This window comes from Nocardioides sp. WG-D5, from assembly GCF_054031175.1.
Genome location: NZ_CM132928.1, coordinates 4,070,585 through 4,518,386, shown reverse-complemented (window position 1 = coordinate 4,518,386; position 447,802 = coordinate 4,070,585). Strand labels below are relative to the sequence as shown.

Sequence of the window (447,802 nt, the reverse complement as noted above, 5' to 3'; positions counted from 1 at the left end):
TTGGACAGCGGGGTCTCGTCCTGCCAGCAGTAGGGCAGGACGCGGAAGTCCTCGTAGACCAGGCCCTTGTCGTAGAGCGTCTTGAAGGCCCAGATCACCGACTCCATGTAGTCGGGGTTGAGGGTCTTGTAGTCGTTGTCGAAGTCCACCCAGCGCGCCTGGCGGGTGACGTAGTCGCGCCACTCGCCGGTGTACTTCAGCACCGAGGCGCGGCTGGCGGCGTTGAACTTGTCGATGCCCATCTCGACGATCTCGTCGGTGGTCTTCAGGCCGAGCTGGCGCATCGCCTCGAGCTCGGCGGGCAGGCCGTGGGTGTCCCAGCCGAAGCGGCGCTCGACGCGCTTGCCGCGCATCGTCTGATAGCGCGGGACGATGTCCTTGACGTAGCCGGTCAGCAGGTGGCCGTAGTGCGGCAGACCGTTGGCGAACGGCGGACCGTCGTAGAAGACGAACTCGTTCTCGCCGTTCTCGCCGGCGTCACGGTTGTCGATGCTCGCCTGGAAGGTCCCGTCCTTCTTCCAGTAGTCGAGAACCTGCGTCTCGATCTCCGGGAAGCGTGGGCTGGCCGGGACGGCACTCTTGTCGGCTGAGGTGACCTTCGGGTAGGCCATCGGCGGCATCTCCTGCTGGGTGGTGTGTGGGTTTCGTCTTCCACAGGGACGATCTTGCGACCGCGGTACCACCCTGCTTGCCCATGCCTGGGCCACTTCGTTTCGGCTGTGACGGGCCACTCCCGCCGGGTTCTACTTGCCGTGGAGGCTTTCTTCCCGGGGCTCGCCGCTGATGACGGCTCGAACGCCTGTAAGGAAGAGGGTACGCCGCCTGCGCCCCGCCGCGCGAACCCGAATCAGACGGCGCGCCACATCCGCACGTGCGGGCCGATCTCGGGGTCGTCCCAGGGCTCACCGATCACCTGGAACCCGGCCCGCTCGTAGAACCTGGCTGCCGGCGTACGCGCGTTGCACCAGACGAGCCCGCCACCCGCCGCCTCGACGTGCTCCAGAGCCGCCGCCAGCACCTGCGCGCCTACACCCTTCCCGCGCCACCCGTCGGCCGTCGCCATCCCCCGGATCCGCCATCCTCTACCGGGGTGTCCTGGCAGGTCAGGGCATGGTTCCGGAAATAGCCCGACGCACCCGATCATACTCCCGTCCGCGTCCAGCGCGGCGTAGGTCGCGACCTCGGGATCATCGTCCCCCGGCACCCGCGCCGCCTCCGGCGGCCCACCGTTGCGCAGCACCTTCGCCCGCAACGGATACGTCTCCTCGACCTCCACCCGACGTACCGTGATCACGCCGCGACGATAGCCGCGCACCTGGCAGGATGCGCGCATGAGCCTGATTCGCTACGAGTACGCCGACGGTTGCGCACGCATCACGATGACCAACCCGGACCGGGGCAACGTGTTCAAGCCCGAGGCGGGTGCTGAGATGCTGGCGGCGATCCTGCGGGCCAAGGCGGACTCGGCGCGGGTGATCGTGCTCGCCGCGGAGGGGAAGTACTTCTCGGTCGGCGGCGATCTGGCCGGGTTCGCGGCCGCCGACGATCTCGGCCCGTTCATCCTCGAGCTCGCCGAGGGGGCCAACCGGATCATCACCGAGCTCGTACGCTGCGACGCGATCGTGGTCAGCGCGGTGCAGGGCACCGCCGCGGGTGTCGGCTTCCCGCTGGCCGCGGCGGCGGACATCGTCGTGGCCGCCGACCGGGCGAAGTTCAGCCTCGCCTACGCGAAGGTGGGGCTGTCGGTCGACGGCGGCGGCTCTCTCCTCGTGCACACCCTGGGACTGCACCGGGTGCTCCGGCTGACCCTGCTGGGCGACATGCTCTCCGCGACCGAGGCGCTCGAGGCAGGGCTGGTCGCCCGCGTCGTACCGGCCGACGAGCTCGACGCGACGGTCGACGAGGTCGTCGCGACGCTGCTGTCCGGGTCTCCGGAGGCGCTGGCCCGCACCAAGCACCTGATCCGCGACGTCGCCGACCCGAACCCCGAGTCGGCGCTGCGGCGCGAGGCGCAGTCGATCTCCGCGCTCGGCGGCTCGGCGTCCGGGCGCGAGGGCATCAACGCGTTCCTGGAGAAGCGGCCGCCCAGCTTCACGAGCTGAAATCATTGGCCGAAAGGCGCTGGTTCCGCGAGGGTAGGGCCCATGAGCAGCGATCAGCGGCAGGTGGGGTTCGGCGGCATCTGGCTTCCCGAGGGCGAGGACCCACGCCTCCAGAAGGAGCAGCCCGTCGGCGAGCTGGCGACCTATCGCGACTACCTGCGCCACTACCGGCTCACCCTCGAGCTCAAGTGCGAGGACCTCGGGCCGGAGGACCTGGCCAAGCAGAGCGTTCCGCCGAGCGACCTGAGCCTGATCGGGCTGATCCGGCACATGGCGCGGGTCGAGCACGGCTGGTTCCAGCGGGTGCTCAAGGAGAACCTCCACATCCCTCGCCTCGACGCCGACGACCCCACCGGCGGCTTCCACAAGGTGGAGCCCACCGAGGAGTCGGTCGCGGAGGCGTTCGCGAGCTGGCGCGAGCAGGTCGCCCTCGCCGACGAGTGGCTCGACTCGATCGACGACAGCGTGCTCGGCGAGCTGCGCGACACGGGCCACGAGCAGACCAGCATCCGCGACATCCTCGTCCACATGGTCGAGGAGTACGCCCGCCATGCAGGCCACGCCGACCTGCTCCGCGAGACCATCGACGGGCGTACCGGGCAGTAGCCCCACCGGCCGTCGGACGACGGTTTCCTGAGACTAGGCTGAGACCGCGGTCACAAGCGACCGCTCACCACGCTGAACCGAGGGAGACCATGTCAACGTCGACCGCCAACCCCACCGGCTCGGGCCCACGGTCCGGGCTCACCATGAAGTCCATCGTCATCTGGGCCGCCGTCGCCGTCGTCGGCGCCGTCTGCTGGGCCATGCTCGCCCTGTCCCGAGGCGAGGAGGTCTCGGCGCTGTGGATCCTGTTCGCCGCGCTGGCCTCGTACGCGATCGCCTACCGGTTCTACTCGAAGTTCATCGCCGACAAGGTGCTGAAGGTCGACGACACCCGGGCCACCCCGGCGGAACGGCTGGAGAACGGGCAGGACTTCGACGTCACCGACCGGCGAGTGCTCTTCGGGCACCACTTCGCCGCGATCGCCGGCGCCGGCCCGCTGGTCGGCCCGGTGCTGGCGGCGCAGATGGGCTATCTGCCGGGCACGATCTGGATCATCGTCGGCGTCATCCTCGCCGGTGCCGTGCAGGACATGGTCGTGATGTTCTTCTCGATGCGACGCGACGGCAAGAGCCTCGGCCAGATGGTGCGTGAGGAGATCGGCACCGTCGCCGGCGTGGCCGCGCTGATCGCGGTCTTCGCGATCATGATCATCATCCTGGCGGTGCTCGCGCTGGTCGTCGTCAACGCGCTCGCGGAGTCGCCGTGGGGTGTGTTCTCGATCGGTCTCACCATCCCGATCGCGCTCTTCATGGGCTTCTACCTGCGCTACCTGCGTCCCGGCCGCGTCAGCGAGGTCACCGTCATCGGCGTCGCGCTGCTCCTGCTGGCCATCATCGGTGGCGGGTACGTCGAGGAGATGGGCCTGGCCGACGCCCTCACCCTTTCCCACGAGACGCTGGTGGTCTGCCTGGTCGTCTACGGCTTCATCGCCTCGATCCTCCCGGTGTGGATGCTGCTCACCCCGCGTGACTACCTGTCCACCTTCATGAAGGTGGGCGTCATCGTGCTGCTGGCCGTCGGCCTGGTCCTCGCGGCCCCGGCGCTGCAGAACGAGGCCGTCACCGACTTCGCCACCAACGGCGCGGGGCCGGTCTTCGCCGGCAAGCTGTTCCCGTTCGTGTTCATCACGATCGCGTGCGGCGCCCTCTCCGGCTTCCACGCGCTCATCTCCTCCGGCACCACGCCCAAGATGGTCGCCAAGGAGAGCCATGTCCGGATGATCGGCTACGGCGGCATGCTGATGGAGTCGTTCGTCGCGATCTCGGCCCTCATCGCGGCCTCGGTCATCGACCAGGGCATCTACTTCTCGATGAACGCCGCCGCCGGCGCGACCGGCGGCACCCCGGAGACCGCGGCCGCCTTCGTCAACGGGCTCGGCTTCACGATCACCCCGGCCGACCTCGAGGCAGCCGCAGCCAGCGTGGAGGAGACGATCATCTCCCGCACCGGTGGCGCCCCGACCCTGGCGTTCGGGATGTCGCTGATCTTCACCGAGGCGTTCGGCGGGGGCCTGGCCGCCTTCTGGTACCACTTCGCGATCATGTTCGAGGCGCTCTTCATCCTGACCGCCGTCGACGCCGGCACCCGGGTGGGCCGGTTCATGCTCCAGGACACGATCGGCAACGTCTGGAAGCGCTACGCCGACACCTCGTGGCGCCCGGCGGCCTGGTCGGCCTCCGCGCTGGTCGTACTGGCTTGGGGCTACATGCTCTGGATCGGTGTCGGTGACCCGCTCGGCGGTATCAACCAGCTGTTCCCGCTCTTCGGCATCGCCAACCAGCTGCTCGCCGCGATCGCCCTGACCCTGGCCACGGTGCTGATGTTCAAGCACGGTCTGGCCAGGTTCGCCTGGGTGCCCGGCATCCCGCTGGTCTGGGACCTCATCGTCACCATGACGGCGAGCTGGCAGAAGGTGTTCAGCGACAACCCCGCCATCGGCTACTTCGCCCAGGCCTCGGCCGCTCGTGAGGCACGCGACGCCGGTGAGCTCTACGGGGTTGCGAAGACCCCCGCGGACGTCGACCAGATCATCTACAACTCGACCCAGAGCGGCATCCTGCAAGCAGCGTTCGCTCTGCTGGTGATCGTGATCGTCGCCGGTGCCGCGGTGACCGTGGTCAAGGCGATCCGCGCCGGCGGGCTGCCGACCACCGAGGTGCCCAAGGTCGAGTCGAAGATCGTCGCGCCCTCCGACTTCTTCGCCACCAAGGAGGAGAAGGAAGCCGTACGCGAGTGGGAGGCGTCCCAGAAGGCGCCGGTCTCGTGAGCGTCCTGACCGAGCGTGTCTCCGGCGCCTGGCGGCTGCTCCGCCAGGCGACCGGGGAGGCGAAGTGGGACGACTACGTCGCCCGGTGCGAGCGGGAGGGCGTCGAGCCGATGACCCGGCGTGCCTTCGAGCGTCACCGGGCTGACGAGAAGGAGCACAACCCGCAGGCTCGCTGCTGCTAGCGACCTAGCGGGGGTTGTCGTCGGCGAAGGCGGCGTCGAGCCAGGCGTACACCTGCGAGTCACCTCGGGTGACGAGCAGGACCACCTGCTTCTCGGCGTCGCTGACCGGCTTGCCGTTGATCCAGCTCCGGACGATGTCGGCGGCGGCGCGGCGGACGACCTCCACGCCCTTGGCCATCGCCCACTCCGGCGCGGGATGGCCCTTGCTGGTCGCCACGCCGGGGATCTCCAGGGTCCAGGTGTCGTCCTCGGCCTGGATCAGCCGGGGCGTCGGCGGCGCGCTCTTCTTCACGCGACCACCTCCGTAGCGCAAGCGCCAGAATACGGACGCGGTCGCGTGATGTTTGGATGGTTCACTCGCTGACGCTCGCTCACGCGACCATGTTCGCACGCCGAGACCGTCGATAAGGGGACGCTCAGGCTCGGCCACTAGACTGCGCCCCGTGACGAATGCAGCTTGGGGCTTCGGCCTCGTGACGTACGCCTCCGACAACTCCGTGCTCGACGTGTGGTTCCCCGCGCCGCAGCTGGGTGAGAAGCCCGCCGACGCGACCGCGCCGGCCGAGCTGACCGCGCTCGAGGGCGCCGACGAGGTGCGTCAGGTGAGCAAGAAGGTCGCGCTCGTGGAGGTCAAGGACCTCGACACCGCACCCGAGAACACCGAGGACGTCTGGCTGCGTCTCCACCTCCTCTCCCACCGCCTGGTGCAGCCGCACGGGCAGAACCTCGACGGCATCTTCGGCCTGCTCACCAACGTGGTGTGGACCAGCGCCGGCCCGTGCGCGGTCGAGGGCTTCGAGCTCACCCGGGCCCGGCTGCGCGCCGCCGGCCAGCACGTGACCGTCTACGGCGTGGACAAGTTCCCGCGGATGGTCGACTACGTCGTGCCTTCGGGGATCCGCATCGGCGACGCCGACCGCGTCCGCCTCGGCGCCCACCTGGCCGCCGGCACCACCGTGATGCACGAGGGCTTCGTCAACTTCAACGCCGGCACGCTCGGCGCCTCGATGGTCGAGGGCCGGATCTCCGGCGGGGTCGTCGTCGGCGACGGCTCCGACGTCGGTGGCGGCGCCTCGATCATGGGCACGCTCTCCGGTGGCGGCAAGGCCGTCATCTCCATCGGCCAGCGCTGCCTGCTCGGTGCCAACTCCGGCATCGGCATCTCCCTCGGCGACGACGCCGTGGTCGAGGCCGGGTGCTACGTGACGTACGGGACGAAGGTCACGCTCCCCGACGGCACCGTCAAGAAGGCCGGCGAGCTGTCCGGCGCTTCCAACATCCTCTTCCGTCGCAACTCGGTCAGCGGCGCCATCGAGGCCGTTCCGTGGAAGGGCGAGGGCATCGAGCTCAACGCCGCCCTCCACGCCAACTGATCCAACACCGAAGAGCAGAGTGCTGAGTTGAAGAAGTTTTTCACCACGTTGGTGGTGCTCAGCGTGATCGCCGGCGGCATCTACTGGGTGGTCCGGGCCGCGACGGACAAGCTGGACTCGTTCCTCCCCGACCTGGAGCATTGCACGGCGGTCGCGGGTGAGTACGAGGCGCGCTTCGACCCCGAGCAGATGGGCAACGCGGCCGTGATCACCGCGCTCGGGCTCAAGCGCGGCCTGCCCGCGCGGGCGGCCACGATCGCGATCGCGACCGCTATCCAGGAGTCGAAGCTCTACAACATCAGCCACGGCGACCGGGACTCCCTCGGTCTCTTCCAGCAGCGGCCGTCGATGGGCTGGGGCACCGAGGAGCAGGTCCAGGACCCCGTCTACGCCACCAACAAGTTCTACGACGCGCTCGTGAAGATCGAGGGCTACGAGGACATGGTGATCACCGAGGCCGCGCAGGAGGTGCAGCGCTCGGCCTACCCCGAGGCGTACGCCGACCACGAGGGTGAGGGCCGGGCGATCGCCTCCGCGATCAGCGGCTACTCCCCCGCCGCCCTGACCTGCCGGATCGACGAGCCCGAGGCCGGCTCCGGCAAGCCCCAGGCCACCAAGACCGAGGTCAACCAGCTGCTCGGTGGCATGGTCGGCCGGGCCCGGGTCGAGGACTCGACCGTGGTGATCCCGGTCAACGCCGGCGAGACCGGCGAGCGCGGCGGCTGGACGGCCGCCCACTACGTACTCGCCCGGGCCAGCGAGTTCGGTGCCACCTCTATCGCGTACGACGGACGCACCTGGTCCGCCGGCAAGGACGAGGAGTGGGCCGAGACCCCCGAGGTCACCGACGACCAGATCGTCGTCACCCTTGCCTGACCCTGCCGAGGCGTCACCCCCGTCGGGCGAGGCGTCACCTCGGTCGGGCGAGACGGCGGCGTGTGACGCTTCGACCGACGTACGTGACGCCTCGGCCGGCGCGGGCGACCTCTCGTCAGTCGGCGACGTCGACGTGGACGTGGTCGCGGTGCTCGAGGATGGCCTGGTCGCCACCGCGGGGCGGGACCTCGTAGTCGCGCCAGCCGGCGGCGGAGCGCCACTTGGTCCAGATGCGGTCGTCGTAGATGACCGTCTCGATGTCGAGGCGGTCGGCGTTGGCGACGAAGTACTGGGCCAGCGACCAGCCCTTGATGTTGTTGCGCGCGTTGATCGGCCGGAAGAAGTAGTCGACCGCGCGGCCCTCGTAGTGGGCCGAGCCGGCCATGTGCCCGGTGGTCACTCCGCCGGGCTGGAAGCCACCGTCGGGGAGCCGCCCGTAAGCCTGGCGTACGTCATCGCGCAGCGCCTCCGCACGCGAGGTGAGCCCGGCGCCACTGAGCTGGTCCGAGACCTCGTCGGCACCGCCCTTGACGACGCAGGAGAACGCCTCGGGGGTGTTGCCGGTCAGCGCCGAGGCCAGGGCCCGTGCCTCCGGCTCGGCGTCGCGGTAGCTGTCGCGCGAGCCGTCGCTGATCTGCTGGGCGACACCCGGCACGGACTGCTGGCGGTAGTCGGCGACGCCGGAGAGCCGGTCGTAGAGGGCGGCCGCCTTGGCCGGGTCCCGTTCGAGCGAGTGGTCGGCGAGCTCGACCGCCAGCACGACGGAGGCCGCGCGGGCGGGGAGCCCGCGGCGTACGGCCTGGGCGGCGATCGCCGAGGCACGTTCGGCCTGGTCGGAGGAGAGGTCGTAGGTCTCGCCCTCGGAGGTGACGGTGCACGACTCGCGGGACAGGACCGGGATGCCGCCGACCCCGACGCCGAGAAGGCGCAGGCCCGCGAAGACCAGGGCCACGGCGATCACGATGCCGAGCACGATGAGGTGCTTGCGTACCGGACGCAGCTGCTTGCGGGCCTCCCGCGCCGACTTCCGCAGCGCCTCGCGCGCCGGCTCCGGGAGCCTCGGCCCGGAAGGGCCCGGCGCAGGAGGCCGCGGGCCCGGGGGCGGGATGGTCGGCGGGCCCGTCGGGGTCCCCGGCTGTGCGCTCACGCCACCATCTTCACGTACGGGGCAAAACCCGCCCGGCGCGATCTCTCACTCGGCCAGGCGGGCGACGGCCGCGTCGATGCGCTCGTCGGTGGCGGTGAACGCGATGCGTACGTGCTGGCTGCCGGCGCGGCCGTAGAAGGTGCCGGGAGCGGCGAGGATGCCGCGCTCGGCGAGCCATTCGACGGTGTCCCAGCAGTCCTCGTCACGGGTCGACCACAGGTAGAGCGAGGCCTCGGAGTGGTCGATGCGGAAGCCGGCCGACTCCAGCGCCGCCTTGAGCTTGGTGCGGCGGGCGGCGTAGCGGGCGTGCTGCTCCTTGGCGTGCTGGTCGTCGCCGAGCGCCGTCACCATGGCGACCTGCTGCGGACCGGGCATCTGCAGACCGAGGTTCTTGCGGACCGCGAGGACCTCGCCGAGGACGGCGGCGTCACCGGCGACGAAGGCGCAGCGGTAGCCCGCGAGGTTGGAGCGCTTCGACAGCGAGTGGACGGCGAGGATGCCCTCGTAGGAGCCACCGCACACGTCGGGGTGCAGGATCGAGACCGGGGACGCCTCCCAGGCGCACTCGATGTAGCACTCGTCGGAGATCAGCAGCGTGCCCCGCTCGCGGGCCCACTCCACCGTCTTGCGGAGGTGCTCCACCGGGAGCACCCGGCCGCTCGGGTTGGAGGGCGAGTTGATCCAGAGGATCTTCGGCGCCTTGGGGCCGAGCGCGACCAGCGAGTCGGTGGCGACGGTGTCGGCACCGACGAGAGCCGCGGAGACCTCGTAGGTCGGGTAGGCCAGCTCCGGGTAGGCGACCAGATCACCCTGGCCGACACCGAGGTGCAGCGGCAGCGAGCCGATCAGCTCCTTGGAGCCGATCACGGGCAGCACGTTGTCCAGTCCCAGACCCGAGACCCCGTGGTTGCGCGCAAGCCAGTCGATCGCGGCCTGACGCACCGCGGGGGTGCCGATCGTGGTCGGGTATCCCGGCGAGTCCGCCGCCCCGGCAAGGGCCTTCTGCACCACCGCCGGGGTCGAGTCGACGGGCGTGCCAACCGAAAGGTCGACCAGTCCGCCGGCGTGCGCCGCGGCCTTCTCCTTGATCGGGACGAGCTTGTCCCAGGGGAAGTCAGGCAGACGCTGCGAGACCGGGATCGAGGGCGGCATCAGTCCTGGTTCTGCGGGGGCAGAGCGGCGACGAACGGGTGGTCCTTGTCGATCTCGCCCATGCGGGCGGCACCACCGGGCGAACCGAGGTCGTCGAAGAACTTGACGTTGGCGTCGTAGTACTCCTTCCACTCCTCCGGGGTGTCGTCCTCGTAGAAGATCGCCTCAGGCGGGCACACCGGCTCGCAGGCGCCACAGTCGACACACTCGTCGGGGTGGATGTAGAGCATCCGCTTGCCCTCGTAGATGCAGTCCACCGGACACTCGTCGACGCAAGCCTTGTCCTTCACGTCAACACAGGGCTGGGCGATGACGTACGTCATTCGGGGCTCCTCCAAGCGGGGTATCACGAAAGTCAGAGGGGCGCGACTGGCCCTTCAGGGGACAGCCTAGTATCCCCACGTGCCTGCTCATCTCCTGGGACCACATGTCGTCGGCAAGCGGATCGTCATCCGCCGCCTCGTCCCGGGCGAGACCGGCCCCACCGGCGGGCCCGCCTTCACCGACATCCTCGGAGTCTGTACGTCCTGGGCCGACGGCACCGCCGTCATCGAACGCGAGTCCGGGGAGCAGGTGAGCGTGCCGGTCGCCGAGATCGTCTCCGGCAAACCGGTGCCGCCGCGGCCCAACGTACGTCTGCGGATCGGGGTACGCGAGGCCGAGCTGCTCAGCGCCGCGATCTTCCCAGGCACCACCTCCGAGGCCCTCGGCGAGTGGGTGCTCTTCGACCACGAGGTCTCGGTCCGCCGACGGCCCAACTCGGCGCTGGCTATCGGCGACCCCGGCATCGGGCTGGACGCGGCGATCGACGCGATCGAGACCTTCTACCGGAGCCGGCACAAGCGACCCCGCGCCAAGATCGAGGTCGGCTCCGCGGCTGAGGAGGCCCTGGTCGCGCGCGACTGGGTCGAGGACGTGACCGTCGAGTTCCAGCTGGCCGGCCTCGCCGCCACGCGCCGCATCCTGCCCCCGCCCGTCGAGGACGCCCGCGTCGAGACCGTGGCCGGGACCGACGACGCGCAGGTGCTGATCACCCTCGGCGACAGCGCCCGGATCATGGGCACGATGGAGCGCGACTGGCTCGCCATCCACGACCTCGAGGTCGCCGAGTCGCACCGCCGCCAGGGACTCGCCACCAAGGCCCTCGCCACCCTGCTCGAGTGGGGCGCCGAGCGCGGCGCCCGAGCCGCCTGGCTGCACGTGGAGACCACCAACGACCCCGGGCTCGCCCTCTACGAGTCCCTCGGCTTCACCGAGCACCACCGCTGCCGCTACTACTCCTCACCGACCCCGTAGGGACTCACCCCGACAGCAGGTCCCACAGATTCCCGAAGGGATCACGGAACACCTGAACGGTGCCGTAGGGCTCCTCACGCACCGGCCCGACGAGCTCGATCCCGGCGGCGACCAGCTTCTCGTACGTAGCGCCGAAGTCGTCCACACGCAGGAAGAACGTCACCCGGCCACCGGTCTGGTCGCCGACCCTCGCGGTCTGCACCGGGCCGTCGGCCCGGGCGAGCAGGAAGCCGGTTCCGCCGCCGGGCGGACGTACGACCACCCAGCGCTTCGGGCGGCCGTCGTTCGTGGTCGCCGGGGCGTCCTCGGCGACCACGAACCCGAGCACGTCGCGGAAGAACGCCACCGCCTCGTCGTAGTCGGGAACGACGATCGTGACCAGATCCAGATGCATCCTGTCCTCCTCGGTGCGGCACGGCCATGGGTTGACCAACCTGGTTGACCAACCTACCGTGGAGGCATGGATGCAGCACGCGTCGTGAAGGTGCAGGAGGCGAAGACGCACCTGTCGAGCCTGCTCACCGAGGTCGAGGCGGGCGGCCAGGTCATCATCGCCCGAGGCGACCACGCCATCGCGCGCCTGGTGCCGATCGAGCGGCCGACCAGGCGGATCCTCGGCGGCCTTCGCGTGAGCGTCCCCGACGAGTTCTTCGACCCGCTCCCCGACGACGAGATCGCCGCCTGGGAGGGCTCGCTCGATGAGGACCTATGAGCGGGTCCTCCTCGACACACATGCCTACATCTGGTTGGTGAGCGACCCCGACCGGCTCAGCCAGACCGCCTACGAGGCCGTCATCGACATCGACACCGAGGTGTTCGTCTCGGCGGCGAGCCTCTGGGAGATCTCCACCAACACCCGGCTCAGCAAGCTCCCCGGCGGAGGCACCCTGGCAGCCACCTTCGAGGACCGCACCCGACTTCACGTCCTGGAGCGGCTGCCGATGGACTTCAACCACTCGCGCCTCGCCGGAGAGCTCGACTGGGACCACCGCGACCCCTTCGACCGCATGCTCGCCGCTCAGAGCATGCTCGAGAACCTTCCTCTCGTGACCAAGGACAGCAGGCTGCAGGCGTACGAGTCCATCCACACCATCTGGTGACCGCGACGGTCAGCAGGTCTTCAGCGCCGGGGACGCCGGGCCTTCGTGGGTCAGCGCGTCGAGGGTGAGCGCGATGGCGGAGGCGCTCGTCGGGATGAGCAGGTGCTCGGAGAGGTCGGCGGCGCACGCGTCCTGGATGCGTACGTTGGTGGTGTTCGGACCAACGGCCAGGAAGCCGGAGGTGTAGGGCACGACGACCTCGTCGGTGGCGGTGACGATCTGGGTGTAGGAGATGTCGCCGGGGGTCTCGTCGCCGGCGTTCAGATCGGCGAGGAACTGGGAGCCGGCGGCCTGCTGGGCGCAGGACAGACAGAGACCGGTGGCCTCCGTCGCGCCCTCGTCCAGGATGAGCGAGGTGCCGTGGTTGGACGGCGCCAGGCCGACGAGGTCCTCGACGTAGGACGCGCCACCGAGGTTCTTGATGTAGTAGCGCGGCATCATCCCACCCTGGGAGTGACCGACGAGGGAGACCTTGTCGGCGTCGGTGGCCTCGCGTACGCGCTCGACGAACTCACCCAGATGAGCCGCCGAGTCCCGGACGTCGCCGGTGGCGCGGTTGCCGTAGTCGAACGAGTAGACGCAGAACCCGGCACGCTTCATGGACAGCGAGATCGGGTCCAGCAGCGAGCGGCGGTCACCGAAGGTGCCGTGCACCAGGATCACCGGCGTCGGGCGGTCCGCGGAGGGCGCGCACGCCCAGTCGTTGGACCCGGCGGGGTCGCCGTAGGGCGATCCGGGCAGTGGGATCCCGGTCTGCCTCGGCCCCTCCGCGGCCGAGGCGGAGACCGGGACCAGAACGAGCGCGACGGCAGCGAGCAGGCTCAGCAGGAACGGGCGCATGACCAGCCCAACGAGAGACTGTGAGCCACGTCACGCTCAAAAACCCGTTGGCGAGCGGCCACGAGCGAGATCTACGCTCGTCACCGGCGCCGCCGAGGAGTGACGACCCTCGGCCGAACGCGGCACGGCGGCGCCCGCGCGTGCGGCGTATCGACGAGAGGCTGATGAGACATCAGCGAAGGTGTGGTGGCACCGCGACCTAGCCCCCGCCCACACCTCCAGGGCCCCGCCACCTGGAGGAACGATGAAACCGATAGACCGTACGCTCGCCGCCCGTCTCACCGCGGCGACCCCCGGCACGACCGTCCGGCTGTGCGGCCACGTGCACCGTCGTCGCGAGCTCGCCACCGTGACGTTCCTGGTGCTGCGCGACCGCAGCGGCCTGGCGCAGGTGGTCGTGCGGCCTGGCGACGGACAGCAGGCACCGCCCGAGGAGACGCCGGTCGAGGTGATCGGTGTCGCCACCCCGAACCCACAGGCTCCCGGAGGTGTCGAGGTCACCTCACCGGCCGTCACGACGCTCTCCGAACCGGCGCTCACCTCGCCGGTCGAGCTGTGGCGCCCCGAGCTCGCGGCCGCCCTGCCGACGCTGCTCGACCGTGCGCCGGTGACCTGGCGCCACCCTGCGGTCCGGGCGCGATGGGAGCTGGCCGCCGCGTCCCTGCGCGGCTTCCGCGCAACTCTCGACGCCGCCGGGTTCACCGAGGTCCACTCCCCCAAGATCGTCGACTCGGCGACCGAGTCGGGCGCGAACGTCTTCGAGATCGACTACTTCGGGCGGCCCGCCTACCTCGCCCAGTCGCCGCAGTTCTACAAGCAGCAGCTGGTCGGCGTCTTCGAACGGGTCTACGAGGTCGGGCCGGTCTTCCGCGCCGAGCCGCACGACACGGTGCGCCACCTCGCCGAGTACGTCAGCCTCGACGTCGAGCTCGGCTTCGTCCGCGACCACCGCGACGTGCTCGCCGTCCTGCGCGAGGTGCTCGCCGGCATGGTCGAGGGGATCGAGACGTACGCCGCCGCGGCGGTCGAGCGGCTCGACCTGGAGCTGCCCGTCGTGCCCGAGGAGATCCCGGTCATCCACTTCGCCGAGGCGCTGAGGCTGGTCGGGGCGCCCGAGGACGAGCCCGATCTAGCCCCCGAGCACGAGCGTGCGCTCGGAGCATGGGCTCAGGAGGCGTACGGCTCCGACTTCGTGGGCGTCGAGGGCTACCCGATGCGGAAGCGGCCGTTCTACACCCACCCGGTGCCGGGCGAGGAGCGGTGGAGCAACAGCTTCGACCTGCTCTTCCGCGGCCTGGAGCTGGTGACCGGCGGGCAGCGCCTGCACCGGCTCACGGATTACGAGGCGGCGATCCGGGCCCGCGGCGAGGAGCCAGCGGCGTACGCCTCGTACCTGCGGGCCCTCGCGCACGGAATGCCGCCGCACGGCGGCTTCGCGCTGGCCTGGAGCGATGGGTGGCGCAGCTCGTCCAAGCCGCCAACATCCGCGAGGTCACCCTGTTCCCGAGGGACCTGCACCGCCTCAGGCCTTGACCCGCTGGTCGAGCCGCCGGAGCCGCTAGGCGGAGGCGTGTCGAGACCAACACGGTTCGTACGCGACTGTGTTGGTCTCGACACGCTCGCTGCGCTCGCGGCTCGACCAGCGGGACCCGTCAGTTGGGGTCAGCGGGGGGCGGCGGCTTCTCCGACTCGTCGGTGCACTCGACCTCGTCCTGCGGGATGTAGGTGGTCTTGAAGGTCTGGGTGTCGACCTTCGTGCCCGACCCCGCGTTGTAGAAGTCGCGCCAGACGTTGATCGAGAAGCCCGGGGCGCCGACGGTGTTCTCGCAGTTGCCGTCGGTGATCTTCTGCTTGCCCGGCGACTTGAAGTCGTAGCGCTCACCGGTGCGGGCCTTGATGTCCCAGATCTTGGTGGACCACATCTCGACGGTCACCGAGCCCTGGCCGCTGGCGCTGGCGGGGTTGACCCAGGAGCGGATGAGGACGCCGTACTTGGTGTTGTTCTTGAACTTCAGGTCCAGCGTCGGCCAGGCGACGGTCGCCTCGCGGCCGATCGGGTAGCGGTCGATGTAGAGCGAGTGCGCCTTGTGCTCGACGTCCTGGAGGCCGGCGAAGAACATCGCGTTGAACGTGGTCGTCGCCATCTGCGAGACGCCGCCGCCGTAGTCCTCGCGGAAGATCCCGTTCTGGATCATCCAGCCCTTGGTGAAGCCGTTGGCGGCCGTACGCTCCCCGACGATGCCGTTGAGGGAGAAGGTGTCGCCCGGCGCGAGCACGGTGCCGTTGACCAGCTCGGCGGCGCGGCCGATGTTGACGTTGCGGTATTCGGCGTAGGGGAAGTTGGTGGTGAAGGTCGAGACCTTCTCCTTGATCCCCCAGGACTTGGCCTCCTCGGTGGTGACCTTCGGCTTGGCGACCTTCGACTTCACCTCGACCGTGCGCTCACCCGCAGGAGCCGTGACGACGTCGAGGAAGACCGCCTCCAGGTCCTTCTGGTTGAAGGTGACGCCCGGCTTGGCGGGGATGACCTTCGGGGCGCCGTCGACCATCTCGACGGTGGCGTCGACCGGCTTCGCGGCGTCGTCGGCGAGGGCCTTCTTGAGCACCTTCTTGAGCTTGCTCGGCGCGACCGCGGCCTGCAGCTCGCCGTCCTTGGGGTCGAACCGGATCGCCTCGCCGAACTCCTTCGGGGACAGCTCCACCGGGGTCTTCTCGAACTTCAGCGTGATCGGCCCGGAGACCGCCGGGGTGGCGACCTTCTCGACCGCCTCCTGGACGTCGGCCTCGTCGACGTCGGGGGTGAGCTCCTCGAGAGGTACGTCGGCCTTGCGGTCGCCCTCGACCAGCAGCTGGCCGGCGAGCGCGGTGCGGAGCGCGTCGTCGCCGACGCCCTCGCCCGCGACCGGCTGGGTGGTCTTGATCTTGCCCTTCTTGATGACGACGTCGCCGTCCTTGAACGGCGTGCCGGCGCGCTTGTTCACCTTCGCGGCGACCTTGGCGATCAGCTTGTCGTCGGACTTGATGACGGGCTCGATCTCGCCGCCGCCGGTGAAGTGCTTCCACAGCTTCACCGGGCTCCAGCTGTGTCCGGCGTTGGCCTTCTCGATCGTCGCCTCGGCATCGAAGCTCAGGCCCGCCTCGGCCGGGTTGACCTCGGTGGTGCTCTCGCCGGCGGTCACGATGATCGGCTGGCTGTGGGCGGCGGCGAACTTCTCGTTGAGCAGCGGCGTCGCCTCGGCCGCCGTCATGCCGCCGATGTCCACACCGGCGACCGTGGTGCCCTCGGAGATCTTGTCCCCCGCCACGGCGTACGCAGCGGCCCACCCGGCGAAGGCCAGGATGGCGAAGCCACCGGCGACCGCGACGGCGACCTTGGCACCGGTGCCGAGGTGCTTGCTCTCGGCCGGGACCGGCTGGGCGTAGTCGGGCTGGGCGTAGTCGGGCTGCCCGTAGTCGTGCTGCCCGTGGTCCTGCTGCTCGAAGGCGGCCTCGAAGGGGGAAGGGTCGACCGGGGCCGACTCGTTCACGACGAACGGCCCGACGCCCATGACGGTCGCCTCGAGCGGCTCGTCGTCGAAGTCGGGGGTCGGCCGGGGCTGCCTGTCGAACGCGACCTCGGTGGCCGCGTCGTCAGCCAGGTCGGGGGCGGCGTCGGCGGCGTCAGGCTCCGGGGCGAACTTCCGATTCTTCGAGACGAACAGGAAGTTGTCCTCCTCGGGCAGCTCCGCTCGCTTCGGCAGCTCCGAGCGCAGCATCGTGCTCCGCAGCAGGGTCTCCTCGGCGACGTCGTCGTCGAAGTCCATCCCGGCGGGGACGATCCTGGTCGCTCCGTCCGGCTCGTCATCGGGCACGTTGGCCACCGGCTTGGCACCGGTGGACTCGGCAACCCGGGCGTCGATCTCGATCTGCGGGATCATGATCGTCTCGATGGCAGCATCGTCCGCGCCAGTCTGGCTGGCGGTGGACCCGGCCGCGTCAGTTCGCTTCGCGGGCTCGGGGGCCTTGAAGGCCTCGGGCTCATGGGACATGCGGGAGAGCCTAGGACCTATACCCCCCTAGGCCGAACCCGTAGCCCATCTTGGGACGTTCGTCACTCTCCGGGGTGGCCCGGTTCCGCCTGCGAAGTGGCCTTCACCACGGTCGCCGCCGCCACCACGATCATCAGCACGGCCCAGAGGATCAGCAGGTATCCCTCGAGGTCGCCCGCGACGGCATACCCACCCGCCGGCCTCGGCGTCGCGGCCAGGGCGACGACGATCGCCCAGGCCGCTGCGTACGAGATCCGGCAGGCTCCGCGCGGCAGCGCCAGCAACGCGGCCGAGGACGCGGCCACCGCGAGCAGCAGGCCCCACCACCACGGATGGACCGCGACCGCTGCCACCCCGACGAGCAGGCCGAGGAGAAGACCGGCGAGTGTGCCGCCGAGCAGTCTCACAAGCCCGCGAAGAGGTCGGTCAGGCTGTCCCCTTCAATCCGCCCCTTGGCGATCCGGAAGTGCTCGTGGGACCACGCGGTCGTGCCGAGGCTGTTGGTCATCGCGAACATGCCCTGCTCCATGTCCATCTGGGTGGGGTAGGCGCGCATCGCGGCGACCTTCTGGTCGGCGTAGGTGGTGCCGTCGATCGCGGCGGCGATGTCGACGTCGGGGGTGGCCATCGGCAGCGGGCCCTCGGGATCCATGCCACCGAGCGCGTCCTCGTCACCGGCCGCCCGGGCCGCGCGCAGGCCCTCTCGCAGCCAGCTCTCGGCCAGCGCGGTCCAGAAGATCCGGTCGATCTCGTGGGCCTCGCCGAGCTCCTTCTTGTAGGTCGGGACGGCGGCGAGATGGGCGGCGTACGTCGCGACTCGGTGGGCCTGGATGTGGTCGGGGTGGCCGTAGTTGCCGAACTCGTCGTAGGTGACCAGCACCTGCGGACGCACCTCCCGGATGATCGTGACGAGGTGGTCGGCGGCCTCGGTGAGGTCGGCGTACCAGAAGGCGTTCTCGCGGGCGTCGGGGTCCGGCAGCGCGTGGGTGCGGTCCTCGCTCCAGGTCATCCCGGAGTCGCGGTAGTTGCCGAAGCCGCCCAGCCAGCGGTGGTCGACCTCGCTGCCGTCGGGCGCCTTGAGAGCCGCCATCGCGTTCTCGATCTCGCCCCGGCGGTGCTCGCCCAGGGCGTCGTCGCGGTCGGCGGCGAGATGGGCCAGCTCGGGCACCAGGATCTCGCCCATCTCCCCTGCCGTGCAGGTCACCAGGGTGACGCGAGCGCCCTCGGCGAGATACTTCGCCATCGTCGCCCCCGTCCCGATCGTCTCGTCGTCGGGGTGGGCGTGGACGAGCAGCAGGCTCTTCTCAGAAGTCACGCATCCGATCCTAGGTCGGGCCGCTCAAAGGCCCAGGTCGGGCCGCTTGATCCGCTTGGGGTTGTCGGGGAGCTCGACGGGTTCGGGGGCGATCGAGTCGTCGGGGGCCTCCTCGGGGATGTCGAGCCAGCCGTCGTACGCGTCGACCAGCAGCTCCAGGACCATCTCCGGGGCGTCGGTCTCCACCGACCACGGGTGGTCCTCGTCGTCGTCCTCGCCCTGGTAGCGCTCCCGGTTCACCCGGGCGGTCCAGCCCTCGCGCTCGAGGGTCTCCGCGGCCGAACGGGCGTCCTCCTCCTCGAAGAAGATGCCGCGCAGGGTGGCTCCTTCGGGCATGCCGAGCACGTGGCGGAGCGCATCGAGGAACGGGCGGTCGGGCTCCAGCCAGTCGACCGAGTCGAGGTCCTCGGCCGCCAGCCAGAGGACCTGGTCGTGCTCACGCGGCCGCGGCTCCCCCGCGACCACCCGGGCGGTGGCGGCGATCAGCCGGTGGCTCTCGCCGATGGGCGCTTCGCCCTGCATCCAGTCGAGCACCTCGATCAGGCAGCCGAGCTCCTCGCCGATCTCCCGGACGAGGGCGGCCTCGGGCGTCTCCCCCTCCTCGACCTTCCCGCCGGGGAGCTCCCAGCGTCCGGCGGCCTCGGGCGGGGACGTACGCCTCGCGGCCAGCACCTGCTTGCCGTCGGCGCTGAGGATCGCCGCGGCCACTACGGTCTTGGGGCTGTTCACGTGTGAGATTGTTCCCTAGACACCCGGAAAGTGGGCTCTCTTGGGTACGCTGCAACGCCGTGCCCCGCCGTCGTCCGCTCATCGCCTGCCTGCCCCCGTCCGGGGCCCCCTCATGAGCGATCAGCAGTGGCCGCCGCGGCAGCCCGGCGAACCCCGTCGGCCCTACCCGGGACAGCAGCCCTACCCGGGCCCGAGGCAGCCCCAACGCCCACCGACGCAGCCTGGGCGACAGCAGCAGCCGCACCCCGGTCAGCAGCGGCCTCATCCGGGGCAGCACCAGCCTCGACCGGGACAGCCCTACCCGGGTGATCAGCGCTTTCCGGGCCAGCGGCCCTACCCGGAGCAGGAGCGGCGCTACCCGCCGGCCCCGCAGAGGCCGTACCCCCCTGAGCAGCAGCCCTACGGCCAGCAGCCCTCCCCGGACCAGCACTATCCCGAGAACCCCTATCCCGAGCAGCCCTACCCCGAGCAGCCCTACCCCGAGCAGCCCTACGCCGGCCAGCAGCCGCCGGGCTACCCACATGGATTCGGGCCCGGCCGGTTCGGCCCGGAGCCACCGAAGAAGCGGCGCTGGCCGAAGGTGCTCGTGGCGTTGCTGGTGCTCGCGCTGGTCGGGGTCGGCGGCTACGGGGCGTACGACTTCTACGAGCAGATGCAGAAGTGGGAGCAGACCACGACCGACGACCTCGAGGGCGTCGGCAGCGACCTGTCGGTCGCGGTGGCGTCGCTGCGCAGCGTCGGCTGGGAGGTGACCGGCGCCGACATCGGCACCTGGCTCGAGCAGCCGGGCGCCTACGGCGACGGCCTGAGGCTGCGTACGCTGCAGGCTGATGACACCGGCAGCTTCACGGTCGCGGGCTACCGGACCTGGCAGGACACCTACGCCCAGCGTGACCACACCACCGTCGTGTGCGCGACCATCACCCTCGCGGCCGGCACCCAGAAGCCGCTCGGCGAGACGGTCACGACCTGCCCCGAGGACGTCCCGAAGACGGCACCGGGCTCCACGCCGACCGACACCGAGGCGGGCGGCGTCACCGGTCATCTCGCCGAGCTGGCCGTGAAGGCTCACGAGCAGCGCGCCGCCGGTGCCACCGAGGGCAAGCTGCTCGAGGTCGCGGCGCCGACGAGGCCGGTGGGCGACGTACGCACCGACTCGACCGGGCTCGTGTGCGCGCCGGGCACGAAGGATCTCGGTGAGGGCGAGGGCTACGACGAGGGCAAGCTGATCCCGGTGCGCCTGTGCGCGGTGGAGGGGCTGCCCAACACCGGCACCGAGAGCACCAAAGGCGACGCCTACTACATCGACGGCGCCGACGGCCTGACCGTCGTCAACGCGCGCATCTCCGGCGCCGCGGCGGCGCTGGTCAAGAAGGCCGCGAAGCAGGGCGTGGACCTCGTGGCGAGCAGCTCGTTCCGGACGATGAAGAAGCAGAAGGACCTGTGCCGGGAGGACGTCACCGGCGGCTGCCCGGCCGGCGACTACACCCTGACCGCGCAGCCCGGCTACTCCTCCCACCAGCTCGGCATCGCCATCGACTTCGAGCAGCCCAGCGTGACCGGCGGCAAGACCTGCGCGACGCGCGCCTCCGAGCCGTCCAGCGCGGTGTGGAGGTTCCTCAACAAGACGGCGCTGAGCGTCGGGCTGAAGCAGTACTCCGCCGAGGCGTGGCACTGGGACGCGTACGGCGGGAAGGACCGCTGCGCCCCGATGTGACCGGCCCGCGCTGAGCCGTCAGGCGCGCGGCAGCCGAGCCAGCTGACGCGCCTGCGCGACCAGCCGGCCGGCGGAGTCCCAGACCTCGCAGTCCTCCTCGAACATGCCGCCGGAGAGGTTGCGCGAGAAGTGGGTGACCTTGAGCCAGCCCGGAGCCGGCTTGTGGCGGATGTGGCAGGTCAGCTCGAGGGTCGGCGCCCAGCCCGGCAGCTGGAGCCCGAAGGTGACCGGCGGGAGCGCGTCGAGCACCTGCAGCAGCGAGAGCGGGTCGGGCTCACGGTCGTGGTGGCGGAACCACCCGGTGAAGACCGCCTCGCCGGTCGGCGCGGCACCGCCCCAGACGAACTGGTCCTTCGGCACGCAGAGCTCGTAGCGGTCCAGCATCGGCACGAACTCCTTCACCTCCTCGGGCGCCGTGGTCGAGGAGAGGCACTCCTCCAGCGGCGGCAGCTCCGGCTCGGTCGCGGTGACCCGCTCGAAGCCGCTGCTCTTGGCGTGGAGACCGTCGAGGTCCGCGTACGTCGCCGTGGTGGTGATCCGCAGGTCCTCGCCCTGCCACAGCTCGGCGGTCGCGATGGCCAGCGAGCCCTTGTCCCGCTTGGTCTCGATGCGGACCTCGGCCGGTCCCGGCGTGCTGGCGCTGGCGTAGAACGCGCTCAGCACGATCGGGTCGGGGTGGCTCGGCAGGCGGGCGCGCAGTGCGTTGGCGATGACCGCCAGCAGGTAGCCGCCGTTGACCCCTCCGCCGACGACCCAGCCGGCGGCGAGCTCGGCCGCGTAGGTCTTCTCGTCGGTCCTGCGGACCGCGATGTCACGATCGAACTCTGCCTGTTCCCTATTACCCATGGGTAATAATCTAGATCGGTACCCGATGTGATGGACGATGGGGGCATGACCGACACACCATCGAAAGACCCTCGGCACCCGCGCTGGGTCTACGCCCACGGCTCCGAGCCGGACCCGCGGTTCACGCTGGCCAACGAGCGTACGTTCCTGGCCTGGGCACGCACCGTGCTCGGGCTGCTCGCCGGTGCGGTCGCGCTGCACTCGTTCCGGGTGCCCACCGCGGAAGGCGTACGCGTCGGGGTGATCGCCGTGCTGGTCTTCACCGCGATCCTGTGCACGGTCTTCGCGATGGTCCGGTGGGCACGGGTCGAGCGCGCAATGCGGGAACGGCGCCCGCTGCCCGCCTTCTCCGCGGGGTTCATCCTCGCCGGCGCACTCTTGGTGATCGGTGTGTTGTTGGGGTTCTCCCTGGTGCTCTGACCGGATCAGGGCAGACTTCACCCATGACTGAGCTCAAGCCTGTCCCGCACGGGCTGCTGCAGGCCTTCCGCGCGTACGAGAGTGCCCTGACGTCCGACGACGTCGCCGCTCTGGACGCCCTCTTCGCAGACTCCCCCACCACGCTGCGCGGCGACGCCGCCGGGCTGCTCGTCGGCCACGAGCGGATCGCGGCCTTCCGCGGGTCGCGCGGCGGCGCACCCAAGCGCCGCATCGTGCAGACCCACGTGCAGGTGATCGACGAGGACCACGCGCTGATCGTGGCCGTCACCGAGCTCGACCGCGGCGGCCGCGGGCTGCAGACGCAGCTGTGGGCGCGGGACCCGGTGCGGATCGAGTACGGCGGCTGGCAGGTCACCGCCGCCCACGTCTCCGCGCCCGCGCCGGCCTTCGACAGCCGGATCTGGCGCGTCGTCGGCGACCCGCTGGTCTCCTCCCACACCGCCGACGGCGCACTCTCGGGAGAGACCGTGGCGGTCAAGGACCTCTTCGCGGTCGCCGGCTTCGCGGTCGGCGCCGGCAGCCCGGCGTGGCTGGAGCAGGCGCCCGTCGCCTCGACCCATGCCGCTGCGGTCGCGGCGCTGCTCGATGCCGGCGCCTCGGTCCGCGGTATCGCGCGCACCGAGGAGTTCGCCTACTCGCTCTCCGGGCTCAACGCCCACTACGGCGCGCCGCCGAACCCGAAGGCTCCCGACCGGATCCCCGGCGGCTCCTCGTCCGGATCGGCCACCGCGGTTGCGCTCGGCCACGCCTCGATCGGGCTCGGGTCCGACACCGGCGGCTCGATCCGGGTGCCGGCCGCCTACCAGGGCCTCTACGGCATCCGTACGTCCCACGGAGCCGTCTCCCGTGAGGGGCTGCTCCCGCTCGCCAAGGCCTTCGACACCGTCGGGTGGATGACGCGTTCTGCGTTCCTGCTGCAGGCGGTGGGCGACGTACTGCTGCCGGAGGCTGTCCCGTCGTCGCCGGCCTCCGTGGACGAGGTCCACCTGGTGCCCTCGCTGGTCGCGCTCGCCGAGGAGGACGTCGCCACCGCGGTGAGCGAGGCCCTGCCCGAGGCCCAGCCGCTGGCCTGGGAGCCCGCCAGGCTGGACGAGTGGCGCCAGGCGTTCGCCATCGGCCAGGCCTACCAGGCGTGGCAGGCGCACGGCGCCTGGCTCGAGACCAGGCTGGACACGCTCGGCGAGGCCGTGCGCGGGCGCTTCGAGATGGCTCGGACGGTGACCCGGAAGCAGGCGGACGAGGCGCGCACCGTGCTGTCCCAGGCCCGCGCGGAGATCCTCGACGTCGTCGCCGACCGTGTCCTCGCCTACCCCAGCGCCTCCTCGGTGGCGCCCACGGCGGCCGAGGCCGCCGGGGTCCGCGACGACACCCTGCGGCTCACCTGCATCGCCGGTATCGCCGGTCTCCCCGCCGTCTCGATCCCGGTGCGCACCCCGACCAACCTGCCCGCAGGTCTCTGCCTGGTCGCCGCCCCCGGCCGCGACCGCGATCTCCTCGCGCTGGCTCAGAGCCTGAAGTAGCCGCCCGGTCGTTACACGGAGGCAACCTGCGTTTCGGGCGCCGAAACGCTCGTTTCATAGGCTGTCCTGGTGACGACGCTCGCCGACTTCAACGACCTGCCCGCTGACGAGGCGGAGAAATTGGTCGCGCCCTGTGTCGCGATCCCCTCGTGGGCGACCGGGCTGGTCGCAGGACGTCCCTACGCCGACATCGGCGACCTGCTCGCGACCGCGGAGCGGCTGGCCGCGGCCTGGACCGACGCGGAGGTCGAGGGGGCGCTGGCCGACCACCCGCGGATCGGCGAGCGGCACGCCGGCGACGGCGAGAGCGCGGCGCTCTCCGCCCGCGAGCAGGCCGGGGTCGACCCGGCCGACGTCGAGGTGCAGGCCCGCCTCAGGGCGGGCAACGCGGCCTACGAGGAGAGGTTCGGCCGGATCTATCTGGTCCGGGCTGCGGGGCGGAGCGCCGAGGAGATGCTCGCGCTGCTCGAGGAGCGGCTGGAGAACGACCCGGCTACCGAAATCGCGGTGACCAGGGCTCAGCTCGCCGAGATCGCGTTGCTCCGGCTGCGAGGCTTGGTCGTATGACCACCGTCTCCACGCACGTCCTCGACGCCGCTCTCGGCCGGCCCGCCGCCGGGCTCGCGGTGATCCTCATCCTCCCCGACGACAGCGCACGCACCGCGACGACCGACACCGACGGCCGCGTGCGGTTCGAGGGCGAGGTGCCGCCCGGACCGCACACGCTGACCTTCACGACCGGGCCCTGGTTCGCCGAGCAGGACCGCGAGACCTTCTTCCCCGAGGTGAGCATCGGATTCACCGTCACCGCCGGCGAGCACCACCACGTCGCCCTCCTGCTCAGCCCGTTCTCCTACACGACCTATCGAGGAAGCTGATGTCGATCACTCTTGGCCCCAACCAGCACGGCAAGGCGGAGGTACGCCTGGTCAAGGTCGACCGGGACGGCACCCGTCACACCATCCACGACCTGAACGTGTCCACCCAGCTCCGGGGCGACTTCGCGACCGCCTTCACCGAGGGCGACAACGTGCACGTGCACGCCACCGACACCCAGAAGAACGTGGTCTACGCGAAGGCCAAGGAGCTCGGCATCACCTCGCCCGAGGGGTTCCTGCTCGACGTCACCGCCCACTGGGCCGCGCAGCCGTGGGTCACCGGCTCGGTGATGAAGGCGGAGTCCTACAGCTGGGACCGCATCCCGGCGAACGAGTTCTCGTTCGCCCGGCGCGGGCAGGAGACGCGTACGGCGGTCGTGAACCGTCACGACGAACGAACGTTCGTGCTGTCCGGGCTGACCGACCTGGTCGTGCTCAAGTCGACCGGGTCGGAGTTCCACGGCTTCCCGCGCGACCGCTACACCACCCTGGCCGAGACGACCGACCGCATCCTGGCGACCGAGGTCACCGCCTGGTGGCGCTGGGAGACCCACCCGGAGGACTGGAACGCGGCCTACGACGGGATCCGCACGATCATGCTCGACACCTTCGCCGAGGTGCACTCGCTGGCGCTGCAGCAGACCATCTACGAGATGGGCAGGGCGGTGATGGAGGCCTTCGAGGGGATCGCCGAGTTCAAGATCTCCTGCCCCAACAAGCACCACTTCCTCGTCGACCTCTCCCCCTTCGACCTGGAGAACCCGAACGAGGTGTTCTTCGCCGCCGACCGTCCCTACGGGCTCATCGAGGCGACCCTGCAGCGCGACGGGTCGACCGAGCCGGACGCCTGGGCATCGGTGCCCGGGTTCGCGTGATCAGGCAGGCATGAGCATGAGCACGTCTCGGGCGGACCAGCGGATCGACCGGCGGATCGCCGCGACCTATCAGACGCTCTCGCCCCAGGAGCGCAAGGCGGCCGACACGCTCCTGGAGCACCTCGATGACCTGGCGACCTACCGCGCGGCCGAGCTGGCCTCGCTCGCGGAGGTCTCCAAGGCGACGATGAGCCGGCTCTTCCGATCACTGGGGTTCGACGGGTTCGACGAGGTACGCGACCACCTGCGGGGGCTGCGTACGGCGGGTGAGCCGCGCCGCGTCGAGGGCGCACCGGACCTGAGCGCGCACGCCGAGGACGAGGCGGCCGCGATCGCACGGGTCGTCACGCAGGCCGGCATCACCGAGGCCATCGGGGCCATCGCCGGCGCGACGACCGTGATGGTCGCGGGCTGGCGCAACTCCTACCCGGTCGCGCTCCACCTGCGCCAGCAGCTGACCCAGACCCGGGAGCGGGTCACCCTCGCCCCGGCTCCTGGACAGGTCATCGGCGAGGAGCTGGCCGAGCTCGGCGAGGGATCGGTCGTCGTCGCGGTCGGGCTCCGGCGCCGGCCGCCGGGTTTCGGCGAGTTCGTCGACGCCGCCGCAGGCTCCGGCAGCACCGTGATCGTGATCGCCGACCCGACCGGGACGGTCCACCTCGGCCGCGCCGACATCGCGCTCGAGTGCCCCGTCCAGGGCGGCCTCGCCTTCGACTCGCTGGCGGCGCCGATGTCGCTGGCGAGCGTGCTCGCCGACGGCGTGCTCCACGAGCGCGGGCGGGCCGGACGCGACCGCGTCTCGGCCATCAGCGCCACCTACGATCGCCTCCACGAGGTCGAGTGATGGCGGGGAGCAGAATGACAGTGGAAACATCGATTCTCGGGCCTGGGCAAGGGGGAATCGGCATGACCGACACCATGTGGTTGGAGCAGGCGGTCGCGCTGGCGGTCCGCAACGTCAACAACGGCGGCGGCCCGTTCGGCGCCATCATCCTGCGCGACGGCATCCTGCTCGGCACCGGCCAGAACCGGGTCACCCGCGACCTGGATCCCAGCGCCCACGCCGAGATCGTCGCGATCCGCTCCGCGTGCAAGGAGGCCGACAGCTTCTCGCTCGCTGGCTGCACCCTCTACACCTCGTGCGAGCCCTGCCCGATGTGCCTGGCGACCGCCCTGTGGGCTCGTCTGGACCGCGTCGTCTACGCGGCCGACCGCGACGACGCCGCCAAGGGCGGGTTCGACGATCGTGCCTTCTACGACCTGTTCGGCACCGGCCGCGCCAACGAGCACCACGACTGGCCGACCAAGGTCGACGAGCTGCGGATCCCGCAGGCGTACGACCCATTCGACGCCTGGCTCGCCAAGCAGGACCGCACCGACTACTGACCCCGGCCGAAACTGCACTTCTGGCGAGCCGAGAAGTGAGTAGTGGGCGACGAAAGTGGAGTTTCGTCGCCCACAACTACAGATTCGGCGCTAGCGGGTCATCCCCATCCGCTCCAGCGCGACCGACTCGAGGAGCTGGACGAGGTTGTAGAGCACCAGCGTGACCACGGTGATGATCGCGACGGCGGCCCACAGGTCGTCGAAGCGGGCGGCGGCGGGGAACTTCTGGATGTTGCCGCCGATGCCGTTGCCGGTCGAGAGCCACTCGGCGAGCAGCGCTCCGGTCACCGCGCCGGGCACCGAGACCCGGGCGGCGGCGAAGATCGACGGGAGCGCCCCGGGCAGCGAGACCTTGCGGATCGCGGTGAGCCGCGAGCCGCCGTAGACGGCGACCAGGTCCAGCGACTGCGGCGAGGCCTGGGAGAGCCCGAACAGGACGGCCGCCAGCGCCGGGAACAGCACCACGATGATCCCGAGCACCACGACCGAGGCGGTCGAGGCGCGACCGGTGATCAGCATGACCACCGGGGCGATCGCGACCAGGGGGATCGAGCGCAGCAGCAGGGCCAGCGGCATCACGCCGGCCTCGACCGTACGCGACAGGTTGAACAGCACCGCCGCCACGATCGCGAGCGCCATCCCGGCGAGGAAGCCGAGCCCGGCGTCCTTCAGGGTCACCCAGGTCAGCGGGAACAGCGAGGCGCGGTGGGCGGCCGCGTCCGGCCCCGTGAAGAGGTGGTCGACGACGTCGAGCGGCCCCTTCGCGACGAACTCCGAGACGCTGGAGAACGACACGAACGCCTGCCACAGCACGGCCACGATCACCAGCGCGGCGACGGTGTGCAGCACCGGCCCCAGGACCGCCCGCGTCAGACCCTTGGCACCCGACCTCATCCGGACCTCCCAGCCACCCACGGCGTCACCAGACGCGAGACCAGCCCCAGCAGCAGATAGCCGGCCAGGGCGACCAGGGCACAGACCAGGAAGACGGCCCAGAGCCGCTCCGGGTCGGGCTTGCCCTGCAGCACGATCAGCGTGCGCCCGACGCCACGGTCGGTGGAGCCGAGATACTCGCCGAGCACGGCACCGAGGATCGCCGTCGGCACCGCGATCTGGAGCGCGTTGAGGATCGCCGGAACGGCCGCGACGAGGCGTACCTTCACCAGCTGGGTCCACACCGAGCCGCCGTAGACGCGGACGACGTCGAGCGAGGCACGGTCGGCCGACTTGAACCCGAGCACGGCCCCGACGACGGTCGTGAAGAAGACCATCAGCGCGGCCAGGAAGACGGAGGTCTTCGAGGGGTCACCGGGCTGCTCGGCGCCGCCGAGGACGACGATCGAGATGCCGCCGACGGCGACTACGGGCAGGCAGTACGTCGTCACCGCGATCTGCATGATCACCGGCTCCAGCCACGGCACCAGCAGCACCAGCGAGGCCAGCAGCATCGCGATCAGGTTGCCCCACAGGAAGCCGATCGACGCCTCCATCAGCGTCTCGCGGAGCACGCCGCCCCAGAACGCCGACGGGCCGGCGGCCGCCATCTCGGAGAGGACGGTCCACGGCGGCGGCACCGGCGTGAAGCCGGTCCCGGCATCCGGCGGGAACCCGACCACGGCCACGACTGCCCACAGCACGAACAGGGTGACCACGCCGATGATCCCGGCGAGCCAGCCCGGCATCCGCACCCGCATCAGGACTCCGCCTCGGCGCGCCCGTCGTCGCCGAAGAGCAGCTCGGAGGCCCGGTCGGCGAGCGCGTGGAACTCCGGCGTACGCATCATGTCGGGCGTACGCGGCCGGGGAAGGTCAACCTCGATGATCTCCTTGATCCGGCCCGGTCGCGGCGACATCACCGCGACCCGGTCGGAGAGGAAGATCGCCTCGTTCACGCCGTGGGTCACCAGCAGGGTGGTGGCCGGCTTCTCGGTCCAGATCCGCAGCAGCTCCAGGTTGAGGTTCTGCCGGGTCATGTCGTCGAGCGCACCGAACGGCTCGTCGAGCAGGAGCACGGAGGGCTTCAGCGCGAGCGCCCGGGCGATCGAGACGCGCTGCCGCATCCCGCCGGAGAGCTGCGCCGGGCGGGCCTTCTCGAAGCCCTCGAGCCCCACGAGCTTGATCAGCTCGTGGATGTAGGCCATGTCGGGGCGCCGTCCGGCAACCTCGAAGACGAGCTTGATGTTGCCGACCACCGAGCGCCACGGCAGGAGCGCGTGGTCCTGGAACGCGATCCCCAGCTCGGAGTCACGCCGCAGCTCGGCGGGGGCCTTCCCGTCGACGTACGCCTCCCCGCTCGTCGGGGTCTCCAAGCCGGCGAGGATCCGCAGGATCGTCGACTTGCCGCAGCCGGAGGGGCCCAGCAGGGCCAGGAACGAGCCCTGGTCGGTGTGGAGCTCGGTGTCCTTCAGCGCGGTGACGGCTTTGTTCCCCGAGCCGAAGACCTTGCTGATTCCTGAGATGTGGATGCCGGTGCCACCGGTGGTCTCCGTCGCGGGAGCACCGGCATCCATGAGCTTGTCGTCGGCCATGACTACTTCTGGTAGTCCTTCAGCTCGGGGTTCTCCTCGTAGATCTCGTCGATGATCGAGGTGTCGAACAGGTCCTCGGCCGAGACCTCCCAGCCGGCGGCGGCGAGCGAGTCGACGGTCTGCTGCTGAAGCTCCTCGGAGATGGTGAACAGGCCGTTCTTCTCGGTCTCCGGGGTCGAGATCAGCTTCTGCGACTCCTCGAGACCGCGCTTGGTCTTGACCGGGTCGAGCTCACCGAAGCTGGCCTCGAGGCCGTCGGAGTCGCTGGCCGCCTCGTTGTAGTGGGTCGTGATGACCTTGACCACGTCGTCGGAGGGGTTCTTGAAGGTCTCGGTCCAGCCCTTGATCTCGGCGGTCAGGAGCGCCTTGAGGAGGTCGCGGTTCTCGGCGAGGTACTGGTCGGTGACGGTGTAGGTCTCGGCGACGTACGGCACGCCGTTCTCGGCGTAGGGCAGGTTGGTGACCTCGTGGCCGGCGAGCTCGACGGTGATCGACTCGTTGGTCAGGTAGGCCATGAAGCCGTCGACCTGGCCCTCCATCAGCGGCGTCGGGTCGAAGTCGACCGGGACGACGGTGATGTCGTCCTTCTTCTCCTCCAGCCCGTTGGCGGCGAGGATCGCCTTGAAGACGTTGACGTTGGAGTCCTGGACGCCGATCTTCTTGCCCTTGAGGTCGGCCGGCGTCGCGATGTTGCCGCCGTCCTTGAGCGAGAGGATCGTGAACGGGTTCTTCTGGAAGGTCGCGCCGATGATCTTCAGCGGCGCCTCCTGCTCGGCGATCGCGGAGCCGACGGAGGCGGCGTCGTTGATGGCGACCTGCACCTTGCCGGAGAGCAGCTTGGCGACACCGGTGTCGGGGCCCGAGATGCCGTTGACCGCGTCGAAGCCGGCTTCCTTGTAGTAGCCCTTGTCCTCGGCGTAGTACTCGCCGGCGAACTCCTCGTTCTTGATCCACGAGTACTGCATCGAGATGGTGCCGAAGCCCTCCTCGCTGCTGCTGCCTTCGGAGTCGGAGCCGCAGGCGGCCAGCGTCGTGGCGGCCACGACGGACAGGAGGGCCGCGGCGGCCCGGAGATGTACTGACTTACGTCGCGAGGTCCGAGAGGCGGGGGTAGACATCGAAACGAGTTCCCTTCGAGGAGTTGCACGCACAGGTCCCGGGGACCGTAGCGAGCGGAGGTTTCAGGTGCTGGCACCAGCGTTTCGGCGTTGTAACGACCTTTTCAAACGTTGTGTTCGATGCAGGGGTCGGTCCCGAGCCACGGCGTCCGCTGGACAACAATGCCGTGGTTGTTGTCTAGTTACCCAACGCGCGTACGCCGCATCGCATGTGCCGTCCGACACACCGGATCCACCGTTATCGGTTCGTGATCAACCCGAGACCATTCGGTGACCGGCCGGAGGCGCCGGACCACGGCAGGAGGACCTCCGATGCAGGGACCCCGGCGCCGCTCCGTGTTCGCCTCCCGCCTGGTCAGCTCCGCCGGCGACGGTGAGCAGCCGCATGTCATCGAGGACCTCCGGCTGGCGATCCTGTCCGGCGAGGAGCCACCCGGAACGCTCATCCCGATCGCCTCGGTGGCGACGTTCTTCGGCGTCAGCCAGATCCCCGTGCGCGAAGCTCTCAAGGTCCTCACCGGCGAGGGGCTCGTCGAGCACCGCCCCCATGTCGGCTATGCGGTGGCGAAGCTGACCTTCGCCGAGTTCCGCGAGCTCTACGACGTGCGCGCCGCCCTGGAGACGTCCGCGTTGCGCGTGGCCGTCCGATCGGCCACGGAGGCCGACGACGAGCGCGTACGCAGCGCCCATTCCGCCATGGCGGCGGCCGTCGCCCGAGGCGACGAGCGCGGCTATCACGTCGAGTCGCGCCGATTCCACCGGGCGCTGATCGCGCCGGCCGGAATGCAGCGGCTGCTGCACATGTACGACTCCGCCTGGAACATGACCGAGCCGGCGCGGCCCATGTCGCGCGTCGCCGAGGTCGACCGGGCGCTCCTCCACGGCGACCACGACGCCATGGTCGCCGCCTTCTGCGCGCGCGACGCGGACCGGCTCGTCACCGAGTCGGCCGCCCACTACGAGCATCTCAAGACCGCCATCGAGGTCTTCCGGAGCGACCCGGACGTGTTCCGGCAGCCCTGAGCGCCACCGGCAGTCGGCGGCGTACGTCGTATATCTTTCGCGTCACATTGCTCTGACACGGCATCTGATCAGGTGAAACACCCGGTCTCCACGATGGGGTGACCCCCACCCGAAGGAGACCGTGATGACCGAGGTGACAGCACCGCCCGCCTACCATCCCCGACTGTCGAACGAGGACCTCGACCCGCTGCCCGAGCAGAAGTGGGGCTGGTACAACATCTTCGCCTTCTGGATGTCGGACGTGCACAGCGTCGGCGGATACGTCACCGCCGGAGCCCTCTTCGCGCTCGGCCTCACCGGCTGGCAGGTCTTCGTCTGCCTGATCGCCGGGATCGTGCTGGTGCAGATCTTCTGCAACCTGGTCGCCAAGCCGAGCCAGCAGACCGGGACGCCCTATCCGGTGGTCTCGCGGGCCTCGTTCGGCGTGCTCGGTGCCAACATCCCCGCGATCATCCGCGGGTCGATCGCGATCGCCTGGTACGGCGTGCAGACCTTCCTCGCCGCCGGGTCGCTCACCATCGTGATCCTCAAGCTCTTCCCCTCGCTGGCGACCTATGCGACCGCCGACCACTCCTTCCTCGGCCTCTCCTATCTCGGCTACGTCAGCTTCGCGATCCTCTGGGTCGCCCAGGCCCTGGTGTTCTGGCGCGGCATGGAGTCGATCCGCAGGTTCATCGACTTCTGCGGGCCGGCGGTCTACGTGGCGATGCTGGCGCTGTGCGTCTACATGCTCTACCGCGCCGACTGGAACGTCTCCTTCTCGCTGTCCGACAAGGAGCTGACCGTCGGTCAGCAGGTGACGGCGATGCTCGGCGCGATCGCGCTCGTGGTCTCCTACTTCTCCGGCCCCATGCTGAACTTCGGCGACTTCGCGCGCTACGGGAAGTCGTTCAAGGCCGTCAAGACCGGCAACTTCTGGGGCCTTCCGGTCAACTTCGTGCTCTTCTCGCTGCTCACCGTGCTCACCGCCTCGGCGACCATCCCCGTCTTCGGTGAGCTGATCACCGACCCGGTGGCCACCATCGAGCGGATCGACACCTACACCGCCGTCCTGCTCGGCGGGCTGACCTTCGTGATCGCGACCGTCGGCATCAACATCGTCGCCAACTTCATCTCACCGGCGTTCGACTTCTCCAACGTCGCCCCGCAGAGGATCTCCTGGCGGATGGGCGGCATGATCGCGGCCGGCGGCTCGGTGCTGCTGACCCCCTGGAACTGGTACGCCAACGACGAGGCGATCTTCTGGACCCTCGGCCTCCTCGGCGCCCTGATCGGGCCGCTGTTCGGCATCCTGATCGCGGACTTCTACCTGGTCAGGGGCCAGAAGATCGTCGTCGACGACCTCTACACCCTCTCCGAGTCGGGCACCTACTACTACACCCGGGGCACCAACCCCAAGGCCGTCTACGCGCTCGTGGTGGCCGCAGTGTTCTCGTTCGCGTCGGTGCTCGTCCCGAAGCTCGGCGGCGTGCTCACCTGGCTGCCCGACTACTCCTGGTTCATCGGCTGCGGCATCGGGTTCGTGGCGTACTACCTGTTCTCCGGGGCCGCCGCCACGGAGCCCTCCTCGGAGCCCTCCTCGGAGCCCGCCACCGAGCCCGCCTCGGAGCCCGCCTGATGCGGATCCTGGTCGTCAACCCGAACAGCTCGGCGTCGATGACCGCACTGATCGGCGAGTGCGCCCGGGCGAGCGTCGGCCCGGGCGTGACCGTCGACGCGATCGACCCGGGTGCCGGGCCGGTCTCGCTGGAGTCGCACTACGACGAGGCGATCGCGGTGCCTCATCTGCTCGGTGTCCTGGAGCGGGAGGGCGCGGCGTACGACGGGTTCGTGATCGCCTGCTTCGGCGACCCCGGGCTGCACGCGGCCCGGGAGATCCTCACCGGCCCGGTCGCCGGGATCGCGGAGGCGGCGATGCGCACGGCGGCGTACCTGTCCCGGAGGTTCTCGGTGGTCACCACGCTGCCGCGGGTCATCGCGCACACCTGGTCGATCGCGCGCGACTACGGCGTCGCCGACCTGGTCGGCGGCATCCACGCCTGCCGGATCCCGGTCGTCGACCTGGAGACCGACCCCGAGGCGTACGCGACGATCCTGGCCGCCTGCCGCCGGGCGCTGGCCGAAGACGGCTCCGAGGCGATCGTCCTCGGCTGCGCCGGGATGGCCGACCTGTGCGCCCGGCTCTCCAAGGAGCTCGAGGTGCCCGTCGTCGACGGCGTCGCCGCGGCGACTGCCGAGGTCGAGAAGCTGGTACGTCTCGGGCTGAGCACCAGCAAGCACGACGGGTACGCCGCTCCCCCGGCGAAGGAGATCAGGGTCCTGCGGTGACGTCCAGCGACGCCGTACGGCGCAGCAGCGGCGGGTGCAGATGCTCGGCCGAGCCGCGGCGGAAGAGCTGGGCCGGGCGGCCGCCGTCGCGGGTCGTGGTGGCGCCCGTGGGCTCGAGGAAGGCCTCGGTCTTGGTGACCTTGCGGTGGAAGTTGCGGGGATCGAGCCGCTCGCCCCAGACGATCTCGTATACCCGGCGCAGCTCGGCGACGGTGAACTCCTCGGCACAGAAGGCCGCGCCCAGCGGGGAGTACTCCAGCTTGGAGCGGGCCCGCTCGACACCGTCACGGAGGATCGCGGCGTGGTCGAAGGCGAGGTCGTCGCCGGCCAGCAGCGCTTCGACCTGGCACCACTGCGCGTCGGCCGCGTCCGAGCCCGCCGCGGGCACCGGGAGGTCGGGCGCCAGCGCGAGATAGGCGACCGTCACCACCCGCGCCCGCGGGTCTCGCCCCGGCGCGCCGTACGTCGCCAACTGCTCGACATGCACGCTCCCCGGCTGCAGGCCGGTCTCCTCGGCGAGCTCGCGCGCAGCGGCCTCCTCCAGGCCCTCGTCTTCGAGGACGAACCCGCCCGGAAGCGCCCAGGCGCCGGCGAACGGCTCGATGCCGCGGCGGACGACCAGGGCGCAGAGCGCATCGTCACGGACGGTGAGCACGACGAGGTCGACGGTGACGGCGACCTTGCTCACGTGGCCTGGGGGGTGCTCCATGGGGCCGATCTTGCACCAATCGTCATCTTGACGACAAGCGCGCCACGCCTTATCGTCATAATGACGCTAATAAATCCGATGGAACAGACACGGAGTCCGAGATGGCCGACATCGCCCGCTACCCCTTCCTCCGCCACCTGCGCGGGAGCACCACCACCCACGTCCAGCACCTGCACAACGGCACCGTCCGCCACAGCGGCGTCGGCGTCTCGTTCTGGTACCGCCCGCTCTCCGCGGTCCTCTCCGAGGTGCCCGTCGACGACCGCGAGCTGCCGCTGCTCTTCCACGCGCGCACCGCGGACTTCCAGGACCTGACCACGCAGGCCACGGTTAGCTTCCGGATCGTCGACCCGGCCGCGGTCGCCGGCCGCATCGACTTCTCCATCGACCCCGAGAACGGCCGCTGGCGCGGCAGCCCGCTCGACCAGGTCGCCGGCCTGCTGACCGAGACCGCGCAGCAGTACGCCCTCGACCTCATCGCCGCCCAGAGCCTGGCCGACGTGCTCGCCGGCGGCGTCGGGCCGGTGCGCGACGCGATCGCCGCCGGCCTGGGTGGCGACGAGCGGCTGACCGCCACCGGGCTCGCGATCCTGGGCGTGCGGGTCGTCGCGTTGCGTCCCGAGCCCGAGGTGGAGAAGGCGCTCCTCACCCCGACCCGCGAGCGGGTCCAGGCGGACGCCGACAAGGCGACGTACGAACGGCGCGCGACGGCGGTCGAGCGCGAGCGGGCCATCTCCGAGAACGAGCTGCAGAACAAGATCGAGCTCGCCCGCCGCGAGGAGCAGCTGGTCGGCCAGCAGGGCGCCAACGCGCGGCGCAGTGCCGAGGAGAAGGCCGCTGCCGCCCGGATCGCGACCGCCGCCGAGGCCGAGCGCACCCAGGTGCTGGCCGAGGCGAACGCCCAGGCCACCCGGGCCACCGGGCTGGCGAAGGCGGATGCCGAGGCCGCCGCCCTGGCCGCCTACCGCGACCTGCCCGAGGCGGTCCTGCTCGGCCTCGCCCTCAAGGAGCTGGCCGCCAACCTGCCCCAGATCGAGCACCTGGCGCTCACCCCCGACCTGCTCGCGCCGGTCCTCGCCAAGCTCGGCGCGCGGAGCACGGAGGCGGCATGAGCGTCGCCCCGCGCGTGGTGCTGGTCCATCGGGCCACCGAGCTGGAGGAGCTCGTCGCCCGGCACGGCACCCTGGGCCAGGTCGGCTTCTTCCTCTCCAGCAGGGGCCGTGACCTGGCCGAGGTGCAGGGCCGTCACGAGGCTCTGAAGGCGGCGATCTCGCAGGTCGGCGCCGCGATCCCGCTCGACTGGCGGCAGGGGTCGGTCGAGCGGGGCGATCTCGACCGGTTCCTCTTCGGTCCCGAGGACATCGTGGTCGTGGTCGGCCAGGACGGTCTGGTGGCCAACGTGGCGAAGTACCTCGACGGGCAGCCGGTGGTTGGGATCGACCCCGAGCCGGGCCGCAACGCGGGTGTGCTCGTGCGCTACCCGCCGCGCGCCGCCGCCGACCTGATCCGCTCGACCGGCACGTGCGAGGAGCGGACCATGGTCGAGGCGGTCGCCGACGACGGTCAGTCGCTGGTCGCGCTGAACGAGGTGTACGTCGGTCAGGCGACCCACCAGACCGCCCGCTACCGGCTCACCGTGGCCGGCCGGTCGGAGTCGCAGGCCTCCTCCGGTCTGATCGTCGCGACCGGCACGGGTGCCACCGGATGGGCGCGGTCGGCCTGGGTCGAGCGGCACAGCACGCTCACGCTCCCCACGCCTTCGGCCCCGGAGCTGGCCTGGTTCGTGCGGGAGGCGTGGCCCTCGCCGGCGACCGGGACGACCCAGACCGAGGGCACGCTGGCCGGCGGCGAGCAGACGGGCGACTGCCTCACGATCGAGGTGGAGTCCGACCGCCTAGTCGCCTTCGGCGACGGCATCGAGACCGACACGCTCGCGTTGTCATGGGGCCAGCAGGTCGTCGTGCGCCGAGCGGAGCGCAGGCTGCGGCTGGTCTCAGGCTGAGGCGATGGCTCCGGCGGCAGCGGCGAGGTCGGCCACGCCCGCGGCGAGCTCGTCGGGCCTGTCGGTGGCCAGGTCGAGATGGAAGCCGAACAGCGAGGAGTCCACCAGCGTGACGATCCGGCCGGCCCGCTCCGGCGGCGCGCCGCACGCGGTGATGTAGTCGCGCAGCGCGGCGTACCAGAGCTCGTTGGTCTCACGGACGACCGAGCGGTAGGGCTCCATCCCGATCAGCCCGGTCGCGGCCGCCTGCAGGTAGATCTGCAGGCAGCTGTGCAGCGGGTCGCAGCGGTAGGCCCGCCACAGAGCCTCCACCCCGGCCCGTACGTCGTCGGCCGGCGGCAGCGCCGCGACCGCCGCGACGGAGAGCTCGTTGGTGCGCGCCACCACCGCGGCGACCAGCTCGTCGCGGCCGCCGAAGTGGTAGATCAGCATCCGGTCGCTGGTGCCGATCGCGGCCGCCAGCGGACGCAGGGTCAGCCCGATCAGCCCGTGCTTGTGCACGTGCTCGACCACCTGCTCGAGGAGCTCCTCCTTGCGGTCCATGGAAAGCATTATGCCCAACCTGTAGCGACTGCTACATTTCTGCCTGATGTAGCAGTCGCTACACACGCTTCAGGAGGACCCCACCCATGTACGCCGCCACCCTGCTCGTCGTCGCGATCGCGATCGAGGTCGCCAGCACCGCGCTGCTCCCTCGCACCGAGGGATTCCGCAACCTCCCGTGGTCCGTCGCCGTCCTGGCCGGCTACGGCGCCTCGATCTGGCTGCTGTCGGTGGTCGTGGAGCGGATGCCGGTCTCGGTGGCGTACGCCATCTGGTCAGGCCTCGGCACCGCCCTGGTCGCGGGCATCGGCGTGATGTTCCTGGGTGAGCACCTCACCGCCGCGAAGGCCGGCTTCCTCGCGATGATCGTCATCGGCGTGGTCGGGCTGAACCTCTCCGGCGCCCATTGAGCCAGACCGGTCAGATCGCCGCAGCCGCGGCCCGCCCCGCCGTACGTCCCGAGAACAGGCAGCCGCCGAGGAACGTGCCCTCGAGCGCGTTGTAGCCCATCATCCCGCCGCCGCCGAAGCCGGCGACCTCGCCGGCCGCGTAGAGCCCGGGCAGCGGGGTGCCGGCCGAGGTCAGGCAGCGGCCCGACAGGTCGGTCTCGAGCCCACCGAGGGTCTTGCGGGAGAGGATGTGCAGCTTGACCGCGATCAGCGGGCCGGCCTCGGGGTCGAGGATCCGGTGGGGCTTGGCGGTGCGCTGCAGCTTGTCGCCGCGGTAGTGGCGGGCGGCGTACAGCGCCGTGATCTGGGCGTCCTTGGTGAAGTTGTTGGCGATCTCGCGGTCGCGGGCCTCGATGATCCGGCGCAGCTCGCCCTCGTTGATCTGCGGGCCGGTCGGGTCCTTCTCGGCGAGGCCGTTCATCCCGTGGACCAGGGCGGTGAGGTTCTCGGCGACCACGAAGTCCTCGCCGTGCTCCATGAACTTCTTCACCGGGCCGGGGCCCTTGCGGGCCCGCTCGGCGAGCAGCTTGAGGTCCTTGCCGGTCAGGTCGGGGTTCTGCTCCGAGCCGGAGAGCGCGAACTCCTTCTTGATGATCTTCTCGGTCAGCACGAACCAGGAGTAGTCGTAGCCGGTCTCGCGCAGGTGCTTGAGCGTGCCGAGGGTGTCGAAGCCGGGGAAGAACGGCGCCGGCAGGCGCTTGCCGGTGGCGTCCAGCCACAGCGACGAGGGACCGGGGAGGATCCGGATGCCGTGGTTGGCCCAGATCGAGTCCCAGTTGCGGATGCCCTCGACGTAGTGCCACATCCGGTCGTCGTTGATGATCCGCGCGCCGGTCGCGGCGGTGATCTCGAGCATCCGGCCGTCCACGTGCGCGGGCACACCGGAGACCATCGACTGCGGCGGGGTGCCGAGCCGCGAGGGCCAGTGCTTGCGGACCAGGTCGTGGTTGCCGCCGATGCCTCCGGAGGTGACGATCACGGCCTGGCCACGCAGCTCGAAGTCCTCCACCTCCGTACGCGAGGAGGCCTGTCCACGCTCGATGTCGCTGGGCTCGAGCACCTTGCCGTTGACGCCGACGGCGGCACCGTCCTCGACCAGCACCTGGTCGACGCGGTGCCGGAAGGCGAAGGTGATCCGGCCGGTGTCGGCATGGGCACGCACCCGCCGCTCGAACGGCTCGACCACACCCGGCCCGGTCCCCCAGGTGATGTGGAAGCGCGGCACCGAGTTGCCGTGCCCGTCGGCGCGGCCGTCACCGCGCTCAGCCCAGCCGACGACCGGGAAGATCCGGTGGCCCATCTGGTGCAGCCAGGAGCGCTTCTCCCCGGCCGCGAAGTCGAGGTACGCCTCCGCCCACCGCCGCGGCCACAGGTCCACGTCACGGTCGAACTGAGCCGACCCCATCCAGTCCTGGAGCGCCAGCTCGGGCGAGTCCTTGATCCCCATACGGCGCTGCTCGGGGCTGTCGACGAGGAAGAGTCCGCCCAGGCTCCAGAAGGCCTGGCCGCCCAGCGACTGCTCGGGCTCCTGGTCGACGAGCAGAACACTCTTTCCCGCGTCGGCGGCCTCGGCCGCTGCCGCCAGGCCGGCGAGGCCGGCTCCCACCACGATCACGTCGGCGTGCTTCGTCATGTCCGCAGATCCTGCCACCTCCGATACCGGCGGGTACATGGAACCTGTCGCTCGACCGTTCCGTCTGGTGGACAGTTGTCGGACTCGCACCCCGAAGCGGCCGCCCTCGAGGGTCGGAGCGGATAGATTTTTTGCTCGTGATCGACCCCAAGGTGACCGCGCGAAGGCAGCAGAAGTGGGTCCAACGCGGCATCGACCGCACCGAGGCCTGGCTGGGCCGCAGCGGCAGCAGACTGGGTCCGCTGATCCCGCACATCGCCACCTCGATGGTGCTCACCGGGGACGAGGACCACGGCTGGATCCCCCAGGGGCTGGCGTACTCCCCCGAGGCCGACCTGCTCCTGCAGGGCTACTACGGCGACAAGCTCGGCTCCGCGCTGGCCCTGGTCGACAAGCCGTCGGGCGAGCTCATCAACGCCGTCTACCTGGGCGGGCCCAAGGGCAGCGTGAGCGGCCCGGTCAACGCCGGCGGGGTCGCGGTGATCGGCGACGAGGTCTTCGTGTGCCGCGAGGGCAACCCGCCCCGTCTCTACCGCTACTCCCTCACCCAGATCGTCCACGCCGAGCCGCTCTCGACCATCTCCACGGTCGCCCCGCTGGTCTCGGTCGCCGCAGGCTCCTACCTCGCGGCCACGAAGGACCTGCTCTACGTCGGGTCGCACGCGAACAACCGCCTCTACAAGTACATCCGCAAGGACGGCTCCTGGCAGATCAAGACCCCGATCGGCGTACGCACCCCGGTCGGCACCCAAGGCGTCGTGGTCCGCGAGGAGGAGTACGTCTTCAGCGTCTCCCGCGGCCCGGGCCGGCGCAGCCAGTTGATCGTGCAGGACCGGGTCACGATCCGGCCCCGCGCCATGCAGTGGCTCCCCAACCTGGCCGAGGGCATCGCCGAGGTCGGCGACGAGTTCTTCGTGACCTACCAGTCGGGCGCCAGGCCCTACTCCCGCGGCTCCTCGACCCGAGGCCAGGCCTGGCCCTCGGCCCACATGACCCGCACTCCCCTGGCCAAGCTCGGCCTGGAGCCGCGGAAGCCGTCGGAGGTCTGATCAGGCCGGCCAGTCGGTGATGTCGGCGTACTCCTCGCCGTGCCGCTTGAGCCACCCCGCGACGTAGGGGCAGTGCGGGATGATCCGCTTCCCCTTCGCCTTCACATCGGCCAGCGCGAACGCCACCAGCTTCGAGGCCAGCCCCTGCCCGTTGTACGCCTCGCCGACCTCGGTGTGCAGGAAGTCCACGTGCTCGTCGTCGGGCAGCCGGTAGACCGCGAATCCGGCGACCGTCTCGCCGTCGCGGATCTCGTAGCGGTGCCTGGACGGGTTCTCTACGTACTCGATGTCGCTCACGCAGACATTCTCACCGCTGACCCCAAGGCTCGCCACGGTGGTCGTCTCGGTGTCGCGTGCCGAGCCAGCGGGGCGTGGCCGCCCGGTAGGAGTCGTACGCCTCGCCGAAGCTCCACGACAGGGCCTTCTCCTCGGCCGGGATCTGGGTGCGGTCGATGACGGCGACGAAGGCGGCGACGGGAAGGAACGGCAGCAGACCACCCCGCAGGACCGCGTGGGCGGCGAGGAGACCGGCCATGCCGACGTACATCGGGTTGCGGGTGAAGCGGTAGGGCCCGTCGGTGACGACCGCGGTGGCGCGCTCGGGCTCGAGCGGGTTGAAGGTGGTGTCCTTGTGCTTGAACGCGCGAGCCGCGCCGCCCGCGAGATAGACCGACCCGGCCGCGACGAGCCCAGCCGCGACGGACCGCACCACCGTCGGCCGGCGACCGCGGGCGAGCAGATGCTGGGCGGCCAGGCCGACGACGACATAGACAGGCGGCGGCACCTTCGGCATGTCCTCCACCGTAGCCCTGCCCCGAGGCTCCACACCCCCTCTTTCTTGGGTAAAGAAAGCGGTCAGTGCAGCAGCGCGCGCACCAGCCGCTCGGCGATGTCCGGAGCGGGCTCGGAGCGCTCGAGGGAGTGGAGCACGAAGCCACCGACCAGGGCGCGTACGAACTCCATGACCGGGAGGTCGGCGGGCAGCTGGCCGGCCGCGACGGCGGCCTCGATGCGGGTGGAGACGGTCGCGGTGATGCCGAGCGCGTCGTTGAGGCGGTTGCCGATGTCGGGGTTCTCGCAGGCGGCCGCGACCAGCGAGCGGACGAGGCCGTCGTTGCCGGGCTGGGCGACGAGGTCGATGAGGCTCTGCATCCACGCGATCAGGTCGGCGCGGATGTCACCGGTGTCGGGGACCACGGGGTGGTCCGGCAGCAGCTTGTCCTCGATCAGCGCGTCGGCCACGACCGCGCTCTTCGAGGACCACCAGCGGTAGATCGTCTGCTTGGAGACGCCCGCCTCCGCCGCGATGCCCTCGATGGTGAGGTGGTCGTAGCCCTGGGTCGCGAAGAGCCGCCCGGTCGCGCCGAGGACCGCGATGCGAGCCTCCTCGCTGCGTACGGCACCTCGACGGCGCACTCCTGCTGACGCTGGCATGAACGGCATCCTAAGAGCCCGTGGCATCTTCTGGCCAAGGCACAGGTGTGACCCATCACTCGCTCGTCGACCCTTGTCCAGCGGCGTACAGGTGATTAACTGGACGCACCGTTGCGAATTACCGGAGGGATGCCGCCATGGCGGAGCTGTTGTATCGATTGGGCAAGACGGCCGCGCGCCGCGCCTGGCTTGTGATCCTTGCCTGGGTGCTGGCGCTGTCCGGCGCTGCCGGGGCGTACGTCGCCTGGTCCGGTGAGCTCACCACGAGCTTCGACATCCCGGGGCTGCCCTCGTCCGAGGTGGTCGACGAGCTCCAGCAGGGCCTGCCCGACCTGGCCGGCGGCTCCGGCACGATCGCCTTCCAGACCAAGGACGGCACCCCGCTCAGCGCGACGCAGAAGAAGGAGATCCAGGCACTGATCACCAGCGCCGAGGACCTCCCCGACGTCGCCGCGGTCACCGACCCGTTCCAGACCGAGGCCCAGCGTGAGGCCCAGGCCGAGAAGGTGGCCGAGGGCCAGGCCCAGCTCGAGGCCGGCCGGACCAGGCTCGACAGCGCCCAGGCAAAGCTCGACAAGGCGCAGGCCGACATCGACGCGGCCCGCACCCAGCTGCAGGCCGCCGGCCTGCCGACCACCGACATCGACGCCCAGCAAGCCGCCCTCGACAAGCAGCAGGCGAAGATCGACGACAGCTCCGCCGACCTCGAGGCCAACACCGCCAAGGCCGAGAACGGCGCCGAGCTGCTCGCGCTCTCCGAGGAGATCCGGATGGTCTCCGCCGACGGCTCGGCCGCCCTGGTCAACGTCGCCTACTCGGTCGGACGTCTGGAGATGTCCGAGGAGACCAAGAAGGCCACGGTCGACCACTTCACCGACCACCCCATCGACGGGGTCGAGATCGGCGTCTCCTCCGACATCTCCCAGGAGGCACCCAACCCGATGGGACCGGGCGAGATCGTCGGCGTCGGCGTCGCCGCGATCGTCCTCCTGGTCATGCTCGGCACCATCATCGGCGCCGGCGTCCCGCTGGTCACCGCGCTGACCGGCGTCGGCATCGGCGCGCTCGGCGCGCTCTCCCTCTCCGGGGTCGTCCAGATGGCCTCGATGACCCCGATCCTGGGGCTGATGCTCGGCCTGGCCGTGGGCATCGACTACTCGCTCTTCATCCTCAACCGGCACCGCAAGCAGCTGCTCCACGGCTCCGACGTCACCGAGTCGATCGGGCTCGCCAACGGCACCGCCGGCACCGCCGTCGTCTTCGCGGGCTCCACCGTGATCGTCGCGCTGGTCGCGCTCAACATGACCGGCATCCCGTTCCTCGGCCTGATGGGCTCCGTCGGCGCCGCCTGCGTCGCGATCGCCGTGCTGGTCGCGATCACCCTGACCCCGGCCATCCTGGGCCTGGTCGGCGGCCGCATCGTCTCCAAGCGCGCCCGCAAGAAGGTCACGGAGCAGGACGCCGCCGAGGCCCACGCCCGGCCGATGCCCACCTGGCGCGCCGTGGTCACGGTCGTCGCCTCCGTGGTGGCGCTGCTCGCCCTCGCGATCCCGGCTCTCGACATGCGCCTCGGCCTGCCCGACGGCGGCTCGGAGCCCGAGGGGTCGCTGGCCAAGACCGCCTACACGATCACCGAGGACAGCTTCGGCCCCGGCGCCAACGGCCCGCTGCTGGTCGCCGCCGACCTGCCCGACGGGCTCGACGAGTCCGGCATCCAGCACGCCCAGCTGACGGTCGCCAAGGCGCTGGCAGACCTCGACGACGTACGCGCGGTGGCGCCGGTCGCGGTCTCCGAGGACGGTCGCACCGCCGCCTTCCAGGTCGTCCCCGAGGAGGGGCCCAACAGCGTCTCCACCAACGAGCTGGTCAACGCGATCCGGGACATGCCGGCGGTCAACGGCGACATCACGCTCGGCGTCGCCGGCGCCACCGCGGTCGCGATCGACGTGTCGCAGGGTCTCAACGACGTACTCCTCCCCTACCTCGCCGTCGTCGTCGGTCTCTCCCTGCTGATCCTGATCCTGGTCTTCCGCTCCCTCCTGGTCCCGCTCATCGCGACCGGTGGCTTCGTGCTCTCGCTGCTGGCGACGTACGGCGTCGTGGTCGCGGTCTTCCAGAAGGGCATCGGCGCGGAGTGGATCGGCATCGACAGCACCGGTCCCATCCTGAGCTTCCTGCCGATCCTGCTCGTCGGGATCCTCTTCGGCCTGGCGATGGACTACCAGCTGTTCCTCGCCTCCGGCATGCGGGAGGCGTACGTCCACGGTGCCCCGGCTCGCGTCGCCGTCGCCCAGGGCTTCCGGGCCGGGCGTTCGGTCGTGATCGCGGCCGGCCTGATCATGGTCTCCGTCTTCGGCGGGTTCATCTTCGCCGAGTCGGTGATGATCCGCTCGATGGGCTTCGGGCTCGCGCTCGGCGTGCTGCTGGACGCGTTCATCGTCCGGATGCTGCTGATGCCGGCGCTGATGCACCTGCTCGGGCGCTCGGCGTGGTGGCTGCCGAAGTGGCTCGACCGCATCCTCCCGAACGTGGACGTCGAGGGCGCCGCGCTCGAGCGTGCCCACGGCGGCACCGCCCCCGACGACGCGCCGGTCGAGCGGGAGAAGGTCTCGGTCTGAGGAGGACCGTCGGTGGTCGCCGGTAGGGTCGCTCGCGTGATGGAGTTGACCCCGGAGCTGGAAGTCCTGCGCCGCGTCTTCGGCTACGACGAGTTCCGCGGCGACCAGGCCGAGATCGTCGCGCACGTGGCCACGGGCGGCGACGCCCTGGTCCTGATGCCGACCGGTGGCGGGAAGTCGCTGTGCTACCAGATCCCGTCCCTGGTGAGGGCCGGGACCGGGGTGGTCATCTCGCCGCTGATCGCGCTGATGCAGGACCAGGTCGACGCGCTCTCCGCGCTCGGCGTGCGCGCCGGGTTCCTCAACTCCACGCAGATGCCCCATGAGCGGCAGCAGGTGGAGCAGGCGCTGCTGGCCGGCGAGCTCGACCTGCTCTATCTCGCCCCCGAGCGGCTGCGCGTGCCGGAGACCGGCCGGCTGCTCGACCAGGCCAAGATCTCGCTCTTCGCGATCGACGAGGCCCACTGCGTCTCGCAGTGGGGTCACGACTTCCGGCCCGACTACCTGCAGCTCTCCCACCTCCACGAGCGCTGGCCGGAGGTGCCACGGATCGCGCTGACCGCGACCGCCACCGCGGAGACCCGCCGCGAGATCGCCTCCCGGCTCAACCTCGAGGACGCCCGCCACTTCGTGGCCTCCTTCGACCGGCCCAACATCCAGTACCGGATCGCGCCGAAGGACAAGCCCGCCAAGCAGCTCGTCGACCTGATCCGCACCGAGCACCCCGGCGAGGCCGGCATCGTCTACTGCCTCTCCCGCGCCTCCGTCGAGCGCACCGCGGCGTCGCTGGTCGGTCAGGGCATCCCCGCGCTCCCCTACCACGCCGGTCTCGACGCCCGGACCCGCGCGGAGAACCAGTCCCGCTTCCTGCGCGAGGACGGCATCGTCATGGTCGCGACCATCGCCTTCGGGATGGGGATCGACAAGCCGGACGTACGCTTCGTGGCCCATCTCGACCTGCCCAAGTCGGTCGAGGGCTACTACCAGGAGACCGGCCGGGCCGGGCGTGACGGGCAGCCGTCGACCGCGTGGCTGGCCTACGGGCTGGCCGACGTCGTCCAGCAGCGGCAGATGATCGAGACCTCCGAGGGCGACCGGGCCCACAAGCACCGCCTCGGGCAGCATCTCAACGCGATGCTCGCGCTGTGCGAGACCGTCGACTGCCGGCGGGTGCAGCTGCTGCGCTACTTCGGGCAGGCCTCGGAGCCGTGCGGCAACTGCGACACCTGCCTGTCGGCGCCGGAGTCCTGGGACGGCACCGTCCCTGCCCAGAAGGTCCTCTCCACCGTCATCCGGCTCGACCGCGAGCGCAACGGGCAGCGCTTCGGTGCCGGCCAGATCGTCGACATCCTGCGCGGCAAGGAGACCGAGAAGGTCCGCCAGTTCCGCCACCACGAGCTCTCGGTCTTCGGCATCGGCACCGACCTGGCCGAGAGCGACTGGCACTCCGTCATCCGCCAGCTGCTGGCTCGCGAGATGCTGGCGGTCGACAACCGCTACGGGGTCTTCTCGGTCGCCGAGCCGGCCGGCCCCGTGCTGCGCGGCGAGCAGCAGCTCATGCTCCGCAAGGAGCCGCCCCGGCAGGCCCGTCGCAGCGGCTCCGGGGACCGCAAGCCGAAGGTGGCCGCCGCCGACCTGTCGCCAAAGGCCGCCGAGGTCTTCGAGCGCCTGCGCGCGTGGCGCGGCGAGGTCGCCAAGGAGCAGGGGGTGCCGGCGTACGTCGTCTTCCACGATGCGACCCTGCGCGAGATCGCCACCCGGCTGCCGGCCAGCCGCGACGAGCTCTGCACGATCAGCGGCATCGGTGAGGCGAAGCTGGACAAGTACGCCGACGGGGTGCTCGCCGCGCTCACCGCGTGAGCCCTACTCGTCGGACAGGCACCTTTCGGTCTGGACGGCCATCAGGGCGTGGACAGAGCGATCAGACCGCGGAGCCATGCCGGCGCACACGCCTACCGCGCTGACGTTGACCCAAGAAGCTGACGGCTGCCACCGCAAGGACGAGGACGCCCATACCGAACGCGCCCACGGCACCGCCGAGCAGCCCAACCAAGATCGCCTCAGCCGCGGATGCTGGCGGATCGACATGTACCTCGACGGCTCCGGACTCGTCGTAGACCCGAACGACCTCCACGACATCACCCGCCCGGTACTGATCGCAGCCGTCGGTGGTCTCGAAGAGGAGAGGACGAGCTTCCGGTCCGTCCAGGGACCGCCAGCGGATGTCGTAGGAGTCAGATATCTGCTTGAGGCCCGCGCAACCGCCGTCGTTCTCCTTGACCGACACAACCTGCGCCGACTCTCTCGCGCGACCGTGGACCGACACAGCGTCGACGACGGTCTCGCTTCCCATGCCCGCACCGAAGATCAGTCCCGTACCCAGACACAGCAGCACTGCGGTTCTCACATCAGCACCCAAGCGACCACATCTCCGTACGCACGCACCGGTTGCCGGTCATGATGGCAGCCAGCGCTCCGCCGGTCCGAGATATCCCCTGATTCCTCGATAGGTCGAGTAGGTACGCTACCGTGCGATGGGCGCAGAGGTCTGGTACGTCAGCTACGGGTCGAACATGTGCCGTGACCGCCTCGCTGCCTACCTCCTGGGCGGCCAGCCGGTGGGTGCCCGCCAGTCCTACGTCGGCGCGCGCACGCCGTCGATGCCGCTCGCCGATGTCGCCGTCGACCTCCCCGGACGGCTCTACTTCGCGGGCGAGTCGCGCACCTGGACGGGCGGGGTGGCCTTCTACGACCACGACGCGCTCGGCTCCTGGACAGCGGCCCGCGCCCACCGGATGAGCGTCGAGCAGTTCGCCGACATCGCCGCACAGGAGATGAACCGGCTGCCCTCGCCCGGCGACCCGATCGAGAGGGTCGTCATCGACGGCCTCGAGAACGGCCGCCACGAGGCCGGCCCGGGACACTACGAGACCCTGATCGAGGTCGGCCGCCGCGACGGACTCCCGATGCTCACCTTCACCGCGCCGCACGGCTTCGACGCCGTCGAGCACACCCGGCCGTCGGAGGCGTACGTCGCGATGCTGACCCGCGGGCTCCACGAGTCTCGGGGCTGGGACCGGCATCGCGCCGAGGCGTACGTCCTGGAGCGCTGCTGACCGCCTGAGCGTGGTCGGTGGTGTGAGTCACCCTGCGGCTCCGCCGCTGAGGTGGACTCCGGTGAACCGGGCCGACACCTGCCAGAGACGCTCGGCGCTTTCGGGGTCGATGGCGTAGCCGCGTACGCCACCGTCATCCATCGATCCCGCCGGGCCGGCGAGCGGGGCGATGTCACAGTCCTCGCAGTACACACCCCCACGACCCTCCAGCGCGGGCGACGTCGCCGCCCACAGCCCGGTCGCCGCGCCTTGGCTCGGCGTCTTGAAGCCGGACCCGATGACGTTCCCTTCTGCATCGATCCATCCCCGCTCGACCTGTTCGGCGGCGGTCATGTCGCGCTGCAGGTCGGTGATGATGGCCCCGGGATGCAGGGAGAAGGCACCGATCCCTTCGTTCTTCGCGATCGCGTCGAGGTGCACGGCGAACAGCACGTTGGCCGTCTTCGACTGGCCGTACGCCAGCCACTTGTCGTAGCCCTGGTCGAAGTCGAGGTCGTCCCACCGGATGTCAGAGAGGTGGTGTCCGGCCGAGGAGTACGAGACCACGCGAGCACCTCCGGCGTTCGCAAGCAGCGGGAGCAGCAGGTTGACGAGGACGAAGTGGCCGAGGTGGTTGATCGCGAACTGGCTCTCCCACCCAGGTCCGACCCGCCGCTTCGGTGATGCCATGACCCCGGCGGCAGCGACCGCGATGTCCAGCCTCGTTTCGGACTCGCGGACCTGCTCGCAGGCGGTGCGCACGCTCGCGAGGTCGGCCAGGTCCATGGGGATCACGGTGACTCCGTCGAGGCCACCGAGCCGGGAGCGGGCTAGCTCCGGACGCCGCGCGGGCACGAGCACACGCGCGCCTGCCTGCGCCAGGGCTCGCGTGGTTTCCAGTCCCAGGCCGGAGTATCCGCCGGTGACCAGGGCCGTCTTGCCTCCGAGGTCGACGTCGGCCATCACCTCCTCGGCGGAGGACGCGGCCGTGAATCCTGACTGGAGCGGTGTCTGCTGGCTGATCGTCATGCCCCGAACCTAAAATCTAGAGTGGACTCTAGATCAAGCACGGAAGGGCGTGACATGACCACCGACGCCCAACAGGAGGAGACCTTCACCATCGGCGAGGTCGCCAAGCGCACCGGTCTCAGCGTTCACGCGCTGCGCTACTACGAGCGACAGGATCTGCTCATCGGCCCGGTCCAGCGAACGTCGGGCGGTCGGCGCATCTACTCCACCGTCGACATCGACTGGCTGCAGATCTGCGTCAAGCTGCGGGAGTCCGGCATGCCGCTCTCGGACCTGACCAGGTTCGCGGCCCTCGTCCGACGAGGACCGGGCAACGAGAGCGAACGGCTCGAGCTCCTCGACGAACACCGCCGGCGCATCGAGACCCAGATCCACGCGCTCGAAGAATGCCGCGCGCTGATCGATTGGAAGGTCGGTGTCTACAGCGAGCACCTCCAAGCCGGCACCGCCACGGGGCTGTGGGATCCCGGACACCGACCCTGATCGTCCGCCGGCCCGGCAGCGTCATCGACGTCCTGCCCGCAACAGCTAGCCTGCCGCCATGAAGATCGGACAGGCGGACGAGCGGGCACTTCTCGAAGGAATGGTCGACATCCAGCGGGAGCAGATCAGCGGCATCCTCGAGGATCTCGACGACGAGGAGGCGCGGCGCAAGCTGGTCCCGTCGCTGACCACTCCGCTGGGGCTGGTCAGGCATGCGACCTTCGTGGAGAAGGTGTGGTTCCACGCGCGGGTCGCGGGCGTGTCTCGCAAGGAGATCGGGCTGCCCGACACGGTCGACGAGAGCTTCGTGCTCGACGCCGAGGACACGGTCGCCTCGATCCGGGCCACCTACCACGCGGCCTGCGAGCGCTCCCGCGAGATCGCCGCCACCCACGAGCTCGACGAGGAGTTCGACTGGCACGGCAACCGGGTGACGCTCCGGTTCGTCTACGTGCACATGATCCAGGAGCTGGCCCGCCATGCCGGACACGGCGACATCCTCGTCGAGCAGATCCAGGCCGCCCGGGCGAGCTAGCCGAGGACGACCCGGTCGTACGCCGGCTGAAACCCTTGGCGCCGCGGCCCGCCGATGACGGACAATGGTGGGCGTGCCGACCCTGAGCCAGTTCGCCGCCTTCGCGCTCGCGTCCGTCATCTTCATCCTGATCCCCGGACCGAGCGTGCTCTTCGCGCTCGGCCGCGCCCTGACCGCGGGCCGCCGCGAGGCGGTGCTCGCCGTCGGTGGCAACGCGCTCGGCCAGTTCGGCCAGGTCCTGGCGGTGGCCGTCGGCCTCGGCGCGCTCGTGGCAGCCTCCGCGACCGCGTTCACGGTCGTGAAGCTGGTCGGCGCTGCGTACGTCGTCTATCTCGGCATCCAGGCGATCCGTCACCGTGCCGACGCCCGGGCCGCGCTGCACGGTGAGGATGTCGCGCGGACGACCGCGTGGGGCGCGATCCGCACCGGGATGATCGTCGGCGCGACGAACCCGAAGACGATCGTCTTCCACCTGGCGTTCCTGCCCCAGTTCATCGACGCCTCGGCGCCCGCGGTGCCGCAGATCCTCCTGCTCGGCGCGATCTTCTCGGCGATGGCCTTCGCCTGCGACTCGGGCTGGGTGCTCGCCGCCAGCCGGGCCAAGGCCTGGTTCGCCCGCAAGCCCAAGCGTCTCGACACCCTCGGCGCCGGCGGCGGGGTCATGATGATCGGCCTCGGGGCGACGATGGCCACCGCCTCCCACGGCGCCTGACCGACACGTCGGGCCGACCGCCGAATTTCCGGGACAGGAGCGCGCCGGTCGCAGAGACTGGGTCCCATGCGGACTCCATGGAGAATCTCGGGCTTCATCGCGGCTGCGATCGCCTCACTCGTCATCACCTCGGGCACCTCGGTGACCCCCGCTCACGCCGAGGAGGCGAAGCGTCCGGATCCGCTCCTGGCCTTCAACCACGCGTGGGCGATGGTCGACCGGGAGACGGCTGACGCGATCGAGCACTCCGAGTATCTGGGGCAGTTCGCCGACCGCCGGATCAACACCGGCAACGACGGCACCTCGACCTGGACCGGTCGCTACCTGCTCGGCAAGGAGACCTACCTGGAGTTCTTCGGGCCGGGCGACGCCCCCGATGCGGTCGTCGGGGACACCGGGCTCGCCGTCTCGGCGGACAAGGACGGCGACCTGGCCATCGCGACCGACAACCTGCACGAGCTCGGCGTCGACCCGGTCGAGTTCACCCAGGTGACCGACCTCGGCGACGGCGAGCTGATCCCGTGGTTCGACGTCACCTACACGACCGCGACCTACGACACCTTCTTCTCCTGGGCGATGGAGTATCGCGACGAGTTCCTCAGCGACCCGCGGCTCTCCTTCCCGCCTCCTGCCTACGAGGGTGACGTCAGCAGGGACCGCTACAACCGTGACCGCTACCTCGACCACGAGATGCGCGACGTCATCGGCATCCAGATCGCCACCACCGAGGCCGACATCGAGAAGATGGTGCCGCTGTGGCGCGCCGCGGGGATCACGATCCGTGTCCTGAAGGACGGCGGCGTCCTCGCCTTCGACGGCATGACCACGATCCGCCTGCAGCCGGTGCCGGTCGAGGAGGCAGGCGTACGCCACATCATCCTCGCTCTCAACGAGCCGGCCGAGGAGCCCCGCACCGAGACCATCGGCAACTCGACGCTGCACGTCGGGCCGGGGGCGTACGCACTGTGGACGTTCGACCCGGTCGAGGGCTCGCCGGCCACCCGGTCCGGCGGGTCGGGCAAGCCGCTCCACCCCGCCTTCGGCGGCTGAGGACTCTCACCCCGCCGGGGCCGCGCTCCTTCCTCTCGAGTCGAGGAGGATGATGGCGTCGAATCCGACGGGGTGAAGGCAGACGACGATGGCGGGCAACAGCCGACACGCCGGCACGAGCGTGACCAGCCGGGCGCTGGCGATCCTGAGCGCGTTCGACGAGCAGCACCGGGCGATGTCGCTCAGCGACATCGCCACCCGCGCCGACCTTCCGCTCGCGACGACCCATCGTCTCCTGGGCGAGCTCTTCCGCTGGGGCGCGCTCGAGCGGCTGCCGTCGGGTGACTACGTGATCGGCCGGAAGATCTGGGACATCGGCCACCTCGCACCGACCGAGACCGGGCTGCGCCAGGTCGCCGAGCCGTTCCTCCACGATCTCTACGGCGCGACCCTGGCCACGGTGCACCTGGCCGTCCGCGAAGGGATCGAGGTGGTCTACCTCGACCGGCTGCGCGGCAACCAGTCGGTCCCGGTCGTGAGCAAGGTCGGCGGGCGCCTGCCGATGCACGCCACCGGGGTCGGCAAGGTGCTCCTCGCGCACGCACCCGCCGAGGTCCAGGAGGCCGTGCTGGGCGCGCTCACCCGGATCACCCCCTACACGATCACCCAGCCCGGCGCCCTCCGCAGGCAGCTGCGGCAGGTGCTCGACAAGGGCTACGCCACCACCCACGAGGAGATGAGCCTCGGCGCCTGCTCGATCGCCGTCCCGATCCACCGACGCGAGGAGGTGGTCGCCTCCCTGGGCCTGGTCGTCCCCACTCTCAAGGGGAGCGAGCAGAGGTTGTACGGCGCGCTCCGCGTGGCCGCGCAGTCGATCGGGCGTCGGCTCTGAACAATTTCGGCCAGCTTTCCACTGAACGGAAGCTGTGTCGATGCTCACAGGGATGACCGCTCCTAGGTTCGTCCCATGAATGTGTCCGCAACCACATCGCACACCATCGCCGAGGGCAGCCGAAGCCTCTGGCCGGTCATGCTCTGCTGGCTCGCCGTCGCCCTCGACGGCTACGACCTCGTCGTGCTCGGCGCAGTGATCCCCACCCTCGCCGGCACCGGCGACCTCGGCTTCACCAGCGCGTCCTTGACCACGGCGGCCACCGTCGGGCTGATCGGGGTCGGCATCGGCGCCGTGGCCATCGGCCCCCTTGCCGATCGGTTCGGCCGACGCAGGACCCTGATCAGCAGCATCGCCCTGTTCTCGCTGCTGACGCTGGCGGTCGCGTTCGCACCGAACGCGACGGTGTTCATCGCGCTGCGCTTCCTGGCGGGCCTGGGACTCGGCGCCTGCCTGCCGACAGCCCTGGCCTTCATGAGCGAGCACGCCCGCCCGGGCCGCTCGGGCACGGCCATGACACGGATGATGACCGGCTACCACGTGGGGGCCGTGATCACCGCTCTGCTGGCGCTGTGGGTCATCCCGAAGCTGGGATGGGAGGCGATGTTCGTGATCGGCGGTGTCGCCGGACTGCTGACCGTCCCGGTGATGTGGGCGAAGCTCCCGGAGTCGCAGGCCTACCTGGAGACCGTCGAGACCGAGAAGGTCCGCCCCTCGGAGGTCGTACGCGGCCGCCTGCTGTGGGTGAGCCTGGGCCTGTGGGCGGCGTCGTTCTGCGGGCTGCTGCTGGTCTACGGCCTCAACACCTGGCTGCCGACGATCATGGGCGAGGCCGGCTACTCCCTCGACGCCGGCCTCGGTCTGCTCCTCACCCTGAACGTCGGCGCGGTGATCGGCCTTGTCCTGGCAGGCCTGATCTCCGACGCCCGGGGCAACAAGCCGACGGTCGTGACCTGGTTCGGCGTCGCGGCGGTGATGCTGGCCCTGCTGTCGATCAAGATGGAGAACAGCCTCCTGGTGTACGGGGCGGTGCTGGCCGCCGGAGTCTTCGTGTTCAGCGCGCAGGTGCTGGTCTACGCATTCGTCAGCCACCTCTACCCCGCCCGGATCCGCGGCACGGCGCTCGGCATGTCCGCCGGCGTCGGCCGGGTCGGCGCCATCGTCGGGCCGTTCCTCGGTGGCGCTCTCCTCACCGCCGGCATCGCCTATCCGTGGGGCTTCTACGCCTTCGCCGGCGCAGCCGTGATCGCCGTGCTCGCCCTGCTGACCGTGCCTGCGCACCCCGACAACTGACCACCCGACACCAAGGAGCACACCATGTCCGTTCTCGACTCCGTCGACTGGTCCGGCAACATCCTCAAGGCCGGAACCTGGCAACCCGGGCAAGGAGGCGACTACGCAGTCGTCGAACCGGCCACCGGCGCCGAGCTGGGCAGGATGGGTCTGGCCACCGCGGCCGACGTGGCGGATGCCGCCGCGGCGGCCGCCGAGGCCCAGCTCACCTGGGCCGCACTTCCGCACCCGGAACGCGCCGCCGTCCTGCGTCGCGCCGGCGACCTGTGGCACCAGCATGCCGAGGAGATCACCGGGTGGAACGTCCGTGAGGTCGGTGCCGTGCCCGGCATGGCCGGGTTCGCGCTCCACGTCGCGGCCGAGGAGTGCTACGAGGCCGCCAGCCTCCCGAGCCGCCCGATCGGCGAGGTCATCCCGTCCGAACAGCCGCGGCTGTCGATGGCCCGCCGCATGCCCGCCGGGGTGGTCACCGTCATCGCGCCCTTCAACGTGCCGATCATCCTCGGCATCCGCTCGGTCGCCCCGGCCCTCGCCCTCGGCAACGCCGTGATCCTCAAGCCGGACCCGCGCACCGCCGTGACCGGCGGCACCCTGATGGCCCGCATCTTCGAGGAGGCGGGCCTGCCCGCGGGCGTGCTCCAGATGCTGCCCGGTGGCGCCGACGTGGGCGAAGCACTGGTCACGGATCCCCACATCCGGGTCATCTCGTTCACCGGCTCGACCGGGGTCGGGCGCCGCATCGGCGAGCTGGCCGGCAGGCACCTCAAGCGTGCCCACCTCGAGCTCGGCGGCAACTCCGCGCTGCTGGTCCTCGATGACGCCGACGTCGAGGCCGCCGTCAACCTGGCAGCGTGGGGCTCGTTCTTCCACCAGGGCCAGATCTGCATGACGACCGGCCGGCACCTGGTCGCTGCCGGCATCTACGACGACTTCGTCGAGGCCCTCGCCGAGAAGGCCGGCCACCTGCCGGTCGGCAATCCCGCCACCGACCAGGTCGCTCTCGGCCCCGTCATCGACGCCGGCCAGCGCGACAAGATCCACGGCCTGGTCACGGCATCGGCGGACGCCGGCGCCAAGATCGCGGCCGGCGGCACCTACGAGGACCTCTTCTACCGGCCCACCGTCCTGGCGAACGTCCCGATCACCGCGCCGGCGTTCGCTGAGGAAGTCTTCGGCCCGGTCGCACCGGTGACCAAGGTCGAGTCCGTCGAGGACGCGATCAAGCTCGCGGGAGCCAGCGAGTACGGCCTGTCCCTGGGCATCGTCACCAAGGACGTCATGCACGGCCTCGCGGTCGCGGAGCAGATCCCGACCGGCATCGTCCACATCAACGACCAGACCGTCAACGACGAGGCCAACGCGCCGTTCGGTGGCGTACGCGCCTCCGGCACCGGGTCCCGGTTCGGCGGCGCCGAGGCGAACATCGAGGCGTTCACCGAGACCCGGTGGATCACCATGCGGGGTGAGCCGGCGCGCTACCCGTTCTGAGCTCCCGCGGAGGACAGACCGAAGGTCACGCCGGCCATCTCCTCGAGCGCCTCCCAGACGCGCGCGACGACCTCCGTGCCCGGGTCGATCGTGTGCGGCAGCGGAGCCAGGCGTACGGGAGGGCCGGCGATCTTCGCGGGACCGAAGTAGTCGCCGCCGACCGCGTCCGGGTCGACCAGCGCGCGCACGCCGGACCAGGCCGCAGCGTCCTTGCCCTGCGCCCACGGCGTGTACGGGTTGCGCCGGTAGCCGACGCTGCCGTCCCGGATCCCGGCGCGGTGGGGCGTCTTCGCGTCGACGCCGACCCCGGGGTGGGTGAGGATCGAGGCGACGGGCAGTCCCGCTGCGCGGAGCCGGCGGTCGAGCTCGTAGCCGAAGATCTCGGTGAGCGTCTTGGCCTTGACGTACGCGGCGATGCCGGTGCGCGGCGTCGCCCGTGGGTCGGACACGTCCAGGTGGAAACGCCGCACGAACCCTGTGGAAGCGTGCACGATCCGGAGCGGGTGGGCGGCCCCGGCAGCCCGCTCGGAGAGGAGCCGGGCGACGAGGCCGAAATTGGCGACGGTGTGCGCGCCCGTCATGAGCGGCAGGCCGTCCGTCGTCGTCCCCCGGCCGAGCTGCATCGGGGCACCGTTGAGGAAGATCCCGTCCAGCCGCGGCAACGCGGCGAGCTGCTCGGCGCCCTCCGCGACCGACGCGAGGGAGGTGAGGTCGAACGCGACCGCGCTGGTGACCGCGTTCGGAGCCTGCCCGCGGATCGCCGCCGCGGCGACGGCGATCTTCTCGGGCGAGCGGGAGGCGAGCACCACCTCGGCGCCGGCCGAGGCGAGCTGTTCGGCGGCGAAGTAGCCGATTCCTCCGGTGGCGCCGGTGACGGCGTAGACGTGCCCGCGCAGATCGGGCAGGCGAGTGGGGTCCCAGGTCATGAGTGCTCCTTCAATCGGATAGATCATCCGTTTCAAGATACCCCAAAGCGGATAATCCATCCGAATCAGGTAGGATCTGTCTCATGTCCTCGCTCCGTTCGGACGCCGCCCGCTCCCGCGCCAAGATCCTCGACACCGCTCGCCAGCGGCCGGTGACCGAGCTGCGCCTCAACGAGCTGGCACGCGCGGCCGGGGTCGGCGTCGCGACGGTCTACCGCCACTTCCCCACGGTCGACGCACTCGTGGAGGCGCTCAACCTCGACGCGCTCGAGCAGCTGGTCGCGCAGGCACGCGTTGCAGCCGCCCTCCCCGATCCCGGCGAGGCCTTCACCACCTTCGTACGCAGCGCCGCGCTCTTCCAGGTCGAGCACGAGGGTCTCCAGGCGATCCTCCTGTCCGAGGAGGTCTCACCGGCCGCACGCGAGCTCCGCGAGGAGCTCCTCCGCCTCGCCGACACAGCCCTCGAGTCCGCCGTCCGCGACGGCGTCGTTCGTGCCGACATCACCACCAGCCACGTCCAACGCCTCGTCTGCGGCGTCGAGCACGCTGTTCGCCTGGGCGACGGAACCGACCGTGACCTGCTCCTCGACGTGATGCTGACCGGACTCGCTCCGCCCGACTGAGCGCGGACGGCCTACCGAGCGAGGGTCGGGTGGAGGTGCTCGGTCTCGATCGCGACCCGGGCCTGGTCGGCGGCGGCTCGAAGCGCGACATCCACCGTCTCCCCACGCAGCCGCGCGGCCAGGAAGCCGGCCATGAAGGCGTCGCCGGCCCCGTTGGTGTCGACGACCGTGGCCGGCGACGCGGCCACCTCGTGCCGGGTCCCGTCGGCCTCGAGCGCGATCGCGCCCTTGGCGCCGAGCGTGCAGACCGCGAGGCCGGGACCGCGGTCGAGGCACGAGGCCATCAGCCCCCAGGGGTCCTCGGTGCCGTCGTCGTTCATGAACACGCCTTCGGCCGCGCGCAGGAACGGCTCGTGGAACGCGGTGGCGCCGTCGTAGTCGTGCAGGTCCATCCACAGCGGGGTCCGCGGCGAGGGCATCGCCTCGAGCACCAGCCGGCCGAGCTCGCTCAGGTCGATCACCGCGAGATCGGCCGCGGCGACCGCGCTCACCGCCGCCTCGACCGCCTCCGCGGACGGGGTCGAGGGGGTGGTGACGTACAGCGAGACCCGGCCACCCCCGTCGGCCATCAGGTTGACGTGCCGCTCGGTCTGCTCGCTGGCGATCGCCTCCACGACGACGCCCGCACGGGTGAGCCGCTCCCGCAGCCGCGCGCCGTCCTCGTCGGCGCCGACGGGAGACCACAGACGTACGTCGATGCCGAGCCCGGCCAGGTGCAGCGCCTTGCCCGCCGAGGTGCCACCGATCGTGTGCCACGACCGCCGCGCGAACTGCATGTGCGGCACCGGCTCGGGCAGACGGTCGAGGCCGATCAGGTGGTTCCAGGAAGCAGGACCGCAGACGACGACGCGGGGCGAGGAAGGCATGCGCCTATTCAGCACCAACAGCCGGAGCGACGCACCCGGTTTGCGTGGGCCGCGGCGAGGCGAAGGCCGCCGGGGTCACGCCGAGGATGCGGCGGAAGTGGCGGGTGAGGTGTGCCTGGTCGTGGAAGCCGGCCAGCGCGGCCGTCTCCGCGGGCCGGTGGCCGTCCACGAGCAGCCGGCGGGCGAGATCGACACGGCGACCGACGAGGTACTGATGCGGGGCGATGCCATAGGTCTGCGAGAACACCCGCACCAGATGACTGGGGTGAGTGCCGAGCTCGGCGGCGGCCGCGGCGATGGTGAACGACTCCGTCAGCCGGTCGTCGAGGAGCGCCCGCAGACGACGGGCCAGCGGTGCGTCGCGAAGCGTCGGCGCGGGGCTTCCGAGGTGCGTGAGCACCTCGTCGCGGACCGTCAGCAGCCAGTGTTCGGCCGCCATCAGGTCACCGGGGTCCTGCAGCGCCGCGTGCACCTTCCGGGCAGCGGCGATCGGTGCTGTCGCCGCGAGGGTCGGTCGGCGGACGGCAAGGCCCTGCGCGGTCGCCGGCAGCCAGTCCGGATCGAGGTAGAGGACCCGTTTGCGGTAGCCCTTCCCCTCGATCGCCGAGTGACCGTCGTGCGGCACCCCGGGCGGCAGCAGGGTCAGGGCACCGGGAACGGCATGGTGGTCGGCGCGACCCAGGCCGTAGGCCACCGCCCCGTCGTCGACCAACATGACCGCCCAGTCGTTGTGGGTGTGCATCGGGTAGGAGTGGTCGAACCTCGCGTGGTAGACCTCGCGCAGCGAAGGCACCGCGGGGTGCCAGGCGCGCACGTGATCGACCATGCAAGAAACGTACAAGACCTCGCTGCGGGCGACGACGGAGACTTCGAGCATGACGGCACAGCTGACTTCCGACGACCCGGCGACCTCACCACGTTTCGACACGAAGGTCGTGGTCGTGCTCAACGAGGATCTGGAGCCCTGGCAGGAGCTCAACGTGACCGCGTTCCTGATGTCGGGGATCGCGACCAGCTCCCCCGGCCTCGTCGGCGAGGCCTACCGCGACGGCGACGACATCGAGTATCTGCCCATGCTCCGCCAGCCGGTGATGGTGATGAGCGCCGACTCCGGCCTGCTGGCCAGGGCCCGCGGGAAGGCGGCCGCCCGGGACGACGTCTCCCTCGCCGTCTACACCCGGGAGCTGTTCGGCACCGGGAACGACGAGGCCAACCGAGCGGCCGTGGCCGCGGTCCGCGCGGACGACCTCGACCTCGTCGGCATCGCCCTACGCGGCCCCCGCAACGCCGTCGACCGCATCGTCAAGGGCGCCCGGTTCCACGACTGACCGAGCGGTCGAGCCCGGCGATCAGCACCAGCGCCGCGAACCCGTCCTCGGTGCCCGGCCACTGCGACCGTACGGCGTCGATCCCGGCCCGGCGGACGACGCTGCGCAGGACGGCGGCGACGATGATCGCGTCGTCGGCGTAGCCCAGCACCGGGATGAAGTCGGGCACCAGATCGATCGGCAGAGCCAGGTAGACCATGAGCAACCCGAGCCGGATCCGTACGCCGCGGGGCATCGTCTTGTCGGCCGCGAGCCGACGGAGCAGCCGCACCACGTCCGGCAGGATCCGCAGCGCCTCGCGCAGCAGATCGCCGCGCGGGCGGACGACGAGCAGGGCCACGACGAGGCAGATCCAGGTCAGGACCAGGGCTGCGGCGACCCCGATCGCCAGGTCCCACCAGAACGAACCGGTCATCCTCACCCTTCCCGCACCGGCCTCCGCTGTGGAGCCGCGCCTCTGAATTCCATCACGACGCCATGGCGAGGTGGACCCTCAGGCCCCGGCGAACGGCCCGTCGAGGGCAGCCCACTGCAGGAGCATGATGGTCTTGCCGTCCATGATCCGGCCGTCGCGGGTCATCGCGAGCGCCTCGGCGAAGTCGAGCTCGAGCACCTCGATGTCCTCGCCCTCGTCGGCGACTCCTCCTCCGGCACCGGTACGGCTCGCCGGCGAGTAGGCCGCTGCGAAGAAGTGCAGCCGTTCGGTCACCGAGCCGGGGCTCATGTACGCATCGAAGACATGGTCGACGTCCGCCAGGCTGATCCCGAGCTCCTCGGCACTCTCCCGCCGGATCGCGGTGACCGGGTCATCGGCGTCCAGGAGCCCCGCAGCTGCCTCCATGAGGAGACCGTCGGGGTGGCCGTTGACGTAGGCCGGATACCTGAACTGCCGCGTCAGCAGGACGGTGCGGCGCTCGACGTCGTAGGGAAGGAGGACGGCCCCGTTCCCGCGGTCGTACGTCTCGCGCTGCTGCGTCTCCCAGCGCCCGTCCCTGCGGCGGTAGTCGAAGGTGGTGCGCCTGAGCACGTGCCACCCCTGCGAGGTCAGCTCGACGTCGCGGACCACGACGTCGGGGTTGCCGGCCAGGTCCCATCCGGCGCGGTCGAGGCCGGTGCGGCCGCGATGGTCCGGGACATCGATGCCCGGGCGCGCTTCGGCTTTCGCTGTCGTCATGGCCGCAGCGTACATGCAATAATGTGCAAGAACAGAAAGGAACGTGCATGCTGGTTGGGCAACGCCGCGCTCATCTCCTGCGTCTTCTGGAGGAAACAGGCAAGATCGTGGCCAAGGACGCCGCGAGCGAGCTGGGCATCTCGGAGGACAGCATCCGTCGAGATCTTCGTGACCTGGCCGCGGAGGGGCTGTGCCAGCGGGTCTACGGCGGCGCGCTCCCCGTCTCCCCGGCGGTGGTCGACTACACCGCCCGCCACACCGTGGAGCCCGACGCCAAACGGGCCGTCGCCGCCACCGCCGCCGGCCTCGTACGTCCCGGCAGCACGCTCATCCTCGACGGCGGCACCACCGCCCTCGCCGTCGCCCGAGCGCTCCCGGCGGACCTGGAGTGCACCGTCATCACCAACAGCCCGACCGTCGCCTCGGCCCTCCTCCAGCACCCGAGCGCCGACCTCTTCCTGCTCGGCGGCCGGGTCTTCAAGCACTCCGCCGTCGCCTGCGGCGCCGCGGCCGTCGAGGCCGCCCAGAACGTCTCCGCCGACCTCTGCCTCCTCGGCGTCACCGGCGTCCATCCGGAGGCCGGCCTCACCACCGGCGACGCCGAGGACGCCGCGATGAAGCGCGCCCTGGCCGGGCGAGCCGCCGAGACGTACGTCCTCGCCTCCTCCGAGAAGATCGGCACCGCCTCCCCCTACCGCGTGCTCCCCTGGAGCCAGGTCGCGGGCGTCATCACCGACGCCGACCCGACCGACGACGTCGTCGAGCAGGTCTCGGCGCTCGGTGTCGAGATCGTGCACGCCACCTGATCGAATACCGCGCCGAGGGACAACGGGGCGGATAGCCTGCGGGCATGGGTGAACCGCTGGACGAGGGGCCGTTCTACCACGGCACGAAGGCCGACCTGCGGGTCGGAGACCATCTGACCGCAGGGTTCCGGTCGAACTACCGGCCCGAGGTGGTGATGAACCACATCTACTTCACCGCGCTGCCCGACGGCGCGGGCCTCGCGGCCGAGCTCGCCGCGGGAGACGGGGAACCGCGGGTGTATCGCGTCGAGCCGACCGGGGAGTTCGAGAACGACCCCAACGTCACGGACAAGAAGTTCCCGGGCAACCCGACCCGCTCCTACCGCAGCACAGCGCCGCTCCGGATCGTCGCCGAGGTCGCCGACTGGACCCGGCTGGCACCTGAGGCCCTCCAGCTGTGGCGCGACCGCCTCGCCGCGATGGGCGACGACGCCGAGATCATCAACTAGCGCCGGGCCCCTGCGGCCGTCGGATCAGTGCCGCTCCTCGAGCCCGACGGCCTGGCGCAGGATGCGCACCGACTCGGCGAGGTCCTCGTCGTCACGGGCCCGCGACTCCATGAGATCGGAGAGGGCCGAGGCGATGACGTTGAGCTTCTCGTGAGAAGCCTCCTCCGAGCGTCGCCCGGCGTTCTGGAGCAGCACCAGCAACAGCAGCGAGAGGACCGATGAGCCGGTGTGCACGGCGAGCTCCCACTTGGTGCTCGAGGACCAGAACGGAAAGCTCACCGCCCACACCAGCAGGACGGCCACGATCACATAGAAGAAGGGCGCGTGGCTGACCACGGAGGTCACCACCTCCACGAAACGCTCGAACCCGTTGCGCCCGTCACCTCGCTGGCGTGACTTCCTGGCCTCGTTCTCTCCGGTCATGCGGGTCACGGTAGCCCCGATCCGACGCCGGGTCTCAGCCTTCGCGGATGGTCATCCTGGTGAGCCGGTCACCGTCGACGTCGAAGACGAACTTCGAGCGCCCGTTGGCGTGGGTGGAGCGCCAGTCACCGACGACGGTCACCGTGCCATCCGCGGCCTCGACCTCCTCGACGGCGAGGGTGCCGTGGGCACCGATGAACTCGTCGTCGCTCCAGCCCTTGATCTGATCGCGTCCGGTGAAGACACGGCCCCAGTCGTCGACCGCCCCGCCTTCGGTGAAGGCGTCGAGGAACGCGGACTCGTCGTGCCGGTTGACGGCCTCGATGAACGCCGCGACCGGCTCGGGGATCGTCTGCTCTGTCATGTGAACTCCTCCATGGACATGTCGGACACCAGGAAGCGTACGTTCCGCGCCAGGCCAGCTCAGGCCGACTCGGGCCGGCTCAGACCGCGAGGACCGAGGTGACCAGCACGTACGCGGCGGTGCCGGCGAAGATGCTGAGCGTCATGCTGCCGCGCCACACGTGCAGGCCGATGGTGAGTGCGAGGGCCAGGACGGCCGGACCGGCGGAGGCGAAGGCGGCAGGATCGGTGTCGCGGAGGGTGTACGCGGCGAGGATGACCATCATCCCGACGGGCATGCGTTCGCCGATGTGCGCCATCAGCGCGCTGTGCCGCAGCGGCGCCAGCATCGCGAACGGGACCGCACGGAGCGCCCAGGTGACGGCCGCGGAGACGGCGATGGCGGACAGGACGTACCAGGGATCAGTCATGGCGGCTCCTGCGGGCGGCGAGGACGTACGAACCGACGATCGCGGCGACGAACAGGCCCATCGCGATCAGCAGCATGTTCTCCCGCGAGATCAGGGCGGCGACGAGCGCGCAGCCGAGCGCGAGCGCCGGGATCGGCAGCGACCGACGGACCTTGTACGCCTCGAGCCCGAGCACGACGAACAGCGCCGTGACGGCGAACTCGAGCCCGACCACCTGCGGCGGGATCAGCGAGCCGAGGCCGGCGCCGGCAGCCACGCAGAGCACCCAGGCGACGTGGAAGAACGCTTGGATGCCGATGATCCGCGCCCGCGACCACCCGGCGGACTCCGGCGTGACGGTGACCGCGTAGGCCTCGTCGGTGAGCGCGAAGGTGCTGTAGGCCTTCCAGCCGGAGCCGTGCACCCGGTGGAGCGGGAACGAGATCGCGTAGAAGACGTGGCGGAAGTTCACCAGCAGGGTGCTGACGGCGATCTGCGCCAGGGGCGCCGCGGCGGCCAGCAGGCCGACCAGCAGGAACTCCATCGTTCCGGCGAACACGATCGCGCCGAGCACCGGCGCCCACCACCAGGCGAGCCCGGAATGGACCACGAGCACGCCGAGCGCGAGCCCCAACGGCACCACGGCGACGCACGCCGGAAGCACGGTCCGCCACCCGGCGGCGAACTGCTCGCGGGTGCTCGCGGGCTCCCGCAACGCTGTCTCCATCTCCATGACCTGCATGCCGCAAGCCTAGGAAAGTTCAGACGTTCATGGGTTGCCCATTGACGCTGCTAAAGTGCCGTCATGCGCAATGATCATGCGATCGACGACCTGGATCGAGCAATCATTGCCGAGCTCGAAGACGACGCCCGACTGAGCAACGCCGAGCTGGCGCGACGGGTCGGCCTCACCCCGGCTCCCTGCCTGCGTCGGGTGCAGCGCCTGGAGAGCGACGGGGTGATCAAGGGCTACCACGCCCGCATCGACCCGAAGAGCGGCGGACGCGGGTTCGAGGTGATCGTCGCGATCGACATCGCCGTCAACGACGGCAAGACGATCGAGGACTTCGAGACCGCCGCCGTCGCCATCCCCGAAGTCACCGAGATGCGCCGCATGCTCGGCCAGCCCGACTACTACCTGCGCGTGCAGGTCGCCGACCCCGAGGCGTACGAAGCGCTCATCCTCGGGACCATCTCCCGGCTGCCCGCGGTGAGCCGGGTGCTGTCGCACCAGACGATGCGGCTGGTCAAGGGCTGAGCAGCCGCCGCGTCCGGTCGTCGGCGGGGACGAACGTCTCCAGGTGGAGACCGTGCAGCGTCACGTCGGAGGCGCTCTCGATCTGGCTGGCGACGCTGAAGAAGCGGAGCGTGTCACCACCCATGTCGATCTCCAGCGGAACGACCGGGTCGGCCAGCGGCCGGGCGGGCGGCTCACCGTCGGCGGGATAGGCGGTGACCTCGTCCCGGAGCGCGACCAGCGCCGGGTCGCCACCGGTGTGCGTGATGCGCCGGCCGAGCTGATGGAGCAGGTGGGCACGCCAGACGGGAAGGTTGCGGATCCGCGGGGCGATCCCGCGCGGGTGCAGGCAGAGCCGGATGACGTTCAGCGGAGGTTCGAGCAGGCTCGGGTCGCAGCCGACGAGCAGCGCGTCGACCGACTGGTTGGCATCGACGACGTCCCAGCCGTCGTCGAGAAGCAGGGCCGGGTACGGCGCATGGGCGTCCAGCAAGCCGCGCAGACCGGCCATCACCGGGGCCAGCGCGTCGTCGTCGGTGGCGCGCTGCGGGTAGCGAGGCGCGAACCCGCCGGCGAGCAGGAGCCGGTTCTGCTCGGCCATCGGCACCCGCAGCACCTCGGCCAGCCGCACGATCATCTCCGGCGTCGGCCGGGCTCGGCCGTTCTCGACGTAGCTCACGTGCCGGGTGCTCACCTCGGCCTGGGTGGCGAGCGCGAGCTGGCTCAGCGACCGCAGCTCACGCCAGCGGCGGAGCTCGCTGCCGACCGACGATGACGGTGACGTCGCGGTTGAGATCACGGCCACGAGGCTAGCCAAGCGCGCATCGGGTCGGCCATGACCTCGGAGGTCATCGACCGGCGCACCCGGTGGCGGCGAATCTTCTCCTGGCAACCCGATCCGAGAGAAGGAAGACACCATGAACGACATCGTGACGCGCTACCTCGACACCTGGAACGCCACCGACGAGGAGCTCACCGACCTGCTGGCCACGCACTGGTCCGCCGACTGCGTCTACGTCGACCCGCTCGCGGAGGTCGAGGGCCGCGAGGCCGTCGCCGCCACCATCCGGGCCGTACGCGGGCAGTTCCCCGGCTTCGTGTTCACCCCCGTGGGGGCCGTCGACAGCCATCACCAGCAGGCCCGCTTCCAGTGGGGCCTGGGCCCGGCCGGCGCGGAGCCGGTCGTCGTCGGCTTCGACGTGGTCGTCGTCGACGCGGACCAGCGGATCCGGGACGTACGCGGGTTCCTGGACAAGGTGCCCGCCTGAGCTCAGGCCGGACCCGGGGTCAGCGGCGACAGCGGGCGCTCGAAGAAGGTCTCCAGGACCACGGTCGCCTGCGTCCCGCTGACCCCGTCGATCGCGTAGATCCGGCGCAGCACGTCCTGCAGCTGCTCGGTGGTCGCGGTCCTGACCTTCACCAGCACCGACGCGCTGCCCGCGATGACGTGCGCCTCCACCACCTCCGGGAGCGCGGCGAACGCCTCCGCCGAGTCCCCCATCCAGGACGTCGACTCGACCATGACGTACGCCAGGACGCCGCTGCCCACGGCGGCCGGGTCGACCTCGGCGCTGGTGCGCCGGATGACGCCCGCCTCGCGCAGCTTGCGTACGCGCTCGTGGGCGGCGCCGGCGGAGAGGCCGACGGCCTGACCCAGCGCGGCATAGGACTGGGTGGCGTCGCGCTGGAGCTCGGCCAGCAGCTCACGGTCGATCTGATCCACAGCATCTCCGTTCGGAAATATCTTGCCACGACCGTACCTCATCTTGCAGTCTTCGGTTATGGCCGATTCACGTTCGGCTCGGTTGAGGAAGAGGAGTGGGTTCGATGAGCGGTGAGCGCCCCGGCCTGTACGAGATGCTCGATGACCGGTTCCGCACCGGACGGTGCATGAACGGCGATGAGGCGCTGGAGGTCCTGTTCACCGGCTGCCGCTGGGCCGAGGGGCCGATCTACGTGCCCGCCTGGCGCCAGGTGGTCTGGAGCGACATCCCGAACGACCGGATGCTGCGCTGGGACGAGGAGACCGGCGACGTGTCGGTCTTCCGTCGCGCTGCCGGGCACACCAACGGCAACACACTCGACCGCGAGGGTCGGCTGATCACCTGCGAGCAGGGCAACCGCCGGGTGACCCGGACCGAGCACGACGGCACCATCACCGTGCTGGCCGACCGCTGGCAGGGCAAGCGGCTGAACAGCCCCAACGACGCGACCGTGAGGTCGGACGGCTCGATCTGGTTCTCCGACCCCGACTTCGGCATCACCAGCGACTACGAGGGATATCGCGCCGAGAGCGAGATCGGCGCCAACAACGTCTACCGGATCGACCCGGCCACCGGCGAGGTGAGCCTGGCGGCGGACTGCTTCGGTGCGCCGAACGGCCTGGTCTTCTCCCCCGACGAGCGGCAGCTCTTCGTCTCCGACACCCGCGCCGGCCGGATCTGGGTCTTCGACGTACGCGAGGACGGCACCCTCTCCGACGAGCGGGTCTTCGCCGAGGCCGGAGCCCGCGACGACGCCCGCTTCGACAACATCCGCTTCGACGACGGCGGCCGCCTCTGGGTCGCCGCGATGAACGACGGCGTGCACTGCTACGACCCCGACGGCACCCTCATCGGCCGCCTGAACGTCCCCGAGGCAGTCGCCAACATCTCCTGGGGCGGCGCCAAGCGCAACCGCCTCTTCATCACCGCGGAGACCAGCCTCTACTCCGTCGTCATGGGCGTCACCGGCACCCACCCGACCGGCCCCGGACGCCGGCCCTGGCTGTGACCGGCGCTCAGGCGCGAGGCAGCACCCCCACGAGCGCCGCGGTGCACGAGGTCCGCAGAGCCTCACGCAGGTCCAGGTGGAGCACGGCGAGGTCGGGCTCGTCCGAATAGACGGCGAGCAGGCTCGGCGGTGGCGGGTCGTACGCCGCCAGGGCACCCGCCGAGATCAGGCTCATCAGGCAGAACGTCTGGGCACCGTCACCGACCTCGGGCAGGTGACGCCGGACGAGCTCGACCATCGTCTCGAGCTTCGCGTGCGACGAGCGCTTGTGACGTTTGACGACCTCGACGGAGACGTTGTGCTCGAGGACGCCACCCTGGGCGCCGACGAGATCGCACAGCACCGGCCGCTCCGCCAGAGACCGGCTGAGGACCTCGGCCAGCTGGCCGGCGCGTACCTCCGGCGGGGCGTCCGCCTCGATGCCGGCGGCCAGCTCCTCCCCCAGCTCGTCGAGCCACCTGCCCAGGAAGTCGTCCAGCAGCTCGAGCAGCACCGCCTCCCGCGACTCGAAGTAGCGCAGGACGTTCGACTTGGCCAGACCGACCCGGCGGCTGAGCTCGTTGAGGCTCAGCTCGGCCACCGGCATCTCGTCGAGCATCGCCACCGCGGTGTCGAGGATCGCCCGGCGGCGGATCTCCCGCTGCTCATCGCTTCGCGCCCGTTGGAACGTCATCGCCCCAGACTAACTTAAAGACCGCCGGTCCCTTGACATTAGACCGCCGGTCTCTTAAATTCGATGTCATAACAGACCGATGGTTCCTTAGGAGTGGGCAATGAGCGAGACCTGGACCGAACAGCACATCCCCGACCAGCACGGCCGCGTGGCGGTCGTGACCGGCGCCAACACCGGCCTCGGCTTCGAGACGGCGCGCATGCTCGCCGAGCGCGGCGCCCAGGTGGTCATGGCCGTACGCGACGTCGAGAAGGGCAAGCAGGCAGCGGCGCGCATCGACGGCGACGTCACCGTCCAGGTCCTCGACCTGGCCTCCCTGGAGTCGATCCGATCCGCGGCGGCCGATCTGCGCGCGAGCCACCCGCGGATCGATCTGCTGATCAACAACGCCGGCGTGATGTACACGCCGAAGCAGACCACCGCCGACGGCTTCGAGATGCAGTTCGGCACCAACCACCTCGGCCACTTCGCCTTCACCGGCCTGCTGCTCGACCAGCTCCTCACCGTCCCGGGCTCGAGGATCGTCACCGTCAGCAGCGTCGGCCACCGCATCCGAGCCGACATCCACTTCGACGACCTGCAGTGGGAGCGTTCCTACAGCCGCGTCGCCGCGTACGGTCAGGCCAAGCTCGCCAACCTGATGTTCACCTACGAGCTCCAGCGCCGGCTCGCCCCACACGGCACCACGGTCGCGGTGGCTGCCCACCCCGGCGGCTCCAACACCGAGCTCGCCCGCAACTCCCCCGCCGCGCTGCGGGTGCCCTTCGCCCTGGTCGGGCCGCTGCTCGCCCAGTCGGCCGCGATGGGCGCCCTGCCCACCCTGCGCGCCGCCACCGACCCCGCCGTCCTCGGCGGTCAGTACTACGGCCCCAGCGGCCGCGGCGAGATCCGCGGCTACCCGAAGCTGGTCACCTCCAGCCCGGCTTCCTACGACCTGGCGACCCAGCAGCGGCTGTGGGCCGTGTCCGAGGAGCTCACCGACGTACGCTTCCCGCTCGACAGCTGAGCCGGCAGCTCGGCCCCATGGCGCCAGGTCACTCGGGGCCGATGGAGTCGGCCGCCTCGATGCGGTGTGCGTGCCGCACCGACACCGAACCGGCGTACCCGTCGACGAAGCCGACCACCACGTCGTACTCATCCCCCGCGGTGGAGCGCAGCGTGAGCGTCCAGGAGTCGTCTGCCGGGTGGTGCTCCTCCGCGCGGAGCGACAGGGCGTCCGGGTCCACGGCGTACGCCGTCGCAGCCGCGCTTCGAGAGCGCTGGACCGCCGACTCCCGTGTGGTCGGCGTCCGCTCCGGCTGACCGACCACCTCCATCACGTCCCGGAAGGCGCGGGTCACGCCGTCGTACGACGCCTCCGAGAGGGCCGTGGTCCGGGGCCCGGTGTCCACGAGCAGTCCGAACTCCAGGGCGCCCGGACTCGCGCCCCAGCTGGTGTGCCATCGGTGTTGGTGCAGGGAGTAGTGGCGACGCGCGTCGGCCCTCGCGTACAGGACCGGCTCCAGTGCGGCGAGGATCGCCCTCTCCTCGAGCACGTCCTCGCCCTCCGGCTCCGGGACCGACAGATCGAGCAGGTAATGCCGATCCACCCGATCGTCGGGGCTCGCCCGATAACCGACCTGGACCCGCACCGAGTCCACCCGGCCGAGCGTCAGCAGCGAACGTGAGTCATCGACCGCACGGCTAGTCATCCCTCCAGAGTTCTCCTGGTTCCCGCCCGGGTCAAGCACCTCAGCGCTCTACGCGCTGGCACGCCCCGACCGGGTGCCGAGGGCTTCACGAAGCTGCCGCGAGGCCGACCGTGGTGTCGCGCCCGCCCGCCAGATGGCGAACAGCAGATCCGCGCGCGGCCGGCCCGGCTCGGTCCAGCTCGGTCCGAGCTTCGCCTGGTGAAGCGCCTCGATGAGGTCATCGTCGGCCGCTGTGCGCGCTTCGGCCCAGGCCCGAGCGTACGCCTCATCGACCCGTTGCAAGGTCGTCTCGCTCTCCACGATCGCCGGCAACGCAGCGACCTCGGCTTCAGACTCCTGGCGGTGTCGCAGGAACGCGATGAGGAAGTAGACCAGGGCACCAGCCCAGCTGAAGACCAGCACCATCACGATGTCGAGGACGTCCAGCCCACTCATGCGTCCCCGGGCAGCGATACTTCGGCCGATCAGGACCAGCGCGACGATCGTCGGCACCCACCACAGCGCCATGAACGCGATGAGCGTGACTGTCCACGTCGCCTCAACCTGACCACCCATGACAGCTCCACTCCGCCAGCCGAGACCTCGGCCGAGAGTAGCCGCGGTTCGTCAGACGTCGATGTCGAACGCGGAAACACGTCGCGGCACGCCCGAGCCGTTACGCCTCAGGACTGGGCAGGGCATCCCTCAGCCACGCGTTCCGTCGCTCCAACAGCTTCGTCATGTAGCGAGTGAGAACGAGAACATTCGCCACCCGCCCGACCACCCCGACGGGCGCTTCGAACTCCACGACATCCGTCATCAGCGTGCCGCCGGCGATCGGTTCGAATCGGTGCTCGTGCCACCACCGGCGGAACGGGCCGGACTCCTGCTCGTCCACGAACCGGTTCGGAGCGGCGTACTCGCTGATCACCGAGGTCATCGTGATCGGCAGCCCGAAGTGGCGGGCCTTCCAGGTCACCGAGTCTCCGAGGCGCATCACACCTGAGGTGACACCAGCGACGGCGCGCTCGCCCGAGTCGGACATCGACGACCGGTGCGCGTCGACGGACAGGCTCAGCTCGAAGCACTGTTCCGGCCTCGCCGGGATCTCCGTCGTGAGCTCGATGCACGGCACTGGACGATCCTAAGTGCCCCCGATGGTGACTACGGTCACACAAGTTGAAGCAGAACTCGCGAGTCACGGTCGACGACGACCTGTTCCGCGAGTTCTTGTTGTCACCCCCTCGCCACCATCGTCCAGATTGCCGTGGACGGGGCTACTGAATGCCCTCCGGCAACCATGCCCGCTTGGTCGAGGGTGGAGGTCGACCGAGAGGAGGTGATCTCTGATGGACGTTGACGCGTTCTTCGCTGGCCGACTCGTGGTCGGCACCCCCGAGCTGCGTGACCAGGCGCTTCGCAAGATGCCTGGTCACGGTGATGCCGACCAACGGGGTGATCACTGCAATCAGTAAGGGCGTTGGCCCGCGCAATTCTCGTGGGGCCGGGCCCGCATGGTTCCGGCCCCACAGCTACCGCTGACCGAGGGAGTTCTGAATGTTGAGGTTCGAGATTCATGCGGTCGACATCGGTGGCCAGGATTGGCGTCGAGACGGTGCTGTCTGGGTGTGTGGGAGCAGTTGGATCGAGCCGCTGGCCAGCCCCGTGCTCGAGTCCACACTCGACGTCAGCCTGTCGGGCAAGTGCGTGGCTACTGTTCGCGAGCGAGATGCTGCAGGCGATACCCGCTCTGAACTCACCATGGCCAACATGCGCAGATGGCCAGGCGACCATGTCACCCTCGAACTCTCTCAGGGCAGGGTGACGGTCCAAGCCGGCGTCATGGGGACGGCCCCGATTCATATCGCCTCCCGCAATGGCGTCTTTTTCGGGTCATGGAATCTTGCCGAGCTTCGCTCGGGGTTCGACGTAGCGACATTGAACGGCCCCTCGGTTGTAAGGGCACTCCTTCGCAATCCCGTGTATTCGTCCGCAACGATGTTCGACGGCGTTCACCGCATCACCGAACGAGCCACGGCGACGATGACCTCCACGGGGATCCACGTGACCTACCCAGATCCCGCGGACCACGTTCTGGCTGCTCGCGATCTAGCTGACGCTGTTGATCCGGTCGAGGCGTTCGAGAAGGTGCTGACGTACCTCGTGCAGAGGTTGCCCGATCCTGACGGCACGGCGGCCGTAGAGCTGTCAGGCGGCGCCGACTCTGCGAACGTCTTGCTGACTGTTGCTGAGCGCTACCGAGAAGTGCGGACGGTCGGGATCGAGGTCACGGGCCGTGCCGGCCGGGAGCAGCGCTATCGCCGCCGTACGCTCGCTTCGCACGTCGGCGCCGCGGACGCAGTGGTGCAGGCACGCGATCACCTGCCGTTCGACCCCTCCATCCGCAAGAAGCCACACAGCCCTTCGACGGCCTACTACCGAGAAGCCTTCGACGCGATGCGTGACCGGGTCTCCGACGTCTCAGCGCGCGTCGTGTATCTCGGGCTCGGGGGCGATGAGGTCAATGCGCCGCACCCGAGCGAGCGGGTCGCCGACTCACCTGCGAACACGTATGGGCATCTGCCGCCTCCGCCGTGGCTCGGTCCAAGAGCCTGGGGGTCGCTTGGTGACCTCGAAGCCGATGCGGCACCGGTGTCCGTCGTCCCGCTCCCCACCCTCGAGGCGCTTGCGCTCCACAATCCGACGTATCTGGACGCTGGTATCTGGCCGGTGGCGCCCCTCGCTCATCCTCTGGTTGGTCGATTCACCGAGCAGCTACCTGCCTCGCATCGGCGCGGGAAGAGGATGTTCCGTGAACGGCTCGCCCGCGCCGGTATGACGCGGCGCCTGACCCACCCGGCCGAGCCGGAGAGCTTCCTCGACCTCATGGAGTGTGGGATGCGCACCAACGGGCTCCAAGCGCTGAAGCAGATCCGATCCGAGTCGCTGCTGGCAGATGACGGTTGGATCAACCACGCTGGTCTTGTGGACGCCATAGACCGCTACGAGAGCACGGGCCAGGCGGACCCCCGCCTCGCCGATCTCGTCACCGTTGAACTCGCGCTTCGGAGTCTTCGATGAATCTCAGCGCAACCGTCGCCTCCGAGCAGGCTCGAGCCCTCGCGGCTGGCAACCTCATGTACCGGGACCCCGTCCTCCATGACCACTTCGCTGGGGACGTGAGCACGCTTGCGGTGCTGCTGGAGCTTCTGCTCAGCGAGTACGGGCCCAAGGGCGCTCGAGGCATTCTCGACCTGGGTTGCGGCACCGGCATCCATTCGACGGCCTTGACGAACTACGAGTACGTCGGCGTCGACCTCCAGCCACAGCTGATCGAACATGCCCAAGCGACGTGCCCACACGGGCGCTTCGCCGTCGGCGACGTCACTCGTTACCGATCCCAGCGGCTCTTTGACGTCCTTCTCTCCCTTGGCAACACCCTCGCTTACCTGCACACCGAGGAGCAGCTCAACGCCGCCTGCGCGACCTTCGCTGCCAACGCCGCACCCGGCGCGCTCGTCGTAGCGCAGACCCTGGTCTCGCCTCCGACAACAGCCCACAGTCAGCGAGACGTCTCGGTGCCAGGTGGGCAAGCAACCGTCACCATCGACAGCGCCTGGGACTCCGAGCGTCGGATAGCGACCACGACCCGCACCTGGACCTTGCCTGACGGCGCAGAGGTCGCTGACTTCTTTGACCGCCGCGTCCACCGCTTCGCCGACCTGCAAACAGCACTTACCGCCGCCGGACTCGAGGTGCGAGAGGTCTTCGACAGCTACGACCGACGTGGTGAGCCGATGCAGGGTCCGGTCGCCTACGTCATTGCCCAAGCGCCAGACGTCGGCGACCATCGTTAGTGCAAAGAACCGGTCCGGGAGGTTGAGCATTGGCTAACGAGCTGCTCCGTCGACGGCGGCAATCCATGCCCTCCCCCTCCGGCTCGGGCGCGCCGATGACACGGCTCGAGCTGGCCGAGGCGGTCAACCGTCACATCTGGTCCACTACCGGCACCAGGTCCACGATCGATGCTGAGACGATCGGCCGATACGAGCGCGGTCAGATCCAGTGGCCCGGCGAGATCTACCGCCTCGGCCTTCGAGCAGTCCTCGGCGCCGGGACGGACGCCGAGCTCGGCTTCAAACCAACCCGCCGAGGTCGAGCAGTCGCAACCCCTTCGACCCAAGTGACGGCGAGTTCATCCGGCCGCCCCCACGACAGATTGCTCGACGCGCTCGGACCTACGACACCCGCCACCATCGGATGGCCCGAGGTCGAGTTCATCCGAGAGACCACACGCGTGATCGCCACATCGGAGAACCGCTTCGGCGGAGCAGTCGCCGCCGAGATGGCCACAGCACAGCTACGCATGGCCGTCGGGTTGCTGCAGGCCCGCGCGGCCATCGACGTCCGTCGTGCGCTGTTCCAAGCAGTCGGTAATCTCGCCGGCGTCGTTGGATTCTCCGCCTACGACATGAACAACTTCGGCGTCGCCGACCGGTGCTACGAGCTCGCGCTCTGGTGCGCGGACGAAGCCCGCTCGACATCACTTCGGGCAAGCGTCATGGCAGACATGGCACGCAAGACGATCGACCTCGGCCGCCCTCAGGACGGTCTTGCCATCGTCGACGCCGCCAAGGAACTTTCCGGCGACCTCACCGCCACAGGACAAGCGATGCTCGCCGCGTGGCGCGCACGACTGCTCACGAAGACCGGGCAGTACGCCGAGGCTCGAAACGAAGTCGAGGTCTCTGACGAGTGGTTCTCCAAACGCGAGGTTGACCAAGACCCGCCGTGGCTGGGCTACTACGACGAAGCCGAGCACCAAGGCTCCATCGGCAGGACGCGCCTGCCACTCGCGCAAGCCGGCATCGACGTCGACGACACCTTGAACCGCCTGGACGCCGCCGTATCGCTGCGCGAATCGACCTACGTGCGCTCGCTGACCTTCTGCCGGATCCGACTCTCCACGCTTCTGGTATCCATGGGCGAAACTGACCGGGCCACCACAGTCGCACAGATCGCTCTCGAGGAGTCCCCCAGCGTTCGCTCGTCCAGAATGCGCGAAGAGTGGGCCGTACTGGCTGCAGCGGCCGGCACGACAGGATCCCCCGCAGCACGCGACCTCCACCACGCAGCGTCCAACGCAGCACGCACCAGATGACCCCGTAAGGACGACCTCCGTGACAGCGGCAGCACCCACAACAAACGACAACCTCGACGTGCTGCAGCAAGCAGCATCGCAAGCCGGGTTGAACACAGCGAACGCTCGCTTGTTGCGGAATGGCTCGAACGCGATCTATTTGCTGCCCGAATCCGGGGTCGTCGCCCGCGTCGGCCGCTCCGGAACGGCCGAGGACGCCGCCCGCCAGGTCCAGATCGCTTCCTGGCTGTCGAGCAACGGGATCAACGCAAACCTCCCTATTGACAGGTTGCGCCTTGTCCTGGTCGGTGAGAGGCCAGTGAGCTGGTGGACGCCGATCCCGCCACACCGTCACGCAACTCCCGCCGAACTGGGCGCCATGCTCCACAAGCTCCACGACCTCCCAACGCCGACCACCATCGACCTACCGAACCTCGACGTGGTCGGGCACGTTGCCGAACGCATCGATTCTGCGACTGGGATATCCACCACAGACCGCGCATGGCTACAGGACCGACTCGCGACCCTGGCCACCGACCTGACAACCACCGAAGTCCCCCGATCCCGACATGTCATCCACGGCGACGCATGGCAAGGCAACCTGGTCGTGCCCGACGACGGCTCACCTGTCCTTCTCGACTTCGACAACGTCTCGATCGGCCACCCCGCCTGGGACCTGATCCCACTCGCCGTCGACCACGAAGACTTCGCGCGAATCGACAACGACGACTACACCGCCTTCGTCACCGCCTACGGCGGCTACGACGTACGCGAAGCACCGTGGTTTCGGACACTTGCGGACCTGCAAGAGCTGCGCTGGACCGCTTTCGTTGCAGACAAATCAGCGCAAAGTCCCGACGCGGCAGCGGAGGTCTCTCACCGGCTCGCCTGCCTACGAGGCGAGATCCCCCGACCCTGGAAGTGGACGGCGTTCTGAACGACGCAGATTGCCCTGACCCAGCCAACTGAGTGCCCTGCCAGCACACCTCTCCCCGCGCGAAAGTGGTTTCAGGTCCTGGCCGTGGGGCCCCCGAACGCGCCACACGGCTGGGACCACCAACAACACCCACCAGTTGAGAGGCCCGTCCATGTCCTTCGCCATCCCGGTCTCCGGCACCTCAGGACGACGCGGCGTCGGGCGGCCACGGCACACCAACATCGCCTCGACGCTCAGCCCGCGCGAACAGATCCTCGACGCCGCAGGGCAACTCTTCGTCACCCGGGGATTCGCTGCCACCTCCACCCGCGAGATCGCCGAGAAGGTGGGGATCAGGCAGGCCTCGCTCTACTACCACTTCGCCGGCAAGGACGAGATCCTCGCTGCCCTCCTGGAACGGACGCTCCGGCCCACACTCGACCAGGTCGATCAGATCCTCACACTGACCATCGACGATCCGCGCCCGACGGCCCTTACCTCTTGGCGCTGGTCGACATCGACACTCTCGCGACCGCGCCCCACAACATCGGGCTGCTCGCCGGCGTGCCCGATATCGTGTCCTCCCCCGCCGCAGAGGGGTACGTCGCAAGCCGGAATGACTTGCTCACCGCATATCGCGACTTGGCCAACACCGTCGCGACCGAGTCGAGAACGGACAACCACGACCCCGAGGACCTCGGCGACCTGGTCCTTCAACTCGTCGAGGGCGTGATCGCAATCCGCGCCAGTGGGCGGTCCATCACTACCTCGACTGCCCGCTCGATCGCATCATCCTGCCTCCGACTATGTGGCGTCGGAACGGAAGACCTTCGCGTCGCGCAGTCTGTCGCACAAACCCGTCTGGCCGAGTTCGCCCTTGGCGGGACGGTAGCAACGACGCCGCAGATTGATCTGCCGACATAGACGTCCATAAGTAGCACCGCTGGTTCCGCCACTCTGACCGACCTGCAAGAACTGCGTTGGTCCGCGTAAGCCGCAGGCAAGGCTGCACACAACACATGCTGTAGCCGAGTTCACTCACCAGCTCGCCTGTATACGACCGAGATCGCTCGACTATGGCAGTAGGCCGCCTACTAGTCATCACAGATTCATCAGTCGACCTCACCCTGGGAGCCGACCATAAACGACGACCGCTCCGACGCCGTCAGTCTCTTGTGGTAGCAACTCGACCCAGTCATCACGCCGAATCAACAGGGGCAATGCAATCGCAGGGAACCGCTTGCAGATAAGTCGGAGGTCGACCGAGACTCGGTCAGGACCATAGTTGATCCAGTCGCTCGCGTCGCCAAGGTTCTTAGTGATCTGAGGCCCTAGACCGACTCGCTCGCTGCGGACATCAGATGGAACGAGAGTCCATGTCAAAGGCGGGAAGACGATGTCACCGAAGGAGTGATGAACAACCCGATCGGATAGAACCTTCATTGCCCAGACTCCGCTTGATACGACGCTAGCGCGCAGCAGACCCGGATGGCTGCGGCCCACCAGGAGACGCAACTGGACCGGCCACCGAATTGGACCGTGCCCAGGTACCGTCTCGTGACACAGATCGTGCGCAAGATCTGGGTAAAGGATCCGCAAGCGGGGATTGATCGCAAACATGCTGTAGAGGACGCACCGAGCCACTAGCCCTGGAGCAAAGCGCGCCCCGGGAGGCTCGCCGGGTATGACTTGCAGACGAAGGGCGCCTGGGCTCGTGAGCCGGCCGATCTGTGCAGCGAAGTCCGCGTAGGCACCGTCGTACGTACTCCCCGAGAGGTGGTTACACCGCTCGCATAGCCCACGCACCCATACACCGCCCTCGGTCCAGCGGCCGGGTCGCCGTACACCCGCGTCGATGACATCCGGGGCACGCTCAACTCGCGTCGAATTGCCAGCGACCTGAGGGGGAACGTGAGCCCTAGAAAGCTTGCGGACGTCTCCGCACAGTCCGCACGCCCTTGGTTGGGTCGACGACAGCATCGTCCCAACGTGCGAGAGCCCCGCCATCCGTCCTCCTCAACACTACTGTCTGCGGAACTCGGCGCCTCCGCCCCGCCCTTCACCGAAGCCCAGAGCGAGCGACTCCGCGCTCTGCTCCTGCCAGTCGCCGAGATCGCCGCAACAGCCCAGTGACAAGAGACCGAGGCTGCATGAGCGCCGTGCTGCTGCGCACCTGGCCGCCGACCGACGCTCAGCCGTCCGCCTCCGGAGCAACCAGCCACTTGTGTGCGGCCTTTGCAGTTGCCCGGAGTTGCGGATGCTCCCGCACGATCTCGCGCTGCCGTTCTGGAGGCAACCCGAGCTCGTGCAAGACGTTAAGGATCACGACGGCGGTCGTCACCTCGACAACGACATGCAATTCTTCGATGGAGTGGTCGGGGGTCGTACCCTCGTGCGCCAAGTCGTTACGCGCGCTTGTGGTTCGCCCCGCCCAGCGGTCCACATCCGGCATGAGCTGGGCTATCGCGCCTTGATCTGGGCGCGCAGCGAGGGCATAGAGCCGGTCCCGGAGCGTGGGATCGTTACGAATGGCTTTCTTGAACCTGTCGCGGTGCTCCTCCGGCACCTGCCCAAGCATTGCCTCGCGCATCGCTTTGAACTCACCTCGGGGAAACGGCTTCTCATCGATGCGGAGGCCGCGATGCAGCACCTCCGCCGCGCCTACGGCCGTCAGTAGGTTGTTCTCCACATAACGGGCCGGCGCATAGCGGAGCCCGAGAATCATGTTGGTTGCAGCCTGCAGTCGTCCGTGCGCATCGCACCAACGAGGAATGACCTCTTCGAACGAGAGTGATTCGCATGTGAAGAAGGTTCGGTCGACGTCTAGCGCCTTGGTCTCGGGCTTGCCGAGGGCAGATGGCGAATGAAGCACATCAGCATATCGGGTCGGTGCAGGACGATCACCACGCACCTCGCCTTCGGCCTCCGCCACTTTCAACCTCAGCCAGATCACCCCGGCAGCCCGATGCGTAGCGACCGCGATCAAGTCCTGCATCAATCTGGCAGACGTCATAGCCGCGTTCAACGAGAGGGGCTCCGACGGGACGACGCGGATAAGCGCTGTGTTGCGCATACGTCCAACAGTCCAGCCCTTGCGCCGGTCAAAGAAGGGGAGCGTGTGTCGGTGCTCAAGACGAAACTCGGTCCCGTCGACAACGACCGACTGAACTTCCACCGGCCCCGCGGAGATGCGTCCAGTTCCGTCAAGTTTGCCACCAGAAGTACCGATGAAGCCCTCTTCGAAGACCGAAGACGACGCCCAGAGGCCGAGATCCTCGATCGACACCTCAACCTCGGAGAAGGCCATGTCGTCGTCCCCAGCGACCTGAGCGCCAATGAGCGCAGCCGTGGCCGCCACGGTCTGCTTATCGGGACTCTTCACGCGTGCGAAGATCGTGCGCGTCGTGCTCCTCGGGGCGCAGCCCAGAAGGGTGATCTCGCGCTGCTCAGCCACACCGTGGATGACGTCCCACGTCTGATAACCCTCGTGGATGTCTACGACGCCAGGTGAGGGGCTCGACATAATGCGATCCTCGAACGTGCCGATTAGCGAGAGCTCTAGGCCGCGCTCCGGTTCGTAGCGGAGTACGCCGGCGACCTGGTCATCAGGATCGCCCGGAACCCACCAGACGCCCGCCCATTCACCCGGCTCATCGAGGTTCAGCGGATCATTCGCCACAGCGCGCCCCATCGAACGTCCTGCCGCCGACCCCTGGCCCCTGGAGGGGCTCGCCGCCGCAGCAGAACCGCCTCGTGACAACCGACATGTGTCCGGCCGTTCGGCCCGTTTCACGCACAGCACGGAGCATAGAAAGCGATTTGGCGACCTATGACGCAATCGGCACATAGCCGTGGGCCCATCCCCTGAATGAGGTACAGAGCGCGGCTGAGGGCTACTTCAGGATGCAGAGGTTACTCCGCGTCGAAACTCGACCACATCACCGTCGGCCATGACGCATTCCTTGCCCTCCATGCGGACCTTGCCACGTCACCGGGCATTGGCAACGGCGCCCGGCAGAGATGAGGTCGTCGTAGGAGACGATCTCGGCCTTGATGAAGCCCTTCTGGAAGTCTGTGTGGATGACACCGGCGGCCTCGGGGGCGGTGGCGCGCTTGGAGATCTCCGACGCGCGGACCGCCTCGGCGGCCAGGAACTTACGCCTGGCCAGCGGTAACGGCCTCGCAACCAAGAGATCGCGGATCTTCACTGAAGGTCCGACCGGACCTCGGTCAGTCGAGGCCTTCGACGATGCGGAAGTCGCGCTCGACGCCGCCGGCGAGGGCGGCCAGCGCCTCCTGGTAGGCGGCGCTCTCGTGCGTCGCGACGGCCTGCTCGAAGCTGTCGAACTCGATCAGGACGGTGCGCTCGGCGATTCCGTCGTCATATGCCACGACCCGGCTGCCGCGGGTGAGGACCCGGCCGCCCCCGGCCTCGACGGCCGCCGGAGCGAGCTTGCCGTAGGCAGCCAGCTTCTCGGGGTCCGAGATGTTGCGGTAGACGCTGACCCAGTAGCCCTTGGGCATGGAACCTCCAGTGTTGGCGTGAGTGCGGGGACGACAGATGACGGCCGTCGCTCAGACGTTGAAGCGGAACTCCACGACGTCGCCGTCGGCCATGACGTAGTCCTTGCCCTCCATACGGACCTTGCCGAGGTCACGGGCCTTGGCGACGGAGCCGGCGGCGATGAGGTCGTCGTAGGAGACGATCTCGGCCTTGATGAAGCCCTTCTGGAAGTCGGTGTGGATGACACCGGCGGCCTCGGGGGCGGTGGCGCCCTTGGGGATCTCCCACGCACGGACCTCCTTGGGTCCCGCGGTGAGGTAGGTCTGCAGGCCGAGGGTGTCGAAGCCGACGCGGGCGAGGATGTCCAGGCCCGGCTCCTCGACGCCGGCGTCGGCCAGGAACTCGCGGGCCTCGTCCTCGTCGAGCTCGACGAGCTCGGACTCGAACTTGGCGTCCAGGAAGATCGCCTCGGCGGGGGCGACCAGCTCGCGCATCGAGTCCTTGAGGGCCTCGTCGGCGAGCTCGTCGGAGTCGCAGTTGAAGACGAAGATGTAGGGCTTCGCGGTGAGCAGCATCAGGTCGCGGATCAGGGCCCGGTCGATCTTGGTGGCGATGATCGGGGTGCCGGCCTCGAGGGCCTCCTTGGCCTCGACCACGGCGGCGAGGTTCGCCTTGAGGTCAGGAGCCTTGCGCGACTCCTTCTCCAGCCGCGGGATCGCCTTCTCGACCGTCTCCAGGTCGGCGAGGATCAGCTCGGTCTGGATGGTGGAGATGTCGTTGGCGGGCTCGACCTTGCCGTCGACGTGGGTGACGTCGTCGTCGCGGAAGACCCGGGTGACCTGGCAGATCGCGTCGGACTCACGGATGTGGGAGAGGAACTTGTTGCCCAGGCCCTCGCCCTGCGAGGCGCCGCGCACGATGCCGGCGATGTCGACGAACTGCACCGTGGCCGGCAGCAGCTTCTGGGATCCGTAGATCTTCGCCAGCTCGGCCAGCCTCTCATCGGGGACCCCGACGACGCCGACGTTGGGCTCGATGGTGGCGAAGGGGTAGTTCGCCGCGAGAACGTCGTTCTTGGTCAGAGCGTTGAAGAGGGTCGACTTGCCCGCGTTGGGAAGTCCCACGATGCCGATGGTGAGTGCCACGATCGACAATCCTAGAGTCGTACGCCGCCTTCCCCCGAAACCACGGACGGCACCCGGGCACAGCGGGCACACTGTGGTTGCGTGAGCGAGCTTCCCGGCACCAGCCTTCCGACCGGCTTCCGCTTCGGCGCCAGCACCGCCGCCTACCAGATCGAGGGGGCGGCCGACCAGGACGGCCGGGGTCCCTCGGTGTGGGACACCTTCTGTGCCGAGCCGGGACGGATCCTCGACGACAGCAGCGGCGAGGTGGCCTGCGACCACTATCACCGGCTCGATGAGGACCTGGGCCTGATGGCGCGGCTGGGACTGGATGCGTACCGCTTCTCGATCTCCTGGTCCCGGGTCCTGCCGACCGGTTCGGGCGCGGTCAACAAGGTGGGCCTGGACTTCTACGACCGCCTCGTCGACGGGCTGCTCGAGCGTGGCATCGCGCCGATGGCGACGCTGTTCCACTGGGACACCCCGCAGGTGCTGCAGGACGCGCACGGCGGCTGGCTGAGCCGGAAGACGGCGCAGCGCTTCGGAGAGTACGCCGCGGTGGTGGGCGATCGCCTGGCCGACCGCGTCGCCCACTGGTGCCCGGTGAACGAGCCGAACGTGGTGACCGTCCTCGGCCACGCGCTCGGCATCCATGCCCCTGGTCAGGCGCTGGTCTTCGACGCACTGCCGGCCGGTCACCATCTGCTGCTCGGGCACGGTCTGGCGGTCCAGGCGCTGCGGGCCGCGGGCGCGAGCAGCATCGGCACCGCCACCAACCACATGCCGGTCTGGCCGGCGACCGACGCAGAGGCGGACGTCGCGACCGCGGGCCTGCTGGACACGCTGTGGAACCACTCCTTCGCCGACCCGGTGCTGCTCGGCCACTATCCCGAGGATCTCGCCGCGCTCTTCCCGGTGCAGGACGGCGACCTCGAGGTGATCAGCACGCCGCTCGACTTCTACGGGCTCAACTACTACAACCCGACCGCGGCGGCCGCCGCTCCCGAAGGCGCCCCGAACCCGATCGAGCAGCCGCCGATCACCGGCTACCCGACCACCGACTTCGGCTGGCCGGTCGTCCCCGACGGGCTCCACGAGCTGCTGACCGCGCTGCACCAGCGCTACCCGGAGCACCCGCCGTTCGTGATCACCGAGAACGGGGCGTCCTACAACACCGCCCCCGGCGACGGCGACGCCGACCGCATCGCCTACCTCGACCTCCACCTGCGCCAGGTCGAGCGCGCGGTCGCCGACGGCATCGACGTCGCCGGCTACTACTGCTGGTCGCTGATGGACAACTTCGAGTGGGCCGAGGGCTACACCCAGCGGTTCGGGCTGGTGCACATCGACTACGACACCCTGGTGCGTACGCCGCGCGACTCCTTCGCCTGGTACGCCTCCGTAATCGCCGACCACAAATCCAGACGGTAAAGGGAGCCGACCCAATAGGCTCGCGCCGTGAATGCCGACGCACCACAGCGACTGCGCGAACCCGCCCATCAGGTCTCCGAGCGAGCACCGGCCTACTGGCGTACGGCGGAGGCGATCGGGGCCGTGATCTGGCTGGCGCTCGCAGTCGGTGCCGTGGTGGCGGCGGTCATGGTGCCCGACGGCTTCTGGACCTGGATCCTCTGGCTCGCCGCGGTGGTCTTCGCGCTGGCGCCGGTCCCGGGACTGACCTTCGTGCCGTCGATCCGGTTCCGGATCCACCGGTGGGAGGTGACCGACATCGCCGTCCACGTACGCCACGGGTGGCTCACCGTCGTCGACGAGATCGTGCCGCTCTCCCGGGTGCAGACGGTCGACTCGACGCAGGGGCCGCTGATGCGGCGGTTCGGGCTGCGTACGGTCAAGGTCTCCACCGCCTCCTCGGCCGGCATCGTCCAGATCGCCTGCCTCGACGACGCGCTCGCGCTCGAGGTGGTCGCGAAGCTCGTCGCGATCACCGCCGCGACGCCCGAGGACGCGACGTGAGCACACCCGAGGTCCCCGAGACCCCCGAAACCCCTGGGATCCCGGACGCGGAGTGGCAGCGGCTGGCCGGCTGGACCGCGATCGTCAGCCCGCTCGCGACGCTGCGCCAGGCGATCATCCCGGCCGCGGTCGGTGCCTTCGGCGCCGGTCAGGCCAACGTCTTCATCGGTCTCCTGGTCGCGCTCGGCATCGCAGTCGTCGCGGCCCTGGCGGGCCTGGTCCCGTGGCTGACCACGACCTACCGGGTGACGCCGACCCATCTGGAGGTACGCAAAGGCCTGCTCAACCGCACCACCCTGACCGCGCGCCTCGACCGGGTGCGCAGCGTCGACCTCAGCTCGACCCTCATCCACCGTGCCCTCGGCGTCACCAAGGTCAACGTCGGCACCGGCGTCGACGAGGGCCAGATCACCCTCGACTCGCTGACCAAGGACGCCGCAGCCCGCCTCCGGCGCGAGCTGCTCCACGCGGCGCCCACGTCACCGACGGACGTCGCGCCCGAGGCGTCCGGCAGCGACGCCTCGGCGGCTGTCGCGACCAGCCCGGGGCCACATCGCTCAGACGCCGGAGGCGAGGTCATCGCCAGGCTCGACTGGTCCTGGATCAGATACGCCCCGCTCAACCTCAAGAACCTCGCGATCGCGCTCGGTGGTCTGGCCGCGTTCTTCGGCGCGTTCTCCGACGTCATCCCGTGGGAGCGGACGATCGGGATCCGGGTCGACGACGGCGAGATCAACGGCCGGCCGATCGACTCCTTCCTGCAGTTGCTGGTCATCGCCATCCCGATCGCCCTGGTCGCCGCGGTGGTGGTGTGGGCGGTCGGCTCGTGCGTGGGCTACGCGGTGCGCTGGTGGGACCTCCAGGTCGTGCGTGAGCAGGGCCGCGAGGGCACCACGCTGCGGCGCAGCTTCGGCCTGACCAGCACCCGCGCGACGACGGTGGAGGAGGCGAAGGTACGCGGCGCCACCTCGACCGTAGGCCCGCTGATCGGCCTGGCCGGCGGTGCCGACCTCAACCTGCTGACGACCGGCCTCGACGACAACTCCCCCGCGGTCCTGCCGACGGCCCCGGAGTCCGTCGTGTCGGCCGTCGGCACGGACATCCTCGGCGAGGACGCGTTCTCGGCGGAGCTGACAGGTCACGGGCCGCGGCCCCGCCGGCGCTACTGGTTCCGGGCGGCCGTCGCCACCGTGATCTGGACGCTGGTCGCGCTCGTCCCGACCGTGCTGATCGGCGTCCTCGGCGACACCTGGATCTGGTGGCTCCCGGTGACCGTCATGGTGGTCGCGCTCGTCCTCGGCATGCTCGGCGCCGAGCTGCGCCACCGCCACCTCGGCCACGCCCTCACCGACCGCTACCTGGTGGTCCGCTCCGGCTCCTACACCGCCGTACGCACGGCCCTCCAGACCGACGGCATCATCGGCTGGCGGGTCCGGCAGACCTTCTTCGACCGCCGCATCGGCCTCGCCCAGGTCACCGCGATGACCGCGGCCGGGCAGGAGCACGTCGCCGTCCCGGACGTGCCGCTCGAGACGGCCGTCGCCCTCGCGGCGGCGGCCACGCCGCGTACGGTCTCGGGGTTCGTCGAATAACCCGTTTCCCGCGGTCCGGCTTTGGAGGATGATCCGCCCATGACGATCCAGATCCGCCACCTCACCTTCGACTGTGCCGACCCTCGCAAGCTCGCCGAGTTCTGGTCGGCGGTCGCCGGCTGGCACCTCTTCTACGACGAGGACCCCGAGGTGATCGTCGCCAGGAGCTTCCCGTCGAAGGAGCTGATGTTCCTCTTCGTCCCCGTGCCCGAGGCGAAGACGGCGAAGAACCGGGTCCACATCGACATCAAGCCGGAGGACACCACCCGCGACGAGCTGGTCGAGCGGGCGCTCTCGCTCGGCGCCACCGTCTTCGGCGACCACCGCAAGGAGGACGGGTCCGGCTTCGTCGCGCTCCGCGACCCCGAGGGCAACGAGTTCTGCATCGAGCGCGGCGAGCACGAGATGGCCCCGAGCGGCCCGATGACCATCGGGCTCACGATCTGACCCTCAGCGGCTGAGCACCCCGACCCGTCCACCCGCGCCGGCGGCCCAGCAGGTGTCGCCGACGCAGTCGACGGTGTGGAAGCGGGTCTGGGTCGCGCCGAACGGCTTCCACGAGCGGCCGTTGTCGTGGCTGATGTCGCTGCCGTTGGGGCCGACCGCGATCGCGGTGCGGCCGCCGATCCAGTCCACCGCTTCGCGGTATCCGCCCAGGTCGGAGGTGGAGTTCTTCCAGGTGCGGCCGCCGTCGGTGGAGTAGGCCGCGCGGTCGACGCCGTCGTCCTCGAGGCCGAAGTCGCCACCGACCGCGATCCCCTGGCGGGGGTTGCGGAAGCCGAGACCGAAGACGCCGGCGGCCTCGCCGGTCGCGATCGTGGAGTCGGCCGACGACCAGGAGCGGCCGCCGTCGTGGGTGGCGTAGATCTTCGCCGCGGCACCGCCGCCGCCGATCCAGGCGTCGTGCGCCCCTGCGGTGACCAGGCAGGTCCCGCTGGCCGAGTAGCCGAACTCGCCCGGTGCCTCGAGGCCCTGGGTGTCCGCGATCTCCCAGGTGTCGCCGCCGTCGGAGGTGGTGATGATCCGCCACTCGCCACCGACCGGGTCGCTCATCGCGATGCCCCGCTCGCCACCCGGCCAGAAGTCGACGCAGTTGTAGAACGCTGTCGGCTCCGCGGAGCGGAACGTCTCGGTCCAGGTCGCGCCGCCGTCGACGGTCTTGTAGATCCGGCTCGCCTCACCCTCGCCGATCGAGAGCACCACGGCCTCGCGCGCCGAGCGCGCCTCGACGTCACGGAAGAGCAGCCCGTCGGACCCCGGCGGCGAGACCTCGTCCCAGGTGTCACCGCCGTCCGTCGTACGGAACACTCCCCCGCGGTCCCCGCCGACCCACGCGGTCTCCGCGTCGACGGCGTCGAGCGCCCGGAACCCCTGTGTCGTATCGACGTTCACAGCCGTCCAGTCGTACGCACCCCCTGACTGCACAGCCTGCGCCGCCGGCGCCAGGGTGAGGGTGGTGAGGGCGAGAGTGGCCGCCGCTGCGGCTCCGACAACGATGCGCACGAAGGTTCACCCTGGCCCTGCGAAGCCGTTCTGTCCACCGATCCGACAAAATTCGTCCGCCGAATCAGTGGTTGTGGCAGGCGAATCTGTAGATGTGGGTGACGAATGTCGAGTTTCGTCCGCCATTGCGACAGTTTCGGTCGCCACAACGACTGATTCGGCGTGTCCACTTGCGCGGAGTCGTCAATTATCTTCCGTGACCGGTTGGTAGCCCCTAAAGTGAATCGCCGTGCCGCACGGCAGCGGCGCAGATGGCGAGGTTGTCATGAGCAGAGCGACACTGACCAGAGGTGCACGGCTGGCGACTGCGGGGCTTGCCGCCGCGGTGGCGGTTGCGATGCCGTACGCAGCAACCCACGCCGTCGAGCCCGACCCGCCCAGGACGACCGCCGGCCAGCCGGCCCCGGACACGGCGTCGCCGCAGCACCGTCAGATCGTCTCGCTGATGCGCCACATGTCGCTCCAGCAGAAGATCGGGCAGCTGTTCGTGATCGAGGTCTACGGACGCGACGCCAACAACGTCAGCGACGCCGCGAAGGCCGGCAACCAGAAGCTCTACGGCGTCGACACCCCGGCGCAGGCGATCGCGAAGTACCAGCCCGGCGGGGTCATCTACTTCACCACCCGCGGCCCCGACAACATCGGTGACGCCACCCAGGTGGCGACGCTCTCCAACGGCCTCCAGACCGCCGCGCTGCAGCAGCGCCCCAAGATCCCGCTGAACATCGCGGTCGACCAGGAGGGCGGCGCGCTCGTGGCCCGCTTCGGACCGGCCAGCGGTGCGACCCAGATGCCCGGCCAGATGGCGCTCGGCGCCGACGGCTCGACCGCGGACGCGGCCCGGTCGGCCGAGGTGATCGGCACCGAGCTGGCCGCCGTGGGCGTCACCCAGGACTACGCGCCCGTCGCCGACGTCAACCTCAACCCCAACAACCCGGTCATCGGCATCCGCAGCGCCGGGGCCGACTCCGCCGCGGTCTCCGACATCGTCGCCGCGGAGGTCGGCGGTTTCGACAAGGGCGGCCTCTCCTCGATCGCCAAGCACTTCCCGGGACACGGCGACACCGGCACCGACAGCCACTACGGCCTGCCCGAGGTGACCCACACCCGCGAGCAGCTCGAGGCGATCGACCTGCCGCCCTTCGAGGCCGCGATCGATGCCGGGATCGACGCGATCATGACGGCCCACGTGACCGTGCCCGCGATCGACCCGAGCGGCGAGCCGGCCACCATGTCCGAGCCGATCCTCACCGGCCTGCTCCGCGAGGAGATGGGCTTCAACGGCCTCATCGTGACCGACGCCCTCGACATGCAGGGCGCCAGCGCGACCTACCCGCCCGACGTCGCCCCGGTCGAGGCCTTCCTCGCCGGAGCCGATCAGTTGCTCATCCCGCCGCAGATGGACACGGCGTACGCAGCGGTCCTCGGCGCCGTCAAGAACGGCACCATCTCGCGCCAGCGGCTCGACGAGTCGGTCTACCGGATCCTCAAGCACAAGCTCGACAACAAGATCTTCGAGAGCCCGTACGTCGACCCGGCCGCCGCTCCCGCGGTCTTCGCCGACCCGGTGCACAAGGCCGACGCCCAGGCGATCTCCGACCGCACCACCACCCTGGTGAAGAACGACGACGGCCTGCTGCCGCTGGCCCCCGGCCCGAAGGACGTCCTGGTCGCGGGATGGGGAGTGGACACGACCGCGGGCATCGCGGCCGGTTTCCAGAAGCGTGGTGCGACGACCCAGGTGCTGCAGTCCGGCACCACCCCGACCGACGCGCAGATCGACGCCGCCGTCGCAGCCGCCGCGGGCAAGGACCTGGTGGTCGTGCCGACCAACAACGCCTGGCAGATCAACCCGGCGACCGGCCAGCCGACGCCGGCGTCGGTGGCGCAGACCAAGCTGGTCAAGGCGCTGCTCGCCACCGACACCCCGGTGGTCGTGACCGCGATGCGCAACCCCTACGACGTCACGTCCTTCCCCGAGGCGGCCACGGTCCTCGACACGTACGGCTACACATCCCACCAGCTCGAGTCGCTGGTGCGGGTGCTCCACGGCGAGGTGAACCCGAGCGGCAAGCTCCCAGTCGAGATCCCGGATCTCTTCCCGCTCGGTCACGGACTGTCCTACTAGGCGATACAGGAAGGCGGCCCTCCCGGAACCGGGAGGGCCGCCTTTGTGCTGCTAGATGATCAGGAGCCGTACAGCGCCCGGACCCCGGCCGCGTCGGAGGCCTGGAACTCCAGGTCCGAGGAGCCGCCGTTGCACTGCGGGTAGTGCATGATCGAGGACGAGTCGTACGGGGTCAGCGCACGCCAGTTGTTGTCCTCGAAGCAGGTCGCCGCCTCCGGGCGGGTGTGCTCGTGGCGGAAGCCGAGGGTGTGACCGAGCTCGTGACCGAGGATGTCACCCGGCTCCCAGGCGCCCGACGAGAAGATCGAGTCGTCGATGAGCACGTTGCGCGAGCGCTTCGAGGTCGAGGGGAAGAACGCCCGCGCGATGTACTGCGAGGTGCTCACCGGCTCGACGGAGAAGAGCACGTTGGAGTTACGGGTGTTGCACGAGGCGTCCTGGGTGGGGACGTAGATGAAGTCGACCTTCGAGCTCGCCGCCTCCCAGAGACCCGCGCCCTGGCTCATCGCGGTGACGATGGCGGCCTTGTTGGTGCCGAACTTGTCCGAGACACAGTAGGTCAGGTTGAGCGCCTGGGAGGCGGACCACTTGTCGTCCTTGCCGCTGATGGTGTTGACGATGAGGCCGTCCTCCGGGACGTGCTTCGGCGTCGAGACCATCGACTCGTAGAACTTGTGCAGGTCACCCTGGTTGGACACGACCTCGTCGCCGTTGACGATGTACTGACCGTCGACGTCGACATACGTGGACGCCTCGAACTCCTGGTAGCTCGGGGCCTCCTCGGCGAATGCGGGAACCATCGACGCAGTCAGCGCTGCGGCACCCGCAGCCGCGGCGATCATCATGGGAATACGAACTCGCATAGCTCTTTCCTCCTGGATTTGTGAACGGCCGCCGGCGATTGACGCCGACGGCCACAGGAGATTCAAGCGTTACGACCCCGGATGCGACATAGAAACTCCGGCCAAATTGCCGTTGAACAGGCAAAAGTTTCGAGCGAAACTCGTACGTTTGCCATCGGTCGCGTCACGGAGCGGGCCAGATCACCTTGTCGGCGTCGTCGACGACAGCCTCGGCGAACGAGGTGTCGAACCAGGAGGCTGCCTGCTCGGGCGTGACCTTCTGACCTGCGTACGTCGTCACGACCTCGGCCAGGGCGGCGACGTTGGCGGGGTCGACCGAGCCGAACCTGCCGGGGAGCGGGTTGTCGGCCGCGACCTTCACCTCGGTGCGCCAGATGGCGGTCTCGTGCTTCTCGTCGGACTCGGCGCCGGCCAGGTCGTGCTGGTAGCCGATGCACTCCTCGACGTGCTCGTCGGCGGCGCAGTAGGTGTAGGCCTTGAAGACGGCGCGCAGGACGTCCTCGACCGCGGTGGGGTGCTTCTCCGCCCAGGCGGGGTTGACGGAGTAGGCGCCGAGGGAGCCGGGCACGTCGAAGTCGGTCGGCTCCCAGACCGTGACCTTCTCCCCGGCGTCCTTCAGCTGGTTGGGCTCGTTGGAGACGAAGCCGACCAGCGCGTCGACCTGGCCACGCGGCAGCACGCCGGGGTCGTAGCCGACCTTGACCTGCTTGACCTTGGACATGTCGACCCCGGCCTCGGCGAGCATCGCCTGCACCCCGACCGGCACCCAGCCCTTGTGGCCGAGGGTCTTGCCCTCGAGCTGCTTCAGATCCGTGATCGAGGTGCCGGTCATCAGCACGTCGAGGCCGGCGTTGGAGTAGGAGGAGACGCCGAGCACCTTCAGGCCGCTCGCGTTGGAGGTCATGATGTCCTGCTCGGAGAGCGGGCCGACCTGCACCTTCCCGGCGGCGATCAGCTTGGCGTTCTGGGAGACGTCGCCCGAGCCCGGCTGGAGCTCGACGTCGAGGCAGAGATCGTCGAAGTAGCCGAGCCGATCCGCGGCGATGGCCTCCATGATCGAGGCCGACGCCTGCCAGTAGTAGCCCGACATGTAGGTGATCTTCCCGGCCTTCTCGTTCTGCTCGCAGCGCTCGGCCGAGACGGCGCTCCCCTGCTCGCCGGCGGAGTCCTGCGAGGAGCCGCAGGCGGTGAGCGCACCCAGCAGGACGACCGCCGACGTGAGGGCAGCGGCGATCGGACGTACGCGAGACATGAAGGCTCCTTCGAGTCAGGTCAGGACTGGTGCCAGTGGAGCACTCGCCGCTCGGCGAGCGTCACGAGCCAGAACAGCAGCGAGCCGAGCGCCGCGAGGACGAAGATCGCTGCCCACACCGTAGCCAGTCTGTTCTGCGAGCTGGCCACCTGTATCACGCTGCCGAGACCGTCGGCCGAGCCCGCGGCGGAGAGCTCCGCCACGACGGCGCCGATCATCGACAGCGGGAAGACGATCCGCAGCGACGCGAAGACGTAGGGCAGCGAGGCCGGGACCCGCAGGTGCCGCAGCACCTCCAGCCGGCTGGCGGCCACGGTGCGGTAGACCTGCAGCACGGGGCCGGGCACCGCGCGCAGCCCGGTCGCCACGTTGATCAGGATCGGGAAGAAGCAGACGAGCGCGGTCAGCACGACCTTCGGCCCCATCCCGAACCCGAGCGCAACCACGAGCAGCGGCGCGATCGCCACCAGCGGCGTCACCGAGAGCACCACGGCCAGGGGCATCACCGCGCGCCGCACCACGCCGATCTCGCTCACCACCACCGCGAGCACGAACGCGGCGACGAACCCGATCCCGAGCCCCACCAGCGCCTCGCCGAGCGTGACCAGGGTGTTGGAGAGGAAGTAGCCCGGGTCGCCGGTCAGCACGCTCGCGACGTCGCCGAGCGGCGCGAACAGGTAGGGCATCCGCCGCGCCCCCATCTCCCAGCCGAACCCGAGCACCACGAGGAGGAGGACGAACGGGAGCCAGTACGCCGGCCGGAGCATCCGGGCGCGCTGACGGAGGCGTCGCGCGCCGACTCGCCCCGTGGCCGTGTCGGGAGCCGGAGCGACCACCTCGCCGATCACCCGGCTCACAGGGTGACCCCGCTGTGGCTGAACGCGTCCCGCAGGCTCTCCCGCAGGGCGAGCTCGTAGGCGTGGAACTCCGGCGAGGTGATGATCTCCTGATGCCGCGGGCGGGGCAGGTCGATGTCGATGACGTCGGTGATCCGGCCCGGCCGCGGCGCCATCACCACGACCTTGTCCGAGAGCCTGACCGCCTCGGAGATCGAGTGGGTGACGAAGACGACCGTCGCGCGGGTCTGCTCCCACAGCTCCAGCAGCTGCTCCTGGAGCGCCTCCCGGGTGAACTCGTCGAGCGCACCGAAGGGCTCGTCGAGAAGGAGTACGTCGGGGCGCAGCCCGAAGGCGCGTACGATCGCGGTCCTCTGCTTCATGCCGCCCGACAGCTCGGCGGGGAGCTTGTGGAGCGACTCCCCCAGGCCGACCTCGCGCAGCATCGCCTCGAGGTCGGGGCGAATGCGGTTGTCCTTGTCTCCTGGGCGCCGTCGCCTGACCCCGCGCCGGTTGACCTTGTGGGGCAACGTCACGTTGCCGAGCACGCTCAGCCAGGGCAGCAGCGCCGGCGACTGCGGAACGAAGCCGAAGGCCTTCGCCTCGGCGGCCTCCTTCGGGGTCAGGCCGCACACCGTGATCCTGCCCGCGTCCGGCTTCTCCTGCCCGCTGATCAGCCGCAACAGCGTCGACTTGCCGCATCCTGAGGGCCCGATGATGCTCACGAACGTGCCGGGCTCGATGGTCAGCTCGATGTCGTCGAGGGCCACCAGCTCGGAGAGGTCGGCCTGCTCATAGAGACGACGGACCCCGTGCATCTCGATCGTCGCTCTGCCCACGCCTCAAACGGTAGTCCACGACGGCCAGTCGATAGTCTGACGGGCGTGCGTATCGCCACCTGGAACATCAACTCCATCCGCTCCCGCATCGACCGCGTCGAGGCCTTCATCGAGCGACACTCGATCGACGTGCTCGCTCTGCAGGAGACCAAGGCCAGGCCCGACCAGATCCCGACGATGGGGCTGGAGGCGCGCGGCTACGAGGTCGCCTCGGTGGGGTACGACCAGTGGAACGGCGTCGCGCTGATCTCCCGCGTCGGGCTCTCCGACATCCAGGTCGGGTTCGAGGGGATGCCGTCGTTCAAGGACGTCGCGGAGGCGCGGGCGCTGACCGCCACGTGCGGCGGGGTCCGGGTGACCTCGGTCTACGTCCCCAACGGCCGCAAGCCCGACGACCCCCACTACGCCTACAAGCTGGAATGGCTCGCCGCGCTGCAGAAGGCCGCGACCGCCTGGTACGACGGCCCCTCGGCGATGGTCGGCGACTGGAACGTCTGCCCCTTCGACGAGGACTGCTTCGACCCCAAGCAGTTCGTCGGCAAGACCCACCTCACCCCCGCCGAGCGCGACGCCTTCTTCGCCATCGAGAAGGACTTCAAGGACGTCGTACGTCCCTTCGTGCCCGGTCCGGAGGCCTACACCTACTTCGACTACTACCGGCAGCGCTTCGAGCGCAACCGCGGCCTGCGCATCGACTTCGTCCTCGGCTCGCCGTCGTTCGCGTCGCGGGTCACGGGTGCCTTCGTCGACCTCGACGAGCGCAACCCCGCCATCGGCACCGGCGCCCCTTCCGACCACGCTCCGGTGATCGTCGACCTGGCCGACTGAGGCGGCTCGGCTACTTCGGTGGCTTCGGCGGCAGCGACTCGGCCGTCGCCACGCCCCGCCGGACCCAGTCGGCGAGCGCGTCGCCGCGGAGCAGGTCGGCGGCGACGTTGACGTAGCCGGACATCGTCCGGGCACCCATGACCATCGGCTCGGCGCCGGCCTCGATCGCGGCCTCGTAGGCCGACTTGCCGGTGCGTACGAGCAGGTCGTCGGCGCCCACCGCGCACGCCATGTTGCCGTTCACCATGAACGCCAGCCCACCGAACATCTTCACCTCGGTCACGCCGGCAGGCATCAGCGCGCGGACACGTTCTGTGAGCTCGGCGTCGTAGGCCATGTCTCCATGCAACCACGAACAAGCTCCTTCCCTCCACGATCAGCGCTGGAGCGCCCCTCGTCTGGACGCAGCGCAGTGAGGAGCGAAGCGACGAACGGAGCGGAGGAAGACGAGGGGCAAGCGCAAGCGCTGCGCGAATTGCGAAGCAGTCGCAGACAAAACTGTCGGTGGTTCCTGGAAGGATCATCTTCATGGAGATCTGGATCCTCGTGCTCGGGCTGATGATCGGTCTTGCTCTGGGCGCTGTGCTCGGGGGGCTCTGGGTGCGCGCGCGGAGCGTGGAGACGGTCGCGGCGGGGATGGTGGACCAGGCCGAGGTGATGCAGGGGCTCGACCGGCTCAGCGACCAGATGCAGCATCTCGACCGCGAGCGGGCGCGCTGGCAGGGGCAGTTCGAGACGGAGGTCGGGCGGCTGCAGAGCGAGACCCGGTCGCTGTCGACGGCGCTGCGCAAGCCTCAGGTCAGGGGCCGCTGGGGCGAGATGCACCTGCGCCGCGCGGTGGAGCTGGCCGGCCTGGTGGACAAGTGCGACTTCTCCGAGCAGGTCCAGCTCGAGGACGGACGGCTCCGTCCTGACCTGGTGGTGCACCTCTCCGGCGGCAAGGAGCTGGTCGTCGACTCCAAGGTCCCTCTCGATGCCTACCTCGACGCCGCGGCGGCGGACAACGAGGACGACTACCGCACCCACCTCCGCCGCCACACCGCCCAGCTGCGTACGCATGTGGACCAGCTGGCCTCGAAGGCCTACTGGCGCTTCCTGGAGGAGTCGCCCGAGTTCGTGGTGCTCTTCGTGCCGGCGGAGTCGTTCCTCTCGGCGGCGCTGGAGACCGAGCCGGGCCTGATCGAGTACGCCGGGGAGCGCCGGGTCGTGCTCGCCTCCCCGACCACGCTGATCGCGCTGCTGCGCACCGTCGCGCACGGATGGTCCCACGAGGCGCTCGCCGAGCAGGCCCGAGAGATCCACCGGCTGGGCCGTGACCTGCACCAGCGCCTCGCCACGATGTCGACCCATCTGGACGGCATCGGGCGCTCTCTCAACACCGCCGTGACTCGCTACAACCAGGCGATCGGATCCCTCGACAACCGGGTCCTCGTGGCCGCCCGTCGTTTCAATGAATTATCGGTAACTGATGATGAACTCGAGACGCCGCGTCCCGTCGAGATCCGCGCCGTGGAGCGGCTCAGCAGCGTAAGGGAGGATGATCGGCGCGCCGCCGAAAATGACGGTGTGCCGGGCCCTACCGTGGGTTCTGATACACAGGCTGCATACGAGAGATCGTGACCCCATGAGCGAGCGCCAGCGAGCGACAATGAGCCTCGGGCCGTCGCGTCCGTATGATGGCGCTTGCGCGACGGAGGCGACGGCATGAGTCAGCGTCAACGCACCGTTTGGGAGGAAGGACGAGAGTCCGGCCGCCATGTCGTCGCGCTCGGATCCGCCACATCGCTGACCGTGACCTTCGTCGACCTCCTGATCGACGACCAGATCGGCCTGCTCTTCGACCTCACCTTCGTGGCGATCGCGCTGACGCTCGCGCTCATCGTCAGACCCAGCGACTTCTTCGTGGTCGGCGTGCTCCCACCGCTGATCATGCTCGGCATCTTCATCCTGCTGGCCGCGACCCAGCCCGGGTCGATCGCCGATGCCGAGGACGGCTTCGTCCAAGCCGTGGTGAGCGGCCTCGGACACCACGCGATCAGCCTCTTCATCGGCTACGCCCTGTGCCTGGGCTGCCTGGTGATGCGCCGCCGGGTGCTGCGACAGCGCAGCGAGACCCGCGACGAGGTCGAGCGCGAGCGCGCCCTGGCCTCCTGATCGGTCCGGCCAGACCGCTCAGTCGAGCGCGAGGAACCCGGAGACGTCGCCGGCACCCTGGCGGATGATCTCGGGCTGACCGTCGGACCAGTCGATGACCGTGGTCGGCTCGGCCGGGGTCTCGCCGGCCTCGATCACGATGTCGACCTGGTGGTCGAGCGCCTCCTTGACGTTCCAGCCGAAGACCTCCGGCTCGGTCTCGCCGGGCAGGATCAGCGTCGAGGACAGCAACGGCTCACCGAGCTCCTCGAGCAGCGCCTGCACCACGGCGTGCTCGGGGATGCGTACGCCGACGGTCTTCTTCTTCGGGTGCATCAGCCGTCGCGGCACCTCCGGGGTGGCCGGCAGGATGAAGGTGTAGGGCCCCGGGGTGGCGTGCTTGATCGCCCGGAAGGCGCTGTTGTCGACGTGGACCATCGTGCCGAGCTGCGCGAAGTCCTTGCAGATCAGCGTGAAGTGGTGACGGTCGTCGAGGCCGCGGATCCGCAGGATCCGGTCGCGGCCGTCCTTGTTGCCGATCCGCGATCCGAGCGCGTAGCCGGAGTCGGTGGGGTACGCGATCAGCTGGTCGTCACGCAGGGCATCGACGACCTGGCTGATCAGACGGGGCTGCGGGTTGTCAGGGTGTACGTCGAGAAATCGGGCCACCCCTCGACCCTAACGCTCCTGGGCGGGGGCCGCTCAACCCCTCGCGGACGCTGCCTTCAGATCCTTGCGCAGCTCCTTGGGCAGCGCGAAGATCAGCGACTCCTCGGCGCTCTTGTGCGCCTTGGCGTCGGGGAAGCCACGGTCCTTGAGGAACCCGACGACGCCCTCGACCAGCTTCTCGGGGACGCTGGCACCGGAGGTGACCGAGACGCTGCGTACGCCCTCGAGCCAGGACTCGTCGATCTCGCTGGCGTCGTCGACGCGGTAGGCGGCCTTGGCGCCGGCCTCGAGCGCGACCTCGACCAGGCGGACCGAGTTGGAGGAGTTGCCGGAGCCGACGACGATGACCAGATCGCTGGCCGCGCCGATCTCCTTGACCGCCTGCTGGCGGTTCTGGGTGGCGTAGCAGATGTCGTCGCTGGGCGGGTCGAGCAGCTCGGGGAACTTCACCCGGAGCGCGGCGACGGTGTCCATGGTCTCGTCGACCGAGAGCGTGGTCTGGGAGAGCCAGACGACCTTGGAGGGGTCGGGAACCTCGATGCCGGGTACGTCGTCAGGGCCCTCGACGAGCGTGGTCGCCTCCGGCGCCTCGCCCATGGTGCCCTCGACCTCCTCGTGACCGGCGTGACCGATCAGCAGGATGCTGTAGCCCTCGCGCGCGAACCGCTTGGCCTCGAGGTGGACCTTGGTGACCAGCGGGCAGGTCGCGTCGATCGTCTTCAGCTCACGCACGGCCGCATCGGCGTGGACCGCCGGGGAGACGCCGTGGGCGGAGAAGACGACGGTCGCCCCCGAAGGCACCTCGTCGAGCTCGTTGACGAACACCGCACCGCGGTTGCGGAGGTCGTCGACGACGTGCTTGTTGTGGACGATCTCCTTGCGCACGTAGACCGGCGCACCGTAGAGGTCCAGGGCCTCTTCGACGGTGATCACGGCCCGATCCACCCCGGCGCAGTAGCCGCGCGGCTCGGCAAGAAGGACGGCCTTCTCGTCGTCGGTGATCAGGCGTGGGGTGCCGAGGTCGATGCTCATGGCTTCAGTCTAGAGACCCGGTGCACGCATGCCGACTCGGCGCGTCAGTCCCACACCACGACACCGACCCGGCGCGTCTGTCCCGCCGATCTGCGTCGAGTCGGCGCATCTGTCCCACGGTTGCCCGCCGGACCGGGACAGACGCGCCGACTCGACGCTCTGAGGCGGGGCAGACGCGCCGTGTGGGCATGCGTGTGTGGGGCAAACGGGCCGAGTGGGCGGGCACTAGGGTGGCAGCCATGGCCCTGGACACCTCTCCCGAGTCGCCCGCTCCGGTGCGGCAGATCGCGAACGCGATCGGCGGTTGGATCGACAAGCTCGGTGCGGTCTGGGTGGAGGGGCAGGTCGCCCAGCTGAGCCGGCGGCCGGGGATGCAGACGGTGTTCCTGACGTTGCGCGACTCGGTGGCCGACATCTCGGTGCCGGTGACGTGCACCCGGTTCCTGCTCGACAGCCTCAACCCGCCGCTGGTCGAGGGCGCGTCGGTGATCATCCACGCGAAGCCGTCCTACTACGCCAACCGCGGCACCCTGTCGCTGCAGGCCCGCGACATCCGTCCGGTCGGGCTCGGCGAGCTGCTCGCCCGGCTCGAGCAGCGCCGGCAGCTCCTGGCCGCCGAGGGGCTCTTCGCCGCCGAGCTCAAGCGGCCGCTGCCCTTCCTGCCGACGAAGGTCGGTCTGGTCACCGCGGCCAACTCCGCGGCCGAGCGGGACGTGCTCGAGAACGCGCGGCGGCGGTGGCCGCAGGTGCGGTTCGAGGTGGCGTACGCAGCGATGCAGGGGTCGCGCAGCGCCGCCGACGTCGTCGAGAAGCTGCAGCGGCTCGACCGCGACCCCGAGGTCGACGTCATCGTCGTCGCCCGCGGCGGTGGCTCCGTCGAGGACCTGCTGCCCTTCTCCGACGAGCACCTGATCCGTGCGGTGCACGCCGCCCGCACGCCGATCGTCTCCGCGATCGGCCACGAGCCCGACTCACCGCTGCTGGACCTGGCCGCCGACGTACGTGCCTCGACGCCGACCGACGCCGCCAAGCTCGTCGTGCCCGACGTGGTCGAGGAGCAGCGGATCGTCGCGACCGGTCGCGACCGGCTCCGCGGCGGCATCGCCGCGCTGATCCACCGCGAGCAGACGCTCCTCGACGCCCTGCGTTCGCGTCCGGTGCTGGCCGACCCACGATCGCTGATCGACGCCCGGCGCGACGAGGTCACCTCGCTGCGCGACCGCGCCCGTCGCACCGTCGGTCACGCCCTCGACCGGGCCGCCGACGACATCGGCCACCATCGCGCCCGCGCCCGCGCGCTCTCACCCCTGGAGACGCTCAGACGGGGCTACGCCGTCACCCAGGACGCTGACGGACACGTGCTCACCAGCGTCACCGACGCCACCGCGGGCGCCGCCGTCAGCATCCGCCTCGCCGACGGTCGCCTGGCCGCCACCATCACCTCGACCGAGAAGGACCCAGCCGATGACTGACTCCGACGACGCCGACAAGAACCTCTCCTACGAGCAGGCCCGCGAGGAGTTGGTCGAGGTCGTCCGCAAGCTCGAGGCCGGCGGCATCACCCTCGAGGAGTCGCTGGCCCTGTGGGAGCGCGGCGAGAAGCTGGCCACGCTGTGCCAGGAGTGGCTCGACGGCGCCCGGAAGAAGATCGACGCCGCCATCGCCGACGACTGACCCCTACTTCTTCAGGGGCTCGGTGGTGAGGAGCGCGAGGTAGTCGCGAACGTCGCCGTCCTTGGGGCCCCAGAGCATCAGGGTCTGGCCGTCGACCTCGGTGGAGTAGGCGCTGTCGCCGTCGGAGTCGGACCACTCGGTCCAGGTGGTGGCGACGTCGGTCTGGATGCTGACCTCGTCGCCCTTCGTGGCCTGGGTGTCGACGTTCTTCTGGGCCAGCGCCTGCGCCGAGCGGGCGGAGAGCTCCAGGCCGACATAGGAGGTCTCACCCTTGACGAACGACATGGTCCACGCCGGCTCCTCGCCGCCCTTGTAGGACGGGTCGGTGTTGGCGTACCAGCCCGAGGGCAGCTCACGCGGGTAGACGACGTCGAGGTCGGCGACCTGGGCGCTGCGTACGGCCTCGGCCCAGTCGGCCTTGTAGGTCTCGTTGGCGCCGCTCACCTCGCGCTCGAGGTTGCCCCGCCACTGCACGATCAGCACGATCGGGACCACGAGGACGAGCAGGAAGATCATCGATCCGATGAGAGCACCGAACGTACGCGGGTAGCTGCGCGCCGGGGTCTCCGGCTGCTCGCTCGTCGGCTGATTCGACGGCTGGGCGGGCTGCTGCTGATCGGTGTCGCTCACGTCCTCCATGGTCCCACTCGACCGATGTTCCCTCGAATCGTGGTCTCGACAGGCTCGGCCACCGAGTCCCGGTGTTCCGCAGATGAGGACAATTGAAGCGGAATCGCTCCGCAGATGCGATACTCCTCCGGTGACCTCGTACCGCATCGCCGAAGCCGCCGATCTCCTCGGCGTCAGCGACGACACCGTCCGCCGCTGGGTGGATGCGGGACGGATCGAGGCGAGCACCGAGAACGGCCGCGCGGTCATCGACGGGATCGTCCTGGCCACGCTGGCCTCGGAGCTTGCCGACGCGCCCAACCCGGACCGGACGAAGGCGGTCAGCGCCCGCAACCGGATGCTCGGGATCGTCACCAAGACCACCCTGGACACCGTGATGGCCCAGGTGGAGATGGTGTGCGGGCCCTATCGGATCGTCTCGCTGATGAGCGCCGAGGCCGCCATCGAGCTCGGCCTCGAGCCGGGAGTCAGCGCCGTGGCCTCGATCAAGTCGACCAACGTCGTAGTGGAGCGCCCATGATCACGAAGTCCAGAGTCTCCGCCGTCGTCGCACTGACGGCCCTGTTCGCGCTCGCCGGCTGCGGGAGCTCGAGCGAGGGGTCGGAGGAGCAGGAGCTGACCGTCTTCGCGGCCGCCTCGCTGACCGACACGTTCACCGAGCTGGCCGAGGAGTTCGAGAAGGACCACCCCGGGGTGAAGGTGACGATGAGCTTCGGCGGCTCCTCGGACCTGGTGGCTCAGATCGAGGACGGTGCCCCGGCCGACGTCTTCGCCTCGGCCGACACCAAGAACATGGACAAGCTCGGCGATCTGGCCACCGCCCCGGAGGACTTCGCGTCCAACACCCTGGAGATCGCCACGCCGTCGGGCAACCCGGCGAAGATCACCGGCTTCCAGGACCTCGTCAAGCCCGGCACCAAGGTCGTCGTCTGCGCGGCCGAGGTCCCGTGCGGCAGCGCGACGGCTGAGATGGAGAAGAAGACGGGCGTCGACATCGAGCCGGTGAGCGAGGAGCAGTCGGTCAGCGACGTGCTCGCCAAGGTCACCTCCGGCGACGCCGACGCGGGGCTGGTCTACGTCACCGACGTGACCGCTGCCGGCGACACCGTGACGGGCGTCGAGTTCGAGGAGTCCGACCAGGTCGTGAACACCTATCCGATCAGTGCCCTCGACGACGCCGACGACGCAGACCTGGCCCAGGAGTTCGTCGACCTGGTGCTTAGCGAGACCGGGCAGAAGGTGCTGAGCGATGCCGGCTTCGGCCAGCCCTGATCTTCTCGGGAGGTCCGGACGGACGGACCGGCAGCGGGGGGCCGGTCCGTCCGTCGGTATGCCGAGCTGGCTGTGGCTTCCGGCGGCCGTCGCGGCGGCGTTCATCATCGTCCCGCTGGCCGCGATCATCCTCCGCGTCGACCTGGCCGGTTTCCCGGCACTGATCACCTCGCCGTCCGCGCTGGAGGCGCTCTGGCTCAGCCTGCGCACCGCGGTGGCCAGCACCGTGCTGTGCATCCTCCTCGGCGTACCTCTCTCCACGGTTCTGGCCCGCACCCGGTTCCGGGGACAGGGACTGCTGCGCTCGCTGGTGCTGCTTCCGCTCGTGCTGCCGCCGGTCGTCAGCGGGCTGGCGCTGCTCTACACCTTCGGCCGTCGCGGGCTGCTGGGGCAGTCGCTGGACCTGGTCGGCATCCAGATCCCGTTCACCACCCTCGCCGTGGTGATGGCGCAGACGTTTGTCGCGCTGCCGTTCCTGGTGATCAGCCTCGAGGGTGCGCTGCGCACCAGCGGCACCCGCTACGAGGCGGTCGCGGCCACGCTCGGCGCCGGCCCGACCACCGTCTTCCGCCGCGTCACCCTCCCCCTGGTCGGCCCCGGCCTGCTCTCCGGCTCGGTCCTCGCCTTCGCCCGCTGCCTGGGTGAGTTCGGCGCCACCATCACCTTCGCCGGCAACCTCCCCGGCGTCACCAGTACGATGCCGCTCCAGGTCTACCTGCTCCGCGTCGACGACCCCGACGCGGCCGTCGCGCTCTCGCTGGTGCTCGTCGTCGTCGCGGTCGCCGTGATCGGTTTCGCCCGCCATGGGAGGGCGCTGTGAGCGAGCGTCAGCGAGCGAGCCATGGGACCCACACGCCGCCATCTCCGTATGATGGCGCTTGCGCTACGGAGGTGGCGGCGTGAGCACGCTGCACCTCCGTGCCGTGATCGCCCAGCGCGGCATCGACGTCACCCTCGACGTGGCCGCCGGCGAGACCGTCGCGCTCACCGGCCCCAACGGCGCCGGAAAGTCGAGCATCCTCGGCGTGATCTCCGGTCTCCTCCGCCCCGACGAGGGAGAGGTACGTCTCGGCGACCGCATCCTCGACGCCACTCCCCCGCACGCCCGCGGGGTCGCGCTCCTGGCCCAGGACCCGCTGCTCTTCCCGCACCTGTCGGTGCTGGCCAACGTCGCCTTCGCACCGCGAGCCCGGGGCGTACGCCGCCGCCAGGCCAACGAGCTCGCCACCCGCCACCTCACCGAGGTCGGCGCCGAGAAGCTGGCCGGACGCAGGCCCACGGAGATTTCCGGCGGCCAGGCCCAGCGCGTTGCCGTGGCCCGGGCGCTCGCCGCAGACCCCGAGCTGCTCCTGCTCGACGAGCCGATGGCCTCGCTCGACGTCGACGTACGCCCGGCGCTGCGGCAGACGCTGCGTACCGCCCTCGAAGGCCGGACCGCCATCATCGTCACCCACGACGCGGCCGACGCCCGAGCGCTCGCCGACCGGGTGGTAGTGATCGAGCACGGTCACGTCGTCGAGGACGGCCCGACCGAACAGGTGCTGAACGACCCGCAAACACCGTTCGCCGTGAGACTTGTCTCTGGATCGATCAAGTGACACGGCGGTCACGCCACCGCACGCGGCGGATAGATTGATCCCTATGAACGACACCCAGCCGCTCGGCGTCGCCCCCACCGCCCCTGACCGCAACCTGGCCCTGGAGCTGGTGCGCGTGACCGAGGCAGCGGCGATGGCCGCTGCCCGCTGGGTGGGCCGTGGCGACAAGAACGGCGCCGACGGTGTCGCGGTCAACGCGATGCGCACGATGATCTCCACGGTCGCCATGAACGGCACCGTCGTGATCGGCGAGGGCGAGAAGGACAACGCCCCGATGCTCTTCAACGGCGAGCAGGTCGGCGACGGCACCGGGCCCGAGTGCGATGTCGCGGTCGACCCGATCGACGGCACCACCCTGACCGCCAAGGGCATGAGCAACGCCGTCGCGGTGATGGCGGTCGCCCCGCGCGGCAGCATGTACGACCCCAGCGCCGTCTTCTACATGGAGAAGCTGGTCACCGGCCCCGAGGCCGCCGACGTCGTCGACATCCGCCTGCCCGTCGCCGAGAACATCGCCGCCGTGGCCAAGGCCAAGGACACCACGACCTCCGACATCACCGTGATCGTGCTGGACCGCCCCCGCCACGACAAGCTGGTCGAGGAGATCCGCGAGACCGGCGCCCGGATCAAGTTCATCGTCGACGGTGACGTCGCCGGCGCGATCTCGGCCGCCCGTGCCGGCTCCGGCGCCGACCTGCTGATGGGCATCGGCGGCACTCCCGAGGGCATCGTCGCCGCCTGCGCGATGAAGGCGCTGGGCGGCACCATCCAGGGCCGGCTGTGGCCCAAGGACGACGAGGAGCGCCAGCGTGCCCTCGACGCCGGCCACAACCTCGACCCCGACTTCGTCCTCCACACCGACGACCTGGTCACCGGCGACGACTGCTTCTTCGTCGCCACCGGCATCACCGACGGCGACCTGATGCGGGGCGTGCAGTACCTCCCCCACGGCGCCGTCGTCACCGACTCCCTGGTGATGCGCAGCCGCTCGGGCACCATCCGCAAGGTCACCTCCGAGCACCAGCTCGCCAAGCTCAAGGCCTACAGCGCGATCGAGTTCTGAGCCTGTGACCCTGCGACGAAGTCGCAGGGTCACAACGCGAAGAGATCGAGCGAGCGCAGCGGGTGAGCTTGCGAACCCGCGAAGCGGGTCGAGATCTACGCGTCCAGGAGACATCTGGTCCCGTCCCGTAAAATCTCGGCATGACCACCTCCGCCGAGCCGACCGAGTCCACCGCCTTCCTCCCCGGAGGAGTCGAGCTTGCGTACGACACGTTCGGCGATCCCGGCGCTGAGCCGCTGCTGCTGATCATGGGGCTCGGCGGGCCGATGACCTGGTGGGACGTCCGACTGTGCCAGCAGCTGTCCGAGGCCGGGTTCTACGTCATCCGCTACGACAACCGCGACGTCGGTCACTCCTCGCCGCACCCGAGCGACGAGCGGATCACGCTCGCCCGGCTGGCCCGGGCGTTCGTCGGGCTGCCCACCCGGTCGCCGTACACCCTGACCGACCTCGCCGACGACGCGGCCGCTCTGCTGACCCACCTCGGCATCGAGTCCGCGCACGTGTGGGGCGTGTCGATGGGCGGGATGATCGCCCAGACCCTGGCCATCCACCACCCCGACCGGGTGCGCTCGGTCTGTTCCACGATGTCCACCACCGGCCGCCGCGCCGTCGGATTCCAGCACCCGACCCTGCTGCCCGCGCTGGTCATCAAGAAGCCCGGCCTCGAGGGCTACATCGAGCGCCAGATCAAGGGCGGCATCCAGATCGGCTCGCCCCTCTACCCCGAGCCCGAGGACGAGGTACGCCGCCGCGCGATCGACACCTGGAACCGTGGCGTGAACGCCGCGGCCGTCGCCCGGCAGATGCTCGCCATCCTCACCCAGCCCGACCGCACCGAGGACCTCGGCCGGATCAAGGTCCCGTTCAGCGTGATCCACGGCCTGGCCGACAAGATGGTCCACGTCTCCGGTGGCCGGGCGACCGCCTCGGCCGTCCCCGGCGCCGAGATCACTCTCATCAAGGGCATGGGCCACGACCTTCCCGTGGGCCTGTGGCCGACCTTCATCAAGATCGTGCGCCGCACCGCCGACCGAGCCGCCGACCGCACCCTCACGGCCTAGCTGTACCCGGCCATGAGGTTGGTGGCAGGTCGTTGACGTGGAGAGAGCCTCCGGGTGAGGTGTGGATTGTCTAGATTCACGCCGCCCAGGAGGCTCTCGTGTCCCACCGTAACGCCCGCACCACGTTTCACGGCAGGTTGCTGATCATTGATCGTCACCGCGCTGGTTGGCCCCGGGCCCATATCGCCAAGGCGATGGGGATCTCGCGTCGCTGTGTCGCGAAGTGGATCGGCCGGTTCGAGGCCGAGGGCGAGGCCGGCCTGGCTGATCGCTCCTCGCGACCACACTCGTGCCCGCGCCGGACCACTCCACAGGTCGAGGCATCGATCCTCGAGTTGCGTACCCGCGAGCGTCGCGGCCGTGACTGGGTCGCGGCCGAGCTGAACATCTCGCCGCGGACCGTGTCTCGGGTGCTGGCCCGTCACGCCGCGCCGCACCTGTGCGATCTGGACTCGATCACCGGCGAGCTGTTGCGGGCCTCGAAGAAGACCACGGTGCGCTACGAGCGCGAGCGGCCTGGCGAACTGGTGCACATGGACGTCAAGAAACTCGGCAAGATCCCCGATGGTGGCGGCTGGCGCGCCGAAGGGCAAACCACTCGCAACCACCGCTCCCGGGTGAACAAGACCCGGCTGGGCTACGACTACGTGCACTCCCTGGTCGATGACCACTCCCGGCTGGCCTACAGCGAGATCCTGCCCGATGAGAAGGGCCCCACCTGTGCCGCGTTCCTTGAGCGTGGCATTGCCTACTTCGCTGAACACGGCATCACCCGCATCGAACGGTTGATCACCGACAACGCGTGGGCCTACCGGCACTCCCTACGAGCCGTATGCGCTCGCCACGACATCGTCCAGAAGTTCATCAAGCCACACTGCCCCTGGCAGAACGGGAAGGTGGAACGCCTCAACCGGACCCTGCAAACCGAATGGGCCTACCGCCAAGTCTTCACCACCAACGACCAACGCACCGCCGCACTTGCGCCCTGGCTCGAGCACTACAACACTCAACGTCGCCACAGCTCACTCGGCGGACTCCCACCGATCAGCCGTCTGTGACCAACGTGTTGGCCGGGTACACCTAGCCGGATGCCCACCACGGTCCCCGAGGACGAGTCGGGGTCGCTGCTCGCGAGGGCGCTCGCGGACGTCGCCGAGCCGATCGAGGACGAGGCGGTGACCGCGAAGCTCCTCGACGCCGCCGCCGAGCAGTTCCGCCGGATCGGGATCAGGCGCACCACCATGGAGGAGGTCGCGAAGCGGGCCGGGGTCGCCCGGATCACCGTCTACCGCCGCTTCGCCAACAAGGACGCCCTGGTCGAGCAGGTCGTACGTCGGGAGTTCCGGCGCTACTTCGACCAGTTCGTGCTCGACATCGCCGACGCCGCCGACGCGGCCGAGCGCGTGGAGATCGGCTTCGCCAGCGCGATGCGGGCGATCCGCGGCAACCCGCTGATCGGTGGCCTGCTCACCGTCGAGACCGACTCGCTGGTGCACTCGATCGTCGGCGACGGAGGCCGCACCGTGGCCACGATCGCGCGCTTCGTCGCCGGCCAGCTGCGGCGCGAGCAGCGGGCCGGCAACGTACCTGCCGAGGTCGAGGTCGACCTCGTCGCCGAGCTGATGGTCCGCACCTCGACCTCGTTCCTGGTCACCCCCAGCGAGGTCGTCGACATCGACGACGAGGCCCAGCTGCGCGCGCTCGCCCGGCTGTTCCTGGTGCCGCTGATCCAGCCCACCGGCCGCCTGGAATAACCTCCGGTCCCGACCCGGAGATACCGTGAGACCATGCACGACCACGGCTCCCTGCCCGCGCTCGGCTGGTCCGAGTTCCTCACCACCTGGAGTCTCCAGCCCGGCTGGCTGCTCGCCGTGGTCATCCTCGGCGCGGGCTACCTGACGCTCCGCAACGCCGCCGGAGCGGCGTCGACGGTCGAGGGCTGGCGGGTGGCGTCGTTCCTGACCGGGCTCGGCCTGATGTACGTCGTGGTCGCCTCGGCCATCAACGGCTATGCGATGGCGCTGGCCTGGATGCACATGGTGCTCCACCTGACGCTGATCATGGTCGTGCCCGCACTCCTGGTGCTCGGGCACCCGCTCACCGTCATCGCCGAGACCGGGCCTCGCGCCGAACGGGCGATGCGCTCGCTCCCGGTGACCGTCCTGGTCCACCCGGCCACCGGCACCCTGCTCTACTCGCTGGTCATCATCGGCACCCACCTGTCCGGGTTCATGGACTCGATGGCGCAGAGCGTGCCGCTGATGGTCGGCGAGCAGATCGCCTACGTCGTCGCCGGCTTCCTCTTCCTCACCGGCACGATCGGCGAGGAGAAGGTACGCCCCGACCTGCCCTACCTGGGCCGGATCTCGCTCCTCGTGGTCGGCATGGTGCCCGACACCATCGTCGGGATCGTGATGCTGCAGACCGAGCGCAACCTCTACCCGGTCTACTCCGCCGCCCGGCCCGAGTGGGCGATGGACGCGGTGCGCGACGTCCAGACCGCCGGCGGTCTGATGTGGGCCGCGGGCGACGCCGGGATGATGTTCCTCGCCATCGGCCTGGTCATCGCCGTGGTCTCCTCACCCGAGCGCCGCACCAAGATGACCGGCCGCTTCCTCGACGGCGTACGCAGCGCCCGGCTCGCGCAGGAGAGCGCCCGGGGCACGACCGAGGGCCCCGCCGAGCCGGGATCCGTGGATCCCGACAGCGACGAGGCCCTCGACGCCTACAACGCGATGCTGGCCAGAATGAACCAGCAGCACTGAATTGTCAGCGCTGAAGCGCCCCTCGTCTGGACGTAGCGGAGCGAGGAGCGTCAGCGACGAGCGCAGCGGAGGAAGACGAGGGTCAAGCGCAAGCGCTGCGCGAATTGCGAAGCAATCGCCAATAGTTCAGTTGACTCGGAGGCCGGACTCGGTGTCGAAGACGTGGACGTCCTCGGGGTCGGTGGTGACGTAGATGGTGTCGCCCTTGCTGACCTGGTCCTTGGAGGAGACCCGGACGATCAGGGTGGACGGGACGCCCTCGACGTCGCTGGTGCCGTAGACGTAGGAGTCGGATCCGAGCTCCTCGACGACGGTCACCTGGACCGGCAGACCGCCCTGGCCCTCACCGATGACCCGGAAGCTCTCCGGGCGCACACCGACGGTGATCTGCTTGGGCAGGTCGCGGCCGCTGATCGGCACGACGTACTCCTCGATCTTGGCTCCGCCGTCGGCCGAGGTGGCCTTGATGAGGTTCATCTGCGGCGAGCCGATGAAGCCGGCGACGAAGAGGTTGACCGGCTTGCGGTAGAGGTTGAGCGGGGTGTCGACCTGCTGCAGCTCACCGTTGCTCATCACCGCGACGCGGTCGCCCATCGTCATCGCCTCGACCTGGTCGTGGGTGACGTAGACGGTGGTGATGCCGAGCTCGGCCTGGAGCTTGGCGATGTCGGTGCGGGTCTGCACGCGCATCTTGGCGTCGAGGTTCGACAGCGGCTCGTCCATGCAGAAGACCTGCGGCTGGCGGACGATCGCACGGCCCATGGCGACGCGCTGGCGCTGACCACCAGAGAGCGCCTTCGGCTTGCGGTCGAGGTAGTCGGTCAGACCCAGGGTCTTGGCCGCCTCTGCGACGAGCTTGTCACGCTCGGCCTTCGGGACCTTGGCCATCTTGAGCGAGAACGCCATGTTCTCGGCGACGCTCATGTGCGGGTAGAGCGCGTAGTTCTGGAAGACCATCGCGATGTCGCGGTCCTTGGGGGCGACGTTGGTGACGTCGCGGTCGCCGATCTTGATGGCGCCCGAGTTGACCTCCTCGAGCCCGGCGAGCATGCGCAGGGTGGTGGTCTTACCGCAGCCGGACGGGCCGACGAGCACCATGAACTCGCCGTCCTTGATCTCCAGGTCGATGCCCTTGACCGCGGGCTCGGCGGCGCCTGCGTACCAACGCTGCGCCTTCTCAAAACTGACTGTTGCCATGATTCCGTTGTCTCCTTCACCGGCAGGTACGTGCCGGACGATCCGTTGTGAAGTGACCGGGGCCACATTTGGCCCCGGCTGGGACACCATAGCCCAGATTCGGAATCAGCGGGTCAAAGCCCGGCATACAGCCGGGGCACAGCCCTCGTAGGCGTTGAGCCGGCGCATCAGGTCGCGGGCGTACGGCTTGGCGTGGTCCTCGGCGAAGACGTTGCGGTCCTCCCACGGCCGGTCATAGCGGTAGAGCTCGTAGGCGTAGTCGGTGCCCTTCCAGGACTTGTCCAGGTCGAACCGGACCAGCAGCCCCCGCGAACCACGCACCCCGATGTAGGACGGGATGATGTCGATGGTGCCGCCCGAGCCGTCGTCGAGGTCGACCTCGCCGGGGTGGGACTTGGCGTAGGTGTGCTCGAAGAAGACGTATCTCCCGCCCGGCAGCCGCGGCCGGCTCAGGGTCTCGGCGAACGAGGTGCCAGAGACGTACGCCGGGGTCGAGGCGCCCGCGATGTCCAGGAACGTCGGCGCCAGGTCGATGTTGTTGACGAACTGGCTGCGCTTGCCGGGCACCACGTCGGGGCCGACGACCACCAGCGGGACCCGGGTGTCGGAGTCGTAGGGAGCGCCCTTGCCGCCGTTGAGCTGGTGCTGGCCGAGGTGGAAGCCGTTGTCCGAGGTCAGCACGATGTAGGTGTCGTCGCCGGCGGCCTTACGGACCTGGGTGATCATCCGGTCGATCGACTGCACCATGCGGGCGCGGTCACGGTACTGGCTCAGCGCCGTCTCGTCGCTCAGCGAGACCTTGTTGGTGCGCCAGGCAGGAGCCTGCGACGTACGTCCGGCGCGGCCGAGGTAGGTGGGCGCGTTGTCCCAGCGGTCGTCGCCGTAGCCGACGAGGTCCTTCAGCGTGAGATCGGCACATGCGACCCGGCCGCAGTTGCCGCCCGCGGGGTCGCCGGCGGGCGCCTGGTCGGCGAACGCAGGCGGGAACCAGGTGTCCAGGCCCGGGTAGTGGTGGCCGAGCCGGGAGTGCGGCCCGTAGGCGGCGATCTCGAGGAAGTAGGGGTTCTCGTCGTCGCGGTGCTTCTCGATGAAGTCGAGGGCGTAGTCACGCGTGACGCTGGAGGCGTACGCCGCGTCCTTCTGCTGCACGGTGGCGTTCCGCGCGGGCTGCGGGTGGTTGCGCAGCTGCACCGCGCCGTTCCCGTCGAGGAACGTGCTCTGGTAGCCCCAGCCGCCGTAGGCGCCCCCGAGGAGCGCGTTCCAGGAGTCCCAGCCCGGCACCTTGGGCGGCGGGACCCGCTTGCCATCGGAGCCGAGGGTGGCCTCGTAGGCGTTGATGTACTTCCCCACGAACCCGGTCGTGTAGCCGGCCTCCTGCAGCCCGATGCTGAACTGCTTCTCGACGTTGCCGTAGCGCTGGAACGCCGACCAGCCGCCGACCGGGTGCTCCGGGTCGTTCTGGGTGTTGGTGAGCACCTTGGTGTGGTGGGGCGTCTGCCCGGTCAGCAGCGCGGCCCGCGAGGGGCAGCAGAGCGAGTCGATGACGAAGGAGTTCTGGTAGGTCGCTCCCTCGGCGGCCATCCTGGTCGCCTCCGGCATCGTGCGGAGCAGCTCCAGGGAGAAGTCGTCCATCAGGATGAGGACCATGTTGGGACGCTGGTCGGTCGTGGCGGCCAGCTCTGCCGCGGGCTTCTCGACCGGGGCTGCCGACGGGTCGGCAGCGGCGGAGCCGGCGACGAGCGTCTTCGGGCCGATGACCAGGAGTCCGGCGATCAGGGCCACGACGGCCACGAGTGCGGCGCCCAGCAGTGCGCTCCACTTCGGCTTCATCCCGAGACTCCTTTGTCTATTATGTAACTACACAATAACTTGTTCAGGCGAGGTTAGTGCCTGATTTCCAGGCACGACAAAATCGGTCCGCGGAGCGGACCATCCCCCGAGGTGTGTTGCTCAGTGCATCCCGTGTGGCGGGAGCTCGTGCGGCGGCGGCGGCAGCCGCAGCTGCTTGGAGCCCTTGGACTCCTTCAGCGGCTTACGGATGACGGTGACGCCACCCATCAGCGCCAGCCCCTTCACCCGCAGCACCGGACCGCCGGTCGGCTCGATGCCGCGCGGACCGACGTAGCCGCCCATGATCCCGACGCCCTGCATCACGACCTGGACGTCGGGGCCGACGGTGATGTTGACCCCGCCCATGATCGCGTTGGCGTAGATCACGGTCTCCTGCGCGGAGAACTGCGCCTGGCGCATGTCGAGGTCGGCCCCGCCCATCAGCGCGATCACGTTGCCGGTCGCCGGGACCGTCCAGACCCCGCGCCGGTCGACGCCGCTCATGATCGCGACGTAGAGCTGGCTCTCGATCGGGTTGTCGGCGAAGACCGCCGGACTGCTTCCGGTCGCAGGCTTCGCCACCGGCACCGGCGGAGCGGGGGTGCCCGCTGCCGGCAGGTCGACGGTGATCGGGATCAGGTCGGCGTACGTCTTGGCCTTGAAGGTCGCCTCGAGGCGGTCGTCGAGCTCGTCGATCTCCAGGCGGCCCTCGCCTGCGGCCTCGCGCAGGATGTCGGCCACCTTGTTGCGGTCGGCATCGCTGATCCGGAGATTCGGATCAGGATTCTGGCCGCGAAATGGCTCGGGGGTCGTTCCCATGGGGCGAATGGTAGTGGGGGCATCGAGCCTGTGCCTCAACAATCCCCCTACCCCATTTCCATAAGCCAGTCACTCCAGGCCGAGATGCTGCTTCAGGGTGCGTTTCGGGCCGCGCGGACCCCGGCGCTTCACGGTCACATCGCCCAGCACCGCGATGCCCCGCACCCGCACCACCGGCGAGTCCGCGGAGAGCACCTCGGGCACCTTCGCCGACGGCTCCTTGAAGTCGCCGAGCACGCCGTTGCCCTCCACGATCACGTGCACGTGGGGCGGCACGGTGACCTTCACGCTGCCCAGCACCGAGGTGGCGTTGATGACCACCTCGCGCGCGGAGTAGTGCGCCTCGCGCAGGTCGATGTTGGCGTCGCCGAGCACCGCGTTGACCGAGAGGTGCTGCGGGACCATCCACACGCCCTTGCGCTCGACGTTGCTCAGGAACGCGCTGGCGGTGTCGGACGCCTCGCCGTGGCCGTAGACGACGGGCACCGCCGATGCGGTGGGCGCGGCGGGTGCCGCCGGCATCTGGCCCGCGACCGGGAGGTCCTGCGTGATCGGCTCCAGGTCGGCGTACGTCTTGGCCTTGTAGGTCTCCTCGAGCCGCTCCTCGAGCTCGTCGATGTCGAGCCGGCCCTCCCCCGCCGCCTCGCGCAGGATGTCGGCCACCGCGTGACGGTCGGCGTCGCTGACCCGGAGGTCGGCGCGGCGGGGCTGGCCGGGGTGCGGTTCGGGGAGTCCCATGAGTGTTGATGCTATCGGCGCACGCCGGATCCGTCTCTCAGGTTGATCCCTGATCCTTTACCCGCGCGCTGCACTCACCGAATGGTGCGTACCCCAGTAAATAGTGGGTACTCCCGTGTCGCGACGACCTGCTCCAGCATGGAGGACGTGTCAGAAACCATTCGAAACTCCACCCACGCGACCGACATCACCGTGCTCGGCCTCGGCGCGATGGGCAGCGCCCTGGCGGCAGCGCTGCTCGGCTCCGGCCGCTCCATGACCGTCTGGAACCGCACCCCCGGCCGTGCCGCGGACCTCGTGGACCGAGGCGCTTCAGCCGCCGGCTCGGTCCGCGAGGCGGTGCTGGCCAGTCCCGTCGTCATCGCCTGCCTGCTCAAGCACGCCTCGGTCGAGGAGACCCTCGGCCCGGTCGCCGACGAGCTCCGGGGCCGCACCCTGGTCAACGTCACGACCACGTCGCCGAACGAGGCCCGCGCGCTCGCCGCTTGGGCGGCCGAGCGCGGTGTCGACTACCTCGACGGCGCCATCATGGCCGTGCCCGCGATGATCGGGTCCCGCGCGGGTCAGATCTTCTACAGCGGCTCGCGGGCTGCGTACGACGCCCTCCTCCCGACGCTCGACGTCTGGGCCACCAGCGAGTTCCACGGCGAGGACCCCGGCCGGGCGTCGCTGGTGGACCTGGCGATGCTGTCGGGGATGTACCAGATGTTCACGGGCTTCTTCCACGGCGCCGCGATGGTCGCGTCCATGGGGATGAGCGCGGCCGACTTCGCCGCTCGGCAGGCGCCCTTCCTGGCCGCGATGACCGAGGGGCTCGACGGCTACGCGAAGGTCATCGACGGTGGCGACTACACCGTCGCTGGCCAGCAGAGCCTGGAGTTCTCCGACCTCGCTCACATCGTCCGGGCCAGCGAGGAGGAGGGGGTCGACCCCTCCCCCATCGCTGCCGTCCAGGCACTGATCAGCGGACAGATCACTGCAGGGCACGGATCGGAGGGACTCGCGAGGGTCTACGAGAGCCTGCGACCGGGCTCCTAGCTCTCAGTCGGCGAGCGGGAGGTACACCCGGCTTCCCGCCGCCGCGAACTCCTTCGACTTCTCCATCATCCCGGCCTCGACCTCCTCGGGAGAGGCGCCGTCGCCGCCGAAGCGGTCGCGTACGTCCTGGCTGATCTTCATCGAGCAGAACTTCGGGCCGCACATCGAGCAGAAGTGGGCGGTCTTGGCGCCCTCCGCCGGCAGGGTCTCGTCGTGGAATGCCTCCGCGGTGACCGGGTCCAGGGAGAGCGCGAACTGGTCGCGCCAGCGGAACTCGAAGCGGGCCCGGGAGAGGGCGTCGTCGTGGTCACGGGCGCCAGGGTGGCCCTTGGCGATGTCGGCGGCGTGGGCGGCGAGCTTGTAGGTGATCACGCCGGTCTTCACGTCGTCCTTGTCGGGCAGGCCGAGGTGCTCCTTCGGGGTGACGTAGCAGAGCATCGCGGTGCCGTGCATCGCGATCGTGGCCGCGCCGATGGCACTCGTGATGTGGTCGTAGCCCGGTGCGATGTCGGTCGCGAGCGGGCCCAGCGTGTAGAACGGCGCGCCGTGGCACCACTCCTGCTGGAGGTCGACGTTCTCCTTCACGAGGTTGAGCGGCACGTGGCCGGGGCCTTCGACCATGACCTGGACGTCGTGCTCCCAGGCCCGCGTCGTGAGCTCGGCGAGGGTGCGCAGCTCGGAGAGCTGGGCCTCGTCGTTGGCGTCGGCGGTGCTGCCCGGACGGAGCCCGTCACCGAGGGAGAAGGCGACGTCGTACTGCTTGAAGATCTCGCACAGCTCGTCGTAGTGCGTGTAGAGGAAGTTCTCCTGGTGGTGGGCCAGGCACCAGCCGGCCATGATCGAACCGCCTCGGGACACGATGCCGGTGACGCGGTTGGCGGTGAGCGGGACGTAGCGGAGCAGGACGCCCGCGTGGATCGTCATGTAGTCGACGCCCTGCTCGGCCTGCTCGATGACGGTGTCGCGGAAGACCTCCCAGGTCAGCTTGTCGGCCTCGCCGTTGACCTTCTCCAGGGCCTGGTAGATCGGGACGGTGCCGATCGGGACGGGCGAGTTGCGCAGGATCCACTCGCGGGTGGTGTGGATGTCGTCGCCGGTGCTCAGGTCCATCACCGTGTCCGCGCCCCAGGTGATCGCGTGGGTGAGCTTGTCGACCTCCTCCGCGATGGAGGAGGTAACCGCGGAGTTGCCGATGTTGGCGTTGATCTTCACCAGGAACCGCTTGCCGATGATCATCGGCTCGGACTCGGGGTGGTTGACGTTGTTGGGGATGATCGCGCGACCGGCGGCCACCTCCTCGCGGACCAGCTCGGGGTCGCAGCTCTCCCGCACCGCGACGTAGGCCATCTCCTTGGTGACGATGCCCTTCCGTGCGTAGTGCATCTGGGTGATGTTCCTGCCCTTGCGCGGCTGGCGGCGCTCGCCCTGCCACTCCTGGCGGGCCGCGCCGCGGCGTACGGCTGCCTTGCCGTTGTCCAGCAGCTCGGTCCGGCGGCCGTCGTAGGCCTCGGTGTCGCCGCGCTCGTCGATCCACTCGTCGCGACGCGGCGGGAGGCCCTGCTCCGGCTGGGATCCCGGGCCCTCGGTGCAGTAGCGGTCGAAGGTCTCGCCGTTGGTCAGCGCGACCCGGGTCACCGGGACCTTCAGGTCACCGAGCTCGAGGCGGGTGTGGGCGGGGTGGACGGTCATGCTGTCTCCTTCGTGCTGGTCGGGCTGGGCTGATCTGTGAAGAGGTGGGCGATCGGGCCCCGGCCGCGGCCGAGGGTCCAGCGCCTGCTGATGGCGAGCTGCCGGGTGACGTACGCCGCGGCCTGCTCGGCGGCGTCGTGCAGCGGTGCGCCGTGGGCGAGGCGGGCGGCCAGGGCCGAGCTGTAGGTGCAGCCGGTGCCGTGGTCGTTGCTCGTGGGGACCGCGGGGTGCCTCAGCGGGATCGCGGACCTCCCGGGCTCGGCGAGCCAGTCGATGCACTCCCCGGTGGCGGCCGGGTCACCTCCGGTGACGATCACCGCCGGCTTCAGCCCGGCGAGCTCCTCGGCGAGCTCCTCGGGTGACCCGTCGCGTCCCGCCAGGGCCCGAGCCTCGTCGAGGTTGGGGGTGACGACGGTGGCGACGGGGAGCAGGTGGTCGAGGTAGGCGCGGCGTACGTCCTCACCACCGAGCACCGCTCCCGAGGTGGCGACGAGGACGGGGTCGACGACGAGCGGGCGGTCGGCGCACAGGCGCGCGACGAGCTCGACCGTCTCGGCGCTGCCGAGCATGCCGGTCTTCACGGCCGCGACGGGAAGGTCGTCGAAGACGGCGTGGAGCTGCGCCTCGACGGTCGCGAACGGGACGGCGTGGATGTCGCTGACCCCGGTCGTGTCCTGGGCGGTGACGGCGGTGATCACGCAGGCTCCGTGGACCCCGAGCGCGGCGAAGGTGGCCAGGTCGGCCGCCGTGCCCGCTGCTCCCCCGGAGTCGGTGCCCGCGACGGTGAGCGCGACCGGCGGGTTCATCGGGTCACCCCCGCGGCGAGGGCGGCGAGAAGGTCGCGCACGACCTGTCCCGGCTCGTCTGCTCGCATCACCGCGCCCATCACGGCGACCCCGTAGGCACCCCCGGCGACCGCGTCCGCGGCGTTGTCCGGGGTGATCCCGCCCAGTGCGTACGTCGGGAGCGACAGGTCGCCGAAGGCGCCCGGGCCGAGCGGCGGCCCGTAGCCGGGCTTGGACTCGGTCAGCGCATACGGGCTCAACATCGCATAGTCGAACCCCTCCTCAGCGGCGGTGGCGACCTCGGCGGGGCTGTGGCAGCTGCGGCCGAGGTGTAACACGCTGTTACACCGACTATCCGGTCGCTCCGATAGGGCGAGTAGTTCTACGAACGACGTGTTACAGCTCGCGGAAGCCGGGAGCTGCACCCCGACCGCCGCGGGCAGGGGGGTGTGGGCGGCGATGACGTTCAGGCCGAGCCCAGCGAGCAGCTCGGCCAGCTTTGCCCGATGCTCCAGGGGCTCGTCGAGCTCACGGAGTACGACGTGGGTCAGGCCCGCCTCGGCGCACGCTGCCATCGTCGCGAGCAGGCTGCGGCCGAGCGGCAGCTGGGAGCGGTCGGTGAGGACGAGCAGTCGCGGTAGCGCGGTCATGCGATCCGTCCTTCCATCGGCGAGGAGGCGCGGGCGACCGCCTGGCGCGGGATCCTGCCGGCGCCGCGGGCGGTGTGCCCGGCCTCGACTGCCAGGCGCAGCGCGCGGGCCATCGCGACCGGGTCGTCGGCGCGCGTGACCGCGGTGGCGGCGAGGACGGCGGAGCAGCCGAGCTCCATCGCCAGGGCCGCGTCCGAGGCGGTGCCGACCCCGGCGTCGAGCACCACCGGCACGTCGACGGCGGCCACGACGGCCTCGATGGCGTAGGGGTTGAGGATGCCGAGCCCCGACCCGATCGGCGAGCCGAGCGGCATCACCGCCGCACAGCCGGCGTCCTCGAGCCGGCGGGCGAGGACGGCGTCGTCGGTGGCGTACGGCAGGACCGTGAAGCCCTTGCGCACCAGCTGCTCGGCGGCCTCGACCAGCTCGACGGCATCGGGCATCAGCGAGGTCTCGTCGCCGATCACCTCCAGCTTCACCCAGTCGGTCTCCAGCGCCTCGCGGGCCAGCTCGGCGGTCAGCACCGCCTCGCGCGCCGAGAGGCAGCCGGCGGTGTTGGGCAGGATCGGCACGCCCGCGCTGCGAAGCGTCTCGAGCAGGCCTCCGGACGCCGTCGAGGACGTACGCCGCATCGACACCGTCACCAGACCCGGCTCGGCCGCGTCGATGACGTCCGGGAGCAGCGCCAGGTGGGGCAGGCCGCCGGTGCCGAGGAAGAGGCGCGAGGACAGCTCGCGGCCGGCGATCTTCAGCACGCTCATCCGCCCTGCACCGCCGTCACGATCTCGACGACGTCGCCGTCCCGGAGGCTGGTGGTCGCATGCTCGGCACGCGGCACGACCTCACCGTTGACCGCGATCGCGCTTCCCGCGCGCTCGTTCAGCAGGTCGACGATGCCTGCGCCGTCGGCGACCTCGGCCGGTTCGCCGTTGATCATCAGTCTCATCTGTCGGTCTCCTCGATGTTGCTTGACGGGCACTTCGTGGGCTTGTCGGGTGTTTCAGTGCCGGTCAAGCCCTGGGATCCCCGGTCGACCGGGGATCCCAGGAACCGGCGCGGATCCACCACGGGCTCCACCGCCCCGGTCTCGATGTGATCGGCGACCAGCCGCGCGACGAGCGGCGCGAGCAGGACCCCGTTGCGATAGGCGCCCGCGGCCAGCACGACCCCCGGCTCCTGGGTCGGGCCGACCAGCGGGAGGTTGTCGGCAGTCCCGGGGCGATCCCGCGAGGTCACCTCGACCACGCCGGCCCGGTCGAGTGCCGGCACCACCCGGCGGGCGGAGTCGAGCAGCCGCCAGACGCCCTCGACGGTCGGCAGCAGCGGCCCGTCGCGCTCCTCCGAGGTCGCCCCGATGACGACCTCGTCGCTGTCGGTCCGCGGCACCACGTAGACCTGCTCGCCGTGCACCCACGCCCGCACGGTCCGCTCCACCCGCTCCTGCGTCCGCACCCGCACCACGTCGCCGCGGACCGGGCGGATGAGGGAGGAGTACGGAGCGGGCAGCCGCGCGCCGGTCGCGACCACGGTCACCTCGGCGGCCTCCTCGGTCGGCTCGCGACCCACTCTGTCGCCGACCCGCGCGAGCAGCGCCGCGACGACGGCCCGCGGGTCGACGGAGTGGTCCTCGGCGAGGAAGGCGCCACCGGCGACCCGGCCGAGCCCGGGTTCGTAGCCGAGCAGATCCCTCCGCCCCAGCCGTTCGTAGGCGACCCCGGCGAGGTCGAGCACGGCGAGCTGCCGTTCGACCTGCTGGACGTCCCCGGCGTCGACACCGGCCAGCAGCGTCCCACGGGTGTGTACGGGCACCCCGAGCCTCGCGGCGAAGTCGGGCCACAGCGCCAGCGACGACAGGCACAGCCGGGTCAGCGACTCTTCTCCGTACCAGGCCTCGCCGGCCGGGCTGAGCATGCCGGCCGCGGCGTACGACGCCCCCGAGCCCGGAGACGGGTCGACCACCGTGACGTCGTGACCGCGACGGGTCAGCTCGTCGGCCACGGACAGTCCGACGATCCCGGCGCCGAGGATCCGCGCCCGCATCAGCCGACCGCTTTCACGAGCTCCTTCGCGGCCTGGAGTGGATCGGGTTGTCGCCAGAGCCCGCCGATCACGGCGACCCCATGGGCGCCGGCAGCGTGCACCGGCCCGGCGGACTCCGCCGAGATCCCGCCGATCGCGATCAGCGGGAGCACCCCGGCGGCGTCCGTGACGGCGGCGACGCCCAGCGGAGAGGGAAGCCCGGCCTTGGACGTGGTCGCGAAGACCGGCCCGAACCCGGCGTAGTCCGCGCCCGCCGCGGCAGCCGCCTCGACGGCGGCACGGTCCCGGCAGGTCGCGCCGATGACCAGCCCCGGAGCGACCGCGTCGGCGATCCGCCGGGCCTCGGCCACCGGCAGGTCGGAGGCGCCCAGGTGCACGCCGTCCGCACCGGCGGCGAGCGCCACGTCGAGCCGGTCGTCGACGACCACGCAGGCCTCGTACGTCCCGACCCGCTCGATCACGGCCGCCGTCAGCGCGAGCAGCTCACGGGTCGTCGCGGTCTTGTCGCGCACCTGGAAGCCGGTGACACCGACCTCCGCGAAGGCGGGCAGCAGCGCGAGATCATCGCGCGAGGAGACCAGAGCAAAAATATGTGGAAGAAGCACAACCAATCACTTCCTTCGCCGGCATGATCCGGATCAGGTGTAACGGTCGGAGCGGCTCCAGCTCCCTCTCAGCCCGCTGCCGCGGACTCCCGTGTGGACGTCTCCGACCATAGCGCGGATGTCTCGCGCGTGCAGCCTGATCTCAGACGGAGGCGCCCGGCGGCGTACGATTCGCTTCCGTGGCTGACGTTGAGTTCCGGTACTCCGACCTCCTCCCGACCGGCAAGGACGACACTCCTTACCGGCTGATCACCAGCGAGGGGGTGGAAGAGATCGAGGTCGACGGGCGCAAGTTCCTCAAGGTCGACCCCGAGGCGATCCGCCGGCTGACCGCCGAGGCGATGAAGGACATCAACCAGTACCTCCGCCCGGCCCACCTCAAGCAGCTCCGCAAGATCATCGACGACCCCGAGGCCTCCGGCAACGACCGCTTCGTCGCGCTCGACCTGCTCAAGAACGTGAACATCTCGGCCGGCGGGATCCTGCCGATGTGCCAGGACACCGGCACGGCGATCGTGATGGGCAAGAAGTCCGAGGGCGTGCTGACCGGCTCCGACGACGCCGAGACCGTCAGCCGCGGTGTCTTCGACGCCTACACCAAGCTCAACCTCCGCTACTCGCAGCTGGCTCCGCTGACGACGTACGAGGAGAAGAACACCGGCTCCAACCTGCCCGCGCAGGTCGAGATCTACTCGACCCCCGAGGGCGAGAACGGCCCGGAGTACAAGTTCCTCTTCATGGCCAAGGGCGGCGGCAGCGCCAACAAGTCGTTCCTGTTCCAGGAGACCAAGGCGATCCTCAACCCGGACAAGATCCTCACCTTCCTCGACGAGAAGATCCGCTCGCTGGGCACGGCCGCCTGCCCGCCGTACCACCTCGCCGTCGTCATCGGCGGGACCTCCGCGGAGTTCGCCCTCAAGACGGCCAAGTACGCCTCGGCCCACTACCTCGACAACCTCCCGACCGAGGGCTCGATGAGCGCCCACGGCTTCCGCGACACCGAGCTCGAGGAGAAGGTCTTCGAGCTGACCCAGTCCTTCGGGATCGGCGCCCAGTTCGGCGGCAAGTACTTCTGCCATGACGTACGCGTCGTCCGGCTCCCCCGCCACGGCGCCTCCTGCCCCGTGGCGATCGCGGTCTCCTGCTCCGCCGACCGCCAGGCGCTGGGCAAGATCACCCGCGACGGCGTCTTCCTCGAGCAGCTCGAGACCGACCCGGCGCAGTACATGCCGGACGCCGGGATGGCCGAGGAGATCTCCGCGGGCGAAGTGGTCGACATCGACCTCAACCAGCCGATGTCCGAGATCCTCGCGACGCTCTCCCAGCACCCGGTCAAGACCCGGCTCTCCCTGTCCGGCCCGATGGTGGTGGCCCGCGACATCGCGCACGCCAAGATCAAGGAGCGCCTCGACGCGGGCGAGGAGATGCCGGAGTACATGAAGAACCACCCGGTCTACTACGCCGGCCCGGCCAAGACTCCCGAGGGCATGGCGTCGGGCTCCTTCGGCCCGACGACCGCCGGCCGGATGGACTCCTACGTCGAGCAGTTCCAGGCCGCCGGCGGCTCCATGGTCATGCTCGCCAAGGGCAACCGTTCCAAGGTCGTCGCCGAGGCCTGCGGCACCTACGGCGGCTTCTACCTCGGCTCCATCGGCGGCCCGGCCGCGCGGCTCGCCCAGGACTGCATCAAGTCGGTCGAGGTGCTCGAGTACCCCGAGCTCGGCATGGAGGCGGTCTGGAAGATCGAGGTCGAGAACTTCCCCGCCTTCATCGTCGTCGACGGCGAGGGCAACGACTTCTTCACCGACCCCTCCGGCACCGCCACCGTCCCCCTCACCGGGATCAGGGTGCGGTCGAAGGAGCGCTGAGCGGACGCCCGCCGACGCTGAGCCTCGCCGAGGCGGGACGACCGGATAGGTTGATGGGCGCCGATCCCCGACGACGAGGAGACCCCCCATGCAGTGCCCCATCGACGGTGTCACCCTGGTGATGAGCGAGCGCCAAGGCATCGAGATCGACTACTGCCCGCAGTGCCGTGGCGTGTGGCTCGACCGCGGCGAGATCGACAAGATCATCGAGCGGTCCGTCGGCGCCCCGCAACCCGGTAGCTACCAGCAGCAGCCCCGCCAGGAGCAGCGCGACGATCGACGCTACGAGAAGCGGGAGTACGAGCGGCGGGACTACGACGACGACCACCGCTACGACAAGCGCCGCAGCCACCACCGCGAGTCCTGGTTGGGTGACCTCTTCGGCTGAGCCTGACCCAGCCCGGCCCGCCCGCAGAATCGCTAGACGTCGTTGTCGCGGCGGTTCTCGGGCGGCGCCTCGCTCGGTCCGGACCCCTTCGTGTCCGGGCTTCCAGACTCGGACTCGGGGTAACCCGCCGTCGAGTCCGCGGGCGCGATCGGAGTGTCGCCCTCGTCCTCGTCGAGGCGCTGGGTCTCGGAGACCTGCCCGGACTCGTCGGTGTACTCGGGGTCGTCGGGCCCCTCTGCTGGTAGCTGCTCGTGGCTCATGCCCCTGCGGTACCCCGTTGCCGGGCGAACCACTCCCGCCGGAGCAGCCCGAAGACCCACGAGTCCGAGACGTCGCCGTTCACGACGCAGTCCTCCCTCAGCGTCCCCTCCAGCTTGAACCCGAGCTTCTCCAGCACCCGGGCCGAGGCGGCGTTGCGAGTGTCGGCCTCCGCCTGGACCCGGTTGAGGTCGAGCGCGTCGAAGGCCCAGGTCAGCACGGCACCGGCGGCCTCGGTCGCATAGCCGTGACCCCAGGCCGCCTCGCCGAGGCAGTAGCCGAGCGAGGCGCTGCGGAACTCCGGGTTCCACGAGTTGAAGGTGCACCAGCCGAGGAACACGGAGTCCCGTTCGATGACCACCCGCACGCCGACCCCCTCCTCCGCCATCTCCTGAGATCTGGCGATGAACTGCCCGGCGCGGGCCCGATCGGTCCACGGCGGTGAGTCCCAGTAGCGCAGTACGTAGGCGTCGCTCTGCAACGCGAAGAGGTCATCCGCATCAGCGTCGGTGAACGGCCGCAGCCGCAACCGTGTCGTGACGAGCGTGGGAGTGGGCAGCGACATGGCCCGATGCTGTCAACCCGTGACCGCCCGCCGCATCAGGTTTTTCGAGTCACCGATGCCCGACAGCCCGACCAGTCGGCGTGCCCGTTGCGCGAGGGCACCAGCCGCCTTCGCCGCGAGGTGCCTCGAGGGTCGCGGTCATCGGCCAGGAGCGCCCGGGGCGCCGAGGTCGGTGACCGCGACGCGCTTGACGACGATGCCCCAGTCCTCGCGCGAGCGGCGGGTGGCGTCATAGGCGACATCCGTCAGGCGCTGGGTGGAGTTGAGGAACTCGTCCTGGTCGACGATTCCGGCGAACTCTCGCAGCGCCTCGCGGACAGCGCGTTCGAGCTGCTGCTGGGTGTTGTCGACGCGGTAGGCGATCGACGGGTCCTCGAACTCGAAGTAGATGTTCAGAGCCGCCTCGCACACGTAGTGATCGCGGCAGACGAGCGGTTCCCGCATCGACAGCACCTGCTCGCGCATGTCGAACCGAGCAACGACCGGTCCAGCAGCGGCACGATGGCGTTGAGGCCCGGCCTCAGCGTCGTCCGGTACCGGCCGCGGCGCTCGACCACGAAGCAGGTCGCCGCCGGGACGATCCTGACACTCATCAGCATCCCGACGACCACCACGACAACGAGCAGCACGACCACGAGACCCGGCGACATGCCGGTCAGGCTACCGACGTACGTCAGCCGACGATGCGATCGGCGCGGGCCGACTCCTCCTTGGCCTCCTCGACGGCCTTGACGGCCTCGTCGTGAGCCTCGCGCTGGGCCTGCTCGATGGCGTTGCGCGGGGTGGGCAGCGGTGGCGTACGTCGTTCCTCGCCGTTGCCGTTCCCGGTGGCCTTGGAGGCGGTGTCCGCGAAGGCCCCCGTGACCGTACGCATCGCCTCGGTGAGCTCGCCGGGGATGACCCAGAACGAGTTGCCGTGCGAGGCGAGCGAGGGCAGCATCTCGAGGTACTTGTAGGCCAGGACCTTGGCGTCGGCGTCGTTGGCGTGGACCGCCTGGAAGACCCGCTCGAGCGCCTTGGCCTCACCGTCGGCCTCGAGCACGCGGGCCTGCTGGTGGCCCTCGGCCTCCAGGATCGAGCGCTGCCGGGTGCCCTCGGCCTCGAGGATCAGCGAGGCCCGCTTGCCCTCGGCGTGCAGGATCGCGGCACGCTTGTCACGCTCGGCGCGCATCTGCTTCTCCATCGCCTCCTTGATCGAGGCCGGCGGGTCGATCGCCTTGATCTCGACCCGGTTGACCCGGATCCCCCACTTCCCGGTGGCGTCGTCGAGCACCTCGCGCAGCCGTGCGTTGATCGTCTCGCGCGAGGTCAGGGTGCGCTCCAGGTCCATCGACCCGATCAGGTTGCGCAGCGTGGTGACGGTGAGCTGGTCGATCGCCTGCAGGTAGTTCGCCACCTCGTAGGCAGCCGCCCGCGGGTCGGTGATCTGGTAGTAGAGCACCGTGTCGATGTTGACCACCAGGTTGTCCTCGGTGATCACCGGCCGCGGGTTGGAGGAGTAGACCGTCTCGCGCACGTCCAGCTTGGTGTTGACCCGGTCCACCAGCGGGATCACGAAGTTGAGCCCCGGTTGCAGCGTGACCCGGTAGCGCCCGAACCGCTCGATGTTGTAGCGGCGGGCCTGCGGCACGATCCGCACCGTCGAGGCGACTCCCCCGACCACCAGCCCGATCAGGACCAGCACAATCAGCAGAAGTTCCATGTCGTACGTCCTCCTCTAGGGCGACAGCGACAACGGGTCCCGCGGATGCACGAGCGCCGTCGCGCCTTCGATCTCGAGCACGTCGACCCGGCATCCGACCGGGATGACGAGGTCCTCGTCGTAGGGCCGGGCGGTCCAGTCCTCGCCGGCGAGCCGCACCAGGCCGTGGGCGAAGCTGACCTCCGCCAGGACGACCGCCTGACGGCCGACCAGGGCGTCGGTGCCGTCCCGCACCGGCGGCGGCAGCGCCATGTGACGGCGTGCGACGGGCCGTACCAGCAGCACGCTGCCACCGCCGGCGAGCGCGAAGACGAGCATCTGCACCAGCACCGGGGCGCCCAAGGCGGCGCTCCCGGCGGCAAGCAGCGCCCCGCCGGCGACGAAAGCGAACGCCAGCGTCATCGTGAACGCCTCGGCAAGTCCCAGCAGCACCGCGACGATGATCCAGAAGATCGACCACATAAGCCCACCCGACTCGGTTCCCATCCAGCGTACTCCCGCTGTGGGGGTCATCACACCGGGTCAGTGGGAGTTGTTTCGTCCGTTCAGGAGCGGCAGTCCCGCCCACAGCGAGATGAACAGGACGAGCACGGCCGCCGCGGCCACGAGCGCGGCTTCGAGCGAGACGACGACGTCGAAGACGAGCAGCACCACCAGCGCCGAGACGATCGCGAAGCCGACCAGCCCGGCCCGCGCGCAGATGTGCGAGGCCGTGACCAGCCAGGGGCGCTGCCGGCGCCGGAACAGCATCCGGTGGAAGGAGACCGGGGCGATGATGAGACTGGTGGTGATGACCGAGCCGACCAGCACGACGAGATAGATCGTCTGCTGGTGGTCGTTGAGGTCGGGGAAGCGTGGCGAGAACGGCACCGTCAGCAGGAAGCCGGTCAGGATCTGCACCCCGGTCTGCAGCACCCGCAGCTCCTGGAGGAGCTCGTTCCAGTTGCGGGTGATCCGCTGCTCCGGTCCCTCGTCCGGACCACCGCCGTCGATCTCGTTGCCCTGGTAGCTGCTCGTGGCCATCAGAACACCGGCCGTCCCCCAGTCACCCCGAGGACGGTTCCGGACACGTAGGACGCTTCGGTCGGCGAGGCCAGGAAGACGAACGCCGGGGCGACCTCGGCCGGCTGGCCCGCGCGACCCAGCGGCGTGTTGGCCCCGAACTTCTCCACCTTCTCCGGAGCCTGCGTCGCCGGCTGCAGCGGGGTCCAGATCGGCCCGGGCGCCACCGCGTTCACCCGGACCCCGTCGGGCCCGAGCTCGGCGGCGAGGTTGACGGTGAAGTTGTTGATCGCGGCCTTCGTCGCGGCGTAGTCGAGCAGGCTGGTCGAGGGTTCGTACGCCTGGATGGAGGCGTTGTTGATGACGCAGCCGCTGCTCTTCTTCAGGTGCGGCACGGCCGCCCTGGTCAGCCAGAGCAGGGCGTACAGGTTGGTCTTGAACGTCCGGTCGATCCGCTCGTCGTCCATGTCCGTCAGACCCTTGTCGCGGGCGAACTGGTAACCGGCGTTGTTCACCAGGATGTCCAGGCCGCCGAGCTCCTGCACGGTGCGCTCGACGACCTCGTCGCACGCCTCGCGCTCACGCAGGTCGATCGGTATCGCCAGCGGCGTACGTCCGGCCTCCTCCACCAGCTTCGAGGTCTCCTGCGCGTCGGGCTCCTCCTCGGGGAGGTAGGTGAAGGCCACGTCGGCACCCTCGCGGGCGTACGCGATCGCGACCGCGCGACCGATGCCGGAGTCGCCTCCGGTGATCAGGGCGACCTTGCCCTCGAGGCGGCCGTGGCCCTGGTAGCTCGACTCGCCGTGGTCGGGCACCGGCTCCATCTCGCCGGTGAGCCCGGGAGGCTCCTGCTGCTGGGCGGGGAACTGGGTGTTGTCATCGCTCATGGCAGGGCCGGTACCCACATCGGACACAATGGAGCCGTGAGCGGGATGGAATCGGTGATCGCAGACGGGGGCCTGGTCCTGAAACACCGGGCGGACGGCCACCTGGAGCTGCGGGCCAACGGGATCTTCGTGATGGACACCCGGGAGACCTCGACCGAGAAGGCGCTCGCGACGCGCGCGCTCGGGCTGCACCCGCAGCCACGGCACGTGCTCATCGGCGGCCTCGGGCTCGGGTTCACCCTCGAGGCGGTGCTGGCCGACCCGCGGGTCGAGGCCGTCACGGTCGTCGAGATCGAGCCGCGCCTGGTCGAGTGGATGCGCGCCGGCCGGATCCCCCACGGCCCCGGGCTGCTGGCCGACGAGCGCGTCCACGTCGAGGTCGCCGATGTGGCCGTGGTCCTGCGGGAGAGCCGGCCCGAGACGTACGACGTGGTGCTGCTGGACGTCGACAACGGGCCGGGCTACCTGGTGCACGACGCCAACGGGGCGCTCTACGAGGCGCCCGCGCTCGCCGATGCGCGGCGGGCCACCACCCCGGGTGGCAGTGTGGTGGTGTGGTCGGCGGCGGAGGCTCCGGCGCTGCTGGGGGTCATGGCGCAGGTCTTCGACGACGCCGAGGCGCTCTCCTATCCCGTCGACCTGCAGGGGCACTCGGAGACGTACTGGCTCTATGTGGGCACGGTCTCGCAAGGGAATGGCACCAACTAGTCAAAGGTTGAACCAGACATGGACGACATGAGCTTTCGCATCGAGCACGACTCCATGGGTGAGGTCCGGGTCCCGAAGGACGCGCTGTGGCGCGCCCAGACCCAGCGGGCCGTGGAGAACTTCCCCATCTCGGGCACTCCGATCGAGCCGGCGCTGATCCATGCGATCGGCCATGTGAAGGCCGCCGCCGCCAAGGCCAACCTCGACCTCGGCGTGCTCCCCCGCGACAAGGCCGCGGCGATCATCGCGGCCGCGGGCGAGGTCTCCGAGGGCCGGCACGACGACGCGTTCCCGATCGACGTCTTCCAGACCGGCTCCGGCACCTCGTCGAACATGAACGCCAACGAGGTGATCGCGTCGCTGGTAGCCAGGGCCGGAGGCGACGTACACCCCAACGACCACGTCAACGCCTCCCAGTCCTCCAACGACACCTTCCCCACCGCGATCCACGTCGCCGCCGCCGTCGCCGTCACCGAGCAGCTGCTGCCCGCGATCGACGTGCTGGCCACTTCGCTCGAGGCGAAGGCCACCGAGTTCTCCGGCCTGGTGAAGTCGGGGCGTACCCACCTGATGGACGCGACGCCGGTCACCCTCGGCCAGGAGTTCGGAGGGTACGCAGCCACCATCCGCTACGCGGCCGAGCGGCTCGAGGCCGTGCTCCCGAGGGTTCGGGAGCTGGCGCTCGGCGGCACCGCGGTCGGGACCGGCATCAACACGCCCGCCGGCTTCCCGCAGGCCGTGATCGCCGAGCTGTCCGACCGCACCGGCCAGCCGTTCACCGAGGCCCGCAACCACTTCGAGGCCCAGGGCACCCGCGACTCGCTGGTCGAGCTCTCCGGCGTCCTGAAGACTCTCGCGGTCGGTCTGATCAAGATCAACAACGACCTGCGCTGGATGTCCTCTGGCCCGACCACCGGGCTGGCCGAGATCCACCTGCCCGACCTGCAGCCGGGCTCCTCGATCATGCCCGGCAAGGTGAACCCGGTCGTCCCGGAGGCCACCTTGATGGTGGCGTTCCAGGTGATCGGCAACGACGCCGCCGTGACCGCCGCTGGCGCGTCGGGTGCCTTCGAGCTCAACGTCGCGATGCCGGTGATGGCCCGCAACATCCTGGAGTCGATCCGCCTGCTCTCGACCTCGATGACCGTCCTGGCCGAGCGCACCGTCGACGGGATCGTGCCGATCCCCGAGCGCCTCCGCGCCTACGCCGAGTCCTCTCCCTCGATCGTCACGCCGCTCAACAAGTACATCGGCTACGAGGCCGCCGCCAAGGTCGCCAAGCAGGCCCTCGCCGAGGGCGCCACGATCAAGGACACCGTCATCAAGCTCGGCTACGTCGCCGACGGCACGATCACCGAGGAAGACCTCGACAAGGCCCTCGACGTGGAGTCCATGACCCACCCCTGATCAAACACCGCCGAGAATGTAGTTGTGGGCGACGAAACATGAGTTTCGTCGCCCACAACTGACGATTCGGCCGCCGGCTGGCACGGTCGGCCACAAGCCAGCGCCGAAGCGCCCCTCGTCTGGACGGAGCGGAGCGAGGAGCGCCAGCGACGAGCGCAGCGGAGGAAGACGAGGGTCAAGCGAAGGTGCTGCGCGAATTGCGAAGCAATCGCAAAAAGCTCAGTACCAGCCGACGGACTGGGAGTGGCTCCAGGCGCCGCACGGGGAGCCGTAGCGGTCGTTGATGTAGCCGAGGCCCCACTCGATCTGGGTGGCGGGGTTGGTCTCCCAGTCGTCTCCGGCCGAGGCCATCTTGGAGCCCGGGAGGGCCTGCGGGATGCCGTAGGCGCTGGAGGAGGGGTTGGCGGCGGTCGGGTTCCAGCCCGACTCCTTCTCCCACAGCGGCTCGAGGCAGGAGAACTGGTCCATGCCCCAGCCGAAGTCGCCGAGCATCGACTTCGCGATGTCCTTGGGGTTGCGGAGATCGATCTCGATCTCCTCGACGCCGGCGATGGCGCGGACCTCGTTGCCGGCCGACAGCGCGGCCTGCTTGCCCGGGTCGGCGACCTCGCGGCGGTCACCGGCCGAACGCGACAGCGTCGTCTCGCTGCCGCGGGCGGCGGACTCGGCCTCGATCGCGGCGCGCTGGGCGTCGGTCAGCTCGGGGATGCCGGCTGCCTCACCCGCGCTCAGCGTCGGGTCGTCGGTGGCGGGGCCGGTGTAGGCCACCCCACCGGCGACTGCGGCGCCGGTCCCGCCGAGGGCGAGGACGGAGAGGAGGAGGGTTGTCTTGGCGGTCGTACGCGCAGCCTTGTGCGGAACGTCGACAAGCGGATTCGCTGGCGCACCGCGATGTCGCGGGGCACGATGAACAGGCTTGGTCACGGGCTCTCATTCGGGGGCTGAGGCATTACAGACCCGCAAACAATGCATGAGCACCGAGCCCGTATCAAACCGGACGCACCGTTTGTAGGTCAGAAATGACCGTCCTGAGCATCACTTTCGTAACATGAGTCACAGGAATCACAACGGCCCCAGACCTCACCGGTCTGGGGCCGTTGACGTGACAATGATTACGGCGTCACGGGACGACGTTCTCCAGCATCTCGGTGACGAGCGCCGCGATCGGCGACCGCTCGGAGCGGGTGAGGGTCACGTGCGAGAAGAGCGGGTGGCCCTTCAGCTTCTCGATCACCGCGACGACACCGTCGTGACGGCCGACCCGGAGGTTGTCGCGCTGGGCGACGTCGTGGGTGAGCACGACCTTCGAGTTGGCACCGATCCGGGAGAGCACCGTGAGGAGCACGTTGCGCTCCAGCGACTGCGCCTCGTCGACGATGACGAACGAGTCGTGCAGCGACCGGCCGCGGATGTGGGTCAGCGGCAGCACCTCCAGCATGCCGCGGTCGATGATCTCGTCGATCACGTCCTGCGTGGTCACCGCGGAGAGGGTGTCGAAGACCGCCTGGCCCCACGGCGACATCTTCTCGTTCTCGGTGCCGGGCAGGTAGCCCAGCTCCTGGCCGCCGACGGCGAACAGCGGACGGAAGATGACCACCTTCTTGTGCTGGTTGCGCTCCATCACCGCCTCGAGACCCGCGCAGAGGGCGAGCGCGGACTTCCCGGTGCCGGCCCGGCCACCGAGGGAGACGATGCCGACCTCGGGGTCCAGCAGCATCTCGAGGGCGATCCGCTGCTCCGCGGAGCGGCCGTGGATCCCGAAGACCTCTCGGTCACCGCGGACGAGGTGGACCTGCTTGTCCGAGCCGACCCGGCCCAGCGCGGTGCCCCGGTCCGACATCAGCACCAGGCCGGTGTGGCAGGGCAGGTCGCGGGCCGCGTCGAGGTCGAGCACCCCGTCGTCGTAGAGCTCGTCGAGGTCAGCGGCGGTGACGTCCAGCTCGGCCATCCCCGAGTAGCCGGGGTCGGAGTCGTTGATCCGCTCGCCGCGGTAGTCCTCGGCCTTGAGCCCGACCGCGGACGCCTTGATCCGCATCGGCAGGTCCTTGGAGACCAGGGTGACGTCGAGCCCGTCGCCCTGGAGGTTGCGTGCGACCGCGAGGATCCGGGTGTCGTTGTCCCCGAGCCGGAATCCGCTCGGCAGCGAGGACGGGTCGGTGTGGTTGAGCTCGACACGGATCGTGCCGCCCTCCTCGCCGACCGGGACCGCCGTGTCGAGGCGTCCGTGGGTGACCCGCAGCCCGTCAAGCTGCCGGAGCGCGGAGCGGGCGAAGTAGCCCAGCTCCGGGTGGTGCCGCTTCCCCTCCAGCTCGGTGATCACCACCACCGGGAGCACGACCTGGTGCTCGGCGAAGCGCGTCATGGCCTTCGGATCCGAGAGCAGGACGCTGGTGTCGAGAACGAACGTCCGCGGGTGCGGTGACTCGCTCTCCGGAGAAGACTCCGACGCCGGTGTCGGAGCGGCCGACGTGTCGGCCTCGGTGACATGCTCGTTCGTGGTTCGGTTGGCCACGCGGATCACCTCTCGCGACCGGCTCATACACCCATGAGTCCGGCCATTTCATCGTCAATCAGATGGACCGGACGGTGGACCGTCAGTCGGGGTGCCGACCGCCTCACACCCGTCAGGATCGATGTGATCCTGACGCAGGTTCGGTTCGTGACTACTCACGTAACGGGCCTCCAGGTGCGACGGGAATTTGTTCCCCGCCGTTGGTACAACGCTACGACGCCGCACCAACGGTCCGTGGCAACACGAACGATTTTTCTTTGTGAACACCTGGTGACACCACCGGTTTGTTCCATCCAGCGGTCAGCGCTGAGCGTCCCTCGAAGCGCTCGCGAACTGCGAAGCAATCGCAGACGATTCAGGTCACCTGCCGAGGCGACGCTCCCGGTGGGCGTAGGCGCGCAGGGCCCGCAGGAAGTCGGTACGCCGGAAGTCGGGCCAGTAGGCCTCGCAGAAGTAGAACTCCGACTTCGCGCTCTGCCAGAGCAGGAACCCGCCCAGGCGCTGCTCCCCCGACGTACGGATCACCAGGTCGGGGTCGGGCTGGCCCTTGGTGTAGAGGTGGTCGGCGATGTGCTCGACGTCGATGATCTGGGCGAGCTCCTCCAGCGAGGTGCCGCGGCTGGCGTGCTCGTTGAGGAGGGCGCGTACGGCATCAGCGATCTCGCGGCGGCCGCCGTAGCCGACGGCGACGTTGACCAGCATCCCGTCGACGTCGCGGGTCGCCTCCTCGGCGGCCTTGAGCCGGTGGGCGAGCCAGTCGGGCAGCAGGTCCAGCGCACCGACCGGGTGCAGCCGCCAGCGGCGTTCGTCGGCCAGCGAGTCGACCGCGTCGGCGATGATCTCGAGGAGCGGGGCGAGCTCCTCGGCGGGCCGGTTGAGGTTGTCGGTGGAGAGCAGCCACAGGGTGACCACCTCGATGCCGATCTCGTCGCACCAGGTCAGCAGCGGCTCGATGTTGGCCGCGCCGGCACGGTGGCCGTGGGCGGTCGACTGGCCGACCTCCTTGGCCCAGCGGCGGTTGCCGTCGAGCATCACCCCGACGTGCTTGGGAAGCTTGGAGACGTCGAGCTTGCGCAGCATCCGCGCCTCGTAGGCGGGATACAGAATTCGACGTACGCCGTCCTTCCAGTCTGCCACGGGAGAAGGGTATCGGCGCACGAGATCGCGCGGGTAGCGGCACCTGCTGCGCGCCGCGATACGGGCGCGCTGGCTGCGTTGTCACCTCTCGACGGTGCAACCAGACCGCCTTCGAGGCTCCGCCTTGCCAGCACACCCGTCTCGCGACGCTCGCGACGGCGCCGCCACCCGCGCGATCCCGGCCGAACATCACCCAGCGGGACGGGATTCACCGGATCTTCAGGGTCGACCGATAACCTAACGCTTCATGAGTGAGATGACGGACGCGATGCGCCTCAAGGTCGGCACGATCACCGACTCGGTCTCCTCGACCGTTCACGAGGCCCTCCCCAAGCTGCGCGGCTGGATCCACCTGGCCAGCGCACCGCTCACCCTCGCCGCCGGGATCGTGCTGATCGTGCTCGCTCCGTCGGGCGCGCCACGTCTCGGCGCGGCGGTGTTCACGATGGCCGCGCTGCTGCTCTTCACGGTCTCCGCCGTCTACCACCGCGGCAACGCGATGGGTAAGTGGAGCGCCCGCGCCCACACCATCCTGAAGCGCTGGGACCACGCCAACATCATGCTGATGATCGCGGGCTCCTACACCCCGTTCTCGCTGCTGCTCCTCGAGGGCACCACCCAGATCGTGCTGCTGTCGGTGGTCTGGACCGGCGCGATCCTGGGTGTCTTCTTCCGGGTGTTCTGGCCCGAGGCCCCCCGCTGGCTGTACGTCCCGAACTACATCGCGCTCGGCTGGGCCGCGATCTTCTTCATCCCGTCCTTCTTCTCCGGCGCCGTCGCCCTCGGCGTCGGCATCGGTATCGCCACCTTCACGCTGATCTGCGTAGGCGGCGCGCTCTACACCGCCGGCGGCGTGATCTACGGCTTCAAGCGGCCCAACCCGTGGCCGCAGTGGTTCGGCTTCCACGAGGTCTTCCACACCTTCACGATCCTGGCGTTCATCGTCCACTACACCGGCGTCTCGCTGGCGACGTACTCGCTGCGCTGAGGCACGCCCGGGGCGCGCGCCGCGGCGGCGTGCCGGGCGAGCACGGCGGTGAGGACGCCGGTGACGGCGAAGAGCGCACCGAGCGCCATCCACCCGCCGGTGCCGTGGTCGATCGCGGTGGCGGTCACGACCAGCGGCGCGAGCATGTGGGCGAGCGCGTAGCCCATCTGGCTCACGCCCTGGTACGCACCGGCCCGCTGCTGGTCGGCCAGCTCGAAGGCCAGCCCCCAGCTGCCCGCCTCGCCGCGGGTCTCGGCGGCCGAGGACGCGAGCGCGGCCGACAGCAGGAGCGCGGTGGCGACCACGGGGCCGGCGTAGGCCGCCGCGGCGAAGAGGACGCAGGCCGCCAGCAGCAGGAAGCCGGCACCGCGCACGGCCCGCCCGGCCGTGGCGATGTCGTGGGTGCCGCGCGAGGCTCGCACCTGGAAGAGCGCCACGTAGACGGTGTTCACCACGAGGAGCAGCGAGACCAGGACGGTCGGGGCGTCGGTGTGGTCGGCCACCCACAGCGGCACCCCGATCGAGGTCACCCCGAAGTGGATCGCCATCACCCCGCTGAGCACGGTCGCGGTCACGTAGGTGCGGTCGCGCAGCGGCGAGGGTCCCTTGGCCACCGTCGGGCCGGAGCCGGCGTCCATCGTCTCGCCCAGCCCGGCGACCCGGCGCCTGAGCCCGACGAGCGGCACCGCCGCGAGCGTGGTGAGCGCCCCGACGAGCACCATCGTGGCGCGGTAGGCCGCCCCGGTGTCCACGGCAAGCGCCACCGCTGCGAGCAGCGTCCCGACCCCGATCATCACGTTCATCACCACCCGCAGCCGGGCGCGTACGGCCACCCGCTCGGGACCGTCGAACCAGCGCGCGACCAGCGTCGACTGCGCGCTCGACTGGAAGCCCCGAGAGGCCGAGACCCAGGTCGCGACCAGCACGAACGCGACCACGTCCCGCGCCAGGGCGTAGGCCAGCAGAGCGATCCCGTAGCTCGTCATCGCCACCAGCTGGACCCGGTCGGCGCCCCACCGGTCGCTGAGCCGCCCACCTGCGTACGTGGCCACGACGCCGACCGCGCCGGCGACGGTCAGGCCGACACCGACGGTCACCGCCGAGAGCCCGATCGTGCGGGTGAAGTAGAGCGCGCTGACGGCGAAGAACATCCCGCGGGCGAGCGAGAGGGCGGCGACGGCGCCGACGAGCGGGCGCTCGACCGGGTCGCTGGGAGGTCGGATCATGAGGCAGTTCTCGCACCTGGCGACCGTGGAACGTTAACGATGTAGCGTATTGCTTCATGATCAGGTACGAGCTGGCCGGCCCCGACCTGAGCGAGGTCAGGTTCGCCATCTCGCCGCTCAACGAGCTCACCCTCTCGCTGCGCGCGCTGCGCGACCCCGGCCGCTTCCCGCTCCACCTGCCCTGGCTCCGCTCGGTCGGCACCGCCGACCTGGACCGCGAGACCCTGCTCGCCCTGACCAACGACCGGCTCTGGACGCCGGACTTCCTCAACCCACGACCGCGCACGCCGCTCGCCCGGCTCGAGGACGAGCTCGAGGTCGTCGCGGCGACACCGCCGGACCGCGTACGTGCCGACCTCGCCGCCGTGCACTTCGACGACGGTCCGCCGGCCGTCCTCGGCGGGAACCCTCAGGAGGTGCTGAGCCGCGTCCTCACCGCGCTCCGCGGCTACTGGGACGCCTGCTTCGAGCCGCACTGGCAGCGGATGCGCGCGGTGCTGGAGGCCGACATCGTCTACCGCGGGCGCACGATCGTCCACTCCGGCATGGCCGCGATGTTCGCCGACATCTCGCCCCGGGTCTCCCTGGCCGACGACATCCTCTCGATCCGGCTCACCACCTCGAAGGTCGACTACCGGCGTACGACCGCGGGGGTCGGGCTCACCGTGGTCCCCACCCTGTTCACCCGCAACCCGTCGACCCCGATCTCGCCGCAGGAGCCGCCGGTCATGTTCTACCCCGCGCGCGGCCTCGGCACCCTCTGGACGACCGACCGGCCGCAGGCGCCGCGGGCGCTGCGCGACCTCATCGGCGAGACCCGCTCCGGGCTGCTCACCCTGCTGGAGGCCCCGGCGTCCTCGACCGAGCTGGCCGTACGTCTCGGGGTCACCACCACGGCCGTCAACCAGCACCTGCGGGCGATGCGCGCGGCCGGCCTGCTGACCTCGGCCCGGCACGGCCGGTCGGTCCTCTACCTGCGCTCCGACCTCGGCGATCGCCTTCTGGACGCGGTGAGCTGAGAAGGGGCGCGCGGCCACCGGCCGCGCGCCCCTTCCTGGGTGGCAGAGCGTCACATGTGCAGGGGCTCGACGGCCTTGTCGTCGCCGCCCTTGCCGACGCGCGAGTTGCGGTAGCCGTAGACGAAGTAGATCGCGAAGCCGATCGCCATCCAGATCAGGAACCGCAGCCAGGTCTCGACGCTCAGGTTGAGCGTCAGGTAGATGCAGATCAGCGCGGCCACGATCGGCAGCACCGGGTTGAACGGCACCTTGAAGGCGCGCGGCAGGTCCGGGCGACGCTTGCGCAGGATCGGCACGGCGATCGAGACCAGCGCGAACGCGGTCAGGGTGCCGATGTTGACCATCTCCTCGAGCTTGCCGATCGGGGTGAAGGTGGCCACGATCGCGACGAAGACGCCGACGGTGAGGGTGATCCGGACCGGCGTGCCGGTCTTCGGGTTGACGTGGGCGAACTTCACCGGGAACAGACCGTCGCGGCTCATCGCGAAGATGACCCGGATCGCGCCGATCATCAGCGTCATCACGACGGTGGTCAGACCGGCGACGGCGCCTGCCGAGATCAGGGTCGCGAAGCCGCCGCGGCCGACGTCACGGAACGCGGTGGCGAGGGCCGCCTCGGGGTCGATCTGATCGTACTTCACCATGCCGGTGATGACCAGGGCGACCGCGACGTAGAGGATCGTGCAGATCACCAGCGAGCCGATGATGCCGCGGGGCAGGTCGCGCTGGGGGTTGTTGGCCTCCTCCGCGGTCGTGGCGACCACGTCGAAGCCGATGTAGGCGAAGAAGACGACCGAGGCGGCCGAGATGATGCCGAGGACACCGAAGGTCTGCGGCTCGAGACCGAAGGCCCACTGGATCAGCGGCTGGTGGATGCCCTCGCCGCTGACGGAGCCGGCGCGCTCGGGGACGAACGGGTCGTAGTTGGAGCCGGAGATGTAGAACATGCCGGCGACGATGACGAACAGGACGATGAACAGCTTGACGGCGACGAGCGCGAGGTTGACCCGCAGCGACTCCTTGATGCCGATCGCGATCAGTCCGACCAGGACGATCACGAGCACCAGCGCGGCCAGGTTGGGCTGGCCGAACTCGGCGTTGGCGTCAGGGCCGTAGCCCTCGGGCCAGCCGAGGCCGATCTCCTCCAGGAACGTCACCAGGTAGCTGCTCCAGCCCTGCGCGACCACGGACGCACCGAGGACCATCTCCAGGATCAGGTCCCAGCCGATGATCCAGGCGAGCATCTCGCCGAGGGTGGCGTAGGAGAAGGTGTAGGCCGACCCCGAGACCGGCACGCTGGAGGCGAACTCGGCGTAGCACAGCGCCGCCAGACCACAGCAGATCGCGGCGATGACGAAGGAGAACACCACACCCGGACCGGCGTACTGGGCCGCGGCCCGACCGGTCAGGGTGAAGATTCCCGCTCCGATGATGACGCCGATCCCGAAGACGGTCAGGTCGACGGCGGTCAGCCGTCTCTTGAGCTTGAAATCAGGGTGGTCGGCATCGGCGAGAGATTGTTCGATGGACTTGGTTCGCCAAACAGACATGAGGGATAGGAAACCATCTCGACTGATGGACTGGGTAGGTCGGGGGTGTAGTCCGTCACATGCCGCACCGGAAGCTGCTCGCCTCGGAGACGGGTCCCCCGACGTACGCAGGCCAGGTCGGCCACTCGCACAAGGGCCGGGTGCGGTTGGCCCCGACGTTGCCGTCGGCGACCACCTGATGCCTGTCCGGAGCGACGCCGTCCTCGGCCCACTTCTGCAGCGCCGTGAGGGAGTCGTACGAGGCGGAGAACGCGACCGGGGCGAAGTTGGCGTGGTTGGCGCCGGACACCAGGTAGAAGCGCGAGAACTCCTCGGTGGCCCGCTTGCCCATCACCCGCTGGACCCGCTGGTAGTAGTCGATCGTGGAGCGGTGGCTGACCAGCTCGTCGGCGGCACCGTGGACCAGGATCAGCCTGCCGCCGGAGCGGGCGAAGGGGCGTAGGTCGACGTCGTTGACGTCCTGGAGCGCGGTCAGCTCGCTGATCCGGCGCTGCCACTCCCCCGGGGCGGCCGGGTCGATCGCGAAGGGGCTGATCTGAGGGTCGCGGGCGATGAAGTACTTGGCCCACTGGTTCCAGAACTGCATGCCGTAGCCCGCGGTGACGGGCATCGGGTCGGCCGGTGCGGTGGTGCCGAAGCCGAGGATCGGGGTGGACATCCGCGCCCCCGACAGCACCGGGAACCCGGGGTAGCCCCACTCGCCGCTGGCCACCCGGTAGGGCAGCCGCCAGCTGCTGTCGGCGGCCACGACCGCGTCGATCTGCTCGCGGGAGAGGCAGGTGGCGCCGGGCGTCTCGCCCTCTCCGCACAGCAGGGTCTCCGGGTCGAAGTCACAGCCGGCCTCGTCGGAGACGACGCCGTCCGCGAGCCCGTCGCCACCGTCGCACGCGGCGAGGACCCGCTGCGCGACCAGGTCCTGCTGGACCTTCGACGGGAACGCACCCGGCTTGGCGAACTCGTGGGTGATCCGGCCGAAGAAGAGGTCGAGGGTGGCGGCGTTCCAGGCGGGGTAGGCCGAGATCACGCCGTCGAAGTCGCGCGGCCAGCGCTGCGCGACGGCGAGGGCCTCGCGCCCACCGGTCGAGCCGCCGGCGAAGTAGGTCGTGCCGGGCCCGCGGCCGAACGCCTTCGTGATGACGAACCGGGCGGTGTCGTGCACCTTCTTGAGCGCGTCGCCGGAGAAGTTGCGCAGCGCCTCGTCGTTCTGGCCGAACCAGCCGTCCAGGCTGGCGATCGGGTGGCGGGTGGTGTCGGCCTGGTGGCCGGAGTCGCTGGCGTAGGTCGCGTAGCCGCGCCCGAGCGGGGTGCGCTGGTCGACCGGGCCGAAGGGCACGTTCTGGGCGAGGTTGGGGACGGTGCCGTTGTAGCCGCCACCCCCGAACATCATCGACCTGCCGTTCCAGCCCTCCGGCAGCGCCAGCCCCATCCGGATGTCGGGTGCTGCCGGGTCGACCGGATGGATCGCGATGTCGGCGCGGCAGTAGGCCGGGATCGCGGTCGGGCCGGTTCCGGAGGCCGGCATCGAGGTCGTCGCGGTCACCTCCGCCCCGGTGGTCGGCAGGCCGATGCGGTGCGCGGGGATCCTCAGCCCGGCGAGCGCCGAGCAGTCGGTGGTGCTCGCCGACGGTGCGGCGCTCGCGGGCACCTGGCCGGCGACCAGGGCCGCGGCGGCGAGAGCCAGCGACGAGCCGAAGGTCAGGAATCTGCGTACGAGGGTGCGGGGCATGGCTCAAGGATCGCGACGCGGTGTGACGTGCGCCATGTGGACTGCGCACACAACTGCGCGGCCGGAGATGTGGCCGGGCCTCGACGGGTCGGCATGGTTCCACGCCACACAACAGACCCGCTCAGTGTGTCCCGAACCCCTATGGCGTACGTCTCACCACTTCCCTAGCGTCGCCCCTGTGACGAGCACCACACCAATCCAGGACCGGGCCCCGGAAATGGCATTGCGGACCGAGGGCCTCACCAAGGACTTCCGCGGCTTCCGTGCGGTCAGCTCTGTCGACCTCGAGGTCGCCGAGGGCACCGTACACGCGCTCGTCGGCCCCAACGGCGCCGGCAAGACGACCCTGTTCAACCTGCTGACCGGGTTCCTCAAGCCGACCAGCGGGCGGATCAGGGTCTTCGGTGACGACGTCACCGGGATGGCACCGGAGCGGATCACCCGGCACGGGGTGGCCCGCTCCTTCCAGATCACCAGCCTCTTCGAGAACCTCACCCCGCGCGAGCACGTCGAGATCGCGCTCCAGGGGCTCACCAACCAGGGCCTGCGGTTCTGGCGCTCGGAGAAGCTGCTGGGCCGGCGCCGCGAGGAGGTCGACCGGCTGCTGGCCGAGGTCGGCCTGACCGAGCTCGCCGACAGGCCGACCGGCCTGATGGCGTACGGCCAGAAGCGGGCGCTCGAGCTCGCGCTCGTGCTCGCCGTCGAGCCCCGGCTGCTCCTGCTCGACGAGCCGACGGCGGGGATGGGCATCGAGGACGTCGACCGCACCATCGAGCTCGTCCGGCGCATCGCCGCCGGCCGCACGGTCGTCTTCGTCGACCACAACATGCACGTCGTCGCCCACCTCGCCGACCGGGTCACCGTCCTGCAGCAGGGCTCGGTGCTCGCCGAGGGGCCCTACGACGAGGTGCGCGCCGACCCGCGCGTCATCACCGCCTACCTCGGGGAGGCCCACAGTGCTTGATGGAGGTCCCTGTGCTTGAGACAGAGAATCTGAGTGCCTGGTACGGCGAGGCGCAGGCGCTGCGCGAGGCCACCCTGAGCGTGGCCGAGGGCGAGGTGGTCACCCTGGTCGGCCGCAACGGCGCCGGCAAGACCACCCTGGTCCGCTGCCTGATGGGCCTGCACAAGCACCTGACCGGATCGATCCGGCTCGACGGTCGCGACATCACCACGCTGCCGGCGCACAAGCGTGCCCGCGCCGGGCTCGGCTGGGTGCAGGACGACCGCGGCATCTTCGCCAACCTGAGCGTGGAGGAGAACCTGCTGCTGCCGCCCCGCGTCTCGGAGTCGGCGTGGACGCTGGAGCAGGTCTACGACGCCTTCCCGGCCCTCGGCAGCCGCCGCCGGGCCGGCGGGACGACGCTCTCGGGCGGCGAGCAGCAGATGCTCGCCGTCGCCCGTGTGCTCCGCACCGGCGCCCGGGTGCTCCTGCTCGACGAGCCCTCCGAGGGGCTCGCGCCCGTCATCGTCGCCCAGATCGGCGACATCGTGCGGACCGCGAAGCAGTCCGGGATCGGCGTGCTCCTGATCGAGCAGAACGTACGTTTCGCCGCCACCGTCGCCGACCGCCACTACCTGCTCGCCCAGGGCCGCCTGGTCGAGAGCCTCGACAACGACGAGTTCGTCGAACGTCAGGACGAACTGCTCGAACACCTCGGGATCTGACGTACCGCCCCAGCACAACGCAGTCCCAACCCCCGCGAGGAGAGACACGATGAACAAGCGACGCACAGTTGCCACCGCCTCGATGGTGATGGCAGGTGTCCTGGTCACCGCAGGCTGCGGCGCCGGCGGACCGAGCGCGGGCGGAGGCGACTTCACCGACGACAAGGTGGTCCTCGCCCTGCTCAACGACGCCTCCGGTGTCTACAAGGACGTCTCCGGCCCCAACTCGAAGATCGCGATCCAGATGGCGATCGACGACTACAAGAAGAAGTACGGCGACGAGGCCGTCGTCGACGACATCGAGGTGACCTCGGCCGACCACCAGAACGAGCCGGACATCGCCAACACCAAGGCCCAGGAGCTCTACGACCGCGAGGGCGCCGACGTGATCCTCGACGTGCCGACCTCCTCGGCCGCGCTGGCCGTCGCGACGCAGGCGAAGAACAAGAAGAAGCTCTACATGAACGTCGGCGCGGCCACGACCGAGCTGACCGGCGCGCAGTGCAACAAGTACACCTTCCACTACGCCTACGACACCTGGATGCTGGCCAACGGCACCGGCACCGTCGTGACCGAGGAGGGCGGCAAGAACTGGCAGCTGATCTACCCCGACTACGCCTTCGGCCAGGACATGGTGAAGTCCTTCACCGGCGCCATCGAGGCCGGCGGCGGCAAGGTCGCGGGCACGATCGCGACGCCGTTCCCGAACGACAACTTCGCGACGTACATCACCAAGGCGGGAGCCGCGAAACCGCAGGTCATCGGCACCATGCACGCCGGCGGCGACCTGATCAACCTGGTCAAGCAGTACAACGAGTCCGGCCTCAAGGACCAGGGCATCGACCTGGCCGTCGGGCTGATGTTCATCTCCGACATCCACTCGCTCGGCGTCGAGGCGTTCGAGGGCACGATCTTCACCGACGCGTGGTACTGGAACCTCGACGAGGAGTCCCGCGAGTGGGCCGACCGGTTCATGGAGGAGACCGGCGACCGGCCGACGTACGCCCACGCGGGCAACTACTCGGCCGCCACCCAGTATCTGGAGGCGGTCCAGGCGGCCGGCACCGACGACGCCGACAAGGTCGTCGCGGAGCTCGAGGGCAAGAAGGTCGAGGACATGTTCCTGCGCAACGGTGAGATCCGCGCCGAGGACCACCGGGTCATCCACGACGTCTACCTGGCCCGGGTCAAGGGGCCGGCCGACGTCAAGGAGGACTGGGACTACGAGGAGATCATCAAGACCATCCCGGCCGAGGAGGCGTTCCGCCCGGCGGCGGAGTCCGGCTGCTCGATGTAGCTGTACCCGAGGTCTAGAGGGATTCGTATGAACGCGGTTCTGCAATACACCGTCCAAGGGCTCGCGGCCGGCAGCTTCTACGCGCTGGCCGCGCTCGGCCTGGCGGTCATCTTCGGGGTGCTGGGCGTGGTCAACTTCGCCCACGGCGCCTTCTACATGCTGGGAGCGGTCGCGGCCGCGGTGCTCCTGGACACCGTCGGAATGAGCCTGTGGCTGGCGCTGATCGTGGTGCCGCTGCTGATGCTGGTCTTCGGGATGCTGGTCGAGCGGTTGCTGGTGCAGTGGCTGCTGCCGCTCGACCCGCTCTACAACCTGCTGCTCACCTTCGGGCTGACCCTGCTGCTGGTCGACCTGGTCAAGCGCCGCTACGGGGTCTCGGGGCTGCCCTATGAACGCCCCTCCGCACTGGACGGGCGGGTGCAGGTGGGTGGCGTCGGGCTGCCGGTCTACCAGCTCTTCGTGATCGGTGTGGCGCTGCTCGTCTGCCTCGGCGTCTGGCTGCTGATGACGCGTACGCGGGTGGGGATGATCGTGCGGGCCGCGACCGAGCGGCCGGAGCTCGCCCGTGCGCTCGGCATCAACGTCGGGCGCTGGGTGACGCCGGTCTTCGGCTTCGGGGTCGCGCTCGCCGGGCTGGCCGGAGTCCTGGCCGCACCGTTCCGGGCGATCACCGCCGAGATGGGCAGCGACTTCATCATCATCCTGTTCGCGGTGGTGGTGATCGGCGGGCTCGGCTCGATCGTCGGTGCCGTCGTCGGCGGGTTCCTGGTCGGGCTCGTGGAGGCGTTCGGGCAGGCGTACGCACCGACGTTCGCGCAGGTTCTCATCTTCGTGCTCATGGCCGTGGTCGTCCTGGCCCGGCCGGCCGGGCTCTTCGGCCGAGAGGAGGCGACGGCATGACATCGATCGCGACCGCTGGCGCGAGCGTCAGCGAACAGCACGCGGCGATCGCCGGGGCACGGCCGTGGCAGCGGCTGTTGCTGCTGGCCGTGGGTCTGGTGGTGGCGCTCGGGCTGCCATGGTTCGTCTATCCGCCGGTGGCGATGGACATCGCCGCCTGGGCGCTCTTCGCCGTGGCCCTCGACCTGCTGCTGGGCTACTGCGGGCTGCTCTCCTTCGGTCACGCCGCGTTCTGGGGCGGGTCCGCCTATGCGACCGGACTGATCGCCATCCACCTCGGCGTCCCGTTCCCGGTGGCGGTGCTCGGCGGGGCGCTCTTCGCGATGGTCCTGGCGGTGCCGATCGGCTACCTGTCGGTGAAGCGGTCCGGCATCTACTTCGCGATGGTCACCCTGGCCTTCGCGCAGATGCTCTTCTTCATCGCCAACCAGGCCTCCTCGCTCACCGGCGGCGAGAACGGGCTCCAAGGCGTGCCGCGGTCGTTCTTCGGGATCGAGGCGGTCGAGACCGACTCGTTCTTCTTCTACTACGCCGCGCTGCCGATCATCCTGCTCGGGATGTGGGCAGCCTGGCGGATCGTCCACTCCCCCTTCGGGCGGGTGCTCGTCGCCATCCGCGACAACGCGCCGCGGGCCCGGGCACTGGGCTACGACGTGGAGCGCTACAAGCTCATCGTCTTCGTGCTCTCGGCCGGGCTCTCCGGGCTGGCCGGCGGCGTCTTCGCGGTCTCGCACGGGTTCGTCGCGCTGCCCGAGCTGCACTGGGCCACCTCCGGGGAGGTCGTGCTGATGACGGTGCTGGGTGGCATCGGCACGCTGTGGGGCGGGGTCATCGGCGCCGGGCTGATCGTGATGCTCGCCGACTACCTGGCCTCGTCCGGGTTCGACGGCATCGGGATCGTCACCGGGGCCGTGTTCGTGACCGTGGTGCTGCTGTTCCGCCGGGGCATCTGGGGTACCGCTCGCCACATCTGGCTGAGTCGCCGTCGTTCCTAGGAGCTCCTAGGCAACGAGCTGATGGAGCCGGAGCGCCAGCTGCACCTCGAGCTGGCGCTCCGGCGCCTGCCAGCCCTTGCCCAACAGCCGGGTGACCCGCTCCAAGCGCTGGGTGACGGTGTTGACGTGGACGTGCAGCGCCGCGGCGGTGCGGGTGAGGTTGCGGTCGGCGGCGAAGTAGGCCCGCAGGGTCTCCACCAGCTTCGACCCCTTCGCGGTGTCGTAGTCGATCACCGGACCCAGCCGCGAGGTGACGTACGCCGCCGGGTGGCCGTCGGAGCCGAGCAGCAGCCCCACGAACCCGAGGTCGTCGGCGGTGACCACCTCACCCTCCCGGCCCAGGGTCATCGCCGCCGCGAGACAGCGACGGGCCTCGTCGTAGCCCTTCACCACGGCACCCGGACTGCTCAGCGGACCCGGCACCGGGCCGGCCGCGCCGACCGTCACCGGCGCTCCCGCCGACAGCCGCAGCCCCTCGACGACCAGCTCACCGGCGGCGCGGGCATCGCAGTCCGGGAAGATCAGCACGACCTGTCCCTGCCGCACCGCCGCGAAGCCGTCGTGGGTCGCCGCGACGAACGTCGCCGCCTGGCCGACCCTCGCGCGGTCGCCGGGGACGTTCGCGACCACCACGGCGTAGGGCCTGGACAGGTCCGCCTGCAGCAGGCGCCCGCGCTCGCGCAGCGTCTCCGGGTCAGGGGTGGTGCCGGAGAGAAGCTCGTCGAGGAGCTCGCCGCGCACCCGGCCCTCGGCCTCGGCGACGCTGCGGCGGAAGAGCAGCAGCAGCGCCGTCACCAGCGCCGCGCGCTCCAGGATCCGCTGGTCGCCGTCGTCCAGATCACCGTCGTCGCGGTCGACCTCACGCGGACCGAGGAGCATCGAGCCGAGCTGCTCCGCACCGGCGAGCACCGGGGTGGCGTAGACGTCGCCGCTGCCCGCGGTGCGGCTCAGGTCGAGGCTCCGCCTGGTCACGGCCGCCTCGTAATCGGAGACCGGCTGGTCCGGGGCGCTGCTCGCGATCGTCTCGCCGTCGAGGTCGAGCACGACGACCCGGGCGCCGAGGACCTCGGCGACGCTGCGTACGACGTCGTCGACGCCACCACCCTCGACGACGATCCGGGTCAGCCGGTCGTGGGCGTCGGCGGCGCGCTCGACCACCTCGTTGCGCGCCTGCAGCTGACGGGTGGTCACCTCGAGCTCGGCGACCGCGGCCCGGGTCTCCTCCAGCAGCCGGGCCTTGTCGACGGCGATCGCGGCGTGGGCCGCCAGCGAGACGAGCAGCGCGCTCGCCTCGGCACCGAAGGGACGTACGGTGCGGTTGGCGGCGAAGAGGACGCCGATGACCTGACTCCCGAGCAGGAGGGGAACGCCGATGATCGCGCGGATGCCCTCGCCGCTGACCGCGGCGTCGATGTCGGGGGCGTGCCGGAACCGCTCGTCGGGGATGTAGTCGGCGGTCGAGTAGGGCTTCATGGTCTGCGCGACGAGGCCGCCGAGGCCGATGCCGAAGGGGATCCGGGTCGAGCGGAAGGCCGCGGTCAGGATCCCCTCGGTCACCCGCATGTACTCACCGCGGCGCTCGTCGTTGAGGGTCAGGTAGGCGACGTCGCTGTTCAGCAGCTGCTTCGCCCGGGTCACGATCGCCTGCAGCACCGCTTCCAGGTTGGTCAGCATCGCCAGGTCGTTGGCCGACTCGAACAGTGCGCCCAGCTCGCCCTCGCGCCTGCGGCGTGCCTCGAGGGTGGCTCTGACCTGGAGCGCGAGGCGCTTGGCGTGGTCGATCCGCTCCTGCTCCTCGACCGTCGCCCCTGCCGCTCGCGCGGCCCGCGACGGTCCCTCGAACTCGGCCTCCGTGGCATCCCCGGCCAGCAGCTCCAGGAACGCAATCACATCGACCGTCATGTGACCGAAGTTACACTTCTCCGCTCACGCCGACATAGCGGATCGCCACATAGTTCCTGCGTATCAGGTATGGGTCTTCGCTAGCTCTTCCACCGTGGTGACCGGGCGCTCGCAGACGAAACCCCGGCAGACGTACGCCGCGGCCTTCCCGTCCACGGGAGTCCGGCTGCTCAGCAGCGGGATGTCCTCGCGGGCCTCGTCGGCGACGACCACCACCGCGCCGGGCTTCCGCCGGGCGGCCGCCTCGAGAGCGTCGCGGTCAGGCCCAGGCGGACCGACCACCGCGATCTCCAACGGCCCCTCGGCCATCGTGACCGCCGCGGCCAGCGACCAGCCGGCGAACCGGGGCGCCTTGGTCATCAGCGTGCTGGTGGCGGCGAGCGCCTCCTCGGCGGCGGTGCGGTAGCGGCCCTCCCCGGTGAGCGCGTGGGCGGTGACGAGCGCGTGGACCATCGCACTGGTGCCGCCGGGGCTGGCGTTGTCGGAGGCGTCCCGGGGCCGGGTGACCAGCGCCTCGGCGTCGTCGGCGGTGTCGTAGAAGCCGCCGTCCTCGGCGCGGAAGTGGGTCAGCGCGGTGTCGAGCAGGCTCGTCGCCCGGTCGAGCCAGGTGGCGTCGCCGGTGGCCTGGGTCAGGCTCAGGAATCCCGATGCGACGCAGCCGTAGTCCTCCAGCACGCCTGCGTGCGCGCCGGCCACGCCGTCGCGGCTGACGCGGAGCAGGCGGACTGTGTTGGTTTCGACACCGGCTCGCTGGCGCTCGCCGGGCTCAACCGACGGTAGTTCGCTGGTCGAGCCGCCGGAGCCGCTAGGCGGAGGCGTGTCGAGACCAACACAGTGCTTGTCCCACAGCAGTTCCCCGGCAGCAAGTCCCGCATCGACGTATCTCGGCTCGCCCAGCAGCAGCCCGGCGTCGACCAGCCCGCTGATCGCGAGCCCGTTCCAGGCGGCGACGACCTTGTCGTCGCGCGCCGGCCGCACCCGCTCCGCACGCGCGGTCAGGAGCCGCGCCTTGACCGACTCGAGCCGCTCGGTGTCCTCGGGCCGGTGGCGCAGCTGCAGGGTCGAGGCGCCCTCCTCGAAGGTGCCGGCCTCGGTCACCTCGAAGACCTGCGCGGCCCAGGCACCGTCCTCGGCACCGAGGACCTCGACGAGCTCGGCCGGGGTCCAGACGTAGAACTTGCCCTCGACCCCCTCGCTGTCGGCGTCGAGCGCCGAGGCGAACCCACCCTCGGCGGTGCCGAGCTCGCGGATCATCCAGTCGGCGCTCTCCCGCGCGACCCGATCGCCGAGCTCGGTGCCGAGCCGGGCGTAGAGGCCGATCAGCTGGGCGTTGTCGTAGAGCATCTTCTCGAAGTGGGGAACGACCCAGCCGCGGTCGACGGCGTAGCGCGCGAACCCGCCCCCGACCTGGTCGTAGATCCCGCCGCCCGCCATCGCGGCGACGGTGCGCGAGAGCATGTGCGAGACCCGCGAGTCAGCGCCGAGCGCCCCGGCCGCCCGCCGCAGGAACTCCAGCACCATCGACGGCGGGAACTTCGGCGCGCCCCCGAACCCGCCCGCCATCGGGTCGAACTCCCCCGCCAGCGTCTCGACCACAGCATCGACATCCACCTGCCAGTCGCCCGCCGCCCCGGCCACCCCGGAGATGTTGGCCAGATGCTGACGTACGTTGTCCGCCACCGCCCCGATCTCCGAGCGCCGCTGCGTCCACGCCTCCGAGAGCGCCTGCAGCACCTGCGTGAACGCCGGCTGCCCGTGGCGCGGCATGTCCGGGAAGTAGGTGCCCGCGAAGAACGGGTTGCCGTCGTGGTCGAGCACCACCGTCATCGGCCACCCACCCGACCCGGTCATCGCCGTCGTCGCCGCCATGTAGACCGCATCCACATCCGGCCGCTCCTCCCGGTCGACCTTGATGTTGACGAAGTGCTCGTTCATGTACGCCGCCGTCGTCTCGTCCTCGAACGACTCGTGCGCCATCACGTGGCACCAGTGGCAGGCGGCATAGCCGACGGACAGCAGGACCGGCACATTGCGCTCGCGCGCTTCGGTGAACGCCTCGGGCGACCACTCCCACCAGTCCACCGGGTTCTGAGCGTGCTGGAGCAGGTACGGCGACGTTGCGGACGCGAGTCTGTTGGCCATTCCCCCAGCGTCGCACGCACGCACGCAAACCAGTCATGCAACTTGTCTCGGGACAGGAATTCGGGACATACATGGGGGCAACCTGGCAAGAGCAGAACGGACGACCGCTGCGAAAGTCCCATTCAATGGGACTGAGTCCTCGCGATGACCTTGCGGGCGAAGCACGATTGACGATGACGCCCACGACTGGAGAAAGATGGCACGCTGGTGCATCCCGACCGTCGGTCCAAGGATCGACGGGAGTGATCGCGCGCAACGGCTCTCCGGTGCACCCGTCGTCACCGCGGTGCGCCTCGCCGAGAGGATCCAACAATGAGCCCGGTACACCGTCCTGACGGAGAGATCAGTGCGATCGGTCGCGCGACCGAGGTCATCAAGCAGTTTCGAGACAGTCGCGGCAGCCTGAGCGCCGCAGCTCTCAGCCGCCGCACGGGGCTGCCGAAGTCGACGGTCTACCGGATGGTGGCCGACCTGGTCCGGGTCGGTTTACTCGAGCGCGACGGAGACGATTACCGTCCCGGCCTGCTGTTGTTCGAGATCGGGGAGGCGGTACCTCGTCAGCGCGACCTACGCGAAGCCGCCAAACGACACCTGGCCACGCTGCACCAAGCCACCCACGAGAATGTCGGCCTGGCGCTGCTCGACGGCTTCGAGGTCGTGCACATCGAGATGTTCCGCGGTCGCGAAGGACCGAGGCTGCCACAACACACCGGGGGCCGCTGGCCCGCACACGCGAGCGCGTCGGGCAAAGCAATCCTCGCTTTCAGCGAGGGCTCGGTAGAGATTCCGCGGGTGCTCCCACGGCTAACCGAACGCACTGTGGTCGACCACGACGAGCTGTGCCGTGAACTCGAGGTGGTACGTCGGCGGGGCGTCGCCTTCGACCGGCAGGAGGCAATCCCCACCATCGTGGCCGTCGCTGCCCCTGTGTTCGGCCCCGATGGTGCTGCCCTCGCGGCCGTGTCGATGTCTGGGATGGCCGGACGTTTCGACACCAACCGCATGGACGCGGCCGTCCGTACCACGGCTCTCACGATTTCGCAGGAGCTCATCGATGCCCGGTCCGTGGTGCGCCCGGTGCTCCAAAGCCGCCGTTGACCCTCAGCCACGACCGGCGAACGGCATGGCGCGAGCCATCACAGTCAGCTGCGGCACAGCGACGTCGGTCGGCAGTTCGACCACCTGAGCGACGAGTGTCGCGACGTGGCGCACGTCAATGGTCGGCTCCGCCCTGTGGGTGCCATCGGGCTGAAGTGCACCTTGGGCGACATAGGCTCCCGCCGTCATCGCGGTAGAGGCGTTGCCGATGTCGACCTGGGTAACGGCGATCCCTTCGTCTCGAAGATCGAGGGCCAGCGACGCTGTGAGCCCCGAGATCGCGTGCTTGGTCACCGCGTAGGCCACGCTGTGCGGGCGCGGCACCTGTGCGGACAGCGAGCCGTTGTTGATGATGCGTCCGCCGGGCCGGTCCTGCGCAAGCATGACGCGAACCGCCTCTCTTGCGCAGACCACCGACCCGGTTACGTTGGTACGCCAGGTGTCCTCCCAGTCCTCGAGCTGAAGTTCGTCTATGCGAACAGCAGGTCCAAAGGTGCCCGCGTTGTTCACCAGCACGTCAACCCGACCGTGCCTGGCCAACGCATCCCCGAACATGGCTGCGACGGCCGCAGGATCGGCGACATCGAGCGGTGCCACGGTGGCGGCGGGATGCCCCGCGGCGGCATCGTCGAGCGGCGCACGTCGGCGTCCTGCGAGAACGACCCCGTGGCCCCGGTCGAGCAACTCTCTCGAGATGGCCCGCCCGACGCCGGTTCCGGCACCCGTTACAACCACGATCTGCGTCGACGTCATCAATGGTTGTCTCCCGTGACCAGTGATCCTCGACGACCGACGAGGAAGTCGAAGTCGACGCCCGCGTCAGCCTGGGTCACGTGTTCTACGTATAGGCGAGCGTAGCCCGAAGCGGGCGCGGGCATCGGCCGCACAGCGGCCAGGCGGACCGCAATCTCGGCCTCGTCGACGAGAAGGTCGAGCTCGCCCGTCGTGACATCGAGGCGGATCAGATCACCGTCGCGTACCGCGGCCAATGGGCCCGCAGCGGCGGCTTCTGGTGCGACATGCAGTACGACCGTGCCGAATGCTGTGCCACTCATCCGGGCGTCCGAGATCCGCACCATGTCAGTCACCCCCTCGCGCAACAACTTTGCGGGCAGCGGCAGGTTGCCCAGTTCAGGCATGCCGGGAAAGCCGCGCGGGCCAGCGTTGCGCAGGACCAGCACCGTATCTCTGTCGACTGGGAGGTCGGGACTATCGATCCGGTTCCGCAGGTCGTCCATGCTGTCGAAGACCAGCGCGGGGCCGGTGTGTCGGAGCAGTCCGGGTGTGGCCGCGGCGGGCTTGATGACGGCGCCTCCCGGGGCAAGGTTGCCTCGTAGCACGGCGATCCCGGCGTTCTCCTTGAGCGGGTCGTCGACCGGACGCACCACATCATCCCCCCAACGCACCGCATCGGCGACGTTCGAGTGCACAGTGGAGCCGGTGACGGTTGCCGCGTCGTGCAGCAGATCGCCCAACTCACGCTGCACGGCCGGCACGCCGCCCGCCTCGAAGAAGTCCTCCATGAGGAACCGGCCTGAGGGCATCAGGTCAACGAGTAGCGGAATCTTCTCAGCGATGCGCCCGAAGTCGTCGAGTTCGAGGTCGACTTCAAGGCGACCGGCCAGCGCGAGCAAGTGCACCACGGCGTTGGTCGATCCACCGATTGCGGCATTCACCCGGATCGCATTCTCGAACGCCTCACGCGTGGCGATCGATGACATGGTGACACCCTCGTGAACCAACTCGACGGCACGTACGCCGCTGTCGCGAGCGAGCAGCCGCCGACGGGCGTCAACCGCGGGAATGGCGGCGTTGCCGGAGAGCGACATGCCGAGCGCCTCCACCATGGATGCCATGGTGGACGCGGTACCCATCGTGTTGCAGTGCCCGGCGGACCGTGCCTGGTCTGACTCGGCCGCACGGAACTCGCATTCGGTCATCCGACCCGACCGGACCTCCTCGCTCATGTGGAACATCGAGGTGCCGTTGCCCACCTTCTGTCCACGGAAGCGACCAGTCAGCATGGGCCCGCCGGAGACCACGATCGTCGGAACGTCCACGCTTGCCGCACCCATCAGCAGGGCCGGCGTCGTCTTGTCACAACCGCACAGCAGCACGACGCCATCGACCGGGTTCGCTCGGATCGACTCCTCTACGTCCATCGCCACTAGGTTGCGGTAGAGCATCGTCGTGGGTCGGACGATCGTTTCCCCCAACGACATCACGGGGAACTCCACGGGGAACCCGCCGGCCTCGAGCACGCCGGCCTTGACCTCGGCGGCCAGGTCGCGGAAGTGCGCGTTGCAGGGGGTCAGGTCCGAGAAGGAGTTGCAGATGCCGATGACCGGCCGGCCGTCGAACATGCGGTCCGGAGTGCCCTGATTCTTCATCCACGACCGGTGGATGAAGGCGTTGAGCCCGGTTCCGCCGAACCAGTCCTGGGAGCGCAACTGCACGTTGTCGTAATCAGGCACGGGGAACCTCCTCGTCGAGGCCAAGGGCAGCTCGCGCCTCGGCAGGGGTGGCCGGGGTCAGGCCGAGAGCCTCGATGATCGATACGACGTGCTCCACCAGGCGGACGTTTTCGGCCGGCTCGCCGTGCAGCAAGCCGTGGTCCTCGATGCCGACACGGACGTTCAGCCCGAGGGTGAGGGCGTGGGCGAGACCGACCATCTGGTCAGGGCCGTTGATGCTCACGCCGACTACGGAGTTCGTCGGCACCACATCGAGCATTGAGCGAAGGTGCTGAGATCCCCATGGCAGCGCGTTCTGGAACGTGGCGTCGAGCCCGAGCACGAGGTTGATGATGTGCGGTGCGGCGTCCATCCCTGCGTCAGTCAGTCGAGCGACCTCACGGATGAGGTGGGTCGGGCTGAACGCCTCCCACTCCGGCTTGATACCGCGGGCGCGCATACCGTCGGCGAGCTGGCGTGCCCTGGCGGTCGATGTGTCCATCAGCACTTCGCGCCCATCGGGCCCGGTGATGTAGGCGGTGACGGCGTCCAGCGTGCAGGTGTCGGCGCCCCCATCGAGTCCCTCGAGCCGTGCAGCCCAGTCGATGGCATGAGTTCCCTGGTCCGTCTCGAACAGCAGGTCGCCGTTGATGCCTCCGCCCGTGGAGTTGTTGACGATCACGTCACGCAGGGAGCGCACTCGCGTGTTGATGTCGCGGTAGATCGCCGCCGAGCAGGTGGCCTGTCCGTCGGGTCGTCGTGCGTGCAGCGCGGCGACGCTGGCCCCTGCGTCGACGCATCGCGCTACATCTTCGGCGATCTCGATGGGCTGCACCGGCACGTGAGGATGGTGCTCTCGGGTAAGGAATCCTCCGGTAGGGGCGATCGTTACGATCACGCGGTCGTGTGGGAGCGTCATGAGTCGGATCCAGCCTCGAAGAACCAGGCGACGGCCAGCGCTCCCGGGTCAACGACCTCACGGGCCCTTTCTCCCACGTAACTCGCCCGGCCGCGCGATGGAACCATCGCACCGGTCGACGCTGCGCCTTCAGCGGCCGCCACAGCGGCCGCTGCGAGCGCCTCGGCCCACGGACGCTCGGCCGACCGCGCGAGGGCACCAACGGCTGGGATCATCGCATCGACCATGGTGCAGTCACCGGCTGAGGCGCCGCCGAGTCGGGTGACGGCTTCGGTGGCTCGGGCGACGCCCTCGGCGAGGTCGCGAGCGGTCCACACGGGGACGTCGGCAGCCCCGAGGCGACCAAACCACAACCCGAAGAGCGGCCCGCTCGTGCCTCCGGCGGCGAGGAAGGAGTCGCTGAGCGCGGCCCATAACGCACTGGGAACAGCAGCTCCCGCCGACTCAAGAGCGGGACGGGCCCGGCGGAGTGCGGCGCTGGTGTTCCAGCCGAAGTCACCGTCACCAGCGAGCCGGTCGAGCTCCGTGAGGTCATCGGCATCGGCGATCACGCGGTCGGCGAACCGCAACAGCCAGGCGCGGGTCGCCGCCGTGTCGAGCGCGCTCACCACGACACCGCTGCGGTCGTGACCGGCGCGTCCCAGTGCGAACGCAGTTCATCGTCGAGGTGGGTCAACGTGATGGAGAACCCGTGCATGTCGAGCGCGGTCACGTACGTCCCCACGAGCGATCTGTCGACGCGGATGGCGCGCCGCCCGAGTGCTGACCGTGCCGCCCGAGCGATCACCGACAGCTCCAGAGGATGCGCGGCACCCAGCCCGTTCACAAGCAGAAGCACCGGGGCGTCGCGCGGCAGCGCGAGGTGGCCGACCAGATGCCCGACCAGTTCCTCGACGACGTCGTCGGCCGTTCCTGCCGGTCGGGTCTCCCGACCTCGTTCGCCATGGATGCCGATGCCCATCTCGATCTCGTCGGGTGCCAGGTCGAACGACAGAGCTCCTGTGAGCGGATTGGTGCACGCACGGTAAGCGACGCCGAGGCTTGCCGACCGCTCGACCGTCCGGCGCCCCAATGCGGCAACCTCGGCAAGATCCGCGCCGCGACGGGCGGCCGCACCGCACACCTTCTCGACCACGATCGTGGCCGCAGTGCCGCGCCGTCCAGGTCCTCCATCGACGGTCGAGGTCGTCGCGAGGTCGTCGGCGACAAGCACTATCTCGACGTCATGACGATCGGCGAGCAGCTCACGCGCGATCGAGAAATTGAGGACGTCACCGGTGTAGTTCTTCACGACCAGGACCACGCCCCGGCCGGCGTCGACGGCCTCGACCGCGGCCTTGACCTGTAAGGAGGTCGGACTCGAGAACAGGGCGCCAGGCACGGCAGCGTCGAGCATCCCGTCGCCGACGAGCCCTGTGTGCAGCGGCTCGTGGCCCGAGCCACCGCCAGACACGATCGCCACCCTGTCGGAGGCCGGGTCGCGCCGAGCGAGGAACAGCGGCTCGGCGTGCAGCGCGAGGAGATCGTCGTGCGTGGCCACGAGCCCCTCCAGCGCCTCACGGACGTAGTCGTCCGGGTCGTTGATCAACGATCGGGTCATGCGGATCCTTCCTCGAGGTGCGCGGCGGCCCAGCGACGAGCGAGCGCGAGCACGGCGGGTCCGGCGGGGTCGCCTGGAGCGACGCCCTCGGCGAGGGCTGCCGGATTGACGTGGGACACAACACCAGCGACCCACATGTCGCGGGCATCGGATATCTCGGCCGTGTCGTGGCCGACGGTCGCCGCCGGGATCCTTGCTTCTTGAAGCGTGGCGAGACCAGAGATCCCGGCACGGTCCTTGCCGACGCCGGCATCGTTGAGCAGCACGAAGCCGCAGCCCGCGGCCACGCCCACGTTGCCCGACTCCTGTCCGCCGTTTGATCCGGCAACGACGATTGCGCCGGTGTCGCACTGCTCGACCTGCGACATGCTGTCCATGAGCACAATCCGCACCGGTCCTTCGGACCACACGGTCTCGCGATACATCTAGAGCACCTCCTTGTCGAGGAGACGGGCAACGACAGCGCGCAGCGGCTCGCCGACCCGCGCACCCAGAGATTCCGCCCGGGCGTTTACATAGCTGACAACGCCGCTTTCCCACGTGTCGGCACCGTCACCGATGCGCGCCGTCTCATGACTGACACCGATCCCAGCGATGTCGAGTGCGTCGAGAGCAGACAGCCCAGCTATGCCGGCTGCATTCTTGCCGACGCCGGCGTCGTTGGCGACCATGACCGCGACTCCGTAGGAAGCGGCGTACTCGCCGGCGCTCCGGCCGCCGTGCGACCCGGTGACGATCACCTGACCGGCGTGCTCCGGGCCGCCAAACGCGACTGAGTCCATCACCCATACGCCGATGGCCCCCACGCGCAGCACCTCGACGGGGCGTCCGCCCGCGGTGTCAACGATCCGCACGAGTCCGCACCCCCAGTAGCTGTCGGGCCTGTTCTGGCGTCGCCGGCTGGCGGCCGTGGCGGCGCCCCACCCCAGCGGCCAGCTTGACCAGCTCGGGCGTCGTCGGTAGCCCGCGCTCGACATGCGGGTGGTCGCCGGTACCGACGACCAAGTGGCCGCCCCGAGCGACGACGTGGTCGGCCACCTCCAGGACATCGCCCCGATGGCTCGAGACCAGCCACTCGACAGGGGCTGCGGCCAGCGCGTCCACCTGGGCCTCGATCGTGGCTACCGAGGCCGGCTGTGCAGCGACGAACTCGGGACCGCCGAGCACCAACAAGACCACGGCTGGTTCCGGCACACGACCCGCGGCGATATGGGTCAAGATCGCCCGGGTCCAGCTGAGGTTGAAGGAGGCCAGGTACGGTGTGAGCCCGTGCTCCATTGCGCGCTCCAGAAACCAGTTCTGATCGGACACGGGGGTAGCAAACACACGGTCGCCGGTGGCGAAGTCGCCCGTCCCGGGGTCGACCAGGTCCATGGACGCGGTGCCGGGGTCGATGGCAAGGAAGTCGATCCGGGTCTGGGGATCGGCCTGCAGCGCCCCGATGTTGCCGAAGCGCTCGGCAGCCGTCGCGCCAACCGCCATCGCGGGGGCGAGCAGCAAGTCGCTGCAGGACCGGACGGCGCGAACCGTTGCTGCGTAACTCGCGGCGTCGTGTGCTGCACCGCCGTCCGGGGTGCGCGCGTGGAAGTGCATCACCGAGGCTCCCGCCGCCTGGCTGGCCGCCGCGACGACGGCGATCTCCTCAGCGGTCCACGGCACGTGGGGGGAGGCCTCCCGGCCCATGTTCTCGTTGACATTGACACCGATGACCAATGGCTTCGGTTCAGCCACGGCGTGCCTCCGTCCGCCAGCCGCCGTACGCCAGCTGGCCTCCGTCGACACCCCACACCTGCCCGGTGACGAATGAGGAGCGTGGGCCGGCGAGGAATGCGACGACCTCCGCGATCTCGGCCGGATCGGCGTAGCGCGCCATGGGGATCGCCCCAAGGATCGTGCGCTGCACGGAGGCGTCTCCCTGCGCCTTGGCCACCAGCGGGGTGAGCGTCGAACCCGGCGCTACGCAGTTCGCGCGAATCCTCTCGGGCGCGAGCTCGACAGCGAGCTGGCGGGTGAGCGCCTCGACGCCGCCCTTCGACGCGGAGTACGCAGCCCGGTGCTCGCTGCCGCGGGAGCCGGAGACGGACCCGATCGTCACGATCGCCCCTTGTTCTGCAGCTAGGTCATCGAGGAAGGCATGGCACACGGCGTACGTGCCGACGAGGTTGAGCGCGAGTGTGCGGGCGAACCGTTCCGGCCCGACCTCGCGGGCCGGGCCGTTGTCGGCACTGCCGGCGCAGGTAACGACAGCACCCACGCGGAGGTTCGCGGCGTGGACAACCTCGACGAGACGCGCCACCGAGGTGGGGTCCGTGACGTCTGTGCGGACCGTCCGGAGGTCGTCAGCAGTGACGTCGTCGTCGACGCTGAGATCGGCGACGACGACGTCCCAACCCTGCTCACGCAGAGCCGCCACGACAGCAGCACCGATCCCGGAGGCACCACCGGTCACGACCGCGGTCACGGCGTCACCAGCGAGGTCATGTCGCGGACGGGGTCGGTGCCGTCCCAGTTGGCTCCGGCTTGGGCGACGGCATCGAAGAGCGCACGCTTTCGACCTGAAACCTCAGAGATCTCGACCACGGTGCCCTGCGGTCCGCCGCCGTCAAAGTATGCGAATCGCTCGTCGGGTGCTCCGCTGCCGGAACGTCCGGACATCACTTCGGTATGTCCCTGCTCGCGAACCTGTGCTGTGACCTCGTCGAATCTCGTGGTCCAGAACGCAATGTGCTGGAGGCCCTCGCGACCCTCGTCGACGAACTCCTGGAACGCCGAAGGAGTCGGATCGTGCTGCTGAATCAGCTCGACTTGCAGGTGTCCGGCTTGGGCGAGCGCGACGCTGAACTCCGGGGCTGCCAGGGGCACGCCCCGAAATCGGAAGTCGTTGACCGGCTGACGCGCCACGTGAAAGAACGGGCCGACGCCCAGTCGCTCCACCCAGTGGCGCATTGCGGTCTCGAGGTCGGGAACAACAAAGCCGAGTTGTCGGATCGTTCCGAAGGTCACGCTCATACGGCTCCTCAGTTCGTGGCGCCGAGGGTTCGACGCGCTTCGATCGTGCCGTGAGTCATAGCCCGCACGGCAGGGCAGGTTCCCGTTCAGTGGGAACTCAAGAGCCCGCTCGGCCAGCGGCACCAACGGCCATGCGTCCTCGACCACATGCAAGTGCGGCCGTCATGTCCCGAACGGGACATGACGGCCGCGAAGACTCAACCAGATCGACTCAGGCGGAGACCTTGACGGGCACCGATCCAGCTTGGCGGCGCGCGCGATGCTGGTTGCGGGTGAGGACGAGAGCAATCACAGCAGCAGTGAGTAGCACGGCCGAGTAGACTCCGATCGCCGGTATGAAGCTACCGGTGGAGTCCTTCAGCCAGCCGGTGACCTGCGGGCCGAAGTAGCCGCCCAGGTTGCCGATGCCGTTGATGACGCCGAAGCCGGCCGCGAGCGCGACGCCGCTCAGGAACGACGCTGGCATCGTGATGAAGACAGCCATCGCTGAGTAGAGGCCAATGCCCGCGATGCAGAAGCCCACGATCGCGACGGTTGGCGTCGAGAAGAACACCGCGGCGATCGCAAAGCCCACGGCGGCTGTGGCGGCAGCGGCCGCGAAGTGCACCCCCCGTTCCTGATGGCGGTCCGAGTGCCGCACCCACCAGATCATCGGGCCAATCGCAAGAAGCGCGGGCAGTGCCGCCACGTAGCCCAGTCGGCCAGTCGACAGACCGAACTGGGCCAGAATCTGCGGCATCCACAACTGGAAGCCGTTCAGACTGAATGTGAAGCAGACCCAGACCATGACGAGCACAAGCACCTGCGGATGCACCAGGCCTCTGAAGAAACCCGCAGTGCCGTGGCTCTCCTCGTGCTGGGACCGCTCGGCCTCCAGCGTCGCCTCGAGCCACTTGCGCTCGTCGGCCTCGAGGAACTCGGCCTCGCCGGGACGCTCGCGCAGCACGCGGAAGGCGATGACACCCAGAATCACCGCCGGAATGCCGGTGATGATGAAGATCCAGCGCCAGCCCGCCAAGCCGAGCAGACCGTCGAGTGCCAACAAGTGCGTCGTGATCGGAGTGCCCAGCGACGACAGGCATACGAAGACGACGATCCACGACATCGCGCGGCCGCGTTGCACGGCAGGAAACCAGCGAGAGACGAAGTAGAGCATGCCGGGCGAGAAGCCAGCCTCGGCCGCGCCCAGCAGCACCCGGGCGATCGTCAGACTCAACGTGCCCTGCACGAATCCGGTGGCGATCGTGATGATGCCCCATGTGATCATGATCCGGCTGATCCAGCGGCGCGCGCCGACCCTGGTGAGCACCCAGTTGCTCGGAGGCTCGAGAATCGTGTAGCTCCAGAAGTAGATGCCGGCCGCGAAGCCGAATGCTGAGGCGGAGATACCCAGGTCGTCGTTCATCGTGAGTGCCGCGACGCCGATGTTCAGGCGGTCGAGGTACAACACGATGTAGCAGACGCCGATCAACGGCATGAAGCGCCACATCACCTTGCGGAGTGCTCGCCGCCTCGATTCGGCAGAATTGGTCTCAGTACTCATGCTCACCTCATCGTGTCCCACGGCGCCCGTTGTGACGCCGGACACACCACGATGGAACCAGGCCAGGACGTTTCCCATCCCGGCTTCCCGGTGATCGGGAACCCGCCCAGACCCAACAGACCCTTGGGCATAGGGACGCACGCACCGGTAGCTCCCGTCCGCGGCGGTCCCACTCCACTCACTGCGGAGTGGCGAGCCTCCCGAAGGACGGTCCTGTCGAAGTGGTGCCAGGCCTTCAGTGGGAGGGCACGCCTGAGCCCGTCTCGTCTTCCCCAGCAACGACCGATGAGCAGCCGCCCATTGCGCCCCTGGCCCGCGCGATGATCCCGCACACCCAAGCCGGGGACTCAGTCCTCGAGCGGCCCCAGGGACGGCCCGGCGACGAACCGGGCGGTCGGATCGGGGAGCACGTCCAGCTCCAGGACGACGAGCTCGTTGCGGTCGGGCCGCAGCAGCGGGCCCGGCACGAAGAGGGTGTGCTGCGGACCGCGGCGCCAGTAGCGGCCCAGGCAGAAGCCGTTGACCCAGGCGATGCCCTTGCCCCAGGCGGTGGTGTCGAGGAAGAGGTCAGCGTCGGGCTCGGCCGAGAAGTGTGCCCGCCAGGCGGTGGGCCCGACCCCAGCGCCCCGGCCGGAGGATGGGACGGTCTCCCACAGGCGGGGCACCCGGTCGAGGTCGATGGCCAGGACCTCCCAGTCGGTGAGTGGCATCCCGTCGAACAGAGCCGGCCCGACCAGGCCCTTGTGCTCACCGATGCGGGCGCCGTAGTTGACCCGGCCCTGGTCCTCGACGACCAGCTCCAGCCGGCCGCGGCCGCGCGGGAGCGCGATCGCGCGCTCGGCGTGCTCCCGCTCGAGGATGCCGACCGGAGCGCCGTCAAGGAAGACAGCGGCCCGGTCACGGACCTCACCGAGGGTGAGGACGCCCGGGCCGTCGCCGTCGCCCGGCAGCTCGGTCCGGTAGACGGCCAGACGAGTGTCGGAATCCAGCTCGTCCAGCATCGGGAGCGACTCCCACGTGCTCGAGGAGCCCCAAGCCTCCGGGTCGTCGAGCAGCCGGACCGGCTCGCCCAACGCCACCGTCTGCTCGGGGGCGGGCCCAGTCGCGACCGGGACCTCGGCCGGCACCGGGGAGTAGCGGGCGATGACGTCGCGGAACGCGAAGTACTTCGCGGTCGGGTTCCCGGCCTCGTCCAGGGGAGCGTCGTAGTCGTAGGAGGTCACCGTCGGCCGGTAGATGCCCTTGTCGTTGGCTCCGCTGGTCAGGCCGAAGTTCGTGCCGCCGTGGAACATGTACACGTTGACCGAGGCGCCGGCCGCGAGCAAGGCGTCGAGCTCCTCGGCGGCCTGCTCGACGGGGGTGGTGTGGTGCCGGCCTCCCCAGTGGTCGAACCAGCCGTCCCAGAACTCCATGCACATCAGCGGCCCGGTCGGCTGGTGGTCGCGGAGGGTGCGTAGGCGGTTCGCGCTGTCCGACCCGAAGGAGCTGGTACGCAGCACCCCGTCGAGACCACCGGCGGCGAGCATCGCATCGACGGGCTGGTCCACGGTGACCAGAGGAACGTCGATGCCGGCGCCGCGGATCATGTCCGCGACGGCCTGCAGGTAGTCCCTGTCGTCACCGTAGGCGCCGTACTCGTTCTCCACCTGGACCAGCAGCACGGGTCCGCCCAGGTCGACCTGGTGCGGGCGTACGAGCGCCAGGACCTGGTGGAGGTACTTCTCGACCTCGTCGAGGAAGCGCGGCTCGTGGCGGCGGATGCCGACGCCCGGCTCCCGGAACAGCCAGGGCGGCAGCCCGCCGTTGTCCCACTCCGCACAGATGAACGGCCCCGGACGCACGATCGCGTGCATGCCGGCCTCTCCCACCAGGCGCAGGAACCGCGGCAGGTCGAGGATGCCGTCAATGTCGAAGACACCCGGGCGGGGGCTGTGCGCGTTCCACGGCACGTACGTCTCGATGGTGTTGAGGCCCATGAGCCTGGCCTTCTCGATCCGGTCCGCCCACTGGTCGGGGTGGACCCGGAAGTAGTGGAGCGCCCCGGAGAGGATCCGGAACGGCTCACCGTCGAGAAGGAAGTCGGTCTCGCCGATCGTGAACTCGGGCATGCCTACCTCTCGGAAGGGACCGACAGCCGCCGCTCTGCGACGTGCGGCGGCTGTCGGTCCCTGTTGGTCGTGGTCGTGGGTCAGTCGTGGGTCAGTTGACGCTGAAGCCCTGCTCGTCGCCGTACTTCACGAGCGCTTCCTGCCAGGCCGTCAGGCCGCCCTCGAGGGCGGTGTGGGTCTGGTAGGACTTGCCGACGGTGTCGCCGTAGATCGTGTCGGCGTACAGCTGGTAGGGCAGGTACTGCCAGCCCTCGACCACCTGCGTGGCTGCCTCGGTGAGCACCTGGTTGACCTGCTGGCCACCGAAGTAGTCGAGCTTCTTGTCGACGAACGCCGGGTCCTCCAGGTCCGCGACCGTGGCCGGGAAGCCACCGCTCTCCAGGAACGGCTCGACGCCCTCGTCGTGGTTGAGCCAGCGTACGAACGCCGCCGCCAGCGCGGGGTTCTTGCTCTGCTTCAGCACGGACTGGGTGCCGCCGCCGTTCTCGGCGGTCGCCGGTTGGCCGTCGTACGTGGGCATCGGTGCGGCCCGCCACTTGCCCGCACCGTCGGGCACGGACTGCTCGAACACGCCGGGCGCCCAGGCGCCGAGGGGGATGGACGCGATGGTCCCGTCACCCAGTGCCTTGTACCACTCCTCGGTCCAGCCCGGGATGGAGCAGGCCAGCTCGTCCTCGATGAGCTGGTTCCACACGCCCGTCCACTTCAGCGTGCCCTCGTCCTGCAGATCGATCGTGACGTTCTCGCCCTCGGACTCGAACGGCGTGCCACCGGCCTGCCAGATCATGCTGGTGGTGAATCCGGCCTCACCACTGTCGTTGGTGATGCACTGCGACGGGTTCTCCTTCTTGATGGTCCGGGCAGCCTCGACGTACTCGTCCCAGGTCTTCGGCACCTCGAGCTTGTGCTCGTCGAAGACCTCCTGGTTGTAGAAGAGCGCCATCGGGCCGGAGTCCTGCGGCAGCCCGTAGAGGCCCTCGCCGGCCTGCACCGAGGCCCACGTCGACGGCGTGTAGTCCGACTCGAACTCGTCGAAGCCGTACTGGCGCAGGTCGACCAGGTCGCCGGGCAGCGCGAACTGCGGGAGGGCCTTGTACTCGATCTGCACCACGTCGGGGCCGCCGGAACCGGCCTTGATCGCGTTCTGCAGCTTCGTGTAGTGGTCGTTGCCGGTGCCGGCGTTGACCAGCTTCACCTCGACGTTCGGGTACTGCTTTTCGAACGCCGCCACCTGGGCCTCGGCGGACGGGGTCCACGTCCAGTACGTGATGGTGCCCCCTTCCTCGAGAGCGGCGTCGAGGTCCGCGGCCGTGCCTTCGCCTCCGCTGCCGCCACCGTCGCCCGAGCCACAACCGGCGAGCACGGAGGCGGCCGTGAGGGCTGCCGCGACAAGGGCGATCCGGCGGCGGGCTCTGCGCCCACTGATGATCAACATGTCGTTCCTTTCATTTCACTGTTTGACGCTTCCCGCGCTCAGGCCGGACTGCCAGAACCGCTGGAGGAGGATGAAGGCGATGACGAGCGGGACGATGGTCAGCAGGGATCCCGTGACCACGAGGTTGTAGACGGGCTGCGCGTTGGCGCCCGTCGCCTGGGCGCTCCACTGGGTGAGGCCCACGGTGAGCGGGTAGAGCTTCGGCTCGCTCAGCATGATCAGTGGCAGGAAGTAGTTGTTCCACGTCGAGACGACGGCGAACAGCAGCACCGTGACGACGCCGGGAGCAAGCAGACGCAGCGTGACCGTGAAGAAGATCCGGATCTCGCCGGCGCCGTCGATGCGCGCCGCCTCGAGCAGCTCGTCCGGCACGGCGTCCGCGGCGTAGACCCACATCAGGTAGAGGCCGAACGGGCTGATCAGCGAGGGGATGATGATCGCCCAGACCGTGTTGGTGAGCCCCATGTTCGAGAACATCAGGAACGTCGGCACGGCCAGCGCGGTGCCGGGCACGGCCACCGCCCCGATGATGACGGCGAAGACCGTCCGGCGTCCGGGGAAGCGGTACTTGGCCAGGCCGTAGCCGGCCGCGGTGGCCAGCAGAGTCGCGCCGCCGGCACCCACCACGACGTAGAGAAGCGTGTTCGCCAGCCAGCGCAGGAAGATGCCGTCGCGATAGGTCAGCGTGTCGCGGATGTTGCTGAAGAACGCGAAGTCGTCGCCGACCCACAGCCCGGGGCTCGAGAACAGATCCTCCTGTGTCTTGGTGGCGCTCAGGACCAGCCACGCCAGCGGCACCAGCGTGTAGACGAGGAACAGCGCCATCAGCACGGTCAGCAGCGGCGATCGTCGCGGCGTCAGCGGCGACGTACTCACCCGGCCCGTCATCTCATCGCCTCTCGTGAGCCGCGGAGCTGGACGGCGTACGCGATGATCGCGGTCAGCAGGCCCATCACGATCGCGACCGTCGCCGAGTAGTTGTACTGCTGCCCGCCGAAGGACAGGTTGTAGGCGTAGAGGTTCGGCGTGTAGTAGGTCGTGATGACGTTGGGTTCCAGCGTGCGCAGGATGTTCGGCTCGTTGAAGAGCTGGAACGTCCCGATGATGGAGAAGATCGTGGCGATCAGGATGGCCCCGCGCAGGGCCGGGATCTTGATCGAGAGCACGGTCCGCAGCGGCCCGGCACCGTCGAGCGCGGCGGCCTCGTAGAGCTCGCCGGGCACGGTGCGCAGCGCGGAGTAGAAGATCAGCATGTTGTAGCCCACGAACTCCCAGGTCACGATGTTGGCGATCGAGGCGAGCATCCAGTTGCTGCTCAGGGGCACGATCGAGGTGCCGAACAGGTCATTGAGGTCGGCGGCCAGCCCGAAGTTGGTGCCGTACATGAAGCCCCACATCAGGACGGCCACGACGCCGGGAACGGCGTACGGCAGGAAGATCACGAGCCGGAAGAAGCTCGTGGCGTAGAGCCGGGCGCTGTCGATGGCCAGCGCGGCCACCAGGGCGAGGGCGAGCATGATCGGCACCTGTACGACGAAGAACAGCAGCACTCGCAGCGAACCGTCCCAGAACTTGTCGTCGGTGAACACGTCGACGTAGTTGTCCAGACCGACGAACTCCGTGGTGCCGAAGAACGCCTGCGCGCGGAAGAGGCTGAGGTAGGCGGCGTAGCCGATCGGCGCCAGGAAGGTCAGCGCGAACACCGCCAGGAACGGGCCGACGAAGATCCATCCCTTGGTGTCGCTGCGCGACCACCGGCGACCGGGCACGGGTGGTCGCGGACCACCACCGGCCGCCCGGCGGCCCTCCATCTCGGCCACATCCTGGGACACGGTCCCGCCTCCTTTCACCGCCTTTCGGTGGCGGCCTGTTAACGTCAACAGGTACAGTGACGTACGACACATGTTGACGTCAACAGGTGCGGGGAAGGAATATTGCGATCCATGGCGACAGACAGCACGGCTTCGGGACCGGTGCCACGGCGAGGGGCCTCGCAGGCCGACGTTGCAAGGATTGCCGGCGTCTCGGGACAGACGGTCTCACGGGTCGCGAACGGCGCCCGCTACGTCGACGCGGCCACCCGGGAGCGGGTCCTGTCCGCGATGCGCGAGGTCGGCTACCGGCCCAACCGGGCGGCCCGGGCGCTGCGCAGCGGACGGTTCCAGAGCATCGGCGTGATCGCGTTCGAGCTCTCCAGCGTCGGCACCACCCACACCCTCGACGCGATCGCGGCCGCCGCGACCGAGACCGGCTACGCCATCAACCTGCTCCCGGTGCTGGACGCCACCCAGGACGCCGTGCGAGCGGCGTTCGACCAGCTCGGTGAGCAGGCGGTGGACGGCATCATCATCCTGGTCGAGACGCACCGGCTGGACGGCGTCGTCGTGCCGGAGGGACTGCCGGTGGTCGTGGTCGACTCCAGCGCTCAGTACGACTACCCGATCGTCGACAACGACCAGGCCCTCGGAGCACGGTTGGCCACCGAGCACCTGCTCGACCTCGGTCACGAGACCGTCTGGCATGTCTCCGGGCCCGAGCTGTCCTACTCCGCGCGACGCCGCCGGACGTCGTGGCAGGAGACGCTCGAGGCCCACGGCCGAACGGTGCCGCCGGTGCTGCCGGGCGACTGGTCGACCAGGGCCGGCTACGAGGCCGGCCTCCGGCTGGCCGACAACGAGGAGGTGACCGCGGTGTTCACCGCGAACGACCAGATGGCCCTGGGGCTCCTGCGAGCCCTGCACGAGCGTGGTCGCCGGGTCCCCGACGACGTCAGCGTCGTCGGCTTCGACGACATGGAGGAGGCGGCGTACTTCTGGCCGCCGCTGACCACCGTCCACCAGTCCTTCGACGAGGTCGGCCGGGGCGCGGTCGACGCCCTGATCCGGGAGATCCGGTCCGGCGAGCACGAGCACCAGGAGGCCCTGGTACGCCCCCGGCTGGTGGTCCGGGCCAGCACCGCCGCACCCCGCAGGACGACCGCATGAACCCGCGACCCCACCGCTGGGTGCGGTGGCCCGCGTCGCTCGCGACCGAGAACCCTCGCGGGCCGCTCGGCTTCGGGGCCGACTACAACCCCGACCAGTGGGACCGGGAGGTGTGGGACGAGGACGTCCGGCTGATGCGCCAGGCCGGGGTGAACATCGTCTCGCTCGGGATCTTCTCCTGGGCCCGCCTGCAGCCGACCCCGGACACCTGGGACTTCGGGTGGCTCGACGAGGTGATGGACCTCCTGCACACCCACGGCATCGCCGTCGACCTCGCCACCGCGACCGCCTCGCCACCGCCCTGGCTGAGCACCCGGCACCCGGAGATCCTTCCGGTCACGCGCACCGGCGAGACCATGTGGCCGGGCGCCCGGCAGCACTGGCGACCGACGTCACCGGTGTTCCGACAGCACGCCCTGGCCGTCGTCGAGGAGGTGGCGAGCCGGTACGCCGACCACCCGGCGCTCGCCGCCTGGCACGTCTCCAACGAGCTCGGTTGCCACAACCTCTACGACTACTCCGACGACGCCGCGGCCGCGTTCCGCACCTGGCTGTCGCAGAGGTACGGCGACCTCGACGGGCTCAACCACGCCTGGGGCACCGCGTTCTGGTCGCAGCGCTACAGCGACTGGAGCGAGGTGCTGCCGCCGCGGCTGACGCCGACCATCCCCAACCCGACGCACCAGCTGGACTTCCGGCGGTTCTCCTCCGACGCGCTCAAGGACTACCTACGCGCCGAGCGGGAGGTCCTCGACCGGTTGGCCCCCGACGTGCCGGTGACCACGAACTTCATGGTGATGGACAACTTCACCGGCATCGACTACGCCGGCTGGGCGGACGAGGTCGACTTCGTCTCCAACGACCACTACGTGCTGGTCGACGACCGCGCCCGCGACGAGCTGTCGTTCTCGGCCAACCTGACCGGCGGCATCGCCGGCGGTGAGCCGTGGTTCCTGATGGAGCACTCGACCAGCGCGGTCAACTGGCGCGCGATCAACCCGCCCAAGGCGGACGGCTCGCTGGTGCGGGACTCGCTCACACACGTGGCCCACGGAGCGGACGCCGTCTGCTTCTTCCAGTGGCGGCAGTCCGTGTCCGGTGCGGAGAAGTACCACTCGGCGATGGTGCCCCATGCCGGCGAGGACAGCGACGTCTATCGGACGGTGGTCCGGCTGGGCGGGCACCTCGAGCGGCTCGCCCCCGTCGTCGGGTCTCGTCGCCGGCAGGCTCCGGCCGCGATCCTCTTCGACATCGAGTCGTCGTGGACCCTCGACCTGGAGGCCAACCCGAGCTCCTCGGTGAGCCATCGGGCGGAGGCGCTCGACTGGTACGCCGCGTTCCTGGCGCTCGGTGTCCGGGCCGATGTCCTGCCGGTCGGCGCGCCGCTCGACGGCTACGACGTCGTGGTGGCGCCGGTGGTGCACGTGATGCCGGCCGCGACGGCCGACCGGCTGAGGGCGTTCGTCGACCGTGGTGGCCACCTGATCACGACCTACTTCTCCGGCGTCGTGGACGAGAACAACCACGTGCTGCCGGGTGGCCACCCGGGTGCGCTGCGTGACCTGCTCGGCATCCGCATCGAGGAGTTCGGGCCGCTCCTGGACGGCGCCGAGGTGGTTCTCGACGACGGCAGTGTCGGGACGTGGTGGACCGACCGGATCACCGCGACGGCTTCCGACACGCAGATCCTCGCGACGTACAAGACGGGTCTGCAGGCGGGCCGTCCGGCGGTGACGCGACGGGCGGTCGGCCCCGGCTCCGCGACCTACGTCTCCACCCGGCTGGGTCCGGAGAGTCTCGAGGCGCTGCTGGCCCGGCTGTTGGAGGCCGCCGGGGTGGACAGCGAGCTGCCCGAGGCGCTTCGCGGCCGGGTGGAGCTCGCCATCCGTACGGACGGCGCGAGGGAGTACTGGTTCCTGGTCAACCGGACCGACGACGTGGTCGACCTCGGCGAGCTTGGCGACCTCGGCGAGCCGGTGTTCTCCTCGGATGCCGATCGCGGCACCGAGCTGGCGGGCTCCGCGGTGGCCGTGTTCACCCGCGCCGCCCGATGACCGGCACGACCCGGCCCGCGCTCGTCCGGCTGGACCAGCGGCGTGATCGAGGCCCGCTCGACCCCCGGCTGTTCGGCAGCTTCGTCGAGCACCTGGGGCGTTGCGTCTACACCGGGATCTACGAACCGGGGCACCCGTCTGCCGACGAGCACGGCTTCCGGCGCGACGTCGCGGAGCTGGTCGGCGAGCTCGGCCCGACCCTGGTCCGCTACCCGGGTGGCAACTTCGTCTCCGGCTACCGCTGGGAGGACGGCATCGGCCCACGCGAGGACCGCCCGCGACGGCTCGACCTCGCCTGGCGGTCGGTCGACAGCAACCAGGTCGGCACCGATGACTTCCTCGCCTGGGCCGAGCGCAACCGGCTGACGCCGATGATGGCGGTCAACCTGGGCACCCGGGGGATCCAGGCCGCGGCCGACCTCGTCGAGTACTGCAACCTGCCCTCCGGCACGCACTGGTCGGACCTGCGCCGGCAGCACGGCCGCGAGCAGCCGTACGGCGTCGGGCTGTGGTGTCTGGGCAACGAGATGGACGGCCCCTGGCAGATCGGCCACCGGTCCGCCGCGGAGTACGGACAGCTGGCCGCCGAGGCCGGTAAGGCGATGAAGCTGGTCGACCCCAGCATCGAGCTGGTCGCGTGCGGCAGCTCGAACCACACCATGCCGACCTTCGGCTACTGGGAGTCGGAGGTGCTCGAGCACGCGTGGGACGTCGTCGACCACATCTCCATGCACGCCTACTACGAGGAGCGGGACGGCGACCGGCGCAGCTTCCTGGCCTCCGGCGCGGACATGGACGCGTTCATCGACGGCGTGGTCGCCACCATCGACGCGGTGGCCGCGCGCAAGCACAGCAGCAAGCGGATCGGCATCGCGTTCGACGAGTGGAACGTCTGGTACCAGTCGCGGTTCAACGACGAGGGGCTGCCGCAGATCACCGAGGCGGGTCGGCTGCTCGAGGACGACTACAGCGCTCTCGACGCCGTGGTGGTCGGCGACCTGCTGATCTCGCTGCTCAACCACGCCGACCGGGTGCGGATCGCCTGCCAGGCCCAGCTGGTCAACGTGATCGCCCCGATCCGCACCGAGCCGGGCGGCGCGGCCTGGCGGCAGCCGACCTTCCATCCGTTCGCCGCGGTCGCCGCTGCCGCGCGCGGTGCCGTCCTGGCCGCCGAGGTGGACTGCGCGACGCTCGCCACCGACCGGTACGGCGAGGTCCCGACCGTCACCGCCGCCGCCACCCACGACCCGGACACGGGCGCGTGGTCCGTCTTCCTGACCAACCGCTCCCCCACCCCGACCGAGACCTGCCTCGACGTCCACGGGCTCACGGCACCGGTCGCACCGTCCGCGCGCTCCCTCACGGCCGGTGACCCCGCAGGGTCGAACACCGCCTTCACCGCGACCGACGTCTCCTCCGGCCCGGGCGACACGCTCTCGCTGGTCCTGCCGCCGGAGTCGTGGACGGTCGTCGAAGCGCGCCCGGACGCCCGGCTCGGCTGACCCCGACGTACCACCCAATGACGAGGAGTCCCATGACCCACGCGTCCCACTCGACCCGCCCCGCCGGCGGCGTGCACCTGCGCCGCGGCGACACCAGCCTGGTCGTCCGGCTCGACTCCACCGAGCTCCCCTGCATCCTCCACTGGGGACCGGACCTCGGCGAGACCGCGGCCGAGCACGTACCCGACCTCCTCCGCTCGCTGGAGATGCCGAGCCTCGACGGGCCGATCTACCAGCACTCGTGGGCCTCCGTGCTGCCGCAGCAGACCAGTGGCTGGGTGGGTCGTCCGGGTCTGCTGGGCAGCCGCAACGGCCAGGCCTGGGCGCTCACCTTCGACTCGGTGGGCCACACGGTCACCGAGTCGGCCGACTGCACCCGGCTCACCAGCGTCGCGCTGGACGGGCCGGCCGACGTGGAGGTGACCACCGAGATCGAGCTCTTCGGGAACGGTCTGCTGCGCCTGCGTGCCCGCGTACGGAACCTGGCAACGACGCCGTACGAGGTGACGCTGCTCGAGCCGGCGCTGCCGGTGCCGGCCGAGGCCGACGAGCTCCTGGGCATGGCAGGACGGCACGCGCACGAGCGCACCCCGCAGCGCCACGCGTTCACCCAGGGACAGCACGTACGCGAGGCCTGGGGCGGTCGCCCCGGCCACGACTCGGCCACCGTGCTGTGTGCCGGACGGTCCGGGTTCGGCTTCCGCGGCGGTCGGGTCTGGGGCGTCCACCTCGGCTGGAGCGGCAACCAGGTGCTCTGCGCCGAGAACTCCTTCACCGGCTGGAAGCTGCTGCGCGGAGGCGAGCTGCTCATGCCCGGCGAGATGGTGCTGGGCCACGACGAGACGTACGCCTCGCCCTGGCTCTACGCCTCCTGGGGCGACGGGCTCGACGCCTTCTCCGGCCGCTTCCACGAGCACCTGCGGGCGCGCCCGACCCACCCGCGGCGCGAGCGACCGGTGCTCCTCAACACCTGGGAGGCGGTCTACTTCGACATGGACACGGACAAGCTCATCGAGCTCGCCGAGCGTGCCGCCGAGCTGGGCGTCGAGCGGTACGTCCTCGACGACGGCTGGTTCAAGGGGCGGCGCGACGCGACGAGCTCGCTGGGCGACTGGGTGGTGGACGAGGACGTGTTCCCGGACGGCCTCACCCCGCTGGTGAAGACCGTGCAGGGCCTGGGCATGGAGTTCGGGCTGTGGTTCGAGCCCGAGATGGTCAGCCTCGACTCCGACGTGGCCCGGGAGCATCCCGAGTGGATCCTCGGCACCCACGCCGGTCCCGGCATCAGCTCGCGCAACCAGCACGTCCTCGACCTCTCCAACCCGGACGCCTGGGACCACGTGTTCGGCCAGATCTCGGCGCTGGTGGAGCGCTACGACATCGCCTACATCAAGTGGGACCACAACCGCCCGCTGACCGGCGCGGGCCGCGGCCGGGACCACCGGCCCGCGGTCCACCTGCAGACGCTCGCGGCCTATCGGCTGATGGACGCACTCCGTGCCGAGCATCCCGGGCTCGAGATCGAGTCCTGCTGCGGGGGTGGCGGGCGCCTCGACCTGGGAGTCCTCGAGCGGACCGACCGGGCCTGGGTCTCCGACTGCATCGACGCGCACGAGGGGCACCGTCTGGTCCGGTGGACCGGGCTGACCCTCCCGCCCGAGCTGATGGGCACCCACGTCGGATCGGGCACCGACCACACCACCGGACGCCAGCACACCCTGCGCTTCCGCGCCGGCACCGCCATCTGGGGACATCTCGGCGTCGAGTGGGACCTCACCACCATGTCGGACGCGGACCGCGAGGAGCTCCGGGCCTGGATCGCGCTGCACAAGCGGTTCCGTGGGCTGCTCCACTCCGGCCGCGTCGTGCGGGCCGACACCGTGCCCGACGGCCTCCAGCTCGACGGCGTGGTCGCCCCCGACGGGCGCGAGGCGCTGTTCCGTGCGTCGGCGCTCGACCACACCCTGGGCCAGCCGGCCGGCCGCATCCGGTTCCCCGGCCTGACCCCGGACACGGCATACCTGGTGATGCCGGTACCTCTCGCGGTGTCGCCCAAGAACCGCCCGCGACCCGCCTGGTACGACGGCGGCACGGTGATGAGCGGCCGCCTGCTCGACGAGGTCGGGGTCATCGCGCCCCTGCTGGAGGCCGACGACCTGGTCATCGTGCACCTGGTCGCGACGCGGTGACCCCGAGCCGGCTGTAGCGGTCGGTTGCCGCGGCCCCCGGGATTCACCGACCGTTTGCACCGTGTTGGTCGAGCCACGTTCCCCGTGACGTATGCATCCGGTTGGCTGGTTCACGCCTCACCGCTCGGGCCTGCATGCCATCCATCGGCAGGTGCCTCCGCCCCCAGCCACAGGATCCCCCCACATGAACCAGATCAAGTTGGTCGTCGCCGGCGCAGTGGTCCTCCTAGGCGCGATCGCCTTCAGCGGATACTTCTCGCAGTCCACGCCGACCGCCACCGACAAGGCCAGCGCCGCGGTCGGCAGCAGCAACACCCTTCGGATCGGTGTCGACAGCACCGAGCCGGTCTACTTCAAGAGCGAGGACGGCTCGGCCAAGGGCTTCGACTACGAGATGGCGCGCAGCGTCGCCGAAGGCATAGGCCTCGAGCCCGAGTTCGTGGCGATGGACTTCAACGAGCTCTTCCCGGCCCTGCGAGCGGGAAAGATCGACATGATCGGGGCCCAGGTCACGAACACCTCGGTGCTCGAGCGCGAGTTCGACTTCAGCGCGCCGTACTTCTCGACGTACGTCGCCTTCCTCACCCCCGAGGGATCGACCATCCGGACACGCCGCGACGTCGACGGGAAGCGGATCGCGGTCGTCGACGGCGCGATCCAGGAGTCCTACCTGCGGGACAAGTACCACGACGTCCAGATCGTCAAGGCTCCGAACGTGGGCGCTGCCGTCGACCTGATCGAGCGAGGCGAAGCGGACGCGCTGTTCCACGGAGCCCCGTACGCCCAGTCGATCATCAAGAGCGCCCCCATCGTCCTGGACGAGCCGATCGTCTACCCGGTCGACGACGCCCCGATCGGGTTCGTGATCCGCTCCGGCGACCCGCGCAAGGAGCAGATCGACGGGGTCCTCAAGGACATGGTTCTCAGCGGCGAGTGGCTGAAGATCAAGACCGCCTACTTCGAGGCCGACCCGCTCTCCGACGTGTTCCGCGACAAGGGAGCCTGACTCTCTAGCCCGACGGCATCATGGCGTGCGGCGGCGGTCGTGCTCGCCACGCATCGCCGGAGCCGCGTCGCCCGAGGCGGACTACTCCAGGTCGTCCGCGAAGGTGAGATCGAGGTCGTCAGCCAGGGCAGCGGTGAGATCAGCCAGCTGATGACGGTCCAGGAGCGCCTGGCGCAGGTTGACCACCCCGGAGATCGCAGACAGGTCGTTCTGGCGAAGGTCCGTGCCGCGGTAGGTTCCCGGCCCGAACCTGGTCCGTGCCAGCCTGTTCTCGGTGAACGCAGCTCGGCTGAGGTCGCTGCCGTCGAACTCGGCCTCGGTCAGCGAGCACCCGACGAACGCGACGGCGCCCTTTGCGACGACGTGAGTGAAGGTCGCATAGTCGAGTCGGCATCGTTCGAAGACGACGTCCTCCAACGTGACCTCGCTGAACTTGGCGCCGAGGAGGCGGCAGTTGCTGAACCTGACGCGCGTGAGTCTGCTGTCGGCGATGACGAGCGAGGCCAGCTCGCAGTCGGCGAGCTCGACCGACGACAGGCGTACGTCTGACATCTGCGTCCGCTCGGTCGTCACCTTCTGAATCAGCCCGTCGTGGAGGCGCGAGTCGACGACCTCCAGGAGACGAAGGGCCTGATCGCGGTAGGAGAAGAAAGTGATCGGGTCATCGGCCGCCTCAAGGGCGGACACCGCCTGCAGATCACGCTCGTCGACGGCCGGCAACGCTACGCGGGTATCGCGGATCGTGAACGTCTCCATGGGCCTTCACCCTATGTGCGAGCAAGTAGGGATCCGCATCTCATCTCTTCTTCCAGTTGTCCCAGGTCGGCCGGTTGTCGAAGCGCTTGGGCCCGGTCTTGGCCCAGTTGTCCCAGGACTTCCGATTGTCGAACGCCGTCGGCGATAGCCCCGCTGCATGCGTCGCGATATCAAGGATCGGATGTCCGGTGCGCAGGAGCCTCTCGAGCTCTGTGCCTGACTCGGGCATGGTCTGAAAGGAAGTCTCCATGTCTGTTCTCTCCTAGATCGGTGTGGTGTCGACGAGCGCTTTGACGAGCTCTTGCCTGCTCACCCGGCAGTAGTTGGTCTCGGTCGTATCGAAGCGGCCGTTCTCGAAGTACCGGTTTCCCGCCTGGGCGCCCCGGCAGAAGTCAAAGAAGTCGCAGGTTGCAAGGCATCTGTTGAGACCGTCGAGGAACTCAGCGACGTACCGCAGACGGCTTGCCGAGGCGAGGATCTCGCTGATGCTCTGGTCGCGAACGTTGCCGGCGATGAAGTCGCCGTAGTGCCCGTCCTTGATCCCGGCGAGTTCCGGGGAGAGCAACACGACGTCCCCGTTGAACGTCACGGTGGGCAACGGGTCGAACCGGTGCGACTCCCACCGGTCGCGGTGACCGGTGCGGATCAGGCGGAGGTAGCTCCCGATCCGCTCGAGTTCGCGCACCTCAGTCTCCGGGTGCTCGAGCGACCACGCGATCGCGCCGGCCCAGAACTCCCGTGCGGTGGTCGTCGTAGGAAGCGGCCGATCAAGGTTGGCCCCTTCTCGCTCCTCCATGTTGATCCCGACCGATGAGGCACCGATTTGGGTCGCAAAGTCGAGCACGTCAGCCGCGGTCGCGCGACTCGGGTCGACGACAGCGATCATCGAGAAATCGATCCCATGGGCATGGAGCCGTTCAATCCCTGCCATGGCGCGGTCGAAGGACTGGCGACCGGCTCGGTCAACTCGCTCCCGGTTGAGGTGTTTCGGCCCATCGAGGCTGACCCCGACCTTCACGTCGTATGCGGTGAGCAGTTCGCACCAGGAGTCGTCGATGAGGGTGGCATTCGTCTGCAGGCTGTGGACCAGCCTCCCGGCGCGACGCAGCGCCTCGAACTCCTCCCAGAGCCCGACCATGTGGTCACGACCCGTCGCCAGCGGCTCTCCGCCGTGCCAACACACCTCGACCACGTCGTCGACCGGTTGGTCCGCGATGCTACTCGCGATAGCTGCAGCGACCTCGACACTCATCTCACGGCGTCGCATTCGCTCGGGCAGGTAGCAGTAGCTGCAGTCCAGATTGCACAGCGTGGTCGGCTGCATGATCACCAAGCTCGGCCGAGGAGCGATCCAGCGCTCGTACGCCGCCAATGACGGATGCTGCGACCACATCAGCGCGCCACCTTGCGACGGCATGCCGGGCATAGCGCATCGTCTCTGACCTCTGCCCGTGGGCGCGCTGGCACGAGGTTCCATCGGCCCAGGCGACGCCCACAGCGAGTGAAGACGTAGCTTGCGCGACCGACCAGGCCGGGCCGCGCCAGATGCCAGAACGCACCTGCTCGAGTGCGAAACACGTACATCAGCACATCTGCTGGCGGGTCCGTGGTCTCGGTTGCAGTCGCCATCCCAATACTCCCGTGATCGTCCGGTTGGCTGACCCAGCGCCGAGAAGCCCTCGACGCCGGGGCGCTCTTGACGCTATGGGCCGCTCGGTCTCCTGGCCCTGCAGGAAATTCCGACCCGGAAGGAATTTCCGGGGTCACCGCGCCAGCCCCAACCGCATGGGAGACAACTGCACCCTTCGGGTGGCAGGCTCATTCCCGTGCGAGGGATGACGACGCAATTCACCGTGGGCGAGCGCATCGCCTGGTATCGGCGACGCCGTGGCCTCTCACAGGAAGTTCTCGCCGGCCGCGTCGGGCGCACGGCGGACTGGCTGAGCAAGATCGAGAACGGCCGCATCGACTTGGATCGGCTCTCGGTGCTTCGGCTCATCGCCGACGCCCTCGACATCACTTTGGCAGACCTGATCGCCGAGCCATCCCTTATGGAGTGGACCGAAGACAGCGGGCAGCACACCGTGCCGGCGCTCAGGTCCGTCCTCATGGACTACCGCCCCGGCACCGGGTTCCGCAGCGCGCCGACCACGAACCCGACAACCCTGGAAGACCTGGTCACGCGGCTGAACGATGCCTGGAGCGCCTACCAAGCGGCGCGCTTTGGGTACGTCACGGCCCAACTCGCCGCCCTCATCCCGGACGCCAAGAGTGCTGTCGCGGCATACGACGGCGACGACAGCCGTATTGCGTCCGGCAGGCTTGCGCTCGCCTACCACCTCGCTGCGACTTTGCTCACCAAGCTCGGCGAGACCGACCTCGCCTGGACCGCCTCGAACAGAGGTATGGAAGCGGCGCGGTTCAGCGAGAACCCTGTCGTAATCGGATCGCTTCTGCGATCGCTCTCACACTCGCTCCAATCCGCCGGCGAATACGCTGAGGCCGTGCGTCTAACCCACGACGCCATCGAGTTCCTCGACCCCTACATGGCCAGCGCAGGACGCACGCTCACCTCGGTCTATGGCACGGCGCTGCTCGCCGGATCGATGGCAGCCGCACGAGCCGACGACCGAACCACCGTCCGAGACTTCCTCGACGGCGCCACCAGAGCAGCGACGCGCCTTGGCAGCGACCACAACCTGATGTGGACCGCGTTCGGGCCCACCAACGTCGCCATCCACCGAGTCTCGACATCCATGGAACTCGGTGATCTGCAGGTCGCGCTCTCGCTCGGTCCCACGCTCGATACCAGTGGCGTCCCCACCGAACGTCGGGTTCGACACGCGCTCGAGCTATCCCGCGCCTACAGCAGCGCCAACCAGCGCGACGACGCGCTCGCCACGATCCTCGAGGCCGAGCTAATCGCCCCCGAGCAGGTCCGATACCACTACATCAGCCGCCACCTCGTGCAGACCTGGATCCGCACCCAGCGCGGCAAGCCACCGCTGCGCCTCGTCGAACTCGCCGAGCGCGTCGGCGTGGCCTGAACGCGGACCCGGATCCGTCAGACCGACTCGGCCACCAATCGACCCGTGTACCCAGCCGCGACCAGGCGCTCGTACGCAGCCATCGTCCTGTCGTCGATTTCCTGCGGCGTCGCGAACCCCTTCTCCGCGTACACCCACAGGCGCTGGGTGTCGCCGACGAGCATGTCCAGCACTCGCTTCTCGCTGCCGATCGACGCGATGTACGCGCCCAGCTCCTGGCTTCGAGCCGAGCACACGACATCCAGCCCTGGCCACAGCTTCTGAGCCGTCGCGTACGCCCGCCGCTGCTGATACGGGCGGCTGATCAAGGTCGCACTCGCCACGCTGACCTCATGCTCGACGAGCAGGTCGCGACTGAACGTCAGGTTCTCGCCCGTGTTGGTCGCACGCGGTTCCACGAGGATCGCGCCGCGCGGCACGCCCAGCTCCTCGGCACGCTCCGCGAAATGGACCGCCTCGCCGCGCGGGAAGTCCTTCACCGTCGTCGGCGCGTTCGCCCCGGTAAAGACGATCAGCGGGAAGCGACCGGCACGGAAGAGGTCCGCGGTGTGCTCAGCCACCCCGATGTCATGGCTACCCAGCGCAATTGCCACATCGGTTGGACGAGGCGCATCGGGAAGTTGATGGAAGTCCCACAAGACACGGGCATCGTCAAGCGCGGTCGATCGCATCGGCTCAGTCTGCCATGCGAATCCGTCACCGATACCTGGTCACTGTCGAACTCCGACTCCGGAGCCTGCAACGACCCGTCAAACGGCCTCGTCACTCGGGAGCGCGTGATCGCCACTTGGTTCATCCCAGTGCAACACTCCGCAACCCCAAACGACACCGTCCGACAGGGTCCCAAGCTCGCGACACCGGCCTCACGAACAGTCGACGCAGACCGGCTCGTCGGTCTCGAAGTCCGCCGGTGGCTTGATGACCCAGCATCGTTGACATTGCCGTTCGCCAGCCATCGGCGCACTCCCACACTTGCAGCCACGACCACACTCCGGGCACGGAACGGCTCCACATTCAGAGCAACCGGCCCCCAAAGCCGGGTACTCACGACCGCACGCATCACACACCAGGTCCTCGACCGCCGACCAAGTCGAACGAGCCGAATGTAAACCCCCAGGCGCCGGACCGTCGATCGCGACGGCTACCGCCCCGAACTCGAGAGGGACGGCCTCGACATACAGCTCAGCTGTCGCCGACCCCGCGCCGAGAGCGATCCGCTCAAGCCCACGGCAGGCCACGCCGCGAGAAGCCCGCTCAAGGAGCCCCGTCTGAGGAGTGCCACGGCGCACCGGAAATACATCCATTCCCCTGGCGGCGAACACGACCTGTGCATCACTGTCCAGCAGCACGACGTACCCGGGCAGGGTCAGCGCCTCAGCTGCGGCGACCGCGACTGCCCAACTGGACGCACTCGATGCACTAATAAGCTCGGCGACCCGCCTAGCGCTGACACCCTCCGCGAACGCATCCGCCCGAGTGTGCGCCGGAATCAGGCACAGGGACGCAAACGCGTCACAAACCGACTCCTCGAGCGCCGCGGCCCGAGGACCCGACGCGAAGAGCCCAAGCAAAACCTCCGGAACTTGGTCCCGCAGATGATGTGCGTACTCATGGAGCAGGCTGAACCGTTGGCCCGCGCGCCCACGGTCGTTCGAAACTGAAATCCGTGCAGGCACCACCGAACGGTCGTAGGTGGCCACAATGGCGCACCCAGTCGGGAGGTCACCGACGTCCACCCACCTCACCGTCACTGACGAGTCGGCCTTGAGTGCCATCTCGGGCTCACGGCAAAGTTGGTCGAGGTTGACCACCCCCTGGTTTCGGACGTGGTCGATCAGCAACTGAGCGAGGTCAGACGGCTTCAACTAGAGGGTCCGTTTCCGGATTGGCTTTGGAGGTACGCCAGCTGCGCCCGCCATCGTCGACGCCAACCTTCATCGTCGTCAGAAGCTGACGAAGTCCGAGCAGCGACTCCCTGTTCCCACATCTTGGCGACAAGTGGCGCCACAGAAGCCGCATCCGCTGACGCGTCCACTTCATGCTCGTTGAACCAGACCCGGAACGGACGCACGGAAGGCTCAGCGACGACCTCGATCAACGCCGTCCTTGCCGCTTGCGGCATTGCCGACGCCACGGGGCGGCCCAACGCCGCTGAAAGTATGGAAGCTTCTCTGCCGGAAGGCTGGGACCGGCCGTTCATGAGGTCAAGCAACTTGCCCATCGCAATACCCGTGCGGTCAGCGAGCTCTGCAACTCCTCCCTTGCGTGCAACCGTAACAAGAGCCTGGCGAATGTCCACCTCTGCGGTCCCACTTTCCGGCTCCGCCGCATGACTGAAATCGGAGACGTCCGTGACCGCACTGGAGAACCACTGCATCTGCTCTTGCAACGAGTCGAGAAGCTCGTGTGTCTCCCAGTCAGCTGGTTGCAGCTCGGGACCCGTTGGGACGTCCGCACCTGCTTGCCGGCCGCGCATGCATGCAGCATCAAGGGTCCTGAGAGCGCTTCGAATGGATGTTCCTCGGACCGTGACGTCGCCGAGGAAGCGCGAAAGGGTGAACGTGGGCACGTTCGCGCCAGCACGGCCGAAGACTGCCGCAGCACTTCCCAAGCTCAGGTCCGAGCCTTCGAGCAACAGCGAGTATTCGTCCGCAAGCGCGACGTCTGTCGTCACTGGCATGACGCGAACGGTCCAGTGATCCCTATAAACAATGACGACCAACGCCTGCTCGCCGCGCCATGACAGGCGCCACATCTGGCCGGCAGCAACCGCAGGCGCACCGGCCGGCTCGGTTTCGAGAAGGCTAGCCAGGCGGGCCGGCATCGCCCACTGCGACGCAACTCGGACGTCATCCTTTGAGATGGGTCGTTCTGCCAACTCGGCAAAGAGGTCACTCAATCCCTCAGGACCGTCGCTCGCTTCAAAACGGGCCAGGCGAGACCGACACCACGCACAGTCGGCAAGGTGCTTGTCGCTATCGGGCCGCCGGGTAACCCCAGCAATCTCGTCGTCATCAAGGTGTGCTGACGGCGCAATCGGCGGTGGAACCAAGCGACCCTCGGAGTCAGTCATCGCATACCAGGATGCGGGACTCGTCCATCATCCTCTTCCTCTCAATACAGAGCGCATCTGCGCAATAGGTAGCCACCGCGGTATGCCGTTGCAGAGCACCTTGGTGGTGTGGCGTCGCTACTCCAGTGTCTCTTCAATTGGGGCTTCTGAGACAGATGCCTGTTCCATACGTCGAACTTAAAGCCAGTGTCCACCTCCGCCGAGAATTCATGTGTCGAAAATTGATGTGCGACGCGGTCACGCGGGGTCGAGACCGAGACGCTTCCGCGCTTCATCCCTTGCCGCCACAGCGGTCCGCTCTGCTTCGGCCATGTCTATGCCCGACAGCATCGTTGAGAGTTTGTCGGTCACTCGCTGCTTGACCAGCCCGGCTGAGGACACCGCGAGCCCCGTCTGGTCCGCGATGACTCTGACCTTCTCGTGTAGCCACGCGAGGACGAGCACTTCCTTGTCAGACAACTGGGCCAACAACCCGTCGACGAGTTCGGCCTGCTCGGTCGACAACCCTTCCTCCGGCCTGGCCATCCCGACCGAAGCCTCATCGCCCCCAATAACCGGGTCCCAGTCGTCGACCAGCGTGGTCGCCGGGATCCGCCGCGGGTCGACGCCCAGCCGAAGCGCCAGAACGTCAGCGAGGTCCTCGACTCGCAACGAACCCTCCGCTGCGGAAAGAACAGCTTCGGACAACCTGAGTAGCGAAGTTGTGTCGGCGAGCGGGCCTTCACGCTTCGCATCGGGACTCCACCTCACCACGGTGATGCCAGTTGCCGAGCGCGCGGCATCCTGGAGGACCGACGGGTGCGCTGCAGACGGCGCCGTTTGACCAGAGCCTGCGAGGTACACGTTCCCTTCGCCGGGGGCACCGTCAGGGACGAACTCAAATCGGACGTCGTCGCGCAGGAGGGGCCGGAGCCTTCGAACGAGCTTCCCCAAGACAGTCTTCCGACCACGGTCGCGCAGGAAGTTACGTACAGCCGCCCCAAACATTCGGGCGAAACCGTCGTCATCCTCGGCGCGCGCCACCAGTTCAACCAGCCGGCGCGGCGTCGCATCGTCGGCCAGGAAGTCGTGAGCGGTCTCCACTACTGCGTCCGCAGTCCAACGCTGGTAGCCCTCCGGCGGCGGGAAGTTCCGGGCCTTCGCCACAGTTGCCACATGCTTGTACAGAAGCCTGACGAAGTCGTCGGACAGGGCACCATGACGTAGGTCCTCGATGATGCTCACTCGGTCTCCCCTTCCGTCACATCAGGCTCCTCCGCGCCAGTGCCTGGCTCACCGAGCGCCTTCAGTAGGCGCCGCTCCGTGTCTGGATCAATCCGGCCGAGATGTTCAACCTCATCGTCGTCGAACACCGAGTACGGCACGCGGTGCGGGTCGGCGATCAGCCACCAGCCGAATGCCATCATGCCCATCTGCCGGTCCGCCGGATGCGGAACACCGTTTGGCCCCCGTGCGTGCGCCTTCGTCGTGCGAGAGGCCGTGATGGCCACCTTGCGGACCGGGTCCAGGCCAATGACGAGCTGCGGGTGTTCCTTACGATCCCTGGGGTCGTAGTAGTCCCTTGGCATCGAGTACACGCCGTAGAGCACGGGTAACCGCTTCGGGATCCCGCCAAGCAGGTTCACGCCCCGTCCTCCATCGCCAACTCCCAGGCCATGGAGGCCCTTCACCCCAGATCGTAAGGCGCGGCGACTACTTAACGCACCAAGCAACATCGGTGACAAAGAAGTCCGCCGCCACCTGGACAACCCATCCCGGTTCGACGTGAGCACAAGACAGCACTGCAAGGAGCACGCCACCCGCGGGTGGTCGCCAAGAAATCGGAGGGAACCAACATCATGACCCCGCCTTACCAGGGCAACGACACCTACGAGGTGACCGTGTACGCCCCGCGCCACCCTGATCCCAAGCCGTTCTCCTTCCAGCACGGCATGAAGGTCGGCGAAGCCGCCGCCATCGTCGCCGCCGAATTCGGCTATACCGGGGGTTCCCAGACCTTCAAGAACGCCGACGGCGAGGTCCTCGACCGCGACAAGCCCCTCGCCGGCGAGCACGTCCGCGACGGCGCCGTCCTTGAACTCATCGACGTCGGCGGCGGAGTGTGATCACCGCCCACCAGGCCGAGACGCTAGGCGGCCAGCCGGGCTTCGACGTCACCCAGGTGGTGGTGGCCGCCGAGATGGACGCCGCCACCGCCTGGGCGACGCGCCGCGGCTGGATCCTTAGCTACGACCCCGCCACCAAAAAGGGCAAGGCGTTGGCAACACACCCGGTCACCGGCACCACCATCACATTCCGGTTCGACACGACCGGATACCCCGACCGGCAGCCCCCCGCCTGGTGGTGCGGCGACGAACCGACCGACCCGAGGAACTATCCCTCAGGACCGTCCGAGACCAAGGCCGGCCACCCAAACGGAACCATTTTCCATAGCCAACCGGTCATCTGCGCGCCTTGGAACCGACTCGCGTACAACCAGGTCGTGCCCGGTGCCCCCCACGGCGACTGGACCCTCGCCGCTTGGAAGACGATGGCACCCGAATACACCCGAGCCCACACACTCGGCGACATGCTCGCCGCTCTCGAACTCCATCTGACCCTCAGTTCCGGGATGCAGGTCTCATGACGGTCCACCGCCTCACCGCACTCCCGCAAGCGATCTCCCGTGGCAGGCTCCTCGTAGCCGAGAATGTCATCGCGCCCACCCGCGCCGCGCTACTCGCCGCGAGCACCGCCGGCGAGGCCGACGAAGGCCTCGTCCTCTGGCTCGGCCGCAACGATCGCGACACCTCCATCATCCTCAGCTGCGCCACTCCGAGGACCACCTCCTCGTGGGGGTCGGTCAGCGCCGACGAGTCGACCATCGGGTCCGTCATGACCGCAGCCCGCCAGGTCGGTCTTGGCGTCCTCGCGCAGGTCCACTCCCACCCCGGTTGGGACACCCGCCACTCCGACGGCGACGACGAGCTCGTCTTCATGCCGTACGAGGCGATGTTCTCCCTCGTGGTGGGCGAGTACGGCGCCGGCTCCATCCTTCCCGAGGCCGGTGCTGGCCTGCACCAGTACCAAGACGGCCGCTGGGTTCAGGTGACCAACCTCAACGCGTTTGTCGTCGTCCCGCCCATGGTGGCGGTGACCGCGTGACCGCCAACACTGGTGCCGCCGCCGCGGCGTTCTACGCAGCACGTGAACGGCGAACGGTTGAGTACGGAGCAGACCTCGACCGCCTCGCATTGCCCGTCACCGTCAGCATTCCCACCGAATGCGCCGCCACTGCGGAGGGCCAACTGGCTACGTTGGCGCTCGTCGACCTAGTCACTCGAGTTCACCGCAATGTCCGCCTCGACATCCCGCCGGCACCGCTAACCGACCAGACCCGGGGCACCAACCTGCAGGCCGCCGCCGTCGAACTTGCCACAGCAATTGACCCGTTCCAGACTTGGGGCCGCGTCATCGAGGACGGGGAACTGGTCGTTCGCGTCGAAGGACCTGATGCCGTACTGGCCACGCCGGTCGACGTCGCCATCCGCTGGAACGGCGGTCGCGGGGAGGTCATTCTTGCCGGCCTGCCCCCTGAGTCTTCAGCTGGCTCGGACACCACCTCTGTCGACCGATCGACCGCTGGAACCGGATCCGCAGCTGACATGCTCGGAGCGGCCACCGCCGCATGCCTCGGTGCCGCAGCACTATTCCAACTCGCCCACGGCACGTCACCCAGGCCCGCAGCGCTGAACCTGTTCACACGGACCGAAGGATCCTCAGCAGGACCCGAGTCGGACACCGGCCCGGTCGATGTCGGAGACGTTCACCTCGTTGGAGCCGGCGCGGTGGGGCACGCCCTCACCTACTGGCTCTCCTGGTTCGGCGCTGAAGGGACCTGGACCCTCATTGACCGCGACTACTCCGCCCTGCACAATACCAACCGCTGTATGGGAATGACCGCCGCAGACGCCGGCTGGCCCGCAGGGATACCCGGCGGCCACGTGGCCAAGAAGGCGACTACGGCCGCCCGCAGCCTTCGCTGCGAGCACCGGACTGCCCACGCCTGGTACGACGAGGTAGCCAACACCCTCCCCCGGCCAGACCTCACCCTCGTCCTCGCCAACGAGCGCCAGGTTCGCGAAATCGTCTCCCAGCGCGGCACCGAACTTCTGCTCCACGCCACCACCGGCCGGGACTGGACGTCTGAACTTCACCGTCATATCGCTGACACTGACGACTGCCCCGCCTGCCGGCTGTCCTCGACCCCCATCCAGGAACTCGCGTGCTCGGTCGGTCCGGCTAACCCAGCCAGCACCGGATCCGCAGATGCCGCGCTCCCGTTCCTGTCCGCACTCGCCGGCCTCGCGCTCGCCGCAGCGCTCCTGGACCTCACAGCCGAAGGCCACATCCTCAAGACCCGAGACAACCACTGGCGAGTCGCTCTCGACTTGCCCCGAGGGGACATCGTGCAGTCCGCCAAGCACCCCAACCGGGGGTGCGTGCACACCCTGTCCGCGTCCGTGAGGCAAGCCATCCACGCGGCACACCCTTCCCGTTGGGACGACCTTCCGACTCGGCCGTAGCGCAACCTCAAGGAATGCAGGCAATCTTCGCCTGTTGCATCAGACCCTGGCTGCCAGGAATCCGACCCTCCCTATGGCCCTGAAGTGGTTCGCGAGAACCCGTTAAGTGACGCCAGTTGGATCAGCGTTCCCAGCTGCGCCTTGCTGTGAATCCGTGTGCGCAAAGGCGGTGGGATCCGCGTCCTTCCCCGCGCTTGACGTGATGGTGTCCTGGGGCCGATGGAAATGAGATGAAAGGACTCTCGAACCCAGACCTCTCTAGGTCACTCCTTGCCCCACGCCCGTTCGATGACCTCGATCACCTTGGGCCGCAGGTCGCTGGCCGCGATGACCTCGTCGACCGAGCCGACCTCGACGGCGCGGTGGATGTTGTGCACGTCGTCGAACTCGGCGGCGACCTCGGCGATCTTGTCGGCCCGCAGCTGGGCACGGAGCTCGGCGAGCTCGACGACGAGCTCCCCGCGCTCCCCGTCCTCGGCGTGGTCGATGCGCTCCTCGAGCGCGGCGACGCGCGGGTCGGCAGCCGCTCGCTTGGAGACCTCGGCGGCGAACACGACCGCGGCCGCGGGCGCGCCGCCGAGGACCGAGGCGTACGAGCCCTCGATGGCGAGAACCGTCATCGACGGGTTCAGGTGCTTGGAGAACACCACGAACGCGCCGCCGTGGTAGCGGGAGATGACGCAGAAGACGATCGGGCCCTGGAAGTTGACGACCGCGCGGCCGATCTCGGCGCCGTACTCGAGCTGCAGGTTGCGCATCGACTCCGGGGAGCCGTCGAAGCCGGACAGGTTGGCGAGCACCACCAGCGGCCGGTTGCCCGAGGCCGCGTTGATCGCGCGCGCGACCTTCTTCGACGACCGCGGGAACAGGGTGCCCGCGGTGTAGGTGTCCGGGCCGTCGGTGGGAGGGAAGCCGGCGCGCGGCACCGGCTTGGACTCGATGCCGACCAGGCTGACCGGGTAGCCGCCGATGCGGGTGTCGACGACCACGGCGGTGTCGGCGTCGGCCATGCCGGCCCACCGCTCGAGCATCTCGTGGTCGGCGTCGGCGAGCGCCCGCATCACGGTGCGGATGTCGAAGGGTCGCTTGCGGTCGGGGTTGTGCTCGGCCGAGAAGATCTCGCCGACCGTGGCGAAGTCGCCCGGGTGCGGGAAGGAGGACACGTCGCGGTCGATCGGGTCGGCCGTCGGAGCGCGCCGCGGGCCGGTCTCGCCGGGGACCACGTACGTGTGCTCGTAGTGGGCCATGAGCACCCGGAAGGCGCCGGCCAGGTTGGGCACCCAGTACTGCGCCTGCCCGTTCGGGCCCATCACCCGGTCGTAGCCACCGATGCCGTGGTTGTCCTCTGCGGACACACCACCGGAGAAGTCGAGCGACTGCTTGCCGGTGAGCACCATCGCGCTGTCCGGGGTCATCACCAGGATGCCCTTGGTGTGCATCAGCATCGTCGCTTCGGCGTTCCAGTAGGGCTGGGCGCCGACGTTGATCCCGGCGACGACGATGTTGATCTCGCCGCCGTCCTGGGTGAACTGGACGATCCGGCGCAGCGCGGCGGCGACCCAGTCCATGTTCTCGGTGCCGCTCTCCATCGAGATCCGGGCACCGGCCGAGACCGCGAACCACTCGACCGGGACCTGCATCCGCTCGGCGAGGTCGATGGCCGCGATCACCCGGGCGCACTCGGGCTCCGAGAGGGCGCCGAGCGACTTGAGCGGGTCACCGCAGAGTACGACGCGGGTGATGCCGTCGGGGTAGAGCGAGCTCGGGGTGGTCACAACGGCGACGATGATGCCGGCCTTGTTGAGCCCGGGGGCACGGTCGACCGGTGCGAGCTTGCCCGAGTCGTCGAGGTCGTGCTCGACGACCGTGCCGCCCGCGGCCAGGGCGCGCTGGAGCTCATAGGGATAGACGAGGCCGCGGCGTCGGGCGCGGAGCACCTTGGCGGCGTACTCGTCCAGCGGGGCGAGCGGCTCGGTGGGCGGCTCGATGACGTCGGCCACGACGCCCGCACCCGGCTGGGCGTGGAAGCGGATCGCCAGCCGGGTCGGCTCGCCGCCGTCCGGCGAGGCCACCCGACCCTCGGCGAGTACCTCCTCGATCCCGGTGCCCTCGCTGAGGGGTGTGATCTTGCTCTGGAGCGCGGTGATCTGGTCGAGGTCCGCCTCGACGACCGGCCACACCGTCACCCAGACGTGGTTGACGTCCAGCTTGGTGCCCTCGCGGCCTCGGGCGGTGCGTACGCGGCGGATCGCCTCGAGGCAGTTCTCGACGGCACGCTCGACGTGCGGCAGCGCGATCACGCGGCCCTCGTCGTCGCGGACCACGGCGAGCTGGCGGGCCTGCGCGGCCGCGACGAGCCGGCGGTCGGCCGGGTTGGCCCGGGCGACGCATTCGTAGAGCAGGACGTCGTCGGGCGCGGGAAGCCTGGTGACCTCGAACTCGCTGAGGCGCCACAGGTTGAGCCGGCGACCCACCATCGGGTGCATGCCCCGGACCAGCGTGTCCTCGACCAGCTCTTCGGTCGGGATGTGCGGGGCGCCGTCCGCGTGGTGACGGTAGGTGAAGTAGTCGATCGGCTGCGGCGCGGGATGGCAGACCGCGACCGAGACGCGGCGGGCGCGACGGGCGAACTCCTGCCCGGCGAGCATCGCGGCCAGCTCGGCCGAGGCCTGGTCCGGATCGGTGGGCGCGTCCGTCCAGCGCAGGTAGATCTCGACGACGTCATCGTGGTCGGGGGTCATCGCCGAGGTGATGGCGGTGGCGAGCGGGCCGTCGGGATCGGCGAGCTCGGTGACGTCACCGATGGTGGACACCACCCGGGCCGCGCCCTTCTCGTCCGTGGCGTAGTCGGCGTGCGCCACCGGGCGCCCGCCGCCGTTGCCGGTGACGGTCAGGTCGTGCAGGTCGTAGTCGCGGTAGTGGCGCCGGATCAGCACCTCCAGCAGCGGCTCGCGCTCGGGGAGCCCCTCGACCAGCCGGTCCCGGAGGAAGCCGACCAGCGGCTCGGGGACGGCCGCGAGTGCGTCGATGCGGGCAGCCCGGTCGGGGGCGTCCGGGTCGGTGAGGGCGGCGACCTCGGCCGGTACGCCCTCCAGCACCGCGCGACGCTCGTCATCGACCGCCGGCTGATCGAACCAGCCGAACCGGACCGAGCGGGCCAGGTCGCCGACGACGGCGAACCGGAGCTGTGTGGCGCGTACGATCCGCTCGAGCAGTGCGCGGACGGCGGCAGCGTCCTCGGTGGCCGGCGGCGGGTCGCCGAGCCAGCGCTGGAGCACCCCGATCGCGACGTCGACGTCGGCGGGATGCTGCTGGGCGAGGAAGATGCGGAACACCGCACGCTCGAGCTCCGGCGTACGTTCGAGGTCGGTGACCCCGTAGTGCGCGAGGACCCGCTGCAGCTTGTCCCGGAAGTGGTCCGGGAGCGCGCCCCGGTCGGGATCCAGGCTGCGCAGGTAGGTGTGGAAGTACTCCCGCGAGCTGTGCACGCGCAGCTCGGTGGACGGCTCGTCACCGGCCGGGCGGTTGCGGCTGAGCTCGGCGAAGTCGGTGAACAGCGACAGCAGGCCCATCTCGGTGCGGAGGGTGTCCGCGGGCGCGCCGGTGGAGCGGGAGGCCAGGTGGGCGGCGAGCAGGGCCGGACGCTGATCCTCCTCGACGTCGTAGCCGAGCAGCAGGCTGCTCAGGTCGGCGATCGCACCGTTGCTGCGGCCGGTCTCGGTGGTGGGCTCGGGCAGGTCGAGGTCGGCCAGGCGGGCGCTGCTCGCCTGCTCACCCTCGGCGCCGCCGGTCGGCTCGAGGCGCAGCAGCGGCGCCGCGGTCTCGACCTGGCTCCCGACCCGGACCAGGAGCTCCTTGACCCGGCCGGTGAACGGCGCGGTCAGCGCGGTCTCCATCTTCATCGACTCGAGCACGAGCACCGGGTGACCGGCCTCCACCTCGTCGCCGACGGCGAGCGGGGTGGACACGACGAGCGCCGGCGCGGGCGAGCGCAGCATGCCGCCCTCGTCGCGGCTGACCCGGTGCATCACGTCGTCGACCTCGACCAGGTGGACGGGGCCGTGGGTGGCGGTCACCAGCCGGTAGCGGTGGCCGTCGACGGTGAGCCGGCCGTGCACCTCGTCGATCCGGTCGAGGGTGGCGGTGAGGGTGCGCCGCTCGCCCCCGGCGGTGATGGTGACCTGGTAGCGGGCGGGCCCGGACTGCCGCACCGTCAGGGCGTACGTCGCCCCGCGCAGCTTGAGCTCGATGGTGCGGGCAGGGTCGTGCTGGATCTGAGGGCGGCCACCCTGGGCGGTCTGGAGCATGCGGGCGATCTCGCCGCGCTCGGCCTCGTCGTAGCCCTCGATCGCGGCGGCGACGAGCGCGACACCGGCATGCCGGGCGGCCTGCAGCCGCCCCTCGCCGCGCACTCGGTCGATCCAGCCGGTGTCGGCCCAGGCCGGGCTGCCGGTGGTGACCTCGGGCTGGTCGAGGAGGTCGAGGATGAAGCTCTTGTTGGTGGCGCCGCCGTCGATGATGACGGTGGTCTCCCCCATCGCCCGGCGCAGCCGCGCCAGGGCCTGCTCGCGGTCGGCGCCCCAGGCGATCACCTTGGCGATCATCGAGTCGAAGTCGGCCGGGATGGTGTCGCCCTCTGCCACGCCGGTGTCGACCCGGATGCCGGGTCCGGCGGGGAACTCGAGGCGGCTGATCCGGCCCGGAGCGGGCGCGAAGTCGCGGTCCGGGTCCTCGGCGTTGAGCCGGGCCTCGACCGCGTGGCCACGCTCGGCCGGCCGGTCGCCGGTGAGCGGGACACCGGAGGCGACCTGGATCTGCAGCGCGACCAGGTCGGTGCCGGTCACGACCTCGGTGATCGGGTGCTCGACCTGGAGGCGGGTGTTGACCTCGAGGAAGGCGAACGTCTTCTCGCCCGGGTGGTAGAGGAACTCGACGGTGCCGGCTCCGGCGTAGCCCACCGCCGTGGCGAGCCGCTCCGCCGACGCCTTGAGCTCGGCGGCCTGGTCGTCGGTCAGCAGCGGGGAGGACGACTCCTCGATGACCTTCTGGTTGCGCCGCTGCACCGAGCAGTCGCGTACGCCGATCGCCCAGGCGGTCCCCTGGCCGTCGGCGATCACCTGGACCTCGACGTGACGGGCGTCGGTGACCAGCTTCTCGAGGAACACGACGCCGCTGCCGAACGCCCGCTCGGCCTCGTCCCGGGTGCGCTGGTACGCCTCGGCGAGCTCCGCACCGGAGGTGACCTTCCGGATGCCGCGACCGCCGCCACCGGCGGTGGCCTTGAGCATGAGCGGGTAGCCGATCTTCTCGGCGCTGGCCAGGGCCGACTCGAGGTCGTCCACACCGCCGCGGCTCCACGGAGCCACCGGGACGCCGACCTCCTCGGCGATCAGCTTCGAGCCGATCTTGTCGCCCAGCTTGCGCATCGCCTCGGCGCTGGGACCGATGAAGGTGACGCCCAGCCGGTCGCAGAGCTCGGCGAAGGCGGGGTCCTCGGCGACGAAGCCCCAGCCGACCCAGGCGGCGTCCGCTCCGGTGGCGACCAGCGCCTGCTCGAGGACGGCGAGATCGAGGTAGGGGCGATCCGCCGCCGCTCCCAGCAGATGGGCCTCGTCGGCCTCGCGTACGAACGCCGCTCCGGCGTCGACGTCGGTGTGCAGCGCGATGGTGCGGATCGTCCCTTCGGACGATCCCCGCGCGTTGAGGTCGCGGACGGCATGGATCAGACGCATCGCGGCTTCACCGCGGTTGACGATGGCAATTCGAGAGACCTGTGGCACGGTGCAGACCTTGTCATCTGGCGCCGCTCCTGTGACCGCTCGACTCCGACAGGCTTCGCGGGGATTCCTTGTGGGCACCGGCCAGCGACACGGCCGAAACGGCGTCCCACCGGGCATCACCGGTGCCGCACGGTCAGGGGTGCCGCAGTGTCATGCTGGTCACACCTGCCTGACGTACGCGTCCCGGCAGGCCTGCGCACAGAAGCCGACGGTCACGCCGGCGCCCTCAGACTGAGACGGTGCGAGCTCACGGTTGACCTGTGATGGGTTGGGGTACCAGAGAGACCAGAGAGGAGGCACGGCCATGTGGGACGTCGTCGGAATCAACTCGCTCCATCTGTCGCACGACCTGCCGTGCCCGCGATGCGGCCACCCGGCACACATCTACCTGGCGTGCGGTGACGGCTGCGACTGCGAGCCGACCTTGCTGCCCGGCTCCGCACTGCCAGCGGGCCACCTCACGCGACGAGAAGTGGCTGCCTGAGACCGCAGCCGCTGGTGGAAGCTCGGCAGGCTACAGCGTCCGGCGAGCGCCGTTGACCTTCTGCCGGAGCCAGGCGGGGATGCGGTCCTCGTCGCGGGGGAACGTCTCGAGGTCGAGCGCGTACAGCCCCGGATGGGCCGGCCAGCGCCAGACCGGCTCGTCGTCGTAGTTGAACACGACCTTCGTCGAGTTCTTCTCCCCCTCGCCCTCGCCGCTGGCGATGGTCCAGCGGGCGGAGAACCAGGCGCCCCGGCCCGGCTCGTACATCACCCGCCGGAGCTCGTCGGTCAGCGCGAGGATCGTCTCGGGCGGACGGGCGTAGGCGAAGCTGCCGTCCGGCCGGTGCACGTCGATGCGTCCGGTGAAGAACATCGACAGGTTGCGGTGGTTGAAGACCAACGTGGACCAGTCGCCCTCGACCTCGTCGGCGAGGTGGAGGGCGATCTCATCGATGAGCTGTTCCTGTCTGACCACAGGAGGAACGGTCATGACCGCCAACCTACTACCGCTGTCGACCCCAATCCGGGACCATCGTCCCGAGGTCCGGCACAGTGAGGTGTTTCCCACACGTGACGGGACCGTGAGTTTCCGATGGCTCCGTGAACGGCGAGGACCGTTTCGGACTAGGTTGAGCAGATGACTCGGAACCCGCGACAGTCCCTCGATCGCTCGGTGCAGCGGCTGGGTTCCCGCGTGCGCGAGCTGCGCAAGGCGCAGGGGATGACGCTGGTCCAGCTCGCCGAGGCGACCGACCTGTCCCACCCGTTCCTGAGCCAGATCGAGCGCGGGATGGCACGCCCGTCGATGTCCTCGCTGTTCCGGATCGCGCAGACGCTGGGCACCACCCAGCAGGGCCTGCTGGCGGACAGCGTCGAGAGCCCCTCCGCAGGCCCGGCGGCGGTCGTACGCCGCTCCGACCCCGGCACCGCGGAGGCGTCCAACGGCGCGGTGCAGGCGCTGGTCGCCGGGGCCGACCATGCGTTCATCCCGATGGAGTTCGTCGGCGACGAGACGACCTGGGACCGCTACTGGCAGCACGAGGAGGACGAGTTCGTCTACGTCGTGGGCGGGACGCTGCGGATCGACCTGGACGGCGAGGAGCAGGTCATGGAGACGGCCGACTCGGTCTACATCCCCGGCGGCGTACGTCACCGGTGGGCGAGCGCCGACGGCGAGCTCTTCCGGCTGCTGGTGGTCAAGGAGCAGCGCGGGCGCTGAACCGCGCCAGCTCCGCCACGATCTCCCGCTCGTCGGCGGAGACGAGCACCCCGTCGCGTACGACGACCCGGCCGGCCACGACCACGTGCCGGGGGCGCCGCCCGGGCGAGGCCCACAGCAGACCAGCCGCCGGGTCGTGGACCCCGGCGTCGGCGACACCGGAGACGTCCCAGACGCACAGGTCCGTCCCCGAACCCAGCCCCGGCCGACCGAGGCCGGCCGCGGAGCCGGTGGTCGCCATCTCGAGCACGTCGGCTGCGGCCAGCGGCGGACCGACCAGCGGCGCCACCTGCATGGCGAGGCGGGCGTCGGCGAGCAGGTGGCCGGCGTCGTTGCTGCCGCCGCCGCTGGTGCCCAGGCCGACCTCGACCCCGGCCTCGCGGAGCGCCGCGACCGGCGCGATCCCCCACCCCATCGGCAGGTCGCAGCCGGGCGCGTGCGTGGCGCTCACCCCGGCGGCGGCGAGCCGCCGGATCTCGTCCGGCGTCACGTCGCACAGGTGTGCCAGGGTCACGTCGGGCGCGAGCCAGCCCCACTCCTCCAGCAGGTCGATCGGGCGCCGGCCGTAGCGCTCGGCCGCGACCGCGACGTCGACCTGCTCGTTGGCCTGCGTACGCCGCCGCAGCCCGCGCCGGGCCGCCACCTCCCCCATCAGGCGGAAGGTCGGCTCCGGGTCAGAGTGCACCCCGGCCGGGCCGACGGCGACCTGCAGCATCCCGTCGGCGCTCACCCCGCCGGGCGCCTCCCCCACCAGCGCCTCGGCGATCAGGTCGGCGCTGTGCGCCGCGGTCTCGGGGTCGTCGCGGGCGGCACCACGGACGAACACCAGGCGGGCGCCGAGCTCGGCCGCCGCTCTCACGGTCCCCTGCGCCAGCGGCACCGTCTCCTCGGGAGTCAGCGCGGCCGGCCAGGTCAGGTGGTGGTCGGCGACCGTCGTGACCCCGCAGAGCAGCGACTCGGCGAGGCCGGCCCGCGCCGCGGCGTACGTCAGCTCGGCGTCGACCCCGACCCGGTCGTAGGCCGCGGCCATCGTGGGCAGCCAGGTCGCCATCGGGACGCCGCGGGTGCCGGGGAGGGTGCGGAACGCGGTCTGCAGCAGATGGTGGTGGGCGTTGACCAGGCCCGGCGTGACCAGGCATCCCGAGGCGTCCAGGTCGTCGTCAGGCCCGTCGACCGAGAGATCCCCCGCGACCGCGTCCGTGATCCGCAGCGTCATGCCGACGGCGTGAAGCGGGAGGCCTCCACGATGACCTCGGCCAGCGTCGCGACCCCGGCCTCGAAGCGGGCCTTGCCGTCCTCGGCGGTGGCGGTGGTCGGGTCACCGAGATAGCCGTCGGTGCCGAAGTCGTCGGAGAGCCAGCCAAAGGAGACCGGCTTGCCGAAGCCGATGTGTCGGTAGCCGGCCAGCTGCTCGGGCACTTTCCGCTCCCCGCGCTCCTGGTGCACCAGCTCGGGCCGCAGATGGAGCATCATCGAGGTCTCGCCGTGGCCGCCGTGGATGCCGAGGCCGAGCTCGTCCGCCCGCGAGGAGGTGCCGCCCTGGTCGGGCGGCACGGACAGGTGCGCGAAGAAGGTCGCGAGACCGAACTGCTTGCGCAGCTCGCGGCTGGCGACCTGTCCGAGCGCGGAGTTGCCGCCGTGACCGTTGACGAAGAGCAGCCGGGTGATCCCGGACGTGCTCAGCGAGCGGCCGATGTCGACGAGCACCCGCATGAGGGTGTCCCAGGAGAGCCAGATCGTCCCGGGCGACCAGGAGTGCTCGTCGGACTTCGTGTAGGCCAGCGGCTCCAGCAGCACCACGGACGCACTGCCCGCCTCGGCCACGGCAGCCACCGCCGCCGAGGCCGCCTCGGCGGCGATCACGTAGTCGGTCGAGACCGGCAGATGGGGGCCGTGCTGCTCGATCGCGCCGAGACCGAGGACCGCCACCGTGTCCGGCGGCAGCTCGGCGATCTCGGGGGCGGTGAGGTCGGCGAAACGAGGCACGCGGTAGGGCATCAGCGGACTCCGATGTTGACGCGGGTGTCGACCAGCGTGTGGTCGGTGAGCTTGCCCTGGTTGAGCAGCCCCTTGGGGTCGCGCTCGCGGGCGACGGCGGTGACGAGCTCGACGTTGCGGTCGACGTACCACTGGTGGGGCGAGTGCACGCCCACGCCGATCTCGTCGAAGCGCGGGATGCCGGCGAGGACCTGCTCCTCGGAGACGTACTCCGCGACCACCATCGCCAGCGGGCCTCTCCCCATCAGCTCCAGATGCAGCCAGACCGGCCCGTCGTAGACCTCGCGCACCCGGTCGGCGTCGGTCCAGTAGAGCTCGCCCCCGGTCTCCATGTGGAACCACGTTCGGTCACGGTGCGCGCGCTGCAGGAAGTAGACCGGGTGGTTGTAGGACATCCCGGAGAGCAGGTCGGTCGCGGCGTAGTCCTCCAGACTCGCCCGTACGCTGCCTCCGGCCGCCACGACGAGCGACTCGATCTCGGCGACCGTGGAGGCCTCGGCGATCACCCGGAGGCTGTGCTGGGCCGGGTCGAGCGAGACGTTGGTGGTCAGCGTCGGGACCAGCGCGGGCTCGTCGCCCGAGGCCAGCCGCGGCAGCACCGGCAGGTCCAGCAGCCGGCGGTGCACCGACACCATCGCGTCCCAGCTGTCGAAGGCGGCGTAGACCGCCACCCAGTCGCGCGCGGGATCGGTGCGCACCACCACCGAGGTCACGACGCCGGTCACGCCGTAGGCGTGGATGTAGGGCAGCGTCTCCTCGCCCCGCATCGTGAGCAGGCGGCCGCTCCCGTCCATCGGGGCCACGGTCAGCTCGGTGACGAAGCCGTCGGAGGTGGTGCCGTGCTCGATGGTCCCGGTGCCGGCGCTGCCGCCACCGATGAAGCCGCCGATCGTGGAGCCCTTGGTGGAGGGGAAGATCCACAGGTCGCGTCCGGCCTCGCGGGCCACCTTGTCGATCCGGGTCATCCGGGCACCGGCCCCGGCGCGTACGTCGCCGTCGGGCAGCACCTCGATCGCGTCCAGGCCGCGGAGGTCGAGGATGATCCCGCCGGTGAACGGGGTCGCCTGGCCGTAGTTGCCGGTCCCTGCGCCACGCGGGACGACCGGCACGTCGTGCTCGTAGGCGATCGCCAGCACGTCGGCGACCTCCTGCTCGGTCCGCGGCCGGACGATGGCGTCGGCGACGTAGCGGCCGCTCGGCACCTTCTCCTGGAGGATCGGCGACATCCGCGACCAGTCGGAGGAGAGCTTGACCAGCGCGGCCGGGTCGGTCTCGACCCGGTCCGCGCCGAGACGGTCGGCGACCTGGGCGGTCACCAGGGACGTACGCTGCGAAGTCGTCATCGGCGTCACTTCATCGAGATCGAGTCGTCGATGAACCGGTTGTCGTAGAGCGACTCCGGGTCGATGTCGTCGGAGGTGATCGTGCCGGCCTGCTTCATGATCGGCGCGAACGTCTCGACGATCTCCTTCATCCGCTCTCCGTCGATCTGGCCGAAGACCCCCGACTTCGGGTCGTCGTGGACCAGGTCGAGGTCGGTCATCGTCTCGGCAGCGTACGCAGCCACCCCCTCGCTGTAGGTCCAGCCGGTCTGGTAGCGCTCGACGATGTCGACGATGACGCCGTTGGCCCAGTCCGGGTCCGCCAGGTAGTCGATCTCGGCCTGCTGCATCACCGGGACGAGCTTCTCGAGGCAGTCGGCCTCCTTGTCGACGTCCTCGGCGCGTACGGCGATCGGCTCGGGGTAGATGCTGTAACCGATCTCGGAGAGGAGCTGGTAGCCGATCGGCTTGCCCCAGCTGCTGATCTCCTTCTCGTAGATGTAGGGCTCCGCGGTGGCGAACCCCTGCTGGAGGATCGTCGGCTCGGTGACGAAGCGCTGCGGGGTGCCCTCGTAGGAGAGGTCCGACTGCTTCTTCTCGATCATCCCCTGCGACTCGAGCAGCGCGGGGATCACGTCGCCGGCGGTCACGACCGGGTCGCCGTCCTTCGCGGCGTCGGCGACGGTCTTCGCGCCGTCCTGGCTCTTCGGGTCCCACATCAGGATCTGCGGCGAGACGGTCAGCTGCGAGGTCAGCGCCACGGTGGGCTGCTTCTCCGCGGCCGCGATCGCGGCGTCGGTGTTGACCGCCCCGATGAGGATGTCCTTGTCGAGGTACATCGTCGCCGGGACGGGCTGGAACCCGGTCGCCGGGCCACCCGAACGGACCTCGATCTTCACGCCGGTGTCGACGCCTCCGGAGACGAGCGGCCCGGTGACGGTCTTCTTGTCGGTGTCGACGGTGTAGCCCTCGCCGACCAGGCTGTACATGCCGCCGTGCTCGGCTTCGGGCTGCCAGTCCTGCTGCATCACCACGGTCGCGGGGCAGACGTCGGAGAGGTCCTTCGCGCTGCCCTTCTCGGCCTTGGTCACCTCGCCCGCGGAGGCGGTGTTGGTGGCGCCGGCGTCGCTGCCGCAGCCGGTCAGGGCGAGCGGGACGATGGTCGAGAGTGCTACCAGGGTGGCGGTACGCAGGGGTAGGTGTCGGTTCATGCTGGGTCCGTTTCTGGGGTGAGGGAGGGGGTCAGCGCTCGCCGTACCACTTGCCGATGACGGCACGGTCGAGGGCGGCGAAGGCCGAGAAGACGACGACTCCGAAGAGGGCGGTCAGGATGATCGCCATGAAGAGCGGCTCCATGCTGAGCCGCAGCGTGTAGACGCGGAGCAGGCCACCGATGCCGGGGCTGCCCTGCTGGAAGTAGAAGTCACCGACGATCACGCCGATGACCGACAGCCCGGCGGCGTTGCGCAGACCGGTGAAGATGGCGGGCATCGCCGCGGGCAGCTGCAGCTTGAGCAGCCGCTGCAGCCGGTTCGCCCGGTTGAGGGTGAACAGGTCGTGGGCCGGCGCCGTCGCCGACTGCAGACCGAAGAGGGTGTTGGCGATCATCGGGAAGACGGCGATGATCACGCAGACCACGATCCGGGCGGAGATGCCGTAGCCCATCCAGATCCCGATCAGCGGGGTCAGCGCCAGGATCGGGACGGTCTGCAGGATCACCGCATAGGGATAGAGCACCTTCTCCAGGAGCCGGGTCTGGGCCATCACCATCGCCCAGGCCATCCCGATCACCACCGAGATCACCAGACCGGCCAGCGCGACCTGGACCGACTGCCACAGCGCCGCGAGCATCGGCTGCATGACCTCCGGTCGGCCGAGCGTCTCGCCGAAGACCTGGTGCGGCGGCGGGAGCAGGAACCGCTTGTCCTCGCTCAGGACGACGTACGTCACCAGGTACCACAGCCCCGCCAGGCCGGCGAGCGCGGCGATCATCGGCACCACCTTGGCGAGGAGGCGGCGCAGCACCGAGGGCGTACGTCTCCTGGGCTCTGCAGGAGCAGCCTCGGTCACGGCGGCGATGTCCGGCTCGACGACCGGCCCGGCGCTCAGCTCGGTGCTCAGCTCGGTGCTCAGCCCGGCGCTCAGCTCGGTGCTCATGCGTGCTCCTCCAGTGCCTCGGAGACCTGGCCGACCAGGTGGGCGAAGTCGGACTCGAACCGCAGCTCAGGCGGTCGCGGGAACTCCCAGGGGACCGGGATCTCCGCGACGATCCGTCCGGGACGGCCGCTCATCACCACGACGCGGGTGGAGAGGTAGACCGCCTCGGCGACGGAGTGGGTGATGAAGAGGCCGGCGAAGCCCTTGAGCCTGAAGAGCCGCTGCAGCTCGGTCTGCATCGCCAGCCGGGTGATCTCGTCGAGGGCTCCGAACGGCTCGTCGAAGAGGGCGAGGTCGGGTTCGGCGACCAGCGCGCGGGCGATCGAGACCCGCATCCGCATGCCTCCGGAGAGCTGGCGGGGATGCTGCTTCTCGAAGCCGGTGAGGCCGACGAGGTCCAGCGCCTCCTGGGCAGCCCGTTGCCGCTGTGACTTCGGGAGCCCGCTCATCTCGCCGATCAGCTCGACGTTCTTCCGGGCGCTGCGCCACTCCAGGAGGGTGGGGTCCTGGAAGACGTAGCTGGTGGTGCCGGCGTCGACCTCGACCCGCCCGTCGGTGGCCTCCTCGAGTCCCGAGGCGAGCCGCAGCAGGGTGGACTTGCCGCAGCCGGACGGGCCGACGACGGAGACGAACTCGCCGGCGTCGACGCTCAGGTCGACCCCGGTCAGCGCGGTCGTGCCGGTCGGGAAGCGCTTGGTCACCCCGGAGAGGGCGAGCGTGGCGGTGGTCGTTTTCATGTCACCTCGGCATGGGATCGAGATCGAGGACGGTGCTGACGCGGGTGTCGGCGACCACCCGGCCGCCGTGGACGACGACGCGGGCGGCCTGTGTGCCGGCGACGACCTCGTCGACGGGCACGTCGGGGACGAGCATGAAGTCGGCCCGGCTGCCCGGCCCGGTGCCCGCGGCTGGGAGCCCGAGCACGGTGCGGGTCGTCGTCGTGACGGCGGCGAGGGCCTCGGCGGGCCGGAGATGCCCCGCGGAGACCAGGAGCGACGTGGTCTCGAACGGGTCCGCCCGGCCGACCGGGTTGAACGGGTCGCGCAGGTTGTCGGCGCCGGCCGCGACCGGCACACCCGCGTCGAGCAGCGCCCGGACGGCGGTGAGGCCGCGCGGCACCGCCCCGTCCGCGTCGCGGCCCTGCAGGTAGAGGTTGGTGATGGGAAGGGTCACGATGCCGATCCCCGCCTTCGCGACCATGTCCACGACGGGCCGGCGCCGGTCCGGGTCGAGCATGCCGAGACGTACGCAGTGGGAGGCGGTCACCTGCTGCTGCAGCCCGCGCGCGATGACCTGCTCGGCGAGGTCGGCGAGGTCGAGGTGGGTGGTGGTGGTCTGCTCGTCGGTGTGGAGGTCGACGGGGAGACCGGAACGCTCGGCGTGGTCGAGGATGCGGCTGGTCTCCTTGGCGGGTTCCTCGGCGAGGTGGGGACAGCCGCCGAGGACATCGATGCCACGGCCGATCGCGTCCTCGATCACGGCGTCCGGGACGTCCTGCCCGGCGAGCAGGCAGACCTGGAGGGTGACCGCTCCGCGGAGCTCCTCGCGCAGGCCGAGCAGGGCCTCGACCCCGCGCAGCGGGTCGCCCGCGAGGAGCGCGTCGGCATGCGTACGGATCGTGGTGATGCCGTTCGCCACGTAACGACGAACCGCCCGCCGGGCCCGGTCGGCGAAGTCGTCGGCGGTGAGCGTGGGGACGAGCGCACGCCACTGCTCGATGGCGGTGACCAGGTCGTTGCCCGCGTGCCGGCCCGGCACGATCTGCTCAGCGCTCAGCGCCTTGTCGAGATGGGCATGGGGTTCACCCGCACCGGGGACCAGCCGCCAGCCGGTGGCGTCGGTCCCCAGACCGCCCTCGACCGGCTTGACGACGGTGATCTCGCCGGCGCGGAGATCCAGATCGGCGAGGGTGCCGTCGAGGAGACGTACGTTGCGCAGCGCGGTCAGCTCCACGCCGGCCAGGGAGGCCGGGCCGTCCACCGGCCCGACCTGGTCCGCACCTCGTGCCCCGGTCATCGGCTACCCCTTCCCGTCAAAAATGTTGATGAGATGAACATTTTTGAGCGTAGGGAGCGGTTGTTTCGGCGGCGTAACCGTTTCGGTCCGCCTCGATGAAACCGTCTAGGACGTCGCGCGCACGGCCTCGGCGAGCGCCCCGAGCACGTCGGATCCCGGGGGCGCCAGGTAGGCGACCATGGTCAGCTCGTCGTCGACCGTGCGCATCTTGGTGAGCTCCAGCTCGACCCGCCCGAGGCTCGGATGGTGGACGACCCGGGTGTGGGAGCCGATCGCGGCCAGGTCACGGCGGCCCCACAGCGTACGGAACTCCTCGCTGACCGCCTCCAGGTCGGCGACCAGCTTCGCGACCTCCGGGTCGGCCATGTCGACGGCCGTCTGCGAACGGAAGAAGGCGACCGCCTCGGCCGCCTCGGTCTCCCAGTTCTCCGACATCGCCCGCACCTGCGGCGAGGTGAAGGTCAGCCAGATGACGTTGCGCTCGACCTCGTCGAGCTGGTCGAGGCCCGGGAAGAGCAGCTCCGCTCCCCGGTTCCAGGCGACGATGAAGAAGTGGCGGTCGACCACGAACGCCGGGTTCGGGTCGAGGTGGTCGAGCAGCCGCTGGTAGTGACCGGCATCGGAGCGCTCCGCGCCTCGGGGCGGCAGCTCGCCGGACAGCCGGAAGAGGTGCTGGGTCTCGAGCTCGTCGAGGCCGAGCACCTCGGCGATGCTGGAGAGCACCTGCCGAGACGCCCGTACGTCCTGTCGCCCCTGCTCCAGCCAGGTGTACCAGGTGACGCTGACGGCGGAGAGCGTCGCCACCTCCTCGCGACGCAGGCCCGGCGTACGTCTGCGCCCGCTCACCCGCAGGCCCACGTCCTCGGGGCGCCGGCGCTCGCGGCGGCTGCGGAGGAAGTCGCCGAGCTCGCGGCGCAGGTCGACGCTGGTCACGACCTCCATTGTGCCCAAGCCTGGTGATCCGGCTACCAGCATCGACTGCATCTGGTTGGCCCCCACCTGGTTCATGACGATCGTCGTATCCCTGACAGATCCCGAGGAACGAGGAAAGACATGCGCAACGTGTTCATCACCGGAGCGACCGGCGGCATCGGTGTGCCGACGGTGCGGATGCTCGCCGGCCAGGGCCACCGGGTCTTCGCCGGCGTACGTGACCACAACCTCGCCCGCGCCTTCGACGACCTCGCCGGCGTGGTTCCGGTGCAGGTGGACGTCACCGACGAGGCCTCGGTGACCGCGGCGGCGAAGGCGGTCGCAGCGCAGCTCGGCGCCAACTCGCTCGATGCCGTCGTCAACAACGCCGGCATCATCGTGCAGGGCCCGCTGGAGCTGGTCGAGGGCGCCGAGCTGGAGCGGCAGCTGCGGGTCAACGTGCTCGGTCCCGCGACCGTCATCCGGGCGTTCCTGCCGCTGCTGCGGTCCGGCCGGGGCCGGATCGTCAACGTGTCCGCCCCGACCGCACGCCGGGCGGTCCCGTTGATGGGACCGATCTCGGCGAGCAAGGCCGCGCTCGAGTCGCTCTCCGTCGCGCTGCGCGGCGAGCTGGCACCGTGGGGCATCAAGGTCGTCATCGTCGAGCCGACGGCGACGGACACCCCGATCTTCGCCCGGGCCCGAGCCGCGGCCGAGGAGTCGCTCGAGCGCACCGACCCGCAGCTCCAGCGGATGTATGCCCCGTTGATCGACGCCGCGGACGACGCAGCGGCGAAGATGACTCTGGCCGACCCGAACTCGATCGCCAAGGTCCTGGTCACTGCGGTGACCACCGCTCGGCCGCGGACCCTCTACACCGCCGGGCGCGGCGCGGGGATGCTGCCCATGATCGGCCGCCTTCCCGATCCTCTGGCCGACGCCATCATCGCCCGCGCCATCGGGATCGCAGGAGTGCAGGCCGGGTGACATACCGGGCGGCGTCCGCGGGTACCGCTCAAGGATGCAGCCGTCATCCACCTCCGATGCGCCGACCGGGCCCGCGGTCGCCCAGGGCGTGTTCAACATCGTCGGAGGTCTGTGGCCGCTGGTGAGCCTGCGCAGCTTCGAGTGGGTCTTCGGCCCCAAGCGCGACCGCTGGCTGGAGTACACGGTCGCCGGTCTGCTCTGCGTCAACGGCGCGGCCCAGATCGCCGCCACCCGGGCCGGCGAGCCGGTCGCGGCACGCCGGATCGGCCAGGGCACCGCGCTCACCCTGCTCGCGATCGACCTCGTGTTCGTCCCCATGGGACGGATCCGCTGGACGTATCTGATCGACGCAGCCCTGGAGGCCGGCTGGCTGGTCGCCTGGCGAGGTGCTCGCTGATGGTGACTAACGGCGTGGTGCTCGTCTGGCTCTTCACGATGGCTGCCGGGGCCTTCATGTTCGGCACCGCGAGCCGCTTCGGCGCCCCGCCGGCAGCCATCCGCAACTCCCGGCTGCCGGCTCCGGCCCTGCTCTCCCACCCCACCCTGACGGGAGGCGCCTCCGCCGCCTGGCTGGGCTTCCTCATCACCGAGGAACGCGCCTGGGCCTGGGTCGCCGTCGGCATGCTCGCCGCCGGCATCTGCCTCGGCGCCTTCCTGTTCGTACGCACCATGAAGCCCGAGCACGTCGTCCTCGCCGAGGAGACCGACGAGGTCGTCGGCGAGCCCGTGCGCGTGCCGTACGACGTCGCCGAGCACGAGATCCCGCGCCCGGTGATCTACGGCCACGGGATCTTCGCCGCCGTCACCTTCACTCTCGTCCTGCTGGTCGCGCTCGGCGTCGTCAGCTGACATCAGCCAGATCAGGGGCCGGTCAGGCCTGGCTCGCGAACACCTCGCGAAGTCGAGCGCGGGATGCCTCGAGGTGGTCGCGCATGGCGTCCTGCGCCGCGGTCGGGTCGCCCGCCCGGATGCTGTCGGCGACGCGGGTGTGCTCCTCGAGCGCTGCGGTGCCGACGTACTTCTTGTAGAAGAGGCGGAAGATATGCATGTGGCAGTTGGTGCGCTCGAACGCCGCGGGTAGGTATTCGTTGCCGGACAGCCGCGCCACCAGCACATGGAACCGGTGATCGTGCGCCGCCACGGCCCGGTATGCGGAGTAGATGTCCGCCGTCGGCACCTCCTCGACGGTGTGCAGCTCCTCGACCAGCTCCCGGATTTGATCCTCCCCCGCCCGCTCCGCCGCACGAGCCGCCGACCAGGGCTCGATCAGCAGCCGGTACTCGAAGAGGCTCTCGAACTGGTCCTGAGAGATCAGCGGAGCGACGAAGTAGCCGCGCAGCGACTCCTTGCGCACCAGCCCGTCGGCCTCCAGCCGCGCCAGCGCCTCGCGCAGCGGGGTCGGTGACACGTTGAGCTCGCGCGCGATCGCGTCCATGTTGACTCGGGAGGACGGCTCCAGCTCGTGGTCCATGACCCGGGCCTTGAGCAGCTCGTAGACGTCGTCGCCCAGCGTCTGCCGCGAGGGCATGCGGGCCGGCGGCACTGCGGCCGAAGCGCTCGTCATCGTCGTCCACCTCCTTGGCGTCGCACAGATTCTTGCACGCACCCCTTGACGTGACTGCTGTCACATGTCAGTCTCTCGGATCGTAGATCCTACAGGATCTTTGATTTAGACGGACGGCAGCCGATCGCCGCTGGATCCGTGAGGCCTCAGCCATCAGAATCTCGCTACGTCCGGTCGACGCGACCGGGGAGGAACCGTCCTATGTCCACCCAACACACCAGATCCGGTCCGGCGCCCGCCGCGGTCGCCGCACGGCCTCCCGCCGGCGCCACCCGCGTCCGCTGGGGCATCATCGCCCTCGCCTTCGGCGGCCTGACCATCAACTACCTCGATCGAGCCAACCTCGGCGTCGCACTCCCCTTCATCGCCGAGGACATCCATCTGACGATGACCCAGCAAGGACTCATCCTTGCCGCGTTCTTCTGGTCCTACGACTTCTGCCAGCTGATCGCGGGCTGGTACGTCGACAAGGTCGGCCCCCGCCGATCCTTCACCACGGCGTCCGTGTGGTGGTCGCTCTTCACCATGCTGACCGGTGCGGCGACCAGCTTCGCCTCACTCTTCGGCATCCGCCTGCTCCTCGGCGCGGGCGAGAGCCCGGCTCCCTCGACCAGTGCCAAGGTCGTCTCCCGGTGGTTCCCGCGGCAGGAGCGCGCTTTCGCCACGGCGATCTGGGACTCCGGCTCACGTGTCGGCGGCGTGCTCGCCCTGCCGGTGGTGACGGCCCTGGTGGCCATCTCCTCGTGGCGGACGGCCTTCATCGTGACCGGCGCGGTCGGGCTACTGTGGACGGTCGCGTGGTGGCGTACGTATCGCGACCCCGACCAGCACAGCCGCGTCAACGCCGAGGAGCTCGCCTACATCCGCGCCGGCGGCGCGCGCACCGCGGACGCCGACTCGGAGTCGGCGCTGAAGGTCCGCTGGCGCGACCTGTTCGGCTACCGCACCGTCCGCGGGATGATGGTCGGCTTCTTCTGCCTCAACATGTGCATCTACTTCTTCATCACGTTCTTCCCGACCTACCTGGTGGAGGAACGCGGCTTCTCGCTGCTCAAGCTCGGCGTCTTCGGCGCCCTGCCCGGCCTGTGCGCCGTCGTGGCCGCGTGGGTCGGTGGCTGGTTCGCCGACCGTGCGATCCAGCGCGGCGCCGATGTCACGAAGGTGCGCAAGACCGTCATCATCGGCGGGATGCTGGGCGGCTCCGTCATCGGTCTGGCGGTCGTGGTGCCGTCGGCGTGGATGGCCCTGGTCCTGCTGGCCACGGCGTACTCGAGCCTCGCGTTCGCGGCCTCGGGTATCTGGTCGCTGCCAGCGGACGTCGCCCCGAGCGACAACCACGTCGCCTCGGTCGGAGGCATCCAGAACTTCGCCTCCAACCTGGCCGGCATCGGGAGTCCGATCCTGATCGGCATGCTCGCGGACAGGACCGGCTCCTTCGTCGTCCCGCTCCTGGTCGTGTCCTGCTTCGCGCTGATCGGCGCGTTCTCCTACGCGTTCATCGTCAAGAACGCCGAGCCGCTGCCCGCCCGCGTCCGCGCCTGACCACTTTGCCGTCCTGGGTTCCGCCGCTCAGCGGAACCCAGGACCGCACCTCGTTCGCGCCTGAGAAGAAAGATCTGCGATGACTTCCACCAGCCTCCAACAGGCCTGCCTGCTCCTCCACGCCGACGACGACGTCGCCATCGCGCGGGACACCCTGCCGGCGGGCACCGTGCTCGACACCGGCCGGGACTCGCTCGTCCTCGTCGACGACGTTCCCGGTGGCCACAAGGTCGCCGTGCGCTCCCTTCCCGCGGGGGCCGCGGTCCACAAGTATGGCCAGGTGATCGGCTTCGCCGTCGGCGACGTCGAGCCGGGTTCCCACGTGCACAGCCACAACCTCGCCTTCGGCCAGTTCGAGCGCGAGCACGAGGTCCCGGCCATGACCGAGCGCTCGCCCGAGCCCGCTCCGGCACCCCGCACCTTCGACGGGTACGTCCGGGCCGACGGACGCGTCGGCACCCGCAACTACCTCGGCATCGTCACCTCGGTGAACTGCTCGGCCACCGCCGCCCGAGCCATCGCCCGTCAGGTCGAGTCCTCCGGGATCCTCGACGACTACCCCGGCGTCGACGGTGTCTTCCCGCTCACCCACGGGCTCGGCTGCGGGATGGCCGGCGCCGGCAACGAGGGTTTCGAGGTGCTGCGTCGCACCCTCACCGGCTACGCCCAGCACCCCAACTTCGCCGGAATCCTCATGCTCGGCCTCGGCTGCGAGGTCAACCAGGTGCGCGACCTCGCCGACGGTGCGCGCGGCGGGGTCGGCGTACCTCTGCACTCGCTGGCGATCCAGGACCTCGGCGGCACCCGCAAGACCGTCGCCGCGGGAGTCGAGCGCCTGGCGGCGATGCTGCCGGAGGCCGACGCGATCAGCAGGCAGCCCGTCCCCGCCAGCGAGCTGGTGATGGCGATGGAGTGCGGCGGCTCGGACGCCTGGTCCGGCATCACCGCCAACCCGGCCCTCGGCGCCGCCGCCGACCTCCTGGTCGCCCAGGGCGGCACCGCGGTCTTCGGGGAGACGACGGAGATCTACGGCGCCGAGCACCTCCTCACCCGCCGCGCGGCAGGACCCGAGGTGGCCGAGAAGCTGCTCGAGCGGATCCGTTGGTGGGAGAAGCACGTCCAGGCCGACGGCAGCTCGATCGACAACAACCCCTCCCCGGGGAACAAGGCCGGTGGCCTCACCACGATCCTCGAGAAGTCGCTCGGGGCGGTCGCCAAGGGCGGCACCACCACACTGCGCGACGTCGTGAAGTACGCCGAGCGGATCACCTCCAAAGGCCTGGTGTTCATGGACACCCCCGGCTACGACCCGGTGAACGCGACCGGCATGGTCGCCGGCGGTGCGACCGTGCTGTGCTTCACGACCGGCCGGGGCTCGGCCTTCGGCTGCAAGCCGACGCCCAGCCTCAAGCTGGCCACCAACACCGCGGTCTACGAGCGGATGCGCGACGACATGGATCTCGACTGCGGCCCGGTCGCGACCGGCGGCGCCACTGTCGAGGAGATGGGACAGCTGATCTTCGACCGCGTGCTCGACGTCGCGTCCGGCCGCCGCACCGCGAGCGAGGAGCTGGGCTACGGCGACGAGGAATTCGTCCCCTGGCAGCTCGCGACCACTCTCTGACCACCCTACGGAAGGACTCTCATGCACATCGTTCGCTATCTCGACCATGACGACGAGCAGGTCCGGGTGGGCGTACGGACCGAGGCCGGTGTCACGCCGGTCGACCTCCCCTCGCTCGGGGCGTTGCTGGCACGCCCGCTCGCCGACATCCGGCTCGCGGTGGACGCGCCATCCGCCGAACCGGTCCCGCTCGACCGGGTCACCCTGCTCCCTCCCGCTGACGGCCGGATGGAGGTCTGGGCGTCGGGGGTGACCTACGAGCGCTCCCGAGCCGCCCGGAAGGAGGAGAGCTCCCAGGCATCGGTCTACGACCTGGTCTACGACGCGGAGCGGCCGGAGCTGTTCCTGAAGTCCGTGCCCTGGCGGGTGGTGACCGACGGCGAGCCGATCGCGGTGCGCGGCGACTCCCGGCTCGACGTCCCCGAGCCCGAGCTCGCCGTCGTGGCCAACGCCTTCGGCGAGATCGTCGGCTACACGGTCTGCGACGACGTCAGCTCGCGCGACCTGGAGGGGACCAACCCGCTCTACCTGCCGCAGGCGAAGATCTACGCCGGCAGCTGCTCACTCGCCACCGGCATCAAGCCCGCCTGGCAGGTCGCCGACGCCCACGACCTGGCCATCGACGTCGAGATCCGTCGCGGCACCGAGGCGGTCTGGTCCGCGAAGACGTCGACCGCGACGATGCGCCGGCGGCTGCCCGAGCTCGTCGAGTGGCTGTTCGCGGAGACACACTTCCCCGAGGGCGTGGTGCTCTCCACCGGCACCGGCCTGGTGCCGGAGATGACGGTCACCCTGCTGGGCGGTGACGTCGTGACCATCGGGATCGCCGAGGTCGGCACGCTCTCCAACCCCGTCGTCGAGGGCAAGGACGAGATGTCCTGGCTGCTCGACACCGACCCCACGACCCGGGAGAAGGTCCGATGACGATCACCACCCACACGCCGACCGACACGACCGCCGACAGCGTCGACGCACTCGTCGCCGCGGCCGCGGAGGCGGCCGCACCACTCGCGGCGCTGCCCCTCGAACGTCGGGCCGCGCAGCTGGAGGCGGTCGCCGACGCGCTCGACGCCCACGCCGACGAGCTCGTGCCGCTGGCGCACGAAGAGACGAATCTGCCGCTGCCCCGCCTGACGGGCGAGGTCGCGCGCACGACCGGGCAGCTGCGCCGGTTCGCCGCGGTCGTCCGCGACGGCGCCTTCCTCGAGGCGGTCGTCGACCATGCGGTACCCGATGCCACTCCCCCGCAGCCCGACCTCCGCCGGATGCTGGTGCCGCTCGGGCCCACGCTGGTCTTCAGCGCCAGCAACTTTCCCTTCGCGTTCAGCGTCGCGGGAGGCGACACCGCGTCGGCGCTCGCCGCCGCCTGCCCCGTGGTGGTCAAGGCGCATCCGGGACATCCGAGGCTGTCCGTACGCACCGCGGAGCTCGTCCAGGACGCGCTCGCCGCTGCCGGCGCGCCCTCAGGCACCTTCGCTCTGGTGCACGGGCTCGAGGCCGGGGTCCAGGCGCTCGAGCACCCGCTGTTGCGCGCCGCCGCGTTCACCGGCTCCACCTCCGCGGGACGGATGCTGTTCGACATCGCCGCGGCACGACCGGAGCCGATCCCCTTCTACGGCGAGCTCGGCAGCACCAACCCGGTGTTCGTGACCAGGGACGCGCTCGCGGCGCGCGGAGCCGAGCTCGTCGAGCAGTACGTCGCGTCCTTCACCCTCGGAGCCGGCCAGTTCTGCACCAAACCCGGGCTGCTGTTGCTGCCGGCCGGCCACGGGCTGGACGAGGCGCTGGCCGCGGCGACCGGTGCCGTCGAGGGCAGCGCGATGCTCAACGAGTCGCTGCACACCGGATTCGTCGACCGGCGCCGCCGGCTGAGCGTGAACAGCGACCGGGTTCTCCACGCAGGCGCCGATGGACCGGCCCCGACCAGCGGCCCGACGCTGCTGGCGGCGTCGCTGGCCCAGGTCCGTGCCGAGCGCACGCTCATGGACGAGTGCTTCGGCCCGGTCTCCCTCGTGGTCGAGTACGAGGACGAGAACGAGCTCGTCGACTTCGCCGCCGAGCTCGACGGCCAGCTGACCGCCACCGTCCAGGCCGAGGAGCACGAGGCCGCGCGCCTGGCACCGCTGCTCGCCGTGCTCGCCGATCGGGCCGGTCGAGTGCTGTGGAACGGGTGGCCCACCGGCGTGGCGGTCTCCTGGGCGATGCATCACGGCGGTCCGTACCCCGCGACCACCTCGGCGCTGCACACGGCCGTCGGGGCGAGCGCCGTGCGGAGGTTCCAGCGACCGGTCTGCTTCCAGGACCTTCCCGAGGTTGCCCTCCCGGAGGCGCTGCGCGAGGACAACCCGCTGCAGCTGCCGCGACGCGTGGACGGTCGGCTGGTCCTCTGAGCCGAGGGTCGCCGGCCGTGCGAGATGAGGGCCCGGAGCGATCGGTCCGGGCCCTCGTACGCGGAGCCTCAGAGGTTGAACCCGCCGGACGCCTCGATGTCCTGGCCCGTGACCCAGCGAGCGCCGTCGGACAGGAGGAACGCGATCACCCCGGCGATGTCCTCGCCCTCGCCGATCCGGCCCAGGGCGGTCTGGGCCGCGAGCGGGGCGATGAGCTCCGGGTGCTTGGCGAACCCGTCGTCGCCCAGCCGGGTCCGTGTGGGTCCCGGGGCGACCGAGTTGACCCTGATCCCCCGCGGGCTGAGCTCCTTGGCCAGGTAACGGGTCCACACCACGACGGCGCCCTTCAGCGCGCCGTACGCCGAGTATCCGGGGGTGAGACCGGTCAGCCCGGCGGCGTTGCTGGAGGTGTTCACGATGGCGCCGCCGTCAGCCAGGAGGGGCAGCAACCGCTGCGTGAGGAAGTAGGGCCCCTTGAGCAGCGCGTCGGAGAGCTCGTCGAACGTTCCGACGTCCATCTGATCGAAGGGCAGGGCCCGCGAGAGTCCGGCGTTGTTGACGAGGCTGGTGAGACGGTCGGTCTGCCAGACGTCTTTCAGACAGCGTCGTACGTCCTCCACGAAGCCGTCGAAGGTCTCGACGCTCCCGACATCGAGCGCGAGCGCCGCAGCGGTCCCACCCGACCTCGTGATCTGCTCGACGGTCGCCTCGGCGCCGTCGGGATTGTTGAGGTAGGTCACGATCACGCCGGTTCCCTGACGTGAGAGCTGGAGCGCCGTGCTCTGGCCGATGCCTGAGCTACCACCGGTGATGAGAGAGATGTTCATGCCTTCGAGCCTGGTGCCTGGCGACCCGATGCCCTAGACCGTTCCTGGTGATCTCTTGCCTGATCCTGCTCGGTTGGCTCCTTGTGGGCAACGGGACACGTCCACTCGCCACCGGCCATCCGGTCAAGCACGGGCGACGGATGATCAAGGCGGTCGGTCGGATCGCGGCGACGATCGAAGGGTGACATCGACTTCGCCGGCTTCGACCGCCACCCCGACCACCCCACCGACCACGACCTCCGGGCGCGCCGCGCCGGTGGTCGCGCTCGCCGCCGGGATCGCGATCCTGGTCTCGAGCGAGTTCCTGCCCGCGGGTGTGCTGCCCACGATGGCGCGCGACCTCGGGATCAGCGAGGGGACCGCCGGGCTGGCGGTGGCCGCGACCGCGATCGCCGGGGCGGCCACCGCGCCGACCATCGCCATGGTCTTCCCCCGGCTGGACCGGCGTACGTTGCTGGTCGGCCTGCTCGTCGCCGCCGCGGTCGCCAACCTGGCGGTCGCGGTGGCCCCGGGCTTCGTCGTCCTGCTCCTCGGCAGGCTGGTGCTCGGGGCGGCGATCGCCGGCTACTGGTCCTTCGCCTTCGCCGTCGGGACGTACGCCTCGCCCGGCCGTGACCACGTGATCTCGACCTCGATCGCGCTGGGCGTCACGGTCGCCACGATCCTCGGCCTGCCGCTGGGCTCGCTGCTCGCCGACGGGCCAGGCTGGCGCTGGGGGTTCGCGGCGGCCACGGCGCTGAGCCTGGCCTCCGCCGCCGCGCTGGCGCGGGCGCTGCCGCCGGTGCCGGCCCATCCGGCGGCGGGGCTGACCATGATGCGTCAGGCCCTCCGCAACCCGCTCCTGGTGGCCGGCGTGGTGGTGCTGGTCGTGGTGGTGCTCGGGAACTTCCTGGCGTACCCGTTCATCCGGATCGCCATCGCCGAGACCTCCCCGGGTGCGGGCATGTGGATGCTGGCGCTGTGGGGCCTCGGTGGGCTCTTCGGCAACCTGGCGGCCGGCCGGTTCTCCCACCGCCTGCGTGCGGTCGTGACCGTCGCGCCGCTCCTTCTCGCCGGCGGGCTGCTGCTGACCGTCCTCGCCGAGAGCACGCCGGTGATGGCGCTGGCGATGCTGGTGTGGGGATTCGGATTCAACATGGTGCCGGTCGGCACCCAGCTGTGGGTCACCCGCGTCGAGCCGGAGCGCACCGAGTCGGCGCTGGCGCTCCAGGTCACCGCCTTCCAGGTGGCGATCACCCTCGGTGCGGCGCTAGGAGGCGCGGTGCTCGACCAGTACGGCGTCGGCCGGGTGCTCCTCATCGGAGCGATCGGGGCGGCCGTCGCCGCGGCAGGCTTCGGCGCGCTCCGCGTGCCGCGCTCCTGAGGCGTCCTCGCGCCACGCCTGCGGACCGATGCCGTGGGTGGCGGTGAAGGCGCGGCTGAACGCCGCGCCCGATCCGTAGCCCACGGCGTACGCCACCTGCTCGACCGGACGGTCACCGCCGGCCAGCAGGTGGCGGGCCGCACGCATCCGGACGTCGCGCAGCGCCTCGCTCGGGCTCTGCCCCAGGCTGCGACGGAAGCGCTCCCCCAGCGCCGACCTGGACAGGTGCACCGACTCCGCCATCGCCTCGACCGACCAGGCCCGCCCCGGATCCTCGGTCAGCGCGGAGAGCACCTGCGCGACCGACGGGTCCAGGGCGGGCGCGGGACCATCGGTCCCGCGCCCGGTGTCCTCGAGCCAGGAGGCCGTCATCGCGGCGCCCAGCAGCGACGCGTAGCCCGACGCGAAGAGCGCCGACGGCCGGCACGCCCCCGCCAGCGGGCACCGGCGGAGCAGCTCGGCCACCCCACCGTGCCTGCCGACGAAGTCACGCACGACCAGCGGGTTGGCGAGCGGGTAGCCCGCCGTGACGGCCCGCAGGTCGCCCCGGATCAGGGCCGCCCCGTCGTGGGTCGCCACCCGGTGGCTGACCTGTCCCCCGACCAGCGCCGCGTCGCCCGCGCGCAGGAGGTGCGACTGCCCGGCGGCGGTCAGCACCACGGTGCCGTCGTCGACGAGCAACCAGGTGGCGGAGCGTACGTCCTCACCGGCGGAGCCGGCGGACAGCTCCTCCTGGTAGGCGAACGTCATCTCCCATGCCGTACGGTCCTGGTTCACACCTGACGCAGCGCGCGGCCGCCGCCGGGCTATTCCCGAGCCTCAGTCGGCGATGAACTCGAGGATGTCGGCGACGAGGGCGTCCTGGTAGTCGCCGGCGACGCCGTGCGGAGCACCCTCGTAGACCTTCAGGGTGCCGTCGGACACGAGCTTGATCGCCTTGTCGGCGGCGGCAGCGATCGGCACGATCTGGTCGTCGCCACCGTGCGCGATCAGGATCGGCACGTCGAGCGCCTTCAGGTCCTCGGTGAAGTCGGTCTCGGAGAAGACCTTGACGCAGTTGTACGCAGCGACGAGACCGGCCAGCATCCCCTGACGCTGGAAGTCGTCGATGAGGCCCTGCGAGACCTTGGCACCCTCGCGGTTGAAGCCGTAGAACGACACCGCCAGGTCCTTGTAGAACTGCGAACGGTCGGCCAGCACACCGGCACGGATGCCGTCGAAGACCTCGATCGGGGTGCCCTCGGGGTTGGTCTCCGACTGGACCATGATCGGCGGCACCGCGCCGGCGGTGACGACCTTGCGGACGCGACCCTTGCCATGCTGGGCGGCGTAGCGGACGACCTCGCCGCCGCCGGTCGAGTGGCCGATCACGACGAGCTCGGTGAGGTCGAGGTGCTCGATGAGCTCGGCCAGGTCGCGGGCGTAGGTGTCCATGTCGTGCCCGAGGTCGGTGTTGGTCGAACGGCCGTGACCCCGACGGTCGTGGGAGATGACGCGATAGCCGGCGTCGGCGAGCAGCTTGGCCACGGCCGCCCAGGCGTCCGAGCTCAGCGGCCAGCCGTGGCTCAGCACGACCGGCTTCCCGGTGCCCCAGTCGGTGTAGTAGATGTCGGTGCCGTCAGAGGTGGTGAAGGTAGGCATGGTGGAAGTCCTCGAGGTTCTGCGCCGGTCTGCCGCCCCCATCGCCGGAGCTGTCGCGGACCCGACGCGATATCCATCATCCGCCTCGGGAACCCCTTTCGGCCCCGCCGTATCTGCCCGATACCCCACGAATCCGGACACCTTCGACCGCACCTCGACCACAACGGCCGAGCCTCGTCAGGTCCAGGGGTTGTCCCAACGCCCGTCGGCCTGCGCCGCCCGGACCTCGGCGATCCCCGCCGGCCGCATCCGGCCCTCGGCGGTGAGGCGCTCGACCTTGGAGATGTTGAGCCGGGACCACTTCGAGCCCGGACGCCGGCGGGTGTAGCGCTGCAGGTAGGTCTCCTCATCGCCTCGGCGGCGTACGGCCGAGATCCAGCCGAAGCACAGCCCGACGTCGACGAGCTCGTCGGAGGAGAGCGAGGCGGGCTCGACGCCCTTCCGGGTCAGCCGCAACCACACCGCCCGGGTGGCGGGGTCGGCGGCCTCGAACCAGGCCTCGACCTCGGCCACGGTCGGCCGGTCCAGCACCGGCTCGCTGTCGATCGTCTCCATCTCGCCAATCTACCGATCCACGGCGCGTGGGTTGGCCGGGTCGCCGCGATCGGCAAGGATGTCCCCGTGATCGACGAGCGCCCCATCAAGACCTGGCTGACCGACATGGACGGTGTCCTGGTGCGTGAGGAGGAGCCGATCCCGGGAGCCGCCGAGTTCCTGAAGAAGCTCACCGAGGCGTCGGTGCCGTTCATGGTGCTGACCAACAACTCGATCTACACCCCGAGAGACCTCCGGGTCCGGCTGCTCCGCTCCGGCCTGGACGTGCCCGAGAAGTCGATCTGGACCTCGGCGATGGCCACCGCGCAGTTCCTCGCCGACCAGCGGCCGGACGGCTCGGCGTACGTCGTGGGTGAGGCCGGGCTGACCACCGCGCTGCACGCGGTCGGCTACGTGATGACGGAGAACGACCCCGACTACGTCGTGTTGGGCGAGACCCGCACCTACTCGTTCGAGTCGATCACCCGGGCGATCCGGCTGATCGAGGGCGGCGCCCGGTTCATCGCGACCAACCCGGACCCGAGCGGGCCGAGCCCGCAGGGCACCCTCCCCGCGACCGGCTCGGTGGCCGCGCTGATCAGTGCCGCGACCAACCGGGCGCCCTACTACATCGGGAAGCCCAACCCGCTGATGATGCGCAGCGCCCTCAACCAGCTCGAGGCCCACTCCGAGACCACGGTGATGATCGGCGACCGGATGGACACCGACATCATCAGCGGCCTCGAGGCCGGCATGCGCACGATCCTCGTCGAGACCGGTTCGACCAAGCCCGAGCAGGTCGAGACCTTCCCGTTCCGGCCGACGCGCGTGGTCGCGTCCATCGCCGACGTACTGCCGCTCGTCGACGGTCAGCAGGACGGTCAGCAGGACGGTCAGTAGGGCAGCGGGCCCTGGCCCGAGACGTACGTCCCGGTCGGGCCGTCCGGGCCGAGCTGTGCCATCCGGACGATGATCTCGGCCCCCTCCTCGACGGTCTGGGTGCCGGTGTGGCCGTTGAGGTCGGTGTCGGTGAAACCGGGTTCGACCGCGTTGATCCGGATGCTCGGGTAGGCCTTGGCGAGCTGGATGGTGGCGGCGTTGACGGCGGCCTTGGAGGCCGGGTAGCTCAGCCCCCGGTAGAAGTAGGTGAAACCGTCGGGGTCGCTGAGCATGCCGAGCGAGGCCAGGCCGCTGGAGACGTTGACGATCACGGGTGCCGCCGACTTCAGCAGCAGCGGGACGAAGGCCTGGGTCACCCGGAGCCCGCCGAACAGGTTGGTCTCGAAGGTGGCGCGTACGTCCTCGACGCTCTCGTCCGCGGCGGTGGGGATGGCGTTGCCGGCCAGCCGCGGCTCGACGCCGGCGTTGTTGACGAGTACGTCGAGGCCGCCGTCGGCGGCGATCTGCTCGGCCGCGGCGGCGACGGAGGCGTCGTCGGTGACGTCGATGCGCACGAACCGGGCGCCGAGCTCGGCGGCCGCGGCCCGGCCACGGGCCTCGTCCCGGGCGCCGATGTAGACGGTGTGCCCGGTGGCGAGAAGGCGTCGGGCGGTCTCCTTGCCGAGGCCCTTGTTGGCCCCGGTGATCAGTGTGGTGGTCATGCCTCCAGGCTGCGTCGGTGACGCGGCCCCGGGAAGCGGTCCGGTTTTCGTAGGACTGGCAGGGCCAGGACATCGGCCCGGTCATGTCGGAGACTGGTGGGGTGGAGTCATCGGAGTTCGGCCGGGTGCTGCGTCGCTGGCGTGACCGCGTGGATCCCGCCGCGGTCGGCCTGCCTGCGGGTGGCCGGCGACGAGCCGCCGGGCTGCGGCGCGAGGAGGTCGCCGGCCTGGCCGGCATCTCGGTCGACTACCTGACCCGGCTCGAGCAGGGCCGGGCGACCTCGCCGTCGGCTCAGGTCGTCGAGGCACTGGCCCGGGCGCTCCGGCTTCCGGACGCCGACCGTGACCTGCTGTTCCGTCTGGCCGGCCACGCCGCTCCCGGCCGGGAGGCGATCTCCACGCGGGTCTCGCCGAGCGTGCAGCGGCTCCTCGACCGCCTGGCGCACACCCCGGTCGTGGTCTACGACGCGGCGTGGAACCTGGTGATCGCCAACGAGGCCTACGACGCGCTCATGGGCGCGACCACGACCTGGCAGGGCCGCGAGCGCAACGCGGTGTGGCGCAACTTCGTCGGCCCGGGCAGCCGGGCGGTCACCTCCCCGGCGGAGACCGAGGCGCTGCAGGCGGGGCTGGTCGCCGACCTGAGGCTCACCGCCGCTCGCTATCCCGGTGACCAGCGGCTGCGACGGCTCCTCGACGACCTGCGCGCCGCCAGCCCACGCTTCGTGGACCTGTGGGAGAGCGCCGACCCTTCCCGGCACCATGAACCGGCCCGGCACAAGGTCATCGACCATCCCACCGTCGGCCCGATCGCGCTCGACTGCGACACGCTCACCGTCGCCGTCGAGGACCTGCGGATCATGGTCTACACCGCCGATCCGGGCACCGAGGACGCCGATCGTCTGGCCCTGGCGACGGTCGTCGGCAACCAGACGCTCGAGGATCGCTGAGCGCCGCGGGCCGCCTCAGTCCGCGAGCTCGAACTCGGCCCGTCCCTTGCGCCGCCCGCGGTCAGCGGGGAACGCCGACCAGAACCGGCGCTGGTACTGCGACGGTGAGATGCCGAGCCGCGCGACGAACGTACGCCGCAGCGCCTCCGGGCTGCCGTATCCCGACCGCGCCGCCGTCTCGGTCACGCTCGCACCGCCTTCGAGGCACACCCGGGCGAGGTCGAAGCGCACCGCGGTGACGTACTCCGAGGGCGTCTGGCCGAGCTCGTCGCGGAAGCGCCGGGCCAGATGGCGCGGGCTGGTCGAGACGAGCCGGGCGAGGTCGGTCACGGTCCAGGCGCGGGTGGGGTCGGCGTCGACCAGATCGGTCGCGCGGCGCACGATCGACGCCGGTTGCGCCCGGGCCCGCAGCGGGACGGAGTACTGCGACTGGCCGCCGGAGCGCTGCAGGTAGACGAGGAGGAGCTGGGCGACCTGCCGGGCGACGTCGGCGCCGTGGTCGTCCTCCACGAGGGCGAGCGCCAGATCGATGCCCGCCGCGACCCCGGCCGAGGTCAGGATGTCGCCGTCACGTACGAAGATCGCGTCGGGGTCGACGCGCACGCTCGGATAGCGCCGCTGGAGCTCCGGCGCGAACTTCCAGTGCGTCGTCGCGCGCCGGCCGTCGAGCATGCCGATCTCGGCGAGCACGAAGGCACCGCTGCAGATCGAGACCACCCGCCGCGCACGCGAAGCCAGCGAGGCCGCCGCCTCGGTGAGCGGGCTGCGTACGAACTCGTGGGGCGGCCGCTCGCTTCCCGGCAGGATCACGGTGTCGAACTCGCCCGCATCGTGGACGGCGCCGTGCACGGAGACCCGGCTGCCGAGAGAGGTCACCACGTCGTTCCCATCCGGTGAGAGCAGCACGATGTCGTAGGCGTCCACCGCCTGGTTGGCCTCCACGAAGACCTCCGCGGGACCGACGTAGTCGAGCATCTTCACGCCGTCGAAGAGCAGGAACGCGATGCGTCGGCGGGCGTGGGACGAGGGCACGTGACCATCGGCAGGGCCGCGGTCGATCAAAGCGGTGCTGGATATGTCGGTTCACTCCTCGAGGCGGATTACCTTGCGTACAAGGAATCTACGCCGCGCTTACCTTGCACACAAGGCTTCTTTCCCAAAAGGCTTGCGCGCAAGGGTTGTAGGGTGGGCTCATGACAGAGACTCGCCACAGCCTGGAGCTGAGCGAGCAGCTGTGCTTCTCGCTCTACACGGCGCAGCGGCTCGTGACCGCGGCCTACCGACCGATCCTCGACGCCCTTGGCCTGACCTATCCCCAGTACGTCGCCATGCTCGTGCTCTGGGAGAGCTCCCCCGTCACCATGGGCGAGCTCGGCGAGCGGCTGGGCCTCGACTACGGCACCGTCACGCCGCTGGTCAGGCGCCTGGAGGCGGCCGGGCTGATCACCCGCGAGAAGCGCCCCGAGGACCAGCGCAGCGTCCGGCTGCGCCTGACCGACGCCGGCACCGAGCTGCGCAGCCGGGCCGAGGGCGTGCCCGACACCATCGCCGAGGTGATGGCGCTGCAGCCCGAGGAGTTCTCCATCCTCAAGGAGTCCCTCGACCACCTCAGCGACAACGTCGCCCAGCGCCTGCGCTGACCTCACCGCATCCCGAACAGGAACCGGGTCACCGGCGTACGCCTGACGAGGAGGTCGTAGATACCGACCGTGAGCAGCAGCGAGACGGCGACGATGACCACGTATTGGAGGAGCGCCGGGAGGGGCCAGCGGACGACGACGTACGCGACGCCGACCACGACCGGTTGATGCAGGATGTAGATCGGCAGGACCGCGGGGCCGAGATAGCCGGCCAACCGGGCTCGCAGCGACGATCCGTCCTCTCGCGGTGAGGCCCGCGGGCGGTCCAGCAGCCCGAGGATCGCCACCACCGCGCACCAGCCGACGGCTCCGTAGAACGCTCGGCCGACCATCGCGAGCGGGCTCGACTCGACGAACGGATCGTCGGTGAGGAAGAACCCCGGGGCGCCACCGCAGAAGAGGAGCACCGCCGCCACGAGCGCCGTCCTGCCGTTTCGCTGCATCGCGGCGCGGAGCCGCTCGTCGGCGGCGATGAGGAGGCCGAAGATGAAGAAGAGCAGGTACGCCAGCCGGTGCCAGCCGCCGTAGTCGACCTCCAGACCCCACACCGCGCACACCACCGCCAGCGGGAGCCCGGCGAGCAGGATCGTCCACGGCCGCCGCTCGACCGCCCCCGCGACCACCGAGAGCGCTCGCGCGCGCCACCCGTCCGACAGCAGCGCCACCGGCACCGCCACCACCAACGAGAACGCGAGCAGCAGCACCACGAACCACAGGTGCCCCGACTCGAACTGCTCACCACGAACCAGGAAGGGCAGCCGCCCCAGCGAGAGGTGGACGTCGAAGAAGATCGGGAGGTACTCGACGTACGACTCGGGGTGGCCGTCAGCACGCCACCGCAGCCACTGCGGGAACGGCAGCAGGGCGAAGACGGAGAAGACCAGCGGTACGCCGAGGCGGCGCAGCCGCTCCAGGACGAACCCGCTCCCGCCGCGGCGGCGCAGTGACTGCGCCGCCCCGAACCCCGCGATCACGAAGAGCAGCGGCATCGCCCAGACCACCACCGGCCCGGCCGCCATCGCGAGCGGGGCCGTGGTGTCGTTGTGGACGTAGAAGTCGGTCTCGGAGTCGAAGACCAGCGCGGAGTGGAAGAAGACCAGCCCCACGACCACCAGCGCCCGCAGCGCATCCATCTCCGAACGCCGCTCGGGCCGGGCGGTGCCCTCCGCCTCCCCCGCCGGCACGGTCGTCATGACGCCTCAACGTAGCGCCGCGCGCGTGGCCTGTCGCCCTCAATTGCCGGCGGTGCGAGGACCGGCGCCGACCACCTCAGTCGGTCAGACGCAGGTCGTCCTCGGCCCGGGGCGGCAGGTTGGAGAGGGCGGTCTGGACGAGCGCGACGCGGGCCTTGACCGTGACCGCCCGGCGGAGCCGGCCGACGTCGTCACCGATGTGGCGCTCGACGGACTCGCGGATCTGCTCCTCCGGGAAGGACGGGCGACCACCGACCGGGACGTCGACGTCGGGGAGGTCGGTGAGCACCGGGAAGATCTGGGTGCCGATGCTGTCCAGGAGCTTGAAGCGCTGGAACCGGTCGGTCTCGTCCCAGACCTTGTCGATGTCTGCACCGCCCTTGCGGAACCTCCGGCCGGAGGCCAGGAAGGTCTTCGCCGTCCCAGTCAGGGCCACGGTGAGCTCGTGCTCGGTCAATCGCATGAGCCAAGCATGCCCCCAACCAGGACGGACACCACCCCTGGGCCGATCACCGATCGATAACACCTGCCCCGGCAGACCAGGAGGTCAGGCGGCGTTGAACGTCGCCGGGTCCGGGCCGGTGCGGCCGTCGCTCTCCAGGGCATCGATCGCGGCGAGGTCGGCGTCGGTGAGATCGAAGCCGAGCACGTCGATGTTCTGCGCGATCCGCGACGGGGTCACCGACTTGGGGATCACGATCCGGCCCTGCTGGAGGTGCCAGCGCAGGATCACCTGGGCGGTGGTGCGGCCGAGGCGGTCGGCGATCGCGGTGATGACCGGGTTCTCGAGCATGGCGCCCTGAGCGAGCGGGCTCCACGCCTCGGTCGCGATCCCGAGCCTGTCGTCGGCGGCCGCCGTCGCGCGCTGCTGCAGCGCCGGGTGCAGCTCGATCTGGTTGACCGCCGGCACCGTGCCGCCGAGGGTCACGATCCGGTCGAGGTGCTCGGGCAGGAAGTTGGAGACGCCGATCGCGCGGGTCCGGCCCGCGGCGTACAGCTTCTCGAGGCCCTGCCAGGCGGCGGCGTACAGATCGCGGCCGGGGGTGGGCCAGTGGATCAGGTAGAGGTCGACGTGGTCGAGGCCGAGCAGCTCGAGGCTCTTCTCGTACGCCTCGGCCGGCCGCTCGTGGTCGGCGTTCCAGAGCTTCGTGGTGATGAAGAGCTCCTCGCGGGCGATGCCGGACTTCGCGAGGGCACGGCCGACGCCGGCCTCGTTGCCGTAGACCGCCGCGGTGTCGATGCTGCGGTAGCCGGCCTCGAGCGCCGCGGTCACGGCCGCCTCGGTCTCGTCGTTCGGCACCTGGAAGACGCCGTAGCCGAGCTGCGGCATCTCGACGCCGTTGTTGAGGGTGATGTTCGGGATGGTCATGACTTCCTTCTCTTCGAGGTAGGTGAGGTTCAGGCAGGAACAGGAACGGACGTACGCCGCTCTCCCCCGGGCGCACGGACGGCGACCAGCAGCACGAGGAGACCGAGCGCGGTGACCCCGGCGCCCGCCCACAGCGGCGAGGTGTAGCCGAGTCCGGCGGCGAGGGTGAGGCCGCCGATCCACGCGCCGAGCGCGTTGCCGACGTTGAAGGCGGCGATGTTGGCGCCGGAGGCGAGGGTGGGTGCCCGGTCGGCGTACCCCATCACCCGCATCTGCAGGGCCGGCACCGTGCCGAAGCCGACCGCGCCCATCAGAACCAGCGCGACGACGGTCAGCACCTGGCTGGTGGCGACGAGGGCGAAGACGGCGAGGACGACGGTCAGCGCTGCCAGGAGGACGCCGAGGGTGCGGACCAGGTCACGGTCGGCGGCGCGGCCGCCCACGATGTTGCCGAAGAACAGGCCGACGCCGAAGAGGACGAGCAGCAGCGGGACGGCGCCGGCGGAGAAGCCGCTGACCTCGGTCAGGGTGAAGGCGATGTAGGTAAACCCGCCGAACATGCCGCCGTAGCCGAGCACGGTCAGGGCGATCGAGAACCAGACCTGCGGGCTGGCGAAGGCGGCCAGCTCGGTGCGTACGGCCGGGGCGGCCTCCTCGTTGCGGCCGGTGTGGGCCGGGACCAGGAGCGCGATGCCGATGAAGGCGATGACGCCGATCACGGTGATGGCCCAGAAGGTCGAGCGCCAGCCGGCGGCCTGGCCGAGCAGGGTGCCGAGCGGCACACCGAGGACGTTCGCGAGGGTGAGGCCGCCGAACATGAAGGCGATGGCACTCGCCTTACGCTCCGGGGCGACCAGCTGCGCGGCGACGACGGCGCCGATGCCGAAGAACGCGCCGTGGCATAGGGCGGCGATGATCCGGCCGACCATCATCGTGGCGTAGTCGGGCGAGATCGCCGAGATCAGGTTGCCGATGATGAACAGCACCATCAGGCCCAGCAGGGCGGACTTCCGGGGCACGCGGGTGAGCGCGAGGGTCAGGGCGATCGCGCCGATCGCGACGCTGAGGGCATAGCCGGAGATGAGGTAGCCGGCGGTGGTCTCGCTGACCGCGAAGTCGGTGGAGACCTCGGGCAGCAGGCCCATGATGACGAACTCGGTGAGGCCGATGCCGAACCCTCCGATCGCGAGGGCTAGCAGTGCGACGGGCATGGATGACTCCTGAACGTGGACGGGTTGCGTCTGTCGATAGTCCGCGTGCGCAGTAGTTGCACGCGCTTCATATTTATAGTTGCACGCGCGCACTATCCGCGCAACTCGGGTATGCTTGGAGGTGTCCACGAAGGAGGACCCATGGGAATCGCTGACGACGCCGTCGAGATCCGCGCTCAGGGCTGGCGCACGCTGGCCGCCGTGCACGGACTGATCGAGGCCGCGCTCGAGAAGGCGCTGCAGCGCGAGCACGGGCTGTCGGTCGTCGAGTTCACCGTCCTCGACGCGCTCAGCCGCCAGGACGGCTGGCACATGCGCATGCAGCAGCTGGCCCGCGCGGCAGCCCTCTCCTCATCGGCGACGACCCGCCTGGTCACCCGCCTGGAGAACCGCAACCTCCTCACCCGGATCCTGTGCGCCGACGATCGGCGCGGGATCTACACCGAGCTCACGCCCGCCGGACGGGCGCTGCTGAAGAAGGCGCGTCCGTTGCACGACGAGGTGCTGCGTACGGCTCTGGACGAGGCCGCCGAGATCCCCGAGCTCGCGCCGCTCGTGCACGCGCTCGGAACGTTGTCGCCGGCCTGACCGGGCCGGCACAGAAGCCCAGCGAGCTTCGCTCGTTGCTAGTTGACGCCGCCCCGGCTAGGTCGCCGCGCGGGGTGAAGGAAAATTCATTCGCCATCGCTGGGTGAACGAACTTTCATTCGCGATCGCCGAGTGAACGAACTTTCATTCGTCCCTCGCGGGTGAATGAATTTTCGTTCACCCGACAGGAGATCAGCTCAGCCAGCCATTGCGGCGGGCGGTCAGAGCAGCCTCGGTCTTGTTGCGGGTGCTGGTCTTACCTATCGCGGCGGAGAGGTAGTTGCGGACGGTGCTCGGGGAGAGGAACAGGCGCGAGGCGATGTCGGCGATGCTCGACCCGTCCTCGGAGGCTGCGAGCACGTCACGCTCGCGGGAGGTCAGCGGATTCGGGGCGGCGCGGAGCGTGGCGGCGGCCAGGTCCGGGTCGAGAACCGTCTCGCCGCGCAGCACCCGGCGGATCGCGTCGGCCAGCTCCTCGACCGGTCCGTCCTTGACCAGGAAGCCGACCGCGCCCGCGGCCATCGCCTCGCGCACGTAGCCGGGTCGCGAGAACGTCGTCAGGATCATCACCCGGCACTCCGGGAGCCGCGCGGTCAGCTCGCGTGCGGCCTCGAGACCGCTGATGCCGGGCAGCTCGATGTCGAGCAGCGCCACGTCTGGGCGCACCTCGAGCGCGGTCGGCACGATATCGGTGCCGGCGCCGACCTGGGCGACCACCTCGAGGTCGTCCTCGAGCCCGAGCAGCACGGCGAGCGCGCCACGCATCATCGCCTGGTCCTCGGCCAGCAGGATGCGGATCACGATGCCGGCACCGTCGCCTCTAGGCGAAAACCTTCGGCCCCAGGAAGCACGTCGAGGCGACCGTCGACGGCACGGAGCCGCTGCCGCAGGCCCTCGAGCCCGCCGGACCTCTCGCTCGCTCCGCTCGGGCCCGCCGGTCCGCCCACCCCGTCGTCGACCACGGCGAGCCGGAACTCACCACCGTCCTCGGTGAGCTCGAAGCGGCAGCTGGCAGCCCCGGAGTGGCGCAGTACGTTGGTGGCCCCCTCGCGCACGACCCAGGCGAGCGCCTGGCCGGCGATGTCGGGCACCTCGCCCGGGGCTGCGGTCACCGACGTACGGATCCCGGCGGCGTCGAGAGCACGGCGTGCGCCGTCGAGCTCCTCGGCCAGGGAGAGCGTCTTCATCTGGTCGACGGCGACCCGGACGTCGGCCAGGGCGGCGCGGCCGACCTCCTCGATGTCGGCCGCGTGCGCGGCGGCGGCCTCGGGATCACGAGCCGCCAGGCGACGTACGGCCTCGGCCTTGACGACCATCACGCTCAGCGTGTGGCCGAGCAGGTCGTGGAGGTCGCGGGACATCCGGGCGCGCTCCTCGGCCACGGCCGCGCGGGCCAGCTCCTCGCGGGTGCGGCGGAGCTGCTCGACGGCCTCGATGAGGCGCAGGAAGGACGTCGTGGTGATGCCGCTGAGCAGGGTGCCGCCGACGCTGAGCAGGTAGGCGTCGCCGATGCCCTCGATCACCGCGATCGAGACCGCGACCCCGGCCGTGGCCACGGCGATGGCGACCAGCAGGCGCCAGCCGCGCAGCACCGCCGGGGAGACGATGGCCAGCACTCCCCAGACGGTCTGCCAGCCCTCGCCCTGCATCGCGGCGAGCGCGATCAGAGCGACGAGCGAGGGCAGCAGGACGGGGATGCGCTCGGTGACGACGAGGGCGACCGCGGCCGCCGCGATCGCCAGCACCAGAGCGACCTGGCCGAACGCCGGCAAGAGCCCGTCGGAGAGATTGAGCAATGGGAAGAGCAGCAGCACCGGCAGCCACACCAGCACCACGCCGTGGCGCTGGAGGTGACACCTCAGGCCGGACACGCTCGTCACTTTACCGTCGCCGCAGGCCGGCGATGACCACAACGGCCACGACGACGTGCAGGCTCACGAGCCCCAGCCCGGCGGCCACGGTGAGCGCGCTGGTCGGCGTGATCAGCGAGACCGACGCGATCCCGACGGCGAGCATCGTCCAGCGCCTGGTCCCGCGCTCGGAGCGGCCCTCCCACCACCGCAGCAGCGCGCCGCCGGCGAGCCCGATCAGCAAGCTGCTGAGGATGACCGAGCCGATTCCGATCTGCTGCGCCCCCGACCCCGACTTCACCTCGAGGTCCACTCCCCCGGCCGCGGTCCACAGCAGCCAGACGACCGTCGCCGCGACGGCCGCGGCGGCCGCCGTTCCCACGATCCGCGGCCACCCGATTCGGGTGCGCTGCGGGATCTCGTTCGTCACCGTTGTCATGCGAGTCCTCCGTCTCCACCACCCACCGTGGGTGGTGTCTCCAGACTCGCGCCCGAGGGATCTCGGGCGGCAGATGTGAATGTCCGGACCCGATGGTGACAATTGTCAGTGGACTCGTATGCCTAGGGTGAGAGCATGCGCATCGCCATCGTCGGCGGCCACGGCAAGGTCGCCCTGCACCTCCATCCGATCCTCGCCGCCGCGGGCCACACCCCGCTCGCACTCGTACGCAGCGAGAGCTACCGAGACGAGCTCGAGGCGCTCGGCGCCGAGGTCGGCCTGCTCGACATCGAGAACCAGGACGCCGACGGGTTCGCCGCCGCCTTCGCGGGCTGCGACGCGGTGGTCTTCGCCGCCGGAGGCGGCCCCGACGGCAACAAGGAGCGCAAGCGCACCGTCGACCTGGAGGGCTCGACGAAGTCGATCGCCGGCGCGAAGGAAGCCGGCATCAAGCGCTTCGTGCAGGTCTCGGCGATCAACGTCGACGAGCCGGTCCCGGCCGATGCCGGCGAGGTCTGGAAGGCCTACGTCGAGGCCAAGCGCGACGCCGACATCGCCCTGCGCGACAGCGACTTGGAGTGGACCATCCTGCGTCCCGGTGGCCTCACCGACGAGCCCGGGACCGGGCGGGTGAAGCTGGCCCCGAAGCTCGACCGCGACACCATCCCGCGCGCCGACGTGGCCGCGGTCATCGCCGCGGTGATCGACGACGCCGCCACCGTCGGCAAGCAGTGGGAGCTGGTCTCCGGCGACGCCACGGTCGACGAGGCCATCGCCGCAGTGCTCTGAGGCTCGCTCTCAGCGGAGAGCGAGCAGCCCCTTGACGTACGCCGCCTGGCCGATGTGCTGCGCGGCGTCGTCGACGACGCTGACCAGCCGCACCGCAGCGGTGACCGGCGGGTCCCAGCGCTCGTCGATGACGCGCGCGAGATCCTCGTCGCTCAGCGAGTCGACCAGCTCCAGGGTCGCCGCGTGGACGGCCTCGTAGTAGCCGGTCAGTAGCGTCGGGTCCTCCAGCCGGAAGGCCGCGACCTCTGCGGCGGACTGCCCGTAGCCCATCGCACGCGGCCGATAGGGCAGCCCGAACCGCTCCACCCAACCGTCCCGCGCCCACACCTCGTCGGTGCCGGCGAGCGGTGCGATCTGGGCATCCTCCATCCGGCCGATGTGCCACAGGGTCCAGGCGATCGAGTTGGCCCCGTCGTACGGCCGCCACAGCAGGTCGTCGACCGAGAGGCCGTCGACGATCGCGGGGAGGTTCTCCGCGATCCGGCCGAAGCCGTCCGCGAGCAGGCGCTGGGAACAGGTTGGGCTCATGCCCTCCGTTCTACACCGCCGTCCTACTCCGCGTCGGGAAGGAGACTCCGGGCCTCGCTCCACATCCGGGTGACGATGTCGGCCGCGGGCTCGGCGACGGCGCGGCCGGCGGCCTGCCCGGCCCAATGGTTGGCACGGTCGAGAGCCACCGCCGCGGCCGCATCGGGCGTGCCCTTGCGCCACCTGCCGACCAGCCGGCGCTGGTGCGGGTAGGGCGCGGGCGAGGGCGAGTCCGGGTCCTGCCAGGAACGCACATAGGGCGTCGGGGCTGCACGGCCGAGGCGGCCGGAGTAGGCCCGGGTGGCGACCGTGTCCTCCGGCTCGAGCCCGTCCAGCGAGGCCGCCCAGGCGTCGGCGATCCCGGTCTCGGGCGAACGCAGCAGCGCACTGCCGACCTGCACGGCGCTCGCGCCGAGGGTCAGCGCCGCGGCGACGCCACGGCCGTCGGCGATCCCTCCGGTGGCGATGACCGGCAGGTCCACGCCGTCGACGATGTGCGGGAGCAGCGCGAACAGCCCCACCGCCGTACGCTCCGCCGTCTCCGCCTCGAAGACGCCACGGTGCCCGCCGGCCTCGAGTCCCTGGGCGACGATGGCATCCGCGCCGGCCTCCTGGGCGGCCCGCGCCTCGGCCAGGGTCGTGGCGCACGCGAACCAGGCGATCCCGGCCTCGTGCAGACGGTCCACGTAGTCGGGCGAGAAGAGACCCATGATCGAGGAGACGACCGTCGGCCGGGCGGTGAGCATCGCCTCGCACTGCTCCTCGAACGAGGGCGCGGGTGGCTGCTCGGGGCCTGGCGTACCGAACCTTCCGAGAAACTCCTCCGCGGCCGCGATTCTGGCCTGGTCGTCGTCGATCGGGTCGGGGATCCAGATGTTCAGCTGCAGCGAACCCGTCGACATCGACCGGAACTCGGCGGTCCACTCCGCGATCCGTTGCGGCGAGTCGAGCACCACTCCCGCCGCACCCATCCCGCCGGCGTCGGCCACCGCGGCCGCCGCCGCGGGCGGACAGGCGCCCGCCATCGGCGCCTGAAGGATCGGCATCGAGAGGCCGTACGCCTCGCAGAACTCCTGAGCACGTCGTCGGGCGGTCATGCGATCCAGGTTAGTGCTCGATCAGCCCGTCGTGGCCCCAACGGGGCGTCGGCCCGGGGTCGCCGAGGTCGGTGCCGGGCGGGTCCTGGGAGACGTCCTTCGCGATCGCGGTGCCCCAGTCGAAGTAGGCCATCAGCGTCTTGTGCAGCTCGGGCCGGTCGGCCAGCACCTCCTCGATGGCGGCTTGCATCAGCTCGAGCCAGCGCTGCCGGTGCTCCTCGCGGATCCCGAGCCCGAGGTGCACCTTCAACAGAGCCTGGTGGCCGCCGAGGGTGGCGGTGAAGTCGGCCGGGCCGCCGAAGATCTCGCCCAGCCAGACCGCCACCCGCTCGACATGCGTGGGCGTGAAGCTCGCGAACACCGGCGCGAGGAGCTCGTCGGCCAGCACCCTCTCGTAGAACGCGTCGCTCAGCCGGCGCAGCGCGGGAGCACCGCCGAGGTCGTCGTACAAGGTCATGCCTCACCATCACGCGCGGCCGCCGGATACGCAACGAAATACTTGTGGCGGCAGGTGGGTCCGCGCGGCAGGATCTGCAGATGCGCACCCTCATCTACTCAGCGTTCGTATCCCTCGACGGCGTCGTCGACTCCCCCGGCGGCGGCTCGCCGTCCGAGCAGCACCGCAGCGGTGGCTGGACCTTCAAGGACATCGAGTTCCTGCCGGAGGCCTACGCCATCAAGGGCAGCGAGATGGAGGAGGCCGGCGCGCTGATGTTCGGTCGCCGCAGCTACGAGGCCTTCGCCCCGATCTGGCCCGACATCGAGGACTTCGCGGTGGTCAAGGAGATCCCGAAGTACGTCGTCTCGACCTCTCTGGGCGACGACGCTCTGGTCGAGGGCTGGGGCCCGCAGAACATCGTGAGGTCGCTGGACGAGGTCGAGAAGCTCAAGCAGGGCGACGGCGGCCCGATCCTGATCGCCGGCAGCGCCGAGCTCGCCCGCAACCTCTCCGACGCCGGCCTGATCGACCGCTACCACCTGCTCGTCTTCCCGGTCATCCTCGGGGCCGGGAAGTCGCTGTGGAGCGAGACCGACAAGGACAAGCAGATGCTGAAGCTGGTCGAGTCGGAGACCTACGCCAACGGCATCCTCAAGCTCGTCTACGACGTCGTCCGCTGACTCCGGCCAGGACGACGCTCAGGGGCAGCGCGCGTAGAGGCGGCGCGACCCGGTCCCGTACGCACCGGGATCGGTGAACGCGCAGCCGTAGTCGGGTGCGGCGACCGCGGCCCGGTCGAGCACGTCGTCACCGGCCGGGCGGTCGCCGTGCTCGACCCAGTCGACGAGGTCGCCCCAGGCGGCCGAGGCCTCGGCGGGGCTGAACTCGCAGTGCCCGGCGGACCGGATCGCCCGCTGCACGACCAGACCGTCGCGGTGGTGGCGCTTCACCTCACGCAGGTAGATCTGCTCCAGCGAGAACGGCACGAACATGTCGCCGAGGTTGTGCAGGCTCACCACGGGTGCGCTCGGACGGCCGGAGATCCGCGAGGGCGCGTTGAGCCGGTGGCTGTAGCGCCCGGCCGGGTCGGCGGGGGCGATCCGCTCGATCTGAGTGTTGAGATCGACCGGCGAGCTCGGCGTGTAGACGGTGTCCTGGTTGGTCGCGACCCGGGCGATGTTGAAGGCCAAGGTGCCGCCGTCGTCCACCGAGGGCAGCGAGAACAGGAAGTCCTTCCACTGCCCGAAGGCCGCGGTGGCGCCCGGCCGGGGGCCACCGCTGCGCTCGATGGTCATCGCCCGCAGCTGCTCGCCCTCCGGCGTCAGCGTGCCGTCCAGCCCCAGCCGCTCCTTGATCACCGGGACGTCGGCGCTCTGGTAGTCCGCGCCGTAGGGGTAGGCGTCGTACCCGGCGAGCGCCTGGGCGCCGAGGTTGTAGTCGACGAAGAAGTCGAAGAGCTCCACGTCCCCGAGCTGCCCGCACATCGGCATCGCGCCGTCGTAGAAGCCCGGATACTGCTCCAGCGAGCGCCCGATCACGTGCCCGCCCATCGAAACCCCGGTCACATACGTGCGGCTGGCGCGGCGGGGCAGCAGCTCGGAGGCGTACGCCGCCAGGTCCCGCGTCGAGCGCACCCCGGCACCCACGTCGTAGCCGTTGGTCGAGTAGCTCGACGCCGCCCAGGCGTAGCCCTGCTCGAGGAACGTACGCCGCAGCCCGAACGCCGGGGTCTCGGGCGTCAGCGTGTAGCTGAGCCCGCGGTAGCCGTGGGCCCACATCACCAGCTCGCCGTTCCAGTCCGCCGGCACCTCGAGGATGTACGCAGCGTGCTCGTGCACGCCCTGACGCACCGTGGTCGCCTCGCCGCCGACGACGATCGGCGCCACCGCCGGGTTGCTGATCGTGTAGCCCGGCAGCGGCTGGTCACCGGGTGGCTCGGGGTCGGCGAGGACCGGGCCGGTCGAGGCGACCAGAGCGGAAGCGGTCAGGAGCAGGGCGAGTAGAGCGGCTGACGCACGTGGCATGCCTCCGAGCGTAGGGCTCACTGTGACCCACGTCACAAGAATGGCGCACGAGGTGCCTCGTACGCTGCGCACAACGCCGATCGGCGGGCAGCGGCGTCAGCGGCTCAGCGCCCGACGGCCTTCCGGATCGCGCCGAACGCAGCCTGGCCGACGCCCTTGATGCCCGCCGCGATGAACGTCGTCCAGTCGAAGTAGTCGCGCCAGAGCACGATCTTGCCGTCGCGCACCTCGAAGGTGCCGCACACCCAGAACTCGGCGGAGACCGAGCCGCGGCTGAGCACGTCGATGCGCTCGGTGAGCACCACCGGGCCGTTGGCCGCGATGTTGATCATCCGGACCTCGAAGCCGGTGGCGTACTTCCCCATGACCCGCAGCTGGCGCCCGACCTCGGACAGGCCACGGGCGGGCGGCAGGGGCACGTTCTGGTAGGTGACGTCGTCCGCGCACAGCGCCAGCGCCGCGTCGACCTCTCCGGACTCGAGCGCGGCCAGGAACTGCTCGACGATCTGGATCTCGGTCATGCCGTCACGCTATCGCCGATCCGGCGGCAAGGGCAGGGCTCAGCACGACGCAGTCCTGGCGGTGCAGCGTGGGGTCGTCGAGAAGCTCCTCGACGGCGATGCGCTCGCCGGGCACCCGCCGCAGCACGCTCGAGTCCTTCTCCTTGACGAACACGTCGCGGGTCCGCGCCAGCTCGGCAAGGTAGCCGCGGTCCATGTGCTCGATCTCGAGCATCAGCGCCCAGTACGCGTTGCGCCCCAGCGACCTGGCCGCGCCGTCGACGACCTCCCGCTCGAAGCCCTCGACGTCCACCTTCACGCAGAACGAACGCGCCGCGCCGCCGAGCACCTCGTCGAGGGTGGTGACCTCGACGTCGCGGAGCTGCCAGCGGGCCGAGCCGTCGTGGCGCTCGTCGTACAGCGACGACGTCCCCGACCAGGTCCGGTCGACCGCGAACCGCGCCGTGCCGGGCCTGTCGGCGACGGCCTGCGAGCGAAGATCGATCGCGACGCCTCGGGCCTCGAGGGTCTTGCGCAGGACCTTGTGCAGCGATGTGTTCGGTTCGAACCCGATCAGCTCCGCACCCGCCGGGATCTCCACCCCAACGAGCATCTCGCCGTAGTTCACGCCGATGTCGATCACGGTCTGCCACTCGTGCAGCCCGAGCGCCACCCGCCACAGCTCGAGCGAGCCACGGATGATCCGCCCCTTGTTGGCGATCAGGCCGAGAGCCCGCGGATCGGTCGGCTTCACATAGATCCGATGACCTTCTTCGGTCGTCGCGTACGCCATCTCGAGCACCTTCGCCTAGGGGTCTTCGGCCCAGCCGCCATGGGCTGTCGCCGAACCGTACGGTGCCTACCGAAACGGCAGCCGAACCCTGGGCAACGCGGACCGGACTGCCAGCATCAGGAGATCTGCTCGACCAGGTTCGCGGCGTACTCCTCGATGCTGTTGCCGTCCTGGAACTGCTCGCCGTCGAGCAGGATGGTCGGAGTGCCGTTGACGCCGTCGTCGGCGGCCGCCTTGGTGGCGGCGTCGGCCCAGGCCTTGCCGTCGAGGCTCTCGATACGGTCCTTGACCGCAGACTCCTCGGCGCCGGCCTCGACCGCCAGGTCGACCAGATCGGCGGCCTTCGGGAACGGACCGGACTCGCTGGGCTGGTTCTCGAAGAGCAGGTCGTGGAACTTCTTGGCGACCTCGTCGCCTGCTTCCTCCTGGACGACCGCGAAGGCCGAGGTGGCGAGCTCGGAGTAGGGGCCGATCCGGTCGAGAAGCACGAACGGGCGGTAGTCGACCTGCACCTTGCCGTCGGCAGCCAGCTCGGCGAGGTCCTCACGGGAGGCGGCCTCGAAGTCGCCGCAGTAGGGGCACAGGAAGTCCTCGTAGATGACGACCTTGTGGGGCGCGTCGTCGGGACCGATGACCAGACCGTGCTCGCTGCTGCCGGCTTCGGGCGCGGCGATCTCGCTGTCCCCGGAGCGGCTCAGGCTGAACCAGACGAGGCCGCCGACGATCACGGCGATGGCGGCGACGACCGCCACGACGGTGAGGATCGACTTGCGGGCCTGCTTCTTGCGCAGAGCCTCCAGCTCCGCGGCGGCCTTGGCAGCGCGGGCCTCACGCTTCTCCTTGCGCGAGGGGCTGCTGGCTGAATCCGTGCTCATGGGGCCAACATAGGCGCGCCTCCTGAGTGCATGCTGAAACCACGCCATGGGAACCGTTATCACATCGTCTCCTAACCCTCCGCGAAGCCGTTGAGCAGCGGCGTTATGGTGCTCTGCGTGGCTTCACTGAACGAACGTCTGGTCTGGATCGACTGCGAGATGACCGGGTTGTCCCTCGAGAACGACGCGCTCATCGAGGTGGCGGCCCTCGTCACCGACTTCGATCTCAACGTGCTCGGCGACGGGGTCGACATCATCATCAAACCCCCGGCCGAGGCGCTGGAGCAGATGGACGACTTCGTTCGCGACATGCACACCAAGTCCGGCTTGCTGGTCGAGCTCGAGAACGGTGTGACGATGCGTGAGGCGGAGGAGCAGGTCCTGGCGTACGTCTGGGAGCACTGCGGCAAGGACTCCCGGCCGCCCCTCGGCGGCAACACGGTGGCCACCGACCGCAACTTCCTCGCCCGCGACATGCCCGAGCTGGAGGGGTTCCTGCACTACCGCAACGTCGACGTCTCCTCGATCAAGGAGCTGTCGCGCCGCTGGTTCCCGCGGGCCTACTTCTCGGCTCCCCCGAAGCGCGGCAACCACCGCGCGCTGGCCGACATCCAGGAGTCGATCGAGGAGCTTCGCTACTACCGCGAGGCGGTCTTCGTGCCGATGCCCGGCCCTGACTCCGACACGGCGAAGGAGATCGCCGCCCGGCACGGCGCCTCGATCACCGGCCTGATCGATCCGGACGAGGTCGCCGATTCCACAGATCCGGCCTGATTCCCCTATGCTTTCTGCTGGCTCGGACATGCGCTGTCCGGGTCGATGGTGGGCGTAGCTCAGCTGGTAGAGCATCGCGTTGTGGTCGCGAGGGTCGCGGGTTCAAGCCCCGTCGCTCACCCCATGAGAGCGAGGTTCAGACACCGACCGAGGTCGGGTTTGAACCTCGCTCTTTCTCATTCGCCCGCCACCACGACTCGCGCCAGCGCACCGTGCTCGAGAGCGACCCACAGCGCGCCGTCCGGCCCGAGGGTGAGTCCGTGCGGCTCGGAGTTCGGAGTCGGCAGCGCGACTGAATCGATCACGCCGTCGACCGTGATCGACCCGACACGGTTGGCGCCCCACTCCGAGAACCACAGCACGTCGCCGGCGCCGGCGGTGATGGCGTGCGGGCTCGCTCCCCGGTCGGGCAGCGGATGCTCGCTGATCTTCCCGTCGACGGTGATGCGGCCGATCTGACCCGCCGCGATCTCGACGAACCACAGCGCGCCGTCAGGGCCGAGCGTGATGCCGACCGGGGCCGCGTCGGGCGTGGGAAGCTCGTAGAGGGTCACCGCGCCGCTCAGATCGATCCTGCCGATCGCGTTGGCCCGGTTCATCGTGAACCACAGCGCCTCGTCCGGCCCGGCAACGATCGCGGACGGGAACGCCTCGGCAATCGGGAGCGGAACCTCGGTGACCGCGCCGTCGGTGGCGATACGTCCGATGGAGTCGGTGGTCGTCTCGGTGAACCAGACCGCTCCGTCGGGCCCTGCGGTGATGCCGTAAGGCCCACACTCCCGCAGCCCGAACTCGGTCACCATGCCATCGACAGAGATCCGGCCGATCCTGTTCGCGCGGTACTCGGTGAACCACAGTGCTCCATCCGATCCGGGAGCGATGATCGTCGGGCCGCAGTCGGCCGCCAGCTGGAACGTCTCCGGCGACCCTCCAGGAGCGAGACGGCCGATCTCGCCGCTGCCCTCGAGGGTGTACCACAGCGCCTGGTCTGGGCCTGCGGCGATGGCGTACGGGCCGCAGCCCGGCACCGGATGCTCGGTGATGCGGCCGGTCGATGGGGACGTCATGGATGCCTTTCGCTGTCGCCTGCTGCACTCCACTCTCGGCCCGCGGGCGCGGCCGGAACAACTGGTTATCGGAGACACTTGGAATCTTCGAATTACCTGACTAAAGTCAGATATATGACAGTGGACACCTCGGTGATGCGCAAGTTCAACATGAGCTACGTCCGCCGCGTGGGAGCGCTCGAAGAGTCCTTCCTCGGCAGCGGTCTCCCCTACGGCACGGCGCGGATCCTCTACGAGATCGGCCTCGGCGCCGAATCCGTCCAGGACCTGCGCATCCGCCTCGGCGGCCTGGACTCCGGCTACGTCAGCCGGATGCTGCGGAGCCTGGAGAGCAAGGGATACGTCGCGACGAAGCGTGACCCGGCCGACGGCCGGCGCCGGCTCGTGGTGCTCACCGAGGACGGCCTCAAGCAGTGGGACGACCTCGAGCGGCGCTCGGAGGAGCGCGCCCACCTCCTGCTCGACCCGCTGACGCAGCGGCAGCGCGACCGCCTCAACGAGGCGCTGGCCACCGCCGACCTGCTGGTGCGAGCGGCCACGATCACCATCGAACCGGTCGACCCGCGCGACCCGATGGCCCAGGAGGCGATGGGCCACTACTTCGCCGAGATCGGCGAGCGGTTCGGCTTCAGCGTCGGCGACGAGGGGTTCGGCGACGACCCCTCCCTCCGGCCGCCGCACGGCTCCTTCTTCGTCGCCGCCAGCGACGGCGCCCCCGTCGCCTCGGGCGGGGTGCGGGAGTTCGACGGCACCGGTGAGATCAAGCGGATGTGGGTGGACCCCGCCTGGCGCGGCGCCGGCCTCGGCTCACGCCTGCTGCGCCACCTGGAGGCCGAGGCGCTGCGGCTGGGCCACCGGGTCGTACGCCTCGACACCCGTGACGTCCTCACCGAGGCGATCGGCATGTACGAGCGAGCCGGCTACGAGCGCATCGACCGCTACAACGACAACCCTCACGCCACCCACTTCTTCCGCAAGCAGCTGGGCTGAATGCCGACCGAGGCGATGTCCTGAGCTTGTCGAAGGGTAACTAGGTCAGCGCTCGCCTTCTTCGTGGAGTTCCACGAAGGAGGCGAGCCTCTACCGAGTTACCTCGGTGAGCATCCCCCGGCCGCCGCGTAGACCTCCAGCCGGTCCAGCGGCGGCTGCGCACTCGGGTGGGCGACGGCGGCCGCACCCACCGCGCAGGCCGTACGCAGCGCCTGCTCGTCCGGCGCACCCGAGAGGATCGCGAGGGTGAGCGCCGCCGAGAAGGCGTCGCCGGCACCGACGGTGCTGACCACCTCGGACACGGGCATGGCGGGCACGCGCGTCACCTCGGCACCGCCGACGAACATGGCCGCGCCCGAGGCCCCGTAGGTCACCGCGACCCGCTCGGCCTCCCGCAGCTCGGGCATCGCGGCGTACTCGGTCTCGTTGACGATGAAGAGGTCGACGCGCTCGACGAGGTCGGCGGGAAGCGGCTGCGCCGGGGCCGCGTTGACCGCGACGAACCCGGTGGCCTGCGCGGCCACGGACCGGACCACGTCCACAGAGAGCTCGAGCTGCATCAGCACGGCTTCGTCAGGCCCGACCGCGGTCCCGTCGACGCCGACCAGCGCGTTGGCGCCGCCGCACACCACGATCTGGTTCTCCCCCGCCGCGTCGACCGCGATCAGCGCGGTGCCGGTCGGTGCGTCGACCGTGCGTACCGCGGCGACGTCGACCCCCGCGGCCCGGATGGTCTCGACCGCCGCGGCGCCATCGGCGTCGGCGCCGACGGCTCCGACCATCCGCACCCGCGCCCCCAGCCGGCTCGCCGCGACCGCCTGGTTGGCACCCTTCCCGCCGACGTCACGGCGCAGCTGCCCGCCTCCGACGGTCTCACCGGCCCCGGGCAGCCGCTCGACGAGCGCGGTCAGGTCGACGTTGATGCTTCCGACGACGACCAGGGGCTGGGGCGGCCGCACCGGCATCAGGGACGCAGCAGCCCGACGCAGGAGTAGGGCAGGTCGGAGACGCGCTCCACGGGCACCTCGCGCGCCTCGGCGAGCTTCCTGACCTGGGCCAGGTCGGCGTCGCGCGCCGGGTCCACCAGGACCATCGCCGGCTCGCCGTGCAGCAGCAGCCGAACGGTCTCGTCGACGCCGGCCACGACCAGGCTGACGTCGCCGTCGCCGAACCGCTCGGCCACCTCCTCGACCGCGTCCCAGCCCGCCCACGTCGGGGTGTGGTCACCGCCGAGATGAGCCTCCAGGTCGAGCATCACCTTGGTGCGTACGATCGGGAACCTCGCCGCGACCGTGTCGATGAACTTCTTGGACACGTCGGCCGGAGCCAGGTCGGCGTGGAACACCGCGCCGTGGAAGTCGTTGGGTCCGACCCGGTCGTCGTCGACGACGGGACGCGAGACGAGACCCGAGACGGTGGCGTCGAGGCACGCCGACGGGATCAGGTAGTCCTCCCGGGTGCCGTAGATCGACACGCTCCGGCCCGGGTCGGCGAGAGCCGCGAGCTCCGGGGAGAACGGCGAGGAGAGATGGGCGTCGAGCGTCGAGTTGGCCTTCTCCACCGACGCCGCCAGCTCGCGGGTGACCGCGCCGGTGCCGGTCCACCCGTCCACGAACATCACCCGGGCGGGGTCGTGGTTCGCGGCCAGATAGGCGAGCGCGGTCTGGTCGATGCCGCGTCCGTGCGTCAGCGAGATCGCGTAGTGGGGCAGGTCGAGCCCGTGCACGCGCTGCGCCCAGCGCCGCATCAGCACGCCGATCGGAGTGCCGGACGGGGCCAGGGAGACCAGCACGGCATCCTGTCCGCGCCGCGCCAGGACGTGCTCGGTGACCAGGCCGACGGCGTACGCCACGCGCTGGGCCGACGCGCTCAGCGCCTCGTCGAAGAGCTCTGGATGGGCCGGCGCGCTCTCCTCGGCCGGCGTCTCCGCGTCCTCCGAGGAGAGGTCCTTGAGCAGCCAGGCGACGTCGTCCCGCTCGTAGGAGCCGAACGCCGGTCCGTGCAGCGGGTCGGGCAGCTGGAGGGCCGGCTGGTCGTGGCGCGGCTCCGGCGCGAACGCCGGGATGGTCACGACCACGACCCGCGGCGCCATCCGCGCGAGCTGGTCGACCAGGCCGCCCTCCGCGTGCAGCGCGGGGGTGTCGGCGGGTTCGTCGACGACGAGCACGATCGCCTCGAACGCACCCTCACGCAGGTTGTAGGCGAACCGCGGACCGTCACCGTCGGCGGGAGCGTCGTGGGACGGGAAGGTGATCGCGGTGCGGATCGCATAGCCCGGATCGTCGACGTCGAGCACCGGCGACCGCGTCGTCGTCGAGTAGGTGATCTCGTGGCGGCGGCCCTCGGCCGCCCGCCGGTCGGCCAGCGCGGAGGCGATCCGCAGGGGTGCGTACATCAGCTCCTCGGTGCCCAGGACGTGCACCGGGCCGTCGGGGATGCGGCCGGCGATGGCCGCGGCGGTCACCGTGACGGCGGACTCGTAGGTGCCGGCGGCGCTGGGCGTGAAGCCGTGGCGGCCGCCTTCCGGGACGGCCCGCGGCCAGGTCGCGACGACCTGGACGATCTCGCCGCGCGGACGCTGGGTCGGCTCGACGCCGGCCAGCTGACGGAGGTTCTCGACGGTGTCGATGAGCCGGTTGCCGTTGTCGGCGAGGTCCTCGGGCAGCTCGATCTCGCCGCTGGCGATGGAGACGACGTCCACGGTGGCACGCAGCCGCTTGATCGAGCGCTCCATCCGGCCACGGTCGTCCTCGGAGCGCAGGTCGACGAGGGCGGCCACGACGTAGTGCTTGCGCGGGAACTTCTTGTGCAACGCCCGGATCGTGCTGACGACGGTCTTGCCGGTGATGATCTCGTCGTCGACCAGCACCAGCGTCTCGGCACGAGCGAGGAAGGCCGGGTCGGCGGGGAGCAGCCGGTGGGCGGTGGCGTGCGAGTGCTCCTCGAAGAAGTCGGCGACGGACTCGATGCCGTCGATGACCCGTCGGGTGGAGTGCAGGTAGGGCGCGCCCAGCGCGTCGGCGACGAGGTGGCCGAGCGCGGTCGCGGTCTCGGCGTAGCCGAGCACCACCGCGTCGCCCGTGACCGCGGCGCGAGCCTTGGCCCCCAGGCGCAGCCCGGCGTCGGTCACCAGACGCGGGTCGGTCGGGACGTGCTTGCCGAGGACGGAGGAGACGAGAAGCTGCGCCCGGCGGGGGTTGCGTCGCACCGCCAGACCGACCAGGTCGGTGATCATCATCCCGCTCGGCGCGTCGGTCGTCCTAAGACGCACACCCAGACGTTCGGCCACCCAGGTCCCCGACCAGCCGCTCGCTTCGTCTCTCACAGGTGACATTCTCCCCCAATGTTCCGCACCTGACTCAACCGCACGTGGGTCTTGATGTCCACTGCCGGTCTCGTACGGGCCACCGCGACGCCCAGAATGAGAACACGTTCTTGTCGGTGGCGGCAGAGAGCGCTAGGTTCCGCTCATGTCACGTCGCTCGGGAAGCTTCGGAATCGTTGCCGTCACGGCGGCTGTGCTCGCGTTCGGGACCTCGCTGCTGAGCCCGGTCGGGCCGGCCGGAGCCGACCCCGCGGAGACCCCGCGGTTGGCGCGCGAGGGACGCTGGCTGGTCGATCAGCACGGCCGGATCGTGCTCGTGCACGGGCAGAACCTGGTCTGGAAGCACGATCCGTACGTCCCGCCCGACTCGCCCGAGGGCTTCACCGCGGCCGACGCGGAATGGCTGGCCGAGCACGGGTTCAACGGCGCCCGGATCGGCACCCTGTGGGCGGGCGTGACCCCGGACGCTCCCGGCAAGGTCGACGAGGACTACCTCGACGACTGGCAGCGGGTGATCGACCTGCTCGCCGACGAGGGCATCTGGATGCAGTACGACTTCCACCAGGACATGTGGCACGAGACCTACGGCGGCGAGGGCGTGCCCGACTGGGCCGCGAAGCGGCCGGCGCCCTACCACCTGCACCCGCCGATCAAGCTCTCCTTCCCGGCGACCTACATCACCCCCGAGCTGGCCACCGTCTACGACAACTTCTGGGCGAACAAGGACGGCGTCCAGGACGGCTGGGCCGCGGCCTGGGGCGCGGTCGCGCAGCGGTGGGGCGACCAGCCCTACTCGATGGGCTACGACCTCATCAACGAGCCGTGGGCGGGCCGGGAGTGGCTCTCCTGCCCGATCACCGGGTGCGCGAGCTCCTACCGCGACGAGTTCCAGCCTGCGTACGAGAGGGCGACGGCGGCGATCCGCGAGTCCGATCCCGACGGGATCGTCTGGTACGAGTCGCAGCTGCTCGCCAACCAGGTCCCCAACTCCGCCTTCGGACCGGCGAACGACGACCAGGTCGGCTACTCCTGGCACAGCTACTGCCCCTACGGCTACCTCGACTCCCAGGGCATTCCGATCGGGGTCAGCGGGTGCAAGGACTACGACGAGACCCACAACACGAAGGCCCTCGAGCAGGCCGAGACGATGGGCGCGACCAACCTGATGTCGGAGTTCGGCGCGACCGACAACACCGAGCTCCTGGCCATCGACACCGCCTCGGCCGACGACCACTTCACCTCCTGGATGCACTGGGCCTACAAGCACTGGGACGACCCGACCACCGCCGACGGCCGCCAGGGCATGTTCGCCGACGACGCCGATCTGTCGACGGTGAAGCAGGAGAAGCTGCGTACGCTCGTCAGGACCTACCCGCAGGCCACGGCCGGCACCCCGGTCGATCTCTCCTTCGACCCCGAGACTGGCGCCTTCAGCTACACCTATGAGCCGTCCGCGGCGATCGACGAGCCGACCGAGATCTTCGTCAGCCCGATCCACTATCCGAACGGTCCCGAGATCTCCGTCGCGGGCGGCCGGGTCGTCGGAGAGGCCGAGCACCACCGGATCCTGGTCGAGGCGACCGGAACCGGGCCGGTGACCGTCACGATTGACTAGGCTGGTCTCGTCCCGCCCGCTCCGGCCAGTGTCGGCCCAGCCATCGGAGGATCAGTTTGTCCGTCTCGCTTGCTCGGGGACAGTCGGTCTCGCTCACCACAGGTGACGGCAGCAGCATGACGCACGTGCGGATCGCGCTCGGCTGGGACGCGGTGCGGAAGGGCCTCTTCGGCGGTTTCCGCGGCGCCGACGTCGACATGGACGCCTCCGCGATCCTCTACGATGCGGCCGGATCCCACGTCGACCAGGCCTGGTTCCGGCAGCTGAAGTCCCGCAACGGCGCCGTCGTGCACACCGGCGACAACCGCACCGGTGCCGGTGAGGGCGATGACGAGTCGATCATCGTCCACCTCGACCAGGTGCCGCCCGAGGTCGCCCAGATCGTGTTCACGATCAACTCGTTCACCGGGCAGAGCTTCGCCCAGATCCAGAACGCCTTCTGCCGTCTCGTCGACGAGAACACCCGCACCGAGATCGCCCGGTTCGACGTGAGCCAGACCGGCCCGCACACCGCGGAGATCATGGCCAAGGTCAGCCGCTACGACGGCGGCTGGACGATGACCGCGCTCGGCGAGATCGGCAACGGGCGTACGTTCCAGGACCTGCTGCCCTCGATCGCCCCGACGCTCTGACGCCCGGCCGACGCCTGGGCGGCCTCAGCCGAGGGAGCCGACGCCGACGACGGTGAGCCCGGCGCCGAGGACCGTGACGCCGAGCGCAGCCAGGATCGGCGTGACCTTCGCCGCGACCTGCAGGTACGCCTGGGACTCGGCGACGCGGACGACGAGGTTGTTGCCGGCCAGGGCCAGCAGACCGACTCCGAACAGGATCGTCGCCATGCCCAGGCCGAAGGTGATCACCAGCAGCAGCGCGAACGCCGAGCGGCCGGCGAACAGGCCGGTCACCAGCACCAGGAACGCGCCCGGGGACGGCGTCAGGCCGCCGGAGATGCCGAGCAGGACGATGCCGGGGCGGCGTACGCCTGCCTGATCGTGACCATGGGAATGGCCGTGCGAGTGGCCGTGTGAGTGCCCGCGGCCGGTTCCGGCGCGCGCGGAACGCCAGTGCCGGCGCAGCAACCAGAGCCCGGTGCCGACGACCAGCACCCCGGCGACGATCTGCAGGCCGGCGGTGAGGTTCTCCAGGCGTACGAGGTCGGAGAGCGAGAAGAACGCCCAGGCCACGGCGATGACGAGCACCGAGAAGGTGTGCATCACCGCCACCGACCCACCGAGCCAGGCGGCGTCACGCACGCGGCCCTCGGAGCCGATCAAATACGCAGCCGCCAGGGTCTTGCCGTGTCCGGGCGCGATCGCGTGCGCGGCGCCGGCGGCGAAGGCGAGCACGAAGGCGGCCGCGGCGATCCCGGGCTCGTCCAGGTAGCCCTGCACCCGCTCGACCAGCGCCGCCGCGCCGAGCCAGTCGCCCGTGAAGAAATCGTTCATGTCAGGCGCAAACGATGGCACAGGGATGCGTCGGTGGATACGGCTGCGGCAACCGTTTACCAAGTCGACAGCCGGGCGTCGACAGCGCTGCTCGGCCGTGTTCATCCGATCTCAGGATGCTTTCAGACTGGCCGGACACGGGTGTCCGGCTGTTCGGCACCTCGGGCGATGCCGCACGTCTCATTGCCGCATGACCCCCAAGGAGCATCGTGTTCGCCGTAACGAGTGCCAGCTTCGCCCGACCCAGACGAACGCGGCTTCTCGCCGCGGTCGCGGGTCTGGCCCTCGCCGGGGGCGTCGTCGCCGCCCTCCCCGGCGACGCCGTCACACCCGCCAGTGCCGCGACCTACACCGCGGTCGGCGCACCGCTGACCGGGCCGCCGCCGGCGGCCCTGGCGACCGTGGACGCCCCGACGGCCGACGTGCTCGACATCGACTTCGAGGGCGGCGCTCCGCACGAGCGCGCCCGGTCCCTGGAGCCGCGCACCTGGGGCGCGCCGACGTACGGCACCGACGACACGCTGGCCGAGACGCCGACCGGCGTCATGACCGTCGACGGCGTCGATGATGCCGTCTCCGTCGAGCACGACCCGTGGGCCGACCTGCAGCAGGGCTTCACCATCGAGTGCGTCTTCCGGGTCGAGACCACGCTGCCGACCAGCAACGAGAAGGACCTCTGCTCCAACAAGGAGGCCGGCGGCTACTCGGTCTACGTGACCGGCTCCAACCTGGGCACGATGGCCCACATCGGTGGCGGCTACAAGTCGGTGCTGACCCCGATCACGGCCGACCGGTGGTATCACGTGCTCTCGGTCTGGGACGGCCAGACGCTGAGCCTCTACGTCAACGGCACCAAGGCCGGCTCGACCGCGGCCACCGGCACCCTGCAGGCCCCGGCCGCCACCTCGCGCCGCTTCGTCGTCGGCGCCGACTCGGCGCCGAGCGGCATCGGCCAGCCCGCCCCGCCGGCGTCCTTCGCCGGCGCCTCGCTCTTCGCCCGTGCGGTGACCGACGCCGAGGCCGCGGCCCTGGCGGGCGCCTACGACACCGCTCCCCCGGTGCCGGCCGCGGACGTGCTCGACGTCGACTTCGACGACGGCACGCCGTCGGACGACACCGGCCGCGCCGTGACCACGGTCGGCGAGCCGGTGATCTCCGACGACACCGCGCTGAAGGCCAAGGTCGCCTCCTTCGACGGCTCCGACGACGCGTACGCCTATGCGATGGGCTCCTCGGCCTGGGACCTGATCGACGACCAGGTCTCCATCGAGTGCACCTTCAAGGACAACGGCACCTACCCGAACGGGACCGAGCACTCGATCTGCTCCGAGAAGGAGGGCGGCGGCTACTCGATCGTCGTCTACAGCGGGAAGCTGACCTTCGCGGTCCACGCCGGCGGCGCCTACCGCAACGCACAGGTCGCGATCGAGACCGGTCGCTGGTACCACGCGGTCGGCACCTGGGACGGCACCACCGCCCGGCTCTACGTCGACGGCCGGCTGGCCGCCTCGATCGCCGCGCCCGCCCCGCTGACCCGCCCCGGCGGCAGCGCCCTCAACTCCTTCTACGTCGGCGCCGACTCGGTCAACCAGTTCTGGTCGCCGGTCACCGTACGCAACGCCCGCATCTTCACCGACGTGCTCACCGCGGACCAGGCCGACGCCCTCAACGTGGCTGCGCTCGGTGACGTCCGCGACGCGGGCGTGGTCGTCAACGGCACCACTCCCGCGGCCGGTGTGCACCTCACCACCCCGACCGAGTTCGCCGTCGACGTCACCAACCAGGGCAACGCCTCGGGCTGGGCCTACACGCTGGACGGGGACCCGATCCAGCCCGGTCAGGAGATCGGCGCCGGTCTCGCCGCCGGCGAGCACACCATCGAGATCACCGCGAAGGACGTCTTCGGGCGACCGGTCGCGCACACCTCGACCTTCACCTCCGACGCGATCCCGACCGGCGGCGGGACCGACACCGGCCAGGGCGAGGGCACGGTGACCCTCTCCGCGATCGCCAACAGCCCCGACGGCTCCGACGTGACCACGACCTTCAAGGCGGCCTCCGCCTCGGTCGCGGACGGCGGCTTCCAGGGCGTCGTGCCGGTGCTCCCGAGCGCGCTCGAGTTCGACTACTCCTCGCCCGAGACGATCGCCGGAAAGCAGGCGCCCGACGGCAAGACCACCGACAGCGCCTCGAGCAAGCTCATCCCGTTCCAGCGCTACGACGTCACCGTCCCGGCCTCCGACGCGCGTCGCCACGTGGTCTGGACGGGCACGGCCGACCCGGCCCGATCGGTCTCGCTGCGGGTGTGGAACACGGTCGAGAACCGCTGGGACGAGCTCGCCTCCGCCCGCGGGATCGCCGACGGCGACACCACGCTGCGCGGCCGTACGCTGGCCGCGCACGTCGACGACGGCGTCGTGCACGTCCTGGTGACCGGCATCGACCCGTTCGCCGACGACCTCTCGCCGCGCGACGAGACGGCCGCCGACGACAAGGACCACTTCGAGAACCCCGAGGACTACGACTTCTCCTTCGCCCACTTCACCGACACCCAGTACATCGCCGAGGGTGCGGCCGGCGGGACGTACGAGAACTTCAACGGGATCGAGGAGCCCTCCGACGTGCAGCTGGTCGAGGAGCAGGCGGTGTGGCAGCGCGCCTACCGCGCCGAGACCGAGTGGATCCGCGACAACGCCGACCGGCGCAAGATCGCCTTCACCTCGCACACCGGTGACGTGACCGAGAACGACACCAAGGACCCGTTGGCCAGCGATGCCAACGGCAACCTGCTCTACCCGGGGCTGGACGAGCAGATCACCCGCGAGTTCGAGTTCACCTCGGACGCGCAGTCGACCCTGGACAAGGCCGGCGTGGTCAACCAGGTCGTCGCCGGCAACCACGACAACCAGGGCGGCAAGGAGATCGGGCCGCAGTCGCGGTTCAGCCGCTACTTCAGCCCGTCGCGCTACTACGAGGCGGCGCAGACCTGGCCCGAGGGTGCCTCCTACCACGCCTGGGACGAGGAGACCGACGCCTCGGGCAACGTGGTCACACCCGGCACGGACAACCAGAACAACTACGTGCTCTTCTCCGCCGGCGGGCTCGACTTCGTCGCGGTCGGTCTCTCCTACGGGGTCACCGAGGAGGAGGCGGCCTGGGCGAGCGAGATCTTCTCCCGCTTCCCCGACCGCAACGGCATCCTGAGCACCCACGCCTACCTGGCGCCGTCCTCGGCTCCCGACGGGCGCGGGGCGAAGTTCTCCACCGACGGCTCCCGGCTCTACGACCAGGTCGTGGAGGCCAACCCCAACGTGTTCCTGGTCCTCGCCGGCCACGAGCACGGCGTCGGCACCAACCTCAAGCGCGGCATCGGCGCCACCGTCTCGCACAACGTGGTGGAGCTGCTCGCCGATTACCAGTTCTACAAGGTGACCGCCGGGGAACTCTTCCCCGACTCCGTCGACGCCTCCGGCAACATCGACCTCAACGGTGACGGCACCGTCGACCACAAGGCGACCGACCTGCTGCAGTTCGGCGCCTCCTACCTCCGCCTGCTGCAGTTCGACACCGAGCGCTCGGAGATGTCGATCGACACCTACTCCCCGCACCTGGACGACTTCGGGGCGACGGAGTACGACGACCGCCACCGCTACAACGGCGCCGAGGACAACCTGACGCTCCCGGTGGACCTCTCCACCCGGCGTACGTCGTTCACGACCGACGCGCTGACGGTGGTCACCCCCACCGACACCGTGATCGGCACGGACACGGCACGTTCGGGCTGGCCGGCGACGGTGGAGTGGAGCGGGCTGACCGAGGGTGAGGTGTACGCGTGGACCTCGACCTCGCGCACCGGTCAGGCCGGTGAGACCCAGACCCTCGGCTCGATCGACCAGTTCGGCGGCGTCTTCCTGGCCACCGCGGCGGGCACCGACACCACACCGCCGGTGCTGAAGGTCCCGGCCTCGACGACGCTGCAGGTGGGGGCCGAGTTCGACCCGCTGGACGGGGTCAGCGCCACCGACAACGCCGACGGTGACCTCACCTCGTCGATCCAGGTCACCGGGAGCGTCGACACGAACACGCCGGGCGCCTACCCGCTGACCTACACGGTCACCGATACCAACGGCAACCAGGCCGTCGCCTCGCGCGCGGTCGTCGTGGAGGAGCCCGAGACGCCCGACCTGAAGCCGGTCACGCTCACCGCGAAGGACGTCACGGTCCGGTTCGGGCGGGACCTGACGCTGCGTACGTCGATCACGCCGCGCAGCGCCACCGGCACGGTGCAGTTCCTCATCGGCGAGGACGTGCTGTGCGAGGCGCCCGCGCGACGCGGGGCGGCCGAGTGCGACGTGGACGTGCTCCCGCCGCCGGGGCGCCACCAGGTGCAGGTCGTCTACCCGGGCGACCCGGCTCACCGGCCTGCCACCACGAACTTCACGCTCACGGTCAAGCAGCGCTAGTGGCTCTTCTGCCCCGGGCTCTCGCGGTGGTCGCCGGCTTCGTGCTGGCGGCCACCGCGGGCCTGCCCGCCGACGCTCATCCGTTCGGAGCCCCGCAGACCGCGACGATCGCCGGGAGCACCAGCGCCCCCGAGGTGACCTGGCGGTTCGGGGCCACCGACGACATCGCCTACCTCGCCGTGCAGGTCGGCGCGCTGCCGCCGGACCGGATGACGCTCGACGGCGTCGTCCTCTACGAGTCCGGCGACGAGACGGCGCTGGCGCGGTCGGAGGCCTATGCCGACTACGTCCTCGACCACATCCGGATCGAGGGCTGCGACGGGTCGGTCGAGCCGGGCGAGGATCTCATCGCCGACGGCACCACCGTCACCTTCGACTGTCCGTCACCGACCTCGTCCACGAGGATCGAGATCGACATGCTGACCGACCTGCATCCTGCGTACCAGACCCTCGCCTCGGGCCCGAACGGCCAGAAGGCGGCGTACGCAGGCGACGCCCGCTCCCACGGCTGGTCGCTCGACGAGTCCCGGGCCGCGGCGACGGGGCTCAGCGCCCTGGTGCAGCTCGGCGGCACGCTGGGCGTTCTCGCGCTGGCCGGCGTCGCCGCGTGGTGGCTGGTGCGACGCCGCCGCTCCGCGGGGACTAGCGCTTCAGCTTCTTGATCTCGTCCTTGGCGGCCTGCTGGGCGATCGCCTCGGCCTGGGCCTCCTCGCCGAAGACGCCCTCGACCTTGGCCTTCTCGACCTTCTTGAACTGGCGCAGCATGCTCCAGGCGATCACCGCGACGGCGACGCAGAGCGCGATGAAGATGCCGAAGGCGGTCCAGCCCGCCACGACGTCCTCGTCCTGGGGCGGGTTGGGCTCAGGAGCGGGCTGAGAGGTGTGGAACGACTGCGTCGTCGCCAGAGTCGTCATCGGAAGGCCGGACATGGGGACATTGTCTCACCTTCGCCTGAGAATGCTTCAGCCTGGGCTCAGCCCGCTCAGGCGGTGATCACCTTGCCGAAGCTGATCTCGCGGCCGACCGCGGCCTTGCCCTCGTCGTCGGCGGTGGAGCGGTCGAGGCCGGCGAACAGGTCGGTCTCCTGGCGCTTCTCGGCCTCGGGCACCGGCACGTAGGAGGTCACCAGCTCGTAGTCCTCGGTCGGCCAGGCCTCCTTCTCGATCTCCCGGGGCACCGCGAACCAGGGGCCGTCGGGGTCGATCTGGGTGGCGTGCGCGAGCAGCGCCTGGTCACGTACGCCGAAGAAGTCGGCGCACTCCACCTTCGTGGTGACCCGCTCGTCCCAGCCCGGGTCGGGCTTCCAGTCCTCGAGGCGCTCCTCGTAGGGCGAGCTGAGCCCGTGGCTCTTCATCGCCTCGTGCAGGGCGACCATGCGCGGGTAGTTGAAGGTGTGGCTGTAGTAGAGCTTCAGCGGCTGCCACGGCTCGCCCGCGTCCGGGAACAGGTCGGGGTCGCCCGCCGCCCGGAACGCCTCCACCGAGACCCGGTGGCACATGATGTGGTCGGGGTGCGGGTAGCCCCCGTTCTCGTCGTACGTCGTGACCACGTGCGGCCGGAACGAGCGGATGATCTCGACGAGCCGGCGCGTGCTCACCTCGAGCGGCATCCGGCCGAAGCAGCCCTCGGGGAGCAGCGACCAGTCCTTGGCCGCCACATCCTTGACCTCCATGAACTCCTCGACCCAGCCCGAGTCGACGAAGCCCAGCCAGTCCTGCTTGATGCCGAGGATGTCGCGGGCGCGATGCATCTCCTCGCGGCGGATCTCGTGGATGTTCTCCAGGATCCCCGGGCGCTCCATCTTCGGGTTGAGGATGTCGCCCCGCTCGCCACCCGTACACGTCGCGACATGGACGTCGACACCCTCGGCGACGTACTTCGCCGTGATCCCGGCGCCCTTGCTCGACTCGTCGTCGGGGTGCGCGTGCACGTGCATCAGGCGGAAGGCCTGCTGGAGCTGCTCTGGCATGGGTTCAATCCTAACCACGCCCCGTCTCACGTTTCGGTTACCCGCTCCCACTCCGCGGACAACTTTCGTGGTAGGCCGCGGGGACGGATGTGCGGTCTGCTCCGGCAGGATGGGACCATGGCCTGGTGAGCACGCCGTCAGCCGAAGATTCCCGCATCGCGACCCGCTACGGTCGCGGCCCGCGCCGTCGTCCCGGCGTACTCATGATCGCGCTGATCCTCGCCCTGGTCGCCGTCGTCGGCTGGTTCGGCTGGGCGCTGTGGCTCGCGCTGCACCCCGAGGTCTCCTCCGGGCTGGAGAAGTGGGAGGCGGTCAGCGAGAACGAGGTCGAGGTGACCTTCGTCGTACGCCTCCACGACAAGGACGCGAAGCCGGTCTGCACCGTCGAGGCGGAGGACGACCAGGAGGAGAAGGTCGGCCACCTCGAGTTCACCGCCGCCGAGGGGCGTCAGACGATCACCGTCCCGACCGAGCGCCGCGCGCTGCGGGTCGAGTGGGGTGACTGCACGGTCGAGTGACCGCGCAGTCACCGATGTGGATCAGCCGGTGTAGACCTCGGTCTTGAGGATCTCGACCTTGAGCGGCCCGCGAGGACCCTCGTAGGTCACCGTGTCACCGACGCGGGCGCCGATGAGGGCAGCACCGATCGGCGAGGCGGCGGAGGAGATCTCGACGCCGCCGGCGTAGTCCTTCATCTCGATCGAGGCGATCAGACGGGTCTCGGCCTCGTCGTCGTCATCGCCCTCGAACTTGAACGTGACCAGCTTGCCGACCGAGACGACGTCGTCGTCCTCGGGGACCGTCGTGTCCGCCTTGCGGAGCAACGCCTCGAGCTGCTGGATCTGACCCTCGAGCTTGCCCTGCTCCTCACGAGCGGCGTGGTAGCCGCCGTTCTCCTTGAGGTCACCTTCGTCGCGGGCGGAGCTGATCTCGGCGAGGATCTCCTGGCGCCGGGGGCCCTTCAGGTATTCCAACTCCGCGGTGAGCTTGTCGAATGCACCCTTGCTGAGCCAGATCGTGGCAGCCGTGGTCTCGGTCGACTGAGTCATAGCGAGTTACTCCTGATGGGTAGTGAATAGGTAAGGGGCGCCGGTCAACCCCCATCAACCGGCGCCTTTTCTCCCTGCTGTGCGGGCGTAGTTCACCCAGCGGAACGTTCTGCGGGAGATTGTCAGAACGTTCAGTTTAACAAGGCAACCACACCCGGAGACAGTTCGCGACCGAAACGTTGCTCAATCTGGCCTCGAGACCGCTCCCCGGAACGTCAGGGACTGACAGCGGGATAGCCCTTGCTGCGCAGCTGTTCGAGGACGCGCTCGGCGTGGTTCTGGCCGCGGGTCTCCAGCTGGAGCTGCACGCCGACCTCGGCCAGCCTCAGCCCGGGGTTGGTGCGCGAGTGCACGACCTCCATGACGTTGGCGCCGGTGTCGCCGATCACCGAGAGCAAGGTGGCCAGCGCGCCGGGCTGGTCGGGGATCGTGACCGCGACCGGCAGATAGCGCCCGGCCAGCGTCATGCCGTGCTGGATCACCTTGCCGAGCAGGAGCGGGTCGATGTTGCCCCCGGAGAGCACCACCACGACCGGCCCCTCGAAGGCCTCGGGCGCGTCCATCAGGGCGGCGACTCCCACGGCTCCCGCGGGCTCGACGACCAGCTTGGCCCGCTCGACGAGCGCGAGCAGCGCGCTCGAGATCGACTCCTCCGAGACGGTGCGGATCTCGTCGACGTAGGACTGGATCATCGGGAAGTTGGTCTCCCCCGGCAGCCCGACGGCGATGCCGTCGGCCATCGTCGGCATCTTGTCGAGCCGGATCGGACGGCCCTCGCGCAGCGAGACCGGGTAGGCGGCGGCGGTCTCCGCCTGCACGCCGATCACCTTCACGTCAGGGTGCTTCGCCTTGATCGCGAGCGCCGCACCGGCCAGGAGGCCGCCACCGCCGAGCGGGATGACCACCGTCTTCACGTCGGGGGCCTGCTCGAGGATCTCGAGCCCGATCGTGCCCTGGCCCGCGACCACGTCGGGATGGTCGAAGGGGTGGATCATCACGGCGCCGGTGCGCGCGGCGAAGGCCATCGCGGCATCGAGGCACTGGTCGACGTACTGGCCCTCGAAGATCACGTCCGCGCCGTAGGCGCGGGTGGCCTTCTCCTTCGGGATCGGCGCTCCCTCGGGCATGAACACGGTCGACGGGATGCCGAGGGTGGTCGCCGCCAGCGCGACCCCCTGGGCGTGGTTGCCCGCACTCGCGGCCACCACCCCGTTCTTGCGCTGGTCCTCGGGCAGCCGGGCGATGCGTACGAAGGCTCCGCGGGCCTTGAAGGAGCCCGTACGCTGCAGGTTCTCGCACTTGAGGACGACCTTGTCGCCGACGATGTCGGTGAGCCAGCGGGACCCCTGGACCGGGGTCTCGGTGATGTGGTCGCGCAGCAGCTCGCGGGCCTCGAGGATGTCGTCGTACGTCGGCTGAGCGTGCATCTCAGGCACCGCCTGCTCCTGGGCTCGGTGGGGGTGGGGACGTCGGGCCGGTGGCCGGGGGCGGTGGCGACGTCGGCGGAGCGGGCGTGGCCGATGCCGTGGTCGAGGTCGTGGCCGATGCCGTGGTCGATGTCGTGGCCGATGCCGTGGCCGGGACCGCGGTCAGGTGGTTGGCCACCGCGTTGAGAGCGGCCACGAGCGGCACCGCCACGAGCGCACCGGCCACACCACCGAGCACGATGCCGGTGGCGACCGCGAGGATGACGCCGAGCGGGTGGACCCGGACCCAGCGGCCGAGCAGGAACGGCTGCAGGCCGTGGGCCTCGAGCTGCTGGACGAGGATCACGCCACCGAGCATCAGCAGCGCCGTCACCGGTCCCTGGGACACCAGCGCGACGAGCACGGCGACCGCGCCCGCGACGGTGGCGCCGATCAGCGGCACGAAGGAGCTCAGGAAGACGAGCACGCCGATCGCCACCACGAACGGGATCTGCAGCGCCGCGGCGATGATCATGATGCCGACCGCATCGACCGCGGCGACGATCACCGTGGCGCGGGTGAACTGCGTCAGCGAGACCCACGCGACCCGGCCCGAGCTGTCCATCCGGCTGCGGGCGGCCCGCGGCGCGAGCCGCACCAGCCAGCCCCAGATCCGCTCGCCCTCGGCGCAGAAGAAGTAGGTGGAGAAGAGCACGATGAACAGCCCGGCGAAGACGTCGAGGGCGACCCCGCCGACCTCGCTGACCCGGGAGAACGGGTTGGACGCGTACGCCGCCGCCCAGTCCTCCACGGTGGTCTGCACCGTGTTGAGCCAGGTGTCGATCTGGGTCTCGCTCGCGTGGAACGGGCCGTTGATCAGCCAGTCACGGATCTCGTCGAGCGCCTTGACGGTCTGCCCGGCCAGGTCGGTGAAGCCGTTGGCGACCTGGGTGCCGGCGAAGCTGAGCATGGCGATGACCGCCGCGAGCACCCCGATCACCACGAAGAGCGCCGAGATGCTCCGCTTGAGGCCGACCCGGGCCAGGCCGTCGACCACCGGGGAGACGAGCGCGGCGATCAGGAGGGCGATCACCACCGGGACCACGACGATGCTGAGGAAGCCGAGAGCGCGGACGATCAGATAGCCGGCCGCGACGATGACCAGGAACCGCCAGCCCCACTGGGCCGCCATCTCGACACCGTAGGGGACGTTGGTCCGGCTCGCGGAGGTCGGAGCCGTCACCGGCTCGGGAGCGGCCAGCTGCTCCTGGCGCCCCTCGCGCAGACGCTCGAACTGGTTGACGAGGCGCAGCGCGAAGTTCTCGGCCGACTCGCGAGCCTCGGCGGCGGCCTCCTTGGCCACCTCTGCGGACTCCCGCGCGTCGGCCTCCTCCTGCGCTTGGCGCTGGGCCAGGCGATGGGCCTCACGCGCCTCGCGGTTGCGTCTGAACGCACCCGTCATCCGCTCGAAACTTTCCTTCGCGGTCGACTTCTCGCCGCCGGGTGCATCCCCCTGATCCGTCACCTGACAGAGGCTACCGGGAGGGTGTGAGGTGGGTCGCAAGGTGGCGTGCCGTGGCCGGGTGCGACCGCGCGAGCAGGCCCACCGCGGCGAGCACGTAGTCGCTGTCGACCGTCCGCAGCGGCGCCTCCGGAAGCTGCCACCCACCGCGCGCCGACCAGCGCATGACGCGGTCCTCGATGTGCGGACGACCGTGCCTGAGTACGCCGCCGGAGCCGATCACCACGCCGACCCGGCGCAGGTCGGTGCCGGTGCGCTCGATGACCTTGCCGCTCGGGGACAGCACGACCCGGGACCGTCCGGCGTGCCGCTGCAGCGCGGTGCAGATCGCGATCCTCGCCAGAAGCTCGTCGATGTCCTTGTCCTGCTCCGTGCGCGGCAGCCAACCGGGGTGGTTGCGCCGGTAGTCGACCTCGCCGGAGAGATCGGACTCGGCCAGGGACGGGTCGCCGTGGTCGGCGGCATCGAGGGTGGTCGGGGCCGACCAGCGCATCCCCAGATCGCCCTCGACCGTCCGGGTCACCGGAGTGACCGCGACGACCTCCTCGCGGACGTGCTCGGCCTCGGGATCGGGGCGGACCACGCTGTGCACGTCGGTCGTGGCGCCGCCGACGTCGACGACGACCACGTCCTCGCCGAGCACCTCGGCCAGCGTCTCCACGCCCTGGAGGACCACATCGGGGGTCGCGCCCTGGACGATCCGCCGGAAGTCGGCCCGGCTGCTGAGGTTCTTGCCGCCGATCACGTGCTCGAGGAACATCTCCCGGACCGCCGCGCGGGCGCTCTCGGGCGCCAGCACGCCGATCTTGGGAACCACGTTCTCGCAGGTCACATGGGGTACGTCGGCCAGGATCTCGTCGATCTCGGGGTTGGCATCGCGGTTGCCCGCGACAACGACCGGCCCGCGCCAGCCGGCCGCGGCCAGCTCGCGCGCGGCGGAGACGATGGCGTCCCGGTTGCCGCCGTCGGTACCGCCGGTCAGCAGCACCAGATCAGGGGTCGTGGAGCTGAGCGTGGCCCCCAGGTCACCCTCGGCCTCACGGCCAGCGGTCGCGATCACCGCGACGACCTTGCCGCCGCTGGACAGCGCCACCCGCCGACCGGCCTCGGCGGTCACCAGCTCCTCGTTGCCGACCACGGCGATCCGCAGCCCGCCGCCCGCCGAGGAGCAGGCCAGGATCTCGGCCGTCGTCGCCCGCGGGTCGGTCTCGGCGAGGGTCGCCAGACAGGCGTCGTACGCCTCCATCACCTCGTGCAGCGACGTCGGCGCGCTCGCGGACCCGAGGACCTCGCCCGAGACGAGGTCGACGTGGAGAGCCTTGGTCCAGGTGGAGCCGAAGTCGACGCAGACGGCGGTCTGTGAGGCGTCAGCTCTGGTCAAGGGCCTGCTCGAGATCGGCGACCAGGTCCTCGGCGTACTCGATCCCGACGGAGAGCCGGACCAGGTCGGCCGGCACCTCGAGGTCGGTGCCGGCGACGCTGGCATGGGTCATCTTGCCCGGGTGCTCGATCAGGCTCTCGACGCCGCCGAGCGACTCGCCCAGCGTGAAGATCTTGGTGCGCTCGCAGACCGCGAGCGCCTGGGCCTCGCCGCCGGTCACCCGGAAGGAGACCATGCCGCCGAAGCGCTTCATCTGCTTCTGGGCGACGGTGTGGCCGGGGTGGGTCTCCAGACCGGGGTAGATGACCTCGCCGACCTTCGGGTGCGAGGTCAGGAAGTCGGCGACGCGCTCGGCGTTGTCGCAGTGGCGGTCCATGCGTACGGCCAGGGTCTTGAGGCCGCGCAGGGTCAACCAGGCGCCGAACGGGTCGGCGATCGCGCCGGCGGCGTTCTGGAGGTAGCCGATCTTGTCGGCGAGCTCGAGGTCGCGGACGACCACGGCGCCGCCGACGACGTCGGAGTGGCCACCGACGTACTTGGTCGTGGAGTGCACCACCACGTCGGCGCCCAGCGTGAGCGGCTGCTGCAGGTAGGGGCTGGCGAAGGTGTTGTCGACCACCAGGCGGGCGCCGGCCTCGTGGGCGACGGTGGCCAGGGCCGAGATGTCGGCGATGTTGAGCAGCGGGTTGGTCGGCGTCTCGACCCAGACCACCTTGGTCTTGCCGGGCTGGATCGCGGCTGCGACGGCGTCGACGTCGGCGACCTGGGCCGGCGTGTGGGCGATGCCCCACTGGCTCTCGACCTTGTCGATGAGGCGGTGGGTGCCGCCGTAGGCGTCGTCGGGGATGACCATGTGGTCACCGGGGCGCATCAGGCTGCGGATCAGGGTGTCCTCGGCCGCCAGACCGGAGGCGAAGGCGAACCCCTTCTCGCCGTCCTCGACCGCGGCCAGCGCGCCCTCGAGCGCGGTGCGGGTCGGGTTGGCGGAGCGGCTGTACTCATAGCCGTTGCGCAGGCCGCCGACGCCGTCCTGCTTGTAGGTCGTGGTGGCGTAGATCGGCGGGATCACCGCACCCGTCGTCGGGTCGGGCTCGTAGCCCGCGTGGATCGCCTTGGTCTCGAAACCGGCCTTGCCGAGGTGCTGCTGCTCGCTCACGGTCCGAGCCTACGTCCGATCTCGCCGCACAGCCCATCCGGGAACGTTCGCGCGTCGAACTGTGTTGGAGACTGGTAGACAACCCGACCAATGGAGGTTCCGCATGTTCGGCCGACCGACTCAGCTCTTCCCCGAGGACCGCACGCTCGCCGGGCGCGACCAGGCGCTCTTCGAGCTGCCTGCGAAGCACCGGGTCCTCGGCACTCCCCTGCTCGCCTCCCCCGAGGACGGGACCGCCCCCGAGGGGGCCGAGGTGGCGTACTTCGGTCTCGGCTGTTTCTGGGGCGCCGAGGAGATCTTCTGGCAGACGCCGGGGGTCTACTCGACCGCTGTCGGGTATCAGGGCGGCACGACCGCCAACCCGACCTACGAGGAGGTCTGCAGCGGTCAGACCAACCACACCGAGGCGGTCCGGGTCGTCTTCGACCCCACCGTGGTCTCCTACGCCGACCTGGTGAAGAAGTTCTTCGAGGTGCACGACCCGACGCAGGGCATGCGGCAGGGCAACGACGTCGGTACGCAGTACCGCTCGGCGCTCTACTACGTCTCCGACGCCCAGCGGGAGACCGCTGAGGAGCTGACCAAGGTCTACGGCGACGAGATCGCGAAGCGCGGCTACGGCGAGATCACCACCGAGATCCGCGAGGTGCCGACCTTCTACGCCGCCGAGCCCGCCCACCAGCAGTACCTCGACCGCGTGCCCAACGGCTACCGCTGCCACGCGAACACGGGCATCCCCTTCCCCGCGACGGTCTGAGGTCAGGTCAGCGGCAGATACATCACGTGGAGGCCGACCCGGCCGTGCGACCTCGAGTCGAACGCGTCCGGGACGGTCCCGATGATCTGGAACCCGAGCGACTTCCACAGACGTACGGCGGTGGTGTTGGTCTCCACGACCGCGTTGAACTGGATGCCGTGGAAGCCGTTGTCCTTGTGCCAGCGCACGCAGTAGTCGCCTAGCGCCCTGCCGACGCCCTTGCCGCGGGCTGCCGAGGAGACCATGAACGAGGCGGTGCCGATGTGGCTGCCGCGGCCCGGGCGGTTCGGCCCCATCTTGGCGCTACCCAGGATCTGCTCGTTCTGGGCATCGCCCTCGACCGCGACGACGACGTGGTCGTACATCCACATCTCTCGGGCCTCCTCGGAGGTGGCACCGAGCGGATAGGCGTAGGTCTCCCCCGCCTCCACGATCTCGGACCAGAACGGGTAGATGTGCGGCCAGTCCTCGGCCGTCGCCTCGCGGATCTGCATCAGATGTCCGTCCTTCCGTCGATGGCCTCGCGCATCAGGTCGGCGTGGCCGCAGTGGCGGGCGTACTCCTCGATCATGTGGACCAGGATCCAGCGCAGGCTGATCTCCTGGCCGTCGCGGCTCCTTCCGGCCGCGATGTGGTCGAGAGAGCCGGCGGCGTCGGTGAGCTCGTTGGAGCGAGCGATCGCCTCGCGAAGCAGTGTGCGCAGCTGGTCGGGGTCGTCTTCGGAGGCGCTGGTGAAGTCCCAGTCCTGGTCGTCGTCCCAGGGAGCCGTGTCGAACGGCGGGACGGGGACGTTGCCGGCCAGGCGTACGCCGAACCAGATGTCCTCGACGTACGCCATGTGCTTGAGGAGTCCCGCCAGGGTCATGGTCGTGGGCGGGAAGGGCCGGTTGACCTGCTCGTGGTCGAGGCCCGCGACCTGCCTGAGCAGGGTCGCCCGATGGAAGTCGAGGAACGTACGCAGGGTCGTGGACTCGTCCGCGACGTAGGGGGCGCCGGTCGGATGGCGGGTGTCCTCGAAGAGTGCCTCGGTCATGGGCGTCAACGTAACGGCGGAGAGTTTCCTCGGCGAATCACTTTCGCGAAACTGTAACGCGTTCTAGATTTGGCGGCATGTCCTTCGCCGCTGGAAGTCCCGAGAAGCCGCTCAGAGTCGTCGTCTGGTCCACCGGGACGGTGGGACGCCATGCGATCGCGGGGGTCGATGCGCATCCGGACCTGGAGCTGGTCGGGGTCTGGACCTCGACGCCGGCGAAGGCCGGGGTCGACGCCGGGGAGCTGGCGGGGCTGGGGCGGACTCTCGGGGTGGCCGCGACCACCTCTCGTGACGAGCTGATCGCGCTCGCGCCGGACTGCGTCGTCCACGCCGCGATGACCGACGACCGGGTCTTCGAGGCGATCTCCGATCTCACCGAGCTCATCCGGGACGGGGTCAACGTCGTCTCCTCCGGACCCGTGATCCTGGTACACCCGCAGGGCACGCTGCCGGACGAGATGATCGCCGGGATCGACGACGCCGGGCGGGAGGGTGGCGCGTCGCTGCACGTCAACGGCATCGACCCCGGCTTCGCCAACGACGTCCTGCCTCTGGTGCTGACTTCGCTCTCGCAGCGGATCGACCATCTCCGGGTCAGCGAGATCGCCGACTACTCGACCTACTACCAGCCCGTCGTCATGAAGGATCTCTTCGGCTTCGGGGGCTCGCTGGAGGACAAGCCGTTCCTGTGGGAGCCGGGCGTGCTGAGCACCGCCTGGGGTCCCGTCGTCCGGGTGCTCGCCGCCGGTCTCGGGGTGACCCTCGACGAGCCGCTCGTCGAGCACGTCGAGCGCCGTCCGGCCCTCAAGGACACCAAGACCGTGTCGGTCGACATCGCCGAGGGCACCCAGGGCTCCGTACGTTTCACCGTCACCGGCACCGTCGACGGCATCCCCCGCATCACCCTCGAGCACGTCACCCGCACCGACGCCGGCTCCGACCCCGACTGGCCCGTCCCCGCGACCGGCGACGGCTGCTACCGCATCGAGATCACCGGCGAGCCGACGATGACCGTCGAGTTCAGCCACCACGGCGAGCACGGCGACCACAACGTCTCCGGGATGATCGTCACCGCCCAGCGCCTGGTCAACGCCATCCCCGCCGTCGTCGCCGCCTCCCCCGGCCTGGTCTCCCCTCTCGACCTCCCGCTGATCACCGGCCGCGGCCTCGTCTCAGCCGAGTAGGTGGTTGTGGACGCCGAAACCGCACCTTTGGTGGCCGAGACTGCAGAAATGGCGGGCGAGCCTGCAGTTCTGGCGATCGCCGGAACGACCGACTCGGCCGCCACACCTGCAGTCTCGCCCGCCACTTCTACCGATTCGCCCACCACAACTACAGATTCGGCCGCCGCTTCTACAGATTCGGCGCGACTGAGGAGACAGCATGAGCATTCTTGAACGATTCGAGTTGACCGACCACGTGGCGGTCGTGACGGGGGCGGGGCGCGGGATCGGGGCGGCGACGGCGGTGGCGCTGGCGGAGGCCGGGGCGGATGTGGTGATCGCGTCGCGGACCGAGCGGCAGCTCCAGGCGGTTGCCGAGAGGATCGAGGCGGCGGGGCGGCGGGCACTGGTGGTGCCGGCGGACCTGGCCGACACGGCTGTGACCGCGGGGCTGGCGGAGCGGGCGTACGAGGAGTTCGGGCGTCTCGACATCGTGGTCAACAACGTGGGTGGGACGATCCCGAACACGTTCCTCGACACCGACGAGGGCTATCTCGAGGAGGCCTTCCACTTCAACGTGACCACGGCGCACGCGCTGACCCGGGCGGCGGTGCCGTACATGGTGAAGAGCCCGGACGGGCAGCAGTCGGTGGTGTCGATCAGCTCGATGATGGGACGTACGGCAGGCAGGGGTTATCTCGCCTACGGCACGGCGAAGGCGGCGTTGGCGCACTGGACGAGGCTGGCCGCGACCGACCTGGCGCCGAGGATCCGGGTGAACGGGATCTTCGTGGGCTCGGTGCTGACCAGCGCCCTCGAGTTCGTGGCCGGCGACGAGACCATGCGTGGCGAGATCGAGGCGAAGACCCCGCTCGGACGGATCGGGGAGGCCGAGGACATCGCCGCGGCGGTGGTGTACCTGACCTCGCGGGCCGGACAGTTCGTCACCGGCAAGCTGCTCGAGGTCGACGGCGGCACCGAGGCGCCGACGCTGGACCTCAAGCTTCCTGACGTCGGCGCCTGATCGTCAGACGGTCAGACCGTGACGTCCTTGTGCCAGGACTCGGTGACGTAGTCGGTCACCCACCCCATCGACTTGTAGAGCCCGTCGGCCCCGGTGGGGCTGTCGGCGTCCACCTCGAGCGAGACCCGGTCGCGGCCGCGTTCGATCGCGTCGCCGATGACGGCGTGGAGCAGCCCCTTGGCGACCCCGCGGCCGCGGGCGTTGCGGTTGACACCGATGTACTCGACGTACGTCCCCTCGACCCCGGCCGCGTTGGCGGGCAGCACCGAGGCGACCAGCGAGCCGGCGGGCAGCGTGTCGTCGACGTAGGCGAGCCACCAGTGGTCCCAGCGGTGGCCGGGGTCCTCGCGGAGGCGCTGTACGAACTCCGGGAAGCTCTCCCGGTAGGAGTTGAAGTGGTCCTGGAAGGACTCCTCCAGGGTCTGGTGGACCGTCTGCAGGTCGGCTGCGACGGGCATCCCGTTCTCGTGGGTCTCGACCGGTCGGATGGTCACGCCCTCGCGGAGCGGGGGCACGGTCTCGTCGGGCAGCACCGGGCGGCTCATGTGCAACCAGGTGCGCTTGTTGGTGAACTCCGCCGCCGCCAGCCACTCGCGCTGCACGGTGTCGTCGGCGAACGGGCTGGCGTCGAGGTGGGACTCGGTGATGCCGCGCAGCTCGGCCATCGCCCGGGCCTGCTCCTCGAGCCAGGCGTAGAGCCCGGCGGCGACCTCGGCCGCCTGGGCGATGGTGCGGTCGACGTAGAGGTAGACGAGGGTGCGTCCGGCGGCGCGGTCGTGGGCGATCGCCCAGGCGCGGACGTCGCCGTCGGGGTCGACCGCGACCAGCTGCTGGCGGGTCCAGGATGCGGGCCCGGCGATCTCGCCGGTGATGGCGTCAGCGTCGACCTTTCCGGACCCCTCGAACGGCCTCTTGTCGGCCGCTCGAAGCCTCAGCAGAGCGGGTAGATCGTCGAGGTCAGGGACCTTCGTCGTCCATCCGGTAGGGAGTTCCACGGGCGTCTCGCTATGGTCGCTCACGCGTCCATTGTCCCAAACGTCAGCGGACGTCGACCCACTGGTCCGCGCCCGGGACCAGCGACGACGCACCCGCGGTGAGCTCCGCGACGAGTGCTGCGAGGTGTTTCTCCTCGGCCGGCGGGGCCCCGATCCGCAGGGTCACGGCAGCGCCGTAGGTGGTCTCGAGGACGGCGACACCGGAGGATCGGAGGTCGGTCTCGAGGCGGCCGGCGGCGTCGTACGGGGCCTCGATCGAATACTCCCGAACGAGCTCTCGCCGGAGCGTCCCGACCTCGCCCAGCGCGGTCCGGACGGCGTCGGAGTAGGCCCGGACGAGACCGCCCGCGCCGAGCAGCGTCCCGCCGAACCAGCGGGTCACCACCGCGACCGTGTCCGAGACCCCGGCCCCGCGCAGCACCTCGAGCATCGGTGCCCCGGCCGTGCCGGCCGGCTCACCGTCGTCGTTGGAGCGCTCGACCGGCTGCGGCGGCGGACCGATCCTGAAGGCGGAGCAGGTGTGCCGGGCGTCCCAGTGCTGCTTGCGGAGCCGCTCGACCACCGCCCGCGCGTCGGCCTCGTCCTCGACCCGGGCGAGCGTGCACAGGAACCGCGACCGCTTCTCCTCGATCTCGGCTGCGCCGTCGCGGGCGATGGTCAGGTAGTGCATCACCAGACTCCGAGCACGCTGCCGCCGATGCGGATGATGAACCCGGCGACCACGACGATGAAGAAGACGCGTACGAACCCGGCGCCCTTCGCCACCGCCGTCCGGGCCCCGAGGTAGCCGCCGATCAGGTTGCACACGCCCATCACCAGCCCGGTCTTCCACAGCACCGCACCCTGCGGGACGAAGACGACCAGGGCGGCGAGGTTGGTGGCGACGTTGGCCATCTTGGCCTTGGCGCTGGCCTCCAGGAAGGAGTAGCCGAGCAGGCCGACGAGCCCGATCACCAGGAAGCTCCCCGTCCCGGGCCCCAGCGCGCCGTCGTAGAAACCGACCGCGAAGCCAACGACCATTGCCCCGATCACGTGCCGGTGGTCGTCGAACTTCAGCTCCGTCGCCTCCCCGAGCGACGGCTTGAAGAGCACCCACGCCCCCACCAGGATCAGCGCGACCAGCACGATGGGCTCGAAGACCTTCTCAGGAAGGTACGACGCCGCCCCCGCCCCCAGAGCGGACCCGACGAACGCGAGGACCATGAGCGGGACGAAGGTCTTCGGGTCCGGCCCCACCCGCCGGTAGTAGGTCGCCGCGCTGATCGAGGTGCCGAAGACCGAGGCCAGCTTGTTGGTCGCCAGGATCTGCACCGGCGCGGCGCCCGGCAGGAACAGCAGCAGCGCGGGGAGCTGGATCAGCCCACCTCCGCCGACCACGGCGTCCACGTATCCGGCGGCCAGGGCCGCGAGAGCGAGAAGGGCAAGTACGTTCAGCGTCTCCTCGGGCACGAGCGCAGGCTACGCGGCCGGATGTTCACCGAGTTAACTCGGTGAACATCCCAGCACGGCTCAGCCGGCCCACCAGCCACGACCGCCGAACGCATCGGGGTAGCCGCCGTAGGTGTTCGACGTACGCCGCGCCGTCCTGTCCCCCAGATACGACCCGACCACGGCGGCACCGAGGTCGTCGAGCTCGGGCGCGACGACGCGGCCCTCGACGCGGCGGGCCATGGAGTCGATGAACCGGGCCAGGCCGGGATCCTCGCCGAGGCGGAAGAAGGTCGTCTGGGCACCGAGGCGCCGGGAGTTCTCCAGCTCCTCGACGGACCTCGCGATCGTCACCGGGTGCGGCGGGTAGGAGAACCAGACGTCGCCGCCGGGCTCCAGGTGGGCGGTGGGCTCGCCGTCGGTCACGATCAGGAGCACCGGCTGGGCGCCGGGGTGCTTGCGGAAGTGCCGGTTGGCCAGCAGCAGCGCGTGGTGCAGGTTGGTGCCCTTGTCCCAGATCGCGTCGAGCGCGGTGAGCTTCTCGATCTCCATCGTCTGCGCGTAGCGGCCGAACGAGATCAGCTGCAGGTCGTCGTTGCGGAAGCGGCTCCTGATCAGGGTGTGCAGCGCGAGCGCGGTGCGCTTCATCGGCACCCACCGGCCGTCCATCGCCATCGAGAAGCTGGTGTCGACCAGGAGGGCGACCGCTGCCTGCGTACGCGCCTCCGTCTCCTGCACCTCGATGTCGTCGACGGTCAGCCGGACCCCGGGGCCGCGGCGGCCCTCGCCGACCTCGCGGATGACGGCGTTCGTGATCGTGCGAGGTACGTCCCAGGGTTCCGTGTCGCCGAAGGCCCAGGGCCGCGAGGAGCCGGAGAGGTCGCCCGCCGCACCGGCGCGCTGCAGGTCGCGTTCGCCCTGCCGCCCGGAGAGCCGCTGCGCGACGTCGCGGAGCAGGGCCTTGCCGAGCTGGCGCATCGCCTTCGGGGTCAGCCGGAGGTCGCCGTCGGAGCCGCGCTCGAGCTGACCGGAGTCGCGCAGCGCCTGCTCGAGCTCCTGCAGGGTGCGCGCGTCGACCGCGGCCTGGTCGCCGAGCTGCCGGGAGAGCGCGTCGAGGTCGATGTCGTCGAGCCGCGAGCCGGCGTAGGACTGCTGGAGCTGCTCGGAGAGCTGGTCGAGCTCGGCGATGTCCTGCAGCACGCCGGTGCCGTCGCCGAGACCGAGGCCCTCGCCGCCACCGAACTCCTCCGAGCCGTACCAGTCCTCGCCCGGCCGCGCCGCCTGGAGGTTGGCGTCGAGCTGGGCCATCTGCTCCATCAGCGCGGGCGACCCGAACGCCTGCGCCGAGAGCTCCATCAGCTCGCGTCGCTGCTCGGCCGACATCGAGTTGAGCATCCGCTGGGCGGCCGCCGAGCGCTGCGCGAGGGTGTCGAGCAGTTCGTCGATGTTCTGCGGGTTCTCGGGGAAGTACTGGCCGTGCTTGGCCATGAACTCGTCGAAGTCGGCGTCGGTGTCCTCGCCGCGGTTGTGCTTGTCGAGCAGCTGGTTGAGGTCTCGCAGCATCTCCGCGATCGCCTCGCGGTCCTCGTCGGTGGCCCCTTCGAGCGCCTGCTTCATCCCGGCGAACCGCTGGTCGAGGATCTCGCGGCCGAGCAGGTCCTTGATCTCCTCGTAGGCCTCGCGGGCCTCGCGTGAGGTCCAGTCGTAGGAGGAGAGCTCGCTGACCGCGGCGGCGGTGTTCGGCGAGAGGCTGTCGATCTGCATCTCCCGGAACGCACGGTCGCCGTCGTCCATCGTGACGTCGCGGGCGAGCTGCTTGCGCTCCTCCAGGACGGCCTTGTCCAACAGCTCGCGCACCTGCTCGAGCGTGCCGTCGAGGTTGTGACGCTGAAGCAGCTCACGGCGCCTCTCCGCGACCTGCCGGGCGAGGTCGTCGAGGCCGCGCTGGTCCTGTCCCCCACGCCGCAGGAACTCCCGCATCGCGCGCTCGGGCGAGTAGCCGGACATCACGTCCTCGCCGATGGCGTCCAGCGCCTCGGCGATGTCGACCGGCGGGGCGAGCGGGTCGCCCCCGGCGTACTTCTTGTAGCGGCTCATGGCCTACCGCCTGCCGGATCAGCCATAGATCGTCTCCCCGTCAGCCGTGTCCTTGCCGATCTTCCTCGCCAGGAACAGGCCCTCCAGGGCGAGCTCGATGGCACTGGCCAGCTGGCCGTCGTTCTTGGGGCCGCCGGTGGCCTCGTAGACGCGGTCGCCGATCTGGTCGTAGAGGTCGGACTCGCCCAGGACCGGGAGGCCCTCGAGGAAGGCGCGGGCGGAGACCTTGGTGCCGGTGGTGACCATCCTGCCGTCCTCGATGGCGTCGATGAGCAGCGCGAAGTCGAGGCCGCGGAAGGACTTGCGGACGGTCTCGGCGATGGCCGTACGCAGCAGGTGGGTGAGGATGTCGGCCTCGCGGCCCTCCTCGCCCGACTCGAACTCGATCTTGCCGGAGAGCACCTCGACGGCCGTCTCCAGGTCGACGATGCGGGCGACCGCGTCGGCCTCCCCCTGCACGGTGGCCCGGTGGAGCGCAGCCGCGGCGACGGTCTCCGCGCCCGCGATCGAGAAGCGCGCCGAGACCCCGGAGCGCTGGTCGACCGCGGAGGAGGCACGCAGGTGGCGGGTGAAGACGGCGAGGATCTCGAGGAGGTGGTCCGGCACGTCGGCGACCAGGGAGGCCTCCTGCCGGATGACCGCCATCTCCGCGGCGAGCTCGCGCGGGTAGTGGGTGCGGATCTCGGCGCCGAAGCGGTCCTTGAGCGGGGTGATGATGCGGCCGCGGTTGGTGTAGTCCTCCGGGTTGGCGGAGGCGACCACCAGGAGATCCAGCGGCAGCCGCAGCACGTAGCCGCGGATCTGGATGTCGCGCTCCTCCATCACGTTGAGCATCGCCACCTGGATCCGCTCGGCCAGGTCGGGCAGCTCGTTGATCGCGACGATGCCACGGTGGGAGCGCGGGATCAGCCCGAAGTGGATCGTCTCCGGGTCGCCCAGCGAGCGTCCTTCGGCGACCTTCATCGGGTCGACGTCGCCGATCAGGTCGGCGACCGAGGTGTCAGGCGTGGCCAGCTTCTCCGCGTAGCGCTCGGAGCGGTGCTTCCACGCGACCGGAAGCGCGTCACCCTGCTCGGCAGCCGCGCGCTGGGAACCGACCGAGACCGGCTCGTAGGGGTGCTCCCCGAGCTCCGAGCCCGCGATGACCGGGGTCCACTCGTCGAGCAACCCCACCAACGTACGCAGCAGCCTGGTCTTGCCCTGGCCGCGCTCGCCCAGCAGGACGACGTCGTGGCCGGCGATCAGGGCACGTTCGAGCTGGGGGATGACGGTGTCCTCCAGCCCGTGCAGCCCGGGCCAGGGGTCCTCGCCGGCTGCCAGCTTGGCCAGCAGGTTGTCGCGGATCTCCTCGCGGAGCGACTTGAACACGTGGCCGCTCGCGCGGAGCTGGCCGAGGGTGCTGATCGTGGGTGCGGCAGTCACGGACGCAACGCTACGCCGCCGCCCAACCCCTGGGCGGCCGTCGCGTCGACGTCCCGATCCTCGGATGGGGCGGGTCCGACGCCGGCGAGCAGCTCCTCGACCCGCTCCCTGGTCAGTGCGGTGCGGTCGAGCTCACCCACCTCGTCCAGGATCGCGACGACCTCGTGGAGCGTCGCGCGGGCCTGGGCGACGCGGTCGGTCTCGCGCTCGATCAGGGCGCGGCGTACGAGGGCGTTGGCCTCGGCCCACCGGTTGCGCTCCTCGACGTGGTGGGCGAGCTCGGGGCGCAGGTGGCTCTCGGCCTCGGCGTAGCGGCCCAATCCGATCAGGGCGTCGATCAGGGTCATCCGTGGCGAGGCGGAGGAGTCGACGTCGACCGGCCCGTGGCCGATCTCCTCCTCGACCAGCCGCACGGCGTCCTCGTAGCGCTCCATCCGGACGTAGACCTCGGCCAGCCCGATCAGGCTGCCGCGGGCACGGTCGTCCATCCCGGCCGCGTCCGCGACGGCGTAGGCCTCCTCGAGGACGGCGACGGCCTCGTCGAGGGAGCCGATCATGCTGAGCGCCTGGCCGCAGTTGGACAGCGCCATCTCCAGGCCGGCCGCGGTCCCGGCCTCGCGGAACACCGCGGCGGCGGCTCTGAACTCCGAGATCGCCCGGGTCAGGTCACCCGCCCGCGCCCGGCTGATCCCCGCCTGGTTGCGGATGTAGGCCGCGTCGACGTGCTCGCCGGCGCGGAGAGCGGCGTCGAGGCCGAGCTCCTGGAGCGGCAGGGTCTCGGCGGGTGGGTGCCGCATCGAGAGTGTGAACATCTTGTTGACCAGCTGGTAGGCGGGTCCGAGCAGGCCCGCGCGCACGGCGAGACGTACGGCGCTGCCCATGGTCAGCCACTCCCGGTCGCCCCAGGCGCGGGCCTGCTGGGTGGTGGCGAAGCTCAGCGGTGTCACCCCGGCGACGACGGGGTCGAGGCTCATCAGCCGGAAGGACCGGCCGCCGGCCTCGGAGGCCGCTACCAGGGAGTGGGTGTACCAGCTCACCAGCCGCAGCAGCGCTTCCCCGGACTCCTCCTCGGAGCCCATCTCCAGCGCGTAGTCGCGGATCAGGTCGTGGAGCACGAAGCGTCCCGGCCGCTGCTCCCGGACCAGGTTGGCATCGACCAGCTTGTCGACCAGACGCCGGGCGGCGGCGATGTCGACGCCGAAGAGGGCGGCCATCGCGGGCATCCCGATCTCGTGGCCCGGACGGAGGCCGAGGAGCCGGAAGGATCGTCGCGACTCCTCGTCGAGGGAGTCGTAGGACCAGGAGAAGACCGCGCGCAGGTCGGAGATCGGGTCGAGCGGCGCCTCCAGCGCGGCCAGCCGGCTGGTCTCGCCGTCGAGCTCGGCGAGCAGGTCGGTCAGCGAGAGGTCCGGGTAGCGGCTGCAGCGCTCGGCGGCGACGGCGAGAGCCAGGGGCAGGTGTCCGCACCTGTCCGCCAGGGCGCGTACGTCCGCCTCGTCGGCCGCCCGGTCGGCGAGCCGCTGCTTCAGGAAGGCCGCCGACTCCTCCGGGGCGAGGGTGTCCAGCGCGAGCCGGCGTGCGCCCTCCCGGGTGGCCAGGCCACGCAGCTGGCTGCGGCTGGTCACCAGCACCAGGGAGTCACCGCCCGGCAGCAGCGGCCGCACCTGGGCGGAGTCACGGGCGTTGTCGAGCACGAGGAGCATGCGCCGCTGCGCGAGGGTCGTACGCAGCAGCGCCGATGCCGCGTCCACCTCGCCCGGAACCGAGGCGACGTCGACGCCGAGCCCGATCAGCAGGGTCGTGAGCGCCTGCGCGTGCGAGAGCGGCTCACCCGGACCGAAGCCGCGCAGGTCGATGAAGAGCTGGCCGTCGGGGAAGTGCTCGGCCCGGGTCCGCGCCCAGTGCACCGCCAGCGCGGTCTTGCCCACCGCACCGATGCCGTGCACGGCGACCACGCTCGGCCAGCCGGCGTCGTGGGAGATGGACACCGCGTCGAGCAGCCGGAGCTCGGCCGTACGCCCGGAGAAGCTGGAGATGTCGGCGGGGAGCTGCCGCGGGACCAGGTCCTCCTCGGAGACCCGCTGGGCGGGCACCGTCGCCCGGCCCGCGGGCGCCTCGACCTCCGGAGCAACCGGCGAGGAACCCGCCAGCAGCCGGGTGAACGTCGAGCGCAGCTCCGCGCCGGGGTCGGCACCGAGCTCGTCGGCCAGCCGCCCGCGGACCTCCTCGTAGGCCTCCAGCGCCTCGGCCGTACGCCCCGCGGCCTCCAGCGCGTCCAGGAGCACGACCCACAGCGACTCCCGCAGCGGATGGTCGCCGATCACCCGGCGCACGTCGGCGACCGCCTTCGTGGCCCGGCCGGCGGCGACGTCGAGCTCGGCACGGCGCTCCAGCGCGGCGAGGTAGCGGTCGACCAGCCACGGACGGGTGCGCTCGGCCAGCGACTCCCCCGCGGCGTCGTCGAACGGATCGGCGCGCCACAGTGCGATGGCCTCCTCGAGCCGTTCGTAGGCCTGCGGCCCCTCGGCCGCGTCGAGCAGGTCGATGAAGGCGAGCACGTCCACCGACGAGCGGGGCAGGTCGAGGATGTAGCCACCGGCGGCGCGGCGTACGACCTCCTTACCGAGCACGCGACGCAGCCGCCCGATGTAGGTGTGCAGGCTGCCGCGCGGGTTGTCGGGGAGGTCCTCGCCCCAGATCCGGTCGGCGAGCAGGTCGGCGGAGACCGGGGTGCCGGCCTCCAGGGCCAGCAGGGCCAGCAGCGTGCGGGGACGTCGTCCCGGGACCTCCACGGGCTCGCCTGCACGCGTGACGATCAGAGGGCCCAGCAGACAGATGGTCACATCCGTCACCACAGCACCCCCGCCGTCCCGAGCCGCCTGCGCCTGAGAGCCACCCTCACACAATAGTCGTGTCGCTGCGGGCCCACGAAGGGATTCCAGCCATTCCGGTACACAATGGAGACATGTCCCCCTTCGGCCGCACCTCCGCCGGATCGACCCTCCAGCAGGAGTGCCCGTGCGGCAGCGGGCGGCGTTACGCGCTGTGCTGCCACCGGCTGCACCGTGGCGGAGCCCTGGCCGAGACGCCCGAGGAGCTGATGCGCAGCCGCTACGCGGCGTACGCCCTCGGGGACTGGGACTACATCTTCCGCACCTGGCACCCGGGCACCCGCCCCGACGATCTCGGCGTGGCCGCGCCCGACCCGCGGCTGACGTGGACGGGCCTGGAGATCGAGGGATCCGGGCTCGACGACGACACCCACGGCTGGGTGGCGTTCCGGGCCTCGTACGAGACGCCGTCGGGAACCGGCGTGCTCGCCGAGCACAGCCGGTTCGAGGTGCGTGCCGGACGGTGGCACTACGTCGACGGCGAGATCGCCGACGAATGACCAAACGCACGCATTCGCGTGAGTTTGAGGCAGACAGTGGAGAAACTGTTGCCGATATGTGGACGCGAACGGGTGCGGCACGACAGACTCTGACAAGTGACCACCGACGCGACCGAGGACCTGACCGGTCTCGAGCCATCGGCGCGCTCGCTCTTGGACGCGGTCATCGCGATGTCGAGCGAGCTCGACCTGAGTGCCATGCTCGAGCGGATCACGCGCTCGGCCTGCGAGCTGACCGGAGCCGGCTACGGCGCTCTCGGCGTGCTCGACCTCGACGGCAACCTGCAGGACCTGATCACCTACGGTCACCAGCAGGAGCCGACGCTGCAGGTCGTGGGCAAGAGCCGCGGCCGCCGTGCGCGGCTCGATTCCGACGCCGATGCCTCCGACAGCGCCTACGACGGCGCCGATGACGGTGCGGATGACGGTGCAGATGACGACGAGCCGGCATCGACGACCCGGCCCCGTGGGATCACCGCTCCCGATCCTCTGCTGCTGGTCGCGTCGCGCGGTTCCGAGGGCGGCAGCCACGCGCTGCGTACGGGCGATCCCGGCAAGCGGAAGTTCATCGAGGTACCGCTGCGGATCAAGGACCACGACTTCGGCCACCTGCTGCTGTCCGAGAAGGTCGGCGGCGCCGACTTCACCAGCCACGACGAGCAGCTCGTCGTGGCCCTGGCCCGCGCTGCGGGCGCCCAGATCGACAAGGTACGCGAGCTCGAGCTCAGCGAGCAGCGCCGCAAGTGGCTCGAGGCGAGCGCGGAGCTCAGCCGCGTCCTGAGCCCGCCGCTGGATCACATGGTCGCGCTCGAGCGGATGTGCGAGACCGCCCTACCGCTGATGCGGGTGATCGGCGTCGGCGCCGGCACCCGCATCGAGCACGGTCTCGTCTCCGGGGTCGCGGCCGTCCCCGGTCAGGAGGAACGCGTCCGCGCGGTGACCGAGAAGGTCCCGCTCCTGATCGACCGCCGCATCATCGAGCCGCTGGACCTCGAGGTCGACGGGCTCTACGTCGTGGTGGCGCCGGTGCGCTCCTCGCTCGCCGGCCGCGGCGCGCTGCTGGCCATCTACGACAAGGCCCGCGCCGCCCACGACGAGCACGAGCGCGAGCTCTTGTTCGGCTTCGCCGGCCAGGCCGCTCTCGCCCTGGACCGCCTCCGTGCCGTCGAGGACCGGGCCGACCTCGCGGTCATCACCGACCGCGACCGGATCGCCCGCGACCTGCACGACGTGGTCATCCAGCGTCTCTTCGCGATCGGGCTCCATCTCGAGACCCTGGGCCGCAACCCGGAGCGGATCGAGAACCTGCCCAAGCGGCTCTCGGAGCAGGTCGACGCGCTGGACCAGACCATCAAGGACGTACGCGGCTCCATCTTCGACCTCAGCAACCACGACACCTCCTCGCTGCGGGCACAGGTGCGTGAGGTCGTCCGGGAGTACGCCGGCTTCATGGACTTCACCCCGGAGATCAAGATCACCGGGCCGGTCGACACCGCGGTGCCAGAGACGGTCCGCAACCACCTGCTCCCGGTCCTGCGCGAGGCCGTCTCCAACCTCGCCCGGCATGCCCAGGCGCACAGTGCCCAGATCGAGCTCACTCTCCAGGACGACGAGATCAAGCTGGTCGTACGCGACGACGGCAGCGGCGTCCCCGAGGAGGCCGAGGAGAGCGGGCTCAAGAACGCCCGCTGCCGCGCGACCCAGCTCGGCGGTCAGCTCGAGATCGGCCCACGCTCCCCCAGCGGCACCGAGCTCGTCTGGCAGGTGCCGATCACCGCTGGGGTCTGACTCAGCTCAGTTCCCCTTGCGGGGGTGGAGCAGCTCCTTGGCCATCAGCGCTGCCTGGGTGCGCCGCTGCACACCGAGCTTGGCGAGGATGCTGGAGACGTAGTTCTTCACGGTCTTCTCGGCCAGGAACATCCGGCCGGCGATCTCGCGGTTGGTCAGGCCCTCGCCGATGAGCGCGAGCAGGCGCTTCTCCTGGGGCGTGAGCGCCTGCATCTGCGGCGACTCGCCGTCAGGGTTGCGCATCTTCTCCATGACCTTCGCGGTCATCAGCGGGTCGAGCAGCGAGCCGCCACCGGAGACGGTGCGGATCGCCTCGACGAGGTCGTTGCCGCGGATGTCCTTGAGGACGTAGCCCTTCGCCCCGGCCATGATCGCCGAGAAGAGCGCCTCATCGTCGTCATAGGAGGTCAGGATGAGCGCGAGCATGTCCGGGTAGGCCGCCCGGACCTCACGGCAGACCTCGATCCCCGAGCCGTCGGGGAGGCGGGCGTCGAGCACGCAGACGTCCGGCTGGATGCGGTCGATGTCCTCTCGCGCCTGGGCGGCGGTGCCACCCTGGCCGACGACAGCGATGTCGTCATGACTGTCGAGCAGCGTCGTCAACCCCTGACGGACGACCTCGTGGTCGTCGAGCAGGTAGACCCGGATCGTCCTTGTCTCGGTCAACACCGTCTCACTTCCCCCATTCGTTGAAGGGAGACCACGGTATCGGTCAACCCCAGTCCGGTCGATGTGTGAGTCATCCACACTACGGTTTTCGTGCCGCCATGCGGACCAAGCTCCGCGCCGTGTTCTCCGCCGGGCTCTGTGTCAGCTGTCGAGCCATCCTCCCGCGCGAGCACCTCGCGCGCCAGCGACGCGGCGGTCGAGGTGTCCAGATGAGCCAAAGGTTCATCCAGAACCAGGACCTTGTGCCCGGCCAGCAGCGACCTCGCCACCGCCAGCCTCGCCCGCTCGCCGCCGGAGACCTGGGCCGCGCCGTCGCCGAGCCTGGTCTGCAACCCGGCGGGGAGGGCGTCGAGCCAGTCGCCGAGGTGAGCGCGCCGGAGCGCCTGCTCGACCTCCTCGTCGGTGGCTTCGGGCCGCGCCAGGCGGACGTTCTCGACGAGGTTGGAGGCGAAGACGTGCGGGTCGTCATCGACGAGCCCGACGACCTTCCGTACGTCCTGGGGGTCGAGCTCACGCGTCGGCCGGCCGCCGAGCGTGATCGTGCCGGTGTCCGGGTCGAGGAAGCGCAGCAGCAGCGCGGCGAGGGTGCTCTTGCCGGAGCCGGAGGGGCCCACGATGCCGATCCGCGCGCCCGGCTCGAGGTGCAGGTCGGGGAGCTCGACGGCGTGGTGGGCACTCGTGTCGCCGCCGGGGTGGGCGGTGACGCCGGTGAGGGTGATCGTGGTGTCGTCGGCAGCCCGCTCGGGGTGCTCCGGGGCCTCGACCACCGGGCGACGGGTGGTGAGATCGTCGAGCCGCCGCTGGGCCGCGCGGGTGCGGGCCCGGGCGGCACCGGCGTCGGCGAGGGTCGCGGCCGGCTCGGCCAGCGCCAGCGGGACCAGGGTGAGGAGCGCCAGCATCGGGCCGTCGCCGACGGTGGTGTAGGCGGCGGTCGCGGCGACGGCGGCACCGGCGGTCATCAGCACGAGGGCCTTGGCCGCGGAGGCGGCGACCGCTGCGGTCGTGGTCGCTCGGGTGGCGGTACGGGCCAGGCCGTCGAGGGCGTCCAGCACCGGCTCGCCCGCCTGCCACATCCGGCGCTCGGTCGCCGTCTGGGTCGCCTCGACCACCTGCTCGGACACTCTGGCCCGCACCGTGACCGAGATGTCCTCGGCACGTGCTGCGCCTGCGTACGCGATCCCGAAGGTGGCCCCCGCGGCCACCACCGTGGCCGCCGTGAAGGCCGTGGCTACCGGGTCGATGAGCGCGGTCGCCAGGACCGCGAGGAGGGCCACGACGACGTACTCCCGGATCGGCAGCCGCACCCTCAGCTCCTCGTCGAGCACCGCGTCGACGTCGTCGACGACGCTCGCCAGGACATCGCCTCTTCGGCCCGGGAGAGCACCTGGCACCAGCGGCACCAGCGCGTCGTAGATCTCCACCCGCCGTCTGGCGAGCAGGCGCAGGGCACTGTCGTGGGACCACAACCGCTCCAGGTAGCGCAGCACCGGCCGCGCGATCCCGAACGTACGCACCCCCACCATCGCCGCGACCAGCGTCATGATCACCGGGTGGTAGGAGGCCTTGATGATCAGCCACCCCGCCAGCGCCGTCAGCGCCACCCCCGACGCCCAGCTCAGCCCGCCGACCACCGCCGACCCCCACAGCGCCACCCGCGCCGAACCGGTAGTTGTGGCAGCCGAATCGGTAGTTGTGGGTGACGAAACTCGACTTTCGTCCGCCATTTCTGCAGTGTCGGCCACCGCTTCTACGGTCTCGCCTGCCACTTCTACCGTTTCGGCGGAGAGGGTGATGACCTGGTCGGCGATCTCGATGAGGGCCGGGCGGTGGGCGACGAGGACGACGGCTCGGTCGCGGGCGAGGTCGGTGACGGTGTCGGCGATGATCCGCTCGGTGTCGGGGTCGAGATGGGCGGTGGGCTCGTCGAGAAGGACCCAGGGGCGATCGGAGAGTACGACGCGGGCCAGTGCCAGCCGGGCCCGTTCGCCGGCCGAGAGCGAGCGGCCGTCCTCGGCCAGGTCGGCACCGAGCCCGCCGGGAAGCTCGGCGATCCGGTCCGCGAGCGCGACCCGCTTCAGGACCTGCCACAGGTCGCCGTCCGTCGCCTCCGGCGACCCCAGGCGCAGGTTGTCGGCGATCGTCCCGCCGACGAACACCGGGCGCTGCGGCAGGTAGGCGAATCGCCGGCGCCACTCGTCACCCGCGGTCGGGGTCTGTCCGTCGAGCTCGACGGTGCCGACGTACGTCTCGTGGAGGCCCGCGATCGTCGCCAGCAACGTCGACTTCCCGCAGCCGCTCGGGCCGACGATCGCGGTGATCCCCCGCTCCGGGACCGTCGCGGAAACCGGTGCGAGCGCCGGCCGATCGCGGTCCGGATAGGTCAGTCCCACCCCGTCGAGAGACATGCCGAGACGTCGCTCCCGCGAGCCGAGATGGCCGTCGCTGACGTCTCGGCCGACGTACGTGACGTCTCGGCCGACCGCACCGACCTCTCGGGAGCCGAGGTCGGCGGTGGCCTCGAGCGTGGCGGTTCCCTCGGCGGCGGCGTGGAACTCGGTGCCGACGCGGCGCAGCGGCCAGTAGGCCTCGGGGGCGAGCAGCAGGACGACGAGGGCGGTCTGCAGGTCGACCGAGCCGGCGGCGAGCCGTACGCCGATGATGACCGCGACCAGTGCGACCGAGATGGTGGCGACGAGCTCGAGCACGGCCGAGGAGGCGAAGGCGATCTTCAGGGTCTCCAGGGTGCGGCGGCGGTAGCGGTCGGTGATGGTGGCGATGACCCCCGACTGCGCACGAGCCCGACCGAAGGCGACCAGGGTCGGCAGACCCTTCATCACGTCGAGGAAGTGGCCGGCCAGGGCCGACATCGCCCGCCACTGACCGGCCGCCTGGTCGCGCGTGGCGAGCCCGACCAGCACCCCGAAGATCGGGATCAGCGGCAGCGTGAGTCCCACGATCAGGCCGCTGAGCGGGTCTGTCCAGACGATCACCGCGAGCACCATGACGGGCAGTACGCAGGCCAGCACCAGCGCGGGGACGTAGCGCGTCAGATACGGCTCGGCGGCGGTGACCCCTCGCGTGGCCAGGGCCGACAATGACCCCGAACGACCCGCCTGCCCGCGCAGGATCGCACCGACCACCCGGCGCCGCAGGTCCGCACCGACGGCCCCGGCAGCCCGGGCACCGGCCACGTCCGAGACCACCCCGACGAGCGCGCGCCCGGCGAAGACGGCCACGACCGCCAGCGCCCAGCCGCTCACCGACCCGGTGTCGCGGATCGCGGAGATGAGCAGTCCGGTGACGGCGTACGTCTGGACGATCAGCAGCACCGCCCCCAGCACGCCGGCCGCCACCACGACGGCGAGCGGCCGCCGGGCTACCGACAGCTGGGCTCGCAGTCGCGGGTCGTTCGGGCGCATCTCAATGAGCGGCGGGGATGTGGTGGATCGAGATCCGCTTGCGGAAGATCCAGTACGTCCAGGCCTGGTAGCCCACCACGATCGGCGTGAACACCGCCGCGACGATCGTCATCAGCTTCAGCGTGTAGGGCGTCGCCGCCGCGTTCGTCGTGGTCAGCGAGTTGGCGACGTCGGTGGAGGAGGGCATCACGTCGGGGAAGAGCCCCACGAAGAGCCCGGCCACGGCCAGCCCGATCGCGAGGAAGGTGCCGGCGAAGGCGACCCCCTCACGACCGACGTACGCAGCCCCGAGCCCACCCACGAGCGCGAGCGCCGCCAGGACGAAGATCACCGCGGTCGCCAGATTGCCGGTGAGCACCTGGGTCCAGACCAGGAACACGACGGCGAGAACGGCCGCGACGACCCCGGTCTTGAGCGCCAGCGCGCGAGCCCGGCCGCGGATCTCGCCGTCGGTCTTGAGCGCGATGAACACCGCACCGTGGGTCACGAACAGGGAGAGCGTGACCAGACCGCCGAGCAGACCGTAGGGATTGAGCAGCGTCAGCACCGTGCCGGTGAACTCGAAGTCGGCGTCGATCGGCACCCCGCGCACGATGTTGGCGAAGGCCACACCCCACAGGAACGCCGGGACGTAGGAGCCGAAGATCACCGCACGGTCCCACCAGCCGGCCCAGGTGACCGAGGGTCGCTGGTGGCGGTACTCGAACGCGACCCCGCGCACGATCAGCGCGATCAGGATGAGGAACAGCGGCAGGTAGAAGCCGGAGAACAGCGTCGCGTACCACTCCGGGAACGCCGCGAACGTCGCCCCACCGGCGGTCAGCAGCCAGACCTCGTTGCCGTCCCAGACCGGGCCGATCGTGTTGATCATGACCCGCCGCTCGCGGTCGTCGCGGGCCAGCACCGGAAGCAGCATGCCGACGCCGAAGTCGAAGCCCTCGAGGACGAAGTAGCCGATCCACAGCACAGCGATGAGGCAGAACCAGATTGTCGTGAGTTCCATCGCAGGCTCCTCAGTACGCGAAGTTCATCGGCTCGTCGGCATCCGAGTCGGAGCCGCGCAGGGACGGTGAGGGAGGCTCGACGAACGGGTCCGGAGCCTTCTTCACGTACTTCATCAGCAGCCCCACCTCGATGACGGCGAGCACCGCGTAGAGCGCCGTGAACCCGAGCAGCGACATCCAGACCTCCCAGGGCTCGACACCCGGCGAGACACCGTTGGCGGTGGTCAGCACCCCGAAGACCACCCACGGCTGGCGCCCCATCTCGGTGAAGATCCACCCCATCGAGTTGCCCAGCAGCACCATCACCGGCGCGGAGATCGCCAGCGCGGGGAGCACCCGTCCGACGAACCCTGTCGGCGTACGTCCCCTGCGGGTCAGCCACAGCACCGCCAGCCCGACGAGGCCACCGACGACGCCGAGTCCCATCATCCAGCGGAAGGTCCAGTAGGTGACCGGGATGTTGGGGGTGTAGTCACCGGGCGAGTAGTAGGTCGCGCCCGGCGTCGCCCCGTAGGTCTCGCGGTACTTCTCCTGCAGGTCGTAGATGCCCTCGACCTTGCCGTCGAAGGTGCCGGTGCCGAGGAAGGAGAGCACGCAGGGCACCTCGAGGGCCCACTTCTCGTGCTTCCCGTCGCGCGTGCCGATGGTCAGGACCGAGAACGGCGCGCACGAGTCCGAGGTCTCCCACAGCGCCTCGGCGGCCGCCATCTTCATCGGCTGCACCTCGGTCATGATCTTGCCCTGGACGTCACCCGAGACCGCGACCCCGACGCCGGAGAAGACCATGATCCAGGCGGCCAGCACCATCCCGCGCCGGTACATCGGGCGGTCGTCGTTGGCAGTATCCATTGCCTCGGGCTCCGCTTCGGCAGGCCCCGGCCGGCGCAGGTAGAGCCAGCCCAGGATGCCGAGCATGAAGGCGGCCGAGGTCAGGTACGCCGCGAGGATGACGTGCGGGAACGTACCCAGCTGCACCTTGTTGAACATCACCGCCCAGAAGTCGGTGAGCTCGGCGCGGCCGGTGACCTCGTTGAACTTGTAGCCGACCGGGTGCTGCATCCAGGAGTTGGCCGCCAGGATGAACCACGACGACGCCAGCGTGCCGAGGTGGACGATCCACATGCACGCGTTGTGCAGCGCCCGGGGCAGCTTGTCCCAGCCGAAGATCCACAGGCCGAGGAAGGTCGACTCCAGGAAGAACGCCAGCAGCGCCTCGATCGCCAGCGGAGCACCGAAGACGTCCCCCACGAAGCGGGAGTAGTCCGACCAGGTCATCCCGAACTGGAACTCCTGCACGATCCCGGTGACCACACCGAGCGCAAAGTTGATCAGGAAGAGCTTGGCGAAGAACTTGGTCAGGCGAAGCCACTCAGGGTTCTTCGTACGTAGCCAGATCGTCTCCAGCACGGCGACGAGCATGGTGAGTCCCACCGTGAGCGGGACGAACAGAAAGTGGTAGACGGTCACGATGCCGAACTGCCACCTGGCTAACTCCAGGACGCTGTCCACGTCAGTCACTATGACACTCCCGCATCACCGGCCACACCACCCCCTCCCCTAGGCATACGTCCCATGTGTCGTGGCTTACGTCCCTTGTGAATTGCTTCACGAGCTGCCTGCAATGCCACCTCCTCAGTTCGGCGCGGCCCGCTCGCCGCAAGCCCAGCGCTGGAGCGCTCCTCGTCTGCACGCAGCGCAGTGAGGAGCGCCAGCGACGAACGAAGCGGAGGAAGACGAGGATCAAGCGGAGGCGCTCGCGAATTGCGAAGCAATCGCCAACAACCCAGCGCTGCGCGAATTGCGAAGCAATCGCAAATAGAACAACCCGGCCGCCCTGGGCTCGAGGTCACGACCGCGGGGGGATGATCGCGACCTCGAGTCCGGGACGGCCGGGCTCTCAGCTCTTCGTGCCACCAGGGCCGCAATCAGATGGGGGAGCTGATGCGGCGACCTGGTGGTCACTCAGTGGTGCAGGCCGAGGCGAACCTCAGCCCGTGAGATCACTATCTCATCATCCTGGGCCAGTGGTTGCGGTCGCGGACGGACTGTTTACGTACTGTAAACAGGTAACCTGCGTATCAGTAGACCTAATACGCGGGCGATACAGCGCTCCCACAGAAAATCCGGTATGCATTTGGATGTACCTTGAGGTGGGGGGTGACCATGTCGGATCGCGAAGGTGTCCTCGCGCGGGTGGTCGACGAGGTTGCCGACTACGTCGGTGCGGGCCTGAGCGTGCATCTGGTCGGCCCGCGAGGATCGGGCCGCAGCGAGCTCTGCGCCCTGGTCGCCGACCGGCTCGAGGACGAGGGCCTGTCCGTGTTCCAGCTCAGCGGGCACCGCGCCTGGCAGAACGAGCCGTTCGCCGCGCTTCTTGCCGCGGGCATCGGCGGCGCGACACCGCCGGGGCCGCGGAGGACCATCGGCGAGATGACCGCGGCGCTGAGCAAGCAGCTCGGCAACGGCACCGTCCTGGTGATCGACGACGCCGACGCCCTCGACACCTACTCGGTCGGCGCCCTGCGCAACATCCACCGCCAGCGGCGCCTGCTGGCGGTGACCAGCAGCCGCCACCAGCACCCGGTCGCCGAGAACACGCTGATGCTGGGCATCGCGCCGTCGGTCCAGGTGCGCTCCCCTGCGCTCGAGGTCGATGAGGTGCACGAGGTGTGCCGGGCGATCCTGGGCGGCCCGGTCGAGGCCGGGTCGCTGGCCCGGATCACGATGGCGACGGGCGGGCTGCTCGGCCTGGTCCGGGCCATCGCCACCGTCGGGCCCCGGGCAGGGGTGCTGGAGCAGCTCGACGGGCTGTGGCGGTTGCCGCGGCGTACGGGCTGGGCTCCTGAGCTGGCCTCGGCCGTCGAGCCGCTGGTCGCCGGGCTCGACCAGGCCGCATGGGACGGCGCGACCGCGCTCGCGGTGACGGGCCCGGTGCCGCTGGACGAGGCCGAGAAGCTGCTCGAGCGCGACGTGCTCGACGCGCTCTTCGCCCACGGGCTGGCGCGCCACAGCGAGGACGGACCGGGCAGCGGCGTCGTGGGCCTCTACCCGCCGCTCATCGGCGACTACCTGATCACCGAGGGGTCGGCGTTCGGGCTGGTGATCGCACGCAACCACCTCGCCGCCGACCAACGCCTCCTCGACCACGCCACCCATCGGCCCCGCGGCGCCGATGCCGCCCTCCTCCACCAGCGCTCGCTGCGCCAGATGGCCGACGAGGTCGCCCGCGCGCGCCGCGCCTGGACCGAGATGCCCTCGCCCGAGACCGCGCTGCCGCTGCTCGTCGCGCTCCGCAACACCGCCGCGCCTCGTGACCAGATCGACGAGGTCGAGCGGCGCACCCCGCTGACCGACACCCAGGAGTCGGCCTGGATGCTGGCGTGGTTCGCCACCTGGAAGGCGGTCGAGCTGGGTGACCTCAAGGAGGCCAAGGCCGTCCTCGACGACGGGCTGACGCGACTGCCCGCCTTCGCCGCGACGCTCGAGGCCTCCCGGGCCCACCTGCAGTTCCAGACCGAGTACGTCCCCGAGGTGCCCACCGTCGAGCCCGACCCGCGCGACACGGTCGGCCCGGAGATGCTCGCGGTCGTCGCCGCCGAGCGCCTCCTCTCCGCCGGGATGGTCGAGCAGGCGCGCAACCTGCTGGAGAGCCAGCAGCCGCAGAACCCGCTGCCGGCGGGGCTGCACGCCTTCCTCGTCGGGCTGGCCGACGTGCTCGGCGGTGATCTCGACCGCGGCATCGACTTCGCCCGCGAGCAGCTCGAGGCGGCCACCCAGAGCTCGAGCGCCATGCTCATCCAGGCCCACGCCTATCTATGCGTACTCGGCCTGAGCATCGCCGGCAGGCTGACCGAGGCGAGCCAGGCGGCGTTCCAGAGCCTCTCCTCCTCGAGCGTCGCCGCCTACCGCGACGTCGCCCACACCGGCATCCTGACCCTCGGCGCCGAGATCGCGATGGCGCAGGGTCGCCCGGAGTACGCCCGCAGCCTCGCCTCCCAGATCGGTGGCGCGAAGGTGGCGTTCGGCCCGTGGCCCGGGATGGTGGCGAGCATCATGGCGCCGGCCAACGGCCGGATGCCCAGCCTCAAGGAGCTGTGCGAGCTCGTCGGCCAGCGCCTGGACGCCGGCTACGTCACCGGTGGCATCTTCCTCGCCATCGAGGCGGTCGAGCGCGGGGCCAACGAGAACAAGCACATCACCCGTGCCGCCAGCCTCGCGGCCGGCACCGAGAGCCCGCTGCTGCAGGGCATGGGGGCGTACGCAGCCGCCACCGCCGCCGGCGACGTCGACGCCCTCCGCGAGGCGATCGTGGTCCTCGCCGATGCCGGCGCCCTCGTCTTCGTGACCCGGGCCGCCATCTCGCTGGCGATCCTGCAGCGTGAGGCCGGCAACCTGACCGAGGCCGCCGAGACGCTCGACCTCGCCTGGGAACGCTCCGAGATCTCCGGCAGCCGAGCCGGCCTGTTCCGCCGCGCGGCGACCCACATCGGGCTCTCCGGACGGGAGAGCGAGGTGCTCCGGCTGCTGCCCGACGGCCCCACGACCGCCTCGTTGGCCGCGGACCTCGAGATGAGCACCCGCACGGTGGAGACCCACCTGCACAACATCAGCCGCAAGACCGGGGTCTCCGGTCGTGAGGACCTCGCCCGGGTGGCGAGCACCTGGCTGCGGCCGGCGCCGAACGGCGACTACTCAGCGGGCGTCAGGCACTTCACCAGCGGCTCGTAGAGCTCCTTGCTGGCCTTCTGGTCGGCCTTGGACAGGTCCTCCGGGCTGATCTTGGAGACGTCCTCGGCCTCGACCAGGAGCCGCACCGCCTCGTCGGAGAGGTCGGACTCGTAGTAGGTCTTCGCCAGGCACGCGGACTGGTCCTCGGTCACCTGGTCACCGCTGCTCTTGGTGATCTGGCTCTCGATGTCCGCGACGCTGGGACGATCGCTGCCGCTGCTGCTGTCCTGGCCGCCGCCGCAGGCGGTCAGCGAGAACAACGCGAGCAGAGAGGCCGCGGCCAGAGCCGACCGGCGATATCGCCGGTCTCGGGCTCCGCTTCGGCGCATGTGGGGATACGCGATCATGACCACGCATCATGGCGTACGCCACCCTCCCCCGCTAGGGGGGAGGGTATCGCGGCCTCAGGAGCTGGTCAGGAAGAAGAGCAGGTCCTGACGGGTCAGGACACCGACCGGCTTGCCGTCCTCGTGCACCAGCAGCGCGTCGGAGCTGCCCAGGGTGTGGGCGGCATCGTGAGCGTCGGCTCCGGAGCCGATCGAGGGCAGCGGCGGCGACATGTGCTCCTCGACGGAGTCGGTGAGCTTGGCCTTGCCGGTGAACAGCGCCTCCAGCAGGGTGCGCTCCGAGACCGAGCCCGCGACCTCGGCGGCCACGATCGGCGGCTCGGCACGCACGACCGGCATCTGCGAGACGCCGTACTCCTGCAGGATGTGCACCGCCTCGGCGATCGTCTCGCCCGGGTGGGTGTGGACCAGGTCGGGCAGCCGGCCGGACTTGCCGCGCAGCACGTCGCCGACGGTCTGCTTGGCGGCCTCGCCGGTCGCGAAGCCGTACTGCGCCAGCCACTCGTCGTTGAACACCTTCGTCAGGTAGCCGCGCCCGGAGTCGGGCAGCAGCACGACGATCACGGCGTTCTCGCCCTCCGGCGTGCCGGCCAGCTCCGCGGCGAGCTGCTTGGCGGCGTACGCAGCCATGCCGGCGCTGCCGCCGACGAGCAGCTGCTCCTCACGGGCGAGCCGGCGGGTGTAGGCGAAGGAGTCGGCGTCGGAGACCTCGATGATCCGGTCGGCGATGTCGCGGTCGTACGTCTCCGGCCAGAAGTCCTCGCCGACGCCCTCGACCAGGTAGGGCCGCCCGGTGCCGCCGGAGTAGACACTCCCGGCGGGGTCGGCGCCGATGATCTGGACGTCCGGGTTCTGCTCCTTGAGGTAGCGGCCGATCCCGGAGATCGTGCCGCCGGTGCCGACACCGGCCACGAAGTGGGTGATCCGGCCTTCGGTCTGGCGCCAGATCTCGGGGCCGGTCTCCTCGTAGTGGGAGCGCGGGTTGTTGGGGTTGGCGTACTGGTTCGGCTTCCAGGCGCCGGGCTGCGAGGCGAGCCGGTCGGAGACGTTGTAGTAGGAGTCGGGGTGCTCGGGCGGCACGGCCGTGGGGGCGACGACGACCTCGGCGCCGTAGGCCTTCAGCACGTTGCGCTTGTCCTCGCTGACCTTGTCAGGGCAGACGAAGATGCACTTGTAACCCTTCTGCTGGGCGACCATCGCCAGGCCGACACCGGTGTTGCCGGAGGTGGGCTCGACGATCGTGCCGCCGGGCTGCAGCTCACCGGAGGCCTCGGCCGCCTCGATCATCCGGGTGGCGATGCGGTCCTTCACCGAACCGCCCGGGTTGAGGTATTCCACCTTGGCCAGAACCAGCGGTCCCTGGCCGGGTTCAGAGGCCCCGGCGCCGTCCAGCGCACGCCCCAGCCGCACGAGCGGAGTGTTGCCAATAAGGTCGAGAAGCGAGTCCACGTACTCCATGGCGACAGCGTATGTCCACTAGGTGAGATCCCCTATATCCCGATACTGAGTGCCCGGTAATGGGCCGAAGACTTTAGAGTGTTCCCCGTGGCGAAGAAGAGTCTGGCTCGCAAGACCGCGTACGCCGGTGGGGGTGTTCTGGCCGCGACAGCCGCGTTCGCCGGGGTCCTCGTCGCGGAAGCGGCGCTTGCCGTCAGGGCGACCCACCAGGTGAAGATGCCCGTGGCACCGTCCCCGACGGGGTGGTACGGAGCGCGTCAGCCGGGGCGTCCGATCAACATCGCGCTGCTCGGTGACTCGAGCGCCGCGGGCTACGGGATGACCGAGGTCGAGGACACGCCCGGCGCCGTCCTCGCCTCCGGTGTCTCCGAGAAGGCACACCGGCCGGTGCGTCTGCACGACCTCTCCGAGATCGGCGCGAAGTCCTCCGACCTGCACCCGCAGGTCGAGAAGGCGATCGCCGCCGACGCCGACATCGCGGTGATCCTGGTCGGCTCCAACGACGTGATCCGCCGGGTGCGCCCGCGGGTCGCGGTGAGCCACCTCGCCCAGGCCGTCATCCGGCTCCAGGAGGCGGGGGTCAAGGTGCTCGTCGGCACCGTCCCCGACCTCAGCACGGCCACCCCGATCCTGCCGCCGCTGCGCTCGATCATGCGGGCCTGGTCGATCCGCATCGCCGCCGGACAGATCTTCCACGTCATCCGCGCCGGCGGCCACACGGTGTCGCTGGGCGACGTCCTCGGTCCGGCCTTCAAGGCCACTCCGGCGTTCTGGTTCGGCGCCGACCTCTTCCACCCCTCCGCCGCCGGCTACCACGCCCTCGGCGAGGTGCTGGTCCCGCCGACGCTCTCGGTGCTGGGCCTCGTCGGCGACGAGAACGCCATCCTGGAGACCTACAACGGCAAGCACGTCATGCCGCTCGCCGCTGCCTCCCTGCGCGCCGTCATCCGGCCGGGAACCGAGATCGACCCGGCACCGCGCCCGCGTGGACGCTTCGGCAACTGGGCCCGTGCCCGGTCCTTCGAGAACGAGCAGCGCACGCCTCACCGTGGCGAGCGTCCCTCGGAGACTCCCCCGCTCGCCGAGCGGCAGGCCGCCCGCTAGCCCCGCTGGTCGAGCCGCCGGAGCCGCTAGGCGGAGGCGTGTCGAGACCAACACTGTTGGCATGCGAAACGAACCGCCCCGCGCCTTCAAGGCACGGGGCGGTTGTCACTTCACGCGACTGGGTCTCGACCCGCTTCGCGGGTTCGCAGGCTCACCCGCTGCGCTCGCTCGACCTGATCGCCGTCGCAGGTCTTCACTCCTTCGTCGTGAAGACCTGCGGGCGATCAGTCCTGCTGGAAGATCGCCAGGAGGCGGAGCAGGTTGGTGTAGATCCAGACGAGGCTGACGGTCAGGCCGAAGACGGCGCGCCACGACTCACGCTCAGGGAGCTGGGCACGAACGCCCTGCTCGATCTGGTCGAAGTCGAGGATCAGCATGAACACACCGAGCGCGAGGCCGATGATGGCGGTGATCAGGCCGAGGGTGCCGAAGCCGAAGAGACCGAAGCTGGCGCCGAAGAACCCGAGCACGAGCTCCATCAGGCTCAGGCCCACCATGCCGAACATGGCCGCGATCACGAAGGTGCGGAACTTGTTGCCGACCTTGATGTTGAAGAACTTGTATGCGGCCAGCGTGCCAGCGAAGGCAGCGAACGTGCCGATCACGGCCTGGACGACGATGCCCCCGCCGAACACGGCGTCGAAGGTCTTGCTCAGCGCACCCAGGGCGATGCCCTCGGCGACCGCGAAGGCCAGCACCAGCGCCGGGCTGACCACGCGCTTGAACGAGTTGACCAGGGACAAGATGAAGGCCGCACCGGAGCCGACGGTCGCAGCCAGGTAGAGCGGCGCGAGGTTGGCGTCAGAGTTGATGTCGGGGGTCATCACCCAGGTCGCGATGGCGGCGAGGAAGACGACACCGAGGGTGATCGCGCCCTTCTGCACCACCGAGTCGATCGTCATGGGGGCGCCCGTGGTGGGCGCCTGGGGGGCGCCGGTCGACCACTGGCTCGGGTCCTGCCCGTAGCCGGCGTACGGAGCGCCGTTGCCACCGTAGGTCGCGTTGCCGTAGGCGTTCTGCGACGGCTGCCCGAAGCCCTCTGCCCTACGGAACACCGGGTTGTTGCTCTGCATCTGGGGGTCACTCCTCGAAAGCGACGTGAAAGGTTCCGCCACGGTGGCGGCTCCTGTGGCCAGCGTACCGGCCCTGTGTCTCACTCAACGTCCGGGACGACCCTGAGGTTCCCGCAGTAACGCGACTGTCGGACGTCAACGGCAGACGGAGAAGGATGCCATACTGTTTGGTATGCCGGGCCGCACGCGCGGATGGACCGCATCGGATCTCGAAAGAGCCGTGTCCCTCTCGTTTTCCATTGCCGAGGTCCTTCGTCGACTCGACCTTCGGGCAGCAGGTGGCAACTACGCCACGATCCGCAACGCGATCGATCAAGCAGGCCTGGATACTTCCCACTTCAGCGGCCAGGCCTGGAGCAAGAACGTCGTGCTCGGGGCGCGGCGGACGCTCGACGCCTACCTCTCCAACGACTATCCGATCAGTTCGCATCGCCTGAGACTGCGCTTGATCAACGAGGGCGTCATGCCCGCAAAGTGCAACAAGTGTGGCGGCGTGGAATGGTTGGGCCAGCCGATTCCCCTGGAGCTCGACCACCGAGATGGCAACTCCAAGAACAACCGACTCGAGAATCTTGAGTTGCTCTGTCCGAACTGTCACGCTCAGACACCCACCTACCGGGGAAAGAATCGCAAGCGGGCGTAGGCCAACGGCGAGCCGGGGACCTTAAAAGTCCTGTCGAATGTGTGGGTTCGAATCCCACCGCCCGCACCAACCACCCATCAACCGCAGGCGTCATAAGTACGTCTGGCGCTGGTGGAGCGCGTGGGCGCCGGCGACGCGGTCGATGAAGAGCAGACCGTTGGTGTGGTCGATCTCGTGCTGCAGGCAGCGGGCCTCGAAGGCGTCGGTGACGATCTCGACGGTCTCGCCGGTGACCGGGAGCTGGCCGCGTACCTTCAGCCGGGAGGCCCGCTTCACGTCACCGGTCAGGTCGGGGACGGACATGCAGCCCTCCCGCGCCTTCTCGTTGCGGCTGGCCTCGACGACCTCGGCGTTGCACAGGACGTACGTCCCGTGGTGGGTGCGCGTCTTCACGTGGGTCGAGACGTCGACGCAGAAGATCCGGGCCGAGACCCCGACCTGGTCCGCGGCCAGGCCGACGCAGCCGGGCGAGACCCGCATGGTGGCGATCAGGTCGGCGGCGAGCTGGACGGTCTCGGGGGCGGCGGGGTCGACGTCCTTGCCGGGTACGGAGAGGACGTGGGCGGGGGCGCGTACGACATCGAGGACCTTGCCCTCGACACCCAGCTCGGCTTCCGTCCAGGACAAGACTCGTTCGTTGATCCCGCTCACAGGTCGTCGGCCTCGATCGGCCGCAGGGTGGCGTCGACGCCGAGCTCCTGGGTGACCCGCTTGATCGACGCCTCGAGCACGGCGACGTCGGCGTCCACAGGAAGCTCGAGCTCGGCGACGACGACATAGAGGTCGCCGGAGAGACGGGTGGTCAGGTCGGTGATGTTGCCGCCGACGGCGGCGATCTCGGCGGTCACCGTGGAGACGATGCCGGGGCGGTCGCCGCCGTGGACGGAAAGGACGAAGAGCTGGCCGGAGCCGGCCGGGGCCTGCTCCTCGGGGAGCTCGTAGACCGTGACCGTCAAGGTGCCGTCGGACGCGATCGGCTCGAGGTCGGCTCGGATGGCCTCCGTGGTCGCCTCACCCGCGCAGAGCAGCGTCATCGCGAAGTGACCTCGCAGCCGGGTCATCGTCGAGTCCTCGAGGTTGAGTCCGAGTCCGGCGAGACGGGCGGTGGTGTCGGCGATGATCCCCGGGCGGTCGTGTCCCAGGACGGTGATGGCGTGGATGGTCACCAAACCATTGTCACCCGCGGCCTGCCGAACGCAGACCGCGGGTGACGCAGTTGGCCCGCTTTGAGGATCAGCGCCGGAGCGCGGATCAGCCGCGGAACCAGTTGTCGGTCTTCTTCTCCTCCGCGGGGTCGACCGGCTCGGGAGCGTACTCGGGCGTGCCCTCCGGGGTCGGCTTGACCGCGGTGTCGCCGCCGCCCAGGTCGTCGTAGGACGTCTGGTCGGTGTCGGCCGGAGGAGCCGGCGGGGGCGGGACCTCGGTGGCGTAGGGGTCGGCCGGGTCGATCGGGTCGGTGAGCGGGTCACCGGTGACACCGGCCTGCGGAGCGGACGGCGCCGGCGGAGCGGGCGGGTAGCCGCCGTACTCGCTGGTCGAGGACGAGCCCGTGGTCGACTCCGGGGCAGCCGGGGCCTCCGAGACGAACCCGTCGGGGGCGGGCGCCGCGGCAGACTCGGGGGTGGACTCCGGAACCGAGCCGTTCCGGTGCAGCTTGTCGGAGGCGACCCCGGCAGCGGCCGAGACCTTCTCCTTGGCCTGCTCCGCGTAGGGACCGGCCTTCTCCTTGACGGTGGCCGCGTAGGGCCCCGCCTTCTCCTTCACGGCCTCGGCATAAGGAGCAGCCTTCTCCTTCAAGGGCGCCGCCTTCTCCGAGGCGGTCGCGAGGGCCGACTGGACGCGCGGGTCGCTGGTGACCTTGTTCGCGCCGGCCTTCAGCTGCTCAGACTTGTTCTTGACCAGCACGCCGACACCAGCGGCAGCGATGGCAAGCAGGATGAGCTTTTTCACTTCTTGACCTTCCGAGAGACAGCATTTGGTTCTGTTTGATGGGTACGCCGGTGAACCCAAACCTAGGCGCCAAACACAAAGATCAAGTCCCCCGACATGCCTAGTCTCTAACGGACCAGGCGATTCCGTCGAGGATGTCGGACTCGGAGACGAGGAGAGAGTCGACACGCGTGCGCCTGAGGATCCGGCTGAGGATCACACCGCCCGCGGCGATCACGTCGGCCCGGCCGGGATGCATCCAGGGCAGCGCCAGCCGCTCGTTGACGGTCATCGCCAGCAGCCGGTCGACGAGCCGGTGGACGTCGTCGGGAGAGACCTCGGCATGGTCGGTGGCGGTCCGGTCGTACGCAGCCAGCTCGAGCAACCCCATGGTCAGCTGGATCATGGTGCCGCCGACGGCGACCACGGTGCGGGCGGCGGCCGGGTCGACCGGGCAGTCGTCGAGGTGGGCGTCGATGTCGCGTACGCAGGCCTCGATCTCCTCCCGCGTAGGCGGGTCGGAGCGCAGATGACGCTCATGGAGCCGCACCGACCCGATGTCCATGCTGTCCGCCGCGCTGACGCCCATCGTGGGGCCGTCCCCGAGGATGAGCTCGGTGGAGCCGCCGCCGATGTCGATCACCAGCACCGGCGGCTCCGGGGTGCCACGCAGGTTGCGGGCCGCGCCGCCGAAGGAGAGCGCCGCCTCCTCCGCCCCGGTGACGACCTCGGGCGTGACCCCGAGGCGCTCGCGTACGCCGTCGGTGAAGGTGGCCGCGTTGGCGGCGTCCCGGGTGGCCGAGGTGGCCACGAAGCGCACCCGCTCGACGCCGTGCTCGCGGATCATCGCGGCGTACTCGTCGATGGCGCCGAAGGCCCGCTCCAGGGCTTCGTCGGCGAGCACACCGGTGCGATCGACACCCTGGCCGAGGCGGACCATGCGGGCCTCGCGTACGTCCTCGGTCAGGCCGTCCGCGGTGACCGTGGCGATCAGCAGCTTGATCGTGTTGGTGCCGCAGTCGATCGCCGCGACCCGTTGCGTCACAGAGTCACTGCTCCTCGTCCTCGAGGTCGAGGTCCACGCACGGGCCGGACTTCCACCATTCACCGAGGCGCTCGAGCACCTCGTCGCCGAGCGGGTTGACGCCCGGGCCCTGGGCCAGCGCCTGGCCGGCGAGGACGTGCAGGCACTTGACCCGATTCGGCATCCCACCTGCGGAGATGCCGTGGATCTCGGGCGGGTCGCCGAGCTCGTAGCGAGCCTCGAGGTAGGCCTCGTGGGCCTTGGCGTAGGCGGCGGCGAGCTCCTCGTCCTCGGCCAGCCGCGCCTCCATGTCCTTCATCACGTGGGTGCCCTCGAGGGTGCCGATCTTCGAGGCGGCCCGCGGGCAGGTGAGGTAGAACGTCGTGGGGAACGGGGTGCCGTTGGGCAGCCGCGGCTCGGTGGTCACCACATCGGGCAGCGAGCACGGGCAGCGGTGCCCGACCTCGTGGATCCCCCGGGGCTCGCGTCCCAGCTGTGCCGCGATCGCGGCCACGTCCTTGGGATCGATGGCCATGTCTTCAGTCTTTCTTCTGCTTGGGCGGGTCGATCTCCGACTCCGGCCCGTCTCCAGTCTGCTCCGGCGGGTCACCGGCCAGCAGCACGGAGCCCCACGCATCGTCCCACCACGCCTTCGGCTGCTCCGCACTGCCCACCGACTTGGGGTCGGTGAGCTCCGGCTCGGTCTGGATGCGCTCGCCGTTCTCGTCGAGGGCGACGTACGCCGTCTCCCCCGGCATCACGAACCCGAACCGCTCCCGGGCCTGCTGCTGGACGTAGGCAGGGTCCTCCCAGCGACGGGTCTGCTCCTCGAGCTGCTTGATGTGCTCCTTGCGCTGGGCGATCTCGGTCTGGAGCGCGTTGATGTCGTGGCGCTGCTGCAGGTAGGCACGCAGCGAGGAGGCGTAGGAGATCACCAGCACCGCGGCCACCACGATGATCATCATCGCCCGGCCGGTCAGCTTGGGCCGGCGCAGCCGCTTGCGCAGGGCGTCGATGCCGGCGCCCGACGGTGGCCGGACCGGGAGCGGGGCACGCGGCCGTCGCCCCGGACCCTGTGGGGCCCGAGGACCGCGTACGCGCTTGCTCTGACTCTGCTGCCCCGGTCCCTGCGTTGCCACGTCGCTCATCCTCCCATCCACGACCTACCTCCTGGCGGCAGACGCGCGGCGGCCCGTGTCCTGAGGACACGGGCCGCCGCGGCGTACGGGATTCCCTAGGCCTGGTAGCGCGGGAAGGCGGAGGCGCCGGCGTAGCGGGCGGCCTCGCCGAGCTCGTCCTCGATGCGGAGGAGCTGGTTGTACTTCGCGACGCGCTCGGAGCGGGCCGGGGCACCGGTCTTGATCTGGCCGGAGCCGACGGCGACGGCGAGGTCGGCGATGGTGGTGTCCTCGGTCTCGCCGGAGCGGTGGGACATCATCGTCTTGAAGCCGGCCCGGTGGGCCATGTCGACCGCGTCGAGGGTCTCGGTGAGGGTGCCGATCTGGTTGACCTTGACCAGCAGCGCGTTGCCCTGGCCGCCCTCGATGCCGCGGGCGAGCCGCTCGACGTTGGTGACGAACAGGTCGTCGCCGACGAGCTGGGTCTTGGAGCCGATGGCGTCGGTGATCGCCTTCCAGCCGTCCCAGTCCTCCTCGTCGAGGGGGTCCTCGATGGAGACGATCGGGTAGGCGGCGACGAGCTCCTCGTAGTAGGCGGTCATCTCCTGCGCGGTCTTCTTGGCACCCTCGAACAGGTAGGCGCCGTCCTCGTAGAACTCGGAGGCGGCCACGTCCAGCGCCAGCACGACGTCCTTGCCGAGCTCGTAGCCGGCCTTGCCGATCGCCTCGGCGATCAGGTCCAGGGCGGCGCGGTTGGACTCGAGGTTGGGCGCGAAGCCGCCCTCGTCGCCGAGGCCGGTGGCCAGGCCCTTCGCCTTCAGCACGGACTTGAGCGCGTGGTAGACCTCGGCGCCGATGCGCAGTGCCTCGGCGAAGGTCGGCGCGCCGATCGGCGCGATCATGAACTCCTGGATGTCGACGTTGGAGTCCGCGTGGGAGCCACCGTTGAGGATGTTGAGCATCGGCACTGGCAGCACGTGGGCGTTGGGGCCACCGACGTAGCGGAACAGGGAGAGGCCGGCCGAGTCGGCGGCGGCCTTCGCGACGGCGAGCGAGACGCCGAGGATCGCGTTGGCGCCGGCCTTGGCCTTGTTGGGGGTCGCGTCGGCCTCGATCATCGCCTGGTCGATGGCGCGCTGGTCGTCGGCGTCGAAGCCCTCGATCGCGGGGGCGAGGGTCTCCACGACGGCGGTGACGGCGTTCTGCACGCCCTTGCCGCCGTAGCGCTCGCCGCCGTCGCGCAGCTCGACGGCCTCGAAGGCTCCGGTCGAGGCGCCACTGGGCACCTGGGCGCGGGCGAAGGTGCCGTCGTCGAGGACGACCTCAACTTCCACAGTCGGGTTGCCTCGCGAATCGAGGATCTCGCGGGCGCCTACGGCGTCGATCGATGCCACTGAACTACTCCTGGGTCAGGAATGGATTGATGGAGAGAGGGGGTGATGTCCGTCAGCCTATTACTCGGCCGGATGGGCCTGGCGATTGGAACGTTAACCGGACAGTAGGGGTGCAACCGAGGGCGCCCACCTGGTGTTCATCGGGGAGTCGGCCGGTCGAAACGTACGTGATGCCTCGGCGCGCAGTGCCGCCGAGATCGTTCGTCCCGGCAATGATTTTCCGAGAGGAACCCCGACATGCAGCTCCTGCACAACCGACTCACACTGGCCGGTATCGGCGCCCTGGCCATCGGGGGCCTGGGCGTCTCGATGATGACCGTCCTCGGCGGCACCGCCGCCGCCGGACCCGGCCAGCACGGCGAGTTCAGCCGGCTCGCGACCTATCCGGTCTTCCAGAACGTGCCGGCGGGTGTCGACCCGGCCGACGCGACCGTCGCCGAGATCTCGGCGGTCTCCGAGGACGGCAAGACCCTTGCCTACACCGACGCGGCCGGCGGCCGGATCGGCTTCCTGGACATCACCGACCCCTCCTCGCCGAAGGGGATCGGCAGCCACGACGTCTCCGGCGGCAAGGGCGGCTCGCCCACGTCGGTCTCGATCGTGGGCGACCACGCGCTCGTGGTCGTCGACGAGTCGACGTACCCCGGCCTCGAGGACACCGAGTGGGAGGACGAGGAGCCTGCCGTCGGCACCCGTGCCGGGCGGATCGACGTGATCTCGCTGGCCTCCCCGCACGAGGAGGTGGCCTCGTACGATCTCGGCGGCCAGCCGGACTCGATCGCGGTCAGCCCGGACGGGACGTACGCCGCGATCGCGATGGAGAACCAGCGCAACGAGGCCGCCACCCCTGCCGGGGGCGAGGAGGGCGACCTGCCCCAGGCGCCGGCCGGCTCGGTCAAGGTCGTCCGCCTGGACGGCGAGCCGGACGCGTGGTCGATCACCGATGTGGCGCTGCCCGCCTCGGCGCTGAAGGGGCTGGACACACCGGAGGACGCGGAGCCGGAGTACGTCGACATCAACGCCGACAACCAGCTCGCGCTCACCCTGCAGGAGAACAACGGCGTCGCGATCATCGACCTCCCCTCCGCGACCGTCGAGACGGCGTGGAGCGCCGGGAATGCGGTCGTCCCCGGTGTGGACACGACCAAGGACGGACGCTTCAACCCCGTCGACACCATCGACGCACCGCGCGAGCCCGACTCGATCCAGTGGGTCGGACCCGGGCTGGTCGCGACGGCGAACGAGGGTGACTGGAAGGGCGGCACCCGCGGCTGGACCGTCTTCCGCGCCGCGACCGGCGAGGTCGTCTGGGACGCCGGATCCAGCTTCGAGGACCTCGCCACGAAGTACGGCCTGCACAACGACTCCCGCGCCGCCAAGAAGGGCGCCGAGCCCGAGGGGCTGGCCTTCGAGACCTTCGGCGGCGTGCCGTACGCCTTCGTGGGCTCCGAGCGCAGCAACTTCGTGGCCGTCTACGACATGCGTACGCCGTCTTCTCCGAAGTTCACGCAGGTGCTGCCGGCGACCAACGGGCCCGAGGGGCTGCTGCCGATCCCGTCGCGCAACCTGCTGGCGGTCTCCTCGGAGGAGGACTCGGCCGAGGACCTGGTGCGTGCCACGGTCTCGCTCTACGGGTTCGGTCGGAAGCGGTCATCGTCCTTCCCGACGGTCGAGTCGGCCTCGCGGAACGGCAAGCCGATCGGCTGGGGCGCGCTGGGTGCGCTCTCGAAGGTCCCCGGTGAGCCCGGCAAGCTCTACGCGGCCAGCGACGCCGCCTACGCCACCGGCCGCATCTACAGCCTGGATGTCCGCCGCTCTCCGGCTGTGATCCGCGACGTCCTCGAGGTCACGACCGCCTCCGGCGAGATCGCCGAGGACCTCGACATCGAGGGCCTGGTCGGGCGCCGCGGCGGCGGCTTCTGGGTGGCGAACGAGGGTGCGACCGGCGCCGGGAACGCGCTGCTCCGCCTCGACCGCGTCGGCCGGATCGCCGAGACGGTCCCGCTGCCCGCGGAGATCGCCGAGAAGGTCGGCAAGTGGGGCCTCGAGGGCGTCACGGTGACCGGCAGGGGTCGCACCGAGAAGGTGTACGTCGCGCTCCAGCGCCCGCTGTGGGCCGACTCGACCGCGAAGAAGCCCGGTGTGGACGGCGCGAGCACCGCCCGGATCGGCCGCTACACCCCGGCCACGGGCGCCTGGGAGTGGTTCGGCTACGGCCTGGAGCCGACCGCGGTGCCCGGCGACTGGATCGGGCTCTCCGAGATCACCGCCGTCGACGAGGACACCCTCGCCGTGATCGAGCGTGACAAGCAGAACGGCACCACGGCGGCGGTCAAGCGGGTCTACACGGTCGACGTGCCCCGCCACGGCACCACCGGGCTGAGCCCCGTGAGCCCGCTGCGCAAGCGCCTGGCGTACGACCTGCTGCCCGTGCTGCAGAGCACCCACGGGTGGACGCAGGAGAAGCTCGAGGGATTCACCGTCGGCGCCGACGGCCGCGCCTACGCGGTGACCGACAACGACGGCCTCGACGACGCCACCGGGGAGACGGTCTTCCTCGAGCTCGGCAAGGCGTTCAAGCGCTGAGAGGCGCCTTCACGCCGGCCCGTCACCGTTCGGTGGCGGGCCGGTGTCGTTCGTGGACCGGTCAGTCTTCGGAGCAGTCGCCGGCCGGCAGGTGGGTGCCGGCCCACTCGGTGAGGGCGCCGAGGGTCGGCGCGAGCGCGGCACCGGAGCCGGTGAGCGCGTAGCGGACCGCCACCGGCGGGCCGGGGTCGACCTCGCGGGCGAGCAGGCCGAGGCCGGCCAGCTCGCTGAGGCGCTCGGAGAGCATCGAGTCGCTGATCCCGGCCACCGCTCGCTTGAGCTCGGCGAAGCCGAGCGGGCCCTGGGTCAGGCTGCCGAGGATCACGCCGTTCCAGCGCTTGCCGAGGAAGTCGAAGGCCCGCACGAGCGCTGCGTTGCACACCTGTGGATCGTGTGCGGGCTTCGTCGCGGGCATGCCTCCCAGCCTACAGGACTTGCCTGAATACTGAGGGACTACTATTTTCGAAGCAACCGGAATAATCCTAGTAACCACGGAGTTCAGAGCGACATGACCGAGACCACTGCCCTCGAGACCACCACCCTCGAGAAGCTGGACCCCCGCGGCCGCCAGATCGTCTTCACCGGTGCGCGCACGTCCAACACCTTTGCCGACACCCCTGTCACCGACGAGGAGCTCGCCGACATCTGGGAGCTCACCCGCTGGACTCCGACGATGGCCAACACCCAGCCGCTGCGGGTCGTGTTCGTGCGCACGGCCGAGGGCAAGGAGCGCCTGCTCCCGCACATCGCCGAGGGCAACGTCGAGAAGACGAAGGCCGCCCCGGCGACCGCGATCGTCGCCTACGACAACAACTGGCACGAGGAGATCCCCAACGTCTTCCCGATCCGCCCGGAGATGAAGGACTACTTCCACGCCGACGAGGACGCCCGCCACGGCGCCGGTGGCTGGTCCGCCGGCCTGCAGGCCGGCGCCTTCATCCTCGCCGTACGCGCGGCCGGGCTCGCCGCCGGCCCGATCGCGGGCTACGACACCGCGGGCGTCGACAAGGAGTTCTTCCCCGACGGCGACTGGACCGCGAAGATGATCGTCAACATCGGCCACCCCGGCGAGAACCCCTGGTTCGACCGCCTCCCCCGCGTCGACGCCGACACCGCCGTCAAGTGGGCCTGACCCGCTGACCTGCCCGGATGAGGCGCTCGCTTGCCGTCACGGCGAGCGAGCGCCTCTGTGTTTCCCGAGCGAGTGGTTCCATCACGGACGAAGTGGCCCATGGAACACAGTTAGCCAAGCTAAACTTTGCTTCGATGCCTTCGACCCACAGCCCCCGCCTCACGTTCGCGATCGTCGCCATCGGCGTCTGCTCCTACTCCCTGCTGCAGTCGGTCTCGGTGCCGACCATGCCGCTGATCCAGACCGAGCTGGAGACCGACCAGGCGACCGGGTCCTGGATCCTGACCGCCTTCCTGCTCTCCGCCTCGGTCGCGACCCCGATCATCGGCCGGATGGGCGACTCCTTCGGCAAGCGCAGGATGTACGTGTGGAGCCTGGCCGCCCTCACCGCCGGCGCTCTCCTCGCCGCCGCGGCGCCGAGCATCGAGGTGATGATCGGCGCGCGGGTCCTGCAGGGGCTCGGTGGCGGCACCTTGCCGCTGGCCTTCGCGATCCTGCGCGACGAGCTGCCCAAGGAACGCGTCGCCGGTGCGATCGCGGTGACCTCCTCGCTGCTCTCGATGGGTTTCGCTGCCGGGATCGTGCTGGCGGGGCCGGTCGCCGAGACGCTCGGATTCCGGGCGCTCTTCCTGCTGCCCGCGCTGGTCGCGGCCGCCGCCGCGGTCGGCACGCTGTTGATGGTGCCCGAGTCGCCGGTGATCACCCGTGAGTCGATCCCGGTGCTCCCCGCCGTGCTCCTCGCCGGCTGGCTGGTCGCGCTCCTCCTCGGGGTCAGCCAGGCGCCCTCGTGGGGCTGGACCGCTCCCGCCACCATCGGCCTGCTCGGCGCCGCCGTCGTCCTCCTGGCCGCCTGGATCCGGGTCGAGTGGACCGTACGCCAGCCGCTGGTCGATCTGCGTCTGATGGGCCGCCGCGGGGTCTGGACCGCCAACCTGGTCGCCCTGCTGATCGGCATCGCGATGTACGCCTCCTTCGGCTTCATCCCGCAGCTGACCCAGACGCCGTCGTCAGCCGGCTACGGGTTCGGCGCCTCGGTCACCGTCGCCGGCTACCTGATGCTCCCGACGGCCGTCACCTCGTTCCTGTGCGGACTGGTCAGCGCCCGGCTCGCCGACCTCATCGGGATGCGCCGCATCCTGGTCATCGGCGGCCTGCTCACCGCGGTCTCCCTCGCCATGGTCGCCTTCGTCCACGACGAGCCGTGGCAGATGTGCGTCGCCGCCGGGCTCTCCGGCTTCGGCACCGGCCTGGTCTTCGCGAACCTCGCCAACGCGGTCGTGGCCGCGGTGCCACCCGAGCACACCGGCGTCGCCACCGGGATGAATGCCAACATCCGCACCGTCGGCGGCACCATCGGGTCCGCGGTCATGACCTCCGTGGTCACCGCCCACACCCTGCCGTCGGGCTATCCGACCGAGCAGGGGTACGTCAACGGCTTCGGCTTCCTCACCGTCGTCGCGCTCGGCGCGGCGCTCGCGGCCATGCTCATTCCGCTGGCGCCGCGAAGGGTCGCCCCCGCCGGCCGAGAGGTCGCGTACGCAGGCCGAGACGTCGCTCCGGTCGGGCGAGAGGGCACCGAGATGCCCTGTCGGCCGACGTAGGCGACGCCTCGGCCGACGGGGGTGACGCCTCGGCCGACGGGGGCGCCTACTCGGCGGGGCGAGCGCGCTCTGCGGCCTTGGCCGCCGACCAGAGCTGCTCGACCTCTTCGAGGGTGTAGCGGCGACCCGACTCGGCCTCGGGGCCGAAGACGTGGGGGTTGCGGCGCTTCATCTTCTCGGTCAGGCCGGCGATGACGTCGTCCATCGTGAACTCGCCGGCCTCCTCGGCGATGGCGGCATGGAAGTAGACCTGGAGCAGCAGGTCACCGAGCTCCTCCTTGAGGTGCTCGGGGTCCTCCTCGGAGATGGCCTCGAGGACCTCGTCGGACTCCTCGCGCAGATACTGCGCCAACGACGCGTGGGTCTGCGACGACTTCCACACGCACCGCTCACGCATCAGCCGCATCAGGTCGAGGAACTCGACGAGCCCCTCCCCCGATGCGTACGTCCTGCCCTCGGCGTCGGCTGAGCTCAATCCAGCGCCCCGAACGCGCTCAGGCACTGCCGCAGCAGGGCGCCGCGGCCACCCTCCATGTCGCCGACGACCTCGTCGGAGGCCGCCTCGGCGGGCGTCATCCAGGACAGCTCCAGCGCATCCTGGCGCGGCTCGCACTCGCCGGTGACGGGGATGACGTAGACCAGCGAGACCGCGTGCTGGCGCGGGTCCTGGTAGCGCTCCCCGGGCCACGGGAAGTATTCGGCGACCGTCACCGGCACCGTGGTCAGCGGCAGGGTCGGGAACGCGACGGGTCCGAGGTCCTTCTCCAGGTTGCGCATCAGCGCGTCGCGGATCCGCTCGCCGTGCAGCACGCGGCCCGAGACCAGCGACCGGGTGATCGTGCCGGTCGTGGGCGACCCGCGCAGCAGCAGCCCGACCTCGGTGACGCGGCCGTCGGGATCGACACGAACGGGGACCGCCTCCACGTACAGGATGGGCACCCGCCCGCGGGTCTCGCCCAGCTCCTCCTCGGAGAGCCATCCCGGCTCGGTGTCCCACTCGTTGCCGAAGGGCTCCTCAGGGAAGGACTGCTCGCCGAACGCCTCCATGGTCATGCGTCGATCCTGCCAGACACAGGCGTACGCCACGGAGCAACGGCGCCGGAGTGTGGACTGTCACCGACGCAGAGCCAGGAAGCTGTCGGCCTTGAACACCTTCTCGACCATCCACCACGAGAACCCGTCGTAGTAGGGACGCGCCTCCTCGCGGCCGAGGATCCGCGGCTCGGTGGCGGCGTGGTCGCGTCCTTTCCAGGTGATCGTGCACTCGCCGGCCGCCAGCACGTTGCGGACCCAGTTGGTGCCCGGGCCCCACGGCAGCGTGATCACGAACTCGTCCTCGGTGTGCAGCAGGGCGACCGGGAGGCTCAGCGCTCGTCCGGTCTTGCGGCCGCGGTGGTGCACCACGGCCCAGAGCGGGAACAGGCGGCGCCCGGCCAAGGTCCGCACCATCGGGGCGGTCGCCTTCGCCATCCGCCAGGAGTCGTTGCTCGGGGTGATCGTCGTCATGGCTCCACTGTCCCGGGATACCCGGGGTCACCGCTTCCCGGAAGGTGCGCAGCGGAACTGACGGGTTCCCGTCAGTCGGCCCCGTTGCGGATGGCCCAGGCGGTGGCCTCGGCCCGGCTGCGTACGCCGAGCTTGCGGTAGAGGTTGGCCGCGTGCCGCTCGACGGTGTGCTCGGTGATGCCGAGGTCGCGGGCGACCGAGGCGTTCGTACGTCCCGTGGCGATCAGCCTCAGCACGTCCCGCTCGCGCGTGGTCAGTGCCGACAGACCCGGCGCGGGCGCCCCGCGGTGCACCTCGCCGGTCAGGAACCAGCGGCTCACCATCGCGAGGTCGCGGGCTCCGCCCTCGACGAAGAGTGTGGGGGTGCTGCCCTCGAGCTCGACCAGCCGTCCGTCGCGGACGCCGTCGGCCAGGCTCCGGGAAACCTCGACCGGGATCTGGCTCGCGGCCTGGCGGTGCAGCACCAGCGTCGGCGCCACGACCCGGTCGAGCAGCTCGCTGACGTCGAGACGGGCCGCCTCCGCGAACCAGTCGCGGGCGACCGCCGGGGTCGTGGCGGTGCGGAACGCCTCGGCCACCCGGCCGGCGTTCTCGCCCGAGCCCCAGCCGAGCCAGGCGGTCGCGGCGGCATCGGCGAAGAGGTCCCAGTCCTGCTCGACCAGCGACAGCAGCGCCTGCGTCTGCGCCGGGCTCATCGCGTCGCGCATCCGCGCCGCCCCGCCGAAGAGGAGCATCCGGTCGACGCGCTGCGGGTTGGTGGCGGCGTACGCCACCGCGGTCGCGACCGCGTGGTAGTAGCCGAGCAGGTTGACCCGGTCGGCGCCGACCGCCTCGATGACCGCCTCCAGGTCACGGATGTGTGCCTCGAGCCCGAGGTCGCCGGCTCGGCGGTCGGAGGAGCCGGTGCCGCGGCCGTCGTAGAGCACGAGGGTCAGGTCCTGGCTCAGCCGCTCGTAGGCCATCCGCAGCGCCGGCACCCGCCACTGCGCCCTGATGTTGCTGAGCGAGGGCATCCAGATCGTCACCGGCCCGCTGCCCACGGTCTGATAGGCGATCGCGATGTCGTCGCTGGTCTGCGCGTAGCGCACCTCTGGCTCGCCGGTCACGCCGCCCATTCTTGCGCCTGGGACGCATGAGTAGCGTCGGTGCCATGAACCGAGTGCTCCTGATCGGGCTGGCGCCCGAGGCAGTCGACCTCTCCGACGCACCGATCGACCTGGCCACGTTGAAGGAGCGGATCGCTGTCGGCAACGCTCAGGTCGCCGACGCCGGCTACGACGCGCTCCCCTGCGAGATCGGCACCGATGTCTCCACCGCGTCCGCGCAGGTGCGCGCGGCGCTCGAGCAGCAGGCCTGGGACATCGTCATGATCGGCGGCGGGATCCGGGCGATCCCAGCTCACACCGAGCTCTTCGAGGCGATCGTCAACCTGGTTCACGAGCTCGCGCCCGAGGCCCGCTTCGCCTTCAACGCCGGCCCCGACACCACCCTCGAGGCGCTGCGCCGGGTCGCCGACGGCAGGAGCTGACCCGGCTCAGGCCGCGAGCCGCTCCACGGCGGCGTCGTAGAGCGTCTGCGCGGCCTCGGCGGCCGCGTCGGCGGCGGCGACGGTGACCGGCTTGCCGAGGTAGTTGTTGGCGTTGCGGTCCAGGCGCATCACGTCGTAGTGGATGGCCGCGTCGCGCGGGGGCGGGGTGTCGAAGACGGCGGCGAGGAACCGGCCGACCTTGACGTGGCCACCGGCGCCGTACGTCGTCTTGTAGCCGTAGGCGGCGAGCATGGCCTCGCCGACGTCGTGAGCTGCCTTGTAGGCGAGGTTGTAGCGGTTCTCGGTCCGGGTGACGTTGGGGACGTCGGCAAGGGCCGACTCCGCGCCGCCGAGGAAGGCGCGGGCCTTCTTCTCGTCGGGTCGCACCGCGCGCAGGGCGCCGGAGCGTACGAGTGCGTCAACCGTCTTCTGCTGCGCCGGGGTCAGCGGCAGGGCCATCCGGTCCTCCTCCGTAGATCTCGATCACCGGGCTGGCCCGGACCTCCTCGAGGAACCCGGTCTGCTCCTCGGCCTCCTCGGGACTCATGATCGTCGGGTTGACGATCCGCCCGACGCTGTCGGAGACCTCCCGGCAGACCTCGTAGACCGCTCGCACGTCGGGCGTGCCGATCACCATGAGATCGATGTCGTTGGGCGGCGGGCCCGGCTCCCCCTTCGCCCGGGCCGCGAAGGACCCGAAGATGAACGCGCGCTCGATCCCGTCGAGACCTTCGAGGGCCTCCCGGAGCAGCACGGCCGGGCCGGTCACGGTCAGCAGGATCTCCCGCGTCGGCGCGAGCAGTGGGCTCTGCTCGTTGCCCTTCACCAACCGGGTGCGGCCCACGCGGCGGTCGGCGAGGAGGCCGGCGTCGAGCAGCCGGGCGACCTCGCGGTGGACCGTCGGATAGGGCAGGCCGACGCGCTCGGCGAGGTCGGTCATGCTCAGCTCCTCCCCCGGGAGCAGCAGCTCCGAGAGCAGCAGCGCCTGCGCCTCCGACCGGAACAGAGGCGCGAGCACCGGAGCCTGACTTCTCACAAAATGGATAATAACCTCCATTTTGTGGATATGTAACCCCTACGTGAGCGGGTCGATGATCGCGTCGATGACGACCCGGGCCCAGTCGAGGAGGTCGGGACCGTCGAGGGGCTTGGCCGGGAAGCCGGAGGAGACCGGGCGCGGCACCATGATCGTCTCCAGCTGCGGCTTGACCAGCGACTTCGGGTACATCCGGTTGAGCCGGACGACGCGGGAGTCGGGCAGCGTGACCGGGTGGAAGCGCACGTTCTTGCCGGCCAGGGTGACCTCGGAGACGCCGGCCTGGCGGGCGCGGGCGCGGAAGCGGGCGACCTGGAGCAGCGAGGAGACCTCCGTCGGCGGCTTGCCGTAACGGTCGAGGAGCTCGGCAGCGACCGACTCGACGTCCTCGTCGGAGCGCACCTCCGCCAGGCGCTTGTAGATCTCCAGCCGGAGCCGCTCGGAGGGGATGTAGTCGTGCGGGAGATGCGCATCCACCGGGAGCTCGATGCGTACCTCGTTGAGCTCCTCGGCGGCACCGTCGGGGCCGGCCTTGAACTCGGCCACGGCCTCGCCGACCAGGCGTACGTAGAGGTCGAAGCCGACGTCGGCGATGTGGCCGGACTGCTCGCCACCGAGCAGGTTGCCGGCACCACGGATCTCGAGGTCCTTCATCGCGATCGCCATGCCGCCACCGAGGTCGGAGTGCTGCGCCAGGGTGGCGAGGCGCTCGTGGGCGGTCTCGGTCAGCGGCTTCTCCCCGGGGTAGAGGAAGTAGGCGTAGGCGCGCTCGCGGGAGCGGCCGACGCGGCCACGCAGCTGGTGGAGCTGGCTCAGACCGAGGGTGTCGGCACGCTCGATGATCATCGTGTTGGCGTTCGACACGTCCAACCCCGACTCGACCAGCGTGGTGCACACCAGCACGTCGAACTCCTTCTCCCAGAAGTCGACCATCACCTGCTCGAGCTGCTTCTCGTTCATCTGGCCGTGGGCGACCGCGACCCGCGCCTCCGGCACCAGCTCGCGGATCCGGGCGGCGGCCTTCTCGATCGAGTTGACCCGGTTGTGGATGTAGAAGACCTGACCCTCGCGGAGCAGCTCACGACGCACCGCGGCGACGATCTGGCGGTCCTCGTAGGCACCGACGTACGTCAGGACCGGGTGTCGCTCCTCGGGCGGCGTGGTGATCGTGGACATCTCCCGGATGCCGGTGATCGACATCTCCAGGGTGCGCGGGATCGGGGTCGCGGACATCGACAGGAAGTCGACGCTCGTGCGCAGGCGCTTCATGGCCTCCTTGTGCTCGACGCCGAAGCGCTGCTCCTCGTCGATGATGATGAGGCCGAGATCCTTGAAGCGTACGTCCTTGTTGAGCAGCCGGTGGGTGCCGACGACGATGTCGATGGTGCCGTCGGTGAGGCCGGCCATGACCTCGGCCGCCTCCTTGTCGGTCTGGAAGCGGGACAGCCCGCGCACGTTGACCGGGAAGCCCGACATCCGCTCCATGAAGGTCGACAGGTGCTGGGAGACCAGCAGTGTCGTCGGCACCAGCACGGCGACCTGCTTGCCGTCCTGGACCGCCTTGAACGCGGCCCGCACCGCGATCTCGGTCTTGCCGTAGCCGACGTCGCCGCAGACCAGCCGGTCCATCGGCACCGGCCGCATCATGTCCTGCTTGACCTCGTCGATCACGGCGAGCTGGTCGGCGGTCTCCTGGAAGGGGAAGGCGTCCTCGAGTTCGCGCTGCCAGGGGTTGTCGGGGCCGTACTGGAAGCCCTTGGTGGCCTGCCGGGCGGCGTAGAGCTTGATCAGCTCGGCGGCGATCTCGCGGACCGCCTTGCGCGCGCGGGCCTTCCGCTTCTGCCAGTCGGCGCCGCCGAGCCGGTCGAGGCTGGGCTGCTCACCACCGACGTAGCGAGTCACCTGGTCGAGCGCGTCGGCCGGGACGTAGAGGCGGTCGGGCGGCGCGCCGCGCTTGGAGGCCCCGTACTCCAGGACGAGGTATTCGCGGGTCGCGCCCTGCACCTCGCGCTGCTTCATCTCGATGAACTGGCCGACGCCGTGCTGCTCGTGGACGACGTAGTCGCCGGGCTTGAGCTCGAGCGGGTCGATCTGCTTCTTGCGCCGCGCGGGCATCTTCACCATGTCGCGCGTCGAGGACTTCTGGCCGGAGATGTCCTCCCCGGTGAGCACCACCAGCTGGTTGGCCTCGTCGAAGAAGCCGTGGGTGAGGCGGGCGTGGATCACGGTGACGGTCTTGTGGACCGGCTTGGCGGTCTCCTCGTCACCTTCTGCCAGGCGAGCCGGGACGTCACGCTCCCCCAGCGCCTCGACCGTACGCTGCGCCGTGCCGTGGGCGGGCTGGACGACGACCACGCGGCAGCCGTCGTCGCGCCAGCGCTCGATGTCCGCCATCGCCGCAGCGGTGTCGCCCCGGTAGGCCTTCGCGGGCTGCCAGTCGATCTTGCGGACCGGTACGCCGACGACGTCGGGATCGGCGAGATCGGACTCGCCGTCGTCGAGACCGAACGGGCTGACCGACCACCACGGCTTGCCCTGCGCGATGGCGTGGGCACGTACGTCGGCGAGGTCTCGGTAGGAGGCGGCGGAGAGGTCGATCGGGGCGACTCCGCCGCTGGCCGCGGCGGCCCAGGAGGCACCGAGGAACTCCTCGGCGGTGGCGACCAGGTCGTGGGCCCGGCTGCGGATCCGCTCGGGGTCGAGGAGCAGCACGTGGCTGTCCTCGGGGATCAGGTCGATCAGCAGCTCCATGTCGTCGACGAGGGCGGGTGCGAGCGACTCCATGCCCTCGACCGCGATCCCGGCGGCGATCTTGTCGGTGAGCTCGATCAGCGTGGGGTGGTCCTCGCCCAGCTTTCGCGCCCGGTCGCGGACCTCCGGTGTCAGCAGGAGCTCGCGACACGGCGGCGCCCAGAGGCGTTCGGTGGCCCCGCCGTGCTCCTCGGGGATGGCGCGCTGGTCGGCGACCGCGAAGTGGCGGATCGAGTCGACCTCGTCGCCCCAGAACTCGACGCGGACCGGGTGCTCCTCGGTCGGCGGGAAGACGTCGACGATGCCGCCGCGGACGGCGAACTCGCCACGCTTCTCGACCAGGTCGACGCGGGAGTAGGCGGCGTCGGCGAGCTTCACGACGACGTCGTCCAGGCTCACCTCCTGGCCCTTGATCAGCTCCACCGGCTCGAGGTCGCCCAGGCCCTTGACCTGCGGCTGGAGCACGCTGCGGACAGGGGCGACGACGACCTTCAGCGGCCCGTGGGCGCCGTCGGCATCAGGGTGGCGGAGGCGACGGAGCACGGCGAGCCGGCGCCCGACCGTGTCGCTGCGCGGGGAGAGCCGCTCGTGGGGCAGCGTCTCCCAGCTCGGGTAGTAGGCGACCGAGTCGGGCGGGAGCAGGTCGGTGAGGTCGCTGACCAGATCCTCGGCCTCACGCGAGGTCGCGGTGACGGCGAGGACGGTGCGCTCCTGGCGTACGAGACCGGTGACCACGAAGGGGCGCAGCGCCTCCGGGCCGGTGACGTCGAGCGCCAGCATCCGGCCGCCCTTGGCCTCCGCCATCACCTCGCTCAGGGCGGCATCGCGCAGGACGAGATCGGCGAGCGGGGCGAGGATCACGGGTGACTCCAAAGTGATGGGCATGCACGAGAGCCCCCGGCCGGAGAGAACAGGGGGTGCGGCACCAGTCTAGGAGACGGCCGTAAAGACGTTTGACTTCGAGCGCGCGCGAAGCCAGAGCGTGGAAGACATGCGATACACGACCATCGGATCAGGCGCCGGGTCCCGGCGCGTCAGCAAGCTCGCGCTCGGTGTGATGCGGTTCGGCACCGACACGGACATCGAAACCTCGTACGCGATCCTCGACCGCTTCGTCGAGGCCGGCGGCACCTTCGTCGACACCTCCAACAACTACGCCTACTGGGCCAACGGCACCCAGGGCGGCGAGAGCGAGACGACGCTCGGGCAGTGGCGCCGCGACCGCGGGATCGGCGACGAGCTCGTCATCGGCACCAAGGTCGGCGCGCGCCCGACGGACGTCGTCGAGCGGGTCGAGAACGGCTGGGAGAACCAGCGCGACCGCCGCTGGGAGGGCTTGGCCCCGGAGAACGTACGCGAGCAGGCCGACCGCTCCCGCGAGCGCCTCGGCGTCGAGCGGCTCGACCTCTACTACGCGCACGTGCCGGACATGAACGGCGTGCCGCTGGAGGAGTACGCCGCCGGCTTCGCGGCCCTGGTGAAGGACGGTGTCATCGGCCAGTTCGGGCTCAGCAACCACTGGTCCTGGCAGGTCGAGCGGGCGCGGGCGGTCAACCCGGAGGCGGCGCGGCCGAGCGTGCTGCAGTATCACCACACCTACCTGCGGATGCGCACCGACATCCCCGACCGGCGACTCTCGGTCGACGGCGAGATCGGCGTGGCCGACGCCTCGCTGCTGGCCTACCTGCGGGCGACGCCGGGACTCACGCTGGTGGCCTATACGCCACTGCTCAGCGGCGCCTACACGAACCCGTCGAAGCCGCTCGACCCCGCCTACGACCACCCGGGGACGACCGCCCGGCTGGCGGTGCTCGACGAGGTCGCCGCCGAGACCGGCGCGACCCGCAACCAGGTCGTGCTGGCCTGGATGCTCGGCGACGCGCTCCCGGTCATCCCGCTGGTCGGGGCGTCGTCGGTGGCCCAGCTCGACGAGAGCCTGGCAGCGATGGACCTGGAGCTCAGCGAGGAGCAGCGGGCTCGCCTCGACGCTGCTGGGCGATGAGCTCGGCGTCGGGGTCCGTCTCGCCCACGGCCGCCGCGTAGTAGGCGACCTTGAACTCGATCGCGTCCAGATGGGCGGCCGTCTCCTCCAGCTGCGCGCGCACCCGGTCGCGGTGTGCGCGCAGCAGGGCGAGGCGCGCCTCCTCGTTGCCGCCACCGTCGCGGACCATCTCGGCATAGCGACGGATCTCCCGGATCGGCATCCCGGTCGAGCGCAGCCGGGTGATCAGTGTGATCCAGCCGAGATCGTCCTCGGTGTAGGCGCGGTGGCCCGAGCCGTTGCGGCCGACGCCGAGCATCAGCCCGTCGCGCTCGTAGTAGCGCAGCGTGTGGGCGGTCAGGCCGGTCCGCTCGGCCACCTCGGCGATGCTGAGTCCGTTGCTGTGCACCTGCGACGTCATGACTCCAGTGTCCTGGTTGGAGTGCACTCGAAGTCAAGACGATTCAGAGGGCCGAGCCGCCGGTCACGTCGAGCGTCTCCCCGGTGACCCAGCGCGCCCGGGGCGAGGCCAGGAACCCGACGGCGTCGGCGACGTCCTCCGCCGTGCCGATCCGGCCGAACACCGACAGCGCCTCGGCCTGCGCCCGCGGCCCGGGCAGGTTGATCCAGTCGGCGTTGATGTCGGTCTCGATCACACCGGGAAGCACCGCGTTGACGGTCACGCCGCGTGCGGCGAGCGGCGCCGCCAGGGAGCGGGTGAGGTTGTTGATGCCGGCCTTGGAGGCGGCGTACGTCAGGTGGGTCGGCGCCGCCACCCGGGTGTATCCCGTCGACACGTTGACGACCCGGCCACCCTCGCGCAGACGCGGCGCGAGCGCCTGGGTGAGGAACATCGGTGCGATCAGGTTGACCTCGAGCACACGGCGAGCGGTGTCCGGGTCGAGCTCGTGGAGCTCCTGGTTGCCGTTGATGCCGGCGTTGTTGACCAGGATGTCGAAGCCGTCCTCCTCGGCGAGCGCCGCCCCGGCCCAGGCCGCCGCGACGTCCGCGGCCGCCTGCGCGCCGTCCTTCCCGAGGTCTGCCTCGATCAGGACCGCCCGCGCCCCGGCGGACTCGACCAGCCTCGCGGTCTCCTCGGCGGCCGCCCGGTTCGAGCCGTAGTGGATGCCCAGCAGGCCGACGCCGTCGGCGGCGAGACGTACGGCGATGGCGCGGCCGATGCTGCGTGAGGCGCCGGTGACGAGAGCGTTGCGGGTCATCTCGTGCTCATTTCTGTAGCAGTCGCTAAATAACTTGGTACGGGATAATGTAGGGATCACTATGGAAATGCGCAAGGCCTCCCGCGGACGACCGCGCTCCTTCGACGAGGACGCGGTGCTCGATGCCGCGATGCGGGCGTTCTGGGAGCACGGCTACGAAGGCACGAGCGTCGCGACGCTCGAGGCCGCGACCGGCTTGAAGGCGCCGAGCCTCTACGGGGCGTTCGGCTCCAAGGAGGCGCTCTACCAGTCGGCACTCGAGCGCTACGCGCGCGAGCACGGCGCGGTGCTGCGGCCCGACGGACCCGTCCGCGAAGCGGTCGCGGAGTTCCTGCTCGACGCGGCCGACCGGTTCAGCGAGGGCGGGCTGCCGGCGGGCTGCATGATCTCCACGGCCGCGCTCGGGGTCGGCGCCGCTCAGCGCGGGGTCGCCACCCGCCCGGCCAGGATGCGGGCGCAGACGCTCGCCGGGATCGAGCAGCGGCTGCGGCGTGCCGTCGACGAGGGTGAGCTGCCCGCGGAGACCGACGCCGGCGCTCTCGCCCGCCTGGTCGGAGCCGTGATCCAGGGCATGTCGGTGCAGGCGATCGACGGCGCGTCCCGTGCCGATCTGCGTGCCCTCGCCACGGTCGCGATGAACGTCTGGCCCACAGCGGGTTGAATGGAGCGGTGAGAACCCGCACGTACTCCGCCGCGCTGGCGGCCCTCGCGCTCGTGCTCGCCGCCTGTGGCGTGGCTTCCGAGGCCGGGCCCGCGCCGAGCCCGACGGTGGACGCATCGAGATCGGTGTCGGCGGAGCCGTCGCCCAGCGACGTACCGTCGTCTTCTCCGGTGGTCCCGAAGCCGGGGTCGGTGCCGCCGCCGTGGCTCGGCACGCGGGTGCTGAAGGAGGACGCGCAGGGCTACGGGATCGCCCGGCCGACGCCGCCGGAGCTGCGTCACCGGGCGTGGACGCTGCCGGACGTCGTGCCGATGCTGCCCGGCGACGGGTTCGCCGCCGAGGTCGACGTCGCCCCCGACGACGTGATCGAGCGCTCGACCTGGGTGCCGGGATGCCCGGTCTCACGCCAGCAGCTGGCGTGGGTTCGCATGACGTTCTGGGGCTTCGACGGTGCCCGCCACACCGGGGAGATGCTGATCAACGCCCGGGTCGCCGAGGACGTCGTCGGGGTCTTCCGGCGTCTGTACGAGGCGCGCTTCCCGATCGAGCAGATGGACATCGCCACGAAGGCCGCGCTGGACGCGCCACCGACCGGCGACGGCAACGGCACCGGCGGCTTCGTCTGCCGCCCGTCGGTGGGCCAGACCTCGTTCTCCCAGCACGCCTACGGCCTGGCGATCGACATCAACACCTTCCAGAACCCGTACGTCAAGGGCGACCGCGTCATCCCCGAGCTGGCCCGCTGGTACCTGAACCGGTCCCGGAAGGCGCCCGGGATGATCCACGCCGACGACGTCGTCGTCCGGGCGTTCGCCGACATCGGCTGGGAGTGGGGCGGCGACTGGAACTCGCTGAAGGACTACCAACACTTCTCTGAGAACGGCACCTGAGACCCCGCCGACTCGGCGCAACTGTCCCAAGATCAACGGCCGACCCGGCACGTCTGCCCCGAAATTCAACGCCGAGTCGGCGCAACTGTCCCAGGCGGCCGGTGAGACAGACGCGCCGACTCAACCCTCTACGACGGGGCAGTCGCGCCGGGTCGACCGCTTCCGGCGGGACAGACGGGCCGGGTCGACCGCTTTCGGCGGGGCAGATGCGCCGAGTCGGGGGTCAGACGGACTCGGCCGCGGCGAGCTCTCGCTTCCACTCGCGGAAGGTCTCCTCGGTGCGGCCGCGGCGCCAGTAGCCGGAGATGGAGAGGTCGGCCTTCGGGACGCCGCGCTCCTTGAGGAGGTAGGGGCGGATGCCGTGCATGGTGACCGCGGCCTCGCCGTGGACGAAGGCGTGGACCCGGCCCTCGAGCCAGGGCAGCTCGCGGATCGCGGTGACGAGGGGCTGCTCGTGGCCCTCGGCGTCCTCGGCGGCGTGGTGGGCGTGGCCGCCGGTGACCAGCCAGGTCACCTCGACGCCGTCCGGGTGGTCGAGGGGCTGCTCGTGGCCGGTGGCGGGGACGTCGATCACCGCGTAGCCGCGGGCGTCGGCCGGCAGCGCGGCCAGGGCCGCACGGATGGCGGGCAGGGCGGTCTCGTCACCGGCGAGCAGGTGCCAGTCGGCCTCCGGGTCGGGCGCGTAGGCGCCACCCGGGCCGAGAGCCGTGAGGGTGTCACCGGGCTGGGCCGCGGCGGCCCAGGGGCCGGCGTAGCCCTCGGTGCCGTGGACGACGAAGTCGATGTCGAGGGTGCCGTCCTCGACCGAGGGGTTGAGGGCGGTGTAGGTGCGCAGCACCGGGCCGTCCGCCTGCGGGAAGGCCAGCTTCACGTAGCGGTCGGTGAACACGCTCGACGAGAAGGCACCGAGGTCCTCGGAGCGGAAGCTCACCCGGATCATCGTCGGACTCAGCCGCCGGGTGGCGGTGACGACGAGGACGGTCTCAGGCTTCGCGGGACGGTTCATGTAGGCAACCCTAACTTGCTATCCAATCAGCCACGGTGAACAAGCCGCGGTCAGCCCACCGACCGGTTGGACTGCGTGGAGTGCGTCGGGTGGATCGGCCGGGGCTGGGTGGTCTCGACCGGCTCGGCGGGCGCCGGGATGACCGGGGCGGGGCGCTGGGGCTTGCTGACCAGCGAGAGGCTCGGCTCGAGCACCCGCAACAGCGTCTCGACGTGGCCGCGCGCCTCGGTCACCAGCCGCCGGGCCTCCCGCGGCGACCGCTTCCGCAGGTCGACGAGGTCGTCGTCGGCCGGACGGCGGACCCGCCGGCGGGCTCTCTGCAGCGGCGCGAGCTGGACCAGCGTACGCAGCCGGGTGGCCGCGTCCGCCTCCGAACCGGCGGGCCCGCCCAGGGCGGTGCGGCCCAGCAGGTCGCCGAGCGCGGCGATCTCGACGAGCGTGAAGGTGCGCTTGACCGCCGACGGCACGAGTCGGGCGACCTCGCTGCGATGGGAGCGCTCGGCGGTGATGATCAGGTCGGCGCTCTCGATGTCGTCGACGTCGAGCGGGTAGGCCTGGTGCCGGGTCAGCCGGGTGCCGGCGAGAGCCACCTCGGAGGCGATCATCGGGTCCATCTCGTAGCCCTCGAGCGCCTCGCTGCCCGCCGAGATCACGTTGATGCCGTGGCGCGCCAGCCCGCCGATCTGGCCGACACCCTCGCGGAGCATCGCCTCGATCGCCGGCGATCGTCGTACGTTCCCGGTGCAGACGACCAGGATCGTCGCGGTGTCCATGCCTGCCTACCTTCGAGTCGTCTGACGATTCTGGAGCGTGGAACCGCACGTCCACGCGGCCAACCCCCGAACGTGACGAACAGACATTACGCAGTCGGCGTACGGCCCCCGAAACCGACGGGGGATCAATCCCCCATTTGGGGGAACGGGCCGGACACTCGGCCCTGTCATCCCCAGAATCGGGTGAGGATGTGCGATGGCCCCGCGGACCTGCCCTGACGGCGCCACCCATTGCCTCGGGCTCCGCTTCGGCGGATGAGCCGCGGACGAGCAGCCTGGCAAAGACATCGGACGGAGTGACCTGTTGGACCTGCGCGACTATGTCGCTGCCCTGCGCAAGCGCTGGTACATCGTCGCTGTGCTCGCGATCATCGGTGCCGGCGTGGCGTTCGCCCAGGCGCACGCGAGCCCGCCGCAGTACCGGGCGCAGAGCACCGTCTTCGTCTCGATCGCCCGCGGCGCGACCACCCAGGAGCTGGTCCAGGGCTCGACCTTCACCCAGGACATCGTCCAGTCCTACGCCAAGCTGGCCACGATGCCGGTGGTGCTCGACCAGGTCATCTACGACCTCGACCTCGACACCACGCCCAAGGCGCTGGCCGAGCAGATCACCGCGGAGAACCCGCTCGACACCGTGATCATCGAGATCGACGCGGTGGCGACCACCAGCACCGGTGCCTCCGACCTCGCCAACTCGGTCGCCGACGAGCTCACCACCACGATCACCAACCTCTCCCCCAGCTCCAACAAGAAGGCCGCGGTCGAGGTGACCGTGGTCGCCCGCGCCGACCCGCCGGAGGAGGCGTTCGCGCCGCGTACGCGGCTGGCCGCTCTGGTCGGGTTCACGGCCGGCTTCGGGCTCGGCGTCGCGATCGCCGTGGTCCGCGCGCTCCTCGACACCCGGGTCCGGACCGCGGCCGAGATCGAGCAGCTCACCGACGTCGGGCTTCTCGGGGCGATCCCCCGGCGCCGGGGCCAGCGGCGCTCACGCGGCGCGGTGACCGCCATCGACCCGCACAACGTCGCCGCCGAGGCCTACCGGCGGCTGCAGACGAACCTGCAGTACCTCGACGCCTCCTCCCCCGTCCGCTCGATCGTCGTGACCTCCTCGATCGGCGGTGAGGGCAAGTCGACGACGTCGATCAACCTGGCGCTGGCGATCGCGGAACAGGGCCAGCGTGTGCTGCTCGTCGACGCCGACATGCGCCGCCCGGCGGTCGCCGACTACTGCGGTCTGGAGGGGGCGGCCGGGCTGACCACGGTGCTGATCGGCAAGGCCGAGCTCGACGAGGTCGTCCAGGTCTGGGGCGACGCCAACCTGCACGTGCTCACCATGGGCGAGATCCCGCCCAACCCCGCGCAGCTCATCGGCTCGCCGCGGATGGCCGACCTGCTGGAGGAGGCGCGCGCGAGCTACGACGTGGTCATCCTCGACTCCCCTCCGCTGCTCCCGGTCGCCGACGGCGCGATCCTGTCCCGCCTGACCGACGGTGCCCTGGTCGTCGCCAACTGCCGCACCATCCACCGTCCCCAGGTCCTGGAGGCCATCGACAGTCTCGAGACCGTCGACGCCCGCTGCCTCGGCATCGTCGCCAACCAGGTCCGCGACACGGCTGCGCACACCTACTACGGACAGCCCGAGCAGGGCTGGCTCGCCCGCCTCCTCTCCGGTTTCGTACGTCCCCGGGAACCGCGCCAGCAGGGCTACCCCGCCGCCGGGAGCTGAGCATGGCCGTCGCGACGGCGATCCGGGTCCGCACCGGGCACACCGGGCGCACCGGGCGCCCCGGGCGCACCCAGGTCGCCGAGCGCACCGGCTGGGAGGTGCTGACCGCTCTCCTGGCCGGGGCCGCGGCGTTCCTGGCCGGCACCGACTTCGACCTCGTCCGTGGCCTCACCGTGGGCGGACTGATGGGCGCGGCCCTGGCGCCGGTCTGGATCCGGGAGGCGGGCCGCTATCGCGGGGCGGCGCTGGGCGGCGTACTGCTGCTTGCCTGCTTCGTCTCCGCGCTGGCGCTCACCACCTGGCGCTCGGCGACGCATCCGCCGACCGAGGCGGGTGTGCTGTTCGAGCTGTTCCCGGTCGTCTCGGCCGTGATGTGCGTCGGGGCGCTGCTGTGGGGGCAGCGCGTGCTCTCACCGGGGATCGTGGTGTGCCTCTACGCGCTCGGCTCGTTCATGACCGCGCCGCTGGGGTCCAGGTTCGCCGAGGAGCCGTGGCGGTTCGGGTTCGCGATGCCGTCGACGATGTTGCTGCTGGGAGCCTGCCTGCTCATCCGGCGACGTCCCCGCAAGCGGCTCCTCGCCGACATCACCGCCCTCGGGGCCCTCACCGCTGTCACGGCGCTGTCCGGGGCCCGGTCGATGAGCGCGTTCCTGATCATGACCGCCGTGCTGCTGCTGTGGCAGCACCGGCCCAGGACGGCGAAGCGCACCACCTCCGCGCTGCTCTCGCTGGTGCTGGTGGGCGCGCTGGGCTTCGGGCTCTACCGGGCGCTCGAGGGTGCGGCGCTGGACGGCTACCTCGGCCAGTCGGCGCAGGAACGCACCCAGGAGCAGACCCAGGCCGCCGGATCTCTCATCCTCGGTGGCCGGCCCGAGATCGGGGCCACGGTCGCGCTGATGCTGCACGAACCGCTCGGCTACGGCGCCGGCACCATGGCCACGCCGACCGACATGCAGGCCGCGAAGCAGGGCATGTCCCGGCTGGGCTACGACCCCGACAACGGCTACGTCGAGCACTACATGTTCGGCACCCGGATCGAGGTGCACTCGCTGATCGGCGACCTCTGGGTCTGGTTCGGGCTCGCCGGGCTGGTGCTGTCGGGGTGGCTGCTGTGGCTCGCCACCATCTATCTGGGCCGCAGCATGGCTCACCGCACCGGCACCGCGCTGGGCCTCTTCCTCGCCCTCCAGCTCGGCTGGAACCTCTTCTTCGGCCCGATCATCAGCTCGCTGCCGCCGCTCGCGCTCGCGCTCGGGGTGTTCCTGCTGCAGCGCAAGGAAGCCGATCAGGCCCCGCCGATGCCGCTGCGGCCGCAGCTGCCCCGGCGCCAGGGCCGTCACGGCCAGCGCGCCCGCCGTCGCTATCTCGCCGGAGGTCCGCAACGTGCGTGAGAGCTGGATCGACTCCGCACGCGGCCTGGCGATCGTCCTGGTGGTGCTCTTCCATGCCGTGATCAACCTCGACCTGGTCGGCCTCGCCGGGCCGTGGTCTCGGCTGGCCTACACCCTCGACACCTTCCGGATGCCGCTGTTCTTCTTCCTCTCCGGCCTCCTCGCTCCCGCACTGCTCGCCCGCCCGCTGCGGGAGGTGCTGCGCACCCGCTGTCTGAACCTGATCTACCTCTACCTGCTGTGGTGCCTCCTGCTCGGCGCCTTCCGCGCGCTCCTGCCGCACTCGCCACCGGGTGGGGTCGCCGCGGTCGCCCGGGTGCTGGTCGAGCCCAACGTCTACCTCTGGTTCCTCTACTCGCTGTGCCTGTTCACGCTCGTGGGCTGGCTGACCCGCCGGCTTCCCGCGTGGCTCGTCGTCGGCACCGCGCTGATCGTCTCCGCGGTCTTCGCCGCCGGGCTGGTCTCCACCGGCGACGTCCCATGGGACAAGACGTTCCGCTACTGGTTCTTCTTCGTGCTGGCCTCCCGCGCCGCCCCCAGGGTGCGCTCGGTCGTCCCGCGGATGCGGGCGGTCCACGTGGTCGGGCTGGGGGTGGCGTACGTGGTGGTGCTGGGGTTCTTCCTCTACGTCGCCGACGACCGGATCATCTTCGTGCGGCCGATGCTGGGCCTGCTCGCGGTGGCCGCCGGCTGCGGGCTCGGGGTGATGATCGCCCGGATCCCGGCTCTCGGTTTCGTACGCCACCTCGGCACCCGCACGCTGCCGATCTACGTCGTCCATGCCTTCCCGATCACCGCTGCCGCGGCCCTGCTCACCGGCCGCGACGTCGACTGGCCGCCGGGCGCAGGTCTGGTGGCCGTGCCTCTGCTGACCCTGGTTGCGATCCTGCTCGCGCTGACTCTCGACCGGCTCATCACCGGCCGCGTCCGGGGCATCTTCGACTTCCCGATCCCACGCTGGACGGCCAAGCGCGATCTGGCGATGCCACCAGCCCCCGCCGGTCGAGGCGGCGAGCGCTAGCGGGCGTACTCGGACACGTGGGAGCCCCAGGCACCGCGGAGCATGCCGAGGCCGCGAAGGAGGGTGCGGGTGCCGCGTGCATGGTGGGGCTGCGAGCCGGTCAGGCGGCCCAGGACGAGACGGGCGGAGCCGCCGAGCACGCGGACGAGGCCGCGAGCGGTGGCTCGCAGCCGGGCGAGCGGGCGGCGACCCGACGGAGCGAGGTGGACCTGCACCCGGGAGTCGGAGTTGCCGATACGGGAGGCGCGGGCGCGTACCCACTCCCGGGTCGCCCGGTCCGCGGGCACCAGGTCGTGCACCGGGGCCTCGTCGCACCACACGATCCGGCCGCCGGCGGCCGACAGCGTGCGGGTGAAGACGGTGTCGGAGCCACCGGAGAGCCCGAAGCCCAGGTCGAAGCGGAGCTCGCCGACCTGAGTCATGTCGAGCAGGAGGTTGTTGGTCGCCGCGGTGGTGACGACGGTGCCGGTCGGGTGCCGGAGGCGCCGGAAGAAGCCACCCGCCTCGATCCACGGGTCCAGCGGCCCGTCGAAGTAGGAGACCACCGGCCCGACCACGGCCGCGGCGCCGGTCTCCTCCCAGCACGCGAGCAGGGTCGGCAGCCACTTCTCCGAGGGCTGCTCGTCGTCGTCGATGAAGACGACGACCGCCTCGGGACCGGCCTCGTCCAGAGCCCGGTTGCGGGCCGCGGCGATGCCGGGGGTCGGCTCGTGCACATAGACGACGCGTACGTCCCCCGCGGCTGCCTCCGCCACGGCGGAGGCAGCGCTGGGCTGCTCGTCGTTGTCGATGACGAGCAGCCGCGCGTCAGGGACCAGATCGAGCTGGGTCCGGAGCATGCCGACCGCCTCGGCCAACCCCTCGGGGCGCCGATAGGTGAGCATGCAGACCCAGATCATCTGATCGTGACCGTCACCCAGTCGGAGCGGGAGATGTTGCCGAGCGGGTCCACCGCCTCGATCTTGTACTTCTGCGACGAGCCGCTGGTGCGGCCGGTGTCGGTGAAGGTCATCGCGGTGTGCTTCCAGAACGGGGCCGAGACCTTCACGGTCTTGATCGGCGTGGAGTCGAGCGAGCCACGGTAGAGCTTGTAGGTCACCGCCGCGTTGTCCTTGTCCGGGTTGCCCGGCCACTTCAGCGTGGCCTTGCCCGCGGAGGGCGAGGAGCCGGTCAGCGCCCACTTCGCGCCCTTCAGCGTCGGCCCGACCTTGTTGGGGGCGACATCCTTGACGGCGAACCGCACCAGGCCCTGCTGGGCGACGCCGTTGACCTTGAGGAACTCACCGCCGTACAGCACATAGCTGGCGTTGGCGGTCACGGTCCAGGTCGACTGCTGGGCGCTGGTGTAGGTGCCGTTCGTCCACTTGGGGTACCACTCCAGGAACTCCGGCCGCGGGGTGCCGGGGTGGTCGGGGTAGCCGTACTTGTCGTCGGCGATGTTGGTGCCGCGTACGTCCTGGGTGGTGGCGGTCGAGTGATACCAAGCCCGTGGCTTGGTCTCCGGGAAGCCGCCGGAGGTGTCGCAGCCGTGCTTGTGGCTGGCCTGGTAGACCGTCTTGGCGGTCGGCCAGACGGCGTAGGTGTCACCGTGGCAGTCCTCGAGCCAGGTCAGCTTGCCGGTGGCCCAGTCGGCCTTGAACGAGCCCTCGAGGTTGCCGGAGCCCGCGTAGTTGTAGCCGGTGCCGTAGAAGCTGGTGCCGTCGGACTCGAGCGAGAGGATCGCCGACTCGGTGCCGCCGTTGCGGACCTCGTCGTTGACCGGCAGCGCCAGCGAGCTGCCCGAGGAGACCTCGAGCCGAGCCAGGCCGAAGCCCGGCTTCGAAGAGCCGTTGACGCTGGTGAACGCCCCGCCGATCACGATCTTGGTGCCGTCGGAGGAGACCACGATGTCGTTGACGTTGCCACCGGCGACCTTCGGGTTCATCGGCAGCAGGCCGGTGCCCGTGTCGCCGGGCTTGACCGCGGCCACCTTCGTCCGCGCCGTCTTGTCGGCCGAGGTGAACACGCCGCCGTAGAAGACCGCGCCGGCCGTCGCCGCGACGGCGTTGGTGGTCGAGTTGAAGATCGGCCGGAAGCTCGTCGCCTTGCCGGTCGCGAGGTCGATCGCGGCGGCCCGGTAGCGGTTGACGCCGTCGACCTGGGTGAAGCCGCCCGCGACGTAGAGCAGCTTCTTGTCGGGCGAGAGCGCCATGTCCTTGACCTGGCCGTTGAACGTCGGCGCGAAGGTGGTGATCAGCTTCCCGGTGGAGAGCCGGTAGGCGAGCATGTTGGACCGCGGCGTCTCGCTGGTGCCGGCCGCAGCACCCGCCGGCCGGGCGGAGGTGAAGCTACCGCCGACGTAGACGATGTCACCGACGATCACCTGCTTCCAGGCGACGCCGTCGATCTGGACCGTGGGAAGGACGTCGGCCGCGACCGTCGTCGGCAGGTCGGTGTCGGTCGGCGCGGTGTCCGCGGAGGCGGAGGTCGTCGCCAGGGTCAGGCTCGTTGCCACGAGCACCAGCACAGCCAGGATCGGCTTCATCACATCTCTCATCGTGGGGGAGGTCTATCGCTGGGGTCGGCCCTTGAAGACCACCACGTCGGCGCCGTTGCCCAGATCGAGCTCGACGCGTACGGGACGGGCTTCCTCGGGGATCTGGAAGACATAGGTGCCTGTGGCCGACTCGCCATCCGCGACCGAGGCCGGGAACGGCACCTCGCCGTCGGAGGCGACGCTCACCGCCGGGGTGCGCTCGCGGCCGTAGTAGGCGTTGACCACACCGAGCGCCAGGTCGAGCTTCTTCCCGGTCTGGTTCTTCACCTTCACGGTGATCGCGAGCGCCGGACCACCGATCTCACCGGGCAGGCTCGCGGTGGCCTGGACGGAGTCGATCCTGGCCAGCCGGGCGGTGACGCCCGGGGCCGAGGTCGCCTCGGCCTTCAGCCCGACGGTGCGGTTGTCGCCCGACGGCTTCCCCGGCTCGGTCTCCTCGGACTCGGAGGACGACGCGGACTCCTTCTCCGACGGGCTGGCCGTCGCAGAGGGCGCGGCGGCCACCGTCGAGTCCGACCCGGCGGTGGCCGGGCCGGACGAGCTGCGCACGATGAGCACGACCGCGACGCTCACGAGGACGACGGCAGCGACAGCTGCCGCGACGTACATCCTCGAACGCGGGACTTGACTGAGCATGGGGGATCTTCCGCGGGCGGGGTCGGACAAAGACATCTGTTCAAAGACGTTGCATTGAAGCCCACGTCCGACGCCCGCGGGGGGATCCGCACGCCTACTCCCCAAGATCGGGTACGTGCGGAGCCAGGCCTACGGCTCGATCACCTTCAGATCGTCGTAGCTGACCTCCACCGGCGTGGTGCCGATCGTCGAGGAGCCGAAGCCGCGCAGCATCACGCCGCCGGGGACCTGGTTGGCCGCGGTCGAGTCCGAGAGCTCGTACGTCCAGCCCGACGGCTCCGCCGAGCCGGCCGGCCACACCTTGGCGCGCGCGGTCGTGGGGGCAGTGCCGGTGACCTGGAGGCGGACCTTCAGCCGGTCGCCGGCGGCGACGCTCAGGCCCGGGACGACGTTGGCGCCGACGACCGGGGTGCCGCTGCGTACGAGGTGGAGGCCGACGGTGCCGTCCGGGTTGAACCGGAGCCGCGAGGCGTAGTGGTCGGTGCCGGAGACGCGGGCGCCGAGGATCGACCAGACGTAGCCGGCGTCGGGGAGCCGGGAGACTCCGACGCTGACCGTCGCGTCGACATCGCCGGCCGAGACCTCCTGCAGGCGGGACTCGGTGGTCCCGCTGGCGGTGACCGCGTGGCGGCCGCGACCGTCGGAGACCGAGAAGTTGCCCGCGGTGCCGGTGGTGCGGGTCCAGGTGCCGCCGGTGTCGGCCGTGCCCCAGCCGCTCGTCTCGGCACGCCCGAAGGCGTCCGCGGCGACGATGCCCTCGACGGGCGGTGCCGGCTCGCCGGCGACGTCGACGACGACCCACTCGGTGGGCGACTGGTTGCCGAAGGCGTCCTCGGCGACGACGCGGTAGCTCTGGGTGGTGCCCGGCGGCGCGGCGGTGTCGAGGAAGCTCTGCGTGGTCTGCTTCCAGAACGCCGCGGTGACGGCCTTCGTGTGGATCGGAGCGTCGGCCGATGCCCGGTAGACCTTGTAGGTCACGGTCGCGTTGTCCCGGTCGGCGTTGCCGGGCCAGATCAGCCGGACCTGGCCGTCGGCGGGCGAGGTGGCGGTGAGCCCGAAGTCGGTGCCGGACAGGGCCGGACCGACGTCGTTGGGGGCGATGTCCTTGACCGCGAAGCGGACCAGGCCCTGCTGGGCGACCCCGTCGACCTTGAGGAACTCGCCGCCGTAGACGACGTAGTCGGCGTTGGCCGTCACGGTCCAGGGCGCCTGGTTGGCGCCGGTGAAGGTGCCCGGGGTCCACTTCGGGTACCACTCCAGGAACTCCGGCCGCGGGGTGCCGGGATGGTCGGGGTAACCGTAGATGTCGCGGGTGTTGGTGCCGCGTACGGACTGGGTGACCGCGGTGGAGTGCTGGAAGCTGCGCGGGCTGGTCTCCGGGAAGCCGCCGGAGTTGCCGCAGTAGTGCTTGTGGCTGGCCTGGTAGACCGTCTCGGCGGTCGGCCAGATCGAGTAGGTGTCGCCGTGGCAGTCCTCGAGCCAGGTCAGCTGGCCGGTTGCCCAGCTGGCCTTGAAGGAGCCCTCGAGGTTGCCGCCGCTGCCGTAGTGGTAGCCGCTGCCGTAGAAGCTGGTGCCGTCGCTCTCCAGGGCGAGGATCGCGGAGTTGGCGCCACCGTTGCGGACCTCGGTGTTGACCGGGAGCGCCAGCGACGCCCCGGTGGCGACCTTGATCCGAGCGAGGCCATAGCCGGGGCTGGACCAGCCGTTGACCCTCGTGAAGTTGCCGCCGATCACGATGTCGGCGCCGTCGGGCGAGACCACGATGTCCTGCACGGAGCCGTTGGAGACGGTCGGGTTCATCGACAGCAGGCCGGTGCCGGTGTCAGTGGGGCTGACGGCCGCCAGCTTCGTACGCGCGGTGTTGTCGGCGGAGGTGAACACGCCGCCGTAGAAGACCGCGGTGGACGTGGCCGCGACCGCGTTGGTGGTCGAGTTGAAGATCGGCCGGAAGCTGGTTAGTGCACCCGTGGCCAGGTTGATCGCGGCGCCCCGGTAGCGGTTCACACCGTTGACCTGGGTGAAGCTGCCGGCGACGTAGAGCAGGGACTTGTCGGGCGAGAGGGCCATGTCCTTGACCTGGCCGTTGAAGCTCGGCGCGAAGCCCGGGATCAGCTCACCGGTGGAGAGCCGGTAGGCCAGCATGTTGGCGCGCGGGGTCTCGTTCGTGCCGGCCGCGGCGCCCGCCGGACGAGCCGAGGTGAAGCTGCCCCCGACGTAGACGGTGTCACCGACGATCACCTGCTTCCAGGCGACCCCGTCGATCTGCACCGTCGGAAGTACGTCGGCCGAGACCGTCTCCGGCAGCTCGGGGTCGACCGGAGCCGTGTCCGCCGTCGCCCCTCCCGACATGACCAGGCTGCTCACCCCGAGAACAGCTGCGGCCGCCCCAGCCGCAAGCAGACGCCACTCGTGAATCCGCGTCATCATCCATCCCTGCACAAGGCGGCCACCTCGGCCGCGACACGGCAGTGTCGCGGACATCCGCAGCCATCTGCCCGTCAATCGCCCTCCCCATCCCCTGAATCGGGTATGTGTTGGACCCAGACGCCCAACCCGCGCAAACTGCGTGGTGCAGACTCCAGCAACGTCAGTAGGCTGCACAGTCCACAGGAAGGCATGCGTCTCTTGGCTGTCCCGCCCGGCCCGTCCCGGATCCTCGTCCTCGGCATCTCCGCGGTCGCCACCGTCGTCGCGCTGTCCTCCACCTATGTCCTGACCAGGGCTCAGGACGAGGACCCCGCGCCGCGTACGGAGCGGAACTACGCCAACCTGCCGCCCGACGACTTCGGCGGACCGGTGACCTTGACGCCGGCCCCGTCCTCGTCGGCGTCCCCGTCGGCCTCCTCGACCAGCTCGGTCAGGCCCTCGCCCGGCGCGACCCCGAGGACGCGGTCCTCGGACCCGGCGAACCGGTCCGGTGACCGGCCGACCGGGCAGGAGCCGCGGGAGGGCGAGCCGCTGGGTTCACCACCCCCGGGAGCAGGCTCGCCGGGGCCGCGCGACACCGGCGTACCTCCGAAGAAGAAGCTGCGCACCCACCGCGGCGACCTGATCATCAGGACGCCCGGACAGGTGGTCGACGGCCTCGAGGTGCACGGCCGGATCCAGGTCGAGGCGCCGAACGTGACGATCCGCAACACCTTGGTGATCGTGCCGACCGGCTCCGAGACCGCCGGCATCTCCAACAACAACGACCGCGGCGCCGGGATGCTGGTCAGCAACGTCGAGGTGCGGGCCGAGAACGCCGCCCCGGGCGTCAACGGAGTGGTCGGCCACGACTTCACCCTGCAGAACTCGGAGGTCCACCACGTCACCGACCAGGTCCACATCACCGGCAGCAACGTGACCGTGCGCGACAACTGGTTCCACGACAACTACCATTTCGAGAGCGACCCCTACCAGGACGGCGGCGCCTCCCACGACGACTCGATCCAGATCATCGGCGGCAGCAACATCACGATCGCGGACAACCGCTTCACCGGCGCCTACAACGCCGGTGTGCAGATCACCCAGAGCATCGGCGACGTCAGCGACGTCACGATCCGCGACAACCTGCTCGGCGGGGGCGGCTGCACCGTCAACGTCGCCGAGAAGAGCCGGGGCCCGATCCGCGGCGTCGAGATCCGCGACAACCGGTTCCTCAGCGACCAGCGTATCGACGGCTGCGCGATCATCCACCCGTCGTCGACGAAGATCAGCCACTCCGGGAACGTCTGGGACGACACCGGCCGCCCGGTGACGCTCACCCGCGGCTGAATCGCCCGCCGAGCGCACCGCGCACCGTCACCACCAGCGACATCACGTCGCGGCGGATCGGCGGGACGACCAGCAGGAGCGCGTACGCCGCGGCCCCGGCCACCACGCAGACCGGCACCGTGATCCCGGGGTGCTGCCCGTGGAGGGCCTGGGCGGTGGCGTACGCAGCGGCGGCGACCGCGCCGGCGACGAGCAGGATGCGGGCCGCGCCGAGGTAGAGCGGACCGACGCGGAGCCGGGTGCGGCGGGAGATCCACCACAGCGACAGCGGCCACTCCAGCAGGTGGGCGGTCGCGTAGCCGACGGCGACACCGGTGACGCCGTAGCGCACGCCGACGAGCACGCAGACGACCTTCAGCACCGAGGCGACCAGGGTGTAGTGGCGCAGCTCGGTGGTCAGCCCGTGGGCGAGGTAGACCCAGTAGCCGACGTAGGCCAGCGTCTGGAACAGGCCGGCGCAGGCGAGCAGGGCGAAGATGCCGGCGACGTCCCAGCCCGGACCGAGGAAGAGGGCGCAGACGGGTACCGCGGCCCCGGCGACCAGGCCGAGGCCCGCGCCGAGGCTGTAGCCGAGCGCGATCTGGCCGCGCTGCACGAACCGCTGGGTCAGCGCCGGGTTGTCGCGGATCCGGCTCAGCACGGGCAGCGCGACGGTGGTGGTGGGGCCGCGCAGCTGGCCCAACGGGTTCATCAGCAGCTGCCAGGCGCGGTTGTAGGTGCCGAGCTGATGGGCGCCCAGGCGGGTGCCGATGAGCACGGAGTCGATGTTGCTGGCGGCGTAGTTGATCAGCTGGGTCCCCGCCAGCGACCAGCCGAAACGCAGGAACTCGCCCATCTCCACCCCGCGTCGCGGGCGGCCGGGGAGCCAGCCGGCGAAGAGCCCGACGGCAACCAGGGTGACAGCGCCCTGGAGCAGCTGCTGGACGACGAGGGCCCAGTAGCCGGCGCCGTTGGCTGCTGCGTACGCCGCGACCCCGAGGGCCAGCAGCGGCGCCAGCGTGGAGGCCGCGGCGAGCCTGGCGAACTGCATCCGGCGGGTGAGGTCGGCGCGATACTGGGCACCCATGCCGTTGAGGACGAACATCCCTGCCAGGGCGGCGGTCAGGGTCGTCAGGGCCGGTTCGTCGTAGAGGGCGGCGATGAGCGGGGCGGCCGCGACGGCGAGGATCGCGAAGCCGAGGCCGAGGGCGGTGTTGAGCCACCACAGGTTGGTCTGCTGCTCGCGGCTCAGCTCCTCGGCCTGGACCGCGGCGGTCGAGAGCCCGAGGTCGCGGAAGATCTCGGCGACGGCGATGACCGCCAGCACCATCGCGACCAGGCCGTAGTCGCGTGGGCTGAGCAGCCGGGAGAGCACCGCGACGGAGGCGACCTGGACCAGGATGCGTACGCCCTGGCCGCCGAGCACCACCATCCCGCCCCGGGCCGCGCTCCTACCCAGACTCAACCGAGCACCTCGGCGGCGATCTCGTCTCGGTAGCGCTCGGCGCCGAAGCGTTCCTCGGCGTCTTTGCGTCCGGCGGACGCCAATTCGGCGGCCTTGGCGGGGTCGGCGGCGAGGCGCCGGATCGCTTCGGCCAGATCGTGCACGTCACCAGGGGTCGCCAGGAGGCCCGTCTCGCCGTCGGTCACGATCTCGGCCAGCCCCTGCACCCGGCTCGCGACCAGCGGCCGCTCGGCGAGCAGCGCCTCGACGGCGACGTTGCCGAAGGGCTCGACCCGGGAGGGCACCAGCACCACGTCGGCCTGCTCGAGCTCGCGGGCGGGCTCGTCGACGTAGCCGAGGAACTCGACGGCGCCGGCGAGATCGCTGTCGGAGGCACGGACGCGGAGCTCCTGCTCGAACCACTCGTAGCCAGCGAAGACCGACCCGCACACCCGCAGCCGCGCGTCGATCCCGCCCCGGCGCACCTCGGCGAGCGCTTCGAGGGCCACGTCGGTCCCCTTGCGCGGCGAGAGCCGCCCGACCAGCACCAGCCGCAGCGGCCCGTCCGGGGTCCGGGTGCGCACCGCCGTGACAGACTCCGGGCCGGGCACCCCGTTGTAGACGACCGTCGTACGCCGCGCCAGCACCTTCACCGTCCGCACGAGGACATCGCGCGATGCCCGCGAGTTGGCCACCACGCGGGTCGCCAGCAGGAGCGGGGCGGTCAGGGCGAGGCGTACGGGCCTCGGCTGGTCGTCCTCGGCCTCGTGCACGTGGCAGACCACGGGGACGCGGGCCGCGCGGGCGACGAGGATCCACCACGGGATGGTCACGGTGTTGACCAGCAGGCGGCTCGGCCGGACCCGCCGCCACAGCCGCGCCGCACGCACCCAGAAGACCGTCAGCGCCGCGGCCAGCCGGACCAGACCGGTCGGGCTGAGGTAGGCCTTGCGCAGCACCGGGAACGTCATCACCTCGACGCTCGCGCCGGCGGTCTCGAGCAGCGGGATGAGGGGTCCGTGCTCGGGCACGACCACGGTGACCCGCTGCCCCGCCTGGTGCAGCCCACGCACCGTCTCGACCAGCTGAAGATCGGAGCCGTAGACGTCCGGTGACGGGTGGGCGACCAACAAACGCATGATGAGTAAAGGTAGGCCACCCGAACGGCCCGGGCCGAAGGTCCTGGCAAAGTCCTACCCAGATCTGGGGAGCCAACGGCCTCGGTGACCTGGGAGGACCGAGGGTCCTCTAGGGTCCCGATGTCCCTCCCCCACGTATCAGCAAAGCAGGATCGAGCATGGCCGCGACCGGCGCCGAACGCGCCCCCGGCGGGTTCCGTACGCACCTGCAGGCGCTGGGGCAGGCGCAGAAGCCCTCGCTCAACACCGCGGCCTACTCGCGGCTCGTCAACCGGCCCGCCGGCCGGGTCGTCGCCGCGGCCGCGCACACGTTCGGCGCGACACCCAACCAGGTGACGGCGCTGAGCGCGACGCTCTCGGCCGCCGGCCTGGCGGTGCTCGCGCTGGTCGAGCCGCGTTGGTGGACCGGGATCGTGGTCGCGCTGCTGCTCGCCGCGGGCTACGTGCTCGACTCCTCCGACGGCCAGCTCGCCCGGCTGCGTGGTGGCGGGTCGCGCTCGGGCGAGTGGCTCGACCACACCATCGACTGCTTCAAGACGGCCGGCCTGCATCTGGCGGTGCTCGTCTCCTGCTACCGCTTCGGTCCGGACTCCGACGGGTGGCTGCTGGTGCCGCTCGGGTTCGAGGTGGTTGCGGTGGTGACGTACTTCGGGCTGATCCTGATGCCCACGCTGCGTCCGGTTTCGTCCGGGTCGCCGTCGACGGCCCGTGAGAAACCGCTGCGCAAGTGGGCGCTGCTGCCGATGGACTACGGCGCGCAGTGCTGGATGTTCGTGCTGCTCGGGTTCGGGATGCTCTTCTGGTGGACCTACGCGCTGATCTTCGCCTGCAACGCGGCCGCGCTGGCCGTCGCGCTGCGCAAGTGGTGGCGTGAGCTGCGGGCGCTGGACGGCCCCTCGCAGGTGTCGCGATGAGCGACCTCGCCCGGGTTGCCGTGGTCGTGGTCAGCTACGGCGACCCGGCGCTGCTCGAACGGCACACGACCCGGGTCGCCGCTGCGCTCCGGCCCGCCCGGATCGTCGTGGTCGACAACCACTCGACCGACGCCCACCGCGCGGCGGTCCGGACCCTCTGCGAGCGCGAGGGCTGGACCGGCGTCTTCCCCGGCACCAACACCGGCTTCGGTGCCGGCTGCAACCTGGGCGCCGCGGCCGCGCTGGCCGCGGGCGCCGAGGTGCTGCTCTTCCTCAACCCGGACGCCGGGATCGATGCCGAGTCGGCGGTACGCCTCGTGGCCGCCGTCGAGGCAGAGCCGCTCCTGCTCGCCGGCCCGACCGTGCTCGGCCCGGACGGGTCGGTCGCCTCTGCGGGACTCGATCTCGACCTCGACACCGGGACGATGCGCCCCTGGCGACGTCGCGCCGAGCATCCGGGGGCGGACACACTGCCCTGGGTCACCGGAGCCTGCTTCGCGGTCACGCGAGAGCTGTGGGAGCGGCTGGCCGGCTTCGACGAGCGCTACTTCCTCTACTGGGAGGACGTCGACCTGTGCGCCCGCGTCCGGGCGTTCGGCGGCCGGGTCGCGGTCGTCGACGGTGCCACCGCGATCCACTCCGGCGGCGGCACCCAGCGCGCCGAGGGCTCCCGCGCCAAGTCGGCGGCCTACTACTACTTCAACATCCGCAACCGCGCCCTCTTCGCGCGGACCTGGCTCAGCCAGGAGCAGGAGCGGGCCTGGCGTCGCGGGGCGGTCGGGGCTGCGTACGAGATCCTGATGCGGGGTGGACGTCGTCAGCTCCTGCACCCGGTACGCCCCGTCTCCGCCGTCCTCCAGGGACTGCGCGACGGCCGCCGCGACCGGCCGGTCCGGGTCATGGAATCGGTCCGCGAGCTGCGCGCGACGACCAATCCCTACATCGTCCAGCTCGTCGAGACCCTCGGGCAGCGCGACGACACCGAGGTGGTGCTGTTCGGCTTCGGGCGGGCCATCGCAGGCCGCTACGACATCTTCCACGTGCACTGGCCCGAGCTGCTGATCACATCGGCGGGTACACCTCTCCGCCGCCTGGCCCGCCGCCTGCTCACCACCGCGTTCGTCGCCCGGCTGTGGCTGACCAGGACCCCGGTCGTACGCACCTGGCACAACCTCGCCCGCCCCGACGGCCTCTCCCGCTGGGACCACCGGCTCCTGGACGCCCTCGAGCGCCGCACCCGGCACGTCATCCGGCTCACCGACCAGACCGCTCCCCCGCTCGAGGTGCCGACCTCGACGATCGTCCACGCCCACTACCGCGACTGGTTCGAACGGATCGAGCCCGCCGCCGAGGTCACCCCGAACCCGCGGCGTGCCCTCTACTTCGGCCTGATCAAGCCCTACAAGGGCGTCGAGCAGCTTCTGGAGGCGGTCGCCGACAGCCCCGAGGCAGACCTGGACGTACGCCTCGTCGGCTCCCCCGCCGACCCCACCCTCGCCGACCGGGTCCGCGCCGCGGTATCGGCCGACCCACGGATCAGCGCCGAGCTGAGCTACGCCGACGACGCCACCCTGGCCGCCGAGATCGCCGCCGCGGCCCTGGTCGTGCTGCCCTACAAGGCGATGCACAACTCCGGCGCCCTCCTGCTGGCCCTCTCCCTCGACACCCCCGTCCTCGCCCCCGACAACGAGGTCAACCGCCGCCTCGCCGAAGAGGTCGGCGAAGGCTGGCTCCACCTCTTCGAGGGCACCCTCACCATCGAGGACCTGGAGCGCGCGTTGAAGGCGGTCGCGGCCGGTCCGCCCCCTGGCCGCCCCGACCTGTCGGCACGGGAATGGCCGGAGTCCGCCGCCCTCCACGCCGCAGCCTTCCGAGCCGCCCTGCTCCCCTGAGCCGGGCACGCCGACCCGGCGCATCTGTCCCACCACCCACCGCCGACTCGGCGCATCTGTCCCACCACCCACCACCGAGTCGGCGCATCTGTCCCGCTGCCCAACGCCGACCCGGCGCATCTGTCCCAAGCTCCAGCACCGACTCGGCGCGTCTGTCCCGCAGCAGAACGGCGCCAGGGCGGGCGATGCCGCGCCTGCACCTACAGCACAGAACCGGGCCGGATGCGTGAGACAGTCACGCCGACTGGGGCGTTCCGTCCGAGACATTTGCGCCGACTCGAGCGCTCGACGTGAGACAGTCACGCCGACTCGGGCGCTCCATCCGAGACAGTCGCGCCGACTCGAGCGCCCCATCCGAGACACTCACGCCGACTCGAGCGTTCGACGCGGGACATTTGCGCCGAGTCGGCGGGGGTGTGCGGTTCTTTACTAACCTGAAGAACGTGCCTCCTCCCCCAGACCACTCACCGAAACGCCCACCGGTCTGGATCTCGGTGGCCTCGTTCGTGAGCAGCTTCGACCGGTTCGTGGTGAGCCCGATCCTGGTCCTGGTCGCGGCGACGTTCGGGGTCTCGGTGGGGCAGGCGGTGGCGATCGCGAGCGGGTACTACCTGGCGTACGGGCTGTCCCAGCCGTTGTGGGGAGCACTCTCGGACAGGTTCGGCAGGGTCCGGCTGATGCAGGGGGCGCTCGTCGGGGCGGGGATCGCGGGGCTGGTGTCGGCGGCGGCGCCGAACCTGATCACGCTGGTCGTGGTGCGGGTGGTCGCGGGGGCCTTCTTCGGGGCGATCGTGCCGACGTCGCTGACGTACGTCGGCGACACCGTCTCCGCCACCCACCGGCAGCGGGCACTCTCGGACCTGATGGCCGCGATGGCGGTCGGGACCGCGCTGGCCGCGGCCGCGGCGGGGATCACCGGTCAGCTGGCGGGATGGCGGGTCGTGTTCGCGGTGCCGGCAGTCGTGGCCCTGGTCAGCGCCTGGGGCCTGAGGAGGCTCGCCGAACCACCGCGAGCCACGAACGGCGGGGTCGGAGCCGCCTTCCGGGCCGCGCTGAGCAACCGCTGGGTGATGGTGGTCGGGCTGCTGGTCTTCGTCGAGGGCGGCCTGGTCCTGGGCGTGCTGACCCTCCTCGCCCCCGCCCTGCAGGCGCAAGGCGTCGACGCCGCGCGGGCGGGGCTCGCGGCCGCTGCGTACGGCATCGCGGTCCTGCTCTCCTCGCAGGTCCTCAAGGCGCTCACCCGGCGGCTCCCGCGGTGGGCGCTGATGGGGATCGGCGGCAGCGCCCTGACGGCCGGGTACGCCGTCGCGACCCTGCGCGTCTCGGTGCCCACCATCATCGGCATCGTCATCATGCTCGGGGTCACCTGGGCCTTCCTGCACACCTCGCTGCAGACCTGGGCCACCTCGATCGTCCCGGAGGCGCGCGGCACCGTCGTCGCCTGCTTCGCCGCCTCGCTCTTCATCGGCAGCTCCGTCGCAGCCGTCCTCGCCGGCCCGGCCGCCGACCACAACCGGTGGCACACCCTCTTCACCGTCTGTGCCGCGACCGCCGCCGTCCTCACCGTCGCCTGCGTCCTCGCCTACCGCGCCTACGCGGCCCGCGAGGCCGCACCCAGGGCCACAGACATCACGACCGACGTCTAGGAAAGACCTCAGCGCATGTGGGCGCGGAGGAGCGCCTCGTACTGGTCGGTGATCCGGCTCCAGGTGAACTCGGCCGAGTGCCGGGCCCGAGCCGCCGCGGACAGCGACCCCACCAACTCGGGCTCGGACAGGAGCCGCTCCAGCGCGGTGACGACGCCGTCCTCGTCGGAGAAGTAGAGCGCGGCGCCGTCGGCGACCCAGCGGTTGTAGCGGTTGTCGTGGGCGATCACGGCGTTGCCGCAGCCCAGCGCCTCGACCAGCGACGGGTTGGTGCCGCCGACCTGATGCCCGTGGACGTACGCCACCGAGTGGAAGCGCAGGGCCGAGACGATGTCGGTGTCGTAGATCGCACCGAGGAAGACGACCTCGTCGCTCGCCGCCTCGAGGACGGCGCGCTGGTAGGCGTCCGCCGGATCATAGGAGCCCAGGACGACCAGCTTCCGACCCCACCGACGGCTGGAGAACGCCCGGACGACCTCGAGGATGCTGTTCTCCGGCACCGGCCGGGCGATCAGGGTCAGGTAGGAGCCGGGCTCCAGCCCGTGGTCGAGCACCGGCCACTCGGGCGCGTCGACGACGCTCGGGGCGCCGTAGGCGATCGTGGTGATCTTCTCGACCGGCACCCGGGTCGCCAGGTGACGGGCGATCTCGGGGTGGTCGGCGATCAGGTGGTCACCGAGCCAGCAGGCGGCCCGCTCCTGGGTCCACAGGAAGGCCTTCTCGGGGCCGGACCAGCGGGCCCGCTTCCACTCGATGCCGTCCATGTTGATGATGTTGGGGACGCGGCGGGAGCGGAGCACCGAGTTGAGCGCGCCGGTGTTGTAGCCGAACGTCACGCAGACGCTGCCGTCCTGCGCGGCCTCGCGGGCGGCATGCCGCACCGCACCGACGTCGAACTCGATCGTCCCGCGCGGACCGTCGTGACGGGCCGGCACGTGGACGCGCTCGATGCCCTTCCACGAGTCGATGCGCAGGTCTGCGTGCGGCTCGTCGTCCTGGCAGTAGACGACCACGCGCCAGCCGCGGTCGACCAGGTCGAGTCCGATGTTCTCCACCGCGGTCTCGAAGCCGCCGTGGGCAGCGGGCACACCACGGGTGCCGAGCATCCGTACAGTGGGGGTCACGTGGGGTTGACTCCTAGTTCGCAAGGAGCCGACAGCCCCTATTTTCGATATAAGGAGCCATCCAAGGGGATCCGCGCGGATCGCGGTCCCGAACCCGGGTTCATATACCCGAAATGGGTTACGTCGCCGCAGGTCCTCGGGTCAGCACGAACTCCCGGAGCGCGTCCGGGTCGTCCAGATCGACGTACTCGAACCCCTCGACCGCCGCCGGCGCCTCCCCGATCGCGCACATGGAATCGTAGACCTGCACGTACGCCGCCGACTGCGGCCCCCAGTCGAGCACCTTCGCCGCCCGTTCCCGTGCCCGCAACGCCAGCTCGACGCGAAGCTCGGGGTCGTCCAGGAGCGACTCGACGGCATCGGTGAACGCCGTGACGTCCCCGGACGGGACGAAGAGCGCGGCGTCCTCGGCGGAGACCCGCGTCTCGACCAGGTCGAAGGAGACCGAGGGCAGGGCGTAGGCCATGTACTCCATCGTCTTGTTCATCGTCGAGACGTCGTTGAGCGGCGTCTTCAGGTCGGGGCAGAGGCCGACGGCGGCGGCGCTGAGGTGCTGGGCGATCAGCGCGGAGCCGGCCCGCCCGGTGAAGGTGACGACATCGTCGAGGCCCAGCTCGGTGCAACGGCGCTGGAGGTCCTCGAGGCAGTCACCGAAGCCCATCAGCACGGCATCGACATCGGTGCGGCCGCGCCGGTGGACGAGCTCCGCCATCACCTCCAGCACCGTGTCGACACCGTCCTGAGGACCCATGATCCCGAGGTAGGCCAGGGTGTGGCGACGACCCGTGGGAGCGGGGTCGTGGGGCCGGATCGGGCGCATCACCGAGGTGTCGGGTCCGCTGCGGACCACGGTCACGTCCGCCGGGTCCATCCCGCCGCGGGTGATCGCGACCTTCCGGTAGGACTCGTTGGTCGAGATGACCTGGTCGGCGGTGGCGTACGTCTGCTTCTCGAGCCAGCGCAGCGCAGCCAGCTGGGCACGGCCGGAGAGCGAGGTCGGGGTGCCGAACCTGGAGAGGAAGAGCTCGGGGTTGAGGTCGTGCTGGTCGAAGACGAAGCGGACGCCGCGGCGCTTCCAGATGCGGGCCAGGAGCCAGTAGGTGTCGGGCGGGTTGCACGCCTGCATGATCGTGAACGGTCGGTCGCGCCAGACCTTGTTGGCCAGCAGCGCGGTGCGGATCCAGCAGTAGACGAACTCGAGCAGGTAGCCGAGCACGCCGCGGGCCTGCGGCGCGGCGCGGTACTTGTAGATGCGTACGCCGCCCAGCTGCTGGCGCCCCGGGTCGCCGGGGCCCTTCGGGCAGATCACGCTGACCTCGTAGCCGCGCGCGACCAGCGCCTGGCACTCCAGCCAGACCCGTCGGTCCAGCGGCACGGGGAGGTTCTGAACGATGATCAGCACGTGCGTCTTTGCCACGCCATGTCTCTGCTGGGCTGCGTTGACCATACGAGCAGCGTTGAGGAGTGCGGAGACCCGCTCGCCGGGGACACCCGGCATATCCCCGAATCCGGGGATCGTGATCGGTGACCCGGGTGCCGAGGCGCTCCGCGGCTCCTAGCGTCGCGTGCTGTGAACCCGCTGGCCGAGCGCATCCTCTCCGCACGCACGCGACCTCGTTCGGAGTCCGTGATCGCCGATCGGCGCACCTCGGTCGGCGCGGACGGGCTGTTCGAGGCGGCCGAGGAGCTGCGGCTCGCGCTCGTCACGGCCGCCGGTACGCCGCGGCCGCTGGTCGCCGTCGCGCTGCCCCTCTCGACCGATGCGGTCGTCGCGCTCGTGGCCGCGATCCTCGGCGACCTCTCGGTCTGCTTCGTGGACCCCTCGGCGCCCGAGGAGCACCGCCGGTCCCTCGTCCAGGCGCTCCACCCCGACGTCGTCCTCGACCGGACGGGGATCCGGACGGTCGCCTCGTCGGCGTCGGCGGAACCCCGAGAGGCCGGGTACGTCGCGATGTCCTCCGGCTCCACCGGCGGCGGCCCCAAGGGGGTGGTGTCGGCCTGGGCCGGGATCGATGCCTTCGTCCCCCACGGCGCGGCCGCGCTCGACCTCGACGCCTCCTCGGCGTGGGCCGAGGTCTCGCACCTCTCCTACGACCTGGCGATGACCAACCTGCTGGTCGCCCTGGCCGCCGGCGCCTCCCTGCACCTCTCGTCGTCGCTGGGTGACCGGCTCCGGCCGCTCGGCTTCTGCGCCCGCATCGAGGCGACGCACCTGCGGCTGGCTCCCCGGTTCATCGATCTCGCCGCCGCCGAGCGGATCGACGCCGCCCCGCGGAGCCTGCGGGTGTGGGGCTCGGGCGGCGACCGGCTCTCCGCCGCCGACGCCCGGCGCGTCTTCGACCTCGGGGTGGCGACGGTCGTCAACACGTACGGCACCAGCGAGACGATCGGGTTCGCCAGTGCCGCCCGGTTCGATGCCGGCGACGAGCTGCCGACGGTCCACGGAGCGCTCGGTATCGGGCGCGGGGCGGTCGGGGCGTGGCGTACGTCGTTGTCGGGTGACGGCGACGACGGGACGCCCGCCGAGGGGATGCTCGCCATCGAGTCGCCCCACCTGCCCGGCGGCTATCTCTTCGGCGCCCCGAACGGCGAGTATCCGCGCTGGGACACCGCGGAGCGGGTGCTCACCGGCGATCTCGGCGTGCGCCGCGGCGAGGACCTCTTCTGCCTGGGCCGCGCGGGGCGCCGGGTCAAGCGCAGCGCCAGCTTCGTCGACCTGGACGCCCTCGACGCCGAGGTGAAGCAGGCCTTCGGCCTGGCCGCCTTCACCGCCGCCACCCCCGCCGGCGACCTGGTCAGCCTCGTCGAGGGCCCGGCCACCCAGCTCGACGACCTCCGTCGTGGTCTCCCGACGGTCCTGCGCCCGGACTCGGTGCCGGACGTGCTCGTCCCCGTCGCCCAGCTCCCCCGCCTCGGCAACGGGAAGATCGACCAGGCCGCGGCTCAGGCGCTGGCCGAGGGCGGGATGCTCACCGAGTCACCTCGGTGAGCATCAACCCAGCTGCGCGCCCACATACTCAGCCAGCGACCCGACGGACTCGAACACCTCGGCGTTGATGTCATCCTCGTCCATCTCGAAGCCGAAGCGGTCCTCGAGGACGGTGATCAGCTCGACCAGGGCCAGCGAGTCGAGCTCGGGCAGGGAGCCGAACAGCAGCGTGTCGGCGGTGAGCGTGCCGGCGCTGTGGTCGGGGCCGATCACGTCGGTGATCGCCTCACCGACCCGGTCGAGGGTCGCTTCGGTGGTGTCGATGGTCATGAGCAGGACTCCTTGGGTTCAGGGTTCAGGGGTTCAGACGAGCACTTCGAGCGGCGCCGGGTGGCTCAGGAACGCGGTGGGGCTGGCGGTGAGGCCGTACGCCCCGGCCTGGTGGACCACGACCAGGTCGCCCACCTCGGCCCGCGGCAGGCTCACCTTGTCGCCGAGCAGGTCCAGGGGCGTGCACAGGCAGCCGACGACCTGGACCGTCTCCTCCGCAGCCGCGTCCTCGGCCTCCGCCCTGTCGCGGGCCGCCGCGACGGAGATCGGGTAGTTGCGGCGGATGACCTGCCCGAAGTTGCCGGAGGCGGCGAGCTGGTGGTGCATGCCACCGTCGACGACGAGGAAGGTCTTGCCGCGGGAGATCTTGCGGTCGACGACCCGGGTCACGTAGACCCCCGCCTCGCCGACCAGATAGCGGCCGAGCTCGATCACGACCTGTGCGGACGGCAGCGAGGGACGTACGCGACGGGCGAGCAGCTCCTCGAGCCGCGAGCCGACGAGACCGAGGTCGAGAGGACGGTCCTGGGCGTAGTAGGGGATCCCGAAGCCGCCGCCGATGTTGAGATAGGTCATCGCCGCAGGAAGGTCGTCGGCCAGCCGCAGCACGAGGTCGACGGTGCTCTCCTGGGCCGACGCCAGGATCTCGGCGTGCAGGTTCTGGGAACCGGAGAAGACGTGGAAGCCGGCCACCTCGACGTCGCGGTCGTGCAGCGTCTTGAGCAGCAGCGGCACGGTCTCGGCGTCGACCCCGAACTGCTGGGCGCCGCCGCCCATCCGCATCCCGGAGCCCTTGACCTCGAAGTCCGGGTTGACCCGCACCGCGACCCGCGGCCGAAGACCGAGCCGCTCGGCGGCCTCGACCAGGCGGTCGGCCTCCAGCGGCGACTCGATCTCGACGAGCACGCCGGCCGCGACGGCCTGGGACAGCTCGGCGACCGACTTCCCCGGTCCTGCGAAGCTCACGGAGCCCGGAGCGATCCCGGTGTCGAGCGCCACCCGCATCTCGGCCCCCGAGGCGACATCGAGGGCGTCGACGGTCCGGGCGAGGTGCTGGACCACCGCCGGCATCGGGTTCGCCTTGACCGCATAGCTCAGGTGCACGTCCTCGGGGAGCGCGGACCGCAGCGAGGCGACCCGGGCGTCGATCGCGGCCCGGTCGTAGGCGAAGAACGGTGTCGACCCGACCCGCTCCGCCAGCAGCCGCACCGGTACGCGTCCCACGGCCGGTCTCCCGACGTACGTCATCTCACCACTCCAGACATGTCAGCTCGCTGTACAGGTAGTCGACCCGAGCCGGGTCGAGGGCGTCGCTGCGGAGCATCTTCGGCCGCGACCGCGACAGCCGGTGCGACCCGGCGGGAGCACCTCCGGCGACGCGGTGCTCGATCAGGGTCGCCGCGGCGCCGTGCTGCCGCAGCAGGTGCGTGGCCAGCCGCGGCGCGTGCCGCCGGAGCAGCTCGGGGTTGCTCGCGTAGAGCACCGAGGCGAACGCGCGTACGCCCTTGCGGGTGTCCTTGCGGGCCACCACGTAGCAGTGCTCGGAGCCGGTGCTGAGCACCACGTGCCGGGCCGCCGCCGCGGCACGGTGGTCGGCATAGAGGTCCCGCTCCTCGCCCTGCAGGACCGAGTCCAGCACGTCGGGACGACTGCTCACCCGCACCCCGCGCCCCGGCAGCGCCACCGCCGGGACCAGCGAGGTGGTCGTGTCGAGGTCGGTGAACTTGAGCTTCCGGTTGAGCGCGACGACGTTGCCCGAGGGCGAGAAGTCGGTGAACTCGTAGCCGGGCTGCTTGAGCAGCGTGGTCAGCAGCCGCAGCCCCTGGTGGCGGTGGCTGTCGAGCACGCACCAGGCGCCCAGGTTGCAGATCTGGAGCTTCTCGGCACCGACCGCGCGCTCGGAGTAGTAGGCGAGATAGGCCCCGACCACCCGGTCCCCCTCGGCGAGGAAGAACCCGTGGTTGGGCTGGGGTACGTCCCACGGCACCCGCAGCGCCTGGGTCCACTCCAGCTCCCGCACCCGCGGGTTCAGCTCCTGGTGCAGGAACGTGGAGACGGCCGGAAGGTCCTCGGCCGTGATCGGGGCGAGCACGGCCTTCATGCGCTCGCCACCCACTCCGGGCCACGTGGGGCGCTCATCCGCCGGGGGCTGACCAGGGTGCGGACGGCACGTCGCGAGGTCTGCTTCCCCAGCAGCGCGCGGCTGCACTCGCGGGCCAGCACCATCAGCCAGTACGCCGTCCCCTGGACCCGCCCGCGACGGGCCGTGAAGAGCCGCACCCGGTTGGCGACCAACAGCGCCCACAGCCCGGGCGAAGTGGTGGACTCGCCGCCGAGGTGCACGGCGCGGGCGGCGGGGACGTAGCGCACCCGGAAGCCCCGGTCACGGGCACGCAGGTGGAACTCGGTCTCCTCGGAGTAGAGGAAGTAGGACTCGTCCCAGGTCCCGCACGCCCGCCAGCACTCCGCGCTGATCAGCTGGGTGGAGCCCTCGGCCCAGTCGGTGTCCTGGGCTCGCTCGTACTCGGCCGGCGACGCCACGATCTCGCCCGCCCAGCGCACGCGGCCGGCGCGGTTGGCGCCCACGACGGCATCGGCGAAGGCCCGGACCAGGTTCGGCGCGCCGCGCATCGACTCGATCAGCCGGCCCTCGGCGTCGACCAGGTGCGGAACGGCCACGCCGACGCCGGGGTGTCCGCCGGCGGGCAGTGCGAGCTCGCGCGCCAGCGCCACGCCACAGCCGGGCTCGAGGCGTACGTCCGGGTTGAGCACCAGCACCGCGTCGAGGCCAGGCTCTTCGCCGAAGGCGGCGGCGACACCGGCGTTGATCCCGGCGGCGTAGCCGCCGTTGCGCCCGGTCTCGACGACGGTCGCCTCCGGCGCGAGGCGGCGGGCGACCGCCACGGTGTCGTCGGCCGAGGCGTTGTCGGCGACCACCAGCCGCCACCCGAGACCGGCGAGCCCGCCCGGCAGGGAGGCGACGAGATCGGCCAGCAGGTGAGCGCTGTTGTAGGTCACCACCACGACGGCGATGGTGCGGATCCGGTGCGACACGTCATGAGTCTCGACGGCGCCGACCCCCAACCGAGCGGCCTCCCGAGCGCAGATCCCCCGTATGAGGTAGGCCTTCGCACCGGGCGACCGGACGCGTCCTCCGGATCCTTACCGTGAAGAACATGCCCGTCCACGTGACCAACATCTGCTTCCACGGCATCGGCGAGCCCGAGCGCGAGCTGGAGCCGGGCGAGGACCGCTACTGGATCGGCCAGGACGCCTACGAGGACATCCTCGACGCCGTGGCCGGCCGCCCCGACGTGCGGATCAGCTTCGACGACGGCAACCACTCCGACGTCGCCCTCGGGCTGCCGGGTCTGCTCAACCGCGGCCTGACCGCCACCTTCTTCGTCCTGGCCGGGCGCCTGGGCCTGCCGGGGAGCGTCGACCGCCTCGACATCCGTCTCCTCCGGGTGGCGGGCATGCGGATCGGCACCCACGGCATGGACCACGTCAGCTGGCGCGGCCTCGACGCCGCGGGTGTACGCCGCGAGCTGATCGAGGCCCGCGAGCAGATCACCATGGCGGCCGGTGAGGTGGTCGAGGAGGCGGCGCTCCCGCTGGGCCGCTACGACCGCACCACGCTGCGTCACCTGCGCCGCCTCGGCTACCAGCACGTCTACACCAGCGACCGCGCCCACGCGGTCGCCGGCGCCTGGCTGCAGCCGAGGTTCAGCATCACCGCGAGCGACGACGGTGCCAGCGTACGCAGCCAGATCTTGAACGGGCAGGGCATCGCCCGGCGGATGGAACGCCAGGCGGCGGGTCTCGTCAAGAGGCTGCGCTGAGACGAGGAGCCGACCCGTTGCGAAGTAACCAGTTTGAAGGATGCTCTCGGCCCCGGGGTCGGGCAGGGTCGAGCAGACAGTGCCGAAGAATGATGGCCATCGAGACGCGAACGGGTGCAAACACATGCGAACCAAGCCAGGCCGGCGCCGGCGGATCGCGGTCGTAGCGGGCCTGGCCCTGCTGCTGGCCGCCACGACCTGGTTCCTGTGGCCCAACTCCGCCCAGGTGCGCAAGGTCGGCTCCGACTCGCTGCCGACGGTCCCGCCACCGGCGAGCGCGACCCCCTCCCCCTCACCCTCGGCCAGTCCCAGCCCGACGGCCTCGTCGACCCCACCGACGCCGACCCCCACACTGTCGGCCACCCCCGAGCGTACGAAGCCCACAACCGCCGCCGCACCGCCGGCCAAGGGGTTCCCGACGCGCGAGTCGGCGGGGCTGCCCGGCGGCTGGAAGCCGAAGCGCACGGTGACCGGTGACTTCTGGGTCCGGCACCGCGGCGCGGTCGTGGAGGACCTGCGGATCACCAACGGGGTCATCTACGTCACCGCACCCGGTGTCACCCTGCGCCGTATCGAGGCGATCGCCTCGGTCGTGGTCAACGACTACAACGGCGTGTGCAACGCCGGCCTGCGGATCGAGGACTCCGACTTCGTCCGGAGCAGCGCCCCGACGACCGAGGAGGCCTGGCCGGCGGTCTCGGCCGGCGGCTACACGGTGCGCAACGTCGTGATCGACGGGGTGCCCGAGGGGCTGCGCGCCTCCAACAAGGAGCGCTGCGGGGGCGTCAAGATCCACGACTCCTTCGTCCGGGTCACGTCCCCGGACGTGTGCAGCGACTGGCACGGCGACGGCCTGCAGGGCTACGGCGGCGGCAAGGTCACGGTGCGGCGTACGGTGATGATCCTGGACGTCAAGAACAACTGCCACGGCACCGCCCCGTTCTTCAACCCCGCAGGTCAGGGCAACGACTCGGTCGACATCGACGGCCTGGTCGTGGCCGGGGGTGGCTACCCGTTCCGCAACGGCATGCCGGGGCCGGTCCGCGGCCTCTACGTCGTCGACCAGAGCTGGGTCTACAACCCGCTCGACGTGGACTGCTCGGTGGTCACCGAGTGGAGCGCGGCCGTCGTCACCATGGATTCGGCCGGCCAGCCCGTGCCGATCCGCGACCTACCCTGCGAGTGACCTCCACGCCCTCGAAACCGGCCAGATATACCGAGTTTTGGGGGTGCCTGTTCGGCAAGGTTCAAACGTAGTGTCGATGCCGTTGCCGGTATCCCATACGAACAGGTGCATTCATGCCCTCGCACAGCATGCCCCCGAGCACGCATCGACGACGGATCGACCGACCTCCCCACGACTCCCGCAGGACCACCCGGTGGCGACGTACCGCCGTCGTCAGCGTCCTGGTCACCCTCATCACCGGGGGTGCGCTCTGGACGTTCGGACCGGCGACCGCTCACCCGGAGACGCTCAGCCTTCTCCCCGACGACGCGGTCCCGACGGTGCTGACGGATCCCGACTCCCGGCCGGTCGAGCTCGGGCTGCGGTTCCGGACCTCCCGGCCCGTCGAGGCGGTCGCGGTCCAGGTCTACCTGGGCCCGCACAACCACGGCCCGCACCCGGCGACCCTGTGGTCGGAAGGAGGCGTCCCGCTCGCCCGCGTCCAGGTCGGCGGCGCCGCCGGGGAGGGCCTGAAGGTCGCCGAGCTCGACCGGCCGATCCGTCTCGAGCCCGGCCGCTCCTACGTCGTCTCGTACACCGCACCCCGAGGTCATTACTCGACCGACGAGTACTTCTTCGACCGTTCGATCAGCAACGGTCCGCTGTCGGCCGGGACGAACGCGGGCGTCTACACCTACGAGCCGGGTGAGTTCCCGCGCTCGACGTACCGGGCCACCAACTACCAGGTCGACGTCGTCGTGCGGCCGACCGGCTCTGACGAGGAGCCGACGACCTCACCGTCGCCGTCCGGCAGCCCGACGCCGTCCGGCGCACCTCCCACCCTGAGCCCCAGCCCCTCGACGAGCGCCGGCCCGACCGCTCCGGCGAGCACGCCGACAGCCCCGTCGGCCTCCCCGAGCTCCCCGAGCAGCGCTCCGACGACCGCCGCCCCCTCGCCGACCTCCGCCCCTCCCTCCGGTGGCTTCCCGACCCGCGCCTCGGCCGGGCTGCCGGACGGCTGGCAGCCGAAGCGGTCGGTGACCGGGACGTACACGATCAACACACCGGGCGCCGTCGTCGAGGACCTGCGGGTCACGAACGGGACGATCAACGTCACCGCCAGGAACGTGACCCTGCGCCGGGTGCAGGCGGTCGGCTCGGTGATCGCCAACTACACCAGCGCCACCTGCGCGACCGGTCTCGTCATCGAGGACTCCGAGATCGTCCGCGGCGCGGCCCCGACGACGGACGAAGCGTGGCCGGCGGTCACCTCGGGCGGCTACACGGCCCGCAACGTCCTCATCGACGGCGTTCCGGAGGGCTTCCGTGCCCAGGGGAGGTCGGCGTGCGGCGGCGTCGGGATCTACGACTCCTACGTACGTGTCGTCTCCCCCGACGTCTGCACCGACTGGCACGGCGACGGCATCCAGGGCTACGGCGGCGGAGCGCTCACCGTCCGGAAGACGGTGATCGACTTCGTCGACACCAACAACTGTGGCGGCACCGCCCCGTTCTTCTACCCCGACCAGGACAACACCTCCGTCGACATCGACGGCCTGGTCGTGAGCGGCGGCGGCTACCCGTTCCGGCTGGGCACGCCGGGCAGCGTGAGGAACCTGTACGTGGTCGACCGGAGCTGGGTCTTCGGGCCGCTCGACGTCCGGTGCAGCCTGATCACCCAGTGGCAGGCGGCGACCGCGACGCTGAACTCCGCCGGCCAGCCGGTCGTGGTGCGCAACCTGCCCTGCACGACCTGAGCGGGGCGGGTCACCCGGGACGTACGCTCTGCGACACCTCGCCCCGGGCGCCGGTGCGCACCTCGGTGCGCACCTCGGTGCGCTCCGGTGGCGCCGTGAGCACCAGCCGGGTGACCGCGCTCCCCAGCCCGAGCACCAGGAAGATGGTGCCCATCGTCATCGGGAAGGCGAACGCGTCGAAGAAGGCCAGTCCGGCGAAGCCGGCGGCCGCGGCACCGATGAGCGAGATGACCAGGTCGCGCGTCTTCGGGTCCTCGCAGGCGCGATAGACCCGGGCGAGCTGGATGAACGTCGCGATCACGAAGGCCGCGAACAGGAGCACGCCGACGATCCCGATGCTCACCATCATCTGCAGGTACTGGTTGTCGAAGATGCGGTACTTCGGCAGGAACGTCCCCAGCCCCCGCCCGAAGAACGGGTTGCGGTCGACGAAGAACCAGGCCACCCCGTAGCTGTCGGTGCGGGAGGTGACGCTGGGGTCCTGCTCGGCGCCGACGAACATGCCGGTCACCGAGTTGATGATCCGCGGCGCGGCCAGGAACACCAGCGACAGACCGCCGACCGCGAGCCCCAGCACCAGCCCGCGCTGCTTGCGCGACCAGCCGATCATGCAGACCATCACCGCGATGGCCGCACCGAGGTAGGCCGACCGGCTCGAGGAGGCCGCGATGACCATGCAGATCAGCATGACCGGGGCCCAGCGTACGAGCGGGTTGAGGTTGCGGTGGTGGAAGCCGACGTGGAGCGCGACCGGCAGCAGCATGCCCATGAGCGTGCCGTACTCGATCGGGCTCAGGGCCGTCCCGGCAGGACGTACGAGGCCGTTGCGCATCGCCAGCTCGACGGTCGTCATCGGGGTCAGGACCGGGATCGAGATCCGGTCGACGAAGACCTGCCGGGCGAAGAACTGGGCCAGGCCGAGGACCGCGAGGAAGCTGCCGCCCACGACCAGCCGCCACACCAGCACGTGGACCCTGGCGATGCTCGGGATGGCGTCGCCGGCCAGCAGCAGCGTGCCCACCCAGGAGACCATCGCCAGGATCGCGACGTCGGCCGGGCTCACCTCGTCGCGGCTGATCGGGCGCGACATCGCGATGACGTAGGTGATCCCGACGCTGAACAGGAACAGCCCCAGCATCAGCCGCATCGGTTGCCGGGGCCGGTTCTCCGGCAGCGGCCGCCCGATGCTCAGCAGCACCCAGATCGCGAAGCTGCCCAGGCCCATCAGCATCGAGACCGACCCGGCGCTGCCCAGCGGCCGGAAGACCAGCCACGAGGGGATCACGAAGACGGCGAACGTGTAGAGGCTCAGCCACGTCACCGCATCGACACCACGGCGTACGGCCATCGTTCCGGCCTCAGCCGTGGAGGCGCTGGACGACGTGGTCGTCGCGGTCGAGCCGGTCGTCCTGGTCGGCCCGGTCGTCCAGGTCGGGGTCGTCGTCGACGACGTCCTGGGCGGCCAGCGACGCGGCCCGCTCCTCGCGAGCCAAGCGGCGGCGCAGCGCGATCCCGTCGATCGCATAGATCAGCACCGCGGTCATCGCGATACCGAGCACGACCGCCATGATCCGGGCCCGCAGCGGCCCGCTGCCGTCGATCGCCGCCGTCTCGTCCAGCGCGAGCGGTCGCGAGCGCAGCCGGGCGTTGCCCTTCGCGTTGACCTCGTCCTGGAGACGGCCGAGCGTCTCCGGGATCGAGTCGGCGACGAAGTTGAGCGCCTCGATGGCGTTGGCCTCGCTGTCGGCACTCACGTCGATCGCGATCACCGGCCCCCGCGTCGACTCCTCCATCGAGACCGTGACCGCGGCGCCCGGGGTGACCTCCGCGATCGCCTCCTGCGCGGGCGCGCTGGTGTAGTAGGCGACCACGACCCGGGCCGGCAGGTCGAGCCCGCCGAGCCCCAGGAACGGGTTGCCACCGGGGCCGACCGCGTTCTTCGAGGGAAGCATCAGGACCAGGCCACGGGCGGTGTAGGACGGCGCCACGAAGGCCGATGCGCTCCAGCCGAGCACACCGGTCAGCAGGATGCCGACCACCGCGAGATACCAGCGCCGCCGGATCGCACCGACGAACTCCGACAACACCATGGCCACGAACGTACCCATCGTCGGGCGGCCCGAGCAGACCTCGCCGGGGTCCTACCCGATTTGGGCGATGACCCCGCTGACCTGCACGGACCTCGCCCCACCCGACCTAGCGTTCGGAGCATGGCGCTGTGGGACCTGCTGCGGGCGATGGTCCGGCGATGGCCGTTCGTCGTGGTCGGCGCGATCATCACGCTCGCCGTCGCCAACTACGCCGGCCAGGACCGGAGCATCTACTGGACGCGTACGGACCTGGTCTTCCTGGCGCCGAAGAACGCGCAGTACCCCAACGCGCTGCGGGCGACCTCCGAGGACCTGGTGATCACCGCCGGCGTGGTCGGCAAGCTCGTCACCGGCACCCGGCAGGTCCCGAAGTTCACGGCCACCGACGCGGGGCTGATCGGGATGGGCGTACGCGACGGGTGGACCGTCCGGCTGCCCGACACCGGCGGCCAGTGGGCGCCCAACTATGTCGACCAGTGGCTGATCATCGAGGTCGTCGGCCCGGACCCGGAGACCGTCCGGACCCGTAAGGAGCAGCTGGTCGAGGAGATGGCGGCCGCGCTGGACCGGGTGCAGGACGAGTACAAGGTGGCCCGCGCCTTCCGGATGACCACCAAGGAGGCGCCCGGCTCGACCGTCGTCTACCCCGTCGGCGGCAGCTCGCGGCGGGCCTTCGTCGTCTCCGGGATGCTCGGCGCCGCCGCGACCCTCTACCTGGTCGTACGCATCGACCCGATCCTGCTGCGGCGCCGTGAGCGCCGCGCCGAGACCCTCACGGAGCCCGACGTTGTCTGACGCCCGCCCGCACACCGCGCTCGCCTGGAGCATCGCGAACACCGCCGTGACGAAGCTCGGCACGATGGTCGTCGGCATCCTCGTCGCCCGGCTGCTCGGGCCGGAGAGCTACGGCACCTACGCCGTCGCTTTCCTCGCCCTGATGGCCGTGCTCAGCTTCAACGAGCTCGGGGTGAGCCTCGCGGTGGTGCGCTGGAAGGACGACCCGCGCGAGATCGCGCCGACGGTCACCACCATCTCGGTCGTCGCGAGCGTGCTCATCGCCGCCGGGATGGTGATCGGTGCCGGCCCCTACGCGCGGGCGATGGGCGAACCGGACGCGGCCGTGCTGGTGGCTCTCTTCGCCGTCCCGGTGGTGCTCAGCGGGATCACCGCGACCCCCGCGGCGCTGCTGCAGCGCAACCTGATGCAGGGCAAGCGGATGCTCATCGACCAGATGGCCACCCTCGTGGCGGTGCCGGTCATGCTCGGCCTCGCACTGGCCGGCGCGGGCCCGTTCTCGCTGGTTCTCGGGCATCTTCTGGGCGTGTGCGTGACCACCGTGATGTTCCTGCGGATGTCGCCGCTGCCGTGGCGCCTGGGGCTCTCCCGGTCGCACGCGGTCGCGCTGCTCCGCTTCGGCACGCCGCTCGCGGTGACCAGCATCCTGGTCTTCGCGGTGGGGTTCGCCGACCAGATCGTCATCGGCAGCGCGCTCGGCGCGACCGCGCTCGGGTTCTACGTGGTCGCCTTCAACCTCTCCAGCTGGCCGGTCACCATGCTGTCGCGGCCGTTGCGGCAGGTCACACCGGTGATCTTCTCCCGGCTGCAGCGCGACCCCGAGGGGATGCAGCACGCCTTCTCCCGGCTCTCCGCGCTGGTGCTGACCGTGACGCTCCCGGGCTGCTCGGCGCTGGCCGCGCTGGCACCGGAGGTGATCCGGCTGGTCTACGGTCAGGTCTGGCTGGCGGCTGCCGCGCCACTCCTCTGGCTCGGCGCGCTGGCCGTGCTGAGGATCTCCTTCGAGCTCGCCTACGACTTTCTGGTCATCGCCGGCTCGACGCGCAGCCTGATGACGATCCAGATCGTCTGGCTGGTCGCGCTGGTGCCGGCACTGCTCGCAGGGGCAGCCTGGGCCGGCGTGGGCGGGGTCGGTCTGGCCGCGTTCGCGGTGGGGCTCGTCGTCATCCTGCCGCTGCACCTCTTCTACCTCGCCCGGGCCGGGGTCGGGCTCGCCGGCCTCGCCGCCGGTGCCGCCCTGCCCGCCCTCGGCGCTGTCGCCGTCTGGGCGGCGGCGTTCGGGCTGCGGGCCGCACAGCCGTCGGTCTGGGTGACCTGCGTGGTCACCGGCCTGGTGCTCGCCGCCGTCTGGGCGGTGCTGCTGCGCCGACGCCGCGAGGACGTCCGCTGGTTCCGCTCCGGAGCCGGCTCCCCCACCGAGACCCCCACCGATCCCCGGAGCGAGGACGTGCATGTCTGACCGTCTCGACGACAACCACGCCACCCTGGAGGAGATGTACGCAGCCGCAGCAGCCGCCGGGAAGCGACGGCCGCAGCGCGCGGCCGCACTGGCCCAGGCTGCGGCGGAGTTCGCCTGGGGCAACCACACCGGCTGGTTCGCGTACGAGCCTCTCGAGCTGCTGCTGAGCGACCTCGGCGGCTCACTGCCCTCAGCGTCGTCGCCGGTCCGCGGGCCGCGCACGCTGCACGTCGTCACGCAGATGTACCAGAGCGGCGGCCACACCCAGATCATCGCCGGCTGGACCGACCAGCTCGCCGACCGCTCCCACGAGATCGTCGCCACCCGGCACATGACCTCGCCGGTGCCGGCCAAGATCCTCTCCCGGCTCGGGGACCGGGTCGGCCTGACCATGCTCGACACTGCGCCGGGGTCGCTGCTGCACCGCGCCGCGCGGCTGCGCGCGCTGGCCTCCACCGCCGATCTGGTGGTCTCCCACTGCCATCCCTTCGACGTCGTCCCCGCACTGGCGTTCGCCGACCGCCGCGGCCTGCCCCCGGTGGTCTACATCGACAACACCGACCACGTCTTCTGGGTCGGCGTGCGGGCCTACGACCGCATCGTCCACCTGCGCCGCAGCGGCCAGGATCTCGCCCTGCACCGCCGTGGCCTGCCGATGGCGCGGTCCCTGGTGCGCAACCGCCCGCTGGCCGTCCGGGGGCGGACCAAGCGGCGCGAGACGGCGAAGCCGCAGTGGCGCGTACCGGCCTCCGACGTGCTGGTCGTGACCGCGGCCGACGCGAGCAAGTTCAAGGGCGGCGACACCTACCTCGCGGCCGTCGAGGCCGCCGTGGCCGCCGAGCCCCGGCTGCAGTGGCGGGTCGCCGGCCCGGACCCGGAGTCGGAGCCGTGGGCGGGGCTGGCGCGGCGTACGTCAGGGCGGATCCAGGCCGTCGGCATGCTGTCCGACGTGGCCCCGCTCCACCACGCCGCCGACGTCTACCTCGACTCCTTCCCGTTCGCCGGGCTCACCTCGCTGCTGGAGTCGGGCGGCCTCGCCAACCCGGTGGTGACCTTCCGCGGGCACCGGCCCGCGTGCGCGGTGTGGGGCTCCGACTCCCCCGGGATCGACCACCTGATGCTGCGACCGAAGACCCCCGACCAGCTGCGCGACACCCTCATCGACCTCGTCCGCCGCCCGCGCGAGCGGGTCACCCGCGGCACCGCCACCGCCCAGGCGATCCTCGAGTGCCACACCGGCCCCGGCTGGGTCGCCGACGCCGAGTCGCTCTACCGGATGTCGCAACGGCTCGACGACGACCTGCTCGCCCCCGTCCGCGGCCGCGGCCACCTCGACCTGCTCACCGTCTCCGTCCAGGCGACCAACCCGTTCAGCCGCACCTCCGCCGACATCACCGCCGGTCTCCTCGGCGCGATGCCCCTCACCGACCGGATCTCGATGTGGCGCCAGACCCGCCGCGGCGGCGCCGGCCGCGTCCGCGACCTCGCCCCCGAGTGGGCCGCTGCGGCGGTGCGGTCGCGGTTGCGGCGCCGGCGTGACGTGATACCCGGCTGACCGGGTAACCCTGCCCCGAGCTCACCCCACGAAGAACGCCCGGTTGCGCGGCCGGCTCCACAGCGACGCGAGCACGGCAGGCTCGACGCCGACGAGGAGCCACAGGCCGGTGTCACGGGCGAGGCCGACGACGTAGGGCGCGGTCGTGGTGGCGGCGAGGGGGGCGATCTCCTCGGACCGCAGGCCGGAGACGAGCAGGAGCTCGCCGGGGGCGGTGGCGGCAACGGCGGCGACGACACCGGGCCAGCGGAGGGTGGCGGCGGAGAAGGGGACGCCGTTGCGCTCGAGGCCCTCGGCCTCACCGACGGTGCCGTCGCGGGAGGGGTCGACGACGCGGATCGAGGAGCTGCCGGCGAGGCGGGCGACGTCGTCGACGAGCAGCCGGATGTCGGCGAGCACCACCTGGCCACGAGCGGGCCGGGAGACCCGGCGGAGCGAGCGCGTCACCCGGCGGGCGCGGACCGACTCCCCCAGGAACCGACGCGCGCCACGGGCGCGCCGGACCGGCCAGGACGTGGCGCCGTGCTCACCGCCGACGATCCCGCAGGTCGTACGCACCGGCGCCAGGCCCGCGTAGGTGTGGCCGACGCTGCGGTGGGCGACGTCGAGGCGGGCGAGGTTGGTGGTCATGCTGTTGTGGGTCAGCGGGATGTCGACGGCGGCGGCACGACGGCCGGAGGCTCGCATCCGGAGGCAGTACTCGACGGCGTACGCGTGCCAGGCCAGGTCGGGCGACTCCGAGAGCGGCTCGCGCAGCACCTGGGACCGGGTGACCATGAAGAGCACCTCGTCGAGCGAGTCGACGTCGACCGGGATCGAGGTCGAGCGGCCGAGCGGGACGACCCGGTCACGCATCGCGCCGATGACCTCGCCGCGGTGGCTGACCCCGACGGCGCCCAGCACCCCGATCGCCGGGTCGGCGAGGAGGGTCGCGGCGGCGGCCTCGAGCGCGGGCAGCGAGTGCAGGTAGACGTCCTGGTGGACGAAGACGACGACCTCGTTGCGTGCCATCCGGGCGCCGTGGTTCAGCGCCGCGCCGGCGCTCGCGAAGTCGCCCGAGACGTTGTCGACGGGGATCACCTCGGTCTGCCGCGATGCGTCCGGGCCGGCCTTGACCGAGGCCTCCAGACACGACTCCAGCACCGCCGGGTCGTTGTAGACGCAGACGATCGATACCGGTGTACGCACCTCACCCATGCCTCACCGCCGCGGTGAGTACGTCGGCGACGTACTCCTGCTGTTCCGGGCTCAGGTGCGGGAACATCGGCAGCGACAGGATCGTGCCCGCCGCCCGCTCCGCGACCGGGAAGGAGCCCTCGCCGAACCCCAGCGAGGCGTACGCAGCCGTCAGATGCACCGGGAACGGATAGTGGATCCCGGCGCCGACGCCGGCGTCCAGCAGCGCCGACAGCACCCGGTCGCGGTCGGCGACCCGGACGACGTAGAGGTGCCAGACGTCGACGTTGCCCGGCGCGGACTCGGGCAGGCGGATGCCGGGGATGCCGTCGAGAAGACGGTGGTAGCGGTCGGCCGCCTGGCGGCGCAGCTCGTTCCACTTCTCCAGGCGGGCCAGCTTGGCGGAGAGCACGACGGCCTGGACGGTGTCGAGGCGGGAGTTCATCCCGGCGACCTCGTGGACGTACTTGGTCTCCGAGCCGTGCGCCGAGAGCAGCCGGACCATGCGGGCGATCTCCGGGTCGGAGGTCGTCACGGCACCCGCGTCGCCGGCGGCGCCGAGGTTCTTGCCCGGGTAGAAGCTGGTCGCGGCGACGGTGGTGAGCGAGCCGGCCGGACGGCCGTGGCGCCGGGCGCCCTGGGACTGCGCGGCGTCCTCGATCACCGCGATCCCCGCGGCCTCGGCGAGCGGGAGCAGCTGCTCCACGAACGCGGTCTGCCCGAACAGGTGCACCGGCGCGATCGCCTGCGTGCGGGGCGTGATCGCCCGCTCGACCGCGACCGGGTCGATCAGCAGGTGCGACTCGTCCACATCGACCGGGACGGGCACGGCGCCGATCCGGGTGGCCGCCTCGGCGGTCGCGATGAAGGTGTTCGCGGGCACGATCACCTCCCCGCCGGGCCGCACGCCGACGGCTCGCATGGCCAGCTCGAGCGCGTCGGTCCCGTTGCCGACGCCGACGCAGTGGTCGACGCCGACGTAGGCCGCGTAGGCGTTCTCGAAGGCGGTCACCTCGGGCCCGCCCACGAAGGCGGTGCGCTCGAAGACGCGGTCCAGCCCGAGGCGTACCTCGTCCTCTATCTCCGACTGCTGCGCCCCGAGGTCGACGAACGGCACCTTCACCAGATCAGCTCCTGACGTGAATTGAGACTGCGGGCGGGCACTCCGGCCCAGGTCTCCCCGGCGGGCAGGTCGTTGAGCAGGACCGCTCCCATGCCGAGGACGGAGTCGGCTCCGACGGTGGTGCGCTGACGCACCGAGGAGCTCATCCCGAGATAGGCGGCCTCGCCGATCACGACCTCGCCGCCGAGGGTGACCCCGGCGCAGAGGGTGGCGTAGTCGCCGACGATGTCGTCGTGGGTGAGGACGACGTTGGGCATCACCACGACATGGCGCCCGACGCGTACGCCGGCGGTCAGCACGACCCCGGCGAGCAGCACGGTGCCGGCGCCGAGCTCGCAGCCCGTCGGTACGGACGCCGAGGGGTGGACGACGGTCGCGTAGCGCTCCGGTGCGACCCCGTAGCCGCTCAGCCGCTCGGCGAGGCGACGACGCGTCGCGCCCGCCCCGGCACAGAGCACCAGGTCAGCACCGCAGTCGGCGACGACCTCGACCGGGCCGATCACCTTGGCCCCGCCGGCACCGTCGACGGAGCCGATCACCTCGCCCCAGCGCTCGCGGTTGTCGTCGACGGCGACGATCTCGTCGTAGCGGAACTCGTTGGACGCGGCCGCCGCGGCGACCTCGCCCGCCAACCCGCTCGCGGCGACGAGAACGAGCGCGGTCATCGACGTTCCCCCCGGAGTACGTCGATGACCCGCGCCTGCTCCGAGTCCGATATCTGGTGGAAGAGCGGCAGGATGAGGGTGGTGTCGGTGAGGTGCTCGGTGACCGGGAGGCTGACACCCGAGGAGGCGTACGCAGGCTGCCGGTGCGCCGCCATGATCCCGCGCCGCGCGGAGATCCCGGCCTCGGCCAGAGCGCTCAGCAGCCCCTCTCGGTCCAGGCCGTACGCCGAGCCGCGTTGTATCGAGCTTGTCGAGATGACCTCGATCCAGAACGACTGGAAGTTGCAGGTCCCCCAGGCCGGGTCCGCGACCGCGCGCAGCCCCTCGATCTCGGCGACCGCCTTCGCGTAGACCGCGGCGAGCTCACGGCGGCGGGCGACCACCTCCGGCAGCCGGGAGAGCTGCACCAGGCCGACCGCGGCCTGCAGGTCGGTCATCCGGAAGTTGAAGCCGACCTCGTCGTAGGACTCCGGCGGCGAGACCAGGCTGGCGTGGCGATCGGCGGCCGAGACGCTCATCGCGTGCTCCCGCAGCTTCCGTGCCCGCGCGGCCCAGTCCTCCCGCGAGGTGGTGAGCATCCCGCCCTCGCCGGTGGTGAGGATCTTGCGCGGGTGGAAGGACCAGGCCGCGATCTCGGCGCCGGCGCCGACGGGGCGGCCGCGGTAGGTCGAACCGGCCCCGCAGGCCGCGTCCTCGATCACCACGATGCCGAGCGGGTCGCAGACCTCCCGGATCGCGTCCAGGTCGACCGGCACCCCGCCCTGGTCGACGACGATCACCGCCGTGGTCCGTGGCGTGAGCGCCTCCCGAACCGTCTCCGCGGTGAGGTTCCCGGTCACCGCCGAGACGTCGGCGAAGACCGGCCTCGCACCGAGGTAGACCACCGCGTTGGCGGTCGCGATGAAGGAGAAGGACGGGACGACGACGTCGTCCCCGGGACGTACTCCGGCGACGACCAGCGCCAGCTGGAGCGCCGTCGTGCAGCTCGAGGTGGCGACGGCGTGATCGGCCTGCTGCGAGGCCGCGAAGCGGCGCTCGAACTCCGCCACGCGCGGCCCCTGGGCGACCCAGCCGGAGCGGAGCACCTCGGTGACCGCGGCGATCTCCTCCTCGCCCAGCCAGGGCTGCATCACGTTGATCCGACTCACGACGGACCGCCCTGCAGAGCCCGCCCGGCCGCGATCTCGGAGCGCAGCGGTCGCCACCACTCCACCAGCTGCCGCAGCCCCTCCTCGAGCCCGATCGTGGGCGTCCAGCCCAGGTCCTCGCGGGCCGCGGAGATCGAGGCGAGCCGGCGGGTGACCCCGTTGACCGCACGCTCGGGCCCGTGCTCGACCTGCAGGCCGGAGGCGCCCATCACCCGCAGCAGCGCCTCGGCCAGCTCGAGCAGCGAGGTCTCGGTGCCGGAGGCGATGTTGTAGACGCCCTCGGTCACGTCGGAGGCGGCCGCGAGGATGTTGGCGCGGGCGATGTCGGGGACGCAGACGAAGTCCATCGTCTGCCGGCCGTCGCCGAAGATCAGCGGCGGCTGGCCGTCGGCGATCCGCTCCATCCAGCGCACCAGCACCTCGGTGTAGGCGCCGTGCACGTCCATCCGCGGCCCGTAGACGTTGAAGTAGCGCAGCCCGACGTAGTCGAGCCCGTACATCGCCCGGAAGGACCGCACCAGCCCCTCGTTGTAGGACTTCGCGGCGCCGTAGAGGGTGTCGTTGTTGTTGTGGTGGTGACCCTCGGGCGTCGGGAACTCCCCGGCCAGGCCGAAGACCGAGGCGGAGGACGCGTAGACCAGCTTCGAGACGCCCGCGGAGACCGCGGCCTCGACGACGTTGAAGGTGCCGTCGACCAGCACCTCGTTGGCCAGCCGCGGCTCCTCGGCGCACAGCGTGATCCGGATGGCGGCCTGGTGGAAGACCAGGTCCTTGCCGGCGGTGAGGTCGCCGACGAGGTCGCGGTCACGGATGTCGCCCTCGACGAGCGTGACCCGGCCGGAGGCGAGCGCGTCGTCGAGGTTGGCCTTGCGGCCCCGGATCAGGTTGTCGAGGACGTCGACGTGCGCGACCCCTTCGTCGAGGAGCTGGTCCACGATGGTGGAGGCGATCGTGCCCGCACCTCCGGTGACCAGGACGTTCGCACCGTGCAGAGAAGTCATCGGATCAGCTCCAGGGAAGGGGTCTCGGCGGCCACCTCGACGAGGGCGCCACGGGCTCGGAGGCTGGTCTGGGCCGCCTCCAGGACGGAGAGGACACGGAGCCCGGCGGCCCCGTCGGTGACCGGCGCACGCCCGCCCCGGATCGCCTCGGCGAACTCGCCGACCATCCGGGAGAGCGCCTCGTACTCGGGCAGCGCCGGCGCCCAGGTGTCACCCAGGCGGTAGGAGATCGTCGCGGCGGCGCGGTCGGCGATGTCGACGCTCTGCTGGACCAGGTCGACGCCGCGGTCGAAGACGCTGAGCCGTTGCTGGGGGTTGAGGTCGTCCCAGACCAACGTACGCCGGCTCCCGCCGATCACCATCTGCCTGATCTTGGTGGGGCTGAGCCAGTTGACGTGGACGTGGGCCATCGCCCCGCCCTCCAGCGGCAGGGTGAGATAGCCGACGCACGCCTTCCCGGCACCCAGCGGGTCGGAGCCCTGGGCGGCCACGCCGGTGGGGCGCAGCCCACCCGGCAGGACGAAGTCGAGGATCGAGAGGTCGTGCGGGGCCAGGTCCCAGAAGACGTCGACGTCGGGCTGCACCAGGCCGAGGTTGATCCGCACCGAGTCGACGAACAGGATCTCGCCGAGAGAGCCGTCCTCGACCAGCTCGCGGATCTTCTGCACGACCGGCGTGTAGCAGTAGGTGTGGTCGGCCATCAGCACGAGACCGTTGGCCCGCGCGGCCTCGACCATGCTCCGTCCCGACTCCACGTCGTCGGCCAGCGGCTTCTCGACCAGCACGTGCTTCCCGGCGCGCAGCGCCCGCTCCACCAGCCCTCGGTGCGTCCGGGCGGGGGTGGCGATCGCGACCGCGTCCACGTCCTCGCGTGCGAGCACCTCGTCGAGGTCGGTCGTGGCCAGCACGTCGGAGCCGCCCCCGATCACCTCCTGGGCCCGCTCGAGGTCCAGGTCGACCACCGCGACCAGCGACCAGTCCCGTGCGTTCCGGAAGTTGCGGACCAGGTTCGGTCCCCAGTAACCGGCCCCGACCACTGCCACGCCGAGCGGTTCCCCATCAGTCATGTCGACCATGAAATCGGCGTGGGGCGAGGCTCCGAAGAGCCTCGCCCCACCTATCCCCCCAATTAGGGACCGCTCGCCCGGCCTACGGGGACGCCGGGCGGAACCTCACGTCCACGAAGTAGTTCGTGGAGTTCCAGGATCGGTTCGGGAGCCCCCCTCCGGTCCCGTACCGATACCGGCCGTTGGCTCCGCCCGGAGCCGTCAGCGGGCCGACCGTCCGCGACTGCGTGAGTGCGGCGGGGGTGGACGAGTAGCGCCCGTTGGGGGCGTAGTAGGACACGACGTACACCGCTCCCGGCGTGAGCGCCACCGGCGTCGCCAACGTGGCCTGCTGCCAGCCGGTCGCGGTCTCGTTGGTGAAGGTCACCTGGGCGATCCGGGTGCCGGCCGCGTTCCACAGCGAGCCGACGTGGGTGCCGGTGTTTCCGCTGCCCTTGTAGAACCGGATCGCCGTCACCGAGCCCGCCACCGAGGTGGTGAACGCGGTGCCGACCTCGATCGGCATCAGGTCGAACGTCGACGCGTTCTGCGGGGTGACGCCGGTGAACAGCGAGACCTCTGTGACGACCGGCGGGACCGTGGTGAACGACCAGGTCTGCGTCGGCAGGTTCGCCCCGTCGGTCGAGACCACCCCCGAGACCGTCACCGACACCGTCGCCCCGGCCGGCAGCGCCGCCGACGGGGTGAAGCGCAGCGTACGTCCGTCGCTGCTCAGCGCCGCCGAGCCAGCGACCGCGGACCCGTTGGCCGTGACCGACATGTTCCAGCCGCTCGCGATCGCGGCCGAGAACGTGATCGACGGGTTGACCGACGTCGCCACCTCGGTCGCACCCGGCCCCGGGTCCTGCCCGGTGACCGAGATCGTCGGGCCCGCGCGCTGGAAGACGACATCGGCGAAGTAGTTCGTCGACCCGAACGAGTACTGCGGGAAGCCACCGGCGGCACCGTAGAGATAGCGCCCGTTGGTGCCGGCCGGAGCGGTCAGGTCACCGGCGGAGTAGGCGGTCGCGAAGAACTGCGACGTGGTCGCATAGTGCCCCTGCGGCGCCAGGTAGGAGACCATGTACGACACCCCTGCCTGCACCTCGACCGGACTGGACAGCGTGGCCTGCTGCCAGCCGGAGGCGGTCTCGTTGGTGAAGGTCACCTGGGCGAGCCGCTGGCCGGCCATGTTCCACAGCGACCCGACATGGGTGCCACCGTTGCCGGCCCCCTTGTAGAACCGGATCGCGGTCACCCGCCCGTCACGGGTGGGACTGAACACCGTCCCGACCTCGACCGGAGAGGCGTCGTCCTGGGCCTCGATCGCGGGCACGACGTCACCGAAGAGCGTCTGGCTGTCGGGTGTCTCCGCCGATCTGGTCCGGAACGTCCACGTCTGCGTGGGCAGACTGGCCCCCTCGGTCGAGGTGACCCCGCTGATCGTGACCGTCACATCCGCGGCCGCGGGCAGCAGAGACGTGGGGTCGAAGGTGAGCGTCGTCCCGGAGTTGCCGAGCGTCGTCGTCCCCTGGACCGGCTGGCCTCCCGAGGTCACCGACACCGTGTAGCCCGAGTTGATCGCCGAGGAGAACGACGCCACCACGTTGGTCCCGCGTGCCACCTCGACCGCCCCGGGAACCGGGCTACGCGAGGTCATCGTGATCGTCGGCGCGCCCTTCTCGAAGACCACGTCGACCATGTAGCTCGACGGCGAGGTGGCCGCCGGGAAGCCCGTGCCGTAGGCGTACGCCCCGGCCGTCGAGGTCACCCGCAGCGGCGGCTTCGACAGGTCGGACGAGGCGAAGGCGTTCGGGGTGGCCGAGTAGTAGCCGTTGGTGCGGTAGGAGGCGATGTAGTCGGTGTTCGCCTGGATCTGCACCGGCTCGGCGAAGGTCAGCGTCTGCCAGCCGGTCGTCGACTCGTCGGTGAAGGTGCCCTGGGCGAGCACGGCGCCGTTGGCCGACCACAGGGTGCCGGTGTGCGGGGCGGCGTTGTTGACGCCCTTGTAGAACTTCACCCCGGTGACAGTGCCGGCCACGTCGGCCCGGAACCGGACACCCAGGGTGAGCTGGGCGTTCTCCGGGTCCTGGAGGACCGTCGGGGTGGCGTCCTCGTCATAGAGCGAGCACGGGCAGACCCCTGCCGCCGCCGGCGGCTTGGCCGTACGGAACGACCAGGTCTTCCCGGTCGAGATGGCCGTCCCACCGCTGTCCTGCCCCGAGAGCGTGGCGGTGTAGGTGACGAACCCGGCGAGGTTGGCCGACGGGGTGAAGGTCACCGTCCTGGTCATCGAGTCGTAGGCCGTCGACCCGGCCACCTGGTTGCCGACGGAGTCGGTCAGCCGCAGCCCGACGGTCGAGGCGACCACCGGCTTGGTGAACCTGGCGCTCACCGTGGTGTTGCGCGGCACCGAGGAGGAGCCGGCCAGCGGCCACTGGTTGGTGGCGGTCAGCGGCGAGTCGTCGGTGGTCGTGAACAGCACGTCCACGAAGTAGTTCGGGTTCTGGTAGGAGCTCGCAGGGAACTGTCCCGCGTTCGCGTAGACCCCGGCGGGTGCGGCGCCGTAGCCGCCCTCCACCTCGAACGGATACGCCTCGAACCCCTTCGCCGCGAAGGCCCACGGCGCCACGGCGTAGTGACCGGCCGGAGCCGTGTAGGAGACGGTGTACCTCGCCCCCGCGGCGACCGCGACCGGCTGGCTGAACGTCGCCGACTGCCAGCCTCCGCTGGACTCGTTGGTGAAGGTGACCTGGGCCAGCCGCTCGCCGCTGCTGCTCCACAGCGAGCCGACGTGGGTGCCGGTGTTGCCGGCGCCCTTGAAGAAGCGGACGCCCGCGACGTACCCGTCTGCCTGGGGCGTGAAGCGCAGGCCGAGCTCGGCGGCACCGCCGTCGTTGGCCGACGGGGTCGCCGGGCTGGTGACGGCGTTCCAGGTCGTCGGCACCTCCCGCTGGCCGAGGATGCTGCACGGGCAGGTGACGTTGAAGCTCCTGGTCGCAGAGGCGCCGATGTTGGCGCTGTCGTCGACGGCGCGGACCCGTATCGGCGTGCTGCCGACCCCCGGCTGGACGTACGTCACCGACCAGGCGGTCGTCCCGGTGGCGGGGTGCCACGAGGTGCCGTCGTCGAGGGAGTACTCGACCCCCGCGACCACGCCACCGCCCGTGTCGACGGCGGTGCCGGTGAGCGTCACCTTGGTGCCGTTGGGCTGGGTCGATCCGGCCGTGGGCGAGGTGATGGCGACCGTCGGTCCGGTCGTGTCGGTCGACTTGGTGGCAGCGTTCAGGCCGGTCATCAGCGTGGTCGGCTGGGCACCCATGTCGGCCAGCAGGTTGACCTGCGCCTGCTGCATCCGCCGGTCGGCGGTCTCGTCGTGGTACGGGTTGTCATGCTCGGAGTCGAGGCCCCAGGTCCACTGGACCGACCCGGCGCCGAAGACCAGAGCGCCGCTGGCGGCCCGGTAGAGCGTGAGCGAGTGGGTCGTGGTGCCGTCGCCCGTGGTCCGCCCGAAGTCGCGCATGTACTGACCCGGGATGAACCCGGTGGTCTCCGACAGCCGGATCGTGCCGGGCGGCCGGAAGCCGTTGTCCTGGTCCTCGTCGGACTCGTAGCCCACCGTGTGCGGGGCCAGCTCGGTCTGGTCGGCGGTCATCGAGGCCAGCCCGGTGTTGCGCCACAGCCGCAGCCCGCCCTGGGACTTCTTCACCGTCACCGGGAGGTCGGTCAGGTTGGACATGAAGATGGTGCCGGTCAGCGAGTTCTCCGGCAGCCCACCGCCCTGGGACTTCGGCGCGTAGCGCGGGTCGCGCCAGGTGCCGGTCGACTCCGCGGTCGGATCGAGCTTCTGCTGCGCCCAGGACTCCTTGTAGGTGACCAGGGTCCGGTAGGGCGTGTTGGTGCCGTCCTTCGACGCCTCGTAGCGGGTCCGCCAGTAGACCTCGTTGCCGCTGAGGAACTGCAGGTTGACGCCGGCGTCGCGGGCGGCCTCGACGTTCGCGCGCTGCCGCCCGCTCCAGTACTCGTCGTGTCCCACGCTCAGGAAGGTCTTGTGGTTGGTGAGCAGCGAGCCGTAGCGATCGGTGTCGATCCCGGACATGTAGCTGACGTCGTAGCCGTTGCGCTCCAGGAACCGCACCGCCGGGTACTCGTTGGCGAAGAAGAAGTCGTGGGAGGTGCCGCCGGAGCGGGTCGCGAACGGACGGTTGTAGCTGAGCTTGTAGGCCCGGCCGTTCCCGCCGCCGACGTAGAAGCTCGAGCCGCCGTAGTTGTTGTAGGCCTGCCAGGTGGTGTCGGAGGTCTGGAAGACCACGTCGGAGTTGCTGTCGTCGTCGCGGACGATGAAGGTGATGTGGCTCGACTCGTTGGTGTCGGCACGGTCCAGCTTGGCGATGTAGACCCCCGAGACCGCGGTCGCCGGCACGTTCCAGGACGCCGAGACCCCCCAGTTGCCGCAGTCGGTGATCTCGGTGGTGGTGTCGCGATAGCAGTTGGGCTGGTTCTGCGGCAGGTTCGCCGACGGCGTCACCGAGGTGATCCTGCGGGCGCCGTCACCGCCGTAGTAGCCGATCCGGTAGATCGTGATCGTGTAGGCCGAGGCGTCGGTGTCGACCTTGAAGTCGATCCGGTTGCCGGCATCGACGCTGATGTCGGTCGCGAACCCCTGGATCGAGTCGTCGCCTGCGCCGGTGATGCCCCATTCGCTCGACGGATTACCGGGTTTGCTGTTCTCACAGGCGATCTCGTTGCCCTCCGGACCGCACGGGTCGGCACTTGCGCTGGACGCAGTGACGAGCGAGATGACAGGGGTGACAAGAACAACTCCGAGCAACGCGGCCAGTCCCGTTCGCAGCTTCACAGTCGTGCTCCTTCTCGGATCAGGCTCGCGAGCTCTCGTCGCGTAACCAGGTGGTGTAGTCGCCGGTCCGGACAGCTCTGCGGGAGAGCATCCGGGCGACGAGGGTGACTGTCATGAAGACCGGAACCCGAAGTCCGATCGCAGGCTTACGCAGCCCGAGCACAAGCAGGTCCGAGAGCGAGGTGGATCCGTTCCGAGCGCCGTGGTCATCGGCTTGAGCGTTGCCGGTCACGACGCGGATCCTGCGCCTGACCAGGTCTTTCAAAGTACGAGGCGGCCGAACGACCACGGTCGCGTCGGCGACGACACGGCGCTCGGCGGGTGCGAAGAGCTCGGAGACCACCAGGTCGTCGTTCATCAGGCTCGTGCCGGCGGCGGCGACCCGGGCCCGGCCCTCGGCGGTGAGGCAGAAGGCTCCGCGGCCGAACAGGCCGCTGCGTACGCTCGGGAGGGCCTGCCACACCCGGTAGTAGGCGCGGACGGGCCAGGACGACGCCGCCAGCGGCACCGTCCGCTCGGGGGCGACCGCGAGCACGCCGTCCTCGTCGAGCGCGTCGAGCAGCCGGAGCAGGTCGGTGCCGGTGAGACGTACGTCGGCGTCCAGGTGGAGCCGCGGGAGGTGCGTGTTCTGCGGGGCGTCCGCCGCGGCGTTGCCGACCTCGACCGCGCGCGCCTTGGAGGCCTCCGCGATCTCCAGGACGCGTACGCCGGGGACCGACCGCGCGACCGCGGCGGTGTCGTCGGTGCAGCCGTTGCACACGACCACGACGTCGAGGGCCCCGTAGGGGAGGCCGTCGAGCAGGGCCGTCAGGTTCTCCGACAGCCCCCGGGCCTCGTTGTGCGCCGGCACCACGACGCTCGCGATCATGACGCTCGCACCCCGCCGGCCGAGCCGCCGGAGTCGGCGATCACGTAGTTGATCATGTTGCTGTTGTCGTAGTCCTTGGCGATGACCCGGCCGGGGTTGCCGCCGACGAGGCTGTGCGGCGGGACGTCCTTGGACAGCACCGTCCCGGCGGAGATCGTGCAGCCGTCGCCGACCGTGATCGCGCCCGTGATCACCGCACCGGGACCGATCCAGACGTCGTCGCCGATCCTCGGCACGCCCAGGTCGCCGTCGGCGATGCGCTGGCCGATGGTCACGTTCTGGTGGAGCACGCAGTTGCTGCCGACCACGGCCGGGCCGACGATGATCCCCGAGCGGTGCATGAGCAGCAGCCCGGGCCCGATGTCGGCGCGCCGGAAGATGTCGGTGTGGTGGACGCGGATGTTGCGCCGGTTCCAGAACCAGTAGACGCCCAGCGCCAGCACGCCGAGCAGACGGTTGCGGGTGCGCAGCCGGGACGCCCAGCGTCCGAAGCGGTAGCAGGCGACGCAGTGCAGCTCGTAGTCGAAGAGCCAGAACCGCAGCCTGGACAGCCAGGATGTACGCGGACCGTCGAGGACGATCGCGTACATCTTGGCCAGGTCGACCTCGAAGTCGCCTGTGTCACGGGCTCCGTCAACTAGCAAGGCTCTGTGCCTCTGACGTCTTCCGGCCGACGTACGCCACCAGGTTGGCGACGCCGTCGAGGTTCTCGGGCACGGTCTCGGCCTCGTCGACGGAGATCTCGAACTCCGCCTCGAGGAACTCGATGAGCTCCAGGATCCCGGTCGAGTCGATGACGCCCGACTCGACCAGCGACTCGGTCGGCCCGGGCAGCCGGGTCTCGTCACCCAGCAGCAGGCTGTCCAGGATGAAGCCTTCGATCGTGCTCTGTACGTCCGCCATCACATCTCCTGTCTACGAACGTCTACGAATGCCCTCCCGTTCTGTCAGCCGAAGAGGGTCGGGAGCCGAAATCAGGCCCGGAGATGCCGACATTGGGTGATAAACGCCCCCATCCCGGCGCCCCGGCAGGACTTCGCGGGCAACTCTTCGGGCACCGTCCGGGATCGATCGAGGAGCGCCATGTGCGGGATCTGTGGGGTGCTGAGCAGCACCGAGTCGCCTGAGCCTGCCCTCGTGCGACGGATGCTGGGCAGCCTGGCCCACCGCGGACCCGACGGCAGCGGCTACTACCGCGACGAGCGGGTCGCGCTCGGCCACACCCGGCTGGCGATCGTGGACACGGCCGGCGGCACCCAGCCGATGACCGGCCGCTCCTGCCGCGAGAACGGGCAGATCTGGGTCACCTTCAACGGCGAGATCTTCAACCACGTCGAGCTGGCCGCCCAGCTCCGCGCCCGCGGCCACGTCTTCGACACCCGCTCGGACACCGAGGTCATCGTGCACGCCTGGGAGGAGTGGGGGCCGGGCTGCTTCGAGCGGTTCAACGGCCAGTGGGCGCTGGCGATCTGGGACCGCCGGACGGACTCGCTCGTGCTCTCCCGCGACCGCTTCGGCGTCCGCCCGCTCTTCTACACGCGCGTCGCGGGGCAGCTGCTCTTCGCCTCCGAGGTGAAGGCGCTCTACGCCTCCCCCGACGTCCCGCGCGAGCTCGACCCGGTCGGGCTCGACCAGGTGCTGACGCTGTGGTCGGCGGTCGCGCCGCGCACGGTCTTCCGGCAGATCTCCCAGGTGCCGCCGGGCTCCTACCTGATCGTTCGTGACGGGCACGGTCGCGGCGTGGAGGTCGAGCAGCGCTACTGGGCGCCCTCGTTCCCGCCGGCGGGGGCCGAGGAGCTCACCGACCTGGAGGCCAACGCCGAGGCGCTGCGTACGACACTGATGGCGGCCACCCGGCTGCGGTTCGAGCGCAGCGACGTGCCGGTGGCGGCGTACCTCTCCGGCGGGATCGACTCCGCGGTCACGGCCGGCGCGATCGCATCCGGCAGGGTCGTACGCAGCACCTCGGCGCCGCTGCACACGTTCTCGCTGCGGTTCGCCGAGGCCGAGTTCGACGAGGGCGGCTTCCAGACCCTGATGGCCGAGCGTCTCGGCACCGTCCACCACGACGTCGTGGTGAGCGAGCGCGACATCGCCGACGTCTTCCCTGAGGTCGTACGCCACGCCGAGTCGCCGCTGCTGCGGACCGCCCCGGCGCCGATGTTCCTGCTCTCCCGGCTCGTGCGGGACGCCGGCTTCAAGGTGGTCGTCACCGGCGAGGGCGCCGACGAGGTGCTCGGTGGCTACGACATCTTCCGCGAGGCCAAGATCCGCGACCTGTGGCTGCGCGACCCGGCGGCCGCCGAGGCGGCGGTCGAGCAGCTCTACCCGTGGATGCACCGCTCCCCCAACCAGGCGCCGGCGTTCGCGCGGAGCTTCTTCTCGCGCAACCTCTCGTCCGACGACCTGGCGATGTCGCACCGGCCGCGGTGGGACTCCAGCGCGGTGCTGGCGTCGATGCTGCGTCCGGAGGTCCGGGTGCCGGCAGGCGGCGCGGCCGACGGAGTGGTCGCCCAGATGCCCGCCGCGGCCGCCTCCTGGGACCCGGTGGCGCGCGCCCAGTGGCTGGAGATGACGACCCTGCTGCCCGGCTACATCCTGGCCTCCCAGGGCGACCGCATGCTGATGGGCAACTCCGTCGAGGGCCGGTTCCCGTTCCTGGACCCGCACGTCGCCGAGCTCGCCGGCCGGGTCCCGGCCGAGCACAAGATCCACGGCATGGACGAGAAGCACCTGCTCAAGCGGGCCTTCGCCGACCTGGTGCCCGAGGAGATCCTGCGCCGGCCCAAGCAGCCCTACCGGGCACCCGACGCGGCGGCCTTCTTCGCCGGCGGCACCCCGGACTGGGTCTTCGACGTCACCTCGGGCGCCGCTCTGGAGGCGGCCGGCGTCTTCCGGCCCGAGCTCGTCCAGCGGCTGCTGGAGAAGGCCCGGCGGACGCAGGGCCGCGGCCTCGGCAACACCGACAACATGCGCCTGGTGGCCGTCCTGTCCACCCAGCTGCTGCACAGCGAGCTGCTCACCGGCGCGGCCCCGGCGGCCGCGCCACCGGAACCACTCACCGTCTTCGACACCACTCTCGAACCCACCGGCCTCGAGCCCACCGGAAGGACCTCGGCATGACCACCAGCCCAGCCATGACAGGCACAGCCACGACCAGCCAGAACGCAGCGTACGGACTGGAGACGCTCCGCTACGACGAGGAGGCGGAGGCGACCCGGATCGGCGATGCGATCCGCCGCTATCTAGTGGCTAACAAGCGCAAGGGCATCGTGCTCGGGGTCTCCGGCGGGATCGACTCCAGCGTGGTCGCCGCGCTGGCGGTCAAGGCGCTCGGCCGGGATCGGGTCTTCGCGCTGCACATGCCCGAGCAGGAGTCGTCCGACGACACGATCGGCTACAGCACGAAGCTGACCGAGTCCCTCGGGATCGACTCGGTGCTCGAGGACATCTCCCCCGTCCTGGTCGGTCTCGGCGCCTACCAGCGGCGGGACGACGCGATCCGGCGGGTCGTGCCTGCGTACGGCCCGGGGTGGAAGTCGAAGATCGTGCTCCCCAGCGTGGTCGACTCCGACACGTTCCGGCTGTTCTCGGTCGTCGTCGAGGATCCGAACGGCACCCAGAGCACCCACCGCCTGACGACCGAGGCCTACCTGGAGATCGTCGCGGCGACGAACTTCAAGCAGCGGGCCCGCAAGGCGCTGGAGTACTTCCACGCCGACCGGCTCAACTACGCCGTCGCCGGCACCCCCAACCGGCTCGAGTACGACCAGGGCTTCTTCGTGAAGCTCGGCGACGGTGCCGCCGACCTGAAGCCGATCGCACACCTCTACAAGTCGCAGGTCTACGCGATGGCCGCTCACCTCGGGGTGCCCGAGGAGATCCAGGCGCGGCCCTCCACCACCGACACCTACTCGCTGGAGCAGTCGCAGGAGGAGTTCTACTTCTCGCTGCCCTACCAGCGGATGGACCTGTGCCTCTACGGCCTCAACAACGGCGTCCCCACCGCCGCGGTCGCCGGGGCGACCGGGCTCACGGTCGAGCAGGTCGAGCGCGTCTACCGCGACATCGAGCAGAAGCGGCGTACGACCGCCTACTTCCACGCGGCTCCGATGCTCGTCGAGGAGGTCGCCGAGATCGCCAGTCCTGGGTAGATCTCCGATGCTGCGGCTCGCGGCGTGCTGACCGGAACAGGCTCGCGGTGGAGACATGTCCCGCCCAGAACCAGGAGGTTCCATGTCTGACACCACACCAGAGCCCGGCGAGATCGCAGACCTGACACTCGGTCTCTCCGACGCCGAGGCCGCACCGATGATCGACGCACCTGTGATCGACATCGACGAGGCCGCCACCGATATCAACACCTTCGACGAGGACATCGAGGACGGCGAGCCGACGGAGACCGCGGGCACCGACACGATGGTCCCTGCCGCGGATCTTCCGGAGGACCTGATCTATGAGTGACGTGCTCACCCTCAACGGCAAACCGGTCGACTGGAGCAAGCCCCCGAAGCAGACCGACCTGGTCCTGTGGTCGCGGAAGACCTCGGGCGGCAAGCAGGTCAAGGGGTCGGCCCGGACCATCGCGCACCTGTGCGCGCTCGACGCCGCCGCGCAGAAGAAGTTCGGGACCGGGATCGTCATCATCCAGGCCCCGTTCAACACCACCGTCAAGGCGTCCGCGGGCACCCACGACCACGACGCCTGCGCCGACCTGCACATCCCGGGCGTGAACTGGCGGACCCAGGAGAAGTGGCTGCGGGCCAACGGCTACGCGTGCTGGTACCGCTTCCCACCGAAGTTCGGCCACCACATCCACGGCTTCACCCTGCCGCCACAGTCCGGGGTCGTCAGGACGGACGACTTCCGCGACCTCGGGGTCACCGTCGGCAAGTTCGTCGACGGCGGCCCGGCGCTCTTCGGCTTCCTGGCCACCAGCTCGCAGATCAGCGACTACTACAACCATGCCTTCGGCCTCAGTGGCCAGCACGGCGTCGGCACGGACGAGACCTGGCACCCCGCCGACATCAGAGCCACGATCTTCGACTACGCGGCGTACGCGAGGTCGAGGGCGAAGCCGGTCTGGAAACCGAAGGAGACCAAGTCCAACCTGGCGATCATCCAGAAGCAGTTCCAGATCGCCGCGGGGCTGCGCAAGGGCAAGCGGATCCGCACCAACGGCGTCGGATGGATCCAGAACGCGCTCAACGTCAAGGCCGGGGCGAACCTCGTGGTCAACGGCATCGTGGACGACGCCACCCTCGCCGCCTGGAAGAAGTTCGAGCTCGCCACGGGCGGCACCGGCGCGAAGTCGACCCCGGACCCGCGGAGCCTGAAGAAGCTCAAGATCGCGTTCCGGTTCGTCGGTCCCGAGGCCCACCTGCCCGTCGGCTGATCCGGTTGAATATCAAGATGCATTGATATAACGTCGGCAGGCATGAGCACACCACCTTTCATTCCTGCCGACCACCTCGGCGCGGTGAACCGCGCGCTGACCACGACGACCCGCGGCGGCGAGGAGCTGCGCGTGCTCGTCGTCGAGCGCAGCTACGACGCCGACCCCGACGAGGTCTGGGACGCACTGACCACCAAGGAGCGCATCCCGCGCTGGCTGATGCCGGTCACCGGCGACTTCGAGGTCGGCGGCCGCTACCAGCTCGTGGGCAACGCCGGCGGCGAGATCCTCGCCTGCGACCGCCCCAAGCTGCTCTCGATCACCTGGGACTACGGCGACATGAAGTCGTGGGTCGACGCGACCCTGACCGCCGCCGGCGGCCGTACGCTGCTCCGGCTCGAGCACTCCGCCCCCGTCCCGCCCGAGCAGTGGAAGGAGTTCGGCCCCAGCGCCGTCGGCATCGGCTGGGAGCAGATGCTGCTCGGCCTCGCCCTCCACCTCTCCGCCCCCGATGCCGAGAAGATCGACCCGATGTCCCCCGAGGCGCTGCCCGCGATGATCGAGCACACCCAGGGCTCCGCCGCCGCCTGGGTCGAGGCCGACATCGCCTTCGGCACCCCGCCCGACCAGGCCCGCGCCGCCGGCGAGCGCTGCGTGGCCGCCTACACCGCGATGCCGGAGTAGCCGCTTGCACGCCTTCGACGTCCTCGGCGACCCCGTACGCCGCCGCATCCTCGAGCTCCTCGCCGCCGGCGACCTCACCTCCGGCGAGGTCGTCGAGACCATCTCCGCCGAGTTCGGCATCCGCCAGCCCGCGGTCTCCATGCAGCTCAAGGTCCTGCGCGAGCACGGCTTCGCCAACGTACGTCCCGACGGCACCCGCCGCATCTACTCCCTCGACACCGGCCCCCTGGCCGAGGTCGACGCCTGGCTCACCCCGTTCCGCCGCTTCTGGACCCAGCACCTAGACGCCCTCGACACCGAGATCAAGCGTGGCCGGCGGGAGGGCTCCACTGACGGCTGAAGCCCCTGAACCTGATACCCGCCGAGTCGGCGCAACTGTCCCGCTACCCAACGCCGAGTCGGCGCATCTGTCCCGAAATTGAGCGTCGAAACGGCGCCAGGGTCCAGCTACGACGTCGCCAGAACCGCAGCACGGACTCCGACGCGGTGCGTGAGACAGTCACGCCGACTCACGCGCGCCAGACCGGGACAGTCACGCCGACTCGGGCGTTCCACGTGGGACAGTTGCGCCCACTCGGCGGGGTGTGTGGTCCGTGATCGTCCTGCTGGTTCAGGGGCGGCGGGTGAATCGGATGGTGCCATCCGGTAGTCGTTCATGAACATAGGCCGGGTTGTGGGCCAGGCGGTGGTGGTGCGCGCACAACAGCGCCCCGTCCTTGAGATTCGTTGTGCCGCCGGTTGCCCAGGGGTCGAGGTGGTGGGCGTCGCACCATTCGGGTGGCATGTCGCAGCCTTCGGCCTGGCAGCACTTGTGCCGTAGACGCAGCGCTTTGCGCTGGATTGGCTGGAAGAGCCTGCTCGCCCTGCCCGCATCGAGGACCTCACCATCGCCGCCGAGCACCCAGGGGATGATGGTGGCGTTGCAGGCCATCCGCCGGGCCTCGGCCGCGCTGATGGTGGTGCCGTTGGTCTCGTCGTAGCCCAGGGTCGCGACCCCGAGGTCTTTGCGGAGCTCCTCGAGCGAGATCACCACGTTGATGGTGGTGGCGTCACCACCGTGGCGGGGCAACGCAGCGGGGTCGATGGTCTCCAAGAGTCGGGCGAACCCCTGGCCCATCAACCGTCCCCACGGGGGCAGCGGGGCACCTTTGTCGAGGAGTTGTTGTTTGCGGGGCTGGGCATAGGCCTCGACGAGTCGCTTGAACCGCATCCCGACCGAGGCCGGCAGAACACCGTCGAACCCGATGGTGCCGTCGTGGTTGTCCCAGATCCGCAAGGCGGTCTTCTGCTGGGCGCGTTCTTCCTCGGCCAGCAGTGCTTTGGCTTCGGCGTCCTCGAACCTGGCCGGGTCGATCTCGCGCAGGATGCGCTTGCCGACGATGCGGAGTTCGTTGGCGGTCAGCCGGGTGGCGTAGTCGACCAGCAGCTTCTCGGCCAACGCAACGTCTTCGGTGCTGGCGACCGGATCTGCCTCGATCGCGTCGAGTGCCTGGGTGATCACCCGGGCCTTGTCCAGCGACACGACACCCTCGGCGAGACCCGCGGCGACGCGCTCGTACTTCGCGACGCCGGCGGCGAGTTTGATCTGGGCGCGGGCAACGGCCTTGTCGATGAGCAGCTCGGTCCGCAGCCACCCCGAGGCGTCCTTCGCACCGGTCTCCTCGGCAATGTCGCCGGCCGAGGCGAGGACCCGGAGCTTCAACGCGGCCTGCTGGGCCTCGAGCTTCTCGAGTCGTTCGAGCAGATCTTTCTTCTGCCTAGTCCGCCAGTAGACGGGGTCGCTGGCCAGCAGGTCATGGAGGGCGGATTCGATGGCCAGCAGAGCAGCGTCGATCGCGTCGCCGGGGTTGGTACCCCAGTGGTCGATCTCGCGGCCGAGACTCATCGCGTCCCTCCCTTCAGAGGTGTGCTGTGATGGTCTGATTCTACGCCTCCGTCACCGATTTATCCACCTATTTTCCCAGGTCAAACGACGTTTTCGCACTTAGCGAACGGTCCCGTTCCTGTGGATGGTAAGTGGCCCGAAGGGCCACCTTCTCTCTCCGGAACACCCCGGTCCCGTACAAGAATCTCGCTGCGCCACACCCGGGCCGCCGCCCCGATAGCCAGCCAAATCTTTCTCGATCTGGTCCGGAGTCCAGGACCGCGAAGCGGCCGGCGTAGCCGGCGCCCGAAGGGCGTCCTTGACGCCGGAGCAGATCGAGAAGACCCTCAAGAACGGGTCGGCGGCCCACACCAACCCCGAGGAACGGTCACGCACGGGTGGTCTCGACAAGCTCGACCACCGGGGCATCACTGGTCCGTGACACACCATGTCGCGCACCCGGCGAAGCCGGCGGCCGCAGGCCGTCCTTGACTCCGGGGCCCGGCCCTCAGGAAAGGGTCGGCGGCCCACACCGGCCCCGAGGAAACGGTTACGCACACGGTGGTCTCGACAAGCTCGACCACCGGACGACCCGCTCAGTCGATCCGCCCCCGACGCCGATCGGTGGTGATCAGCTCGACGTTGATCCCAGCAGCCCGCACGAACGCGATGAGCTCATCGTCGAACATCTCCCCAGGCTGCGGCGGACTGAGCGTACGAGCCCCGGCGGCCCCGAGCTCGACCAGAGTGACCTCGAGATCAGGTGCCATGAAGGCCAGGTGATGGAGACCGTACGCATGCGGCCCAGGAGTCACCGGGGTGATGAGCTTGATGGGCAGAGAGTCCGGCTTCTCCAGGAAGACCCCGCGGACCCCGTGACGGGTGTTGACGACCGGATCGGTGACGCGCCGGTAGCCGAAGAGCCGCTCGAAGGCCTCGGCGGCGCGGTGCAGGTCGCGGACCTGGATGCCGATGTGGTCAAGTCGAAGGTCGGGCATTGTCACCTCGCATCGGGTCGCCGTCGGCGACAGCTGTGGCGATGGCCATCCGAGGGCCGGGAACGGTGGCGACCCGCACACCGGTGACGCCGGCCAGGGCTGCGAGCTCGGCCGCAGGGCCCTCGAGGCGTACCGAAAGAGACCCGGAAGCGTCCTCGAGCACCGTGATCCCGCGCCACGGCAGCGGCCCGGACCATTCGCCGGGACCGAGTGCCTTCCAGACGGCCTCCTTGGCGGCGTACCTCATCGCGAAGGCCGTGGCGGGGGTCGCCGCGGCCATGCACTGGGCGATCTCGGCGTCGGTGAACCACCGCACCGCGAAGCCGGAGCCACGCATCGCCAGGAGCCGCGCGAAGCGCCGGATGTCGGCGACGTCGATCCCGACCCCCTGCAGGCTCATCGCATACTCATCGCCCTTCGTCCGCACCTCAGGCGACCGGACTCTGGGTCGCCACCACCCTGAGCAGCTCCGCGGCGACGGCCTCCGAGCCGACCTCGTTGAGGTGACCACGGTCGAAGGTCAGGTTCTCGTTGAGCACGTAGTAGGTGGTGCCGTCCTGGCTGCGCTCGCCGGTGCCCTCCGCCTCGGCGGCGGCGATGTCGACGAGGCGGCCGGTGGATCCGTACTTCTCCCGGATCATCGCGTTGTAGCGCTCCCGGGCGATGTTGTCGGCCGGACCCATCTGGTCGTCCCGACCCAGGGCCGCCTTGACCTTGGACTTCCAGTTGCGGTCGGCGGTGAGCGGCGCGGTCGTGTAGAGGAAACGTACGTCCGGATGGGCCGCCTCCACCTCGGCCATCGTCGACACGTAGGCGTCGAAGACGGCCTGCACGTCGGTGGCCGCGGTGATGTCGACGTAGCAGAGCTTCATCAGCGCCACATCGATGTCCTTCCCGGCGGGGCTGTCCATCACCTCCTCGAAGGCGGCGAACTTGCTCATCGGGTCCTCGTTCACCCCGATGTAGGCGTGCCGCAGCATCGCGCCCTCACCCTCGGAGTCGACGGAGCCGCCGGTGACATCGGCGACGACGGGAGCCGAGACCGAGGCGTCGGAGTACACCTTCGAGACCCCGTCGATGATGTTCATCCCCACCGAGTTGTGCCCGAAGAGCACCTTGGTCTGCCCCACGACCCGCAGCTCCGACTCGGAGGGCCCTGCGATCGCGACGTGGTCGTTCATTCCTGGACTCCTCAGCAACCATGCGCCGGCCAGCGCGACCGCGACGACCAGCACTCCCGCCCATACGCCGGCCAGCAGCTTCACCGACCTGGGCACGTTCCTCACCGACATCCTCAACCCACCTTGACCCCTTCGAAACCCGCATCGTCCGCATCATCGACGTCGTCGTCCTGTCCCCCGGCGGGTTCCTGTGCCAGCCGGAGGCACATCGCGCGAACGTCGCGCTTGATGACCTTTCCGTTCGCGTTCATCGGCAGCGCGTCCACGAAGCGGACCACCTCGGGCACCATGTGCTTCGAGAGCCGCTCGCGACAGTGCGCGATCACGTCGGCGCCGCGCAGCGTCGACCCGCGCCGCCGCACCACCACCAGCTCGACCCGCTCACCGGCGGCCTCGTCGGGGAGCCCGACCGCGGCGGCCGCCACCACGTCCGGCAGATAGAGCGCGGCAGCCTCGACGTCCTGGCTCGCGATCCGGTGCCCCCACGACTTGATGAAGTCCTCGACCCGGTCGACCACGTAGATGTAGCCGTCCTCGTCGACCTTCGCCAGATCACCCGTACGCAGCATCCCGCCGGGCATCTTGCGGGCCGTCGCCTCGGGGTCGTCGAGGTAGCCGGGCGAGATGTTCGCGCCGCTGGCCCAGATCTCGCCGACCTCGCCGGGCTCGACATGCACCCCGTCGCGGTCGAGCACCCGCAGGTCCACACCCGGGATGCCCCGGCCGATCGACCCCGGCCGGCGGCAGAGCTCCTCGGGCGGAAGGTAGGAGAGCCGGGCGGTGGCCTCGGTCGCCCCGTACATCACGAAGACCTTGGCCTGCGGCTGGGCGCGCGCCATCTGCTCCACCAGCGCGGGGGCCAGCCGGCCACCGGCCTGCTGGATCGTCCGCAGCGTGGGCACCGCCGTGGAGCCGAACGTGCTGTTGCGCAGCAGCATCCCGAACGTCGAGGGCACCCCGGCGAAGCCCGTGCAGCGCGCGGACACCATCCGGTCCACCACCGCCTGCGGGAAGACGAACGTCGGCTGGATGACCATCGCGGCGCCGGCGCGCAGGTGGGTGTGCAGGAGCGAGAGCCCGAAGACGTAGGTGAACGGCAGCACCACGAGCATCCGGTCGGAGGACGTGATCTCGAGGTAGCCGAGGATCGAGGTCGTGTTCGCCTGGATGTTGCGATGGGTGAGCCGCACCGCGCGCGGGTCGCCGGTGGTGCCGGAGGTGAACATGTAGAGCGCGTCCTGGTCCGGGTCGACATCGACCGCCTCGGGCAGCTCGGCCGGCGCCGATCGTTGCTTCGGGACGAGCCGCTCCTTCCGCTCCACGACGACCGGGAGGCTCCTGGGCAGGCTCAGCCGCAGCGCCTCGGCCTGGGAACGGCCCACCAGCAGCGCGTCCGCACCGACCCAGCGCACCCGGGCCACCACCTCCTCGGCCGGCAGCGTGACCGCCAGCGGCACCACGACCAGACCCATCCGGAGCGCCGCGAGGTAGGCCGAGACCCAGAACAGCCCGTTGGGCGCCATGATCCCGACCGGCGTACCCGGCGTCAGGCCGAGCGTCGAGAGACGCTCGGTCAGCACGGACACGCTGGATCGCAGCTCTTCGAAGGTGTACTCGCGACCCGCTTCGGCGAGCGCGATCGAGTCCTCGGGCGCTAGCTCGAGAAGAAAGTCGGCGGTGTTCAACGTGGCCTGTCCCCCGGGATGCTACGGCCGGGACAGTTCCCGGCTACCGCAACGTCGCACGGCCCGCCTCCAGCGACGCTGGCCGGTCCGGCAGGCTGCCTGAAATTTGGTACGCGGCCCACGCATCCGTCTCGACACGGCTCCGCTGCGCGTCGACTGGTCCCGTGAACCTCAAGCGCCTCGCCCTTCTCGTGCTGCTCGGCGTGCTCGTCGGCGTCACGATCTTCTGGGTGCCCGGGCGTTTCGCCGACTCCTCGTCCGGCAAGGACGGGGATCCGGCAGGCGCCTCGTCGTCCCAGTCGGGCTCACCGGGAGCCGACGCGAGCTCCGGGTCGGGATCCGGGTCCGGGTCCGGGTCCGGGTCGACGTCGGAGTCGGATCCCGAGCCCGCGACCGAGGCGCTGCCGGAGGCAGCCTCGACCCCGTCCGAGTCCGGACTTCCCGGCCTGACCGAGAAGCCGCGTACGAAGTCGGCGGCGCTGATCTCGGAGCCCCTGCCGAAGTCCGCGGTCCGCAAGGGCGCGCTGGTGGCCGGCTACCCGGCGGCGCTGGAACCGCCGGCGCGGACCACCGTGGACGTCTCCAGCGTCTCGGCCACCAAGGGCGTGCTCCAGGTGGCGCTGACGGCGAGCTGCCGGCGGCCCTGCGACGTACTGCGTCACTTCCGGACCAGCCTCGCCCAGCACGGCTTCAAGGAGGTCACGACCACCTCGGTCGAGAACACCCCCGCGGTGTCGCTGCAGCGCGGCGACGAGACGGTGAGCGTCACGGTCACCCGGACCGGCCGCCGCGCCGTCGACTTCAGCCTCTTCTCCGTCCTCCGCACGAAGACCTGAGCGCCGGTGTACCTCTCCCTCAGCGACCGTCCCACCACGAGTGCCGAGCCGCAGCGCACCGGCGGGCGGGTCTCCCGGACGGTCATCACCCTCGGCATCGTCAGCCTGCTGACCGACATCTCCTCGGAGTCGGTCTCGGCCATCCTGCCGCTCTACCTGACCGCGGTGGTGGGGCTCTCGCCGGTGGCGTACGGGCTCATCGACGGGCTCTACCAGGGCGTCTCCTCGCTGGTGCGGATCGCGGCCGGCTGGGCCGCCGACCGCACCGACCGGCCGCAGCCGGTGGCCCTGGCTGGCTACGCGATGAGCGCGGTCGCGCGGCTCGGGCTGATCTTCGCCGGTGGCTTCGGGACGATCTCCGCAGCGATCTCGCTGGACCGCGTCGGCAAGGGCGTACGCACCGCTCCGCGCGACGCGATGATCGCCGCCTCCAGCGACCCGGCGCACCTCGGCCGCAGCTTCGGCATCCATCGGACGCTGGACACGATCGGGGCGACGCTCGGGCCGCTGCTGGCGTTCGTGATCCTGTGGCGGATCACCGACGGCTACGACACCGTCCTGGTCGTCTCGCTCGGCTTCGCGGTGCTCGGGGTGGCCACGATGGCCTTCTTCGTCCCGTTCCGCACCGGAGCCGTCCGCCGGGTCGCTGCCCGCCGCGAGCCCCGCGCCAAGGTGCGCTGGCGTGCCGCGCTCACGCCCGGTCTCGCGCGGGTGACGGGCGTGTCCGGCGTGCTCGCGCTCCTGACCGTCGGCGACGGCTTCGTCTACCTCGCGCTGCTCGAGACCGGCGGCTTCGCGGCCCAGTGGTTCCCGGTCCTCTACGTCGGCACCAACCTCGCCTACCTCGCCCTGGCCGTCCCGATGGGACGGCTCGCGGACCGCGTCGGGCGGGTCCGGGTCCTCGTGCTCGGTCACCTCCCGCTCGCGGCCGCGTACCTGTGCGCGGCCACCGGCTCCGGCGTGCTCTGGACGACCTGCGCCGCGGTGCTCCTCCTCGGTGTCTTCTACGCCGCGACCGACGGCACCCTGGCCGCGGTGGCCGGACAGCTGGTCCCCGAGACCGTACGTGCCAGCGGCATCGCCACCGCCCAGACCGCGGTGGCTCTCGCCCGGCTGGTCGCGGCGACCGGCTTCGGCCTGCTCTGGTACGCCGTCGGCCCCCGGGTCGCGATGCTCGCCGTCTGCGTGGTGCTGGTCGCCGCGATACCGGCCGGCCTCGCGGTGCTGCGCCGGCTTCTCGAGTCCGAACGACCTGGCCCCGAGCCGGCCGAGCCCCCGACGAAGGTCCAGGGATGAACCGGCGTACCACGGTCTTCGGCGCGGTCGTCGTGCTCGTCACGGCCGCCATGACCGCGTACGCCCTCTCGGCGATCGCCGAGAACGACCGGCGTACGTCCCGGGCGACCGACGCGACGACCACCTCCCTGGCGCAGGTCGAGGAGGGGCCGAGGATCCTCTTCCAGCACACCGGACGCGACGCCGACTACGGGCACGTCGCGGCGGTGACGCTGGCCGACCCGGGCGGCGCCCGGGCACTGACCGACCTGAGCTGCGACCGGGTCTACGCGCAGGCGAGCTCCGTGTCGTGCCTGGCGACCGAGCGCGGTGTGGTGAGCCGCTACCGGGCGACCGACCTGGAGACCTCGGCCCCGGGGAAGCGATGGCGCGAGGTGGACGGGACCGACCTGCCCGGGCTGCCCAGCCGCACCCGGATCTCGCCGGACGGGCAGCTGGTCTCCTCGACGGTCTTCGTGAACGGCGACTCCTACATGGTCAGCGGGTTCTCCACGCGCACCGTCGTCCGCCGGATCGGCGGGAAGAGCTACGGGGACCTGGAGAAGTTCAGGCTGGTCGTCGACGGCCGCCGGGTCGCCCCGGTCGACCGCAACATCTGGGGCGTCACCTTCGCCGACGACGACCGCACGTTCTATGCCACCCTCGCCACCGGCGGACGGACCTACCTGGTCCGTGGCGACCTCGCCGCGCGCTCCCTGACCACGATCGCCGACCACGTCGAGTGCCCGTCGCTCTCTCCCGACGGCACCCGGATCGCGTTCAAGGAGGCCGTCGCGGACGGCACCCGGTGGACGCCCGCGGTCCTCGACCTCGCCACCGGGCGGCGCACCGTGCTCGCCGGCGAGACCCACAGCATCGACGACCAGATCGAGTGGCTCGACGACGACACCGTGCTCTACGGCCTCCAGCGCGAGGACGAGCCGGTCAGCGACGTCTGGTCCCTCGACACCTCGGCCTCCGCGAAGCCCCGCGTCCTCATCTCGGAGGCGGCCTCACCCGCGGTCCTACGCTGAATCGGGTACGCCGCACCGAGGCCGCCCCGCACGCCTCCAGGTCCCGCTTTGCTGGCGTCATGACCATGGAGGAAATAGGGGCGGAGCCCCGGATCGCACCCCGGGTCGAACCTCGGATCGAACCCCGCATCGAACCGAGCGCGGACGTCGACGACCGCGCCATGATCGGCGAGGGAACCCTCGTCTGGCACCTGGCCCAGATCCGCGAGCACGCCCGCGTCGGCAGCGAGTGCATCATCGGCCGGGGGGCGTACGTCGGTCCCGGGGTCGTGGTGGGCGACCGCTGCAAGATCCAGAACCATGCGCTGGTCTACGAGCCGGCGGTGCTCGAGGACGGCGCCTTCGTCGGGCCGGCGGTGGTGTTCACCAACGACTACCTGCCTCGCGCCGTCAACCCGGACGGCACCCTCAAGGACGGCGACGACTGGGAGGCCGTCGGCGTGACCGTACGCACCGGTGCCAGCATCGGCGCCCGCGCCGTCTGCGTCGCGCCGGTCACGATCGGCGCCTGGGCAATGGTCGCGGCGGGTGCCGTGGTCACCCGCGACGTACCGGACCATGCCCTGGTCGTCGGGGTCCCGGCGCGGCAGGTGGGCTGGGTCGGGCACGCCGGTGCGCCGCTGGTCGCCCAGGGAGACGCCTGGCGCTGCCCGCAGACCGGCACGTTGTACGTCCTGCGCGGCACGAGCGAGGACGACGGCCTCGTCGCGTGCTGACGCCGAGGCGTCAGGCGGCCCGCCACTCGGCCTTGTGGGCGATGCTGACCGCCGCGATCTGCGAGGAGACGCCGAGCTTGGCGAGGATCGACTTCACCTGGGTGCGCACCGTCGCCTCGGAGACCACGCGGAGCTTGGCGATGTCACCCACCGTCAGGCCGTCCATCAGGTGCTCGAGCACCTGCGACTCCCGCCGGGAGAGCTGCGCGAGGCGGCGACGGATCTCGATGATGTCCTGCTCCTGCCCCACCCAGGCGCGGATCAGGCGCTCACGCTCGTCGACGTCGAGCACGCTGTGGCCGTAGTTGAGGCGGCGTACGGTGCCCAGGATCTCGCCCAGCGGCACCGTCTTGGGCAGCACCGTGCGGGCGCCGGCGTGCAGGGCGTGGCCCCAGCGGGTCTCGTCGGTCGCACCCGTCACCACGACGACGTCGACGCCCGCCCGGACGAGCGGGGAGATCAGGCGTACGCCCGAGCCGTGCTGCCCCAGGTCGAGGTCGAGCAGGACGATGCGTGGCTGGGAGCGCATGATCAGCGAGGTGAGCTTGGCCTCCGACGGCGGCTCCTGCGGAAGGTCGATGCGGTGGGCGTCGTAGCCCTCGAAGGTGAGCGCGAGCTCGAGGGACTCGGCGAACAGGGTGTGGTCCTCGACGATGACCACCTTCACCCGTTTACGCGGCGACACCACGGCGACCTCCCCGGGTCGGGGTGTCGTGCTCGTCGGCCCCTTCGGCGGCCCCGTCGTCGATGCAGCCGAGCATCGGGATGCCGATGACGAAGGTGGTGCGCCCGCCGGTCTCGACCAGCTCGAGATAGCCGCCTTGGCGCTCCATCAGGTCGCGCGCGGCGTGCAGGCCGATGCCCTGGCCCGTGGAACCCGGTCGGCTGACGCCCCAGGCGAAGATCCGGCGGCGCAGCTCCGGCGCGACCCCGGGCCCGTCGTCGGAGACCGCGATCTCGAGCGAGGTGCTCGCCGCTCCGGCGACACGTACCTCGATCCGGACCGTGCCGCTGCCGTGCGCGGCAGCGTTGTCGAGGAGCACGTTGAGGGCCTCGGTCAGCTGGTCGGAGTCGCCCAGCGCGAGCATCCGGCTGGGCCGCCACTCGATGTCGGCGCCCTTCGCCTCGTGGGCGAGGACCATGGCGGCCACCACGGCGTCGAGGTCGATCACCTCGGCGCGCAGCTCATCGGCCCGCGGCTCCGGGGTCGCCGGCCTCGCGGCGTCCTGCTGCTGCCGGACCATCCGCTCGAGGCGCTGCAGCTCGCTCTGCACCATCGCCGCCATCGCGGCGCGCCGGTCCTCGTCGATCTCACCCGGCGAGTTGAGCAGCGACGTCGCAGCCCGGACCCCGGCCAGCACCGAGGCAGCCTCGTGCAGCCGGGCACGTTCGTCGGGTCCGACACTTGGCTTCGACACAGTTCTCCCCTGGTCATTCATCGAGCTGTGCCCTCCCAAGACACAGCCAGGCGGCTGGAAACACCTGGAGACATCGGCTCCAGCGTGAACAGCGCCATACAGCAAAGTGACTTTACTCAGCCGCACCACACGACGTATTGCCTACCTATTTTTGGTTACCAGCCGTTACCGAGCGGTGCCTGAAATTGAGGAATGGCGAGCATCTGGGCCCCGCAGTCGGGGCGTGCCGGGTCACATACTCGGGTGGCCATCCTCGATCACCCGCCCGTGCCGCCGCAGTCGGATCCTGCGGGCGAGCCCCGCGCGCGCGGATGGCGCCGTGCCCGCAAGCCGCTGATCGGGCTGCTGGTGTGCCTCCTCCTGCTGTGCGCGGTAGCGCTGACCGGGATCCTGTGGCTCCAGGCCAAGGTGGAGGGCAACATCAACCGTCTGCCCGACACCTTCACCGGGCTGACCGACCGGCCGGCCAAGCCCACCTCCGGGTCGGCCGCGGACGCGGTCAACATCCTCGTCCTCGGCACCGACACCCGCTCCGACGCCCCCACCACCGGCGCCGAGGCTCCTGGCTGGCAGCCGGGCCAGGCACGGTCGGACACGATGCTGCTCGTCCATCTCGACGGCGACCGCCGCTCCGCCTCGGTGGTCTCGATCCCCCGTGACTCCTGGGTCGACATCCCCGGCCACGGGAAGGGCAAGGTCAACTGGGCCTACTCCTTCGGCGGCCCCACGCTCACGGTCGAGACGGTCGAGAAGATGACCGACGTACGCATCGACCACCTCGCCGTCATCGACTGGGACGGGTTCAAGGCCCTGACCGACGCCGTCGGCGGCGTCGACATCGACATCCCGAAGACCGTCTACGACTCGGCCCGAGGCGTCCGCTGGGAGGCCGGCCGCCACCATCTCGACGGCGAGCAGGCGCTCCTCTACGTACGCCAGCGCTACGGCCTCCAGGACGGCGACCTCGACCGCGTCGCCCGCCAGCAGGCCTTCCTCCGCACCCTGCTCAAGCAGACCCTCAACCAGGAGCTGCGCAAGAACCCCGAGCAGGTCCTCGACCTCCTCACCCTCTTCTCCGAGCACGCCTCCGTCGACGACGACTGGTCGACCACCCAGATGGCCAAGCTCGCCGCCTCGCTCCGCAACCTGCGCACCGACGACATCAGCTACCTCACCGTTCCCACCGACGGCACCGGCATGGTCGGCGACCAGTCGGTCGTACGCCTCGACCCCTCCCGCGACCGCGACCTGTGGCGCGCGGTCCGTGAGGATCGGATGGGCGAGTGGGTCGAGGAGAACCAGGATCTGATGACGCCCGACGTGGTCCGCTGACCCCAGCCGACCCCGTCAGGACGAGCCGACTCGGCGCGACCTGCGGGACGGTCGCGCCGAGTCGGCCGTCTTCAGGAAGCGACCTCCGCGGCCTCGAGGTCGAGCCGGTTCTCCGGACGCGGCAGCCCGTAGTGGTCCCGGAGGGTGACCCCGGAGTACTCGGTCCGGAAGAGCCCGCGCTCCTGCAGGATCGGCACGACGGAGGACGCGAACGCCTCGAGCCCCGAGGGCAGGACGGCGGGCATGATGTTGAACCCGTCGGCGGCGCCGTTCTCGAAGTAGTGCTGGATCGTGTCGGCGACCTGGACAGGCGTCCCGGCGAAGGTGCGATGCCCACGCCCACCACCGAGCTTCCCGATCAGCTCCCGCACGGTGAGCCGGTCGCGGCGGGCCCAGTCGACGATGAGCGTGTAGCGGCTCTTGGCGCCCTCGATCTCGTCCTCGGTGGCGATGTCGGCCGGCAGCTGCTCGTCGAGCTGGAGCCGGGAGGGATCGACCTGCAGGAGCTGGGCGAGCTGTGCCACCGCGTACTCCGGGGCGATCAGCCGGTCGAGCTCGGCCTCCAGCTCACGCGCCTCGGCCTCGGTGTCGCCCAGGACCGGGACGATCCCGGGGAGCACCAGCACGTGGTCGGGGTTGCGCCCGGCCGCGGCCACGCGCCGCTTGATGTCGGCGTAGAACGCCTGGCTCTCCTCGAGGGTCGGCTGGGCGGTGAAGATCGCCTCGGCCCAGCGGGCCGCGAACTCCTTGCCGTCGTCGGAGGAGCCCGCCTGGACGAGCAGCGGGTGACCCTGCGGCGACCGCGCCAGGTTGAGCGGTCCCTCCACCGAGAAGTGCGGCCCGACATGGGAGATCGGCCGGATCCGGTCACCGACCGCATGCACCCCGGCGTCCTTGTCGGCGACGATCGCGTCGTCGGCCCAGCTGTCCCACAGCTTGGTGGCCACCTCCAGGAACTCCGAGGCCCGCTCGTAGCGGGTCTTGTGCAGCGGCTGCCCCTCCAGACCGAAGTTGCGGGCGGCGGCGTCACCGGCGGTCGTGACGATGTTCCACCCCGCCCGGCCGCCGGAGATGTGGTCCACCGAGGCCAGCCGCCGGGCGAGGTTGAACGGGTCGTTGTACGACGTCGAGGCCGTCGCGATCAGGCCGATGTGCTGCGTGGAGACCGCCAGCGCGGACAGCAGCACGGTCGGCTCGATCCGACCCGACGGCCGCCGGCCGGGCTCGCCGAACAGGGCCGGCGAGTCGGCCAGGAAGAGCGAGTCGAACCTGGCCTCCTCCGCGACCCGGGCCAGGTGCTGGTGCGCCGCGAGCGAGAGGTTGGCGTGCGGGTCCGACCCGGGCAGCCGCCACGACGCCTCGTGGTGGCCGGTGTCGAGCAGGAACAGGTTGAGGTGGAGCTGTCGAGCGCCCATCAGGCCACCTCCTCCTCGACCGACTCGACCACACCCAGCTCGGTCAGCAGCTGGGCCCGCAGCGACGCGAACCGGGGATCGCCCGGGCTCCGCTTCGCGCCCAGGTCGATCCGGATGTCCGATCCGACGACACCGTCGACCAGCACGATCACCCGGTCGGCCAGAGCGATCGCCTCGTCGACGTCGTGGGTGACCAGCAGGACGGCGGGGTTGTGGGCGGCGTACAGCTTCTTGAGCAGCTTGTGCATCTTGATCCTGGTCAGCGCGTCCAGGGCGCCGAACGGCTCGTCGGCCAGCAGCAGCTGGGGATCCCTGACCAGCGACCGGGCCAGCGCCGCGCGCTGCTGCTCGCCACCGGAGAGCTCGTGCGGCCAGGCCTTGTCGCGGCCCTCGAGCCCGACCTCGGAGAGCGCCTCGAGGCCACGGGCCCGTGCGTCAGGACCCGGCAACCCCAGGATCACGTTGTCCAGCACCCGACGCCACGGCAGCAGCCGCGAGTCCTGGAAGACCACCGAGACCCGCTCGGGCACGTCCACGACTCCCGACCCCGCCACCGAGCGATCGAGACCGGCCAGGGCCCGCAGCAGCGTCGACTTCCCGGACCCGGACCGCCCGATCAGTGCCACGAACTCACCGGCGTCGATGGTGAGGTCGAGCCCGTTGAGCACGCCGCCCGCCTCGGAGAAGCTGCGGTGCAGCCCCTCGACGCGTACGGCAGGCTCCTTCAGTGACTCTCCAGCGTGCGTCGCCATGCCAGTGCCTTCCTCTCGGTGAAGCGGACGATGCCGTCGGCGACCAGGCCCAGCAGGGCGTAGACCACCAGGCCGACGACGATGATCTCGGTCTGGCCGTAGCTGGACGCGAGGGTGATCATGTGGCCGATGCCGCTGGTCGCGTTGACCTGCTCGACGACCACGAGGGCCAGCAGCGCGTTGAGCACCGCGAACCGCAGCCCGAGCAGGAACCCCGGCGTCGCCCCCGGCAGCACCACGTGCCGGATGAACGCCCCGCGTCCCAGGCTGACGGTCTCGGCCAGCTCCGCGTAGCGGCTGTCGATGCCGCGCAGCCCGTTGTGGGTGTGGATGTAGATCGGGATGAGTACGCCGAGGGCGATCGTGATCACCTTCATCGGCTCCCCGATCCCCAGCCACAGGATCAGGAGCGGCATCAGCGCCAGGCTCGGGATGGCCCGCTTCACCTGCACCGGACCGTCGATCAGTGCCTCCCCGGCCCGGCTGAGACCGGAGACCAGCGCCAGCGCCAACCCGACGCCGACCCCGATCACCAGGCCGAGCGCCGCCCGGTAGGCCGAGGTCGCGAGCGCCTCGGGAAGCCGCCCGTCGGCGATCAGCCGCTGAGCGGTCTCGACCACGACCCACGGCTCGGACAACGTACGCGGATCCAGCACGCCCGTCGCCGAGGCGACGATCCACAGTCCCAGGAGCAGGACCGGCCCGATCCACAGCGTGCCGGGGACCCGCGGCCCGGGCCCGAGGCGGCGGCGTACGACCCTCTGGTCGGTGACCTTCTCGGAGACGACGCCGACGATCGGCGCCTCGACTGCCGTGGTGGCCATCACTGACCCTCCTTCAGGGCCTCGGCGATGACCTTCTCGTAGCGGCGGTCGTAGAGGTCGGCGACGTCCAGCTCCGGATGGTCCTGCTCCTCCGAGAGGATGTCCGCGGTCTCCTGCTGACGCTCGATGAAGCCGTCCCAGCTCTCCGGGATGACGTTCTGGCCGGAGGTCTCGAAGACCTTCTTGCCGTCCTCGAAGGTCAGTCCCTCGTGGTCGACGTAGTAGGCCTGGATCCACTCGTCCGGGTGCTCGTCGACCCACTTCTCGGCCTTGACCCACAGCCCGAGGAAGTCCTTGAACGCGGCCGCCTTGGCGGAGTCCTCGAAGGTCTTCTCCGGCCCGTAGATGAGGGTCGAGTCGTCGCGGATGCCGGTGCGGATCGAGGTGGCACCGTCACGGCCGTACTTGGCCAGGTAGGAGGCCAGCTGCGTGCCTCCGAGCGGGGCGACGTCGACCTGGTTGGACGCCAGCGCGTTCGAGAAGGTGTCGTCGACGCTCTGGATCTCGACCAGCTCGACGTCCTTCTGGGTGAGCCCGGCGGCCCTGAGCGTCTTCAGGATCAGCGCGCCCTGGGCCTGGCCGGGCGAGTAGGCGATCTTCTTGCCCTTCAGGTCCTGGATCGTCTTGACCTTCGACTTCGGCGCGATGCCGAGCTCGTAGATCGGGTTGGCGAGCGGGTCCGGGTTCTCGGTGACCGCGACGATCTTGACGGGCGTGTCGGTCCAGGTCGCGAAGAGCGGCGGGATCTCGGCGACGTAGCTCGCGTCCAGGGCGTCGGCGCGGAACGCCTCGATGCTCTTCGGACCACCGGAGATGTTGGCCCACTCGATCTCATAGCCCTCGACCTCGTCGATCAGGCCGGACGTCTTCAGCGCGACCTCGATCGGCGGGAGCCCGAGGCGCAGGACGGTCCCCTCCGGGACCTGGTCGGGGAGCGCCGCGTCGGCGGCGAGCTTGGAGGCACTGGAGGCATCGGCGCCGCCGCAGGCCGTCAATCCCAGGAGCAGGGTGGTGAGAACGGCGGCGATGGCGGTCAGGCGCGGTGGGGTGGGGCGGATCATGGCTCTCCTCTGGTTGGTCCGTCCAAACCAGAGTAAGTCACTAGAGTTTAGTCATAAATTGTTGTTCGGATCCTGAGACCGGGACCGTCGAGGCGTCACGTACGCAGGCCGAGGCGTCACGCGCGTCGGCCGAGCCGGCATCCGGATGCCGGCTCGGCCGACGGGGGTGACGCCTCGGCAGGTCAGACCCGGTCGAGCCAGTCGGTGAAGCCGGAGGGGTCATGGCGGCCGAGGACCCCGTGCTCGAAGAGCCCCCAGCCCTCGACCCCATCAGCGCTCGGACCGCGCGCGACCGCGCGCCCGACGTGGTCGATCACACCGAACGGCACCCGGCCGGCAACCTCAGGCGCGTTCAGGTCATAGGTCAGCCGCTCGGTGAACCCGGCACCCTTCCAGACCCCGTGCGCCCAGTCGGAGTCGCCGCCGTAGCCGCCACCGACGTGGATCGGCACGCCCAGCAGCGAGAAGACCTGGAGCACCAGCTGCTCCCCCGTCGGCGTCGTGCACGTGATCGTCGCGCCCTCCGGGATCCGAGTCCCGTCCCGGTAGTGCATCCGGACGTGCGGCCAGCCGAGCTGCTCGACCCGGCCGTCGGCGAAGGTGCGGGTGCAGTCGTTGAGCGTGCGATAGCCGTCGGGCGTCTCCTGGATGATCAGGACGACGGCGAACTCCTCGAACCGCAACGGCAGGTAGAGCCACCACATCCCCTCGAACCCCGGGTCGGCGGGCTTGCCCGCCGGCACGCCCTCCCCCGACGGGCGGATCCCCCAGGACCGGTCCCGGGTGCCGACCCAGCGATCGTGGTCGACGGCGATCGTCTCGCCGTCGACCTCGATCACCCCCTCCCAGGTTCCGACCTGCGCGAACCGCTGCGCGTCGAGGACGGTGGCCGCCCCCTGGCGCATCACGTGCGGCTGCTCCTGGACCACGTCGAACGAGCCCTCCCACCGCAGGTCCAGCGCGATCCCGTGGGTCTCCTCCATCACCAGCCGCAGCTTCCGCAGCGGCTCGGTGACCTCGATCCGGTACGCCCCGACCCGCTGCTCCATCCGGTCACCGCCCCGCGGGTCGGCGCCGTCACCGAGGTGCACGGCGGTCTGCTCGTCGCCACGGCGGAGCAGGACGTACGCGTCCTTGGTGCCGAGGTTGGGGTAGAACCCCATCCCGGTGATCAGGAAGAGGTCGCCGGTGCGGTCGTGGGCGTTGAGGTAGCAGCGGTCGTAGAAGTTGCGGTCGCTGCTGCCGGCCCAGGCCACCGGGCGCGGGAGCTGGTGGATCGGGTACTCGTCGAGCGGGCCGACCCCGACGTACTCCCCGTGAGCCCGAAAGGTCCCGGTCACGCGCCGACCTCGTCGAGCATCGCCTCGAACATCGCCCGGTGGTAGAGCGCCGACTCCGGGTCCTCGGGCGCCTCGATCTCCCCGAAGTGGATCTGCCGGGCCGCGATCCGCAGGTAGATGACGCCCCACATGACCGCGGCGTGGACCTCGTGCCAGGTCAGGTCGCCGAGCTCGACACCGCTCGCGGCGACGTAGGCATCGCGGACGTCGTCGGCGGTGAGGAAGTCCGGCATCCCCGGAAGACCCAGCATCGAGGCCAGGTCCTCGAAGATCCGGTGGGCGAAGATCATCCAGGTCACGTCCATCTCGCGGGGCCCGAGGCCGACCATCTCCCAGTCGAGGACCGCGACCGGCGCGAAGTCGCGGTAGATGATGTTGCCGATCCGCGCGTCGCCCCAGCACAGGACGGGCTCGCCGACCTCGTCGGGGAGGTTGGCCTCGAGCCAGGCCAGACCTCGCTCGACCAGCGGCGAGCGGCCGCCCCACTCCTCGGCGGTGGAGGCGAAGGCGTACCAGGCCCGGGTCTTGGCCAGGTTGCGGGCAAGCAGCGTCTCGCCGGAATGACCAGCCAGGACCGGGTCGAGAAAGGCGAAGCGCGAGGCGGCATCGGGGATGCCGTGGAGCCCGGTGAGCACCTCGACCGAGCGCCTCTGCAGCGCCGCCCGGTCCGCGGCGGAGCCGTCGAAGAGCCAGCTGTCGCCGAAGTTGTAGGGCATCACGTCCGGCGGGACGACGCCCTCGACCCGCTCCATCAGGAAGAACGGCGTCCCCAGCACCGAGCCGGTCATCTCGGCGAGGCCGACCTCCGGCACCGGCACAGACGACAGCGAGCCGGCCAGCCGCATCGCGTCGTACTGCGCCTGCAGGTCATAGGTCGCGAAGACCGGGATGTCCTCCGGTCGGGGCGCCACCCGCAGGACGTACGCCTTCGTCTGCCTCCACCCGTCGACCATCGAGGTGACGTCGAGCAGCACGGTCTCGCTGGACATCCCGTTGGCGTCGATGCCGTCGAGGATGGCGACCTCGGGGTCGGCGCCGGGCGGGAGCACGGTGGTCAGCCAGTGCTCCAGCCTCGCGCCGATCGCCGCAGGGTCGCGGCCCGACTTCTGGAAGGTCATCTCGGGCGGCGGGGGCGCCTGGGTCACGTGCTCCTCCTTGAGGCGTGTGAGTCAGATCACACGCCTCAGATTGGTGGAACACGTTCTAGTCTGTCAACAGGTCACCCGTCAGAACCGGATTTTCGACGGCGTCTCGGTCGGCGCTGCCTTGGTGACGAACGCCTGCCGCTTCGCGGCGAACCCGTGCCGGTCGTCGAAGATGTCGCGGGCCATCTCGGCCAGCTCGATGCTCTGGTAGTAGGACATCGGCATCGAGCCGGCCCGGCGTGACTCACGGGCGGCCAGCGCCGGGACGTACGCCCCGGGCTCGGTGTAGCTCTTCGCCAGGTCGCGCAGCCAGCCGTCGAACTCGGCCGCGTCGCGCGGGCCGAGCTCGCTGACCATGTCGATGCGGGCCGCCTCGGCTGCCGAGATCGGCAGCTTCGCGCCGAGCAGCTCGTCGGCCTTCTCGGAGCCGACTCGGCTCGGCAGACCCCAGGTGTGCAGCTCGGAACCGAAGATGCCCATGTCGTAGTAGGGATTCAGCACGACACCGGCGCGCGCGACCGTGACGTCGGCACAGAGGCCGGCCATCACGCCGCCCGCGCCGGCGTTGGCGGTGAACGCGGCGATGGTCAGCTGCTCGGCCTCGGCGATCGCCATGCAGAGCTCGTCGATGGCACGGATGTTGTCCCAGGCCTCGGCAGCCGGGTCGGGAGCCGCCTCGATCACGCCGAGGTGGATGCCGTTGGAGAAGGCGTGCTCGGTGCCGCGTACGACCAGGACCGTGGTGTCCTCGATGAGCGCCTTGCGCACCGCATCGGTCATCCGCCGGCACTGCTGGGTGTGCATCGCACCGCTGTAGGAGCGCAGGGTGAGGTAGCCGACGTCGCCGTCACGCTCGTAGGTCGTCTCGGCCAGCGCGTCGGGCATCCTCAGATAGGGCGCGTGGCGGGTGTCGAGCACCCACGCGGCCGGGAGCTTCGGTCCGCGCTTCTTGTCGAGCGTCGCGGCGTAGCCGACCCACAGGGTGCCCTCGCCGGTGGCGATCGCGACCGCGTCGGTGTCGACACCGACCACCGTGCCGTGCTCGTGCTCGCCGTGCTCGTCGGGGGTCGCCACCGCGTCGAAGAGACAGTACGTCCTGCCCTCGACGGTCGCCGGAGCACCCGGCGCTCCGTCCGCCGCCGCGATCCTCCGAGCGATCTCGGTGGCCGGTGCGGACCAGTCGATCTCGAACGCCTTCCGGCGCAGCAGCGGGAGCTCGCCGGTGCCCTCGACCTCCGCGGGCCACTCCTCGGCGGGCTTCGGCCCCTCCCCGGCGGCGACCATCCGGACGACCTCCGCGACACAGGCCATCGCCGCGTCGGCGACCGGCCCGTTGTAGAGCGCGCTCTTCGCGATCGGGACCTCGGGCATCGCGAAGGTCTCGGTCGCCCAGACCGGTCCGGCGTCCATCTCCTCGACGGCGGACAGCGCCGTGACGCCCCAGCGCGAACGCCCGTCGAGCGTGGCGTGGTCGAGGGAGGACGGGCCGCGGTCGCCGACCGGGCCCGGATGGATCACGACCGTGGGGTAGCTCCCCCAGACCGCCTCGGGCACCCGGTGCTTGAGGAACGGGCACAGGATCAGCTCGGGCTCGATCGCCTCGACGGCCGCCACCAGGGACGAGTCGTCATGAACGGGTGCGAGCACGACACCGATGTCGTGGCCACCCTCTTTCAGATCGCACCAGACCCGCTGGGTCAGGCCGTTGAACGCGGAGACGAGCAGCAGAATGCGCATGTGGGGGAAGTGTCCTTACTCGTAGGCAACCCGAACAGACCTGTATCCCCCGAGGGGTATTTATCCCCCGAGGGGTGTCACTGTATCGGGCGCCGCCGAGCCAGGGCATCTCGGTGTCCAGAAGAGGGTCGGAAGACCTGGTGACCTCCGGGTCCCTCGCCCCGGTCTGATATGGGCCACCCCGCCGGCGTCTTGTCGCGGCCTGCAAAGATGACTCTGTCAGGAGGGGACAATGACAACAGTCGACGACAACCCGATCAACGGGTTGATCGATCTCGTCGAGGCGAGCGGCGACGAGATGGCCCGCGAGCTGGCCAGATTCCGGATGCGCTACAAGTTCGCGATCGACGAGGTCTCGACCAAGATCGCGATCCTGCGCGAGGAGTTCGAGCACGCCCACGACCACAGCCCGATCGAGCACGTACGCACCCGGCTCAAGTCGCCCGACAGCCTGCTCGCGAAGGCCCGCAAGATCGGCTGCCCGCTCACCCTCGAAGCGCTCGAGCAGCAGATCCGCGACATCGCCGGGATCCGGGTGGTCTGCCCGTTCGTCTCCGACGTCTACTGGATCATGGAGATGCTGGGCAGCCAGTCCGACGTCGACGTCGTCGAGGTCGAGGACTACATCGCCGAGCCCAAGGCCAACGGCTACCGCAGCCTCCACCTGATCATCAAGGTGCCGGTCTACCTCTCCGACCGTGCGGTGGACGTGCCGGTCGAGCTGCAGATCCGCACCATCGCGATGGACTTCTGGGCCAGCGTCGAGCACTCGATCTACTACAAGTACGACGGCACCGTCCCCTCGACCCTGCGCGACGAGCTCGGCGCCGCGGCCCGCACCGCGGCCGACCTCGACGCCACCATGGCCAGGCTCCGCAGCGAGGTGCACGGCCCGGTCCGCTGACCGGGCCGTGCCCCCTTCGACAAGCTCAGGACACCGCCTCGACGGCGTCAGCGGCCGTTGACGAACCGCTGGTACTGGGCCCGCGCCTCGTCCGGGGTGATCGCCCGGTCGAGGAACATCAGCGAGTCCATCCGGCAGTCGCAGGGGTTCCGCTCGACGGTGTCCTGCGGGAACGAACCGCCGATCTTGATGCCTCGCGGCAACGTGTCGGAGGTGCCGGTGCCGTCGACCTGCCACGGGTCACCGGCGGAGGTGTAGAACCCCTCGACGGCCTTGCCGTTGCGGTAGAGCGCCATCTTCCCGGTGGTGTAGTCGAACGTCGCCGCCAGGTGCACCCACTGCCCGCGCGGCAGCAGGGTCTGCCAGTCCGCCGAGGCCGCGAACGTCTGCGAGGAACCCTCGTCGAGCCGGCGTCCGAGCGCGACCAGGCGCAGGGTGCCGTTGACGTTGATGAGCTCGAGCAGGGCGCGTACGCCGTGGCCGTCGGAGTTGCCCGAGAGCACCCCTGCCAGGCCGATGGCGTTGAACCGGTCCGTCGGGTCGGCGGTCACCGAGTTGAGCGCGGGGCCGTCCATGTCGACCTTGAACCAGCCGGCCACGGTGATCTGCTCGGCTCCGGCGAACGGCGCCAGCGACGCGACGCCGTTCTGGTTCCACGACCCCGCCTTCCAGTCGTCGTTGCCGTTGACCTCCGGGGCGACCTGCTTGGTCTGCAGAGCGTTGTTGCTGGTCCGGTAGGCGGAGTCGGTGACCTGCATCGCGTTGCCGCCGTTGACCTGGTTCAGCAGCGTCCGCGAGAAGCCCTGGTCCTCCTCGCGTGCCCCCGGGGCGAAGGGGTGCTCGAAGTCGTAGTAGCTGACCAGGTCCTCGCGCAGCGACGGCACGACCTCGCTCGGCCACGGCCGCTGCACCGTGTTCACCACCTTCCAGATCTTCCCGTTGGCCTTGGCCAGCAGGTAGAGGTTGCGGCGCGAGTCGGTGCCGAAGCGCAGGTCGACGCGCGGGTGGTCGACGAAGTCCTGCATCGAGAGCCGCTTGCCCGAGGTGTCGAAGAGCTGCATCTGGTGCAGGGTCGCCTCCCGGCTGCTCCCCCGCTTCATCTGCCGGGCGTCGGTCCAGAAGACCTCGCCGTTGACCAGGTCCCCGAAGACGTACTTCCCGCGAAGGTCGTCGAAGCGGCCACGGTAGACGACACCGCCGCTGACCGCGTGGCCGCTGTCGGAGGTGCAGGGGTAGTTGGCCGGCGGGTCGTGGTCGAAGGACGCGACCGGGAGCGTGAAGCCGGACATGTCGTAGTCGTCGGGCACCGTGTAGAGAGCGCACTCGTCGGTGTTGTCGTAGAGCAGCCGGCCCTCGATCTCGCTCCAGCCGAGGTTGTCCCCGGCCCGCACGTCGTAGACGCCCTCGATCGCGTGCTGACCGATGTGGCCGAGCAGCAGCCGGCCCGTCTCGACGTCCCAGGAGAACCGGTGCGGGTCACGCATGCCGTACGCCCAGATCTCGCCGATCGCGCCCTCCCGGTCGACGAACGGGTTGCTGTCCGGGACCCCGTACGCCCCGTTGCGGCCGTCGCGGGCGAGTGGGTCGATCCGCAGGATCTTGCCGAAGGGGTTGGCGAGGTTCTGCGGGTCGTCGCTGCGGACGCCGTTGCCGCCATCGCCGGAGGCGATGTAGAGCAGGCCGTAGTCCTCGTCGCCGGGCCGAGCGGTCGGGTTGAAGTCGATCTGCTGGATGGCGTGGATCTGGCCGGCGAAGTCGATCCGCATCACCTCGCGGCTGGTTCCTGCGAACGTGTCCGCGGTCGGGTCGCTGGTGTGCCACTCGGTCACGACGCTGACGGTCCGCCCGGAGCCGGGGTTGGTCTGGGACGGGAACGTCGGGGTCTTCGCGAAGCCCCCGAAGCGCTCGGTGTGGGTGGTGTAGAAGAGCCCGTTGGTCTCGAACTCGGGGTGGAAGGTGATGAACCCGGCGCCGCTGCCCAGCCCGGCACCGGACCAGAAGTCGACGAAGTGGTCCCGGAGGTTCAGGTACTCGTGCTGCTGCCCACCCTCGAGCAGATACATCGGCCCGTTGAGGTCGGGGACGTACATCCGGCCCGAGCCGTCGGGGACCTCACCGATGAAGTTGATGCGGTTGTGGCGTACCAGGCGCTGGTCGGTGGGGGCGGGGTAGGGCTCGGTCGCAGGGAGCTGGGTGACCTCCTCGAGCACGAGGCCGAGGCTGCTGCGTACGGGCTGTTCGGGGATGGGGTCGGGGACGGGCTCGCTGCCGGGGATGGCGGCGCCTGCGGAACTGAGCGAGAGCGTGGGGGTGAGCAGCGCGGCGAGCAGGGCGCCGACGGCGAGGCCGGCCCGCGCCTGTCTGCCCCATAGACGTGAGGTTTCCATGGGTTGTTCTCTCCTTACCGAAGGTTCAGCGATGACGCACGCCCGCGACGGTCACGTCACGGATGCGCCCGAAGTTGTCGAAGGAACCGAAGCCGAACCGGCCTCCGGCGAAGCTGGTGTCGGTGGCGGTCATCCGAGGCTCGTCGGCTCCGTCGAGGTAGACCGCGATCGCGCCCGTGCGGGCGTTGTAGTCGAGGCGTACGTCGTGCCACTCCGCGTCGGTGATCGACGGCGCGGCGCCGACCGTGCCGTTCCACTGGTGGTCGATCCGCAGCCGGTCGGCGTCGTTGACCACGAAGATGCCGTTGTGGGGGTAGATGGTGTTGTCGGTCGAGAGGTGGGCGTAGTAGAAGCGCGTCGGTGACTGGTAGTTCCAGACCAGGATCACGTCACGGTTGGTGACCGTGACGGCCTCGTCGATGCGCACCTCGGCGCGGTAGGTGAGCGAGCCGAGCTCGGGGCCCTGCGTGACGATGGCGTACTCGAAGGGCCGTCGCGGGCCCGGCTGCGGCGTCCCCGGCTCGGTCAGGATCACCTGGCCGTCCTCGAAGGCCCACTTCTCATCGGTCAGCGGATCCCAGTCGGCGAGGCTCGCCCTGGGCTTGACCACGGCCAGGCCGGGCCCCTCGGGCGTGTGTGCCTGGGCTCCGGCGACCGGAGCGGCCAGGGCAACGGCGAGGGCGATCACACCGGCGCGTACGCCTCGCCCCATCATTCGGTTCAGCTTCCATCTCATGGTGCTTCCCTTCCCCTATTCGAGACCATCGGTGGCCCCTGCTGAGGTCGTTGCGGCTCCCCCGAGATAGAGCTCCGCCATTCGCGGGTCGGCGAGCAGGTCGGCGGCCCGACCTGAGATGTGCACCTTCCCCAGATCCAGTACGCAGCCCAGGTCGGCCGACTCCAGGGCCCGCCGGGCGTTCTGCTCGACGAGCAGGACCGCCAGCCCGGCGTCCCGCATGCGTACGACCTGCTCGAACACGGTCGCGGTGGTCTTGGGATCCAGGCCCATGCTGGGCTCGTCGAGCAGGACGACCTTCGGGCTCACCATCAGCGAGCGGGCGAACTCGACCTGCTTCTGCTGACCGCCGGAGAGCGCGCCGGCGAGGGTGTGCCAGCGCTCGGCGACGACCGGGAAGAGGCTCTTGACGAAGTCGGTCCGCTCGGCCACCGCCGCCGGGTCACGGACGGTGTAGGCGCCCAGCCCGACGTTCTCCGCGACGGTCATCTCCTTGAAGACCGAGTGGCCCTGGAGGACGTGGGCCATGCCCGCGCGGAGCATCTGCTGCGGACCGTTGCGGGTGACGTCGACGCCGTCGACCGTGATGGTCCCAGAACGCGGCGTCAGCATGCCGCTGGCGACCTTGAGCACGGTGGACTTGCCGGCACCGTTCGGACCCACCAGACAGACGATCTGACCTGCGGGAACGGTGACCGTGAGGCCACGCAGGACCAGCGCCGCGTGGCCGTAGCCGGCCTCGATGTCGCGCAGCTCGAGGAGAGGTTCAGACACCAAGGTAGGCCTCCAGGACTCGTGGGTCGTTCTGCACGTCCGCCGGCGCACCGGAGGCGACCGGCCGGCCGCGGTCGAAGACCACGACATGGTCGGAGAGGCTCATCACCAGCTCCATGTTGTGCTCGACGATGACGAAGGTGCGGCCCTCGGCGTTGAGCTCGCGCACGAGGGTGGCGATCCGGCCGATCAGCGCCGGGTTCACTCCTCCGGCGGGCTCGTCGAGCATGATCGTGTCGGGCTCGGCCATCAGCACCCCGGCCAGCTCGAGCAGCTTCTGCTGGCCGTAGGAGATGTCGCGGGCCTCGCTGCGCTCGAGGTGCTCGATGCCGACCCGGGCGAGCAGCTCTCGGGCCCGGGCGATGTCATCGGGGTTGTGCGCCCCGCGCAACCGGTGCGTGACGCCCGCCGAGCGGACCCCGGCGAGCACGTTGTCGAGCACCGTCATCCGCGGGAAGATCCGGCACAGCTGGAAGCTGCGCCCGAGCCCGGCCCGCGCGATCCGGTGGGGCGCGTGGCCGGTCACGTCGCGACCGCGGAAGGTCACCGTCCCCGAGTCGGGGCGGATCATGCCGGTCACGCAGTTGAAGAACGTGGTCTTGCCCGACCCGTTCGGGCCGATCAGGGCGTTGATCCTGCCCTCGTGGAAGGTGACCGTCGCCGCGTCCACGGCGCGGACGCCGCCGAAGGCCTTCGTCAGTCCGTGTGTCTCGAGGCCGGGCTTGATCGGATCGGTCATGACTTCGCCTCCTCGAGCGCCTTGCGCTCCTCGGCCAGCTGGGCGGCGTCGACCTCGCGGATCGAGGTGCTGCCGGGACGGAGCCGGTCGAGCTGCGCGGTCAGCCAGGGGATCACCCCGTCGGGCATGAAGAGCACGACCAGGGCGAGCAGCAGCCCGAGCGCGACCAGGTGCAACTGGGTGTCGCCGTACTGGTTCTTGAAGAACTCGACCGCATAGCCCACGATCACCGCTCCCACGACCGGACCGAGCAGGCTGCGTACGCCGCCGAGCAGCGACATCAGCACCAGATAGGAGCCGGTCAGGATCGAGAACTGGAAGATCGGGTCGAGCGAGCCGAACCAGAGGGCGTACATCCCGCCCGCCATCGCGGTGAAGAACGCCGAGACCACGAAGACGACGAGCTTGTAGGCGAAGGTGGGTACGCCCAGGGCCTGGGCCTTGTCCTCGTCCTCCCGGATCGCCTTGAGCCCGGTGCCGAGGCGGGACCGGTCGATCACCCACCACAGTGCGAGCGCGATCAGCGTCAGCCCGACGAACAGGTAGAAGAACCGCTCGTGCTGCTCGGGCCGGAGGACGTCGGTGCCGAACGGCCGCGGCACCCGTAGCCCGTTGGACCCACCGGTGACGCCGGCCCAACTCTGCGCGACCAGCAGCAGGATGAGCACCAGCGCGATCGAGACGATCACGAACGACGCTCCGCGGACCCGGAGTGACGCGATCCCGATCGGCACCGCGGCCACGCCGACGAGGACCGCCGCGATCACCATCGAGAGCCACGGGTTCACCCCGGCCTCGGTGATCAGCAGCGCGGTGCCGTAGCCACCGAGCCCGGAGTACGCCGCGTGGCCCAGCGAGATGTAGCCGGTCAGCCCGCCGACGAAGTTCCACGCCACCGCCAGGGCGGCATAGCTGGCGATCACCACGCCCACCGACAGGATGAACGGGTCCGGGGCGAGCGCCGGGAAGGCGAGGACGAGGGTGAGCCCGACGGCCGCCGCGACGAGCTTGGTCACCAGGATCGAGCGGCCCGGGGACGTACGGCTCTGCTTGTGTCTAGAAGCGCTGAGCAAGGCGACCTCCGAAGAAACCCTGGGGGCGGAACATGAGGGTGGCGAAGAGGGCGATGTAGAAGACCGTCTGCGCCCAGGTGGTGCCCATCGGGATCTGCAGCAGCGCCTGGGTGACCCCGAGGAGCATCGCCGCGATCGCGGCGCCGGGGATGCTGCCGAGGCCGCCGATCACGATGATCGCCATCAGCGGGCCGATCCAGTGCCAGTGCAGCGAGGGGTAGATGGTGGCGTCGAGCGCGAGCGCGGTGCCGCCGACCGCGGCGGTCGCCAGGCCGAGCCCGAAGCCGAAGCCGGCGATCCGGTCGGTGTCGATGCCGAGCAGCTGGGCGGCCTCGCGGTGCTGGATCGTGGCCCGCAGCGCCTGCCCGAAGCGGGTCTTCTTGAGCAGCAGGAACAGTGCCAGGAGCGAGACCGCGGCCAGCCCGAAGGCGATCAGCTTGACCACCGCGATCCGGGCGCCCCACAGCTCCAGGCTGGCGCCGGAGTAGCCGAGCTGGATCCTTCGCTGGGTGCCGGAGAAGAGGTAGCCGAGGCCGCCCTCGATCACCAGCGCGATCGCGAAGGTCAGCAGCACCGACATCATCGTCAGCGTCGCCGGTCGCAGCCGCGAGAGCAGCGCCCGCTGCATCCCGTAGCCCGCGGCGAAGAAGAGCGGCACGGTGATGAACAGCGAGAGCAGCGGGTCGAGCCCGGTCTGCTGGGTGAAGAACCAGGCCAGGTACGCAGCCAGGATCAGGAACGCGGAGTGCGCGATCATCACGACCCGCATGACGCCGAAGTAGAGCGTCAGGCCGGCGGCGAGCAGGGCGTAGAGGCCTCCGAGCAGCAGCCCCAGGATCAGGCTCTGCAGCAGCAGCGAAGCCGACATCGACTCACCACGCCGGCTTCGGGAAGATGAACTCGGCCTCGGCCTGGTCCTCCGGCAGGACGATCTTGATCTCTCCGTCGACCCACTGCTGGATCATGTGGGCACTCTGCGGGCGGCCCTTGTCGTCCCAGCTGAGCGGACCGACGACCGTGTCGACCTCGTTCTCGCGCAGCCAGTCGATCAGCTGGGCCTGGCACTCCGGGTCGGGCTCGGCGCACTCGACCGCCTCGACCGCCGCGGCGACGACCTGGCCGGTGGTCCAGGCGTTGGCCTCGTCCTCACCGGGCGCCTCGCCGTGCTTCTCCTCGTAGAACTTCACGAACTCCTGGTTCTCGGGGTAGTCGGCCTTCGTGGTGTAGCCGGTCGGCGCGATGATGCCCTGCGTCTTGTCACCGATCGCCTCGGCGAACTCGGTCTCGGTCGGCGCGGTCGAGAAGGCGGCCAGCTTCGGCTGGTAGTCGAGCTGCTGGAGTGCGACGATCAGGTTGACGCCGTCCTGGTACTGGCTGCCGCCCACGACGATGTCGGCCTTGCTGTCGGCGATCTTGGCCGCGATGCTGCTGAAGTCGGTGGTGTTGGGCGGGTAGACCTCGTCCACGACCGTCTTCACGCCACCCTCCTCCAGCGCGTCCTTGAGCCCGTAGGCGGTGCCCTGGGCGAACGGGTCGTCCATGGAGGCGTACGCCGCGGTCTTGGGCCGCTCGGCCTCCGGCATCGCCAGGATGTGCTCGGCGAGGAGCTTGTAGTGGTCGTCGGCGACCGCGGGGGCGGCGTAGAAGAGGTTCTCGAAGCCCTCCTCGAAGACCTCGGGCGCCGCGCCGGCGGGCTCGACGAAGAGGTAGCCGTAGTCCTGGGCGACCTGGGCGGCCGGGATCACCAGGCGCGTGGAGAACGGCCCGACGACGAGGTCGACCTGCTCCTGGTTGATCAGCTTCTCGTAGTCGGCCGCGACACGCTCGGCGCTGGACTGGTCGTCGAGCATCTCCAGACGTACGTCGCGGCCGAGCAGGCCGCCGTTGGCGTTGACGTATTCGGCCCAGGCCTCGTAGCCGCGCTGGATGCCCTTGCCGGGCTCGCTGAAGTCGCCGGTCAGGGGCAGCGAGATGCCGATCACGATCTCGTCCTCGCTGCCTCCTTCCTCGGCGGCGCCACAGGCGGCGAGGGCGAGGGCGAGGGCGGCGGTGGCGCCCAGGGCTGCTCGGGACCGCTTGCTCGCGGTGGGGGTCTTCGTGAAGGGCATCTGCGGTTCTCCTCTACGAAAGCGCTTACGTAAGCGTTTACGATGACGTTACCGACTCTCGCTTAGTGTGGCAAGGGTCACAATCCTGACGACAAGGGGCATCGATGGTCCGAACCAACCGCTCCCCCCGCCTGATCGACGTCGCCCATGCGTCCGGCGTCTCGATCGCCACCGCCTCTCGTGCGCTCTCGGGAACCCCCGGAGTCAGCGACTCGGTCGCCGAGAAGGTCCGCCAGGCGGCACGCGAGCTCGGCTACGTCGCCAATCTCCACGCCCGCTCGCTCGCCAGCGGATCCACCGCGACCATCGGGCTCGTCGTGCACGAGATCGGCGACCCCTACTTCTCCGAGATCGCCAGCGGCGTGCTCAGCCTCGCCGCCGAGCACGGCCGCACCGTCCAGATCTGCCACAGCGGCCGCGACCCCGAGGCCGAGGTCGAGCAGGTACGCAGCCTGGTGGCCAACCGGGTCGGCGCGATCCTGATCGCGGGGTCGGGCTTCGTGGACGCCTCGGTCGAGGCTCCGATGCGGCTCGAGGTCCAGCGCTACGCGGAGGCGGGCGGACGTGTCGCGGTCGTCGGCCGGCACCACCTCGGGGTCGACAGCGTGCTGCCGGACAACCGCCCCGGCGGCCGCGCCGTCGCCGAGCACATCCTCGGCCTCGGCCACCGGCGCATCGTGGTCGTCTCGGGATCGCTGGAGCTCACCACCGTCGCCGACCGTCTCGAGGGGGTGCGCGACGCGCTCGCCGCGGCGGGGCTCGCTCCCGGTGACGTACCCGTCCTCGAGGGGCCGTTCACCCGCGAGGGCGGGCGCGAGTGCATCCGCCGGATGCTCGCCGACCACCCGCATACGACGGCGGTCATCGCCCTCAACGACGACATGGCCATCGGGTGTCTCTCCGAGCTGCGCAGCTCGGGGGTCTCGGTGCCCGGCCAGGTCTCGGTCAGCGGCTTCGACGACGTCGCCGTCGCCCAGGACCTCTCCCCCGGACTGACCACCGTGCGCCTGCCGATGGCCGAGATGGGCGCGCGAGCGCTGACGCTGGCCCTGAAGGAGCCCGGCGCGCGCCCCCGCCGGCAGCGGGTACCCGCCGAGCTCGTGGTGCGCGACTCGACCGGCCCGGTGGGCTCCGTCGACGCCTCGGAGGAGAATGGGGGTCGAGCGAGAGGAGCCAGATGAAGGACATGCAGGTGCCACCGGGCCCTGGTCTGCCCGAGGGTCTGGTCATCCCCGACTCCGAGCTGGCCGAGCGCTTCTCCCGCTCACCCGGTCCCGGCGGGCAGTCGGTCAACACCACCGACTCCCGCGTCGAGCTCTCCTGGGACCCGTCCGCGTCCGAGGCACTCGACGAGTCGCAGCGCGCCCGGATCCTCGCCCGCTCACCGGGCCCGATCACCGTCGTCTCCCACGAACAGCGCTCCCAGCACCGCAACCGCGTCGCCGCCCGCGAGCGTCTCGCCCTGCGCATCCGCGGGCTCCTCGCCCCGCCCCCTCCCACCCGCCGCCCCACCAAGCCCACCCGCGGCTCCAAGGAGCGCCGCCTCGACGCCAAGCGCCAGCGCAGCCAGACCAAGCAGCTCCGCGGCCGCGTCCAGGACTAGCCGAGGCGTCGCCCCCGTCGGCCGAGGCGTCACGCCGGACGGCCGAGACGTCACGTACGCCGCCCGAAATGTCACCCGGAGACGTCTCGGTTCGCGGGCGTGACGCTTCGGCCGACCGGACCGACGCCTCGGCGTCAGGCAGGCTCAGGGTCGGTCGCGAGCCGGGCGTGGGTCTCGGTGTCGTAGCGGACACCGTCGTACAGCAGCTTCTGGCGCTCGCGACCCTCGACGACGAAGCCGGCGGCGGTGGCGACGCGGCATGAGCCGGGGTTGTCGACGCGATGGCCGGTCTCGAGGCGGAAGAGGTCGAGCTCGTCGAAGCAGTACCTCGCCAGCAGCTTCAGTCCGGTGCTGCCGACACCTCGGCCGCGATGCTTCTCGAGGGTCCAGTAGGAGATCCAGCCGATGCTGTGGACGCGCAGCTGGGTGGTGACCCGCATCTGCCCCAGGATCTCGGCGCCGTCGACGACCGCGAAGGTGTAGGCCCTGTCCGCCGCCGCCTCCTCGGCCCACCCGGCGATCAGCCGCTCGGCGTCCTCGACGGTGGCCACGTCCGCCGGCCGCTCGGTCCGCATCCCCGCCCCGTCGTACGCAGCGAGCAGCACCTCCGCGTCCGCCTCCTCCCACTCGCGGAGCCGGAGCCCGTCGTCAGCCATGCAGGCGACGATAGCGCCGGCACGTGCACGATCGGTGCCGTCAGGACCGACACCTGAGTGCACCGATCGTGCACATGCACGATCCGTGCATGGGCGACGATCGCCCGAGTGCATGGATCGTGCACGTCACCGAATCACTGGAAAGTGGGGGCGCCAGGCGTCCGACAGCTGCTTCGGCACGCCCGGCTCGCCCCGCTCCAGCAGCACCCGGTGAATCTTCTCGAGCGTCAGATCGGGTCGGCGATAGATGCCCTTCGCAACGACGGTGAGAATGCGCCAACCGTCGTCGTCGGCCTCCTCGCGTCGTTCGAGGTCGCGCTCCCACTGGTCGGCGGGGTGCTGCTTGCCGTCGTACTCGATCGCGGTCTTCGAGGCCGCATAGACCAGATCGTGCTCGCGCTTGAGCATGCCGTCCCCGGTGCCGACGAGCGCATTGATGCGCGGTTCCGGCAGACCGCCGAGCACGATCAGCATGCGCACCCGGGTCTCCATCGGCGAGCGAACGTTCTCCCGTACGTAGCGCGCCGCCGTCGCCGCCGGGCGCGAACCCGGCAGCGTCCCGGAAGCCGCGAAGTCGGCCAAAGTCGTCGGAGTCACACGCCCGTGGTGGCGTACGAGATGGTCGCCGGCGACGACGAGGTCGACCAGGCTCACCTGGCTGGCGAGTTCGGTGAAGAGCTGATCGGGCGAGGAGACGCCGATGCCATCGACGACCACCGCTCGCGGCTCTCTCATCACGTGGCAGACGATGCCTGGATGTGTACGCCGGTGGGCCGCGACCGTCACCGTCACGTGCTCGTCGGGCAAGGTCGGGATCGGCACGTCATAGACCCGAGCGGCGGACGCGTGACTGGCGAACCCGCGGCCCTGGAACGGTACGAGCGCCGCTTGGACCCGCTGCAGTGGCGTCGCCGGGGCGTCGGCGGCGACGTACACGCCACTGAAGAGACGCGTGAAACGCGGTCCGCGCAACGTGCTCGGTTTGAGCTTCGCTTGTGCACCTTTGAGCAGATCAGCGATGCATCGACCGCGCACATGAATGATCGGTGCACTGCGCCAAGCAGGCGCAGTGCACCGATCGGTCAGTCACAGGGTCGACTGGATGCCGGCGAGGAGCTGGCGGGCCATCACGATCCGCTGGACCTGGTTGGTGCCCTCATAGATCTGCGTGATCTTGGCATCACGCATCATCCGCTCCACCGGATAGTCACGGGTGAACCCATACCCACCCAACAGCTGGACCGCATCGGTGGTCACCTGCATCGCCACATCCGAGGCGAACGCCTTCGCAGCCGCACCGAAGAACGTCAGATCCTTGTCACCCCGCTCCGAGCGACCAGCGGCGGCATAGGTCAGCTGGCGGGCGGCCTCGATCTTCATCCCCATGTCCGCGACCATGAACTCCACCCCCTGGAACTCCGCGATCGGCTTACCGAACTGCTTGCGCTCCTTGATGTAACCCAACGCATAGTCCAACGCACCCTGGGCCACACCGACGGCCTGGGCGGCGATGGTGATCCGGGTGTGGTCCAAGGTCTGCATCGCATAAGTGAAGCCCTTGCCCTCCTCGCCGATCAACCGGTCGGCGGGGATGCGCACGTTGTCGAAGTACACCTCCCGCGTCGGGGACCCCTTGATCCCCAGCTTCTTCTCCGGGGCACCGAAGGAAACCCCCTCATCCGACTTCTCGACCACGAACGCCGAGATCCCCTTGGAGCGCTTCTCCGGGTCGGTCACCGCCAGGACGGTGTAGTACTCCGAGACCCCGGCGTTGGTGATCCACCGCTTGACGCCGTTGAGCACCCAGAAGTCGCCGTCGCGTACGGCCCGGGTCTTCTGGTTGGCGGCGTCCGAGCCGGCGTCGGGCTCGGAGAGGCAGTAGGAGAAGTTGCCCTGACCCGCGGCCAGCGCACCCAGATACTTCTTCTTCAGCTCCTCCGACCCACCGATCTGCACCGGCAACGAACCCAGCTTGTTCACCGCCGGGATCAACGAGGCCGACACATCCGCCCGCGCGATCTCCTCGATCACCAGCACCGTCGCCAACGCGTCGGCACCCACACCCCCATACGCCTCCGGCACATGCGGCGCGAAGAACTCGGTCTCCACCAACGCATCGTGCGCCTCCTGCGGATAACGAGCCTCCTCATCAACCGCAGCCGCGGCCGGCGCGATCTTCGCATCACAGATCTCACGGATGGCCTTACGGATCTCCTGGTGCTCCTCGGAGAGGGCGAACAACGGGTACTCGGCACTCATGTCTCGGAGTCTATGCCTGTTTGCTACTCGCCAGTACGTTGGCGGGTCACGGAATCCCCGAAGCGCGGTTGTTGTTGTGCTCCACATGACCGCCGCATGGCTCGACCAGGACACCATCGACACGCTCCTCGACGACTCCGAGACCTGGGCCGTGGTCGGCCTCTCGGGTGACCCGTGGCGTACGGCCTACTCGATCGCCCAGGAGCTCCAGCAGCACGGCAAGCGGATCATCCCGATCCACCCGGGCGCGGCCGCGGAGGGCAAGGAGGTGCTCGGCGAGAAGGTCTACGCGACCCTGGCCGAGGCTGCCGCCGCGGTCGGCAAGATCGACGTCGTCGACGTCTTCCGCCGCTCCGAGGCCGCCGGCCAGTTCGCCGACGAGGCCGTGGCGATCGGCGCCGGTGGGGTGTGGTTCCAGATGGGCGTGATCGACAAGTCGGCCTTCGAGCGCACCACCGCAGCCGGCGTACCGATGGTGATGGACACCTGCCCCAGCAAGGTCTGGTTCGAGCGCGGCAGGGCCGGCGCGCGGAGGTAGGGCTACGGCTCGAACGTCATCGTGCGCAGGTGCTCGTAGATCACCGAGGTCTCGACGTCGGCGATCTCGGCACGCGAGGTGAGCCGGTCGATCACGAAGGCGTAGAGCGCGTCGTTGTCGGGGACCGCGACATGGACGATGAAGTCCATCCGGCCGGAGGTGACGAACACCCCGACCGCCTCCGGGAGTGCCCCGACCCAGTCGCGGAAGGACTCGATGTTGGCCCGCGACGGCGGCCGGATGCGTACGGCGACGAGCGCCTGCACGCCGCGGTCGATCTGGCGGAGGTCGAGATCGAGGTAGGCGCCGCGGATGAGCCCGCGGCGCTGCATCGCCCGCGCCCGGTCGTGCACGGTGGTCGCGGAGACGCCGACTTCCGCGGCGATGTCCCGGAGGCTCCGCCGTGCATCCATCGTCCAGGCGGCCAGAATCTGACGGTCGACTTCATCCATGCCCGCCAATCTAGCCGATTCTCCTGACATTGACCGGACCGATTGCGATCTGTCCTGACATTCTCAAGACTTATCAGTGAATCAGTTGGCGAATGACAGGAGTCAGAGCGATGAGCACAGGTGTCGAGACGGCGACGATCGGATTCGCGCCGGACGAGATCGACCAGTCCGCGAGCACGCGCGAGGTGCCCTTCAAATGGGTGGTCGTCGTCGACCAGGCCCTTCCCGCCGGCCGTGCCGTGAACGCCGCCGTCTGCGTCGCGGGGGCGACCACGCAGCGTACGGCCGGGCTGCTCGGCGAGGACGCGATCGACGCCGACGACTCGACCCATCCAGGGCTGCCGTGGATCGGCTGCACGGTGCTGGGTGCCCCGGCGCAGCGGCTGACCGACCTGCGTCGTCAGGCGGTCGCCCAGCCCGGGGTCGCGGTCATCGACATGCCCACCCAGGCGCAGCACACCCGGGTCTACGACGACTATCTGTTCGCCGTCGGCAGCAGCCGCGGCGCCGACCTCTCCTACTGCGCGGTCAGCCTCTTCGGCCCCCGCCGCATCATCGACAAGCTCGTGAAGGGCCTCTCGCTCCTGCCCTGAGATCAGGAGGTGGCGCGGCGTACGACCTCGCCCTTCTCGCGGGCGAGCTCGGCGAGGGACTTCTCGTACGCCACCAGCTTCTGCTGCAGCTCGGGGTCCGCGACGCCGAGGATGCGGGCGGCGAGGATGCCCGCGTTCTTGGCGTTGCCGATGGCCACCGTGGCCACCGGGATGCCGCCGGGCATCTGGACGATCGACATCAGCGAGTCCATGCCGTCGAGGTACTTCAGCGGCACCGGGACGCCGATGACGGGCAGCGGCGTGACGGAGGCGAGCATCCCGGGCAGCGCGGCAGCACCGCCCGCGCCGGCGATGATCACCGACAGCCCGCGGCCGGCCGCCTCGCGGCCGTAGTCGAGCATCTCCTGCGGCATCCGGTGGGCCGACTTCACATCGGCCTCCCACTCGATCCCGAACTCGTCGAGGAGGTCGGCCGCGGCCTTCATCGTCGGCCAGTCGGAGTCGGATCCCATCACGATGCCTACGCGCGCGCTCATGGGGACAGGCTATGCGCCGCCTGACCCGCATCGTGTCACCGGTCCGACCTCTGTCCGTCATCTACATGTCGGTGCTGACCGCTAGTGTCTTCCGACGCCGTCCTGCAGTCCCCGACAACCCCACAAAGGCAGATGGATCCAGCTACGAGCACCGACGTCGTCAGCACGACGCCGAACCCCGCCTCGGTCGAGCGGTTCACCGAGCTGACCAAGGCGGAGCGCAAAGCGCTGCCGTCGCGCGTGCGGCAGGTCTCGTCCTGGTCCCGGCAGGCTGCCTCGGCGACGGAGGCGCGGACCGTGATCGAGCGGGAGGCGGCCGAGGCGGTCGACCACTACCGAGCGAGCGCAGCCGAGCTCAAGCGAGCGGCCCAGGTGGCCTGGCGCAGCATCGCGCTCGACCGCAGCGACGGGCCACGGCTGGCCGCGATCGCGCGGCGGCACGCGCTCGAACCCGTCGAGGAGACCACCCAGGAGCTCGTCGAGGCGCTGTCCGCCGCGACCGAGGACCTGGCGCAGGCGAAGAAGGCGACCGGCGCCCGCCGTCTGTTCGTACGCGGCAACCGCCGCGAGGACGCGGAGCTGGCGGGCAAGCGGATCCTCGACCTGCACCGCTGGGCCGACGAGATCCAGGCGCCGATACGGCTGGGCGAGCTGACCAGGCGCCCGGACCGGCGCCGGGTGCGGGTCCGCGAGGCGCTGCTGCCGAGCGTCGGGCTCCTCGAAGCTCTCTCCGATTTGGGTTCCGAGGCCGTGCTTGCGCCGCGCAAGGGCATCCTCGTCCTGCGCAACGAGGGCGAGGCGCTCAACGAGGCTCGGCGCTCCGAGGAGCCGGCTCGCCGGGCCGCGACCGACGCTGGCAACGCGGTCCGCAGCGCCGACACCGACACCGCGGTCAGCGCTCTGCCGGTCGACGAGCTCGCCGACCTCGTACGCATCGAGCCCCTCCTCGAGGCCGGGATCCGCACCGTCCACGAGGTCATCCATCCCGTCTCTGACCTGCGGGAACTTCCCGGGGTCGGCCCGGCCACGGCGATGCGGATGCAGGAGGCGGCGCAGGCGCTGTGGCAGCGCACCTACGACGAGATGCCCCTCGCGATCGACCACGAGCGCCGCACCCCGGCGGCGACCAGGCTGCTCGCCCGGCTGGCTGAGTGGGAGGCGGGGCGGCGTACGAAGGATGCGGGGGCGGAGCTCGCCCTCGTCCAGTCGCTGCGACCGCTGATCCGCTCGCTCGACGGCGGCGCGAAGTTCCACCTGATCCTGGCCAACGCGGCCAGCCTCGACGACTTCCAGGCCGCGTTGCGGGCGATCGCCCACCGCGCCGAGATGGCCCGCCGGATCCGTCCGGGGAACCGGCCGGCGGACCCGTGGGAGGACTTCGAGAAGCGCCCCGCCGACTACTACGCGATGCTCTCCGAGCTCGGCTTCCTCACCGAGGACGAGGACAAGATCCACGGCGACCTGTCGGCCGAGATCATCGAGGCGGTGCGCGCGCAGGAGCTGCGCACCAACAACCTGACCGCGTCGCTGCGCGGCTACCAGCACTTCGGCGTCCGCTTCGCGCTGGTGCAGATGAAGGTGATCATCGGCGACGAGATGGGGCTCGGCAAGACGCTCCAGTCGCTGGCGGTGCTCGCCCACCTGCACGCGATGGGCGCGTCGCACACCTTGGTGGTCTGCCCGGCCGCCGTGGTCACCAACTGGGTACGTGAGACCGACTCCAAGACGACCCTGATCCCCCACCGACTCCACGGCAACCGCCGCCAGAAGGCCGCCAAGATCTGGGTCGAGCAGGGCGGCGTCGCGGTGACCACCTACGAGACGCTCAACGCGATCCACCCCTTCCTCGACCAGGTCAAGGTCGCCTGCGTCGTGGTCGACGAGGCCCACATGATCAAGTCGCCGCGCACCCAGCGCACCGAACGCGTACGCCGCGCCCTCGACGCCTCCGAGCGAGCCATCCTACTCACCGGCACCCCGATGGAGAACCGCATCGAGGAGTTCCGCAATTTGGTCTCCTACCTCCGCCCCGACCTCCTGCTCTCCGCCGACGAGTTCAACCCGCACCGATTCCGCAAGCAGGTCGCGCCGGTCTACCTGCGCCGCAACCAGGAGGACGTCCTCACCGAGCTCCCCGACCTCGTCGAGGTCGAGGACTGGCTGCCCCTCTCGCTCGCCGATGAGCGGGCGTACGCCGAGTGCGTCCGCGAGGGCAACTTCATGGCCATGCGCCAGGCCGCCATGCTCCAAGGCACGTCGTCGGCCAAGGTCGAGCGGCTGATCGAGATCGTCGGCGAGGCCGAGGAGAACGGCCGCCGCGTGATCGTGTTCTCCCACTTCAGGAAGGTCCTCGACGACCTGGTCACGCTGCTGCCGGGCGAGGTCTTCGGGCCGCTGACCGGCTCGGTTCCCGCCGAGGAGCGCCAGCAGATGGTCGATGAGTTCTCCGCGGCCGGCCACGGCGCCGTGCTGGTCACCCAGATCGTCGCCGGCGGCGTGGGCCTCAACATCCAGGCGGCGTCGGTCGTGGTCATCTGCGAACCCCAGCTCAAGCCCACCATCGAGTGGCAGGCGATCGCCCGCGCCCGCCGGATGGGCCAGCTCCAGTCGGTCCAGGTCCACCGCCTCCTCTCCGAGGTCGGCGTCGACCAGCGCGTCCACGACATCCTCGCCGCCAAGGCCGAGCTCTTCGACGACTTCGCCCGGGTCAGCGCCACCGCAGCCAGCAGCCCGGAGGCCTACGAGACCTCCCACCCCGAAGACGCCGTCACCGCCCTGGCGAACGAGGCCTCCGACGCCGAGATCGCCCGCGAGGTCGTCGCCACCGAACGCCAGCGCCTCGGCGTCTGACCCCAGCCGAGCCGTCGCCTACGTCGGCCGAGGCGTCACGTACGTCGGCCGAACCGGCAGCTGAGTGCCACCTCGGCCGACGCGGCTGACGCTTCGACCGTCAGTCGGAGTCGTTGCCGAGGTCGCCCTGGAACCAGTCGGCGGCGTGGCGGGCGCGCTCGAGGCAGTCGTCGAGGTCGTCGCCGTAGACGTTGACGTGGCCGACCTTGCGCCCCGGGCGCATCTCCTTGCCGTAGAGATGGACGCGGAGGTGGGGGTCGCGGGCCATCGCGTGCGGGTAGCCGTCGTAGAGGCGGCCGACGTCGGGCCGGGAGGAGCCGAGGATGTTGACCATCACCGACCACTTCGCGCGGGGCGCCGGAGAGCCGAGCGGCAGGTCCATGACCGCGCGCAGGTGGTTCTCGAACTGCGAGGTGACGGCGCCGTCCTGGGTCCAGTGGCCGGTGTTGTGGGGTCGCATGGCGAGCTCGTTGACCAGCAGCCGGCCGTCGACGGTCTCGAACATCTCGACCGCCAGGATGCCGACGACGCCGAGCTCACCGGCGATGCGCAGCGCGATCTGCTCGCCCTCGACGGCCAGCTCAGGCGAGAGGTCGGGCGCCGGAGCGATGACCTCCTTGCAGACGCCGTTCTCCTGGTAGGTGTGCACGACCGGGTACGCAGCGGCCTGACCACTCGGCGAACGGGCGACGATCGCGGAGAGCTCACGGCGGAAGTCGACGAGCTCCTCGGCGAGGACCTGGACCCCGGCCTCATCGGCGACGCGCAGCGGCTCGGCGACATCGGCGACGTCGCGTACGACCCAGACGCCCTTGCCGTCATAGCCGCCGCGGGTGGTCTTGAGGACGCACGGGAAGCCGAAGGCCTCGACCTCGGCGACGGACGACACGATCGCGTTGCGCGGGCACGGGATGCCGAGCTCGGTCAGCCGCGAGCGCATGACCCCCTTGTCCTGGGCGTGCACGAGCGCGTCGGGCCCGGGCCGGACCGCGACGCCGGCGGCCTCGAGCGCGTGCAGGTGCTCGGTCGGGACGTGCTCGTGGTCGAAGGTGACCACCTCGCAGCCCTCGGTGACCTTCTTCAACGTGTCCAGGTCGCGGTAGTCGCCGACCATCTGGTCGGGGATGACCTGAGCGGCCGACACACCCTCGCCCTCGGCGAGAAGCCGGAGCGGGAGGCCGAGCGCGATTGCTGGCTGAGCCATCATGCGGGCCAGCTGGCCGCCGCCGATGATCGCAAGTGTCGGTGCGAGGGTCACGACGGACAGAATAAGGAAACTGCTCTGCTGGAGCCGATTTCGCGGATCCCCCTCACGACATCCGCGAAATCCGGCTCCCGGCAGGTTGAGAGAAGGTCAGGCCTTCTCGAAGCGCAGGCCCTTGCCGCGCAGAGTGGTGATCAGATGGGGCTTCCGAGGGTCGTCGCCCAGCTTCCGACGCACCCATCCCAGGTGCACGTCGATGGTCTTCGACGAGGTGTAGAAGGTCGCGTTCCACACGTCCCTCATCAACTCGTCGCGGGAGACGACGTCGCCAGCCCTCTTGATCAGGGCATGAACCAGGTCGAACTCCTTGCGAGAGAGCGTCAGCTCCTCATCGTTCCGCCATGCTCGCCGGGTTTCCGGGTCGAGCTTGATCTCCTGTACCTCGATCATGGAACCGACATTAGGGAGGTAAAGAGCCCTTGGCAAAGGATTGCACGATATTGCCACTGACATTTTCGTGCCAAGGTGCAACGAAATGGGCATGACAAACGTGCGCCCCCGAACGGCGCTCTCAACCATGCCCACGAAGGCGCGACGAGGTAAAGCGATCGACGCTCCGCGTTGATCGACTGTTAACTACAACGGAATGTGAACAAACCTGCGAAATCGCAGGTCAGCGGCACCCTAGAAAGTCACGATTCAGACACGGCGGACGGCGACGGGCTCTACGATCCCGAAGCCTCGCACCGGTCGAGCGGCCAGTCGGCGGGTCTCGAACTCGTCCTCGGGCATCGTCCCGGCGGTGGCCTCGTCGACGATGATCCGGTTGCGGCGGGCCACGGCGGTCAGCCGTGCGGCCATGTTCACGGGCGGCCCGAACACGTCGCCGAGGCGCGAGACGACGTTGCCGGAGGCCAGTCCGACGCGTACGTCCGGCATCCGCGGGTCCCGGCCGATCACGTTGATGATCCCCTCGGCGGTGCCGTAGGCCTGCAGCGGATCGTCGTTGACGAAGAGCACCGAGTCACCCAGCGACTTGATGATCCGGCCGCCCCAGGTCGCCACCACATCGGCGCATCGCGACTCGAAGAGCTCGACCAGGTCGCCGATCTTCTCCTCGGTCAGCGTGTTCGACAGCGCCGTGAACGAGACGATGTCGGCGAACCCGACCGTCTGCCAGACCGTGCCCAGCTGCTCCTCGGGTCCCGCGATCGACGCCTCGGCCCGCGCGAGCGCGGCGCGCATGTGGCGGCGCCAGGCGAAGATCATCATCTCCTCGAACGCGCTCTCGAACTGCTCCGAGACCGAGACGGTCGCCTTCAGCAGCTCGGACGGCGAGCGTTCGTCCTCGTTCTGGGTCTCGACGTGGTGCAGCAGCGCGGAGACCTCGTAGTCGGACAGCCGCGCCATCGACTGTCCGATGCCGCGGGTCAGGTTGACGACCAGGTCGAAGCTGACCAACCCGTTGCCCGCGATCTCGTTGGCCTTGGACAGCGCGTGCACGTCCGCCTCGTCGAAGAACGCCTCGGTGTCTCCGATCTCCGGGAAACCGAGAGCACGCCACAGGCGTTTCGCCTGGTCCAGGCTCACGCCGGCCTTCTCGGCGACCTCCGCCGAGGTCAGGTTGACGGGCTGCTTCGATTTCGCCACGAACTGATCATGCCATCCGGCTCGTCAGGACCGCCCGTCACGACCGCGGCCGGAGCCGGGCGTGGATCACGTCGCCCGCGCCGACCACCCGTGACCCCTCGTCGGTCGCGATGACCAACCGGCCGAAGTCGTCGATCTCGGTGGCCACACCCTCCCAGACGTCCCCGCCCGGCAGCTCGGCCCGCACCTGCTCGCCGACCGTCACCGACAGCTCCCGGTAGCGGCGAGCGAGCTCGGCGGGATCCGACCCCCAGATCTCGTACGCAGCCCCGAGCTCGGCCAGCAACGCGACCAGCATCTCGGTGCGGTCGACGGGCGCACCGCTCTCCAGCTCCAGCGAGGTGGCGGCCTCGATCGGCAGCTCCTCGCGCGTCTGCGAGGTGTTGAGGCCGAAGCCGATCACCGCCGCGGCGCCCTCGGGCGCCTCGATCCGCTCGATCAGGATCCCGCAGACCTTGCGGCCCTCGATGAGCACGTCGTTGGGCCATTTCAGCCCGGCTGCGTACCCCTTCTTCCGCAGCGCCGACGCGACCGCGACCCCGGTCATCAGCGGCAGCCATGGCCACCGCTCCACGGAGATCGAGGCGGAGGGCCGTAGCAGGACGGAGACGGTCAGTGCCGAGCGCGCCGGAGTGGTCCATCCCCGGTCCAGCCGGCCACGGCCGGCCGTCTGGTGCTCGGTGGTGATCACCAGGCCGGGCGCCTCACCCGAGCGTGCACGCGCGGCCAGCTCGGCGTTCGTCGACGGCGTCTCGTCGAGGATCTCGACGCGCCATCCACCCGGTAGCGCATCGAGCCGGGAGTGGTCAAGTGACGGGCGTCGCATCGCGAAAGGTGGCACGGGCATTAGATTGGCCCCCGCACCGCCCGAAGTCCAAAGGAGCACCGTGAGCGCCGAAGCCACCCCTCAGCCCGAGAACGAGCCCAGCATCGACCTGCACACGACGGCCGGAAAGCTGGCCGAGCTGGAGCGTCGTCTCGACGAGGCCATCCACGCCGGCTCCGCGAAGGCTGTCGAGAAGCAGCACGCGAAGGGACGCCAGACCGCCCGCGAGCGCATCGACATGCTGCTCGATGAGGGGTCCTTCCAGGAGGTCGACGAGCTGGCCCGCCACCGCAGCACCGCGTTCGGGCTGGAGAAGAACCGCCCCTTCGGCGACGGCGTGGTGACCGGCTACGGCACCATCGACGGCCGCCAGGTCTGCGTCTTCTCCCAGGACTTCACTGTCTTCGGTGGGTCGCTGGGCGAGGTCTACGGCGAGAAGATCACCAAGATCATGGACCTCGCGATCAAGACCGGCTCCCCGCTGATCGGCATCAACGAGGGCGCCGGCGCCCGCATCCAGGAGGGTGTCGTCTCCCTGGGCCTGTACGGCGAGATCTTCAAGCGCAACGTCCACGCCTCCGGCGTGATCCCGCAGATCAGCCTGATCATGGGCAACTGCGCCGGCGGCCACGTCTACTCCCCGGCCGTCACCGACTTCACGATCATGGTCGACAAGACCTCCGGCATGTTCATCACCGGCCCCGACGTCATCAAGACCGTCACCGGTGAGGACATCACCATGGAGGAGCTGGGCGGCGCGCTCGCCCACAACTCCAAGTCCGGCGTGGCCCACTACATGGGCTCCGACGAGGCCGACGCGATCGAGTACGTCAAGGCGCTGCTCTCCTACCTCCCCTCCAACAACATGGAGGAGCCGCCGGCCTACGACGAGGTCGCCGACCTGGAGATCACCGACCTCGACCGCGAGCTCGACACCTTCATCCCCGACGGCGGCAACCAGCCCTACGACATGCACGAGGTCATCTCGCACATCGTCGACGACGAGGAGTTCCTCGAGGTCCAGCCGCTGTGGGCGCCCAACATCATCATCGGCTACGCCCGCATCGAGGGCCGCCCGGTCGGCATCGTGGCCAACCAGCCGATGCAGTTCGCCGGCACCCTCGACATCGACGCCTCCGAGAAGGCCGCCCGGTTCGTACGCACCTGCGACGCCTTCAACGTCCCGGTGATCACCTTCGTCGACGTCCCCGGCTTCCTGCCCGGCACCGACCAGGAGCACAACGGCATCATCCGCCGCGGCGCGAAGCTGATCTACGCCTACGCCGAGGCCACCGTCCCGCTCGTCACCATCATCACCCGCAAGGCCTACGGCGGTGCCTACGACGTCATGGGCTCCAAGCACCTCGGCGCCGACATCACCCTCGCCTGGCCCACCGCCCAGATCGCGGTCATGGGTGCCCAGGGCGCGGCCAACATCGTCCACCGCCGCACCCTGGCCGAGGTCGAGGCCGCCGGCGGCGACGTCGAGGCCAAGCGCGCCGAGCTCATCGACGAGTACGAGACCACCCTCGCCAACCCCTACATCGCTGCCGAGCGTGGCTACGTCGACGCGGTCATCCCGCCGCACGAGACCCGCGCCGAGGTCACCCGCGCGCTCCGTCTCCTGCGCACCAAGCGCGAGACCCTGCCCGCGAAGAAGCACGGCAACATCCCGCTCTGAGTCGACCCCGAAGCGAAGCGAGGGGTCGGCGAAGAGCGGATAACGCCGAGTCGGCGCAAACGGACCGGAGCGAAGCGAAGCGAGCGAGGACCGGATTGAGCCGACTCGGCGAAAACCCGACGTAAGCCGAACCGAGAAACGAAAGGTGGTCACGGAATGACCAGCCCCGAAGAGCAGAAGCCCCTGCTCAAGGTCATCGACCAGAACGCCACCCCCGAGGACGTAGCCGCGATCGTGGCCGTCTTCGCGGCCATGGGGTCGGCGGGCGATGCCCCGAAGAAGAAGCAGCGCTCCCTCTGGGCCACCCCCCAGCTGCGTACGCCGCTCCACCCCGGCCCCAACGCCTGGCGCGCCAGCGGCCTGCCCCGCTGACGAGGATCGCAATGTCATGATCGCTGCGTGATCACCTTCTCTCGGCGATATCTCCTGGTCACCCTGGCTTGGCTGGTGACCCGGGGATGGGTGGTGGTCCTCTACGGATTCCCGGCCGCGGCCGAAGGCCTGGTCGGCTGGTGGGGCATGGAGTGGGGCGTCGTCGGCGACGTCAACTACTACCGCGACAGCCTGGACGCACTGGCCACGGACGGGGTGGCGGGGACGCTGGTCGAGTATCCGGTGCCGGCGCTGCTGCTGCTCTGGATCCCGTACGCCGCGATCGACCTGCTCCGCCTCGGCGCAGACGCCTACATCGTGGCGGTGCTGGCGATGGCCGCGCTGACCGACCTGCTCTTCATGCTGCTGATCGTGCGCAACCGCCGCGGGGAGCACCCGAGGCTGGGGATCACGAGCAGCGAGGCGCTGTGGCTGGCCGCCCTCCCGGCGCTGGGGGCGACGGCGTACGCCCGCTTCGACCTCTTCCCCGGGATCATGGTCGGCCTGGCGGTGCTCTACGCGGTCCGGAGGCCGAGGGTGGCGGCAGCGTTCGCGGCCTTCGCGACCGGCGCGAAGTACTGGCCGATCCTGGTCATCCCGGCCCTGGCGGCGAACCGCGCCGCCCGACGCGGGGTCATCCTCACCGTCGGTGCCACCGGCATCGCGCTGGCCGGGCTGAGTCTCGTCCTCGGTGGCTGGGACCGGCTCTGGACGCCGCTGAGCTACCAGGGCGAGCGGGGCCTCCAGATCGAGTCGGTCTTCGCGACGCCGGCGATGTTCGAGTGGGGCCACGGCGGACCGGCGAGCGGCTACGCGATCGACTACACCGAGTGGAAGGCGTACGACATCAGCGGGCCGATGGTCGAGGCGCTGCTCCTCGCGGCGACGATCGCCTCCGTGGTCGTCGGGGCGCTCGTCATCGTCTGGTGGGTGCTCGCCTGGCGTCGTCTGCCCGGCGGGGAGAGGACCGAGGAGACGATCGTGTGGCTCGTGCTCGCGACCGTGGCCGCGTTCCTGGTGACCAACAAGGTGCTCAGTCCGCAGTACATGCTCTGGCTGCTCCCCGCCGCCTCCGCCGGGCTGGTCCTGCTCCGCGGCCGCGCGCGCCGACAGCTCGGGATCTGGTCGTTCGTGCTGGTCGCGGTGACCCTGCTGACCCACGAGATCTTCCCGCGGATGTACGGCTACATGCTCACCTTCAACGACATCGGCTCACCGTGGATCACCGAGGTGCTGGCCTGGCGCAACGGCCTCCTGGTGCTGCTCTTCCTCTACGCCGCCTGGCGCACTACTCGGTTGCTGGCCGCCCTCCCCGAGCGGGGGCGGCCAGCAGCCGAGGGTCAGGAGAGGCAGACCTTGGCGACGTCGCCCTGAGCCGAGTAGATCGTGACCGGATCCTTGGCGAACACCGGCCGGCAGGCAGCCGCGCTGAGCTCGTGCACGGTGAGCCCGTCGTAGAACCCGTGGTCCTCGCAGTTCTCGTAGTTGACGTAGACGTCGCCGGGCTCGCCGTCGCGGAAGATCCGCAGGATGACGTACGCCGTGACCGGCTGCCCCGCGGCGCAGTTCTGCGGCGAGTTGGGGCCGGAGCGGGCCGGCGCGTCCCGGATCGCCTCCACGAGGCCGGAGGCGTCGGAGCCGGTGATCTCTCGCGAGCCGGTCAGCGACGCCGAGGACGGCTCGTACTCGCAGATCGCGATCGACTCCGGAGCGTCGCCCTCCAGCGGTGAGGTCTCCGGCTCGGTCGTGGGCCGCACCGGGTCACCCGCGGCCAGCGGCGAGGCCGTGTCACAGCCGTAGGGGTCTTCCGGCGTCGTCTTCAGCGAGGCCTTGATGTCGGCGTTGACGTCGTCGTCGCCGGGACCGGTGAGGATCGAGGCGTACGCATCGTCGACCCGGACCCTGGTCAGCAGCCAGCCCTCGTGCTCCCAGGAGCCGGTCTCGAAGGTCTCACCCTTGTCGGGCTTCTGGATCAGGACATAGGGCTGCCACAGCGCGAACGGCACCTTGCCGAACTCTGCCGGGAAGTCGCGGTCGTTCGTCTCGTTGCAGGCGATCGCCGGGACGGGCTGGTTGGTGATGTTGGCGACGTAGGGAGTCCGCGGCACGGTGTCCCACTGGTCGCCCGGCTTCACGATGCACTCGGGCAGCGCCGGCGCGTTTGCGTCGGCCCACTCCTGGGGCACCTGGAAGGCGATGTCGTAGCGGACCGCCCAGCGCTTCCCCTCCGCGGGCGCGCCGAGGTCGGTGCGGCCGCCCTCGTCGTAGGTGCCCTCGGGGGCCGCTTCCTTCCCCGCGAACGGCTCGGGCGCGTCGCCGGCACTGTCCTGCTCCCCGACGGTGTCGCTCGCCGCCGTGCTCTCGTCGCTGCTTCCGTCGGGCTGCAGGTTGGCGATGACGCCACCCAGACCGACGACGGCCAGAACCGCGGCTGCCGCGGCCAGGATCCAGGTGTACCGGCGGCGTACGGGTGCCTTCTCCTCGGCCGTCTCCGTCTCCGACTTCACGGACACGGCAGCCGGTCCGGACTCCTCAGCGTCCCCGGGGATCGCGAGCTCCCGCGGCTCGAAGCCGTCGGCGGCACGGGCCAGGGCGGCCCGGAAGGCCCACTCCTCGCGCTCGAAGTCACTCATTGTCAACCCCCTCGTTCAATCGTTCCCTCAGCTTGGCCAGCGCCCGGTGCACATGGGACCGGGCGGTCGCCTCGGCGCAGTCGAGCACCGTCGCGATCTGTGCGAACGACAGGTCCTCGTAGAAGCGGAGCACCACGGCCGCTCGCTGGTTCGACGGCAGCGTCTGCACCAGGGCCCACGCCTCGTCCGCGTCGCGTTCCTCGGGGCCGGGCTCGTGCCTGGTGGCCATCGGCTCGACGTCCTCGACCAGCACCAGACGGCGCCGCTTACGCCATCCGCTGATCGACCCGTTGACGATGCTCCTCTTCACGTACGCCTCCGCCGTCCCGGACGCCGCCAGCGACTCCCACCGCGGCAGCGCTCGGGTGAGGGCGTCCTGCACCAGGTCAGGAGCGTCGGCGTTGTTGCCGGTCACCAGGTAGGCGAACCGCTGCAGCGCAGGACCCCGCGAGGCCACCCAGGCACCGAAATCCGGCTCTGTCGCCTCATGGTCGGCATCCACAGACACCTCCTCTGGCACGTTCACACCCCCTCTACGCGAAGTCTGTCGAGTTCGTTGCGTGTAGCCAGGAATTGAGTTGCCCCAGCACGTCCCGGTCCTATGGTTGGCCGGGTGACCCGTGAAGTAGACGCCCGCACCGACCGCTATGTCGAGGAGCTCTGCGCTCTCGACCCGCTGACCGCAACCTACGTCGGTGTCGCCGGCCACGACGCGGAGCTCCCCGACCTGTCTCCCGACGGCATGCAGGCGGTGGAGGACCTCAACCGGGCCGCCTACGCCGACGTCGCCGCGATCAAGCCGGTCGACGAACGTGAGCAGGTGGCCAAGGAGGCGTTCCTGGAGAGGGTCGGGCTCGACATCGAGTTCGCCGAGGCGCAGCTGGACCGGAAGTTCGTCTCCGTCATCTCCAGCGGCATCCACAACCTGCGCGAGGTCTTCGACCTGATGCCGACCGACACCGAGGACGACTGGGCCGCGATCGGGTCCCGGCTGGCGGGGATGCCGGACGCGGTCGCCGGCTACACCGCGACGCTGCGCGAGGAGGCCGCGGCCGGCCGGGTCTCGGCGACGGCCCAGTACGCGAAGGTCGCCGACCAGATCCTGGGCTGGACCGGCCAGAAGGGCGCCGGTGACTTCTTCAGCGGCCTGGTCGCGCGCGCCCCCGAGGCCACACCCGCTTCGCTGCGCGCCGAGCTCGAGGCGTCGGCCGCGAAGGCCAACGAGGCGTTCGCCGAGTTCGGCCGGTTCATGGCCGACGACCTGGTCCCCACCGGGCTGCCGAAGGAGGCGGTCGGGCGCGACCACTACCGGCTCGCCTCGCGCCGCTACCTCGGCGCGGAGATCGATCTGGAGGAGACGTACGCCTGGGGGTGGGAGGAGCTCAAGCGGCTCTCCGACGACATGGAGGCCACCGCCGACCGGATCCTGCCGGGATCGAGCGTCATCGAGGCGGCGGCGCATCTCGACAACGACCCCGCACGGCAGCTGACCTCGACGGACGCGCTCAAGTCGTGGATGCAGAGCAAGGCCGACGAGGCGATCGCGGAGCTGGCCGACGTGCACTTCGACATCCCCGAGCCGGTCCGGCGGATCGAGTGCATGATCGCCCCGACCTCCGACGGCGGGATCTACTACACCGGCCCCTCCGAGGACTTCTCCCGGCCCGGCCGGATGTGGTGGTCGGTGCCCGAGTCGGTGACCTCGTTCGGCACCTGGCGTGAGCTGACCACCGTCTACCACGAGGGAGTACCCGGTCATCACCTCCAGGTCGCCCAGACCGCCTACCGCGCCGAGCTGCTCAACCGCTGGCAGCGGCTGATGTGCTGGGTCTCCGGCCACGGCGAGGGCTGGGCGCTCTACGCCGAGCGCCTCATGGACGACCTCGGCTACCTCGACGACCCCGGCGACCGCCTCGGCATGCTCGACGGCCAGTCCTTCCGGGCCGCACGGGTCATCATCGACATCGGCATGCATCTGGAACTGACCATCCCGGAGGACAACCCCTTCGGCTTCCATCCCGGCGAGGTCTGGACCCCTGAGCTCGGCCGCGAGTTCATCGGCCAGCACTGCCTGATGGAGGACGCCTTCCTCGATTTCGAGGTCGCCCGTTACCTCGGCTGGCCGGGCCAGGCGCCGTCCTACAAGGTCGGCGAGCGGATCTGGCTCCAGGCCCGCGAGGACGCTCGTACGCGGGCCGGGGCTGCCTTCGACATGAAGGCCTTCCACCGGGCCGCGCTCGATCTCGGGTCGCTCGGGCTCGATCCGCTGCGGGCTGCTCTTGGGCGGCTCTAGCTGCGGGGTTGGTCTGGGCCGCCGACCCTGTCCTCGAGTGTTTCTCGACCTGCCCCGGAGTCAAGGACGGCCTGCGGCCGCCGGCTACGCCGGCCGCTTCGCGGTCCTTGACACCGGACCATGTCGAGAAAGATTTGGCTGGCTATCAGGGGCGGCGGCCCCAGTGTGGCCGGGAGACAGTCGCTCCTCGGGAGGCGGACGCTCCACGGTGAACGAAAATTCATTCACCCCCGCGGGAGAAGACGCTCTCCTGGGTGAACGAAAATTCGTTCACCCACCAATCCGCGCAGCTCCTCCGTGTGAAAGAGAATTTTCTTTCACGGGCCGAGCCACCCTGGGGCCTGGTCGCAACGCAGTGAACGAAAATTCGTTCACCCCGGATCCCAAGCCCCTGCCCAACCCACATCGCCGCGCCACACCCCTGCCGCCGGCCCGATAGCCAGCCAAAATTCTCAGCGACGGCCGGTGTCAAGGACCGCGAAGCGGCCGGCGTCAGCCGGCGGCCGAAGGCCGTCCTTTACTCCGGACGCCGCTGAGAACACCCTCCCGTAACGGGTCGGCGGCAAACACCAACCACAAAACACAGCAGCCAACGCGCGCCGAAAGAAGTCGCTAACTCCGCCGAGTCAACACCCGCTGCGCGACGACAAACACGAGCACCAACACCCCGATCGTGATCCGCGTCCACCACGACGACAGCGTGCCGTCGAACGAGATGAACGTCTGGATGGTGCCGAGCACGAGCACCCCGAGGAGCGACCCGATCACGAACCCACGGCCGCCGGTGAGCAAAGTCCCGCCGATGACCACGGCGGCGATCGCGTCCAGCTCCATGCCGACGGCGTGCAGCGAGTAGCCCGAGAGCGTGTAGAGCGCGAACAGCAGTCCGCCGAGCGCCGCGCACAGCCCGCTGATCGCGTACACCCCGACCTTGGTCGCCGCCACCGGAAGTCCCATCAGCAGCGCCGACGGCTCGCTGCCGCCGAGCGCGTAGACGGTGCGGCCGAAGCGCGTCGAGGAGAGGACGTACGCAGCGACCGCGACGATCACCAGCGCGAAGACAGCCGTCCACCCGAGGTAGTAGCCACCGGGCAGGGTGATCGAGCCGAACGCGATGGCCGAGAAGGTGTCGTCCTTGATCGGGATCGAGTCGACGCTGATCAGGTAGCACAGGCCGCGGGCCAGGAACATTCCCGCCAGGGTCGCGATGAACGGCTGGATGTCGAAGTAGTGGATCAGCAGCCCCATCGCGGTGCCGAGCAGGGTGCCGGCGAGGAGTACGACCCCGATCACCGCCACCACCGGCCAGCCGAGCTCGAGCGTCCTCGCCGCGATCAGCGTCGAGAGGGCGACGTTGGAGCCGACGGAGAGGTCGATCCCGCCGGTGAGGATCACGAACGTCATCCCCACCGCGAGCACGATCAGGAACGCGTTGTCGAGCAGCAGGGTCAGGAAGACCTGCGGGTCGGCGAACCCCTCGTAGCGGAGCCCGCCGACACCGAACATGCCGATGAACAGGGCGAACGTGCCGAGGACGGGAAGGTAGCGCCGCGGCGGGCTGAACCGCGCCACGTTCGCCAGGACACCCTGCGTTGGTGCGATGGTGCTCATGCGACCGCCTCCTCGCGGCTCGGGCCGGTCGGCGTACGGTCGCCGCGCCGTTGCAGCACCGCTCGCGCCTTCGGCGATTGCAGCAGGCACACGAGCACGACCACCAGCGCCTTGAACAGGTAGTTGGCCTCGGCCGGGATGCCGATGTTGGGAATGGTCCGGGTGAGGGTGGCGATCAGCATCGCGCCGACCAGGGTGCCGGTCAGCGAGAAGCGGCCGCCGGCCAGCGACGTACCTCCGATGACGACGGCCAGGATCGCGTCGAGCTCGATCCACAGCCCGAGGCTGTTGGCGTTCACCGAGTGGGTGTTGGCGGCGATGATCAGGCCGGCGGTGCCGGCGCACAGCGCCGCGAAGACGTAGACGGTCCAGATGATCGTGCGGGAGCGTACGCCGACCAGCCGGCTCGCCTCGGGGTTGATCCCGACCGACTCGATGAGCAGGCCGAGCGCGGTGCGGCGTACGACGATCTGGGTGGCTGCGAAGACCCCGAGCGCGATCAGCGCGGCCACCGGGAGGGTGAGCAGGTGGCCCGAGGCCAGGGCGGCGAAGGTGTCGTTGTTGACGGTGGTGATCTGGCCGCCGGTGACCAGCATCGCGATCCCGCGGCCGGCGACCATCAGGACGAGCGTGGCGATGATCGGCTGGATGCCGATCACCGAGACCAGGAAGCCGTTCCACAGTCCCAGCGCGACGGAGACCGCGAGCGCCATGGTGATCGCCACGACCGCGGTGCCCGCGGCGCCGTCGACCGGGCTCTTGACGATGTAGACGCACGCGACCGCACCCGCGATCGCCGCCACCGCGCCGACCGAGAGGTCGATCCCGCGGGTCGCGATGACCAGGGTCATCCCGACGGCCACCAGCAGCACCGGAGCGCCGTTGCGGACGATGTCGATCAGGCTGCCGAAGAGGTGCCCGTCCTGGATGCGTACGTTGAAGAACGTCGGTGTCGCGATCAGGTTGACCACCAGCAGCGCAGCGAGCGCGGTCAGCGGCCAGAAGAGGTGGTGGGCCATCACGCGGGCCCGAAGGGCCTTACCCGTTCTGACGGTCTCAGGCATCTGCCCGCTCCTTCTCGGCCAAGCCTCCGGGCTCGCCGGTGATGATCTCGAGTACGTCGTTGACGTCGATGTCGCGGTTCGGCCGCTCGGCGATCTTGCGGCGGTCCTTGAGAATCACCAGCCGGTGGCTCAGCCGCAGCACCTCCTCGAGCTCGGCGGAGATGAACACCACGCTCATCCCCTTCTCCGCGAGGTCGGCGACGAGCTGCTGGATCTGGGTCTTGGCGCCGATGTCGATGCCACGCGTGGGCTCGTCGAGAAGGAGTACGTCGGGCTCCGTGATCAGCCAGCGCGCCAGCAGGACCTTCTGCTGGTTGCCACCGGACAGGCTTCGCATCGGCAGACTCGGGTCGGTGGGCCGGATGTCGAGAGCGGTCATGAACTCCTTGACCAGCTTCTCCCTGGTGGCGGTCGGGATCGGCCGCAGCCAACCGCGGGTGGCCTGCAGCCCGAGCAGCATGTTGTCGGCGACAGAGAGCTCCTCGAAGACCCCCTCGGCCTTGCGGTCCTCGCTGCAGAAGGCGAGCTTGCGGTCGATCGCGTGCCGCGGGCTCCGCAGCCTCCGTCGGCTCGACCCTCTCACCGTCAGCTCGCCGGTGTCGGGGGTGTCCGCACCGAAGAGCAGCCGGGCCAGCTCGGTGCGGCCCGAGCCGAGCAGGCCGGCGATGCCGACGACCTCCCCGGCGTACAGGTTCAGGTCGGTGGCCTCCAGGTTTCCCTTCCGCCCCAGACCGACGGCGCTCAGCACCGGGAGACGCTGCTCGCTGGAGGCCTCCTCCGCCGCCTCCTGGACGGCATGGTCCAGACGGTCGAGCGCCTGGAGGTCGCGGCCGATCATCAGCTGCACCAGCTCCAGCTGGGTGGTCTCCGCGACCAGCCGTTCGCCCACCACGCGGCCGTTGCGCAGGATCGTCATCCGGTCGGAGATCTCGAAGACCTGGTCGAGGAAGTGGGAGACGAAGACGATGGCCGTGCCCTGATCACGCAGCCTGCGCATCACCTCGAAGAGCCTGGCCACCTCGTCGGCGTCGAGGCTGGAGGTCGGCTCGTCGAGGATCAGCACCCGGGCATCGGTGTCGACGGCGCGCGCGATCGCGACGAGCTGCTGGACCGCGATCGGATGGCTGCCGAGCTCGGAGCCAGGGTCGACGTCGATGCCCAGGGCCAGGAGCGAGGTCGCCGCCCGCCGGTTCATCTCGCGCCGGTCGATCCGGCCGAGCCGGCGCGGCTCGCGGCCGAGCAGCATGTTCTCGGCCACGGTGAGGTTGGGCACCAGGTTGACCTCCTGGTAGACCGTGCTGATCCCGGCGTGCTGCGCCGCCGCCGGGGTGGCGAACTGGGTCTCGACCCCGGCGATCTCCACCCGACCGGAGTCGATCGTGTAGACCCCCGTCAGCGCCTTGATCAGCGTCGACTTCCCCGCCCCGTTCTCCCCCATGAGCGCGTGCACCTCCCCCGGGAGGAGACGAAGCGAGACGCCGTCGAGCGCTCGCACCGCCCCGAACGTGATGGAGACGTCGAGCATCTCCACCACCGGTCCGGGTGACTTCACTTCTGCCTGACTCATGTCGTGCTGGCTCCTGGGGGATCGGGGCGGCTGCGGCGGGTCGGATGCTCACCGAGGTATCTCGGTGGGCGCGCGCTTCCTTCGCGGAGTTCCACGAGGGAAGCGGCGCCTGACCGAGATAGCTCGGTCAACGGCGTCAGTACTTCCGGTCGGGCAGCGCCTCGGCCGCCTGCTCCGGGGTGAAGGTGGTCTCCTCGGTGACGATGCGCTCGGGGACCTCCTCGCCGGCGACGACCTTCTCGGCGACGTCCATCAGCTGCGGGCCGAGCAGCGGGCTGCACTCGACGATGAAGTTGATCTCGCCCGCGGCCAGCGCGGTCATCCCGTCCTTGACCGCGTCGACGGTGATGATCTTGATGTCGGTGCCGGGCTTCTTGCCGGCTGCCTTGATCGCCTCGATGGCACCCAGGCCCATGTCGTCGTTGTGGGCGTAGACGACGTCGATCTTCGGCTCGGACTGCAGGAAGGCCTCCATGACCTGCTTGCCGCCGTCACGGGTGAAGTCGCCGGTCTGGGAGGCGGCGATCTTGATCTTCGAGTCCGAGGAGATCACGTCCTCGAAGCCCTTCTTGCGGTCGATCGCCGGGGCCGACCCCGTGGTGCCCTGCAGCTCCACGACGTTGATCGCACCGTCCTTGTCGACGTCGGAGGCGTCGGCGTTGTCGACCAGCCACTGGCCTGCCTTCTCGCCCTCCTCGACGAAGTCGGAGCCGATGAAGGTCACGTAGAGCGAGGTGTCCTCGGTGTCCACGGCCCGGTCGGTCAGCACCACCGGGATCTTGGCCCGCTTGGCCTCCTGGAGCACCGCGTCCCAGCCGGTTTCGACGACCGGGCTGAACGCGATCACGTCCACCTTCTGCTGGATGTAGGACCTGATCGACTTGATCTGGTTCTCCTGCTTCTGCTGAGCGTCGGAGAACTTGAGCTCGATGCCGGCCTCCTTGGCCGACTCCTGGATCGAGGTGGTGTTGGCGGTGCGCCAGCCGCTCTCGGCCCCGACCTGGGCGAAGCCCATCGTGATCGAGCCGTCGTCGGCACTTTCGCTGCTACCGCACGCGCTGAGCGACATCCCGCCGATGGCGAGCGCGCACAGGGCGGTGAGGGTCTTCTTCACTGTCGTCCTCCAGTGTTCCCCTGCGGCGGCCAGTGTGACCGCCGTCACGATGCGACTCAGTGTGAGCGTTAACATCGGCGCGGTCAAGCGGAATCGGAAGATCGGTGCGAATCGGCAGCAGGTCGTCCGGAACTCCCCATAGTGTGACGACCATGACGCTCACCCTGGCTCCGGAACAGGCGCGCCGGATCGCGGTCCGGGCACAGCTTCTCGACGCCCGCCGGCCGGTGTCGCTGGTCGCGACCGTCGATCAGCTGACGCTCCTGCAGATCGACCCGACCAAGGCGATCGCGCCGAGCGCGGATCTGGTGGCGTGGTCGCGGCTGGGTGATGCGTACGACCATTCGGACCTCACCTTCGCCCTCGAACAGGAGCGTTCGCTGGTGGAGTTCTCCAGCTTCATCGTGCCGATGGACGAGATCGAGACCGTCCTGGCCCTCTCCCCCGGCCGGATCCACCCCACGGCCGTCGAGTGGGTGGAGGCCAACAAGAGATTCCGTACGCAGATCCTGGATCGCCTGCGAGCCGACGGCCCGCTCGTGGCCGGCGAGATCGAGGACACCTCCGAGGTGCCCTGGGCCTCGACCGGGTGGACCAACGACAAGAACGTGCTGCGGATGATCGAGCTGCTCAACCGGATGGGCGAGGTCGCGATCGCGGGCCGCCGCGGCAAGCTCCGCACCTGGGACCTCGCGGAGCGGGTCTACCCCTCCGACCTGCAGTTGCCCTCGCCCGAGGAGGCGCTGAAGGTCGAGACGGTGCGCCGGCTCGCCTCGCTCGGGATCGCCCGTCCCGGGCGGAAGGAGTCCTCCGGTGGCGAGATGCTCGGCGCGGGGGACATAGGTGTCCCGTGCACCGTGACCGGGGTCGACGGCGAGTGGCGGGTCGATCCCGAGGCACTGGCCGCTCTCGAGGACGAGTTCGCGCCGCGTACGGCCCTGCTCTCCCCCTTCGACCGCCTCGTCTACGACCGCGACCGGGCGTTGGACCTGTTCGGGTTCGAGTACGTCCTGGAGATGTACAAGCCGGCCGCCAAGCGGCGCTGGGGCTACTTCGCCCTGCCGATCCTGCACGGCGAGCGGCTGGTCGGGAAGCTCGACGCGAGGGTGGACCACAAGTCGGGGCTGCTGAACGTCTTCGCCGTCCACGAGGACTTCCCGTGGACCCCGGAGATCGGGGACGCGGTGGACGCCGAGATCGAGGCTCTGGCCGCCTGGCTCGGCGTCGATGTGGCCCATCCCTGAAGTGGATGAGGCAATGCGGATTGCTCTTCTCAGCACCATGGCGCGCGCCTACTGTGGGCAGCGGGGTCAGACATCGATCAAAGGAGATCAGCATGGGAACGCTCAACCCCTACATCAGCTTCAACGGCCGGGCGAAGGAAGCGCTCGAGTTCTACAGCTCGGTGCTCGGCGGCAAGGTCGAGATCATGACGTTCGGCGACATGCCCGAGATGGGCGCGCCCGCCGAGGCCACCGACCAGGTCATGCACGGCTCGCTCACGTTCGACGACGGCCGGGTCCTGATGGCCTCCGACACGCCTCCGGGCATGGACTACGTCGCGCCGACCGCTGGCGTCACCATCGCGGTCACCAGCTCCGACCCCGCCGACCACGAGATCTACGCCGACCAGTTCGCCAAGCTCTCCGAGGGCGGCACGGCCGGGATGCCGTTCGACCTGGCTCCCTGGGGCGACTACTTCGGCCAGTTCGACGACAAGTTCGGCGTGAGCTGGATGTTCGACGTCGCCGGCCCGGAGTCGGCACCCGCCTAGTCAGACGAAGGTCGAGGTGAAGATCGTCCTTTCGTAGGAGGTGCGGTCGGCGACGGCACCGTAGCGTCTGAGGCATGCTCATCGCCGAAGACCTGCTGCTGCTCGTGCTCGACGACGAGAAGGGCACCCTCGCCTCGTCCTGGGTCCAGCAGGCGCTGGGCGGAGCCATCCTGACCGAGCTCGTGATGACGGGCTCGGCCCGAGTGATGCCCACGTCAGGTCTCACCCCGGCCAAGGCCGTGGCGGTGCCCGGGCACCGGCCGGACGAGCCGGTCCTGGCCGCTGCGTACGACTCGCTGGCAGCCAAGCCGTTGGCAGCCCAGAACGCCGTGACCGACCTCGGCAAGGGCCTCCACGAGGCCCTTGCCGCTCGGCTCTGCGATCGCAACATCCTCAAGCGCCGCGACGAGAAGATCCTCGGCATCTTCCCGCGCACCACCTGGCCGGCGGCGGACTCGACGCACGAGAACGCCGTGCGCGGCCAGCTGGTCGCCGTCCTCGTCCAGGGCGCCACCCCGGACGCCCGGACCGGGCAGCTCATCGCGCTGCTCTCCTCCATCGACCTCGCCCACAAGGTGGTCGACACGCGGACGGTCGGCGCCGGCGCGGTCAAGAAGCGGGCGAAGGAGATCGCCCGGGGCGACTGGGCAGCCAAGGGCGTCAAGGACGCGATGGACGAGGTCACCGCGGTCATGACCGCGGTGATGGTCGCCACCACCGTCACCACGACGACCACCTGAAAACGTGCTCGAGGATCGCAGCCGTGGGGGGACTGCGATCCTCGAGCTCTGCCCGGTCCTGTCAGGCGAAGAAGGCCTTCAGGTCGGCGGCGATGTCGGCGGGACGCTCCAGAGCCGCGAAGTGGCCGCCCTCGGGGAACTCCGACCAGTGCTGGATGTTGGCGTTGTCTCGCTCGGCCAGCGACCTGATGGTCTGGAAGTCGTCCTTGAAGACGGCGACCCCGATCCGGCCCTGGGACACCTCCGGCTCACGCTCGGCGTGCCCCTCCTCGTAGTGGTAGCGGGCGGCCGAGGCGTAGGAGTTGGTCAGCCAGTAGAAGGTCGCCTGCTCGATGACCTGCTCGGGGGTGACCAGCGAGGTGCCGTTCCCGAAGGACTCGAAGAGCTCGCTGTAGGCCAGCGTCCCCACCGGTGAGTCGGCCAGCGCCGCGCCGATGGTCTGCGGACGGGAGCCGTTCATGGCGTTGTAGCCGCCGACCGACTGGAACCACTGCATGTGCTCCAGCGCCGCGTACTCCTTCGGGCCGAAGCCCTCGAACTCGCTCGGGTCGCCGGACGGGAACGAGAAGAGCTGCAGGACGTGCGCGCCGAGGAAGCCCTCCGGGTTCAGGATCGCCAGCTCGCGGCCGACCATCGCGCCGCCGTCGCTGCCGTGCACCCCGTAGGAGTCGTAGCCCAGCCGGCGCATGAGGACGTCGTACGCCTCGGCGACCCGCTTCATCGTCCAGCCGGTGTCGATGACCGGCGTCGAGAGCCCGAAGCCCGGCATCTCCGGGATCACCAGGTGGAACTCGTCGGTCAGGGAGTCGATCATCGGGAGGAACTCCAGGAACGAGCCCGGGTAGGTGTGGGCGAGCAGGAGCGCCTTGGCGTCCGGGTTCGAGGACGGCACGTGGGCGAAGTGGATGACCTGGCCGTCGATCTCGGTCAGGTGGTTGGGGACCGCGTTGATGCGCTCCTCGACCGCCCGCCAGTCGAAGCTCTTCCAGCGCTCGACCATGTCGGCGAGGTAGGCCGTCGGGGTGCCGTAGTCCCAGGAGTCGCCGGGCACGGCCGGGGCGAACCGGGTGCGGTCCAGGCGGGCGCGGAGGTCGTCGAGATCGGCCTGCGGGAACTCGACGGTGACGGTGCTGATCTCGGCCTTGATCTGGTTGCTGACCTGGGTGTTCATGACTTCTCCTTGGTGGTTTCCGACCTTGTGAGACCTACGTTATGAACGGTTCCGGCAAGCCTGATTCCGGAATTTCGCTGGCTCGAGAATTTCTTTTGGAGCACGCTGAGTCCGTGCTGGAAACCTCCGCGAGACTCCTTGCCCTCCTGGGCCTGCTGCAGTCCTCGGCCGGCTGGACCGGCACCGACCTGGCCACCCGCCTCGACGTCTCCGAGCGCACCGTGCGCAACGACATGACCAAGCTCCGCGAGCTCGGCTATCCGGTGGAGTCCGTGCGCGGCCCGGGCGGCCGCTACCGGCTCGGCGCCGGCGGCAACCTCCCGCCGCTGCTCCTCGACGACGAGGAGGCCGTCGCGGTCGCCGTCGGGCTCCGGGCCGCGACCGGCATCGCCGGGGTGGCCGAGACCAGCGCCCGGGCGCTCGCCAAGCTCGACCAGGTCCTCCCCGACCACCTGCGCCGCAAGCTGGCCGCGGTGGTCGACGCCATGGAGGCCGGTCCGGTCAACACCGACAGCAACGTCCCCGACCCGGACGTCGACGCCGGCACCCTGCAGGCGCTGGCGACCGCGATCCGCGACGGTCAGGGCGTACGCGCCGACTACCGCGAAGAGCCGATCGAGGTCGAGCCCTACCGGCTGATCTCCTGGCAGCGCCGCTGGTACCTCGTCGCCCGCGATCCCCGCGCCGACGCCTGGCTGCCGCTGCGTGTCGACTGGCTGCGCCTCAAGGTCCCCGGCGGCCGCCCGTTCCGTCCGGCCGATCCAGGATTCGACCTGACCGAGTTCGTCGTACGCGAGGTCGCGCGCACCGGCTGGGCCGTCCACGCCCGCCTGGTCATCGCCGCCCCCGCCGACGAGGTCATCGCCCGCATCAACCCCGCCGTCGGCACCGTCGAGCCGATCGCCCCCGACCGCAGCGTCCTGGTCACCGGTGGCGACAGCCTCGAGGTCGTGGCCGTCTGGATCGGCATGCTCGGCCTCGACTTCACCGTCGAGTCACCCGCGGAGCTCCGCGACCACCTCGAGATCCTCGCGAAGCGCTACGCCTCCGCGATCACCCCACCCGAATGACGACGCCGTGCTGATCGCGGAGGACCTCGTGCTGCTCATGCTCGAGGACCTCAGCGGGCGCCCGGTCGGCGGGCTCGACATGGGGACGCTCGACCTGCTGGTGGGCGGTGCGCTGGTATCCGAGCTGGCGCTGTCCGGTGCGGTCCACCTGGTGGAGGAGCCCGTCGGGGGCACCGTGGAGGTCCATCCGACCGGAGTCCGCGTTCCGGCAGATCCCTGCCTCCAACGCTCGCTCGTGCTCGCCGCCGGGCGAGCCCGCCCCGCTCCCCTGGTCAGGAGCTGCGGCATCCAGATGTTCGCGCATCTCGCCGACCGCCTCGTGCACCGCGGCCTGCTGCGTGGCGAGACGGAGCGGCGCCACCTCATCACCCGGACCATCTGGCCCGCCACCGAGATCAGCTACAAGCAGGACGTACGCCACCACCTCACCGCCGCCCTGTTCCACGGCGCGCAGCCGAGCCGACGCACGGCGACCTTGATCGGCCTCATCGCCGCCGCCGACCAGGTCGACCTGTTCTTTCCCTCCGCCACCGTGCCCCTGACCGAGGTCAGACGCCGCGCGGATCACATCGCTGCGGGCGACTGGGCCGCGACCACCGTACGCGGGATCCTCCGAGCCTCCCGCAGGCGACGTGACTGGTTCGGCTGGGGCGACGGCGGCGGCGACGGTGGAGGCTTCTTCGGTGGAGACGGCGGGGGCGGCGGCGACGGCGGGGGTGGCGGCGACGGCGGTGGTGGGGGTTGATGCCAGCTACGCGATGACCCGCCCGAACCGCGCCACGTAGTGCCAGACCCGCTTGACCGACTGCGGGTCATGGTCGCCGGACCGTGCGGCGTCGCCGAGAAGATCAGGCGTGAGTACGTCACCCAGCGACCGTGCCAGGTCGACGTACTCCTGACCGCGGTAGCTCGGATCGAGGCCATCGGTGGCGACCCGGAACCCGGGATGCCACTCCACCGCGCAGCCGAGGTCACGAGCCGCCGACTCGACCTTCGTGTCCCGGAAGCACGGGTCGAGCACGACCGCCTCGACGTCCCGCTCGATCACGACGCCACCGTGCACGTGTGCCTCGACGCACTCGTCGAGGTCGTCGAAGCCTGAGGCGTCGGCCATCGCGGACAGCTGCGGCAGCACCTCCGGGCCACCGAAGTCGGTCGGCTCGAGGACCGAGTCGGGGAAGCAGAAGGTGCACCGCTCCAGCACGTCGGGCCGAAGCCGGAGGTGGGCGGACCCGAACCGGATCGCGCCGCCGTACGGATCCTCACGGCGGTTCCACGCTCCGTAGACCGGCCGCTCACCGGCCGGCGCGTCGTCGTAGCGCCCGCCGAACAGCCGGCTCTCCCAGCGCCACCGGTCCCCTCCCCGATGCGCGGTCAGCCCGCCGTTCGACGTGCCGGTCTCGAACTGCGACCGGTACCTCCCGTCTCGTGCCAGCGACTCGATCACCAGCCCGCCGGCGTACGGCCAGTCGGGGTGGAACTGGAGCGTGACGCTCATCGTCGGGCCAAGACCGCGCTCACGAACGCTCGCACGAGCGGGTGGACGGGCGCGCCGGCGAGGGCGCCGATGTGGGGCTGGAACATGCTGGTGACGTAGAAGGGGTGGTCGGGGAACTCCAGGACCTCCGCACCGGCGTCGTCCGCCGTGGCGCCGACGACGACACCGATCTTCTCCAGCGCGGCGACCGCGTCGGCGGTCGGGGCGTAGGTGCAGAAGTGCATCCCGACGAACGGCTCCGGCTGCCACCCGGCGAACCGGGTGCCGGGGACAGGGGTCACCAGCCGCTCCTCGCCGTAGAGCGAGCAGGCCAGCGCGGCCACGGCGTTGTCATCGCCCGCACCGTCCGACTCCGCATGGGTCGCCGCCGATCCGAGTACGTTGCGGGTCCACTCCAACACCGCGTACTGCATCCCGCCGCACACCCCGAGGAACGGGATCTCCCGCTCCCGCACCGCGGTGAGAGCGTCGATCACCGCGGCGTCGGAGGCGTAGGGCGAGCCGGGAACCAGCCAGACCCCGTCGTAGGCCGTGACGTCGAACCCGGAGTCGGTCGGCACCCACTCCGTCTCGACCCCGAGCTCGGCCAGCTGCGGCCGCAGCGCGTTGAGCTCCTGATGGCTACGGTGTCCCCGGTCGTCGCCGAGCAGTGCGATCATGCGCCGAATCGTCCCAGCCGCGCGGGGCTCGATCCAACCGATTACTCCGGATTGACGCCCAGCCGGTCGAGCTCCTCGTCGATGACCGCGGGGTCCAGCTTCTGGAAGACCGGGGTGGGCTTGGCGACCGGGGTGCCGACGACGATCGGGTGGCGCTGCCAGGCGGGCGCGCCGGAGTAGTCGCCGGTGATGATCGGGTGGGGCTTGCCGGTGTCGAGGTCCTCGACCTCCTCGACGCGGGGCATCGGGGCCACCTCACCCTTGCCGCCGAGGGCCTTGTCGATCTCGTTGGCGGAGAACGGCAGGAACGGGGACAGGATCAGGTTGAGGTCGGCCACGCACTGCGCCATCACGTGCAGCACGGTGCCGAGACGCTCGCGGTCCTCGGGAGCCTTGGCCAGCTTCCACGGCTCGAGGTCGGTGACGTACTTGTTGACCTCGCCGACGGCCCGCATCGCCTCGCCGATCGCCTGCTTCTGCCGGTGGCGGCCGATCAGGTCACCGACCGTGGCGAACGCACCGCCGACGGTGTCCAGGATCGCCTTGTCCGCCTCCGTCAGGGTGCCGGCGGGCGGCAGCTCGCCGAAGTTCTTCGCGATCAGGGTGGCGGTGCGGTTGACCAGGTTGCCCCAGCCGGCGACCAGCTCGTCGTTCGTACGCCGCACGAACTCCGCCCAGGTGAAGTCGGAGTCGTTCGACTCGGGGCCGGCGGCGGCCACGAAGTAGCGGAACGCGTCGGGCTGGTAGCGCGAGAGGAGGTCGCGCACGTAGATCACGATCTTCTTCGAGGAGGAGAACTTCTTGCCCTCCATCGTCAGGTATTCGCTGGAGACGACCTCGGTCGGCAGGTTGAGGGTGTCGTAGGCCCCCGGCTGACCGCCCTTCGACCCCTGACCGTTGTAGGCGAGCAGCTCGGCCGGCCAGATCTGGGAGTGGAAGACGATGTTGTCCTTGCCCATGAAGTAGTAGGACAGCGCCTCCGGGTCGTTCCACCAGTCGCGCCACGCCTCGGGGTTGCCGGAGCGTCGGGCCCACTCGATCGAGGCGGACAGGTAGCCGATGACGGCGTCGAACCAGACGTACATCCGCTTGGTCGGGTTGTCGCGCCAACCGTCGAGCGGCACCTTGATGCCCCAGTCGATGTCGCGCGTCATCGCGCGCGGGCGGATCTCCTTGAGGATGTTCTGGCTGAACCGGATGACGTTGGGACGCCACAGGCCGGTCTGCTCGCGATCGTCGAGGAACGCGTGCAGCGCATCGGCCAGCGCGGGCAGATCGAGGAAGAAGTGCTGGGTCTCGATGAACTCCGGGGTCTCGCCGTTGATCTTGGAGACCGGGTTGATCAGCTGGTCCGGGTCGAGCTGGTTGCCGCAGTTGTCGCACTGGTCACCGCGGGCCCCGTCGTACCCGCAGATCGGGCAGGTGCCCTCGATGTAGCGGTCCGGCAGCGTCCGGCCGGTCGACGGCGAGATCGCGCCCTTGGAGGTCTGCTCGACGAAGTAGCCGTTGTTGTAGACCCCGAGGAACAGCTCCTGCACCACCGAGTGGTGGTTGGCCGAGGTGGTGCGGGTGTAGAGGTCGTACGTCAGACCGAGCGAGGTCAGGTCCTCGACGATGATCCGGTGGTTCTTGTCGACGAGCTCCTGGGGCGTCATGCCGGCCTCGTCGGCGGCGATCAGGATCGGGGTGCCGTGCTCGTCGGAGCCGGAGACCATGAGCACGTCGTGGCCCGCCATCCGCATGTACCGACTGAAGACGTCGGAGGGCACGCCGAACCCGGCCACGTGGCCGATGTGGCGCGGGCCGTTGGCGTACGGCCAGGCGACTGCGGACAGAACATTGCTCATGGGCAGCATCCTAGTGAGCGGACGCCAGAGGGTTTATTCGCCGCCGCGTCAGTTGAACATCTGGTCGCGCTGGTAGGCGTACTTCCGGATCCACGGCAGCCACTTGGCGAGCTGGGCGCCCGGGCAGGAGGTCTCGTTGGTGTGGAAGTGGCCGTCGATGACCCAGACCCGGACCCGGCGGCCGGCGGGGAACCGGTCGCTGCCCTGGGAGACGGTCTCGAGCGTGCCGCGCTCGTCGCGGCCGGCCATGTCGAGCTTCCAGGCCGCCATCCGCTCGGTCTTGATGAGGGCGTCGTCGGAGGGACGTACGTTCTCGAAGTTCCCGATCAGGGCGATGCCCATCGACTGGTGGTTGAAGCCACGCGTGTGCGCACCCTTGACGAGCCGGTCGATGCCGCCGGAGCGACCCTCCCAGGCACGGCCGTACTTGTCGATCAGGAAGTTGTAGGCGATGTCGAACCACCCCAGTGACCTGGTGTGATAGCTGTAGATGCCGCGGATGATGCCCGGCACGTCGCCCTTGGAGTAGTTGTTGCTCGTGGCGGTGTGGTGGATGTGGACCTGCTTCAGCGAGCTGTTGTACTCCGGGCGGCCGTTGCGCCAGGAGTTGTTGGCGCCCCACTGCGACCGGGTGTAGATCACCGGCTTCGGCGCCCACCGCGGCCGCGACCGGGCGACCCGGCCGTTCACGGAGCTGCCGTCGGAGGCGCTGCCGTAGCCCAGGTCGTCGGACTCCCGCCTCGGCGCCTTGACGTCCTCCTGCGGGCCGGTGTTGATCAGAGTCAGCCGCAGGTCCTCGGGCTGCGCGCCCTCGACCCGCACCTGTACGCCGCTGGCCCGGCCGGTCCACACCGGCTGGGTGCCCCGGCGCTCGACCTTGCCGCGCGCGGCCACGGCCTCCTCGGCACCGTCGGGCAGGTCCTGCTGCAACGGCAGCGGCTGCCACTCGCGCCACCGGTCCGACTTGCTCACCCGCACCTCGACCTGCGGCGTCTCCGCGCCGGTCCAGGACACCCCGACCATCGAGAACGTCGTCGTGTTCAGCTTCTCGGTCGCGGCCGCGCCGGCGGACCGCTCGGTCAGCCGCGGCGGCAGCTTCACGTCACGAGTCGCGATGCCGTCCTCGAGCCGCGGGAGCTTGATCAGCTTGCTGCCCTCCGCGGCTGCCGGATCCATCGACGACCCGATGGCAGGCACGAGCATCGACGCGCCGAGAACGACAGCGGTCAGGGTCACGGTGATGACGCGGGGGAAGCGGGCCATACCCTTGATTTTGAAGAACCGGCGGCCCGACATGCCGCAAACGCCTGTGTTCGGTGTGTCGTTTGAGGCCGTTGTGACCAGTGCGACGGTGCCGATCTCAGGGGTTCGCCACGAACGGCACCGGCCGTCCGGCGTACGCCGCCAGGTGCTCGTAGGCACCCGACCCCTCCGGCGCCGAGAGCGCGTTGGCGAAGGCCCGCCCCTTGCGCTCCGGGCCGAGGATGCGGTCCATGGCGACGACGGCTCGCTGGGCGACCGCCTCGTCGAGGCCGTCGGTCGTCCGTCCGAGAGAGACCGCCAGGTCCCAGGTGTGGACCGCGATCTCGGCCGACTGCCAGTCGGGGTCGACCATCACCATGTCGTCGGGGCCGACCTCGCGCCACAGGTTGATCAGCGCGTTGCCCCGGGTGCGCAGCTCCTCGCCGAGGTTGACCGCGTAGTCCTCACGCCCGTCCCATCCGGGAGGCGAGCCCTGGAGCATCGTCACGAAGACCCGCGGCTGGGCGATCATGTGGTTGGCCAGCTTGCGCAGATCCCACTCCGGACACGGCGTCGGCCGGGTCAGGTCGTCCGCCGTGACGGTGTCGAGAAGCTCCGCTGCCTGCGTCAGTGCTCGCTGCAGCGCGAACACTCCCATCTGGTCAACCACACGACCATGGTCTCAGGAGACCTGCCGTCCGGCGAAAGCAGCCAGCCGCTCGTACGCTCCAGCCCCCTCGGGCGCCGTCACCTCTGGGGCGAACGCCCCTGAGCGCATCTCCGGCTTCAGGGTCGCCTGCATGAACTCGAGCCCCACCTCGGCCACCTCCGGGTCGAGCTGGGAGGACGGGACGCCGAGCGCCTGCGCCAGGTCCCAGGAGTGCACGGCGTACTCGGCCACGAGCAGCCCGACCGGCACCGACGCGCCACCCTCCCCGCCGCCCGCGCCGGGGCCCTGGTCCCAGGCATGCAGCACGTCGTCGGCACCGACCCTGAACGTCGGCCCCCAGCTCTCGCCGACGTGTGCGGCCGGCGCGCTCCAGTCGGGCTGCCCACCACGAAGCATCGTGACGAAGTTGGTCCCGTCCGCGATCACGTGGTCGGCCAGCGTGCCGACGTCCCACTGCTTGCACGGCGTCGGCCGCGAGACGCTCTCGGCGTGCACCCGGTCGAGCAGGTCGCCGGTCTGGTCCAGCGCCCGCGAGAGAATCCCTGCCTCGTCAGTTGTGGCCATGCAGCCAACGTACGTCTTCGCGTCCAGCCCCGTCACCGCCAATGCTCGGCTACTGCATGTTCTCGAAGTCGATCTGCTGACGGGGCTTCGGCGCGACGATCTCCGTGGGCTCGTCGAAGCCGCTGAAGGTCAGATCGGCCGCCTCCTTGCCGGTGCTGGACACCTTGACGACGTAATGAGGCTCCTCGGCCTGGACGTAGATCGTGCCCTGCTCGCTGCTGCGGTCCTCGAGCTTGATGACGGGCTGCCCGTCGATCTGGTCCTTCGACTTCTTGATGGTCAGGCCTTGGATGGTGCTGGGGACCAGGAACTCGAGAAACTCCTCGGAGAGCTCGTCCCAGTCGCAAAAACTGGTGAGGTCGCCGAGGTCTTCACCACCGGCGACCCACTTCTTCCCGACCATCGCGAGAACCGCGTCGGCATCGCTACCGGCGTTGGTCTTCCAGAACTTCCGGTCGGCCTTGAACCAGGCCTTGCCGCCGACGACGAGCAGGGTCATCTCCCCGTCGGGCGTACCGATGGTGCCGGTGCAGTCGCCCGCCGTCGAGACGGTCATGTCGATGCTCATCTCGTCGCCGTCGTCGAGGCCGGTCCCCGAGAGGTGGACCGACTCCAGCGAGCTCATCGACGCCTTGGCATCGGCAAGGATCTTCTTAGGGGACTCGTCGGCGTACGACGTGTCCTTACCCGAGGATGCAGTGCCTCCGCAGGCGGTCAAGCCGCCCAGCAGAGCAGCCAGTGACACGGTCAGTGTCATCCGGCGGCGCAATCCGTTCCATGTCATACGCGATGGTCCCACCGCCCCGACCCACCGGCGACCTCATATTCGGCGCCCTCAGCTGAAGTCGAGGTCGTGGACCCGGGCGCGCTTCAGCTCGTAGACGTAGGGGTAGGCGGTGATCAGCTGGAACCCGTCCCAGAGCTTCCCGGCCTCCTCGCCCTTGGGCGCCTTGGAGATGACCGGGCCGAAGAAGGCCGAGCCGTTCATCGCGATCGTCGGGGTGCCGACGTCGTTGCCGACCTGGTCCATGCCCTCGTGGTGGGACTTCGCGATGGCCTCGTCGTAGCCGGAGTCGTCCATCGCGTCCGCCAGCTCGACGGGCAGCCCCACCGAGGCCAGCGCCTCCTCGATCAGGACCCGGTCGAAGTCGCGACCCTCGACGTGGCGGCGGGTGCCGAGCGCGGTGTAGATCTCGGCCAGCTTCTCCTGCCCGTACTCGTTCTGCACCGCCATGCAGACCCGCACCGGGCCCCAGGCGGTGGAGAGGAAGTCGCGGTACTCCTGCGGGATGTCCTTGTCCTGGTTGAGGTACGCCAGGCTCATGATGTGCCACGTCACCTCGACGTCGCGCACCTTCTCCACCTCGAGGATCCAGCGCGAGGTGATCCAGGCGAACGGACAGGCGGGGTCGAACCAGAAGTCGGCGGCGGTCTTCTCGGAGGCGGGGGTGGTCTGCGTCATATCGACACTCAACCACCGCTCCCGAGGTTCTGTTCCGCGCCGCGTTCAGAGCGGTTCGTACGCCCACACCGGTTCAATCGATGACGCCGGTCCAGTTCGCCGGCGATTCGGCGATCTCGTCGTTGGCGTGAACGGTCTCTCCCCATGGACCCCGGCGGTCGACAGGGTCACCAACTCCGCTCTTGGAACGGCACATAGCTCGAGATATCCAGGTCCCAACGCCGTCCCCCGCCGAGACAAGTTCCGGACGAGTTCGTCATCTCTCTAGTTCTGCAATCAATCCATCGTCGACGCCGTTGAATCCGCTCAAGCGCAATTCCTTGGCCACCCCGGGATGTCATCGAGGTATTCAGGTTGCCTGTAGGACAGAGTCAGAAAGACATAGTGCTCGGCCAGCTCTCGCCGGGCTGCAACATCCTCCACATACAGTTCGAGAGCGTTCTTCAAGTCCGGCCATCTAGAGAGCAACTGTCGCCACAAGCGGAGGACGTCGGGATATGGACGCAATCCGCTGACCTCAACTTCTGCGAGTTGGCCAAAGACAACATCGGGCTCTCTTGAGACTTGCTTTCCAAAGTGCGTAGTCGCTACTCAGGTCCCGAAACCCCACCAATACCTACCGCAAATGCCTCTCATCGGCGGCGGACTAAGCCAACATCACCCTGGTCTGAGAAAGAGCCCGCAATCCTTGCTCCCGCGCTTCGGCGGGAACCTTGATACGCACCGACCTACGAGCGATCACGCTTGTGAACCTTGTACGTCACAGGAATCGCCCAGTCCATATGGCGCGCAACCCGAACACCGGCATAGTTTGGAATCGAGTCCTGGATCAGGCCACCAACGAAATCGGTGAACGACAATTCGTACGCCGACCACTCATCGAATCCACGGTCATACACGAAGACGGGAAACGCAGCGTCGGATAGATCGAAACAGTATCTGTTCGAATCGGTCGACACGGCCCAGCACAATAGTCGTGGCGTCCTGGCTGCTATCCGATCCGCCCTAGGGGTGGCAGGGTCATCCCAGTCATGTTGAGCATCCCGGGTCTCGATCGCCATGGCGAAGACGTCCATGCCGCCGAGCGCGCCAGGGTCGACGCCACTCCCAGCGTCGAGGTCGGCTGTGGGTGCCATTACATCGAGATACTCTCCGAGTATTCCGGGACCGATGTGTCTCATGAATTGGACATAGTCTTCAGGAGGATCCGCCCTCCAACCCTCTGCGATGGCAGGCCAGTCAAACGTTCTGCTCCGAGCATCCTCGACTCGGATCAAGCGCGTGAGGTCCACCTATATCTCCCGTTCACATCAGTCCAACCGCAGTTACCGAAGCGGCACGGGCTGTCCACCCTCGGTATGGATGCCCAGATTGATCCCATATAGCTCATTGTGCACGATCTCGTTGTCGAACATCGTCGTCCTTGCCCCGTCCTCACCGATCGACCAAGCCGAGAGCTTGAACGCGTACGGCACAACCCGATCGCCGAAGTATTGGGGGGTGACCTTGTAGAAGACGTCGTTTCCACTCTTCACCTCGGATTGGACTGCCCGCTCGAAGACCCGCATCCCTCCGTCCTGCGACCCACGCGAGCTGTAGAAGTTCGCCGCCCGTGAGCAGGTCGCAAGATTAGCCTTGTCGTCTCCAGACCCGCCAAGTGAGCTGGCGATCAGGTGACAAGAGTTGATCATCTTGGAGGCCTCATCGTCGAAGATCGCCTCAGAGAACTCACGGGCCCACTCGTAGCCAGGAATGTCCGTCCTTGCAGGTGAACCGGTGCCGAGCATCTCCTTCGTGATGCATCCCCCGGCGCCGGTGGCCCGACCGCCCGCGCCCGTCGGCAAGGAAGCAGTCCATCCTTCGCCGTCGGCGTTCCTGCACCCTGCGGAGGCTTCTTCATCCTCAAGAGACCACAGGTAGATCCGCAGTTGCAGCGGGTTGAGGACGACCGCGCCCTCGTTCAACGGCGGAAGGGAAATGGCTACATCGTCGTCAGGGTTGGCATCGTCGTACATGCCGGCCCCATAGGTCCAGATGGTCTCTTCGCTGAAGTCCTCGAAGCCCTTACCCTTCTCGTGCCACGGCCGTGGCTCATGTCCGTCAACCTCGACCATGCTGATCGGGTTGCCGCCACCGAACCCATACCGGCTGCCCGTATACGGGTCGACTCCGAGTCCAAGGTCGGCGAGGGCGCCGTTGTACATATCTCGGGTAGTGAACGTATTCAGGCCGGGCGCGTAGTCACGGAACCCCATGTCGTACGTGCCCGACCCGGCGTCCCAGCGCTTGGAGTTGAACCGATACGCGTTGAACGACTCATCCGAGGGCTGCTCCGGGTTCGTAGCGTCGGGCTTGTCGATACCAGTGAACTCAGTATCGTCGTTCTCGCCATAAGCCGTGTAGCCGTAGGTCGCGACAGTCTTGCCCGTGTCGTCGGTGACGGTTTCGACATCGGTGTGGGCGTTGTACCCGTAGTAGCCCGTCTCACCCGCTTCGACACCAGCCTCGGTGTCGGCCTGGTGCGAGACCTGGGAGAGCCGCTGGCCCCAGGGGGAGTACTGGTAAGACTTCGTCAGCTCACCAGCGACCTCCTCGCCCAGGACCTCCTGAGACAGGCCAAGGTAGGTGTAGTCGGTCGTCTTCCCATCGGTCCCGGACGTGGTCTTGGAAGCGGTCCGATCCAGCGGATCGTAGGTGTACCGGGTGGCCTCGAGGACGCCAGCGTCGTTGGCCTGTTCGGCGACCTTGATGTGGTCGAACCCGTCGTAGGTGGTCCGGGAGATTGTCTTCCCACCGCCCACGACACTGGTCTGACGACCGAAGGGGTCATACCGGTAGGAGGCGGTCTGACCATCGACCGTCGAAGAAAGGAGTCGGTTGCGGTCGTAGTTGAACGACGTCGACGTGCCGCCTACCGTCTGCTGGATCACGTTCGCGTTCGCGTCATGAACATAAGTCTCGGTCGACGCGCCGTGGCCGGTCTTGGTCTTCTTCGAGAGCCGGTCGACCGGGTCATAGACATACGTCGTGGTCGAGTCAAGGGTCGCCGTGGCGTCATCAGCGTTCCGCTTCGACGCCACGTCCTCGAGCTGATTGCCGTTGGCGTCATAGGTATAGGTGTGCGACGCGACCAGCGCACCCGCGGAGGTCTCCTCACGCATCGACTTCAGCGCGCCGTCCGCCTGGAAGGCGTTGGTGGTGACGTTGCCGTTGCCCTTGGTGATCGTCTTCTGACGCCCCAAGACGTCGTAGGTGTAGCTGGTGACCTTCGCGGCCTTGGTGTCGTTGAGGTCGTCGACGGTGACCTTGGTCAGGAGATTCCGGGGGTCGTTGTAGACGTAGTCCGAGGCTTGGTCGGGGTGCGTAACGGTGAGCGGCTTGCCCAGGTTGTTGTAGGTGTAACTCGTGGTCGCGGCCGGCGACCCGGCCAGGTCCTCACGGACGGACTTGATCTGGTTGAGCCCGTCGTACGTCATCGCATAGGCGTCGGCGTTCTTCGCGGTGCCACGCGACGTGTCGGTGATGTCGGTCAGGTTGCCGTTGAGGTCATAGCCGTAGGCGAAAGCCTTGTCCTCGGCATCCGTGTCGGCCGCGTTGTCACGGACCAGCCGGACCGAGTCGGCGACGACGGTGCCAGTCCCCGACGGGGCGAGGGCGACGGTGACCTTCTCACCCTTGGTGAGAGTTACCTTGCCCAACGTGTTCCAGGCGGCGGCGCCGGTGGTCTGGTTGGCCGTGAAGTTCACGTCCGTGCCCGCGCCGTCCCCGTGGTTCAGGGTGAACTTGGCGTCCGTCGCCGCACCCGACACCTGCGGCCATGCAGCCGACAGCGTGTAAGCGCCGTCCGCGGGGACGTCGAGCGTCCAGGTGAACTTGTCCGTCGATCCCGTGGCTGCAGCATGGGTGCGGTGACTGGTGCCCTGCTGGCCTGCCGCGGACGCCTTGGTCCAGGTGCCGGTCGCGGCGAACAAGCCGTTGGTGTCGTCGTCAGTCACCACCGAGTGGGAGCCGACCGGAACACCATCGTCCGACTTCGCCTTGAGCTTTCCGTCAGGGTAGTAGGCCCACGTCATCGTCCGGGACGCGGACCCGTCCGCCGACGTCAGAGTGCGAGCGGTCTGCGCGCCGAGGTCGTCGTACTCGTAGCGAGTCTTGATCCCCCACGCATCGGTCGAGGACTTGATCCAACCATTCGAGTAGTACTCGACCGTCGTGTCGTTACGGACCGTCTGACCGTCCGACGGCGGCAGGCTCGTCTTGATCGCTCGCCCGGCGGCGTCGTAGGTCGTCTCGGTGTAGACGTTCGGGTCGTTGTACCGCGCGTCCGACGGGTCGTACGGCTGGTAGGAGCGAACCGGACGGTTGAGCTCGTCATAGGTCGTACGGGCGACGAAGTCGTCCGTGTTCGCGGTCTGCGCGCCACGCGGGGTCGTGACCCGGGTGGTGTTGCCGACCTCGTCGTACTCGTACCGGGTCGTGCGGTAGACCGTGCTGTCCCCGGTCCCAGTCCAAGGCGTCTTGGTCTCGATCTGGGCACCGCGCTCGTCATAGGACGTGTAGGCGGTGTGACCTGCGGCGTTGGTCGTCGACAGGGTCAGACCATCGGCGTCGTACGCGGTGCTGGTGGTGTTCCCTTCCGCATCCTTGACCGTGAGCGGCTGGTGGTTGAGGTCGTAGGTCGTCTTCGAGGTGTAGTCGGTCGTGTCCGCAGACTTCGTCTTGGACGGGTCTCGAACCTCGACCACGTTGCCGACGTTGTCGTAGTCGTACTCGATCCGGTCCGCGTTGGCGTTCTCGACAGCGGTCTGCTGGTAGAGGGAGTCGTAGAAGTAGCTGGTGACGAAGTCGCCGGCATCGGTGGTCGCGACACCCTTCGGCTCGGTGGCCTTGAGCAGGTTCCCGACCGTGTCGTAGGTGAACTTCGAGACCCGGGCCGCGCTCGAGGACGTGTCCTTGGGTGCAGTCGACTCGATCACCTGGTCGGCGGCGTCATAGGTCGCCGTCGAGACCGCACCGTTGGGAGCCGTTGAGACGGTGACGTTGTCGTTCGCGTCGAAGACCGGCGCCGGAGTGGTGATCGTCCGCTCGGCGGAGACCTTGGTGGTGCCCGCAAGCGGGCGTCCGAACGCGTCGTACGCCTGGGTGACGACTCCGTCGAGCGGGTCACGCGCCTCGGTGACCAGGCCGCGCTCGTCGTAGATCGTCGTGGAGATCTTGCCCTTGGCGTCCTCGGTCGTCTTGGGGTAGCCGACCGGCGTGTAGTCGCGGTACTTCGTGACGTGATCGTTCGCGTCCTTGGCGGTCAGCAACTGCCCGAACGAGTCGTACGTGTAGGTCGTGGTGTAGTCGCCGGCGGTGGTGGTCGCCAGGCCCTTACCGTCGGTGACGGTGAGCAGGTTCCCATAGGCGTCGTAGGAGAACTGGTTCTTCCTGCCCGCCGGGCTGGTGGTGCGGAAGATGTCCGCGGCATAGCCGTCGGCGCGGGTGGCGTACTCATACACGCTCGAACCGGCGGGAGCGGTGGCGGCGGTCTGACCCGCAGCGCACTCGGACGCGGCAGGGGCACCACCATGGGCCTTGTTCTGCTCAGGGTCGCGCTGCCAGATCGGGTAGCCGGTCTTCGGGTCGTAGCAGTACGCCGTGACCGCGCCGTTGGCCTCGGTCAGGGTGCGGGTGTTGTTGTCCCCGTCCCAGGTGAGCTCGACCTTCTCGGACTTCGCGTTCGTCACGCTACGGGGGCGACCGAGGTCGTCCGAAACGTACTTCGTCGTGTGGGCCTCGGAGTCGGTCACCGTGGTGTCGACCCAGGTGCTGGTGGTCGCGTTGGTGACGTAGTCGAAGGTCGTGGCGTGGTTCAGACGGTCGGTGATCGTCTGCAGGGACCAGTGGTCCTTCGGGTCATCACCCTGCGAGGGCGCGTAGTAGTCCATCGATGTGGAGTTGCCGCGCGGGTCGGTGACCTTGGTCAGCTTGACGTTCTTGTTGCCCTGGTCGGCGTCGTAGGTGAACTTGAAGGTCTTCGCGATCGAGGCTCCGGACGCATCCTTGGCGCCGGCACCGTCGATCATCCGGCCCATCAGGCCCTGGGTCGTGTAGTAGAACTCGACCCGACGACCGGAGATGTCGGTGATCGCCTTGACGTGGTCGTAGATCTTCGAGTTCGACAGCTTGCCCGCGTCGGTGACGAGGTTGCCGGTCGCTGCATCGACGTAGGTGTAACCGGACTGGCCCTTCTCCCAGTACTCGACGTTCAGCGAGCGACGGCCTGCCGGGTCTGTGATGTAGGTCAGGAACTTCCGCGGCTGATTGTTGGACTTCCGCTCGGCGTAGGTGAACGTCTGCGTGTTCCCGTTCTTGTCCACGCTGGAGGTCATGTAGCCGTCGCAGCCGAAGATGAATCGGGTGCCGTCGGGGCGCAGCAGGGTCCAGGCGTCCGGGATCGGGTCCTTCTCCGGCGTACAGTCCAGATTCGCCTTCGGCGTGAGGCGGTAGTTCACGCCCTTGGGCGCGATCCAGGCACCTGTCGTGGCGTCCTTCTTGAACAGATGGGTCGTGCCGTCACCGTCGGGGAGCCGGATCTCGGTCGGATTGGGGTTCGGATGGAAGTCCAACGGTGCGCCCAATCGGGTTATACCGGCGATCTGGCCGGACCAACCGAACCCGAGAACCGTGTCGGAGGTGTCCTGGGAGTTGTAGGCGAACCGAGCGAACGTCGACAGGCCACGACCCGGGTTCGAGAAGGCGTCGTAGGACCAGACCGCGTTTCCGGAGGCGACGTTGCCCATCAAGGTGCCGCCTGCGCCGGTGTTCTTGCCTACGTAGGAGTAGAACGACTCGAGGCCCAGCTGATCGCTGGTCGGCTCCTCGACCGCAACCTCCTGCTTCAAACCCGGTGCCGCGATCGTCCCGGTCGAGGCATCCTCCACCTTCCAGGTCAGGGTGTAGTCGGTGCGTACGTTGTTGGTGTCGGAGGCCGGCGGAGCCTTGACCTTCGCCGAAACGGTCTGGGACTGGCCCGGCGTCAGCGCGCTGGGCAGGGTCGTCTTCAACTTCGTCGAACCGGTGGCGTCGGTGCCGTCAGGCAGCTGCCACGAGTAAGTGAGCACCTTGCCCGAGGCGGCCCAGTCGGTCGCGGTCGTGTTCGTGACCGTCACCGGCACAGTGGCGGTGGTGCCCGCAGCGACCCGTGTCGGGGTGGACGGGGCGTAGTAGGTGTCCTCGGGGGTCGCGTCGACATAGATCACCCGAAGAAGAGGCCCGAGCTGCCAGTCCGGGGCCTCGGAGGAGAGCCACTGGGTCCGCTCCTGCGGGCCGGTGCTGGTCTCGTCGGCGAGCTTGACCAGTGCGCCCCGGTTGCCGGACGGGGTGGTCACCCAGTTCTGAGTCATGAGCGTGGCATCCCACCAGTGGCGGCCGACCTCGGACACCGAGCCAACGGTGTCAGCCGTGTTCGGGCCGAAGTCACCACCCGGCGTCGTCCACGCCGTCGTGCCATTGGTCGTGTTCCAGGTCGCGCCGGTCTCGGTCCATGCCCCTGCGGTCATACGACGCAGCTCATAGGTCGCACCGTCGGTGCCGGTCGTCGTCTCCGCACCCCACAGGAACAACCGAGACTCCAACACCGTCGCCGTCGTCGGAATCGGTGTCGTGTTGAACTTCATCAGGGACCGCGCGTCGCCGTAGGTCGGCGACGAGTTGCCGGTCGAAAGCCACGCCTGGGGGCCGTAGACGTTGAGCGTGTCCAGATTCGTGGTCGGCTTCGCCGACGACAGCGTGGTGTCGGTGACCTGGCTCGGGCCCTGGATCAGCCGCATCGTCCGCCCCGCCTTCGGCACACCGACCAGACGGGTCGGCGATCCGATCAGCTCGTTCGCCTTGGTCTTGACGACGATCTGGTAGTAGTAGCTGCGGCCGATCTCGCTGCTCGACGAGTCCGCTGTCGGGGTAGCGGTGGTGTCTGTGAAGGAAGTCGCCGATGCGCTGATCGGCGCGACCAGTGTCCCCGCGGACGGGTTGAACGCCTGCTGGGTCGAGCGGTGCAACTGGTATTCGACGATGTCGTTGCTGGTCGAACCGGTGTTGTTCACGTAGGCCGGCCAGGTCAGCTCGGGGCCCGTGCCATGAACGACCTGCGGAGAGTCGAGCGCGGTGCCGACCTTGCCGTACGTCACCGTCAGACGGGGCAGCGTCGAGGTCTCGCCACCGTAGTCGCCGTCGCCCGCCTCATACCGCGGACCACCCAGCGGGGCGGTGCTCGACTCATCGGCCGCCCGCAGAACGAACCCGTGATTCTCGACGCTCCCGTTCAGCATGTTCTGAACCGGCTGCTTGAGATTGAACTTGTGCCAGGTGTTGAACTGATTGACCGGCTTGGTCACGGTGTCGTTCACGAAGGTCGAGACCAGGCTCGTGGTGTTGTTCCAGGTCGCCGTCGACTCGGTCCAGGCACTCAGCGCCCGACGCACCTGGACATCGACCGCGTTGCTGTTCGTCTCGTGCGCCTGGTCGAAGTAGAGCTCCATGGTCGCCGACGTGATCGTCGTGTTCGCCGGGATCTCCGTCAGCGGGAACTTGATCAGCGACCGGGCCTTCAGCCCACCTGAGCCGACGCCGACCGAGAGCTTCCAGGTGTTGTTGTAGTTCGTGTCCGGCGTCGTCGAGATCACCATCGCGTCCTGCGACGCTGACGCGTTTGGGGTGATCGTGATCGTCGGGTCGATCCGGATCTCACCCTCACGCTCCGCCGAGGTCAGCCACTCCATGTCCGGCTTGAGCTCGACCTTCCACGTACCGTCCTCGTCCAGGAGGCGCTGCTTCACCTTGCCCGAGTAGGAGGTGCCGTACGGCGAGGAGGCGTCCTTCTTCTCATCAGTCATGTAGGCAGCCGGGATGACCATCACCGGGGAGTGCGCGAGCTCGCCGTAGATGCCGATCGAACCGTCGTCGTGCTCGACCGGGTAGAGGTCCTTCGAGACGTCCAGGGTGAAGGTGTAGACCAGCTGCTCGGTGCCCTTCGCCGGCGCCTTGTCCAGGACGATGAACTCCTGGACACGGCCCGGGCCGGTGACGTACTCCAGGTCGGTGCCCTCACCGAACGCATCGGCGTAGGCGACCTTCGAACCCTTCGCGGTCGGCTTCAGGCTCTTTGCCTCGATCCCGTCGAGACCCAGTGTCGCTGTCTGACCGCCAGGCGCGGTGAACTTCACCAAGTCCTCTGGCCGGTCCGAGAACCACGAGCGACCGCTGTTGGTGGTGTTCGCGAACACGAACGCCTTGTCAGCGGAGATGCCGACCGTCGTGTCGATGGGCTTCCAGTCGGCGTCCTTTCCGGAGCCCGACTTGTACGAGGTCGGCTCCGGAGACAACTCCACCTGGGTGCGTCCATCACTCAACCGCCAGTACCGAGCACTCTCGCTGCGCTTCGACCTCAGCTCCTTGACCCGTTTCGCTTTCGGGTCGTACTTCGGCGCGTGGCCAAAGGTCGACTTGTGGTTGCGGTCCTTGACCAACGAGCCCTTCGCCACCGGGGCTGGATCGAGGTTGTCCTGATCAGCGCCTTCGTCCGCGGAATCGTCATCGTCGCCGCCGAACAGCCCACCGAACCAGCCGCCATCGTCGTCGTCCTGTTCTGGTGCTGAGGCTGCCTCACGGGCTGCCGCCGCATCCGCCTCCGAGACGTTGTCCGTCGCCGCGGCCGGCGAGATCGGCGCGAGCACCCCCAGCAGCAGCGCCGCCGTCGTCACCGCAACCAGCAGGACTTGCCTGCCTGCGTGGCGTACGAGCTCAAACGATGTGAACAGACGACCAAGGCGACCGAGACGGCCCATGACGCACTCCTGCAGGCTCAACCAAAGTGGGGGTTGCCTATGCCCGCCCCGGTACGGCGCATATGCGGATCCAGATCTTTACCAACGGTCGGCGGCGGCACCACTTTCGACAACGAACTGTTGCGCTTTGGCCGTTCAGTGACCACGGCGTGCCACCAGCCGGTCGGTAATCGCATCAAACTTCCGAATGCGCCCCGATTCGGCTTAGATACCCCCCGCCCCACACTCGGCGGGGTTCTCGGCGTCCACTCAGGGAGGACCACACCAATGCACACCAGCTGGATCAAGGCGCTCATCGCAGCAGTCGAGCACGGCAGCATCGAAGCCGCCGCCCGAGCCCAGAACATGACCCGGCAGGGGCTCCGCAAACGGATCTCCAACCTCGAGACCGCAACGGGGGTCAAACTCCTCGCCAGCGACGCTCGCGGCACCCTCACCCGAGATGGCGAGAAGCGGATCCGGATGTTCCGCGAGATCCTCGAGACCACCGATCAGGTGCTCAATCTCGACCACGCGGCCTGATCCCGGACAGCGGACGGCGCATGTTGTTCCGGACTCGTTACCCGCTACCCGTAGGTAAAACCTCCATACCCCACTAGGCTTCCGCGGTCTGTCATCACCGGGGTGACAGAACTTCCCACAAGGAATGCTCGATGTCTCTCTCGTTCAACCCGTCGAAGAAGACGGTGCTCGGATCGATCGTCGCGTTCGTCGCCGCCTCCGCGGCCGCGGTAGCACTGTTCGTGAACAACGCCGACGCGGCGACCACCGTCGTTCTCGACGGCGTCACCGTCACCGTCCCCGACGGAGGCACCCAGATCATCACCGTCAACGCCAAGGACAAGACGTACGCCAACGTTCGCTACTGGACCAAAGCCGACGGCAGGTGGACCCAGCAGTTCATGACGACCAAGGGCCGGATCGGCGCCGGCGGCGTAGTGCCGCGCGACCAGCGCAAACAGGGCACCAGCACGACCCCGCTGGGCACCTTCTCCCTGATGTCGACGTTCGGCACCCACTCCAAGGCGTCGACCCAGAAGCTCGCGCACACCAAGATCACCAGCGAGTCCTACTGGGTCCAGGACAACGAGTCGGCCTACTACAACCGCTACCGGCTCAAGTCCCAGGGCGGCTTCCGCTACTGGCTCCCGACCAGTGACATCAACAGCTCGGAGCGCCTCGCGGCCTACCCGACGCAGTACGAGTACTCCGTCGTCATCAAGTACAACTACGACAAGCCCGTCCGCTACCGCGGCGCCGGCATCTTCCTGCACGTCAACGGCTCCGGCGCGACCGGCGGCTGCGTCAGCGTTCCGCGCTGGATGATGATCGAGCTCTTCAGCAAGCTCGACCCGGCCAAGAAGCCGGTCATCGCCATCGGTGCCTGACCGAGGCCTGACCGAGGTCGACCCCGACGAGCAACGACGTGGGCCGGAGCGAGAATCGCTCCGGCCCACACTGCTTCCACCGATGACCTCAGTCGACTGACCTCAGTTGACGGTGGTGAAGTCACCCCCGCTGGCCCAGTAGGCGACCTCGTCGCCGCTGTAGGCGGCGGTGACGGCGTACTCGCCCTCGGGGAGCTTGACGAACGTGACCCCGGCCGCCCCGCCGCTGAGCGTCTTGGTGACCGTACGTCCGCCGTTGGTCGTGATCTTGACCGTCCCGGTCGGCTGGTAGCCCGGCGCGGTGACCTCGACGGCCACCTCCGCCTGGCCGGAGCCGCCGGTCGCGGTGACCTCGACGCTCGGCTTCACGCGCACCCGGCCGCTGGGGCCGTACGTCTCGGTGAGCGTCTCGCCGTTGCCGGAACGGGCGACCACGGTGACGCTGAGCCGGTGCCCGACGTCGGAGGCCGTCGGGTAGTACTTGTGGCTCGTCGCACCGTCGATCGGCGTGCCCTCACGCGTCCACTGGTAGGAGAGGTCGACCTCCTCGCTGTAGCTGCCCGGGTCGACCTGCATCAGGCCGCCGAGACGGGTGCCGCCCTTCACGAAGCCGGCTGCCGTCTGGGCGAGCGTGCCGCCGGGCGGAGGCTCGACCGGCTCCATCGGCTGCTGCGGAGCCTTGCCGCCGCCGACCAGGGTGTCGGCGAAGGCGTAGGACTGCTTCGGACGGTAGCCCTCCTGGACACCGACGACGACCGCGCCGATCCTCTTCCCGGAGGCCGTTGCGGGCACCTTCAGGAAGCGGGACGTGCTGCGGGAGATCAGGGTCTTGTCGGCGTACCACCGGATCTCGCCGATCTTGGCCGACGGCTCGTAGTCCGCGCCGCCGACGGCGACCGTCGAGCCGACCTTCTGGGTGCCGGTGATCTTCGGCTGCGCCAGGACCTTGAACGTGCCCTGCTTGATCGGCGGCAGGATCTCACTCATCGTCTTGGCCTCGCTGTAGTCACGGCGGACGCCGGTGAGCACCGCCGCGATCTGCTTGCCGGCGAGGTAGCCGGGGATGCGGAAGGTCTTGTTGGTCGCACCCGGGATCGGCTTCTTGTCGACGATCCACTGGTAGCGGATCTTGTTCGGGTTCGGGCTCCACGAGCCGGTGTTGACCGTGACCGCCTTGCCGACCTGCGCCGTGCCCTCGATCGTGGGTCGCTTGGTGACCGAGAGCCGCTGGTCGTTGAAGTGGATGAACCCGGTCGGGTAGTTCACCGAGTCCTTGCCGATGCGGCGCCAGCTGATGTCGCTGCCGTAGTTGGACTCCGAGATCGTGATCGAGTTCTCGCCGACCCGCTCGACGATCGCGACGTGCCCGAAGCGGCTCGCGCTCGGGTGCGAGGAGTGCCACCAGGCGACCGACCCGACGGTCGGGGTCCGGTTCGTCAGCCTGCTCAGCGCGATGCCCCAGTTGGTCGCGTTGCCCTCGCCCGACCAGGGGCGAGCGTTCGGCAGACCGGTCTGGATGAGCTTGTACGCGACGTAGTTGGTGCAGTTGCGACCGGCGTACATGCGCCAGTACATGCTTCCCCAGGCACTTTCGTAGCCGGCGGTGGAGTAGCCCTTGCTGCGGCAGTCCGAGAAACCGGAGCAGAGCGTGATGGAGCCCGCGTGCGCCGGTGATGCCAACTTAGGGATGACTTGTACACCGAGGCCGACGAGCAGCAGGACCGCGCCGGTGACCAAGGTCCGGCGCAGCGCCCCGCCAGGCTTCCCCACCCGGCGCGGCTTCTGTGAATACTGGTGTTCCTGTGACTTGAGGGGCACAAGAGCACCCTAGAGAAAGTTGTCAACCATTGATACCGGTGTGTCGGAATTACAACACTGTATTTTTACTTTCCACGCTCAGCGACTCCCAAGAACGGGCAACAAGCGCGATATAAATGTCTCGAATTCCGGGCAGAATGAGAGGATCCAGCCATGCCTGGAACCAATCTGACGCGCGCCGAAGCCACCGCGAGGGCCGCACTCCTTGACGTCCTCTCGTACGACATCGAACTCGACCTCACCACGGGCACCGAGACCTTCGGTTCGACGACGACGATCACCTTCACCTCCACCGAGGCCGGCGCCTCGACCTTCGCCGACCTCGTCGACGCGACCGTCCACGAGATCACGCTCAACGGCGTCGCGCTCGACCCCGCGGTGGCCTACCAGGACTCCAGGATCCAGCTCGACGGCCTCGAGGCCGAGAACGTGCTGGTCGTCAAGGCCGACTGCACCTACTCCCACACCGGCGAGGGCCTGCACCGCTTCGTCGACCCCGCCGACGACCGCGTCTACCTCTACTCCCAGTTCGAGGTCCCCGACGCCCGCCGCGTCTACACCACCTTCGAGCAGCCCGACCTCAAGTCCGTCTTCACCTTCCACGTGACCGCCCCCGAGGGCTGGAAGGTCGTCTCCAACGCCGTCACGCCCGAGCCGAAGCCGCTGGGCGACGGCCGCGCGACCTGGGACTTCGAGCCCACCAAGAAGATGTCGACCTACATCACCGCGCTGATCGCCGGTGAGTACCACGAGGTCCAGGACGTCTACGAGGGCAAGTTCGGCACGATCCCGCTGGGGCACTACTGCCGCCAGTCGCTGGTCCCCTACCTCGACCGCGACGAGGTCGTGAAGATCACCAAGCAGGGCTTCGAGTTCTTCGAGGACGCCTTCGACTTCCCCTACCCCTTCGGGAAGTACGACCAGCTCTACGTGCCGGAGTACAACATGGGCGCGATGGAGAACGCCGGCGCCGTCACGCTGCGCGACGAATACCTGCCGCGCTCCAAGCAGCCGCGCTCCTTCTACGACTTCCGCGCCTCGGTGATCCTGCACGAGATGGCGCACATGTGGTTCGGCGACCTGGTCACCATGAAGTGGTGGGACGACCTCTGGCTCAACGAGTCCTTCGCCGAGTGGGCCTGCTACCACGCCCAGGCCAACGCGACCGAGTTCACCGACGCCTGGACCGGGTTCACCAACGCGCGCAAGCAGACCGGCTACCGCCAGGACCAGCTGCCCACCACGCACCCGATCGCCGCGGACAACTACGACCTGCAGGCCGTCGAGGTCAACTTCGACATGATCACCTACGCCAAGGGCGCCTCGGTCCTGAAGCAGCTCGTGGCGTGGGTCGGCCTGGCGCCGTTCCTGGAGGGGCTGAAGGCCTACTTCAAGGAGTTCGCCTACGGGAACTCCGAGTTCAAGGACCTGCTGCGCCACCTCGAGGCCGCCTCCGGCCGTGAGCTCCAGGGCTGGGCCCAGGAGTGGCTGCAGACCGCCGGCGTCAACACCCTCGCCCCCGAGTTCACGCTCGCCGAGGACGGCTCCTACGCCTCCTTCGCCGTCAAGCAGACCGCCGCTGCCGACTGGCCGACCCTGCGCCGCCACCGCATCGGCCTCGGTCTCTACGACCTCGTCGACGGCGCGCTCGTGCGTCGCGACGCGTTCGAGATCGACGTCACCGGTGAGCTGACCGAGGTCCCGCAGCTGGCCGGGGTCAAGCAGCCCGACCTGCTGCTGCTCAACGAGGGCGACCTGACCTACGCCAAGATCCGGCTCGACGAGCGTTCGCTGGCCACCGCGCTGTCGTCGCTGTCGGCGCTGGACGACTCGCTCTCGCGCGCGCTGATCTGGGGTGCCGCGTGGGACATGACCCGCGACGCCGAGATGCGGGCCAGCGACTTCGTCGAGCTCGTGCTCGCCAACATCGGCCAGGAGACCGACGCCTGGGGCGTCACCCGGATCCCGGTCTTCGCCGCCCAGGCGGTCAACTCGTTCTCGGCCCCGGCCAACCGCGACGCTCTCAAGGCGCGCTGGGAGAGCGGGCTCAAGAGCCTGCTGGAGAGCGCCGCACCGAGCAGCGACCACCAGCTGACCTTCGCCCGGACGTACGCCGCGGCCGCCCGCTCCGAGGCCGCGATCGCCGACCTCCAGGGGCTGCTCTCCGGCGACCTGGCCTACGACGGTCTCGAGATCGACCAGGACCTGCGCTGGGCGCTGGTCACCGGTCTGGCGGCCTCGGGCACCTTCGGCGAGGCCGAGATCGACGCCGAGCTCGAGCGCGACAACACCATCTCCGGCAAGGAGAAGGCCGCCGCCGCCCGCGCCGCGCAGCCCACGGCCGAGGCCAAGGAAGCCGCCTGGGACGCGGTCGTCGTCCGCACCGACGTCGCCAACGAGACCGCCCGCTCGATCGTGCTCTCGTTCCAGCGCAGCGGCCAGGACGAGGTGCTGGCGCCCTACATCGACCGCTACTTCGAGGCCGCCGACACCCTCTGGGACCACCTCGGCACCCACCGCGCCTCGACGGTGCTGGAGTTCATCTTCCCGAAGCCCGCCGCCTCCCCCGAGCTTCTGGAGAAGGCCGACAAGTGGCTCGAGACCTCTCCGGCCGAGCCCGCCGCCAAGCGGTTCGTCCGCGAGGGACGTGACGAGGTCGCCCGCGCCCTCGCCGCTCAGGAGCGCGACGCGCAGTAGCTCGCACGAAAGGACCCCCAGGCGCAGGTCGCCTGGGGGTCCTTCGCGTCTGCGGCGAAAACCACGAATGGAAGGGATCTCTCCCTTCCACTAACAACTTTATAGCGCAGATAGGGGCTTGCCGCAAGGCCCCCGGATTGGGGCAGAATCTCCTCCTCGAACAGGTAAAGTGCCTGCTCAGACAGGGGATTCAACGTTGCAAGCATTCGATCTCGCGGGCCGTCACGATGCCAAGGCGGACCCGGCACTGATCGCCGATGACGAACAGCACTTCGCTGCCATCGGGCAGAGTCTCGAGGAGCAGATCTCCGAGCTGAACGAACGGCTGGACGACGTACGCCGCCGGCCGGGTGGGCACGGGCAGGAGGCGATGGACCGCGATCTGGAGGTGCACCGGATCGGCGGGCAGCTGCGGATGCTGCGGAGGTTCAGCCTGGACCTGTGCCTGGGGCGGATCGTCACCGAGTCCGGCAGCACGATCTACATCGGGCGGCTCGGGCTCACCGCCAGCGACGGCCGGCGGCTGCTCGTCGACTGGCGCTCGCCGGCGGCGGAGCCGTTCTTCGCGGCCACGCACGCCGATCCGCGCGGGCTGCTGAGCCGGCGCCGCTACCGCTGGACCAACGGCCGGATCACCGACTACTGGGACGAGGTCTTCACCGCCGAGGGGCTCGAGGGGCACGCCGCGCTCGACGACCAGTCGGCCTTCATCGCTACCCTCGGCAGCAGCCGCTCCCCGCGGATGCGCGACGTGCTGGGCACGATCCAGTCGGACCAGGACGCCATCATCCGGGCCTCGTCCCGGGGCGCGCTGGTCGTCGACGGCGGCCCGGGGACGGGCAAGACCGTGGTGGCGCTGCACCGCACGGCGTACCTCCTCTACTCCGACCCGCGCCTGGGCGAGGGCAAGGGCGGGGTGCTGTTCGTGGGACCGCACGAGCCCTATCTCTCCTACGTCGCCGACGTGCTGCCGAGCCTGGGCGAGGAGGGCGTACGCACCACCACGCTGCGCCGGATGATCCCGGAGGGCGACACGCTGGCGCCCGAGACGGATCCGGAGGTCGCCCGGCTCAAGGCCGATGCCCGGATGGTCGCCGCGATCGAGCCGGCGGTCGCGCTCTACGAGAAGCCGCCGTCGAAGCCGACCCTCGTCGAGACCCCCTACGGCGACGCGGTGATCAGTGTCAGCGACTGGGCCGAGGCGATCGCCGCGGCGGAGCAGGGTACGCCGCACAACGACGCCCGCGACCAGGTCTGGGACGCGCTGCTGAGGATCGTCACCGACAAGATCCAGGCGAACGCCGGCGACGACCCCGACCGCGACTACGACGCAGACGCCGATCTCGACGACTGGGGCGACCCGGAGCCGGAGGAGGACGAGTTCGACGCGTACGGGCTGGTCGACGAGGATGCGGTCGACGCCCTCCGCGCCTCGCTGGAGACCAACGCCGGGCTGCTCGACGTCTTCGGCCAGGTCTGGCCGCGGCTGCGGCCCGCCGACATCGTCGGCGACCTGTGGGAGGTGCCGGCGTTCCTGCGGCTGTGCGCGCCGTGGCTGACGCCCGAGCAGGTGAAGCAGCTGCAGCGGGAGGACCCGCAGGCGTGGACCGAGGCGGACATGCCGCTGCTCGACGCCGCCCACCGCCGGCTCGGCGATCCGGACGCCTCCCGTCGCCGCAGCGCCAAGAAGGCGGCCGCAGCCGCCGACCGCAAGGCGAAGGCCGAGATCGTCTCGGACCTGATCAGCCACGACGACTCCGAGATGAAGGTGATGTCGATGCTGCGCGGCCAGGACGTGCGCACGGCGCTGCTGGACGACTCGGTGCGGGAGCCCGAGGAGCTCGACCCGTACGCGGGGCCGTTCGCGCACATCGTCGTCGACGAGGCCCAGGAGCTGACCGACGCGGAGTGGCGGATGCTGATCAGCCGCTGCCCCTCGCGCAGCTTCACGATCGTCGGCGACCGCGCCCAGGCGCGCCACGGGTTCACCGAGTCGTGGCAGGAACGGCTCGAGCGCGTGGGTCTGGACCGGATCGAGATGGCCGGCCTGAGCATCAACTACCGCACGCCCGAGGAGGTGATGGCCGAGGCCGAGCCGGTCATCCGCGCCGCACTCCCCGACGCCAACGTGCCGACGTCGATCCGTGCCTCCGGCATCCCGGTCGCCCACGGCCCTGTCGCGGACCTCGACACGATCCTGGACACCTGGCTAGCCGAGCACGACGAGGGCATCGCCTGCGTCATCGCGGCAGGTTCGAGCGACCAGAACGAAGGCCGGGTACGCCGGCTGAGCCCCGAGCACGCCAAGGGGCTCGAGTTCGACCTGGTCGTGCTCATCGACCCCGAGACGTACGGGACCGGGATCGAGGGTGCCGTGGACCGCTACGTCGCGATGACCCGGGCCACCGAGCAGCTGGTGATCCTGACGAGCTGACCCGTGCGCGAGTTGCGAAGCAATCGCAAACGACTCAGCGCTGTAGCGCTCCTCGTCTGGACGCAGCGCAGTGAGGAGCGCAGCGACGAACGGAGCGGAGGAAGACGAGGATCAAGCGAAAGCGCTCGCGAATTGCGAAGCAATCGCAATTAACTCAGTGCGTCGCGGCGGGGAGGTTGTCGTCGGAGGGCTTGTGGGGCTTCGGCAGCAGCCCCTCGCCGCGGAGCACGCCGGGAAGGAGGACCACGAGCGAGATGACCACCATCAGGATCACCGGGATGAGCAGGATGAGCAGGAGCAGACCGGAGGCGGTCATGTCCTCGGCGATCGGCCAGCCGTTGGGGACCTCGGCGCTGGCGGGGCCGGCGGTAGCAACAGAGGCGACGACGGCGGCGGAGGCGGAGGCGCCGAAGAGGCCGGCGCGGCGCAGGATCTGGTTGCTCACGGGGCAGATACTAACCGGCGTACGTCAGGGTTCTCATCTCTGCCCTCACGTCTGGGACCGCAGAAGTTGCCCGGCCGGGGATTGGCAGCCGACCTTGAAGGCGCTGGATACTGGAACCCATGTCCATTCCCCCGAACCCCCCATTGCTCTCGGTCTCCTGGTCGAAGCTCGGCGAATGGGTGATCGGCATCCCGCTGCGCATCCTCGGCCTGATCCTGCTCGCCGTCGTGCTCCGCTGGGTGCTTCACCGGGTGATCGACAAGGTCGTCCACCGTGCCGTGGAGGCACCGGCGCTGGCCGGGAAGATCACCAAGATGCACGAGCCGGGCGAGGAGATCCACGCGAGCTCCCGTCGCAGCCAGCGTGCCCAGGCGATCGGCTCGCTCTTCAAGAGCGTGGTCACCGGCGTCCTGGTCGCGGTCTTCGCCACCATGATCCTGGACCAGCTCGGCATCAACATCGCCCCGATCATCGCCTCGGCCGGGATCGTCGGTCTGGCGCTCGGTTTCGGCGCGCAGTCGCTGGTGCGCGACTACCTGTCCGGCATCTTCATGATCATCGAGGACCAGTACGGCGTCGGTGACAGCATCGAGGTCAACAACATCAGCGGCACCGTCGAGGCGGTGACCCTGCGGATCACCCGGCTGCGCTCGCTCGACGGAACGGTCTGGTACGTCCCCAACGGCGAGATCCTCACCGTCGGCAACCACAGCCAGAACTGGGCCCGCGCCGTCATCGACGTCGGCGTCGGTTACAACGAGGACCTCAACAAGGTCCAGCGCGTGCTCCGCGAGGTCTCCCACGACCTGTGGATCGACGAGGACTTCAAGGGCCAGATCATCGAGGAGCCCGAGGTCACTGGCGTCGAGGCGCTCGCCGCCGACGCTATCACCGTGCGGGTGCTCGTCAAGACCCTGCCGCTCAAGCAGTGGGCGATCGCCCGCGAGATGCGCCAGCGGATCAAGGCGCGCCTCGACTACGAGGGCATCGAGATCCCCTTCCCGCAGCGGGTCATCTGGCACCGCGAGGAGAAGGACGCCGCTGCCCGGGAGCAGAAGGCCAACGCCTGACCCCTCCGTTTCGTCGGTCGAGCCGCGAGCGCCAGCGAGCGTGTCGAGACCAACACAGTCCTGTCGAGCCCTGATGGGACCGTGTTGGTCTCGACACCGGCTCGCTGGCGCTCGCCGGGCTCGACCAGCGGTGGATCAGGCGAGGGCGGCGTCGAGGGTGATCGTGGTGCCGGCGAGCGCCTGGCTGACCGGGCAGCCGGCCTTGGCGGCCTCGGCGAGGCTGACGAAGGTCTCGTTGTCGAGGCCCTCGACCACACCGCGGGTGGTGAGCTTGATGCCGGTGATGCCCTTGCCCGGGGTGAACTCGACCTCAGCGCTGGTCTCCAGGCTGGTCGGCGGGGTGCCGTTGTCGGCGAGGCCGTTGGAGAAGGCCATCGAGAAGCAGGACGAGTGGGCGGCGGCGATGAGCTCCTCGGGGCTGGTCTTGCCGCTGGGCTCCTGCGAGCGGGCCACCCAGGTGACGTCGTACGTCCCCAGGCCCGAGGAGTCCAGCGTCACCTTGCCGGCGCCCTCGAAGAGCGAGCCCTCCCAGACGGTGGTGGCGGTGCGGGTGGTGGCCATCTTCATCTCCCAAAGATCGAGTGTGTGCGTACGCCCCCGATCCTGCCACGGGCCCGTGGAGGACGCAGCGTGGAAGGCCGCGTGGAACAATGGTTCAAGTGACGTTCTATGAGGAGATCGGCGGGATGGACACCATCCGCACGATCGTGGCCAAGTTCTACGAGGGCGTGGCGACCGACGAGCTGATGCGGCCGATGTATCCCGAGGAGGACCTCGGTCCGGCCCAGGAGCGGCTGGCCCTCTTCCTGGCGCAGTACTGGGGCGGCCCGACGACCTACTCCGAGCAGCGCGGCCACCCGCGCCTGCGGATGCGTCACGCCCCCTTCGAGGTCACCTCGGAGGCGCGTGATCGCTGGCTCCAGCACTTCCGCGAGGGCCTCGACGCCGCCGGGCTGACCCCCGAGCAGGACGCGCAGTTCTGGGCGTACGCCGAGCATGCCGCCAACTTCATGATCAACACCCCGAGCTGAGCTGACCCCGGGAAGGGCGCTCAGCCCACGTGGACGTGCGGCCGCCGTGACCTGTCCGGCTCGGCGCGGCGGAGCACCTCACGGGTGGTCGGCGCGACCTCGCCGCCCCCGATGAACAGGAACCGCAGCAGGTTGACGACCGGGTTGCCCTCGGTCCATTCGAAGTAGATGTGCGGCACCACGCCGGTGACGTCGCGAATGTGGAGCAGCAGGGCAGCCAGGGCGTTGGGCACCGACGGCGCCTCCAGGCGCAGCACCCGACGGCGTCCGGTCACCTCACCGCGTACGGTCAGGGTGCCTTCGAAGTCCGACGGGTCGGTGACGAGCACCTCGACGAAGATGAGGTCGGTCTCGTCGGCCAGGTCGTTGTCGGCGACGATCTGACGAAGCTTGTCCTCGTACTCCTCGGGACCCTCGGTGCCCTCGTGCTCGTTGGCGATCAGCCGGATCTGGCGGCGGGCACACTCGCGCAGGAACGACTCGGCCTTCCTGTCCAGCTCGACGCCGGTCACGCGCAGCTCGAAGGAGCGCATGATCCGGGAGACCAGCGAGACGCAGATGATCGCGGCGATGAAGCAGGCGGCGATCTTGACGCCGTCGGGCCGCTCGATCACGTTGGAGACCGTGGTGTAGGCGAACACGGCCGCGATCAGGCCGAACAGCACCGTCCGGACCCGTTGGCCGGCCTTGCGCGCGGCCAGGGTGACCGCCACCGCGGCCGACAGCATCAGCACGAGCACACCCGTCGCGTACGCCCCGCCCTGGGCATCCACGTCGGCGTCGAAGATCCAGGTGATCAGGAACGCTGCCGCCGAGATGGTCACGACCAGCGGCCGGGTCGCGGCCGCCCACTCCGGTGACATCCCGTAGCGCGGCAGGTAGCGCGGGATCAGGTTGAGCAGGCCGGCCATCGCCGAGGCGCCGGCGAACCACAGGATGAGGATCGTCGAGATGTCGTACGCCGTCCCGAACGCGCTGCCGAGGTAGTCGTGCGCGAGGTAGGCCAGCGCCCGGCCGTTGGCCTCGCCGCCCTCCTCGAACGCCTCGGCCGGGATCAGCAGCGTGGTCACCCAGGAGGAGGCGATCAGGAACACGCTCATCGTCAGGGCGGCCGCGGTGAGCAGCTTCTTGGTGCCGCGGATCCGACCGGCGGGGTCTTCCTCGGTGTCGCTCTTGTCACCCCTGACCTGCGGCATCACCGCGACGCCGGTCTCGAAGCCGCTCATCCCGAGGGCGAGCTTGGGGAAGACCAGGAGCGAGACGGCGATCATCGTGGTGACGTTGCCGTGCTCGACGAAGAGTGCGTCGTTCCAGCGGGTGAAGACGCTCGGGTCGCTGAACACGTGCACCAGGCCGACGGCGATCACGATGGCGTTGAGGGTGAGGAAGGTGACCACCAGGCCGACCGCGATCCCGATCGCCTCCTTGAACCCCTTCAGGAAGACCGCGGCCAGGGCGGCCAGCAGCACCAGGGTGATCACCATGTTGTGCCCGTGCCAGGTGGACGGGAAGAGCGGGTTCTCCACCACGTGCGCGGCGCCGTCGGCGGCCGAGAGGGTCATGGTGATGATGAAGTCGGTGGCCGCGAAGCCGAGCAGGGCGAGCACGAACGCCTTGCCGCCCCAGCGGGACAGCAGCCGCTCCAGCATCGCGATCGAGCCCTGCCCGTGCGGGCTCTCGGCAGCGACGCGGCGGTAGACCGGCAGCGCGCCGAGCAGCGTCAGCCCGACCAGCACCAGTGTGGCGATCGGCGAGAGCAGCCCGGCGGCGAGGGCCGCGATGCCCGGCTGGTAGCCCAGCGTCGAGAAGTAGTCGACACCGGTCAGGCACATCACCTGCCACCACGGGTGCTTCTTCTCGGGGGTCTCGGCGGGCTCTTCTGCACCCGAGACGCCGCTATCGGTGGTCACTGCGGTCACCCGATCAATTCTTCAGACCGATCGACCGCGATACCTCATCCGAGCCCCGCGGGAAGGCGTAAGGATTCCGTCAAGATTCCGCGGAGCGGGTGTCAGAGGAGCGTCCAGAGCCCGGCAAGGGGTCCAATACGCGCGCAGGCTGGTCGCATGGAGCTGCTCGAGAGGGTCAAGGCGGTACGTGCCGGAGCGGCGGCCGCCACCCTGCTGGTCGCCACGGCGGTCTTCACCGTCGCCGGGGTCGGCTTCTCGGTCTGGTTGATCACCATCGTCGCCCTAACCACCTGCGCCGCGCTGACGCTGACCCTGCCGTACGCCCTGCTGCTGGCGCTGACAGGGTGGGGACTGGTCACCGGGTTCGCGGTCAACACCGGTGGTCAGCTGACCTTCGCCCCCAGCGACCTCCGCCACCTGGCGCTCCTCCTGGCCCTCGGGTGCGTGGCTTCGCTCTACTCCCCCGGGTCCAGGGTGTAGCCGACCCCGGCGGTGGTGACCAGGTAGCGCGGGTGCGACGGGTCGTCCTCGAGCTTGCGGCGGAGCTGGGCGGCGTAGACGCGCAGGTAGTGGGTCTCCTTCGCGTAGGCGGGCCCCCAGACCTCCTTCAGGATCTGGTCGCGCGGAACCAGCCGGCCGACGTTGCGGGCGAGCAGCTCGAGGAACGACCACTCGGTCGGGGTCAGTCGCACGTCGTCGCCGGCCTTGTGGACGCGCTTGCGGGCGAAGTCGATCTCCAGGTCGCCGACGCTCAGGGTGGTCGCGGCCGGCGGCGCGGACTCCTGGGAGCGACGGACGGCCGCACGGAGCCGGGCCATCAGCTCGTTCATCGCGAACGGCTTGGTGACGTAGTCGTCGGCACCCAGGTCGAGCGCCTCGATCTTGTCGTCGCCGTGCTGACGCGCGGAGAGCACGACCACCGGCACCTGGGTCCAGCCCCGCAGGCCCTCGATCACCTCGGTGCCGTCCAGATCCGGGAGGCCAAGGTCGAGGAGGACCACGTCGGGGTGCGTCGCCGCCGCGGCGGCGAGCGCCGAGCGGCCGTCGACCGCGGTCTCGACCTCCCAGCCGGCGGCGCGCAGGTTGATGGCGAGCGCGCGCAGCAGCGCGGGCTCGTCGTCGACGACGAGTACCCGGCTCATCGGGCCCCCTTCGCGCGCGGGACCGCGACGACCATGGTGAGCCCACCGCCGGGGGTGTCCTCCGCCGACAGCCTGATCCCGAGTGCCTCGCTGAGTCCCTTGGCGACGGCGAGGCCGAGCCCCAGCCCGACGGCCGAGGTGTCGTCGAGGCGCTGGAACGGCTCGAACATGCGCTCCCGCTGCTCCTCGGGCACCCCCGGTCCACGATCGACGATCATCACCTCCACAGTCTCCGCCGTCTCGTGCGCGAGCACGCGCACCGGCTCGCCGGAGCGGGGTCCCTGGCCGCTGGCCCGGACGGCGTTGGTCACCAGGTTCGCGACGATCCGCTCCAGCAGGCCGGAGTCGGTGCGTACGAGCGGGGCGTCCTCGCCGACCTCGAGGGTCACCGTTCCGGGCGGGAGACCGGCCACGGCGAGAGGAAGGGACTCCTCCAGGCTGACGTCGCGCAGCACGGGGTGGACCAGGCCGGCCTCGACCCGGGAGAGGTCGAGCAGGTTGTCGATGAGCGCCTCGAGCTGGTCGGCGGAGGTGGCGGCCGACTCGACGAGCTCCTTGCGGTCCTCCTCCGGGACCCGGCCCACGAGCAGCCCGTCGAGCGCGGCGCGCATGGTGGCCAGCGGCGTACGCAGGTCGTGCGAGACGGCTCGGAGCAGCGCTGTCGAGGTCTGCTCCGCCCGCTCCAGGGCGAGGGCACGGTCGGCCTGGTCGCGCAGCCGGCGATGCTCCAGCACCAGCGACGTCTGGACGGCGAAGGCCTCCAGGACCCGCCGGTCGCGGGCCCGCAGCGGGGTGCCGCGCAGGACGATCACATGGCTGTCGTCGACCGCGACCTGGGCGTCACCCTGGTCGGGGTCCGCCGGATAGCCGATCCCGGCGCCGGCCAGCCGCACCCACCCCTGCGGTGTCTCCTCCAGCAGGACCACCGCCTGCTGGGCGAAGGTCTCGCGCACCCGGCTCACGATCGCCTCAGCGGTGTCCTGACCGGTGAGCACCGAGCGGGACAGTGCTCCCATCGTCGCCGCCTCGCCCTTGGCCTGGCGCGCTTCGTCCGCCCGCCGCGAGG

General features: G+C 69.9%; 428 protein-coding genes, 2 tRNA genes, 2 pseudogenes and 1 riboswitch (2 of these 433 cut by a window edge). Of the genes and pseudogenes, 178 read left to right on the top strand and 254 right to left on the bottom strand.

The window, feature by feature from the left end:
- Positions 1–611: the beginning of an isoleucine--tRNA ligase gene (ileS, locus tag ACWZJV_RS21870; RefSeq protein WP_457178647.1), read on the bottom strand. It extends 2,632 nt beyond the left edge of the window; the window shows 611 of its 3,243 coding nt (coding positions 1–611); its start codon is at positions 609–611; the stop codon falls past the left edge of the window.
- Between the two features lie 236 nt (positions 612–847).
- Positions 848–1,294: a GNAT family N-acetyltransferase gene (locus tag ACWZJV_RS21865; RefSeq protein WP_457178645.1), complete on the bottom strand. Its 447-nt coding sequence runs from the start codon at positions 1,292–1,294 to the stop codon at positions 848–850.
- Between the two features lie 37 nt (positions 1,295–1,331).
- Here ACWZJV_RS21865 and ACWZJV_RS21860 point away from each other — a divergent pair, with 37 nt between their 5' ends.
- The 4 genes from ACWZJV_RS21860 to ACWZJV_RS21845 all read left to right on the top strand — a co-directional run bounded on the left by ACWZJV_RS21860 (position 1,332) and on the right by ACWZJV_RS21845 (position 5,157).
- Positions 1,332–2,102, top strand: coding sequence for an enoyl-CoA hydratase/isomerase family protein (locus ACWZJV_RS21860; protein ID WP_008358796.1), 771 nt, complete (start codon positions 1,332–1,334; stop codon positions 2,100–2,102).
- Positions 2,103–2,144: 42 nt separating this feature from the next.
- Positions 2,145–2,708, top strand: a complete 564-nt coding sequence (locus tag ACWZJV_RS21855; RefSeq protein WP_008358797.1) for a DinB family protein — start codon at positions 2,145–2,147, stop codon at positions 2,706–2,708.
- An 89-nt stretch (positions 2,709–2,797) separates the two neighbouring features.
- Positions 2,798–4,975, top strand: coding sequence for a carbon starvation CstA family protein (locus tag ACWZJV_RS21850; RefSeq protein ID WP_196875060.1), 2,178 nt, complete (start codon positions 2,798–2,800; stop codon positions 4,973–4,975).
- Positions 4,972–5,157: a YbdD/YjiX family protein gene (locus ACWZJV_RS21845; RefSeq protein WP_196875061.1), complete on the top strand. Its 186-nt coding sequence runs from the start codon at positions 4,972–4,974 to the stop codon at positions 5,155–5,157. The genes ACWZJV_RS21850 and ACWZJV_RS21845 overlap by 4 nt, the downstream gene beginning before the upstream one ends.
- A gap of 4 nt (positions 5,158–5,161) precedes the next feature.
- Here ACWZJV_RS21845 and ACWZJV_RS21840 read toward each other — a convergent pair whose 3' ends face one another.
- Positions 5,162–5,449 carry a hypothetical protein gene (locus ACWZJV_RS21840; RefSeq protein WP_008358804.1) on the bottom strand — a complete coding sequence of 96 codons (288 nt, stop codon included), beginning with the start codon at positions 5,447–5,449 and terminating at the stop codon, positions 5,162–5,164.
- A gap of 151 nt (positions 5,450–5,600) precedes the next feature.
- On the opposite strand from ACWZJV_RS21840, the gene dapD reads away from it, so the two are divergent.
- Positions 5,601–6,530: a 2,3,4,5-tetrahydropyridine-2,6-dicarboxylate N-succinyltransferase gene (gene dapD, locus ACWZJV_RS21835; RefSeq protein ID WP_008358806.1), complete on the top strand. Its 930-nt coding sequence runs from the start codon at positions 5,601–5,603 to the stop codon at positions 6,528–6,530.
- 27 nt (positions 6,531–6,557) lie between these two features.
- Positions 6,558–7,406 carry a hypothetical protein gene (locus ACWZJV_RS21830; RefSeq protein ID WP_196875062.1) on the top strand — a complete coding sequence of 283 codons (849 nt, stop codon included), beginning with the start codon at positions 6,558–6,560 and terminating at the stop codon, positions 7,404–7,406.
- A 115-nt stretch (positions 7,407–7,521) separates the two neighbouring features.
- Here ACWZJV_RS21830 and ACWZJV_RS21825 read toward each other — a convergent pair whose 3' ends face one another.
- The 3 genes from ACWZJV_RS21825 to fdxA are packed head-to-tail and all read right to left on the bottom strand — an operon-like array spanning position 7,522 to position 10,028.
- Entirely contained in the window at positions 7,522–8,553 is a 1,032-nt protein-coding gene (locus tag ACWZJV_RS21825) for a hypothetical protein (protein ID WP_457178641.1), read from the bottom strand.
- 45 nt (positions 8,554–8,598) lie between these two features.
- Complete coding sequence (gene dapC / locus ACWZJV_RS21820; protein WP_457178639.1) at positions 8,599–9,705, bottom strand: succinyldiaminopimelate transaminase; 1,107 nt, start codon at positions 9,703–9,705, stop codon at positions 8,599–8,601.
- Positions 9,705–10,028, bottom strand: a complete 324-nt coding sequence (gene fdxA, locus ACWZJV_RS21815) for a ferredoxin (protein ID WP_008358813.1) — start codon at positions 10,026–10,028, stop codon at positions 9,705–9,707. The genes dapC and fdxA overlap by 1 nt, the downstream gene beginning before the upstream one ends.
- Positions 10,029–10,107: 79 nt before the next feature.
- Between fdxA and ACWZJV_RS21810 the strand changes: the two genes are divergently transcribed.
- Complete coding sequence (locus ACWZJV_RS21810; protein WP_457178637.1) at positions 10,108–11,001, top strand: GNAT family N-acetyltransferase; 894 nt, start codon at positions 10,108–10,110, stop codon at positions 10,999–11,001.
- Positions 11,002–11,005: 4 nt separating this feature from the next.
- Here the strand turns inward: ACWZJV_RS21810 and ACWZJV_RS21805 are convergent, their stop codons facing one another.
- Entirely contained in the window at positions 11,006–11,395 is a 390-nt protein-coding gene (locus tag ACWZJV_RS21805) for a VOC family protein (protein WP_457178635.1), read from the bottom strand.
- Positions 11,396–11,461: 66 nt separating this feature from the next.
- Here ACWZJV_RS21805 and ACWZJV_RS21800 point away from each other — a divergent pair, with 66 nt between their 5' ends.
- Positions 11,462–11,713 (top strand): type II toxin-antitoxin system Phd/YefM family antitoxin, encoded by a 252-nt coding sequence (locus ACWZJV_RS21800; protein WP_457178633.1) that lies wholly within the window; start codon positions 11,462–11,464, stop codon positions 11,711–11,713.
- Positions 11,700–12,101 carry a type II toxin-antitoxin system VapC family toxin gene (locus tag ACWZJV_RS21795; protein ID WP_196875067.1) on the top strand — a complete coding sequence of 134 codons (402 nt, stop codon included), beginning with the start codon at positions 11,700–11,702 and terminating at the stop codon, positions 12,099–12,101. The genes ACWZJV_RS21800 and ACWZJV_RS21795 overlap by 14 nt, the downstream gene beginning before the upstream one ends.
- A 9-nt stretch (positions 12,102–12,110) precedes the next feature.
- Here the strand turns inward: ACWZJV_RS21795 and ACWZJV_RS21790 are convergent, their stop codons facing one another.
- Complete coding sequence (locus tag ACWZJV_RS21790; protein ID WP_457178631.1) at positions 12,111–12,941, bottom strand: esterase/lipase family protein; 831 nt, start codon at positions 12,939–12,941, stop codon at positions 12,111–12,113.
- Between the two features lie 244 nt (positions 12,942–13,185).
- Between ACWZJV_RS21790 and aspS the strand changes: the two genes are divergently transcribed.
- Positions 13,186–14,676, top strand: coding sequence for an aspartate--tRNA(Asn) ligase (gene aspS / locus ACWZJV_RS21785; RefSeq protein WP_457178629.1), 1,491 nt, complete (start codon positions 13,186–13,188; stop codon positions 14,674–14,676).
- Here aspS and ACWZJV_RS21780 read toward each other — a convergent pair.
- From ACWZJV_RS21780 to ACWZJV_RS21765, 4 genes are all read right to left on the bottom strand, one after another.
- Positions 14,594–16,969 (bottom strand): VanW family protein, encoded by a 2,376-nt coding sequence (locus ACWZJV_RS21780; RefSeq protein ID WP_457178627.1) that lies wholly within the window; start codon positions 16,967–16,969, stop codon positions 14,594–14,596. The two genes, aspS and ACWZJV_RS21780, sit on opposite strands and share 83 nt — an antisense overlap.
- A 62-nt stretch (positions 16,970–17,031) precedes the next feature.
- A complete protein-coding gene (locus ACWZJV_RS21775) occupies positions 17,032–17,376 on the bottom strand; it encodes a hypothetical protein (protein WP_457178625.1) in 345 nt (114 codons plus the stop codon).
- Positions 17,373–18,284, bottom strand: a complete 912-nt coding sequence (mshB, locus tag ACWZJV_RS21770; protein ID WP_008358824.1) for an N-acetyl-1-D-myo-inositol-2-amino-2-deoxy-alpha-D-glucopyranoside deacetylase — start codon at positions 18,282–18,284, stop codon at positions 17,373–17,375. The genes ACWZJV_RS21775 and mshB overlap by 4 nt, the downstream gene beginning before the upstream one ends.
- A 24-nt stretch (positions 18,285–18,308) precedes the next feature.
- Positions 18,309–19,013: a (deoxy)nucleoside triphosphate pyrophosphohydrolase gene (locus tag ACWZJV_RS21765; protein ID WP_457178622.1), complete on the bottom strand. Its 705-nt coding sequence runs from the start codon at positions 19,011–19,013 to the stop codon at positions 18,309–18,311.
- Between the two features lie 112 nt (positions 19,014–19,125).
- Here ACWZJV_RS21765 and ACWZJV_RS21760 point away from each other — a divergent pair, with 112 nt between their 5' ends.
- The gene (locus ACWZJV_RS21760; protein WP_457178620.1) at positions 19,126–20,730 is read left to right on the top strand and encodes a D-alanyl-D-alanine carboxypeptidase family protein; all 1,605 of its coding nucleotides are present in this window, start codon (positions 19,126–19,128) and stop codon (positions 20,728–20,730) included.
- An 18-nt stretch (positions 20,731–20,748) separates the two neighbouring features.
- Here ACWZJV_RS21760 and ACWZJV_RS21755 read toward each other — a convergent pair whose 3' ends face one another.
- Entirely contained in the window at positions 20,749–21,576 is an 828-nt protein-coding gene (locus ACWZJV_RS21755) for a thioesterase family protein (RefSeq protein ID WP_457178618.1), read from the bottom strand.
- Between the two features lie 45 nt (positions 21,577–21,621).
- Here ACWZJV_RS21755 and ACWZJV_RS21750 point away from each other — a divergent pair, with 45 nt between their 5' ends.
- From ACWZJV_RS21750 to ACWZJV_RS21720, 7 genes are all read left to right on the top strand, one after another.
- Complete coding sequence (locus tag ACWZJV_RS21750) at positions 21,622–21,996, top strand: YidH family protein (RefSeq protein ID WP_457178616.1); 375 nt, start codon at positions 21,622–21,624, stop codon at positions 21,994–21,996.
- Positions 21,997–22,019: 23 nt separating this feature from the next.
- Positions 22,020–23,537, top strand: a complete 1,518-nt coding sequence (locus ACWZJV_RS21745) for an AtzH-like domain-containing protein (RefSeq protein ID WP_457178615.1) — start codon at positions 22,020–22,022, stop codon at positions 23,535–23,537.
- Between the two features lie 69 nt (positions 23,538–23,606).
- Complete coding sequence (gene uraD / locus ACWZJV_RS21740) at positions 23,607–24,104, top strand: 2-oxo-4-hydroxy-4-carboxy-5-ureidoimidazoline decarboxylase (protein ID WP_457178613.1); 498 nt, start codon at positions 23,607–23,609, stop codon at positions 24,102–24,104.
- The gene (uraH, locus tag ACWZJV_RS21735; protein WP_008358836.1) at positions 24,101–24,415 is read left to right on the top strand and encodes a hydroxyisourate hydrolase; all 315 of its coding nucleotides are present in this window, start codon (positions 24,101–24,103) and stop codon (positions 24,413–24,415) included. Before uraD ends, uraH begins: the two co-directional genes overlap by 4 nt.
- Positions 24,415–25,290 (top strand): factor-independent urate hydroxylase, encoded by an 876-nt coding sequence (gene pucL / locus ACWZJV_RS21730; protein ID WP_457178610.1) that lies wholly within the window; start codon positions 24,415–24,417, stop codon positions 25,288–25,290. The genes uraH and pucL overlap by 1 nt, the downstream gene beginning before the upstream one ends.
- Before the next feature lie 16 nt (positions 25,291–25,306).
- Positions 25,307–26,134: a MurR/RpiR family transcriptional regulator gene (locus ACWZJV_RS21725; RefSeq protein ID WP_457178608.1), complete on the top strand. Its 828-nt coding sequence runs from the start codon at positions 25,307–25,309 to the stop codon at positions 26,132–26,134.
- 62 nt (positions 26,135–26,196) lie between these two features.
- Positions 26,197–26,676, top strand: a complete 480-nt coding sequence (locus ACWZJV_RS21720; protein WP_045551128.1) for a nucleoside deaminase — start codon at positions 26,197–26,199, stop codon at positions 26,674–26,676.
- Between the two features lie 90 nt (positions 26,677–26,766).
- Here the strand turns inward: ACWZJV_RS21720 and ACWZJV_RS21715 are convergent, their stop codons facing one another.
- Genes ACWZJV_RS21715 through ACWZJV_RS21700 form a run of 4 tightly spaced genes read right to left on the bottom strand, consistent with a single transcriptional unit; the run spans position 26,767 to position 30,246 of the window.
- On the bottom strand, positions 26,767–27,570 hold the full coding sequence (locus tag ACWZJV_RS21715; protein ID WP_457178606.1) for an ABC transporter permease: 804 nt from the start codon (positions 27,568–27,570) through the stop codon (positions 26,767–26,769).
- Positions 27,567–28,370 (bottom strand): ABC transporter permease, encoded by an 804-nt coding sequence (locus ACWZJV_RS21710; protein WP_457178604.1) that lies wholly within the window; start codon positions 28,368–28,370, stop codon positions 27,567–27,569. The genes ACWZJV_RS21715 and ACWZJV_RS21710 overlap by 4 nt, the downstream gene beginning before the upstream one ends.
- Positions 28,370–29,203, bottom strand: coding sequence for an ABC transporter ATP-binding protein (locus ACWZJV_RS21705; protein ID WP_008358845.1), 834 nt, complete (start codon positions 29,201–29,203; stop codon positions 28,370–28,372). Before ACWZJV_RS21705 ends, ACWZJV_RS21710 begins: the two co-directional genes overlap by 1 nt.
- A 2-nt stretch (positions 29,204–29,205) precedes the next feature.
- A complete protein-coding gene (locus ACWZJV_RS21700; protein ID WP_008358846.1) occupies positions 29,206–30,246 on the bottom strand; it encodes an ABC transporter substrate-binding protein in 1,041 nt (346 codons plus the stop codon).
- Positions 30,247–30,633: 387 nt separating this feature from the next.
- Here ACWZJV_RS21700 and ACWZJV_RS21695 point away from each other — a divergent pair, with 387 nt between their 5' ends.
- The 3 genes from ACWZJV_RS21695 (at position 30,634) to ACWZJV_RS21685 (ending at position 33,672) form a co-directional block, all read left to right on the top strand.
- Positions 30,634–31,344 carry a GntR family transcriptional regulator gene (locus ACWZJV_RS21695; RefSeq protein WP_008358848.1) on the top strand — a complete coding sequence of 237 codons (711 nt, stop codon included), beginning with the start codon at positions 30,634–30,636 and terminating at the stop codon, positions 31,342–31,344.
- Between the two features lie 124 nt (positions 31,345–31,468).
- On the top strand, positions 31,469–32,962 hold the full coding sequence (locus ACWZJV_RS21690; RefSeq protein WP_457178601.1) for an NCS1 family nucleobase:cation symporter-1: 1,494 nt from the start codon (positions 31,469–31,471) through the stop codon (positions 32,960–32,962).
- A complete protein-coding gene (locus tag ACWZJV_RS21685) occupies positions 32,962–33,672 on the top strand; it encodes an aspartate/glutamate racemase family protein (RefSeq protein ID WP_457178599.1) in 711 nt (236 codons plus the stop codon). The genes ACWZJV_RS21690 and ACWZJV_RS21685 overlap by 1 nt, the downstream gene beginning before the upstream one ends.
- Here ACWZJV_RS21685 and ACWZJV_RS21680 read toward each other — a convergent pair.
- Positions 33,656–34,381, bottom strand: a complete 726-nt coding sequence (locus ACWZJV_RS21680) for an NUDIX hydrolase (protein ID WP_457178597.1) — start codon at positions 34,379–34,381, stop codon at positions 33,656–33,658. The two genes, ACWZJV_RS21685 and ACWZJV_RS21680, sit on opposite strands and share 17 nt — an antisense overlap.
- Before the next feature lie 101 nt (positions 34,382–34,482).
- Here ACWZJV_RS21680 and ACWZJV_RS21675 point away from each other — a divergent pair, with 101 nt between their 5' ends.
- Both ACWZJV_RS21675 and ACWZJV_RS21670 read left to right on the top strand, forming a co-directional pair.
- Entirely contained in the window at positions 34,483–35,493 is a 1,011-nt protein-coding gene (locus tag ACWZJV_RS21675) for an SPFH domain-containing protein (protein WP_457178595.1), read from the top strand.
- Positions 35,490–36,383 (top strand): hypothetical protein, encoded by an 894-nt coding sequence (locus ACWZJV_RS21670; protein ID WP_457178593.1) that lies wholly within the window; start codon positions 35,490–35,492, stop codon positions 36,381–36,383. The genes ACWZJV_RS21675 and ACWZJV_RS21670 overlap by 4 nt, the downstream gene beginning before the upstream one ends.
- On the opposite strand, the gene ACWZJV_RS21665 is transcribed toward ACWZJV_RS21670, so the two are convergent.
- Positions 36,375–36,926, bottom strand: coding sequence for a TetR family transcriptional regulator (locus tag ACWZJV_RS21665; RefSeq protein WP_050800751.1), 552 nt, complete (start codon positions 36,924–36,926; stop codon positions 36,375–36,377). The two genes, ACWZJV_RS21670 and ACWZJV_RS21665, sit on opposite strands and share 9 nt — an antisense overlap.
- Before the next feature lie 86 nt (positions 36,927–37,012).
- Here ACWZJV_RS21665 and ACWZJV_RS21660 point away from each other — a divergent pair, with 86 nt between their 5' ends.
- Positions 37,013–37,336, top strand: coding sequence for a DMT family transporter (locus tag ACWZJV_RS21660; protein WP_457178592.1), 324 nt, complete (start codon positions 37,013–37,015; stop codon positions 37,334–37,336).
- 10 nt (positions 37,337–37,346) lie between these two features.
- Here ACWZJV_RS21660 and ACWZJV_RS21655 read toward each other — a convergent pair whose 3' ends face one another.
- Entirely contained in the window at positions 37,347–39,008 is a 1,662-nt protein-coding gene (locus tag ACWZJV_RS21655; RefSeq protein ID WP_008358865.1) for an FAD-binding dehydrogenase, read from the bottom strand.
- A gap of 137 nt (positions 39,009–39,145) precedes the next feature.
- Between ACWZJV_RS21655 and ACWZJV_RS21650 the strand changes: the two genes are divergently transcribed.
- Entirely contained in the window at positions 39,146–40,057 is a 912-nt protein-coding gene (locus ACWZJV_RS21650) for a hypothetical protein (RefSeq protein WP_008358867.1), read from the top strand.
- Here the strand turns inward: ACWZJV_RS21650 and ACWZJV_RS21645 are convergent, their stop codons facing one another.
- The 3 genes from ACWZJV_RS21645 to ACWZJV_RS21635 all read right to left on the bottom strand — a co-directional run bounded on the left by ACWZJV_RS21645 (position 40,058) and on the right by ACWZJV_RS21635 (position 41,491).
- Positions 40,058–40,354: a GNAT family N-acetyltransferase gene (locus tag ACWZJV_RS21645; RefSeq protein ID WP_040755292.1), complete on the bottom strand. Its 297-nt coding sequence runs from the start codon at positions 40,352–40,354 to the stop codon at positions 40,058–40,060.
- Between the two features lie 10 nt (positions 40,355–40,364).
- Positions 40,365–40,850 carry a methyltransferase family protein gene (locus tag ACWZJV_RS21640; RefSeq protein ID WP_196875086.1) on the bottom strand — a complete coding sequence of 162 codons (486 nt, stop codon included), beginning with the start codon at positions 40,848–40,850 and terminating at the stop codon, positions 40,365–40,367.
- Between the two features lie 62 nt (positions 40,851–40,912).
- Positions 40,913–41,491, bottom strand: coding sequence for a TetR/AcrR family transcriptional regulator (locus tag ACWZJV_RS21635; protein ID WP_196875087.1), 579 nt, complete (start codon positions 41,489–41,491; stop codon positions 40,913–40,915).
- A 137-nt stretch (positions 41,492–41,628) separates the two neighbouring features.
- Here ACWZJV_RS21635 and ACWZJV_RS21630 point away from each other — a divergent pair, with 137 nt between their 5' ends.
- Complete coding sequence (locus ACWZJV_RS21630) at positions 41,629–44,109, top strand: MMPL family transporter (protein ID WP_457178589.1); 2,481 nt, start codon at positions 41,629–41,631, stop codon at positions 44,107–44,109.
- Positions 44,110–44,148: 39 nt separating this feature from the next.
- Positions 44,149–45,969: a DNA helicase RecQ gene (gene recQ, locus ACWZJV_RS21625; protein WP_457181973.1), complete on the top strand. Its 1,821-nt coding sequence runs from the start codon at positions 44,149–44,151 to the stop codon at positions 45,967–45,969.
- 61 nt (positions 45,970–46,030) lie between these two features.
- Here the strand turns inward: recQ and ACWZJV_RS21620 are convergent, their stop codons facing one another.
- Positions 46,031–46,528, bottom strand: coding sequence for a hypothetical protein (locus ACWZJV_RS21620; RefSeq protein ID WP_457178588.1), 498 nt, complete (start codon positions 46,526–46,528; stop codon positions 46,031–46,033).
- Between the two features lie 115 nt (positions 46,529–46,643).
- Between ACWZJV_RS21620 and ACWZJV_RS21615 the strand changes: the two genes are divergently transcribed.
- Positions 46,644–47,225, top strand: coding sequence for a histone deacetylase (locus tag ACWZJV_RS21615; protein WP_457178586.1), 582 nt, complete (start codon positions 46,644–46,646; stop codon positions 47,223–47,225).
- Positions 47,226–47,252: 27 nt separating this feature from the next.
- On the opposite strand, the gene ACWZJV_RS21610 is transcribed toward ACWZJV_RS21615, so the two are convergent.
- Positions 47,253–48,233, bottom strand: a complete 981-nt coding sequence (locus tag ACWZJV_RS21610; protein WP_457178584.1) for an oxidoreductase — start codon at positions 48,231–48,233, stop codon at positions 47,253–47,255.
- Positions 48,234–48,287: 54 nt separating this feature from the next.
- Here ACWZJV_RS21610 and ACWZJV_RS21605 point away from each other — a divergent pair, with 54 nt between their 5' ends.
- The 7 genes from ACWZJV_RS21605 to ACWZJV_RS21575 all read left to right on the top strand — a co-directional run bounded on the left by ACWZJV_RS21605 (position 48,288) and on the right by ACWZJV_RS21575 (position 54,626).
- Positions 48,288–48,716: a MerR family transcriptional regulator gene (locus ACWZJV_RS21605; protein WP_457178582.1), complete on the top strand. Its 429-nt coding sequence runs from the start codon at positions 48,288–48,290 to the stop codon at positions 48,714–48,716.
- A 58-nt stretch (positions 48,717–48,774) separates the two neighbouring features.
- Entirely contained in the window at positions 48,775–49,251 is a 477-nt protein-coding gene (locus tag ACWZJV_RS21600; protein ID WP_457178580.1) for a DinB family protein, read from the top strand.
- A gap of 73 nt (positions 49,252–49,324) precedes the next feature.
- Positions 49,325–49,963 carry a LysE family translocator gene (locus ACWZJV_RS21595; RefSeq protein WP_008358886.1) on the top strand — a complete coding sequence of 213 codons (639 nt, stop codon included), beginning with the start codon at positions 49,325–49,327 and terminating at the stop codon, positions 49,961–49,963.
- 66 nt (positions 49,964–50,029) lie between these two features.
- Positions 50,030–51,013, top strand: coding sequence for a DUF5829 family protein (locus tag ACWZJV_RS21590; RefSeq protein ID WP_457178578.1), 984 nt, complete (start codon positions 50,030–50,032; stop codon positions 51,011–51,013).
- Positions 51,014–51,101: 88 nt separating this feature from the next.
- Positions 51,102–51,845 carry an IclR family transcriptional regulator gene (locus ACWZJV_RS21585; protein ID WP_457178576.1) on the top strand — a complete coding sequence of 248 codons (744 nt, stop codon included), beginning with the start codon at positions 51,102–51,104 and terminating at the stop codon, positions 51,843–51,845.
- Positions 51,846–51,920: 75 nt separating this feature from the next.
- Positions 51,921–53,138 (top strand): MFS transporter, encoded by a 1,218-nt coding sequence (locus ACWZJV_RS21580; protein WP_008358891.1) that lies wholly within the window; start codon positions 51,921–51,923, stop codon positions 53,136–53,138.
- 24 nt (positions 53,139–53,162) lie between these two features.
- Positions 53,163–54,626 (top strand): benzaldehyde dehydrogenase, encoded by a 1,464-nt coding sequence (locus ACWZJV_RS21575; protein ID WP_457178574.1) that lies wholly within the window; start codon positions 53,163–53,165, stop codon positions 54,624–54,626.
- Here the strand turns inward: ACWZJV_RS21575 and ACWZJV_RS21570 are convergent.
- The gene (locus ACWZJV_RS21570; protein WP_457178572.1) at positions 54,614–55,552 is read right to left on the bottom strand and encodes an SDR family NAD(P)-dependent oxidoreductase; all 939 of its coding nucleotides are present in this window, start codon (positions 55,550–55,552) and stop codon (positions 54,614–54,616) included. The two genes, ACWZJV_RS21575 and ACWZJV_RS21570, sit on opposite strands and share 13 nt — an antisense overlap.
- 83 nt (positions 55,553–55,635) lie before the next feature.
- Here ACWZJV_RS21570 and ACWZJV_RS21565 point away from each other — a divergent pair, with 83 nt between their 5' ends.
- Positions 55,636–56,175 carry a TetR/AcrR family transcriptional regulator gene (locus ACWZJV_RS21565; protein ID WP_457178570.1) on the top strand — a complete coding sequence of 180 codons (540 nt, stop codon included), beginning with the start codon at positions 55,636–55,638 and terminating at the stop codon, positions 56,173–56,175.
- Between the two features lie 11 nt (positions 56,176–56,186).
- Here ACWZJV_RS21565 and ACWZJV_RS21560 read toward each other — a convergent pair whose 3' ends face one another.
- Entirely contained in the window at positions 56,187–57,041 is an 855-nt protein-coding gene (locus ACWZJV_RS21560; RefSeq protein ID WP_457178568.1) for a carbohydrate kinase family protein, read from the bottom strand.
- A 4-nt stretch (positions 57,042–57,045) separates the two neighbouring features.
- Entirely contained in the window at positions 57,046–57,867 is an 822-nt protein-coding gene (locus tag ACWZJV_RS21555; protein WP_457178566.1) for an AraC family transcriptional regulator, read from the bottom strand.
- Between the two features lie 49 nt (positions 57,868–57,916).
- On the opposite strand from ACWZJV_RS21555, the gene ACWZJV_RS21550 reads away from it, so the two are divergent.
- Complete coding sequence (locus ACWZJV_RS21550; protein ID WP_457178564.1) at positions 57,917–58,369, top strand: DUF2000 family protein; 453 nt, start codon at positions 57,917–57,919, stop codon at positions 58,367–58,369.
- Here the strand turns inward: ACWZJV_RS21550 and ACWZJV_RS21545 are convergent.
- Both ACWZJV_RS21545 and ACWZJV_RS21540 read right to left on the bottom strand, forming a co-directional pair.
- Positions 58,344–58,784, bottom strand: coding sequence for a YkvA family protein (locus ACWZJV_RS21545; protein WP_457178562.1), 441 nt, complete (start codon positions 58,782–58,784; stop codon positions 58,344–58,346). The genes ACWZJV_RS21550 and ACWZJV_RS21545 overlap by 26 nt on opposite strands.
- 78 nt (positions 58,785–58,862) lie before the next feature.
- Positions 58,863–59,543 (bottom strand): NUDIX domain-containing protein, encoded by a 681-nt coding sequence (locus ACWZJV_RS21540; protein ID WP_457178560.1) that lies wholly within the window; start codon positions 59,541–59,543, stop codon positions 58,863–58,865.
- Positions 59,544–59,590: 47 nt separating this feature from the next.
- Here ACWZJV_RS21540 and ACWZJV_RS21535 point away from each other — a divergent pair, with 47 nt between their 5' ends.
- Positions 59,591–60,349: a DeoR/GlpR family DNA-binding transcription regulator gene (locus ACWZJV_RS21535; protein WP_457178558.1), complete on the top strand. Its 759-nt coding sequence runs from the start codon at positions 59,591–59,593 to the stop codon at positions 60,347–60,349.
- Positions 60,350–60,393: 44 nt separating this feature from the next.
- On the top strand, positions 60,394–60,798 hold the full coding sequence (gene arr / locus ACWZJV_RS21530; protein ID WP_008358909.1) for an NAD(+)--rifampin ADP-ribosyltransferase: 405 nt from the start codon (positions 60,394–60,396) through the stop codon (positions 60,796–60,798).
- A gap of 24 nt (positions 60,799–60,822) precedes the next feature.
- On the opposite strand, the gene ACWZJV_RS21525 is transcribed toward arr, so the two are convergent.
- The 4 genes from ACWZJV_RS21525 to ACWZJV_RS21510 form a co-directional block, all read right to left on the bottom strand.
- A complete protein-coding gene (locus ACWZJV_RS21525) occupies positions 60,823–61,221 on the bottom strand; it encodes a low affinity iron permease family protein (RefSeq protein WP_008358911.1) in 399 nt (132 codons plus the stop codon).
- 34 nt (positions 61,222–61,255) lie between these two features.
- Positions 61,256–61,585, bottom strand: a complete 330-nt coding sequence (locus ACWZJV_RS21520) for a nuclear transport factor 2 family protein (RefSeq protein ID WP_457178556.1) — start codon at positions 61,583–61,585, stop codon at positions 61,256–61,258.
- 79 nt (positions 61,586–61,664) lie between these two features.
- Positions 61,665–61,994: a branched-chain amino acid transporter permease gene (locus ACWZJV_RS21515; RefSeq protein ID WP_457178554.1), complete on the bottom strand. Its 330-nt coding sequence runs from the start codon at positions 61,992–61,994 to the stop codon at positions 61,665–61,667.
- A complete protein-coding gene (locus ACWZJV_RS21510) occupies positions 61,987–62,715 on the bottom strand; it encodes an AzlC family ABC transporter permease (RefSeq protein WP_457178552.1) in 729 nt (242 codons plus the stop codon). Before ACWZJV_RS21510 ends, ACWZJV_RS21515 begins: the two co-directional genes overlap by 8 nt.
- Positions 62,716–62,778: 63 nt before the next feature.
- Between ACWZJV_RS21510 and ACWZJV_RS21505 the strand changes: the two genes are divergently transcribed.
- Positions 62,779–63,231 (top strand): Lrp/AsnC family transcriptional regulator, encoded by a 453-nt coding sequence (locus ACWZJV_RS21505; RefSeq protein WP_457178550.1) that lies wholly within the window; start codon positions 62,779–62,781, stop codon positions 63,229–63,231.
- Here ACWZJV_RS21505 and ACWZJV_RS21500 read toward each other — a convergent pair.
- On the bottom strand, positions 63,221–64,009 hold the full coding sequence (locus ACWZJV_RS21500) for a helix-turn-helix domain-containing protein (protein WP_457178548.1): 789 nt from the start codon (positions 64,007–64,009) through the stop codon (positions 63,221–63,223). The genes ACWZJV_RS21505 and ACWZJV_RS21500 overlap by 11 nt on opposite strands.
- Before the next feature lie 118 nt (positions 64,010–64,127).
- On the opposite strand from ACWZJV_RS21500, the gene ACWZJV_RS21495 reads away from it, so the two are divergent.
- Entirely contained in the window at positions 64,128–64,478 is a 351-nt protein-coding gene (locus tag ACWZJV_RS21495; protein WP_457178546.1) for a nuclear transport factor 2 family protein, read from the top strand.
- A 2-nt stretch (positions 64,479–64,480) separates the two neighbouring features.
- On the opposite strand, the gene ACWZJV_RS21490 is transcribed toward ACWZJV_RS21495, so the two are convergent.
- Positions 64,481–64,933, bottom strand: coding sequence for an Lrp/AsnC family transcriptional regulator (locus ACWZJV_RS21490; RefSeq protein WP_457178544.1), 453 nt, complete (start codon positions 64,931–64,933; stop codon positions 64,481–64,483).
- Positions 64,934–65,037: 104 nt separating this feature from the next.
- Here ACWZJV_RS21490 and ACWZJV_RS21485 point away from each other — a divergent pair, with 104 nt between their 5' ends.
- A complete protein-coding gene (locus ACWZJV_RS21485) occupies positions 65,038–65,982 on the top strand; it encodes an SMP-30/gluconolactonase/LRE family protein (protein ID WP_457178542.1) in 945 nt (314 codons plus the stop codon).
- Between the two features lie 7 nt (positions 65,983–65,989).
- Here the strand turns inward: ACWZJV_RS21485 and ACWZJV_RS21480 are convergent, their stop codons facing one another.
- Positions 65,990–66,655 carry a TetR family transcriptional regulator gene (locus tag ACWZJV_RS21480; protein ID WP_457178540.1) on the bottom strand — a complete coding sequence of 222 codons (666 nt, stop codon included), beginning with the start codon at positions 66,653–66,655 and terminating at the stop codon, positions 65,990–65,992.
- A gap of 100 nt (positions 66,656–66,755) precedes the next feature.
- On the opposite strand from ACWZJV_RS21480, the gene ACWZJV_RS21475 reads away from it, so the two are divergent.
- Complete coding sequence (locus ACWZJV_RS21475; protein WP_457178538.1) at positions 66,756–67,661, top strand: SDR family NAD(P)-dependent oxidoreductase; 906 nt, start codon at positions 66,756–66,758, stop codon at positions 67,659–67,661.
- Positions 67,662–67,689: 28 nt separating this feature from the next.
- Here ACWZJV_RS21475 and ACWZJV_RS21470 read toward each other — a convergent pair whose 3' ends face one another.
- From ACWZJV_RS21470 to ACWZJV_RS21460, 3 genes are all read right to left on the bottom strand, one after another.
- The gene (locus ACWZJV_RS21470) at positions 67,690–68,346 is read right to left on the bottom strand and encodes a hypothetical protein (protein WP_457178536.1); all 657 of its coding nucleotides are present in this window, start codon (positions 68,344–68,346) and stop codon (positions 67,690–67,692) included.
- 48 nt (positions 68,347–68,394) lie between these two features.
- The gene (locus ACWZJV_RS21465; RefSeq protein ID WP_457178534.1) at positions 68,395–68,901 is read right to left on the bottom strand and encodes a hypothetical protein; all 507 of its coding nucleotides are present in this window, start codon (positions 68,899–68,901) and stop codon (positions 68,395–68,397) included.
- Between the two features lie 100 nt (positions 68,902–69,001).
- Positions 69,002–69,460, bottom strand: a complete 459-nt coding sequence (locus ACWZJV_RS21460) for an SRPBCC family protein (protein WP_457178533.1) — start codon at positions 69,458–69,460, stop codon at positions 69,002–69,004.
- Positions 69,461–69,882: 422 nt separating this feature from the next.
- Here ACWZJV_RS21460 and ACWZJV_RS21455 point away from each other — a divergent pair, with 422 nt between their 5' ends.
- From ACWZJV_RS21455 to ACWZJV_RS21430, 6 genes and pseudogenes are all read left to right on the top strand, one after another.
- The gene (locus ACWZJV_RS21455) at positions 69,883–71,406 is read left to right on the top strand and encodes a hypothetical protein (protein ID WP_457178532.1); all 1,524 of its coding nucleotides are present in this window, start codon (positions 69,883–69,885) and stop codon (positions 71,404–71,406) included.
- Between the two features lie 98 nt (positions 71,407–71,504).
- A complete protein-coding gene (locus ACWZJV_RS21450) occupies positions 71,505–72,182 on the top strand; it encodes a class I SAM-dependent methyltransferase (RefSeq protein WP_457178531.1) in 678 nt (225 codons plus the stop codon).
- Positions 72,183–72,247: 65 nt separating this feature from the next.
- Positions 72,248–73,486: a hypothetical protein gene (locus ACWZJV_RS21445; RefSeq protein WP_457178529.1), complete on the top strand. Its 1,239-nt coding sequence runs from the start codon at positions 72,248–72,250 to the stop codon at positions 73,484–73,486.
- 19 nt (positions 73,487–73,505) lie between these two features.
- Positions 73,506–74,402: a phosphotransferase family protein gene (locus ACWZJV_RS21440; protein WP_457178528.1), complete on the top strand. Its 897-nt coding sequence runs from the start codon at positions 73,506–73,508 to the stop codon at positions 74,400–74,402.
- 151 nt (positions 74,403–74,553) lie between these two features.
- A pseudogene (locus tag ACWZJV_RS21435) lies at positions 74,554–74,733 on the top strand (TetR/AcrR family transcriptional regulator); the annotation flags it as partial.
- Positions 74,734–74,882: 149 nt separating this feature from the next.
- A complete protein-coding gene (locus tag ACWZJV_RS21430; protein ID WP_457182018.1) occupies positions 74,883–75,305 on the top strand; it encodes a hypothetical protein in 423 nt (140 codons plus the stop codon).
- A gap of 1,267 nt (positions 75,306–76,572) precedes the next feature.
- Here the strand turns inward: ACWZJV_RS21430 and ACWZJV_RS21425 are convergent.
- The 4 genes and pseudogenes from ACWZJV_RS21425 to ychF form a co-directional block, all read right to left on the bottom strand.
- The gene (locus tag ACWZJV_RS21425; protein ID WP_457178526.1) at positions 76,573–78,072 is read right to left on the bottom strand and encodes an ApeA N-terminal domain 1-containing protein; all 1,500 of its coding nucleotides are present in this window, start codon (positions 78,070–78,072) and stop codon (positions 76,573–76,575) included.
- Between the two features lie 207 nt (positions 78,073–78,279).
- Positions 78,280–78,514, bottom strand: a pseudogene (locus tag ACWZJV_RS21420) (DUF933 domain-containing protein); the annotation flags it as partial.
- Positions 78,515–78,611: 97 nt separating this feature from the next.
- The gene (locus tag ACWZJV_RS21415) at positions 78,612–78,905 is read right to left on the bottom strand and encodes a DUF1330 domain-containing protein (protein ID WP_008358939.1); all 294 of its coding nucleotides are present in this window, start codon (positions 78,903–78,905) and stop codon (positions 78,612–78,614) included.
- A gap of 51 nt (positions 78,906–78,956) precedes the next feature.
- Positions 78,957–80,030, bottom strand: coding sequence for a redox-regulated ATPase YchF (gene ychF / locus ACWZJV_RS21410; RefSeq protein ID WP_008358950.1), 1,074 nt, complete (start codon positions 80,028–80,030; stop codon positions 78,957–78,959).
- Between the two features lie 81 nt (positions 80,031–80,111).
- Here ychF and ACWZJV_RS21405 point away from each other — a divergent pair, with 81 nt between their 5' ends.
- The 4 genes from ACWZJV_RS21405 to ACWZJV_RS21390 are packed head-to-tail and all read left to right on the top strand — an operon-like array spanning position 80,112 to position 84,022.
- A complete protein-coding gene (locus ACWZJV_RS21405; RefSeq protein WP_457178523.1) occupies positions 80,112–81,440 on the top strand; it encodes a GH1 family beta-glucosidase in 1,329 nt (442 codons plus the stop codon).
- A 27-nt stretch (positions 81,441–81,467) separates the two neighbouring features.
- Complete coding sequence (locus ACWZJV_RS21400) at positions 81,468–81,983, top strand: PH domain-containing protein (RefSeq protein ID WP_008358954.1); 516 nt, start codon at positions 81,468–81,470, stop codon at positions 81,981–81,983.
- Positions 81,980–83,575, top strand: coding sequence for a PH domain-containing protein (locus ACWZJV_RS21395; RefSeq protein WP_457178521.1), 1,596 nt, complete (start codon positions 81,980–81,982; stop codon positions 83,573–83,575). Before ACWZJV_RS21400 ends, ACWZJV_RS21395 begins: the two co-directional genes overlap by 4 nt.
- Positions 83,576–83,614: 39 nt before the next feature.
- Positions 83,615–84,022, top strand: coding sequence for a VOC family protein (locus tag ACWZJV_RS21390; protein WP_008358957.1), 408 nt, complete (start codon positions 83,615–83,617; stop codon positions 84,020–84,022).
- 3 nt (positions 84,023–84,025) lie between these two features.
- On the opposite strand, the gene ACWZJV_RS21385 is transcribed toward ACWZJV_RS21390, so the two are convergent.
- On the bottom strand, positions 84,026–85,078 hold the full coding sequence (locus tag ACWZJV_RS21385; protein ID WP_457178518.1) for a WD40/YVTN/BNR-like repeat-containing protein: 1,053 nt from the start codon (positions 85,076–85,078) through the stop codon (positions 84,026–84,028).
- A 265-nt stretch (positions 85,079–85,343) separates the two neighbouring features.
- On the opposite strand from ACWZJV_RS21385, the gene ACWZJV_RS21380 reads away from it, so the two are divergent.
- The gene (locus tag ACWZJV_RS21380; protein ID WP_008358961.1) at positions 85,344–87,206 is read left to right on the top strand and encodes a glycoside hydrolase family 3 protein; all 1,863 of its coding nucleotides are present in this window, start codon (positions 85,344–85,346) and stop codon (positions 87,204–87,206) included.
- 59 nt (positions 87,207–87,265) lie between these two features.
- Here ACWZJV_RS21380 and ACWZJV_RS21375 read toward each other — a convergent pair whose 3' ends face one another.
- The 4 genes from ACWZJV_RS21375 to ACWZJV_RS21360 all read right to left on the bottom strand — a co-directional run bounded on the left by ACWZJV_RS21375 (position 87,266) and on the right by ACWZJV_RS21360 (position 90,996).
- Complete coding sequence (locus ACWZJV_RS21375) at positions 87,266–88,069, bottom strand: M57 family metalloprotease (RefSeq protein WP_040755296.1); 804 nt, start codon at positions 88,067–88,069, stop codon at positions 87,266–87,268.
- A gap of 163 nt (positions 88,070–88,232) precedes the next feature.
- On the bottom strand, positions 88,233–89,321 hold the full coding sequence (locus ACWZJV_RS21370) for an ABC transporter substrate-binding protein (protein ID WP_008358963.1): 1,089 nt from the start codon (positions 89,319–89,321) through the stop codon (positions 88,233–88,235).
- Between the two features lie 20 nt (positions 89,322–89,341).
- A complete protein-coding gene (locus ACWZJV_RS21365) occupies positions 89,342–90,178 on the bottom strand; it encodes an ABC transporter permease (RefSeq protein WP_457178515.1) in 837 nt (278 codons plus the stop codon).
- Positions 90,175–90,996 carry an ABC transporter ATP-binding protein gene (locus ACWZJV_RS21360; protein WP_457178513.1) on the bottom strand — a complete coding sequence of 274 codons (822 nt, stop codon included), beginning with the start codon at positions 90,994–90,996 and terminating at the stop codon, positions 90,175–90,177. The genes ACWZJV_RS21365 and ACWZJV_RS21360 overlap by 4 nt, the downstream gene beginning before the upstream one ends.
- A 45-nt stretch (positions 90,997–91,041) precedes the next feature.
- Between ACWZJV_RS21360 and ACWZJV_RS21355 the strand changes: the two genes are divergently transcribed.
- On the top strand, positions 91,042–91,824 hold the full coding sequence (locus ACWZJV_RS21355) for an exodeoxyribonuclease III (RefSeq protein ID WP_457178511.1): 783 nt from the start codon (positions 91,042–91,044) through the stop codon (positions 91,822–91,824).
- A 10-nt stretch (positions 91,825–91,834) separates the two neighbouring features.
- Here ACWZJV_RS21355 and ACWZJV_RS21350 read toward each other — a convergent pair whose 3' ends face one another.
- Positions 91,835–92,161 carry a TfoX/Sxy family protein gene (locus tag ACWZJV_RS21350; RefSeq protein ID WP_457178509.1) on the bottom strand — a complete coding sequence of 109 codons (327 nt, stop codon included), beginning with the start codon at positions 92,159–92,161 and terminating at the stop codon, positions 91,835–91,837.
- Positions 92,162–92,352: 191 nt separating this feature from the next.
- Between ACWZJV_RS21350 and ACWZJV_RS21345 the strand changes: the two genes are divergently transcribed.
- Together ACWZJV_RS21345 and ACWZJV_RS21340 are read left to right on the top strand one after the other, a co-directional pair.
- Positions 92,353–93,444, top strand: coding sequence for a DNA recombination protein RmuC (locus ACWZJV_RS21345; protein ID WP_457178507.1), 1,092 nt, complete (start codon positions 92,353–92,355; stop codon positions 93,442–93,444).
- Between the two features lie 84 nt (positions 93,445–93,528).
- Positions 93,529–93,978 (top strand): DUF6542 domain-containing protein, encoded by a 450-nt coding sequence (locus tag ACWZJV_RS21340; protein WP_008358973.1) that lies wholly within the window; start codon positions 93,529–93,531, stop codon positions 93,976–93,978.
- 18 nt (positions 93,979–93,996) lie between these two features.
- Here ACWZJV_RS21340 and ACWZJV_RS21335 read toward each other — a convergent pair whose 3' ends face one another.
- Entirely contained in the window at positions 93,997–94,626 is a 630-nt protein-coding gene (locus ACWZJV_RS21335) for an L-threonylcarbamoyladenylate synthase (RefSeq protein ID WP_008358975.1), read from the bottom strand.
- Positions 94,627–94,659: 33 nt separating this feature from the next.
- Positions 94,660–95,658 carry a 4-hydroxy-3-methylbut-2-enyl diphosphate reductase gene (locus ACWZJV_RS21330; protein WP_008358976.1) on the bottom strand — a complete coding sequence of 333 codons (999 nt, stop codon included), beginning with the start codon at positions 95,656–95,658 and terminating at the stop codon, positions 94,660–94,662.
- A 239-nt stretch (positions 95,659–95,897) separates the two neighbouring features.
- Here ACWZJV_RS21330 and xseA point away from each other — a divergent pair, with 239 nt between their 5' ends.
- Together xseA and ACWZJV_RS21320 are read left to right on the top strand one after the other, a co-directional pair.
- Positions 95,898–97,130, top strand: a complete 1,233-nt coding sequence (gene xseA / locus ACWZJV_RS21325) for an exodeoxyribonuclease VII large subunit (RefSeq protein ID WP_457178504.1) — start codon at positions 95,898–95,900, stop codon at positions 97,128–97,130.
- Complete coding sequence (locus ACWZJV_RS21320) at positions 97,123–97,332, top strand: exodeoxyribonuclease VII small subunit (protein ID WP_457178502.1); 210 nt, start codon at positions 97,123–97,125, stop codon at positions 97,330–97,332. Before xseA ends, ACWZJV_RS21320 begins: the two co-directional genes overlap by 8 nt.
- A 3-nt stretch (positions 97,333–97,335) precedes the next feature.
- On the opposite strand, the gene ACWZJV_RS21315 is transcribed toward ACWZJV_RS21320, so the two are convergent.
- Complete coding sequence (locus ACWZJV_RS21315; protein WP_457178500.1) at positions 97,336–97,962, bottom strand: DUF4245 family protein; 627 nt, start codon at positions 97,960–97,962, stop codon at positions 97,336–97,338.
- 130 nt (positions 97,963–98,092) lie between these two features.
- Here ACWZJV_RS21315 and ACWZJV_RS21310 point away from each other — a divergent pair, with 130 nt between their 5' ends.
- From ACWZJV_RS21310 to ACWZJV_RS21270, 9 genes are all read left to right on the top strand, one after another.
- A complete protein-coding gene (locus ACWZJV_RS21310; protein WP_350830385.1) occupies positions 98,093–98,482 on the top strand; it encodes a TOBE domain-containing protein in 390 nt (129 codons plus the stop codon).
- Positions 98,479–99,234 (top strand): molybdate ABC transporter substrate-binding protein, encoded by a 756-nt coding sequence (gene modA / locus ACWZJV_RS21305; protein WP_457178498.1) that lies wholly within the window; start codon positions 98,479–98,481, stop codon positions 99,232–99,234. Before ACWZJV_RS21310 ends, modA begins: the two co-directional genes overlap by 4 nt.
- Before the next feature lie 58 nt (positions 99,235–99,292).
- The gene (locus tag ACWZJV_RS21300; protein ID WP_457178496.1) at positions 99,293–100,054 is read left to right on the top strand and encodes an ABC transporter permease; all 762 of its coding nucleotides are present in this window, start codon (positions 99,293–99,295) and stop codon (positions 100,052–100,054) included.
- 79 nt (positions 100,055–100,133) lie between these two features.
- On the top strand, positions 100,134–100,832 hold the full coding sequence (locus ACWZJV_RS21295) for an ATP-binding cassette domain-containing protein (protein ID WP_457178494.1): 699 nt from the start codon (positions 100,134–100,136) through the stop codon (positions 100,830–100,832).
- Positions 100,833–100,875: 43 nt separating this feature from the next.
- Positions 100,876–101,895, top strand: a complete 1,020-nt coding sequence (glpX, locus tag ACWZJV_RS21290; RefSeq protein ID WP_008358990.1) for a class II fructose-bisphosphatase — start codon at positions 100,876–100,878, stop codon at positions 101,893–101,895.
- A gap of 140 nt (positions 101,896–102,035) precedes the next feature.
- Entirely contained in the window at positions 102,036–102,959 is a 924-nt protein-coding gene (locus ACWZJV_RS21285) for an alpha/beta fold hydrolase (RefSeq protein WP_457178492.1), read from the top strand.
- A 98-nt stretch (positions 102,960–103,057) separates the two neighbouring features.
- Positions 103,058–104,017: an IS481 family transposase gene (locus tag ACWZJV_RS21280; protein ID WP_457178490.1), complete on the top strand. Its 960-nt coding sequence runs from the start codon at positions 103,058–103,060 to the stop codon at positions 104,015–104,017.
- Positions 104,018–104,047: 30 nt separating this feature from the next.
- Positions 104,048–104,713, top strand: coding sequence for a TetR/AcrR family transcriptional regulator (locus tag ACWZJV_RS21275; RefSeq protein WP_457178488.1), 666 nt, complete (start codon positions 104,048–104,050; stop codon positions 104,711–104,713).
- A gap of 33 nt (positions 104,714–104,746) precedes the next feature.
- Positions 104,747–105,724, top strand: a complete 978-nt coding sequence (locus ACWZJV_RS21270; RefSeq protein WP_457178486.1) for a cytochrome c oxidase assembly protein — start codon at positions 104,747–104,749, stop codon at positions 105,722–105,724.
- 126 nt (positions 105,725–105,850) lie between these two features.
- On the opposite strand, the gene ACWZJV_RS21265 is transcribed toward ACWZJV_RS21270, so the two are convergent.
- The 4 genes from ACWZJV_RS21265 to ACWZJV_RS21250 form a co-directional block, all read right to left on the bottom strand.
- On the bottom strand, positions 105,851–106,921 hold the full coding sequence (locus tag ACWZJV_RS21265; RefSeq protein WP_008358998.1) for an ABC transporter ATP-binding protein: 1,071 nt from the start codon (positions 106,919–106,921) through the stop codon (positions 105,851–105,853).
- A gap of 105 nt (positions 106,922–107,026) precedes the next feature.
- Positions 107,027–108,751: a sulfatase-like hydrolase/transferase gene (locus ACWZJV_RS21260; RefSeq protein WP_457178484.1), complete on the bottom strand. Its 1,725-nt coding sequence runs from the start codon at positions 108,749–108,751 to the stop codon at positions 107,027–107,029.
- A 120-nt stretch (positions 108,752–108,871) separates the two neighbouring features.
- On the bottom strand, positions 108,872–109,570 hold the full coding sequence (locus ACWZJV_RS21255; RefSeq protein WP_457178482.1) for a DUF1707 SHOCT-like domain-containing protein: 699 nt from the start codon (positions 109,568–109,570) through the stop codon (positions 108,872–108,874).
- Between the two features lie 69 nt (positions 109,571–109,639).
- Entirely contained in the window at positions 109,640–110,308 is a 669-nt protein-coding gene (locus ACWZJV_RS21250; protein ID WP_457178480.1) for a DUF1707 SHOCT-like domain-containing protein, read from the bottom strand.
- Between the two features lie 138 nt (positions 110,309–110,446).
- On the opposite strand from ACWZJV_RS21250, the gene ACWZJV_RS21245 reads away from it, so the two are divergent.
- Positions 110,447–111,346, top strand: a complete 900-nt coding sequence (locus ACWZJV_RS21245) for an NAD(P)-dependent oxidoreductase (protein WP_457178478.1) — start codon at positions 110,447–110,449, stop codon at positions 111,344–111,346.
- A 3-nt stretch (positions 111,347–111,349) separates the two neighbouring features.
- Here ACWZJV_RS21245 and thiC read toward each other — a convergent pair whose 3' ends face one another.
- From thiC to thiE, 7 genes are all read right to left on the bottom strand, one after another.
- A complete protein-coding gene (gene thiC / locus ACWZJV_RS21240) occupies positions 111,350–113,035 on the bottom strand; it encodes a phosphomethylpyrimidine synthase ThiC (protein WP_457178476.1) in 1,686 nt (561 codons plus the stop codon).
- Positions 113,032–113,841 carry a bifunctional hydroxymethylpyrimidine kinase/phosphomethylpyrimidine kinase gene (thiD, locus tag ACWZJV_RS21235; RefSeq protein ID WP_457178474.1) on the bottom strand — a complete coding sequence of 270 codons (810 nt, stop codon included), beginning with the start codon at positions 113,839–113,841 and terminating at the stop codon, positions 113,032–113,034. The genes thiC and thiD overlap by 4 nt, the downstream gene beginning before the upstream one ends.
- The gene (locus ACWZJV_RS21230; RefSeq protein ID WP_457178472.1) at positions 113,838–114,470 is read right to left on the bottom strand and encodes a thiamine phosphate synthase; all 633 of its coding nucleotides are present in this window, start codon (positions 114,468–114,470) and stop codon (positions 113,838–113,840) included. Before ACWZJV_RS21230 ends, thiD begins: the two co-directional genes overlap by 4 nt.
- Positions 114,467–115,231 carry a thiazole synthase gene (locus ACWZJV_RS21225; RefSeq protein WP_457178470.1) on the bottom strand — a complete coding sequence of 255 codons (765 nt, stop codon included), beginning with the start codon at positions 115,229–115,231 and terminating at the stop codon, positions 114,467–114,469. Before ACWZJV_RS21225 ends, ACWZJV_RS21230 begins: the two co-directional genes overlap by 4 nt.
- On the bottom strand, positions 115,228–115,416 hold the full coding sequence (gene thiS, locus ACWZJV_RS21220) for a sulfur carrier protein ThiS (RefSeq protein WP_008359007.1): 189 nt from the start codon (positions 115,414–115,416) through the stop codon (positions 115,228–115,230). Before thiS ends, ACWZJV_RS21225 begins: the two co-directional genes overlap by 4 nt.
- Positions 115,413–116,510: an FAD-dependent oxidoreductase gene (locus tag ACWZJV_RS21215; protein ID WP_457178468.1), complete on the bottom strand. Its 1,098-nt coding sequence runs from the start codon at positions 116,508–116,510 to the stop codon at positions 115,413–115,415. Before ACWZJV_RS21215 ends, thiS begins: the two co-directional genes overlap by 4 nt.
- Entirely contained in the window at positions 116,510–117,115 is a 606-nt protein-coding gene (gene thiE / locus ACWZJV_RS21210) for a thiamine phosphate synthase (RefSeq protein WP_457181971.1), read from the bottom strand. Before thiE ends, ACWZJV_RS21215 begins: the two co-directional genes overlap by 1 nt.
- Positions 117,109–117,218, bottom strand: a riboswitch (TPP riboswitch). Its footprint overlaps the gene before it by 7 nt.
- Positions 117,219–117,294: 76 nt before the next feature.
- On the opposite strand from thiE, the gene ACWZJV_RS21205 reads away from it, so the two are divergent.
- Both ACWZJV_RS21205 and ACWZJV_RS21200 read left to right on the top strand, forming a co-directional pair.
- On the top strand, positions 117,295–118,983 hold the full coding sequence (locus tag ACWZJV_RS21205) for a fumarate hydratase (protein WP_457178466.1): 1,689 nt from the start codon (positions 117,295–117,297) through the stop codon (positions 118,981–118,983).
- An 88-nt stretch (positions 118,984–119,071) separates the two neighbouring features.
- Positions 119,072–119,371, top strand: coding sequence for a TFIIB-type zinc ribbon-containing protein (locus ACWZJV_RS21200; protein ID WP_457178464.1), 300 nt, complete (start codon positions 119,072–119,074; stop codon positions 119,369–119,371).
- 32 nt (positions 119,372–119,403) lie between these two features.
- On the opposite strand, the gene ACWZJV_RS21195 is transcribed toward ACWZJV_RS21200, so the two are convergent.
- The 7 genes from ACWZJV_RS21195 to ACWZJV_RS21165 all read right to left on the bottom strand — a co-directional run bounded on the left by ACWZJV_RS21195 (position 119,404) and on the right by ACWZJV_RS21165 (position 123,785).
- Positions 119,404–119,631 (bottom strand): hypothetical protein, encoded by a 228-nt coding sequence (locus tag ACWZJV_RS21195; RefSeq protein ID WP_328532116.1) that lies wholly within the window; start codon positions 119,629–119,631, stop codon positions 119,404–119,406.
- Positions 119,628–120,194, bottom strand: coding sequence for a GNAT family N-acetyltransferase (locus ACWZJV_RS21190; RefSeq protein ID WP_457178461.1), 567 nt, complete (start codon positions 120,192–120,194; stop codon positions 119,628–119,630). Before ACWZJV_RS21190 ends, ACWZJV_RS21195 begins: the two co-directional genes overlap by 4 nt.
- A 138-nt stretch (positions 120,195–120,332) precedes the next feature.
- A complete protein-coding gene (locus ACWZJV_RS21185; protein WP_457181969.1) occupies positions 120,333–120,758 on the bottom strand; it encodes an SPFH domain-containing protein in 426 nt (141 codons plus the stop codon).
- A 109-nt stretch (positions 120,759–120,867) separates the two neighbouring features.
- Positions 120,868–121,896: an SPFH domain-containing protein gene (locus ACWZJV_RS21180; RefSeq protein WP_008359018.1), complete on the bottom strand. Its 1,029-nt coding sequence runs from the start codon at positions 121,894–121,896 to the stop codon at positions 120,868–120,870.
- Positions 121,897–121,911: 15 nt separating this feature from the next.
- Positions 121,912–122,358: an NfeD family protein gene (locus ACWZJV_RS21175; RefSeq protein ID WP_008359020.1), complete on the bottom strand. Its 447-nt coding sequence runs from the start codon at positions 122,356–122,358 to the stop codon at positions 121,912–121,914.
- Between the two features lie 60 nt (positions 122,359–122,418).
- Positions 122,419–122,919: a DUF6328 family protein gene (locus ACWZJV_RS21170; protein ID WP_457178458.1), complete on the bottom strand. Its 501-nt coding sequence runs from the start codon at positions 122,917–122,919 to the stop codon at positions 122,419–122,421.
- On the bottom strand, positions 122,919–123,785 hold the full coding sequence (locus ACWZJV_RS21165) for a glucose 1-dehydrogenase (protein WP_040755297.1): 867 nt from the start codon (positions 123,783–123,785) through the stop codon (positions 122,919–122,921). The genes ACWZJV_RS21170 and ACWZJV_RS21165 overlap by 1 nt, the downstream gene beginning before the upstream one ends.
- Before the next feature lie 45 nt (positions 123,786–123,830).
- On the opposite strand from ACWZJV_RS21165, the gene ACWZJV_RS21160 reads away from it, so the two are divergent.
- Entirely contained in the window at positions 123,831–124,493 is a 663-nt protein-coding gene (locus tag ACWZJV_RS21160) for a spermidine synthase (protein ID WP_457181967.1), read from the top strand.
- 18 nt (positions 124,494–124,511) lie between these two features.
- The gene (locus ACWZJV_RS21155; protein ID WP_457178456.1) at positions 124,512–125,900 is read left to right on the top strand and encodes a class II fumarate hydratase; all 1,389 of its coding nucleotides are present in this window, start codon (positions 124,512–124,514) and stop codon (positions 125,898–125,900) included.
- A 219-nt stretch (positions 125,901–126,119) separates the two neighbouring features.
- On the opposite strand, the gene ACWZJV_RS21150 is transcribed toward ACWZJV_RS21155, so the two are convergent.
- The 3 genes from ACWZJV_RS21150 to ACWZJV_RS21140 all read right to left on the bottom strand — a co-directional run bounded on the left by ACWZJV_RS21150 (position 126,120) and on the right by ACWZJV_RS21140 (position 129,549).
- The gene (locus ACWZJV_RS21150; protein ID WP_196875155.1) at positions 126,120–126,824 is read right to left on the bottom strand and encodes an aggregation-promoting factor C-terminal-like domain-containing protein; all 705 of its coding nucleotides are present in this window, start codon (positions 126,822–126,824) and stop codon (positions 126,120–126,122) included.
- A gap of 196 nt (positions 126,825–127,020) precedes the next feature.
- On the bottom strand, positions 127,021–128,412 hold the full coding sequence (locus ACWZJV_RS21145) for a PhoH family protein (protein ID WP_008359032.1): 1,392 nt from the start codon (positions 128,410–128,412) through the stop codon (positions 127,021–127,023).
- A 360-nt stretch (positions 128,413–128,772) separates the two neighbouring features.
- Positions 128,773–129,549: an isoprenyl transferase gene (locus tag ACWZJV_RS21140; RefSeq protein ID WP_008359034.1), complete on the bottom strand. Its 777-nt coding sequence runs from the start codon at positions 129,547–129,549 to the stop codon at positions 128,773–128,775.
- Between the two features lie 247 nt (positions 129,550–129,796).
- Between ACWZJV_RS21140 and trhA the strand changes: the two genes are divergently transcribed.
- A complete protein-coding gene (trhA, locus tag ACWZJV_RS21135) occupies positions 129,797–130,537 on the top strand; it encodes a PAQR family membrane homeostasis protein TrhA (RefSeq protein WP_196875157.1) in 741 nt (246 codons plus the stop codon).
- Here the strand turns inward: trhA and ACWZJV_RS21130 are convergent.
- Positions 130,498–131,763 (bottom strand): MFS transporter, encoded by a 1,266-nt coding sequence (locus ACWZJV_RS21130; protein WP_457178453.1) that lies wholly within the window; start codon positions 131,761–131,763, stop codon positions 130,498–130,500. The genes trhA and ACWZJV_RS21130 overlap by 40 nt on opposite strands.
- Positions 131,764–131,819: 56 nt before the next feature.
- Between ACWZJV_RS21130 and ACWZJV_RS21125 the strand changes: the two genes are divergently transcribed.
- Entirely contained in the window at positions 131,820–132,782 is a 963-nt protein-coding gene (locus ACWZJV_RS21125; protein WP_457178451.1) for a DUF5937 family protein, read from the top strand.
- A 50-nt stretch (positions 132,783–132,832) separates the two neighbouring features.
- Here ACWZJV_RS21125 and ACWZJV_RS21120 read toward each other — a convergent pair whose 3' ends face one another.
- On the bottom strand, positions 132,833–134,332 hold the full coding sequence (locus ACWZJV_RS21120; RefSeq protein ID WP_457178449.1) for an amino acid permease: 1,500 nt from the start codon (positions 134,330–134,332) through the stop codon (positions 132,833–132,835).
- Between the two features lie 55 nt (positions 134,333–134,387).
- Entirely contained in the window at positions 134,388–136,058 is a 1,671-nt protein-coding gene (locus ACWZJV_RS21115) for a tannase/feruloyl esterase family alpha/beta hydrolase (RefSeq protein WP_457178448.1), read from the bottom strand.
- A 178-nt stretch (positions 136,059–136,236) separates the two neighbouring features.
- On the opposite strand from ACWZJV_RS21115, the gene ACWZJV_RS21110 reads away from it, so the two are divergent.
- The 5 genes from ACWZJV_RS21110 to ACWZJV_RS21090 are packed head-to-tail and all read left to right on the top strand — an operon-like array spanning position 136,237 to position 140,918.
- Positions 136,237–137,022: an ABC transporter ATP-binding protein gene (locus tag ACWZJV_RS21110; RefSeq protein WP_457178446.1), complete on the top strand. Its 786-nt coding sequence runs from the start codon at positions 136,237–136,239 to the stop codon at positions 137,020–137,022.
- Between the two features lie 11 nt (positions 137,023–137,033).
- The gene (locus ACWZJV_RS21105) at positions 137,034–137,726 is read left to right on the top strand and encodes an ABC transporter ATP-binding protein (protein ID WP_040755299.1); all 693 of its coding nucleotides are present in this window, start codon (positions 137,034–137,036) and stop codon (positions 137,724–137,726) included.
- Positions 137,727–137,775: 49 nt separating this feature from the next.
- Positions 137,776–139,023 (top strand): ABC transporter substrate-binding protein, encoded by a 1,248-nt coding sequence (locus ACWZJV_RS21100; protein WP_008359050.1) that lies wholly within the window; start codon positions 137,776–137,778, stop codon positions 139,021–139,023.
- 27 nt (positions 139,024–139,050) lie between these two features.
- A complete protein-coding gene (locus ACWZJV_RS21095; protein ID WP_008359052.1) occupies positions 139,051–139,923 on the top strand; it encodes a branched-chain amino acid ABC transporter permease in 873 nt (290 codons plus the stop codon).
- Positions 139,920–140,918, top strand: a complete 999-nt coding sequence (locus ACWZJV_RS21090; RefSeq protein ID WP_457178443.1) for a branched-chain amino acid ABC transporter permease — start codon at positions 139,920–139,922, stop codon at positions 140,916–140,918. Before ACWZJV_RS21095 ends, ACWZJV_RS21090 begins: the two co-directional genes overlap by 4 nt.
- Positions 140,919–140,924: 6 nt before the next feature.
- Here the strand turns inward: ACWZJV_RS21090 and ACWZJV_RS21085 are convergent, their stop codons facing one another.
- Positions 140,925–142,820: a helix-turn-helix domain-containing protein gene (locus ACWZJV_RS21085; RefSeq protein WP_457178441.1), complete on the bottom strand. Its 1,896-nt coding sequence runs from the start codon at positions 142,818–142,820 to the stop codon at positions 140,925–140,927.
- A gap of 63 nt (positions 142,821–142,883) precedes the next feature.
- Positions 142,884–144,962: a thioredoxin domain-containing protein gene (locus ACWZJV_RS21080; protein ID WP_457178439.1), complete on the bottom strand. Its 2,079-nt coding sequence runs from the start codon at positions 144,960–144,962 to the stop codon at positions 142,884–142,886.
- A gap of 312 nt (positions 144,963–145,274) precedes the next feature.
- Between ACWZJV_RS21080 and ACWZJV_RS21075 the strand changes: the two genes are divergently transcribed.
- On the top strand, positions 145,275–146,060 hold the full coding sequence (locus ACWZJV_RS21075) for an IclR family transcriptional regulator (RefSeq protein WP_457178437.1): 786 nt from the start codon (positions 145,275–145,277) through the stop codon (positions 146,058–146,060).
- A 3-nt stretch (positions 146,061–146,063) separates the two neighbouring features.
- On the opposite strand, the gene ACWZJV_RS21070 is transcribed toward ACWZJV_RS21075, so the two are convergent.
- The 15 genes from ACWZJV_RS21070 to ACWZJV_RS21000 form a co-directional block, all read right to left on the bottom strand.
- Positions 146,064–146,813: an SDR family oxidoreductase gene (locus ACWZJV_RS21070; protein WP_457178435.1), complete on the bottom strand. Its 750-nt coding sequence runs from the start codon at positions 146,811–146,813 to the stop codon at positions 146,064–146,066.
- Complete coding sequence (locus ACWZJV_RS21065; RefSeq protein ID WP_457178433.1) at positions 146,813–148,534, bottom strand: IlvD/Edd family dehydratase; 1,722 nt, start codon at positions 148,532–148,534, stop codon at positions 146,813–146,815. Before ACWZJV_RS21065 ends, ACWZJV_RS21070 begins: the two co-directional genes overlap by 1 nt.
- Positions 148,527–149,432, bottom strand: coding sequence for a 3-keto-5-aminohexanoate cleavage protein (locus ACWZJV_RS21060; protein WP_457178431.1), 906 nt, complete (start codon positions 149,430–149,432; stop codon positions 148,527–148,529). The genes ACWZJV_RS21065 and ACWZJV_RS21060 overlap by 8 nt, the downstream gene beginning before the upstream one ends.
- Complete coding sequence (locus tag ACWZJV_RS21055) at positions 149,429–150,040, bottom strand: DAK2 domain-containing protein (RefSeq protein ID WP_457178429.1); 612 nt, start codon at positions 150,038–150,040, stop codon at positions 149,429–149,431. The genes ACWZJV_RS21060 and ACWZJV_RS21055 overlap by 4 nt, the downstream gene beginning before the upstream one ends.
- The gene (locus ACWZJV_RS21050; protein ID WP_457178427.1) at positions 150,037–150,972 is read right to left on the bottom strand and encodes a dihydroxyacetone kinase subunit DhaK; all 936 of its coding nucleotides are present in this window, start codon (positions 150,970–150,972) and stop codon (positions 150,037–150,039) included. Before ACWZJV_RS21050 ends, ACWZJV_RS21055 begins: the two co-directional genes overlap by 4 nt.
- A 56-nt stretch (positions 150,973–151,028) precedes the next feature.
- Positions 151,029–151,457, bottom strand: a complete 429-nt coding sequence (locus tag ACWZJV_RS21045) for a hypothetical protein (protein WP_457178425.1) — start codon at positions 151,455–151,457, stop codon at positions 151,029–151,031.
- Complete coding sequence (locus ACWZJV_RS21040; RefSeq protein WP_457178423.1) at positions 151,458–151,886, bottom strand: hypothetical protein; 429 nt, start codon at positions 151,884–151,886, stop codon at positions 151,458–151,460.
- Complete coding sequence (locus ACWZJV_RS21035) at positions 151,873–152,763, bottom strand: 3-keto-5-aminohexanoate cleavage protein (protein WP_457178421.1); 891 nt, start codon at positions 152,761–152,763, stop codon at positions 151,873–151,875. Before ACWZJV_RS21035 ends, ACWZJV_RS21040 begins: the two co-directional genes overlap by 14 nt.
- A complete protein-coding gene (locus ACWZJV_RS21030; RefSeq protein WP_457178419.1) occupies positions 152,756–153,493 on the bottom strand; it encodes an SDR family NAD(P)-dependent oxidoreductase in 738 nt (245 codons plus the stop codon). Before ACWZJV_RS21030 ends, ACWZJV_RS21035 begins: the two co-directional genes overlap by 8 nt.
- On the bottom strand, positions 153,490–154,041 hold the full coding sequence (locus ACWZJV_RS21025) for a VOC family protein (RefSeq protein WP_457178417.1): 552 nt from the start codon (positions 154,039–154,041) through the stop codon (positions 153,490–153,492). Before ACWZJV_RS21025 ends, ACWZJV_RS21030 begins: the two co-directional genes overlap by 4 nt.
- A 211-nt stretch (positions 154,042–154,252) precedes the next feature.
- Positions 154,253–155,584 (bottom strand): MFS transporter, encoded by a 1,332-nt coding sequence (locus ACWZJV_RS21020; protein ID WP_457178416.1) that lies wholly within the window; start codon positions 155,582–155,584, stop codon positions 154,253–154,255.
- A gap of 347 nt (positions 155,585–155,931) precedes the next feature.
- A complete protein-coding gene (locus ACWZJV_RS21015; protein ID WP_457178414.1) occupies positions 155,932–157,692 on the bottom strand; it encodes a glycoside hydrolase family 35 protein in 1,761 nt (586 codons plus the stop codon).
- Positions 157,693–157,783: 91 nt separating this feature from the next.
- Complete coding sequence (locus tag ACWZJV_RS21010; protein WP_008359082.1) at positions 157,784–159,127, bottom strand: ABC transporter substrate-binding protein; 1,344 nt, start codon at positions 159,125–159,127, stop codon at positions 157,784–157,786.
- Between the two features lie 15 nt (positions 159,128–159,142).
- Complete coding sequence (locus ACWZJV_RS21005; protein WP_196875177.1) at positions 159,143–160,015, bottom strand: carbohydrate ABC transporter permease; 873 nt, start codon at positions 160,013–160,015, stop codon at positions 159,143–159,145.
- Positions 160,012–160,959: a carbohydrate ABC transporter permease gene (locus tag ACWZJV_RS21000; protein ID WP_457178411.1), complete on the bottom strand. Its 948-nt coding sequence runs from the start codon at positions 160,957–160,959 to the stop codon at positions 160,012–160,014. The genes ACWZJV_RS21005 and ACWZJV_RS21000 overlap by 4 nt, the downstream gene beginning before the upstream one ends.
- 111 nt (positions 160,960–161,070) lie before the next feature.
- Between ACWZJV_RS21000 and ACWZJV_RS20995 the strand changes: the two genes are divergently transcribed.
- The 5 genes from ACWZJV_RS20995 to ACWZJV_RS20975 all read left to right on the top strand — a co-directional run bounded on the left by ACWZJV_RS20995 (position 161,071) and on the right by ACWZJV_RS20975 (position 168,862).
- On the top strand, positions 161,071–162,111 hold the full coding sequence (locus ACWZJV_RS20995) for a LacI family DNA-binding transcriptional regulator (RefSeq protein ID WP_196875178.1): 1,041 nt from the start codon (positions 161,071–161,073) through the stop codon (positions 162,109–162,111).
- Positions 162,108–164,165 carry a beta-galactosidase gene (locus tag ACWZJV_RS20990; RefSeq protein ID WP_457178408.1) on the top strand — a complete coding sequence of 686 codons (2,058 nt, stop codon included), beginning with the start codon at positions 162,108–162,110 and terminating at the stop codon, positions 164,163–164,165. The genes ACWZJV_RS20995 and ACWZJV_RS20990 overlap by 4 nt, the downstream gene beginning before the upstream one ends.
- Positions 164,162–165,667 (top strand): arabinosylfuranosidase ArfA, encoded by a 1,506-nt coding sequence (arfA, locus tag ACWZJV_RS20985; RefSeq protein WP_457178407.1) that lies wholly within the window; start codon positions 164,162–164,164, stop codon positions 165,665–165,667. The genes ACWZJV_RS20990 and arfA overlap by 4 nt, the downstream gene beginning before the upstream one ends.
- A 32-nt stretch (positions 165,668–165,699) precedes the next feature.
- Positions 165,700–167,856, top strand: coding sequence for an alpha-galactosidase (locus ACWZJV_RS20980; RefSeq protein ID WP_457178405.1), 2,157 nt, complete (start codon positions 165,700–165,702; stop codon positions 167,854–167,856).
- Between the two features lie 184 nt (positions 167,857–168,040).
- Positions 168,041–168,862, top strand: a complete 822-nt coding sequence (locus tag ACWZJV_RS20975) for a substrate-binding periplasmic protein (protein ID WP_457178404.1) — start codon at positions 168,041–168,043, stop codon at positions 168,860–168,862.
- Positions 168,863–168,943: 81 nt separating this feature from the next.
- Here the strand turns inward: ACWZJV_RS20975 and ACWZJV_RS20970 are convergent, their stop codons facing one another.
- Genes ACWZJV_RS20970 through amcB form a run of 3 tightly spaced genes read right to left on the bottom strand, consistent with a single transcriptional unit; the run spans position 168,944 to position 171,044 of the window.
- Complete coding sequence (locus ACWZJV_RS20970) at positions 168,944–169,618, bottom strand: pentapeptide repeat-containing protein (protein WP_457178402.1); 675 nt, start codon at positions 169,616–169,618, stop codon at positions 168,944–168,946.
- A gap of 40 nt (positions 169,619–169,658) precedes the next feature.
- A complete protein-coding gene (gene amcA, locus ACWZJV_RS20965) occupies positions 169,659–169,868 on the bottom strand; it encodes a multiple cyclophane-containing RiPP AmcA (protein ID WP_457178400.1) in 210 nt (69 codons plus the stop codon).
- A 12-nt stretch (positions 169,869–169,880) separates the two neighbouring features.
- Entirely contained in the window at positions 169,881–171,044 is a 1,164-nt protein-coding gene (gene amcB, locus ACWZJV_RS20960; protein ID WP_457178398.1) for a cyclophane-forming radical SAM peptide maturase AmcB, read from the bottom strand.
- A 409-nt stretch (positions 171,045–171,453) separates the two neighbouring features.
- Between amcB and ACWZJV_RS20955 the strand changes: the two genes are divergently transcribed.
- Positions 171,454–172,665 (top strand): helix-turn-helix domain-containing protein, encoded by a 1,212-nt coding sequence (locus ACWZJV_RS20955; protein WP_457178396.1) that lies wholly within the window; start codon positions 171,454–171,456, stop codon positions 172,663–172,665.
- A gap of 17 nt (positions 172,666–172,682) precedes the next feature.
- On the opposite strand, the gene ACWZJV_RS20950 is transcribed toward ACWZJV_RS20955, so the two are convergent.
- The 4 genes from ACWZJV_RS20950 to ACWZJV_RS20935 form a co-directional block, all read right to left on the bottom strand.
- On the bottom strand, positions 172,683–173,336 hold the full coding sequence (locus ACWZJV_RS20950; RefSeq protein WP_457178394.1) for a YdcF family protein: 654 nt from the start codon (positions 173,334–173,336) through the stop codon (positions 172,683–172,685).
- 1,190 nt (positions 173,337–174,526) lie between these two features.
- Complete coding sequence (locus ACWZJV_RS20945) at positions 174,527–175,738, bottom strand: hypothetical protein (protein WP_457178392.1); 1,212 nt, start codon at positions 175,736–175,738, stop codon at positions 174,527–174,529.
- 237 nt (positions 175,739–175,975) lie between these two features.
- Positions 175,976–176,962, bottom strand: a complete 987-nt coding sequence (locus ACWZJV_RS20940) for a hypothetical protein (RefSeq protein WP_457178390.1) — start codon at positions 176,960–176,962, stop codon at positions 175,976–175,978.
- On the bottom strand, positions 176,959–177,363 hold the full coding sequence (locus ACWZJV_RS20935; protein WP_457178388.1) for a hypothetical protein: 405 nt from the start codon (positions 177,361–177,363) through the stop codon (positions 176,959–176,961). The genes ACWZJV_RS20940 and ACWZJV_RS20935 overlap by 4 nt, the downstream gene beginning before the upstream one ends.
- 180 nt (positions 177,364–177,543) lie before the next feature.
- Between ACWZJV_RS20935 and ACWZJV_RS20930 the strand changes: the two genes are divergently transcribed.
- Genes ACWZJV_RS20930 through ACWZJV_RS20915 form a run of 4 tightly spaced genes read left to right on the top strand, consistent with a single transcriptional unit; the run spans position 177,544 to position 180,303 of the window.
- Entirely contained in the window at positions 177,544–177,843 is a 300-nt protein-coding gene (locus ACWZJV_RS20930) for a hypothetical protein (protein ID WP_457178386.1), read from the top strand.
- A complete protein-coding gene (locus tag ACWZJV_RS20925; RefSeq protein ID WP_457178384.1) occupies positions 177,840–178,364 on the top strand; it encodes a hypothetical protein in 525 nt (174 codons plus the stop codon). The genes ACWZJV_RS20930 and ACWZJV_RS20925 overlap by 4 nt, the downstream gene beginning before the upstream one ends.
- Positions 178,361–178,882 (top strand): Mov34/MPN/PAD-1 family protein, encoded by a 522-nt coding sequence (locus tag ACWZJV_RS20920; RefSeq protein WP_457178382.1) that lies wholly within the window; start codon positions 178,361–178,363, stop codon positions 178,880–178,882. The genes ACWZJV_RS20925 and ACWZJV_RS20920 overlap by 4 nt, the downstream gene beginning before the upstream one ends.
- A complete protein-coding gene (locus ACWZJV_RS20915; RefSeq protein ID WP_457178380.1) occupies positions 178,879–180,303 on the top strand; it encodes a hypothetical protein in 1,425 nt (474 codons plus the stop codon). Before ACWZJV_RS20920 ends, ACWZJV_RS20915 begins: the two co-directional genes overlap by 4 nt.
- A gap of 263 nt (positions 180,304–180,566) precedes the next feature.
- On the opposite strand, the gene ACWZJV_RS20910 is transcribed toward ACWZJV_RS20915, so the two are convergent.
- Positions 180,567–186,083 (bottom strand): ATP-binding protein, encoded by a 5,517-nt coding sequence (locus ACWZJV_RS20910; RefSeq protein WP_457178378.1) that lies wholly within the window; start codon positions 186,081–186,083, stop codon positions 180,567–180,569.
- A 514-nt stretch (positions 186,084–186,597) separates the two neighbouring features.
- Positions 186,598–187,056: an agglutinin cell wall attachment protein gene (locus tag ACWZJV_RS20905; protein WP_196875205.1), complete on the bottom strand. Its 459-nt coding sequence runs from the start codon at positions 187,054–187,056 to the stop codon at positions 186,598–186,600.
- Between the two features lie 147 nt (positions 187,057–187,203).
- Here ACWZJV_RS20905 and ACWZJV_RS20900 point away from each other — a divergent pair, with 147 nt between their 5' ends.
- Positions 187,204–187,785: an XRE family transcriptional regulator gene (locus tag ACWZJV_RS20900; protein WP_457178376.1), complete on the top strand. Its 582-nt coding sequence runs from the start codon at positions 187,204–187,206 to the stop codon at positions 187,783–187,785.
- On the opposite strand, the gene ACWZJV_RS20895 is transcribed toward ACWZJV_RS20900, so the two are convergent.
- The 8 genes from ACWZJV_RS20895 to ACWZJV_RS20860 all read right to left on the bottom strand — a co-directional run bounded on the left by ACWZJV_RS20895 (position 187,763) and on the right by ACWZJV_RS20860 (position 196,211).
- Complete coding sequence (locus tag ACWZJV_RS20895) at positions 187,763–189,001, bottom strand: amidohydrolase family protein (protein ID WP_457178374.1); 1,239 nt, start codon at positions 188,999–189,001, stop codon at positions 187,763–187,765. The two genes, ACWZJV_RS20900 and ACWZJV_RS20895, sit on opposite strands and share 23 nt — an antisense overlap.
- Complete coding sequence (locus ACWZJV_RS20890) at positions 188,998–189,783, bottom strand: creatininase family protein (RefSeq protein ID WP_457178372.1); 786 nt, start codon at positions 189,781–189,783, stop codon at positions 188,998–189,000. The genes ACWZJV_RS20895 and ACWZJV_RS20890 overlap by 4 nt, the downstream gene beginning before the upstream one ends.
- A complete protein-coding gene (locus ACWZJV_RS20885; RefSeq protein ID WP_457178370.1) occupies positions 189,783–191,126 on the bottom strand; it encodes an FAD-binding oxidoreductase in 1,344 nt (447 codons plus the stop codon). Before ACWZJV_RS20885 ends, ACWZJV_RS20890 begins: the two co-directional genes overlap by 1 nt.
- A gap of 5 nt (positions 191,127–191,131) precedes the next feature.
- Positions 191,132–192,316 (bottom strand): substrate-binding domain-containing protein, encoded by a 1,185-nt coding sequence (locus ACWZJV_RS20880; protein WP_196875209.1) that lies wholly within the window; start codon positions 192,314–192,316, stop codon positions 191,132–191,134.
- A 31-nt stretch (positions 192,317–192,347) separates the two neighbouring features.
- Complete coding sequence (locus tag ACWZJV_RS20875) at positions 192,348–193,262, bottom strand: ABC transporter permease (protein ID WP_457178368.1); 915 nt, start codon at positions 193,260–193,262, stop codon at positions 192,348–192,350.
- Positions 193,259–193,999 carry an ABC transporter ATP-binding protein gene (locus ACWZJV_RS20870; RefSeq protein ID WP_457178366.1) on the bottom strand — a complete coding sequence of 247 codons (741 nt, stop codon included), beginning with the start codon at positions 193,997–193,999 and terminating at the stop codon, positions 193,259–193,261. The genes ACWZJV_RS20875 and ACWZJV_RS20870 overlap by 4 nt, the downstream gene beginning before the upstream one ends.
- 1 nt (position 194,000) lies before the next feature.
- Positions 194,001–195,278: an amidohydrolase family protein gene (locus tag ACWZJV_RS20865; protein WP_457178364.1), complete on the bottom strand. Its 1,278-nt coding sequence runs from the start codon at positions 195,276–195,278 to the stop codon at positions 194,001–194,003.
- A 105-nt stretch (positions 195,279–195,383) separates the two neighbouring features.
- On the bottom strand, positions 195,384–196,211 hold the full coding sequence (locus ACWZJV_RS20860) for a helix-turn-helix transcriptional regulator (RefSeq protein WP_457178362.1): 828 nt from the start codon (positions 196,209–196,211) through the stop codon (positions 195,384–195,386).
- 120 nt (positions 196,212–196,331) lie between these two features.
- Here ACWZJV_RS20860 and ACWZJV_RS20855 point away from each other — a divergent pair, with 120 nt between their 5' ends.
- Genes ACWZJV_RS20855 through ACWZJV_RS20845 form a run of 3 tightly spaced genes read left to right on the top strand, consistent with a single transcriptional unit; the run spans position 196,332 to position 198,026 of the window.
- On the top strand, positions 196,332–197,177 hold the full coding sequence (locus ACWZJV_RS20855; RefSeq protein WP_457178360.1) for an SDR family NAD(P)-dependent oxidoreductase: 846 nt from the start codon (positions 196,332–196,334) through the stop codon (positions 197,175–197,177).
- A gap of 34 nt (positions 197,178–197,211) precedes the next feature.
- Positions 197,212–197,574: a hypothetical protein gene (locus ACWZJV_RS20850; RefSeq protein WP_457178358.1), complete on the top strand. Its 363-nt coding sequence runs from the start codon at positions 197,212–197,214 to the stop codon at positions 197,572–197,574.
- Positions 197,574–198,026, top strand: a complete 453-nt coding sequence (locus tag ACWZJV_RS20845) for a hypothetical protein (protein ID WP_457178356.1) — start codon at positions 197,574–197,576, stop codon at positions 198,024–198,026. The genes ACWZJV_RS20850 and ACWZJV_RS20845 overlap by 1 nt, the downstream gene beginning before the upstream one ends.
- Before the next feature lie 22 nt (positions 198,027–198,048).
- Here the strand turns inward: ACWZJV_RS20845 and ACWZJV_RS20840 are convergent, their stop codons facing one another.
- Positions 198,049–198,741, bottom strand: coding sequence for a GntR family transcriptional regulator (locus ACWZJV_RS20840; RefSeq protein WP_457178354.1), 693 nt, complete (start codon positions 198,739–198,741; stop codon positions 198,049–198,051).
- A gap of 201 nt (positions 198,742–198,942) precedes the next feature.
- On the opposite strand from ACWZJV_RS20840, the gene ACWZJV_RS20835 reads away from it, so the two are divergent.
- The 4 genes from ACWZJV_RS20835 (at position 198,943) to ACWZJV_RS20820 (ending at position 204,297) form a co-directional block, all read left to right on the top strand.
- Positions 198,943–200,283 carry an MFS transporter gene (locus ACWZJV_RS20835; RefSeq protein ID WP_457178352.1) on the top strand — a complete coding sequence of 447 codons (1,341 nt, stop codon included), beginning with the start codon at positions 198,943–198,945 and terminating at the stop codon, positions 200,281–200,283.
- 79 nt (positions 200,284–200,362) lie between these two features.
- A complete protein-coding gene (locus ACWZJV_RS20830; protein WP_457178350.1) occupies positions 200,363–201,907 on the top strand; it encodes a UxaA family hydrolase in 1,545 nt (514 codons plus the stop codon).
- A gap of 21 nt (positions 201,908–201,928) precedes the next feature.
- Positions 201,929–202,831 (top strand): fumarylacetoacetate hydrolase family protein, encoded by a 903-nt coding sequence (locus ACWZJV_RS20825; RefSeq protein WP_457178348.1) that lies wholly within the window; start codon positions 201,929–201,931, stop codon positions 202,829–202,831.
- Positions 202,828–204,297, top strand: coding sequence for an aldehyde dehydrogenase (NADP(+)) (locus ACWZJV_RS20820; RefSeq protein ID WP_457178346.1), 1,470 nt, complete (start codon positions 202,828–202,830; stop codon positions 204,295–204,297). The genes ACWZJV_RS20825 and ACWZJV_RS20820 overlap by 4 nt, the downstream gene beginning before the upstream one ends.
- A gap of 68 nt (positions 204,298–204,365) precedes the next feature.
- Here the strand turns inward: ACWZJV_RS20820 and ACWZJV_RS20815 are convergent, their stop codons facing one another.
- On the bottom strand, positions 204,366–205,124 hold the full coding sequence (locus ACWZJV_RS20815) for an SDR family NAD(P)-dependent oxidoreductase (protein WP_457178344.1): 759 nt from the start codon (positions 205,122–205,124) through the stop codon (positions 204,366–204,368).
- Positions 205,125–205,305: 181 nt separating this feature from the next.
- On the opposite strand from ACWZJV_RS20815, the gene ACWZJV_RS20810 reads away from it, so the two are divergent.
- Positions 205,306–206,487, top strand: coding sequence for an MFS transporter (locus ACWZJV_RS20810; protein WP_196875215.1), 1,182 nt, complete (start codon positions 205,306–205,308; stop codon positions 206,485–206,487).
- Here the strand turns inward: ACWZJV_RS20810 and ACWZJV_RS20805 are convergent.
- The 3 genes from ACWZJV_RS20805 to ACWZJV_RS20795 form a co-directional block, all read right to left on the bottom strand.
- On the bottom strand, positions 206,374–207,237 hold the full coding sequence (locus tag ACWZJV_RS20805; protein WP_457178342.1) for a helix-turn-helix domain-containing protein: 864 nt from the start codon (positions 207,235–207,237) through the stop codon (positions 206,374–206,376). The genes ACWZJV_RS20810 and ACWZJV_RS20805 overlap by 114 nt on opposite strands.
- A 69-nt stretch (positions 207,238–207,306) precedes the next feature.
- The gene (locus ACWZJV_RS20800) at positions 207,307–208,128 is read right to left on the bottom strand and encodes an alpha/beta fold hydrolase (protein WP_196875217.1); all 822 of its coding nucleotides are present in this window, start codon (positions 208,126–208,128) and stop codon (positions 207,307–207,309) included.
- A 177-nt stretch (positions 208,129–208,305) separates the two neighbouring features.
- Positions 208,306–208,683 (bottom strand): YdeI/OmpD-associated family protein, encoded by a 378-nt coding sequence (locus ACWZJV_RS20795; protein WP_457178339.1) that lies wholly within the window; start codon positions 208,681–208,683, stop codon positions 208,306–208,308.
- A 66-nt stretch (positions 208,684–208,749) separates the two neighbouring features.
- On the opposite strand from ACWZJV_RS20795, the gene ACWZJV_RS20790 reads away from it, so the two are divergent.
- A complete protein-coding gene (locus tag ACWZJV_RS20790; protein WP_457178337.1) occupies positions 208,750–209,562 on the top strand; it encodes an HAD-IIA family hydrolase in 813 nt (270 codons plus the stop codon).
- Here the strand turns inward: ACWZJV_RS20790 and ACWZJV_RS20785 are convergent.
- A complete protein-coding gene (locus tag ACWZJV_RS20785; RefSeq protein ID WP_457178335.1) occupies positions 209,556–210,263 on the bottom strand; it encodes an SDR family NAD(P)-dependent oxidoreductase in 708 nt (235 codons plus the stop codon). The two genes, ACWZJV_RS20790 and ACWZJV_RS20785, sit on opposite strands and share 7 nt — an antisense overlap.
- 101 nt (positions 210,264–210,364) lie before the next feature.
- Between ACWZJV_RS20785 and ACWZJV_RS20780 the strand changes: the two genes are divergently transcribed.
- A complete protein-coding gene (locus tag ACWZJV_RS20780; protein ID WP_196875222.1) occupies positions 210,365–211,213 on the top strand; it encodes a helix-turn-helix transcriptional regulator in 849 nt (282 codons plus the stop codon).
- 15 nt (positions 211,214–211,228) lie between these two features.
- Here ACWZJV_RS20780 and ACWZJV_RS20775 read toward each other — a convergent pair whose 3' ends face one another.
- Positions 211,229–212,245 carry a GlxA family transcriptional regulator gene (locus ACWZJV_RS20775; protein WP_008359183.1) on the bottom strand — a complete coding sequence of 339 codons (1,017 nt, stop codon included), beginning with the start codon at positions 212,243–212,245 and terminating at the stop codon, positions 211,229–211,231.
- 161 nt (positions 212,246–212,406) lie between these two features.
- Here ACWZJV_RS20775 and ACWZJV_RS20770 point away from each other — a divergent pair, with 161 nt between their 5' ends.
- Positions 212,407–212,853: a MarR family winged helix-turn-helix transcriptional regulator gene (locus ACWZJV_RS20770; RefSeq protein ID WP_008359185.1), complete on the top strand. Its 447-nt coding sequence runs from the start codon at positions 212,407–212,409 to the stop codon at positions 212,851–212,853.
- Positions 212,854–212,855: 2 nt separating this feature from the next.
- Here the strand turns inward: ACWZJV_RS20770 and ACWZJV_RS20765 are convergent, their stop codons facing one another.
- The 4 genes from ACWZJV_RS20765 to ACWZJV_RS20750 form a co-directional block, all read right to left on the bottom strand.
- Positions 212,856–214,046, bottom strand: a complete 1,191-nt coding sequence (locus ACWZJV_RS20765) for an acyltransferase family protein (protein WP_457178332.1) — start codon at positions 214,044–214,046, stop codon at positions 212,856–212,858.
- 76 nt (positions 214,047–214,122) lie between these two features.
- A complete protein-coding gene (locus ACWZJV_RS20760; protein WP_040755306.1) occupies positions 214,123–214,509 on the bottom strand; it encodes a hypothetical protein in 387 nt (128 codons plus the stop codon).
- An 84-nt stretch (positions 214,510–214,593) separates the two neighbouring features.
- Entirely contained in the window at positions 214,594–215,415 is an 822-nt protein-coding gene (locus tag ACWZJV_RS20755; protein ID WP_457178330.1) for an aldo/keto reductase, read from the bottom strand.
- Positions 215,416–215,444: 29 nt separating this feature from the next.
- Positions 215,445–216,626, bottom strand: coding sequence for an MFS transporter (locus tag ACWZJV_RS20750; protein WP_196875225.1), 1,182 nt, complete (start codon positions 216,624–216,626; stop codon positions 215,445–215,447).
- 141 nt (positions 216,627–216,767) lie between these two features.
- On the opposite strand from ACWZJV_RS20750, the gene ACWZJV_RS20745 reads away from it, so the two are divergent.
- Positions 216,768–217,214, top strand: a complete 447-nt coding sequence (locus tag ACWZJV_RS20745) for a MarR family winged helix-turn-helix transcriptional regulator (RefSeq protein WP_008359194.1) — start codon at positions 216,768–216,770, stop codon at positions 217,212–217,214.
- A 192-nt stretch (positions 217,215–217,406) separates the two neighbouring features.
- On the opposite strand, the gene ACWZJV_RS20740 is transcribed toward ACWZJV_RS20745, so the two are convergent.
- Genes ACWZJV_RS20740 through ACWZJV_RS20730 form a run of 3 tightly spaced genes read right to left on the bottom strand, consistent with a single transcriptional unit; the run spans position 217,407 to position 219,503 of the window.
- On the bottom strand, positions 217,407–218,015 hold the full coding sequence (locus ACWZJV_RS20740; RefSeq protein ID WP_457178327.1) for a response regulator: 609 nt from the start codon (positions 218,013–218,015) through the stop codon (positions 217,407–217,409).
- On the bottom strand, positions 218,012–219,085 hold the full coding sequence (locus tag ACWZJV_RS20735; RefSeq protein WP_457178325.1) for a sensor histidine kinase: 1,074 nt from the start codon (positions 219,083–219,085) through the stop codon (positions 218,012–218,014). Before ACWZJV_RS20735 ends, ACWZJV_RS20740 begins: the two co-directional genes overlap by 4 nt.
- 10 nt (positions 219,086–219,095) lie before the next feature.
- Positions 219,096–219,503 carry a DUF6069 family protein gene (locus tag ACWZJV_RS20730; RefSeq protein WP_457178323.1) on the bottom strand — a complete coding sequence of 136 codons (408 nt, stop codon included), beginning with the start codon at positions 219,501–219,503 and terminating at the stop codon, positions 219,096–219,098.
- A gap of 135 nt (positions 219,504–219,638) precedes the next feature.
- On the opposite strand from ACWZJV_RS20730, the gene ACWZJV_RS20725 reads away from it, so the two are divergent.
- A complete protein-coding gene (locus ACWZJV_RS20725) occupies positions 219,639–220,292 on the top strand; it encodes an SDR family oxidoreductase (RefSeq protein WP_457178321.1) in 654 nt (217 codons plus the stop codon).
- Between the two features lie 9 nt (positions 220,293–220,301).
- Here ACWZJV_RS20725 and ACWZJV_RS20720 read toward each other — a convergent pair whose 3' ends face one another.
- From ACWZJV_RS20720 to ACWZJV_RS20710, 3 genes are read right to left on the bottom strand one after another with little or no spacing between them, the layout of a single operon-like run.
- The gene (locus ACWZJV_RS20720) at positions 220,302–220,820 is read right to left on the bottom strand and encodes a mycothiol transferase (RefSeq protein ID WP_457178319.1); all 519 of its coding nucleotides are present in this window, start codon (positions 220,818–220,820) and stop codon (positions 220,302–220,304) included.
- Between the two features lie 23 nt (positions 220,821–220,843).
- Positions 220,844–221,917 (bottom strand): NAD(P)H-dependent flavin oxidoreductase, encoded by a 1,074-nt coding sequence (locus tag ACWZJV_RS20715; protein WP_457178317.1) that lies wholly within the window; start codon positions 221,915–221,917, stop codon positions 220,844–220,846.
- A 10-nt stretch (positions 221,918–221,927) separates the two neighbouring features.
- On the bottom strand, positions 221,928–222,374 hold the full coding sequence (locus ACWZJV_RS20710; protein ID WP_008359208.1) for a group II truncated hemoglobin: 447 nt from the start codon (positions 222,372–222,374) through the stop codon (positions 221,928–221,930).
- A gap of 80 nt (positions 222,375–222,454) precedes the next feature.
- On the opposite strand from ACWZJV_RS20710, the gene ACWZJV_RS20705 reads away from it, so the two are divergent.
- A complete protein-coding gene (locus ACWZJV_RS20705; RefSeq protein ID WP_457178315.1) occupies positions 222,455–223,036 on the top strand; it encodes a dihydrofolate reductase family protein in 582 nt (193 codons plus the stop codon).
- Positions 223,037–223,054: 18 nt separating this feature from the next.
- Here ACWZJV_RS20705 and ACWZJV_RS20700 read toward each other — a convergent pair whose 3' ends face one another.
- From ACWZJV_RS20700 to ACWZJV_RS20685, 4 genes are all read right to left on the bottom strand, one after another.
- Positions 223,055–224,380 (bottom strand): alpha/beta hydrolase family protein, encoded by a 1,326-nt coding sequence (locus ACWZJV_RS20700; protein WP_457178313.1) that lies wholly within the window; start codon positions 224,378–224,380, stop codon positions 223,055–223,057.
- 104 nt (positions 224,381–224,484) lie between these two features.
- Positions 224,485–224,901 carry a limonene-1,2-epoxide hydrolase family protein gene (locus tag ACWZJV_RS20695; RefSeq protein ID WP_457178311.1) on the bottom strand — a complete coding sequence of 139 codons (417 nt, stop codon included), beginning with the start codon at positions 224,899–224,901 and terminating at the stop codon, positions 224,485–224,487.
- A 4-nt stretch (positions 224,902–224,905) separates the two neighbouring features.
- On the bottom strand, positions 224,906–225,673 hold the full coding sequence (locus tag ACWZJV_RS20690; RefSeq protein ID WP_457178309.1) for an FkbM family methyltransferase: 768 nt from the start codon (positions 225,671–225,673) through the stop codon (positions 224,906–224,908).
- Positions 225,674–225,789: 116 nt separating this feature from the next.
- The gene (locus ACWZJV_RS20685) at positions 225,790–226,548 is read right to left on the bottom strand and encodes a DsbA family protein (protein ID WP_457178307.1); all 759 of its coding nucleotides are present in this window, start codon (positions 226,546–226,548) and stop codon (positions 225,790–225,792) included.
- Between the two features lie 105 nt (positions 226,549–226,653).
- On the opposite strand from ACWZJV_RS20685, the gene orn reads away from it, so the two are divergent.
- Together orn and ACWZJV_RS20675 are read left to right on the top strand one after the other, a co-directional pair.
- Positions 226,654–227,322 (top strand): oligoribonuclease, encoded by a 669-nt coding sequence (gene orn, locus ACWZJV_RS20680; protein ID WP_008359220.1) that lies wholly within the window; start codon positions 226,654–226,656, stop codon positions 227,320–227,322.
- A 48-nt stretch (positions 227,323–227,370) separates the two neighbouring features.
- Positions 227,371–227,446 (top strand) — tRNA-His (locus ACWZJV_RS20675).
- Between the two features lie 52 nt (positions 227,447–227,498).
- Here the strand turns inward: ACWZJV_RS20675 and ACWZJV_RS20670 are convergent.
- Positions 227,499–228,389 (bottom strand): Vgb family protein, encoded by an 891-nt coding sequence (locus ACWZJV_RS20670; RefSeq protein WP_457178305.1) that lies wholly within the window; start codon positions 228,387–228,389, stop codon positions 227,499–227,501.
- 114 nt (positions 228,390–228,503) lie between these two features.
- On the opposite strand from ACWZJV_RS20670, the gene ACWZJV_RS20665 reads away from it, so the two are divergent.
- Positions 228,504–229,379, top strand: a complete 876-nt coding sequence (locus ACWZJV_RS20665) for a bifunctional helix-turn-helix transcriptional regulator/GNAT family N-acetyltransferase (protein WP_457178303.1) — start codon at positions 228,504–228,506, stop codon at positions 229,377–229,379.
- Between the two features lie 98 nt (positions 229,380–229,477).
- Here the strand turns inward: ACWZJV_RS20665 and ACWZJV_RS20660 are convergent, their stop codons facing one another.
- Both ACWZJV_RS20660 and ACWZJV_RS20655 read right to left on the bottom strand, forming a co-directional pair.
- Positions 229,478–230,344: a PfkB family carbohydrate kinase gene (locus ACWZJV_RS20660; RefSeq protein ID WP_457178301.1), complete on the bottom strand. Its 867-nt coding sequence runs from the start codon at positions 230,342–230,344 to the stop codon at positions 229,478–229,480.
- A complete protein-coding gene (locus tag ACWZJV_RS20655) occupies positions 230,344–232,713 on the bottom strand; it encodes a phosphoribosyltransferase domain-containing protein (RefSeq protein WP_457178299.1) in 2,370 nt (789 codons plus the stop codon). Before ACWZJV_RS20655 ends, ACWZJV_RS20660 begins: the two co-directional genes overlap by 1 nt.
- A 136-nt stretch (positions 232,714–232,849) precedes the next feature.
- Here ACWZJV_RS20655 and ACWZJV_RS20650 point away from each other — a divergent pair, with 136 nt between their 5' ends.
- Together ACWZJV_RS20650 and ACWZJV_RS20645 are read left to right on the top strand one after the other, a co-directional pair.
- Positions 232,850–234,319 carry a cellulase family glycosylhydrolase gene (locus ACWZJV_RS20650; RefSeq protein WP_457178297.1) on the top strand — a complete coding sequence of 490 codons (1,470 nt, stop codon included), beginning with the start codon at positions 232,850–232,852 and terminating at the stop codon, positions 234,317–234,319.
- A gap of 56 nt (positions 234,320–234,375) precedes the next feature.
- Positions 234,376–234,951 carry a TerD family protein gene (locus ACWZJV_RS20645; RefSeq protein ID WP_457178295.1) on the top strand — a complete coding sequence of 192 codons (576 nt, stop codon included), beginning with the start codon at positions 234,376–234,378 and terminating at the stop codon, positions 234,949–234,951.
- A 24-nt stretch (positions 234,952–234,975) separates the two neighbouring features.
- On the opposite strand, the gene ACWZJV_RS20640 is transcribed toward ACWZJV_RS20645, so the two are convergent.
- Positions 234,976–235,764, bottom strand: coding sequence for a HoxN/HupN/NixA family nickel/cobalt transporter (locus tag ACWZJV_RS20640; RefSeq protein WP_457178293.1), 789 nt, complete (start codon positions 235,762–235,764; stop codon positions 234,976–234,978).
- A 209-nt stretch (positions 235,765–235,973) separates the two neighbouring features.
- On the opposite strand from ACWZJV_RS20640, the gene ACWZJV_RS20635 reads away from it, so the two are divergent.
- Together ACWZJV_RS20635 and ACWZJV_RS20630 are read left to right on the top strand one after the other, a co-directional pair.
- Positions 235,974–240,227, top strand: a complete 4,254-nt coding sequence (locus ACWZJV_RS20635) for a LamG-like jellyroll fold domain-containing protein (protein WP_457178291.1) — start codon at positions 235,974–235,976, stop codon at positions 240,225–240,227.
- Positions 240,227–240,889: a hypothetical protein gene (locus ACWZJV_RS20630; RefSeq protein ID WP_457178289.1), complete on the top strand. Its 663-nt coding sequence runs from the start codon at positions 240,227–240,229 to the stop codon at positions 240,887–240,889. The genes ACWZJV_RS20635 and ACWZJV_RS20630 overlap by 1 nt, the downstream gene beginning before the upstream one ends.
- Here the strand turns inward: ACWZJV_RS20630 and ACWZJV_RS20625 are convergent.
- Together ACWZJV_RS20625 and mca are read right to left on the bottom strand one after the other, a co-directional pair.
- Positions 240,870–241,157, bottom strand: coding sequence for a hypothetical protein (locus ACWZJV_RS20625; protein ID WP_008359235.1), 288 nt, complete (start codon positions 241,155–241,157; stop codon positions 240,870–240,872). The two genes, ACWZJV_RS20630 and ACWZJV_RS20625, sit on opposite strands and share 20 nt — an antisense overlap.
- A 53-nt stretch (positions 241,158–241,210) precedes the next feature.
- A complete protein-coding gene (gene mca, locus ACWZJV_RS20620; protein WP_008359236.1) occupies positions 241,211–242,197 on the bottom strand; it encodes a mycothiol conjugate amidase Mca in 987 nt (328 codons plus the stop codon).
- Between the two features lie 125 nt (positions 242,198–242,322).
- On the opposite strand from mca, the gene ACWZJV_RS20615 reads away from it, so the two are divergent.
- Complete coding sequence (locus tag ACWZJV_RS20615) at positions 242,323–242,715, top strand: DUF4307 domain-containing protein (protein ID WP_040755310.1); 393 nt, start codon at positions 242,323–242,325, stop codon at positions 242,713–242,715.
- A gap of 21 nt (positions 242,716–242,736) precedes the next feature.
- Here ACWZJV_RS20615 and greA read toward each other — a convergent pair whose 3' ends face one another.
- The 5 genes from greA to ACWZJV_RS20590 form a co-directional block, all read right to left on the bottom strand.
- Positions 242,737–243,246 (bottom strand): transcription elongation factor GreA, encoded by a 510-nt coding sequence (gene greA, locus ACWZJV_RS20610; protein ID WP_008359238.1) that lies wholly within the window; start codon positions 243,244–243,246, stop codon positions 242,737–242,739.
- A gap of 215 nt (positions 243,247–243,461) precedes the next feature.
- Complete coding sequence (gene ilvA, locus ACWZJV_RS20605; protein ID WP_457181965.1) at positions 243,462–244,673, bottom strand: threonine ammonia-lyase; 1,212 nt, start codon at positions 244,671–244,673, stop codon at positions 243,462–243,464.
- A 1-nt stretch (position 244,674) separates the two neighbouring features.
- Positions 244,675–246,177 (bottom strand): AI-2E family transporter, encoded by a 1,503-nt coding sequence (locus ACWZJV_RS20600; protein ID WP_457178286.1) that lies wholly within the window; start codon positions 246,175–246,177, stop codon positions 244,675–244,677.
- A gap of 10 nt (positions 246,178–246,187) precedes the next feature.
- Positions 246,188–247,555: a glutamate mutase L gene (locus ACWZJV_RS20595; protein WP_457178284.1), complete on the bottom strand. Its 1,368-nt coding sequence runs from the start codon at positions 247,553–247,555 to the stop codon at positions 246,188–246,190.
- On the bottom strand, positions 247,542–248,711 hold the full coding sequence (locus ACWZJV_RS20590; RefSeq protein WP_008359243.1) for a cystathionine gamma-synthase: 1,170 nt from the start codon (positions 248,709–248,711) through the stop codon (positions 247,542–247,544). The genes ACWZJV_RS20595 and ACWZJV_RS20590 overlap by 14 nt, the downstream gene beginning before the upstream one ends.
- 103 nt (positions 248,712–248,814) lie before the next feature.
- Here ACWZJV_RS20590 and msrA point away from each other — a divergent pair, with 103 nt between their 5' ends.
- Entirely contained in the window at positions 248,815–249,468 is a 654-nt protein-coding gene (msrA, locus tag ACWZJV_RS20585) for a peptide-methionine (S)-S-oxide reductase MsrA (RefSeq protein ID WP_457178282.1), read from the top strand.
- Between the two features lie 2 nt (positions 249,469–249,470).
- Here the strand turns inward: msrA and ACWZJV_RS20580 are convergent, their stop codons facing one another.
- Both ACWZJV_RS20580 and ACWZJV_RS20575 read right to left on the bottom strand, forming a co-directional pair.
- On the bottom strand, positions 249,471–249,962 hold the full coding sequence (locus ACWZJV_RS20580) for an N-acetyltransferase family protein (protein ID WP_457178280.1): 492 nt from the start codon (positions 249,960–249,962) through the stop codon (positions 249,471–249,473).
- The gene (locus ACWZJV_RS20575; RefSeq protein ID WP_457178278.1) at positions 249,962–250,501 is read right to left on the bottom strand and encodes a DinB family protein; all 540 of its coding nucleotides are present in this window, start codon (positions 250,499–250,501) and stop codon (positions 249,962–249,964) included. The genes ACWZJV_RS20580 and ACWZJV_RS20575 overlap by 1 nt, the downstream gene beginning before the upstream one ends.
- A 77-nt stretch (positions 250,502–250,578) precedes the next feature.
- On the opposite strand from ACWZJV_RS20575, the gene ACWZJV_RS20570 reads away from it, so the two are divergent.
- Together ACWZJV_RS20570 and ACWZJV_RS20565 are read left to right on the top strand one after the other, a co-directional pair.
- Positions 250,579–251,685, top strand: a complete 1,107-nt coding sequence (locus tag ACWZJV_RS20570; protein ID WP_457178276.1) for an NAD(P)H-dependent amine dehydrogenase family protein — start codon at positions 250,579–250,581, stop codon at positions 251,683–251,685.
- A gap of 199 nt (positions 251,686–251,884) precedes the next feature.
- Complete coding sequence (locus ACWZJV_RS20565) at positions 251,885–252,688, top strand: SDR family oxidoreductase (protein ID WP_457178274.1); 804 nt, start codon at positions 251,885–251,887, stop codon at positions 252,686–252,688.
- Between the two features lie 11 nt (positions 252,689–252,699).
- Here the strand turns inward: ACWZJV_RS20565 and ACWZJV_RS20560 are convergent, their stop codons facing one another.
- Genes ACWZJV_RS20560 through ACWZJV_RS20535 form a run of 6 tightly spaced genes read right to left on the bottom strand, consistent with a single transcriptional unit; the run spans position 252,700 to position 261,482 of the window.
- On the bottom strand, positions 252,700–253,683 hold the full coding sequence (locus ACWZJV_RS20560) for a GNAT family N-acetyltransferase (protein ID WP_457178272.1): 984 nt from the start codon (positions 253,681–253,683) through the stop codon (positions 252,700–252,702).
- A gap of 43 nt (positions 253,684–253,726) precedes the next feature.
- Positions 253,727–254,353 (bottom strand): YigZ family protein, encoded by a 627-nt coding sequence (locus ACWZJV_RS20555; RefSeq protein WP_457178270.1) that lies wholly within the window; start codon positions 254,351–254,353, stop codon positions 253,727–253,729.
- On the bottom strand, positions 254,353–255,132 hold the full coding sequence (locus tag ACWZJV_RS20550) for a TSUP family transporter (protein WP_457178268.1): 780 nt from the start codon (positions 255,130–255,132) through the stop codon (positions 254,353–254,355). Before ACWZJV_RS20550 ends, ACWZJV_RS20555 begins: the two co-directional genes overlap by 1 nt.
- 60 nt (positions 255,133–255,192) lie before the next feature.
- On the bottom strand, positions 255,193–257,208 hold the full coding sequence (locus tag ACWZJV_RS20545) for a vWA domain-containing protein (protein WP_196875250.1): 2,016 nt from the start codon (positions 257,206–257,208) through the stop codon (positions 255,193–255,195).
- 18 nt (positions 257,209–257,226) lie between these two features.
- Complete coding sequence (locus ACWZJV_RS20540; protein WP_196875251.1) at positions 257,227–258,630, bottom strand: AAA family ATPase; 1,404 nt, start codon at positions 258,628–258,630, stop codon at positions 257,227–257,229.
- A complete protein-coding gene (locus ACWZJV_RS20535; RefSeq protein WP_457178265.1) occupies positions 258,627–261,482 on the bottom strand; it encodes an AfsR/SARP family transcriptional regulator in 2,856 nt (951 codons plus the stop codon). The genes ACWZJV_RS20540 and ACWZJV_RS20535 overlap by 4 nt, the downstream gene beginning before the upstream one ends.
- A 113-nt stretch (positions 261,483–261,595) precedes the next feature.
- Here ACWZJV_RS20535 and ACWZJV_RS20530 point away from each other — a divergent pair, with 113 nt between their 5' ends.
- Together ACWZJV_RS20530 and ACWZJV_RS20525 are read left to right on the top strand one after the other, a co-directional pair.
- On the top strand, positions 261,596–262,021 hold the full coding sequence (locus tag ACWZJV_RS20530) for a YchJ family protein (protein WP_196875255.1): 426 nt from the start codon (positions 261,596–261,598) through the stop codon (positions 262,019–262,021).
- Between the two features lie 96 nt (positions 262,022–262,117).
- The gene (locus ACWZJV_RS20525) at positions 262,118–263,809 is read left to right on the top strand and encodes a sensor histidine kinase (protein ID WP_457178263.1); all 1,692 of its coding nucleotides are present in this window, start codon (positions 262,118–262,120) and stop codon (positions 263,807–263,809) included.
- Positions 263,810–263,815: 6 nt separating this feature from the next.
- On the opposite strand, the gene ACWZJV_RS20520 is transcribed toward ACWZJV_RS20525, so the two are convergent.
- The 4 genes from ACWZJV_RS20520 to ACWZJV_RS20505 are packed head-to-tail and all read right to left on the bottom strand — an operon-like array spanning position 263,816 to position 270,410.
- On the bottom strand, positions 263,816–264,478 hold the full coding sequence (locus ACWZJV_RS20520) for a response regulator transcription factor (RefSeq protein WP_008359268.1): 663 nt from the start codon (positions 264,476–264,478) through the stop codon (positions 263,816–263,818).
- Entirely contained in the window at positions 264,472–267,897 is a 3,426-nt protein-coding gene (gene cydD / locus ACWZJV_RS20515) for a thiol reductant ABC exporter subunit CydD (protein WP_457178261.1), read from the bottom strand. Before cydD ends, ACWZJV_RS20520 begins: the two co-directional genes overlap by 7 nt.
- 1 nt (position 267,898) lies before the next feature.
- A complete protein-coding gene (gene cydB / locus ACWZJV_RS20510) occupies positions 267,899–268,900 on the bottom strand; it encodes a cytochrome d ubiquinol oxidase subunit II (protein WP_457178259.1) in 1,002 nt (333 codons plus the stop codon).
- Positions 268,901–268,910: 10 nt separating this feature from the next.
- Positions 268,911–270,410 carry a cytochrome ubiquinol oxidase subunit I gene (locus ACWZJV_RS20505; protein ID WP_457178257.1) on the bottom strand — a complete coding sequence of 500 codons (1,500 nt, stop codon included), beginning with the start codon at positions 270,408–270,410 and terminating at the stop codon, positions 268,911–268,913.
- 654 nt (positions 270,411–271,064) lie between these two features.
- Between ACWZJV_RS20505 and ACWZJV_RS20500 the strand changes: the two genes are divergently transcribed.
- Entirely contained in the window at positions 271,065–273,629 is a 2,565-nt protein-coding gene (locus ACWZJV_RS20500; protein WP_457178255.1) for a LuxR C-terminal-related transcriptional regulator, read from the top strand.
- Here ACWZJV_RS20500 and ACWZJV_RS20495 read toward each other — a convergent pair.
- Together ACWZJV_RS20495 and ACWZJV_RS20490 are read right to left on the bottom strand one after the other, a co-directional pair.
- Positions 273,590–273,976: a hypothetical protein gene (locus tag ACWZJV_RS20495; RefSeq protein ID WP_457178253.1), complete on the bottom strand. Its 387-nt coding sequence runs from the start codon at positions 273,974–273,976 to the stop codon at positions 273,590–273,592. The two genes, ACWZJV_RS20500 and ACWZJV_RS20495, sit on opposite strands and share 40 nt — an antisense overlap.
- 57 nt (positions 273,977–274,033) lie before the next feature.
- Positions 274,034–275,434, bottom strand: coding sequence for a cystathionine beta-synthase (locus ACWZJV_RS20490; protein ID WP_457178251.1), 1,401 nt, complete (start codon positions 275,432–275,434; stop codon positions 274,034–274,036).
- 87 nt (positions 275,435–275,521) lie between these two features.
- Between ACWZJV_RS20490 and ACWZJV_RS20485 the strand changes: the two genes are divergently transcribed.
- Positions 275,522–276,538, top strand: coding sequence for an SGNH/GDSL hydrolase family protein (locus ACWZJV_RS20485; protein WP_307785671.1), 1,017 nt, complete (start codon positions 275,522–275,524; stop codon positions 276,536–276,538).
- Positions 276,539–276,762: 224 nt separating this feature from the next.
- Here ACWZJV_RS20485 and ACWZJV_RS20480 read toward each other — a convergent pair whose 3' ends face one another.
- Positions 276,763–277,611 (bottom strand): Bax inhibitor-1/YccA family protein, encoded by an 849-nt coding sequence (locus ACWZJV_RS20480; RefSeq protein ID WP_457178250.1) that lies wholly within the window; start codon positions 277,609–277,611, stop codon positions 276,763–276,765.
- A gap of 172 nt (positions 277,612–277,783) precedes the next feature.
- Between ACWZJV_RS20480 and ACWZJV_RS20475 the strand changes: the two genes are divergently transcribed.
- On the top strand, positions 277,784–278,254 hold the full coding sequence (locus ACWZJV_RS20475; RefSeq protein ID WP_008359286.1) for an HNH endonuclease signature motif containing protein: 471 nt from the start codon (positions 277,784–277,786) through the stop codon (positions 278,252–278,254).
- Positions 278,245–278,323 (top strand) — tRNA-Leu (locus ACWZJV_RS20470). The genes ACWZJV_RS20475 and ACWZJV_RS20470 overlap by 10 nt, the downstream gene beginning before the upstream one ends.
- A 21-nt stretch (positions 278,324–278,344) precedes the next feature.
- On the opposite strand, the gene def is transcribed toward ACWZJV_RS20470, so the two are convergent.
- From def to eno, 7 genes are all read right to left on the bottom strand, one after another.
- Complete coding sequence (gene def, locus ACWZJV_RS20465) at positions 278,345–278,881, bottom strand: peptide deformylase (RefSeq protein WP_008359288.1); 537 nt, start codon at positions 278,879–278,881, stop codon at positions 278,345–278,347.
- Between the two features lie 20 nt (positions 278,882–278,901).
- Complete coding sequence (locus tag ACWZJV_RS20460) at positions 278,902–279,420, bottom strand: glycine cleavage system protein R (RefSeq protein ID WP_457178247.1); 519 nt, start codon at positions 279,418–279,420, stop codon at positions 278,902–278,904.
- Between the two features lie 85 nt (positions 279,421–279,505).
- A complete protein-coding gene (locus tag ACWZJV_RS20455; protein WP_457178245.1) occupies positions 279,506–280,204 on the bottom strand; it encodes a hypothetical protein in 699 nt (232 codons plus the stop codon).
- A gap of 100 nt (positions 280,205–280,304) precedes the next feature.
- The gene (locus ACWZJV_RS20450; protein WP_196875271.1) at positions 280,305–281,228 is read right to left on the bottom strand and encodes a Ppx/GppA phosphatase family protein; all 924 of its coding nucleotides are present in this window, start codon (positions 281,226–281,228) and stop codon (positions 280,305–280,307) included.
- A gap of 4 nt (positions 281,229–281,232) precedes the next feature.
- Positions 281,233–281,742, bottom strand: coding sequence for a DUF501 domain-containing protein (locus tag ACWZJV_RS20445; protein WP_457178243.1), 510 nt, complete (start codon positions 281,740–281,742; stop codon positions 281,233–281,235).
- A 4-nt stretch (positions 281,743–281,746) separates the two neighbouring features.
- Positions 281,747–282,346 carry an FtsB family cell division protein gene (locus ACWZJV_RS20440; RefSeq protein ID WP_457178241.1) on the bottom strand — a complete coding sequence of 200 codons (600 nt, stop codon included), beginning with the start codon at positions 282,344–282,346 and terminating at the stop codon, positions 281,747–281,749.
- A gap of 95 nt (positions 282,347–282,441) precedes the next feature.
- Positions 282,442–283,719: a phosphopyruvate hydratase gene (eno, locus tag ACWZJV_RS20435; protein WP_196875272.1), complete on the bottom strand. Its 1,278-nt coding sequence runs from the start codon at positions 283,717–283,719 to the stop codon at positions 282,442–282,444.
- A gap of 237 nt (positions 283,720–283,956) precedes the next feature.
- Here eno and ACWZJV_RS20430 point away from each other — a divergent pair, with 237 nt between their 5' ends.
- On the top strand, positions 283,957–286,305 hold the full coding sequence (locus tag ACWZJV_RS20430) for an esterase-like activity of phytase family protein (RefSeq protein ID WP_457178238.1): 2,349 nt from the start codon (positions 283,957–283,959) through the stop codon (positions 286,303–286,305).
- Positions 286,306–286,366: 61 nt separating this feature from the next.
- Here ACWZJV_RS20430 and ACWZJV_RS20425 read toward each other — a convergent pair whose 3' ends face one another.
- Positions 286,367–286,720: a winged helix-turn-helix transcriptional regulator gene (locus ACWZJV_RS20425; RefSeq protein WP_196875275.1), complete on the bottom strand. Its 354-nt coding sequence runs from the start codon at positions 286,718–286,720 to the stop codon at positions 286,367–286,369.
- A 93-nt stretch (positions 286,721–286,813) separates the two neighbouring features.
- Here ACWZJV_RS20425 and ACWZJV_RS20420 point away from each other — a divergent pair, with 93 nt between their 5' ends.
- On the top strand, positions 286,814–287,437 hold the full coding sequence (locus ACWZJV_RS20420; protein ID WP_196875277.1) for a malonic semialdehyde reductase: 624 nt from the start codon (positions 286,814–286,816) through the stop codon (positions 287,435–287,437).
- Positions 287,438–287,571: 134 nt separating this feature from the next.
- A complete protein-coding gene (locus ACWZJV_RS20415; RefSeq protein ID WP_457178236.1) occupies positions 287,572–289,038 on the top strand; it encodes an MFS transporter in 1,467 nt (488 codons plus the stop codon).
- A 46-nt stretch (positions 289,039–289,084) separates the two neighbouring features.
- On the opposite strand, the gene ACWZJV_RS20410 is transcribed toward ACWZJV_RS20415, so the two are convergent.
- The 4 genes from ACWZJV_RS20410 to ACWZJV_RS20395 all read right to left on the bottom strand — a co-directional run bounded on the left by ACWZJV_RS20410 (position 289,085) and on the right by ACWZJV_RS20395 (position 291,650).
- Positions 289,085–289,513 (bottom strand): MazG nucleotide pyrophosphohydrolase domain-containing protein, encoded by a 429-nt coding sequence (locus tag ACWZJV_RS20410; RefSeq protein ID WP_231380388.1) that lies wholly within the window; start codon positions 289,511–289,513, stop codon positions 289,085–289,087.
- Positions 289,510–290,091 (bottom strand): NUDIX hydrolase family protein, encoded by a 582-nt coding sequence (locus ACWZJV_RS20405; protein ID WP_196875280.1) that lies wholly within the window; start codon positions 290,089–290,091, stop codon positions 289,510–289,512. Before ACWZJV_RS20405 ends, ACWZJV_RS20410 begins: the two co-directional genes overlap by 4 nt.
- 60 nt (positions 290,092–290,151) lie before the next feature.
- A complete protein-coding gene (locus ACWZJV_RS20400; RefSeq protein WP_196875281.1) occupies positions 290,152–290,544 on the bottom strand; it encodes a PNPOx family protein in 393 nt (130 codons plus the stop codon).
- 71 nt (positions 290,545–290,615) lie between these two features.
- A complete protein-coding gene (locus ACWZJV_RS20395) occupies positions 290,616–291,650 on the bottom strand; it encodes an alpha/beta fold hydrolase (protein WP_457178233.1) in 1,035 nt (344 codons plus the stop codon).
- Between the two features lie 44 nt (positions 291,651–291,694).
- Here ACWZJV_RS20395 and ACWZJV_RS20390 point away from each other — a divergent pair, with 44 nt between their 5' ends.
- Positions 291,695–292,072 (top strand): hypothetical protein, encoded by a 378-nt coding sequence (locus ACWZJV_RS20390; RefSeq protein ID WP_457178231.1) that lies wholly within the window; start codon positions 291,695–291,697, stop codon positions 292,070–292,072.
- 6 nt (positions 292,073–292,078) lie between these two features.
- Here the strand turns inward: ACWZJV_RS20390 and ACWZJV_RS20385 are convergent, their stop codons facing one another.
- The 3 genes from ACWZJV_RS20385 to mfd are packed head-to-tail and all read right to left on the bottom strand — an operon-like array spanning position 292,079 to position 296,744.
- The gene (locus ACWZJV_RS20385; RefSeq protein ID WP_457178230.1) at positions 292,079–292,531 is read right to left on the bottom strand and encodes a hypothetical protein; all 453 of its coding nucleotides are present in this window, start codon (positions 292,529–292,531) and stop codon (positions 292,079–292,081) included.
- A complete protein-coding gene (locus ACWZJV_RS20380; protein WP_457178228.1) occupies positions 292,491–293,090 on the bottom strand; it encodes a MarR family transcriptional regulator in 600 nt (199 codons plus the stop codon). The genes ACWZJV_RS20385 and ACWZJV_RS20380 overlap by 41 nt, the downstream gene beginning before the upstream one ends.
- Positions 293,091–293,147: 57 nt before the next feature.
- Positions 293,148–296,744 (bottom strand): transcription-repair coupling factor, encoded by a 3,597-nt coding sequence (mfd, locus tag ACWZJV_RS20375; RefSeq protein ID WP_196875286.1) that lies wholly within the window; start codon positions 296,742–296,744, stop codon positions 293,148–293,150.
- A 106-nt stretch (positions 296,745–296,850) separates the two neighbouring features.
- Between mfd and ACWZJV_RS20370 the strand changes: the two genes are divergently transcribed.
- The gene (locus tag ACWZJV_RS20370) at positions 296,851–297,861 is read left to right on the top strand and encodes an aldo/keto reductase (RefSeq protein ID WP_008363633.1); all 1,011 of its coding nucleotides are present in this window, start codon (positions 296,851–296,853) and stop codon (positions 297,859–297,861) included.
- Here the strand turns inward: ACWZJV_RS20370 and ACWZJV_RS20365 are convergent.
- Together ACWZJV_RS20365 and ACWZJV_RS20360 are read right to left on the bottom strand one after the other, a co-directional pair.
- Complete coding sequence (locus ACWZJV_RS20365) at positions 297,818–298,261, bottom strand: MerR family transcriptional regulator (RefSeq protein WP_008363632.1); 444 nt, start codon at positions 298,259–298,261, stop codon at positions 297,818–297,820. The two genes, ACWZJV_RS20370 and ACWZJV_RS20365, sit on opposite strands and share 44 nt — an antisense overlap.
- Before the next feature lie 43 nt (positions 298,262–298,304).
- Positions 298,305–299,060, bottom strand: a complete 756-nt coding sequence (locus ACWZJV_RS20360) for an SDR family NAD(P)-dependent oxidoreductase (protein WP_008363631.1) — start codon at positions 299,058–299,060, stop codon at positions 298,305–298,307.
- A 61-nt stretch (positions 299,061–299,121) separates the two neighbouring features.
- Between ACWZJV_RS20360 and ACWZJV_RS20355 the strand changes: the two genes are divergently transcribed.
- Both ACWZJV_RS20355 and ACWZJV_RS20350 read left to right on the top strand, forming a co-directional pair.
- Positions 299,122–299,721, top strand: a complete 600-nt coding sequence (locus ACWZJV_RS20355) for a helix-turn-helix domain-containing protein (RefSeq protein ID WP_050801029.1) — start codon at positions 299,122–299,124, stop codon at positions 299,719–299,721.
- Positions 299,722–299,729: 8 nt separating this feature from the next.
- Positions 299,730–300,611 (top strand): M15 family metallopeptidase, encoded by an 882-nt coding sequence (locus ACWZJV_RS20350; protein ID WP_008363629.1) that lies wholly within the window; start codon positions 299,730–299,732, stop codon positions 300,609–300,611.
- Between the two features lie 223 nt (positions 300,612–300,834).
- Here the strand turns inward: ACWZJV_RS20350 and ACWZJV_RS20345 are convergent, their stop codons facing one another.
- Together ACWZJV_RS20345 and ACWZJV_RS20340 are read right to left on the bottom strand one after the other, a co-directional pair.
- Positions 300,835–301,617, bottom strand: a complete 783-nt coding sequence (locus ACWZJV_RS20345; RefSeq protein ID WP_457178224.1) for a siderophore-interacting protein — start codon at positions 301,615–301,617, stop codon at positions 300,835–300,837.
- Positions 301,618–301,667: 50 nt separating this feature from the next.
- The gene (locus tag ACWZJV_RS20340) at positions 301,668–302,390 is read right to left on the bottom strand and encodes a low molecular weight phosphatase family protein (protein WP_008363627.1); all 723 of its coding nucleotides are present in this window, start codon (positions 302,388–302,390) and stop codon (positions 301,668–301,670) included.
- Between the two features lie 304 nt (positions 302,391–302,694).
- Between ACWZJV_RS20340 and ACWZJV_RS20335 the strand changes: the two genes are divergently transcribed.
- The 3 genes from ACWZJV_RS20335 to ACWZJV_RS20325 are packed head-to-tail and all read left to right on the top strand — an operon-like array spanning position 302,695 to position 306,528.
- Positions 302,695–304,116, top strand: coding sequence for a polysaccharide biosynthesis tyrosine autokinase (locus ACWZJV_RS20335; RefSeq protein WP_008363626.1), 1,422 nt, complete (start codon positions 302,695–302,697; stop codon positions 304,114–304,116).
- A gap of 2 nt (positions 304,117–304,118) precedes the next feature.
- A complete protein-coding gene (locus ACWZJV_RS20330) occupies positions 304,119–305,507 on the top strand; it encodes an O-antigen ligase family protein (RefSeq protein ID WP_457178221.1) in 1,389 nt (462 codons plus the stop codon).
- On the top strand, positions 305,500–306,528 hold the full coding sequence (locus ACWZJV_RS20325; protein WP_457178219.1) for an acyltransferase family protein: 1,029 nt from the start codon (positions 305,500–305,502) through the stop codon (positions 306,526–306,528). The genes ACWZJV_RS20330 and ACWZJV_RS20325 overlap by 8 nt, the downstream gene beginning before the upstream one ends.
- Here the strand turns inward: ACWZJV_RS20325 and ACWZJV_RS20320 are convergent.
- From ACWZJV_RS20320 to ACWZJV_RS20305, 4 genes are all read right to left on the bottom strand, one after another.
- Positions 306,525–307,412, bottom strand: a complete 888-nt coding sequence (locus ACWZJV_RS20320) for a glycosyltransferase family 2 protein (protein ID WP_457178218.1) — start codon at positions 307,410–307,412, stop codon at positions 306,525–306,527. The two genes, ACWZJV_RS20325 and ACWZJV_RS20320, sit on opposite strands and share 4 nt — an antisense overlap.
- A gap of 11 nt (positions 307,413–307,423) precedes the next feature.
- Entirely contained in the window at positions 307,424–309,052 is a 1,629-nt protein-coding gene (locus ACWZJV_RS20315) for a hypothetical protein (RefSeq protein WP_457178216.1), read from the bottom strand.
- A 24-nt stretch (positions 309,053–309,076) separates the two neighbouring features.
- Positions 309,077–309,700: a hypothetical protein gene (locus tag ACWZJV_RS20310; protein ID WP_457178214.1), complete on the bottom strand. Its 624-nt coding sequence runs from the start codon at positions 309,698–309,700 to the stop codon at positions 309,077–309,079.
- 129 nt (positions 309,701–309,829) lie between these two features.
- The gene (locus tag ACWZJV_RS20305) at positions 309,830–312,124 is read right to left on the bottom strand and encodes a hypothetical protein (RefSeq protein ID WP_457178212.1); all 2,295 of its coding nucleotides are present in this window, start codon (positions 312,122–312,124) and stop codon (positions 309,830–309,832) included.
- A gap of 192 nt (positions 312,125–312,316) precedes the next feature.
- Here ACWZJV_RS20305 and ACWZJV_RS20300 point away from each other — a divergent pair, with 192 nt between their 5' ends.
- Positions 312,317–313,456 carry a right-handed parallel beta-helix repeat-containing protein gene (locus tag ACWZJV_RS20300; protein ID WP_008363615.1) on the top strand — a complete coding sequence of 380 codons (1,140 nt, stop codon included), beginning with the start codon at positions 312,317–312,319 and terminating at the stop codon, positions 313,454–313,456.
- On the opposite strand, the gene ACWZJV_RS20295 is transcribed toward ACWZJV_RS20300, so the two are convergent.
- Positions 313,443–314,900 carry a lipopolysaccharide biosynthesis protein gene (locus ACWZJV_RS20295; RefSeq protein WP_457178210.1) on the bottom strand — a complete coding sequence of 486 codons (1,458 nt, stop codon included), beginning with the start codon at positions 314,898–314,900 and terminating at the stop codon, positions 313,443–313,445. The two genes, ACWZJV_RS20300 and ACWZJV_RS20295, sit on opposite strands and share 14 nt — an antisense overlap.
- Positions 314,897–316,018, bottom strand: coding sequence for a glycosyltransferase family 4 protein (locus tag ACWZJV_RS20290; RefSeq protein WP_457178208.1), 1,122 nt, complete (start codon positions 316,016–316,018; stop codon positions 314,897–314,899). The genes ACWZJV_RS20295 and ACWZJV_RS20290 overlap by 4 nt, the downstream gene beginning before the upstream one ends.
- A 158-nt stretch (positions 316,019–316,176) precedes the next feature.
- Between ACWZJV_RS20290 and ACWZJV_RS20285 the strand changes: the two genes are divergently transcribed.
- The 3 genes from ACWZJV_RS20285 to ACWZJV_RS20275 all read left to right on the top strand — a co-directional run bounded on the left by ACWZJV_RS20285 (position 316,177) and on the right by ACWZJV_RS20275 (position 320,470).
- Positions 316,177–316,932, top strand: a complete 756-nt coding sequence (locus ACWZJV_RS20285) for a CDP-alcohol phosphatidyltransferase family protein (RefSeq protein WP_457178206.1) — start codon at positions 316,177–316,179, stop codon at positions 316,930–316,932.
- The gene (locus ACWZJV_RS20280; RefSeq protein ID WP_457178205.1) at positions 316,929–318,824 is read left to right on the top strand and encodes a glycosyltransferase; all 1,896 of its coding nucleotides are present in this window, start codon (positions 316,929–316,931) and stop codon (positions 318,822–318,824) included. The genes ACWZJV_RS20285 and ACWZJV_RS20280 overlap by 4 nt, the downstream gene beginning before the upstream one ends.
- Before the next feature lie 443 nt (positions 318,825–319,267).
- On the top strand, positions 319,268–320,470 hold the full coding sequence (locus ACWZJV_RS20275; protein WP_457178203.1) for an MFS transporter: 1,203 nt from the start codon (positions 319,268–319,270) through the stop codon (positions 320,468–320,470).
- Positions 320,471–320,478: 8 nt separating this feature from the next.
- Here ACWZJV_RS20275 and ACWZJV_RS20270 read toward each other — a convergent pair whose 3' ends face one another.
- Both ACWZJV_RS20270 and ACWZJV_RS20265 read right to left on the bottom strand, forming a co-directional pair.
- Entirely contained in the window at positions 320,479–321,594 is a 1,116-nt protein-coding gene (locus ACWZJV_RS20270; RefSeq protein ID WP_457178201.1) for a DUF1972 domain-containing protein, read from the bottom strand.
- Between the two features lie 118 nt (positions 321,595–321,712).
- A complete protein-coding gene (locus ACWZJV_RS20265) occupies positions 321,713–323,011 on the bottom strand; it encodes a glycosyltransferase family 4 protein (protein WP_307785673.1) in 1,299 nt (432 codons plus the stop codon).
- Positions 323,012–323,164: 153 nt separating this feature from the next.
- Between ACWZJV_RS20265 and ACWZJV_RS20260 the strand changes: the two genes are divergently transcribed.
- Complete coding sequence (locus tag ACWZJV_RS20260; RefSeq protein WP_457178198.1) at positions 323,165–324,583, top strand: AMP-binding protein; 1,419 nt, start codon at positions 323,165–323,167, stop codon at positions 324,581–324,583.
- A 3-nt stretch (positions 324,584–324,586) separates the two neighbouring features.
- On the opposite strand, the gene ACWZJV_RS20255 is transcribed toward ACWZJV_RS20260, so the two are convergent.
- The 4 genes from ACWZJV_RS20255 to ACWZJV_RS20240 are packed head-to-tail and all read right to left on the bottom strand — an operon-like array spanning position 324,587 to position 327,907.
- Positions 324,587–324,853, bottom strand: coding sequence for an acyl carrier protein (locus ACWZJV_RS20255; RefSeq protein WP_008363602.1), 267 nt, complete (start codon positions 324,851–324,853; stop codon positions 324,587–324,589).
- Between the two features lie 33 nt (positions 324,854–324,886).
- Positions 324,887–326,077: a pyridoxal-dependent decarboxylase, exosortase A system-associated gene (locus ACWZJV_RS20250; RefSeq protein ID WP_457178196.1), complete on the bottom strand. Its 1,191-nt coding sequence runs from the start codon at positions 326,075–326,077 to the stop codon at positions 324,887–324,889.
- Between the two features lie 25 nt (positions 326,078–326,102).
- Positions 326,103–326,954, bottom strand: a complete 852-nt coding sequence (locus tag ACWZJV_RS20245) for a GNAT family N-acetyltransferase (RefSeq protein ID WP_008363600.1) — start codon at positions 326,952–326,954, stop codon at positions 326,103–326,105.
- Positions 326,951–327,907 carry a glycosyltransferase family 2 protein gene (locus tag ACWZJV_RS20240; RefSeq protein WP_457178194.1) on the bottom strand — a complete coding sequence of 319 codons (957 nt, stop codon included), beginning with the start codon at positions 327,905–327,907 and terminating at the stop codon, positions 326,951–326,953. Before ACWZJV_RS20240 ends, ACWZJV_RS20245 begins: the two co-directional genes overlap by 4 nt.
- A gap of 122 nt (positions 327,908–328,029) precedes the next feature.
- On the opposite strand from ACWZJV_RS20240, the gene ACWZJV_RS20235 reads away from it, so the two are divergent.
- From ACWZJV_RS20235 to ACWZJV_RS20225, 3 genes are all read left to right on the top strand, one after another.
- Positions 328,030–328,695, top strand: coding sequence for a polysaccharide deacetylase family protein (locus tag ACWZJV_RS20235; protein ID WP_040757308.1), 666 nt, complete (start codon positions 328,030–328,032; stop codon positions 328,693–328,695).
- 124 nt (positions 328,696–328,819) lie between these two features.
- The gene (locus ACWZJV_RS20230) at positions 328,820–329,881 is read left to right on the top strand and encodes a hypothetical protein (RefSeq protein WP_457178192.1); all 1,062 of its coding nucleotides are present in this window, start codon (positions 328,820–328,822) and stop codon (positions 329,879–329,881) included.
- A gap of 113 nt (positions 329,882–329,994) precedes the next feature.
- Entirely contained in the window at positions 329,995–331,617 is a 1,623-nt protein-coding gene (locus tag ACWZJV_RS20225) for a DUF4082 domain-containing protein (protein ID WP_457178190.1), read from the top strand.
- Between the two features lie 10 nt (positions 331,618–331,627).
- On the opposite strand, the gene ACWZJV_RS20220 is transcribed toward ACWZJV_RS20225, so the two are convergent.
- Complete coding sequence (locus tag ACWZJV_RS20220; protein WP_008363593.1) at positions 331,628–332,965, bottom strand: O-antigen ligase family protein; 1,338 nt, start codon at positions 332,963–332,965, stop codon at positions 331,628–331,630.
- Positions 332,966–332,975: 10 nt separating this feature from the next.
- On the bottom strand, positions 332,976–333,707 hold the full coding sequence (locus tag ACWZJV_RS20215; protein WP_457178188.1) for a hypothetical protein: 732 nt from the start codon (positions 333,705–333,707) through the stop codon (positions 332,976–332,978).
- 120 nt (positions 333,708–333,827) lie between these two features.
- On the opposite strand from ACWZJV_RS20215, the gene ACWZJV_RS20210 reads away from it, so the two are divergent.
- The 3 genes from ACWZJV_RS20210 to ACWZJV_RS20200 are packed head-to-tail and all read left to right on the top strand — an operon-like array spanning position 333,828 to position 337,516.
- The gene (locus ACWZJV_RS20210) at positions 333,828–334,502 is read left to right on the top strand and encodes a hypothetical protein (protein WP_008363589.1); all 675 of its coding nucleotides are present in this window, start codon (positions 333,828–333,830) and stop codon (positions 334,500–334,502) included.
- Positions 334,495–335,961: an oligosaccharide flippase family protein gene (locus tag ACWZJV_RS20205; RefSeq protein ID WP_457178186.1), complete on the top strand. Its 1,467-nt coding sequence runs from the start codon at positions 334,495–334,497 to the stop codon at positions 335,959–335,961. The genes ACWZJV_RS20210 and ACWZJV_RS20205 overlap by 8 nt, the downstream gene beginning before the upstream one ends.
- Positions 335,954–337,516 (top strand): hypothetical protein, encoded by a 1,563-nt coding sequence (locus ACWZJV_RS20200; protein WP_457178184.1) that lies wholly within the window; start codon positions 335,954–335,956, stop codon positions 337,514–337,516. The genes ACWZJV_RS20205 and ACWZJV_RS20200 overlap by 8 nt, the downstream gene beginning before the upstream one ends.
- A gap of 21 nt (positions 337,517–337,537) precedes the next feature.
- Here the strand turns inward: ACWZJV_RS20200 and ACWZJV_RS20195 are convergent, their stop codons facing one another.
- From ACWZJV_RS20195 to ACWZJV_RS20150, 10 genes are all read right to left on the bottom strand, one after another.
- Positions 337,538–338,704 (bottom strand): glycosyltransferase, encoded by a 1,167-nt coding sequence (locus tag ACWZJV_RS20195; RefSeq protein ID WP_457178182.1) that lies wholly within the window; start codon positions 338,702–338,704, stop codon positions 337,538–337,540.
- Between the two features lies 1 nt (position 338,705).
- Complete coding sequence (locus ACWZJV_RS20190) at positions 338,706–339,815, bottom strand: DegT/DnrJ/EryC1/StrS family aminotransferase (RefSeq protein WP_457178180.1); 1,110 nt, start codon at positions 339,813–339,815, stop codon at positions 338,706–338,708.
- Positions 339,812–340,480, bottom strand: a complete 669-nt coding sequence (locus ACWZJV_RS20185; RefSeq protein WP_457178178.1) for a DapH/DapD/GlmU-related protein — start codon at positions 340,478–340,480, stop codon at positions 339,812–339,814. The genes ACWZJV_RS20190 and ACWZJV_RS20185 overlap by 4 nt, the downstream gene beginning before the upstream one ends.
- Positions 340,477–341,628, bottom strand: coding sequence for a DegT/DnrJ/EryC1/StrS family aminotransferase (locus ACWZJV_RS20180; protein WP_457178176.1), 1,152 nt, complete (start codon positions 341,626–341,628; stop codon positions 340,477–340,479). Before ACWZJV_RS20180 ends, ACWZJV_RS20185 begins: the two co-directional genes overlap by 4 nt.
- Positions 341,625–342,629: an NAD-dependent epimerase/dehydratase family protein gene (locus ACWZJV_RS20175; protein WP_457178174.1), complete on the bottom strand. Its 1,005-nt coding sequence runs from the start codon at positions 342,627–342,629 to the stop codon at positions 341,625–341,627. Before ACWZJV_RS20175 ends, ACWZJV_RS20180 begins: the two co-directional genes overlap by 4 nt.
- Positions 342,626–343,696, bottom strand: coding sequence for a Gfo/Idh/MocA family protein (locus tag ACWZJV_RS20170; protein WP_196875313.1), 1,071 nt, complete (start codon positions 343,694–343,696; stop codon positions 342,626–342,628). Before ACWZJV_RS20170 ends, ACWZJV_RS20175 begins: the two co-directional genes overlap by 4 nt.
- A gap of 82 nt (positions 343,697–343,778) precedes the next feature.
- The gene (locus tag ACWZJV_RS20165; protein ID WP_457178172.1) at positions 343,779–348,533 is read right to left on the bottom strand and encodes a DUF4082 domain-containing protein; all 4,755 of its coding nucleotides are present in this window, start codon (positions 348,531–348,533) and stop codon (positions 343,779–343,781) included.
- A 19-nt stretch (positions 348,534–348,552) separates the two neighbouring features.
- A complete protein-coding gene (locus tag ACWZJV_RS20160) occupies positions 348,553–349,401 on the bottom strand; it encodes a glycosyltransferase (protein ID WP_457178170.1) in 849 nt (282 codons plus the stop codon).
- Positions 349,398–350,045 carry a serine O-acetyltransferase gene (locus ACWZJV_RS20155; protein ID WP_457178168.1) on the bottom strand — a complete coding sequence of 216 codons (648 nt, stop codon included), beginning with the start codon at positions 350,043–350,045 and terminating at the stop codon, positions 349,398–349,400. Before ACWZJV_RS20155 ends, ACWZJV_RS20160 begins: the two co-directional genes overlap by 4 nt.
- Positions 350,035–350,304 (bottom strand): acyl carrier protein, encoded by a 270-nt coding sequence (locus ACWZJV_RS20150; protein ID WP_008363568.1) that lies wholly within the window; start codon positions 350,302–350,304, stop codon positions 350,035–350,037. Before ACWZJV_RS20150 ends, ACWZJV_RS20155 begins: the two co-directional genes overlap by 11 nt.
- A 180-nt stretch (positions 350,305–350,484) precedes the next feature.
- Between ACWZJV_RS20150 and asnB the strand changes: the two genes are divergently transcribed.
- The 6 genes from asnB (at position 350,485) to ACWZJV_RS20120 (ending at position 355,820) form a co-directional block, all read left to right on the top strand.
- Positions 350,485–352,524, top strand: a complete 2,040-nt coding sequence (gene asnB, locus ACWZJV_RS20145; protein WP_457178166.1) for an asparagine synthase (glutamine-hydrolyzing) — start codon at positions 350,485–350,487, stop codon at positions 352,522–352,524.
- Positions 352,521–353,555 carry an NAD(+) synthase gene (gene nadE, locus ACWZJV_RS20140; protein ID WP_457178164.1) on the top strand — a complete coding sequence of 345 codons (1,035 nt, stop codon included), beginning with the start codon at positions 352,521–352,523 and terminating at the stop codon, positions 353,553–353,555. The genes asnB and nadE overlap by 4 nt, the downstream gene beginning before the upstream one ends.
- An 82-nt stretch (positions 353,556–353,637) precedes the next feature.
- Positions 353,638–353,865 (top strand): hypothetical protein, encoded by a 228-nt coding sequence (locus ACWZJV_RS20135; RefSeq protein WP_008363565.1) that lies wholly within the window; start codon positions 353,638–353,640, stop codon positions 353,863–353,865.
- Positions 353,858–354,796: a hypothetical protein gene (locus ACWZJV_RS20130; protein ID WP_196875319.1), complete on the top strand. Its 939-nt coding sequence runs from the start codon at positions 353,858–353,860 to the stop codon at positions 354,794–354,796. The genes ACWZJV_RS20135 and ACWZJV_RS20130 overlap by 8 nt, the downstream gene beginning before the upstream one ends.
- 42 nt (positions 354,797–354,838) lie before the next feature.
- Positions 354,839–355,480, top strand: a complete 642-nt coding sequence (locus ACWZJV_RS20125) for an SRPBCC family protein (protein ID WP_457178161.1) — start codon at positions 354,839–354,841, stop codon at positions 355,478–355,480.
- A gap of 4 nt (positions 355,481–355,484) precedes the next feature.
- Positions 355,485–355,820 (top strand): ArsR/SmtB family transcription factor, encoded by a 336-nt coding sequence (locus tag ACWZJV_RS20120; protein WP_457178159.1) that lies wholly within the window; start codon positions 355,485–355,487, stop codon positions 355,818–355,820.
- A 270-nt stretch (positions 355,821–356,090) separates the two neighbouring features.
- Here ACWZJV_RS20120 and ACWZJV_RS20115 read toward each other — a convergent pair whose 3' ends face one another.
- Positions 356,091–357,365: a DUF222 domain-containing protein gene (locus ACWZJV_RS20115; protein WP_457178158.1), complete on the bottom strand. Its 1,275-nt coding sequence runs from the start codon at positions 357,363–357,365 to the stop codon at positions 356,091–356,093.
- A 298-nt stretch (positions 357,366–357,663) separates the two neighbouring features.
- Between ACWZJV_RS20115 and ACWZJV_RS20110 the strand changes: the two genes are divergently transcribed.
- Positions 357,664–357,786, top strand: a complete 123-nt coding sequence (locus tag ACWZJV_RS20110; protein ID WP_457178156.1) for a hypothetical protein — start codon at positions 357,664–357,666, stop codon at positions 357,784–357,786.
- Positions 357,787–357,940: 154 nt separating this feature from the next.
- Here ACWZJV_RS20110 and ACWZJV_RS20105 read toward each other — a convergent pair whose 3' ends face one another.
- The 4 genes from ACWZJV_RS20105 to ACWZJV_RS20090 are packed head-to-tail and all read right to left on the bottom strand — an operon-like array spanning position 357,941 to position 361,208.
- Positions 357,941–358,342, bottom strand: coding sequence for a VOC family protein (locus ACWZJV_RS20105; RefSeq protein ID WP_008363558.1), 402 nt, complete (start codon positions 358,340–358,342; stop codon positions 357,941–357,943).
- On the bottom strand, positions 358,323–358,742 hold the full coding sequence (locus tag ACWZJV_RS20100; RefSeq protein ID WP_457178154.1) for a holo-ACP synthase: 420 nt from the start codon (positions 358,740–358,742) through the stop codon (positions 358,323–358,325). Before ACWZJV_RS20100 ends, ACWZJV_RS20105 begins: the two co-directional genes overlap by 20 nt.
- A gap of 28 nt (positions 358,743–358,770) precedes the next feature.
- Positions 358,771–359,634 (bottom strand): hypothetical protein, encoded by an 864-nt coding sequence (locus ACWZJV_RS20095; protein ID WP_457178152.1) that lies wholly within the window; start codon positions 359,632–359,634, stop codon positions 358,771–358,773.
- A 2-nt stretch (positions 359,635–359,636) separates the two neighbouring features.
- On the bottom strand, positions 359,637–361,208 hold the full coding sequence (locus tag ACWZJV_RS20090; protein WP_231380392.1) for a class I adenylate-forming enzyme family protein: 1,572 nt from the start codon (positions 361,206–361,208) through the stop codon (positions 359,637–359,639).
- A 164-nt stretch (positions 361,209–361,372) separates the two neighbouring features.
- Here ACWZJV_RS20090 and ACWZJV_RS20085 point away from each other — a divergent pair, with 164 nt between their 5' ends.
- The 4 genes from ACWZJV_RS20085 to ACWZJV_RS20070 are packed head-to-tail and all read left to right on the top strand — an operon-like array spanning position 361,373 to position 365,069.
- Positions 361,373–362,044 (top strand): hypothetical protein, encoded by a 672-nt coding sequence (locus tag ACWZJV_RS20085; RefSeq protein ID WP_457178150.1) that lies wholly within the window; start codon positions 361,373–361,375, stop codon positions 362,042–362,044.
- A 6-nt stretch (positions 362,045–362,050) separates the two neighbouring features.
- The gene (locus ACWZJV_RS20080; RefSeq protein ID WP_457178148.1) at positions 362,051–363,340 is read left to right on the top strand and encodes an MFS transporter; all 1,290 of its coding nucleotides are present in this window, start codon (positions 362,051–362,053) and stop codon (positions 363,338–363,340) included.
- Positions 363,337–364,353 carry a hypothetical protein gene (locus ACWZJV_RS20075; protein WP_457178146.1) on the top strand — a complete coding sequence of 339 codons (1,017 nt, stop codon included), beginning with the start codon at positions 363,337–363,339 and terminating at the stop codon, positions 364,351–364,353. The genes ACWZJV_RS20080 and ACWZJV_RS20075 overlap by 4 nt, the downstream gene beginning before the upstream one ends.
- Positions 364,354–364,412: 59 nt before the next feature.
- Positions 364,413–365,069, top strand: coding sequence for an acyltransferase (locus ACWZJV_RS20070; protein ID WP_008363544.1), 657 nt, complete (start codon positions 364,413–364,415; stop codon positions 365,067–365,069).
- A gap of 10 nt (positions 365,070–365,079) precedes the next feature.
- Here the strand turns inward: ACWZJV_RS20070 and ACWZJV_RS20065 are convergent, their stop codons facing one another.
- Positions 365,080–365,754, bottom strand: coding sequence for a LuxR C-terminal-related transcriptional regulator (locus ACWZJV_RS20065; protein ID WP_457178144.1), 675 nt, complete (start codon positions 365,752–365,754; stop codon positions 365,080–365,082).
- A complete protein-coding gene (locus ACWZJV_RS20060) occupies positions 365,741–366,487 on the bottom strand; it encodes a sensor histidine kinase (protein ID WP_457178142.1) in 747 nt (248 codons plus the stop codon). Before ACWZJV_RS20060 ends, ACWZJV_RS20065 begins: the two co-directional genes overlap by 14 nt.
- Before the next feature lie 243 nt (positions 366,488–366,730).
- Between ACWZJV_RS20060 and ACWZJV_RS20055 the strand changes: the two genes are divergently transcribed.
- The gene (locus ACWZJV_RS20055) at positions 366,731–367,819 is read left to right on the top strand and encodes an LCP family protein (RefSeq protein WP_457178140.1); all 1,089 of its coding nucleotides are present in this window, start codon (positions 366,731–366,733) and stop codon (positions 367,817–367,819) included.
- Positions 367,820–367,890: 71 nt separating this feature from the next.
- On the opposite strand, the gene ACWZJV_RS20050 is transcribed toward ACWZJV_RS20055, so the two are convergent.
- The 7 genes from ACWZJV_RS20050 to ACWZJV_RS20020 form a co-directional block, all read right to left on the bottom strand.
- Entirely contained in the window at positions 367,891–369,234 is a 1,344-nt protein-coding gene (locus ACWZJV_RS20050) for an LLM class flavin-dependent oxidoreductase (protein ID WP_196875329.1), read from the bottom strand.
- Positions 369,234–369,986, bottom strand: coding sequence for an ABC transporter ATP-binding protein (locus ACWZJV_RS20045; protein ID WP_008363539.1), 753 nt, complete (start codon positions 369,984–369,986; stop codon positions 369,234–369,236). Before ACWZJV_RS20045 ends, ACWZJV_RS20050 begins: the two co-directional genes overlap by 1 nt.
- On the bottom strand, positions 369,959–370,810 hold the full coding sequence (locus ACWZJV_RS20040; RefSeq protein ID WP_457178138.1) for an ABC transporter permease: 852 nt from the start codon (positions 370,808–370,810) through the stop codon (positions 369,959–369,961). The genes ACWZJV_RS20045 and ACWZJV_RS20040 overlap by 28 nt, the downstream gene beginning before the upstream one ends.
- On the bottom strand, positions 370,810–371,871 hold the full coding sequence (locus ACWZJV_RS20035; protein ID WP_457178136.1) for an ABC transporter substrate-binding protein: 1,062 nt from the start codon (positions 371,869–371,871) through the stop codon (positions 370,810–370,812). The genes ACWZJV_RS20040 and ACWZJV_RS20035 overlap by 1 nt, the downstream gene beginning before the upstream one ends.
- Before the next feature lie 182 nt (positions 371,872–372,053).
- Positions 372,054–373,211 (bottom strand): hypothetical protein, encoded by a 1,158-nt coding sequence (locus ACWZJV_RS20030; RefSeq protein WP_457178134.1) that lies wholly within the window; start codon positions 373,209–373,211, stop codon positions 372,054–372,056.
- On the bottom strand, positions 373,208–374,356 hold the full coding sequence (locus ACWZJV_RS20025; RefSeq protein WP_457178133.1) for a phosphotransferase family protein: 1,149 nt from the start codon (positions 374,354–374,356) through the stop codon (positions 373,208–373,210). The genes ACWZJV_RS20030 and ACWZJV_RS20025 overlap by 4 nt, the downstream gene beginning before the upstream one ends.
- Positions 374,357–374,437: 81 nt before the next feature.
- The gene (locus ACWZJV_RS20020) at positions 374,438–376,093 is read right to left on the bottom strand and encodes an enoyl-CoA hydratase-related protein (RefSeq protein ID WP_457178131.1); all 1,656 of its coding nucleotides are present in this window, start codon (positions 376,091–376,093) and stop codon (positions 374,438–374,440) included.
- Positions 376,094–376,325: 232 nt separating this feature from the next.
- Between ACWZJV_RS20020 and ACWZJV_RS20015 the strand changes: the two genes are divergently transcribed.
- Entirely contained in the window at positions 376,326–376,997 is a 672-nt protein-coding gene (locus ACWZJV_RS20015; RefSeq protein ID WP_008363532.1) for a GTP pyrophosphokinase, read from the top strand.
- 47 nt (positions 376,998–377,044) lie between these two features.
- Here the strand turns inward: ACWZJV_RS20015 and ACWZJV_RS20010 are convergent, their stop codons facing one another.
- Genes ACWZJV_RS20010 through ACWZJV_RS19980 form a run of 7 tightly spaced genes read right to left on the bottom strand, consistent with a single transcriptional unit; the run spans position 377,045 to position 384,814 of the window.
- On the bottom strand, positions 377,045–379,384 hold the full coding sequence (locus tag ACWZJV_RS20010; RefSeq protein ID WP_457178129.1) for a PQQ-dependent sugar dehydrogenase: 2,340 nt from the start codon (positions 379,382–379,384) through the stop codon (positions 377,045–377,047).
- Positions 379,385–379,409: 25 nt separating this feature from the next.
- Positions 379,410–380,120: a hypothetical protein gene (locus ACWZJV_RS20005; protein WP_457178127.1), complete on the bottom strand. Its 711-nt coding sequence runs from the start codon at positions 380,118–380,120 to the stop codon at positions 379,410–379,412.
- 15 nt (positions 380,121–380,135) lie between these two features.
- Entirely contained in the window at positions 380,136–380,894 is a 759-nt protein-coding gene (locus ACWZJV_RS20000; RefSeq protein ID WP_457178125.1) for an ABC transporter ATP-binding protein, read from the bottom strand.
- Positions 380,887–381,633 (bottom strand): ABC transporter ATP-binding protein, encoded by a 747-nt coding sequence (locus tag ACWZJV_RS19995; protein ID WP_457178123.1) that lies wholly within the window; start codon positions 381,631–381,633, stop codon positions 380,887–380,889. The genes ACWZJV_RS20000 and ACWZJV_RS19995 overlap by 8 nt, the downstream gene beginning before the upstream one ends.
- Positions 381,630–382,706 carry a branched-chain amino acid ABC transporter permease gene (locus ACWZJV_RS19990; RefSeq protein WP_457178121.1) on the bottom strand — a complete coding sequence of 359 codons (1,077 nt, stop codon included), beginning with the start codon at positions 382,704–382,706 and terminating at the stop codon, positions 381,630–381,632. The genes ACWZJV_RS19995 and ACWZJV_RS19990 overlap by 4 nt, the downstream gene beginning before the upstream one ends.
- Positions 382,690–383,574, bottom strand: a complete 885-nt coding sequence (locus ACWZJV_RS19985; RefSeq protein ID WP_457178119.1) for a branched-chain amino acid ABC transporter permease — start codon at positions 383,572–383,574, stop codon at positions 382,690–382,692. The genes ACWZJV_RS19990 and ACWZJV_RS19985 overlap by 17 nt, the downstream gene beginning before the upstream one ends.
- A gap of 4 nt (positions 383,575–383,578) precedes the next feature.
- The gene (locus ACWZJV_RS19980) at positions 383,579–384,814 is read right to left on the bottom strand and encodes an amino acid ABC transporter substrate-binding protein (RefSeq protein ID WP_457178118.1); all 1,236 of its coding nucleotides are present in this window, start codon (positions 384,812–384,814) and stop codon (positions 383,579–383,581) included.
- Between the two features lie 104 nt (positions 384,815–384,918).
- On the opposite strand from ACWZJV_RS19980, the gene ACWZJV_RS19975 reads away from it, so the two are divergent.
- Together ACWZJV_RS19975 and arfB are read left to right on the top strand one after the other, a co-directional pair.
- Positions 384,919–385,995 (top strand): LacI family DNA-binding transcriptional regulator, encoded by a 1,077-nt coding sequence (locus tag ACWZJV_RS19975; protein ID WP_457178116.1) that lies wholly within the window; start codon positions 384,919–384,921, stop codon positions 385,993–385,995.
- Entirely contained in the window at positions 385,992–386,417 is a 426-nt protein-coding gene (gene arfB / locus ACWZJV_RS19970) for an alternative ribosome rescue aminoacyl-tRNA hydrolase ArfB (protein ID WP_457178115.1), read from the top strand. Before ACWZJV_RS19975 ends, arfB begins: the two co-directional genes overlap by 4 nt.
- Before the next feature lie 134 nt (positions 386,418–386,551).
- On the opposite strand, the gene ACWZJV_RS19965 is transcribed toward arfB, so the two are convergent.
- From ACWZJV_RS19965 to ACWZJV_RS19955, 3 genes are all read right to left on the bottom strand, one after another.
- A complete protein-coding gene (locus ACWZJV_RS19965; protein WP_457178113.1) occupies positions 386,552–387,073 on the bottom strand; it encodes a GNAT family N-acetyltransferase in 522 nt (173 codons plus the stop codon).
- 126 nt (positions 387,074–387,199) lie between these two features.
- Positions 387,200–388,009, bottom strand: coding sequence for a DUF559 domain-containing protein (locus tag ACWZJV_RS19960; protein WP_457178111.1), 810 nt, complete (start codon positions 388,007–388,009; stop codon positions 387,200–387,202).
- A gap of 150 nt (positions 388,010–388,159) precedes the next feature.
- On the bottom strand, positions 388,160–389,332 hold the full coding sequence (locus ACWZJV_RS19955) for an acyl-CoA dehydrogenase family protein (RefSeq protein WP_008363513.1): 1,173 nt from the start codon (positions 389,330–389,332) through the stop codon (positions 388,160–388,162).
- Between the two features lie 85 nt (positions 389,333–389,417).
- Here ACWZJV_RS19955 and ACWZJV_RS19950 point away from each other — a divergent pair, with 85 nt between their 5' ends.
- Positions 389,418–389,870, top strand: coding sequence for a CoA-binding protein (locus ACWZJV_RS19950; RefSeq protein ID WP_008363512.1), 453 nt, complete (start codon positions 389,418–389,420; stop codon positions 389,868–389,870).
- Positions 389,871–389,872: 2 nt separating this feature from the next.
- Here the strand turns inward: ACWZJV_RS19950 and ACWZJV_RS19945 are convergent, their stop codons facing one another.
- The gene (locus tag ACWZJV_RS19945) at positions 389,873–390,322 is read right to left on the bottom strand and encodes an Lrp/AsnC family transcriptional regulator (protein ID WP_040757215.1); all 450 of its coding nucleotides are present in this window, start codon (positions 390,320–390,322) and stop codon (positions 389,873–389,875) included.
- 110 nt (positions 390,323–390,432) lie between these two features.
- Between ACWZJV_RS19945 and ACWZJV_RS19940 the strand changes: the two genes are divergently transcribed.
- Positions 390,433–390,915, top strand: a complete 483-nt coding sequence (locus tag ACWZJV_RS19940) for a DUF2000 domain-containing protein (protein ID WP_457178108.1) — start codon at positions 390,433–390,435, stop codon at positions 390,913–390,915.
- Positions 390,916–390,917: 2 nt separating this feature from the next.
- Here ACWZJV_RS19940 and purE read toward each other — a convergent pair whose 3' ends face one another.
- Entirely contained in the window at positions 390,918–391,412 is a 495-nt protein-coding gene (gene purE, locus ACWZJV_RS19935) for a 5-(carboxyamino)imidazole ribonucleotide mutase (protein ID WP_008363509.1), read from the bottom strand.
- Positions 391,413–391,544: 132 nt separating this feature from the next.
- On the opposite strand from purE, the gene ACWZJV_RS19930 reads away from it, so the two are divergent.
- Positions 391,545–394,262: a DEAD/DEAH box helicase gene (locus tag ACWZJV_RS19930; RefSeq protein WP_457178106.1), complete on the top strand. Its 2,718-nt coding sequence runs from the start codon at positions 391,545–391,547 to the stop codon at positions 394,260–394,262.
- Between the two features lie 100 nt (positions 394,263–394,362).
- Here the strand turns inward: ACWZJV_RS19930 and ACWZJV_RS19925 are convergent, their stop codons facing one another.
- The 4 genes from ACWZJV_RS19925 to ACWZJV_RS19910 all read right to left on the bottom strand — a co-directional run bounded on the left by ACWZJV_RS19925 (position 394,363) and on the right by ACWZJV_RS19910 (position 397,942).
- Positions 394,363–395,520, bottom strand: a complete 1,158-nt coding sequence (locus ACWZJV_RS19925) for a 5-(carboxyamino)imidazole ribonucleotide synthase (protein WP_457178104.1) — start codon at positions 395,518–395,520, stop codon at positions 394,363–394,365.
- Between the two features lie 96 nt (positions 395,521–395,616).
- Positions 395,617–395,916 carry a winged helix-turn-helix domain-containing protein gene (locus ACWZJV_RS19920; protein ID WP_040757211.1) on the bottom strand — a complete coding sequence of 100 codons (300 nt, stop codon included), beginning with the start codon at positions 395,914–395,916 and terminating at the stop codon, positions 395,617–395,619.
- Between the two features lie 249 nt (positions 395,917–396,165).
- Positions 396,166–397,116 carry an adenylate/guanylate cyclase domain-containing protein gene (locus ACWZJV_RS19915; protein WP_008363499.1) on the bottom strand — a complete coding sequence of 317 codons (951 nt, stop codon included), beginning with the start codon at positions 397,114–397,116 and terminating at the stop codon, positions 396,166–396,168.
- A gap of 37 nt (positions 397,117–397,153) precedes the next feature.
- A complete protein-coding gene (locus tag ACWZJV_RS19910; RefSeq protein WP_457178101.1) occupies positions 397,154–397,942 on the bottom strand; it encodes a biotin--[acetyl-CoA-carboxylase] ligase in 789 nt (262 codons plus the stop codon).
- 61 nt (positions 397,943–398,003) lie between these two features.
- Here ACWZJV_RS19910 and ACWZJV_RS19905 point away from each other — a divergent pair, with 61 nt between their 5' ends.
- The 3 genes from ACWZJV_RS19905 (at position 398,004) to ACWZJV_RS19895 (ending at position 401,369) form a co-directional block, all read left to right on the top strand.
- Complete coding sequence (locus ACWZJV_RS19905) at positions 398,004–399,623, top strand: acyl-CoA carboxylase subunit beta (RefSeq protein ID WP_457178099.1); 1,620 nt, start codon at positions 398,004–398,006, stop codon at positions 399,621–399,623.
- Between the two features lie 156 nt (positions 399,624–399,779).
- Entirely contained in the window at positions 399,780–399,995 is a 216-nt protein-coding gene (locus tag ACWZJV_RS19900) for an acyl-CoA carboxylase epsilon subunit (protein ID WP_457178097.1), read from the top strand.
- Positions 399,996–400,022: 27 nt separating this feature from the next.
- Positions 400,023–401,369 (top strand): glycosyltransferase 87 family protein, encoded by a 1,347-nt coding sequence (locus ACWZJV_RS19895; RefSeq protein WP_457178095.1) that lies wholly within the window; start codon positions 400,023–400,025, stop codon positions 401,367–401,369.
- On the opposite strand, the gene ACWZJV_RS19890 is transcribed toward ACWZJV_RS19895, so the two are convergent.
- Both ACWZJV_RS19890 and ACWZJV_RS19885 read right to left on the bottom strand, forming a co-directional pair.
- Positions 401,336–402,628 (bottom strand): hypothetical protein, encoded by a 1,293-nt coding sequence (locus tag ACWZJV_RS19890; protein ID WP_457178094.1) that lies wholly within the window; start codon positions 402,626–402,628, stop codon positions 401,336–401,338. The two genes, ACWZJV_RS19895 and ACWZJV_RS19890, sit on opposite strands and share 34 nt — an antisense overlap.
- Positions 402,621–403,130, bottom strand: a complete 510-nt coding sequence (locus tag ACWZJV_RS19885; RefSeq protein WP_040757209.1) for a SigE family RNA polymerase sigma factor — start codon at positions 403,128–403,130, stop codon at positions 402,621–402,623. Before ACWZJV_RS19885 ends, ACWZJV_RS19890 begins: the two co-directional genes overlap by 8 nt.
- A gap of 111 nt (positions 403,131–403,241) precedes the next feature.
- Between ACWZJV_RS19885 and ACWZJV_RS19880 the strand changes: the two genes are divergently transcribed.
- Positions 403,242–404,921, top strand: coding sequence for a DUF885 domain-containing protein (locus ACWZJV_RS19880; protein ID WP_457178092.1), 1,680 nt, complete (start codon positions 403,242–403,244; stop codon positions 404,919–404,921).
- Between the two features lie 612 nt (positions 404,922–405,533).
- Here the strand turns inward: ACWZJV_RS19880 and yjfF are convergent.
- From yjfF to ACWZJV_RS19860, 4 genes are all read right to left on the bottom strand, one after another.
- Positions 405,534–406,532: a galactofuranose ABC transporter, permease protein YjfF gene (gene yjfF / locus ACWZJV_RS19875; RefSeq protein ID WP_457178090.1), complete on the bottom strand. Its 999-nt coding sequence runs from the start codon at positions 406,530–406,532 to the stop codon at positions 405,534–405,536.
- Complete coding sequence (locus ACWZJV_RS19870; protein ID WP_196875356.1) at positions 406,529–407,596, bottom strand: ABC transporter permease; 1,068 nt, start codon at positions 407,594–407,596, stop codon at positions 406,529–406,531. Before ACWZJV_RS19870 ends, yjfF begins: the two co-directional genes overlap by 4 nt.
- A complete protein-coding gene (locus ACWZJV_RS19865) occupies positions 407,589–409,163 on the bottom strand; it encodes a sugar ABC transporter ATP-binding protein (protein WP_457178088.1) in 1,575 nt (524 codons plus the stop codon). Before ACWZJV_RS19865 ends, ACWZJV_RS19870 begins: the two co-directional genes overlap by 8 nt.
- 136 nt (positions 409,164–409,299) lie before the next feature.
- Complete coding sequence (locus tag ACWZJV_RS19860) at positions 409,300–410,277, bottom strand: ABC transporter substrate-binding protein (protein ID WP_008363487.1); 978 nt, start codon at positions 410,275–410,277, stop codon at positions 409,300–409,302.
- Positions 410,278–410,429: 152 nt separating this feature from the next.
- Between ACWZJV_RS19860 and ACWZJV_RS19855 the strand changes: the two genes are divergently transcribed.
- The 3 genes from ACWZJV_RS19855 (at position 410,430) to ACWZJV_RS19845 (ending at position 412,791) form a co-directional block, all read left to right on the top strand.
- A complete protein-coding gene (locus ACWZJV_RS19855) occupies positions 410,430–411,521 on the top strand; it encodes a DNA glycosylase AlkZ-like family protein (protein WP_457178086.1) in 1,092 nt (363 codons plus the stop codon).
- A gap of 92 nt (positions 411,522–411,613) precedes the next feature.
- Complete coding sequence (locus tag ACWZJV_RS19850) at positions 411,614–412,051, top strand: VOC family protein (RefSeq protein WP_457178084.1); 438 nt, start codon at positions 411,614–411,616, stop codon at positions 412,049–412,051.
- A gap of 74 nt (positions 412,052–412,125) precedes the next feature.
- On the top strand, positions 412,126–412,791 hold the full coding sequence (locus ACWZJV_RS19845) for a GOLPH3/VPS74 family protein (protein ID WP_457178083.1): 666 nt from the start codon (positions 412,126–412,128) through the stop codon (positions 412,789–412,791).
- Between the two features lie 61 nt (positions 412,792–412,852).
- On the opposite strand, the gene ACWZJV_RS19840 is transcribed toward ACWZJV_RS19845, so the two are convergent.
- Positions 412,853–413,962, bottom strand: coding sequence for an epoxide hydrolase family protein (locus ACWZJV_RS19840; protein WP_457178081.1), 1,110 nt, complete (start codon positions 413,960–413,962; stop codon positions 412,853–412,855).
- A gap of 113 nt (positions 413,963–414,075) precedes the next feature.
- Between ACWZJV_RS19840 and ACWZJV_RS19835 the strand changes: the two genes are divergently transcribed.
- The gene (locus tag ACWZJV_RS19835) at positions 414,076–415,032 is read left to right on the top strand and encodes a helix-turn-helix transcriptional regulator (RefSeq protein WP_457178079.1); all 957 of its coding nucleotides are present in this window, start codon (positions 414,076–414,078) and stop codon (positions 415,030–415,032) included.
- Positions 415,033–415,039: 7 nt separating this feature from the next.
- On the top strand, positions 415,040–415,777 hold the full coding sequence (locus tag ACWZJV_RS19830; protein ID WP_457178077.1) for a GOLPH3/VPS74 family protein: 738 nt from the start codon (positions 415,040–415,042) through the stop codon (positions 415,775–415,777).
- A 6-nt stretch (positions 415,778–415,783) separates the two neighbouring features.
- Here ACWZJV_RS19830 and ACWZJV_RS19825 read toward each other — a convergent pair whose 3' ends face one another.
- The 10 genes from ACWZJV_RS19825 to ACWZJV_RS19780 form a co-directional block, all read right to left on the bottom strand.
- Positions 415,784–416,530 (bottom strand): DUF3626 domain-containing protein, encoded by a 747-nt coding sequence (locus tag ACWZJV_RS19825; protein ID WP_457178075.1) that lies wholly within the window; start codon positions 416,528–416,530, stop codon positions 415,784–415,786.
- A complete protein-coding gene (locus tag ACWZJV_RS19820; protein WP_457178073.1) occupies positions 416,527–417,189 on the bottom strand; it encodes a glutamine amidotransferase-related protein in 663 nt (220 codons plus the stop codon). Before ACWZJV_RS19820 ends, ACWZJV_RS19825 begins: the two co-directional genes overlap by 4 nt.
- Before the next feature lie 41 nt (positions 417,190–417,230).
- The gene (metG, locus tag ACWZJV_RS19815; protein ID WP_457178071.1) at positions 417,231–419,036 is read right to left on the bottom strand and encodes a methionine--tRNA ligase; all 1,806 of its coding nucleotides are present in this window, start codon (positions 419,034–419,036) and stop codon (positions 417,231–417,233) included.
- A 48-nt stretch (positions 419,037–419,084) separates the two neighbouring features.
- On the bottom strand, positions 419,085–420,299 hold the full coding sequence (locus tag ACWZJV_RS19810) for a peptidoglycan recognition protein family protein (RefSeq protein ID WP_196875367.1): 1,215 nt from the start codon (positions 420,297–420,299) through the stop codon (positions 419,085–419,087).
- A 97-nt stretch (positions 420,300–420,396) separates the two neighbouring features.
- Positions 420,397–420,948: a maleylpyruvate isomerase family mycothiol-dependent enzyme gene (locus tag ACWZJV_RS19805; RefSeq protein WP_457178069.1), complete on the bottom strand. Its 552-nt coding sequence runs from the start codon at positions 420,946–420,948 to the stop codon at positions 420,397–420,399.
- 12 nt (positions 420,949–420,960) lie between these two features.
- Positions 420,961–421,512 carry a TIGR03086 family metal-binding protein gene (locus ACWZJV_RS19800; RefSeq protein ID WP_457178067.1) on the bottom strand — a complete coding sequence of 184 codons (552 nt, stop codon included), beginning with the start codon at positions 421,510–421,512 and terminating at the stop codon, positions 420,961–420,963.
- A 49-nt stretch (positions 421,513–421,561) separates the two neighbouring features.
- Complete coding sequence (locus tag ACWZJV_RS19795) at positions 421,562–422,269, bottom strand: hypothetical protein (RefSeq protein WP_457178065.1); 708 nt, start codon at positions 422,267–422,269, stop codon at positions 421,562–421,564.
- Positions 422,270–422,347: 78 nt separating this feature from the next.
- The gene (locus ACWZJV_RS19790; protein ID WP_457178063.1) at positions 422,348–422,974 is read right to left on the bottom strand and encodes a mycothiol-dependent nitroreductase Rv2466c family protein; all 627 of its coding nucleotides are present in this window, start codon (positions 422,972–422,974) and stop codon (positions 422,348–422,350) included.
- A 728-nt stretch (positions 422,975–423,702) separates the two neighbouring features.
- Complete coding sequence (locus ACWZJV_RS19785; RefSeq protein ID WP_457178061.1) at positions 423,703–424,110, bottom strand: hypothetical protein; 408 nt, start codon at positions 424,108–424,110, stop codon at positions 423,703–423,705.
- A 189-nt stretch (positions 424,111–424,299) separates the two neighbouring features.
- On the bottom strand, positions 424,300–432,717 hold the full coding sequence (locus tag ACWZJV_RS19780; protein WP_457178059.1) for a DNRLRE domain-containing protein: 8,418 nt from the start codon (positions 432,715–432,717) through the stop codon (positions 424,300–424,302).
- A gap of 351 nt (positions 432,718–433,068) precedes the next feature.
- On the opposite strand from ACWZJV_RS19780, the gene ACWZJV_RS19775 reads away from it, so the two are divergent.
- Together ACWZJV_RS19775 and ACWZJV_RS19770 are read left to right on the top strand one after the other, a co-directional pair.
- Complete coding sequence (locus ACWZJV_RS19775; RefSeq protein WP_457178058.1) at positions 433,069–433,323, top strand: LysR family transcriptional regulator; 255 nt, start codon at positions 433,069–433,071, stop codon at positions 433,321–433,323.
- 131 nt (positions 433,324–433,454) lie between these two features.
- Positions 433,455–434,189: a L,D-transpeptidase family protein gene (locus ACWZJV_RS19770; protein WP_457178056.1), complete on the top strand. Its 735-nt coding sequence runs from the start codon at positions 433,455–433,457 to the stop codon at positions 434,187–434,189.
- 102 nt (positions 434,190–434,291) lie between these two features.
- On the opposite strand, the gene ACWZJV_RS19765 is transcribed toward ACWZJV_RS19770, so the two are convergent.
- Complete coding sequence (locus ACWZJV_RS19765) at positions 434,292–436,007, bottom strand: CHAP domain-containing protein (RefSeq protein ID WP_457178054.1); 1,716 nt, start codon at positions 436,005–436,007, stop codon at positions 434,292–434,294.
- A 153-nt stretch (positions 436,008–436,160) separates the two neighbouring features.
- Between ACWZJV_RS19765 and pepN the strand changes: the two genes are divergently transcribed.
- Both pepN and helR read left to right on the top strand, forming a co-directional pair.
- Positions 436,161–438,704 (top strand): aminopeptidase N, encoded by a 2,544-nt coding sequence (gene pepN, locus ACWZJV_RS19760; protein WP_457178052.1) that lies wholly within the window; start codon positions 436,161–436,163, stop codon positions 438,702–438,704.
- Positions 438,705–438,900: 196 nt separating this feature from the next.
- Positions 438,901–441,138: an RNA polymerase recycling motor ATPase HelR gene (gene helR / locus ACWZJV_RS19755; protein ID WP_457178051.1), complete on the top strand. Its 2,238-nt coding sequence runs from the start codon at positions 438,901–438,903 to the stop codon at positions 441,136–441,138.
- Between the two features lie 154 nt (positions 441,139–441,292).
- Here helR and ACWZJV_RS19750 read toward each other — a convergent pair whose 3' ends face one another.
- Positions 441,293–441,583 (bottom strand): hypothetical protein, encoded by a 291-nt coding sequence (locus ACWZJV_RS19750; protein ID WP_196875374.1) that lies wholly within the window; start codon positions 441,581–441,583, stop codon positions 441,293–441,295.
- A gap of 119 nt (positions 441,584–441,702) precedes the next feature.
- Here ACWZJV_RS19750 and ACWZJV_RS19745 point away from each other — a divergent pair, with 119 nt between their 5' ends.
- Positions 441,703–442,653, top strand: a complete 951-nt coding sequence (locus tag ACWZJV_RS19745; RefSeq protein ID WP_457178048.1) for a mechanosensitive ion channel family protein — start codon at positions 441,703–441,705, stop codon at positions 442,651–442,653.
- A gap of 135 nt (positions 442,654–442,788) precedes the next feature.
- Here the strand turns inward: ACWZJV_RS19745 and ACWZJV_RS19740 are convergent, their stop codons facing one another.
- Positions 442,789–443,214 carry an OsmC family peroxiredoxin gene (locus ACWZJV_RS19740; protein ID WP_040757269.1) on the bottom strand — a complete coding sequence of 142 codons (426 nt, stop codon included), beginning with the start codon at positions 443,212–443,214 and terminating at the stop codon, positions 442,789–442,791.
- Between the two features lie 89 nt (positions 443,215–443,303).
- Between ACWZJV_RS19740 and ACWZJV_RS19735 the strand changes: the two genes are divergently transcribed.
- Positions 443,304–443,684 (top strand): globin, encoded by a 381-nt coding sequence (locus ACWZJV_RS19735; protein ID WP_457178046.1) that lies wholly within the window; start codon positions 443,304–443,306, stop codon positions 443,682–443,684.
- 20 nt (positions 443,685–443,704) lie between these two features.
- Here ACWZJV_RS19735 and ACWZJV_RS19730 read toward each other — a convergent pair whose 3' ends face one another.
- Complete coding sequence (locus ACWZJV_RS19730; protein ID WP_457178044.1) at positions 443,705–445,603, bottom strand: amino acid transporter; 1,899 nt, start codon at positions 445,601–445,603, stop codon at positions 443,705–443,707.
- Positions 445,604–445,750: 147 nt separating this feature from the next.
- On the opposite strand from ACWZJV_RS19730, the gene ACWZJV_RS19725 reads away from it, so the two are divergent.
- Positions 445,751–446,074, top strand: a complete 324-nt coding sequence (locus tag ACWZJV_RS19725; RefSeq protein WP_457178043.1) for a hypothetical protein — start codon at positions 445,751–445,753, stop codon at positions 446,072–446,074.
- Here ACWZJV_RS19725 and ACWZJV_RS19720 read toward each other — a convergent pair.
- Entirely contained in the window at positions 446,050–446,736 is a 687-nt protein-coding gene (locus ACWZJV_RS19720; RefSeq protein ID WP_457178041.1) for a response regulator, read from the bottom strand. The two genes, ACWZJV_RS19725 and ACWZJV_RS19720, sit on opposite strands and share 25 nt — an antisense overlap.
- Positions 446,733–447,802: the end of a DUF4118 domain-containing protein gene (locus tag ACWZJV_RS19715; RefSeq protein WP_457178039.1), read on the bottom strand. It continues 1,480 nt past the right edge of the window; 1,070 of the gene's 2,550 nt are visible here — the last part of the coding sequence; its start codon lies off the right edge, out of view; it ends in the stop codon at positions 446,733–446,735. Before ACWZJV_RS19715 ends, ACWZJV_RS19720 begins: the two co-directional genes overlap by 4 nt.

What these genes read in the sequence shown, in the direction of transcription:
- ACWZJV_RS21635 (WP_196875087.1), bottom strand. Translation starts at nt 41,491, where the DNA reads ATGCCAGCGTCAGCAGGAGTGCGCCGTCGAGGTGCCGTACGCAGCGAG.
- ACWZJV_RS21345 (WP_457178507.1), top strand. Translation starts at nt 92,353, where the DNA reads ATGGAGATCTGGATCCTCGTGCTCGGGCTGATGATCGGTCTTGCTCTG.
- ACWZJV_RS21025 (WP_457178417.1), bottom strand. Translation starts at nt 154,041, where the DNA reads ATGAGCGTGACCTTCGGAACGATCCGACAACTCGGCTTTGTTGTTCCC.
- ACWZJV_RS20200 (WP_457178184.1), top strand. Translation starts at nt 335,954, where the DNA reads ATGTCTGACCGTCTCGACGACAACCACGCCACCCTGGAGGAGATGTAC.
- ACWZJV_RS19980 (WP_457178118.1), bottom strand. Translation starts at nt 384,814, where the DNA reads ATGCCCTTCACGAAGACCCCCACCGCGAGCAAGCGGTCCCGAGCAGCC.
- ACWZJV_RS20755 (WP_457178330.1), bottom strand. Translation starts at nt 215,415, where the DNA reads ATGACCATCCCGAACATCACCCTCAACAACGGCGTCGAGATGCCGCAG.
- ACWZJV_RS19735 (WP_457178046.1), top strand. Translation starts at nt 443,304, where the DNA reads ATGGTTCAAGTGACGTTCTATGAGGAGATCGGCGGGATGGACACCATC.
- ACWZJV_RS20885 (WP_457178370.1), bottom strand. Translation starts at nt 191,126, where the DNA reads ATGACGACTTCGCAGCGTACGTCCCTGGTGACCGCCCAGGTCGCCGAC.
- thiC (WP_457178476.1), bottom strand. Translation starts at nt 113,035, where the DNA reads ATGACCGTCCACCCCGCCCACACCCGCCTCGAGCTCGGTGACCTGAAG.
- ACWZJV_RS20545 (WP_196875250.1), bottom strand. Translation starts at nt 257,208, where the DNA reads ATGAGCCGCTACAAGAAGTACGCCGGGGGCGACCCGCTCGCCCCGCCG.
- ACWZJV_RS19850 (WP_457178084.1), top strand. Translation starts at nt 411,614, where the DNA reads ATGGGAACGCTCAACCCCTACATCAGCTTCAACGGCCGGGCGAAGGAA.
- ACWZJV_RS21265 (WP_008358998.1), bottom strand. Translation starts at nt 106,921, where the DNA reads ATGGCAACAGTCAGTTTTGAGAAGGCGCAGCGTTGGTACGCAGGCGCC.
- ACWZJV_RS20895 (WP_457178374.1), bottom strand. Translation starts at nt 189,001, where the DNA reads ATGACGCTGCGGATCACGGACGCGGTCGCGGGGGATCTCTCGGTCGAC.
- ACWZJV_RS21570 (WP_457178572.1), bottom strand. Translation starts at nt 55,552, where the DNA reads ATGACCTGGGACCCCACTCGCCTGCCCGATCTGCGCGGGCACGTCTAC.
- ACWZJV_RS21085 (WP_457178441.1), bottom strand. Translation starts at nt 142,820, where the DNA reads ATGACGGTCGATGTGATTGCGTTCCTGGAGCTGCTGGCCGGGGATGCC.
- nadE (WP_457178164.1), top strand. Translation starts at nt 352,521, where the DNA reads ATGACCACCAGCCCAGCCATGACAGGCACAGCCACGACCAGCCAGAAC.
- ACWZJV_RS19795 (WP_457178065.1), bottom strand. Translation starts at nt 422,269, where the DNA reads ATGACACTGACCGTGTCACTGGCTGCTCTGCTGGGCGGCTTGACCGCC.
- ACWZJV_RS21760 (WP_457178620.1), top strand. Translation starts at nt 19,126, where the DNA reads ATGAGCGATCAGCAGTGGCCGCCGCGGCAGCCCGGCGAACCCCGTCGG.
- ACWZJV_RS19900 (WP_457178097.1), top strand. Translation starts at nt 399,780, where the DNA reads ATGACCAGCCCCGAAGAGCAGAAGCCCCTGCTCAAGGTCATCGACCAG.
- ACWZJV_RS20215 (WP_457178188.1), bottom strand. Translation starts at nt 333,707, where the DNA reads ATGGTGTTGTCGGAGTTCGTCGGTGCGATCCGGCGGCGCTGGTATCTC.
- ACWZJV_RS20995 (WP_196875178.1), top strand. Translation starts at nt 161,071, where the DNA reads ATGGCGACAGACAGCACGGCTTCGGGACCGGTGCCACGGCGAGGGGCC.
- ACWZJV_RS21560 (WP_457178568.1), bottom strand. Translation starts at nt 57,041, where the DNA reads ATGCCTTCCTCGCCCCGCGTCGTCGTCTGCGGTCCTGCTTCCTGGAAC.
- ACWZJV_RS21555 (WP_457178566.1), bottom strand. Translation starts at nt 57,867, where the DNA reads ATGGTCGATCACGTGCGCGCCTGGCACCCCGCGGTGCCTTCGCTGCGC.
- ACWZJV_RS20005 (WP_457178127.1), bottom strand. Translation starts at nt 380,120, where the DNA reads ATGAGATGGAAGCTGAACCGAATGATGGGGCGAGGCGTACGCGCCGGT.
- ACWZJV_RS21605 (WP_457178582.1), top strand. Translation starts at nt 48,288, where the DNA reads ATGACCACCGACGCCCAACAGGAGGAGACCTTCACCATCGGCGAGGTC.
- ACWZJV_RS21725 (WP_457178608.1), top strand. Translation starts at nt 25,307, where the DNA reads ATGAGCACGTCTCGGGCGGACCAGCGGATCGACCGGCGGATCGCCGCG.
- ACWZJV_RS20835 (WP_457178352.1), top strand. Translation starts at nt 198,943, where the DNA reads ATGTCCACCCAACACACCAGATCCGGTCCGGCGCCCGCCGCGGTCGCC.
- ACWZJV_RS21540 (WP_457178560.1), bottom strand. Translation starts at nt 59,543, where the DNA reads ATGACGACAGCGAAAGCCGAAGCGCGCCCGGGCATCGATGTCCCGGAC.
- ACWZJV_RS21270 (WP_457178486.1), top strand. Translation starts at nt 104,747, where the DNA reads ATGCACGACCACGGCTCCCTGCCCGCGCTCGGCTGGTCCGAGTTCCTC.
- ACWZJV_RS20870 (WP_457178366.1), bottom strand. Translation starts at nt 193,999, where the DNA reads ATGAAAACGACCACCGCCACGCTCGCCCTCTCCGGGGTGACCAAGCGC.
- ACWZJV_RS20040 (WP_457178138.1), bottom strand. Translation starts at nt 370,810, where the DNA reads ATGGCCACCACGGCAGTCGAGGCGCCGATCGTCGGCGTCGTCTCCGAG.
- ACWZJV_RS21090 (WP_457178443.1), top strand. Translation starts at nt 139,920, where the DNA reads ATGACATCGATCGCGACCGCTGGCGCGAGCGTCAGCGAACAGCACGCG.
- ACWZJV_RS20725 (WP_457178321.1), top strand. Translation starts at nt 219,639, where the DNA reads ATGCGCATCGCCATCGTCGGCGGCCACGGCAAGGTCGCCCTGCACCTC.
- ACWZJV_RS20405 (WP_196875280.1), bottom strand. Translation starts at nt 290,091, where the DNA reads ATGACCATGGAGGCGTTCGGCGAGCAGTCCTTCCCTGAGGAGCCCTTC.
- ACWZJV_RS21580 (WP_008358891.1), top strand. Translation starts at nt 51,921, where the DNA reads ATGAATGTGTCCGCAACCACATCGCACACCATCGCCGAGGGCAGCCGA.
- ACWZJV_RS20095 (WP_457178152.1), bottom strand. Translation starts at nt 359,634, where the DNA reads ATGTCGGTGAGGAACGTGCCCAGGTCGGTGAAGCTGCTGGCCGGCGTA.
- ACWZJV_RS19785 (WP_457178061.1), bottom strand. Translation starts at nt 424,110, where the DNA reads ATGGCACCCACAGCCGACCTCGACGCTGGGAGTGGCGTCGACCCTGGC.
- ACWZJV_RS21010 (WP_008359082.1), bottom strand. Translation starts at nt 159,127, where the DNA reads ATGTTGATCATCAGTGGGCGCAGAGCCCGCCGCCGGATCGCCCTTGTC.
- arr (WP_008358909.1), top strand. Translation starts at nt 60,394, where the DNA reads ATGGGTGAACCGCTGGACGAGGGGCCGTTCTACCACGGCACGAAGGCC.
- mca (WP_008359236.1), bottom strand. Translation starts at nt 242,197, where the DNA reads ATGCCAGAGCAGCTCCAGCAGGCCTTCCGCCTGATGCACGTGCACGCG.
- ACWZJV_RS21125 (WP_457178451.1), top strand. Translation starts at nt 131,820, where the DNA reads ATGATCAGGTACGAGCTGGCCGGCCCCGACCTGAGCGAGGTCAGGTTC.
- ACWZJV_RS20970 (WP_457178402.1), bottom strand. Translation starts at nt 169,618, where the DNA reads ATGGAGACGTTCACGATCCGCGATACCCGCGTAGCGTTGCCGGCCGTC.
- ACWZJV_RS20570 (WP_457178276.1), top strand. Translation starts at nt 250,579, where the DNA reads ATGTCCTTCGCCGCTGGAAGTCCCGAGAAGCCGCTCAGAGTCGTCGTC.
- ACWZJV_RS20010 (WP_457178129.1), bottom strand. Translation starts at nt 379,384, where the DNA reads ATGGAAACCTCACGTCTATGGGGCAGACAGGCGCGGGCCGGCCTCGCC.
- ACWZJV_RS20575 (WP_457178278.1), bottom strand. Translation starts at nt 250,501, where the DNA reads ATGACCGAGGCACTCTTCGAGGACACCCGCCATCCGACCGGCGCCCCC.
- ACWZJV_RS21225 (WP_457178470.1), bottom strand. Translation starts at nt 115,231, where the DNA reads ATGAGCGTGCTGAAGATCGCCGGCCGCGAGCTGTCCTCGCGCCTCTTC.
- ACWZJV_RS19955 (WP_008363513.1), bottom strand. Translation starts at nt 389,332, where the DNA reads ATGAGTGCCGAGTACCCGTTGTTCGCCCTCTCCGAGGAGCACCAGGAG.
- ACWZJV_RS21285 (WP_457178492.1), top strand. Translation starts at nt 102,036, where the DNA reads ATGACCACCTCCGCCGAGCCGACCGAGTCCACCGCCTTCCTCCCCGGA.
- ACWZJV_RS19740 (WP_040757269.1), bottom strand. Translation starts at nt 443,214, where the DNA reads ATGGCCACCACCCGCACCGCCACCACCGTCTGGGAGGGCTCGCTCTTC.
- ACWZJV_RS20920 (WP_457178382.1), top strand. Translation starts at nt 178,361, where the DNA reads ATGACGGTCCACCGCCTCACCGCACTCCCGCAAGCGATCTCCCGTGGC.
- ACWZJV_RS21245 (WP_457178478.1), top strand. Translation starts at nt 110,447, where the DNA reads ATGGAGGACGTGTCAGAAACCATTCGAAACTCCACCCACGCGACCGAC.
- ACWZJV_RS19920 (WP_040757211.1), bottom strand. Translation starts at nt 395,916, where the DNA reads ATGATCGAGGTACAGGAGATCAAGCTCGACCCGGAAACCCGGCGAGCA.
- purE (WP_008363509.1), bottom strand. Translation starts at nt 391,412, where the DNA reads ATGAGCGCGCGCGTAGGCATCGTGATGGGATCCGACTCCGACTGGCCG.
- ACWZJV_RS21155 (WP_457178456.1), top strand. Translation starts at nt 124,512, where the DNA reads ATGGACGACATGAGCTTTCGCATCGAGCACGACTCCATGGGTGAGGTC.
- ACWZJV_RS20685 (WP_457178307.1), bottom strand. Translation starts at nt 226,548, where the DNA reads ATGAGCACGGATTCAGCCAGCAGCCCCTCGCGCAAGGAGAAGCGTGAG.
- ACWZJV_RS20700 (WP_457178313.1), bottom strand. Translation starts at nt 224,380, where the DNA reads ATGCCACGTGCGTCAGCCGCTCTACTCGCCCTGCTCCTGACCGCTTCC.
- ACWZJV_RS19910 (WP_457178101.1), bottom strand. Translation starts at nt 397,942, where the DNA reads ATGCGACGCCCGTCACTTGACCACTCCCGGCTCGATGCGCTACCGGGT.
- ACWZJV_RS20135 (WP_008363565.1), top strand. Translation starts at nt 353,638, where the DNA reads ATGTCTGACACCACACCAGAGCCCGGCGAGATCGCAGACCTGACACTC.
- ACWZJV_RS21855 (WP_008358797.1), top strand. Translation starts at nt 2,145, where the DNA reads ATGAGCAGCGATCAGCGGCAGGTGGGGTTCGGCGGCATCTGGCTTCCC.
- ACWZJV_RS20445 (WP_457178243.1), bottom strand. Translation starts at nt 281,742, where the DNA reads ATGGCCATCGATCCCAAGGACGTGGCCGCGATCGCGGCACAGCTGGGA.
- ACWZJV_RS20490 (WP_457178251.1), bottom strand. Translation starts at nt 275,434, where the DNA reads ATGGAGTACGTGGACTCGCTTCTCGACCTTATTGGCAACACTCCGCTC.
- ACWZJV_RS21130 (WP_457178453.1), bottom strand. Translation starts at nt 131,763, where the DNA reads ATGATCCGACCTCCCAGCGACCCGGTCGAGCGCCCGCTCGTCGGCGCC.
- ACWZJV_RS20235 (WP_040757308.1), top strand. Translation starts at nt 328,030, where the DNA reads ATGCCCGTCCACGTGACCAACATCTGCTTCCACGGCATCGGCGAGCCC.
- ACWZJV_RS21795 (WP_196875067.1), top strand. Translation starts at nt 11,700, where the DNA reads ATGAGGACCTATGAGCGGGTCCTCCTCGACACACATGCCTACATCTGG.
- ACWZJV_RS21380 (WP_008358961.1), top strand. Translation starts at nt 85,344, where the DNA reads ATGAGCAGAGCGACACTGACCAGAGGTGCACGGCTGGCGACTGCGGGG.
- amcB (WP_457178398.1), bottom strand. Translation starts at nt 171,044, where the DNA reads ATGCCCGGCATGCCGTCGCAAGGTGGCGCGCTGATGTGGTCGCAGCAT.
- ACWZJV_RS21850 (WP_196875060.1), top strand. Translation starts at nt 2,798, where the DNA reads ATGTCAACGTCGACCGCCAACCCCACCGGCTCGGGCCCACGGTCCGGG.
- ACWZJV_RS21005 (WP_196875177.1), bottom strand. Translation starts at nt 160,015, where the DNA reads ATGACGGGCCGGGTGAGTACGTCGCCGCTGACGCCGCGACGATCGCCG.
- ACWZJV_RS19940 (WP_457178108.1), top strand. Translation starts at nt 390,433, where the DNA reads ATGAGCACAGGTGTCGAGACGGCGACGATCGGATTCGCGCCGGACGAG.
- ACWZJV_RS21260 (WP_457178484.1), bottom strand. Translation starts at nt 108,751, where the DNA reads ATGAAGCCGAAGTGGAGCGCACTGCTGGGCGCCGCACTCGTGGCCGTC.
- ACWZJV_RS21255 (WP_457178482.1), bottom strand. Translation starts at nt 109,570, where the DNA reads ATGGGAACGACCCCCGAGCCATTTCGCGGCCAGAATCCTGATCCGAAT.
- ACWZJV_RS20100 (WP_457178154.1), bottom strand. Translation starts at nt 358,742, where the DNA reads ATGAGCCTGCAGGGGGTCGGGATCGACGTCGCCGACATCCGGCGCTTC.
- ACWZJV_RS21715 (WP_457178606.1), bottom strand. Translation starts at nt 27,570, where the DNA reads ATGAGGTCGGGTGCCAAGGGTCTGACGCGGGCGGTCCTGGGGCCGGTG.
- ACWZJV_RS21350 (WP_457178509.1), bottom strand. Translation starts at nt 92,161, where the DNA reads ATGGCCTACGACGCCGAGCTCACAGAACGTGTCCGCGCGCTGATGCCT.
- ACWZJV_RS21860 (WP_008358796.1), top strand. Translation starts at nt 1,332, where the DNA reads ATGAGCCTGATTCGCTACGAGTACGCCGACGGTTGCGCACGCATCACG.
- ACWZJV_RS20500 (WP_457178255.1), top strand. Translation starts at nt 271,065, where the DNA reads ATGTCGGATCGCGAAGGTGTCCTCGCGCGGGTGGTCGACGAGGTTGCC.
- ACWZJV_RS20345 (WP_457178224.1), bottom strand. Translation starts at nt 301,617, where the DNA reads ATGAACCGTCCCGCGAAGCCTGAGACCGTCCTCGTCGTCACCGCCACC.
- thiD (WP_457178474.1), bottom strand. Translation starts at nt 113,841, where the DNA reads ATGAACCCGCCGGTCGCGCTCACCGTCGCGGGCACCGACTCCGGGGGA.
- ACWZJV_RS21070 (WP_457178435.1), bottom strand. Translation starts at nt 146,813, where the DNA reads ATGACGTCGACGCAGATCGTGGTTGTAACGGGTGCCGGAACCGGCGTC.
- ACWZJV_RS21780 (WP_457178627.1), bottom strand. Translation starts at nt 16,969, where the DNA reads ATGTCCCATGAGCCCGAGGCCTTCAAGGCCCCCGAGCCCGCGAAGCGA.
- ACWZJV_RS20770 (WP_008359185.1), top strand. Translation starts at nt 212,407, where the DNA reads ATGACAGAGACTCGCCACAGCCTGGAGCTGAGCGAGCAGCTGTGCTTC.
- ACWZJV_RS20170 (WP_196875313.1), bottom strand. Translation starts at nt 343,696, where the DNA reads ATGACTGATGGGGAACCGCTCGGCGTGGCAGTGGTCGGGGCCGGTTAC.
- ACWZJV_RS20900 (WP_457178376.1), top strand. Translation starts at nt 187,204, where the DNA reads ATGACTCGGAACCCGCGACAGTCCCTCGATCGCTCGGTGCAGCGGCTG.
- ACWZJV_RS20715 (WP_457178317.1), bottom strand. Translation starts at nt 221,917, where the DNA reads ATGACCGCCCGACGACGTGCTCAGGAGTTCTGCGAGGCGTACGGCCTC.
- ACWZJV_RS20565 (WP_457178274.1), top strand. Translation starts at nt 251,885, where the DNA reads ATGAGCATTCTTGAACGATTCGAGTTGACCGACCACGTGGCGGTCGTG.
- metG (WP_457178071.1), bottom strand. Translation starts at nt 419,036, where the DNA reads ATGAGCAATGTTCTGTCCGCAGTCGCCTGGCCGTACGCCAACGGCCCG.
- ACWZJV_RS19945 (WP_040757215.1), bottom strand. Translation starts at nt 390,322, where the DNA reads ATGGATGAAGTCGACCGTCAGATTCTGGCCGCCTGGACGATGGATGCA.
- ACWZJV_RS21445 (WP_457178529.1), top strand. Translation starts at nt 72,248, where the DNA reads ATGCCCTCCCCCTCCGGCTCGGGCGCGCCGATGACACGGCTCGAGCTG.
- ACWZJV_RS21215 (WP_457178468.1), bottom strand. Translation starts at nt 116,510, where the DNA reads ATGCGGGCGCGGATCCTCGGCGCCGGGATCGTCGGACTGTCCGTGGCC.
- ACWZJV_RS20385 (WP_457178230.1), bottom strand. Translation starts at nt 292,531, where the DNA reads ATGGCCCTGCCGCTGACCCCGGCGCAGCAGAAGACGGTTGACGCACTC.
- ACWZJV_RS21485 (WP_457178542.1), top strand. Translation starts at nt 65,038, where the DNA reads ATGAGCGGTGAGCGCCCCGGCCTGTACGAGATGCTCGATGACCGGTTC.
- ACWZJV_RS20315 (WP_457178216.1), bottom strand. Translation starts at nt 309,052, where the DNA reads ATGAAGCCGATCCTGGCTGTGCTGGTGCTCGTGGCAACGAGCCTGACC.
- ACWZJV_RS20430 (WP_457178238.1), top strand. Translation starts at nt 283,957, where the DNA reads ATGCAGCTCCTGCACAACCGACTCACACTGGCCGGTATCGGCGCCCTG.
- ACWZJV_RS19770 (WP_457178056.1), top strand. Translation starts at nt 433,455, where the DNA reads ATGTCTCTCTCGTTCAACCCGTCGAAGAAGACGGTGCTCGGATCGATC.
- ACWZJV_RS20905 (WP_196875205.1), bottom strand. Translation starts at nt 187,056, where the DNA reads ATGACCGTTCCTCCTGTGGTCAGACAGGAACAGCTCATCGATGAGATC.
- ACWZJV_RS21330 (WP_008358976.1), bottom strand. Translation starts at nt 95,658, where the DNA reads ATGAGCATCGACCTCGGCACCCCACGCCTGATCACCGACGACGAGAAG.
- ACWZJV_RS20220 (WP_008363593.1), bottom strand. Translation starts at nt 332,965, where the DNA reads ATGGCCGTACGCCGTGGTGTCGATGCGGTGACGTGGCTGAGCCTCTAC.
- ACWZJV_RS20670 (WP_457178305.1), bottom strand. Translation starts at nt 228,389, where the DNA reads ATGACGTCCCCATCGACCGGCCGCATCACCGAGCATCCGGTGCCGGGC.
- ACWZJV_RS21585 (WP_457178576.1), top strand. Translation starts at nt 51,102, where the DNA reads ATGGCGGGCAACAGCCGACACGCCGGCACGAGCGTGACCAGCCGGGCG.
- ACWZJV_RS20160 (WP_457178170.1), bottom strand. Translation starts at nt 349,401, where the DNA reads ATGATCGCGAGCGTCGTGGTGCCGGCGCACAACGAGGCCCGGGGGCTG.
- ACWZJV_RS20425 (WP_196875275.1), bottom strand. Translation starts at nt 286,720, where the DNA reads ATGCCCGCGACGAAGCCCGCACACGATCCACAGGTGTGCAACGCAGCG.
- ACWZJV_RS21710 (WP_457178604.1), bottom strand. Translation starts at nt 28,370, where the DNA reads ATGCGGGTGCGGATGCCGGGCTGGCTCGCCGGGATCATCGGCGTGGTC.
- ACWZJV_RS20980 (WP_457178405.1), top strand. Translation starts at nt 165,700, where the DNA reads ATGACCCACGCGTCCCACTCGACCCGCCCCGCCGGCGGCGTGCACCTG.
- ACWZJV_RS21520 (WP_457178556.1), bottom strand. Translation starts at nt 61,585, where the DNA reads ATGACAGAGCAGACGATCCCCGAGCCGGTCGCGGCGTTCATCGAGGCC.
- xseA (WP_457178504.1), top strand. Translation starts at nt 95,898, where the DNA reads ATGGCCCTGGACACCTCTCCCGAGTCGCCCGCTCCGGTGCGGCAGATC.
- ACWZJV_RS20950 (WP_457178394.1), bottom strand. Translation starts at nt 173,336, where the DNA reads ATGCGATCGACCGCGCTTGACGATGCCCGTGTCTTGTGGGACTTCCAT.
- ACWZJV_RS20125 (WP_457178161.1), top strand. Translation starts at nt 354,839, where the DNA reads ATGAGCACACCACCTTTCATTCCTGCCGACCACCTCGGCGCGGTGAAC.
- ACWZJV_RS20400 (WP_196875281.1), bottom strand. Translation starts at nt 290,544, where the DNA reads ATGACGACGATCACCCCGAGCAACGACTCCTGGCGGATGGCGAAGGCG.
- arfA (WP_457178407.1), top strand. Translation starts at nt 164,162, where the DNA reads ATGACCGGCACGACCCGGCCCGCGCTCGTCCGGCTGGACCAGCGGCGT.
- ACWZJV_RS21800 (WP_457178633.1), top strand. Translation starts at nt 11,462, where the DNA reads ATGGATGCAGCACGCGTCGTGAAGGTGCAGGAGGCGAAGACGCACCTG.
- ACWZJV_RS21575 (WP_457178574.1), top strand. Translation starts at nt 53,163, where the DNA reads ATGTCCGTTCTCGACTCCGTCGACTGGTCCGGCAACATCCTCAAGGCC.
- ACWZJV_RS21095 (WP_008359052.1), top strand. Translation starts at nt 139,051, where the DNA reads ATGAACGCGGTTCTGCAATACACCGTCCAAGGGCTCGCGGCCGGCAGC.
- ACWZJV_RS20580 (WP_457178280.1), bottom strand. Translation starts at nt 249,962, where the DNA reads ATGCAGATCCGCGAGGCGACGGCCGAGGACTGGCCGCACATCTACCCG.
- ACWZJV_RS19865 (WP_457178088.1), bottom strand. Translation starts at nt 409,163, where the DNA reads ATGAGTCAGGCAGAAGTGAAGTCACCCGGACCGGTGGTGGAGATGCTC.
- ACWZJV_RS20765 (WP_457178332.1), bottom strand. Translation starts at nt 214,046, where the DNA reads ATGACGACCGTGCCGGCGGGGGAGGCGGAGGGCACCGCCCGGCCCGAG.
- ACWZJV_RS20035 (WP_457178136.1), bottom strand. Translation starts at nt 371,871, where the DNA reads ATGATCCGCCCCACCCCACCGCGCCTGACCGCCATCGCCGCCGTTCTC.
- pepN (WP_457178052.1), top strand. Translation starts at nt 436,161, where the DNA reads ATGCCTGGAACCAATCTGACGCGCGCCGAAGCCACCGCGAGGGCCGCA.
- ACWZJV_RS21630 (WP_457178589.1), top strand. Translation starts at nt 41,629, where the DNA reads ATGGCGGAGCTGTTGTATCGATTGGGCAAGACGGCCGCGCGCCGCGCC.
- ACWZJV_RS21705 (WP_008358845.1), bottom strand. Translation starts at nt 29,203, where the DNA reads ATGGCCGACGACAAGCTCATGGATGCCGGTGCTCCCGCGACGGAGACC.
- ACWZJV_RS20415 (WP_457178236.1), top strand. Translation starts at nt 287,572, where the DNA reads ATGCCTTCGACCCACAGCCCCCGCCTCACGTTCGCGATCGTCGCCATC.
- ACWZJV_RS21275 (WP_457178488.1), top strand. Translation starts at nt 104,048, where the DNA reads ATGCCCACCACGGTCCCCGAGGACGAGTCGGGGTCGCTGCTCGCGAGG.
- ACWZJV_RS20075 (WP_457178146.1), top strand. Translation starts at nt 363,337, where the DNA reads ATGAACCGGCGTACCACGGTCTTCGGCGCGGTCGTCGTGCTCGTCACG.
- ACWZJV_RS21755 (WP_457178618.1), bottom strand. Translation starts at nt 21,576, where the DNA reads ATGGGTAATAGGGAACAGGCAGAGTTCGATCGTGACATCGCGGTCCGC.
- ACWZJV_RS21425 (WP_457178526.1), bottom strand. Translation starts at nt 78,072, where the DNA reads ATGGGGCGCGCTGTGGCGAATGATCCGCTGAACCTCGATGAGCCGGGT.
- ACWZJV_RS19855 (WP_457178086.1), top strand. Translation starts at nt 410,430, where the DNA reads ATGACGCTCACCCTGGCTCCGGAACAGGCGCGCCGGATCGCGGTCCGG.
- ACWZJV_RS20855 (WP_457178360.1), top strand. Translation starts at nt 196,332, where the DNA reads ATGCGCAACGTGTTCATCACCGGAGCGACCGGCGGCATCGGTGTGCCG.
- ACWZJV_RS20175 (WP_457178174.1), bottom strand. Translation starts at nt 342,629, where the DNA reads ATGACTTCTCTGCACGGTGCGAACGTCCTGGTCACCGGAGGTGCGGGC.
- ACWZJV_RS20795 (WP_457178339.1), bottom strand. Translation starts at nt 208,683, where the DNA reads ATGGAGACGATCGACAGCGAGCCGGTGCTGGACCGGCCGACCGTGGCC.
- ACWZJV_RS21045 (WP_457178425.1), bottom strand. Translation starts at nt 151,457, where the DNA reads ATGTATCGCGAGACCGTGTGGTCCGAAGGACCGGTGCGGATTGTGCTC.
- ACWZJV_RS19995 (WP_457178123.1), bottom strand. Translation starts at nt 381,633, where the DNA reads ATGACCGATCCGATCAAGCCCGGCCTCGAGACACACGGACTGACGAAG.
- ACWZJV_RS20210 (WP_008363589.1), top strand. Translation starts at nt 333,828, where the DNA reads ATGGCGCTGTGGGACCTGCTGCGGGCGATGGTCCGGCGATGGCCGTTC.
- ACWZJV_RS20625 (WP_008359235.1), bottom strand. Translation starts at nt 241,157, where the DNA reads ATGTCCGGCCTTCCGATGACGACTCTGGCGACGACGCAGTCGTTCCAC.
- ACWZJV_RS21415 (WP_008358939.1), bottom strand. Translation starts at nt 78,905, where the DNA reads ATGCCCAAGGGCTACTGGGTCAGCGTCTACCGCAACATCTCGGACCCC.
- ACWZJV_RS20015 (WP_008363532.1), top strand. Translation starts at nt 376,326, where the DNA reads ATGACAACAGTCGACGACAACCCGATCAACGGGTTGATCGATCTCGTC.
- ACWZJV_RS21100 (WP_008359050.1), top strand. Translation starts at nt 137,776, where the DNA reads ATGAACAAGCGACGCACAGTTGCCACCGCCTCGATGGTGATGGCAGGT.
- ACWZJV_RS20310 (WP_457178214.1), bottom strand. Translation starts at nt 309,700, where the DNA reads ATGCTCAGTCAAGTCCCGCGTTCGAGGATGTACGTCGCGGCAGCTGTC.
- ACWZJV_RS20655 (WP_457178299.1), bottom strand. Translation starts at nt 232,713, where the DNA reads ATGTCACCTGTGAGAGACGAAGCGAGCGGCTGGTCGGGGACCTGGGTG.
- ACWZJV_RS20745 (WP_008359194.1), top strand. Translation starts at nt 216,768, where the DNA reads ATGGGAATCGCTGACGACGCCGTCGAGATCCGCGCTCAGGGCTGGCGC.
- ACWZJV_RS20045 (WP_008363539.1), bottom strand. Translation starts at nt 369,986, where the DNA reads ATGGCGACGCACGCTGGAGAGTCACTGAAGGAGCCTGCCGTACGCGTC.
- ACWZJV_RS20225 (WP_457178190.1), top strand. Translation starts at nt 329,995, where the DNA reads ATGCCCTCGCACAGCATGCCCCCGAGCACGCATCGACGACGGATCGAC.
- ACWZJV_RS21230 (WP_457178472.1), bottom strand. Translation starts at nt 114,470, where the DNA reads ATGACCGCGCTACCGCGACTGCTCGTCCTCACCGACCGCTCCCAGCTG.
- ACWZJV_RS20975 (WP_457178404.1), top strand. Translation starts at nt 168,041, where the DNA reads ATGAACCAGATCAAGTTGGTCGTCGCCGGCGCAGTGGTCCTCCTAGGC.
- ACWZJV_RS20340 (WP_008363627.1), bottom strand. Translation starts at nt 302,390, where the DNA reads ATGGACACCGCGACGATCCTGGTCGTCTGCACCGGGAACGTACGACGA.
- ACWZJV_RS19975 (WP_457178116.1), top strand. Translation starts at nt 384,919, where the DNA reads ATGGTCCGAACCAACCGCTCCCCCCGCCTGATCGACGTCGCCCATGCG.
- uraH (WP_008358836.1), top strand. Translation starts at nt 24,101, where the DNA reads ATGACCACCGTCTCCACGCACGTCCTCGACGCCGCTCTCGGCCGGCCC.
- ACWZJV_RS21390 (WP_008358957.1), top strand. Translation starts at nt 83,615, where the DNA reads ATGACGATCCAGATCCGCCACCTCACCTTCGACTGTGCCGACCCTCGC.
- ACWZJV_RS21655 (WP_008358865.1), bottom strand. Translation starts at nt 39,008, where the DNA reads ATGACGAAGCACGCCGACGTGATCGTGGTGGGAGCCGGCCTCGCCGGC.
- ACWZJV_RS21340 (WP_008358973.1), top strand. Translation starts at nt 93,529, where the DNA reads ATGAGTCAGCGTCAACGCACCGTTTGGGAGGAAGGACGAGAGTCCGGC.
- ACWZJV_RS20840 (WP_457178354.1), bottom strand. Translation starts at nt 198,741, where the DNA reads ATGACGAGCGCTTCGGCCGCAGTGCCGCCGGCCCGCATGCCCTCGCGG.
- ACWZJV_RS20705 (WP_457178315.1), top strand. Translation starts at nt 222,455, where the DNA reads ATGCGCACCCTCATCTACTCAGCGTTCGTATCCCTCGACGGCGTCGTC.
- ACWZJV_RS20690 (WP_457178309.1), bottom strand. Translation starts at nt 225,673, where the DNA reads ATGGCGTACGCGACGACCGAAGAAGGTCATCGGATCTATGTGAAGCCG.
- ACWZJV_RS19800 (WP_457178067.1), bottom strand. Translation starts at nt 421,512, where the DNA reads ATGGCCACAACTGACGAGGCAGGGATTCTCTCGCGGGCGCTGGACCAG.
- ACWZJV_RS20815 (WP_457178344.1), bottom strand. Translation starts at nt 205,124, where the DNA reads ATGAACATCTCTCTCATCACCGGTGGTAGCTCAGGCATCGGCCAGAGC.
- ACWZJV_RS19725 (WP_457178043.1), top strand. Translation starts at nt 445,751, where the DNA reads ATGGAGCTGCTCGAGAGGGTCAAGGCGGTACGTGCCGGAGCGGCGGCC.
- ACWZJV_RS21790 (WP_457178631.1), bottom strand. Translation starts at nt 12,941, where the DNA reads ATGCGCCCGTTCCTGCTGAGCCTGCTCGCTGCCGTCGCGCTCGTTCTG.
- ACWZJV_RS20305 (WP_457178212.1), bottom strand. Translation starts at nt 312,124, where the DNA reads ATGACGCGGATTCACGAGTGGCGTCTGCTTGCGGCTGGGGCGGCCGCA.
- modA (WP_457178498.1), top strand. Translation starts at nt 98,479, where the DNA reads ATGATCACGAAGTCCAGAGTCTCCGCCGTCGTCGCACTGACGGCCCTG.
- ACWZJV_RS20530 (WP_196875255.1), top strand. Translation starts at nt 261,596, where the DNA reads ATGTCCCCCTTCGGCCGCACCTCCGCCGGATCGACCCTCCAGCAGGAG.
- ACWZJV_RS20695 (WP_457178311.1), bottom strand. Translation starts at nt 224,901, where the DNA reads ATGACCGAGATCCAGATCGTCGAGCAGTTCCTGGCCGCGCTCGAGTCC.
- ACWZJV_RS21545 (WP_457178562.1), bottom strand. Translation starts at nt 58,784, where the DNA reads ATGACCGGTTCGTTCTGGTGGGACCTGGCGATCGGGGTCGCCGCAGCC.
- ACWZJV_RS20290 (WP_457178208.1), bottom strand. Translation starts at nt 316,018, where the DNA reads ATGCGTTTGTTGGTCGCCCACCCGTCACCGGACGTCTACGGCTCCGAT.
- ACWZJV_RS20285 (WP_457178206.1), top strand. Translation starts at nt 316,177, where the DNA reads ATGGCCGCGACCGGCGCCGAACGCGCCCCCGGCGGGTTCCGTACGCAC.
- ACWZJV_RS20480 (WP_457178250.1), bottom strand. Translation starts at nt 277,611, where the DNA reads ATGCAGAGCAACAACCCGGTGTTCCGTAGGGCAGAGGGCTTCGGGCAG.
- ACWZJV_RS21515 (WP_457178554.1), bottom strand. Translation starts at nt 61,994, where the DNA reads ATGACTGATCCCTGGTACGTCCTGTCCGCCATCGCCGTCTCCGCGGCC.
- ACWZJV_RS20890 (WP_457178372.1), bottom strand. Translation starts at nt 189,783, where the DNA reads ATGCCCTACCGCGTGCCTCGTTTCGCCGACCTCACCGCCCCCGAGATC.
- ACWZJV_RS20020 (WP_457178131.1), bottom strand. Translation starts at nt 376,093, where the DNA reads ATGCGCATTCTGCTGCTCGTCTCCGCGTTCAACGGCCTGACCCAGCGG.
- ACWZJV_RS21745 (WP_457178615.1), top strand. Translation starts at nt 22,020, where the DNA reads ATGACTGAGCTCAAGCCTGTCCCGCACGGGCTGCTGCAGGCCTTCCGC.
- ACWZJV_RS21610 (WP_457178584.1), bottom strand. Translation starts at nt 48,233, where the DNA reads ATGACGATCAGCCAGCAGACACCGCTCCAGTCAGGATTCACGGCCGCG.
- ACWZJV_RS20365 (WP_008363632.1), bottom strand. Translation starts at nt 298,261, where the DNA reads ATGACGTCGCAGGTGCACAGCAACGGACTCAGCATCGCCGAGGTGGCC.
- ACWZJV_RS20370 (WP_008363633.1), top strand. Translation starts at nt 296,851, where the DNA reads ATGCGATACACGACCATCGGATCAGGCGCCGGGTCCCGGCGCGTCAGC.
- ACWZJV_RS21080 (WP_457178439.1), bottom strand. Translation starts at nt 144,962, where the DNA reads ATGGCCAACAGACTCGCGTCCGCAACGTCGCCGTACCTGCTCCAGCAC.
- ACWZJV_RS21475 (WP_457178538.1), top strand. Translation starts at nt 66,756, where the DNA reads ATGAGCGAGACCTGGACCGAACAGCACATCCCCGACCAGCACGGCCGC.
- ACWZJV_RS20805 (WP_457178342.1), bottom strand. Translation starts at nt 207,237, where the DNA reads ATGACGTTCGCCTACCAGGAGGAGCTGTCCGCCGGCTCCGCCGGTGAG.
- ACWZJV_RS19870 (WP_196875356.1), bottom strand. Translation starts at nt 407,596, where the DNA reads ATGCCTGAGACCGTCAGAACGGGTAAGGCCCTTCGGGCCCGCGTGATG.
- ACWZJV_RS20945 (WP_457178392.1), bottom strand. Translation starts at nt 175,738, where the DNA reads ATGACTGACTCCGAGGGTCGCTTGGTTCCACCGCCGATTGCGCCGTCA.
- ACWZJV_RS20865 (WP_457178364.1), bottom strand. Translation starts at nt 195,278, where the DNA reads ATGACCGGGGCACGAGGTGCGGACCAGGTCGGGCCGGTGGACGGCCCG.
- ACWZJV_RS19950 (WP_008363512.1), top strand. Translation starts at nt 389,418, where the DNA reads ATGACCGCCGCATGGCTCGACCAGGACACCATCGACACGCTCCTCGAC.
- ACWZJV_RS20640 (WP_457178293.1), bottom strand. Translation starts at nt 235,764, where the DNA reads ATGAACGATTTCTTCACGGGCGACTGGCTCGGCGCGGCGGCGCTGGTC.
- ACWZJV_RS21550 (WP_457178564.1), top strand. Translation starts at nt 57,917, where the DNA reads ATGACGGCACAGCTGACTTCCGACGACCCGGCGACCTCACCACGTTTC.
- ACWZJV_RS20420 (WP_196875277.1), top strand. Translation starts at nt 286,814, where the DNA reads ATGACCGAGACCACTGCCCTCGAGACCACCACCCTCGAGAAGCTGGAC.
- ACWZJV_RS19845 (WP_457178083.1), top strand. Translation starts at nt 412,126, where the DNA reads ATGCTCATCGCCGAAGACCTGCTGCTGCTCGTGCTCGACGACGAGAAG.
- ACWZJV_RS20280 (WP_457178205.1), top strand. Translation starts at nt 316,929, where the DNA reads ATGAGCGACCTCGCCCGGGTTGCCGTGGTCGTGGTCAGCTACGGCGAC.
- ACWZJV_RS20760 (WP_040755306.1), bottom strand. Translation starts at nt 214,509, where the DNA reads ATGCGATTGACCGAGCACGAGCTCACCGTGGCCCTGACTGGGACGGCG.
- ACWZJV_RS20800 (WP_196875217.1), bottom strand. Translation starts at nt 208,128, where the DNA reads ATGCCTACCTTCACCACCTCTGACGGCACCGACATCTACTACACCGAC.
- ACWZJV_RS21510 (WP_457178552.1), bottom strand. Translation starts at nt 62,715, where the DNA reads ATGCAGGTCATGGAGATGGAGACAGCGTTGCGGGAGCCCGCGAGCACC.
- ACWZJV_RS20300 (WP_008363615.1), top strand. Translation starts at nt 312,317, where the DNA reads ATGCGTCTCTTGGCTGTCCCGCCCGGCCCGTCCCGGATCCTCGTCCTC.
- ACWZJV_RS21375 (WP_040755296.1), bottom strand. Translation starts at nt 88,069, where the DNA reads ATGCGAGTTCGTATTCCCATGATGATCGCCGCGGCTGCGGGTGCCGCA.
- ACWZJV_RS19890 (WP_457178094.1), bottom strand. Translation starts at nt 402,628, where the DNA reads ATGAGTGACTTCGAGCGCGAGGAGTGGGCCTTCCGGGCCGCCCTGGCC.
- ACWZJV_RS20355 (WP_050801029.1), top strand. Translation starts at nt 299,122, where the DNA reads ATGGAAATGCGCAAGGCCTCCCGCGGACGACCGCGCTCCTTCGACGAG.
- ACWZJV_RS20845 (WP_457178356.1), top strand. Translation starts at nt 197,574, where the DNA reads ATGGTGACTAACGGCGTGGTGCTCGTCTGGCTCTTCACGATGGCTGCC.
- ACWZJV_RS21060 (WP_457178431.1), bottom strand. Translation starts at nt 149,432, where the DNA reads ATGACGCTCCCACACGACCGCGTGATCGTAACGATCGCCCCTACCGGA.
- ACWZJV_RS21535 (WP_457178558.1), top strand. Translation starts at nt 59,591, where the DNA reads ATGCTGGTTGGGCAACGCCGCGCTCATCTCCTGCGTCTTCTGGAGGAA.
- ACWZJV_RS20820 (WP_457178346.1), top strand. Translation starts at nt 202,828, where the DNA reads ATGACGATCACCACCCACACGCCGACCGACACGACCGCCGACAGCGTC.
- ACWZJV_RS20955 (WP_457178396.1), top strand. Translation starts at nt 171,454, where the DNA reads ATGACGACGCAATTCACCGTGGGCGAGCGCATCGCCTGGTATCGGCGA.
- greA (WP_008359238.1), bottom strand. Translation starts at nt 243,246, where the DNA reads ATGACTCAGTCGACCGAGACCACGGCTGCCACGATCTGGCTCAGCAAG.
- cydD (WP_457178261.1), bottom strand. Translation starts at nt 267,897, where the DNA reads ATGCGCCCGAACGACCCGCGACTGCGAGCCCAGCTGTCGGTAGCCCGG.
- ACWZJV_RS21615 (WP_457178586.1), top strand. Translation starts at nt 46,644, where the DNA reads ATGGGCGCAGAGGTCTGGTACGTCAGCTACGGGTCGAACATGTGCCGT.
- ACWZJV_RS21115 (WP_457178448.1), bottom strand. Translation starts at nt 136,058, where the DNA reads ATGCCCCGCACCCTCGTACGCAGATTCCTGACCTTCGGCTCGTCGCTG.
- ACWZJV_RS21675 (WP_457178595.1), top strand. Translation starts at nt 34,483, where the DNA reads ATGGCCGACATCGCCCGCTACCCCTTCCTCCGCCACCTGCGCGGGAGC.
- ACWZJV_RS21300 (WP_457178496.1), top strand. Translation starts at nt 99,293, where the DNA reads ATGCCGAGCTGGCTGTGGCTTCCGGCGGCCGTCGCGGCGGCGTTCATC.
- ACWZJV_RS20230 (WP_457178192.1), top strand. Translation starts at nt 328,820, where the DNA reads ATGCGAACCAAGCCAGGCCGGCGCCGGCGGATCGCGGTCGTAGCGGGC.
- cydB (WP_457178259.1), bottom strand. Translation starts at nt 268,900, where the DNA reads ATGGAACTCACGACAATCTGGTTCTGCCTCATCGCTGTGCTGTGGATC.
- ACWZJV_RS20785 (WP_457178335.1), bottom strand. Translation starts at nt 210,263, where the DNA reads ATGACCACCACACTGATCACCGGGGCCAACAAGGGCCTCGGCAAGGAG.
- ACWZJV_RS21470 (WP_457178536.1), bottom strand. Translation starts at nt 68,346, where the DNA reads ATGACTAGCCGTGCGGTCGATGACTCACGTTCGCTGCTGACGCTCGGC.
- glpX (WP_008358990.1), top strand. Translation starts at nt 100,876, where the DNA reads ATGAACGACACCCAGCCGCTCGGCGTCGCCCCCACCGCCCCTGACCGC.
- ACWZJV_RS21720 (WP_045551128.1), top strand. Translation starts at nt 26,197, where the DNA reads ATGACCGACACCATGTGGTTGGAGCAGGCGGTCGCGCTGGCGGTCCGC.
- aspS (WP_457178629.1), top strand. Translation starts at nt 13,186, where the DNA reads ATGAAACCGATAGACCGTACGCTCGCCGCCCGTCTCACCGCGGCGACC.
- ACWZJV_RS21020 (WP_457178416.1), bottom strand. Translation starts at nt 155,584, where the DNA reads ATGAGTACTGAGACCAATTCTGCCGAATCGAGGCGGCGAGCACTCCGC.
- ACWZJV_RS20875 (WP_457178368.1), bottom strand. Translation starts at nt 193,262, where the DNA reads ATGAGCACCGAGCTGAGCGCCGGGCTGAGCACCGAGCTGAGCACCGAG.
- ACWZJV_RS19820 (WP_457178073.1), bottom strand. Translation starts at nt 417,189, where the DNA reads ATGATCGCACTGCTCGGCGACGACCGGGGACACCGTAGCCATCAGGAG.
- ACWZJV_RS21685 (WP_457178599.1), top strand. Translation starts at nt 32,962, where the DNA reads ATGCGGATCCTGGTCGTCAACCCGAACAGCTCGGCGTCGATGACCGCA.
- ACWZJV_RS21640 (WP_196875086.1), bottom strand. Translation starts at nt 40,850, where the DNA reads ATGCCGAAGGTGCCGCCGCCTGTCTATGTCGTCGTCGGCCTGGCCGCC.
- ACWZJV_RS19720 (WP_457178041.1), bottom strand. Translation starts at nt 446,736, where the DNA reads ATGAGCCGGGTACTCGTCGTCGACGACGAGCCCGCGCTGCTGCGCGCG.
- ACWZJV_RS21750 (WP_457178616.1), top strand. Translation starts at nt 21,622, where the DNA reads ATGACCGACACACCATCGAAAGACCCTCGGCACCCGCGCTGGGTCTAC.
- ACWZJV_RS20320 (WP_457178218.1), bottom strand. Translation starts at nt 307,412, where the DNA reads ATGCTCACCTATCGGCGCCCCGAGGGGTTGGCCGAGGCGGTCGGCATG.
- ACWZJV_RS19825 (WP_457178075.1), bottom strand. Translation starts at nt 416,530, where the DNA reads ATGAGCGTCACGCTCCAGTTCCACCCCGACTGGCCGTACGCCGGCGGG.
- ACWZJV_RS21015 (WP_457178414.1), bottom strand. Translation starts at nt 157,692, where the DNA reads ATGCCCGAGTTCACGATCGGCGAGACCGACTTCCTTCTCGACGGTGAG.
- ACWZJV_RS21505 (WP_457178550.1), top strand. Translation starts at nt 62,779, where the DNA reads ATGCGCAATGATCATGCGATCGACGACCTGGATCGAGCAATCATTGCC.
- ACWZJV_RS21600 (WP_457178580.1), top strand. Translation starts at nt 48,775, where the DNA reads ATGAAGATCGGACAGGCGGACGAGCGGGCACTTCTCGAAGGAATGGTC.
- ACWZJV_RS19840 (WP_457178081.1), bottom strand. Translation starts at nt 413,962, where the DNA reads ATGAACACCCAGGTCAGCAACCAGATCAAGGCCGAGATCAGCACCGTC.
- ACWZJV_RS19930 (WP_457178106.1), top strand. Translation starts at nt 391,545, where the DNA reads ATGGATCCAGCTACGAGCACCGACGTCGTCAGCACGACGCCGAACCCC.
- ACWZJV_RS21180 (WP_008359018.1), bottom strand. Translation starts at nt 121,896, where the DNA reads ATGGAACTTCTGCTGATTGTGCTGGTCCTGATCGGGCTGGTGGTCGGG.
- ACWZJV_RS19985 (WP_457178119.1), bottom strand. Translation starts at nt 383,574, where the DNA reads ATGTCGGCTTCGCTGCTGCTGCAGAGCCTGATCCTGGGGCTGCTGCTC.
- ACWZJV_RS21190 (WP_457178461.1), bottom strand. Translation starts at nt 120,194, where the DNA reads ATGTCGCTGCCCACTCCCACGCTCGTCACGACACGGTTGCGGCTGCGG.
- ACWZJV_RS20130 (WP_196875319.1), top strand. Translation starts at nt 353,858, where the DNA reads ATGAGTGACGTGCTCACCCTCAACGGCAAACCGGTCGACTGGAGCAAG.
- orn (WP_008359220.1), top strand. Translation starts at nt 226,654, where the DNA reads ATGGTGCTCTGCGTGGCTTCACTGAACGAACGTCTGGTCTGGATCGAC.
- ACWZJV_RS20665 (WP_457178303.1), top strand. Translation starts at nt 228,504, where the DNA reads ATGACAGTGGACACCTCGGTGATGCGCAAGTTCAACATGAGCTACGTC.
- ACWZJV_RS20070 (WP_008363544.1), top strand. Translation starts at nt 364,413, where the DNA reads ATGACCATGGAGGAAATAGGGGCGGAGCCCCGGATCGCACCCCGGGTC.
- ACWZJV_RS20115 (WP_457178158.1), bottom strand. Translation starts at nt 357,365, where the DNA reads ATGAGTCTCGGCCGCGAGATCGACCACTGGGGTACCAACCCCGGCGAC.
- ACWZJV_RS21465 (WP_457178534.1), bottom strand. Translation starts at nt 68,901, where the DNA reads ATGGGTGGTCAGGTTGAGGCGACGTGGACAGTCACGCTCATCGCGTTC.
- ACWZJV_RS20720 (WP_457178319.1), bottom strand. Translation starts at nt 220,820, where the DNA reads ATGAGCCCAACCTGTTCCCAGCGCCTGCTCGCGGACGGCTTCGGCCGG.
- ACWZJV_RS20185 (WP_457178178.1), bottom strand. Translation starts at nt 340,480, where the DNA reads ATGACCGCGCTCGTTCTCGTCGCCGCGAGCGGGTTGGCGGGCGAGGTC.
- dapC (WP_457178639.1), bottom strand. Translation starts at nt 9,705, where the DNA reads ATGCCGCCCTCGATCCCGGTCTCGCAGCGTCTGCCTGACTTCCCCTGG.
- amcA (WP_457178400.1), bottom strand. Translation starts at nt 169,868, where the DNA reads ATGGAGACTTCCTTTCAGACCATGCCCGAGTCAGGCACAGAGCTCGAG.
- thiS (WP_008359007.1), bottom strand. Translation starts at nt 115,416, where the DNA reads ATGAGACTGATGATCAACGGCGAACCGGCCGAGGTCGCCGACGGCGCA.
- ACWZJV_RS20880 (WP_196875209.1), bottom strand. Translation starts at nt 192,316, where the DNA reads ATGAACCGACACCTACCCCTGCGTACCGCCACCCTGGTAGCACTCTCG.
- trhA (WP_196875157.1), top strand. Translation starts at nt 129,797, where the DNA reads ATGAGTGAGATGACGGACGCGATGCGCCTCAAGGTCGGCACGATCACC.
- ACWZJV_RS20255 (WP_008363602.1), bottom strand. Translation starts at nt 324,853, where the DNA reads ATGACCATCGACACCACCGAAGCGACCCTCGACCGGGTCGGTGAGGCG.
- ACWZJV_RS20750 (WP_196875225.1), bottom strand. Translation starts at nt 216,626, where the DNA reads ATGCCCGTCGCACTGCTAGCCCTCGCGATCGGAGGGTTCGGCATCGGC.
- ACWZJV_RS21565 (WP_457178570.1), top strand. Translation starts at nt 55,636, where the DNA reads ATGTCCTCGCTCCGTTCGGACGCCGCCCGCTCCCGCGCCAAGATCCTC.
- ACWZJV_RS21250 (WP_457178480.1), bottom strand. Translation starts at nt 110,308, where the DNA reads ATGGGACTCCCCGAACCGCACCCCGGCCAGCCCCGCCGCGCCGACCTC.
- ACWZJV_RS21670 (WP_457178593.1), top strand. Translation starts at nt 35,490, where the DNA reads ATGAGCGTCGCCCCGCGCGTGGTGCTGGTCCATCGGGCCACCGAGCTG.
- ACWZJV_RS20390 (WP_457178231.1), top strand. Translation starts at nt 291,695, where the DNA reads ATGAACCGAGTGCTCCTGATCGGGCTGGCGCCCGAGGCAGTCGACCTC.
- arfB (WP_457178115.1), top strand. Translation starts at nt 385,992, where the DNA reads ATGAAGGACATGCAGGTGCCACCGGGCCCTGGTCTGCCCGAGGGTCTG.
- ACWZJV_RS21665 (WP_050800751.1), bottom strand. Translation starts at nt 36,926, where the DNA reads ATGGACCGCAAGGAGGAGCTCCTCGAGCAGGTGGTCGAGCACGTGCAC.
- pucL (WP_457178610.1), top strand. Translation starts at nt 24,415, where the DNA reads ATGTCGATCACTCTTGGCCCCAACCAGCACGGCAAGGCGGAGGTACGC.
- ACWZJV_RS19790 (WP_457178063.1), bottom strand. Translation starts at nt 422,974, where the DNA reads ATGACGCAGACCACCCCCGCCTCCGAGAAGACCGCCGCCGACTTCTGG.
- ACWZJV_RS20105 (WP_008363558.1), bottom strand. Translation starts at nt 358,342, where the DNA reads ATGCCCGACCTTCGACTTGACCACATCGGCATCCAGGTCCGCGACCTG.
- ACWZJV_RS21170 (WP_457178458.1), bottom strand. Translation starts at nt 122,919, where the DNA reads ATGGCCACGAGCAGCTACCAGGGCAACGAGATCGACGGCGGTGGTCCG.
- ACWZJV_RS20555 (WP_457178270.1), bottom strand. Translation starts at nt 254,353, where the DNA reads ATGCACTACCTGACCATCGCCCGCGACGGCGCAGCCGAGATCGAGGAG.
- fdxA (WP_008358813.1), bottom strand. Translation starts at nt 10,028, where the DNA reads ATGACGTACGTCATCGCCCAGCCCTGTGTTGACGTGAAGGACAAGGCT.
- ACWZJV_RS21455 (WP_457178532.1), top strand. Translation starts at nt 69,883, where the DNA reads ATGTTGAGGTTCGAGATTCATGCGGTCGACATCGGTGGCCAGGATTGG.
- ACWZJV_RS19775 (WP_457178058.1), top strand. Translation starts at nt 433,069, where the DNA reads ATGCACACCAGCTGGATCAAGGCGCTCATCGCAGCAGTCGAGCACGGC.
- ilvA (WP_457181965.1), bottom strand. Translation starts at nt 244,673, where the DNA reads ATGCACGCTCAGCCGACGTACGACGACATCCTCGAGGCCCGCGAGCTG.
- ACWZJV_RS20830 (WP_457178350.1), top strand. Translation starts at nt 200,363, where the DNA reads ATGACTTCCACCAGCCTCCAACAGGCCTGCCTGCTCCTCCACGCCGAC.
- ACWZJV_RS20245 (WP_008363600.1), bottom strand. Translation starts at nt 326,954, where the DNA reads ATGAAGGCCGTGCTCGCCCCGATCACGGCCGAGGACCTTCCGGCCGTC.
- ACWZJV_RS20650 (WP_457178297.1), top strand. Translation starts at nt 232,850, where the DNA reads ATGTCACGTCGCTCGGGAAGCTTCGGAATCGTTGCCGTCACGGCGGCT.
- ACWZJV_RS20360 (WP_008363631.1), bottom strand. Translation starts at nt 299,060, where the DNA reads ATGACCCGCAACGCTCTCGTCACCGGCGCCTCACGCAGCATCGGCCGC.
- ACWZJV_RS20850 (WP_457178358.1), top strand. Translation starts at nt 197,212, where the DNA reads ATGCAGCCGTCATCCACCTCCGATGCGCCGACCGGGCCCGCGGTCGCC.
- asnB (WP_457178166.1), top strand. Translation starts at nt 350,485, where the DNA reads ATGTGCGGGATCTGTGGGGTGCTGAGCAGCACCGAGTCGCCTGAGCCT.
- ACWZJV_RS20660 (WP_457178301.1), bottom strand. Translation starts at nt 230,344, where the DNA reads ATGCCGGTGCGGCCGCCCCAGCCCCTGGTCGTCGTCGGAAGCATCAAC.
- ACWZJV_RS21195 (WP_328532116.1), bottom strand. Translation starts at nt 119,631, where the DNA reads ATGAGCCACGAGCAGCTACCAGCAGAGGGGCCCGACGACCCCGAGTAC.
- ACWZJV_RS21590 (WP_457178578.1), top strand. Translation starts at nt 50,030, where the DNA reads ATGCGGACTCCATGGAGAATCTCGGGCTTCATCGCGGCTGCGATCGCC.
- ACWZJV_RS21525 (WP_008358911.1), bottom strand. Translation starts at nt 61,221, where the DNA reads ATGACCGGAGAGAACGAGGCCAGGAAGTCACGCCAGCGAGGTGACGGG.
- ACWZJV_RS21805 (WP_457178635.1), bottom strand. Translation starts at nt 11,395, where the DNA reads ATGCATCTGGATCTGGTCACGATCGTCGTTCCCGACTACGACGAGGCG.
- ACWZJV_RS21370 (WP_008358963.1), bottom strand. Translation starts at nt 89,321, where the DNA reads ATGTCTCGCGTACGTCCGATCGCCGCTGCCCTCACGTCGGCGGTCGTC.
- ACWZJV_RS21320 (WP_457178502.1), top strand. Translation starts at nt 97,123, where the DNA reads ATGACTGACTCCGACGACGCCGACAAGAACCTCTCCTACGAGCAGGCC.
- ACWZJV_RS19745 (WP_457178048.1), top strand. Translation starts at nt 441,703, where the DNA reads ATGTCCATTCCCCCGAACCCCCCATTGCTCTCGGTCTCCTGGTCGAAG.
- ACWZJV_RS21200 (WP_457178464.1), top strand. Translation starts at nt 119,072, where the DNA reads ATGCAGTGCCCCATCGACGGTGTCACCCTGGTGATGAGCGAGCGCCAA.
- ACWZJV_RS21175 (WP_008359020.1), bottom strand. Translation starts at nt 122,358, where the DNA reads ATGTGGTCGATCTTCTGGATCATCGTCGCGGTGCTGCTGGGACTTGCC.
- ACWZJV_RS20730 (WP_457178323.1), bottom strand. Translation starts at nt 219,503, where the DNA reads ATGACAACGGTGACGAACGAGATCCCGCAGCGCACCCGAATCGGGTGG.
- ACWZJV_RS21680 (WP_457178597.1), bottom strand. Translation starts at nt 34,381, where the DNA reads ATGGAGCACCCCCCAGGCCACGTGAGCAAGGTCGCCGTCACCGTCGAC.
- yjfF (WP_457178090.1), bottom strand. Translation starts at nt 406,532, where the DNA reads ATGAGCACCATCGCACCAACGCAGGGTGTCCTGGCGAACGTGGCGCGG.
- ACWZJV_RS20150 (WP_008363568.1), bottom strand. Translation starts at nt 350,304, where the DNA reads ATGGCGGACGTACAGAGCACGATCGAAGGCTTCATCCTGGACAGCCTG.
- ACWZJV_RS20495 (WP_457178253.1), bottom strand. Translation starts at nt 273,976, where the DNA reads ATGATCGCGTATCCCCACATGCGCCGAAGCGGAGCCCGAGACCGGCGA.
- ACWZJV_RS21690 (WP_457178601.1), top strand. Translation starts at nt 31,469, where the DNA reads ATGACCGAGGTGACAGCACCGCCCGCCTACCATCCCCGACTGTCGAAC.
- ACWZJV_RS20475 (WP_008359286.1), top strand. Translation starts at nt 277,784, where the DNA reads ATGCCGGGCCGCACGCGCGGATGGACCGCATCGGATCTCGAAAGAGCC.
- ACWZJV_RS21495 (WP_457178546.1), top strand. Translation starts at nt 64,128, where the DNA reads ATGAACGACATCGTGACGCGCTACCTCGACACCTGGAACGCCACCGAC.
- recQ (WP_457181973.1), top strand. Translation starts at nt 44,149, where the DNA reads ATGGAGTTGACCCCGGAGCTGGAAGTCCTGCGCCGCGTCTTCGGCTAC.
- ACWZJV_RS19810 (WP_196875367.1), bottom strand. Translation starts at nt 420,299, where the DNA reads ATGGCCCGCTTCCCCCGCGTCATCACCGTGACCCTGACCGCTGTCGTT.
- ACWZJV_RS21480 (WP_457178540.1), bottom strand. Translation starts at nt 66,655, where the DNA reads ATGACGTTCCAACGGGCGCGAAGCGATGAGCAGCGGGAGATCCGCCGC.
- ACWZJV_RS20050 (WP_196875329.1), bottom strand. Translation starts at nt 369,234, where the DNA reads ATGGGCGCTCGACAGCTCCACCTCAACCTGTTCCTGCTCGACACCGGC.
- ACWZJV_RS21160 (WP_457181967.1), top strand. Translation starts at nt 123,831, where the DNA reads ATGGAATCGGTGATCGCAGACGGGGGCCTGGTCCTGAAACACCGGGCG.
- ACWZJV_RS21075 (WP_457178437.1), top strand. Translation starts at nt 145,275, where the DNA reads ATGAGCCCGGTACACCGTCCTGACGGAGAGATCAGTGCGATCGGTCGC.
- ACWZJV_RS21695 (WP_008358848.1), top strand. Translation starts at nt 30,634, where the DNA reads ATGCAGGGACCCCGGCGCCGCTCCGTGTTCGCCTCCCGCCTGGTCAGC.
- ACWZJV_RS21660 (WP_457178592.1), top strand. Translation starts at nt 37,013, where the DNA reads ATGTACGCCGCCACCCTGCTCGTCGTCGCGATCGCGATCGAGGTCGCC.
- ACWZJV_RS20990 (WP_457178408.1), top strand. Translation starts at nt 162,108, where the DNA reads ATGAACCCGCGACCCCACCGCTGGGTGCGGTGGCCCGCGTCGCTCGCG.
- ACWZJV_RS21165 (WP_040755297.1), bottom strand. Translation starts at nt 123,785, where the DNA reads ATGAGCGATGACAACACCCAGTTCCCCGCCCAGCAGCAGGAGCCTCCC.
- ACWZJV_RS20825 (WP_457178348.1), top strand. Translation starts at nt 201,929, where the DNA reads ATGCACATCGTTCGCTATCTCGACCATGACGACGAGCAGGTCCGGGTG.
- msrA (WP_457178282.1), top strand. Translation starts at nt 248,815, where the DNA reads ATGTTCGGCCGACCGACTCAGCTCTTCCCCGAGGACCGCACGCTCGCC.
- ACWZJV_RS21120 (WP_457178449.1), bottom strand. Translation starts at nt 134,332, where the DNA reads ATGTCTGTTTGGCGAACCAAGTCCATCGAACAATCTCTCGCCGATGCC.
- ACWZJV_RS20710 (WP_008359208.1), bottom strand. Translation starts at nt 222,374, where the DNA reads ATGACCTTGTACGACGACCTCGGCGGTGCTCCCGCGCTGCGCCGGCTG.
- ACWZJV_RS20330 (WP_457178221.1), top strand. Translation starts at nt 304,119, where the DNA reads ATGGCCGTCGCGACGGCGATCCGGGTCCGCACCGGGCACACCGGGCGC.
- mfd (WP_196875286.1), bottom strand. Translation starts at nt 296,744, where the DNA reads ATGCCCATCACTTTGGAGTCACCCGTGATCCTCGCCCCGCTCGCCGAT.
- ACWZJV_RS19965 (WP_457178113.1), bottom strand. Translation starts at nt 387,073, where the DNA reads ATGGCTGACGACGGGCTCCGGCTCCGCGAGTGGGAGGAGGCGGACGCG.